General features: G+C 67.2%; 442 protein-coding genes, 4 tRNA genes, 12 pseudogenes and 1 riboswitch (2 of these 459 running past the window's edge). Of the genes and pseudogenes, 205 read left to right on the top strand and 253 right to left on the bottom strand.

Going from position 1 to position 453,896, the window contains the following annotated elements; genetic code table 11:
- Both I2456_RS06290 and nei2 read left to right on the top strand, forming a co-directional pair.
- Positions 1–4,021 carry the 3' portion of an ATP-dependent helicase gene (locus I2456_RS06290; RefSeq protein ID WP_139822997.1) on the top strand. The gene continues 527 nt to the left of window position 1, outside the view, so the window shows 4,021 of its 4,548 coding nt (coding positions 528–4,548); its start codon lies beyond the left edge, outside the window; the stop codon is at positions 4,019–4,021.
- Between the two features lie 3 nt (positions 4,022–4,024).
- Positions 4,025–4,780 (top strand): endonuclease VIII Nei2, encoded by a 756-nt coding sequence (nei2, locus tag I2456_RS06285; protein WP_068159125.1) that lies wholly within the window; start codon positions 4,025–4,027, stop codon positions 4,778–4,780.
- Between the two features lie 6 nt (positions 4,781–4,786).
- Here nei2 and I2456_RS06280 read toward each other — a convergent pair whose 3' ends face one another.
- The 3 genes from I2456_RS06280 to pstS (I2456_RS06270) form a co-directional block, all read right to left on the bottom strand.
- The gene (locus tag I2456_RS06280) at positions 4,787–5,701 is read right to left on the bottom strand and encodes an extracellular catalytic domain type 1 short-chain-length polyhydroxyalkanoate depolymerase (RefSeq protein ID WP_085072778.1); all 915 of its coding nucleotides are present in this window, start codon (positions 5,699–5,701) and stop codon (positions 4,787–4,789) included.
- 73 nt (positions 5,702–5,774) lie between these two features.
- Positions 5,775–6,929, bottom strand: coding sequence for a PPE family protein (locus I2456_RS06275; protein ID WP_068159129.1), 1,155 nt, complete (start codon positions 6,927–6,929; stop codon positions 5,775–5,777).
- Positions 6,930–7,020: 91 nt separating this feature from the next.
- On the bottom strand, positions 7,021–8,109 hold the full coding sequence (pstS, locus tag I2456_RS06270) for a phosphate ABC transporter substrate-binding protein PstS (protein ID WP_241007951.1): 1,089 nt from the start codon (positions 8,107–8,109) through the stop codon (positions 7,021–7,023).
- A gap of 249 nt (positions 8,110–8,358) precedes the next feature.
- Here pstS (I2456_RS06270) and I2456_RS06265 point away from each other — a divergent pair, with 249 nt between their 5' ends.
- Entirely contained in the window at positions 8,359–8,694 is a 336-nt protein-coding gene (locus I2456_RS06265) for a DUF732 domain-containing protein (protein ID WP_068033582.1), read from the top strand.
- On the opposite strand, the gene I2456_RS06260 is transcribed toward I2456_RS06265, so the two are convergent.
- From I2456_RS06260 to I2456_RS06250, 3 genes are all read right to left on the bottom strand, one after another.
- Positions 8,691–9,548: a pseudouridine synthase gene (locus tag I2456_RS06260; RefSeq protein ID WP_085072777.1), complete on the bottom strand. Its 858-nt coding sequence runs from the start codon at positions 9,546–9,548 to the stop codon at positions 8,691–8,693. The two genes, I2456_RS06265 and I2456_RS06260, sit on opposite strands and share 4 nt — an antisense overlap.
- 7 nt (positions 9,549–9,555) lie before the next feature.
- A complete protein-coding gene (locus I2456_RS06255) occupies positions 9,556–11,307 on the bottom strand; it encodes a glycerol-3-phosphate dehydrogenase/oxidase (protein ID WP_068033964.1) in 1,752 nt (583 codons plus the stop codon).
- An 81-nt stretch (positions 11,308–11,388) separates the two neighbouring features.
- Positions 11,389–12,804: an NAD(P)H-quinone dehydrogenase gene (locus I2456_RS06250; protein ID WP_085072776.1), complete on the bottom strand. Its 1,416-nt coding sequence runs from the start codon at positions 12,802–12,804 to the stop codon at positions 11,389–11,391.
- 100 nt (positions 12,805–12,904) lie between these two features.
- Between I2456_RS06250 and I2456_RS06245 the strand changes: the two genes are divergently transcribed.
- Positions 12,905–13,384, top strand: a complete 480-nt coding sequence (locus tag I2456_RS06245) for a gamma-glutamylcyclotransferase family protein (RefSeq protein WP_068033586.1) — start codon at positions 12,905–12,907, stop codon at positions 13,382–13,384.
- A 105-nt stretch (positions 13,385–13,489) separates the two neighbouring features.
- Here I2456_RS06245 and I2456_RS06240 read toward each other — a convergent pair whose 3' ends face one another.
- From I2456_RS06240 to I2456_RS06230, 3 genes are all read right to left on the bottom strand, one after another.
- On the bottom strand, positions 13,490–14,371 hold the full coding sequence (locus I2456_RS06240) for an endonuclease domain-containing protein (protein WP_085072775.1): 882 nt from the start codon (positions 14,369–14,371) through the stop codon (positions 13,490–13,492).
- Positions 14,372–14,479: 108 nt separating this feature from the next.
- A complete protein-coding gene (locus I2456_RS06235; protein ID WP_085072774.1) occupies positions 14,480–15,649 on the bottom strand; it encodes an amidohydrolase in 1,170 nt (389 codons plus the stop codon).
- Entirely contained in the window at positions 15,646–16,839 is a 1,194-nt protein-coding gene (locus tag I2456_RS06230) for an amidohydrolase (protein ID WP_085072773.1), read from the bottom strand. The genes I2456_RS06235 and I2456_RS06230 overlap by 4 nt, the downstream gene beginning before the upstream one ends.
- 100 nt (positions 16,840–16,939) lie before the next feature.
- Between I2456_RS06230 and I2456_RS06225 the strand changes: the two genes are divergently transcribed.
- Together I2456_RS06225 and I2456_RS06220 are read left to right on the top strand one after the other, a co-directional pair.
- A complete protein-coding gene (locus I2456_RS06225) occupies positions 16,940–17,695 on the top strand; it encodes a purine-nucleoside phosphorylase (RefSeq protein ID WP_139822996.1) in 756 nt (251 codons plus the stop codon).
- A 3-nt stretch (positions 17,696–17,698) separates the two neighbouring features.
- Positions 17,699–19,267 (top strand): phospho-sugar mutase, encoded by a 1,569-nt coding sequence (locus I2456_RS06220; RefSeq protein WP_085072771.1) that lies wholly within the window; start codon positions 17,699–17,701, stop codon positions 19,265–19,267.
- 4 nt (positions 19,268–19,271) lie between these two features.
- On the opposite strand, the gene upp is transcribed toward I2456_RS06220, so the two are convergent.
- Positions 19,272–19,895: a uracil phosphoribosyltransferase gene (upp, locus tag I2456_RS06215; RefSeq protein ID WP_085072770.1), complete on the bottom strand. Its 624-nt coding sequence runs from the start codon at positions 19,893–19,895 to the stop codon at positions 19,272–19,274.
- 84 nt (positions 19,896–19,979) lie between these two features.
- On the opposite strand from upp, the gene I2456_RS06210 reads away from it, so the two are divergent.
- Both I2456_RS06210 and satS read left to right on the top strand, forming a co-directional pair.
- Positions 19,980–20,867 carry an alkaline phosphatase family protein gene (locus I2456_RS06210; protein WP_085072769.1) on the top strand — a complete coding sequence of 296 codons (888 nt, stop codon included), beginning with the start codon at positions 19,980–19,982 and terminating at the stop codon, positions 20,865–20,867.
- A 33-nt stretch (positions 20,868–20,900) separates the two neighbouring features.
- A complete protein-coding gene (gene satS, locus I2456_RS06205; RefSeq protein WP_085072768.1) occupies positions 20,901–22,226 on the top strand; it encodes a protein export chaperone SatS in 1,326 nt (441 codons plus the stop codon).
- A gap of 12 nt (positions 22,227–22,238) precedes the next feature.
- Here the strand turns inward: satS and I2456_RS29080 are convergent.
- Together I2456_RS29080 and I2456_RS06195 are read right to left on the bottom strand one after the other, a co-directional pair.
- Positions 22,239–22,337 (bottom strand): annotated as a pseudogene (locus I2456_RS29080) (LuxR C-terminal-related transcriptional regulator); the annotation flags it as partial.
- 109 nt (positions 22,338–22,446) lie between these two features.
- Positions 22,447–23,055, bottom strand: a complete 609-nt coding sequence (locus tag I2456_RS06195; protein ID WP_163703777.1) for an HXXEE domain-containing protein — start codon at positions 23,053–23,055, stop codon at positions 22,447–22,449.
- A gap of 157 nt (positions 23,056–23,212) precedes the next feature.
- Here I2456_RS06195 and I2456_RS06190 point away from each other — a divergent pair, with 157 nt between their 5' ends.
- Positions 23,213–23,842 (top strand): TetR/AcrR family transcriptional regulator, encoded by a 630-nt coding sequence (locus tag I2456_RS06190; protein ID WP_085072765.1) that lies wholly within the window; start codon positions 23,213–23,215, stop codon positions 23,840–23,842.
- A 1-nt stretch (position 23,843) separates the two neighbouring features.
- On the top strand, positions 23,844–24,779 hold the full coding sequence (locus I2456_RS06185) for an alpha/beta hydrolase (protein WP_085072764.1): 936 nt from the start codon (positions 23,844–23,846) through the stop codon (positions 24,777–24,779).
- Positions 24,780–24,797: 18 nt separating this feature from the next.
- Here I2456_RS06185 and I2456_RS06180 read toward each other — a convergent pair whose 3' ends face one another.
- Complete coding sequence (locus I2456_RS06180) at positions 24,798–25,292, bottom strand: MarR family winged helix-turn-helix transcriptional regulator (protein ID WP_085072763.1); 495 nt, start codon at positions 25,290–25,292, stop codon at positions 24,798–24,800.
- A 74-nt stretch (positions 25,293–25,366) separates the two neighbouring features.
- Between I2456_RS06180 and I2456_RS06175 the strand changes: the two genes are divergently transcribed.
- Positions 25,367–26,104, top strand: a complete 738-nt coding sequence (locus tag I2456_RS06175; RefSeq protein WP_085072762.1) for an NAD(P)-dependent oxidoreductase — start codon at positions 25,367–25,369, stop codon at positions 26,102–26,104.
- Entirely contained in the window at positions 26,101–26,592 is a 492-nt protein-coding gene (locus I2456_RS06170) for an anthrone oxygenase family protein (protein ID WP_085072761.1), read from the top strand. The genes I2456_RS06175 and I2456_RS06170 overlap by 4 nt, the downstream gene beginning before the upstream one ends.
- Here I2456_RS06170 and I2456_RS06165 read toward each other — a convergent pair.
- From I2456_RS06165 to I2456_RS06155, 3 genes are read right to left on the bottom strand one after another with little or no spacing between them, the layout of a single operon-like run.
- Complete coding sequence (locus I2456_RS06165) at positions 26,561–27,649, bottom strand: adenosine deaminase (protein ID WP_068033615.1); 1,089 nt, start codon at positions 27,647–27,649, stop codon at positions 26,561–26,563. The genes I2456_RS06170 and I2456_RS06165 overlap by 32 nt on opposite strands.
- Positions 27,646–28,932, bottom strand: a complete 1,287-nt coding sequence (locus I2456_RS06160; protein WP_085072760.1) for a thymidine phosphorylase — start codon at positions 28,930–28,932, stop codon at positions 27,646–27,648. The genes I2456_RS06165 and I2456_RS06160 overlap by 4 nt, the downstream gene beginning before the upstream one ends.
- Positions 28,929–29,327: a cytidine deaminase gene (locus tag I2456_RS06155; RefSeq protein ID WP_085072759.1), complete on the bottom strand. Its 399-nt coding sequence runs from the start codon at positions 29,325–29,327 to the stop codon at positions 28,929–28,931. The genes I2456_RS06160 and I2456_RS06155 overlap by 4 nt, the downstream gene beginning before the upstream one ends.
- A 273-nt stretch (positions 29,328–29,600) precedes the next feature.
- Between I2456_RS06155 and sdhC the strand changes: the two genes are divergently transcribed.
- The 5 genes from sdhC (at position 29,601) to I2456_RS06130 (ending at position 34,038) form a co-directional block, all read left to right on the top strand.
- Entirely contained in the window at positions 29,601–29,939 is a 339-nt protein-coding gene (sdhC, locus tag I2456_RS06150) for a succinate dehydrogenase, cytochrome b556 subunit (RefSeq protein ID WP_068033969.1), read from the top strand.
- Complete coding sequence (locus tag I2456_RS06145) at positions 29,936–30,403, top strand: succinate dehydrogenase hydrophobic membrane anchor subunit (protein WP_068033622.1); 468 nt, start codon at positions 29,936–29,938, stop codon at positions 30,401–30,403. Before sdhC ends, I2456_RS06145 begins: the two co-directional genes overlap by 4 nt.
- A 117-nt stretch (positions 30,404–30,520) precedes the next feature.
- The gene (gene sdhA / locus I2456_RS06140) at positions 30,521–32,275 is read left to right on the top strand and encodes a succinate dehydrogenase flavoprotein subunit (protein WP_068033971.1); all 1,755 of its coding nucleotides are present in this window, start codon (positions 30,521–30,523) and stop codon (positions 32,273–32,275) included.
- Positions 32,275–33,069, top strand: a complete 795-nt coding sequence (locus I2456_RS06135) for a succinate dehydrogenase iron-sulfur subunit (protein ID WP_085072758.1) — start codon at positions 32,275–32,277, stop codon at positions 33,067–33,069. Before sdhA ends, I2456_RS06135 begins: the two co-directional genes overlap by 1 nt.
- Before the next feature lie 108 nt (positions 33,070–33,177).
- Complete coding sequence (locus I2456_RS06130; RefSeq protein WP_085072757.1) at positions 33,178–34,038, top strand: SCO6745 family protein; 861 nt, start codon at positions 33,178–33,180, stop codon at positions 34,036–34,038.
- Here the strand turns inward: I2456_RS06130 and I2456_RS06125 are convergent.
- The gene (locus tag I2456_RS06125; protein WP_241007870.1) at positions 33,997–34,470 is read right to left on the bottom strand and encodes a condensation domain-containing protein; all 474 of its coding nucleotides are present in this window, start codon (positions 34,468–34,470) and stop codon (positions 33,997–33,999) included. The two genes, I2456_RS06130 and I2456_RS06125, sit on opposite strands and share 42 nt — an antisense overlap.
- 81 nt (positions 34,471–34,551) lie before the next feature.
- On the opposite strand from I2456_RS06125, the pseudogene I2456_RS06120 reads away from it, so the two are divergent.
- Positions 34,552–35,160: pseudogene (locus I2456_RS06120) on the top strand (carboxymuconolactone decarboxylase family protein); the annotation flags it as partial.
- A 74-nt stretch (positions 35,161–35,234) separates the two neighbouring features.
- Positions 35,235–36,566: a PE family protein gene (locus I2456_RS06115; protein WP_085072755.1), complete on the top strand. Its 1,332-nt coding sequence runs from the start codon at positions 35,235–35,237 to the stop codon at positions 36,564–36,566.
- Here I2456_RS06115 and I2456_RS06110 read toward each other — a convergent pair.
- Positions 36,550–37,461: a sigma-70 family RNA polymerase sigma factor gene (locus I2456_RS06110; protein ID WP_085072754.1), complete on the bottom strand. Its 912-nt coding sequence runs from the start codon at positions 37,459–37,461 to the stop codon at positions 36,550–36,552. The two genes, I2456_RS06115 and I2456_RS06110, sit on opposite strands and share 17 nt — an antisense overlap.
- Positions 37,462–37,602: 141 nt before the next feature.
- Between I2456_RS06110 and I2456_RS06105 the strand changes: the two genes are divergently transcribed.
- Complete coding sequence (locus I2456_RS06105; protein WP_085072753.1) at positions 37,603–38,925, top strand: aspartate aminotransferase family protein; 1,323 nt, start codon at positions 37,603–37,605, stop codon at positions 38,923–38,925.
- Between the two features lie 3 nt (positions 38,926–38,928).
- Here the strand turns inward: I2456_RS06105 and I2456_RS06100 are convergent, their stop codons facing one another.
- Together I2456_RS06100 and I2456_RS06095 are read right to left on the bottom strand one after the other, a co-directional pair.
- Positions 38,929–41,166 carry a VIT domain-containing protein gene (locus I2456_RS06100; protein WP_085072752.1) on the bottom strand — a complete coding sequence of 746 codons (2,238 nt, stop codon included), beginning with the start codon at positions 41,164–41,166 and terminating at the stop codon, positions 38,929–38,931.
- Positions 41,156–41,725, bottom strand: a complete 570-nt coding sequence (locus I2456_RS06095) for a MerR family transcriptional regulator (RefSeq protein WP_085072751.1) — start codon at positions 41,723–41,725, stop codon at positions 41,156–41,158. Before I2456_RS06095 ends, I2456_RS06100 begins: the two co-directional genes overlap by 11 nt.
- 189 nt (positions 41,726–41,914) lie before the next feature.
- Between I2456_RS06095 and dacB1 the strand changes: the two genes are divergently transcribed.
- Genes dacB1 through nagA form a run of 3 tightly spaced genes read left to right on the top strand, consistent with a single transcriptional unit; the run spans position 41,915 to position 45,661 of the window.
- Entirely contained in the window at positions 41,915–43,144 is a 1,230-nt protein-coding gene (dacB1, locus tag I2456_RS06090) for a D-alanyl-D-alanine carboxypeptidase DacB1 (protein WP_068033642.1), read from the top strand.
- A gap of 10 nt (positions 43,145–43,154) precedes the next feature.
- On the top strand, positions 43,155–44,537 hold the full coding sequence (locus tag I2456_RS06085) for a sugar porter family MFS transporter (protein ID WP_085072750.1): 1,383 nt from the start codon (positions 43,155–43,157) through the stop codon (positions 44,535–44,537).
- Positions 44,534–45,661 (top strand): N-acetylglucosamine-6-phosphate deacetylase, encoded by a 1,128-nt coding sequence (nagA, locus tag I2456_RS06080; protein ID WP_085072749.1) that lies wholly within the window; start codon positions 44,534–44,536, stop codon positions 45,659–45,661. Before I2456_RS06085 ends, nagA begins: the two co-directional genes overlap by 4 nt.
- Here nagA and yhjD read toward each other — a convergent pair.
- Entirely contained in the window at positions 45,658–46,686 is a 1,029-nt protein-coding gene (yhjD, locus tag I2456_RS06075) for an inner membrane protein YhjD (protein ID WP_085072748.1), read from the bottom strand. The two genes, nagA and yhjD, sit on opposite strands and share 4 nt — an antisense overlap.
- The gene (gene trpS, locus I2456_RS06070) at positions 46,683–47,726 is read right to left on the bottom strand and encodes a tryptophan--tRNA ligase (protein WP_085072747.1); all 1,044 of its coding nucleotides are present in this window, start codon (positions 47,724–47,726) and stop codon (positions 46,683–46,685) included. Before trpS ends, yhjD begins: the two co-directional genes overlap by 4 nt.
- 146 nt (positions 47,727–47,872) lie before the next feature.
- Here trpS and I2456_RS06065 point away from each other — a divergent pair, with 146 nt between their 5' ends.
- A complete protein-coding gene (locus tag I2456_RS06065) occupies positions 47,873–48,673 on the top strand; it encodes an alpha/beta fold hydrolase (protein ID WP_085072834.1) in 801 nt (266 codons plus the stop codon).
- Here the strand turns inward: I2456_RS06065 and I2456_RS06060 are convergent.
- Positions 48,666–49,337 (bottom strand): annotated as a pseudogene (locus tag I2456_RS06060) (NADP-dependent isocitrate dehydrogenase); the annotation flags it as partial. The gene I2456_RS06065 and the pseudogene I2456_RS06060 sit on opposite strands and share 8 nt — an antisense overlap.
- A 48-nt stretch (positions 49,338–49,385) precedes the next feature.
- Here I2456_RS06060 and I2456_RS06055 point away from each other — a divergent pair.
- The 3 genes and pseudogenes from I2456_RS06055 to I2456_RS06045 form a co-directional block, all read left to right on the top strand.
- Positions 49,386–50,180: pseudogene (locus I2456_RS06055) on the top strand (IS30 family transposase); the annotation flags it as partial.
- 612 nt (positions 50,181–50,792) lie between these two features.
- A complete protein-coding gene (gene ltrA / locus I2456_RS06050) occupies positions 50,793–52,247 on the top strand; it encodes a group II intron reverse transcriptase/maturase (protein ID WP_033711551.1) in 1,455 nt (484 codons plus the stop codon).
- Positions 52,248–52,377: 130 nt separating this feature from the next.
- Positions 52,378–52,830 (top strand): annotated as a pseudogene (locus I2456_RS06045) (IS30 family transposase); the annotation flags it as partial.
- 9 nt (positions 52,831–52,839) lie between these two features.
- Here I2456_RS06045 and I2456_RS06040 read toward each other — a convergent pair.
- A pseudogene (locus tag I2456_RS06040) lies at positions 52,840–53,397 on the bottom strand (isocitrate/isopropylmalate family dehydrogenase); the annotation flags it as partial.
- 54 nt (positions 53,398–53,451) lie between these two features.
- Positions 53,452–53,571, top strand: a riboswitch (SAM riboswitch).
- Positions 53,572–53,611: 40 nt separating this feature from the next.
- On the opposite strand from I2456_RS06040, the gene I2456_RS06035 reads away from it, so the two are divergent.
- The 3 genes from I2456_RS06035 to I2456_RS06025 are packed head-to-tail and all read left to right on the top strand — an operon-like array spanning position 53,612 to position 56,852.
- Complete coding sequence (locus I2456_RS06035; RefSeq protein WP_085073763.1) at positions 53,612–54,976, top strand: bifunctional o-acetylhomoserine/o-acetylserine sulfhydrylase; 1,365 nt, start codon at positions 53,612–53,614, stop codon at positions 54,974–54,976.
- Positions 54,977–54,987: 11 nt separating this feature from the next.
- Positions 54,988–56,121, top strand: a complete 1,134-nt coding sequence (metX, locus tag I2456_RS06030; protein WP_085073762.1) for a homoserine O-acetyltransferase MetX — start codon at positions 54,988–54,990, stop codon at positions 56,119–56,121.
- On the top strand, positions 56,118–56,852 hold the full coding sequence (locus tag I2456_RS06025) for a class I SAM-dependent methyltransferase (protein WP_085073772.1): 735 nt from the start codon (positions 56,118–56,120) through the stop codon (positions 56,850–56,852). Before metX ends, I2456_RS06025 begins: the two co-directional genes overlap by 4 nt.
- A gap of 7 nt (positions 56,853–56,859) precedes the next feature.
- Here I2456_RS06025 and I2456_RS06020 read toward each other — a convergent pair whose 3' ends face one another.
- Entirely contained in the window at positions 56,860–58,224 is a 1,365-nt protein-coding gene (locus I2456_RS06020; protein WP_085073761.1) for an HNH endonuclease signature motif containing protein, read from the bottom strand.
- A gap of 91 nt (positions 58,225–58,315) precedes the next feature.
- Positions 58,316–59,746 carry an FAD-binding oxidoreductase gene (locus I2456_RS06015; protein WP_085073760.1) on the bottom strand — a complete coding sequence of 477 codons (1,431 nt, stop codon included), beginning with the start codon at positions 59,744–59,746 and terminating at the stop codon, positions 58,316–58,318.
- A 222-nt stretch (positions 59,747–59,968) separates the two neighbouring features.
- Here I2456_RS06015 and I2456_RS06010 point away from each other — a divergent pair, with 222 nt between their 5' ends.
- Positions 59,969–60,409, top strand: coding sequence for a DUF732 domain-containing protein (locus tag I2456_RS06010; RefSeq protein WP_068162667.1), 441 nt, complete (start codon positions 59,969–59,971; stop codon positions 60,407–60,409).
- Between the two features lie 3 nt (positions 60,410–60,412).
- On the opposite strand, the gene I2456_RS06005 is transcribed toward I2456_RS06010, so the two are convergent.
- Positions 60,413–60,706: a DUF3017 domain-containing protein gene (locus I2456_RS06005; protein ID WP_085073759.1), complete on the bottom strand. Its 294-nt coding sequence runs from the start codon at positions 60,704–60,706 to the stop codon at positions 60,413–60,415.
- Positions 60,703–61,548: a bifunctional methylenetetrahydrofolate dehydrogenase/methenyltetrahydrofolate cyclohydrolase gene (locus tag I2456_RS06000; protein WP_068162665.1), complete on the bottom strand. Its 846-nt coding sequence runs from the start codon at positions 61,546–61,548 to the stop codon at positions 60,703–60,705. Before I2456_RS06000 ends, I2456_RS06005 begins: the two co-directional genes overlap by 4 nt.
- 27 nt (positions 61,549–61,575) lie before the next feature.
- Between I2456_RS06000 and I2456_RS05995 the strand changes: the two genes are divergently transcribed.
- The 4 genes from I2456_RS05995 to I2456_RS05980 all read left to right on the top strand — a co-directional run bounded on the left by I2456_RS05995 (position 61,576) and on the right by I2456_RS05980 (position 68,771).
- On the top strand, positions 61,576–62,787 hold the full coding sequence (locus I2456_RS05995) for an NADH:flavin oxidoreductase (protein WP_085073758.1): 1,212 nt from the start codon (positions 61,576–61,578) through the stop codon (positions 62,785–62,787).
- Between the two features lie 54 nt (positions 62,788–62,841).
- On the top strand, positions 62,842–65,472 hold the full coding sequence (locus I2456_RS05990) for an FHA domain-containing protein (protein WP_085073757.1): 2,631 nt from the start codon (positions 62,842–62,844) through the stop codon (positions 65,470–65,472).
- A 40-nt stretch (positions 65,473–65,512) separates the two neighbouring features.
- Positions 65,513–68,005 (top strand): ATP-binding cassette domain-containing protein, encoded by a 2,493-nt coding sequence (locus tag I2456_RS05985; RefSeq protein WP_085073756.1) that lies wholly within the window; start codon positions 65,513–65,515, stop codon positions 68,003–68,005.
- A 127-nt stretch (positions 68,006–68,132) separates the two neighbouring features.
- On the top strand, positions 68,133–68,771 hold the full coding sequence (locus I2456_RS05980; protein ID WP_085073755.1) for a TetR/AcrR family transcriptional regulator: 639 nt from the start codon (positions 68,133–68,135) through the stop codon (positions 68,769–68,771).
- A 19-nt stretch (positions 68,772–68,790) separates the two neighbouring features.
- On the opposite strand, the gene I2456_RS05975 is transcribed toward I2456_RS05980, so the two are convergent.
- From I2456_RS05975 to I2456_RS05955, 5 genes are all read right to left on the bottom strand, one after another.
- Positions 68,791–69,393, bottom strand: coding sequence for a GTP-binding protein (locus tag I2456_RS05975; protein WP_085073754.1), 603 nt, complete (start codon positions 69,391–69,393; stop codon positions 68,791–68,793).
- The gene (locus I2456_RS05970) at positions 69,374–69,760 is read right to left on the bottom strand and encodes a DUF742 domain-containing protein (protein ID WP_068162651.1); all 387 of its coding nucleotides are present in this window, start codon (positions 69,758–69,760) and stop codon (positions 69,374–69,376) included. Before I2456_RS05970 ends, I2456_RS05975 begins: the two co-directional genes overlap by 20 nt.
- Complete coding sequence (locus I2456_RS05965; protein ID WP_068033677.1) at positions 69,736–70,167, bottom strand: serine protease inhibitor; 432 nt, start codon at positions 70,165–70,167, stop codon at positions 69,736–69,738. The genes I2456_RS05970 and I2456_RS05965 overlap by 25 nt, the downstream gene beginning before the upstream one ends.
- Positions 70,164–72,935, bottom strand: a complete 2,772-nt coding sequence (locus tag I2456_RS05960) for a HAMP domain-containing sensor histidine kinase (RefSeq protein WP_085073753.1) — start codon at positions 72,933–72,935, stop codon at positions 70,164–70,166. Before I2456_RS05960 ends, I2456_RS05965 begins: the two co-directional genes overlap by 4 nt.
- 230 nt (positions 72,936–73,165) lie before the next feature.
- A complete protein-coding gene (locus I2456_RS05955) occupies positions 73,166–74,119 on the bottom strand; it encodes a helix-turn-helix transcriptional regulator (RefSeq protein WP_085073752.1) in 954 nt (317 codons plus the stop codon).
- Between the two features lie 213 nt (positions 74,120–74,332).
- Between I2456_RS05955 and I2456_RS05950 the strand changes: the two genes are divergently transcribed.
- On the top strand, positions 74,333–74,797 hold the full coding sequence (locus I2456_RS05950) for a tRNA (cytidine(34)-2'-O)-methyltransferase (RefSeq protein ID WP_085073751.1): 465 nt from the start codon (positions 74,333–74,335) through the stop codon (positions 74,795–74,797).
- Here the strand turns inward: I2456_RS05950 and I2456_RS05945 are convergent, their stop codons facing one another.
- A complete protein-coding gene (locus I2456_RS05945; protein ID WP_085073750.1) occupies positions 74,798–75,442 on the bottom strand; it encodes a nitroreductase family protein in 645 nt (214 codons plus the stop codon).
- 23 nt (positions 75,443–75,465) lie between these two features.
- Here I2456_RS05945 and I2456_RS05940 point away from each other — a divergent pair, with 23 nt between their 5' ends.
- Positions 75,466–75,873 (top strand): TIGR03667 family PPOX class F420-dependent oxidoreductase, encoded by a 408-nt coding sequence (locus I2456_RS05940; RefSeq protein ID WP_276052647.1) that lies wholly within the window; start codon positions 75,466–75,468, stop codon positions 75,871–75,873.
- On the opposite strand, the gene I2456_RS05935 is transcribed toward I2456_RS05940, so the two are convergent.
- From I2456_RS05935 to I2456_RS05925, 3 genes are all read right to left on the bottom strand, one after another.
- The gene (locus tag I2456_RS05935) at positions 75,870–76,721 is read right to left on the bottom strand and encodes an oxidoreductase (protein ID WP_085073749.1); all 852 of its coding nucleotides are present in this window, start codon (positions 76,719–76,721) and stop codon (positions 75,870–75,872) included. The two genes, I2456_RS05940 and I2456_RS05935, sit on opposite strands and share 4 nt — an antisense overlap.
- 141 nt (positions 76,722–76,862) lie before the next feature.
- On the bottom strand, positions 76,863–80,150 hold the full coding sequence (locus I2456_RS05930) for an error-prone DNA polymerase (protein ID WP_085073748.1): 3,288 nt from the start codon (positions 80,148–80,150) through the stop codon (positions 76,863–76,865).
- Between the two features lie 41 nt (positions 80,151–80,191).
- Positions 80,192–80,866 (bottom strand): response regulator transcription factor, encoded by a 675-nt coding sequence (locus tag I2456_RS05925; RefSeq protein ID WP_068162634.1) that lies wholly within the window; start codon positions 80,864–80,866, stop codon positions 80,192–80,194.
- Between the two features lie 255 nt (positions 80,867–81,121).
- On the opposite strand from I2456_RS05925, the gene trhA reads away from it, so the two are divergent.
- The 6 genes from trhA to I2456_RS05895 all read left to right on the top strand — a co-directional run bounded on the left by trhA (position 81,122) and on the right by I2456_RS05895 (position 87,923).
- Positions 81,122–81,859 carry a PAQR family membrane homeostasis protein TrhA gene (gene trhA / locus I2456_RS05920; RefSeq protein ID WP_085073747.1) on the top strand — a complete coding sequence of 246 codons (738 nt, stop codon included), beginning with the start codon at positions 81,122–81,124 and terminating at the stop codon, positions 81,857–81,859.
- Positions 81,860–81,863: 4 nt separating this feature from the next.
- Positions 81,864–83,276: a sensor histidine kinase gene (locus I2456_RS05915; protein WP_085073746.1), complete on the top strand. Its 1,413-nt coding sequence runs from the start codon at positions 81,864–81,866 to the stop codon at positions 83,274–83,276.
- A gap of 198 nt (positions 83,277–83,474) precedes the next feature.
- Positions 83,475–83,780, top strand: a complete 306-nt coding sequence (locus I2456_RS05910) for an FHA domain-containing protein (protein ID WP_241007869.1) — start codon at positions 83,475–83,477, stop codon at positions 83,778–83,780.
- A gap of 238 nt (positions 83,781–84,018) precedes the next feature.
- Positions 84,019–85,302: a wax ester/triacylglycerol synthase domain-containing protein gene (locus I2456_RS05905; protein WP_085073744.1), complete on the top strand. Its 1,284-nt coding sequence runs from the start codon at positions 84,019–84,021 to the stop codon at positions 85,300–85,302.
- A 50-nt stretch (positions 85,303–85,352) separates the two neighbouring features.
- A complete protein-coding gene (gene otsB, locus I2456_RS05900) occupies positions 85,353–86,486 on the top strand; it encodes a trehalose-phosphatase (protein WP_085073743.1) in 1,134 nt (377 codons plus the stop codon).
- Positions 86,487–86,543: 57 nt separating this feature from the next.
- Positions 86,544–87,923, top strand: a complete 1,380-nt coding sequence (locus tag I2456_RS05895) for an APC family permease (RefSeq protein ID WP_068033699.1) — start codon at positions 86,544–86,546, stop codon at positions 87,921–87,923.
- Here the strand turns inward: I2456_RS05895 and I2456_RS05890 are convergent.
- Positions 87,911–88,783 carry a MaoC family dehydratase gene (locus I2456_RS05890; RefSeq protein WP_085073742.1) on the bottom strand — a complete coding sequence of 291 codons (873 nt, stop codon included), beginning with the start codon at positions 88,781–88,783 and terminating at the stop codon, positions 87,911–87,913. The two genes, I2456_RS05895 and I2456_RS05890, sit on opposite strands and share 13 nt — an antisense overlap.
- A 94-nt stretch (positions 88,784–88,877) precedes the next feature.
- Here I2456_RS05890 and I2456_RS05885 point away from each other — a divergent pair, with 94 nt between their 5' ends.
- From I2456_RS05885 to I2456_RS05870, 4 genes are all read left to right on the top strand, one after another.
- Entirely contained in the window at positions 88,878–89,585 is a 708-nt protein-coding gene (locus I2456_RS05885) for a histidine phosphatase family protein (protein WP_068033703.1), read from the top strand.
- Positions 89,586–89,642: 57 nt separating this feature from the next.
- On the top strand, positions 89,643–91,652 hold the full coding sequence (locus I2456_RS05880) for an SDR family oxidoreductase (RefSeq protein WP_085073741.1): 2,010 nt from the start codon (positions 89,643–89,645) through the stop codon (positions 91,650–91,652).
- Positions 91,653–91,661: 9 nt separating this feature from the next.
- The gene (locus I2456_RS05875; RefSeq protein WP_085073771.1) at positions 91,662–92,597 is read left to right on the top strand and encodes a nucleoside hydrolase; all 936 of its coding nucleotides are present in this window, start codon (positions 91,662–91,664) and stop codon (positions 92,595–92,597) included.
- A 102-nt stretch (positions 92,598–92,699) separates the two neighbouring features.
- Positions 92,700–93,389 (top strand): 2OG-Fe dioxygenase family protein, encoded by a 690-nt coding sequence (locus I2456_RS05870; protein WP_085073740.1) that lies wholly within the window; start codon positions 92,700–92,702, stop codon positions 93,387–93,389.
- Positions 93,390–93,407: 18 nt separating this feature from the next.
- On the opposite strand, the gene I2456_RS05865 is transcribed toward I2456_RS05870, so the two are convergent.
- Positions 93,408–94,985: a DNA polymerase Y family protein gene (locus tag I2456_RS05865; protein ID WP_163703798.1), complete on the bottom strand. Its 1,578-nt coding sequence runs from the start codon at positions 94,983–94,985 to the stop codon at positions 93,408–93,410.
- 2 nt (positions 94,986–94,987) lie between these two features.
- Positions 94,988–95,659, bottom strand: coding sequence for a hypothetical protein (locus I2456_RS05860; RefSeq protein WP_068033712.1), 672 nt, complete (start codon positions 95,657–95,659; stop codon positions 94,988–94,990).
- Between the two features lie 168 nt (positions 95,660–95,827).
- Here I2456_RS05860 and I2456_RS05855 point away from each other — a divergent pair, with 168 nt between their 5' ends.
- Positions 95,828–96,409, top strand: a complete 582-nt coding sequence (locus I2456_RS05855) for a hypothetical protein (protein WP_241007868.1) — start codon at positions 95,828–95,830, stop codon at positions 96,407–96,409.
- Here the strand turns inward: I2456_RS05855 and guaA are convergent, their stop codons facing one another.
- Both guaA and I2456_RS05845 read right to left on the bottom strand, forming a co-directional pair.
- Positions 96,410–97,969: a glutamine-hydrolyzing GMP synthase gene (gene guaA / locus I2456_RS05850; protein WP_085073738.1), complete on the bottom strand. Its 1,560-nt coding sequence runs from the start codon at positions 97,967–97,969 to the stop codon at positions 96,410–96,412.
- A gap of 11 nt (positions 97,970–97,980) precedes the next feature.
- Positions 97,981–98,670, bottom strand: coding sequence for a winged helix-turn-helix transcriptional regulator (locus tag I2456_RS05845; RefSeq protein WP_139823111.1), 690 nt, complete (start codon positions 98,668–98,670; stop codon positions 97,981–97,983).
- A 78-nt stretch (positions 98,671–98,748) separates the two neighbouring features.
- Here I2456_RS05845 and I2456_RS05840 point away from each other — a divergent pair, with 78 nt between their 5' ends.
- The 3 genes from I2456_RS05840 to I2456_RS05830 all read left to right on the top strand — a co-directional run bounded on the left by I2456_RS05840 (position 98,749) and on the right by I2456_RS05830 (position 103,749).
- Positions 98,749–100,293: a DHA2 family efflux MFS transporter permease subunit gene (locus I2456_RS05840; protein ID WP_085073736.1), complete on the top strand. Its 1,545-nt coding sequence runs from the start codon at positions 98,749–98,751 to the stop codon at positions 100,291–100,293.
- Positions 100,294–100,627: 334 nt separating this feature from the next.
- Positions 100,628–101,380: a beta-phosphoglucomutase family hydrolase gene (locus I2456_RS05835; RefSeq protein WP_085073735.1), complete on the top strand. Its 753-nt coding sequence runs from the start codon at positions 100,628–100,630 to the stop codon at positions 101,378–101,380.
- The gene (locus I2456_RS05830) at positions 101,377–103,749 is read left to right on the top strand and encodes a glycoside hydrolase family 65 protein (protein ID WP_085073734.1); all 2,373 of its coding nucleotides are present in this window, start codon (positions 101,377–101,379) and stop codon (positions 103,747–103,749) included. Before I2456_RS05835 ends, I2456_RS05830 begins: the two co-directional genes overlap by 4 nt.
- Positions 103,750–103,771: 22 nt before the next feature.
- Here the strand turns inward: I2456_RS05830 and I2456_RS05825 are convergent, their stop codons facing one another.
- The gene (locus tag I2456_RS05825) at positions 103,772–104,344 is read right to left on the bottom strand and encodes a TetR/AcrR family transcriptional regulator (protein WP_085073733.1); all 573 of its coding nucleotides are present in this window, start codon (positions 104,342–104,344) and stop codon (positions 103,772–103,774) included.
- 63 nt (positions 104,345–104,407) lie between these two features.
- On the opposite strand from I2456_RS05825, the gene I2456_RS05820 reads away from it, so the two are divergent.
- The gene (locus tag I2456_RS05820; RefSeq protein WP_085073732.1) at positions 104,408–105,304 is read left to right on the top strand and encodes a TauD/TfdA dioxygenase family protein; all 897 of its coding nucleotides are present in this window, start codon (positions 104,408–104,410) and stop codon (positions 105,302–105,304) included.
- Here I2456_RS05820 and I2456_RS05815 read toward each other — a convergent pair.
- Genes I2456_RS05815 through guaB form a run of 3 tightly spaced genes read right to left on the bottom strand, consistent with a single transcriptional unit; the run spans position 105,301 to position 109,790 of the window.
- A complete protein-coding gene (locus I2456_RS05815; protein ID WP_085073731.1) occupies positions 105,301–107,052 on the bottom strand; it encodes a GMC oxidoreductase in 1,752 nt (583 codons plus the stop codon). The genes I2456_RS05820 and I2456_RS05815 overlap by 4 nt on opposite strands.
- 20 nt (positions 107,053–107,072) lie before the next feature.
- On the bottom strand, positions 107,073–108,200 hold the full coding sequence (locus tag I2456_RS05810; RefSeq protein WP_085073730.1) for a GuaB3 family IMP dehydrogenase-related protein: 1,128 nt from the start codon (positions 108,198–108,200) through the stop codon (positions 107,073–107,075).
- A 9-nt stretch (positions 108,201–108,209) separates the two neighbouring features.
- Entirely contained in the window at positions 108,210–109,790 is a 1,581-nt protein-coding gene (guaB, locus tag I2456_RS05805; protein ID WP_068033984.1) for an IMP dehydrogenase, read from the bottom strand.
- 166 nt (positions 109,791–109,956) lie between these two features.
- On the opposite strand from guaB, the gene I2456_RS05800 reads away from it, so the two are divergent.
- The gene (locus I2456_RS05800; RefSeq protein ID WP_067414054.1) at positions 109,957–110,367 is read left to right on the top strand and encodes a DUF5319 domain-containing protein; all 411 of its coding nucleotides are present in this window, start codon (positions 109,957–109,959) and stop codon (positions 110,365–110,367) included.
- A gap of 13 nt (positions 110,368–110,380) precedes the next feature.
- Here the strand turns inward: I2456_RS05800 and I2456_RS05795 are convergent, their stop codons facing one another.
- The 3 genes from I2456_RS05795 to I2456_RS05785 form a co-directional block, all read right to left on the bottom strand.
- Complete coding sequence (locus I2456_RS05795; RefSeq protein WP_139823106.1) at positions 110,381–111,217, bottom strand: anti-sigma-D factor RsdA; 837 nt, start codon at positions 111,215–111,217, stop codon at positions 110,381–110,383.
- Entirely contained in the window at positions 111,210–111,785 is a 576-nt protein-coding gene (gene sigD / locus I2456_RS05790; protein ID WP_068033728.1) for an ECF RNA polymerase sigma factor SigD, read from the bottom strand. The genes I2456_RS05795 and sigD overlap by 8 nt, the downstream gene beginning before the upstream one ends.
- Before the next feature lie 81 nt (positions 111,786–111,866).
- On the bottom strand, positions 111,867–112,682 hold the full coding sequence (locus I2456_RS05785; protein WP_085073729.1) for a hypothetical protein: 816 nt from the start codon (positions 112,680–112,682) through the stop codon (positions 111,867–111,869).
- A gap of 360 nt (positions 112,683–113,042) precedes the next feature.
- Here I2456_RS05785 and I2456_RS05780 point away from each other — a divergent pair, with 360 nt between their 5' ends.
- Positions 113,043–113,351: a WhiB family transcriptional regulator gene (locus I2456_RS05780; RefSeq protein WP_068033731.1), complete on the top strand. Its 309-nt coding sequence runs from the start codon at positions 113,043–113,045 to the stop codon at positions 113,349–113,351.
- Between the two features lie 166 nt (positions 113,352–113,517).
- Here I2456_RS05780 and I2456_RS05775 read toward each other — a convergent pair whose 3' ends face one another.
- Entirely contained in the window at positions 113,518–114,441 is a 924-nt protein-coding gene (locus I2456_RS05775; protein ID WP_068033733.1) for an LLM class F420-dependent oxidoreductase, read from the bottom strand.
- 88 nt (positions 114,442–114,529) lie between these two features.
- On the opposite strand from I2456_RS05775, the gene I2456_RS05770 reads away from it, so the two are divergent.
- Entirely contained in the window at positions 114,530–115,273 is a 744-nt protein-coding gene (locus tag I2456_RS05770; protein ID WP_085073728.1) for a superoxide dismutase family protein, read from the top strand.
- On the opposite strand, the gene I2456_RS05765 is transcribed toward I2456_RS05770, so the two are convergent.
- Together I2456_RS05765 and I2456_RS05760 are read right to left on the bottom strand one after the other, a co-directional pair.
- Entirely contained in the window at positions 115,251–116,774 is a 1,524-nt protein-coding gene (locus tag I2456_RS05765) for an adenylate/guanylate cyclase domain-containing protein (RefSeq protein WP_085073727.1), read from the bottom strand. The two genes, I2456_RS05770 and I2456_RS05765, sit on opposite strands and share 23 nt — an antisense overlap.
- A gap of 38 nt (positions 116,775–116,812) precedes the next feature.
- Positions 116,813–117,205, bottom strand: a complete 393-nt coding sequence (locus I2456_RS05760; protein WP_163703778.1) for an ester cyclase — start codon at positions 117,203–117,205, stop codon at positions 116,813–116,815.
- Between the two features lie 98 nt (positions 117,206–117,303).
- Between I2456_RS05760 and I2456_RS05755 the strand changes: the two genes are divergently transcribed.
- Positions 117,304–117,705 (top strand): styrene oxide isomerase, encoded by a 402-nt coding sequence (locus I2456_RS05755; protein WP_068033986.1) that lies wholly within the window; start codon positions 117,304–117,306, stop codon positions 117,703–117,705.
- 49 nt (positions 117,706–117,754) lie between these two features.
- On the opposite strand, the gene I2456_RS05750 is transcribed toward I2456_RS05755, so the two are convergent.
- The 11 genes from I2456_RS05750 to I2456_RS05700 form a co-directional block, all read right to left on the bottom strand.
- Complete coding sequence (locus I2456_RS05750; RefSeq protein ID WP_085073725.1) at positions 117,755–118,447, bottom strand: class I SAM-dependent methyltransferase; 693 nt, start codon at positions 118,445–118,447, stop codon at positions 117,755–117,757.
- 132 nt (positions 118,448–118,579) lie between these two features.
- Positions 118,580–120,196 (bottom strand): chaperonin GroEL, encoded by a 1,617-nt coding sequence (gene groL / locus I2456_RS05745; RefSeq protein WP_085073724.1) that lies wholly within the window; start codon positions 120,194–120,196, stop codon positions 118,580–118,582.
- Positions 120,197–120,288: 92 nt separating this feature from the next.
- Positions 120,289–120,591 (bottom strand): co-chaperone GroES, encoded by a 303-nt coding sequence (groES, locus tag I2456_RS05740; RefSeq protein ID WP_036352908.1) that lies wholly within the window; start codon positions 120,589–120,591, stop codon positions 120,289–120,291.
- Positions 120,592–120,812: 221 nt separating this feature from the next.
- A complete protein-coding gene (tsaD, locus tag I2456_RS05735; protein ID WP_068158817.1) occupies positions 120,813–121,847 on the bottom strand; it encodes a tRNA (adenosine(37)-N6)-threonylcarbamoyltransferase complex transferase subunit TsaD in 1,035 nt (344 codons plus the stop codon).
- A 49-nt stretch (positions 121,848–121,896) separates the two neighbouring features.
- Positions 121,897–122,364, bottom strand: a complete 468-nt coding sequence (gene rimI / locus I2456_RS05730; RefSeq protein WP_085073723.1) for a ribosomal protein S18-alanine N-acetyltransferase — start codon at positions 122,362–122,364, stop codon at positions 121,897–121,899.
- The gene (gene tsaB, locus I2456_RS05725; RefSeq protein WP_085073769.1) at positions 122,361–122,981 is read right to left on the bottom strand and encodes a tRNA (adenosine(37)-N6)-threonylcarbamoyltransferase complex dimerization subunit type 1 TsaB; all 621 of its coding nucleotides are present in this window, start codon (positions 122,979–122,981) and stop codon (positions 122,361–122,363) included. The genes rimI and tsaB overlap by 4 nt, the downstream gene beginning before the upstream one ends.
- Positions 122,978–123,433, bottom strand: a complete 456-nt coding sequence (gene tsaE / locus I2456_RS05720; RefSeq protein WP_068033751.1) for a tRNA (adenosine(37)-N6)-threonylcarbamoyltransferase complex ATPase subunit type 1 TsaE — start codon at positions 123,431–123,433, stop codon at positions 122,978–122,980. Before tsaE ends, tsaB begins: the two co-directional genes overlap by 4 nt.
- The gene (locus I2456_RS05715; RefSeq protein WP_116672512.1) at positions 123,426–124,478 is read right to left on the bottom strand and encodes an alpha/beta fold hydrolase; all 1,053 of its coding nucleotides are present in this window, start codon (positions 124,476–124,478) and stop codon (positions 123,426–123,428) included. The genes tsaE and I2456_RS05715 overlap by 8 nt, the downstream gene beginning before the upstream one ends.
- A 53-nt stretch (positions 124,479–124,531) precedes the next feature.
- Positions 124,532–125,692, bottom strand: a complete 1,161-nt coding sequence (gene alr, locus I2456_RS05710; RefSeq protein WP_139823105.1) for an alanine racemase — start codon at positions 125,690–125,692, stop codon at positions 124,532–124,534.
- A gap of 148 nt (positions 125,693–125,840) precedes the next feature.
- A complete protein-coding gene (gene gad, locus I2456_RS05705; protein ID WP_085073721.1) occupies positions 125,841–127,223 on the bottom strand; it encodes a glutamate decarboxylase in 1,383 nt (460 codons plus the stop codon).
- A 22-nt stretch (positions 127,224–127,245) separates the two neighbouring features.
- Positions 127,246–128,667 (bottom strand): NAD(P)H-hydrate dehydratase, encoded by a 1,422-nt coding sequence (locus I2456_RS05700; protein ID WP_085073768.1) that lies wholly within the window; start codon positions 128,665–128,667, stop codon positions 127,246–127,248.
- 74 nt (positions 128,668–128,741) lie between these two features.
- On the opposite strand from I2456_RS05700, the gene I2456_RS05695 reads away from it, so the two are divergent.
- Positions 128,742–129,665 carry a class I SAM-dependent methyltransferase gene (locus I2456_RS05695; protein WP_085073720.1) on the top strand — a complete coding sequence of 308 codons (924 nt, stop codon included), beginning with the start codon at positions 128,742–128,744 and terminating at the stop codon, positions 129,663–129,665.
- On the opposite strand, the gene I2456_RS05690 is transcribed toward I2456_RS05695, so the two are convergent.
- From I2456_RS05690 to glmS, 5 genes are all read right to left on the bottom strand, one after another.
- On the bottom strand, positions 129,662–131,548 hold the full coding sequence (locus I2456_RS05690; RefSeq protein ID WP_085073719.1) for an alpha/beta hydrolase family protein: 1,887 nt from the start codon (positions 131,546–131,548) through the stop codon (positions 129,662–129,664). The genes I2456_RS05695 and I2456_RS05690 overlap by 4 nt on opposite strands.
- Before the next feature lie 4 nt (positions 131,549–131,552).
- A complete protein-coding gene (locus tag I2456_RS05685; protein WP_085073718.1) occupies positions 131,553–133,334 on the bottom strand; it encodes an N-acetylglutaminylglutamine amidotransferase in 1,782 nt (593 codons plus the stop codon).
- Positions 133,335–133,532: 198 nt separating this feature from the next.
- On the bottom strand, positions 133,533–134,399 hold the full coding sequence (locus tag I2456_RS05680; RefSeq protein WP_085073717.1) for a DUF4436 domain-containing protein: 867 nt from the start codon (positions 134,397–134,399) through the stop codon (positions 133,533–133,535).
- Positions 134,396–135,235 (bottom strand): DUF4436 domain-containing protein, encoded by an 840-nt coding sequence (locus I2456_RS05675; RefSeq protein WP_085073716.1) that lies wholly within the window; start codon positions 135,233–135,235, stop codon positions 134,396–134,398. The genes I2456_RS05680 and I2456_RS05675 overlap by 4 nt, the downstream gene beginning before the upstream one ends.
- Positions 135,236–135,246: 11 nt before the next feature.
- The gene (gene glmS / locus I2456_RS05670) at positions 135,247–137,112 is read right to left on the bottom strand and encodes a glutamine--fructose-6-phosphate transaminase (isomerizing) (protein ID WP_085073715.1); all 1,866 of its coding nucleotides are present in this window, start codon (positions 137,110–137,112) and stop codon (positions 135,247–135,249) included.
- 82 nt (positions 137,113–137,194) lie between these two features.
- Between glmS and I2456_RS05665 the strand changes: the two genes are divergently transcribed.
- From I2456_RS05665 to I2456_RS05650, 4 genes are read left to right on the top strand one after another with little or no spacing between them, the layout of a single operon-like run.
- Positions 137,195–137,602: a DUF2510 domain-containing protein gene (locus I2456_RS05665; protein ID WP_241007867.1), complete on the top strand. Its 408-nt coding sequence runs from the start codon at positions 137,195–137,197 to the stop codon at positions 137,600–137,602.
- Between the two features lie 9 nt (positions 137,603–137,611).
- Positions 137,612–138,451, top strand: a complete 840-nt coding sequence (locus tag I2456_RS05660; RefSeq protein ID WP_085073713.1) for a dienelactone hydrolase family protein — start codon at positions 137,612–137,614, stop codon at positions 138,449–138,451.
- Positions 138,452–138,455: 4 nt separating this feature from the next.
- Entirely contained in the window at positions 138,456–138,806 is a 351-nt protein-coding gene (locus I2456_RS05655) for a nuclear transport factor 2 family protein (protein WP_085073712.1), read from the top strand.
- Between the two features lie 2 nt (positions 138,807–138,808).
- Positions 138,809–139,852: an LLM class F420-dependent oxidoreductase gene (locus I2456_RS05650; RefSeq protein ID WP_085073711.1), complete on the top strand. Its 1,044-nt coding sequence runs from the start codon at positions 138,809–138,811 to the stop codon at positions 139,850–139,852.
- A gap of 3 nt (positions 139,853–139,855) precedes the next feature.
- Here I2456_RS05650 and I2456_RS05645 read toward each other — a convergent pair whose 3' ends face one another.
- The 9 genes from I2456_RS05645 to eccCb all read right to left on the bottom strand — a co-directional run bounded on the left by I2456_RS05645 (position 139,856) and on the right by eccCb (position 149,490).
- Positions 139,856–141,190, bottom strand: coding sequence for a hypothetical protein (locus I2456_RS05645; RefSeq protein ID WP_085073710.1), 1,335 nt, complete (start codon positions 141,188–141,190; stop codon positions 139,856–139,858).
- 2 nt (positions 141,191–141,192) lie between these two features.
- Positions 141,193–141,507, bottom strand: coding sequence for a type VII secretion target (locus tag I2456_RS05640; protein ID WP_068033781.1), 315 nt, complete (start codon positions 141,505–141,507; stop codon positions 141,193–141,195).
- A gap of 41 nt (positions 141,508–141,548) precedes the next feature.
- Positions 141,549–142,886 carry a phosphoglucosamine mutase gene (gene glmM / locus I2456_RS05635; protein WP_085073709.1) on the bottom strand — a complete coding sequence of 446 codons (1,338 nt, stop codon included), beginning with the start codon at positions 142,884–142,886 and terminating at the stop codon, positions 141,549–141,551.
- A gap of 129 nt (positions 142,887–143,015) precedes the next feature.
- On the bottom strand, positions 143,016–143,477 hold the full coding sequence (gene rpsI / locus I2456_RS05630) for a 30S ribosomal protein S9 (protein ID WP_085073708.1): 462 nt from the start codon (positions 143,475–143,477) through the stop codon (positions 143,016–143,018).
- Complete coding sequence (rplM, locus tag I2456_RS05625) at positions 143,474–143,917, bottom strand: 50S ribosomal protein L13 (protein ID WP_068033786.1); 444 nt, start codon at positions 143,915–143,917, stop codon at positions 143,474–143,476. Before rplM ends, rpsI begins: the two co-directional genes overlap by 4 nt.
- A 220-nt stretch (positions 143,918–144,137) precedes the next feature.
- Complete coding sequence (locus I2456_RS05620; protein ID WP_068158781.1) at positions 144,138–144,434, bottom strand: WXG100 family type VII secretion target; 297 nt, start codon at positions 144,432–144,434, stop codon at positions 144,138–144,140.
- Positions 144,435–144,450: 16 nt separating this feature from the next.
- Positions 144,451–144,759, bottom strand: coding sequence for a WXG100 family type VII secretion target (locus I2456_RS05615; protein ID WP_068033790.1), 309 nt, complete (start codon positions 144,757–144,759; stop codon positions 144,451–144,453).
- 46 nt (positions 144,760–144,805) lie between these two features.
- Positions 144,806–145,972, bottom strand: coding sequence for a type VII secretion-associated protein (locus I2456_RS05610; RefSeq protein ID WP_085073707.1), 1,167 nt, complete (start codon positions 145,970–145,972; stop codon positions 144,806–144,808).
- Complete coding sequence (eccCb, locus tag I2456_RS05605; protein ID WP_085073706.1) at positions 145,969–149,490, bottom strand: type VII secretion protein EccCb; 3,522 nt, start codon at positions 149,488–149,490, stop codon at positions 145,969–145,971. The genes I2456_RS05610 and eccCb overlap by 4 nt, the downstream gene beginning before the upstream one ends.
- Before the next feature lie 114 nt (positions 149,491–149,604).
- Between eccCb and eccD the strand changes: the two genes are divergently transcribed.
- Positions 149,605–150,921 (top strand): type VII secretion integral membrane protein EccD, encoded by a 1,317-nt coding sequence (gene eccD / locus I2456_RS05600; protein WP_085073705.1) that lies wholly within the window; start codon positions 149,605–149,607, stop codon positions 150,919–150,921.
- Positions 150,918–152,252 (top strand): type VII secretion-associated serine protease mycosin, encoded by a 1,335-nt coding sequence (mycP, locus tag I2456_RS05595; RefSeq protein ID WP_085073704.1) that lies wholly within the window; start codon positions 150,918–150,920, stop codon positions 152,250–152,252. Before eccD ends, mycP begins: the two co-directional genes overlap by 4 nt.
- On the opposite strand, the gene eccB is transcribed toward mycP, so the two are convergent.
- Complete coding sequence (gene eccB / locus I2456_RS05590) at positions 152,214–153,596, bottom strand: type VII secretion protein EccB (protein WP_085073703.1); 1,383 nt, start codon at positions 153,594–153,596, stop codon at positions 152,214–152,216. The two genes, mycP and eccB, sit on opposite strands and share 39 nt — an antisense overlap.
- Positions 153,597–153,716: 120 nt before the next feature.
- On the opposite strand from eccB, the gene I2456_RS05585 reads away from it, so the two are divergent.
- Positions 153,717–154,547 carry a cutinase family protein gene (locus tag I2456_RS05585; RefSeq protein WP_241007866.1) on the top strand — a complete coding sequence of 277 codons (831 nt, stop codon included), beginning with the start codon at positions 153,717–153,719 and terminating at the stop codon, positions 154,545–154,547.
- Positions 154,548–154,582: 35 nt separating this feature from the next.
- Here I2456_RS05585 and truA read toward each other — a convergent pair whose 3' ends face one another.
- The 8 genes from truA to infA all read right to left on the bottom strand — a co-directional run bounded on the left by truA (position 154,583) and on the right by infA (position 159,133).
- Positions 154,583–155,461 carry a tRNA pseudouridine(38-40) synthase TruA gene (gene truA / locus I2456_RS05580; protein ID WP_085073702.1) on the bottom strand — a complete coding sequence of 293 codons (879 nt, stop codon included), beginning with the start codon at positions 155,459–155,461 and terminating at the stop codon, positions 154,583–154,585.
- Positions 155,427–156,008 carry a 50S ribosomal protein L17 gene (gene rplQ, locus I2456_RS05575; RefSeq protein ID WP_068158769.1) on the bottom strand — a complete coding sequence of 194 codons (582 nt, stop codon included), beginning with the start codon at positions 156,006–156,008 and terminating at the stop codon, positions 155,427–155,429. Before rplQ ends, truA begins: the two co-directional genes overlap by 35 nt.
- 59 nt (positions 156,009–156,067) lie before the next feature.
- Positions 156,068–157,111, bottom strand: coding sequence for a DNA-directed RNA polymerase subunit alpha (locus I2456_RS05570; protein WP_085073701.1), 1,044 nt, complete (start codon positions 157,109–157,111; stop codon positions 156,068–156,070).
- An 85-nt stretch (positions 157,112–157,196) separates the two neighbouring features.
- Positions 157,197–157,802 carry a 30S ribosomal protein S4 gene (rpsD, locus tag I2456_RS05565; RefSeq protein WP_068033806.1) on the bottom strand — a complete coding sequence of 202 codons (606 nt, stop codon included), beginning with the start codon at positions 157,800–157,802 and terminating at the stop codon, positions 157,197–157,199.
- 12 nt (positions 157,803–157,814) lie between these two features.
- A complete protein-coding gene (gene rpsK / locus I2456_RS05560; RefSeq protein ID WP_068033808.1) occupies positions 157,815–158,231 on the bottom strand; it encodes a 30S ribosomal protein S11 in 417 nt (138 codons plus the stop codon).
- A 3-nt stretch (positions 158,232–158,234) separates the two neighbouring features.
- Complete coding sequence (gene rpsM / locus I2456_RS05555) at positions 158,235–158,609, bottom strand: 30S ribosomal protein S13 (RefSeq protein WP_068033810.1); 375 nt, start codon at positions 158,607–158,609, stop codon at positions 158,235–158,237.
- A 156-nt stretch (positions 158,610–158,765) separates the two neighbouring features.
- Complete coding sequence (gene rpmJ, locus I2456_RS05550) at positions 158,766–158,879, bottom strand: 50S ribosomal protein L36 (RefSeq protein ID WP_003886927.1); 114 nt, start codon at positions 158,877–158,879, stop codon at positions 158,766–158,768.
- Positions 158,880–158,911: 32 nt separating this feature from the next.
- The gene (infA, locus tag I2456_RS05545) at positions 158,912–159,133 is read right to left on the bottom strand and encodes a translation initiation factor IF-1 (RefSeq protein ID WP_003418601.1); all 222 of its coding nucleotides are present in this window, start codon (positions 159,131–159,133) and stop codon (positions 158,912–158,914) included.
- 243 nt (positions 159,134–159,376) lie between these two features.
- Between infA and I2456_RS05540 the strand changes: the two genes are divergently transcribed.
- The 8 genes from I2456_RS05540 (at position 159,377) to mmsB (ending at position 168,299) form a co-directional block, all read left to right on the top strand.
- Entirely contained in the window at positions 159,377–160,228 is an 852-nt protein-coding gene (locus I2456_RS05540; protein ID WP_068158767.1) for an LLM class F420-dependent oxidoreductase, read from the top strand.
- Positions 160,229–160,253: 25 nt separating this feature from the next.
- A complete protein-coding gene (locus I2456_RS05535; RefSeq protein ID WP_085073700.1) occupies positions 160,254–161,114 on the top strand; it encodes an LLM class F420-dependent oxidoreductase in 861 nt (286 codons plus the stop codon).
- Positions 161,115–161,124: 10 nt separating this feature from the next.
- Complete coding sequence (gene rfbB, locus I2456_RS05530) at positions 161,125–162,120, top strand: dTDP-glucose 4,6-dehydratase (RefSeq protein ID WP_085073699.1); 996 nt, start codon at positions 161,125–161,127, stop codon at positions 162,118–162,120.
- Between the two features lies 1 nt (position 162,121).
- Positions 162,122–162,736, top strand: coding sequence for a dTDP-4-dehydrorhamnose 3,5-epimerase (rfbC, locus tag I2456_RS05525; RefSeq protein ID WP_068158763.1), 615 nt, complete (start codon positions 162,122–162,124; stop codon positions 162,734–162,736).
- A gap of 395 nt (positions 162,737–163,131) precedes the next feature.
- Positions 163,132–164,574, top strand: a complete 1,443-nt coding sequence (locus I2456_RS05520) for a PecA family PE domain-processing aspartic protease (protein ID WP_085073698.1) — start codon at positions 163,132–163,134, stop codon at positions 164,572–164,574.
- Between the two features lie 122 nt (positions 164,575–164,696).
- Positions 164,697–166,217 (top strand): CoA-acylating methylmalonate-semialdehyde dehydrogenase, encoded by a 1,521-nt coding sequence (locus I2456_RS05515; RefSeq protein ID WP_085073697.1) that lies wholly within the window; start codon positions 164,697–164,699, stop codon positions 166,215–166,217.
- Between the two features lie 8 nt (positions 166,218–166,225).
- Complete coding sequence (locus tag I2456_RS05510; RefSeq protein WP_085073696.1) at positions 166,226–167,395, top strand: isobutyryl-CoA dehydrogenase; 1,170 nt, start codon at positions 166,226–166,228, stop codon at positions 167,393–167,395.
- Between the two features lie 10 nt (positions 167,396–167,405).
- Complete coding sequence (mmsB, locus tag I2456_RS05505) at positions 167,406–168,299, top strand: 3-hydroxyisobutyrate dehydrogenase (protein WP_085073695.1); 894 nt, start codon at positions 167,406–167,408, stop codon at positions 168,297–168,299.
- A gap of 10 nt (positions 168,300–168,309) precedes the next feature.
- Here mmsB and I2456_RS05500 read toward each other — a convergent pair whose 3' ends face one another.
- From I2456_RS05500 to secY, 6 genes are all read right to left on the bottom strand, one after another.
- Positions 168,310–168,810: a MarR family transcriptional regulator gene (locus I2456_RS05500; RefSeq protein WP_068033826.1), complete on the bottom strand. Its 501-nt coding sequence runs from the start codon at positions 168,808–168,810 to the stop codon at positions 168,310–168,312.
- Between the two features lie 18 nt (positions 168,811–168,828).
- Positions 168,829–169,602: an anti-sigma factor family protein gene (locus tag I2456_RS05495; protein WP_085073694.1), complete on the bottom strand. Its 774-nt coding sequence runs from the start codon at positions 169,600–169,602 to the stop codon at positions 168,829–168,831.
- Between the two features lie 55 nt (positions 169,603–169,657).
- Complete coding sequence (locus tag I2456_RS05490; RefSeq protein ID WP_068033830.1) at positions 169,658–170,149, bottom strand: sigma-70 family RNA polymerase sigma factor; 492 nt, start codon at positions 170,147–170,149, stop codon at positions 169,658–169,660.
- 97 nt (positions 170,150–170,246) lie between these two features.
- Positions 170,247–171,053 (bottom strand): type I methionyl aminopeptidase, encoded by an 807-nt coding sequence (gene map, locus I2456_RS05485; RefSeq protein WP_085073693.1) that lies wholly within the window; start codon positions 171,051–171,053, stop codon positions 170,247–170,249.
- Between the two features lie 2 nt (positions 171,054–171,055).
- A complete protein-coding gene (locus I2456_RS05480; RefSeq protein WP_068033833.1) occupies positions 171,056–171,601 on the bottom strand; it encodes an adenylate kinase in 546 nt (181 codons plus the stop codon).
- Positions 171,598–172,923 carry a preprotein translocase subunit SecY gene (gene secY, locus I2456_RS05475; RefSeq protein WP_068033992.1) on the bottom strand — a complete coding sequence of 442 codons (1,326 nt, stop codon included), beginning with the start codon at positions 172,921–172,923 and terminating at the stop codon, positions 171,598–171,600. The genes I2456_RS05480 and secY overlap by 4 nt, the downstream gene beginning before the upstream one ends.
- Positions 172,924–173,168: 245 nt before the next feature.
- Here secY and I2456_RS05470 point away from each other — a divergent pair, with 245 nt between their 5' ends.
- Together I2456_RS05470 and I2456_RS05465 are read left to right on the top strand one after the other, a co-directional pair.
- Positions 173,169–174,131, top strand: a complete 963-nt coding sequence (locus tag I2456_RS05470; protein WP_116645835.1) for a class I SAM-dependent methyltransferase — start codon at positions 173,169–173,171, stop codon at positions 174,129–174,131.
- Positions 174,132–174,140: 9 nt separating this feature from the next.
- Positions 174,141–175,040 carry a class I SAM-dependent methyltransferase gene (locus I2456_RS05465; RefSeq protein WP_085073692.1) on the top strand — a complete coding sequence of 300 codons (900 nt, stop codon included), beginning with the start codon at positions 174,141–174,143 and terminating at the stop codon, positions 175,038–175,040.
- A 15-nt stretch (positions 175,041–175,055) separates the two neighbouring features.
- Here I2456_RS05465 and I2456_RS05460 read toward each other — a convergent pair whose 3' ends face one another.
- Positions 175,056–175,721 (bottom strand): GNAT family N-acetyltransferase, encoded by a 666-nt coding sequence (locus I2456_RS05460; protein ID WP_068033835.1) that lies wholly within the window; start codon positions 175,719–175,721, stop codon positions 175,056–175,058.
- Between the two features lie 48 nt (positions 175,722–175,769).
- Positions 175,770–175,916, bottom strand: a pseudogene (locus I2456_RS05455) (xylulokinase); the annotation flags it as partial.
- A gap of 3 nt (positions 175,917–175,919) precedes the next feature.
- Here I2456_RS05455 and I2456_RS05450 point away from each other — a divergent pair.
- A pseudogene (locus I2456_RS05450) lies at positions 175,920–176,003 on the top strand (L-fuculose-phosphate aldolase); the annotation flags it as partial.
- A 55-nt stretch (positions 176,004–176,058) separates the two neighbouring features.
- Here I2456_RS05450 and I2456_RS05445 read toward each other — a convergent pair.
- Together I2456_RS05445 and I2456_RS05440 are read right to left on the bottom strand one after the other, a co-directional pair.
- Positions 176,059–176,958, bottom strand: a complete 900-nt coding sequence (locus I2456_RS05445) for an SAM-dependent methyltransferase (protein ID WP_186246603.1) — start codon at positions 176,956–176,958, stop codon at positions 176,059–176,061.
- Between the two features lie 296 nt (positions 176,959–177,254).
- Positions 177,255–178,748 (bottom strand): flavin-containing monooxygenase, encoded by a 1,494-nt coding sequence (locus I2456_RS05440; RefSeq protein ID WP_085073690.1) that lies wholly within the window; start codon positions 178,746–178,748, stop codon positions 177,255–177,257.
- A gap of 156 nt (positions 178,749–178,904) precedes the next feature.
- Here I2456_RS05440 and I2456_RS05435 point away from each other — a divergent pair, with 156 nt between their 5' ends.
- Positions 178,905–179,492: a TetR/AcrR family transcriptional regulator gene (locus tag I2456_RS05435; protein ID WP_085073766.1), complete on the top strand. Its 588-nt coding sequence runs from the start codon at positions 178,905–178,907 to the stop codon at positions 179,490–179,492.
- A 100-nt stretch (positions 179,493–179,592) separates the two neighbouring features.
- On the opposite strand, the gene I2456_RS05430 is transcribed toward I2456_RS05435, so the two are convergent.
- Both I2456_RS05430 and I2456_RS05425 read right to left on the bottom strand, forming a co-directional pair.
- Positions 179,593–180,819 (bottom strand): cytochrome P450, encoded by a 1,227-nt coding sequence (locus I2456_RS05430; protein WP_085073689.1) that lies wholly within the window; start codon positions 180,817–180,819, stop codon positions 179,593–179,595.
- Positions 180,816–181,376 (bottom strand): TetR/AcrR family transcriptional regulator, encoded by a 561-nt coding sequence (locus I2456_RS05425; RefSeq protein WP_241007865.1) that lies wholly within the window; start codon positions 181,374–181,376, stop codon positions 180,816–180,818. Before I2456_RS05425 ends, I2456_RS05430 begins: the two co-directional genes overlap by 4 nt.
- 99 nt (positions 181,377–181,475) lie before the next feature.
- On the opposite strand from I2456_RS05425, the gene I2456_RS05420 reads away from it, so the two are divergent.
- From I2456_RS05420 to I2456_RS05410, 3 genes are read left to right on the top strand one after another with little or no spacing between them, the layout of a single operon-like run.
- A complete protein-coding gene (locus I2456_RS05420) occupies positions 181,476–182,513 on the top strand; it encodes an NAD(P)H-dependent amine dehydrogenase family protein (protein ID WP_085073687.1) in 1,038 nt (345 codons plus the stop codon).
- Positions 182,514–182,560: 47 nt separating this feature from the next.
- Entirely contained in the window at positions 182,561–183,517 is a 957-nt protein-coding gene (locus tag I2456_RS05415; RefSeq protein ID WP_068033848.1) for a class I SAM-dependent methyltransferase, read from the top strand.
- 7 nt (positions 183,518–183,524) lie between these two features.
- Positions 183,525–184,451 (top strand): class I SAM-dependent methyltransferase, encoded by a 927-nt coding sequence (locus I2456_RS05410; protein WP_085073686.1) that lies wholly within the window; start codon positions 183,525–183,527, stop codon positions 184,449–184,451.
- On the opposite strand, the gene sppA is transcribed toward I2456_RS05410, so the two are convergent.
- Entirely contained in the window at positions 184,448–186,238 is a 1,791-nt protein-coding gene (gene sppA, locus I2456_RS05405; RefSeq protein ID WP_085073685.1) for a signal peptide peptidase SppA, read from the bottom strand. The two genes, I2456_RS05410 and sppA, sit on opposite strands and share 4 nt — an antisense overlap.
- A 48-nt stretch (positions 186,239–186,286) precedes the next feature.
- On the opposite strand from sppA, the gene I2456_RS05400 reads away from it, so the two are divergent.
- Positions 186,287–187,201, top strand: a complete 915-nt coding sequence (locus I2456_RS05400; protein ID WP_085073684.1) for an LLM class flavin-dependent oxidoreductase — start codon at positions 186,287–186,289, stop codon at positions 187,199–187,201.
- Here I2456_RS05400 and rplO read toward each other — a convergent pair whose 3' ends face one another.
- The 10 genes from rplO to rplN are packed head-to-tail and all read right to left on the bottom strand — an operon-like array spanning position 187,202 to position 191,347.
- Entirely contained in the window at positions 187,202–187,642 is a 441-nt protein-coding gene (gene rplO, locus I2456_RS05395) for a 50S ribosomal protein L15 (protein WP_068033854.1), read from the bottom strand.
- A complete protein-coding gene (rpmD, locus tag I2456_RS05390; protein WP_068033856.1) occupies positions 187,639–187,842 on the bottom strand; it encodes a 50S ribosomal protein L30 in 204 nt (67 codons plus the stop codon). Before rpmD ends, rplO begins: the two co-directional genes overlap by 4 nt.
- Positions 187,839–188,507 carry a 30S ribosomal protein S5 gene (gene rpsE / locus I2456_RS05385; RefSeq protein WP_068033858.1) on the bottom strand — a complete coding sequence of 223 codons (669 nt, stop codon included), beginning with the start codon at positions 188,505–188,507 and terminating at the stop codon, positions 187,839–187,841. Before rpsE ends, rpmD begins: the two co-directional genes overlap by 4 nt.
- A 19-nt stretch (positions 188,508–188,526) precedes the next feature.
- Positions 188,527–188,895: a 50S ribosomal protein L18 gene (rplR, locus tag I2456_RS05380; protein ID WP_116645894.1), complete on the bottom strand. Its 369-nt coding sequence runs from the start codon at positions 188,893–188,895 to the stop codon at positions 188,527–188,529.
- Positions 188,896–188,936: 41 nt separating this feature from the next.
- Entirely contained in the window at positions 188,937–189,476 is a 540-nt protein-coding gene (gene rplF, locus I2456_RS05375) for a 50S ribosomal protein L6 (RefSeq protein ID WP_067409343.1), read from the bottom strand.
- 11 nt (positions 189,477–189,487) lie between these two features.
- Entirely contained in the window at positions 189,488–189,886 is a 399-nt protein-coding gene (gene rpsH / locus I2456_RS05370; protein WP_036352718.1) for a 30S ribosomal protein S8, read from the bottom strand.
- Between the two features lie 19 nt (positions 189,887–189,905).
- Positions 189,906–190,091, bottom strand: coding sequence for a type Z 30S ribosomal protein S14 (locus I2456_RS05365; protein ID WP_011739072.1), 186 nt, complete (start codon positions 190,089–190,091; stop codon positions 189,906–189,908).
- Positions 190,092–190,094: 3 nt separating this feature from the next.
- Positions 190,095–190,658 (bottom strand): 50S ribosomal protein L5, encoded by a 564-nt coding sequence (rplE, locus tag I2456_RS05360; protein WP_068033860.1) that lies wholly within the window; start codon positions 190,656–190,658, stop codon positions 190,095–190,097.
- Between the two features lie 2 nt (positions 190,659–190,660).
- A complete protein-coding gene (rplX, locus tag I2456_RS05355; protein WP_068033861.1) occupies positions 190,661–190,978 on the bottom strand; it encodes a 50S ribosomal protein L24 in 318 nt (105 codons plus the stop codon).
- Positions 190,979–191,347 carry a 50S ribosomal protein L14 gene (rplN, locus tag I2456_RS05350; RefSeq protein ID WP_003403649.1) on the bottom strand — a complete coding sequence of 123 codons (369 nt, stop codon included), beginning with the start codon at positions 191,345–191,347 and terminating at the stop codon, positions 190,979–190,981.
- A 238-nt stretch (positions 191,348–191,585) separates the two neighbouring features.
- Here rplN and I2456_RS05345 point away from each other — a divergent pair, with 238 nt between their 5' ends.
- Entirely contained in the window at positions 191,586–192,899 is a 1,314-nt protein-coding gene (locus I2456_RS05345) for an adenylate/guanylate cyclase domain-containing protein (protein ID WP_085073683.1), read from the top strand.
- A 15-nt stretch (positions 192,900–192,914) separates the two neighbouring features.
- On the opposite strand, the gene I2456_RS05340 is transcribed toward I2456_RS05345, so the two are convergent.
- The 6 genes from I2456_RS05340 to I2456_RS05315 all read right to left on the bottom strand — a co-directional run bounded on the left by I2456_RS05340 (position 192,915) and on the right by I2456_RS05315 (position 199,513).
- On the bottom strand, positions 192,915–194,414 hold the full coding sequence (locus tag I2456_RS05340) for an HNH endonuclease signature motif containing protein (protein WP_085073682.1): 1,500 nt from the start codon (positions 194,412–194,414) through the stop codon (positions 192,915–192,917).
- A gap of 120 nt (positions 194,415–194,534) precedes the next feature.
- Complete coding sequence (locus I2456_RS05335; protein WP_241007950.1) at positions 194,535–195,437, bottom strand: DUF4436 domain-containing protein; 903 nt, start codon at positions 195,435–195,437, stop codon at positions 194,535–194,537.
- Between the two features lie 183 nt (positions 195,438–195,620).
- Complete coding sequence (locus tag I2456_RS05330; RefSeq protein WP_371869905.1) at positions 195,621–196,574, bottom strand: DUF4436 domain-containing protein; 954 nt, start codon at positions 196,572–196,574, stop codon at positions 195,621–195,623.
- Between the two features lie 34 nt (positions 196,575–196,608).
- Positions 196,609–197,472 carry a DUF4436 domain-containing protein gene (locus tag I2456_RS05325; protein ID WP_420873168.1) on the bottom strand — a complete coding sequence of 288 codons (864 nt, stop codon included), beginning with the start codon at positions 197,470–197,472 and terminating at the stop codon, positions 196,609–196,611.
- A 201-nt stretch (positions 197,473–197,673) separates the two neighbouring features.
- Entirely contained in the window at positions 197,674–198,567 is an 894-nt protein-coding gene (locus tag I2456_RS05320) for a formylglycine-generating enzyme family protein (RefSeq protein ID WP_085073680.1), read from the bottom strand.
- A gap of 4 nt (positions 198,568–198,571) precedes the next feature.
- The gene (locus I2456_RS05315; protein ID WP_085073679.1) at positions 198,572–199,513 is read right to left on the bottom strand and encodes a DUF4436 domain-containing protein; all 942 of its coding nucleotides are present in this window, start codon (positions 199,511–199,513) and stop codon (positions 198,572–198,574) included.
- A gap of 157 nt (positions 199,514–199,670) precedes the next feature.
- On the opposite strand from I2456_RS05315, the gene pstS (I2456_RS05310) reads away from it, so the two are divergent.
- Positions 199,671–200,774 (top strand): phosphate ABC transporter substrate-binding protein PstS, encoded by a 1,104-nt coding sequence (gene pstS / locus I2456_RS05310; protein ID WP_085073678.1) that lies wholly within the window; start codon positions 199,671–199,673, stop codon positions 200,772–200,774.
- 4 nt (positions 200,775–200,778) lie between these two features.
- Here the strand turns inward: pstS (I2456_RS05310) and I2456_RS05305 are convergent, their stop codons facing one another.
- The 13 genes and pseudogenes from I2456_RS05305 to rpsJ form a co-directional block, all read right to left on the bottom strand.
- The gene (locus tag I2456_RS05305) at positions 200,779–201,684 is read right to left on the bottom strand and encodes a DUF4436 domain-containing protein (protein ID WP_139823108.1); all 906 of its coding nucleotides are present in this window, start codon (positions 201,682–201,684) and stop codon (positions 200,779–200,781) included.
- A 194-nt stretch (positions 201,685–201,878) separates the two neighbouring features.
- A pseudogene (locus tag I2456_RS05300) lies at positions 201,879–204,251 on the bottom strand (arylsulfatase).
- A 233-nt stretch (positions 204,252–204,484) separates the two neighbouring features.
- Positions 204,485–204,847 (bottom strand): 30S ribosomal protein S17, encoded by a 363-nt coding sequence (gene rpsQ, locus I2456_RS05295; protein WP_371869906.1) that lies wholly within the window; start codon positions 204,845–204,847, stop codon positions 204,485–204,487.
- Positions 204,844–205,095 carry a 50S ribosomal protein L29 gene (gene rpmC / locus I2456_RS05290; RefSeq protein WP_085073675.1) on the bottom strand — a complete coding sequence of 84 codons (252 nt, stop codon included), beginning with the start codon at positions 205,093–205,095 and terminating at the stop codon, positions 204,844–204,846. Before rpmC ends, rpsQ begins: the two co-directional genes overlap by 4 nt.
- Entirely contained in the window at positions 205,095–205,511 is a 417-nt protein-coding gene (gene rplP / locus I2456_RS05285) for a 50S ribosomal protein L16 (RefSeq protein ID WP_068033873.1), read from the bottom strand. Before rplP ends, rpmC begins: the two co-directional genes overlap by 1 nt.
- A gap of 3 nt (positions 205,512–205,514) precedes the next feature.
- Complete coding sequence (gene rpsC, locus I2456_RS05280) at positions 205,515–206,351, bottom strand: 30S ribosomal protein S3 (RefSeq protein WP_085073674.1); 837 nt, start codon at positions 206,349–206,351, stop codon at positions 205,515–205,517.
- A complete protein-coding gene (gene rplV / locus I2456_RS05275; protein WP_068033877.1) occupies positions 206,351–206,896 on the bottom strand; it encodes a 50S ribosomal protein L22 in 546 nt (181 codons plus the stop codon). Before rplV ends, rpsC begins: the two co-directional genes overlap by 1 nt.
- The gene (rpsS, locus tag I2456_RS05270) at positions 206,893–207,174 is read right to left on the bottom strand and encodes a 30S ribosomal protein S19 (RefSeq protein ID WP_068033879.1); all 282 of its coding nucleotides are present in this window, start codon (positions 207,172–207,174) and stop codon (positions 206,893–206,895) included. The genes rplV and rpsS overlap by 4 nt, the downstream gene beginning before the upstream one ends.
- 12 nt (positions 207,175–207,186) lie before the next feature.
- Positions 207,187–208,029: a 50S ribosomal protein L2 gene (gene rplB / locus I2456_RS05265; protein WP_068033880.1), complete on the bottom strand. Its 843-nt coding sequence runs from the start codon at positions 208,027–208,029 to the stop codon at positions 207,187–207,189.
- A 27-nt stretch (positions 208,030–208,056) separates the two neighbouring features.
- Positions 208,057–208,359 carry a 50S ribosomal protein L23 gene (rplW, locus tag I2456_RS05260; protein WP_068033882.1) on the bottom strand — a complete coding sequence of 101 codons (303 nt, stop codon included), beginning with the start codon at positions 208,357–208,359 and terminating at the stop codon, positions 208,057–208,059.
- The gene (gene rplD / locus I2456_RS05255) at positions 208,360–209,016 is read right to left on the bottom strand and encodes a 50S ribosomal protein L4 (RefSeq protein WP_068033884.1); all 657 of its coding nucleotides are present in this window, start codon (positions 209,014–209,016) and stop codon (positions 208,360–208,362) included.
- The gene (gene rplC, locus I2456_RS05250; protein ID WP_085073673.1) at positions 209,016–209,669 is read right to left on the bottom strand and encodes a 50S ribosomal protein L3; all 654 of its coding nucleotides are present in this window, start codon (positions 209,667–209,669) and stop codon (positions 209,016–209,018) included. The genes rplD and rplC overlap by 1 nt, the downstream gene beginning before the upstream one ends.
- Positions 209,670–209,683: 14 nt before the next feature.
- Entirely contained in the window at positions 209,684–209,989 is a 306-nt protein-coding gene (gene rpsJ, locus I2456_RS05245; RefSeq protein ID WP_003873519.1) for a 30S ribosomal protein S10, read from the bottom strand.
- Between the two features lie 391 nt (positions 209,990–210,380).
- On the opposite strand from rpsJ, the gene I2456_RS05240 reads away from it, so the two are divergent.
- Positions 210,381–210,773 carry a hypothetical protein gene (locus tag I2456_RS05240; protein ID WP_139823104.1) on the top strand — a complete coding sequence of 131 codons (393 nt, stop codon included), beginning with the start codon at positions 210,381–210,383 and terminating at the stop codon, positions 210,771–210,773.
- A 28-nt stretch (positions 210,774–210,801) separates the two neighbouring features.
- Here the strand turns inward: I2456_RS05240 and I2456_RS05235 are convergent, their stop codons facing one another.
- Positions 210,802–211,362 carry a TetR/AcrR family transcriptional regulator gene (locus tag I2456_RS05235; RefSeq protein WP_241007948.1) on the bottom strand — a complete coding sequence of 187 codons (561 nt, stop codon included), beginning with the start codon at positions 211,360–211,362 and terminating at the stop codon, positions 210,802–210,804.
- 147 nt (positions 211,363–211,509) lie between these two features.
- Here I2456_RS05235 and I2456_RS05230 point away from each other — a divergent pair, with 147 nt between their 5' ends.
- The gene (locus I2456_RS05230) at positions 211,510–213,138 is read left to right on the top strand and encodes an MFS transporter (protein WP_085073671.1); all 1,629 of its coding nucleotides are present in this window, start codon (positions 211,510–211,512) and stop codon (positions 213,136–213,138) included.
- 85 nt (positions 213,139–213,223) lie between these two features.
- Positions 213,224–213,943 carry a PE family protein gene (locus I2456_RS05225; protein ID WP_139823102.1) on the top strand — a complete coding sequence of 240 codons (720 nt, stop codon included), beginning with the start codon at positions 213,224–213,226 and terminating at the stop codon, positions 213,941–213,943.
- Between the two features lie 18 nt (positions 213,944–213,961).
- Here I2456_RS05225 and mftG read toward each other — a convergent pair whose 3' ends face one another.
- From mftG to mftA, 7 genes are all read right to left on the bottom strand, one after another.
- Positions 213,962–215,401: a mycofactocin dehydrogenase MftG gene (gene mftG, locus I2456_RS05220; protein WP_085073670.1), complete on the bottom strand. Its 1,440-nt coding sequence runs from the start codon at positions 215,399–215,401 to the stop codon at positions 213,962–213,964.
- 7 nt (positions 215,402–215,408) lie between these two features.
- Entirely contained in the window at positions 215,409–216,821 is a 1,413-nt protein-coding gene (gene mftF, locus I2456_RS05215; protein WP_085073669.1) for a mycofactocin biosynthesis glycosyltransferase MftF, read from the bottom strand.
- The gene (mftE, locus tag I2456_RS05210) at positions 216,818–217,576 is read right to left on the bottom strand and encodes a mycofactocin biosynthesis peptidyl-dipeptidase MftE (RefSeq protein WP_085073668.1); all 759 of its coding nucleotides are present in this window, start codon (positions 217,574–217,576) and stop codon (positions 216,818–216,820) included. The genes mftF and mftE overlap by 4 nt, the downstream gene beginning before the upstream one ends.
- 140 nt (positions 217,577–217,716) lie before the next feature.
- Positions 217,717–218,928 (bottom strand): pre-mycofactocin synthase MftD, encoded by a 1,212-nt coding sequence (gene mftD / locus I2456_RS05205; protein WP_085073667.1) that lies wholly within the window; start codon positions 218,926–218,928, stop codon positions 217,717–217,719.
- Between the two features lie 2 nt (positions 218,929–218,930).
- Positions 218,931–220,106 carry a mycofactocin radical SAM maturase gene (mftC, locus tag I2456_RS05200; RefSeq protein WP_085073666.1) on the bottom strand — a complete coding sequence of 392 codons (1,176 nt, stop codon included), beginning with the start codon at positions 220,104–220,106 and terminating at the stop codon, positions 218,931–218,933.
- A complete protein-coding gene (gene mftB / locus I2456_RS05195) occupies positions 220,103–220,399 on the bottom strand; it encodes a mycofactocin biosynthesis chaperone MftB (RefSeq protein ID WP_068033897.1) in 297 nt (98 codons plus the stop codon). Before mftB ends, mftC begins: the two co-directional genes overlap by 4 nt.
- On the bottom strand, positions 220,384–220,473 hold the full coding sequence (mftA, locus tag I2456_RS05190) for a mycofactocin precursor MftA (RefSeq protein ID WP_068034007.1): 90 nt from the start codon (positions 220,471–220,473) through the stop codon (positions 220,384–220,386). The genes mftB and mftA overlap by 16 nt, the downstream gene beginning before the upstream one ends.
- Before the next feature lie 102 nt (positions 220,474–220,575).
- Between mftA and mftR the strand changes: the two genes are divergently transcribed.
- The 4 genes from mftR to I2456_RS05170 all read left to right on the top strand — a co-directional run bounded on the left by mftR (position 220,576) and on the right by I2456_RS05170 (position 224,009).
- Positions 220,576–221,172 (top strand): mycofactocin system transcriptional regulator, encoded by a 597-nt coding sequence (gene mftR, locus I2456_RS05185; protein WP_163703800.1) that lies wholly within the window; start codon positions 220,576–220,578, stop codon positions 221,170–221,172.
- The gene (locus I2456_RS05180) at positions 221,169–222,221 is read left to right on the top strand and encodes a DUF2332 domain-containing protein (protein ID WP_085073665.1); all 1,053 of its coding nucleotides are present in this window, start codon (positions 221,169–221,171) and stop codon (positions 222,219–222,221) included. The genes mftR and I2456_RS05180 overlap by 4 nt, the downstream gene beginning before the upstream one ends.
- Before the next feature lie 67 nt (positions 222,222–222,288).
- Positions 222,289–222,801, top strand: coding sequence for an RNA polymerase sigma factor (locus I2456_RS05175; RefSeq protein ID WP_068033901.1), 513 nt, complete (start codon positions 222,289–222,291; stop codon positions 222,799–222,801).
- Positions 222,798–224,009, top strand: coding sequence for a VOC family protein (locus I2456_RS05170; protein WP_085073664.1), 1,212 nt, complete (start codon positions 222,798–222,800; stop codon positions 224,007–224,009). Before I2456_RS05175 ends, I2456_RS05170 begins: the two co-directional genes overlap by 4 nt.
- Here I2456_RS05170 and I2456_RS05165 read toward each other — a convergent pair.
- The 8 genes from I2456_RS05165 to I2456_RS05130 form a co-directional block, all read right to left on the bottom strand.
- On the bottom strand, positions 224,006–225,235 hold the full coding sequence (locus I2456_RS05165; protein WP_085073663.1) for an NAD(P)/FAD-dependent oxidoreductase: 1,230 nt from the start codon (positions 225,233–225,235) through the stop codon (positions 224,006–224,008). The genes I2456_RS05170 and I2456_RS05165 overlap by 4 nt on opposite strands.
- 9 nt (positions 225,236–225,244) lie before the next feature.
- On the bottom strand, positions 225,245–226,072 hold the full coding sequence (locus I2456_RS05160; RefSeq protein ID WP_085073662.1) for a mycofactocin-coupled SDR family oxidoreductase: 828 nt from the start codon (positions 226,070–226,072) through the stop codon (positions 225,245–225,247).
- A gap of 64 nt (positions 226,073–226,136) precedes the next feature.
- Complete coding sequence (locus I2456_RS05155) at positions 226,137–226,940, bottom strand: SHOCT domain-containing protein (protein WP_085073661.1); 804 nt, start codon at positions 226,938–226,940, stop codon at positions 226,137–226,139.
- Positions 226,941–227,086: 146 nt separating this feature from the next.
- Positions 227,087–228,277 (bottom strand): elongation factor Tu, encoded by a 1,191-nt coding sequence (gene tuf, locus I2456_RS05150; RefSeq protein ID WP_068033909.1) that lies wholly within the window; start codon positions 228,275–228,277, stop codon positions 227,087–227,089.
- A gap of 165 nt (positions 228,278–228,442) precedes the next feature.
- Complete coding sequence (gene fusA / locus I2456_RS05145) at positions 228,443–230,548, bottom strand: elongation factor G (protein ID WP_068033910.1); 2,106 nt, start codon at positions 230,546–230,548, stop codon at positions 228,443–228,445.
- A 67-nt stretch (positions 230,549–230,615) separates the two neighbouring features.
- Positions 230,616–231,086: a 30S ribosomal protein S7 gene (gene rpsG, locus I2456_RS05140; protein WP_068033913.1), complete on the bottom strand. Its 471-nt coding sequence runs from the start codon at positions 231,084–231,086 to the stop codon at positions 230,616–230,618.
- Positions 231,086–231,460 carry a 30S ribosomal protein S12 gene (gene rpsL / locus I2456_RS05135; RefSeq protein ID WP_007767794.1) on the bottom strand — a complete coding sequence of 125 codons (375 nt, stop codon included), beginning with the start codon at positions 231,458–231,460 and terminating at the stop codon, positions 231,086–231,088. Before rpsL ends, rpsG begins: the two co-directional genes overlap by 1 nt.
- Before the next feature lie 253 nt (positions 231,461–231,713).
- Complete coding sequence (locus I2456_RS05130) at positions 231,714–232,361, bottom strand: TetR/AcrR family transcriptional regulator (protein WP_085073660.1); 648 nt, start codon at positions 232,359–232,361, stop codon at positions 231,714–231,716.
- Between the two features lie 152 nt (positions 232,362–232,513).
- Between I2456_RS05130 and I2456_RS05125 the strand changes: the two genes are divergently transcribed.
- A complete protein-coding gene (locus I2456_RS05125; protein ID WP_068033916.1) occupies positions 232,514–232,891 on the top strand; it encodes a DUF3060 domain-containing protein in 378 nt (125 codons plus the stop codon).
- Between the two features lie 49 nt (positions 232,892–232,940).
- Complete coding sequence (locus tag I2456_RS05120) at positions 232,941–233,438, top strand: DUF3060 domain-containing protein (RefSeq protein ID WP_068033918.1); 498 nt, start codon at positions 232,941–232,943, stop codon at positions 233,436–233,438.
- Between the two features lie 3 nt (positions 233,439–233,441).
- Here the strand turns inward: I2456_RS05120 and I2456_RS05115 are convergent, their stop codons facing one another.
- Genes I2456_RS05115 through I2456_RS05090 form a run of 6 tightly spaced genes read right to left on the bottom strand, consistent with a single transcriptional unit; the run spans position 233,442 to position 239,219 of the window.
- The gene (locus tag I2456_RS05115) at positions 233,442–234,215 is read right to left on the bottom strand and encodes a crotonase/enoyl-CoA hydratase family protein (protein ID WP_085073659.1); all 774 of its coding nucleotides are present in this window, start codon (positions 234,213–234,215) and stop codon (positions 233,442–233,444) included.
- A complete protein-coding gene (locus I2456_RS05110) occupies positions 234,212–234,934 on the bottom strand; it encodes a PaaX family transcriptional regulator C-terminal domain-containing protein (protein ID WP_085073658.1) in 723 nt (240 codons plus the stop codon). The genes I2456_RS05115 and I2456_RS05110 overlap by 4 nt, the downstream gene beginning before the upstream one ends.
- 4 nt (positions 234,935–234,938) lie before the next feature.
- A complete protein-coding gene (locus tag I2456_RS05105; protein WP_085073657.1) occupies positions 234,939–235,877 on the bottom strand; it encodes a crotonase/enoyl-CoA hydratase family protein in 939 nt (312 codons plus the stop codon).
- Positions 235,878–235,887: 10 nt separating this feature from the next.
- On the bottom strand, positions 235,888–237,516 hold the full coding sequence (locus tag I2456_RS05100; RefSeq protein WP_085073656.1) for an acyl-CoA dehydrogenase family protein: 1,629 nt from the start codon (positions 237,514–237,516) through the stop codon (positions 235,888–235,890).
- 48 nt (positions 237,517–237,564) lie between these two features.
- A complete protein-coding gene (locus I2456_RS05095; protein WP_085073655.1) occupies positions 237,565–238,410 on the bottom strand; it encodes a CE1 family esterase in 846 nt (281 codons plus the stop codon).
- A 53-nt stretch (positions 238,411–238,463) separates the two neighbouring features.
- Entirely contained in the window at positions 238,464–239,219 is a 756-nt protein-coding gene (locus I2456_RS05090; RefSeq protein WP_085073654.1) for a deoxyribonuclease IV, read from the bottom strand.
- A gap of 157 nt (positions 239,220–239,376) precedes the next feature.
- On the opposite strand from I2456_RS05090, the gene I2456_RS05085 reads away from it, so the two are divergent.
- The 6 genes from I2456_RS05085 to I2456_RS05060 all read left to right on the top strand — a co-directional run bounded on the left by I2456_RS05085 (position 239,377) and on the right by I2456_RS05060 (position 244,271).
- Positions 239,377–239,697, top strand: a complete 321-nt coding sequence (locus I2456_RS05085; RefSeq protein WP_068033930.1) for a hypothetical protein — start codon at positions 239,377–239,379, stop codon at positions 239,695–239,697.
- 178 nt (positions 239,698–239,875) lie between these two features.
- Positions 239,876–240,160 carry a hypothetical protein gene (locus I2456_RS05080; RefSeq protein WP_068033932.1) on the top strand — a complete coding sequence of 95 codons (285 nt, stop codon included), beginning with the start codon at positions 239,876–239,878 and terminating at the stop codon, positions 240,158–240,160.
- Between the two features lie 2 nt (positions 240,161–240,162).
- Positions 240,163–240,966, top strand: a complete 804-nt coding sequence (locus tag I2456_RS05075; protein ID WP_085073653.1) for a hypothetical protein — start codon at positions 240,163–240,165, stop codon at positions 240,964–240,966.
- A gap of 28 nt (positions 240,967–240,994) precedes the next feature.
- Positions 240,995–242,212, top strand: a complete 1,218-nt coding sequence (gene istA / locus I2456_RS05070) for an IS21 family transposase (RefSeq protein WP_085073774.1) — start codon at positions 240,995–240,997, stop codon at positions 242,210–242,212.
- Positions 242,212–243,030, top strand: coding sequence for an IS21-like element ISMyma9 family helper ATPase IstB (gene istB / locus I2456_RS05065; protein WP_085073773.1), 819 nt, complete (start codon positions 242,212–242,214; stop codon positions 243,028–243,030). The genes istA and istB overlap by 1 nt, the downstream gene beginning before the upstream one ends.
- 818 nt (positions 243,031–243,848) lie before the next feature.
- The gene (locus tag I2456_RS05060; protein WP_131811340.1) at positions 243,849–244,271 is read left to right on the top strand and encodes a hypothetical protein; all 423 of its coding nucleotides are present in this window, start codon (positions 243,849–243,851) and stop codon (positions 244,269–244,271) included.
- Positions 244,272–244,309: 38 nt separating this feature from the next.
- On the opposite strand, the gene I2456_RS05055 is transcribed toward I2456_RS05060, so the two are convergent.
- The 5 genes from I2456_RS05055 to I2456_RS05035 all read right to left on the bottom strand — a co-directional run bounded on the left by I2456_RS05055 (position 244,310) and on the right by I2456_RS05035 (position 255,593).
- Positions 244,310–244,840, bottom strand: a complete 531-nt coding sequence (locus I2456_RS05055) for a hypothetical protein (RefSeq protein ID WP_082952387.1) — start codon at positions 244,838–244,840, stop codon at positions 244,310–244,312.
- A 160-nt stretch (positions 244,841–245,000) separates the two neighbouring features.
- Complete coding sequence (locus I2456_RS05050) at positions 245,001–248,951, bottom strand: DNA-directed RNA polymerase subunit beta' (protein WP_068155957.1); 3,951 nt, start codon at positions 248,949–248,951, stop codon at positions 245,001–245,003.
- 39 nt (positions 248,952–248,990) lie between these two features.
- A complete protein-coding gene (gene rpoB, locus I2456_RS05045; protein ID WP_116645553.1) occupies positions 248,991–252,494 on the bottom strand; it encodes a DNA-directed RNA polymerase subunit beta in 3,504 nt (1,167 codons plus the stop codon).
- A 494-nt stretch (positions 252,495–252,988) separates the two neighbouring features.
- On the bottom strand, positions 252,989–253,978 hold the full coding sequence (locus tag I2456_RS05040; RefSeq protein ID WP_068033938.1) for an ABC transporter ATP-binding protein: 990 nt from the start codon (positions 253,976–253,978) through the stop codon (positions 252,989–252,991).
- A gap of 112 nt (positions 253,979–254,090) precedes the next feature.
- A complete protein-coding gene (locus tag I2456_RS05035) occupies positions 254,091–255,593 on the bottom strand; it encodes a carotenoid oxygenase family protein (RefSeq protein ID WP_085072883.1) in 1,503 nt (500 codons plus the stop codon).
- A gap of 83 nt (positions 255,594–255,676) precedes the next feature.
- On the opposite strand from I2456_RS05035, the gene I2456_RS05030 reads away from it, so the two are divergent.
- Positions 255,677–256,351 (top strand): TetR/AcrR family transcriptional regulator, encoded by a 675-nt coding sequence (locus I2456_RS05030; RefSeq protein ID WP_085072890.1) that lies wholly within the window; start codon positions 255,677–255,679, stop codon positions 256,349–256,351.
- A gap of 51 nt (positions 256,352–256,402) precedes the next feature.
- Here I2456_RS05030 and rplL read toward each other — a convergent pair whose 3' ends face one another.
- From rplL to I2456_RS05005, 5 genes are all read right to left on the bottom strand, one after another.
- A complete protein-coding gene (rplL, locus tag I2456_RS05025; RefSeq protein ID WP_068033944.1) occupies positions 256,403–256,795 on the bottom strand; it encodes a 50S ribosomal protein L7/L12 in 393 nt (130 codons plus the stop codon).
- A gap of 33 nt (positions 256,796–256,828) precedes the next feature.
- Positions 256,829–257,419 carry a 50S ribosomal protein L10 gene (gene rplJ, locus I2456_RS05020; protein WP_068155951.1) on the bottom strand — a complete coding sequence of 197 codons (591 nt, stop codon included), beginning with the start codon at positions 257,417–257,419 and terminating at the stop codon, positions 256,829–256,831.
- 290 nt (positions 257,420–257,709) lie between these two features.
- Positions 257,710–258,633 carry an ROK family protein gene (locus I2456_RS05015; RefSeq protein WP_085072882.1) on the bottom strand — a complete coding sequence of 308 codons (924 nt, stop codon included), beginning with the start codon at positions 258,631–258,633 and terminating at the stop codon, positions 257,710–257,712.
- Positions 258,633–259,244, bottom strand: a complete 612-nt coding sequence (locus I2456_RS05010; protein WP_085072881.1) for a DUF7158 domain-containing protein — start codon at positions 259,242–259,244, stop codon at positions 258,633–258,635. Before I2456_RS05010 ends, I2456_RS05015 begins: the two co-directional genes overlap by 1 nt.
- Positions 259,241–263,425 (bottom strand): glycoside hydrolase family 38 N-terminal domain-containing protein, encoded by a 4,185-nt coding sequence (locus I2456_RS05005; RefSeq protein ID WP_085072880.1) that lies wholly within the window; start codon positions 263,423–263,425, stop codon positions 259,241–259,243. Before I2456_RS05005 ends, I2456_RS05010 begins: the two co-directional genes overlap by 4 nt.
- 41 nt (positions 263,426–263,466) lie before the next feature.
- Between I2456_RS05005 and I2456_RS05000 the strand changes: the two are divergent.
- From I2456_RS05000 to I2456_RS04955, 10 genes and pseudogenes are all read left to right on the top strand, one after another.
- Positions 263,467–263,999, top strand: a pseudogene (locus I2456_RS05000) (DinB family protein).
- Positions 264,000–264,001: 2 nt separating this feature from the next.
- Positions 264,002–264,598, top strand: a complete 597-nt coding sequence (locus I2456_RS04995) for a DinB family protein (RefSeq protein ID WP_085072879.1) — start codon at positions 264,002–264,004, stop codon at positions 264,596–264,598.
- A gap of 52 nt (positions 264,599–264,650) precedes the next feature.
- Positions 264,651–265,997, top strand: coding sequence for an ABC1 kinase family protein (locus I2456_RS04990; RefSeq protein ID WP_085072878.1), 1,347 nt, complete (start codon positions 264,651–264,653; stop codon positions 265,995–265,997).
- Positions 265,997–266,914 carry an alpha/beta fold hydrolase gene (locus I2456_RS04985; RefSeq protein ID WP_068033960.1) on the top strand — a complete coding sequence of 306 codons (918 nt, stop codon included), beginning with the start codon at positions 265,997–265,999 and terminating at the stop codon, positions 266,912–266,914. Before I2456_RS04990 ends, I2456_RS04985 begins: the two co-directional genes overlap by 1 nt.
- 57 nt (positions 266,915–266,971) lie before the next feature.
- The gene (mmaA1, locus tag I2456_RS04980; protein WP_068033962.1) at positions 266,972–267,832 is read left to right on the top strand and encodes a mycolic acid methyltransferase MmaA1; all 861 of its coding nucleotides are present in this window, start codon (positions 266,972–266,974) and stop codon (positions 267,830–267,832) included.
- A gap of 5 nt (positions 267,833–267,837) precedes the next feature.
- Positions 267,838–268,701: a cyclopropane mycolic acid synthase MmaA2 gene (gene mmaA2, locus I2456_RS04975; protein ID WP_085072877.1), complete on the top strand. Its 864-nt coding sequence runs from the start codon at positions 267,838–267,840 to the stop codon at positions 268,699–268,701.
- A 121-nt stretch (positions 268,702–268,822) separates the two neighbouring features.
- The gene (locus tag I2456_RS04970) at positions 268,823–269,704 is read left to right on the top strand and encodes a cyclopropane mycolic acid synthase family methyltransferase (protein ID WP_085072876.1); all 882 of its coding nucleotides are present in this window, start codon (positions 268,823–268,825) and stop codon (positions 269,702–269,704) included.
- A gap of 123 nt (positions 269,705–269,827) precedes the next feature.
- Entirely contained in the window at positions 269,828–270,724 is an 897-nt protein-coding gene (gene mmaA4, locus I2456_RS04965) for a hydroxymycolate synthase MmaA4 (protein WP_068022022.1), read from the top strand.
- A gap of 85 nt (positions 270,725–270,809) precedes the next feature.
- The gene (locus tag I2456_RS04960; protein WP_085072875.1) at positions 270,810–271,502 is read left to right on the top strand and encodes a YciI family protein; all 693 of its coding nucleotides are present in this window, start codon (positions 270,810–270,812) and stop codon (positions 271,500–271,502) included.
- Between the two features lie 9 nt (positions 271,503–271,511).
- The gene (locus I2456_RS04955) at positions 271,512–272,729 is read left to right on the top strand and encodes an RNA polymerase sigma factor (protein WP_085072874.1); all 1,218 of its coding nucleotides are present in this window, start codon (positions 271,512–271,514) and stop codon (positions 272,727–272,729) included.
- An 18-nt stretch (positions 272,730–272,747) separates the two neighbouring features.
- On the opposite strand, the gene rplA is transcribed toward I2456_RS04955, so the two are convergent.
- From rplA to I2456_RS04895, 12 genes are all read right to left on the bottom strand, one after another.
- On the bottom strand, positions 272,748–273,455 hold the full coding sequence (gene rplA / locus I2456_RS04950) for a 50S ribosomal protein L1 (protein ID WP_085072873.1): 708 nt from the start codon (positions 273,453–273,455) through the stop codon (positions 272,748–272,750).
- Between the two features lie 68 nt (positions 273,456–273,523).
- Complete coding sequence (gene rplK, locus I2456_RS04945; protein WP_068022037.1) at positions 273,524–273,955, bottom strand: 50S ribosomal protein L11; 432 nt, start codon at positions 273,953–273,955, stop codon at positions 273,524–273,526.
- 26 nt (positions 273,956–273,981) lie between these two features.
- Positions 273,982–274,698 carry a transcription termination/antitermination protein NusG gene (nusG, locus tag I2456_RS04940; protein WP_068022040.1) on the bottom strand — a complete coding sequence of 239 codons (717 nt, stop codon included), beginning with the start codon at positions 274,696–274,698 and terminating at the stop codon, positions 273,982–273,984.
- Positions 274,699–274,729: 31 nt separating this feature from the next.
- On the bottom strand, positions 274,730–275,218 hold the full coding sequence (secE, locus tag I2456_RS04935; RefSeq protein WP_068022044.1) for a preprotein translocase subunit SecE: 489 nt from the start codon (positions 275,216–275,218) through the stop codon (positions 274,730–274,732).
- Between the two features lie 94 nt (positions 275,219–275,312).
- Positions 275,313–275,385, bottom strand: a tRNA-Trp gene (locus I2456_RS04930).
- A gap of 123 nt (positions 275,386–275,508) precedes the next feature.
- Positions 275,509–276,009: a (3R)-hydroxyacyl-ACP dehydratase subunit HadC gene (gene hadC, locus I2456_RS04925; RefSeq protein ID WP_068022047.1), complete on the bottom strand. Its 501-nt coding sequence runs from the start codon at positions 276,007–276,009 to the stop codon at positions 275,509–275,511.
- A 2-nt stretch (positions 276,010–276,011) separates the two neighbouring features.
- Positions 276,012–276,440, bottom strand: a complete 429-nt coding sequence (gene hadB, locus I2456_RS04920; protein WP_068022050.1) for a (3R)-hydroxyacyl-ACP dehydratase subunit HadB — start codon at positions 276,438–276,440, stop codon at positions 276,012–276,014.
- Positions 276,427–276,906, bottom strand: a complete 480-nt coding sequence (gene hadA, locus I2456_RS04915; protein WP_068022056.1) for a (3R)-hydroxyacyl-ACP dehydratase subunit HadA — start codon at positions 276,904–276,906, stop codon at positions 276,427–276,429. The genes hadB and hadA overlap by 14 nt, the downstream gene beginning before the upstream one ends.
- Before the next feature lie 50 nt (positions 276,907–276,956).
- Positions 276,957–277,124 carry a 50S ribosomal protein L33 gene (gene rpmG / locus I2456_RS04910; protein WP_003898538.1) on the bottom strand — a complete coding sequence of 56 codons (168 nt, stop codon included), beginning with the start codon at positions 277,122–277,124 and terminating at the stop codon, positions 276,957–276,959.
- A gap of 41 nt (positions 277,125–277,165) precedes the next feature.
- Positions 277,166–277,239 (bottom strand) — tRNA-Met (locus I2456_RS04905).
- Positions 277,240–277,268: 29 nt separating this feature from the next.
- A tRNA-Thr gene (locus tag I2456_RS04900) sits at positions 277,269–277,341 on the bottom strand.
- A gap of 131 nt (positions 277,342–277,472) precedes the next feature.
- Positions 277,473–277,688 (bottom strand): type II toxin-antitoxin system VapB family antitoxin, encoded by a 216-nt coding sequence (locus I2456_RS04895; protein ID WP_068022059.1) that lies wholly within the window; start codon positions 277,686–277,688, stop codon positions 277,473–277,475.
- 110 nt (positions 277,689–277,798) lie between these two features.
- Here I2456_RS04895 and I2456_RS04890 point away from each other — a divergent pair, with 110 nt between their 5' ends.
- The 3 genes from I2456_RS04890 to I2456_RS04880 all read left to right on the top strand — a co-directional run bounded on the left by I2456_RS04890 (position 277,799) and on the right by I2456_RS04880 (position 280,169).
- Complete coding sequence (locus I2456_RS04890) at positions 277,799–278,515, top strand: MBL fold metallo-hydrolase (RefSeq protein ID WP_068022062.1); 717 nt, start codon at positions 277,799–277,801, stop codon at positions 278,513–278,515.
- 91 nt (positions 278,516–278,606) lie between these two features.
- Positions 278,607–279,440 carry a hypothetical protein gene (locus I2456_RS04885; RefSeq protein ID WP_068155906.1) on the top strand — a complete coding sequence of 278 codons (834 nt, stop codon included), beginning with the start codon at positions 278,607–278,609 and terminating at the stop codon, positions 279,438–279,440.
- A 33-nt stretch (positions 279,441–279,473) separates the two neighbouring features.
- Positions 279,474–280,169 carry a crotonase/enoyl-CoA hydratase family protein gene (locus tag I2456_RS04880; protein ID WP_085072872.1) on the top strand — a complete coding sequence of 232 codons (696 nt, stop codon included), beginning with the start codon at positions 279,474–279,476 and terminating at the stop codon, positions 280,167–280,169.
- A gap of 137 nt (positions 280,170–280,306) precedes the next feature.
- Here I2456_RS04880 and I2456_RS04875 read toward each other — a convergent pair whose 3' ends face one another.
- Both I2456_RS04875 and I2456_RS04870 read right to left on the bottom strand, forming a co-directional pair.
- Complete coding sequence (locus I2456_RS04875; RefSeq protein WP_241007864.1) at positions 280,307–281,068, bottom strand: class I SAM-dependent methyltransferase; 762 nt, start codon at positions 281,066–281,068, stop codon at positions 280,307–280,309.
- Positions 281,065–281,580: a nitroreductase family protein gene (locus tag I2456_RS04870; RefSeq protein WP_085072871.1), complete on the bottom strand. Its 516-nt coding sequence runs from the start codon at positions 281,578–281,580 to the stop codon at positions 281,065–281,067. The genes I2456_RS04875 and I2456_RS04870 overlap by 4 nt, the downstream gene beginning before the upstream one ends.
- A 74-nt stretch (positions 281,581–281,654) precedes the next feature.
- Here I2456_RS04870 and recC point away from each other — a divergent pair, with 74 nt between their 5' ends.
- Genes recC through recD form a run of 3 tightly spaced genes read left to right on the top strand, consistent with a single transcriptional unit; the run spans position 281,655 to position 289,986 of the window.
- Positions 281,655–284,945, top strand: a complete 3,291-nt coding sequence (recC, locus tag I2456_RS04865) for an exodeoxyribonuclease V subunit gamma (RefSeq protein ID WP_085072870.1) — start codon at positions 281,655–281,657, stop codon at positions 284,943–284,945.
- Entirely contained in the window at positions 284,942–288,247 is a 3,306-nt protein-coding gene (gene recB / locus I2456_RS04860) for an exodeoxyribonuclease V subunit beta (protein WP_085072869.1), read from the top strand. Before recC ends, recB begins: the two co-directional genes overlap by 4 nt.
- Complete coding sequence (gene recD / locus I2456_RS04855; protein WP_085072868.1) at positions 288,244–289,986, top strand: exodeoxyribonuclease V subunit alpha; 1,743 nt, start codon at positions 288,244–288,246, stop codon at positions 289,984–289,986. The genes recB and recD overlap by 4 nt, the downstream gene beginning before the upstream one ends.
- Positions 289,987–290,006: 20 nt before the next feature.
- Here the strand turns inward: recD and I2456_RS04850 are convergent.
- A pseudogene (locus I2456_RS04850) lies at positions 290,007–290,953 on the bottom strand (SAM-dependent methyltransferase).
- 108 nt (positions 290,954–291,061) lie between these two features.
- Here I2456_RS04850 and I2456_RS04845 point away from each other — a divergent pair.
- Complete coding sequence (locus I2456_RS04845) at positions 291,062–292,321, top strand: metal-dependent hydrolase family protein (protein ID WP_085072867.1); 1,260 nt, start codon at positions 291,062–291,064, stop codon at positions 292,319–292,321.
- Here I2456_RS04845 and I2456_RS04840 read toward each other — a convergent pair whose 3' ends face one another.
- Positions 292,322–293,263, bottom strand: coding sequence for a class I SAM-dependent methyltransferase (locus I2456_RS04840; protein ID WP_085072866.1), 942 nt, complete (start codon positions 293,261–293,263; stop codon positions 292,322–292,324).
- A gap of 156 nt (positions 293,264–293,419) precedes the next feature.
- On the opposite strand from I2456_RS04840, the gene I2456_RS04835 reads away from it, so the two are divergent.
- The 7 genes from I2456_RS04835 (at position 293,420) to I2456_RS04805 (ending at position 302,645) form a co-directional block, all read left to right on the top strand.
- Positions 293,420–295,795 carry a lysylphosphatidylglycerol synthase transmembrane domain-containing protein gene (locus I2456_RS04835; RefSeq protein WP_085072865.1) on the top strand — a complete coding sequence of 792 codons (2,376 nt, stop codon included), beginning with the start codon at positions 293,420–293,422 and terminating at the stop codon, positions 295,793–295,795.
- A 101-nt stretch (positions 295,796–295,896) separates the two neighbouring features.
- Positions 295,897–296,583: an envelope biogenesis lipoprotein LpqN gene (lpqN, locus tag I2456_RS04830; protein ID WP_068022087.1), complete on the top strand. Its 687-nt coding sequence runs from the start codon at positions 295,897–295,899 to the stop codon at positions 296,581–296,583.
- 10 nt (positions 296,584–296,593) lie between these two features.
- Positions 296,594–297,073 carry a hypothetical protein gene (locus I2456_RS04825; RefSeq protein WP_085072864.1) on the top strand — a complete coding sequence of 160 codons (480 nt, stop codon included), beginning with the start codon at positions 296,594–296,596 and terminating at the stop codon, positions 297,071–297,073.
- 267 nt (positions 297,074–297,340) lie between these two features.
- A complete protein-coding gene (locus tag I2456_RS04820; RefSeq protein WP_085072888.1) occupies positions 297,341–299,503 on the top strand; it encodes an FUSC family protein in 2,163 nt (720 codons plus the stop codon).
- A gap of 60 nt (positions 299,504–299,563) precedes the next feature.
- Positions 299,564–300,478, top strand: a complete 915-nt coding sequence (locus I2456_RS04815; RefSeq protein WP_085072863.1) for a DMT family transporter — start codon at positions 299,564–299,566, stop codon at positions 300,476–300,478.
- Positions 300,479–300,602: 124 nt separating this feature from the next.
- Positions 300,603–301,922, top strand: a complete 1,320-nt coding sequence (locus tag I2456_RS04810) for a hypothetical protein (RefSeq protein WP_241007863.1) — start codon at positions 300,603–300,605, stop codon at positions 301,920–301,922.
- A gap of 9 nt (positions 301,923–301,931) precedes the next feature.
- Positions 301,932–302,645, top strand: a complete 714-nt coding sequence (locus I2456_RS04805) for an SDR family NAD(P)-dependent oxidoreductase (protein WP_085072862.1) — start codon at positions 301,932–301,934, stop codon at positions 302,643–302,645.
- A gap of 46 nt (positions 302,646–302,691) precedes the next feature.
- On the opposite strand, the gene I2456_RS04800 is transcribed toward I2456_RS04805, so the two are convergent.
- Both I2456_RS04800 and ligD read right to left on the bottom strand, forming a co-directional pair.
- Complete coding sequence (locus I2456_RS04800; protein WP_068022098.1) at positions 302,692–302,991, bottom strand: hypothetical protein; 300 nt, start codon at positions 302,989–302,991, stop codon at positions 302,692–302,694.
- A gap of 14 nt (positions 302,992–303,005) precedes the next feature.
- Positions 303,006–303,965, bottom strand: a complete 960-nt coding sequence (gene ligD, locus I2456_RS04795) for a non-homologous end-joining DNA ligase (protein ID WP_085072861.1) — start codon at positions 303,963–303,965, stop codon at positions 303,006–303,008.
- 95 nt (positions 303,966–304,060) lie between these two features.
- On the opposite strand from ligD, the gene I2456_RS04790 reads away from it, so the two are divergent.
- The 5 genes from I2456_RS04790 (at position 304,061) to I2456_RS04770 (ending at position 307,620) form a co-directional block, all read left to right on the top strand.
- Complete coding sequence (locus I2456_RS04790; RefSeq protein WP_139823005.1) at positions 304,061–304,285, top strand: hypothetical protein; 225 nt, start codon at positions 304,061–304,063, stop codon at positions 304,283–304,285.
- Between the two features lie 36 nt (positions 304,286–304,321).
- The gene (locus I2456_RS04785) at positions 304,322–305,125 is read left to right on the top strand and encodes a mycofactocin-coupled SDR family oxidoreductase (RefSeq protein ID WP_068022104.1); all 804 of its coding nucleotides are present in this window, start codon (positions 304,322–304,324) and stop codon (positions 305,123–305,125) included.
- A gap of 111 nt (positions 305,126–305,236) precedes the next feature.
- On the top strand, positions 305,237–306,214 hold the full coding sequence (locus I2456_RS04780; protein ID WP_085072860.1) for a YihY/virulence factor BrkB family protein: 978 nt from the start codon (positions 305,237–305,239) through the stop codon (positions 306,212–306,214).
- 24 nt (positions 306,215–306,238) lie between these two features.
- On the top strand, positions 306,239–307,192 hold the full coding sequence (locus I2456_RS04775; RefSeq protein WP_139823004.1) for an LLM class F420-dependent oxidoreductase: 954 nt from the start codon (positions 306,239–306,241) through the stop codon (positions 307,190–307,192).
- A 26-nt stretch (positions 307,193–307,218) separates the two neighbouring features.
- On the top strand, positions 307,219–307,620 hold the full coding sequence (locus tag I2456_RS04770; RefSeq protein WP_085072858.1) for an SHOCT domain-containing protein: 402 nt from the start codon (positions 307,219–307,221) through the stop codon (positions 307,618–307,620).
- A 589-nt stretch (positions 307,621–308,209) separates the two neighbouring features.
- On the opposite strand, the gene I2456_RS04765 is transcribed toward I2456_RS04770, so the two are convergent.
- Both I2456_RS04765 and I2456_RS04760 read right to left on the bottom strand, forming a co-directional pair.
- A complete protein-coding gene (locus tag I2456_RS04765; protein ID WP_139823003.1) occupies positions 308,210–308,551 on the bottom strand; it encodes a TFIIB-type zinc ribbon-containing protein in 342 nt (113 codons plus the stop codon).
- A gap of 433 nt (positions 308,552–308,984) precedes the next feature.
- Positions 308,985–309,068 (bottom strand) — tRNA-Tyr (locus I2456_RS04760).
- A gap of 70 nt (positions 309,069–309,138) precedes the next feature.
- On the opposite strand from I2456_RS04760, the gene I2456_RS04755 reads away from it, so the two are divergent.
- The 7 genes from I2456_RS04755 (at position 309,139) to I2456_RS04725 (ending at position 315,696) form a co-directional block, all read left to right on the top strand.
- On the top strand, positions 309,139–309,630 hold the full coding sequence (locus I2456_RS04755; RefSeq protein WP_068163760.1) for a YajQ family cyclic di-GMP-binding protein: 492 nt from the start codon (positions 309,139–309,141) through the stop codon (positions 309,628–309,630).
- Between the two features lie 43 nt (positions 309,631–309,673).
- Entirely contained in the window at positions 309,674–310,192 is a 519-nt protein-coding gene (locus I2456_RS04750) for a hypothetical protein (protein WP_163703781.1), read from the top strand.
- Positions 310,186–310,803 carry an RES family NAD+ phosphorylase gene (locus I2456_RS04745; protein ID WP_163703782.1) on the top strand — a complete coding sequence of 206 codons (618 nt, stop codon included), beginning with the start codon at positions 310,186–310,188 and terminating at the stop codon, positions 310,801–310,803. Before I2456_RS04750 ends, I2456_RS04745 begins: the two co-directional genes overlap by 7 nt.
- 10 nt (positions 310,804–310,813) lie before the next feature.
- Positions 310,814–312,295 (top strand): flavin-containing monooxygenase, encoded by a 1,482-nt coding sequence (locus tag I2456_RS04740; RefSeq protein WP_371869907.1) that lies wholly within the window; start codon positions 310,814–310,816, stop codon positions 312,293–312,295.
- Positions 312,296–312,350: 55 nt separating this feature from the next.
- On the top strand, positions 312,351–313,376 hold the full coding sequence (locus I2456_RS04735) for an NAD(P)H-dependent glycerol-3-phosphate dehydrogenase (RefSeq protein ID WP_068022850.1): 1,026 nt from the start codon (positions 312,351–312,353) through the stop codon (positions 313,374–313,376).
- Positions 313,377–313,628: 252 nt separating this feature from the next.
- Entirely contained in the window at positions 313,629–315,158 is a 1,530-nt protein-coding gene (locus I2456_RS04730; protein ID WP_085072855.1) for a SulP family inorganic anion transporter, read from the top strand.
- A 97-nt stretch (positions 315,159–315,255) separates the two neighbouring features.
- A complete protein-coding gene (locus tag I2456_RS04725; protein ID WP_085072886.1) occupies positions 315,256–315,696 on the top strand; it encodes a cupin domain-containing protein in 441 nt (146 codons plus the stop codon).
- A 4-nt stretch (positions 315,697–315,700) separates the two neighbouring features.
- Here I2456_RS04725 and htpX read toward each other — a convergent pair whose 3' ends face one another.
- Together htpX and grcC1 are read right to left on the bottom strand one after the other, a co-directional pair.
- Positions 315,701–316,564 carry a zinc metalloprotease HtpX gene (htpX, locus tag I2456_RS04720; protein ID WP_085072854.1) on the bottom strand — a complete coding sequence of 288 codons (864 nt, stop codon included), beginning with the start codon at positions 316,562–316,564 and terminating at the stop codon, positions 315,701–315,703.
- Positions 316,565–316,643: 79 nt separating this feature from the next.
- Complete coding sequence (gene grcC1 / locus I2456_RS04715; protein ID WP_085072853.1) at positions 316,644–317,651, bottom strand: nonaprenyl/(2E,6E)-farnesyl/geranylgeranyl diphosphat synthase; 1,008 nt, start codon at positions 317,649–317,651, stop codon at positions 316,644–316,646.
- On the opposite strand from grcC1, the gene menJ reads away from it, so the two are divergent.
- Complete coding sequence (gene menJ / locus I2456_RS04710; RefSeq protein WP_139823001.1) at positions 317,580–318,902, top strand: menaquinone reductase; 1,323 nt, start codon at positions 317,580–317,582, stop codon at positions 318,900–318,902. The two genes, grcC1 and menJ, sit on opposite strands and share 72 nt — an antisense overlap.
- Here menJ and I2456_RS04705 read toward each other — a convergent pair.
- Positions 318,899–320,302 carry an aldehyde dehydrogenase gene (locus I2456_RS04705; protein WP_085072852.1) on the bottom strand — a complete coding sequence of 468 codons (1,404 nt, stop codon included), beginning with the start codon at positions 320,300–320,302 and terminating at the stop codon, positions 318,899–318,901. The two genes, menJ and I2456_RS04705, sit on opposite strands and share 4 nt — an antisense overlap.
- A gap of 182 nt (positions 320,303–320,484) precedes the next feature.
- Here I2456_RS04705 and I2456_RS04700 point away from each other — a divergent pair, with 182 nt between their 5' ends.
- The 12 genes and pseudogenes from I2456_RS04700 (at position 320,485) to I2456_RS04645 (ending at position 328,873) form a co-directional block, all read left to right on the top strand.
- Entirely contained in the window at positions 320,485–321,753 is a 1,269-nt protein-coding gene (locus I2456_RS04700) for an aromatic ring-hydroxylating oxygenase subunit alpha (protein WP_068163781.1), read from the top strand.
- Positions 321,750–322,088, top strand: a complete 339-nt coding sequence (locus I2456_RS04695) for a hypothetical protein (RefSeq protein WP_174814167.1) — start codon at positions 321,750–321,752, stop codon at positions 322,086–322,088. Before I2456_RS04700 ends, I2456_RS04695 begins: the two co-directional genes overlap by 4 nt.
- Positions 322,085–323,347 (top strand): metal-dependent hydrolase family protein, encoded by a 1,263-nt coding sequence (locus I2456_RS04690; protein ID WP_085072851.1) that lies wholly within the window; start codon positions 322,085–322,087, stop codon positions 323,345–323,347. The genes I2456_RS04695 and I2456_RS04690 overlap by 4 nt, the downstream gene beginning before the upstream one ends.
- Before the next feature lie 2 nt (positions 323,348–323,349).
- Positions 323,350–323,802 carry a MarR family winged helix-turn-helix transcriptional regulator gene (locus I2456_RS04685; protein ID WP_068022160.1) on the top strand — a complete coding sequence of 151 codons (453 nt, stop codon included), beginning with the start codon at positions 323,350–323,352 and terminating at the stop codon, positions 323,800–323,802.
- A gap of 104 nt (positions 323,803–323,906) precedes the next feature.
- Positions 323,907–324,182: pseudogene (locus I2456_RS04680) on the top strand (2Fe-2S iron-sulfur cluster-binding protein); the annotation flags it as partial.
- Complete coding sequence (locus tag I2456_RS04675) at positions 324,179–324,934, top strand: SDR family NAD(P)-dependent oxidoreductase (RefSeq protein WP_068157205.1); 756 nt, start codon at positions 324,179–324,181, stop codon at positions 324,932–324,934. The pseudogene I2456_RS04680 and the gene I2456_RS04675, both read left to right, overlap by 4 nt.
- Positions 324,935–324,950: 16 nt before the next feature.
- The gene (locus I2456_RS04670) at positions 324,951–326,219 is read left to right on the top strand and encodes an aromatic ring-hydroxylating oxygenase subunit alpha (protein ID WP_085072850.1); all 1,269 of its coding nucleotides are present in this window, start codon (positions 324,951–324,953) and stop codon (positions 326,217–326,219) included.
- 1 nt (position 326,220) lies between these two features.
- Entirely contained in the window at positions 326,221–326,556 is a 336-nt protein-coding gene (locus I2456_RS04665) for a hypothetical protein (protein ID WP_085072849.1), read from the top strand.
- Between the two features lie 32 nt (positions 326,557–326,588).
- Positions 326,589–327,434: a TauD/TfdA dioxygenase family protein gene (locus I2456_RS04660; RefSeq protein WP_068157200.1), complete on the top strand. Its 846-nt coding sequence runs from the start codon at positions 326,589–326,591 to the stop codon at positions 327,432–327,434.
- A gap of 24 nt (positions 327,435–327,458) precedes the next feature.
- Complete coding sequence (locus tag I2456_RS04655; protein WP_085072848.1) at positions 327,459–327,776, top strand: hypothetical protein; 318 nt, start codon at positions 327,459–327,461, stop codon at positions 327,774–327,776.
- 69 nt (positions 327,777–327,845) lie between these two features.
- Positions 327,846–328,526 (top strand): class I SAM-dependent methyltransferase, encoded by a 681-nt coding sequence (locus I2456_RS04650; protein ID WP_068022178.1) that lies wholly within the window; start codon positions 327,846–327,848, stop codon positions 328,524–328,526.
- Positions 328,527–328,534: 8 nt separating this feature from the next.
- Positions 328,535–328,873, top strand: coding sequence for a DUF732 domain-containing protein (locus I2456_RS04645; protein WP_068022180.1), 339 nt, complete (start codon positions 328,535–328,537; stop codon positions 328,871–328,873).
- A gap of 7 nt (positions 328,874–328,880) precedes the next feature.
- On the opposite strand, the gene I2456_RS04640 is transcribed toward I2456_RS04645, so the two are convergent.
- The gene (locus I2456_RS04640; protein WP_068022182.1) at positions 328,881–329,573 is read right to left on the bottom strand and encodes a demethylmenaquinone methyltransferase; all 693 of its coding nucleotides are present in this window, start codon (positions 329,571–329,573) and stop codon (positions 328,881–328,883) included.
- Positions 329,574–329,628: 55 nt separating this feature from the next.
- Between I2456_RS04640 and I2456_RS04635 the strand changes: the two genes are divergently transcribed.
- The 6 genes from I2456_RS04635 to I2456_RS04610 all read left to right on the top strand — a co-directional run bounded on the left by I2456_RS04635 (position 329,629) and on the right by I2456_RS04610 (position 337,354).
- Positions 329,629–330,453 (top strand): SDR family oxidoreductase, encoded by an 825-nt coding sequence (locus tag I2456_RS04635; RefSeq protein WP_085072885.1) that lies wholly within the window; start codon positions 329,629–329,631, stop codon positions 330,451–330,453.
- A gap of 116 nt (positions 330,454–330,569) precedes the next feature.
- Positions 330,570–331,652, top strand: coding sequence for an IS110 family RNA-guided transposase (locus tag I2456_RS04630; protein WP_170291478.1), 1,083 nt, complete (start codon positions 330,570–330,572; stop codon positions 331,650–331,652).
- A gap of 432 nt (positions 331,653–332,084) precedes the next feature.
- Complete coding sequence (locus tag I2456_RS04625; RefSeq protein WP_163703754.1) at positions 332,085–333,050, top strand: IS481 family transposase; 966 nt, start codon at positions 332,085–332,087, stop codon at positions 333,048–333,050.
- Positions 333,051–333,144: 94 nt separating this feature from the next.
- Complete coding sequence (locus I2456_RS04620; RefSeq protein ID WP_033710464.1) at positions 333,145–334,317, top strand: tyrosine-type recombinase/integrase; 1,173 nt, start codon at positions 333,145–333,147, stop codon at positions 334,315–334,317.
- Positions 334,314–336,806: a tyrosine-type recombinase/integrase gene (locus tag I2456_RS04615; RefSeq protein ID WP_141244865.1), complete on the top strand. Its 2,493-nt coding sequence runs from the start codon at positions 334,314–334,316 to the stop codon at positions 336,804–336,806. The genes I2456_RS04620 and I2456_RS04615 overlap by 4 nt, the downstream gene beginning before the upstream one ends.
- Positions 336,803–337,354, top strand: coding sequence for a DUF6262 family protein (locus I2456_RS04610; RefSeq protein ID WP_080711234.1), 552 nt, complete (start codon positions 336,803–336,805; stop codon positions 337,352–337,354). The genes I2456_RS04615 and I2456_RS04610 overlap by 4 nt, the downstream gene beginning before the upstream one ends.
- A 490-nt stretch (positions 337,355–337,844) precedes the next feature.
- Here the strand turns inward: I2456_RS04610 and I2456_RS04605 are convergent, their stop codons facing one another.
- From I2456_RS04605 to I2456_RS04575, 7 genes are all read right to left on the bottom strand, one after another.
- Complete coding sequence (locus I2456_RS04605) at positions 337,845–338,927, bottom strand: IS110 family RNA-guided transposase (RefSeq protein WP_170291478.1); 1,083 nt, start codon at positions 338,925–338,927, stop codon at positions 337,845–337,847.
- Between the two features lie 124 nt (positions 338,928–339,051).
- A complete protein-coding gene (locus I2456_RS04600) occupies positions 339,052–340,194 on the bottom strand; it encodes a glycosyltransferase family 4 protein (RefSeq protein ID WP_085075001.1) in 1,143 nt (380 codons plus the stop codon).
- Between the two features lie 61 nt (positions 340,195–340,255).
- The gene (locus I2456_RS04595) at positions 340,256–340,744 is read right to left on the bottom strand and encodes a DUF3592 domain-containing protein (RefSeq protein ID WP_371869908.1); all 489 of its coding nucleotides are present in this window, start codon (positions 340,742–340,744) and stop codon (positions 340,256–340,258) included.
- Positions 340,741–342,390 carry a 2-succinyl-5-enolpyruvyl-6-hydroxy-3-cyclohexene-1-carboxylic-acid synthase gene (gene menD / locus I2456_RS04590; RefSeq protein WP_085075002.1) on the bottom strand — a complete coding sequence of 550 codons (1,650 nt, stop codon included), beginning with the start codon at positions 342,388–342,390 and terminating at the stop codon, positions 340,741–340,743. Before menD ends, I2456_RS04595 begins: the two co-directional genes overlap by 4 nt.
- Positions 342,391–342,435: 45 nt before the next feature.
- On the bottom strand, positions 342,436–343,224 hold the full coding sequence (locus I2456_RS04585) for an alpha/beta fold hydrolase (protein WP_085075003.1): 789 nt from the start codon (positions 343,222–343,224) through the stop codon (positions 342,436–342,438).
- Entirely contained in the window at positions 343,221–344,147 is a 927-nt protein-coding gene (locus I2456_RS04580; protein ID WP_241007947.1) for an o-succinylbenzoate synthase, read from the bottom strand. Before I2456_RS04580 ends, I2456_RS04585 begins: the two co-directional genes overlap by 4 nt.
- 50 nt (positions 344,148–344,197) lie before the next feature.
- Entirely contained in the window at positions 344,198–345,802 is a 1,605-nt protein-coding gene (locus tag I2456_RS04575) for an amidohydrolase (protein WP_085075005.1), read from the bottom strand.
- Positions 345,803–345,879: 77 nt separating this feature from the next.
- Between I2456_RS04575 and fadD8 the strand changes: the two genes are divergently transcribed.
- The 12 genes from fadD8 to I2456_RS04515 all read left to right on the top strand — a co-directional run bounded on the left by fadD8 (position 345,880) and on the right by I2456_RS04515 (position 356,766).
- Entirely contained in the window at positions 345,880–347,481 is a 1,602-nt protein-coding gene (gene fadD8 / locus I2456_RS04570) for a fatty-acid--CoA ligase FadD8 (RefSeq protein WP_085075006.1), read from the top strand.
- Between the two features lie 90 nt (positions 347,482–347,571).
- On the top strand, positions 347,572–348,021 hold the full coding sequence (locus tag I2456_RS04565) for a nitroreductase family deazaflavin-dependent oxidoreductase (protein WP_068157177.1): 450 nt from the start codon (positions 347,572–347,574) through the stop codon (positions 348,019–348,021).
- Positions 348,022–348,025: 4 nt separating this feature from the next.
- Positions 348,026–348,712 carry a hypothetical protein gene (locus tag I2456_RS04560; protein WP_085075007.1) on the top strand — a complete coding sequence of 229 codons (687 nt, stop codon included), beginning with the start codon at positions 348,026–348,028 and terminating at the stop codon, positions 348,710–348,712.
- Positions 348,709–349,611 (top strand): 1,4-dihydroxy-2-naphthoyl-CoA synthase, encoded by a 903-nt coding sequence (locus tag I2456_RS04555; protein ID WP_068022213.1) that lies wholly within the window; start codon positions 348,709–348,711, stop codon positions 349,609–349,611. Before I2456_RS04560 ends, I2456_RS04555 begins: the two co-directional genes overlap by 4 nt.
- A 54-nt stretch (positions 349,612–349,665) precedes the next feature.
- Positions 349,666–350,547 carry an SDR family oxidoreductase gene (locus I2456_RS04550; protein ID WP_085075008.1) on the top strand — a complete coding sequence of 294 codons (882 nt, stop codon included), beginning with the start codon at positions 349,666–349,668 and terminating at the stop codon, positions 350,545–350,547.
- Between the two features lie 44 nt (positions 350,548–350,591).
- Positions 350,592–350,978, top strand: coding sequence for a VOC family protein (locus I2456_RS04545; protein ID WP_068157170.1), 387 nt, complete (start codon positions 350,592–350,594; stop codon positions 350,976–350,978).
- A gap of 118 nt (positions 350,979–351,096) precedes the next feature.
- Complete coding sequence (locus I2456_RS04540) at positions 351,097–352,353, top strand: inorganic phosphate transporter (protein WP_085075009.1); 1,257 nt, start codon at positions 351,097–351,099, stop codon at positions 352,351–352,353.
- Positions 352,350–352,640: a hypothetical protein gene (locus tag I2456_RS04535; protein ID WP_068157167.1), complete on the top strand. Its 291-nt coding sequence runs from the start codon at positions 352,350–352,352 to the stop codon at positions 352,638–352,640. The genes I2456_RS04540 and I2456_RS04535 overlap by 4 nt, the downstream gene beginning before the upstream one ends.
- A gap of 61 nt (positions 352,641–352,701) precedes the next feature.
- Positions 352,702–352,998 (top strand): DUF3349 domain-containing protein, encoded by a 297-nt coding sequence (locus I2456_RS04530; RefSeq protein ID WP_067411599.1) that lies wholly within the window; start codon positions 352,702–352,704, stop codon positions 352,996–352,998.
- Positions 352,999–353,066: 68 nt separating this feature from the next.
- A complete protein-coding gene (gene menE / locus I2456_RS04525; RefSeq protein ID WP_241007946.1) occupies positions 353,067–354,143 on the top strand; it encodes an o-succinylbenzoate--CoA ligase in 1,077 nt (358 codons plus the stop codon).
- Between the two features lie 11 nt (positions 354,144–354,154).
- The gene (locus I2456_RS04520) at positions 354,155–355,507 is read left to right on the top strand and encodes a hypothetical protein (RefSeq protein ID WP_085075089.1); all 1,353 of its coding nucleotides are present in this window, start codon (positions 354,155–354,157) and stop codon (positions 355,505–355,507) included.
- Positions 355,508–355,578: 71 nt separating this feature from the next.
- Positions 355,579–356,766, top strand: coding sequence for an APC family permease (locus tag I2456_RS04515; protein WP_241007945.1), 1,188 nt, complete (start codon positions 355,579–355,581; stop codon positions 356,764–356,766).
- Here I2456_RS04515 and I2456_RS04510 read toward each other — a convergent pair.
- Genes I2456_RS04510 through I2456_RS04500 form a run of 3 tightly spaced genes read right to left on the bottom strand, consistent with a single transcriptional unit; the run spans position 356,744 to position 359,957 of the window.
- Positions 356,744–357,412, bottom strand: a complete 669-nt coding sequence (locus I2456_RS04510; protein WP_068157158.1) for a TIGR04282 family arsenosugar biosynthesis glycosyltransferase — start codon at positions 357,410–357,412, stop codon at positions 356,744–356,746. The genes I2456_RS04515 and I2456_RS04510 overlap by 23 nt on opposite strands.
- Positions 357,409–358,065, bottom strand: coding sequence for a glycosyltransferase family 2 protein (locus tag I2456_RS04505; RefSeq protein ID WP_068022875.1), 657 nt, complete (start codon positions 358,063–358,065; stop codon positions 357,409–357,411). The genes I2456_RS04510 and I2456_RS04505 overlap by 4 nt, the downstream gene beginning before the upstream one ends.
- 35 nt (positions 358,066–358,100) lie before the next feature.
- Positions 358,101–359,957, bottom strand: a complete 1,857-nt coding sequence (locus I2456_RS04500; RefSeq protein ID WP_241007862.1) for a DUF7159 family protein — start codon at positions 359,955–359,957, stop codon at positions 358,101–358,103.
- Between the two features lie 443 nt (positions 359,958–360,400).
- On the opposite strand from I2456_RS04500, the gene I2456_RS04495 reads away from it, so the two are divergent.
- A complete protein-coding gene (locus tag I2456_RS04495; protein WP_241007944.1) occupies positions 360,401–361,954 on the top strand; it encodes a DUF7937 domain-containing protein in 1,554 nt (517 codons plus the stop codon).
- Between the two features lie 18 nt (positions 361,955–361,972).
- On the opposite strand, the gene I2456_RS04490 is transcribed toward I2456_RS04495, so the two are convergent.
- Both I2456_RS04490 and I2456_RS04485 read right to left on the bottom strand, forming a co-directional pair.
- A complete protein-coding gene (locus I2456_RS04490) occupies positions 361,973–363,013 on the bottom strand; it encodes an NAD-dependent epimerase/dehydratase family protein (RefSeq protein WP_085075013.1) in 1,041 nt (346 codons plus the stop codon).
- The gene (locus I2456_RS04485; protein WP_241007861.1) at positions 363,010–363,795 is read right to left on the bottom strand and encodes an S-methyl-5'-thioadenosine phosphorylase; all 786 of its coding nucleotides are present in this window, start codon (positions 363,793–363,795) and stop codon (positions 363,010–363,012) included. The genes I2456_RS04490 and I2456_RS04485 overlap by 4 nt, the downstream gene beginning before the upstream one ends.
- A gap of 34 nt (positions 363,796–363,829) precedes the next feature.
- Between I2456_RS04485 and I2456_RS04480 the strand changes: the two genes are divergently transcribed.
- On the top strand, positions 363,830–364,714 hold the full coding sequence (locus I2456_RS04480; protein WP_085075015.1) for a 1,4-dihydroxy-2-naphthoate polyprenyltransferase: 885 nt from the start codon (positions 363,830–363,832) through the stop codon (positions 364,712–364,714).
- 8 nt (positions 364,715–364,722) lie between these two features.
- Positions 364,723–365,730, top strand: coding sequence for a beta-ketoacyl-ACP synthase III (locus I2456_RS04475; RefSeq protein WP_068022879.1), 1,008 nt, complete (start codon positions 364,723–364,725; stop codon positions 365,728–365,730).
- 3 nt (positions 365,731–365,733) lie between these two features.
- On the opposite strand, the gene I2456_RS04470 is transcribed toward I2456_RS04475, so the two are convergent.
- Positions 365,734–366,084: a DUF4229 domain-containing protein gene (locus tag I2456_RS04470; protein ID WP_068022247.1), complete on the bottom strand. Its 351-nt coding sequence runs from the start codon at positions 366,082–366,084 to the stop codon at positions 365,734–365,736.
- A 46-nt stretch (positions 366,085–366,130) separates the two neighbouring features.
- Between I2456_RS04470 and I2456_RS04465 the strand changes: the two genes are divergently transcribed.
- Positions 366,131–366,292: a hypothetical protein gene (locus I2456_RS04465; protein ID WP_116645592.1), complete on the top strand. Its 162-nt coding sequence runs from the start codon at positions 366,131–366,133 to the stop codon at positions 366,290–366,292.
- On the opposite strand, the gene I2456_RS04460 is transcribed toward I2456_RS04465, so the two are convergent.
- The 8 genes from I2456_RS04460 to I2456_RS04425 all read right to left on the bottom strand — a co-directional run bounded on the left by I2456_RS04460 (position 366,289) and on the right by I2456_RS04425 (position 374,082).
- Positions 366,289–367,605, bottom strand: coding sequence for a MinD/ParA family ATP-binding protein (locus I2456_RS04460; RefSeq protein WP_371869909.1), 1,317 nt, complete (start codon positions 367,603–367,605; stop codon positions 366,289–366,291). The genes I2456_RS04465 and I2456_RS04460 overlap by 4 nt on opposite strands.
- A gap of 59 nt (positions 367,606–367,664) precedes the next feature.
- Positions 367,665–368,642, bottom strand: a complete 978-nt coding sequence (gene ccsB, locus I2456_RS04455) for a c-type cytochrome biogenesis protein CcsB (protein ID WP_068157136.1) — start codon at positions 368,640–368,642, stop codon at positions 367,665–367,667.
- Positions 368,639–370,216 carry a cytochrome c biogenesis protein ResB gene (locus tag I2456_RS04450; protein ID WP_085075017.1) on the bottom strand — a complete coding sequence of 526 codons (1,578 nt, stop codon included), beginning with the start codon at positions 370,214–370,216 and terminating at the stop codon, positions 368,639–368,641. Before I2456_RS04450 ends, ccsB begins: the two co-directional genes overlap by 4 nt.
- A gap of 47 nt (positions 370,217–370,263) precedes the next feature.
- Complete coding sequence (locus I2456_RS04445) at positions 370,264–371,043, bottom strand: cytochrome c biogenesis CcdA family protein (RefSeq protein WP_085075018.1); 780 nt, start codon at positions 371,041–371,043, stop codon at positions 370,264–370,266.
- Complete coding sequence (locus I2456_RS04440) at positions 371,040–371,654, bottom strand: TlpA disulfide reductase family protein (RefSeq protein WP_085075019.1); 615 nt, start codon at positions 371,652–371,654, stop codon at positions 371,040–371,042. The genes I2456_RS04445 and I2456_RS04440 overlap by 4 nt, the downstream gene beginning before the upstream one ends.
- A gap of 2 nt (positions 371,655–371,656) precedes the next feature.
- Entirely contained in the window at positions 371,657–372,268 is a 612-nt protein-coding gene (locus tag I2456_RS04435; RefSeq protein WP_068157124.1) for a histidine phosphatase family protein, read from the bottom strand.
- Positions 372,268–373,602 carry a glutamate-1-semialdehyde 2,1-aminomutase gene (gene hemL, locus I2456_RS04430; protein ID WP_085075020.1) on the bottom strand — a complete coding sequence of 445 codons (1,335 nt, stop codon included), beginning with the start codon at positions 373,600–373,602 and terminating at the stop codon, positions 372,268–372,270. Before hemL ends, I2456_RS04435 begins: the two co-directional genes overlap by 1 nt.
- 78 nt (positions 373,603–373,680) lie before the next feature.
- Complete coding sequence (locus I2456_RS04425) at positions 373,681–374,082, bottom strand: nitroreductase family deazaflavin-dependent oxidoreductase (protein WP_068022265.1); 402 nt, start codon at positions 374,080–374,082, stop codon at positions 373,681–373,683.
- A gap of 22 nt (positions 374,083–374,104) precedes the next feature.
- Between I2456_RS04425 and I2456_RS04420 the strand changes: the two genes are divergently transcribed.
- Genes I2456_RS04420 through car form a run of 4 tightly spaced genes read left to right on the top strand, consistent with a single transcriptional unit; the run spans position 374,105 to position 380,252 of the window.
- Positions 374,105–374,500 (top strand): nitroreductase family deazaflavin-dependent oxidoreductase, encoded by a 396-nt coding sequence (locus I2456_RS04420; protein WP_068022267.1) that lies wholly within the window; start codon positions 374,105–374,107, stop codon positions 374,498–374,500.
- Between the two features lie 16 nt (positions 374,501–374,516).
- Entirely contained in the window at positions 374,517–375,689 is a 1,173-nt protein-coding gene (locus I2456_RS04415) for an enolase C-terminal domain-like protein (RefSeq protein ID WP_085075021.1), read from the top strand.
- Positions 375,690–375,705: 16 nt separating this feature from the next.
- Positions 375,706–376,638: a ketopantoate reductase family protein gene (locus I2456_RS04410; RefSeq protein ID WP_085075022.1), complete on the top strand. Its 933-nt coding sequence runs from the start codon at positions 375,706–375,708 to the stop codon at positions 376,636–376,638.
- Positions 376,639–376,697: 59 nt separating this feature from the next.
- Entirely contained in the window at positions 376,698–380,252 is a 3,555-nt protein-coding gene (gene car / locus I2456_RS04405) for a carboxylic acid reductase (RefSeq protein WP_139823261.1), read from the top strand.
- On the opposite strand, the gene I2456_RS04400 is transcribed toward car, so the two are convergent.
- The 3 genes from I2456_RS04400 to I2456_RS04390 form a co-directional block, all read right to left on the bottom strand.
- Complete coding sequence (locus I2456_RS04400) at positions 380,194–381,564, bottom strand: amino acid permease (protein ID WP_085075023.1); 1,371 nt, start codon at positions 381,562–381,564, stop codon at positions 380,194–380,196. The genes car and I2456_RS04400 overlap by 59 nt on opposite strands.
- Positions 381,565–381,712: 148 nt before the next feature.
- On the bottom strand, positions 381,713–383,053 hold the full coding sequence (locus I2456_RS04395) for an MFS transporter (RefSeq protein ID WP_085075024.1): 1,341 nt from the start codon (positions 383,051–383,053) through the stop codon (positions 381,713–381,715).
- Between the two features lie 6 nt (positions 383,054–383,059).
- Positions 383,060–384,205 (bottom strand): LLM class flavin-dependent oxidoreductase, encoded by a 1,146-nt coding sequence (locus I2456_RS04390; RefSeq protein ID WP_068161593.1) that lies wholly within the window; start codon positions 384,203–384,205, stop codon positions 383,060–383,062.
- A 190-nt stretch (positions 384,206–384,395) separates the two neighbouring features.
- On the opposite strand from I2456_RS04390, the gene I2456_RS04385 reads away from it, so the two are divergent.
- Both I2456_RS04385 and I2456_RS04380 read left to right on the top strand, forming a co-directional pair.
- Positions 384,396–385,265 (top strand): alpha/beta hydrolase, encoded by an 870-nt coding sequence (locus I2456_RS04385; RefSeq protein WP_085075090.1) that lies wholly within the window; start codon positions 384,396–384,398, stop codon positions 385,263–385,265.
- Between the two features lie 5 nt (positions 385,266–385,270).
- On the top strand, positions 385,271–387,442 hold the full coding sequence (locus I2456_RS04380; protein ID WP_085075025.1) for an acyltransferase family protein: 2,172 nt from the start codon (positions 385,271–385,273) through the stop codon (positions 387,440–387,442).
- A gap of 174 nt (positions 387,443–387,616) precedes the next feature.
- Here the strand turns inward: I2456_RS04380 and I2456_RS04375 are convergent, their stop codons facing one another.
- A complete protein-coding gene (locus tag I2456_RS04375) occupies positions 387,617–388,303 on the bottom strand; it encodes an Rv0518 family GDSL lipase (protein ID WP_085075091.1) in 687 nt (228 codons plus the stop codon).
- A 128-nt stretch (positions 388,304–388,431) separates the two neighbouring features.
- Positions 388,432–389,646 (bottom strand): acyltransferase family protein, encoded by a 1,215-nt coding sequence (locus I2456_RS04370; RefSeq protein ID WP_241007859.1) that lies wholly within the window; start codon positions 389,644–389,646, stop codon positions 388,432–388,434.
- Between the two features lie 332 nt (positions 389,647–389,978).
- On the opposite strand from I2456_RS04370, the gene I2456_RS04365 reads away from it, so the two are divergent.
- Positions 389,979–390,404: an STAS domain-containing protein gene (locus I2456_RS04365; RefSeq protein WP_085075027.1), complete on the top strand. Its 426-nt coding sequence runs from the start codon at positions 389,979–389,981 to the stop codon at positions 390,402–390,404.
- On the opposite strand, the gene I2456_RS04360 is transcribed toward I2456_RS04365, so the two are convergent.
- The 7 genes from I2456_RS04360 to I2456_RS04330 form a co-directional block, all read right to left on the bottom strand.
- Positions 390,388–390,636: a hypothetical protein gene (locus tag I2456_RS04360; RefSeq protein ID WP_085075092.1), complete on the bottom strand. Its 249-nt coding sequence runs from the start codon at positions 390,634–390,636 to the stop codon at positions 390,388–390,390. The two genes, I2456_RS04365 and I2456_RS04360, sit on opposite strands and share 17 nt — an antisense overlap.
- Positions 390,633–391,178, bottom strand: a complete 546-nt coding sequence (locus I2456_RS04355) for a DUF3093 domain-containing protein (RefSeq protein ID WP_068022895.1) — start codon at positions 391,176–391,178, stop codon at positions 390,633–390,635. Before I2456_RS04355 ends, I2456_RS04360 begins: the two co-directional genes overlap by 4 nt.
- A gap of 28 nt (positions 391,179–391,206) precedes the next feature.
- Positions 391,207–392,190, bottom strand: a complete 984-nt coding sequence (hemB, locus tag I2456_RS04350) for a porphobilinogen synthase (protein ID WP_085075028.1) — start codon at positions 392,188–392,190, stop codon at positions 391,207–391,209.
- An 82-nt stretch (positions 392,191–392,272) separates the two neighbouring features.
- Complete coding sequence (locus tag I2456_RS04345) at positions 392,273–393,940, bottom strand: bifunctional uroporphyrinogen-III C-methyltransferase/uroporphyrinogen-III synthase (protein ID WP_085075029.1); 1,668 nt, start codon at positions 393,938–393,940, stop codon at positions 392,273–392,275.
- Positions 393,941–393,962: 22 nt separating this feature from the next.
- Positions 393,963–394,919: a hydroxymethylbilane synthase gene (gene hemC / locus I2456_RS04340; protein ID WP_068022300.1), complete on the bottom strand. Its 957-nt coding sequence runs from the start codon at positions 394,917–394,919 to the stop codon at positions 393,963–393,965.
- Between the two features lie 4 nt (positions 394,920–394,923).
- On the bottom strand, positions 394,924–396,318 hold the full coding sequence (locus tag I2456_RS04335) for a glutamyl-tRNA reductase (RefSeq protein WP_085075030.1): 1,395 nt from the start codon (positions 396,316–396,318) through the stop codon (positions 394,924–394,926).
- 76 nt (positions 396,319–396,394) lie between these two features.
- Entirely contained in the window at positions 396,395–396,676 is a 282-nt protein-coding gene (locus I2456_RS04330; protein WP_085075031.1) for a glutaredoxin family protein, read from the bottom strand.
- Positions 396,677–396,804: 128 nt separating this feature from the next.
- Here I2456_RS04330 and I2456_RS04325 point away from each other — a divergent pair, with 128 nt between their 5' ends.
- From I2456_RS04325 to cmaA2, 11 genes are all read left to right on the top strand, one after another.
- The gene (locus I2456_RS04325) at positions 396,805–397,077 is read left to right on the top strand and encodes a WXG100 family type VII secretion target (protein WP_085075093.1); all 273 of its coding nucleotides are present in this window, start codon (positions 396,805–396,807) and stop codon (positions 397,075–397,077) included.
- Complete coding sequence (locus I2456_RS04320) at positions 397,070–397,360, top strand: WXG100 family type VII secretion target (protein WP_085075032.1); 291 nt, start codon at positions 397,070–397,072, stop codon at positions 397,358–397,360. Before I2456_RS04325 ends, I2456_RS04320 begins: the two co-directional genes overlap by 8 nt.
- A gap of 4 nt (positions 397,361–397,364) precedes the next feature.
- Positions 397,365–399,914 (top strand): glycohydrolase toxin TNT-related protein, encoded by a 2,550-nt coding sequence (locus I2456_RS04315; protein ID WP_085075033.1) that lies wholly within the window; start codon positions 397,365–397,367, stop codon positions 399,912–399,914.
- Complete coding sequence (locus I2456_RS28340; protein ID WP_241007858.1) at positions 399,901–400,575, top strand: hypothetical protein; 675 nt, start codon at positions 399,901–399,903, stop codon at positions 400,573–400,575. The genes I2456_RS04315 and I2456_RS28340 overlap by 14 nt, the downstream gene beginning before the upstream one ends.
- Before the next feature lie 60 nt (positions 400,576–400,635).
- Positions 400,636–400,851 (top strand): hypothetical protein, encoded by a 216-nt coding sequence (locus I2456_RS04305; RefSeq protein WP_068022315.1) that lies wholly within the window; start codon positions 400,636–400,638, stop codon positions 400,849–400,851.
- 14 nt (positions 400,852–400,865) lie between these two features.
- Complete coding sequence (locus tag I2456_RS04300) at positions 400,866–401,174, top strand: ADP-ribosyltransferase (RefSeq protein ID WP_313958006.1); 309 nt, start codon at positions 400,866–400,868, stop codon at positions 401,172–401,174.
- A gap of 46 nt (positions 401,175–401,220) precedes the next feature.
- On the top strand, positions 401,221–401,436 hold the full coding sequence (locus tag I2456_RS04295) for a hypothetical protein (protein ID WP_085075035.1): 216 nt from the start codon (positions 401,221–401,223) through the stop codon (positions 401,434–401,436).
- 189 nt (positions 401,437–401,625) lie between these two features.
- The gene (locus tag I2456_RS04290; protein ID WP_085075036.1) at positions 401,626–401,841 is read left to right on the top strand and encodes a hypothetical protein; all 216 of its coding nucleotides are present in this window, start codon (positions 401,626–401,628) and stop codon (positions 401,839–401,841) included.
- A 284-nt stretch (positions 401,842–402,125) separates the two neighbouring features.
- A complete protein-coding gene (locus I2456_RS04285; protein ID WP_085075094.1) occupies positions 402,126–403,025 on the top strand; it encodes an HAD family hydrolase in 900 nt (299 codons plus the stop codon).
- 44 nt (positions 403,026–403,069) lie between these two features.
- A complete protein-coding gene (locus tag I2456_RS04280) occupies positions 403,070–403,582 on the top strand; it encodes an FAS1-like dehydratase domain-containing protein (RefSeq protein ID WP_068022324.1) in 513 nt (170 codons plus the stop codon).
- Between the two features lie 10 nt (positions 403,583–403,592).
- Positions 403,593–404,498, top strand: coding sequence for a cyclopropane mycolic acid synthase CmaA2 (cmaA2, locus tag I2456_RS04275; protein WP_085075037.1), 906 nt, complete (start codon positions 403,593–403,595; stop codon positions 404,496–404,498).
- Positions 404,499–404,555: 57 nt separating this feature from the next.
- On the opposite strand, the gene I2456_RS04270 is transcribed toward cmaA2, so the two are convergent.
- From I2456_RS04270 to I2456_RS04230, 9 genes are all read right to left on the bottom strand, one after another.
- Positions 404,556–405,623 (bottom strand): lysophospholipid acyltransferase family protein, encoded by a 1,068-nt coding sequence (locus tag I2456_RS04270; RefSeq protein WP_068022910.1) that lies wholly within the window; start codon positions 405,621–405,623, stop codon positions 404,556–404,558.
- A 5-nt stretch (positions 405,624–405,628) separates the two neighbouring features.
- Positions 405,629–406,753: an SDR family oxidoreductase gene (locus tag I2456_RS04265; RefSeq protein ID WP_068161924.1), complete on the bottom strand. Its 1,125-nt coding sequence runs from the start codon at positions 406,751–406,753 to the stop codon at positions 405,629–405,631.
- Positions 406,754–406,820: 67 nt separating this feature from the next.
- Complete coding sequence (locus I2456_RS04260) at positions 406,821–406,922, bottom strand: 30S ribosomal protein bS22 (RefSeq protein ID WP_003402602.1); 102 nt, start codon at positions 406,920–406,922, stop codon at positions 406,821–406,823.
- A gap of 143 nt (positions 406,923–407,065) precedes the next feature.
- Complete coding sequence (locus I2456_RS04255) at positions 407,066–407,323, bottom strand: cell division/environmental response transcriptional regulator (protein ID WP_068022335.1); 258 nt, start codon at positions 407,321–407,323, stop codon at positions 407,066–407,068.
- A 140-nt stretch (positions 407,324–407,463) separates the two neighbouring features.
- Complete coding sequence (proC, locus tag I2456_RS04250) at positions 407,464–408,333, bottom strand: pyrroline-5-carboxylate reductase (RefSeq protein WP_174814169.1); 870 nt, start codon at positions 408,331–408,333, stop codon at positions 407,464–407,466.
- Between the two features lie 36 nt (positions 408,334–408,369).
- A complete protein-coding gene (locus tag I2456_RS04245) occupies positions 408,370–409,203 on the bottom strand; it encodes a thioesterase family protein (protein WP_085075039.1) in 834 nt (277 codons plus the stop codon).
- A gap of 13 nt (positions 409,204–409,216) precedes the next feature.
- The gene (locus tag I2456_RS04240; protein ID WP_068022342.1) at positions 409,217–410,059 is read right to left on the bottom strand and encodes a sugar phosphate isomerase/epimerase family protein; all 843 of its coding nucleotides are present in this window, start codon (positions 410,057–410,059) and stop codon (positions 409,217–409,219) included.
- A 16-nt stretch (positions 410,060–410,075) separates the two neighbouring features.
- Positions 410,076–411,137: a hypothetical protein gene (locus I2456_RS04235; RefSeq protein ID WP_085075040.1), complete on the bottom strand. Its 1,062-nt coding sequence runs from the start codon at positions 411,135–411,137 to the stop codon at positions 410,076–410,078.
- Positions 411,134–412,168: a Ppx/GppA family phosphatase gene (locus I2456_RS04230; RefSeq protein ID WP_085075041.1), complete on the bottom strand. Its 1,035-nt coding sequence runs from the start codon at positions 412,166–412,168 to the stop codon at positions 411,134–411,136. The genes I2456_RS04235 and I2456_RS04230 overlap by 4 nt, the downstream gene beginning before the upstream one ends.
- Positions 412,169–412,252: 84 nt before the next feature.
- On the opposite strand from I2456_RS04230, the gene I2456_RS04225 reads away from it, so the two are divergent.
- Complete coding sequence (locus I2456_RS04225; protein WP_068022348.1) at positions 412,253–413,068, top strand: DUF3109 family protein; 816 nt, start codon at positions 412,253–412,255, stop codon at positions 413,066–413,068.
- A 9-nt stretch (positions 413,069–413,077) separates the two neighbouring features.
- On the opposite strand, the gene I2456_RS04220 is transcribed toward I2456_RS04225, so the two are convergent.
- Positions 413,078–413,800 carry a FadR/GntR family transcriptional regulator gene (locus tag I2456_RS04220; protein ID WP_085075042.1) on the bottom strand — a complete coding sequence of 241 codons (723 nt, stop codon included), beginning with the start codon at positions 413,798–413,800 and terminating at the stop codon, positions 413,078–413,080.
- 80 nt (positions 413,801–413,880) lie between these two features.
- On the opposite strand from I2456_RS04220, the gene I2456_RS04215 reads away from it, so the two are divergent.
- From I2456_RS04215 to I2456_RS04205, 3 genes are read left to right on the top strand one after another with little or no spacing between them, the layout of a single operon-like run.
- Complete coding sequence (locus tag I2456_RS04215) at positions 413,881–414,843, top strand: hypothetical protein (protein WP_085075043.1); 963 nt, start codon at positions 413,881–413,883, stop codon at positions 414,841–414,843.
- Positions 414,840–415,181: a hypothetical protein gene (locus I2456_RS04210; protein ID WP_068022357.1), complete on the top strand. Its 342-nt coding sequence runs from the start codon at positions 414,840–414,842 to the stop codon at positions 415,179–415,181. Before I2456_RS04215 ends, I2456_RS04210 begins: the two co-directional genes overlap by 4 nt.
- A complete protein-coding gene (locus tag I2456_RS04205) occupies positions 415,178–417,043 on the top strand; it encodes a GMC family oxidoreductase (protein WP_085075044.1) in 1,866 nt (621 codons plus the stop codon). The genes I2456_RS04210 and I2456_RS04205 overlap by 4 nt, the downstream gene beginning before the upstream one ends.
- 111 nt (positions 417,044–417,154) lie before the next feature.
- Here the strand turns inward: I2456_RS04205 and regX are convergent, their stop codons facing one another.
- The 6 genes from regX to I2456_RS04175 form a co-directional block, all read right to left on the bottom strand.
- A complete protein-coding gene (regX, locus tag I2456_RS04200) occupies positions 417,155–417,838 on the bottom strand; it encodes a two-component sensory transduction protein RegX (protein WP_068022362.1) in 684 nt (227 codons plus the stop codon).
- Between the two features lie 22 nt (positions 417,839–417,860).
- Positions 417,861–419,093: a sensor histidine kinase gene (locus tag I2456_RS04195; RefSeq protein ID WP_139823263.1), complete on the bottom strand. Its 1,233-nt coding sequence runs from the start codon at positions 419,091–419,093 to the stop codon at positions 417,861–417,863.
- A 145-nt stretch (positions 419,094–419,238) separates the two neighbouring features.
- Complete coding sequence (locus tag I2456_RS04190) at positions 419,239–419,994, bottom strand: phosphoglyceromutase (protein ID WP_068022364.1); 756 nt, start codon at positions 419,992–419,994, stop codon at positions 419,239–419,241.
- A 96-nt stretch (positions 419,995–420,090) separates the two neighbouring features.
- The gene (locus I2456_RS04185; RefSeq protein WP_085075045.1) at positions 420,091–420,600 is read right to left on the bottom strand and encodes a type III secretion system chaperone family protein; all 510 of its coding nucleotides are present in this window, start codon (positions 420,598–420,600) and stop codon (positions 420,091–420,093) included.
- The gene (gene mshA / locus I2456_RS04180; protein WP_085075046.1) at positions 420,597–421,928 is read right to left on the bottom strand and encodes a D-inositol-3-phosphate glycosyltransferase; all 1,332 of its coding nucleotides are present in this window, start codon (positions 421,926–421,928) and stop codon (positions 420,597–420,599) included. Before mshA ends, I2456_RS04185 begins: the two co-directional genes overlap by 4 nt.
- Positions 421,929–421,979: 51 nt before the next feature.
- On the bottom strand, positions 421,980–423,305 hold the full coding sequence (locus I2456_RS04175; protein WP_082951961.1) for an ROK family transcriptional regulator: 1,326 nt from the start codon (positions 423,303–423,305) through the stop codon (positions 421,980–421,982).
- A gap of 179 nt (positions 423,306–423,484) precedes the next feature.
- Between I2456_RS04175 and I2456_RS04170 the strand changes: the two genes are divergently transcribed.
- Positions 423,485–424,243: an SDR family NAD(P)-dependent oxidoreductase gene (locus tag I2456_RS04170; protein ID WP_068022372.1), complete on the top strand. Its 759-nt coding sequence runs from the start codon at positions 423,485–423,487 to the stop codon at positions 424,241–424,243.
- On the opposite strand, the gene I2456_RS04165 is transcribed toward I2456_RS04170, so the two are convergent.
- Complete coding sequence (locus tag I2456_RS04165) at positions 424,221–425,624, bottom strand: L,D-transpeptidase (protein WP_139823264.1); 1,404 nt, start codon at positions 425,622–425,624, stop codon at positions 424,221–424,223. The two genes, I2456_RS04170 and I2456_RS04165, sit on opposite strands and share 23 nt — an antisense overlap.
- Before the next feature lie 40 nt (positions 425,625–425,664).
- Positions 425,665–426,762 carry a UDP-N-acetylmuramate dehydrogenase gene (locus I2456_RS04160; RefSeq protein WP_085075048.1) on the bottom strand — a complete coding sequence of 366 codons (1,098 nt, stop codon included), beginning with the start codon at positions 426,760–426,762 and terminating at the stop codon, positions 425,665–425,667.
- A gap of 26 nt (positions 426,763–426,788) precedes the next feature.
- Between I2456_RS04160 and I2456_RS04155 the strand changes: the two genes are divergently transcribed.
- Genes I2456_RS04155 through I2456_RS04145 form a run of 3 tightly spaced genes read left to right on the top strand, consistent with a single transcriptional unit; the run spans position 426,789 to position 429,203 of the window.
- Complete coding sequence (locus tag I2456_RS04155) at positions 426,789–427,313, top strand: DUF2505 domain-containing protein (protein ID WP_085075049.1); 525 nt, start codon at positions 426,789–426,791, stop codon at positions 427,311–427,313.
- A gap of 22 nt (positions 427,314–427,335) precedes the next feature.
- A complete protein-coding gene (locus I2456_RS04150) occupies positions 427,336–428,169 on the top strand; it encodes a carbon-nitrogen hydrolase family protein (RefSeq protein WP_068022385.1) in 834 nt (277 codons plus the stop codon).
- Positions 428,166–429,203 (top strand): LmeA family phospholipid-binding protein, encoded by a 1,038-nt coding sequence (locus I2456_RS04145; RefSeq protein WP_068161965.1) that lies wholly within the window; start codon positions 428,166–428,168, stop codon positions 429,201–429,203. Before I2456_RS04150 ends, I2456_RS04145 begins: the two co-directional genes overlap by 4 nt.
- On the opposite strand, the gene deoC is transcribed toward I2456_RS04145, so the two are convergent.
- From deoC to I2456_RS04115, 6 genes are all read right to left on the bottom strand, one after another.
- Complete coding sequence (deoC, locus tag I2456_RS04140) at positions 429,193–429,870, bottom strand: deoxyribose-phosphate aldolase (RefSeq protein ID WP_085075050.1); 678 nt, start codon at positions 429,868–429,870, stop codon at positions 429,193–429,195. The genes I2456_RS04145 and deoC overlap by 11 nt on opposite strands.
- Positions 429,870–430,298 carry a DUF2599 domain-containing protein gene (locus tag I2456_RS04135; protein WP_085075051.1) on the bottom strand — a complete coding sequence of 143 codons (429 nt, stop codon included), beginning with the start codon at positions 430,296–430,298 and terminating at the stop codon, positions 429,870–429,872. The genes deoC and I2456_RS04135 overlap by 1 nt, the downstream gene beginning before the upstream one ends.
- Before the next feature lie 3 nt (positions 430,299–430,301).
- Entirely contained in the window at positions 430,302–430,589 is a 288-nt protein-coding gene (locus I2456_RS04130; protein ID WP_068022398.1) for a DUF2516 family protein, read from the bottom strand.
- A gap of 131 nt (positions 430,590–430,720) precedes the next feature.
- Positions 430,721–431,422, bottom strand: coding sequence for a heparin-binding hemagglutinin (locus tag I2456_RS04125; RefSeq protein ID WP_068022401.1), 702 nt, complete (start codon positions 431,420–431,422; stop codon positions 430,721–430,723).
- A 347-nt stretch (positions 431,423–431,769) separates the two neighbouring features.
- Positions 431,770–432,198, bottom strand: coding sequence for a helix-turn-helix domain-containing protein (locus I2456_RS04120; protein WP_068161975.1), 429 nt, complete (start codon positions 432,196–432,198; stop codon positions 431,770–431,772).
- Between the two features lie 87 nt (positions 432,199–432,285).
- Positions 432,286–433,599, bottom strand: coding sequence for a DUF445 domain-containing protein (locus tag I2456_RS04115; protein WP_085075052.1), 1,314 nt, complete (start codon positions 433,597–433,599; stop codon positions 432,286–432,288).
- A 187-nt stretch (positions 433,600–433,786) separates the two neighbouring features.
- Here I2456_RS04115 and I2456_RS04110 point away from each other — a divergent pair, with 187 nt between their 5' ends.
- Both I2456_RS04110 and pcaA read left to right on the top strand, forming a co-directional pair.
- A complete protein-coding gene (locus I2456_RS04110) occupies positions 433,787–434,491 on the top strand; it encodes a TetR/AcrR family transcriptional regulator (protein ID WP_068022412.1) in 705 nt (234 codons plus the stop codon).
- A 157-nt stretch (positions 434,492–434,648) separates the two neighbouring features.
- Positions 434,649–435,512 (top strand): cyclopropane mycolic acid synthase PcaA, encoded by an 864-nt coding sequence (pcaA, locus tag I2456_RS04105; protein ID WP_085075053.1) that lies wholly within the window; start codon positions 434,649–434,651, stop codon positions 435,510–435,512.
- A 19-nt stretch (positions 435,513–435,531) separates the two neighbouring features.
- On the opposite strand, the gene I2456_RS04100 is transcribed toward pcaA, so the two are convergent.
- The 3 genes from I2456_RS04100 to I2456_RS04090 form a co-directional block, all read right to left on the bottom strand.
- On the bottom strand, positions 435,532–436,395 hold the full coding sequence (locus I2456_RS04100) for a 3-hydroxybutyryl-CoA dehydrogenase (protein ID WP_068161982.1): 864 nt from the start codon (positions 436,393–436,395) through the stop codon (positions 435,532–435,534).
- An 88-nt stretch (positions 436,396–436,483) separates the two neighbouring features.
- A complete protein-coding gene (aceA, locus tag I2456_RS04095; protein ID WP_068022422.1) occupies positions 436,484–437,770 on the bottom strand; it encodes an isocitrate lyase in 1,287 nt (428 codons plus the stop codon).
- A 263-nt stretch (positions 437,771–438,033) separates the two neighbouring features.
- The gene (locus I2456_RS04090; protein WP_085075096.1) at positions 438,034–438,828 is read right to left on the bottom strand and encodes an acyl-[acyl-carrier-protein] thioesterase; all 795 of its coding nucleotides are present in this window, start codon (positions 438,826–438,828) and stop codon (positions 438,034–438,036) included.
- 152 nt (positions 438,829–438,980) lie between these two features.
- On the opposite strand from I2456_RS04090, the gene ramB reads away from it, so the two are divergent.
- Together ramB and I2456_RS04080 are read left to right on the top strand one after the other, a co-directional pair.
- Entirely contained in the window at positions 438,981–440,399 is a 1,419-nt protein-coding gene (gene ramB / locus I2456_RS04085) for an acetate metabolism transcriptional regulator RamB (RefSeq protein WP_085075054.1), read from the top strand.
- On the top strand, positions 440,396–440,974 hold the full coding sequence (locus I2456_RS04080; protein WP_085075055.1) for a carboxymuconolactone decarboxylase family protein: 579 nt from the start codon (positions 440,396–440,398) through the stop codon (positions 440,972–440,974). The genes ramB and I2456_RS04080 overlap by 4 nt, the downstream gene beginning before the upstream one ends.
- Positions 440,975–440,977: 3 nt before the next feature.
- On the opposite strand, the gene I2456_RS04075 is transcribed toward I2456_RS04080, so the two are convergent.
- The 6 genes from I2456_RS04075 to exaC are packed head-to-tail and all read right to left on the bottom strand — an operon-like array spanning position 440,978 to position 445,630.
- Positions 440,978–441,253 carry a hypothetical protein gene (locus I2456_RS04075; protein WP_085075056.1) on the bottom strand — a complete coding sequence of 92 codons (276 nt, stop codon included), beginning with the start codon at positions 441,251–441,253 and terminating at the stop codon, positions 440,978–440,980.
- Positions 441,254–441,259: 6 nt separating this feature from the next.
- The gene (lpdA, locus tag I2456_RS04070; RefSeq protein ID WP_085075097.1) at positions 441,260–442,654 is read right to left on the bottom strand and encodes a dihydrolipoyl dehydrogenase; all 1,395 of its coding nucleotides are present in this window, start codon (positions 442,652–442,654) and stop codon (positions 441,260–441,262) included.
- 25 nt (positions 442,655–442,679) lie between these two features.
- On the bottom strand, positions 442,680–443,330 hold the full coding sequence (locus I2456_RS04065) for a hypothetical protein (RefSeq protein WP_085075057.1): 651 nt from the start codon (positions 443,328–443,330) through the stop codon (positions 442,680–442,682).
- Positions 443,323–443,601 (bottom strand): putative holin, encoded by a 279-nt coding sequence (locus tag I2456_RS04060; RefSeq protein ID WP_068022437.1) that lies wholly within the window; start codon positions 443,599–443,601, stop codon positions 443,323–443,325. The genes I2456_RS04065 and I2456_RS04060 overlap by 8 nt, the downstream gene beginning before the upstream one ends.
- A 20-nt stretch (positions 443,602–443,621) precedes the next feature.
- Entirely contained in the window at positions 443,622–444,107 is a 486-nt protein-coding gene (locus I2456_RS04055; RefSeq protein ID WP_068022440.1) for a DUF779 domain-containing protein, read from the bottom strand.
- Positions 444,107–445,630: an acetaldehyde dehydrogenase ExaC gene (gene exaC, locus I2456_RS04050; protein ID WP_068022443.1), complete on the bottom strand. Its 1,524-nt coding sequence runs from the start codon at positions 445,628–445,630 to the stop codon at positions 444,107–444,109. Before exaC ends, I2456_RS04055 begins: the two co-directional genes overlap by 1 nt.
- A gap of 69 nt (positions 445,631–445,699) precedes the next feature.
- Between exaC and I2456_RS04045 the strand changes: the two genes are divergently transcribed.
- Positions 445,700–447,721, top strand: coding sequence for a prolyl oligopeptidase family serine peptidase (locus tag I2456_RS04045; RefSeq protein ID WP_085075058.1), 2,022 nt, complete (start codon positions 445,700–445,702; stop codon positions 447,719–447,721).
- On the opposite strand, the gene I2456_RS04040 is transcribed toward I2456_RS04045, so the two are convergent.
- Positions 447,672–449,051: a cytochrome P450 gene (locus tag I2456_RS04040; RefSeq protein ID WP_085075059.1), complete on the bottom strand. Its 1,380-nt coding sequence runs from the start codon at positions 449,049–449,051 to the stop codon at positions 447,672–447,674. The two genes, I2456_RS04045 and I2456_RS04040, sit on opposite strands and share 50 nt — an antisense overlap.
- A gap of 78 nt (positions 449,052–449,129) precedes the next feature.
- Complete coding sequence (locus I2456_RS04035) at positions 449,130–450,476, bottom strand: DUF2254 family protein (protein WP_163703784.1); 1,347 nt, start codon at positions 450,474–450,476, stop codon at positions 449,130–449,132.
- A 98-nt stretch (positions 450,477–450,574) separates the two neighbouring features.
- Between I2456_RS04035 and I2456_RS04030 the strand changes: the two genes are divergently transcribed.
- The 5 genes from I2456_RS04030 (at position 450,575) to I2456_RS04010 (ending at position 453,565) form a co-directional block, all read left to right on the top strand.
- A complete protein-coding gene (locus tag I2456_RS04030; protein ID WP_085075061.1) occupies positions 450,575–451,234 on the top strand; it encodes a DedA family protein in 660 nt (219 codons plus the stop codon).
- A 53-nt stretch (positions 451,235–451,287) separates the two neighbouring features.
- Positions 451,288–452,202: a crotonase/enoyl-CoA hydratase family protein gene (locus I2456_RS04025; RefSeq protein ID WP_085075098.1), complete on the top strand. Its 915-nt coding sequence runs from the start codon at positions 451,288–451,290 to the stop codon at positions 452,200–452,202.
- A gap of 65 nt (positions 452,203–452,267) precedes the next feature.
- Entirely contained in the window at positions 452,268–452,717 is a 450-nt protein-coding gene (locus I2456_RS04020) for a DUF5078 domain-containing protein (RefSeq protein ID WP_068022460.1), read from the top strand.
- A 2-nt stretch (positions 452,718–452,719) separates the two neighbouring features.
- Positions 452,720–452,968 carry a hypothetical protein gene (locus I2456_RS04015; RefSeq protein ID WP_068022463.1) on the top strand — a complete coding sequence of 83 codons (249 nt, stop codon included), beginning with the start codon at positions 452,720–452,722 and terminating at the stop codon, positions 452,966–452,968.
- 276 nt (positions 452,969–453,244) lie between these two features.
- Positions 453,245–453,565, top strand: coding sequence for a hypothetical protein (locus I2456_RS04010; protein WP_068022466.1), 321 nt, complete (start codon positions 453,245–453,247; stop codon positions 453,563–453,565).
- A gap of 4 nt (positions 453,566–453,569) precedes the next feature.
- Here I2456_RS04010 and I2456_RS04005 read toward each other — a convergent pair whose 3' ends face one another.
- A protein-coding gene (locus tag I2456_RS04005; RefSeq protein WP_085075062.1) for an MMPL/RND family transporter crosses the window boundary here: on the bottom strand, positions 453,570–453,896 show its final stretch. Its footprint extends 2,622 nt past the window's final position; only the last 327 of its 2,949 coding nucleotides appear in the window; its start codon lies off the right edge, out of view; its stop codon occupies positions 453,570–453,572.

Below are 453,896 nucleotides of genomic sequence, written 5' to 3'. Positions count from 1 at the left end.
GGGTGCGCATCTGGCGTTGTCCCTGGAGCGCCTCGACGAGCTGTCACCGGAGCGGCCCGCGCAACGCATCGGGCTGTCGGCGACCGTTCGCCCGCCCGAGGAGCTCGCGCGGTTCTTGTCCGGCCAGTCCCCCACCACCATCGTCGCGCCGCCCTCGGCCAAGACGGTGGACCTTTCGGTCCAGGTCCCGGTGCCCGACATGGCCAACCTGGACAACAACTCGATCTGGCCGGATGTGGAGGAGCGGCTGGTCGACCTCATCGAGTCGCACAACTCGACGATCGTGTTCGCCAACTCGCGCCGGCTGGCCGAGCGGCTCACCGCACGGCTGAACGAAATCCACGCCGAGCGTTCCGGCATCGCCCCGCCGTCCGACGCCAACCCGCAGGTTCCCGGGGGTGCGCCGGCCTACATCATGGGCAGCGGCCAGACCTTCGGAGCGCCGCCGCTGCTGGCCCGCGCGCATCACGGGTCGGTCAGTAAGGAACAGCGCGCCATCGTCGAAGAGGACCTCAAACGGGGCGAGCTCAAAGCGGTGGTCGCGACCTCGAGCCTGGAACTGGGCATTGACATGGGCGCGGTCGATCTGGTGATCCAGGTGGAGGCGCCGCCGTCGGTGGCCAGCGGCCTGCAGCGCATCGGACGAGCCGGCCATCAGGTCGGTGAAGTGTCGCGCGGGGTGCTGTTCCCCAAGCACCGCACCGACTTGATCGGCTGCGCGGTCAGCGTGCAACGCATGCTGGCCGGCCAGATCGAGACCATGCGGGTGCCCGCCAACCCGCTGGACATCCTGGCCCAACAGACGGTGGCGGCCGCCTCGCTGGAGCCGTTGGACGCCGACGCCTGGTTCGACACCGTGCGCCGCAGCGCCCCGTTCGCCACGCTGCCGCGCAGCGTCTTCGAGGCCACGCTGGACCTGTTGTCCGGCAAGTACCCCTCGACCGAATTCGCCGAGCTGCGGCCGCGGCTGGTGTACGACCGCGACTCCGGCACGCTGACCGCACGGCCCGGCGCGCAGCGGCTCGCCGTCACCTCCGGCGGCGCCATCCCCGACCGCGGGCTGTTCACCGTCTACCTGGCCACCGACTCCGAAACCCCGTCGCGGGTCGGCGAACTCGACGAGGAAATGGTGTACGAGTCGCGGCCCGGGGACGTCATCTCGCTGGGCGCCACCAGTTGGCGGATCACCGAGATCACCCATGACCGGGTGCTGGTGATCCCGGCGCCGGGCCAGCCGGCCCGGTTGCCGTTCTGGCGCGGCGACGACGTCGGGCGCCCCGCCGAACTCGGCGCCGCGCTGGGCGCGTTCACCGGCGAACTGGCCGGGCTGGACCGCAATGCCTTCCAAAAACGTTGCGCACAGCTGGGTTTCGACGACTATGCGACGGACAACCTGTGGGTGCTGCTGGACGAGCAGCGCACCGCCACCCGCGTGGTGCCCACCGACACCACCTTGCTGGTCGAGCGGTTCCGCGACGAGCTGGGCGACTGGCGCGTGATCCTGCACTCGCCGTACGGGCTGCGGGTGCACGGGCCACTCGCGCTGGCGGTGGGCCGGCGACTGCGCGACCGGTACGGCATCGACGAGAAGCCGACCGCCTCCGACGACGGCATCGTGGTGCGCCTGCCCGACACGGTCTCCGACACCGGCACCGACGCCCCGCCCGGCGCCGAGTTGTTCGTCTTCGACGCCGACGAGATCGACCCGATCGTGACCGCCGAAGTGGGCAATTCGGCGCTGTTCGCGTCTCGGTTCCGGGAATCGGCGGCGCGCGCCCTGCTGCTGCCCCGCCGCAATCCCGGCCGCCGGTCGCCGCTGTGGCATCAGCGGCAACGCGCCGCCCAACTGCTGGAAGTCGCCCGCAAATACCCCGACTTCCCGATCGTGCTGGAAACCGTGCGCGAATGCCTGCAAGACGTCTACGACGTCCCGACGCTGGTCCGGTTGATGAATGAGATCGCCCAGCGGCGCATCCGGGTGCTGGAAGCCGAGACGGCCCGGCCTTCCCCGTTCGCGGCGTCACTGCTGTTCGGCTACGTCGGCGCGTTCATGTACGAGGGCGACGTTCCGCTGGCCGAGCGGCGCGCCGCCGCGCTGTCGCTGGACAGCACGCTGCTCGCCGAACTCCTGGGCCGCGTCGAGCTGCGCGAACTGCTCGACCCCGACGTGATCGCCGGCACCGGCCGCCAGTTGCAACACCTGTCCGACGACCGGCACGCCCGCGACGCCGAAGGTGTCGCCGACCTACTGCGCCTGCTGGGCCCGCTCACCGAGGATGAGATCGCCGCCCGCTCGGATGCCTCCGATGTCGGCGGCTGGCTGGAAGGATTGCGCGCCGCCCGACGCGCGCTGACCGTGTCTTTCGCCGGCCAGAATTGGTGGGTCGCCGTCGAGGACATCGGCAGGTTGCGCGACGGCGTGGGCGCCGCGGTTCCGGTGGGCCTGCCGGCCAGCTTCACCGAGGCGGTGGCCGACCCCCTGGGAGAGCTGCTGGGCCGCTATGCGCGCACCCGCACCCCCTTCACCACCGCCGAAGCCGCCGCCCGGTTCGGACTGGGACTGCGGGTGACCGCCGACGTGCTGGGCCGGTTGGCCAGTGACGGGCGGTTGGTCCGCGGCGACTTCGTCGCCACCGCGGGACCTACGGGGACATCGGGCGCCGAACAATGGTGTGACGCCGAGGTGCTGCGCATCCTGCGACGCCGTTCGCTGGCCGCGTTGCGCGCCCAGGTGGAACCGGTCAGCACCGCCGCCTACGGTCGCTTCCTGCCGGCCTGGCATCACGTCGGCACGGATTCCTCTTCGGCATATGCGGGTCTGGACGGGCTGACGGCGGTCATCGATCAGCTCGCCGGGGTGCGGTTGCCGGCCTCGGCGCTGGAACCGTTGGTGCTGGGCCCGCGGGTGCGTGACTACTCCCCGGCGCTGCTCGACGAGTTGCTGGCGACCGGGGAGGTCACCTGGTCGGGCGCCGGGTCGATCTCGGGCAGCGACGGCTGGATCGCCCTGCACCCGGCCGAGACAGCGCCGTTGACCCTGGCCGCACCGGCCGAGATCGACTTCACCGACGTCCATCGGGCGATCCTAAACAGCCTGGCCGGTGGCGGCGCCTACTTCTTCCGCCAGCTGCCCCAGCACGGTCATAGCGAGGCTGACTTGAAAGCCGCGCTGTGGGAACTGATTTGGGCCGGCTGGATCACCGGCGACACCTTCGCACCGGTGCGGGCGCTGCTGGGCGGCGCCTCGGGGGCGCGCAAACGCTCGGCGCCGGCGCATCGGTCGCACCGGCCCCCGCGCCTGAGCCGGTACAGCGTCGCGCACGCGCAGACCCGCACCGACCCCACGGTGGCCGGCCGGTGGTCGGCGCTGCCGACGCCCGAGCCGGATTCGACGCTGCGCGCCCATTACCAGGCGGAGTTGCTGCTCAACCGGCACGGTGTGCTGACCAAGGGCGCGGTCGCCACCGAGGGCGTGCCCGGCGGGTTCGCCACTCTCTACAAGGTTTTGAGCGCGTTCGAGGATGCCGGCCGCTGCCAGCGCGGTTACTTCGTCGAGTCGTTGGGCGGGGCGCAGTTCGCCGTCGCGTCGACCGTCGACCGGCTGCGCAGCTACTCCGACGGTGTGGATCCCGAACGGCCGGACTACCGGGCGGTGGTGCTTGCCGCCGCCGATCCGGCCAACCCCTACGGCGCTGCCCTACCCTGGCCGAGCACCGAGGGCGACGGCTCGGCCCGGCCGGGCCGGAAAGCCGGCGCCCTGGTGGTGCTGGTCGACGGTGCGCTGGCCTGGTTCTTGGAGCGCGGTGGACGTTCGCTGTTGACCTTCACCGACGATCCGGGCGCCAACGGCGCGGCGGCCACCGCGCTGGCCGAGTTGGTCGCGAACCGCCGGGTGGCCTCCCTGCTGGTGGAGCGGGTCGACGGGGCGCCGGTACTGCAACCCGGTGCACCGGCCCCGGTGACCGACGCGCTCGTCGACGCCGGATTCGCCCGCACGCCGCGCGGATTGCGACTGCGATAAGCCATGCCCGAAGGGGACACCGTCTGGCATACCGCGGCCAAGCTGCGCGAACATCTGGTCGGCCGCACGCTCACCCGCTGCGATGTCCGGGTGCCTCGCTATGCCACGGTCGACCTCACCGGTCAGGTGGTCGACGAGGTGATCAGTCGCGGCAAGCACCTGTTCATCCGGGTCGGCCCGGCCAGCATCCACTCCCACATGAAGATGGACGGCAGCTGGCGCGTCGGTGAGCGAGCGGTCAGGATCGACTACCGGGCACGAATTGTGTTGGAAGCGGGGCCTATTCGGGCCGTCGGCTACGACCTGGGTGTGCTGGAGATCCTCGAGCGCGATCAGGACGACGCGGCCGTCGCGCACCTGGGACCCGATCTGCTGGGCGAAGACTGGGATCCGCAGGTCGCCACGGCCAATCTGACGGCCGATCCGGACCGACCCCTCGCCGAGGCGCTGCTCGACCAGCGGGTGCTGGCCGGGGTAGGCAACGTCTACGCCAACGAACTGTGTTTCGTCACCGGGCATCTGCCCACGGCCCCGGTGAGCGCGGTCAGCGACCCCCAGCGGTTGCTGGTCCGCGCCCGGGAAATGTTGTGGCTGAACAGGTTTCGCTGGAACCGCTGCACCACCGGGGACACCCGCAACGGCCGGCAGCTGTGGGTCTACGGCCGCGCCGGGCAGCGCTGCCGGCGCTGCGGCACACCGATCAACTACGACGGCAGCGGCGACCGGGTGACCTACTGGTGTCCGACCTGCCAGCGCTGAACCGGCTCAGTCCCGGCCGTGCGCCACGAAGAACTGCGCGATGATCTGGGACGCGTCGAAGGCCCGGGTGGTGGACCCGATGACGGGCTTGGGCAGATATTGCTTGGCGCCCGGCCAGGTGTGCCCGCCGTTGTCGATCTGGTAGAACACCACCGCGGTGCCGTCGGCACAGGTGGTGGATTCGAAGCGCCGCACGACGGTCCCATCCCCGACGTTGGGCAGGGTCTGCTCGGTCGGCTCCCCCTGGCAGCGATCCACCGTGCGCCATTCGTTCACCATGCTGGTAGCCGAGATGGCGCGACTGACCCCGCCGCGCCCGCGGACGTCGCCGCCGTTGAACGGCACCACGCGGTCGGCGGTGCCGTGCGCGGCCAACACCGACACCGGCCGGGACGGGTTACAGGACACCCCGGCGCCCAGTGTGCCGGAGATCGGGGCGATGGCGGCGAAAAGATCGGCGTGATCGCAAGCCAGCCGATTGGACATGAAGCCGCCGTTGGACATCCCGGTGGCGAAGATGTGCCCGGCAGGCACGCTGAACTCTTTGGCCACCTTGTCCACCAGAGCGACCAGGAAGCCGATGTCGTCGAGATGGCGGCGGTCAGCCGGCGCGGCACCTCTGCCGTCGGCCCAGCTCTTGTCGTAGCCGTCCGGGTAGACCACCAACAAGTTGTTGATATCGGCGACCGAATCGAAGTTGGTCAGGCCCTGCTGCCCAGCCCCGGTGCCACCACCGCCGTGCAGATTGAGCACCAGGCCGGCGGGCGGACCCGGGGGCACGTGCACGGTGTAGGTCCGGTTCATCCCGCCGAACTTGAAGGCTCCCGGGTCATTATGGGAACTGGCCGCCGAAACCGGCCGCCCGCACGCGCAGAGCACGACCGCGAGGGCGGCGAGCGAGAGCAGTCGGGCCCAAGGCATGACCGCCAAATTACCCAGCCCGTCCGCGACCCGGATGATGACCTCGGTTACTTGACCCCAATTTTCGACTTGCTCAGCCCGCCGAGGGGGGTCGCGGCATGAACGTGCCCTTGAGCTCCATGCCCATCGCCAGGTCTTCGTACTTCTGCTGCTTGCGCTTGCGCCAGCCACTACCGGCCGAGATGGGCGGCGGCATCAGCGGGGGCAGCATCGGGAACCCAGCGTCGCCCGCTGCCAGCGGCGTCGCCGCCGAGGCGAGCTGCACGGGGGTCTGCGCCGCGGGCAGCAGCCCGACCACCGCCGGTGGTGCGGTCAGGTTGCCCATCGACACTCCGACGCCCAGCGCGGCGGTCGGTTCCGCCGCGCCCACGGCTCGCGACAGGCTGGCCACCGTATCCCCCAGCGCCGCTTCGCCTTCGGAGAGGCCTTCTCCAATTTCGGGGGCGACCGACTGCAGGGCTTGGGCCGAGGTGTTCTGCGCCAGATAGCTGAGCAGGTTGATGGGGAATCCGGAGGAGAGGAACTGGTTGGCGTAGGTGTTGGCCAAGCCGAACCAGCCGCTGTTCGGGTTGAAGCCCACGCCGAAGGCCTGGAACAACGAATCCAGCGGAGAGACGGCCTCGGCGGGGGCCGCCGCGGCCCCCGCCGAGGCCGCGGGAGCAGCGGCCGCCGACACGGCAGCGGCCTGTCTGTTGGTACCCGCCGGATCGGTGATCGCGGGAGGCGAGGTGAACTGCGGCAGCGCGAGGGCTTGTTGGGTGGCCGTCTGATAGCGAGACATCGCCGCGGAGTTGTTCACCCACATGTTCTCGTACTGCTCTTCGGTCTGGGCGATGGCCGGCAGGTTCTTGCCGAATTGGTTGGTGGCCAGCAACTGCGCCAGCTGGGTCCGGTTGGCGGTGACCACCGAGGGAGGCACGACGCTGGCAAGCGTCGATGCGAAGGCGGCGGTGGCGGCTTGCGCCGAGGCACTCAGCTGTTGGCACTGCTGGGCGGTGGTTTGCAGCCACGCGAGGTAAGGAGCGACAGCGTCGGTCATCACCGCTGCAGACGGACCGCTCCAGCCCTCGGCGAGCGTCGCCAGCACCGGAGAGTACAAGCGGGTGGACTCTTCCAATTCGGTCGCCAATCGCTCCCAGGCATCCGACGCTGCGATCAATGATTCCGCGCCCGGTCCCGAGTGAATCAAGGCCGAGGTGATCTCGGGAGGCAACGTTATGAATTCCACAGCACCGCTATTTGACCATGAAAGAAAAATTCCCGGAAACGTTACGTTGACGACAACGGGAAGAAGCCCGGAACATCTCGAGTCGGCGGAATCACCCGATGGCGTTGACCGCGGTCGACAACCGCCCCTTGAACTCGTCGGGAATGGGGATATAGCCGTTGTCGACCAGACCGCTTTGTCCCGGGCCTAGCGCGCTGTGCAGAAACGCGCGGACCGCCGCCCCGACCTGCGGGTCGGCGTACTTCGAGCAGACGATCTCGTAGGTCGCCAGCACGATCGGGTACGCGCCGGGCTGGTTGGGCCGGTAGAAGGAGATGGTGTCGAAGGCCAGGTCGTTGCCCTCCTTGGTGAACCACGCAGCAGAAATGGTCTTGCCCACCGAGTCCGGGTTGATTGCTATGGCGTCCGGGCCGGCCGAGGTGATGACCTTCGCCGTATTCAGGTGCTGCGCCTGGGCGAACGACCATTCGACGTAGCTGATCGAACCTTCGGCGGTGCCGACTGCCGCAGCGGCACCCTCGTTGCCCTTGGCGCCCTCACCGACTCCGCCGTTGAACGCCTTGCCGGCGCCCTTGCCCCACGCACCGCCCGAAGCCGTATCCAGATACCTCTGGAAGTTGTCGGAGGTGCCGGACTCGTCACTGCGGAAAACGACACGAATGGGTTCGGCGGGTAAGACGACGCCGGCATTGAGTGCCCCGATCGCGGGATCGTTCCAGCTGGTGATGGCGCCGTTGAAGATCTTCGCCGCGGTCGGGCCGTCCAGGGTCAACGACGTCAGGCCCTTGACGTTGTAGGCAATGGCGATGGGCCCGAACACCATTGGCAGGTTCCACGCCGGGGAGCCGCAGCGCTGCTGCGCGCGGGCGTATTCGTCCTTGCTCAGCGGTGAGTCCGACCCAGCGAAGTCCGTTTGGTTGCTGAGGAATTCGCTGATGCCGGCACCAGAACCGTTGGCCGTGTAATTCACCGAGTGTCCGGCGCAGGCTTGTTCGAAAGCCTTGACGAACCGGGTCATCGCGTTCTCTTGGGCGGTGGAACCGCTGGCCTTCAACGTCGACTTGCCGCCACAGGCCGCCGTCGTGGTCGTCGCGCTCGGTGCGCTGGCGTTGTTGTCGCTCCCGCACCCCGAGAGCAGCACCGCCACGATCGCCACAACGCCAAACTTATTTGAGCTCAGGGAGATTCCTCGACGCCACGCGAGAAGGATCGCAGTCATGCGGCATGATAACAAGGATCCGCCGGTGCACCACCGTGCCCGATCAGGGCGTTGGCACTCGGCGGCCGCGAGTTCAAGCGCAGTTTCTGATCAATTCACCGGCCCGACAGATCTGCGCCAACTACGCCGCGATTATCGCTCGTGTTTTGGCTGGGTAAGCTGGGTATTTCGGCTGGGTTCCACCAATCATGCGTCGGGGAGGTTATTGCGATGGTGATCAGCAAAGCCCGCAGGCGTGCGCCGTTCCTCGGCCTGCTTGCCGTCGTCTCCGTGTGCCTGGTCATCGCGGGGACTTCCAGCGCCCATGCCGATGGGGTCGACGACGCGTTCCTCAACGCGGTGAAAGCCAAAGGCATCAACTTCGCCTCACCACAGGCCGCGATCATCGCCGGGCACCAGGTCTGCGACGAACTCGACCTGGGCCGGCAAAAGGGTGACGTGGCCAACGACCTGAGCGCCAACAGCAACCTCGACGGGTACCGCGCCGGGTACTTCGTCGGCGTCAGCATCGCCGCATTCTGCCCGCGGCACCACGCCACGGCTTAGATCTCGAGACCGCTGACGAACACCCGAGTCAACCCGGTCACCGGGTCATCGAACTCGATACGCTGCGCCAGCAGCCGCAGCGGCGTGCTGAAGTCGTGCTCGGGGACATCGATCACGTTCGGATACAACGGGTCTCCGGCAATCGGTATCCCCAGCGATGCCATGTGCACCCGCAGTTGGTGGGTGCGCCCGGTGCGCGGCGTCAACCGGTACAGCCCGTCCGGTGACAGCAACTCGATCCACGTCTCGGCGTTGGGTACGCCGGGCTCGCTCACCGCTTGCAGGTGTCCCCGGCGTTTGACGATGCGGTTGCGCACCACCCGCGGCAGCACCAGATCGGGGTGCACCGCGGCGCGCGCCAGGTAGGTCTTGCGCACGGCGCCTTGCGCGAACAGTGTCTGGTAGCGGCCGCGTAGCTCGCGGCGGGTGGTGAACACCAGCACGCCGGCGGTGAGCCGGTCCAGGCGGTGGGCCGGGCTCAACTCCGGCAAGCCGAGGCTGCGCCGCAACCGCACCAGCGCCGTCTGTGCGACGTGGCGGCCCCGGGGCATGGTCGCCAGGAAGTGCGGCTTGTCGGCGACCACGATGTTGGCGTCCTGGTAGAGCACCGGTATGTCGAAGGGCACCGGTACTTCGTCGGGCAGGTCGCGGTAGAGGTAGACGGTGGCGCCGCCGGGCAGCACCGAACTGTCATTGATGACGGCGCCGTCGGCGTCGACGACTTGTCCGGCAAGCACTTTGGCGCGGGCCGGGGCGCCGAATCGTGCCGTCAGCTCGTCCAGCACCGGCCCGCCGCGCAGCCGTACCCGCGCGGGTCCCAGTCCGTCGCGAACGGGCAGCGGCGCGGCTCTCACGGCGCGCTCAATTGAGCGGTACCGGCTCGAGGATCTCCGCGCGCGCCTCGGGTGCGCTGGCGCGCAACGTATCTGCCGAAACGTCGTCGGGCTGCGCCTGGGACAGGATCTCGGCTTCCACCCGGGCTTTGTAGTTGGACACTTCCCGCTCGACGTCGGCCGCGCTCCAGCCCAGCACGGGCGCGACGACGTCGGCGACTTCCCGGGCGCAGTCGACGCCGCGGTGCGGATATTCGATGGAGATCCGCATGCGCCGGGCCAGGATGTCTTCCAGGTGCAGCGCCCCCTCGGCGGCGACGGCGTAGAGGGCTTCGACTTTCAGGTAGCCCGGTGCCTCGGTGATCGGCGTCAGCAGTTCGGGGCGGTCGGTGGCCAGCGCGAGCACCTCGTCGAGCAGCGACCCGTAGCGCTCCAGCAGGTGGCGCACCCGGTAGGGGTGCAATCCGCGCAGTTGGCCGACGTGTTCGGCCTGATTGACCAGGGCGAAGTATCCTTCGGCGCCCAGCAGGCCCACCTTCTCGGTGATCGACGGCGCGACGCGGGCCGGAACGAACTGCACCGCCGCGTCGATCGCATCGGCGGCCATCACCCGATAGGTGGTGTACTTGCCGCCGGCGATAGCCACCAAGCCGGGGGCCGGCACCGCCACGGCGTGCTCGCGCGAGAGTTTGGACGTCTCCTCGCTTTCCCCCGCCAGCAACGGCCGCAGCCCGGCGTACACCCCGTCGATGTCGGCGTGCGTCAACGGGGTGGCCAGCACCGTGTTGACGGTGCCGAGGATGTAGTCGATGTCGGCTTTGGTGGCCGCGGGATGCGCCAGGTCCAGGTTCCAGTCGGTGTCGGTGGTGCCGATGATCCAGTGGCTGCCCCACGGGATGACGAACATCACCGACTTCTCGGTACGCAGGATGATCGCGACGTCGCTGACAATACGATCGCGCGGCACCACCACGTGCACGCCCTTTGACGCGCGCACCTGAAAACGGCCGCGCTGCTTGGACAGTGCCTGGATCTCGTCGGTCCAGACCCCGGTGGCGTTGACCACGACGTGGCCGCGGACTTCGGTGATCGCGCCGTCTTCGGAGTCGCGGACGCGCACGCCGGTGACCCGATCACCTTCGCGCAGCAGCGCTATCACCTGGGTGGAGGAGCGCACCACCGCGCCGTAATGGGCGGCGGTGCGCGCGACCGTCATGGTGTGCCGGGCGTCGTCGACGACGGTGTCGTAGTAGCGGATCCCGCCGACCAGCGCACTGCGCTTGAGCCCGGGGCTCAGCCGCAACGCCCCGGCTCGGGTCAAATGCTTTTGTGCGGGAACGGATTTCGCCCCACCCAGGGTGTCGTAGAGGAAAATGCCCGCGGCGATGTAGGGACGTTCCCACACCCGTTTGGTGAGCGGGAACAGGAAGGGCAGCGGCTTGACCAGGTGGGGCGCCAGCGTGGTCAGCGACAGTTCGCGCTCGTAGAGCGCCTCGCGCACCAGCCCGAATTCCAGTTGTTCGAGGTAACGCAGGCCGCCGTGGAACATCTTCGACGAGCGGCTCGAGGTGCCGGAGGCGAAGTCCCGGGCTTCGACGAGCGCCACTTTGAGCCCGCGAGTCGCCGCATCCAGCGCGCACCCCGAGCCCACCACGCCGCCGCCGATCACCACCACGTCGAATTGCTCGGCGCCGAGTCGCTCCCACGCCGACGCCCGCTGCGCGGGGTTCAGGGACGCAGCCGACAGCAGCGGCTGGATCTCCGATAGCGGATTGCTCACGACCACAGACTCCTGTCAGTTACTGGCCGGTAATACGTTGCCCTCCCCAGGCTAGTTTGTCCGGTGGGGTCAAGTGGCCCATCAGTCCAGATCGTCGTGGGCCATCAGCCGCCGGGAGGCCTCGGTGATCGAGCCCGACAACGACGGGTAAACGGCCAGTGTCTGGGCCAACTCGTTGACGGTGATGCGGTTCTGTACGGCCACCGCGATGGGCAGGATCAGCTCCGAGGCGATGGGTGCGACCACCACCCCGCCGATGACCACACCGGTGGAGCGGCGGCAAATGATCTTGACGAACCCTTGCCGCAGCCCCGACATCTTGGCCCGCGCGTTGGTGCGCAACGGCAACATGATGACCCGGGCGGGGATGGAGCCGTCGTCGATCATCGATTGCGGCACCCCGACCGCGGCGATCTCGGGCCGGGTGAACACGGTTGCGGCGACCGTGCGCAGCCGGATCGGGCTGACGCCCTCACCCAGCGCGTGGTACATCGCGATGCGGCCTTGCATGGCGGCGACCGAGGCCAACAGCAGCAGCCCGGTGCAGTCGCCGGCGGCGTAGATGCCCGGCACGGAGGTGCGCGAGACGCGGTCGACGGTCAGGTAGTTGTTGGGACCGAGTTCGATGCCGACGCGTTCCAGGCCCAGGCCGCCGGTGTTGGGCACCGATCCGATGGTCATCAGCGCGTGGCTGCCCTCGACCTTGCGTCCGTCGGTCATGGTGACCAGCACTCCGCTGTCGGTGCGGGTCACCGATTCGGCGCGCGCGTTCTTGAACAGCTTGACGCCGCGTTCGGCGAAGGACTCCTCCAGCACGGCGGCGGCGTCGGCGTCCTCGTAGGGCAGCACCCGGTCGCGGCTGGCCGCCACCGTCACCGGCACTCCCAACTCGGTGTAGGCGTTGACGAACTCGGCACCGGTGACCCCGGAGCCCACCACGATGAGGTGCTCGGGGAGCGACTTGAGGTCGTAGAGCTGGCGCCAGGTCAGGATGCGTTCGCCGTCGGGTTGGGCCGACGGCAGGATCCGCGGGCTGGCCCCGGTGGCGATCAGCACGACGTCGGCTTCGAGTTCGCTGGTGCTGCCGTCGGGAGCGGTGGCCTTGACCCGGTGCCGGGCCAGGCCCGGGGTGGGGTCGATCAGCTCGCCGCGCCCGGCGACCACTTGCACGCCCATGCTCTGCAGCGACGCGGTGATGTCGTCGGATTGGGCCGCCGCCAGCCGCTTGACCCGGGCGTGGATCTGCGACAACGAGATCTTGGCGTCCTCGATGTCGATCTCGAAGCCCAGGTCGGGGGCGCGGCGCAGCTCGGTGCGCAACCCGGTGGAGGCGATGAACGTCTTGGAGGGCACGCAGTCGTCGAGCACCGCGGCGCCGCCGATGCCTTCGGAGTCGATGATGGTGACTTCGGTGGTGTCCGGATGCGACGTCGCGGCCACCACCGCGGCTTCGTAACCCGCCGGGCCGCCACCAATGATCACGATGCGGGTCACCACAGTGCCAACCTAGCTTGATCGTCGCGCGCGCCGCAGTGTGACGTGAGGTGCGATCGCTTGGATGGACGCCGAACGTTCACCCGCCGTCTAAGCTTTCTCCGTGCCGATCTACGCCGCCTACGGGTCGAACATGCATCCCGAGCAGATGCTCAAGCGGGCACCCCACTCCCCGATGGCCGGAACCGGCTGGTTACACGGCTGGCGGCTGACCTTCGGCGGCGAGGACATCGGCTGGGAAGGGGCCCTGGCGACGGTCGTCGAGGACCCCGATTCCAAGGTGTTCGTCGTCCTCTACGACATGACGCCGGCCGACGAGATCAATCTCGACCAGTGGGAGGGCTCGGAGTTCGGCGTGCACAAGAAGATCCGCTGCCGCGTCGAGCGGTTGTCGTCGGACACCACCACCGATCCCGTGCTGGCCTGGCTGTATGTGCTGGACGCCTGGGAGGGCGGGCTGCCGTCGGCGCGGTATCTCGGGGTGATGGCCGACGCCGCTGAAATAGCCGGTGCGCCAGAGGATTACGTGCACGATTTGCGGACCCGCCCGGCCCGCAACATCGGCCCCGGCACCTCGTCCTAGCTTCTGCCGCTTCTGCCGCCTTCTGCCGCCGTTTGGCCGCGAGCGTGCGTGTCTGTACAGCGACACGCCGTCGCGGCCGGCATTCTGCGCACGTTCGCGGTCAGGTCATGCGGCTCGTTGCAGTCGCGTCGCCAGACGATCGACCAGTTCCTGCGGCCGGTACCGCACGTCCTCGGCCACAATCGGCACGACCACCCAGCGCAGGTCCTGCAGCGCTGCGCCGCGCCGACGGTCACGAAGGAAGGCTTGCGGACCGCTGTGCCAGTCGACCCCGTCGTATTCGGCTGCCAACCGGAATTCGGGCCAGGCGAAGTCGAGTCGCCAAAGCCGGCCCTGCGTGTCGACGATCTCGTATTGCAGGACCGGTTGCGGCAAGCCGCCGTCGATCATGACCAGCCGCGCCTCGCTTTCCATCGGTGACTCGGCCAGCGGCGACGCCAGGCTGAGCAATTCGCGTGCGGCCACGATGCCCCGGCGACCGGACTGCTGCTTGATCGCCAGCCCCAGTTCGGCTCGACTGCACGTGCCGCTGCGCAGCGCCGCGTCCAGCGTCGCGAGTGCTCGCGGCCGGCGCAGCACGCGCGCCACCTCGATCGCCGTCCACGCCGGAGCCGTGAGGAGTCGCCCGCCGACCACGGTTAACGGCGCGCCGGTACGCCGATGCACAACCAGCCCGTCGGCCGATCGCAATTGACTTCCACCCGGATTGAGCACGTGCACATCGGCGGTTCGTTCGGTGTCGAAGCCGTACGCCGCGGCAGCGGTTCCCATGCAGGCCGCGACGGTTTTGCCGGCGGCCAGGTCGAGTCCGCGAAGCCGCAACTCGGTGGTCACGTCGCCGCGACCGTATACGCCGTACCAAACCTTTTGCAGCGCACCCGTTCTCAGCTGCTCCTCGAGCCCGCGCCGGGTCAGGAAGGTGAGCGCCTGCGCGCAGGTTACGACGCCACCTTGGGTCTCTAACAGGTGGGTGAGCCCGGTATTCATGCGGGCTATGGTCGGGGCGCCGCGAGCGGCCCACAATTCACCCGCGCGAGCGTGCGCAGAATGTCAGCCGCAGCGGCGTGTCGCTGTACAGACACGCACGCTCGCGGGTTAGAACTTGGCGGCCTGCTCGACGATGTTGGCCATCACCCGCACCCCGATGCCCAGCGCCCGCTCGTCGAGGTCGAACGTCGGCTGATGCAGGTCCAGCTGCGGGCCCTCGCCCGACCACACCCCGAGGCGGGCCATGGCGCCGGGGATTTCCTCCAGATACCAGGAAAAGTCCTCGCCGCCGCCGGACTGGCGGGTGTCGGCCAGCACGTCGGGGCCCAGGGCGTCGATCGCGTGAATGAGGATGCGGGTCGAGACGTCCTCGTTGACTACCGGCGGGACCCCGCGGTGGTAGCTCAGTGTGTGCTCGATCCGCAGCGGCGACAGCAGCGCGTCGACGGCCTCGCGGATGATGTCCTCGAGGTCGACCCAGGCCTGCCGGCTGGCCGTGCGCACGGTCCCGGCCAGCACGCCGGTCTGCGGAATGGCGTTGGCGGCGACCCCCGCGTTGACCGCACCCCACACCAGCACCGTGCTGTTGCGCGGGTCGAGACGACGCGACAACACCCCGGGCACTCCGGTGATCAGCGTCCCCAGCCCGTAGACCAGGTCGGCGGTCAAGTGCGGGCGTGAGGTGTGCCCGCCGGGTGAGTACAGCGTGATCTCCATCCGGTCGGCCGCCGACGTGATCGGGCCGTGCCTGGTGGCGACCTTGCCGACCTCCAGCCTCGGGTCGCAGTGCAGGGCGAAAATTCGGGAGATCCCCGACAGCGCACCGGCCGCGATCGCGTCGATGGCGCCGCCGGGCATCAGCTCCTCGGCGGCCTGGAAGATCAACCGCACCCCGACCGGCAATTCGGGCACCGCCGCCAACGCCTGCGCGGTTCCCAGCAGGATCGCGGTGTGCGCGTCATGACCGCAGGCATGCGAGACGTTGGGCATCGTCGAGGCGTAGGGCGCCCCGGTGCGCTCGGCCATGGGCAGCGCGTCCATGTCGGCGCGCAGCGCGATCCGCGGCTGGTGTTCGGGGCCGAAGTCACAGGTCAGCCCGGTACCGCCGGGCAATGCTTTGGGGTTGAGTCCGACCTCGGCCAGCCGTTCGGCCACGAACTGGGTGGTGGCGTACTCCTGCCGACCTAGTTCGGGGTAGCGGTGGATGTGCCGGCGCCACGCGACCAGGTCGTCGTAGTGGGCGGCAAGCCACGACTCGGTGCTGTCGACCAGGCTCATGCGTCGGCCCCGCTGCTTCTGCGCTGCTGCGCCTCCAGCACGCGGTCTCGCTGGTCGGGCTGCGCAGCAAGCTGAACGACGGTGCGCGCCAACATGATCGCCCCGTCCACCACCGCCTTGTCGGCGCTGGCACCGGCGGCCGCGGCGGCGAACGCGCGCTGGTGCACGGTGGCGCCGCCGGCGTCGAGGCCGATGACCGGATGGATCCCCGGGATCACGTGCGTCACGTTGCCCATATCGGTGCTGCCCATCGGCAGCGCCGCCTCGATCTCCGCCGGTACCGGCTCGCGGTCCAGCCGACGCATCTCGTCGCGGAACACATTGACCAGCCACTGGTCGGGCCGCAGTTCGGCGTACGCCGGCGCGGGCGTTTCGATGTCGTATTCACAGCCGGCGGCCAGCGCGCCCGCGGCGAAGCAGGCGTACATCCGGCCTTCGAGGTCGCGCAGCGAGTCCGACTCGACGGCGCGCATCGCATATTGCAGCGCGGCGCGCCCGGGAATGACGTTCACGGCCTGTCCGCCGTTGGTGACGATGCCGTGCACCAGCTGTCCGGGCGCCAACTGCTGGCGCAGCAGCCCGATGGCCACTTGGGCGACGGTCACCGCGTCGGCGGCGTTGAGCCCGAGATGGGGCGCGACGGCGGCGTGCGATTCCTTGCCGCGGTACTCGACGGTCACCTCCGACAAGGCCAGCGACCGGGCCCCCGCAATGTCGATCGGTCCCGGATGCACCATCACAGCCACCGCGACATCGTCGAATGTGCCGGCCTCGAGCAGCAAGGCTTTTCCGCCGCCAGATTCTTCGGCCGGAGTGCCCAGCAGAGCCACCTTTATGCCCAGGTCATCGGCCACTTCGGCCAACGCCAGGGCGGCGCCCACGGCCGAGGCGGCGATGATGTTGTGCCCGCAGGCATGACCGATGTCAGGCAGCGCGTCGTATTCGGCGCAGATACCCACCACCAGCGGTCCGCTGCCGAAGTCGGCCCGGAACGCGGTGTCCAGACCACCGGCGGCCGCGGTCATCTCGAAACCGCGCTCGGCGACCAGGGCTTGGGCCTTCGCGCAGCTGCGGTGCTCGGCGAACGCCAGCTCGGGCTCGGCGTGGATGGCGTGGGACAGTTCGACCAGATCGCCGCGCCGGCGCCGCACCAATTCCTCGACACTATCCAGGGCGCTGGCTGCGGACATCTAGCCAGTATCCCATCGGCGCGCAGCGGACTCACACCATCGCCGGATTAGGCTCGCCACTGTGACTGACCCGGCCGAACTCGCCCGGCAGGCGGCGCAGATGATCGCCGAGCGGACCGGACACGACCGGCACGACGTCGCGGTCGTGCTGGGGTCGGGCTGGTCGCCGGCGATCGCGGCGCTGGGCTCGCCGACCGCCGTCCTGCCCCAAGCCGACGTGCCCGGGTTCGCCCCGCCGCGCGCCGCCGGCCACGCCGGGGAGCTGTTGTCGGTGCCGGTCGGCGCCCACCGGGTGCTGGTGCTGGCCGGACGCGTCCATGCCTACGAGGGCCATGACCTGCGGCACGTCGTGCACGGAGTTCGGGCGGCGTGCGCCGCGGGGGTGCACACCGTCGTGCTGACCAACGCCGCGGGCGGGCTGCGCCCCGACATGCAGATCGGTCAGCCGGTGCTGATCAGCGATCACCTGAACCTGACCGCGCGCTCACCGTTGGTCGGCGCGCAGTTCGTCGACCTGACCGACGCCTACGCCCCGCGGCTGCGCGCGCTGGCCCGAAACTGCGACCCGGAGCTGACCGAGGGTGTCTACGCGGGGTTGCCCGGCCCGCACTACGAGACGCCGGCGGAAATACGGATGCTGCAGGTCCTGGGCGCCGACCTGGTCGGTATGTCGACCGTTCACGAGACCATCGCCGCTCGGGCGGCCGGCGCCGAGGTGCTCGGCATCTCCCTGGTCACCAACCTCGCGGCCGGTCTCACCGGGGAGCCGCTGAGCCATGCCGAGGTGCTCGCCGCCGGTGCGGCGTCGGCGGCGCGAATGGGCGCGCTCCTGGCTGACGTCATTGCGCGGATGTGAGCCGTGACGCCCGAGGAGTGGATCGCCCACGACCCGGATCCGCGGACGGCCGCCGAGCTGGCCGCCTGCACTCCCGACGAGCTGGCCGCGCGGTTCGCCCGCCCGCTGACGTTCGGCACCGCGGGGTTGCGCGGACCGCTGCGGGCCGGCCCGGACGCGATGAACCTCGCGGTGGTGTTGCGCGCCACCTGGGCGGTGGCTCAGGTGCTGCCACCGGGGCCAAGGCCGGTGATCGTGGGGCGCGACGCCCGCCGCGGCTCGGCCACGTTCGCCACGGCAGCAGCGGAAGTGCTTGCCGCGCAGAGGTTTTCGGTGACGACGTTTCCCGACCCGGTGCCTACACCGGTAGTGGCGTTCGCGGTCCGTCACACCGGCGCGGTTGCCGGGATTCAGATCACCGCCTCGCACAACCCGCCGACCGACAACGGCTACAAGGTCTACCTCGACGGCGGCATCCAGATCATCTCCCCCACCGACCGGCAGATCGAAGCGGCGATGACCGCCGCTGCGCCGGCGGATCAGATCCCCAGAACCCCGGTGCCGCCCGCCGGCACCGACCTGGTGGACCGCTACATCGAACGCGCGGCCAGCGTGCGGCGCGGGGCCGGGTCGGTCCGGGTGGCGCTGACCCCGCTGCATGGGGTGGGCGGCGCGGTGGCCGTCGAGACGCTGCGGCGGGCCGGTTTCCACGACGTGCACACGGTGGCCGCGCAGTTCGCGCCGGACCCCGACTTTCCCACCGTGGCGTTCCCCAATCCGGAAGAACCCGGGGCCCCCGACGCAGTGCTGGGCCTGGCCGCAGAAGTCGGCGCCGACGTCGCCATCGCGCTCGACCCGGACGCCGACCGGTGCGCCGTGGGGATCCCCACCACAGCTGGCTGGCGGATGCTCTCCGGTGACGAAACCGGTTGGCTGCTCGGCGATTACCTCCTGGCGCACACCGACGACCCGGCGCACAGCGTGGTGGCCAGCACCCTGGTGTCGTCGCGGATGCTGGCGGCGATCGCCGCGCAGTACGGCGCCGGGCACGTCGAGACGCCCACCGGCTTCAAGTGGCTGGCCCGCGCAGACGCCGACACGTCGGGCACCTTGGTCTATGCCTACGAAGAAGCGATCGGCCATTGCGTCGACCCGGCCGCGGTGCGCGACAAGGACGGCATCAGCGCCGCGGTGCTGGTGTGCGACCTGGTGGCCGCGCTGCGCGAGCGGGGCCGTTCGGTGCCCGACCAACTCGACGAGTTGGCCCGGCGCCACGGCGTGCACGTGGTAGCGCCGGTGTCGCGTCGCGTCGCCGATCCCGACGAGGCTGCCGAGCTGATGCGCCGGCTGCGCGCGGACCCGCCGGACCGGCTGGCCGGATTGGCCGTAACCGTCGCCGACATCACCGACGCGCTCATCTTCACCGGCGGCGACGGCGACACGTCGGTGCGGCTGGTGGTACGCCCGTCGGGAACCGAGCCGAAACTCAAGTGCTACACCGAGATTCGCGTAACCGTGTCCGGTGATCTGGCGGCCACCCGAGAACGCGCCCAGGCGCTGAGCGCGCAGCTGCTCGACGAGTTGCCGGTATAGCCCCCTAGCGCGGCCCGAACTGACGGTCGCCGGCATCGCCGAGACCCGGCACGATGAAGGCCGCGTCGTTGAGCCCGCCGTCGACGGCCGCGGTGAACAACCGCGCGTTGGGCACCACCTGCTCTACCGCCGCGATCCCCTCCGGAGCGGCCACCACGCACAGCATGGTGATGTCCGTGGCGCCGCGCGCGAGCAGCAAGCCCACGGTGTGCTTCATCGAACCGCCGGTGGCCAGCATCGGGTCAAGCACCATGATCGGCAGACCGGCCAGGTCGTCGGGCAACGACTCGAGGTACGGGACGGGCTGGTGGGTCTGTTCGTCGCGGGCGATGCCGACGAACCCCACGTGCGCTTCCGGCAGCACCGCGTGCGCCTCGTAGACCATGCCCAGCCCGGCCCGCAACACCGGCACCAGCAGCGGCGGCTTGGCCAGCCGCGCCCCTGTCGTTTCGGCCAGCGGAGTGCGGATGGTGACGGGCTCGGTCGGCGCGTCCCGGGTCGCCTCGTAGACCAGCATCAGCGTCAGCTCGCGCAGCGCGGCGCGAAAGACGGCGTTGCCGCTGCGCTGATCGCGCAGCGCGGTGAGCCGCGCCGCGGCCAGTGGATGGTCGACCAGATGCACGTCCACGGCTAGATAACAATCGGATTCAGGCTTGCTGACACGCTCGCTCCATCTCCTGGGCGCACCCGAGTTCGCCCATATACTCCCGGCATGCGGGCGCTGAAACATTACCTGACCAGGGCATACCGTACCTTGGCGGTACTCGGGATGGTGGCCGGATCGCTATGGATCCACGGCGTCACCGCTGCCCCGCGCCTGGGCCTGGCCGCTGCCGCCCTGCCCAGCTTTTCCCACGTGGTGATCGTCATCGAGGAAAACCGCTCGCAAGCCAACATCATCGGCAACAAGTCGGCGCCGTGGATCAACGCGCTGGCGGCCGGTGGCGCCATGATGGGCCAATCGTTCGCCGAGACCCACCCCAGCGAACCGAACTACCTGGCGCTGTTCGCCGGCAACACGCTCGGGGTCACCAAGGACAGCTGTCCGGTCAACGCCGGCGCCCAACCCAACCTCGCCTCCGAAGTTCTTGCCGCCGGAGGCACCTTCGTGGGCTTCGCCGAGGACCTGCCGGCGGTCGGCTCCCCGGTGTGCAGTGCCGGCAAATACGCGCGCAAGCACGTCCCGTGGGCCAACTTCACCAACGTGCCGCCGTCGTTGTCCCTGCCGTTCTCCTCTTTCCCCCAACCGGGCAACTATGCGGCGCTGCCGACGCTGGCGTTCGTCATCCCCAACAACGACAACAACATGCACGACGGCTCGATCGCCCAGGGTGACGCCTGGTTGAGCCGGCAGATGTCGGCATACGCCACCTGGGCCCGGACCAACAACAGCCTGCTGATTCTGACCTGGGACGAGGACGACGGCGGCGCCCGCAACCAGATCCCGACGGTGTTCTACGGCGCCCACGTGCAGCCGGGCACCTACAACGAGCAAATCAATCACTACAACGTGCTCTCGACGCTGGAGCAGATGTATGGGCTGCCGAAAACCGGCAACGCGGCCACGGCCGCCCCCATCACCGACATTTGGGGCGGGTAAGGCCTGGCGGGCCGGGTCGCTATTGTGTGCCGCATGGCTGCAGACCTCGTGCCCATCCGCCTGAGCTTGACCGACGGCGACCGCTACACCCTGTGGGCACCCCGCTGGCGCGACGCCGGCGATGAGTGGGAAGCCTTCCTCGGCAAGGACGAGGACCTGTACGCCTTCGAGTCGGTGGCCGACCTGGTCGCGTTCGTGCGCACCGACTCCGACAACGACCTGACCGACCACCCGGGGTGGAAGAAAGTCACCGAGGCGCACGCCCGCGACCTCGACCCGGCGCAGGACAAGCAGTTCGATCTGGTCGCAGTGGAGGAACTCGTCGCCGAGAAGCCGACCGAGGAGTCGGTCAACGCCTTGGCGGGCGCGCTGGCGATCGTGTCGTCCATCGGATCGGTGTGCGAGCTCGCCGCGGTGTCCAAATTCTTCAACGGCAATCCCAGCCTGGGCACGGTGTCGGGCGGTATCGACAACTTCAGCGGCAAGGCCGGGCAGAAGCGCTGGAACGCTATCGCCGAGGTGATCGGGCGCAGCTGGGATGACGTGCTCAAGTCCATCGAGGGAATTGTCAGCACCCCCGACGTCGACGAAGAGTTGTCTGCCAAGGCCGCCGAGGAGTTGGAGGAGGAGCCCGAAGAGCCCGAGGAGACCCCCGAGGAAGAGGACGCGACGGCCGCAGACGAGGCCGAAGAGGACGCCTCTGACGCCTCGGACGTCGAGGATGCCGACGACGAGGATGCTGAGGAAGTCGACGACGCCGCTGCGGAGGAAGACGAGCGCGCGGCGGGCGACACCGTGGTGTTGGGCAGCGACGAGGACTTCTGGCTGCAGGTGGGCATCGATCCGATTCGGATCATGACGGGTTCGGGCACCTTTTACACGCTGCGCTGCTACCTCGACGACCGGCCAATCTTCTTGGGCCGCAACGGCCGCATCAGTGTGTTCACCTCCGAGCGCGCGCTGGCCCGCTACCTGGCCGACGAGCACGACCACGACCTGTCCGACCTGAGCACGTATGACGACATCCGCACCGCCGCCACCGACGGCTCACTGAACGTCGACATCACCGACGAAAACGTCTACGTGCTCACCGGACTGGCCGACGACTTCGCCGACGGTCCCGACGCGGTGGACCGCGACCAACTCGACCTGGCCGTGGAGTTCCTGCGCGACGTCGGTGACTACTCCGAGGAGAGCACCGTCGACAAGGCGCTGGACACCGGCAAACCGCTGGGCAAGCTGGTGGCTTACGTGCTCGACCCCGATTCGGTCAGCAAACCCGCCGCTCCGTATGCCAACGCCGTGCGGGAATGGGAAAAGCTCGAGGCGTTCGTCGATTCGCGGCTGCGGCGCGAATAGCGTTCGCAGCCATCAGACTTGGCGAGCCGCCTCCTGGGCCAGCTGCACGCGCGACTTCACGTCGAGCTTGTTGTAGACGTGGGTGAGGTGGGTTCGCACAGACGTCGAGCTCGGTCGGCGTCAACGAGGCCCACCCTTTGGGGGGGCGTAGATTCCCCAGGAGCCGCCAGCCGGCCTCACTTTTGCGGCAAGACAGTGTTTCGCGCTGCGCGCCAACGGATCAAACAGCGGATGGGTCGGCCATCAAGGCAAGGAGCGGGACGAGCACTATTGCGAATCCGATGACAGCTATGGCGGTGAGTCGCCGGTCCCCGACCAGCTTGTAGAGCAGGTAGGGTCCGCCGATCCAGTACAGCTGGGCCGTGATCAGGCCGGGAAAGTAGCCGCCGAGCATGATGCTCCACCAGGTATGGGCAATCGCGTTTCCGATCGCGCCGTACACGATGAAAAACATCGCGGGCACCACGACGAAGCGCAGCCGCGTCATCAACGCGATCACGCACGCGACGGTCATCACCGCGTAGGCGCCCATATTGACCGAGACGAACGCGTCGTTCGAGTAGGGCGCGCCGCCGTACAGCTCGGCGAAGTCGGTGCGGAAGTCCGTGGCGAACTCCTCGGCGAAATGGACGAATTGCACTGCCATGACACAACAGAACGCCGGCAGGAACTTGTTGACGGTCGGCAACTGCACTCGACGCTGGAAGCACCAGACAAAGAGCAGCCAGGTCGCGATGACGCCCGGAACGAAGGTGACCTTGAGGCTTGTTCCGTGACTCACCAGCCAGAAGCTGACGGCCATGGTGACAGCGATCAGCGTGCCCGGCACGACGTCACGTTTGGCAATCGCGCGATCGCCAATCGAGGAGGGAGTAGCGGGATCCGACCGGGGGACGCAGGGGTGGGGTTGCAACGGCACGATTGCCTCCTCTGGCAGGCTACTCACTGGTGTACTGATCAGTACACCGTATGGTAAGCTGCCGTGCATGCCCTCTTCAACAGCCGGTCGGCCCACCCGAGCCCAACGTCACGAACTCATCGAAGAGGCCGCCACCCGCTTGTTTGCCGAGAGAGGTTTCGCGGCCACGACCGTCGACGACATCGCGCAGGCAACGGGACTGACCAAGCCCATGCTCTACCGGCACTTCGAATCCAAACAGGAGCTGGGCGTCGCGTTGATGACCCGCGCTCGCGCGGAACTGATCGAGGCGCCGCTGGCGCGTTTTCAACCCGGGGTCGCCGAACCGCAGTCCCAGGTGCCGGCAATGGTGGATGCCTGGCTCGAACACGTTGAGCGGCATCCGAACTCCGCACGCTTGCTGTTCACTCCGGTCACCGGCGATCCGGAGGTGGAGCGGGTGCAGACCGAGCTGTTCGCGCGGCAAACGGCTACCCAGGCAGCTTTGCTGCGCGAGTTCGCTCCCGAGCTCGACGACGTCGAAACCGAAGCACTGGCAACGATGATGCGAGCCAGTCTGTGCGCCATCGCGCTGTGGTGGCTGGACCGGCCGGAGATACCCCGCGACGTCCCCGCGCGAGCACTGTTGCGCTCGTTTCAGGGCATCTACACCGCGCTTGGCGATACCGACGCGGACTTCCACCGAAAGGAGAGCTGAGATGACCGACAGCGGCGAGCGCGAGAAGGTGCACTTTTCCAGCGACGGCACCGCCTGCGCGGCATGGCTGTATCGCGGAACGAACGGCGCGTGCGTCGTGATGTCCGCCGGCCTGGCGGTGACCAAAGAACCCGGCACCGACCGGTTCGCCCGACGCCTCCATGACGCCGGGTACACGGTCCTTGCCTTCGATTACCGACGCCTCGGCGAGAGCGGTGGTCGGCCGCGACAAGTCACCCGGTACCGCGAGCAACTCGCCGACTGGCACGCCGCAATCGACTTCGCGCGCAACGTGTCTGGCGTCGATCCGCACAAGATCGCGATCTGGGGATACTCACTTTCCGGCGGGCACGTCTTCCGCGTGGCGGCAGGTAATCCGACGCTTGGTGCGGCCATCGCGCACTCGCCCCTAGTCGACGGAGTCGCCGTGGTGCCCAACGCGATGCGACATCAGACGCAGAGCGCCTCACTACGCTTCGCGGCTCTGGCGTTGGTCGATGCCGTCGGATTGCGCCTTGGGCGCAGGCCGATCCTGGTACCGCTGGCCGGCCCTCCGGGGACCCTCACGTCACTGACCACACCCGACGCGCAGAACGGCGCCGGCGCGCTCAATCCCGGCAATACATACCCGCACTGGCAACAGGAGGTGGCCGCGAGTTCGGCCATGCGGGCCGCGTTCTACCGGCCGGGACGGCACGCGTCGCGCATCAGGATTCCCTTCCTCGTGATCGCCTACGACGACGACGGCGTGGCACCCCCGGGGCCCACGGTCCGCGCGGCGTCGCGGGCTCCGCGGGGAGAACTCGCGCGTCTGCCCGGCGGCCACTACGCGGCCTACTTGGACGGTCACGAGCAAACGGTCGACACCCTGCTGGCGTTTCTGAGCAAGCATCTGCTCGACGTCTCGCGCGTCACATCGTCCGCCTCGGGGCCGTGATCGACCACCTGCGGTTGGTCACTTTTGGGAGTCTGCGCCGCCGGTGAGTCCGGGATGGACTCCCGGTATGAGCCCCGCAGCTATGGCGACGCGTTGCAGCAGCGCGCGCAACGTGTCGCGCTCGTCGCTCGACAAGGGCGCTGCGACCGAGTCCTCGAGCGCAGAACCGACGGCATCGAGCTCGGGAAGCAGGGCGCGCGCTCGGTCGGTAAGCGTTACCGCGAATGCCCGGCGGTCCGCGGGATGGGCCATCCGCTTGACCAAACCGTCGGCTTCCAGCGCATCGATCAAGCCGACCATCGTGTTGCGATGAATGCCTAGTCGGGCAGATAGCGCCCGTTGGGACTGACCGTCCTCGGCCGCCAGTGCCATCAGAACCGCATAGGTGCGGGGCTGTACCCCGACGCCGCTGACCAAGCGCTGAAACGCCCCGGCATAGTGCGCGCCGAGCTGAGACAACAAAAACGGGATGCGTTCGTCGAGCGTGGCGATTCCGGTCGGTTCTTCCACCATGGGTGCACACTAGCACTATGGCTGATAATCACTTAGAGTGATGATCACCAACATGTGACTATTTAGGAGACGTCATGAAGATTGCGATGTTCGGGGCGAACGGCCAGACCGGTCGATTGGCGACTTCGCTCGCCCTCGAGGCCGGGCACCAGGTGATAGCGGTGACCCGCCGGCCGCGCGAGTTCCCACTCGCCGATCCCCGCTTGACCGTTGCCGAGGCCGATGTGCGGGACGCGGCCGCGGTTGCCCCGCTGGTCACCGGGGTCGATGCGGTGATCTCCACCCTTGGTGTCACGTTCACCCGCGAACTGGTCGACACCTATTCGGTGGGCACGGCGAACATCGTGGCCGGTATGCGCGCAGCGCGGACTCGGCGCTTGATTGTGGTCAGCTCGACTGCGGCTTACCCGACGCGACGTACCGACGCACCACTCCTGCTCCGATTAGTCGAGCCGATCATCACCAAGACGATCGGCAAGACCGTCTACGAAGACATCCGGCGCATGGAGACCCTGGTGCGCGACTCCGGCTTGGATTGGACTGTCGTTCGGCCCTCCGGGTTGTTCGATTTGACCGCGCCCACCGCCTATGTCAGCGGTGAAGTCGATCCGGTCGGTGCGTTCACCGCGCGCATCGACCTCGCCGACTACCTGGTGTCGCTGGCCGCCGACTCGACAATGGCCCGGCGGACCGTCATCGTCTCGACCACCTCGTCCACCCCCAGCTTGTGGCAGATGATCCGTCGGGAAGCAGGCTCTGGCGGTGGTGCCGAAGCGACCACCGCCGCCAGCTACGAAGAAGACCCAAGATGACGTCGTCACCGGCGTCCGGTCTGCTGCAGAACGCGTCGGACTTTGCGGCGGTGCTGTTCACCGGGTTGTTTGCCGGATTTCTTGTCACCGTCCTAGTTTTGGAGGCCAGCCTGCGCCGCTTCGGCGCTGCGGTCTACACCCAGGTGCGGCTCATCGAACTGCAGCACCTCGACGACTTGGCCACCGCATTGCTGCTGCCAGGGATCCTCGCCGCTGCAACGGTGACTCTTATCCATATACGACAAGGCCATAGCCGCCGCTGGCTTGCGGGGGCAGCCCTGCTCTTGTTGGTTGCGACGCTGCTGATCAGCGTCACGATCAGTGTGCCGATCAACACGGTCCAACAAACCTGGTCGATACCGAACCCACCCGCCAACTGGGCGGCCGTACGTGACCGCTGGCAACTGGCCCACGCCGCAAGGACAATTACCGCGGTAGTCGCGTTTCTCGCACTCGCTACCCGATCAGCACCGCGAACCGCGGCTTGATCACGTCGTCGATGATCTCGAGGCGCTCGTCGAACGGGATGAACGCCGACTTCATCGCGTTGATGGTGAAGCGTTCGAGGTCGCTCCAGCCGTAGCCGAACGCTTCGGCCAGCCGGTGCATTTCCAGGCTCATAGTGGTGTCGCTCATCAGCCGGTTGTCGGTGTTGACGGTCACCCGGAACCGGGCGCGGGCCAGCAGGTCGAACGGGTGTTCTTCGATGCTTGGCGCGGCGCCGGTCTGTACGTTCGAGCTCGGACACAGCTCCAGCGGGATTCGCTTGTCCCGCAGGATCGCTGCCAGTCTGCCCAATCGAACCTCGCCGTCGGGACCGATGTCGATGTCGTCGATGATCCGCACCCCGTGCCCCAGCCGATCGGCGCCGCAGAACGCGATCGCCTCGTGGATGGACGGCAGCCCGAACGCCTCGCCCGCGTGAATCGTGAAGCGGGCGTTGTGGTCTCGCATGTACTCGAACGCGTCCAGATGTCGCGTCGGCGGGTAGCCGGCCTCCGCGCCGGCGATGTCGAATCCTACTACGCCCTTGTCCCGGAACCGGATTGCCAGCTCTGCGATCTCGCGGGACATGGCGGCGTGTCGCATCGCGGTGACCAGACAGCGCACCTTGATGGGCCGGCCCTCGGCGGCGCACGCCTTCTCACCGGCGGCGAAACCCTCCAACACGGCGTCGACCACTTCGTCGAAGGACAGCCCACGGTTGATGTGCAGTTCGGGTGCGAATCGCACCTCGGCGTAGACCACCGAATCGGCGGCCAGATCCTCGACTGCCTCGAAAGCCACGCGGTACAACGCTTCTGGGGTTTGCATCACCGCCACGGTGTGGGAGAAGGGTTCCAGGTAGCGCTCCAGCGAACCGCTGTGCGACTGCGTGCGAAACCAGTTCGCCAGCGACTCGGCGTCGGTGGCCGGCAGCTCGTCGTATCCGACCTGACCGGCGATGTCCAGCACCGTGGCCGGGCGCAAGCCACCGTCGAGGTGGTCGTGCAGCAGGGCTTTGGGGGCCTGCTTGAGGGTCTGTGCAGTCAAAGGTGTGGTCACGAGGTGATCCGATCAATTATCAACGGCCGCAACTTCGGTGGCGTGTGGCCGACACTCCAGGCGCCGTCCAGCTCGGCCATCGCGGCGGCGAAGCGTTCCGGGGTGTCGGTGTAGAGGGTGAACAACGGCTCACCGGCGACCACCGGGTCGCCGGGACGGCGATGGATCTGGACACCGGCTCCGGCCTGGATTCGCTCGCCCGGCCGGGACCTGCCCGCGCCGAGCCGCCATGCCGTCAGCCCCACTGCCATCGCGTCGATATCGCCCATTGTGCCGCTCCGGTCGGCGGTCACGGTCTCGGTATGCGCACCGAATGGCAACGGAACCGACAAGTCACCGCCCTGGGCGGTGACCAGGCGCCGAAACCGGTCCATCGCGGTGCCGTCCTGCAACGTCTGTCCGGGATCACGGCCGTCCACCCCGGCCAGCGTCAGCATCTCTTCGGCCAACCGCACCGTCAGCTCGACCACGTCGGGCGGCCCGCCGCCGGCCAGTACCTCCAGCGATTCGGCGACTTCCAATGCATTGCCCACGGCAGCACCCAGGGGGTAGCTCATGTCGGTCAGCAGCGCACTGGTGGACACCCCGTGCGCCGCGCCCAGAGCGACCATGGTGTGCGCCAGGTCGCGGCACTGCTCCTCGGTCTTCAAGAACGCCCCGGCACCGACCTTGACGTCGAGCACCAACGCGCCGATCCCCTCGGCGAGTTTTTTGCTCATGATCGAGCTGGCGACCAGCGGCAGGGATTCCACCGTCGCGGTGATGTCGCGCAGCGCGTACAGCTTCTTGTCGGCCGGCGCCACCTGACCGGCCGCAAAGATCGCCGCGCCCAGGTCGGTCAGTTGCTCGCGCACCCGCCCGATGGGCAGGTCGGTCCGCAACCCCGGGATGGATTCCAGCTTGTCCAGCGTGCCACCGGTATGGCCAAGCCCGCGTCCGGAGGCTTTGGGCACCGCGGCTCCACAGGCGGCGACCATCGGGATCAACACCAGCGTGGTCTTGTCGCCGACGCCGCCGGTGGAATGCTTGCCGACGGTGGGCAGGGGCAGGCCGCTGAAGTCCAGCACCTCCCCGGATGCGACCATGGCCGCCGTCCACCGGGCGATCTCGCCGCGGTCCAAGCCGCGAAAGAAGACCGCCATCAGCAGCGCCGCCATCTGCTCGTCGGCAACATGGCCGTCGGTGTAGGCATCGATCACCCAGTCGATGGCGGCGTCGGACAACCGGCCGCCGTCACGTTTGGTGCGAATCACCGTCGGCGCGTCAAAAGTGAACTGGCTCACGGCTGTTCCCGCAGGTGATAGGCGTCGAAGGCGTCCGGGAGCAGCTCTGCGAGCCGGCGGGGCCCGGCCGGGTGGCCGATCAGCAGGTCGGCGCCACCGTGTTCCAGCAACACCTGACGGCACCGCCCGCACGGCATGAGCAGCGAACCGCTGCCGTCGACGCACGCCAGCGCGACAAGGCGACCGCCCCCGGTCGTATGCAGTGCCGACACCACACCGCATTCGGCACAGAGACCTAGGCCATATGAGACATTCTCCACATTGCACCCGGTGACCACGCGACCGTCGTCGACCAGCGCCGCCGCCCCCACCGGGAAGCGCGAATAAGGCGCATACGCGCCGGATGAGGCACTGATTGCCTTGTCCCGCAACATGTTCCAGTCGATTTCCGGCAATCCGCTGACCCTCCGCTCGCCGACGGGGTTGAGGAGATTAAAGCCACCTTAACCGGGAACAACACCGGAGTTTGGATGGATTTGTTCGGTACCACCGGCAACTCGGCCAAGATAAGCTCGATTAGCAGCTAGAGCAGTTAAATTGCGGTTTTTTGATGAGGTGAGAACTTAATGAGTTCGCAGGCGACAACCGCGGATCCGGCGACTTTCAACAGGTCGCCGACAGCCCGCAAGCGGCGGCCCCCGCGGACCCTGTACCGGGGCGATCCCGGCATGTGGGCCTGGGTGTTACACCGCATCAGCGGTGCGACGATCTTCTTCTTCCTGTTCGTGCACGTGCTCGACGCGGCCATGCTGCGAGTGAGCCCGCAGACCTACAACGCGGTGATCCGCGATTACCAGACTCCGGTCGTCGGCCTGATGGAGTTCGGCCTGGTGGCCGCGGTGCTGTTTCACGGCTTGAACGGCATCCGCATCATCTTGATCGACTTCTGGTCCGAAGGCACCCGCTACCAACGGCTGATGTTCTGGATCGTGGGCATCGTGTTCCTGCTGCTGATGGTCCCGACCGGCGTGGTGTTGGGCATTCACATGTGGGAGCACTTCCGATGAGCAGCCCCGACCTCCAGCTCGGCCGCGGCCAGACGGCTCCGGTGCGGCAGCGCAGCCACGACCGCCCGGCCAGCCTGGACAACCCGCGCTCCCCGCGGCGTCGGGCCGGCATACCGAACTTCGAGAAATTCGCCTGGCTGTTCATGCGGTTTTCCGGGATCGCGCTGGTGTTCCTGGCCATCGGGCACCTGTTCGTGATGCTGATGTGGGACAACGGGGTGTACCGCATCGACTTCAACTACGTCGCGCAGCGCTGGGCCTCGCCGTTCTGGCAGTTCTGGGATCTGGCGCTGTTGTGGCTGGCGCAATTGCACGGCGGCAACGGCCTGCGCGTCATCATCGACGACTACACCCGCAAAGACGTCACCCGGTTCTGGCTCAACAGCATCCTGCTGTTGTCCATGGGGTTCACCTTGGTGTTGGGCACCTACGTGCTGGTGACTTTCAACCCGAACATCTCCTGAGAGACGAAACATGTTTACGCCACCTCCTCCTCATCGCTTCGCTCTGCATCGTCGGCGGCAAAACCTAACTTCGCCACCTCCTCCTCATCGCTTCGCTCTGCATCGTCGGCGGCAGCGATGATCCAGCATCACCGATACGACGTGGTGATCGTCGGTGCCGGCGGCGCCGGCATGCGCGCCGCGGTGGAGGCGGGCCCGCGGGTCCGCACCGCCGTGCTGACCAAGCTCTACCCGACCCGCAGCCACACCGGCGCCGCCCAGGGCGGCATGTGCGCGGCGCTGGCCAACGTTGAAGACGACAACTGGGAATGGCACACCTTCGACACCGTCAAGGGCGGCGACTACCTCGCTGACCAGGACGCCGTGGAGATCATGTGCAAGGAAGCCATCGACGCGGTGCTCGATCTGGAGAAGATGGGGATGCCGTTCAACCGCACCCCCGAGGGCCGCATCGACCAGCGCCGCTTCGGTGGGCACACCCGCGACCACGGCAAGGCCCCGGTCCGCCGGGCCTGCTATGCCGCCGACCGTACCGGTCACATGATCCTGCAGACGCTCTACCAGAACTGCGTCAAGCACGACGTGCAGTTCTTCAACGAGTTCTACGCCCTGGACCTGGTGCTGACCGAGACGCCGACGGGTCCGGTGGCCACCGGGGTGGTGGCCTACGAGTTGGCCACCGGTGAGATCCACGTCTTCCACGCCAAAGCCGTGGTGATCGCCACCGGCGGCTCGGGCCGGATGTACAAGACGACGTCCAACGCGCACACGTTGACCGGCGACGGCATCGGCATCGTCTTCCGTAAGGGACTTCCGTTGGAAGACATGGAATTTCACCAGTTCCACCCGACGGGCCTGGCCGGGCTGGGGATCCTCATCTCCGAAGCGGTGCGTGGTGAGGGCGGCCGACTGCTCAACGGCGAGGGCGAGCGCTTCATGGAGCGCTACGCCCCGACCATCGTCGACCTGGCACCGCGCGACATCGTCGCCCGGTCCATGGTGCTCGAAGTCCTGGAGGGCCGCGGTGCCGGACCGCACAAGGACTACGTGTACATCGACGTCCGCCACCTGGGCGAGGACGTGCTCGAGGCCAAGCTGCCCGACATCACCGAGTTCGCCCGCACCTACCTCGGGGTGGACCCGGTGCACGAACTGGTACCGGTCTACCCGACCTGTCACTACGTGATGGGCGGCATCCCGACCACCGTCAGCGGGCAGGTGCTGCGCGACAACACCAACCCGGTGCCGGGCCTGTACGCCGCCGGTGAGTGCGCCTGCGTCTCGGTGCACGGCGCCAACCGGTTGGGCACCAACTCGCTGCTGGACATCAACGTGTTCGGACGCCGGGCCGGCATCGCCGCGGCCGGTTACGCCCAAAGCCACGACTTCGCCGACATGCCACCGGATCCGGCGCAGATGGTGGTCGGCTGGGTCCGCGACATCCTCTCCGAGCACGGCAACGAGCGGGTGGCCGACATCCGCAACGCGCTGCAACAGTCCATGGACAACAACGCCGCGGTGTTCCGCACCGAGGAGACGTTGAAACAGGCGCTGACCGATATCCATGCCCTCAAGGAGCGGTATTCCCGAATCTCCGTGCACGACAAGGGGAAGCGCTTCAACAGCGACCTGCTGGAAGCCATCGAGCTGGGCTTCCTGCTGGAGCTGGCCGAGGTCACCGTGGTGGGCGCGTTGAACCGCAAGGAATCTCGTGGTGGGCACGCCCGCGAGGACTACCCGAACCGCGACGACGTCAACTACATGCGCCACACCATGGCCTACAAGCAAGGCACCGATCTGCTCAGCGACATCGCCCTGGACTTCAAGCCCGTGGTCCAGACCCGCTATGAACCCAAGGAACGGAAGTACTGATGACCGCAGGCGACGCGATCGAGCCGGACGCCGAAGCACCTTTGCCGCCCATCCCGGAGGGCGCGGTGATGGTCACGGTGAAGATCGCCCGGTTCAATCCCGAACAGCCCGACGCCTTTTCGGACACCGGCGGCTGGCAGAGCTTCCGGGTGCCCTGCTTGCCCAGCGACCGGCTGCTCAACCTGCTCATCTACATCAAGAGCTACCTGGACGGGACGCTGACGTTCCGCCGCTCCTGCGCACACGGCGTGTGCGGGTCGGACGCGATGCGGATCAACGGCATGAACCGGTTGGCCTGCAAGGTGCTGATGCGTGATCTGCTGCCCAAGAAGCCCGGCAAGTCGCTGACGCTGACCGTCGAACCGATCCGCGGGCTGCCGGTGGAAAAAGACTTGGTCGTCGACATGGAGCCGTTCTTCGACGCCTACCGCGCGGTCAAGCCGTACCTGATCACCTCCGGAAACCCGCCCACCCGCGAGCGGATTCAGAGCCAAACCGACCGGGCCCGCTACGACGACACCACCAAGTGCATCCTGTGTGCCTGCTGCACCACCAGTTGCCCGGTGTTCTGGAGTGAAGGGTCCTACTTCGGCCCCGCCGCGATCGTCAACGCGCACCGCTTCATTTTCGACAGCCGCGACGAGGCCGCCGCCGAGCGTCTGGAAATCCTCAACGAGGTCGACGGAGTCTGGCGCTGCCGCACCACGTTCAACTGCACCGAAACCTGCCCGCGCGGCATCCAGGTGACCAAGGCGATTCAAGAGGTCAAGCGGGCGTTGATGTTCACCCGCTGAGCGGGCGGACCCATGTGTCGACGTGCCCGCCTCTGAGCGACAAGTGCGTCTGTCGCTATGAGGCGGGCAGAAATCCGGGTGGTCGCACAGCGTGCTTAGCTGCATGACATGCAACGCACACCCGAACTGGCCCGGCAGTTCTACGACCGCTTCGAGCCGATCCACGCCGTCACCTACTTCGCGCCGGAGGCCAGAGCCGCCCTGGACAACCTCGGCTACCGCGGCTTCTGGATGGGCTACTTCGCCGCCCGATCCGCGCCGCTGGGCCAGGTCCCGCCCGAAGTCGTAACCGCGATCTTCTACAACTTCTCCCCTGCCCGCGTCGCCAAAGCCCTACCCGCAGCGTGGGAGATCGCCGGACCGGAACTCGCGCTCCGAGCCCGTCAGGACTCGGCCGTGGCGGCGTTGCGGCGCTGCGGGCTGACCGATGACGAAAACGTCCGCACCGCAGCACAATTGGCGATGCGCGCCGCGCAGCGCACGTCGGTGGCGGCCCGGCCGTTGTTCGCGGCCAACCTCGCGCTGCCCGTGCCCTCGGAGCCGGTGGCGATGCTCTGGCATGCGACCACCCTGTTGCGTGAGCATCGCGGTGACGCGCACGCGGCCGTCCTGTCGGCGGCGGACGTGTCCGGCCGGGAATCGAACGTCTTCCACGCTGCGTCCACGGCGGTGCCCGCCGACTATATGCGGCAAACCCGCCATTACGACGACGCCGAGTGGCAGGGCTGCGAACAGAGCCTGGCCGAGCGCGGTCTGGTCGGCGACGATGGCTTTCTGACGGCGGCCGGACGCGAGCTGAAGGATCACATCGAGGCGAGCACCGACCTGCTGGCGTTGCACGCCTTCGACGGCCTCGACGACGAAGAACTCGACAAGCTGCTGCACGTGCTGACCGGCATCGCGCGCACCGTGCTGGGCGCCGGTGATCTACCCGCCGTCACGCCGATGACCATCCGCCGCGACTTCTAGATCACCACCGGGGTAGGCCGCGATCACGTCGTCGACCACGCCGTGCCAGGCCGGACCGTCCACGCACAGGTGGCTCGCGGTGAGCACCAGCCGATCGGGGTCCCCGGGCAGTAACGACGCCGCGAACAGCCTGCCGGTGCGCATGTCATAGCCGGCCCGTTGGCGCGCGATCGCCTCGGGTACGGCCACTCCGGGTGGTTCCACCGCCCACACCCAGCCGCCGCCGGGACGATACATCCACCGGTCACACGTCGGTTCGAAGACGGCGCCAAGTGCGGGGTGGGCGGCGAAGACCTCTTCGATCGCGGTGCGGACGTTGCCTTGATCCAGCCGCGATTCGGCGACGAGCACCTCGGTGTGCGTCCATTTCTCGATGTCTTGCGGGCGGGGGAACTCGGTGAACAGCGAATAAGTCGACAGGTAGCACGTCACGACCACCACCCTGCGCCGGGCGCCTTGGCGAAGTCTTGGCGGATTCTTGGCGCCCGCCCGTCACACTTTCCTGCACTGTCCCGTCTGAGGGGTATGACACAGAAAACCCGCATTGAGCCCCTGCCCCCCAATCGCGCCGGCCTGCTGATTCGCACCATGTACCGAGTCGCCAAGCGGCGCTTCGGCGAGGTGCCCGAGCCGTTCACCGTCGCTGCGCATCACTCTCGCCTGTTGGTCGCCAACGCCGTCCACGAAACGCTGCTGGAACGGGCGTCGCGGACCCTGCCGGTCAGCGTGCGCGAGCTGGCGGTCTTCTGGACCGCGCGGACCATCGGTTGCTCGTGGTGTGTCGACTTCGGTGCGATGCTGCAACGCTTGGACGGCCTGGACATGGACCGGCTGCGCGACATTGACAACTACGCGACCTCCCCGGCCTTCTCCGACGATGAACGCGCGGCCATCGCCTACGCCAACGCGATGACCACCGACCCGCACTCGGTGACCGACGAGCAGGTGGAGGATCTGCGGGCCCGCTTCGGCGACGCCGGAGTGATCGAGTTGACTTATCAGATCGGTGTGGAGAACATGCGCGCCCGGATGTACTCGGCACTGGGCATCACCGAACAGGGCTTCAACTCCGGGGACGCCTGCCGGGTGCCGTGGGCTAACCAGGCCGAGGCCACCTCGTAGATCGGCGGAACAGCGGCCGTCGGCGGCTTCCCCTCGGTAGCATCCGGTGACTGCCCCGGAATTGGGAGCCGCTGATGTCGTCATACCTGATCGCGGTACCCGACGCGCTTGCCGTCGCGTCGGGTGACCTGACCGTGATCCGGGAGGCGGTCACCGAGTCCGCCGCTGCCGCGGCGCATTCCACGACCGGGATTGCCGCGGCGGCGGCCGACGAGGTGTCTACGGCTATCGCCAAGCACTTCGGCAGCTTCGCCGAGGAGTTTCAGACGCTGACCGCCCAGGCAGCCCACTTCCACGCCGAATTCGTGCGTGCTTTGGACGCGGCCGCGACCGCCTATGTGGGCGCCGAGGCCGCGAACCTGGCGACGCTGGGCGCGTTGCTCAACTCGGCAACCAACGCCGTGGGGTTGGGCGGAGTGCTGAATTTCCCGTCCACGGTGGCCCTCGCCCCCGCCACCAATGGGGTGAGCGGGGTCAGGGTCGGGTTCTCCTTCCTGCAGATCCCGGTCGGGCCAACCTCCTTCCTGGGCTTCACGATTCCGCAATTCAGCTACCCCGCCCCGGCATTCTGGTATTTCCCGACACAGGCCGGCGGGACGGTGAACGCCACCGGCACCGTCTATCTGCAGCACGGCTTCGGTGCATTCGGTTTGCTCTACCAGCCGCTGGCCATCGAACTCGCGCAGCAGACCAACAGCGTCGTGGTCACTCCGACCATCCCGTCGATTCCGTTGCCGTTGGGCCTCTGGCTGAACAGTCCCGAGATGCAACAGGGCGTGGCCTCGTTGTTCTTGGGTCCGCAAACGAACTTGAACCTCAGCGCACACCAGGCCGGTTACCAGGGCACCCTGCCGCAGGATTTCGTCCTGTCCGGACACTCCGCAGGCGGTGGCCTGGCCAGCGTTGCCGCGGGCAATTACCTCGCGGACCTCGGCGCCGCCACCAACCACCTCAAGGGCGTGGTGATGTTCGACGGGGTGGCCGGCAATGCCGCGGCCTTCGGGGGCGCGATAGCCCATCTGCAAGCGGCGGATATCCCGGTGTACACGGTGGCTGCGATGCCCCAGCCGTGGAATGCGTTCGGCGCCACCACGAATCAACTGACCAGTCTGTATCCGAACCAATTCGTCGGGGCCGAGATCGTCGGCGGCTCGCACGTCGATTCGATGCTGGGCTTGAACCCCGTCACCGATCTCATCCTGCAGTTGGTCACCGGGTTCTCTCCGCCCGGCGCCACCTCGGCCGTGTACACACTGTCGACCGGCTGGATCAACGACCTCTACGCCGGGTACGGCCCGACCAGTCCCTTCCACTACGGCATCTACGGGCCCACCGGTGACTACGTGCCCCCGGGCGGTCAGCAGATTTTTCTCGGCCCGACGGCCGCCATCATTCTGCCGACATGACGCGCAGCGGCGAACCGGTGAACTTCTCCGGGTTGGCGATATCCCACAGCGCGACCACCTTCCCGTCGCGCACCGTCATCGCGGTGACGCGCGGCGCCATCTCGCGGTTGCCGCCGCTAGCGGGGAAGCCGGTGGTGTAGGCACCCAGCTCGCCGTTGACCAGGGCCAGGTGATTGGCGGTGTAGAAGCCGTCGCCGTAGCGCCGTGCCAGACCCATCATGAACCGGACCACCTTGTCCACCCCGTGGATGACCTGAACGGCGGTCGGCGCCTTGCCATTCGAATCGCCGGTGAAGGTCACGTCGGGGTGCAGCAGCGACACCACGGTGTCCAGGTCACCGACGGCCATGGCGGCCATCAGCTTGCCGACCACCTCGGCGTGCGCCGGGTCCGGCTCGGGCGGCGGCGCCGCCGCGACGGCTTTGCGGGCCCGCGACGCCAGTTGGCGCGCGGATGCTTCGTTGGTGCCCAGCACCTCGGCCACTTCGGCGAACGGCACCGCGAAGCCGTCGTGCAGCACGAAGGCCACCCGCTGGTCGGGACTAAGCCGCTCCAGCACCACCATCGCGGCGAAGCGGGCGTCCTCCCCGGCTACCACGGCCGACAGCGGGTCGTCCCCGCCGAAACCGGTGACGACCGGTTCGGGCAACCAGTTGCCGGTATAGGTTTCCCGCCGGTGCGCCGCCGAGCGCAACTTGTCCAGACCCAGCCGGCTCACCACCGTGGTCAACCAGGCGCGCAGGTCGTTGATCGCCCCGTCGTGGGTGTTCCACCGCAGCCAGGCTTCCTGGACGATGTCCTCGGCGTCGGCCACCGTCCCGGTGAGCCGGTAGGCGACCGACATGAGGTGGGGGCGCAGCGCCTCGAACTCTGAGACCTGTTGCGCAACGGCCATAGTCAGAGCCTAGCTTGGCAGCGGGTAAGAAGCCGGGCCGGCCAGCAAAGCCGGCGGCCCGTAAGCGGCCCGACGGCACGCGGCCTGCTCCGAGGGGGCGGCTCTGTTATGTTCTAAGGACCGGTCCCTAACATCGGATGAATGCGCAATCTCTGGCTGCACTTCGCCCAGCACGGCAACGGCATCACCCCACCCGTCATCACCCGGGGCGAAGGCGTCACCATCTTCGACGATCAGGGCAAGAGCTACCTCGACGCGCTGTCCGGGTTGTTCGTGGTCCAAGTCGGTTACGGCAGAAAAGAACTCGCCGAGGCCGCCGCCCGGCAGGCCGAAACGCTCGCGTTCTTCCCGCTGTGGGGCAACACCACCCCGCCGGCCATCGAACTTTCCGAGCGGCTGGCGCACTACGCCCCGGCCGACCTCAATCGCGTGTTCTTCACCAACGGCGGCACCGAGGCCGTCGAGACCGCTTGGAAGGTGGCCAAGCAGTACTTCAAGCTGATGGGCAAACCCAACAAGTACAAGGTGATCTCGCGCGCCATCGCCTATCACGGCACCACGCAGGGCGCACTGGCGATCACCGGCCTGCCGGCCTACAAGGCGGCGTTCGAGCCGGTGGCGCCGGGCGGTTTCCGGGTGCCCAACACCAACTTCTACCGCGCACCCGAACCGTACGAAACCGACGCCAAGGCGTTCGGCCAGTGGGCGGCCAACCGGATCGCCGAGGCCATCGAGTTCGAAGGGCCCGACACCGTCGCGGCGGTATTCCTGGAGCCGGTGCAAAACGCCGGCGGCTCCATCCCGCCACCCCCGGGCTACTTCGAACGGGTCCGCGAAATCTGCGACGAGTACGACGTGCTGCTGGTTTCCGACGAGGTCATCTGTGCGTTCGGCCGGATCGGTTCGATGTTCGCCTGTGACGACTTCGGTTACCTGCCGGACATGATCACCTGCGCCAAGGGCATGACGTCGGGCTACGCACCCCTGGGCGCGATGATCGCCAGCGACCGCGTGTTCGAACCGTTCAACGACGGCAAAACCACGTTCCGCCATGGCTATACGTTCGGCGGCCACCCGGTATCGGCTGCCGTCGCGCTGGCCAATCTGGACATCTTCGAACGCGAGGGCCTCACCGACCACGTCAAGCAGAACTCCCCCGCGCTGCGCGCGACCCTCGAGAAGCTCTACGACCTGCCGATCGTCGGCGACGTCCGGGGCGAGGGCTTCTTCTTCGGCGTGGAACTGGTCAAGGATCAGGCGACCAAGCAAACGTTCACCGATGAAGAACGCGCGTCTGTGCTCGGCGAGGTGTCGGCGAAGTTGTTCGACGCCGGGCTGTATTGCCGCACCGACGACCGCGGCGATTCGGTCATCCAACTCGCCCCGCCACTGGTGTGCGGCCAATCCGAGTTCGACGCGATCGAATCGATCCTGCGCGGCGTGCTGAGCGACATCAAGTACTGAGCCCTACGTCCAGAAGCGCGAGAACTTGCCGCGGCGCGACGCTTTCAAGGTTCGCCTGACCTCCGCCACAGCCGCGCGAACCGTCCGCGCACCCGATTCCGTTGGGCTGCACAGGTACCGGGTCAGCGCATCACACAACGCGGTCAGCGCCGCCGCCAGCGCCGGACCGGATGCCTGATCCCGGTGGCCGATCAGCTCGTCGCACACCGCGTCGAGTCCTGACTCGTCGCCGCCGATCTGCCGCTCCACCCGCGTCAGCAAGTTCGTCAGCGACCGCTTCGGGGCCGCCCCGCGGGTAGGCGCCGGCACCGCGGGCACACTGGCCAAGCTGAACACCGACTGGCCCGCGGGTGCCGGCATGAAGCCGACCGGGGCGGCCCAGCCGGCGGGTGGTTCGACGGGCTGCATGATTTCGGTGAGCGGACCGGCGGCGGTTCGTTCCGGGTCGACCGCCACGAACGCGGTGAACCGGGACAGGACGCCGAACCGGATGGAATGGGCTACCAGGCGGGCGGCCAACTCCTCATCGGGATAACCCGATGCGTATTCGTCTTCCAAGTCGCGCACCACCGACCGTGCCCAAATAGTCTGCACCGCAACGGCATCGGGAGCGACACGCGCCGGCAGAACGGTGCTGAGAGCGTCGGCGTCGACATGGAACCTCGCGCCCGCACCGCCTCCGCGGTAACGTCCGGTGACGACCCACGGCACCCCGGCGAACGCGTCGGGCAACTTGGCGGGAGTTGTTGTGCCGTTGACCAATTCGACGCCGTCGGCGCGAACCCGCAGTCCGGTCAGCGAGGGCCGCCCGATGGTGCGCGCCAACCGCCCCATCACCTGGTCCAGCCGTTCCTCGGACTCGACCAACTCGGCCCGTCCGCGGCCCAGCCGCGCCAACCGTTCCAGGAATCCGGCGTTGACGGCCTGATCGATTCCGACGCAATAGATCCGGGTTTGTCCGATCACCGGCGCCAGCGTCTGCAGCAGGTGATCCTCGCCGGTGATCTGGCCATCGGTCACCAACACCACGCTGGCCTGCCGCTGCCCACCCGAGGCGGCGAGCAATTCGACGGCCTGGCGCAGCGGTTCGGCCATGGCGGTGCCGCCCCGGCCGGCAAGCGCGCCCAACCACGACGCGGCCGCGAACCGGTTGCGGTCCGATCCTTCGACCAGGCCGGCGGAAAGCGCCGGGGGCGTGTCGATCCGGTCGTCGAATGCCAGCACGCAGAACCGGTCCGCGCTGCCCAGCATGTCCACGATCCGGCCTGCCGCGCGACGCGCGGCGACCATCTTCCAGCCGCGCATCGACCCGGAACGGTCCAGTACCACGACGACATCCCTTGGCGCACTTGATGTTTCGGCGGGAGGCAGCAGCGTCACCGACCAGGTGCCGGTTTCCCCGTCGGCGTCCGGGACCAGCACCGCCGAGGACGCCAAGTCGTTCCCGTCGAGGGAGAACCGCAGAAGGAGGTCGCGATCGGCGCGGACACCCGGTTCGAGGCGCAATCTGATCAGCTCGTCGGGCGAATCCAGCACGGTCGTGGGCAGCGAGGCCCGCAGGCCGGACGCCCCGAGGCCGGCGTCGTCGACGGTCACCGAGACCTGCAAGTCGGGCCGCTCGTCAGCGTCGGTAAGGCGCGGCGGGGTCACCCGCGACGCGTCGGGCACGGCGTCGGTGTCGGCCGCGACGCCGCCGCCGGTTTGGTCGCCGGGCAGCGGGGTGCCGGTGGTGTAGCGCGGGGCGACCACCAGCGGGAAGCGGAAGGTGGCCTCGCCGTCTTCGAAGGCCAGCGGGCCGGTCAGCCGCATCTCGATGGTGGCCTCCTCCCCCGGACCCAAGTTGCCGACCCGCACCGAGAACACATCGGAGCGGTCCTCCTCGAGGATCGCCGCCCGTTGCCCCGCCGCCAATGCCTGTTCGTAGTCGGCGCGGGCCTGAGCGCGCTCCTTGAGCACACCCACCACCCGCCGCCCCGCCAGGTCGGCGACGAAGTCGGTCACCCCCGCGCGGTCCGGCAACGGAAAGACGTAGGTGGCTTCCACGCTGGTATCGCCGGTGTTGACGAACCGCTGCCGCACGGTGGAGGTGGCGGTCAAGCCGACGATGGCGGTCTCGACGCTCAACGCGCGCAGCGGCAACCGCTGCCCGTCGGTACCGGTCAGCTCGCCACACGTCGGCCCGCCCGCCGGTTGGCGACCCGCCGGCTCGTCGTTGATCAGGGGCAGTACGTCAGCGCCCATCGGTCGTCCTCTCGTTCAGCAGGGTGAGCAGCGGCGCGGCGGCGTGGCGCAGGGTCGCTAGATCGGGAAGCGGGCCGCCGTCGATGAGCAGCGTGACGGTGTCGGAGAGCCGGACGGCCTGCAACTGGGCGACAGCCGCCGGGCGAGCTTCGGGCGCAGCTTGCGGAACGGCCTGCCAGAATCGCCCGGCCGCGCGCGCCGGCGCCGGGTCACCTGGCACGTCGGCCAGGTCCGCAGGCAGCACGCCCGGCGGGATGGCGGCCAGCGACTCCAGCTCCTCGGCCGCCAGGGCGTCGAGGCGCTCGGCGATTTCGTCCAGCGAGAGGCCTTGTCCTTGCAACCTCTTGACGGCGACCAGACGCAACACGTGGGTGCGGCCGTAGGTCAGCGCCCGCCCTTTGGCGCCCGGGCGGGGCAGCAAACCGCGCGCGGTGTAGTACCGGATCATCCGCTCGGCCGGAATCGCTTTGGCCTGACGGTTATCGGGCGCGGCACCGGACGCTTGTACCGCCTTGGCGGCCAGCGCGGCGAACTCGGGCAAGGTCAACAGCGTCGGCATCGGTCAATCACCGCCGAACGTGTGGCCTACGTACGCGCCGAGGCCGGTTTCCATCCTTGAGGCCCACGCTCGACAACGCATACTGACAGTGTCACCACTGTAAGTGACACTGTCAAGTAATATTCTGCCCCACCAGTCACAGCGTGCCGATCGGCTATTGCCTGCCCGATCCCCTAATCTGCACAGACGATGCTGTTACAGAGTTTCTCCCTACGCGCCGCATCTTGCCTGGCTGCGGCGGCGTTTCTGGTCGCCGGACCGGCCGTCCCGGCCGCGCTGGCCGAGCCGAATGCGGAGGCCGCGGGAGCCGCGAATTGCCCCTATCGGGTCACCACACCGCCGGCGGTCGACTCCTCGGAAGTGCCCACGGCCGGCGACCCGCCGCAGCCGTTGGCGGTGCCGCCCACCCCGGTCGGCGGCAATGCGCTGAGCGGCTGCGGCATCATCGCGGCTCCGGACACCCCGCCGGTACCTGGCGACGTCTCGGCCGAAGCGTGGCTGGTGGCCGACCTGGACAGCGGCGCGGTCATCGCCGCGCGCGACCCGCACGGCCGGCACCGGCCCGCCAGCATCGTCAAGGTGCTGGTCGCCATGGCATCGATCAACGCGTTCAATCAGAACAAGACGGTCACCGGCACCGCCGACGACGCCGCCGCCGAGGGCACCAAGGTGGGCGTCGACGACGGCGGCGTCTACACCATCAACCAGCTGCTGCACGGCCTGCTGATGCACTCGGGCAACGACGCCGCGCACGCGCTGGCCATGCAGCTGGGCGGCATGCAGACCGCGCTGGAGAAGATCAACGTGCTGGCCGCCAAGCTCGGCGGCCGCGACACCCGGGTGGCGACGCCATCGGGGCTGGACGGGCCGGGCATGAGCACCTCGGCCTACGACATGGGCCTGTTCTACCGATATGCCTGGCAGAACCCGGTTTTCGCCGACATCGTCGCGACCAAGACCTTCGATTTCCCCGGCCACGGCGACCATCCCGGCTACCAGCTGGAGAACGACAACAAACTGCTCTACAACTACGCCGGCGCCCTGGGCGGAAAGACCGGATACACCGACGACGCCGGGCAGACCTTCGTCGGCGCGGCCAACCGCAACGGCCGGCGCCTGATGGCGGTACTGCTGCACGGCACGCGCCAGCCGATCGCGCCGTGGGAGCAGGCGGCGCACCTGCTCGACTACGGGTTCAGCACCGCGCAGGGCACCCAGATCGGTTCGCTGATCGAGCCCGACCCCTCGCTGGTCGCCAAGGCCAATCCCGCCGACCGGCAAGCCGGACCGCAGGCCATCGGACCTATCTCGTCGGCCGACGCGTTGCCGGTCCGGGTCGGCGTGGCGGTGATCGGCGCCGCGGTGGTCTTCGGATTGATGCTGGTCGCCCGCTCCATGAACCGGCGCCCGCAACACTAGACTCGGCCCGATGACTGCCCGGTCCGCGCAGCGCGGCTTGCTGGTCGGGCTCACCGCCGCCAGCGTCGGCGTCATCTACGGCTACGACCTGTCCAGCATCGCGGGCGCGCTGCTGTTCATTACCAAGGACTTCGGCCTGACCACCCGGCAGCAGGAACTCATCACCGCGATGGTGGTGATCGGGCAGATCGTGGGTGCGCTGGCCGCGGGCGCGCTGGCCAATGCCATCGGCCGCAAGAAGTCGATGGTGCTGATCACCATGGGCTATGCGGTGTTCGCGTTGCTGGGCGCGGTGTCGGTGTCGGTGCCGATGCTGCTGGCTGCCCGACTGTTGCTGGGCGTGACGATCGGCGTGTCAGTGGTGGTCGTCCCGGTGTACGTCGCGGAATCCGCGCCGGCCGCGGTGCGCGGTTCGCTGCTGACGGCCTATCAGGTGGCCACGGTCAGCGGCATCATCCTCGGGTACCTCACCGGTTACCTGTTGGCCGACTCCCAGAGCTGGCGGCTGACGCTGGGGCTGGCCGCCGTACCCGCCACCCTGCTGCTGCCGCTGTTGCTCCGCATGCCCGACACCGCCCGCTGGTATCTGCTCAAGGGCCGGCTCGACGACGCCCGCCAAGCCCTGTTGCGCATCGAGCCGGAAAGCACCGTCGACGCGGAGCTGGCCGAAATCGCCGGTGCGGCAAGCGAAGAGCAGAGCGGTCCGGGTGTCATCACCGAGATGCTGCGCCGTCCGTACCTGCGGGCCACCCTGTTCGTGGTCGCGCTCGGCTTCCTCATCCAGATCACCGGGATCAACGCGATCATCTACTACAGTCCACGGCTGTTCGCCGCCATGGGGTTTGAGGGCAACTTCGCGCTGCTGGCGCTACCGGCCCTGGTTCAACTCGCCGGGCTGGCCGCGGTGTTCGTCTCGATGCTGTCGGTCGACCGGTTGGGCCGCCGCCCAATCCTGTTGTCGGGCATCGCGATGATGGTCGTCGCGGACGTGGTACTGGTGGCCATCTTCGCCAAGAATCCCACCGGCGCTCACGGACTCATCTTCGGGTTCGGTGGTGTGCTGTTGTTCATCGTCGGCTTCGGCTTCGGGTTCGGTTCGCTGGTGTGGGTGTATGCCGGGGAGAGCTTTCCGTCGCGGCTGCGGTCGGTGGGGTCGAGTGTGATGCTGACGTCCAACTTGACCGCCAACGCCTTGATCGCCGGCTTCTTCCTCACGTTGCTGCAATTGCTGGGCGGCGCAGGCGTTTTCGCGTTGTTCGGCGCCTTTGCCGTAGTGGCGTTCGTGGTGGTGCACCGTTTTGCTCCAGAAACCAAGGGCCGCCAACTCGAGGACATCCGCCACTTCTGGGAGAACGGCGGGCGCTGGCCCCGAGAGCTCACCGAAACACCATGACCATCATCCGGGCGGGTGCCGTCGTGACACCTGGACAGGTGCACCGCCCAGGCTGGGTGCACATCCAGGACCGGCGCGTCCAGGCCTGCGGTGCCGGTAGGCCACCCGGACCACCCGACGTCGATATGCCGGACGGCGTTGTGGCACCCGGCTTTATCGACATGCACGTGCATGGTGGGGGTGGGGCGTCCTTCACCGACGGCCAGGTCGAGCAAGCCGCCGCGTTCCACCGCCGGCACGGGACCACCACCATGCTGGCCAGCCTGGTCACCGCCACGCCCGCGGAGCTGATCGCCGCCGTCGGCATACTCGCCGAGGCCACGCGCGCCGGCACCATCGCGGGCATCCATCTGGAAGGGCCGTGGCTGAGTCCCGCGCGCTGCGGCGCCCACGACCCCACCCGGATGCGTTCACCGGAGCCCGACGAAATCGACGCCGTGCTGACCGCCGCACACGGCAGTGTCCGGATGGTCACCGTGGCGCCCGAGCTGCCCGGCGCCAGCGCGGCGATCCGCCAACTGCGGGCCGCGAATGTCGTTGTGGCCGTCGGCCATACCGACGCCACCTACGAGCAGACCAAAGCCGCGATCGACCTGGGCGCCACGGTGGGCACCCACCTGTTCAACGCGATGCCGCCCCTGCACCACCGCCAACCGGGACCGGTGCTGGCGCTGCTGCAAGACCGGCGGGTCAGCGTCGAACTCATCGCCGACGGCGTGCACGTCCACCCCGAGGCAGCGCGCGCGGTGATCGCGGCCGTCGGCCCGGACCGGGTGGCACTGGTCACCGACGCGATCGCGGCCGCCGGCTGCGGTGACGGCTGCTACCGGTTGGGCGCGGTGCAGATCGAGGTGGAATCCGGTGTGGCGCGCGTGCAGGGCACCACGACGATCGCCGGCAGCACCGCGACCATGGACGGGCTGTTCCGCTTTGCCGCGGGTTCGAGGACCGACGCGGAATTGCTGGCCGCGGCGCAGATCACGTCGGCGACGCCGGCGCGTGCGCTCGGGCTGCCACGGGTGGGACGATTGGCGGCCGGGTTTGCCGCCAATCTTGTTGTGCTGCAGCACAATCTGCACGTCAGCGCCGTCATGACCAACGGCGCCTGGTCGGTCGCGCCCTAGCGCCGCCGCCGGGTCAGCCGAGAAAAAGTCAGCGCCCCGACCGCGCCGGCCGCCACCGCGGTCAAGGTCTGGCGCACACTGAGGCCTTCGTCGACCTGAATCCGCGGGCTGATGATCGCCGGGCCCGGCGGGTCGACGTGCTTGGCGCGCGGGTCCTCACCCGCGGCGGTGGCGGCCCAGGCGGCGGCGAACAGCACCAGGTAAGAGGTGACGTAGGCGAACACCATCAGCCCCAACACCGGACCGAACGTCGCGCCGGCGGGGCTGCGCAGCACCACCGCCAAGTAGACCGACCCCACCTGCTTGAACAGCTCGTAGCCGACGGCAACCAGCAACCCGGCCCGAACCGAGGTGACAATGCTGGCCGGGTCCCGCGGCAGCCGCGCGATCATCCAGGTGAACAACAACCAGGACACCAGCAGCGACACCAGGATCGAGACGATCCGGAAGATGAGGTCGAACACCGAAAACTCAGGTATGCCAAGCCAGGACAGCAGCGTCGCCATCGGGCGGGTGTGACCCAGCGCGCTGAGCGCAATGCTGGCCAGGATCACCACGAAGGAACTCACCATGGCCAGCAGGTCGGAGAGCTTGGTCCGCACGTATCCGGTCTCATTGTCGGACTGGTCCCACATTTCGCTCAACGCCGAACGCAGATGCGACATCCAGCCCAGCCCCGCCCACGCCGCGGTGGCCAGGCCGATGATGCCCACCGACGCCCGCGCGTCGATGGCGGAGTTCATCAGATCGACCAACTGGTTACCCAGCTCACCGGTCACCGCCGCCCTGATCCGGTCGTTGATCATCGTCACCGCCTGCGGACGGCGCGACAACGTGAACCCGACCACCGCGAAACTCACCATCAACAAAGGGAATAACGCGAAGATGGTGTAGTAGGAGATGCCCGCCGCGAAGAAGCCGCCCTGCCGGTCACTGAAGCGCTGGTAGGCGCGCCACACATGGTCCAACCACCCGTACCGGGCCCGCAGTCGATCGACGATCCCTGGCTGGGTGGGCTCACTCATGGCGCGGGTCTACCCGTTCGCGGCAGGAAACCAAGCCTGTCGTAGGCCCGCTGCAGGGTTTTGCTGGCTACCTCGTTGGCGCGCTGGGCGCCGGCGGCCAGCACCGCCTCCAACTCGGCGAGATCACCGGTCAACTCCTGCACGCGCGCCCGGATGGGGCTGACGTAGGAGACGACGGCTTCGGCGGTGTCCTTCTTCAGGTCGCCGTAGCCGCGACCGGCATAACCGGCGACCAGCGTGTCGATATCGACGCCGGTGACCGCCGACTGAATGGTCAACAGGTTCGATACCCCGGGCTTGGCTTCGACGTCGTAGCGGATCTCGCGCTCGCTGTCGGTCACCGCGGAGCGAATCTTCTTGGCCGATAACACCGGATCGTCGAGCAGGTTGATCAGTCCGGCGTCGGTACTGGCCGACTTGCTCATCTTCGACGTCGGGTCCTGCAGGTCGTAGATCTTGGCGGTGACCTTGGGGATGAGGACGTCGGGCACCACGAAGGTGTCCGGGAAGCGGCTGTTGAACCGCTGGGCGATGTCGCGCGCCAGCTCCAGGTGCTGGCGCTGGTCCTCCCCCACCGGCACCAGGTGCGTGTCATAGGCCAGCACGTCGGCGGCCTGCAGCACCGGGTAGGTGAACAGGCCCACCGTGGTGGAATCGGTGCCCTGCCGCGTCGACTTGTCCTTGAACTGCGTCATCCGCGACGCCTGTCCGAAGCCGGTGAAGCAGCCCAGCACCCAGGCCAACTCCGCGTGCGCCGGCACGTGGCTTTGCACGAAGACGGTGCTGCGGTTGGGGTCGATGCCCAGCGCCAGGTATTGCGCGGCGGTGATCAGGGTTCGGCGCCGCAGCGCTGCGGGGTCCTGCGGGACGGTGATCGCGTGCAGATCGACCACGCAGAAAAACGCGTCCCAGTCGTCGCGCCAGTCCTCTTGCAGCCGCACCCATTGGGCAACGGCACCCAGGGCGTTGCCCAGATGAAGTGAGTCAGAGGTTGGCTGCACGCCGGAGAAGATCCGGCCGGACCCGGTAGTGGTGCTCATGATGTCCCGATCTTTTCATGGCAGACCCGCCGATCACCGGTCAGCATTGGTTGCGGTACCGCCGGTACCACCTTGTAATGTCGGACGGCATGACGACTCGCGCACCGATCCACCTGGGGCCCAAGGACGGCTCCGGCGAACCGGTCCTGCTCCTGCACCCGTTCCTGATGTCGCAGACCGTGTGGGACGTCGTGGCCCAGCAACTCGCCGATACCGGCCGCTATGAGGTGTTCGCGCCGACCATGGCCGGCCACAACGGCGGACCGTACGCGGGCACCTGGTTGCTGAGTTCGGCGGTACTCGCCGACCACGTCGAGCGGCAAATGGATGAGCTGGGCTGGGAGACCGCCCACATCGTCGGCAATTCGCTCGGCGGCTGGGTCGCCTTCGAACTGGAACGGCGCGGGCGGGCGCGCAGCGTCACCGGTATCGCCGCGGCGGGCGGCTGGACCCGCTGGAGCTTGGTCAAGTTCGAGGTCATCGGCAAATTCATCGCCGGGATGCCGATCCTGTTGCTGGCCCGGTTGCTCGGCCAGCGCGCGCTGCGGCTGCCGTTCAGCCGCCGGCTGGCCACCCTGCCGTTGAGCGCGTCGCCCGACGGCGTCAGCGAGCGGGACCTGGTCGGGATCACCGAGGATGCCGCGCACTGCCCGGCCTACTTCCAGCTGCTGATCAAGGCGCTGCTGCAACCGGGGTTGCTGGAGTTGGCCGAAACCGCCGTACCGGCCCACGTGGTGCTCTGCGAGAAGGACCGGGTGGTGCCGCCGAGCCGGTTCGGCCGCCATTTCACCGACTTCCTGCCCAAGGACACCAAGGTCACCCGCCTCGACGGCGTCGGTCACGTGCCGATGTTCGAAGCGCCGGGGCGCGTCACCGAAGTGATCACCGAATTCCTGGAGCAGTGCGCCCAGCCGCAGATTCGGGTGGTCGACCCGCCGGCTAGTTAGCCAGCTCCTTCTCCAGGTTCTCGGCGATCGCCCCGAGGAACTCCTCGCTGTTGAGCCACGGTTGTTGCGGGCCGACCAGCAGCGCGAGGTCCTTGGTCATCTTGCCGCTTTCGACGGTGCCGACGACCACCTCCTCCAGCTGCTGCGCGAACGCACCGACCGCCGGTGTGCCGTCCAGCTTGCCGCGGTGTTGCAGCCCGCGCGTCCAGGCGAAGATCGACGCGATCGGGTTGGTCGACGTGGGCTTGCCGGCCTGGTACTGCCGGAAATGGCGGGTGACCGTGCCGTGCGCCGCTTCGGCTTCGACGGTCCTGCCGTCAGCGGTCATCAGCACCGACGTCATCAGCCCCAGCGACCCGTAGCCCTGCGCGACGGTGTCGGACTGCACGTCGCCGTCGTAGTTCTTGCAGGCCCACACGTAGCCGCCTTCCCACTTGAGGCAGGCGGCCACCATGTCGTCGATGAGGCGGTGTTCGTAGGTCAGCCCTTCGGCTTCGAACTTGTCCTTGAACTCCTCGTCGTAGATGCGCTGGAACTCGTCTTTGAACATGCCGTCGTAGGCCTTGAGGATGGTGTTCTTGGTGGATAGGTACACCGGCCATTTGGCGTTGAGCCCGTAGGCGAACGAGGCGCGGGCGAAGTCGCGGATGGAGTCCTTGAAGTTGCTTGGGTTCAGGGGGTAATTGCAACACTTCGTAGTAAGGAGTGTTCGGTGACGCGCCAATGGCAGGGGTTATCGGCTCGGCGTCGGTTCTGGGAGTTGATCGCTGCGGGATGGTCTTCAGAGGATGCCGGTGTTGCTGTCGGCGTGTCTGGAAGCTGCGGCTGGAGATGGTTTTGCAGATTTGGTGGCGTGAATCCACAACTGCAAGCGCCACAGGGGCGCAAGCGTCCGCGGCTGTCGCCTGAGGAGCGCGAACAGATCATGATCGGCACCTCACGAGGTGAGTCGATTCGCTTGATCGCTCATCGATTGAAGCGGGCGCCGTCAACGGTCATGCGCGAGATTGACCGAAACGGCGCTGCTCGCGGTCTGACCGGTCGCTATCGGGCTAAGTATCGGTTCGGGGCCCGCCAGTGCGGGTGGGATGCCACGTCGGGGTATTCGGCGCGGATCGCTCAACGCCGGAGCGAGGAACGGGCGCGCCGCCCGAAGGCCGGCAAGCTGACCCGCTGCCCGCAGTTGGCCGGCAAGGTGCAGGCATTGTTGACTAAGAAATACAGCCCGGAGCAGATCGCCGGCGAGCTAGCCAAGACCTATCCCGACAGCCCGGAGATGCACGTGTCCCACGAGACCATCTACCGAGCGCTTTACGTGCAAGGACGCGGTGAGTTACGCCGCGATCTGGTCACCTGCCTGCGCACCGGGCGCGCGCTGCGTCGACCCCGTAAGAGAGCTCGCGCAGGAGATGGTCGCAGCCGCATTCCGGGCATGGTCAACATCAGCGAGCGCCCCGCCGAGGCCGCCGACCGCGCCGTACCTGGGCATTGGGAGGGAGACCTCGTGCGCCACGAGGCGCTGTGTGACCGAGCGGAGGTGAGAGACCTGCGCCGTTGTGCTGTCGCAGCAGCGTAACGAAGCTGGGGGCAGCCTGGACCGGGAGACGCCGGCGAGGGTGGTAAGCAGCCCCGACAACGACGGGACAGGCCGGCACTACCGGATGGCCTGGGTCCGGCAAGCATGAGGAGAAGGTGTACGCGAGGAACCAGTGTTTTAACGCCTCTCAAGTCTCCCGCCAGCTCTAACCCGGTGGATTCGGGCTGGTCTGCGATGCGCACCAACACCACTGGCGTCTCGGTGTTGGGAACTCCGGCTGCGGTTTAGGTCGCTGCCGCTGGAGGCCACGGTGAATGCCTGCGGCGTAGCCGTGGCGATATCGCAGGGGCATAGCTGGGCACCTCCCTCCTCGAGCGGTCAGCAGTGAACGTGGGAACCATCGCGAGGCTCCCGTGTCGTCGTCCTCAGCCGAGGGCGCCGAATCCGGGTTGACGCGTCGTCTGTCGATGGCCACGCGGTGGGGCGGAGGGGCCGTAGTAGTCCGAGCGGGGGAAAGCCTCGTGCATGGCGAAGGGCCCCAGCGGAATTGATGCAGCGAACACGACACGAACGGAGGCACTGGTGAATACCGGTGAGCTGTCATGGCCCGATCCCGATCAGGCGGCATGGCAGGTACGACAGATGCAACGCAAGCTGCACCACTGGGCGGTCGAAGATTCCGACCGCCGCTTTGATGATGTGTTCAACCTCGTCCACCACCCGGACTTTCTCACCGTCGCGTGGGAACGGGTGCGGGGCAACAAGGGCGCACGCTCAGCCGGTGTCGACCGGCTGACTCCTGCGTCCATAACCGGAGATGCCGAGACGGTGGCGTTCCTGAGCCACGTTCGAACCGAACTGAAGGCACGGACATTTGCTCCACTTCCGGTGCGGGAGATACTCATTCCCAAACCAGGGAGCAGCAAACTCAGGCGGCTCGGTATTCCCACGGCGATGGACCGCACGGTTCAAGCGTCGTTGCTGTTGGTGTTGGAGCCGATCTTCGAGGCGGATTTCGAGCCGGTCAGTTACGGTTTCCGTCCCCGACGTCGCGCTCAGGACGCGATCGCCGAGATACATGCTTTGGGGACCCGGAACTATCACTGGGTCTTCGAGGCTGACATCGCGGCGTGTTTCGACGAACTGGCTCACTCCGCCATCATGGAACGAGTACGCACGCGGATCGTCGACAAGCGGGTCCTGGCCCTGATCAAGGCATTCCTGAAGGCGGGCATCATGTCTGGCGACGGAACGGTCAGGGAATCTGATACCGGCACACCCCAGGGTGGCATACTCTCACCGCTGCTGGCCAACATCGCTCTGACGGTGTTGGACGCACATTTCCGTGTGAAATGGGATGCCCATCGGACATCTCAGCGGCGAGATGCCCATCGCAAACGTGGCGGGGCCACCTATCGGATCGTCCGCTATGCCGACGATTTCGTGATCATGGTGGCCGGAACCAAAGCGCACGCGGACGCATTATGGGACGAAGTCGCGGATGTCATTGCCCCACTGGGGCTACGGCTATCCGTGGAGAAGACCCAGGTATGCCACCTCGACGAGGGGTTCGACTTTCTCGGATTCCGCATCCAGCGGCGCCGCAAGAAGGGCACGAACAAGGCAGCTGTCTACACCTACCCGTCGAAGAAGGCGCTGCTTTCGATCATGACGAAGGTGCGGGCGCTGACCAAGAAGGCACGTCATCATGGCCTTGCTGATCTCCTCGGACGCCTCAACCCGGTGCTCCGAGGATGGTGTGCGTATTTCCGTCACGGTGTGTCGAAGGCAACCTTCGGATACCTCGATTCCTTTGCCTGGCATCGGGTCACCCAGTGGCTGCTCAAACGGCACAAGCGGATCACGTGGGCGGAGCTCTACCGGCGGTTCCTGACCGGAAGGCCAGGCAATCGTCCGCAAGAGAATGGGATCGTCATGTTCGATACCACCACCGTTCCGATCACTCGGTATCGGTGGCGGGCGAGCAACATCCCCACACCGTGGACCAGCACAGCGGCGACCTCGGTCCCCGCATAACGGTGGCAGTCCGTGGAGCGCCGGATGCGACGAGAGTCGCACGTCCGGTGCGGAGGGCGGGCCGGGGAAACGGGCCAGGAGCAATCCCGGCACCGCGCCCCGGTCCGACCCCTACATCATCGGCAAGAACCAGGCCTCTCAGATAGGCACCCTAGTCGAGCGCTCCACTGGATTCGTGCAGCTGCTGCACCTACCCGCTAGCCGCCAGGCCGATGTGGTCGCCGAGGCCATGATCGCCAAAATCCAAGTCCTGCCACGAGATCTGTGGAAGACCCTAACCTGGGATCAAGGCCACGAAATGGCCGCTCACGGCCGTATCAGCCTTGCCGCTGACCTCGACATCTACTTCTGCGACCCACATTCACCCTGGCAACGCGGCAGCAACGAAAACACCAACGGCCTCTTGCGCCAATACTTTCCGAAGGGCACCGACTTATCAATCCACTCAGCTGCCTACCTCGACGAGGTTGCTGCCGAACTCAACAACCGGCCACGAAAGCGATTCGACTGGGACAGCCCCGCCAAGATGCTCGATCGGCTACTGTCGAGCGCGTCAACAGCCACTGTTGCAAGCAAACCTTGAATCCGCCTTGTACATGCCCATCACCACCCCGCCGTCCGGTGGGATGGACACCACTTCGTGCACCATGGGCTCGCTGCCGTCGGCGGGGGTGAAAGTCAGTGTGACGGTGCCCGGTTTGTCGACCTTGAAGTTGGTGGCCCGGTACTGATCGCCAAAAGCGTGGCGGCCGATGACAATCGGCTTGGTCCAGCCCGGAACCAGGCGCGGCACATTGGATATGACGATGGGCTCGCGGAAGATGGTGCCGCCGAGGATGTTTCGGATGGTGCCATTGGGTGATAGCCACATCTTCTTGAGGTTGAACTCCTGGACGCGCGCCTCGTCGGGGGTGATGGTCGCACATTTGACGCCCACGCCGTGTTTCTTGATCGCATAGGCGGCGTCGATGGTCACCTGGTCGTTGGTCCGGTCGCGGTGCTCGATGCCCAAGTCGTAGTAGTCCAGTTGGATGTCGAGGTGGGGCAGGATGAGCATCTCTTTGATGAGCTTCCAGATGACGCGGGTCATCTCGTCGCCGTCGAGCTCGACGACCGGGCCTTCGACCCTGATCTTGGGTGCGCTGGACACTCAGCCAGCCTACGTATTGGCGTCGAGTCGCGGCCATACGCTAGGCTGCGAATCGGTCATGAGCGCCAGCGTGAAGCCCCGGCTTGCTGGCCGGCAACCCTCCAACCGCGGTGGGGTGCCCCGGGTGATGACCAGGTTGAGTAGTCGCCACCGGCTACGCGGCAAGCGCGGGTCCGCGATGACGGGCCCCTGAGCCAGACAGGGGAATACATCCATGAGCACTGACGGCACCACCGATACCGATCCCACCGCGCATTGGTCGTTTGAAACCAAGCAGATTCACGCGGGACAGCACGCCGATACCGCCACCAACGCGCGGGCGCTGCCGATCTACCAGACCACCTCGTACACCTTCAACGACACCTCGCACGCCGCCGCGCTGTTCGGGCTGGAAGTGCCCGGCAACATCTACACCCGGATCGGCAACCCGACCACCGATGTGGTCGAGCAGCGGATCGCCGCGCTCGAAGGTGGGGTGGCGGGGCTGTTCCTGGCCTCCGGGCAGGCCGCCGAGACGTTCGCGATCTTGAACGTCGCCGGCGCCGGTGACCACATCGTGTCCAGCCCCCGCCTGTACGGCGGGACGTACAACTTGTTCCACTACTCGCTGGCCAAGCTCGGCATCGAGGTCAGCTTCGTCACCGATCCCGACGACGTGGAGTCGTGGCAGGCGGCGACGCGGCCGAACACCAAGGCGTTCTTCGCCGAGACGATCTCCAACCCGCAGATCGACGTGCTGGACACGCCGGCCGTCGCCGAGGTCGCCCACCGCAACGGCGTGCCGTTGATCGTCGACAACACCATCGCCACGCCGTATCTGATCCAGCCGCTGACCCAAGGCGCCGACGTGGTGGTCCATTCGGCCACCAAGTACCTGGGCGGGCACGGCGCCGCGATCGCCGGGGTGATCGTCGACGGCGGGACGTTCGACTGGACGCAGGGCCGCTTCCCCGGCTTCACCACTCCCGATCCCAGCTACCACGGCGTGGTCTACGCCGAGCTGGGACCGCCGGCGTATGCGCTGAAGGCGCGGGTGCAGCTGCTGCGCGACCTGGGTGCTGCGGCTTCGCCGTTCAACGCGTTCCTGGTGGCCCAAGGACTGGAGACGCTAAGCCTGCGGGTGGAGCGGCATGTGGCCAACGCGCAGCGGGTCGCCGAGTTCCTGGCCGACCGCGACGACGTGCTGTCGGTCAACTACGCCGGGCTGCCCAGTTCACCGTGGTACGAGCGGGGAAAGAAGTTGGCGCCCAAGGGAACCGGTGCGGTGCTGGCGTTCGAGCTGCCCGGCGGGGTCGAGGCCGGCAAGGCGTTCGTCAATGCGCTGCAGCTGCACAGCCACGTCGCCAACATCGGCGACGTGCGCTCGCTGGTGATCCACCCGGCCTCCACCACGCATGCCCAGCTCAGCCCCGCCGAGCAACTGGCCACCGGGGTCAGCCCCGGCCTGGTGCGGTTGGCCGTCGGCCTCGAGGGCATCGACGACATCCTGGCCGACCTGGAACTGGGCTTCGCCGCGGCGCGCAAGTATGGAGCCGACACGCCGGCCGCCGGGGACGCACAGGCCGTGGCGGCCTTCTGAGGAACCCGGCGATGACAATTTCCGACGTGCCTACTCAGATGCTGCCCGCCGAAGGCGAAGTCGGCGTGATCGACATCGGTTCGCTGCGCACCGAAAGCGGCGCGGTGATCGACGATGTGCACATCGCGGTGCAGCGCTGGGGCAAGTTGTCACCCGCGCGCGACAACGTGGTGATGGTGCTGCACGCGCTGACCGGGGATTCGCACATCACCGGACCAGCCGGACCCGGGCATCCCACCCCCGGCTGGTGGGACGGGGTGGCCGGGCCGGGTGCACCCATCGACACCGACCGCTGGTGTGCCGTGGCGACGAACGTGTTGGGCGGTTGCCGCGGCTCCACCGGACCCAGCTCGCTGGCCCGCGACGGAAAGCCTTGGGGCTCAAGGTTTCCGCTGGTGTCGGTGCGCGACCAAGTGGCGGCGGACATCGCCGCGCTGGCCGCCATGGGCATCACCGAGGTGGCCGCCGTCATCGGGGGCTCCATGGGCGGTGCCCGGGCGCTGGAATGGATGGTGGGCCACCCGGACCGGGTGCGGGCCGGGTTGTTGCTGGCGGTCGGTGCGCGCGCCACCGGTGACCAGATCGGCACGCAGACCACCCAGATCGCCGCCATCAAGGCCGACCCCAATTGGCAAGGCGGGGACTACTACGACACCGGGCGCTCCCCGGACGACGGGCTCAAGATCGCCCGCCGCATCGCGCACCTGACCTACCGCAGCGAGCTGGAACTCGACACCCGCTTCGCCAACGAGACCCAGCACGACGAGGACCCGGCAGCCGGAGGGCGCTATGCGGTGCAGAGCTACCTCGAGCATCAGGGCGACAAGCTGTTGTCCCGGTTCGACGCCGGCAGCTATGTGATCCTGACCGAGTCGCTCAACAGCCACGACGTGGGCCGCGGCCGCGGCGGTGTGCGCGCCGCGCTGAGCCAGTGCCCGGTTCCGGCGGTGGTCGGTGGCATCGATTCCGACCGGCTGTATCCGCTGCGCCTGCAGCAAGAGTTGGCCGAGCTGCTGCCGGGCTGCGGCGGCTTGCATGTCGTGGACTCCGTTTGCGGCCACGACGGTTTCCTGGTGGAGACGGACGCGGTGGGTGAATTGATCCGGGAGACTTTGCAATTGGCCGAAGGCGCGTGTCAGCGGTGACTCGTTCCCGGCGTGACCGCTCCCTGTCGTTCGGCTCGGCTGCGGCCGCCTACGAGCGGGGCCGCCCGTCATATCCGCCCGAGGCAATCGACTGGCTGTTGCCGCCGGCGGCGCACGATGTGCTCGATCTGGGCGCGGGGACGGGCAAGCTGACCACTCGGTTGGTCGAACGCGGCCTGGACGTGATCGCCGTCGACCCGGTTCCCGAGATGCTCGAAGTGCTGCGTGGTTCGCTGCCGCAGACCCGGGCGTTGCTGGGCACCGCCGAAGAAATCCCGTTGCCCGACAACAGCGTTGACGCCGTCCTGGTCGCCCAGGCGTGGCACTGGGTGGACCCGGCACGCGCGGTCCCCGAGGTGGCACGGGTGTTACGGCCGGGTGGCACGCTGGGGCTGGTGTGGAACACCCGCGACGAGCGACTCGGCTGGGTGCGCGAGTTGGGCGAGATCATCGGGCGCGACGGCGATCCGGTGCGCGACAAGGTGACTCTGCCCGAACCGTTCACCGACGTGTCTCGTCACCAGGTCGAGTGGACGAATTACGTGACGCCGCAGGCGTTGATCGACCTGGTCGCCTCGCGCAGCTACTGCATCACCTCGCCGGACGAGGTTCGCACCAAGACGCTGGACCGGGTGCGTCAGTTGCTTGCCACGCACCCGGCGCTGGCCAACGCCAATGGCCTTGCCATGCCCTACGTTACGGTGTGCGTGCGCGCGACCCTGGCCGAGTAGGGCGCCGCTATAACGGTTCGTCATCGCCGTCGCAGAGCAACTTCTCCGGGTGGTGGTAGCTATTGGTGCGCGGCTGGCCGTGCTCCAGGTGCGCGGGCGGGATCCATTCAGTGTCGCCCCGGCTGTTCTTGCGGGTGATGTAGCCCCGTTCGGCCAACGGGTGGTGGCCGCCGCACGCGAGGGTCAACTGGTTCACGTCGGTGGTCTGGCACTGCGCATACGGGATGACGTGATGCACCTCGCAGTAGTAGCCGTGGACGTCGCAGCCGGGTGATGTGCAGCCACGATCCTTGGCGTACAACACGATTCGCTGCCCAGGTGAGGCGAGCCGTTTGGTGTGGTACAGCGCCAGCGCCTCGCCGCCGTGATCGAAGATGGCGAGGTATTGATGCGCGTGGCGGGACAGGCGGATGACGTCGGACATCGGCAGCAGCGTCCCGCCGCCGGTAAGGCCTTTGCCCGCCGCGGCTTCGAGGTCTTTGAGCGTCGTGGTCACGATGATCGATGCCGGGAGTCCGTTGTGCTGGCCGAGGTCACCGCTGGCCAACAGCGCGCGGCAGGCGGCCACCAACCCGTCGTGGTTGCGTTGGGCCGCCGAGCGCATGTCGTGTCGGATCGCGTCTTCCGACGGCGTGCCTTGCACGCACGGTGTCTCGTCGAACGGGTTACACATGCCGGGTGCACCCAACTTGGCCAGCACCGCCTCGAGCGTGGCGCGGGCTTCGGGGGTCAGATAGCCACTCAGCCGCGACATCCCGTCGACGTCCTGCTTACCCAGGCTCACTCCGCGGCGGCGGGCGCGGTCGTCCTCGGTGTAGTCGCCGTCGGGGTGCAGGCAGTCCATCAGCCGTTCGGCCAGCTTGGCCAACTGGTCGGGCCGGTACTGCCCGGCCAATCGTGCGAGGTGGGCTTCGGCTTTCTCCTCAGTCTCGACGTCCACGTGGGCGGGCAGGCGCTTGAAGAAGTCGCGGATCACCCGCACGTGCTCGCCGCCAATGCGGCCGTCGCGCTGCCCCGCAGCGGTGGCGGTCAGTTGCGGCGCCAACACCTCTCCGGTCAATGCGCGGCGCTGCCCCAGATCCGCGGCTTCCCCGATCCGACGACTGGCCTCGGCGCGGGTGATCCGCAACCGGGACGCCAACGCATGGGGCAATCTGCCACCCAGCTCTTCCTCACTGGACTGCTCGACAAGCTGATTGATCAACTCGTGCCGGGCCGCGGGCAACCGACGCCACTCGTCTTCCTGCTTGGCCAGATACGTCAACCGCTCCGGAGTGGTCAACACGTCATAACTGAGCTCCAGCACCCGAGAAACCGAGTCGCGCAGCGCGGCATACACTTCGGCGATCTCCTCACGTGTACTCGAACTCATGCCTGGATTCTACGAATGGCCACCGACAAAAAACGAAGATGTGGTACCAAAGAAACCATTGTGACGCAACGGATTTGCGCCCAACCGATATTCAGATATAAAGCCCTGAGTACATCAACCCGTCCGGGTCATAGTGCTGCCGAACTGCCATCAGCCGAGCCAAATTCGACCCGAAGTAACGCCCCGCAGCAGTGGTGGCTTCCAGATAATTCACGTAACCGCCGACCGAATACCGTTGCACCGCTTGGTGTGCCACGCCCACCCACTGGTTCGCGGCCGTCGCCTCCGAACCGGTCGCCTCCACGTACCACTGCACGACGGCAGCCTGGCGCCGCCACGGGAACGCCGAGCCGGCCGGATCCACCTCACCAACCGCGCCGCTCAACGTGTCCACCACCGCCGAGGCGCTCCCCGCCGCCTGCGGCCACTTCCCTATCGCGTCTATGATCGCTTGCGCCGCATCATGATTCATCGCGCCGATCACATCCGAACCTGCCACGAACCCGCGCGGTGAACTGGTCGAGCTGCCCCCGGCCAGGTACATCACCAGATCCATATGGCCGAGCGTGTTGTGCTCCACCGCGGTGGGCTCCGCACCCACCGCCGCCTTGATCGCAGCGGCGACCGCCGAGCCGGTTCCGGCCGGGCAGGTCGCCAGCACATGGCAATTGCCCTGCGACGAGTTGACCGAAAGAGTCACCAGTCCCCAAACGTTGCGGTCGGCCCCGGCCAGCCACGTCTGCCAACCGGTCAACACCTGGGCCGCCGCCGCGTACGCGAACACCACCCGGACGACGTCGGAGTCGGCAGTGGCAAACGTCGAGAAGGTCATCGAGGTGGTCACCCCGAAGTTGCCTCCGCCACCACCGCGCAACGCCCAGAACAAGTCGGGATGATCGTCGGCCGACGCCGTGACCGTTTGCCCGCTTGGCAGCACCACCGTCGCGGACTTCAGCGCGTCACAGGTCAAACCGGCATGGCGGGAGTCGGCTCCCATTCCGCCACCGAGCGTCAAGCCCGCGACGCCCACGGTCGGACAGGTGCCGGTGGGGATGGCCCGCTCGGCACCGGCCAACGCCCGATGGACCGCATACAGGCCGGTTGCGGCGGGCACGGTCACATCCCCGGTGGCGCTGTCGAACTTCACCCCACCGGGCAACCCGCGCAGGTCGAGCACCATGGCGCCGGTGGCGGTCGAGGCCCCGATGTAGGAATGGCCACCCCCGCGCACCGCGATCTTGACCTTGTTCGCCGCCGCGAACCCGACGGACTTCTCCAAGTCGGCCTGCGAGGTGACCTTGACCACGGCGGCCGGACTGGCGAAGTCGTACAGCGAGTTGAACACCTGCTTGCCGCTGGTGAAGGCGTCACCGTTGGCCGGCAACAACACCTGCCCGCCGATGGATGAGGCCAACGCCGACCACCCGCTGCCCGGTTCGGCGCGGGCCCACACCGAGGGGAATACCGTCGATGTCGCCAAAGCTGCGGCCGCATCACGAAGAAATCTCTGACGAGAGATCATATGGCGCAATGGTAATTGGCGAACCGCGCGAAACCCGTTGACCCGCAATGTCGTGTCGGTTCGCGAACCCCATTAGTCTAAGGGGCGATGAGAACACGGTAAGAAAACGCTTAAAGCACAAACCTTTACGTCACCGTGTCCGAAATGTGACAGCGATGGGCCAAGGTTCGTAGAGTTGACTGAGTGCCCCCAAGGGTGCTCCTAACTGGACGGGGAACTCGTATGAACGCCTGGCGCCACCAACCACTGACCATTCGACTGCTCGCAGCGTCCGCCGGCGCGCTCGCCGCGGCAGCCGCGCTGGCGGCACCCGCCGAAGCCAGCCCGATTGACGACCAGTTCCTCGGCGCGCTCAACAACGCCGGCGTCAATTACGGCGACGCGGGCAACGCGGCCGCGTTGGGACAGACCGTCTGCCCGATGCTGGCGCAGCCGGGCGGCAACTTCGCCGCGGCCGCCTCACGTGTGGGCGGCAACGGCATGTCGCCGGGGATGGCCAGCATGTTCACCAGCATCGCGATTCAGATGTACTGCCCACAGATGATGTCCGACATCGCCAGCGGCAATATCGGTGCGCTGCAGCAACTTCCAGGCGTGTCCATGGTGCCCGGTCTCGCCGGCGGCGGGATGCCCGGACTGCCCGGCGGCATCCCTGGGTTCTGACCCTCAGCCGGTGCCCAGCGGGTCGATCGTCGAGGCGATGTAGACCACCGCGGCCCCAACCGTCGCGGTGGTCACAAAGTCGGTTGCCCGGCGGCGCACCACGAGTAACCCGGCGCGTTCGTCGGGCAGCGCCAACCGCAACACCGCGGCCACCCCGACTCCGATACCGATGAGCAGGGCCCCGCGCCGCCAGAAGTTGGCGCCCGCCAGCACGAACGCCACCAGGAAGATCAGCCCGACGACCAGGATCGGCCACTGCGCGCGAACCGCGCGGCCGAGAATGGTCCGCAGGGTCATTGCCGCTCGGCCAGCTCGACAACGTTGGTCAACAGGAACGCCCGGGTCAGCGGGCCGGCGCCCCCGGGGTTGGGCGAGACATGACCGGCGACATCCCACACATCGGGGTGTACGTCGCCGGTCAGCTTCCCCTCCACCCGGCTGACACCCACGTCGACGACGGCGGCTCCGGGACGGACCATGTCGGCCGTCAGCAGGTGTGGCACTCCGACCCCGGCGACGATGATGTCGGCCTGCCTGGTGAGCGCAGGCAGATCGCGAGTTCCGGTGTGGCACAACGTGACTGTGGCGTTCTCCGAGCGCCGGGTCAGCAACAGGCCGAGTGGACGACCGACCGTCACACCGCGCCCGATCACCACCACGTGCGCCCCGGCGATCTCGACGTCATAGCGGCGCAGCAGGTGCACGATGCCCCGGGGCGTGCACGGCAGCGGGCCCGGGATGTTGAGCACCAGCCGGCCCAGGTTGGTCGGATGCAGACCGTCGGCGTCCTTGTCCGGGTCGACGCGCTCGAGCGCGGCGTTCTCGTCGAGGTGCTTGGGCAGCGGCAACTGCACGATGTAGCCGGTGCACTCGGGGTTGGCGTTGAGTTCGTCGATGGTCTCGTTCAGCGTTTCGGTGCTGATGTCGGCGGGCAGGTCGCGGCGGATGGAGGTGATGCCGACCTTGGCGCAATCGGCGTGCTTGCCGCGCACGTAAGCCTGGGAGCCGGGGTCGTCACCGACCAGGATGGTGCCCAACCCGGGGGTGCGACCCGACGCTGTCAGGGCTGCCACCCTCTCCTTCAGATCGACGAAAATCTCGTCCCGGGTGGCCTTGCCGTCAAGCGTGATTGCGCCCACGCCTGACAGTCTGGCACGCTCCCCGATATGGCTGTTGACAGCTCCACAGCTCCTGATGTGTTCAGCCCGGCCAAGCTCGGTCCGCTGACGCTGCGCAACCGCATCATCAAGGCGGCCACCTTCGAGTCGCGCACCCCCAACGCGCTGGTGACCGACGACCTCATCGAATACCACCGACAGCCCGCCGCCGGCGGGGTCGGCATGACCACGGTCGCCTACTGCGCGGTGTCCCCCGGCGGGCGCACCGGCGGGGAACAACTGTGGATGCGCCCCGAGGCGGTGCCCGGGCTGCGCCGCCTCACCGACGCCATCCACGCCGAAGGCGCGGCAATCAGCGCCCAGATCGGGCACGCCGGACCGGTTGCCGACGCCCGCTCCAACGGGGCCACCGCGTTGGCGCCGGTGCGTTTCTTCAACCCGATCGCCATGCGGTTCGCCAAGAAGGCCAGCGCGGATGACATCGACGACGTGCTGGCCGATCACGCCCAAGCGGCCCGTTTCGCCGTCGAAGCCGGCTTCGACGCCGTCGAAATCCACCTCGGCCACAACTATCTGGCCAGCGCGTTCCTGTCGCCGCTGATCAACCGCCGCGACGACGAGTTCGGCGGCTCACTGGCGAACCGCGCCAAGGTCGCACGCGGCCTGGTGCTGGCGGTGCGGCGCGCCGTCGACCAGGGACCGCGGCCGATCGCGGTCACCGCCAAGCTCAACATGGCCGACGGCGTGCGGGGCGGCATCAGCACCGACGAGTCGCTGACCACGGCCAAGTGGTTGGAAGAAGACGGCGGGCTGGACGCCATCGAACTGACCGCGGGCAGCTCGCTGGTCAATCCCATGTACCTGTTCCGCGGTGACGCCCCGCTCAAGGAGTTCGCCGGCGCGTTCAAGCCGCCGCTGCGCTGGGGCATGCGGATGACCGGCAAGAAGTTCCTGCGCGAATATCCCTACCGCGAGGCCTACCTGCTGCGCGAGGCGCGACTGTTCCGCGCCGAGCTCAAGATGCCGCTGATTCTGTTGGGCGGCATCACCAACCGGGAGACCATGGACCTGGCGATGGCCGAGGGATTCCAGTTCGTCGCGATGGCCCGGGCCCTGCTCGCCGAGCCTGACCTGATCAATCGGATCGCCGCCGACGGCGACCGGCACAGCGTGCACTCGGCCTGTATTCACTGCAACCGCTGCATGCCCACCATCTACAGCCGCACCCACTGCGTCGTGACGGGTGCCCCCGACGCGTGACGTAGCGCTTGCGCCGCCGCTGATGGATTCGTTTCATTGGCTAAAGTTGATGCGATGCCCCCACCCGCCCCGCCAGCGCTGACCGTTCGCTACGACGGGTCGGAACGCACCTTCGCCCCCGGCCACGATGTGGTGGTCGGCCGAGATGTGCGAGCCGACATGCGCATTGCTCATCCGCTGATCTCGCGCGCCCACCTGCTGCTGCGCTTCGATCAGGGCCGCTGGCTGGCCATTGACAACAACTCCCTGAACGGGACCTTCGCCAACGGGCGCCGGGTGCCGATGGTCGACATTCACGACGGCCAGAGCGTCAACATCGGCAACCCCGACGGTCCGATGTTGCGCTTCGAGGTCGGGCGGCACCAGGGGATGGCCGGGCGCCCGCCGCAGACCACCTCGATGCCCATCCTGGCGCCCTACGCGCACCAGTCCGGTCACATCGGCCCCCCGCCGCAGTCCGGTCGCCAACCCAACTACGCCCCGCCGACCGCGGCCCGCGGATTCCCCGGCGGCGCGCCGCCACCCCCGGCGGCGAAGGCAGCGCCACCGGCGCCGCCGGGACAACCGGTGTACCCGAGTTCGGCCGCGCCCTGGCAGACCGGGCAGCCCCCGGTAGCCGCGCCGCCCCCGCCGCCGAACCTGCATCCGCCGCGTTCGGCAGCTCCGACCCACCACGGCCCGACCGCCGCCAAGCCGCCCGAGGTCGCCAATCTGGCGACCAAGATGTTCCAGGCGCTGCGCGGCGGCGGCGGTGGGGCGCCGGAGGCGCCGGCCGGATCGGTCACCATCGGCCGCGCCACCGACAACGACATCGTCATCCAGGACGTGCTGGCCTCCCGCCACCACGCGTTCTTGACGCTGACGCCGCTGGGCGCGGAGATCCGCGACAACAACAGCGTCAACGGCACCTTTGTCAACGGTGTGCGCGTCGGCTCGGCGATCCTGACCGACGGCGACGTGGTCACCATCGGAAACGTCGACCTGGTGTTCACCGGCGGCACCCTGATCCGCCGCACCGAGGCCGCCACGCGTACCGGCGGGCTGGAAGTCAAATCGGTCACCTACACCGTCGAGGGCGGCAAGCAGCTGCTCGACCACATCTCGCTGACCGCCCGGCCCGGCACGCTGACCGCCATCATCGGCGGGTCCGGTGCCGGCAAGACCACGCTGTCGCGGCTGATCGCGGGATACACCAGCCCGACCACCGGCAGCGTGACCTTCGAGGGTCACAACATCCACGCCGAGTACGCCTCCATGCGCAGCAGGATCGGGATGGTGCCCCAGGACGACGTGGTGCACCGCCAGCTGACCGTCAACCAGGCGCTGGGCTATGCCGCCGAGCTGCGGCTGCCGCCCGACACCAGCAAAGCCGACCGCGCCCAGGTGGTGGCTCAGGTGCTCGAGGAGCTGGAGCTCACCAAGCACGCCGACACCCGGGTGGACAAACTCTCCGGCGGCCAACGCAAGCGCGCGTCGGTGGCCCTGGAGCTGCTGACCGGGCCGTCGCTGCTGATCCTGGACGAGCCGACCACCGGGTTGGACCCGGCGCTGGACCGGCAGGTCATGTTGATGCTGCGCCAGTTGGCCGACGCCGGCCGTGTGGTGCTGATCGTCACGCACTCGGTGGCCTACCTCGACGTGTGTGACCAGTTGCTGCTGGTGGCGCCCGGCGGCAAGACCGCGTACCTGGGGCCGCCCAGCCAGATCGGTGCGGCCATGGGCACGTCGAACTGGGCCGACATCTTCACCAAGGTGGGCGCCGACCCCGACGCCGCCAACCGCCGGTTCCTGGCCGAAAATCAAGCGCCCGCCTTCGCCGACGAAGCCAGTCCGGCCGCCGACTTGGGCGAACCGGTGCATACCGACGTACTGCGGCAGTTCTCCACGATCGCCCGTCGCCAGATCCGGCTCGTCGTGTCCGACCGTGGCTATACGGTGTTCCTGGCGCTGCTGCCCTTCCTCATCGGCGTGCTGACGCTGACCGTGCGCGGCAAAACCGGATACGGCATGTCGGATCCGCTGGGCAACAATCCTGCCCAGCCCGACCAAATCCTGGTCATGCTCAACGTCGGCGCGGTGTTCATGGGAACCGCGTTGACGATCCGAGACCTCATCGGTGAGCGTCCCATCTTCAAGCGAGAACAGGCGGTCGGCTTGTCCACGGCGGCCTATATGGGCGCCAAGATCGTGGTGTTCTGCGCGTTCGCGATCGTGCAGGCGGCGATCGCGACCATCATCTCGGTGGTGGGCTGGGGCAAGCCGCTCTCGGATGCCGTGCTGCTGGGCGACGTCCGTTTCGAGCTGTTCGTCACCGTCGCCGCGACGTGTGTGGCTTCGGCGCTGCTCGGCATGGCGATGTCGGCGGTGGCGCAGTCCCAGGACCAGATCATGCCGATGCTGGTGGTGTCGATCATGTCTCAGCTGGTGTTTTCCGGCGGCATGATCTGGGTGACCGACAGGATTGTGCTCGACCAGCTGTCCTGGTTCACCCCCGCCCGGTGGGGCTTTGCGGCGTCGGCGTCGACGATCGACACCCACCGGCTGATCCCCGGCCCCACCGATCCCAAGGACCGGCACTGGAATCACACCCCGGCCAACTGGCTGTTCGACATGGGCATGCTCGCGGTGTTGTGCGTGGCCTACGGCACCATCGTGTGGTGGAAGATCCGGCTGAAGCGCCGCTGACTCCCGCTGACCTGATGGCCTCCACCACTACCCTGAACCCGTGACGCAAGCTCAGCCGCCCGTGCTGACCGTTCGGTCCGGTCCGTCGCAGCGCAGCTTCGCCGCGGGTCCCGACGTGACCGTCGGCAGCGACCTGCGGGCCGACCTGCGCGTGGCCCATCCCCTGGTCGCCCGCGCGCATCTGCTGCTGCGCTTCGAGCAGGGCCGGTGGACGGCGATCGACAACAACTCCAACAACGGCGTCTTCCTCAACGGCCGTCGGGTCTCCGGGCTCGACATCCACGACGGTATGGCCGTCAACCTCGGCCGGCCCGACGGGCCGCGGGTGACGTTCGAGGTGAGCCACCACGGCGGCATCGTCGGCCTGATCCCGGCAACGGAGAAACTGCCGCGCATCGACACCCCCGGGCCGCCACCGTCGGCCGGTCCTCCACCGCCGCCGCGGCCGCGGCCGTGGGGCACCCGGGATACACCCTTGCCGCCGCAACCGCCGGGTCCGGCGGCCCGCGTCCCGGTGGATGCCCGCTTGCAGCACTCCACCTGGAGGGGCCCCACCAGCACGGCGTCGAAAATCCCGACCGAGCGGGCCCCGACCTTTAACGTCGACCCCAGCCTCGCCACGCCCGTCGGGGGCAGCGCCAGCATCGGTCGCTCACTGGACAACGACATCGTCATCACCGACGTGCTGGCCTCCCGCCACCACGCCTACCTGGCGCCGACGCCGGTGGGCACCGAGATCCGCGACGCGCACAGCATCAACGGCACTTTCGTCAACGGCATCCGGGTCGGGTCGGCCATCCTCAGCGAGGGTGACGTGGTCACCATCGGCAACGTCGACCTGCTCTTCACCGGCGGCAACCTGGTCCGCCAGAGTGCGGCAGCGACCCGCGCCGGCGGCCTGCAGGTCAACGCGGTGTCCTTCGCCGTCGACGGCAAGACGCTGCTGGGAAACGTCTCGTTGACCGCGCGGCCCGGGACGTTGACCGCCCTCATCGGCGGGTCCGGTGCCGGCAAGACCACCCTGGCCCGGTTGATCGCCGGATACAGCACCCCCAGCTCCGGCACGGTGACCTTCGAAGGCCACAACATCCACGCTCAATACGCCTCGCTGCGCAGCCGCATCGGGATGGTCCCGCAAGACGACGTCGTGCACCGCCAGCTGACCGTCGCGCAGGCGCTCGGTTACGCCGCCGAGTTGCGCCTGCCGCCGGACACCACGAAAGAGGACCGCCAGCAGGTGGTCACCCAGGTGCTCGACGAACTCGGGCTGACCAAGCACGCCCACACTCGCGTCGACAAGCTCTCCGGCGGGCAGCGCAAGCGCGCGTCGGTGGCGCTGGAGCTGCTCACCGGGCCGTCGCTGCTGATCCTCGACGAACCCACCTCCGGCCTGGACCCGGCGCTGGACCTGCAGGTCATGACGATGCTGCGGCAACTGGCCGACGCGGGACGGGTGGTGCTGGTGGTCACCCACTCGCTGACCTACCTCGAGGTCTGCGATCAGGTGTTGCTGATGGCGCCGGGCGGCAAGACCGCGTTCCTCGGCCCGCCCGACCAGATCGGCGCGGCGATGGGCACCACCAACTGGGCGCACATCTTCGCCAAGGTCGGCGCCGACCCCGACGAAGCCAACCGGCGCTTCCTGGCCCGCAACCGGCCGCCGCCGCCCACCCCGGCGGGATCGCCGGCCGACCTGGGCGCGCCGGCGCACACCAGCGTGCATCGGCAGTTCTCCACGATCGCCCGCCGGCAGGTCCGGCTTGTCGTGTCCGACCGCGCCTATTTCGTGTTCCTGGCGGTCCTGCCGTTCATCCTGGGTGCGCTGTCGCTGACCGTGCCGGGCAACACCGGGTTCGGCATCGCCGAGCCCACCAGTCAGACGCCCGATGAAGCCGCCCAAGTCCTGACGCTGCTGAACATCGCCGCGGTGTTCATGGGCACCGCGCTGACCATCCGGGACCTGATCGGCGAGCGGCCAATCTTTTGGCGCGAACAAGCCGTGGGCCTGTCGACGTGGGCGTATCTGAGCGCCAAGCTCACGGTGTTCTGCCTGTTCGCCGTCGTCCAGGCGGCCATCGCCACCGGCATCGTCCTGCTGGGTAAGGGCGCCCCAAAGCAACAGGCGCTGCTGTTGGGCGATCCCAGCTTCGAGCTGTTCGTCGGCGTGGCCGCGACGTGCGTGGCCTCGGCGATCCTGGGCATGCTGCTGTCCTCGGTCGCCCGCTCCAACGAGCAGATCATGCCGCTGCTGGTGGTGTCGCTGATGCTGCAGCTGGTGCTGTCCGGGGGCATGGTCCCGGTGACCAACCGGCTGGTGCTCGACCAGATGTCCTGGGTGGTGCCCGGGCGGTGGGGGTATGCGGCGTCAGCGGCCACAGTCGACTTGCCGAAGCTGGTGCCAAGCTCCATCATCGAGCGGGACAGTCACTGGAGACACTCGCCCAGCGCGTGGTTGTTCGACATGACGATGCTTGCCGCGCTCTCGGTGATTTTCTCCGCCGTGGTGTGGTGGCGCATCCGGCTCAAGCGTTAGGCGTCTGCGCAACGGGGGGCGAATCTACGGAGAGCCGGCGCCGCCGTACCGCCCCCGCCTCGGGGATCTCGCGTGGCGTATACGGCAGCGGGCGCAGGTTGGCCGACGTCGTGTCTAGGCTGGCGGGGTGCCAGCGGACCTGCCCCCGTCAAGTCCCGACGACCCCGGCAGACCGGCAAGCGTCCAGCGGATCCGCGACACCGCGTTGGCCATCTTCGCCACGCGCGGCAGCGAGTCCACATCGCTGCGCACGATTGCCGACGCCGCGGGAGTGTCCATCGGTCTGGTGCAGCATCACTTCGGCACCAAGGCGAATCTGGTGCAAGCGGTCGAGGACCACGTGATGACGGTGCTGACCGAGGCCTTGGCGGGTCCTCTGGTCAGCGCGCCGGATGACCCCGTGGCCGACGCTGCCGATCGCGTCATCTCGCTGCTGTCCGGACCCGAAGTGGTCGCCGACTATATGAGCCGGGCGCTGGCGGAGAACACTGCGGTCGGCGCCCGCATCTTCGACACCTTGGTCGACATCTGCACCGGGTACTGGGAGGAGCTGCGCCAGCAAGGTCTCACCCAGCCGGGACTCGACCCGGTGTGGATCACGCTCAGCCCGCTCACCCTGGTCCTCGGAACGTTCATCCTGCGTTCGCATTTGAGCCGGTACCTGCCTGACGCCCTGACCACCCCGGAGCAGCTGGAGCGGTGGCGAAACGCCACCGAACGGATCATCGCCGGCGGACAGTTGCAACGACCGGCCGGGAACGGATGACCTCGGAGCCCAGGTCGAGTCAGCGGCCTGCCGCCGACGTGGCGGTGAGGCTGGTCAGGGCGTATTCACTGACCGCGATCAGCGCATCGGTCGCCGATCGCCGATTGCGGGCATCGACGCTGATCACCGGGATGTGCGGCGCCAGGGTCAGCGCCTTGCGCACCTCGTCGACGGGGTAGCGGGGGGCGCCGTCGAACTCGTTGATGGCGACCAAAAACGGCAGGTTGCGGTGCTCGAAGAAGTCGACCGCGGCGAAGCTGTCCTGCAGGCGGCGGATGTCGACCAGCATGATCGCGCCGATCGCGCCGCGTACCAGGTCGTCCCACATGAACCAGAACCGGCGCTGGCCCGGGGTGCCGAACAGGTAGAGCACCAGGTCGTCGGCCAGGGTGATCCGGCCGAAATCCATTGCGACGGTGGTGGTCCGCTTATCCGGGGTGGCCTCGAGCATGTCGACGCCGGCCGACGCGTCGGTCACCATCGCTTCGGTGCGCAGCGGTATGATCTCCGACACCGAGCCGACGAAGGTGGTCTTACCGGCGCCGAATCCGCCCGCGATGACGATCTTCGTCGACGCGGTGGCGTGCGCCTCGGGTGGCGCCTCAGAGTGCCTTAAGGCCACGCAGGGTCCTTCCTATGAGTTCATAGCGCTCGTCGCGGGTCGAACGGTCGGTCAAGGTCCTGTTCACCCGAAGGTAGCCGGACGTGACCAGATCGCCCACCAAGACGCGCGCGACACCCACCGGTAGATCCAGCCGGGCCGAGATCTCTGCGACCGAAGGGCTGTCGACGCACAGGTTGACGATGGTGCCGCGCACATCGTTGGGCGGCCACTGGTCGGCCAACCCCGCCTGCAGCGTCTGTACCGGCGCTTCCAGCGGGAGGTCGACGTCTGTGCCAGTTCGTCCGGCCGTCAGCGTATACGGGCGGACCAAGTTCGCCTGGGAGGTCGCCTCGGCCGAGGTCAGCGACGGCTCGCGTCGGTCCATTGCGGCTCGGGTTCGGGGCGGCGGGAGGACTGCACGACAGCGCCGACGCGTTCGACGAGGATCGCCATCTCGTAACCGATCTGGCCGATGTCGCACCCGGTGACGGCCAGAGTGGCCAGATGCGAGCCGTCACCGACCCGCATCAACAGCAGGAAACCGTTCTGCATCTCGACCACCGACTGCAGGACCTGCCCACCCTCGAACAACTGCGCCGCCCCGGTGGCGAGACTGGCCAGCCCGGACGCCACCGCGGCCAACTGATCGGCCCGTTCGCGCGGCAGGTGTTCGCTGGCCGCGACGGGAAGGCCGTCGACCGACACCAGCAGCGCGTGCGCCACGCCCGGCACCTCGCGGGCGAACTTCGACACCAGCCAGTCGAGCGGGCTGTCCGGCGGGCGGGGATTCATTGCTGTTCGGGTTCCTGACTGCTTTCGCGCGCGTGCGACCGTCCGGTGCGTACGCCGCCGAAGTGACTGCTCATGGTGGCGCGAATCGCATCCGGGTCGCGCACCGCAGCGGCGTGCTGCGGTTGCCGAGTGGAATGCGATCCGCCGTTTGACGCTACTCGCTGGCCCTCGCCCTCCGGTTCGGGCGCGGCGGCGCCGGGTACCAGCCGCGCGCCGGGGGTGCGCACCGGCAGGCCGTGGTCGGTGTGCGCCTCGACGGGCTTGTCCTGGGCTTCGGCTGCCGCGGTCCAGCCGCGGTCCCACACGGTCTTCCAGTCCAGGTCGGCGCTTTGGGCGAGTTCGTGCGGGTCGCCCATCATCTCCGAAAGCATCCGCTGGTAGATCACGTCGTCGTCGGCGGGGCCCGACGGCTGAGCCGGCTTGGAAGCGGCCTTGGCCGTGGGCGTGGGTGGCGCCGGGCTGGCCGTTGGCGGCGCTGGGGTGGGGGCCGCGGGCCGGTCGGTCGCCGGGCGGCGGCCGAAGAAGGCCGAGGTGTCCGACGCGGTCTTGGCGGGCGCCGGCCGCGCGGCGGGTTTGGCCTCTTGCGCCGCGCCTGCCTGCTGCGCGGCGCCGCTCTCCCACCACGGCGTCGGCAGTTCGCGCCGTGCCGGTCGTTCCTCGACCGGCGGCGCGGGCACGTCGGTGATGCCGCTGGATCCCGGGTTGCGGCGCGGCAGCAACGTGACCGGTGGCACCGGTTGCCCGACGGTGTTGTCCGCCGCCGCCGCGGGTACGGCGGGCTTGGGTTCCGGCGCCGGCGGTGCGGGCGGGGGCTTGACGGCGAACATCTGCGGCTGGGGCGGGGCGACGGCGGGCGCGTCTTCGAAAAGAACGGGCAACGGCAGGTACACCTCGGCGGTGGTGCCGGTCCCCGACTCCCCGGTCGCCGGCCCCCGCAGACCGACCCGGATGCCGTGCCGGCTGGCCAGCCGGCCCACCACGAACAGCCCCATGTGGCGGGCGTTGTCCGGGGTGACGTCGCCACCGGCCTGTAGCCGCATGTTGGCCATGCGCCGGTCGGTGTCGGTCATGCCCAGGCCGGCGTCGGCGATGCGCAGCAGCACCCCTCCCTCGCTGCCCCGCACGGCCGAAACCCGAACCGTCGTCGTCGGCGGCGAGTAGCGCAGCGCATTGTCGATCAGCTCGGCCAGCAGATGGATGACCGCGCCGGCGGCCGCACCGATCACCGTGCAGTCGGCGATCCCCCCGATCTGCACCCGTCGGTAGTCCTCGACCTCGGACACCGCGGCGTTGATCACGGTGGTGAGCGGAACAGGTTCGCGCTGGTCGCGGGTGATCTGCGCGCCCGCCAGCACCAGCAGGTTGGCGCTGTTGCGGCGCAGCCGCGCGGCCAGGTGATCCAGCCGGAAGAGGCTGTCGAGGCGCTCGGGATCTTCCTCGTTGCGCTCCAGCCGGTCGATGAGCTGCAGCTGCTGGTCGACCAGCGACCGGCTGCGCCGCGACATCGTCTCGAACATGTCGTTGACCAACAGCCGCAACCGCGCCTCGTCACCGGCGAGCAGCAGCGCCTGGGTGTGCAGTTCGTCAACGGCGTGGGCGACCTGGCCGATCTCTTCGGTGGTGTACACCGCCAGCGGCTCGGGGACGGGCTCGGCGCCGTTGCGAACCCGGTCGATCTCGCCTTCCAGGTCGGTGTGGGCGACCTTGAGCGCGCCGTCGCGCAGCACCCGCAACGGCTTGACCAGAGCCCGGGCCACCAGCAACACGATGGCCAGGGCGATCACGATGGCGGTCAACGCCAGCACGGCGTCGCGGACCGCGGCGTCGCGGCGGGCGGTGGCCTGCGCGCCCACCGACTTCGTCACCGAGTTGGTGGTGTCGGTGATGACCTGGTCGGCGATCTGCCGAGTGACCTGAATCGACTGCAGCAGGTCGGGATTGCCGACCAGCGTGCTGGCCGGGTCGGACATGATCGCCATCCGGGTGACCAGTTGTTGCTGCAGATTCTTGGCCTCCGCAGAGCCGACACCGAGCACCCCGCTCATCCCGAACAGGGTCGACGGTTCGGTCCCGGCCAGCGTGATCATCGAGGTGCGCAGCTGCGGCTCGGGCAGGTCGGCGCCCCGGGTCACCAGAATCTCCTGCATGGTCATCTGCCCGCGCGCACCGACCGCGCGGCTCAGGCCCTGCACCTGGCCTCTGATCTGCTCGCTGTCGACCTGCACCGAGGCGTCGATCGCGTTCTCGGCAGTCAACAGCAGCGGCGCGTACGTCGTGATGCGATCGCGCAGGCCAATGGTGTTGTCGAGCACCTTGTCCAGCAGCGCCTGACCGCCGTTGAGCAGCGTGTTTCCGCCGGAGCGGACGTCGGGAATGACGTCGGTGTCGGCCAGCCTGGTCTGCAGTTCGAACTTGCGGGCGGCAAAGTTCTTCTTCGGGCCTTCGACGTCACGCCCGGTGGAGCTGGCCAGCAACGCGACGTCCAGCGCCGACATGTATTTGGTGATTGCCGGTATGACGTTGGCGCGGGCGGCGGCCAGCCGCAACGCGTTGGAGTTGGTCCATTCGCTTTGCACACGCAAAGCGCCGAACACCGTCGCCAGCAGCAGCGGCACCAGCGCGATCGCGAACACTTTCCAGCGCACCGGCCAGTTGCGCAGCGACCAGGGCCGGGGGCGCTTGTGGTCCGACGCCGGCGTCGCGGGTGCTGCAGGAGCGCCAGGTGAGGCCGCCGCGACCGGAGGGGTCGGGCGGGTGAACATGGTCATGTGGACGCGGCCGTGCCGCCGGCCGCTCCCCAGTTAACGCGCGCTCGGAAAAACGATCGGCTCATGAGACTTCCTGCTTTATTCCGCCCGCCCCGGCGGAGGGGCACGAGCGTAAACGCCTGGCAATCCGACGAGTATGACAGCCCAAAGCCAAGGTCTCCACAATTGTTACTGAGCAGATAACCTTCACCCCAAAGGGGCCGTAATTGCGCCCTTACCGTGACGAAGTTCTAGTTGCGCAGGGTCGCGTGCGGTGATTGGCCGTAGGTCTCGCGGTAGTAGACGGCGAACCTGCCCACGTGCGCAAAGCCCCACCGGTTGGCTATCTGTTTCACGGTGCCGTGCGCCCGGTTGGAGGCGGCCAGTTCCCGGTGCGCCTGGTCGAGCCGAATTCGGCGCAGGTATTCCATCGGGGTGCAGTCCAGATGTTGCCGGAACATGTACTGCAGCGCGCGCGGCGTCACATAAATGTGGTCGGCGATGTCACCCAACGAAATGTCGATGCGCGCATTCTCATCGATGTATGCCATGGCCCGGCGCAGTAGCACCGGTTTGGCGGCGTCGCGACGGTCGGTGCCGGTGGCTTCGATGACGGCTGTGTTCGGGAAGGTGTGCAGCGTGGTCGCGGCCAGATGTGAGGCCGCGTTGCCGACGATCAGCGGTGACGCGCTGGCCTGCGGATCGGCCAACACATGTGTGCTCAGGTAGTCGAGCAGCGCGCTGAGTCGGTCGGCGGCCGCCTTGGACACCGGTCGGTGACCCGTCAGCCGCACCGGGTCCTCGCGATGGCCGTGCGAGGCTGTGGCGACGCGACTCAAGGACCCAGGGTCGAAGCCGGTCAGGTTGTAGCTGGCGTGGCAGACACGTCCCGAGAAGGCTTGGTCGGGTAACGACACCAACGTGAGGTCCCCGGGAGCGAACACGTCCTGCGGTTCGTCGATGAACGTTTCTTCGATCCGTCCGCTTTCCACGCGGCAGAGGACAACCCGTTCCAGCGGATCCGCGTCGTAGCTCATGTCGTAGTTGAACTTGACCTGATCGAAGTGCACCGGACCCAACCATCGACGCTTGATGGAGGTGTGCGGCTGGCCGCCGTCGCCTTCGATGCGCATCTTGGTGTACGCCCGGCCGAGGAAGTCTTCCGTCTCGCCGAGGTTGGTGCTGTCAAAGTCGAGATCTTGCATCGGGCGTTGCGCCCTTTCACTGCGAGCAGTCCAGTTCGGGGCAAGTTCTGCGGGCGTCATACGCCCGTCAGCGGTCCCTGGCTGCTCTTGATGGTGCATCCGCCACCATTCGCGCAGTTCTAGCGACGAAGTAGGCGAACGCCTGTGTGCGAGCCTAGTCCCATTTGTGTCCCACGTACAGCGGTGCCGACTCAGCGCTGGGAGGATGCCGTGATGTTCAGGCTGATGTTCTATTCGCCGCGCATCCCGCCCAACACGGGCAACGCCATCCGGACCGCCGCCGCCACCGGCTGCGAATTGCATCTGGTCGAGCCGCTGGGCTTCGACTTGTCCGAGCCCAAGCTGCGGCGCGCGGGTCTGGACTACCACGATCTGGCGTCGGTCGTGGTCCATGCCTGCCTTGACGACGCATGGGCTGCGGTGGCGCCCGCGCGCGTGTTCGCTTTCACCGCGCAGGCCACCACGCACTTCGCCGACATCGAGTATCGGGCCGGGGACGTGCTGTTGTTCGGGCCCGAGCCCACCGGGCTGGACGCGGCGACGCTGTCCGACTCGCACATCACCGAACGGGTACGGATTCCGATGTTGGCGGGCCGTCGTTCGCTGAACCTATCCAACGCCGCTGCCGTCGCCGTCTACGAGGCGTGGCGCCAGCACGGTTATTCCGGAGCTAGGTGATCACCAGCTGTTCCAGTGCGTCAGGCTGTCGGCGGGCAGCCGCTTGGCCGGCCGGAAGTCGGTGCCTTTGGTGTAGGCGATCGGGAAAAGCCCACCCTGGCTGTATTTTTCGTGCGGAATGCCGAGTACATCGGCCGTCGTGCGCTCTCCGCCGTTGAGTAGGTGCAGCGTCGTCCAGCACGAGCCCAGCCCGCGCGAGCGCAGCGCCAGACAGAAACTCCACGCCGCCGGGAACAGCGATGCCCAGAACGACACCCCGCCCATCGGCTGCTTTTCTTCTCGCCCTTCCAGGCACGGGATCAACAGCACCGGCGCCTCGTGCATGTGCTCGGCCAGATAGAGCGCCGAGTCGCGAACTGCGCCCATCCGCTCACCGCGCGTGTCGCCTTCGGCGTATTGGCGTCCGGGTGAGTTGAGGTACGCCCGGGCGTTGGCCAGATAGACCTCGCCGATCGCCTTCTTCTTGTCGGCGTCCTCGACGAAAACCCATTGCCAGCCTTGAGCATTGGAGCCGGTCGGCGCTTGCAACGCCAGTTCGAGACATTCCATCAGCACCTCGCGCGGTACCGGCTTCTCGAAATCGAGGCGCTTGCGCACCGAGCGGGTGGTGCGCAGAACTTCATCGAAGGACAGGTTGAGGGTCATGTCCGGAGACTACATTCGGCATCATGATCAATCTCTCCCCAGAGGTTTCTGACCGTCTGCGCTCCGACCACTATGGGTGGCTGACCACCGTCGCCAAGTCCGGACTGCCGGTGCCGCGTTTGGTGTGGTTCTTCTACGACGGAACCGACCTGACGGTCTACACGCAGCCCAACGCGGCCAAAGTCGCCCACATCGACGCCCGCCCGGAGGTCAGCCTCAACCTGGATTCCGACGGCAACGGCGGCGGCATCATCGTGATCGGCGGCACCGCCGTGGTCGACGAGATGGGCGTCGACTGCCGAAACGACGCACCGTACTGGGCGAAGTACGGCGACCTTGCCGACAAGTTCGGCCTCACCGACGCAATGGCCGACTACAGCACGCGGCTGCGGATCGCGCCGATCAAGGTGTGGACGACACCGACCGCCTAATCGTCGTGGTCGGTGGACAGCGAAACTGACCGCCACGCATCGATGTCGGCCTGGAGTTGCCGGATCTTGTCCTCGACCGCCTGCACGCAGTCGCTGCCCAGCAGCAGGTGCACCGGCGGGTTGGGCACCGACGCGATGTCGACGATGGCCGCGGCTGCCTTGACCGGGTCCCCGGGTTGGGCGTGGTTGACGTCGAGGGCATGGGCGCGGGTGGCCCCGGCGGTCGCCGCGTAGTCGTCGATGATGTTCTCCTCGGTGCCCAGGCTCGAAGCGTCGAGGAAGTCGGTGCGGAAGTAGCCCGGTTCCACGATCGTGACGCAGATGCCCAGCGGCTTGACTTCCTGGGCCAGCGCCTCGCTGAACCCCTCCATGGCGAACTTGGTGGAGTTGTAGATGCCCCAGCCCGGCCCGCCGAGCAATCCGCCCACCGAGCTGATGTTGATGATGTGGCCGCTGCGTTGTCGTCTCAAGACGGGCAGCACCGCGCGCTGGACCGTGAGCGTGCCAAACACGTTGACCTCGTAGACCGCTCGGATCGCGGCGTCGGATGCTTCCTCGACCGCCCCCAGCAACCCGCGACCGGCGTTGTTGACCACCACGTCGATGCGGCCGAAGGCGTCGACGGCGGAGGCGACCGCCTGGGTCACCTGGTCGGCGTTGGTGACGTCGAGGTCGACGGCGAGGAGGTTTTCGCCGGCGTCGGGGAACTGGGCGCGAATCTGGTCGGCGCGCCGTGCGGTGGCGACCACCCGATCGCCCCGGCTCAAGATGGCGCGGGCGAGTTCGAGGCCGAACCCGCGGGACGCCCCGGTGAGGAACCAGACTTTGGAATCAGTGGCTTGCGGCATGGTTGTACTTTGCGCCGGTTGACGCCCGGCGTCTAGCGGACGACGCAGAATCACTGCGCTGGTGAAGGTGCGTGTCGGTACGCGACACGCCGGTAAAGACTGGCATCCTGCGCACCTTCGCGGCGGGAAAACGATGGCAGCTCAACGGAAGTCGCGAGACTTCGAACCCACCGCCAAGCTGATGCGGCCGATGCGTTCGGCGACGACGGTGACAGCGCCGGTGGCATTTTGGACCTGCCCGCGGATCAGCATCGCCGCCGCCGAATTGGCCAGTTTGCGATGCCGCGCCCACACCTCCGGCGTGCACAGCACGTTGACCATTCCGGTCTCGTCTTCCAGATTGATGAACGTCACCCCTTGGGCCGTGCCCGGTCGCTGCCGATGGGTCACGGCGCCGGCGATCAGCACCCGGTCACCGTCGGGCACGCTCAACAGCTTGTCGGCCGGGATCACCCCCAGCGCGTCGAGGTCGGCCCGCAGGAACTGCGTCGGGTAGCTGTCCGGGGAGATGCCGGTGGCCCAGACGTCGGCGGCGGCCAGTTCCAGATCGCTCATTCCCGGCAACGCCGGCGCCTGCGACGACGAGCCCACCCCAGGCAACCGGTCCGGCCGTTGGGTGGCCGCCGCCCCGGCCGCCCACAGCCCTTCGCGCCGGGACATGCCGAAGCAACCCAGCGCTCCGGCCGTCGCCAGCGCCTCGGTCTGCGGCACACTCAGCTGCACCCGGGTCGTCAAGTCCAGCAGAGAACTGAACGGGCCGTTGGCTTTTCGCTCCTCGACCAGCTTCTCGGCCAGGTCCGCACCGATATGGCGAACGGCCCCGAGTCCCAGGCGCACCTCCATACCCGCGTTCTCACACGTGGCGTGCGCCAGGCTGACGTTGACATCGGGACCATGCACCACCACGCCGTGCCGGCGCGCATCGGCCACCAGCGACTGGGGTGAGTAGAAGCCCATCGGCTGGGCGCGCAGCAGCGCGGCGCAGAACGCCGCCGGGTGGTGCAGCTTGAACCAGGACGAGTAGAACACCAGCGAGGCGAAGGACAGCGCGTGGCTCTCCGGGAAACCGAAGTTGGCGAAGGCTTCCAGCTTTTCGTAGATGCCGTCGATGATGTCGTCGTCGACGCCGTGCAGCGCGCGCATGCCGTCGTAGAACCGCCCGCGCAGCCGCCGCATCCGCTCGGTCGAGCGCTTGGATCCCATGGCCCGGCGCAACTGGTCGGCCTCGGCGGCGGAGAATCCGGCGCAGTCGACCGCCAACTGCATCAGTTGTTCTTGAAACAGCGGCACACCCAACGTCTTTCGCAGCGCCGGTTCCATGGAGGGGTGTTCGTAGAGCACCGGGTCCAGGCCGTTGCGGCGCCGGATGTAGGGGTGCACTGACCCACCCTGGATAGGCCCGGGGCGGATCAGCGCGACCTCGACCACCAGGTCGTAGAACACCCGGGGCCGCAGCCGCGGCAAGGTGGCCATCTGCGCCCGCGACTCCACCTGGAAGACGCCGACGGAGTCGGCCCGGGAGAGCATTTCGTAGACCGCGGGCTCGGACAGATCCAGTCGGGCCAGGTCCACCTCGATGCCCTTGTGCTCGGCCACCAGGTCGATGGCGTAGTGCAACGCCGAGAGCATGCCCAGTCCGAGTAGGTCGAACTTCACCAAACCGATTGCCGCGCAGTCGTCTTTGTCCCACTGCAGGACGCTGCGGTTCTCCATGCGGGCCCACTCCACCGGGCACACGTCGGCGATCGGGCGGTCACAGATCACCATGCCGCCGGAGTGGATGCCCATATGCCGGGGCAGGTTGCGGATCTGGTTGGCCAGGTCGATCACCTGATCGGGAATGCCCTCGACGTCGGGCGAGTCGGCCAGCCCGTTCCAGTGACTGATCTGCTTGCTCCACGCGTCCTGCTGGCCTTGCGAATAGCCCAGGGCACGCGCCATGTCGCGCACCGCGCTGCGCCCGCGGTAGGTGATGACATTGGCCACCTGGGCGGCGTAGTCGCGGCCGTATTTGTCGTAGACGTATTGAATGGCCTTCTCGCGCTGATCGGACTCGATGTCCATGTCGATGTCGGGCGGCCCGTCGCGCGCGGGTGACAAGAACCGTTCGAACAACAGATCGTTGGCCACCGGGTCCACCGCGGTGACGCCCAGGGCGTAACAGACCGCGGAGTTGGCCGCCGATCCCCTGCCCTGACACAGGATGTTGTTATTCCGGCAGAACTGGGTGAGATCGTGCACCACCAGGAAGTAACCCGGGAACTGCAGCTGGGCAATCACTTTCAATTCGTGCTCGATCTGGGCGTAGGCACGGGGAGCATGCTCGGGCGGCCCGTAGCGGTTGCGGGCACCCGCCATCACCAACGACCGCAACCAGCTGTCCTCGGTGTGCCCGTCGGGTACGTCGAACGGCGGCAGCTGCGGCGCGATGAGCGCCAACCCGAACGCGCACTGCTCCCCGAGTTCGGCGGCGGCGGTCACCGCCTGAGGACGTTGGGCGAACAGGCGCGCCATCTCCTCGCCGGACCGCAGGTGCGAGCCGCCCAGCGGAGCCAGCCACCCGGCGGCGGAATCCAACGACTCCCGGGCCCGGATGGCGCCCATGGCCATGGCCAGCCGGCGCCGCGACGGATGGGCGAAATGCGCCCCGGTGGTGGCCACGACGCCCACCCCGAAGCGCGGCGCCAATTCGGCCAGCACCGCGTTGTGTTCGTCGTCGAGGGGGTGACCATGATGAGTCAACTCGATGCTGACCCGGCCGGCGCCGAACCGATCCACCAGATCGGCCAGCGCTCGTCGCGCCGCCTCCGGTCCACCTTGGTGAAAGGCTTGCCGCACATGGCCTTTGCGGCATCCGGTCAGGATGTGCCAGTGGCCGCCGGCGGCTTGGGTCAGCGTGTCGAAGTCGAAGCGCGGCTTGCCCTTCTCGCCGCCGGCCAGATGCGCGGCGGCCAGTTGCCGCGACAGCCGCCGGTATCCTTCCGGGCCGCGAGCCAACACCAACAGATGTGGACCGGGCGGATCGGGCTGCTCGGTGCGGGCTTCGGATCCCAGCGACAGCTCGGCGCCGAACACGGTCTGGATGCCGAGTTCATGAGCCGCTTCGGCGAAGCGCACCGCCCCGTACAGGCCGTTGTGGTCGGTGAGCGCAAGGGCGCGCAGATCGAGCCGGGCGGCTTCTTCGACCAACTCCTCCGGGGTGCTGGCCCCGTCGAGGAAGCTGTATGCCGAATGCGCATGCAGTTCGGCGTAGGGAACGCGCGAGCGGACTCGCCGGTTCTCCGGACTCGGCTGATACGACCCGCGCTTGTGGGACAGCGGTGCCTCGTCAGCCGGTTTCGGTGTGACCGGCGCGCCGGCATGGCGCGGCTTGCCATCCAGCAGCCGCTCCATTTCCGCCCAGCTCGGCGGCCCGTTTCCCCAGCCCACACCGACAGTGTATCGAACCTATGTTCGAAAGGGCCAGGTCGTCAGGTATCGGCGAGCAGCCGGTAACCGGCGCCGCGGACCGTCTCGATGGTCGCCACCCCGAACGGGGCGTCGACTTTGCGCCGCAGATAGCCGATGTAGACCTCGACAACGTTGTCGTCGCCGTCATAATTCGAATCCCACACCGACCGCAGAATCTCTGCCTTGCTGACCACATCGCCCTTGTGCCGCAACAAAAATTCCAGCACTCCGTATTCACGCGGCGTCAGGGACAGCACCGTCTGGCCACGGGTCACCAATCGCCGTGCCGGATCCAACGCCAACGTTCCCGCGGTCAACACCGCGGGGCGTTCCGGAGCGCCCCGGCGCAACAACGCCCGCAACCGCGCCACCAGCACCACGAACGAGAACGGTTTGGTCAAGTAGTCGTCGGCGCCGATGTCGAACGCGTCGGCGAGATCGTATTCGCCGTCCTTGGCCGACAGCATCAATACCGGGGTCCATACCGAACGGGCCCGCATCTCCCGCAGCACCTGATAGCCACTCAGCCCGGGCAGCATGATGTCGAGCACCACCACGTCGTACTCGCCGCTCGAGACGGCCGCCAATCCGTTCCGACCGTCGTGCTCGACGTCGACGACGAATCCTTCCGCGATCAGGCCCCGACGCACCGTCTGTGCGAGTCGTTCTTCGTCCTCGACCAGCAGCACACGCACGACGCCCCCTCCGAGCTGATGTTGATGTCCAGTGAAGCAGAGTCGTGCGCCGCGATTGGTTCTCAGCGTCCCCACAGCCACCATTGGCCACTCTGGCTCCATGGCCGACACCGAAGCGAGTCCGGGAGCGCGCTGGTCGATCGTCATCGTGTCGCTGGAGCTGGAAAACGGCCGGCCGCAACGTGTTCGCGCTTCCCCGCCCCGGCCGGTAGTTGGCCCAGCTCCTACTCCTGCGCTACGAAAGGCACCCTGACGATGACCCAGCTCTACGCACCCTCCAGCTTTACCGTCCGCGATCACCAACCGACCCCGGCCGATGCAATTCAGCAGCTGGTCGAGGGCGCCGCCCAAGCCTTGGCCAAGCCACGCTTGCGCGGCTGGATACACGTCTACTCGGCCGGCACGGCAGTTATAGCCGGTGCTGCGCTGGTCGCAGTGTCGTGGGCGGCGGCATCCACCGAAGCCGGGCTGGCCACGTTGGCCTATACCTTGGCCACGGTGGCATTGTTCGCCGTCAGCGCGACCTACCACCGCGTCGATTGGAGATCGCCGACCGCCCGGAAATGGATGCGGCGCCTTGACCATTCGATGATATTCGTGTTCATCGCCGGCAGCTACACACCGTTCGCTCTGTTGGCCCTGCCGCCTCATGCCGGGCGAGTGGTGTTGTCCGTCGTGTGGGGCGGCGCGGTGGCGGGGATCCTGCTGAATGTGCTTTGGGCGTCGGCGCCGCGCTGGGCGGGCGTGCCGCTCTATCTGCTGCTGGGTTGGGTGGCAGTGTGGTACACCTCGACGATCCTGCACAACGCCGGGGTTACCGCGATGGTGCTGTTGTTCGTCGGCGGCATCTTGTACAGCGTCGGCGCCGTCCTCTACGCATTGAAGTGGCCGGACCCGTGGCCGAAGACATTCGGCTTTCACGAGTTCTTCCACGCGTGCACCGCCATCGCGGCTATCTGCCACTACGTCGCCATCTGGTTTGTGGTCTTTTAGTGCGATGAAGACCTCCGCGTTGAGGGCGGTCCGAAGCGCCACGATCCTCAGCCGGCTGAACCCGAGGCGAGCCAACGTGCGGGCCCGTTCGGCGCTCGCGGCCGCGCTGGTGATGACGGCGTGTTTTGCCATCGGCTGCGGGGTTCTGGCACTGGTGCTGTACCGATCGCTGCAATCCAGCGCTCAGCATGCTGCCGCGGCGCGCGCCGAGCAGATCAGTGCAGAGCTGCACGCCAATTCGCCACGGGACCTGAACCCGTCACTGTTGGCCACCGACAGCCAGATCGGTGCCGTCCAGATCGTCGACCACACCGGAAAAGTGCTGGCCGCTTCGGCCGGAGCTCCCACAACACCGCTGAAAACCGTTTCGTTGGACCCAGGGAACGCACGCAGTGTGGGGCGCGCCAAGGGGCCGCACGACACCTACGACTTGTGGATGACGGCGCAGCAGGTCTCCCTGCCCGGCGGGGCCGTCACCGTGCTGGTCGGCGCCGACCAGGAACACGTGGAACACCTGGTGCGCGAGGTCACCGCCCTACTGGCCGCCGGCGCTCCGGTCATCATCGCCTTCGGGGTGGTCGGCACCTACCGGTTGGTGGGCGCCGCGTTGGGACCGGTGGAGGCGATCCGGGCCCGGGTGGCGCTCATCTCCAGCACCGACCTCGCAGAACGCGTGCCAGTACCGCCCACCCGCGACGAGATCGCCCATCTAGCCAGCACGATGAACGCCATGCTGGCGCGCCTGGAACGCGGGCGTGACGCGCAACGCCGACTCGTCGGCGACGCCTCGCACGAATTGCGCAGCCCCCTGGCCACCATCACGACCGCCCTCGAAATGGCGGTGGGCCGCCCGGAACTGATGGACAGCGAGTTGATCAACGAAGCGTTGCTGCCCGAAGCCCACCGGATGCAGCAACTCATCGAACAACTGCTTCTGCTGGCACGCTCGGACGAGGATGCGCTGAACTTGCGACAGGACGACGTCGACCTCGACGACCTGCTGTCGGCCGAAGTGAGCCGGCTGAGGGCGGTCGGATCGCTGCACATCGTCAGCCACATCCAGGCGTGCCGCGCCGTCGGCGACCGCGCCGCCCTGGCCCAGGTGATCCGCAATCTCGTCGACAATGCGGCGCGGCACGCTTTGAGTGCGGTTGAGTTGGATTGCCGTTATGACGCCGGGCTCGCCGTCGTCACGATCGCCGATGACGGGCCCGGAATCCCGGTGCAGGAGCGGGCTCGCATCTTCGAACGGTTCGTCCGCCTCGACCACGCGCGCGCCCGGACCTCGGGAGGATCTGGTCTAGGGTTGGCGATCGTGGCCGAGGTCGTTCGCGCCCATCACGGCACCGTCACAGTCGGTGATGCGCGCCACGGCGGCGCGGCGTTCACGGTGACCTTGCCCACTGGCTCCGGGTAATCCCTGCAGCGGCAATCGTTTCTCAGCGTCGCCACAGCCATCGATGACGAGGCTGGTTCCATGGCCGATATCAGAGCCGCTCGGTATGGAGAGTGGGGCAACCGCGAGCGGATACCAACTGGAACATGCACAGACGACTGGGCCGCCAGCACAACGCCATTCGCCGCGCCGCCCCCGGGTACGCACACTGATCGGCCGATGCGCCCGCGAGTCAGGGCGACGGTCGGTCGCTCCAGCACTAACGACATCGTCTTGGATGACGGGTTGGTATCGCGCGTACACGCGATCCTGGTGTCCACGTCGGCAGGTGTTGAGATCCGCGACATAAACAGCCGCAACGGCACTTTCGTCAACGGCTCGCGGGTCGGTCGGGCACTGTTGCGCAATGGCGACATCGTTACCATCGGCAACACCGCGTTTGCGGTGTCCGGCACTGAGCTGGTTCCGTATCGAAGCCGGCCCGCCGCCTGCGCGCCGATTTCCTGGCGCCGCCCCGCGTGGTGAAGGTGAATTGCGCTGGCGTTGCGGCGCCACCAGCCTGCTCGCAGACCGCCCCGGTAGTGGGTGTCGTCACCGGGATCCGGTCGCACGGCGCGACGAGCGCACAAGTCGGAGGACCAACCTAGCGCCAGTGCGAACATTTTTTATCTGAAAAACACATTCTTAACCTGGCAGGCCTGTCGCCGTCACTGCTCGCGAAGCACACTTATACAAGTCAAGAAACGGCGGCGGGGGACTTGTCATGGCGAACCTGACGACACTGGAGCACGCGAGCCCGGCGATCGGCGCGGTAGCCATCGTCCAAGGCGCCTCGCCCCGGTACCCGAAATTGAAAAACCTCTTCGCCGAACGTATTCCAGCGGCCTGGGCCCACCATCCGGGTTTCGATCTCGATCAACACATCCGCCGCGTCGCGCTGCCCCGACCGGGTGACGACACTGCGCTGTTCCAAGCGATCGCGCATGCTTTGGAGCGTCCCCTCGAGCTCAACCGGCCACTGTGGGAGTGCTGGATTATCGAGGGCCTGCAACGCAATCGATGGGCCATCCTGATGAGGGTTCATCACAGCATGGCCGACGGCACGTCCGCGGCCCGCCTGCTGGCCAGGCTGTGCGACGACGCCGACGCCGATACGTTCACCACGAATCACCCGTCGAACAAAGAACTTTCACCCGTACCCGCCGTCCCGCACGGTTGGACCGACACCCTATGGCAGGCACCCACCAGCGTCTTGAAGGCAGCGGCGCGGGTTGTCAGCCTGCCGGCCACGTGGCTGGCGCCGACTGGCACGGACACCATCAGGCGCCATTACCGGACAGTGCGAGTTCCGCTGGCCGACGTCGACCGGGTCTGCCGCAAGTTCGGGGTGAGCGCCAACGACGTTGCGTTGGCAGCCATCAGCGAAGGGTTCCGGGCGGTGCTGTTGCACCGCGGCGAGCAGCCTCGTGCCGATTCGCTGCGCACCCTGGAGCAGACCGATCGTCGCATCTCCGCCTTGCTGCCGTTCCTGCCCGTCGAGCATGACGACCTGGTCAACCGGCTACGCGCGGTGCACAGCCGGCTGAACCGGTCCGCATACCAGGGCGGCCGATCCGGGCCCAGCTTCCCGTCCTTCTCCCCGGTCAATCTGTGCGCCAAGGCAATCCAAGCCTGCACCCGGCTGCCGCAGACCGGTGTGGTGACACTGGCCACCAATGCGCCCGGCCCGCGGCGACGGCTTCGTCTGATGGGCCAGAGTATGGACCAGGTGCTCCCCATTCCGCCGACGGCGCTGCACCACAGCACCGGGGTGGCGGTGCTGAGCTACGGCGACGAGTTGGTGTTCGGCATGACCGACGACTACGACGCCGCATCCGACATGGGGCAACTTACCGCCGGCATCGAGCGCGCCATGGCGCGTCTGGTGGCGCTCAGCGCGGATTCGGTGCTGTTGTTCGGCAAGAACCGCCGCCGGCGCTCGCCTCGCACCCCGACCGGGGACCCCCAACGGCGGACGGTCACCCCGCCCGCGCGCGCCCGGCACTGACTCGGCTGACCTGTTGCTGACCGCAGCGCCCCCCGTGAGAGGGTGGGTCAATGTCGGTCACCATCGACCCGCGCCGCCATGACGCGGTCCTTGTCGACAGCGCATCGGGTCACAGCCAGGCGCTGGTCCGGCGACTCCAGGATGCCGGTGTGGGCGCGCTCGTCATCTCCCCCGGCACCGACAACCTGACCCGGGCAGCCGAGCGCCTACAGGTGCGGCCGGGTCGCTGCGCCGTCGTCGCAACCGACGCCCGAGGCGTCCTGGCCGCCCGCAACGGCGGCTTCGCGTTGGTCGTCGGCATCGGCGCAGACATCGACGCGCTACACGACGCGGACGCCGACGCCGTCGTCGCGGCGCTGGACGAGATCCACGTGCGCACCGGGGACCGGCGCATGTCGCAGCTGCCCGACGCGGTTCAGGCGCTGTCGGAGCTCACCGGCGCCCCGGCAGTGTTTTTCGACTTCGACGGCACACTGTCGGACATCGTCGAGGATCCCGCTGCGGCCGAGCCCGTCGCGGGCGCATCCGAAGCGCTGCAGGAGCTGGCGGCGCGATGTCCGGTCGCCATTCTCAGCGGTCGTGATCTTGCCGACGTGACCCAGCGGGTCGGGCTGCCCGGGCTGTGGTACGCCGGCAGTCACGGCTTCGAGTTGACCGCCCCAGATGGCACGCATCACCAGAACGACGCTGCCGCGAAGGCCATCCCGGTGCTGGAGGAAGCGGCCGCCCAGCTCCGGGAGGAGATCGGGTCGATTCCTGGTGTTGCGGTGGAGCACAAGCGCTTTGGCGTCTCTGTGCACTACCGCAACACCGCACGTGACCGGGTGGGAGAAGTGGCGGCCGCAGTGCGGGCGGCGGGGCGGCGGGAGTCGTTGCGGGTGACCACCGGGCGCGAAGTCATCGAGCTACGCCCCGACATCGACTGGGACAAAGGCAAAACGCTGCGCTGGGTGATCGACCATCTGCACGACGCGGGTTCGGGTCCGCTGGTGCCGGTGTATCTCGGTGACGACATCACCGACGAGGATGCTTTCGACGCGGTGCACGACGATGGCGTTCCGATCGTGGTGCGGCACAGCGATGACGGTGACCGCGCGACGGCGGCGCTTTTCGCGCTCGACAGTCCCGCACGGGTCAGCGAGTTCACCGCGCAGCTGGCACGCCGGCTTCGTTCGAGCGACTAGCACCGCTCGCGACTGGGAGGGTCCGCAATCAGCAAACTCGGCTTCTGGAGCATTGTCATGCTCGGGATCAACGCGATCATCGGAGCGGGCATCTTCCTCACTCCCGGCGCGGTGATCCGATTCGCTGGACCGCTGGCGCCGCTGGCCTATGTCCTGGCCGGGCTCTTCGCTGGCATCATGGCGCTGGTCTTTGCGACGGCAGCCCGTTATGTCAGGACCAACGGCGCCTCCTACGCCTACACCACAGCGGCATTCGGCCAGCGCATCGGGATCTACGTCGGTGTCACCCACGCCATCGTCGCCTCCATCGCCTGGGGCGTGCTGGCCACGCTGTTCGTCTCGACGTTGTTGAGAGTGGCTTTCCCGCACCATGATTGGGCCAATGACACCAGGCTGCTCAGCGTCAAGACGTTGACTTTTGTGCTGTTCATCGCCGTGCTGCTGGTGATCAATATCTTCGGCAACCGGGTCATCGAGTGGGCCAACGCAATCTCCACCGCCGGAAAGCTGTTCGCGCTGTCGATCTTCATCGTCGGCGGCCTGTGGTTGGTCGTCACCCGGCACGTCAACAATTACGGCGAATCAAGCTCAGCGGAGGTTTATCGGCCGGCGGCCTACGCGTTGTTCGGCTTCGTCACCGTCGGGCACGGCGTGGTCGCCGGACTGGTGCTGGCCACCGTGGCAGCGCTTTACGCCTTCACCGGTTTCGAATCGATCGCCAATGCCGCAGAGGAGATGCACGAACCGGACCGCAACCTGCCCAAGGCCATACCGCTGGCGATCCTCGGCGTCGGCATCGCCTACGTACTGGCCGTCACGACGGCCATGCTGCTAGGCGCCGACAAGGTGGTCGCGTCCCACGACACCGTGCGGCTGGCGGCCGCAATCGGAAACGACGCTTTCCGCACCATCGTCGTACTGGGTGCCCTGATCTCGATGTTCGGCATCAACGTGGCCGCGTCATTCGGCGCGCCGCGGGTGTGGACGGCACTGTCGGACACCGGGATACTGCCGGCTCGGCTGTCACAGCAGAACCGGTTCGGTGTCCCGATGCTCGCTTTCACCGCCACGGCCTCGTTGGCGCTGGCGTTCCCCCTGGCGTTGAGTTTCGACATCGTGAACCTGACCGGCTTGGCGGTGATCGCCCGCTTCATCCAGTTCATCGTCGTGCCGATAGCGCTGATCGTCCTGGTGCGCAAGCGAACCGCAGCGCCGGCGGCGGCGCCGCCAAATGCGTTCACCGACAAGGTGTTACCGATAACCGCGGTGGCGATCTCGGTCGCACTGGCAATGTCGTTCGACTACCGCACGATCCTGCTGACCGCGCACGGCGGCCCCAATTATTTCTCGATCGCGTTGATCGTCAGTACATTCGTGCTGGTGCCTGCGGCGGCGTATGTGCACTACTACCGCAGCGTCGACCGTCAGCTCGATTGATATTCCACCGCGCCGTCGTCCAAGACCACCCGGGCCTCCCCGCCATCCGACCCGGCCACCTCGGTGCGGAACACCGCGCGGCCCGATTCGGTACGCCAGATCACCGTGGACAACGTCTCACCCGGGAAGACCGGTGAACTGAACCGCGCCGCAATCGAGGAGATGTTGGCCGCCACACCGCCACCCAGTTCGGCGACCAACGCGCGCCCGGCCACGCCGTAGGTGCACAAGCCATGCAGGATCGGCTTGGGAAATCCGGCCAGCTCTTTGGCGAACCACGGGTCGCTGTGCAGCGGGTTGCGGTCACCGGAGAGCCGGTAGATCAGCGCTTGGTCCTCGCGGGTGGGCAGGTCGATGCGGGCGTCGGGTTCCCGGTCGGGGAATTCCGGTGCCGCCGGCCGCTGTCCCGGCTCTCCGCCGAAGCCGCCCTCACCGCGGATCACCAAGGTGGTCAACGTCTCGGCTACCACGGTGTCGGTGTCGGGGTCGGTGCCGCGGGCGCGCAGCATGATGATCGCGTTCTTGCCCTCGCCCTTGTCCTGGATGTCGGCGACTTCGGTGACCACCGAAAGCTTTCCCGCCGCGGGCAACGGTGCATGCAACCGAACCGACTGCGAGCCGTGTAATAGCTTGGCCCAGTTGAACGTACCGACCTTGGCCGCCGCACCGAAGGCAGGGCAGCAGATCACCGCGTAGGTCGGCAGGACTTGCTGGGTGATGCCGTGGCTGTTCTCGGTGGTGAAGGACAAGTCGTCGAGTCCGGCACCGACGCCGAGCGCATAGAGCAACGTGTCCCGGTCGGTCCATTCGAACAGCACCGGGTCGGTTACCGCGCCGATGGCACCCGGGTCAATCGCCATGCGAGTCTCCTCTGGATTGCGAAACTGAGCTTTTTCCGGACTTAACCATCGCAAACCCTTCCCACCGACGGTGTCGGCAGGGCAGGCTATCGCCATGGCCAAGCGCATCAGCATTTGGAAGGCAGCGGCTCTTGTCGCCGTGGCAATATTCGTCGGCGCCTGCGGCGGGGGCAACACTCCCCAAGCGCGCACCATCACGCTGACGTTTATCCGCAACGCCCAATCCGAGGCGAACGCGGACGGGATCATCGACACCGCGGCCCCGGGCCCCAGTCTCACCGACGAGGGCAAGGGGCAAGCCCAGCAGCTCGCGCATCAAGCCCGGCACAACGACTTCGACGCCGTCTACGCCTCCTCCATGGCCGAAGCCCAGCAGACCGCCGGCCCGCTCGCCAGTGAGCTGGGTAAGCACGTCGAGATTCTGCCCGGCCTGCAGTCGATCAACGCCGGCTGGTTCAACGGCAAACCCGAATCCACGGCCAGCACGACTTATCTGATGGCACCGGCGCAGTGGCTGCAGGGCGACATCCACAACAACATCCCCGGTTCACTGGACGGCAAAGAGTTCAACGACCAGTTCACCGCCGCCATCCGCAAGATCTACGACAGCGGCAACAAGAAACCCGTCGTCTTCTCTCAGGGCGCGGCCATCATGGTCTGGACGTTGCTGAACGCCATCAACGCCAAGAGCAACTTGATGACCACCCACCCGCTGCCCAACACCGGCCGAGTGGTCCTCACCGGCAACCCACTGAGCGGCTGGACGCTGGTCGACTGGGACGGTATCCGCAGCTTCACCTGACCAGGGCCACCGATCCAGCGGTTGACGGGTGCGGCTTCCAGCCGCCACCATGGCTGCATGCGGTATGTCGTTACCGGCGGTACCGGGTTTATTGGCCGCCGCGTCGTTGCCCGGCTTTTACAGACCCAACCCGACGCCTTGGTGTGGGTGCTGGTGCGGCGCGAGTCGCTCGGGCGCTTCGAGCGCCTCGCGGTGCACTGGGGCGATCGGGTGCGGCCACTGGTCGGTGACCTGGCCGAACTGCGCCTGAGCGAGGAGACCCTGGCCGAGTTGGGCCGCGTCGATCATGTGGTGCACTGCGCGGCGATCTATGACATCACCGCGGGCGAGGCCGAACAGCGCGCGGTCAATGTCGACGGCACCCGGGCGGTGATCGAACTGACGCAGCGACTGGGCGCCGCCTTGCACCACGTCTCCTCGATTGCGGTAGCCGGTGACTTCGCCGGTGAGTACACCGAAGCCGACTTCGACGTCGGTCAGCAACTGCCGACCCCGTATCACCGGACCAAGTTCGAAGCCGAGCTATTGGTGCGCTCGACCGACGGATTGCGGTATCGCATCTACCGCCCAGCCGTGGTGGTGGGCGATTCGCAGACCGGTGAGATGGACAAGGTCGACGGTCCCTACTATTTCTTCGGCGTGTTGGCCAAGCTGGCCGTCCTACCCTCCCTGACGCCAATTCTGTTGCCCGACACCGGCCGGACGAATATCGTCCCGGTCGACTACGTAGTCGACGCCATCGTCGCGCTTATGCACAGCCCAGGCCGCGACGGCCAGACGTTCCACCTGACCGCACCCAAAACGATTGGCCTGCACGGCATTTACCGCGGCGTCGCGAAAGCGGCCGGGCTGCCTGCGCTGCGCGGCTCGCTGCCGCAATCGGTGGCCACCCCGGTGCTGAAGGTGCGCGGTCGCGCCAAGGTGCTGCGGAACATGGCGGCTACCCAGTTGGGCATCCCCGCTGAGGTTTTCGACGTCGTGGAGCTGGCGCCCACGTTCGTCTCCGACGAGACCCGAACTGCCCTGCAGGGCACAGGAATCGAGGTGCCCGAGTTCTCGACGTACGCGCCCAAACTGTGGCACTACTGGGCAGCACATCTCGATCCCGACCGCGCTCGTCGCGACGACCCCGCCGGGTCGCTGGTGGGCCGGAACGTGATCATCACCGGCGCGTCCAGCGGAATCGGCCGAGCGTCGGCGATCGCCATCGCCGAGCGAGGCGCCACGGTTTTTGCGTTAGCGCGCAACGGCGATGTGCTCGACGAACTGGTCGCCGAGATCCGGTCGCGGGGTGGGCAGGCGTACGCGTTCACGTGTGACGTCACCGATTCGGTGTCGGTGGAACACACCATCAAAGACATCCTGGGCCGCTTCGATCACGTCGACTACCTGGTGAACAACGCCGGCCGGTCGATCCGCCGCTCGGTGGCCAATGCCACCGACCGATTGCACGATTACGAACGGGTCATGTCCGTCAACTACTTCGGCGCGGTGCGCATGGTGCTCGCGTTGTTGCCGCATTGGCGGGAGCGCCGGTTCGGCCATGTGGTCAACGTGTCCAGCGCCGGTGTGCAAGCCCGCAATCCGCAGTACAGCTCTTATCTGCCGACCAAAGCGGCGCTGGACGCGTTCGCCGAGGTGGTGGCCTCCGAGACGCTGTCCGATCACATCACGTTCACCAATATCCATATGCCACTGGTGAAGACGCCGATGATCGTGCCGTCGCGACGGCTCAACCCGGTGCCGGCGATCAGCCCGGAGCGGGCGGCGGCAATGGTGGTGCGGGCGTTGGTCGACAAGCCGGTGCGCATCGACACTCCGTTGGGCACCCTGGCCCAGGTCGGCCATTACTTCGCGCCGCGCACTTCCCGGCGGATCCTGCACCAGCTGTACCTGGGTTATCCGGATTCGGCTGCCGCGCGCGGTGTTTCGTCGCCGGAGCCGGTGAGCACGACTCGACCTGCGCGTCGTCGTCCGACCCGACCGGCGCGCGCCGCGGCGGCCCGCGTGGGTGTGCCCCGCCCCGTCAAGCGGCTGGTGCGACTGGTGCCCGGCGTGTATTGGTAAGTGGGCGCGATGAGCGCGGTTTTCGTAGACGTCGACACCGGCATCGACGACGCGATGGCGCTGCTCTACCTGTTGGGCAGCGCCGAGGTCATCGGCATCGCCGCCACCGGTGGCAACATCGGTGTCGATCAGGTGTGCGCGAACAACCTCGGCCTGCTCGAAGTGTGCCGCGCCCCCGACATTCCGGTGTCCCGGGGCGCCGACCAGCCACTGCACGGCATCTGGTCGCAGCGGGCAAGCGTGCACGGGCCCAACGGTTTAGGTTATGCCACCCTGCCGCCGACCGAGCGCCGGCTCACCGATTACGACGCTACGACCGCCTGGGTGGTGGCGGCGCGTGCACACCCCGGTGAACTGATCGGGGTGGTCACCGGCCCGTTGACCAACCTGGCGTTGGCGGTACGCGCCGAACCGGCGTTGCCGACGTTGCTGCGGCGACTGGTCATCATGGGCGGGGCGTTCGACGAGCAAATCGATTCCGCGGCCGAGTGGAACATCCGGGTGGACCCCGAGGCCGCTGATGAGGTGCTGACCGCCTGGACCGGGCGACAACGGCTTCCGGTCTTGTGCGGTTTGGACCTGACCCGCCAGGTCGCGATGACTCCGGAAATCCTGGACCGGTTGACGTCGGCGGCGGGTCCGTCGGCGTTGACGGCTTTCATCGAGGATGTGATGCGGTGCTACTTCGAGTCGCACGCCGAGCGCGGATACGGTTACTTGGCGTATCTGCATGACCCACTGGCCGCCGCGGCGGCCCTGGAGCCACAGCTGATATCGACCCGGGCCGCAACGGTGACCGTCACGCTCACCGAACCGCGCGGCAAGACGGTCGCGGACTGGTCGGGTGACCGAGAACCCAACGCGCGGATCGGGATTGGCGTCGACTCAGCGGCGTTCTTCGACCGGTACATCGAAGTGGTCGGGCGGTTCGCGCGCGCGCTATAGTTGCCGCGGTTAAACAACAGGTATCTGAGGTATTCCGGCCGAGTGACGCGAAGTGTGCACGAAAGACGACGCGACGCCGACCCGATAGCGACCGCTGGTCGAATGCTCAGCACGACGGGCCTGTATGTGATGCACCCGATCGACCTGGTGCGCAGCCTGGACCTGGACGGCAGCGCCGACCACAACGCATGGACCGAATTCGGCCGGCACTGGGACGAGTTGGCGCCTGACCCGTATGCGGCAGAACTGGGCATCCAGCGCCTGCGCCGCTATGGGCACTACTCCTGCCGGGAGGGAATCTTCCAGCGAGTAACCAACCGATCGTTCGTGCAGCCACAAGACTCCAACCCGCTCTACATCGGCCGGGACCGCCAATTCGAACCGCTGACCGACGCGTTCGCCGACGAGCCCCTGCTGCATCGGTGGCTCAAGCTGCTGGGCCGGTTGGCGGACACCCTGGACGAGGTCGAGGAATGGACCGTCAAGGTACATCCCTTCCGGGTGTTGTCCTCGGCCGACGGCGAAGGCCTGCCGACGCCGGAAGGCTTGCACCGCGACGGGGTCACCCTGGTCACCTCGCTGCTGATCGATCGGCGCAACGCGACCGGCGGGGAGAGCCTGGTGTGTGACCTCAATGGCCGCCGACTCTTGACGACCACCCTGGCCGAACCCGGAACCTGCATGCTCGGCGATGATCGGCGCACCATGCACGGTGTGTCGCCGCTGCGGCCGATCGACCCCGCACTGCCGGCCGTACGCGACGTCCTGGTGATCACCTTCGCGTCGCACTGAATGCGTTGTTGCCCCTAGCTATTCATAGCTGCCCTCCAGATACCAGCGGCGCTGGCGGTAGCACAGCAGCAACGCGCGCTCGCTTTCCAGCAGGACCTGAGCGCGGGCGGTGCGCCCCTTACCCAGGTCGGGGTCCCACCATCGCTCGTCGACCGACCACGGACCGGCCCACCAGCGCAGCGGCTCCTCGCGCCCGTGCACGGTCATCCGCGCCGGGTCGGCGGAAAACAGCCCGCGGCTGGTCACCCGCACCGAATTGCCTTGCACGTCAAGCAAATCGACCGGGTCGTCGTGCAGCACCGCCGGCGACGGGTTGGGCAGTTGCCCGGGCCACGGCTGTTTGGGGTCGGCGTGCGGTGCCGGCTCGTCACCCAGCGGAGTCAACGTAATACGTTCGGCCGGTCCCCGGCCGCCGGACAGCACCGGCACCTGCACCGCCTCCGGACCGAGCAGGCCCTGCACCCGCACCAGCGCCCGCCGGGCCCGCAGCCTGTCCTCCTCCCCGAGCCCACCCCATAACGGCAACTGCAGCGCCTCGGCGGAGACCACCTCCACCGCCTGCAGCCGCAACAGCGTCACCGGCGCGTCGAGGGGCCGGCCGCTGGCGATCCGATTGCTCAACCACCCGTCGAGTTGCCAGCGCACCCGGTCGGCGGTGGCGTCCTCGGTCAACGGCTCCGCACAGCGCCACACCCGGCTCAGCTCGTCACCGCTGGCGGTGACGGCGTGAATGGCCAGCCGGGTACAGCCCACTCCGGCGGCCAACAACTCCTGATGCAGCGCGGCGGCCAGCGAACGACCCGCGAACGCTGCGGCGTCGACCCGGTCGATCGGCGGATCGCAGTCCAGCACCGCCTCGAGGTCCGGCGGCGGCTCCCGCCCGGACGGCGGCCGTTCTGGTTCACCGCAGGCGAATCGGTGCGCCGTCACCGCGTCGGCGCCGAACCGGGACGCCACGTCGGAGCGGGCCAGCGCAGCGAATTGCCCGATGGTGCGAATCCCCATCCGCCACAACAGATCCGTCAGCTCTTCGCGGCCCGGACCGGACAGGCTGGGCTCGGTGGCGAGCTGGCGGATCGACAGCAGCGCCAGAAACTGCGCGTCTTGCCCCGGCTCCACGATGCGGCCGGCACGCGCCGCGAAAACCGCGGTGGACAACTGGTCGGCGATGCCGACCTGGCATTCGGCGCCGGCCATTGAACTCACCGCCACCGCGTCGATCAGCCGCTCGGCCACCTGCTGTTCGGAGCCGAAGAAGCGGGCCGCCCCGCGCACCGGCAATACCAACAGCCCGGGCCGCAGCACCTCGGCGCGGGGCACCAGATCGTCGACCGCCGCAATCACCCCTTCGAAGAAGCGGGCGTCACGGTCGGCGTCAGCGGGCGCGACATGCAGGTGTGGACACCGGGCCGCCGCCTCCCGACGGCGCAACCCGCGCCGCACGCCGGCCGCGCGCGCCGTCGCCGAGCAGGCGATCACCCGGTTCGCCAAGGTGACCGCGACCGGAGCCGTCGGTGGCTGGTCCGCGGCTGCGGCCGCCGCGACCGCGGGCCAGTCCATACACCAGAGCGCCAACACGCGAGAAGGGGCCATCACACTCACCCGGTGCGGACCCGGCCGAGCGTCCGTCCGCCCGCACAGCCGCTGATCTGCAGCCGCACCCCACTGATCCGGCCGAACCCGGGAGTGGGGGCACCCCGGTTGCCCGCGGTGATCTCATAACCACAGACGCGGGCCTCCAGCCGCGTCGGTGCCCCTTCCCAGTCGCCGTCGGTGACCAGCAGGGTGCAACCTTTGTGACGCGCGCGGGCCACCACCGCCCGCGCCCGGGTGTGCGTCACCCGCCGCCCGCCCAGCCCGAGCACCACCAGATCCATGCCGTCGATGAGCACCGCGGCCACCTCTACCGGATCGGTTCCGGGATCCGGTATCACCGCGATCCGGCTCAGATCCGCCCCCATCTCGGCGGCGGCCAGGAGCCCGATGGCAGGTTGGCCGACGATAGCGGCGTGGCCTCCATCCGCCGTCACCGCAGCCACCATCTGCAACACCAGTGACTTTGCTCCCGCTAGCACCGCCACCGACCCGCGAGGTAACTGGACCGGCCCGACCGGCGGGGACTCCGGCAGCAGGTCCTGGGCGGGAGTGACCGGCGCCGCCGATGTCCTGGCGGACATCTTCTCCGACACCGCCGCCATCTGCTGGCGGAGCAGTTTCAGCTGTTCAGTACGATTTTCCTGCCGCGCGTCGGAGGCGAAAGCCGCAGTCATGACCAGCCTCCCTACCGCACCGATTGCCTAGCCGTTTTCGAATGTATGTTCGATGGATTCGAGTAAACACCTGCCCTCCGACAAGCGTCAAGACGCGTGAGAGGCTGCCCTGTGCGGTCACGCAAAACCCCGTTACTGATGTTGCTGATGCTGTGTTGTGGGAGCACTGTGACCGCAGTTCCCGCCTCCTCCGCCCCCGCTTCCTGCCAGCCCGCGGAACTGTTCGCCACCGACGACACCCACGACACCCACGACACCGACGACTTGACGCTGTTCGAACTGCAGGCCGACGTGACGATCGCCGGCACCGGCGCCGCGGTGTCGGGATCGGCGTTGGTCGACGGCGTCTTCTGGTCGCCGGAGTCACAGCAGATCAGCTATGAGCGCTCGCGCGAGTTCCACCTGTGCGTGGCCAACGCGCCCACCCTGCACGCCGCCGCCGCGGCGCTGCGCGACCAGTTCCATCAGCAAGCGGTGCTGACCTTCGCCTACCTTCCCAAGCAGGCTCCGGACGCCGACGCGATCCTGCTCACCGCGCCCGAGGTGGACCTGCCCCGCTTCCGCGCGGCGTTCGCAGCAGACAGCGCCGCACAGCACCGACTACTGGGCGGATCGGTCACCACCGAGGAGCACACCTTGATCCTGGTGGTCGCCGAGAACGACCTGGACCTCGCCCGCCGACTCGTCGCCGAGGCCGGCGGTAACTCCGCCACCGCCGCTATCGCCTACGGCAAGCGTGAATTCGTCTGACTACTCCCACTCGATCGTGCCGGGCGGCTTGCTGGTGATGTCCAGCACCACGCGGTTGACCTCGGGGACTTCGTTGGTGATTCGGGTCGAGATGCGCTCGAGCACCTCATAGGGCACCCGGGTCCAGTCGGCGGTCATGGCGTCCTCACTGGACACCGGACGCAGCACGATCGGGTGACCGTAGGTGCGGCCGTCGCCCTGCACGCCCACCGAGCGGACGTCGGCGAGCAGCACGACCGGGCATTGCCAGATCTGCTTGTCCTGGCCGGCCGCGGTCAACTCCTCACGCGCGATGGCATCGGCGCGCCGCAGGGTGTCCAGTCGCGCCGCGGTGACCTCGCCGACGATCCGGATGCCCAAGCCCGGCCCCGGAAACGGTTGCCGCCCAACGATTTCCTCCGGCAGACCCAACTCTCGGCCCACCGCGCGCACCTCGTCTTTGAACAGCAGCCGCAGCGGTTCGACGAGGACGAATTTCAGGTCGTCGGGCAAGCCGCCGACGTTGTGGTGGCTCTTGATGTTCGCGGTGCCGCTGCCCCCGCCGGACTCCACCACGTCGGGATACAGCGTCCCCTGCACCAGGAATTCCACCTCAGACCCGCTGTCGCCCACCACATCTCGGACCGCACCCTCGAACGCCCGAATGAACTGCCGGCCGATGATCTTGCGTTTGCCCTCGGGATTGGTCACCCCCGACAGCGCATCCAGGAAAGTCTTGGCCGCGTCGACGGTGACCAGATTGGCACCGGTCGCGGCGACGAAATCGCGTTCCACCTGCGCGCGCTCCCCGGCGCGCAACAACCCGTGGTCGACGAACACACACGTCAACCGGTCGCCGATGGCGCGCTGGACCAGCGCGGCGGCCACCGCCGAATCCACCCCACCGGACAACCCGCAGATCGCGTGCCCGTCGCCGATCTGGGCGCGCACCTGCTCGACCAGCGCGCTGGCGATATTGGCCGGCGTCCACTCGGCGCCGATCCCGGCGAAGTCATGCAAGAACCGGCTCAGCACCTGCTGACCGTGCGGGGTGTGCATGACCTCCGGGTGGTATTGCACGCCGGCCAGGCGCCGGCTCGCCGCCTCGAACCCGGCCACCGGGGCGCCGGGGCTGCTGGCCACCACCTCGAAACCCGCCGGCGCCGCGGTGACCGCGTCACCGTGGCTCATCCATACCGGCTGGGTGCCGGGCAGACCCGTATGCAGCTCGCCGCCAAGCACTTTCAGCTCGGTACGGCCGTATTCGCGGGTGCCGGTCTGGGCCACCGTGCCGCCCAGCGCCTGCGCCATGGCCTGGAACCCGTAGCAGATGCCGAACACCGGCACCCCCAAATCGAACAGCGCCGGATCCAGTTGCGGGGCACCTTCGGTGTAGACGCTGGCCGGCCCGCCGGAGAGCACCACCGCGAGCGGATTGTGGGCCTTGATCTCTTCGACAGACGCGGTATGCGGGATGACCTCGGAGAACACTCGCGCCTCGCGCACGCGACGGGCGATCAACTGCGCATACTGCGCACCGAAGTCGACCACCAATACCGGCCGGGGGGAGGCTGATTCCACGGGAGCCCAGTCTAGTGGCTGGCGCCCACGCGCCCGCTTTGCCCTGGTGGCACCGCATTCTCCGACAACGAGAACACGTCCCGCACGGTGTCGACGGTGCGCTGGTCGCCGTCGAAGGTGATGCGCCGCAAGGCCGCCTTTCGCTTGGCCTCGGAGGCGCCGAGGCGTGCCGCGACCAGGTCCGCCGCGGTAGCGGTAATCGTCACCGCGGGTTCACCGCGCGCTGCGGCCAGGATGCCCTGCGAGACGGCGAAGTCGAAGCGCCGGTCGTCCACCTGGATTCGGCAGGTCACGTCCAGGCCGGCCGCTTTCGCCGGGTCGAAGGCCAGCAGGACGCCGGCCAGAAATCCGTTCAATTGCGATGCCGGGTCACCGTCGACAAGATCCAGCCGATCCAGGCCGAACCACGCGATGGCCTGCAGAATGGGTAGTACTCGCCGCCAACCGAGGTCGCTGAGGGCATAGACGGTGCGTCCGATCGGAGCCGGCAGGTCCTCGCGGTCGACGAGCCCGGCTTCTTGCAGCTCCTTGAGTCGTTCGGCAAGCAGATTGGTTGCGATGCCCGGCAATTGGGCGCGCAAGTCACTGTACCGGCGGGCTCCACCCACCAATTCGCGCAGAATCAGCAAGGTCCATCGCTCACCGAGGACGTCCAGCCCCAGCGCGATCGGGCAATTCTGGTTGTAATTCCGGGTGGGCACCACCAATCCTAACATCCGCAGGCATCTTTTTTTACCTACCACTTGAAAAAGTTGTCTAATAACTTTAGCGTCTTGTCGATGGTTACCTTTCCCGTGTTCCGCGATCGCCCAATCCCCGCGCTCGCTGTCATCTGCCTGAGCGCCTTCGTCATCAGTGTGGATGCCACGATCGTCAACGTCGCGCTGCCCACCCTGTCGCGCGAACTCGACGCCACTACCGCACAGCTGCAATGGATTGTCGACGCCTACACCTTGGTCATGTCGGGCCTGATGCTCGCGGCCGGCAGCCTCAGCGACCGCTTCGGCCGACGCGGCTGGCTCGCTGGCGGTCTGACCGTGTTTGCGGTCACCTCCGGCGTTGCCGCACAGGCTCATTCGGCTGAGGGGCTGATCGCCGCGCGCGCTGCCATGGGCATCGGCGCGGCGGTGATATTCCCGACCACTCTGGGGCTGATCACCAACATCTTCACCGCACCGGTACCACGCGCCAAGGCGATCGGCCTGTGGGCGGCAATGGTCGGTGTCGGCGTGGCCGCCGGGCCGATCAGCGGCGGCTGGCTGCTCGAGCATTTCTCCTGGGGCGCTGTCTTCCTGGTGAACATTCCGATTGCGACGGTGGCCATCGTCGGCGGCATCCTGTTCGTCCCCACGTCGCGCGATCCGGCGGCACCGCGTGTCGACGTTCCCGGGCTCGTGCTGTCGGCCGCCGGAATCACCGCGGTTGTTTACACGATCATCGAAGCACCCGACTGGGGCTGGGCGAGCGTCCGCGCCGGCATCGGATTTGGTTTGGGCACAGGCATTCTGGCCATCTTCGCGGTGTGGGAACGACACAGCGCGCACCCGATGTTGGATGTCTCGGTGTTCGCCAACCGCCGCTTTTCCGGCGGCAGCCTGGCCGTGACCGCTGGCTTCCTTACGTTGTTCGGGTTCATCTTCGTCATTACTCAGTACTTCCAGTTCATCAAGACCTACACCGCGTTCGAGACCGGTGTGCGGCTGCTGCCGGTCGCCGGGTCGATCGCCCTGGCCAGCATCCTGGGGCCCCGATTAGTCGAACGGGTGGGCACCACTGCCGTCGTTTCTGGAGGTCTGGCCACTTTTGCCGCAGGTCTGGCCTGGGCCTCCACCGTCAATGCGGAAACGCCCTACACCGACATCGCCCTGCAGATGGTATTGCTCGGCGGCGGCCTGGGCTTGACCACCGCGCCTGCCACCGAGGCGATCATGGGATCGCTGTCAGCCGACAAAGCCGGCGTAGGCTCGGCCGTCAACGACACCACCCGCGAACTCGGCGGCACCCTCGGCGTAGCCATCGTGGGTAGCGTGTTCGCCTCGGTGTACGCCGGCCAGCTCGAATCCGCGCCCGCACTGAGCGGCTTGCCTGCAGACGTCACCGCGGCGATGCGCCACTCAATGGCGTTCGCGCACAACGTGATCGGAGCGCTTCCCGCGCCACAGGACGCCGCAGTGCGCGATGCCGTCCAGCGCGCTTTCCTCGACGGTCTGCAGGTCGGCTCGTTGGTCTGCGCGGGCATCGCGCTGGGTGCGGCCGTCGTCGTCGGCTGGTTACTGCCCGCCCGTGCCGCAGCGACCGAGGCAACCGAACGGGTCAGCGCGTGAACAACACGGTCTCAGACCAGTATTCGACCGGCCTGTCACGGCACAACGTCGAACGGGGCTCTGACCGCCGCGGGCAAAGACCTCCACCAGCTACGCCCCGCCGACCTGGAGTTGTCGGAGGGCTTGCACACCATGGGCCGTTTTGCCGCCAGTCAACTGGTGGATCTGGCCAATGTCACAGCCGACAGTCGAGTGCTCGATGCCGACGGGCGCTCCGGCGTTCAGGGCCTGGCATCCGCCGCGTAACAGCCGGGCAATAGCGCGAAACTTCTGGCGGGATGTCAACTCGGCATGGTGGAGTGGGTATCGCTTAGAAGTTGCCACTACTTCAGAAATGAGGTTCACCGTGCTGGGTCTGCCAGATAAGGTGCGCGCTTGCCTGTTCGACCTGGACGGGGTGCTGACCGATACCGCCAGCGTGCACACCAAGGCCTGGCAGAACATGTTCGACGACTTCCTCAAGCAGCGCGCCGAGCGCGACGGAGAAGAGTTCGTCCCCTTCGACCCGGACAAGGACTACCGCGAATACGTCGACGGCAAGAAACGCGAGGACGGCGTGCGGTCGTTTCTGGAAAGCCGCGGCATCGACCTGCCCGACGGCGACCCCGACGACTCCGGCGACAAGGAAACGGTGTACGGGCTGGGCAACCGCAAAAACGACGTGTTCCAGAAGGTCCTGCACGACGACGGCGTCAAGGTGTTCGACGGCTCCCGGCGCTACCTGGAAGCGGTCAAGGAGGCCGGGCTGGCCGTCGCCGTGGTGTCGTCCAGTGCCAACACCGGCGAGGTGCTCAAGGTCACCGGCTTGGACCGGTTCGTGCAGGAACGGGTGGACGGGGTGACGCTGCGCGAAGAGAACATCGCCGGCAAGCCCGCGCCGGATTCTTTCTTGCGCGCGGCCGAACTGCTCGACGTCGAACCCGACGCGGCGGCGGTGTTCGAAGACGCGCTGTCTGGCGTAGAAGCCGGGCGGGCCGGTAACTTCGGCGTCGTGGTGGGTGTCGACCGGGTGGGCCAAGCCGACGAGTTGCGCGAAAACGGCGCCGACGTGGTGGTTTCTGATCTCGCCGAGTTGCTGCAGTCGTGATCTCCGAAGAGGCGTTTCCCGTCGAGCCCTGGCAGATCCGGGAGACGCAGCTCAACCTGAATCTGCTGGCCCAGTCCGAGTCGCTGTTCGCCCTGTCCAATGGCCACATCGGCCTGCGCGGCAACCTCGACGAAGGCGAGCCGTACGGCCTGCCGGGCACCTACTTGAACTCCTTCTACGAGATTCGGCCGCTGCCCTACGCCGAGGCCGGCTACGGATACCCCGAAGCCGGCCAGACCGTCGTCGACGTCACCAACGGCAAGATCATCCGCTTGCTGGTCGGTGACGAACCGTTCGACGTCCGCTACGGCAAGTTGATCGACCACGAACGGACTCTCGATCTGCGCGCCGGCACCCTGACCCGCGTCGCACACTGGTGCTCGCCGTCGGGCAACCAGGTCAAGGTGACGTCCACCCGCCTGGTGTCGCTGGCCCAACGTAGCGTCGCGGCCATCGAATACGTGGTCGAGGCGGTCGACGACTTCGTGCGCGTGACCGTGCAGTCCGAGCTCGTCGCCAACGAGGACCAACCGGAGACCACGGACGACCCTCGGGTGTCGGCCATCCTGGAGAACCCGCTGGAAGCCGTCGACCACGAGGGAGACGGATGCCGGGCGCTGCTCATGCACCGCACCCGCGCCAGCTCGCTGATGATGGCGGCGGCGATGGATCACGAGATCGATGTGCCCGGACGCGTCGAGGTCAGCACCGACGCGCGTGAAGATCTGGCTCGCACCACGGTGATCTGTGGGCTGCGGCCGGGTCAGAAGCTGCGCATCGTCAAGTACCTGGCGTATGGCTGGTCGAGTCTGCGGTCGCGTCCGGCCCTGCGGGATCAGGCCGCGGCGGCCCTGCACAGTGCGTGCTACAGCGGGTGGCAGGGCTTGCTGGATGCGCAACGGGCCTACCTCGATGACTTCTGGGAGAACGCCGACGTCGAGGTCGAGGGCGACCCGGAGTCGCAGCAGGCGGTGCGGTTCGGTCTTTTCCATCTGGTGCAGGCCAGTGCGCGTGCCGAACGCCGCGCCATACCCAGCAAGGGCCTGACCGGCACCGGGTATGACGGTCACGCCTTCTGGGACACCGAGGGATACGTGCTGCCGGTGCTGTCCTACACGCTTCCGCACGCGGTCGCCGACGCGCTGCGGTGGCGCGCCTCGACGCTGGACCTGGCTCGCGAGCGGGCCGCCGAACTCCGCCTCAACGGCGCGGCTTTTCCCTGGCGGACAGTCCGCGGCCAGGAGTGTTCGGCCTACTGGCCGGCCGGCACGGCGGCCTGGCACATCAACGCCGACATCGCGATGGCCTTTCACCGCTACCGCATCGTCACCGGCGACGACTCGCTGGAAAAAGAGTGCGGCTTGGCCGTTTTGATCGAGACGGCCCGGCTGTGGATGTCGCTGGGACACCACGACCGCCACGGCGTCTGGCACCTGGACGGGGTCACCGGACCGGACGAGTACACCGCGATCGTCCGCGACAACGTGTTCACCAACCTGATGGCCGCCCACAATCTGCGCACCGCCGCCGACGCATGTGCCCGCGATCCGGACGAGGCTGCAGCACTGAACGTGGACACCGAAGAGATGGCGGCCTGGCGCGACGCCGCCGACGCCGCGAACATCCCTTATGACGAGGACCTGGGTGTCCACGAGCAGTCTGAAGGGTTCACCACGCTCGCCGAGTGGGACTTCGAGCAAAACACCAACTACCCGCTGTTGCTGCACGAGCCCTACGTCAAGCTCTATCCCGCACAGGTGATCAAGCAGGCCGACCTGGTGTTGGCCATGCAATGGCAAAGCCACGCGTTCACCGAAGAACAGAAGGCCCGCAACGTCGACTACTACGAGCGCCGCATGGTGCGCGACTCCTCGCTGTCGGCGTGCAGTCAGGCGGTGATGTGCGCCGAAGTGGGCCACGTCGAGCTGGCCCACGACTACGCGTACGAGGCCGCGCTGATCGACCTGCGCGACCTGCACCACAACACCCGCGACGGCCTACACATGGCCTCGTTGGCCGGGGCATGGATAGCACTGGTCGAAGGCTTCGGCGGCTTGCGCGACGACGAGGGCATCCTGTCGCTGGATCCGCATCTGCCCGACGGCATCTCGCGGTTGTGTTTCCGCTTGCGCTGGCGCGGTTTTCGGGTGACCGTCGACGCCGAACACGACCAGGTCACCTACACGCTGCGCGACGGCCCCGACGGCGAGTTGACCATCCGGCACGCGGGTGAGGAAGTCACGCTGTGCACCGAGTCGCCGACGACTTTCGATGTGCACAAGCGCGAGGCGATGCTGCCGCCGCCGCCCCAGCCGCCCGGCCGGGAACCGTTGCGCCGCAAGACGTTGACCCGCCCGGTCAAAGCCTGATCCGAGGGCGGATACGCAGCGTTCAGCGTGGCGGTTGCAGCATGCGCGTCGCCTCGGTGATCACCGCGCGCCGCAGTTCCTCGTCGCTGAGCGCGTCCAGACCGGTCGCCGAGCGCAGCATCGGCGCAAACAACCGCCAACCCAGTTGCAGGGCCAGGGCATGGGCGACGGCCATGCGCGCGGTGGCGTCGTCGGTGTGCCGGGACCGGACCTGTTCGAGCAGTTCGGCAACGTTGGGGAACCGCGTCTGCAACTGCTCGGCCGGATAGCCGTCCAGCAGCGTCCGGGCCCATACCCGCATCTGCCGGTCCATCGCCTGGTCGACGACGTCGGGCGCGGCGCCGGAATGCAGCAGGCCGGTGAGCGTGGCGCCCAAGTGGTCCAGCACCGCGCCCACCAGCTGTTCCTTAGTGCCGAAGTGGCGAAACACCAGACCATGGTTGACTTTTGACCGCGCGGCGATGTCGCGGATCGACGTCGCGGCCGGGCCGCGCTCGGCGAATAGGTCGGCGGCGGCTTCCAGGATCGCGGCGGCCACCTCTGCGCGCCCGGTGGGGATCGCGCCGCGCGGAACAGTTGCCGACCTTGTAGTCATCCGTCTACATTAGCGAAGGTAGTCACTTGACTACACCGGGTTGAGCAAAAGAGGGGCACGCACATGACACACGAGGTAGCCGTCACCAAACTGGGCAGCCGGATCGGCGCCCGAGTCGACGGCGTACGCCTCGGCGGCGATCTGGACCCCGCCACGGTCGAGCAGATCTACCAGGCGCTGCTGGCCCACAAGGTGATCTTCTTCCGCGGCCAGGACCACCTCGACGACGCCGAACAGATGGCGTTCGCCGGGCTGCTGGGCACCCCGGTCGGCCACCCGGCCGCCGCCGCCTTCGGCGCCGGCGCGCCGATCATCACCCCGATCAACTCCGAATGGGGCAAGGCCACCGCCTGGCACACCGACATCACCTTCGCCGCCAACTATCCGAAGGCGTCGATTCTGCGTGCGATCACCTTGCCCAGCTACGGCGGGACCACCCTGTGGGCATCGACCGCGGCGGCCTACGCGGCGCTACCCGAACCGCTCAAGTGCCTGGTCGAGAACCTCTGGGCGCTGCACAGCAACCAGTTCGACTATGCGGTCAGCGAGTCGGAGAAGTTGACCGACGCCCAGCGCGCGTTCGTGCAGGCCTTCGAGAAGCCGGATTTCCGCACCGAGCATCCGGTGGTCCGGGTGCACCCGGAGACCGGGGAACGCACGCTGCTGGCCGGCAACTTCGTGCGCAGTTTCGTCGGGCTGGACAGCCACGAGTCGGCCGTGCTGTTCGACTTGCTGCAACGGCGCATCACTGTGCCGGAGAACACCATTCGGTGGAACTGGGAGCCCGGCGACGTCGCCATCTGGGACAACCGGGCGACTCAGCACCGGGCGGTCGACGACTACGACAACCAGCCTCGTCTGATGCACCGGGTCACCTTGGTCGGTGATGTGCCGGTGAACATCCACGGGGAGCGCAGCCGGGTGATCAGCGGCGCGCCGCTGGACGTCGTCGCAAGCTAGCTGGCGGCGTCGGCACTGGGCAGCACCTGCGAGGGCTCCAGTCGCCACCGCAGCGCACCCGGCGCGTCGGGCGGGACCACCGGGTGGGCGGGCTCGATCGGGTCCAGCCGGCGGTAGCCCTCGCCCTGCTTGGGCCGCAGGTCGGCCTCGCCCTTGTTGGGCCACAACGACGCGGCGCGCTCGGCTTGCGCGGAGATGGACAGCGACGGGTTCACGCCCAGGTTCGCTGAAATCGCCGCGCCGTCAACCACATACAGCGTCGGATAGCCGTAGACCCGGTGATACGGGTCGATGACGCCGGTCTCGGCGCTGTCGCCGATCACCGCGCCGCCCAGGAAGTGGGCGGTCAGCGGGATGTTGAACAGCTCGCCCCAGGTGCCGCCGGCCACGCCGTCGATCTTCTTGGCGATGCGGCGGGTGACCTCGTTGCCCACCGGGATCCACGACGGGTTGGGCTCGCCGTGGCCTTGCTTGCTGGTGTACCAACGGATCCCGAGTTTGCCGCGCTTGGTGAAGGTGGTGATGGAGTTGTCCAGGTTCTGCATCACCAGCGTGATCATGGTGCGCTCGCTCCACTGGCGGGTATTGAGCAGCCGGATGATGCCCCGCGGATCCTCGCGCGCCAACTGGATCAGCTGGCGCCAGCGCGGCACGTCGGTGCCTTCCGGCCCGGAGCCGTCGGTCATCAACGTCTGCAGCAGCCCCATCGCGTTGGAACCCTTGCCGTAGCGGACGGGTTCGACGTGGGTGTCCGACGTCGGGTGAATCGACGACGTGATCGCCACACCGTGGGTCAGGTCCAGGTCCGGGGAGACCTTCAACCGCGCGGCACCCACGATGGACTCGGAGTTGGTCCGGGTCAACATGCCCAGCCGCTTGGACAGCCGCGGCAACTTGCCCTTGTCGCGCATGTTGAACAGCAGGTGCTGGGTGCCCCAGGTGCCTGCGGCCAGGATCAGGTGCGTGGCGGTGAAGGTCCGCCGGTCGCGGCGCACCCAACTGCCGGTGCGCACCGTGCGGACCTCCCACAGCCCGTCGGAGCGCTGCTCGAAGCCCTTGACCGTCGTCATCGGAATGACCTCGGCGCCAGCCGATTCCGCCAACGCGAGGTAGTTCTTCAGCAACGTGTTCTTGGCGCCATAGCGGCAGCCGGTCATACAACCACCGCACTCCAGGCAGCCGGTGCGGTCGGGCCCGGCGCCCCCGAAGTAGGGATCGGGCACCGTCTTGCCCGGCGTCTTGGTCCCGTCGGGCCCGAAGAACACCCCGACCGGAGTCGGGACAAAGGTGTCGCCGCACCCCATCTCGTCGGCGACCTCTTTGACGATGCGGTCGGCGTCGGTGAACGTCGGGTTGTAGACCACGCCGAGCATCCGCTGCGCCTGCTCGTAGTGCGGGATCAGCTCCGAACGCCAGTCGGTGATGTCGCGCCACTGGGGATCGTTGAAGAACGGGTCGGTCGGCACGTACAAGGTGTTGGCGTAGTTCAGCGATCCGCCACCCACTCCAGCACCGGCCAGGATCATCACGTTCTTCAGCGGGTGGATCCGCTGAATGCCGTAGCAACCGAGCTTGGGCGCCCACAGGAACTTGCGCAGCTCCCATGATGTCTTGGCGAACTCCGAGTCGGCGTAGCGCTTGCCGGCTTCCAGGACTCCGACGCGGTAGCCCTTCTCCGTCAGGCGCAGCGCGCTGACACTACCGCCGAACCCCGAACCGATGATCAGGACGTCATAATCAGGCTGCATTCCGGCAGTATATGGGCTTGTCAGGCGCCGACGGTCAGACCGACCTTCTGAAATTCCTTGAGATCGCAGTAACCGGCCTTCGCCATCGACCGGCGTAGCCCGCCAACCAGATTGAGGGTGCCGAACGGGTCGTCGGACGGCCCGTTGAGCACTCGCTCCAGCGGCGGCCGCTCCCCGACGGCGATCTGCAGCAACGCCCCGCGCGGCAGTGACGGGTGCGCCGCCGCGGCCGGCCAGAACCAGCCTTCGCCCAGCGCCTCGGCGGATTCGGCCAGCGGCGTGCCCAGCACTACCGCGTCCGCCCCGCAGGCGATGGCCTTGGCCAGCTCGCCGGAGGTGTGGATGTCGCCGTCGGCGAGTACATGCACGTAGCGCCCGCCGGTTTCGTCGAGGTACTCCCGCCGCGCGGCGGCGGCATCGGCGATCGCGGTGGCCATCGCCACGCTGATACCCAGCACCTCGTCGCTGGTGGTGACCCCGCGGGTGGAGCCGTACCCGACGATGACGCCGGCGGCGCCGGTGCGCATCAGATGCAGGGCGGTGCGGTGGTCGATGACGCCGCCGGCGACCACGGGGATGTCCAGCTCGGCGATAAAGGTCTTGAGGTTCAGCGGCTCTCCGTCGCTGGCGACCCGCTCCGCGGAGACGATGGTGCCTTGGATGACCAGCAGGTCGATGCCGGCCGCAACCAGGACCGGTGTGAGCGCCTGGGCGTTTTGCGGGCTGACCCGCACCGCGGTGATGACGCCGGCCTCGCGGATGCGGGCCACTGCCGCACCCAGCAGGTCGGGGTTCAACGGTGCCGCGTGCAGCTCCTGCAGCAGCCGGATGGCGGCGGCGGGTTCGGGCTCCTTGCTGGCGGCCTCGACGAGCTGGGCGATCTTGGCCTCCACATCGGAGTGCCGGCCGATCAACCCCTCGCCGTTGAGGACGGCCAGGCCGCCCAGGCGGCCCAACTCGATCGCGAACTCCGGCGACACCAGGGCATCGGTGGGGTGCGCCAGCACCGGGATCTCGAACCGGTAGGCGTCTAGTTGCCAGGCGGTGGACACGTCCTGCGACGAACGGGTGCGCCGGGAGGGCACGATGCTGACTTCGCTGAGTTCATATGTGCGGCGGGCAGTGCGGCCCATGCCGATTTCGACCATGGTCGCGTCTCAGCGGGCGTAGTAGTTGGGGGCCTCGACCGTCATCGCGACGTCGTGCGGGTGACTCTCCTTGAGCCCCGCCGGCGTGATGCGGACGAACTGCGCCTGCTGCAGCACCTCGATGGTCGGCGAGCCGGTGTAGCCCATGGCCGCGCGCAGCCCGCCGGTCAGCTGGTGGATGACCGAAGACAGCGGTCCGCGGAACGGCACCCGGCCCTCGATGCCCTCGGGCACCAGCTTGTCCTCGGAGAGCGCGTCGTCGGCGAAGTAGCGGTCCTTGGAGTAGGACTTCCCCGCGGCCCCGGAGCCCCGGCCCGCCATGGCGCCCAGCGATCCCATGCCGCGATAGCTCTTGTACTGCTTGCCATTGACGAAGATCAGCTCACCGGGCGCTTCGGCGGTGCCGGCCAGCAGCGAACCCAGCATGGCGGTCGACGCACCCGCGGCCAGCGCCTTGGCGATGTCGCCCGAGTACTGCAGCCCGCCGTCGGCGATCACCGGCACGCCCGCCGGGCCGCACACCGCGACGGCTTCCAGGATCGCGGTGATCTGCGGCGCGCCGACCCCGGCCACCACCCGGGTGGTGCAGATGGAGCCCGGTCCCACGCCCACCTTCACCGCGTCGGCTCCGGCGTCGACCAGCGCGGCAGCGGCCGATCGGGTGGCGACGTTGCCGCCGATCACCTCGACCCGGTCGCCGACCTCGGCCTTGAGCTTGCCGACCATGTCCAGGACCAACCGGTTGTGGGCGTGGGCGGTGTCCACGATCAGCACGTCCACCCCGGCGTCGACCAGCATCATCGCGCGCACCCAGGCGTCGCCTCCGACACCGACCGCCGCACCGACCAGCAGCCGCCCGTCGCTGTCCTTGGTGGCCAGCGGGTGCTGTTCGGTCTTGACGAAGTCCTTGACGGTGATCAGCCCGGTCAGCTTGCCGCTGCCATCGACAATGGGCAGTTTCTCGATCTTGTTGCGGCGCAACAGTCCGAGGGCCGCCGACGCGCTGACGCCCTCCTGGGCGGTGATCAGCGGGGCCTTGGTCATCACCTCGGCGACGTGCTTGGACTGGTCGACCTCGAACCGCATGTCGCGGTTGGTGATGATGCCGACCAGCGCGCCGGAGTCGTCGACCACCGGCAGGCCCGAGATGCGGAACCGCGCGCACATCGCGTCGACCTGAGCCAGAGTGGCGTCGGGGCGGCAGGTGACCGGATCGGTGACCATGCCGGCTTCGGAACGCTTCACCATCTCGACCTGGCCGGCCTGTTCGGCGACGGGCAGGTTGCGGTGCAGCACGCCCATGCCGCCGGCGCGCGCCATCGCGATGGCCATGCGGGACTCGGTGACGGTGTCCATCGCGGAGCTGACCAGGGGGACCTTGAGCCTGATCTTCTTGGTCAGCTGGCTGGAGGTGTCCGCCGCGGCGGGCACCACATCGGATGCGGCGGGCAACAACAAGACGTCGTCGAACGTCAGGCCCAGCATCGCGATTTTGTGCGGGTCGTCGCCTCCCGTGGGCACCGGGTCGCTGGCCAGACCGTCAACGCGCACGAAAGGGCTGTCTTCCAAGTGGGACATGCCACGGGTCATCGGGAGGCCCTCCATACGCATGCGTGAGTGGAAAAAACCATCTTATCGGCTAAGTGGAGGCGGCCCCGCGCCATCTGCTCTGCGCGCCGCCGATCCGGCCCCGCTATAGATGCGCCACGCGGTCAAATTCTGGCGTTATGAGCACCCATTTGCGTAGGGTGGAAGCGTGCGTGACCACCTCCCGCCGGGTTTGCCGCCTGATCCATTCGCCGACGACCCCTGCGACCCGTCGGCCGCACTGGAGGCCGTGGAACCCGGTCAGCCCCTTGATCAGCAGGAACGCCTGGCGGTGGAGGCCGATCTGGCCGATCTCGCCGTGTACGAGGCACTGCTGGCGCACCGGGGGATTCGCGGACTGGTGGTGTGCTGCGACGAATGTCAGCAAGACCACTATCACGACTGGGACATGTTGCGCGCCAACCTGCTGCAGCTGCTCATCGATGGCACCGTCCGCCCGCACGAGCCCGCCTACGACCCCGAGCCCGACGCGTATGTGACGTGGGACTACTGCCGGGGATATGCCGACGCCTCGCTCAACGAAGCGACGTCAGACGCCGACGGCTTCCGCCGCCACTAGATTCCTGATTCTGTTACGGCGCCGGTGACTCCGGCGCCGTCGTCGACGTGCTGCCGTGCCGGTGCCGGTGTTTCGACGTTGTCGTCGGGGTGTCCGTCGCTGATGTGGTGGGCGGCGTCGTCGCGGTGGTGTGCGGCGTTGTCGTGGCTGTTGTGGTGGGCGTCAGGGTGGGCTGAGTCGTGGCCTGAGTCGTGGGAGTCGATGGCGCGGTGGTGCTCGCTCGCGGCGGTGTCGTGGTCAGCGGGGTGGATTCCGGGGCCGGCGCCAACGGGGCCGTCGCGTTCGGGTCGTGCTTTTCCACCTTGGTGTTGAGCTGGTTGACCTCGTCGAGCAGGAACTGCCGCCGGCTGCCGTCGTTGACCGACTGCACGCTGGTGCTGACCTCAGCCAGCTGGGTCTGGGCCTGAGCCCACTGACCTTGGGCGATCATCTGCTCGACCTTTGCCAGATCGGCTTTGGCGGACAACTCGATCTGGTCGTCGCTGACTCGCGGCTCGTTGAACATCATGGCGTGCAGGCCGTAGAGCAGGTCGCCGGGGCGAGCGTCGGCCACCACCGCGCCAAAACCACTGAGCAGCAACACCGATGCCGCCACCGAACCGACGGCGGTCACCCCACGCCGCGAGCGTCGGCGTTCGGCCATCCCGGCCAGCAGGGCCGCCTCGGCCTCGTCCTGGGACACCAACGCGCTGGCCGGCGGCCACCGCAGGTCGTCGCGCCACTCCCCCAGCAGCGCCGCCAGTGCATCGTCATTGGGGTCGTCGAGGCGGAAGTCGTCACGTTCGGCCAGCGCATCCAACAGCAGGTCGGTGCGCGCCAGTTCATCCAGCCGGGGGTCGAACTCAGGCATAGTCACCTGCCGCAACAATCTCGTCTTTCAGCCGCTGCAGCGCGCGGTGCTGTGCCACCCGGACCGCGCCGGTGGTGCTTCCGACGGCGGCCGCGGTCTCTTCGGCGCTCAAGCCCACGACTACCCGCAGGATCAAAATCTCGCGTTGCTTGGCGGGCAATACTTCGAGCATTTCGTTCATCCGGCTCACTGATTCCGCTTCGATGGCCATTTGTTCCGGGCCGGCTTCGGCCGAGCGGCGCTCGGGCACTTCTTCGGCGGGATAGGCAAGGTCACGGCCGGCGGCGCGGTGGGCGTCGGCAACTTTGTGTGCGGCGATGCCGTAGAGGAAGGCCAGAAAGGGGCGGCCTCGGTCGCGGTAGCGCGGCAGCGCGGTGATTGTGGCCAAACACACCTCCTGTGCCACGTCATCGGCTGATAGGCCACTCCGCTCGACGGTGCCGACCCGCGCTCGGCAGTATCGGACAACGATCGGACGGATGGTCTCCAGCACCTCCCGAAGCGCGTTCCGGTCTCCAGCCACGGCCTCCGCAACCACAGCGTCGAGACGTTCACCTTGAATTGTCATCGACGGCGATATCTCCAACGTTACGAACCGGACACATCCCGGGCTAAGTCACCGACATGACAATAACGGCCGCGGGCCGTTTCAAGCGGAACGCCACGTTCCCCCGGCGCGTCGCACCTGACCTGCACAGATATCCCGAATTTCGCCTACCTGATGTGTCGAAATCGTGACGCTTCCGATATCGATGAGCAAGCAGGAAACCGCCCAACGCAGCGGAATCAAGCCGAGCTCTCCACTGGCCCGCAACGCGTCCTCCCCGACGGCCCGAGCCCGCTCGACGGCGCCGGCGCTGCACAGCGCCGCGGCCAGCACGACGTCACTCTTGACCCGGTGCCGCGCCGAGGCGAGGGGTCGCGCGAGCTCGACCGCTTCCTCCGCGTAGCCGACGGCCGTGGTCCCGGCTCCGGTGGCCATCGCCAACTCCGCCCCCACCCAACGCCGGCGCACCGCCAACCGGTCGGTCAGCTCGTCGGCGTCGGCGCGGGTCAACAGTGTCGCGGCAGCAGCGAAGCGGCCGACGCCCAGGGCATCGGCGGCCAGACCAACAAGCGCATCGGCGCGGGCCTCGCGATCCGTTCCGGCCAGCGCCAGGGCCCGGCCGTCCCAGCCCCGGGCCAGGGCGTGCCAGCCCAGCTGCCGCAGAAACGATGCCTGCGTGCTGTGCGCCAACGACGCCAACGGGGCTTGCGATCCGGTGCCGGCGCGGACCTGGCGGCGCAACTGCGCCAAATCGCTGTGCGCGCTGCCGTAACGTCCCTGCCCGCCGGCGGCCACGGCACGCAGCCACAACTGGCGCGCGGTGGTCGCCGCCGGCAGGGGCCAGGTGTCCGGACTGGTGCCGAACGCCGCATTCGCCAGCGATGCTTCGACCGTCGAAGTGAGACGAGTTTGGATCACCGTGATAGCTGCCCGCCTCAATCGTAAAAACTTTGTGCTTTCTGTGTTACCAGAATATTACTTGCGGACTCTGTTACGCCAATTTCGGCCCGCGCACACGAGTGCTTGAACTGGGGAAACGCCGTAACCACGGTGTCCGGTTAGCACAGCTAGGCATCGGGAAAGTCGCCACAGATGAACGAGACGTTAATTCTCATACAACGGCCTCGCATTTCATCACATGGGGCGCCTATTGACGGAAATTCTGCCGCCGACCTAGCGTCTACTGTGACTGGTAGTCATCGGTGACGCCACTGGCAAATTCAGTTGCACAATCGCGTTCGTGACCCTGACGCCGTGCCGTGCAGGAAGGATCCACCAATGCCACAGCCGGAGCAACTACCGGGACCAAACGCCGATATCTGGAACTGGCAATTGCAGGGCGTGTGCCGTGGCGTCGACTCATCGATGTTCTTCCACCCCGACGGCGAGCGCGGCCGTGCCCGCATGCAACGCGAACAGCGCGCCAAGGAAATGTGCCGCCGCTGCCCGGTGATCAACGAGTGCCGTTCGCACGCGCTGGAGGTCGGCGAGCCGTACGGCGTGTGGGGCGGACTGTCGGAGTCCGAGCGTGACCTGCTGCTCAAGGGCAGCCTCGGCCGGACGCGCGGTATCCGCCGCACGGCGTAGCGCGCGCTACCGGCCCGCCTGTACGGGCGACCACACTCGTCACATCAGCCCTCCGTTGGTGGGCATCGCTTTTGCCCACCTCTGCGCGACAATGGGCGCAGAGTTCTCGCTTGTCGCGCGGAGGCGGGCAAAAGCAAACACCTTGGCCTGGCCCAGGCGGCGCCGACTAGGCGTCGACCAGCGGCTTGAGCGCCTCCCCAACCTTGGTGATGACGCCGGGTGTGTAGCCGTGCGTCGGCAGGTTGACGACGACGCCGTCGATGCCAGGGTCGAGCACCCGCCGCTTGATCTCCTCGGCCACCTGATCCGGCGTGCCGCGAACCGCCCGCCCGCCACGGGCCTCACCCATGTCGCTGGGCGCATCGTATTCGTCGAGCACCACCGTGAGCAGCGTGCTGGTCTCCAAAGTCGCTGGATCCCGGTCGATTTCGGCGCACCGCTGCCGCAGCACGTCGAGCTTGGCGGGCAACTGGTCGATGTCGGCAATCAGGTTGAGGTGGTCGGCGTAGCGGGCGGCCAGTCGGAACGTCTTCTTCTCACCGCTGCCGCCAAGCATGACCGGAATGTGGTCCCGGAAGCGGGGCTCGTTGATCGCGCTCTCGGTGTGATACCACTTGCCGGAGAAGGTGGGGCGCTCGCCGTGCACCATCGGGATGATGATCTGCAGCGCCTCCTCCAGCTTCTCGAAGCGCTCGGTGAACGTGTCGAAGTCGAAGCCCAGCTGCTGGTGTTCCAGCTCGAACCAGCCCGCTCCGATACCGAGGATGGCCCGGCCCGCACTGATGACATCCAAGGTGGTGATCACTTTGGCGAGCAGAGTCGGATTGCGGTAGGTATTGCCGGTTACCAACGTCGACAACTGAATTCCGTCGGTGGCGGTGGCCAACGCGCCCAGCGCGGTATAGGCCTCCAACATGGGTTCGTCGGGCTCACCCAATCCGGGCAGCTGGTAGAAGTGGTCCATCAGCAGGACCGTGTCGAATCCGGCTGCCTGCGCCTCCTGCGCCTGGGCGATGACGGCGGGAAACAGTTCGGCGACGGGCGTGCCGTAGGAGAAGTTGGGAATCTGCAGTCCGAGTCGAATAGTCACGCCTTAGTGCAACGCGGCCAGGCGGGGAGATAGTCCCGCCCGGGTGAGCCGGAGTTTGCAAATCGGCGATTCCGGGTAGGACCGCCGCATGAAGAAGGGCGCAGCCTGCGCGGTCGCTGTCCTGACCGCCATCACACCGTTAAGTGCGTGCACCAACCAGAACAGCGGCCAGCCAACGACGTCGCCGTCGTCGAGCGCGCCGCCCGGCACCGAACGGATGACCACCCAGCTCAAAGGCGCCGACGGTAGTCAAGTCGGCACCGCCACAATCGAATTCGCGAACGGTTACGCGACGGTGACCGTGGAGGCCGGCCCGAATCAAGTCTTGACCCCCGGTTTCCACGCCCTGCAAATCCACTCCGTGGGCAAATGCGAAAGCGCGCCGGGGGACTTCGAATCCGCCGGAGATGTGTACCAGGCGCCCAACCACACGGGTTATCCCGCCAGCGGCGAACTGACCGCTTTGCAGGTGCGCAACGACGGCTCGGCGAAACTGGTCACCACCAGCACCTTGTTCACCGCCGCGGACCTGCGGAACAGCTCGGGCACTGCACTGGTGATCCACCAGACTGCGCAGAACCTGGGCGTCGGCCCGGCCGGCGACAACGGTAAACGGGTGGCCTGCGGTGTGATTGCCGCGGCCACCGCGACGACGACCTCGTCCACCACGACGTCAACCACGGTGACCACCAGCACCACCACGGCCATCGTGCCGCCGGCGTCGACCAGCACCAGTACCAGTACCAGCACCGTCACGGTCACCAGCACCACTCCGACCGTCACATCGCTACCGAAGGACGTGACGACGACTACCCTTGCGCCCGGCCGCTGACGGCGTCCAGGCTGAAAACCCTTATGGGGGCCGACTTTCCCTTGACGGCATGGGAACCCCGGTCGATGAGTTCCGTCGGACGAGCAGCCAGGGCGTCAACGGATCGCTGGGTCAGAAGTGTCGCGTCCCCGGTGGTCTTGGTCAGCTGCTCGACGCGGGCAGCCACGTTGACGGTGTCACCGATGAGGGTGAACTCCAGCTTTCCGCCGCCGCCGATGGTGCCGGCGATGACCACACCGGTGTTGATCCCAATGCCGATCCGAAGTGCGCCCTCGAATCGATCGACGACGAGACGGTGAATCAGCACGGCGGCACTCACCGCCGCGTCGGCATGATCGGTCAGGTCGTTCGGCGCACCGAAGACGGCCAACGCGCCGTCGCCGAGGAATTTGTTCACGTGTCCGCCGGCCTCGACGACCGCAGGCACGACTATCTCGAACAGGGCGTTGAGGCGGCCGACGGTGTCCTCGGCGCTGTTGGCCTCAGCGAACGAGGTGAAGTCGCGGACATCCACGAACATCACTGTCACCTCCCGACGTTCACCGGTGAAGACGTCGTCACCCTGGGCAAGTAGTCGCGCCGCCAGCACCGGGTCTACGTAAGTTCCGAACGCCGCCTGAAGCCGTTGCCGCTCAACCAAACCGGCCTGCATGCGGTTGAACGACGCCGCCAGCGCACCAAGGTCGTCATCCTGCACCACCGGAAGGCGTTGACTGTAATTGCCGGCCGCCACGCGTTCGGTACCGTCGGCGAGGTCGCGGATGGGACGCAGGGACGGAGCAAACGATGCACCCACCGTTATCGGCACCGCGAATCCGACCGTCAAGGCACAGCCGATGACGACGGCAAACACGGGAACTTCGCTGGCCTGATCGAAAACCGCCTCCAGAAAAGCGCCTCCCACCGCAAACGCGAACACGACCGCCAGCATGGCCATGTTCGACCACGTGGCGAAGGTGGGGCGAGAGCGGGGCAGGGCGTCACCGATCCCGGTGTCACCTGCGATACCGATCCGGACCGGCCGCAGCGCTGTTTCCACGAAGCTGTGCACAGCAATCAGTTGAATGGCAGCTCCCATGGCCGCGCCGAGGATCCCGTACTGCACCAGCCGCGACCCGGGTGCCCCGGCGATCACCCCCACAGCGACGAATAGCAAAGCGGTCCAGACGGTCCCACTCACCACGGCCCGCGCGACAACTCGTCTAGCCCAGATGTAGGTGGACTCCAACACTGCCGCCCGATCGACCTGGTGACCGGCCGCCCACCGCTCTAACAGGCGGCTGTGACCCAGGCCGGGCTCGACCATCGCGTATACCAAGACGGGCACGGCCACCACGGTGGTGGCAACCGCCTCGACGTAGTGACCAGACTTCTCATATGCCACCACGACACACGACAAGACAAGGTAGATGGGAAGTAACACGGACACCGTGACCGCGCAGATCGCCCACGAGTACCTTGCTCCGTACCGATCCCACGCCCACTGCCAGATGCGCTCCATGCCGCGACACTAAACGTCGTCAGCCGTTGCGACACCCCTCAACTGATCTGCTGCAGCAACGCATGCATGTCGACGAGATCCCAGACCTCGGCAAACTTGCCCTCCTCGAGCCGATACAGAGTGAACTCCGGGAAGCTCACTCGCCGACCCGTCGCCTCGATGCCCTGGAACGTTCCCCGGTGCGTGCCGGTGACCGTGAAGTGCACGACGATGGTGTCGTCGTCGGCAACGAAATGGTCAATCTCCCAGCACCAATCGGGAAACGCCGAAATCAGCGGCGCGAACTGCTCGGTGACCGTCGCCGGATCCATCGGAACGCCGTTGACCGTGATGGTCGATGTGTAGAACGACGCCATGGAATCGAAATCGTGCTCATTGCAGAACTCGAGATAGGACTGATACAGGGATCGGTACGAGTCACGCGACGTCACCGCACCATGATCCACTAGACAAACCCTCACCGCCGACCGAGGGACAGGGATTACCAGTTGTGGCGTGGGCGCAGGCGGACGCCCTTAGTGTTTCTGACATGCAGACGCTGCTGTTCAGGCTCGGGTTGGTGCTGTTTCTCCTTGGACTGCTCACGGGGTTCGTGGTCTCTGCGTTGAAGAACCCGCGCATGGGCCTGTCCAGCCACCTCGAGGGCGTCCTCAACGGCATGTTCCTGGTGCTGCTCGGCCTGCTCTGGCCACACGTCCACTTGCCCAACGCCTGGGCGGTTACCGCAGTCGTCCTTCTCGTGTACTCCGCCTACGCGAACTGGGTGGCGACCCTGCTCGCAGCGGTATGGGGCGCCGGCCGCAGACTCGCGCCGATCGCGGCGGCCGACCACGAGGCCTCGGCAGCAAAGGAAGCGGTCGTACGCTTCCTGTTGCTGTCTCTCGCGGGGTCAATCGTGATCGGCGTGGGCATCGTCATCGTTGGGCTCTAACAACTCCTGCATGCTGCGCTCTCCCTAAACGAAACAGCCGTGCAGCGATCTACCGCAGGGCGGAAGCGATCAGCAAGTGATGTGGGATCGCCACGTCGTCAAGGCGGCGCTGCTTTACCTCCTCGAGTCCCGATCTCTTCAGGGAGGCAACGACTTCAGCGACCGGGCGAAGCGTGAACCCGTATGCGGTGAACGGCAAGCGGGCCATCGCGTCGGGATCGCCGATCCCTAACACGGCCCGGCCACCGGGTCGCAGAACACGGGCGAGTTCGGCGCAGGCCGCGTCAAGGTCGGAAACAAAGTACACCGTGTTGACGGTGATCGCCGCGTCCAGCGATTCTTCGTCGATCGGCAACGCGGTCAGAGAACCGTTTTCAAGCACTAGTGAGCTGGCCGCGATCGGCGCGGCGAAGCGCGCCCGGGCATGCGCGAGCATGTCCTCTGCGATCTCCACGCCATGGACTTTCCCCTGCGGACCGACTCTGTGCAGGAGCAGTTGAAGGCCTAGCCCACCGCCAAAACCAATGTCGGCCACTGTGTTCCCGGCTGCGGCTTCCGCCGCGTCGACGGCACCGGCCACCGCCTGACGATTGCCGCGATTGAGCAGTAGCGCTACGCCGCGACCAACGAGACCGTGCGGCCGACCGAGCTGCCCGGCAACCGCTGTCAGCACCCTCTGGCGCAATCCCGCCACGGTATACCTCAGATCTGAATCGTCAGAGCGGCTGTTGTTCCCGATCATGCCACCGTTGCACCGTCGAACGTGAACTCGCTGCGACATTCCGGCGGCTTTTTCGCAATCGCTGCCCGCTCGATGATCCAACCGAAAACGCCCCCGGCCAAACGGCAGCCGGAGGCGTTTCGCGTCACTGCCTTAGTGGTGGTGATGGCCGTGGCCGTGGTCGTCGGCCTCCTCGGCCGGCTTCTCGACCACCGCGGTCTCGGTGGTGAGCACCATCCGCGCCACCGAGGACGCGTTGAGCACCGCCGAGCGGGTGACCTTGACCGGGTCGATGATGCCCTGGCCGGCCAGGTCGCCGTAGCTCAGGTCGCTGGCGTTGAGCCCGTGTCCGGCCGGTAGCTCGCTGACCTTGTGGACCGCGACCGCCCCGTCGAGCCCGGCGTTGGTCGCAATCCAGTACAGCGGCGCGGCCAGCGCCTCGGAGAACACGTCGACGCCGAGGGCCTCGTCCCCCGACAGCGACTCGCGCAGTTGCGTCAGCGCCTTGCGCGCCTGGATCAGCGCGGATCCACCTCCGGCGACGATGCCCTCCTCGACGGCAGCCTTGGCCGCCGCCACGGCGTCCTCGACGCTTTCCTTGCGCTCCTTGAGAGCGGTGTCGGTGGCGGCGCCGACCTTGATGACGGCCACCCCGCCGGCCAGCTTGGCCAGCCGCTCCTGCAGCTTCTCGCGGTCCCAGTCGGAGTCACTCGCCTCGATCTCGGCGCGCAGGTGCTTGATCCGGTTGGCGACCGCGTCGGCCGTCCCACCGCCGTCGACGATGATGGTCTCGTCCTTGCTGACCACCACGCGGCGAGCCGAGCCCATCACCTCGAGGCCGACCTCCCGCAGCAGGATGCCGGCGTCGGGCGTGATGACCTCACCGCCGGTCACGATCGCCAGGTCCTGCAGGAAGGCCTTGCGCCGGTCGCCGAAGTAGGGTGCCTTGACCGCCACCGCTTTGAGCGTCTTGCGGATGGAGTTGACGACCAGGGTGGCCAGCGCCTCGCCCTCGACGTCCTCGGCGATGATCACCAGCGGCTTGCCCGACTCGGCAACCTTTTCCAGCACCGGCAGCAGGTCGGGCAGCGAGCTGATCTTGTCCTGGTGCACCAGGATCAGCGGGTCGTCGAGCACCGCTTCCTGGGCGTCGAAGTCGGTCACGAAGTAGGCCGACAGGAAGCCCTTGTCGAAGCCGACGCCCTCGGTGAACTCCAGCTCGGTGTTCAGCGTCGAGGATTCTTCGACGCTGACGACGCCGTCGGCGCCGACTTTGCTCATCGCTTCACCGACCAGCTCGCCGATCTGCTCGTCGCGCGAGGACACCGTGGCGACCTGCGCGATGGCGTCCTTGCCGGACACCGGCGTGGCCGAGGCGAGCAGCGCTTCGGACACCGCGTCGGCCGCCTTGCTGATGCCCGAGCCCAGCGCCATCGGGTTCACCCCGGCGGCAACCAGGCGCAGGCCGGCCTTGACCAGAGCCTGGGCCAGCACGGTGGCGGTGGTGGTGCCGTCGCCGGCGATGTCGTTGGTCTTGGTGGCCACCGACTTCACCAGCTGAGCACCGAGGTTCTCAAACGGGTCTTCCAGGTCGATCTCGCGGGCGACGGTGACGCCGTCGTTGGTGACGGCCGGCCCACCAAATGCCTTGGCCAGCACCACGTGTCGGCCGCGGGGGCCCAGGGTGACCCGGACCGCGTCGGCGAGCTTGTTGACGCCCGCTTCCATTCCACGACGCGCGGTCTCGTCGTACTCAATCAGCTTGCTCATGCGGCTCCTCTAGCCCAGTTGTCCACAACGCATGCCGCCCCGGAAATCACCCGCGCGGATACGCGGGGATCGCCGGGGCGGGACACGGTGTCTTACTTGTTGACGACAGCCAGCACGTCGCGCGCCGACAAGATGAGGTATTCCTCGCCGCCGTACTTGATCTCGGTGCCGCCGTACTTGCTGTAGATGACGGTGTCACCCTCGGAGACGTCCAGCGGAATCCGCTTCTCGCCGTCCTCGTCCCACCGGCCGGGTCCGACTGCGACGACGGTGCCCTCCTGTGGCTTCTCCTTGGCGGTGTCAGGAATGACCAGACCGGACGCGGTCGTGGTCTCGGCCTCGTTGGCCTGCACGAGAATCTTGTCCTCGAGTGGCTTGATGTTCACCTTCGCCACGATTGGAGCCCTCCACTTATTAGCTCGGGTCCGGGGCGGTTGCCCCGACCACAGTTGGCGGTCGGTCCGGGGCGACCCCGAACCGCCGAATTACCAGGTGTTTCGGCTTTCGTCCGTGCCCTCGCGCCGTCGTCGCGGGTGCCGACACAGGGGCTGTCTGAATGCCACCTAGCACTCTATACATGAGAGTGCTAGCACTCAAGGCCGCCTCGCTGCTTCCCTCAATCGGGTCGGCCGACCTGCCCTTTCACCACCGGAAGACCGGGGTCACTGGGCACATCCAACGGCGAGGGTGCGGCGCCTGCGGCCACCAGCTGCGCGGCGAAGGCGGCGATCATGGCGCCGTTGTCGGTGCACAGCCGCGGCCGCGGGATGCGCAGGGTCAGCCCCGCGGCCGCGCAGCGCTGGGTCGCCAATTCGCGCAGCCGGGAGTTGGCGGCCACTCCCCCGGCGATCAGCAGGGTCGATACGCCGAGTTCGGTGGCCGCGTGCACCGCTTTCTTGGTCAGCACGTCGGCGACGGCCTCTTGGAAGCCGGCCGCGACGTCGGCGGTCTGGGCGTCGGGATGGCTTTCCACATAGCGCGCGACGGCGGTCTTGAGCCCGGAGAAGCTGAAGGCGTACGGGTCGTCCCGCGGTCCGGTCATGCCCCGCGGAAACACGATGGCGTCCCGGTCGCCGGTACGGGCCAACTCGTCGAGCACCTTGCCGCCCGGGTAACCCAGCCCCAGCAGGCGGGCCACCTTGTCGTAGGCCTCGCCCGCGGCGTCGTCGACCGTGCTGCCCAACTCGACGATCGGCTCGCCCAGCGAGCGCACCTGCAGCAGATGGGTGTGGCCGCCGGAGACCAGCAGCGCCACGCATTCGGGCAGCGGGCCGTGCTGGTACACGTCGGCGGCCAGGTGTCCACCCAGATGGTTGACGGCATAGAAGGGCACGTCCCACGCCGCGGCGTAGGCCTTGGCCGCGGCCACGCCGACCAACAGGGCGCCGGCCAGGCCGGGTCCGATGGTGGCCGCGACGACGTCGGGACGGGCGATGCCGGCGGTGTCCAGCGCGCGGCGCATCGCCGGACCCAGCGCTTCCAGGTGGGCGCGGGAGGCGATCTCGGGCACCACCCCACCGAAGCGCACGTGTTCCTCGACGCTGGAGGCCACCTCGTCGGCCAACAACGCCACCGTGCCGTCGGCGTCCAGGCGCGCAATGCCGACTCCTGTTTCGTCGCAGGAGGTTTCGATCGCCAGAACAACGGTCATCGGCGCCGCTCCTCCTCATCGCTTCGCTCTGCAACGTCGCCGGCGCGTGTCATTGCGCGTCCCGCCGCATCGTGTAGGCGTCGGCGCCGCTGACCCGGTAGTAGCGGCGGCGCAGGCCGACCTGCTCGAAGCCGACGCTGCGATACAGCGCGAGGGCTGCCTCGTTGTCGGTGCGGACTTCCAGGAAGACGACGCCGCCGTCGGCGTAGTCCAGCAGTTCGGTGAGCAGCTGACGGCCGATGCCGCAGCCCTGGTATTCCGGGTCGACGCCGATGGTGTGGATTTCGTATTCGAAGGGCGGGGTGCGGCCCAGCTTCGAGATGCCGGCGTAGCCGACCAGTGTGTCGGCGACGCGCGCGCCCACGTAGTGGTTGCGGGTGCTGGCCAGCTCCCGGTGAAACGCCGCCGCGGGCCACGGGTCGTCGCCGTCGAAAAGTTGAGCTTCCAGCTGCGCACACCGCGCTGCGTCGCCGGGGGTGAGCGCGCCGATGGTGACCGGGTCGACGTGGGCGGTCATGAGCGCGTCGCCAGGGGTTTGGCGTCGGGGCGGCGCAGATACAGCGCGACCAGCGGTTCCGGTGCGGCGGACCAGTCGACCGAGCGGACCAAACCGGCCGGCGTGGGAGCGGTCGGCCCGCGGCGCGGCAAATCGAACAGCGCCGCGTGCTCGGGTGAGCCGGCGACCGCCTGGGCCGGGCCCGGGTCGACGTCGGCCGGGGCGTTGACCGCCGGCCCGTCGGTGCGGACCCCGTCGCGGTAGCGCGCCCAGTACACCTCGCGCCGACGGGCATCGGTGACCACGAGCACCTCCCCGGTGGTCAGGCCCCCGATCGCGTCCAGGCTGCACACCCCGTACACCGGGATGTCGAGGGCGTGACCGTAGGCCGCGGCCGTTGCCATGCCGGCCCGCAGACCGGTGAACGGGCCAGGTCCGCAGCCCACCACGACGGCGTCCAGCTCGGCCATGCTCAACCCGGCATCGGCCAACGCCGCCAACACATTCGGGGTGAGCCGTTCGGCGTGCGCGCGGGCGTCGACGGTGATTCGCTCGGCCAGGACGGCCAGATCATCGCGCCGCACGATCCCGGCGGTGACGGCCGGGGTGGCGGTGTCCAGGGCGAGTACGACGCTCACGACACCCACTCCCAGGTCGCGATCCGCACGTCGGAGTGGCTGACCCGCTCGAGCCGAATGTCGAGGTGCCGCTCGGAGAGCCGTTCGACCAGTCCCTCACCCCATTCGACGACGACCACCGCGTCCGCCAAGTCGGTGTCGAGGTCCAGGGAGTCCAGTTCCCCGAGCAGGTCGGTGCTCACATCCAGCAACCGGTAGACGTCGACGTGAATCATCGCCGGCGCCCCGGGCCGCCGCGGCGGGTGCACCCGCGCCAACACGTAGGTCGGTGACGTGACCGGCCCGTCGACATCCATCGCTTCGGCAATTCCCTTGGCCAGCACCGTCTTTCCGGCTCCCAGCGGACCGGAAAGCACCACCACGTCACCGGCGCGCAGTTGCTCGCCCAGCCGGCAGCCCAGCGCAACGGTGTCCTCGACGCGCTCGAGCGTGGCCGTACCCGCACTAGCCATGGCGCCGGAACCTCTCCCGGAAGCGCCGGTAACGCAGCGTCATCTTGCCCGGCAGCGCGCGGTTGACCAGGCGGACCAACCCGTCGTTGATGGCCTCGGGTTTGTCCAACAGCGCCAGGTGACTGGCTCCGGGGACGATGACGAGTTCGGAAAGCGGCAAGGAGGCGGCCATTTTCCGCGAGTATTCGTCCGGGGTGAGCAGGTCGTGGTCGCCGCAGGCGATCAGGGTCGGGATCTTGAGCAGCGTCCACAGCCCGGCGGTTTCGTCGTGCACCTCCAACGCGCGCAGAAAGCCCACCAGCGTGGCGATCGGGGTGTCGTTCATCATGCGCTGGCTGAACGCGTCGAGGCTGCGGCTGACCTGTAGGTCGCTGTAGGACGCGGCGCGCAATATCGGGCCCATCAGGGACCGGGACACGTTGCGACCGCGGTGCATGAGGTTGGGCGCCGACCGCGCGGCGAAGCGAAGGGCTTCCAGGGCAGGGTTGTTGAGGAATTCGCCGAGCGGCGAACGGGTCACGCCTTCGGCCGCCGAGGAGATCAACGCGGCGGCGATGATCCGTCGGCCGTATCGCTGCGGGAACTGCCGGGCATGCGAGAGCACAGTCATGCCGCCCATCGAATGACCGACCAGCACGATCAGCCCGCGCGGCGCGGTGACCTGCAGGATGGTTTCCAGGTCCTGCCCGAGTTGGGTCAACGTGTACGTCTCGGGGTCGGCTTGGCCCGACTGACCGTGCCCGCGATGGTCGTAGAAGACCATCCGCACCTGGTCGCCCCACAGTTCGCCCAGCCGCACCCGCTGAAAGTGAAAGGCGCCCATGCGAAGGCAGAATCCGTGCACGAAGACGACGGTGACCGGAGCGTCGGCCGGACCGGCTTCGCGCACCGCCAACGGCACCCCGTCGGCGGTGGTCACGACCTGGCTGCGGTCACTGTCCAGCCGTCCGAAATCCTCGTTCGCCCACGGGTCTTCGGCGATGATGCCGCGGTCGGCCAGCGATCGGCGGGCGGAGGCCCCGACCATGGTGGCGACGGCGGTCAAGCCCGCACCACCCGCAAGCCACGTCTTGGGACGCTTGCCGGAATTTTGCGCGCTCAACGGTTTTCGGCCTCCCGATAGGTTCGGGTGATGCGTCCGCGGGGGCTGGTGACCACCTCGTAGTGGATGGTGTCGAGCAGGTCGGCCCAGTCCTGCGCGGTGGGCTCGCCGCGGGTGCCGGGCCCGAACAGGATCGCCTCGTCCCCTTCGGCGACGTCCACCGTTCCCGGCCCCAGGTCGACGACGAACTGGTCCATGCAGATTCGCCCGACCCCCCGGCGCCGTTGACCGTTGATCAGCACTTCCAGGCGCCCGCCGAGTGAACGGAACACCCCGTCGGCGTAGCCGATGGGCAACAGGGCCAGGTTGGTGTCGCGCGGCGCGATCCAGGTGTGCCCATACGACACCCCCTCACCGGCGCGTATCGACTTGACCAGCGCCACCGGGCATTTCACGGTCATGGCGGGAATCAGTCCCATGTCGCCCAGACCCGGGACGGGGCTGAGGCCGTAGACCGCAATGCCCGGGCGGACCAGGTCGAAGGTGAGGTCGGGACGGGCCATGGTCGCCGAGGAATTGGACAGGTGCGCCACCTCGAAGCGCACGCCGTGCTCGCGGGCCTGGGCGAGGAAGCCGGTGAACCGCTGGGCCTGCAGGTCGTTGATGGACTTGTCGGGCGCGTCGGCGTACACCATGTGCGACATCAGCCCCCGCAGGCGCACGGCGTCCTGCGCGGCGGCCTGGCGCAGCGCGGTGAGCAGCGCCGGATACTGCGCCGGGGGGACGCCGTTGCGGTTGAGGCCGGTGTCGACCTTGACGGTGACGGTGGCGGTGCGGCCGGTCCGGCGCACGGCGTCGAGCAGCTCGTCGAGCTGGCGGACCGAGGACACCGCGATCTGCACGTCGCCCAGCAGGGCCGGCGCGAAGTCGGTGCCGGGCGGGTGCAGCCAGGCCAGCACCGGCGCGGTGATGCCGTCGGCGCGCAACGCGAGCGCCTCGTCGATGGTGGCGACGCCCAGTTCGGCGGCCCCGGCGGCCAGCGCGGTCTGGGCCACCCGGGTGGCGCCGTGTCCGTAGCCGTCGGCCTTGACGACGGCCATGACCTGCGCGCTGCCGGCGTGCTCGCGCAGCACCCGCACGTTGTGCGCGATGGCGCCCAGGTCCACCAGGGCCTCGGCGAGGACGCCCGGGGTCAGGGATATCGGCGTAACAGCCACGGCCGCCATTGTCCCAGAATCGTCCGCGGACTAGCGCGCCCTCGTCTCACCTGTCACACCGGTCTCCGGCCCGGACCATTGTCGCTGTGAGGCGGGCAAAACGAGCACCCCTGCGGCCAGGGACCTAAGTGACGGATGTGACGAACCACTAGTGCGCGAAATGCTGGGCGCTGTAATGCCCGCCTGGCTTGAGCTTGTCCAGGTTGCCCAGCGCGGTGCGGGCGTCGTCGTGCAACGCGCGCGCCAGGTCGGCGGACAGCCCCTCCCGCACGACGATGCGCAGCACCGACACGTCGGTGGCGTTGTCGGGCATGGTGTAGGCGGGCACTTGCCAGCCGAAGGTCCGCAGCTCGTGCGACACGTCGAACTCGGTGTAGCCGCGGTCTCCGGCGAGCCGGAAGCTGACCACCGGGATCGCCGAACCGTCGGAGATCAGCTCGCAATGGTCGCCGGTGCGCAGCTGTTCGCCCAGCCAGCGCGCCGTCGACGACAAGCACTGCATCACCTTGGTGTATCCGTCGCGGCCCAGCCGCAGGAAGTTGTAGTACTGCCCGACGACCTGGTTCCCGGGACGGGAGAAGTTCAGCGTGAAGGTCGGCATGTCACCACCGAGGTAGTTCACGTGGAACACCAGCTCCTCGGGGAGATACTCTTGGCTACGCCAGACCACGAACCCCACGCCCGGGTAAGTCAACCCGTATTTGTGGCCGCTGACGTTGATCGACACCACCCGGGGTAGCCGGAAGTCCCACTTCAGCTCGGGGTGCAGGAACGGCACCACGAAGCCGCCGCTGGCCGCATCCACGTGCACCGGAACGTCGACGCCGCCCCCTTCGGCCAGCTTGTCCAGCGCCGCGCAGATCTCGGCGATGGGTTCCAGTTCCCCGGTGTAGGTGGTGCCCAGGATGGCCACCACCCCGATGGTGTCCTCGTCGACGGCGTCCACCACCTGTTCGGGGGTGATGACGTAGCGGCCCACTTCCATTGGCAGGTAGCGGGGTTCGACGTCGAAGTAGCGGCAGAACTTCTCCCACACCACCTGGACGTTGGAGCCCATCACCAGGTTGGGCCGGCGTCGTTCCCAGCCCTTGCCCACCCGCTGGCGCCACCGCCACTTCATCGCCAGTCCGCCCAGCATGACCGCCTCGCTGGACCCGATCGTCGAGACGCCGATGGCGCTGGACGGGTCGTCGTCGCGCAGGTTCTCCGCATGGAACAGGTCGGCGACCATGCACACGCAGCGCTGTTCGATGGCTGCGGTCGCCGGATATTCGTCCTTGTCGATCATGTTCTTGTCGAACGTCTCGGCCATCAGTTTGCCGGCCTCCGGATCCATCCACGTGGTGACGAAGGTGGCCAGGTTGAGCCGGGAGCTCCCGTCCAGCATCAGCTCGTCGTGGATGAAGCGGTAGGCAGCATCCGGGTCCATCGACTCCTCGGGTAGCCGCAGCGCCGGAATCGGCGAGTTGAAGATGCGGCCGGTGTAGGCGGGCGCGATGGAGTGAGCGGGCAGGGACGGGTGTTGGGGCACAACGGATCCTTTCGGTTTGCGGCTAGAGGGCGGCCAGGGCGGCGCGGATGTGGGGGATGATGCGCGACGCCGAGGTGGGCGCGTCACCAGGGCCGGGGTCGGCGGCCGAGAGGGCGGCGGCGCGCGCGTGCACGAACGCCGCGGCGGCGGCCGCTTCGGCGGGCGGCAGGCCCGCGGCGAGCAAGGCGCCGATCATTCCGGACAGCACGTCGCCGGACCCGGCCGTTGCCGCCCAGGATTGCCCGGCCGGGTTCAGGTAGACCGCCCCTTCCGGGTCGGCGATGACGGTGACGTTGCCCTTGAGCAACACCGTGGCGCCGAATGCCTCGGCGAGTTTGCGGCAGGCGCCCACCCGGTCGGGGCCCGGCGGCGATCCGGCCAGCCGGGCGAATTCCCCGGCGTGCGGGGTGAGCACGGTCGGGGCGGCGCGGTTGGCGACCATGTCGGGGTGGGCGGCCAGGATGGTGAGCCCGTCGGCGTCGATCAGCACCGGCAGGTCGGTGTCGAGGGCGAACCATAGCGCGGCGGCCCCCGTTTCGTCGGTGCCCAGACCGGGCCCGACGACCCAGGACTGCACCCGTCCGGCGGCCGCCGGGGTGGGCGACGCGATGACCTCCGGCCACTGAGCCAGCACCTCACGATGCGCGCTCCCGGCGTAGCGGACCATGCCGGAGGTGGCCGCGACGGCCGCGCCCGTGCACAGCACCGCCGCGCCGGGATAGGTCGAGGAGCCGGCCATCACCCCGGTCACGCCCTGGGTGTACTTGTCGTCGTGGGGTCCCGGTACCGGCCAGCGCGCGAGCACATCGGCGGCCTGGAAACCGGCGACGTCGGTGTGCGGCAGGTCCAGCCCGATATCAATCAGCTTGACGCGGCCGCAGTCGGCCAACGCGTGCACGGGTTTGAGGCCGCCGAAAGTGACGGTCAGCGCGGCCTGCACCGCCGGGCCGTCGATGGCCCCGGTCGCCGCGTCGATGCCGCTGGGGATGTCGACCGCGACCACCGGGATGCCGGCGTCGCCGACCGCGGTGAACACCTGTGCCGCGTCGGGGCGCAGCGGCCCGGAACCGGAGATACCGACCACGCCGTCGATGACCAGATCGGTTGCCGGTGAGACCTTTTCGACGATCCGCCCACCCGCCGCGCGGAAGGCCGCCAGCCCCTTGCGGTGGGTGCGCTCGGGCTTGAGCAGTATCGCCTCGGCGGCAGCGCCGCGGCGCCGCACAAACGTCGCCGCCCACAACGCGTCGCCACCGTTGTCACCCGAGCCGACCACCGCGCACACCCGACGCCCGGCCACCCCGCCGGTGCGGGCGGTCAGCTCGCGCATGATCTCGGTGGCCAGCCCGTACGCGGCACGGCGCATCAACGCCCCATCGGGGAGGCTGGCCAGTAGCGGCGCTTCGGCGTCGCGGATTGCATCTACGGAGTAGTAATGCCGCATCACCGCCAGCATTCCACAGCAGTCGTTCAGGAGCCGTCGCTACATTCGCGTTCAGCGACGAATGGAGGGCACACATGGCACGTACTGACAACGACACCTGGGACCTCGCCACCAGCGTGGGCGCCACCGCGACCGGCGTCGCGGTGGGACGCGCACTGGCCAGCCGCGGCAGCAATCCCCTGATCAACGACCCCTTCGCCGAGCCGCTGGTGCGCGCGGTGGGCGTCGACTTCTTCACCCGCCTGGCCAGCGGTGAGCTGGACCCCGCCGAGGTCGACGACCACGCGGAGTTCGGCATGGAACGCATGCGCGACATGATGGCCGTGCGCACCCGATTCTTCGACGACTTCTTCCTCGCTGCGGCCAACGCCGGGATCGGGCAGGCGGTGATCTTGGCCTCGGGCCTGGATGCCCGCGCCTACCGGCTGCCGTGGCCGGCCGGCACCACCGTCTACGAGATCGACCAGGAGCAAGTGATCGAGTTCAAGACGACGACGTTGCGCCAGCTGAATGCCCGGCCGACCGCCGAATTGCGCACGGTCGCCGTGGATCTGCGCCACGACTGGGTGAGCGCGCTGCGCTACGCCGGTTTCGACGACACCAAGCCCAGCGCCTGGAGCGCTGAGGGTCTGTTGCCGTTCCTGCCGCCGGAGGCCCAGGACGCGTTGCTGGACAACATCACCGTGCTGAGCGCCCCCGGCAGCCGATTGGCCACCGAGAACTTGCCTGACGCCGGCCGGTCAGTGCCGATGATGGCCGAGCGGATGCGCGAGGCCACCGAGCGCTGGCGCGCGCACGGGTTCGACGTGGAGATGACCGACCTGTGGTACGCCGGTGAGCGCAATGACGTCGTGGCCTACCTCAACGCCCACGGCTGGACGGCGCAGACCACACCGGTCGCGGATCTGCTTGCGGCGCTCGGGACTTCGATCGGCACCGGTGACGACAGGGAGGCGACATTCGCCTCCCTCGGCTACGTCAGCGCGACCAGAAGCTAGACGGCGGCCGACGCGAACGCCTTGTTCAGCCACTCGCTCATCGCCGTGGCCAGCACCGCGCGGTTCTCGCGTTTGGCGATCTCGTGTCCATCGTCGTCGAACAACAGGTAACGGACGTCACGACCCGCCGCGCGCAGCGCCTCGACGATCTGGTCGGATTCGCTGACCGGGACATTGGTGTCGTGCGCGCCGTGCACCACCAACAGCGGCGCGGTCAACGCGTCCACGCGGCGCAGCGGCGACAGGGACTCGAGTAGCTCGCGGTCGTTGGCCGGGTGTCCGTACCGGGGAAACGCCGCGTCGGCGATCCACGGTTCGGTGTTGCGGTAGAACGTGCACAGATCGCTCATGCCGCAGATGCTGATGCCCGCCGCCCACAGCTGCGGGTGAAACGTCAACGCGGCCAACGTCAGGTAGCCGCCGTAGGACCAGCCCGCGACGGCGATGCAGCCGGGCTTGGCCAGCTGGTTGTCCACCAGGAAACCCGCGCAGTCGGCCACGTCGTCGATGGCGGCGAACCGCATCTCCTTCTCGTCGGCGTGCACGAAGCTGCGCCCCAGCCCGCCCGAGCCGCGCACGTTGGGCGCCAGCACGGTGATTCCGTCGTTGACCAGCCGCGCGAAAACCTCGTCATAGCCGGGGCGGGACTGGCCTTCCGGGCCGCCGTGCAGGTAGACCACCGCACCGGTGGTGCCGCTGCCTTCCGGCGGCTGGAAAAGCCATGCGTTGAGGCCCAATCCGTCGCGCGCGGTGATCGTCAGCGGCGGCGTCTTGGTGGTGAATCCGGGGATGATCGGTCCGCGGGTGGGCTCTCGGTCGATCGGTTCCCACTGGCGGGTGCGCGGGTTGACCAGTTCGACGGTGCGCGGCATCGCCGGTCCTTCGATGGTCATCGCCACCAGTGAGCCACCGGCGCTGATGGACAGTTCGCTGGCCACCGGGCCGGGCAGCGGGATCGGTTCGGACAGCGTGTAGTCGGTGTACTCGACGATCTGTAATTCGCTGCGGCCGCGGTCATTCCAGAGCAGCGCGATGGTGGACAGGTCGTCGCTGACCGCGAATTCGTCCAGGGTGCAATCCGGGCGTTCGGCCACCACGAAATAGCTGACGCCGTCCTCGGTGGCCGTGACCTCGAGCAGGCGGGCATGCTCGCAGCCGTTGTCGCTACGGATCAGCGCCCGCACATAACCGCGGCCGCTGCCCCCGGTGACATCGTCAACGTAGGTCTTCGCCGGGTAGTACAGCTTGGTCTGCTCGCCGCTGGGGCCGTAGCGCAACCGGCGCGGATGATGGTCGTCGAGGATCACGCCGGCGTCCGTGGTGGAGCCGGGATCATAAGGCAGCAAAGCGATCTCGGTCTGACCGAGCAGCATGATCAGTTCCCGGTAGCAGCGCGGCCCGACGCGGATCAGCGCCGCCCCGGCCCACGCATCGACCAATCGGCCACCGGAGCGGCGGTCCAGCACGATGCACCGGCCGTTGGCGGGGTCGATCAGACACGACTGCCCCACACCGTCCTCGCCGGTCAGGATCGCCGAGACCCGGGTGCCGTCCCAGCCGATCAGCTCGGCGGTGCCGTGCTGTTCGCCGTCGATGCGCCGGGCCATCCGGTCGTCGGGATCGGTGGTGACGACCCAGATCTGGCTTCGGGTAGCGCCGTGCGGCCCGACCTCGCAGGCCAGCCAGTGTCCGTCGGCGGAGTGGATGACCCGGGTGACCGGGCCGTCGACCGGCAGTTCGACGTCACGCGAGGAGCTGGCTCGCCAGCCGCGCAGGAAGCGTTGTACGGCACGCGGGTAGCCGTCTTCGTCGACGATGTGAGCAAACGCGGTCGCGTCGGGGGATAGCGACGCGCCGTACAGCGCGCGCACTTGTTGCCCCACGAAGTCAGCCTGCCATGCTCTGCAGCCACATCTCGAGCACCCCCAGCTGCCAAAGAGTGTTGCCGTCCAACGTGGTTCGCGTCTTGTTAGGCGCGGCCAGCAGGGCGTCGACGGTCTCGGGGCGGTACAGGCCGCGGCTGCGGGCGGCGTCGTTGGTCAATGCGTCCCGCACCATGTCGAGCAGTTCGCCGTGCAGGTGGCGGATGCCCGGCACCGGGAAGTAGCCCTTGGTCCGGTCGATCACCTCGGCGGGCAGCACGGCGCGTGAGGCGTCCTTGAGCACACCCTTGCCGTTGCTGGCCAGCTTCAGGTCGGGCGGGCACGTCGCCGCCAGCTCGACGAACTCGTGGTCCAGGAACGGCACGCGCGCTTCCAGCCCCCATGCCATGGTCATGGTGTCGACGCGTTTGACCGGGTCGTCGACCAACATCACCTGGGTGTCCAGCCGCAGCGCGGCGTCCACCGCGGTGTCGGCGCCGGGGGCCGCGTGGTGGGCGGCGGCGAATTCGAAGCTGGCGTCCACATCGAGGTTGTATTCGGGGGAGAAGATCTCCAGCACGTCGCTGTGGCTGCGGTCGAAGAACACCTTGGCGTAGGCGTCGGTGGTCTGCTCGCGGGCCACGTTGGCCAGCGGCGGGTACCAGCCGTAGCCGGCCAGGATCTCATCTGCCCCCTGCCCGGACTGCACGACCTTGACCGACTTGCTGACCTCTTCGGACAGCAGGTAGAACGCCACACAGTCATGGCTGACCATCGGCTCGCTCATCGCGGCAATGGTTTTGGGCACCGCGGGCACCAGCCGCGAGGAGTCGATGTGGATCTTGTGGTGGTCGGTGTCGAAGGTCTTGGCGATCAGGTCGGAGTAGAAGTACTCGTCGCCGGATTCGCCGCCGGCCGAATCGAAGCCGATGCTGAAGGTGGCCAGGCCGTGCTGGCCCTGTTCGGCCAGCAGCGCCACCACGACCGAGGAGTCGATGCCGCCGGACAGCAGGACGCCGACGGGCACGTCGGCGACCATGCGCCGGGCGACCGCGGCACGCAGCGAGTCCATCAAGGCGCTCTCCCAGTCGCGAACCGACCAGGACGCCCGCGCGGGGTCGCGGCAGAACTCCGGCCGCCAGTACACCGTGTCGGTCTGTTTGCCGTCGGGTTCGATCACCCGGATCGTGGCTGGCGGTAGTTTGCGCACGCCGCGGTAGATCGTCCGCGGCGCCGGCACCACGGCGTGGAAACTCATGTAGTGGTGCAGCGCGTAGCGATCCAGTTGGGTGTCCACGTCCCCGGCGTTGAGCAGCGCGCGGACGTTGGAGGCGAACCGCAGCCGGCCGGGTGTCTCGGCCAGATACAACGGCTTGATCCCGAGCCGGTCGCGGGCCAGCGTGACCACACCGGTGTCCTGATCGACGATCGCGAACGCAAACATGCCCTTGAAGCGGTCGACGCAACGCGGACCCCACTTGTGGAAGGCCTTGAGGACGACTTCGCTGTCGGCGGTGGAGAAGAAGCGGTATCCGGCGCCCTGCAGTTCCTTGCGCAGCTCTTGGTAGTTGTAGATGCAGCCGTTGAACACCAGGGTCAGCGCCAGATCGCTGTCGACCATGGGCTGGGAGCCGCGGCTGGACAGGTCGATGATCGACAGCCGCCGATGCCCGAACGCCACCCGGCCGTGCGCGACTAGGCCCTGGCCATCAGGCCCGCGGGAAGTCATGGCGCAGGTCATCTTGCTGACCGCGCCGACATCGGCCGGCTCCCCGTCCCAGCGGATCTCACCGCAGATACCGCACATTTCTCCTGCTTCCGTTGCTTCGCTCAATTGATCATCGCTGCTGCCGGCAGCAGGTCCAAGTTGCCCGACTACCCCCAACCGGACCACGAATTAACACGTCGTGATCGATGACTCGCCGCCGCGTCGGCGCGGCCCGCATCACAAGCCATTCTCCCACGTTAAAAGGCTCAATTTACGATCGCGTTAAGCGCCGCTCGTTCACTGCTGCGCCGGCGCTTCCGGTGCTTTCTCGGTGGTCTTCTCCGGCGCCAGATGGCGCCACCAACAGGTGATGTAGATCAGCATCGACAGCACCAGCACGACGATCACCCAGAGCACCACGCGCACATCGATCCAGGAGCCGAACGGCGGCGCGTTGGGCAGCGCGTTACGCAGCGGCACCACCGCGAACAGCATCGCCGCGTACCAGGTCGTCATCGGCGGTTGGAACTTGCGTTTGTCGCGCGCGGTCTGCACGGCGACGAGCAGGCCCACCCCGGCCAGGGCGACCAGCACCCCGACGATGACGACGGCGAACGCCACGGTGCCCGCCGACCGCCGCAGCTGGACCCGGTACGGCGCCAGCCCGTCGGACGTGCTCGGGGCGGGGATGGTGATCTGCCATCCGGCGAGCCGGTCGACGAAGGTCACCGCGGCGCGCTCGGGCACCTGGTCGGGGCCGCGGAAGAGTTCCACGGTGACGGGGCCGGACAGGTAGTGGTCGAACGGCCAGTTGGCCACGTCACCGCTCAGGGTCAGCGGGACCGGGAACGTGCCCGGCAGCATGTCCTTGGACCAGCTGCGCTTGGTGGGTGTCGCCGTGGAGGTGACGACGACGCTCAGTTCCTCGGTCAGGCCGTGGGTGCGCGGGTCCAGCAGGGCGGGGCCGGGCGCGATGGCCAGGTTGGTGAGCAGCACCGTGTTGCTCTGCGCGACGTCTTGCAGGTCGATGGTCACGGTGGTCCCGTCGGACGTCGGCTGCCCTTGGGTCAGGTCGTGCGGGCCCTTGCCGGCGCTGCCGTACAACGACGTGGACGCGAAGTAGGCCACGATGAACAGCAGCAGACCGGCGAGGCCCACTTTCACGGTTGCCCCTCGGGCCGCAGATGTCGCCACCAGCAGGAGACGTAGAGCGTCATGGACAGCACCAGCACGACGATGACCCAGAGCACGACCGTGACATCGATCCAGGCGCCGAACGGAGGCGAATCGGGCAGCGCGTTGCGCAGCGGTACCACCGCGAACAGCATCGCGGCGAACCAGGTTGTCATCGGCGGCTGGAATTTGCGTTTATCGCGCGCGGTCTGCACGGCGACGAACAGGCCCAGGCCGGCGAGTGCGACCAGCACCCCGAGCAGGACGATGGCCAGCGCGATGGTGCTCGGCGACCGATGCACCTGCGCCCGGTACGGCGTCAGGATGTCGCCGGTGGTGCCGCCTTCCACGTCGAGCTTCCAGCCGGGAAGCCGGTCGACGAATCCCACCGACGCCCGTTCCGGCAGCTGCGGGGCGCCGCGGAACAAATCGACGGAGACCGGCTTGGAGCTGTAGCTGTCGAAGGGCCAATCCGACACGTCGCCGGTGATGTTCAGCGATACCGGAAAGACGCCGGGCTGCGTGCCCTTCGGCCAGGACCGGCTGGTCGGCGTGGTCGCGGAGGTGACGGTGACGGTGAGGTCTTCGGTGAGGTTCCCGGTGCGTGGATTCAGCAGCGCGGGTCCGGGCGACACGGTCAGGTCGGCGACCAGCGCGTTGCGATACGGCTGGATGCCCACGACGTCCAACGTGACCGTCGTCCCGTCACTGGCCGGCGTGGCTTGGGTGAGCGGGTGGGATGGTCCCATGCCGGCCAGCGCGTAGAGCGCGACCAAGCCGACATACGCCGCGACGAAGGCCGTGACGCTGGCGATGCCCCATCTCATCAGCGGTCGGGTTACTCGACGGTGACGGACTTGGCGAGATTTCGCGGCTTGTCGACGTCGTAGCCGCGGGCCTGCGCGACCGCCGCGGCGAACACCTGCAGCGGGATGGTCGACAACAACGGCTGCAAAAGCGTTGAGACAGCCGGGATTTCGATCAGGTGATCGGCATAGGGCCGCACGGTGTCGTCGCCCTCCTCGGCGATGACGATGGTCACCGCACCGCGGGTCTGGATCTCGCGGATGTTGGACAGCAGCTTGGCGTGCAGGGTGGCCTGTCCCTTGGGTGAGGGCATGACGACGATCACCGGAAGGTCGTCTTCGATCAGCGCGATCGGGCCGTGCTTGAGTTCACCGGCCGCGAAGCCCTCGGCGTGCATGTAGGCCAGTTCCTTGAGTTTGAGCGCGCCTTCCAGGGCGACCGGGTAGCCGACGTGGCGGCCCAGGAACAGCACGGTCGAGGACTGGGCAAAGCGGTAGGCCAGCTCGGCGACCGGGTCGGTGGCCGCGATGACCCGGGCCACCAGCTCGGGCATGGCTTCCAGCTCGTGGTATTCGCGTTCCACCTCGTCGGGGTACTTGGTGCCGCGGGCTTGGGCCAGCGCCAGGCCGACGAGGTAGTTGGCGGTGATCTGCGCCAGGAAGGTCTTGGTCGACGCCACACCGATCTCCGGGCCGGCGCGGGTGTAGAGCACCGCGTCGCATTCCCGCGGGATCTGCGAACCGTTGGTGTTGCAGATGGCCAGGACCTTGGCTTTCTGCTCCTTGGCGTGGCGCACCGCTTCTAAGGTGTCGGCGGTTTCACCGGATTGGGAGATGGCCACCACCAGCGTGCTGCGGTCCAGCACCGGGTCGCGGTAGCGGAATTCGCTGGCCAGTTCCACTTCCACCGGCAGCCGCGTCCAGTGCTCGATCGCGTACTTGGCAAGCAGGCCGGAGTGATACGCCGTGCCGCACGCGACCACGAACACCTTGTCGACTTCGCGCAGTTCCTGGTCGGAGAGCCGCTGTTCGTCCAGGACGATGCGACCGCCGACGAAGTGCCCGAGCAGGGTGTCGGCCACCGCGGCGGGTTGCTCGGCGATCTCTTTGAGCATGAAGTACTCGTAGCCGCCCTTTTCCGCGGCGGCCAGGTCCCAGTCGATATGGAACTCGCGGTACTCGACGTCTTGATGTCCGTGGAAGTCGGTGATGCGGTAACCGTCGGCGGTGATCACCACCGCCTGGTCCTGGCCGAGCTCCACGGCGTGGCGGGTGTGTTCGATGAAGGCGGCGACGTCGGAGCCGATGAACATCTCGCCGTCGCCCACGCCCACCACCAGCGGCGTGGAGCGGCGGGCGGCGACGATGGTGCCCGGGTCGTCGGCGTTGGCGAACACCAGGGTGAAGTGGCCTTCCAGCCGGCGCAGCACGGCGAGCACGGAGGCGACGAAGTCACCGGCGGTGTCGCCGTGGTGATAGGCGCGGGCCACCAGGTGCACGGCGACCTCGGTGTCGGTGTCGCTGGCGAACTCGACGCCGGCGATCTCCAGCTCGTGGCGCAGGCTGGCGTAGTTCTCGATGATGCCGTTGTGGACGACGGCGATCTTGCCCGCGGCGTCGCGGTGCGGATGCGCGTTGCGGTCGGTGGGGCGACCGTGGGTGGCCCAGCGGGTGTGGCCCAGCCCCGTGGTGCCGGACAGGGCATTCGGCGTCATCTCACCGATGGTGTCCTCGAGGTTGGCCAACCGGCCGGCACGGCGGCGCACCGTGAGTTTGCCGTTCCCGGCGACCAACGCGACGCCCGAGGAGTCGTAGCCTCGGTACTCCATCCTGCGCAGTGCGTTCATGACGATGTCGCAGGCAGGACGCTGCCCGACGTACCCGACAATCCCACACATAGGTGACCAGGGTAGTGCAGGCGGGGATTTATCACCTGGACCGGCGGTAACGTTTACCTGCCCACCTGCGCGAAAGGCTCCCGTGTCTTACCCGTACCAGCAGCCGTCCGGCTATCAGAACCAGGCGATCTACCACCTGAGTTTGATCGAACACATCGGCGCGGTGATCTTCTTCAGTCAGCGCAGCTACACCGTTACCGGCACGCTGGAGCAATGTGAGCAGGCGTACCGCCGCGCGCAGACCCACAATCTGGCCGCCGGCTGGTGGAGCGTAATGTCGCTGCTCTTGCTCAACTGGATCGCGTTGTTCTCCAACCACAGCGCCATTCGCAAGGTGCGCGCCCTGGCGCAGCAACCGCACGCCCCCGCGCAGCTCGCCGCCCCTTCGACACCGCCGGGCTGGTATCCCGACCCGTCCGGACAGCCGGTACAGCGTTACTGGGACGGCGGCACCTGGACGCACTGGACCCATCCCCCGAGTCACCGCTAACGTCGACGGGTGGCCCGCACCCGTAAGCTCGTCGCCGCCCTTTCCCGCCGTGGTCCGCACCGGGTTTTGCGCGGTGACCTGGCCTTTGCCGGTCTGCCGGGCGTCGTGTACACCCCCGAAGCGGGACTGAACCTGCCCGCCGTCGCGTTCGGCCACGACTGGCTCACGCCGGCCTCGCGCTACGCCGGACTGCTCGAGCACCTGGCGTCGTGGGGCATCGTGGCCGGGGCGCCCGACACCCAGCGCGGACTTGCGCCGTCGGTGCTGAACCTGGCCTTCGACATGGGTGTCGCCCTGGATATCGTCGCCGGGGTTCGGCTGGGGCCAGGCGAGATCAGCGTGCACCCGGCCAAGCTGGGACTGGTGGGCCACGGTTTCGGCGGTTCGGCCGCGGTGTTCGCCGCGGCGGGAATGCCGGACAAGCCCGCGGCGGCCGCAGCGATCTTCCCGACCGCGACCACTCCCCCGTCCCAGCAACCGGCCGCGACGCTGCAGGTGCCGGGTCTGATCCTGAGCGCGCCCGCAGATCCGCAAACCCTGAACTCCAACGCATTCGAGCTGTCGCTGGCCTGGAAATCGGCCACCCTGCGCATCGTCAGCAAGGCCGAAGCCGGCGGTCTGGCCGAGGGCCGGCGGCTGGCGCAGGTGGTCGGCCTGCCCGGTCCGCACCGCAAGACCCAGCGCGCGGTCCGTGCGCTGCTGACCGGCTTCCTGTTGTACACCCTCGGCGCAGACAAGACCTATCGCGAATTCGCCGATCCCGACGCGCAGTTGCCGCGCACCGACGCCCTTGATCCCGAGGCGACGCCGGTGACCCCGGAAGAGAAGATCGTCGCGCTGCTTAAGTAGATCCATGTCGCACTTCACCGAGTTGTACGAGCGCTGGATCACCGAGTTGTGGGCGGGTCGGCCGATCGCCGCGGAAATCGTCACCGCGGATTTCGTCGGGCATTGGCCGAACCGGGACGTGCACGGGCCCGCCGAACTCGAACGAATCGTCGAAGAAACCCGAAACATGGCGTCGGATCTCAGCTTTCGGATCGAACTCGGCCCGTTCGGTGACGGCGATCTGGTCGCCGGCCGCTGGGTCGGCACCGGCCGCGGACCCGAAGGACCCGTCTCGTTCACCGGCAATGACATCCTGCGCCTTGCCGGTGACGGCCAGCGGTTCGCCGAGTACTGGACCGGCACGTCGGCGGGCTGAGCATGCGAATCGGCATCGGGCTGGACTATTCGGGCGGCTTCCACGACGCGGTCGAGCGGGTCGTCGCACTGGAGAAGGCCGGCATCGACATCGCCGTGGTTGCCGAGGCGTACGCCTTCGACGCGATCAGCCAGTTGGGGTATCTGGCCGCCCGGACCACTTCGGTGGAATTGGCGTCCGGGGTGTTGCCGATCTACATCCGCACGCCGTCGCTGCTGGCCATGACCGCTGCGGGATTGGACTACGTGTCCAACGGCCGCTTCCACCTCGGCATCGGCACCTCGGGGCCGCAGGTGATCGAGGGCTTTCACGGCGTCGAGTTCGACGCCCCGTTGGGCCGCACCCGCGAGATCGTGGACATCTGCCGTCAGGTGTGGCGCCGCGAACGGGTCAACTACCCCGGCAAGCACTACCAGATCCCGCTGCCCCCCGAGCGCGGCACCGGCCTGGGCAAATCGCTGCAACTGATCAATCACCCAGTGCGCGAACGCATTCCGATATCCATCGCGGCGCTGGGCCCGAAGAACGTCGAGCTCACCGCGGAAATCGCCGAGGGCTGGCAGCCGGCGTTCTTCTATCCGGAGAAGGCCGACTCGGTGTGGGGTGAGGCGCTGGCGGCCGGTGCAGCCAAAAGGGATGCCACCCTGGGCCCGCTGGACGTGATGGTGGGCACCTCGTTGGCCATCGGTGACAACGTGGCGGATCGACTGGCCTGGACCAAGCCGCAACTGGCGCTCTACCTCGGCGGCATGGGCGCCAAGGGCCGCAACTTCTACCACAGCCTGGCCACCCGATACGGGCACGGCGACGTCGCCGACCGCATCCAAGAGCTGTACCTGGCCGGCCGCAAGCGGGAGGCGGTCGAGGCGGTGCCCGACGAACTGGTGCGCGGCATCTCGCTGATCGGCCCCCGCGGGTTCATCGCCGAACGGCTCGCCGTCTTCGCCGCCGCCGGGGTGACCACGCTGTTGGTGCGGCCGGTGACCACGGACTCGGCCGAAGCGGTGCGCTTCGTCGAGGAGCTGCTGGCGCTGCGGCCGTCCTGACCGTCACCGCCCCGCCTGCGGCAACTCGTCGGCCGCGATTTCGCAGGGCGTCTTGCCGCCCGTCGGCGCCGCTGGCGGTGGCGCGGCGACCGGCGGCGTGACCGGTTCGGCCCCCGGTTGGGGTTCGGTGACCGGTTGGGGTTGGGCCTGCGGCGGCGGTGCACCCTGATTCACCGCGCCCTGGATGGGTTCGTCCGGTTTCGGCTCCTCCTCCTCGACGGGTCCGTTCTTCGCATCGGCCTTTTCGGCCTGGTCGGTCTTGGTGTGCTCGTCGTCGTCTTCCCCGGCGTCGTCGCCGAACGGGTCGTCCTCTTCGTCGAGGTCGTCCCCGGCGCCCAGCGCATCACCGAGGGCGGAAACGATGCGGCTGGCCAGTCCCCCCAACCCGCCGGCACCGGCACTCGCCGGCATGCCCCCGGAGGCGCCACCCAGGCCGCTTCCCAGGTCCGGCATCGGTTGTCCCGGTGGCGAATTCGGCGCCGCGGTCGGTGCGGTCGGCGGGTTCGGTGCGGTCGCTACGCTGTCCGCGGGCGCGCCGGCCGGATTCGGCGACGCCGCCAAAGCCCCTGCCCTGAGCGGCATATCGGCTCCCGAAGTGCCCGCGGCGACCAAGGGCGCGCGAGACACGGCGGGCCGCGGCGGCGCGTCCGTTGGTCCCAGGTCGCCGGGAATCTCGAAGCCGGGGTGCGCGGCGGCCGCCATTCGGTCGGTGACCATGTCGTAGGACGCCTGCACTGCCACGCGCGCTGACTGCATGGCGCCGCGCCACTCGTTGCCGATGTCGTTGTCTACGTGCGGCATCACCTGCTCGCGCACCAGCGCTTCGGCCGTCGACCGGTCCCCCGCCCCCGACGTCACGGCCGCGGCGGCGGCCAACCACGCCGGACGATGCGCCAGTGTGCGGTCGTCGATAGCGATCGTGGTGGCCACTTTGGCGTCGACCAACTGCCACAGGTTGTCGCGCAACGACTCCGACCGTTGCGCCGCCGCCCGCAGTTCGGCGGTCAACCCGGTCCCCTCGGCGCAATGCCGCTCGAGAAACCGCACCGCGTTGTCCGCCGCCGGTCCGGTCCACGCCGTCGCCAGGGCGGCCAACTGTGCACGCTCGAGCTGCAACGCTTCGCCGACCGCGGCACCGGCGGCCCGCAGCTGTGCACAGTCACCGTCGAGCACGTGCAGGTCGAGCCCTTCTTCGCCGTCGTAGGCGTCGCGGAGTTGGGCGATCAGGTCGGGATGGCCGTAGCCCAGCGCCTGACAGGCCCGCACATAGGTTTCGGCGTGATCGACCGCCGCTCGGCCTTCCGCAAGACGTCCGGCCACATCCAACCGGTCGGCCATCCTCAGGCGATCCGCGCCGCGGCGTATCGGTCGGCAGCGGCGTAGCGGTCGGCCGCCGAGCGCAGCGCGACCGCGATCTCGGCGGCCGCGCGCGCCCACTGTGACAGCTCGGCGCCCAGCCGGTCCAACGCGATACGCAGCGCGTCACCGCGCGTGGTGTGCGCCCGACCGGCGTGTGCGGCGCCGAAACCCAGCTCCGCCAGATGATTACGGACCGCACCGTTGATCAGGTCGGCCGCGTCGTCGATCCGGTCGGCCACCGTGTACACCGCGGCGACGTCGATGCCGGCGGCAGTTTCTGCATTGTCGAGTCTCATACCAAGTTCGACGCCGGATACGGCGCCGCGGTTCCAGACTCTCAGCGCGCGGCGCTCACCGCGTCCGCGACGCTGGCGGCCAGCCGCTGCGCGATGTCTTCTTCGGCGGCCTCCACCATCACCCGGATGACCGGCTCAGTTCCGGAGGGCCGCAACAGGATTCGGCCGGTGTCGCCGAGCTCTGCCTCGGCCTGGCCGACGGCCGTCTGGACCGACGGCGCGGCGGCGGCGGTGGCCTTGTCGGCAACCTCGACGTTGATCAGCACCTGCGGCAGCGATTGCATGGGCGCGGCCAAGGCAGCCAGTGCGGATCCGGTCTGCACCATGCGCGTCATGAGCCGCAGTCCGGTGACGATGCCGTCGCCGGTGGAGCCCCACGCCGGCATCACGATGTGGCCGGATTGTTCGCCGCCCAGGCTGAATTGACCGGCGCGCAATTCCTCGAGAACGTAGCGGTCGCCGACGCCGGTGGTGCGTACGGAGATGCCGGACGCGCGCATGGCCAGGTGCAGACCGAGGTTGCTCATCACCGTGGTCACCAGCGTGCTGGAGGCCAGTTCGCCGGCCTCCTGCATGGCCAGCGCGAGCACCACCATGATGGCGTCACCGTCGACCAGGTCACCGTTGGCGTCGATGGCCAGGCAGCGGTCGGCGTCCCCGTCATGGGCCAACCCGAGGTCGGCGCCATGGGCGAGAACGGCGGAGCGCAGCGGATCGAGGTGAGTGGAGCCGCAGCCGTCGTTGATGTTGAGGCCGTTGGGTTCGGCGTTGATGGCGATGACGCGGGCGCCGGCCGCCCGGTAGGCCCGCGGCGCGACGCTGGACGCCGCGCCATGGGCGCAGTCGACGACGACGGTCAGTCCGTCGAGTCGGTTGGTGCTGGCCTTGCTCACGTGGCGCAGGTAGCGGTCCGCCGCATCGACGGCGTCGACGACACGGCCAAGCCCGTCCCCGATGGGACGCAGACCCGGTCCGGCCGCCACCAGGTTCTCGATCTCGTCCTCGGTGTCGTCGTCCAGCTTGTGGCCGCCGGGGCCGAAGATCTTGATGCCGTTGTCGGGCATCGGGTTGTGCGACGCGGAGATCATCACCCCGAAGTCGGCGTCGTAGGCGCCGGTCAGGTAGGCCACCGCGGGCGTGGGCAACACTCCGACCCGCAGCGCGTCGACACCTTCGCTGGTCAGGCCGGCGATCACCGCGGCTTCCAGCATCTCGCCGCTGGCCCGTGGGTCGCGGCCGACCACGGCGACCCGCCGGCCCGGCTTACCCGTTGACGTCAGGTGCCGCGCCGCCGCGGCACCCAGAGCCAGAGCCAATTCGGCGGTCAACTCGCGATTGGCGACCCCACGGACGCCGTCGGTGCCGAATAGTCGACCCATACGGACAAACCTTTCACAGTTGACAGCCGTGCACATACCCACTTTTGGCCGCGAGCGTCCCTATCGGTCGGTCGACACGCCGATGAAAGCGCGCAAAATGCCCGCTCGCGGCCAGAAAGTGATCGCTGATCAGCGCTTGCTGTACTGAGGCGCCTTGCGCGCCTTCTTCAGGCCGTACTTCTTGCGCTCGGTGGAGCGTGGGTCGCGGGTGAGGAAGCCGGCCTTCTTCAGCGCGGGCCGGTCCTCCGGTGAGGCGATGATCAGCGCCCGGGCGATGCCCAGACGCAGCGCACCGGCCTGACCTGACGGACCGCCACCGTGCAGCAGGGCGAAGACGTCGTAGTTCTCGGTGCGCTCGACGGTGACCAGCGGGACCTTGATCAGCTGCTGGTGCACCTTGTTCGGGAAGTAGTCCTCGAGGCTGCGGCCGTTGAGGTCGAACTTGCCGGTGCCGGGCACCAGGCGCACCCGCACCACGGCCTCCTTGCGGCGGCCGACGGTTTGGATGGGCCGCTCGAACACGAATGACTCGCTGGGAGCGGCCAGCTGGCCCTCGTTCTCGGGAACCTCGGTCGTCTCGGTGCTGGTCATTGCGCCACCTGCTTGATTTCGTACGGAACCGGCTGCTGAGCGGTGTGGGGATGCTCCGGGCCGGCGTAGACGCGCAGCTTGCGCTGGATCTGGCGGCTCAGCTTGTTCTTGGGCAGCATCCCGACGATGGCCTTCTCCACCACCCGGTCGGGGTGCTTTTCCATCAGCTCGCCGATGGTCCGCTTACGCAGGCCGCCGGGGTAGCCCGAGTGGCGGTAAGCCATCTTGCTCTGCAATTTGTCGCCGCCGATGGCGACCTTGTCGGCGTTGATGACGATGACGAAGTCACCGCCGTCGACGTTGGGAGCGAACGTCGGCTTGTGCTTACCGCGCAGCAGGGTGGCTGCCGCGACGGCAAGACGGCCAAGCACTACGTCCGTGGCGTCGATGACGTACCACGACCGCGTGGTGTCACCCGCCTTGGGCGCGTATGTAGGCACAGCGCTTACCTATTTCTTTCTCTCGGGCGGATCCCGGTACCAGCCGGGTGCCGGTCAGGCTGCCACGGTGGGGATGGTCTCGGCGACCGACATTGACCCGAGGCCCCAGCTTTCCGTACGCCAACCGAGCAGCATACCGACGGCCGTCCCCGCAGGTCAAAATGACTGTGTGGTCCCGGCGGCTCTCCCCCACCGGGACCACACAGAGTATGCGGTTTCGCTACCGCGCCCAGGCGCCGGCCGCGCGGCGGTCCGCGCCTGCCACCTCCTCGGCCCCGTCGCGCACCGCGTTGCCCAACTCGACCAGGATCTCGTTGAGCGCGGTGGCCGCCTGATGCCACCTGAGCTGCTCGACCTGGTAGGCGGCAGCGGCTTCTCGGGTCCACAGTTGCTGCAGCGGCGCGATCTGTGACCTCAGCTCTTCCAGCGCGGCATTGAAGCGCGCGGAGGTGGTGTGAATTTCCTGGCGCACCGAGTGTTCGATGGCCGCGAAGTTGTACGACAGCACTGGATCCACGACTGATCCTTCCCGCTCAGAGGTGTCCGCCGGCGGCGGCGATGTGGTGGGCGTGGGTTTCGCCGGCCTCGCGCAGCACGGCCTCGTTGTGCCGGATGGTGGCACCGATCTCGCTCAGCACGTGATAGAGCCTGGTGGACTCGGCGTTCCAGCGGTCCACCACATCCTTGAAGCGCGCGGCGGCCAGTCCACCCCACAGGGACGGCGGCACAGCGCTCATGCGTCCGATGAACGCTTGCAGCATCGCTCGGATCTCGTCGTTGCGGGCGTCCGTCGTGGCGGCGACGGAACGCATCAGCTCGAAGTCGGTGTTGAGCGTGCTCATACCTAGTTCGACTGCGGCCGACCGGATTCGGTTCCATCGATTTCGGCTAGTTGACCGCGTGAGCCGATCCGACCGCCTGCTCACACGCGGCGCGCACGGCGTCCCGGGCGCCCGGCCGGCTCTGGCATCCGATGCTGATCCGGACATCGCCGTCCAGCAGCACCGTCCACCAGACATGGTGCACGGCACGTACTTCGCGGTAGGTCACCGCGGGTCGGCCGGCGCTGAGAGCGGACGGGTGGAAGTCGACGAACACACCGGCGGGTTCGGCGTCGATGGCCCGTTTCAATCGTTCGGCCGTGCCGGCCAGCGTCTCGCCGGGCACCTGTGACTGGGTGACGTGCAACGCCACCTCCGGATCGGCCGGTGAGGTCACCTGGACTCGTGCCGAACCGGGCCCGGCGACCACCCGCTGGGCAGACCAGTCGGCGGGCACCGTCAGCGCCACGCGTCCCTCTACCAGTACCGAGGTAGGCGCGGTGTGCGTCCGGGACGGGCCGGGATGGTGCGCGGCAGCGACGGCGGGGACCACAAGGGCAAGTGCGGCGAGGACGACGCCGGCGCCGATTCGGGCAACAGAGCGCGGTGGCGGCGCCTCGGCCGGTTTGGTGGGAGGGATCGCACCGGCCCGTCGAGCCAGCCGCGTCAGCCTCGCGTCGTCGACTGCGACGACCGTCTGCTGCACCGCGTCGGTGATCGCCGACGCCAGCGGCTGGGCACCGGCAATGGTGTTCGGCGCGTCGATCAGCACCACCGCCGACGTGTGGTCGATCAGCGCTGAGACTTGCCCGGGCCCGGCCGGGCGCGGCACGGCAGCGACCGTCTTCCCGGTGACCGCGACCAGTTGATCGGCGATTTCGATGACGGCCGCATCAGCCGCATCCGGAAGCGCCTGTGCAAGCAGCCATGATCGGGGATGCGTCTGCGCGTCGACGCCGAGCGTGCCCGCAGCGGCGGTCACCACGCCGATCCGCGCCGCCGACCACCACGACGGGTGCACGACAACCACGCCGTCCGGATGACCGGACGCCAATGTCCGCAGCATGCTCGACCACAGCGAGGCGACCGCAACCGGGCGCTCGCCTACCAGTGCCACATCGTCGTCGATTGCGGCCAGCGCAGAGTCCGCCACCTTCCCGGATGAACCTGCGGCACAACATATTCGACGGATATCGCCGGGGCCTGCCTCGATCACGGCGCGGTGCCCGCTCATGGGGGCGGGCTCCAGGCCAGCTGCACAACTTGCTCGTCGCCGGTCCTGGTCGTCAGCACAGCACGACCGGGCGGCAACGGCCCAGGGTTATTCGACCCGAGCAGCACGCCGTCATCCGGACTCGCGCTCATCAGCAGACCCAGGCAGCCGAGCTCACGCAGGCCGGCGAGCAACGGCTCGAACAGCGCACGCGCCGCACCGCCGCTGCGTCGCGCCACGATCACATGTAGGCCCACATCGGCGGCGTATGGCAGGTAGTCGAGCAGCACGGCCAACGGGTTGCCGCCCGGCGCCGCGACCAGGTCGTAATCGTCGACCACCAAATAGATTTCGGGTCCGGACCACCACGACCGCGTCCGTAGCTGCGCGGGTGTGACATCCGCAGGTGGCATGCGCTGCTGTAGCCGAGCTACCAGGCTCGGCAACAAGGCGGTGAGCGCCGCGGGTGACATGGCATAGCCGCCCAGGTGATCGGATTCGGCCACACTCAACAACGTGCGCCGAAAGTCGACGATGACAAGCTCGGCCTGTCCGGCAGTGCTGGTGCGGATGAGCTCCCGGCACAGCAGGCGCAGTAGCGATGTCTTGCCGCAGGCGTTGTCTCCGAGCACCAGCAGATGCTGTTGCCGCTGAAAGTCCAGTGCTACGGGCCGCAGCCGGCGTTCGTCAATGCCCAGCAGGATCTGGGTGCTCACTTCGTGTGAGGCCCGCTGCAGCACCGCTTCGTACTCCACCCGATCGGGCAGCAGCGGTATCGGCGGCGCACCCGAACCGGCCGTGCCGCAACGAATGTCGGCTCCGCTCAGTTGCGGTAGGGCGATCAGCATCTGCAGCCCATCGTGTGACAGGCCGCGGCCTGGCCGGTTGTGCGGAACTCCTTGCGCCTGCTTGCGATCCACTTCGGAGTCCGCGGGATCGCCCAACCGCAATTCGATGCGGGTGCCGATCTGATCTTTGAGCGCCGGCCGGACCTCGGCCCAGCGCGTCGCGGACAGCACGACATGGACGCCATAAGAAAGCCCTTGCGCTGCCAGCGCGGTGACGGGTTCCTCCAACGCCTCGAATTCCTGACGCAACACGCCCCAGCCGTCGATCACCAGGAACACCTCCGGGAACCGACCGCCGGTCCCGGGCCCGCGGTGGTGGGCCTCGCGATCCCGCACCATCGCCTCGAGTTCGGCGACCATGCGCCGGACCAGCCTTCGGTCGGCTCGACCCGCGACCGTGCCGACATGCGGCAACTCGCCCATCGAGGCCAACGCTCCGCCACCGAAGTCCAGGCAGTAGCAATGCACATCGTCGGCGTCATGGGTAGCAGCCAACGCCAGCAGGAGGGTGCGCAGTGCGGTCGACTTGCCCGACTGTGGCCCACCCACTATCGCGACATTGCCTGTGGCACCGGACAAGTCGACGATCAGTGGGGTTCGGCGCTGTTCGAAGGGTCGGTCGACGATGCCGATGGGCACCGTCAGAGCCGGTGCCGCCCCGGACAGAAGTTCACTTACCGCTGGTGCGGTGTCCAGCGGCGGCAACCACACCCGGTGTGCGGGCGGCCCCTGCCCGGACAGCCGGTCCAGCACCGCTTGGGCTACGGTCGGCCGGCGTGTCGTACTGGCGGGGACGCGATGGACGCTGCGGCTGGTGAACAGCCGCACCTCATCGGCTGCCGGATCGCGCTGCGTTACCGCAAGCGGCGCGGAAACATACGACGTCTGGAACCGGGTGAGCTCACCGCTCGCCGACCGCAGCAGACCCGCACCCGGGGTGTTTGGTAACTCGTAGGCGTCGGTGGTGCCCAGCACGGTTCGTGAATCGCTGGGCAACAACGTCTTCAGGCACACGCGGTAGGACAGGTGAGCTTCCAGTCCCCGTAGCCGACCCTCCTCGAGGCGCTGACTGGCCAGCAGCAGGTGCATACCCAGCGACCGGCCCAGTCGGCCGATCGCGACGAAGGTGTCCGCGAAATCGGGATGCTGGCTGAGCAGCTCGGCGAATTCGTCGACGATGATGAACAACGTGGGCAGCGCCGGTAACGCCGCGCCGCCACGCCGGGCCCGCTCGTAGGCCGCGGTGCTGACGAAGTTGCCCGCCGACCGCAGCAGGCGTTGCCTGCGGTTGATCTCGCCATTCAGTGCGTCTTTCATCCGGGCGACCAACGGCGCCTCCGCGGCGAGGTTGGTGACGACGGCGCAGACGTGTGGCGCACCGGCAAGGTCTAAGAAGGTGGCGCCCCCTTTGAAGTCGACGAGCAGCAAGTTGAGCACCGCCGGGGAATTGCGTGCCATCATTCCCACCGCGACAGTCCGCAACAGCTCGGATTTGCCTGAGCCCGTTGCACCGACGCACAGCCCATGTGGACCCATGCCACCCTCGGCCGACTCCTTGATGTCGAGTTCGACGGCCACTCCGTTGGGTGTCACGCCGATCCGCACGCGAAGTTGGTCGTCGTGTTCATCCCACCCGGGTTGCGCGGCGCGCGGGCGACCATGGCGGGTCGCCAGGCGGCGGGCGCACACCAGCGCGTCGAGCGCACTCATCTGGTCCGGGCACACCAGCGGCTGAATCTGGTCGCCGACCCTGACCGTCAGCGGCCCGCCCGACCCAGCCACCCGGATGGTGGTCACCGCGCCACCGCAGTTGCCGCGCTCGTCGGTGTCGGTGATCACCACCACCCGCGCTGCCGACACCTCGGCCAGCGCGGTATCGGCCTGCCCCAGCGTCGAATACACCATCGGAACCGTCGCATCGTCAGCGCAGGGATGTCGGTTGTGCGGCAACCACTTCAGCCAATCCCAGTCCTCCTGCGTCGCCGCACAAGCCACCGCGGCGATCAACACCTCGTCGGGAGAATGCAGCACGGCCAACTGGCAGACCATTGACCGCGCCAGCGCGCGCACCGCGGCCACCGCACCCTCGATCGTTATCGGGCCGCGCAGCGGTATCGCGACGGGCACGTCGTCGACGGTGGAGTGTGTGCGCAGGAACCGCGCCAATGCCGTGCCGGTGACCGGATCGGACCGGTGTGCGGTCGTTTCTGGCGGGGCCACCAGACGAGTTGCCAGCGGTTGATTGCCGCGGCCCACCCGGATGCGGCAGAACTCCGGATCATCCGGTCGCCGCTCCCACCTGCGCGACCCGCCGATCAACGGCCACAGCGTGTCAGGATCGGGATGTGCCCGCTCAAGCGAGAAACGTTGTCGTGCGGCTATTTCCGTCACGGTATGACGCAGCCCGCTCAAATAGTCCAGGTAGTCGACTCGGTCGGCGTCGATGTCGGGACGGGCGCGGCCGCTGAACATGCTCACCACCAGTGAACCCAACATCATCACCGGGAAGGCGAGGAAGGTCGGATTGCGCGCCATCGGCGACCCCGAAGCCCACGCCACCGCCATCACTGCGAACGTGGCAACCGACATGACGACCGGGAGCACCCGCAGCAGCAGACCGGAGGACGTTGACCGCGGCACCTCCGGCGGTGCGGCGACCTCGATTTCCGCCGATCGCGGCCCGTGTTCCATAACGGCCGATGACGTTAGACAGCGGGGCGTGTCGCCGCAATTCACTTGTGGATAGCCGAATACTGGCCCGCCGCGACTCCGATTAACCTGCCGAGCAACACGTTTGGAGGGCCAATGGCGGAATCTGTTCAAGGCATACGCCGGGTGTGCGTTCATTCCGGCCCGGCCGCCGTCGACGTGTCCTTGCCCGCCCAAGTTCCGGTCGCCACCCTGATACCTGCCCTCGTCGACCTGCTGGGCGAGAAATGCGGCGACACGGCGACGCGTTATCACCTGTCGCGCCTGGGCTCGGCAACGCTGCCCGCCTCGACGACGCTGGCGCAGAACGACATCGGCGACGGCACGGTGCTCATCTTGAGCCAAGAGGTGAGCAGAGCACCGATTCCGCGATATGACGACGCCGCTGAGGCGGTGTCGACGACGTTGGTAGTAGTCCAGCCCCGCAACGCCACGCGCATCGGTGGAGCCCTTGCGGCCGGTGCCTTCACCACCGCATCTGCGGTGACCGTGACGGCGCACGGGCCGGGCGCCGGGAGCACCTACCTGACCGCGGGTGTCACCGGGGCGGCGGCCGTTATGGCCTTGTTGGCCGCCGGCATTGCGCAGCGGTCACGTGAAGACTCGACGGCGACGGTCACGCTTGGCCTGATCGCCGTCGTCTTCGCCGCGGTAGCCGGATACCTGGCCGTGCCGGGTCCGCCCGGCCTACCGAATGTGTTGCTGGCGGCGATGACCGCCGCGGTTGCCGCCGTCCTCGCCACTCGCCTATTGGGTTGCCGCACAGTCGCGTTGACCGCGGCGGCCGGCTTTGCCGGGATGACGGCAACCAGCGCGCTGGCGGGTGTGCTCACCTCCGCACAGCCGCAGACGGTAGCCGCCTTCGGCGCCCTGGCTTCCCTGGCTCTAGTGGAGCTGGCACCGCGCATCGCCATCGCGGCCGCGGGGTTGTCGCCGAGCGACGACGACGTCCCCGCGGACAAGCTCACCGCCCAGGCCGTGTGCGCCGATCACTGGCTCGCCGGCCTGTCCGCCGCCTTCGCGGCGTCGACCGCCGTCGGCGCCGTGGTCGCCGCGTGCATCACGCCACGAGGTCTCGCCCTATCCGGCATCACCGGTCTGCTCCTGCTGCTGCAGACACGAAACAGGAGGAACAACCTGATGTTCGCCGTCGGCGGAATCATTTCCGCGGCAACCACATTCGCGCTCACCGCCGGGCGCGTACCCCAACACAGTCCCTGGATCGCGGCGTCGGCCGCGCTGCTGACCGCCGCGGCGATCTACACCGGATTCCTCGGCCCCGACATGCCGTTGTCGCCGCTGGCCCGCCGGGGCATCGACGCGCTGGAATGTCTGGCGCTGATCGCGGCGGTGCCGGTGACTTGCTGGGTTAGCGGGATATTCGACGGCGTCCGCGCGCTGCATCTGGGATGAGTGGGGCCGGCACCCGGGTGCTGCGACTGGGCGCGGTCGCGGCGATCGTGGTCCTGACCGAATGCGGCACACCGTCAGCGCATGCCGTATCCCCGCCGCCGATCGACGAAAAGTGGCTGCCCGCACCGGCAGCGCCGGCACCCTCGCATCCGACGGTGCAACGGGAGACGTGTACGGCGGCGCCGGCCGTTGCGCCCATAGACACGCCCAACCAGTTAACCGGCCTGGATCTGCCGCGCGTGTGGCCACTGACCCGCGGGGCCGGCCAGCGGGTCGCGATCATCGACACCGGCGTCTCGCGACATCGGCGGCTGCCGAAACTGATGCCCGGCGGAGACTATGTGTTCACCGGCGACGGCACCCAGGACTGTGACGCACACGGCACCCTGGTCGCCGGAATCGTCGGCGGGGCACCCGATGCGGCCGGCGACCAGTTCAGCGGCGTGGCACCCGACGTCACGTTGATCGGCATTCGCCAATCCAGCGCCAAGTTCGCAGCGATTGGACACGGCAGCGGCGTCGGCGACGTGGACACCATGGCCCAGGCGGTCCGGACCGCCGCCGACCTCGGCGCGTCCGTCATCACCATCGCCTCGGTGGCGTGCGCGCCGGCGGCCGACGCGCTTGACGACCGCGCGCTCGGCGCCGCCCTCGCTTATGCGGTGGACGTGAAGAACGCCGTCGTCGTAGCCGCGGCAGGCAATACCGGTGGTGGCGCGCACTGTCCGCAGCAACGGTCCGACGCCACCCAAGACACCGTCACCGTCGCGGTCAGTCCCGCCTGGTACGACGACTACGTGCTCACCGTCGGATCGGTCAACGCCGCCGGATCGCCGTCGGAGTTCAGCCTGGCCGGCCCGTGGGTCGATGTGGCGGCGACCGGGGAGGCGGTGACATCGCTCAGCCCGGTCGGCGATGGGTTGATCAGTAGCGTTGCCGGTCAACCGCTTTCGGGCACCAGCTACGCCGCGCCGGTGGTCAGCGGGATCGCCGCACTCATCCGCGCCCGCTTCCCGGCGTTGACCGCACGACAGGTCATGCAACGCATCGAGGCGACAGCACACCACCCACCAGCGGGATGGGATCCATTCGTCGGCAACGGCACGGTCGACGCGATGGCCGCCGTCAGCACCGACCCCGGGCCGCAACCCGCCAACCCGCCGCATTCACCCACGCCGATCAGCTCGCCGCCCGAACCGCCCGCGCGACCGAAGACGAGCGCCCGCAACACGGCAGTCGGCGGCGCGGCTGTCGGCCTGCTGGTCGTGGTGGCGGCTGGCGCGTCCGGGCGCTTACGGCGGCCCCGCCGCGACGATGTCACGAGCCACTGAGGCTTTCTCCCGACTCAGCTCCGGACCGCTTGGCAGCGTCGCCAGCATCGGCCATGGCGCCGCGCTGGCCGCCGCCGGCAAACCGAGGTCATGTGCCGCTTCGTCGTCGTGGACGGCAAACCGGGCACCGGTGTCGGTGACGAGATAACGGCTACCGGTGCCCTCGCCAGACAGGTTCCGCGCCGCGACGTAGGCGCTGCGGCCGGGCGGGAGATGGAACGCGTCCAGCGCCGGACCGCGGCCGTCGGCTTGAGACAAGGTCACCGGACCCTGGCCCGCCGGAAACGGCGGCCCGCTACCCACCGAGATCACCACCTCGGCAGGCCCGTGTCCTCGTGGGGCCCACGTCGCACATACCGCGGCCGCGTCGGAAACCTCCGGCGCCCGATCCGGGAAGGTGGAGACCGGCAGCTCGTTCACCACCGGCGCGGCGCGAATGGCGTCGGGCGCCACGACCGCAACGTCGGCGCTGCCCCGCGAGTCGCCGAACCGCAGCAGATCGGCGGTGACCTGGCCGATCCGCTGCACACCGGCACCGAGCACGACGTAGGACTCCTCGCCCTGCACGCGTGTGATGCGCAGCACAGTTCCGACCGCGAACCCGGGTAGGCCCGATGCGGTCCGCCCGGCCGCGCCACCGACGTGGGGAGCGGTGATCGGCGGCGCCTCGGGAACGCTGTTGAGCAAAGCCTGGGAGACCAGCCGAGGTTTGCGTCCCTCCAGCCGCAAAGCCCGCACCGCCGCCCGATCGGCCAGGTCCACCACCGCGCGCTGACCGCGATACAGCAGATAGGCCGGCGCGCCGGAAACCGGCGCCACCAGGACGGCCCGCTCGGCGCCCAGTCCCTGGACAGCAACCCGGCCCACCAGAACCGTTGTGACGCCGGGTGCCTCGCCGTCACACACGGTCCACACCGATTCCGAGGCCGGCAGCGGCCCGGCCAGATCCGCCGGCGCCCCCGGAATTCCCAGCAGCGGGCCGCGTTTCGTGCGACTCAGGTCCGAGTCGTGCACCGGCGTGGGGTTAGCACTCGTCGCCGCGATCAGCCGGGCCGAGGCCAGATTGAGCACCGGATGCCAAGTCTCGCCCACCCGCACGTACAGCGCCCCGGACTCCCGGCTCATGACGATCCGCGCGTCCCCGAGCCCCGGACGCGGATGCAGTACCGCCAGGGCGGCGCATCCGGCCACCGCGACCGCCGCCACCAGGCAGCCCAGCGTCGACCCGACAGCGTGCGGGCGGCTGACGCTGCCGAGATCCCGGCCGAGCAAAGCCGCCTCGAGGCGGCGCAGCAGGAATCGGCGTGCGCTGATCTGCAGCCACGTCGTCCCCTGTCGCGACACATGACCCCCACGAGTCCGGCGAATCGCCCCCTACGGTAAGGCGACCGGCCACCGCAGCTCACCGCTCATCCACAGTCTCGGAAATTTTGCTGGTCAGCCGTTGCGGGTAAAATTCTCGAGGTGTTAGAGCTCCGCATTCGCCGCCAGGTCGGTCGGGCCGGCCTGGGCGCCGCAGCATTGGTCGCCGCCGCCGTCGTATCCCCGAGCGCAGCAACCCCGGTGGCATCAGCCGCCGACTGCCACGACGCCGAGGTCGTGTTCGCGCGCGGCACCAACGAACCACCAGGCATGGGCCGCGTAGGCGACGCATTCGTCACCTCGCTGCGCCAGCAGACCAACGGCATGGACATCGGCACCTACGGGGTGAACTACGCCGCCAGCAAGCTGCAGCTGCACGGCGGTGACGGCGCCAACGACGTCATCAACCATGTGAAGCAGACCGTGTCCTCCTGCCCGAACACCCAGATCGTGTTGGGCGGTTACTCCCAAGGCGCGTCGGTGATCGACATCGTAGCCGGCGTTCCGATCGGCGGCATCAGCTGGGGCAGTTCGCTACCGCCCGAATACGCCAGCAACATCGCCGCGGTGGCGACCTTCGGCGACGTGGCCGACCGCGCCGGCGGAGCGGTGCCCAATGCCAGCCCGCTGTTGGGCGCCAAGGCCATCGACCTGTGCAACCCGCAAGACCCGATCTGTCACGCCGGCGCGGGCAACGAATGGAGTGGCCACACCGAAGGCTACGTCCCCGCGTATACCACGCAGGCGGCCACCTTCGTCGCGGGCAAGCTGTTGGCGGGGTCTTCGTCGCACCTGCCCGGATCGACCCCGTTGGTGCCCGGACTCGGCCCGCAAGTACCGCAGGCTCCGGGCACCGCACCGATTCCCGGCCTCGGCCCGCAGGTACCCGGAACGCCGGTGCAGGCGCCGGGCTCCGTCGTCGCGGTGCACTGACGCGACGAGCGTAAGCCCATCTGGCCTATGCGCCTCTAGCGATCCCGGGTGCGCACGTCCCGCGTGATCAGCACCCGAGACGCCAGTTGGTCATCGGGCGGGTAGTCCACCCTGGCCAGCGTCAATCCCTGCGGCGGCGCGGCGGCGAAATCACTGGAACGTTCGGTGACGCTGAGCAGTTCACGACACCACGCCGCGGTGCGCCTGCCTTCCCCGACCGCCAGTAGTGCCCCCACCAGCGAGCGGACCATCGACCAGCAGAACGCGTCGGCGCTGACCTGCGCCGTGATCAGATGCCCCTGGTGCGTCCAGTCCAGCCGCTGCAGGTCGCGGATGGTGGTGGCGCCCTCCCGGTGACGGCAGAACGCGGCAAAGTCGTGCAAACCCAACAACTCTCGCGACGCCACCGTCATCGCATCCACGTCCAGTTCGCGGGGCCACGCGGTGACGTAGCGGGCCTGCTGGGGCTCGACACCGTAAGGCGCCGTGGACAACCGGTACACGTAGTGGCGTCGCAGCGCGGAGAACCGGGCGTCGAAACCGGCTGGCGCGCGGTTGATGTCGAGGACCCGGACGTCGGCGGGCAGGAACCGGCCCAACCGTCGCAGCAGCGGCAGGAATTCGGGATCGCCGTCCCGGACCGACCGGGAATAGGCGTTGGGTATGGCGTCGATCGGCACGTCGACGTGGGCCACCTGCCCGGTGGCGTGTACGCCGGCATCGGTGCGTCCGGCCGCGCGTAACCGCACCGGAACGCGGAAGACGGTCGTCAGCGCCTCATCGAGGACGCCGGCGACCGTCCGCTGCCCCGCTTGTGCAGCCCAGCCCGCGAAATCCGTTCCGTCATAGGCTATGTCGAGCCGCAGACGAACAACGTCACTAATTCTCGGCGGCCTCGTCAGCGTCTTCGACACCCGCTTGCGGGGTCGCGGCCGCCGCCTCGGGGGTGTCTTCGACCGCAGAATCCTCGGCGACCTCGTCGGCTGCCGAATCGTCCACCGCCGCCGGCTCGACCGACGCCTGCGGTGCCGCGGCCGCCGCCTCCGGCGCGGCCTTCTTGGCCGGCTTGGCCCGACGCGCGCGATCCGCCTCCGAGGTGACCGTCTTCTCCCGCACCAACTCGATCACGGCCATCGGGGCATTGTCGCCCTTGCGCGGCTCGACCTTGATGATGCGGGTGTAACCGCCGTTGCGGTCGGAGAAGAACGGCCCGATCTCGGCGAACAAGGCGTGCACCACATCCTTGTCCCGGATCTTCTTGAGCACCTCACGCCGATTGTGCAACGTGCCCTTCTTGGCGTGGGTGATCAGCTTCTCGGCGTAGGGCCGCAACGCCCGGGCCTTCGGCTCGGTGGTCTTGATCCGGCCGTGCTCGAACAACGACGTGGCCAGGTTGGCCAGCAGCGCCTTCTGGTGCGAAGACGACCCGCCGAGGCGAGGGCCCTTGGTGGGCTTGGGCATTGCGACTTCTCCTAATTGGGGCCGGTCCCCGTATCAGGTAGGACCGGGACGGATTTCCTTTAGAGCTGTTCGGTTTCGGCGTAGTCCTGGTCGTCATAGGCACCCTCGGTGGACCAGGTACCGGTGGCGACGTCGTAACCAGCAACCTCCGACGGGTCGAAGGTGGGCGGGCTGTCCTTGAGCGACAGACCCAGCTGGTGCAGCTTGACCTTGACCTCGTCGATGGACTTCTGACCGAAGTTGCGGATGTCGAGCAGGTCGGACTCGGTGCGGCTCACCAGCTCTCCGACCGTGTGCACGCCCTCGCGCTTGAGGCAGTTGTAGGACCGCACGGTCAGGTCCAGGTCGTCGATCGGCAGAGCGAACGACGCGATGTGGTCGGCCTCGGCCGGCGACGGCCCGATCTCGATGCCTTCGGCCTCGACATTGAGTTCGCGCGCCAGACCGAAGAATTCGACCAGCGTCTTACCCGCCGACGCCAGGGCGTCGCGGGGGCTGATCGAGCTCTTGGTCTCCACGTCCAGGATCAACTTGTCGAAGTCGGTGCGCTGCTCGACACGCGTCGCGTCCACCTTGTAGGTGACCTTGAGCACCGGCGAGTAGATGGAATCGACTGGGATACGGCCGATTTCGGCACCCGAAGCGCGGTTCTGCACGGCCGGCACATAGCCGCGGCCACGCTCGACGACGAGCTCGACCTCGAGCTTGCCCTTGTCGTTCAACGTCGCGATGTGCATCGAGGGGTTGTGCACCGTGACACCGGCCGGGGGCACGATGTCACCGGCGGTGACCTCGCCCGGGCCCTGCTTGCGCAGGTACATGGTGACCGGCTCGTCCTCCTCGGAGGACACGACCAGGCCCTTGAGGTTCAGGATGATGTCGGTGACATCTTCCTTGACGCCCGGGACCGTGGTGAATTCGTGCAGCACGCCGTCGATGCGGATGCTGGTGACGGCCGCGCCGGGAATGGACGACAGCAGCGTCCGGCGCAGCGAATTGCCAAGGGTGTAGCCAAAACCCGGCTCCAGCGGTTCGATGACGAACTGGGACCGGCTGTCGGTGATGACTTCCTCGGACAAGGTGGGTCGCTGAGAAATCAGCATGTGTTTCTTCTTCTCCTTCTCGGCACCCGCTATTTGATGCCGTTTGGGTGTTCCGCCGCTGCGGCTGCAGCGGGGGAAGCTGGTGTTACTTCGAGTAGAACTCGACGATCAGCTGCTCGCTGAGCGGCACGTCGATCTGCGCGCGCTCTGGCAACTGATGGATCAGGATGCGCTGACGCTCCCCCACCACCTGCAGCCAGCTGGGGATCGGACGGTCGCCGGCGGTCTCCCGCGCGATCTGGAACGGCACCGTGTTCAGCGACTTGTCCCGCACATCGATGATGTCGTATTGCGAGACCCGGTAGCTGGGGACGTTGACGTGAACGCCGTTGACGCTGAAGTGCCCGTGGCTGACCAGCTGGCGGGCCATGCGGCGGGTGCGGGCCAGGCCGGCGCGGTAGATCACGTTGTCCAGACGGCTTTCCAGAATCTGCAGCAGATTCTCACCGGTCTTGCCGGAGTGGCGGACGGCTTCTTCGTAGTAGCGGCGGAACTGCTTTTCCATCACGCCGTAGGTGAAGCGGGCCTTCTGCTTCTCCTGCAGCTGCAGCAGATATTCGCTTTCCTTGATCCGCGCCCGGCCGTGTTGGCCGGGAGGGTAGGGGCGCTTCTCGAACGCCGCATCGCCACCGACGAGGTCGGTACGCAGCCGGCGCGACTTGCGGGTGATGGGTCCGGTGTAACGAGCCATGAGTTATCTCTCCTAGACGCGACGGCGCTTGGGCGGACGGCATCCGTTGTGCGGCTGAGGGGTGACATCGGAGATCGCGCCGACCTCCAGCCCCGCGGCCTGCAGCGACCGGATCGCGGTTTCCCGGCCCGAACCCGGGCCCTTCACGAAGACGTCGACCTTACGCACACCGTGCTCCTGGGCCTTGCGCGCGGCGTTCTCCGCGGCCAGCTGGGCGGCGAACGGCGTCGACTTGCGCGACCCCTTGAACCCGACGTGTCCCGACGACGCCCACGCGATGACATTGCCCTGGGGGTCGGTGATCGTCACGATCGTGTTGTTGAAGGTGCTCTTGATGTGGGCAGCACCGTGCGGAACGTTCTTCTTCTCCCGCCGCCGAGTCTTCTGTCCCTTCTTGGGACCGGACGCGGTTGCCTTCTTCGGTGGCATCGATTACCTGGCCTTCTTCTTGCCCGCGATGGTGCGCTTGGGACCCTTGCGGGTACGCGCATTGGTCTTGGTCCGTTGGCCGCGCACCGGCAGGCCGCGGCGGTGCCGCAGACCCTGGTAGCAGCCGATCTCGATCTTGCGACGGATGTCGGCCTGCACCTCGCGGCGCAGGTCACCCTCGACCTTCAGGGTCGCTTCGATGTAGTCACGCAGCTGGGTCAGTTGGTCATCGGTCAGGTCCCTGGTGCGCAGGTCCTTATCGATGCCGGTGGCTGCCAGAATCTCGTTGGAGCGGGTTCGGCCGATGCCGAAGATGTACGTCAGCGCGATCTCCATCCGCTTGTCACGCGGCAGATCGACGCCTACTAGTCGAGCCATAGGGGCGTTTCCTCTTATCTCAAGCGAAGGTCTTTTCCCAGTCCGTTCCCCGCCTGCTGGCGAGGGCCCGGCCTTCGTCCGGGCGTGGATGAACGGCCTATCCGCTCATTGGTGCTGGGAGGTCTGCATTCAGTTGTCTGCGCCTTGGGGCGCGGGTCAGCCCTGCCGCTGCTTGTGGCGGGGATCTTGGCAGATCACCATGACCCGCCCATGCCGACGGATCACCCTGCACTTGTCACAGATCGGCTTGACGCTTGGGTTCACCTTCACGGCTGTTCTCGGTCCTGTTCTCGTTCGTGTGCTTACTTGTACCGGTAAACGATGCGGCCCCGCGACAAGTCGTAGGGCGACAACTCCACTACCACCCGGTCTTCGGGGAGGATGCGGATGTAGTGCTGCCGCATCTTGCCGCTGATATGGGCGAGCACCTTGTGACCGTTCTCCAGCTCAATGCGAAACATGGCATTGGGCAGGGGTTCGACCACGCGACCCTCGACCTCTATGGCACCGTCCTTCTTGGCCATTACGTTGTGGCGATCCTTATCTATCCTCGTCGGTGCACCCGGTTCGGGCGCAGCACGTACTACGACTACTCAACGTGGGCCGGTGGTGGAAATTCCGCGACAATTCCGGGGAATTTCAAGACTGGGCACGCCAGAAGCCGGCACGGACGCCGCGCCGTCGTCCCACAATACTCGCATCGCCGCATCCGGCGCAAAACGTCGCGAACCGGAATAGCGCACGTCAGCGGGCGGGTTAGAGCAAGCATGACCGATGTTGCTGATAAGAAGCCAAATCTGGGCCGGTTCGGATCATTCACCCTTGGTCTGACGCCGCAGCAAGCGAAGGAAATCGAGGCGCTGGGCTACGGCGCCGTCTGGGTCGGCGGTTCGCCACCGGCTGAACTGGCCTGGGTCGAACCCATCTTGGCGGCGACCACCACCCTGCAGGTGGCCACCGGCATCGTCAACATCTGGACCGCACCCGCCAAGCAGGTGGCCGAGTCCTTTCATCGGATCGACCAGGCCTACCCGGGCCGCTTCCTGCTCGGCATCGGCGTCGGGCATCCCGAGGCGCACAGCGAGTACCGAAAGCCCTACGACGCGCTGGTGGAATACCTCGACCGGCTCGACGAACACGGTGTGCCCGCCAACCGGCGCGTGGTGGCCGCATTGGGTCCGCGAGTGTTGAAGCTTTCGGCGCAACGCAGCGCCGGGGCGCACCCCTACCTGAGTCCGCCGGAACACACCGCGCAGGCGCGCGAGCTGCTGGGGCCATCGGCGTTCCTGGCTCCCGGACATCAGGTGGTGCTGACCTCGGACACCGAAAAGGCCCGCAAGGTGGGCCGCAAGGCGCTCGATATCTACTTCGACCTAGTCAACTACCGCAGCAACTGGAAGCGACTGGGCTTCTCCGATGAAGAAATCACCCGCCCCGGCAGCGACCGTCTAGTCGACTCCGTGATCGCGTACGGCACCCCGGAGCAGATCGCGGCGCGGCTCAAGGAGCACCTCGACGCCGGTGCCGACCATGTGCCTGTGCTGGTCCTCACCAAGGATGAAAACCTGGTACCGGCGCTGGCCGAATTGGCCGGCCCACTCGGGCTGAATCAGTCGTGAGCAATCGACGCGTAGGGGGACGAAGATGACCGCAGGCAGTGGACTCAAACCCGAGCTGGGCCGCTACGGGGTCTGGCTGGGCACTCGTTCCATCGACCCAGAGCTGGCCGGCCAGATCGAAGCGGCCGGCTATGGCGCGGCCTGGATCGGCGGATCACCGGACGCCGAGTTGTCGTGGGTCGAACCCGCGCTGGCGCAGACGACGTCGCTGCAGCTGGCGACCGGGATCGTCAACGTGTGGTCAGCCCCGGCGGCGACCGTCGCCCAGTCCTTCCAGCGCATCGAGAGCGCCCACCCCGGGCGATTCGTGCTGGGTGTGGGCGTCGGACACCCCGAGGCGACGCAGGAGTACACCAAGCCCTATGACGCGCTGGTGGGTTACCTCGACGAACTCGACGCGGGCCGAGTGCCCAACAGCCGTCGGGTACTGGCTGCGCTGGGGCCCGAGGTGCTGCGGCTTTCCGCCGAGCGTGCGGCCGGCGCCCACCCGTACCTGACGACGCCCGAACACACGGCCAAGGCACGTGAATTGCTGGGGAACTCGGTGTTCTTGGCGCCTGAACACAAGGTGGTGCTCACCACCGACCGCGACGAGGCCCGCGCCACCGGCCGCAAGTTCATCGACTTCTATCTCGGCCTGAGCAACTACGTGAACAACTGGCTGCGGCTCGGCTTCACCCCGGATGACGTGCGCAAACCCGGCAGCGACCGGCTGATCGACGCCCTGGTGGCCTACGGCAGCGCCGAGGCCATCGCACAGCGTCTCGACGAGCATGTCCAAGCGGGCGCCGACCATGTCGCCATTCAGGTGCTGGGCGCCTTCAAGGCGGACAAGCTACTGCCCGTACTGAGCGAACTGGCCGGACCACTGGGGCTGAGCCGTTAGGGTTTGACCCATGCGGCTGCTAGTCACCGGTGGTGCGGGCTTCATCGGGGCGAATTTCGTGCACAGCACGGTGCGCGAATGCCCCGAGGACCAGGTCACCGTCATCGACGCCATGACCTATGCCGGCAGACGGGAGTCGCTGGCTGACGTGGCCGACGACATCCGGCTGGTCGAGGGCGACATCACCGACGCCGAGCTGGTGTCGCAGCTGGTGGCCGAATCGGACGCGGTGGTGCACTTCGCCGCCGAATCGCACGTCGACAACGCGCTGGACAACCCCGAGCCGTTCCTGCACACCAACGTGGTCGGCACCTTCACCATCCTGGAAGCGGTACGACGCCATGGCGTGCGGTTGCACCACATCTCGACCGACGAGGTCTACGGCGACCTCGAGCTGAACGACCCGCAGCGGTTCACCGAGGCGACGCCCTACAACCCGTCGAGTCCCTACTCGGCGAGCAAGGCGGGCGGGGACATGCTGGTGCGGGCCTGGGTCCGCTCGTACGGCGTACGCGCGACGATCTCCAACTGCTCCAACAACTACGGGCCCTATCAGCACGTGGAGAAGTTCATCCCGCGCCAGATCACCAACGTGCTCACCGGGCGCCGGCCCAAGCTGTACGGCAGCGGCCACAACGTGCGCGACTGGATCCACGTCGAAGACCACAACAGCGCGGTGCGCCGCATCCTGGAGAAGGGCCAGATCGGCCGGACCTATCTGATCAGCTCCGAGGGCGAACGCGACAACCTGACCGTGCTGCGCACGCTGCTGGCGCTGATGGGCCGCGACGCCGACGACTTCGACCATGTGACCGACCGCGTCGGGCACGACCTGCGCTACGCCATCGACCCGTCCACCCTGTACAACGAATTAGGTTGGGCGCCAAAGCATACTGACTTCGAAGAAGGTCTGCGCAGCACCATCGACTGGTACCGCGACAACGAGGACTGGTGGCGACCGCTCAAGGACGCCGCCGAGGCCCGCTACGAAAAGCGCGGTCAGTGACATGAAGGTACGCGAACTCGCGGTTCCCGGCGCCTGGGAGATCACTCCCACCATCCACGGTGACTCCCGGGGAATGTTCTTCGAATGGCTCACCGACCGCGGATTCACCGCGTTCGCCGGTCACCGTCTCGACGTCCGCCAGGCCAACTGCTCGGTGTCGGCGGCCGGCGTGCTGCGCGGCCTGCATTTCGCTCAACTGCCGCCCAGCCAAGCCAAGTACGTGACCTGCGTGGCGGGTTCGGTGTTCGACGTCGTCGTCGACATCCGGGTCGGCTCTCCGACATTCGGCCGCTGGGACTCCGTACTGCTCGACGACCAGGACCGGCGGACCATCTACATCTCCGAAGGTTTGGCGCACGGATTCCTTGCCCTGCAAGACAATTCGACGGTGATGTACCTGTGCTCGGCGGAATACAACCCACAGCGTGAGCACACCATCAAAGCCACCGACCCGGCGTTGGGCATCGAGTGGCCGCTGGTCGACGGCGCCGAGCCCAGCCTGTCCGACCGCGATGCCGTAGCGCCCAGCTTCGACGAAGTGCGGGCGTCGGGCTTGTTGCCCACGTGGGAGGAAGCGCAAAGCTTCGTGGCGGGCCTACAGGGCTCCGGCAACTAACCCAAGCTTCTTCCCCGTCATCCAGCGGCGCTGCCAACCGTAAGGCTCGGTGTCGCAACACTTCAGCGATGGCAACATGGATTCTGCGCTGCGGCGCAAACTCCTGGAACGAAATTTGCTGCCAGAACTGAACTTCCAGTATCCAAATGTTGCCGATGGCGCCGTCGGCCCGACGCGCCGTTGCGCGGCACCGACCGGGTGCTCGTCGAAACGCTCTAAAGACGTTGCGTTATAAGCGGTTTCGGTGAGTTCGCCAATCCCTGCGTGAGGCTTGACGATTCGGCACGATGCCAAAACCAGCGAAACCGACTTCGCTGCAATCAAATGTCGCTAACATCCGCATTGTCGTCGGTCGGGCCGCGACCTTCGCTCCCTGGGAACGCTGGAGGTGGGGGATGTCGTTCGTATTGGCGGTGCCGGACGTCATGGCGGAAGCCGCGGGCGCGTTGGCGGGTCTGGAATCGACCATCGGCGCGGCGCACGCCGCGGCGTCGGCGCAAACGGCGGCGCTGCTGCCGATGGCCGCCGACGAGGTGTCAACGGCCATTGCCGAATTGTTCTCCGCACACGGGTCGGCGTATCAGGCCATCAGCGCGCAGGCCGCGGCATTCCATAGCGAGTTCGTGCAAAGCCTCAACGCGGCGGCGGGAGCCTACGCGGCCGTCGAGGCCGCCAGTGTCGATCCGCTGCAGGCCTTGCAGCAGAACTTCCTGGCCTTGATCAATGCACCCACCACCGCCTTGTTGGGGCGCCCCCTGATCGGCGACGGGGTCAACGGCATAACCAACGCCCAAGGGGTGGGGACACCCGGCGGCCCGGCCGGCCTACTGATCGGCAACGGCGGCAACGGCGGCAACAGCACCGCGGTGGGCGCGCCCGGCGGCGCCGGTGGTCCCGCGGGTTTGCTCTTCGGCAACGGTGGAAACGGCGGGACCGGTGGGCCGGTCGCACTGGGCGGCGCCGGCGGGCCAGGTGGACTGCTAGGGGGTATCGCCGGGGCGACCGGCGCCCCCGGCTTGGCCACCGTCCCGCTGAGCTTCGACGGCACCCGCCTGCTCGTCAATCTCTCGGTGGGCGGCGGCCCAACTTCCGCGGTCATCGTCGACACCGGATCGCGGGGGCTCATTTTGCCGCCCCAGGCCGTCGATTTCGCCACCCTCGGGCCGGTCACCGGCACCGGCAACGTCACCTTCGGGCAGTTCGGCAATTTCCTGACGGAGTACTACAACACCTATACCTCGACGGTCAACTTCGGCAACGGCGTCGTGACCGCGCCCACCACCGTTGCGGTGGTCACCTCCGTGGTGCAGAACGGCATCTTCACCTATCCGGCTTCGCAGGCACCCGCCATCCTGGGCATCGGGGCCAATGCGTACGGCCCACTGGGCACCAGCCCCGTGACCGCACTGCCGGGCGCCTTCGGTCAGGGCGTGCTCCTCAATGCGCCCGGCCACGTCATGCAATTCGGCCCGAACCCGTTGCCGGCATACGCGTCGGTCACCGGATCGCCGGTCACCACACTGAACATCCAGATCAACAACGGTCCGCTGCAACAGACCAGCGGTGCGTTCATCGATTCCGGCGGCCTCTTCGGATCCATCCCCGACATCCTCAACCCGCCCAACGTGGGCGGGTACTTACCGGCCGGCACCACCGTTTCGGTCTACACGCCCAGCGGCACGTTGCTGTACACCACGACGGTGGGTGCGCAACAGACAAGCGTGGTGCCCTATTGGTTGGGCGGCGTCTTCAACAGCGGGATCACGCCGTTCCTGGAAGGCCCGATCTACCTCTCCTACAGTCCGACCGGTTCTGGAACAACGATTTTCGACTTCTGAGCCGCACCACCGTCCCCACCCTTTCGTCGGCAAGCCACCTCGCTTGCCAACGCCAGACCCAAGTTACTAGGATATGCAAGTATCGCCTCGCTATTCCTCTCCTCCGCCTCTTTGGGACAACCATGACTTCACTGATTCCGCACTTCATCGACGGCCGGCGCACCGACGGCCAGTCCGGTCGCACCGCCGACGTCTTCAACCCCAACACCGGCCAGGTGCAGGCCCAGGTGCCGATGGCCTCCCCAGCCGACATCGACGCCGCGGTGGCGTCGGCGGCCGAGGCCCAAAAGGGTTGGGCCGCATGGAATCCCCAGCGCCGCGGCCGCGTGCTGATGAAGTTCGTCGAGCTGGTCAACGCCCACATCGACGAGCTGTCCGAGCTGCTGTCCCTCGAGCACGGCAAGACGCTGGCCGACGCCCGCGGCGACATCCAGCGCGGCGTCGAGGTGATCGAGTTCTGCATGGGCATCCCCCACCTGCTCAAGGGTGAGTACACCGAAGGTGCCGGGCCGGGCATCGACGTCTACTCGTTGCGGCAGCCGCTGGGCGTCGTCGCCGGCATCACCCCGTTCAACTTCCCGGCGATGATCCCGCTGTGGAAAGCCGGTCCGGCGCTGGCGTGCGGGAACGCGTTCATCCTCAAGCCAAGCGAACGTGACCCGTCGGTTCCGGTGCGCCTGGCCGAGCTCTTCCTCGAGGCGGGCCTGCCGGCCGGCCTGTTCCAGGTCGTGCACGGCGACAAAGAAGCCGTCGACGCCATCCTCAACCATCCCGACATCGAGGCGGTCGGCTTCGTCGGCAGCTCGGACATCGCGCAGTACATCTACGCGGGCGCGGCGGCCAACGGCAAGCGGTCACAATGCTTCGGCGGCGCCAAGAACCACATGATCGTGATGCCCGACGCCGACCTCGACCAGGCCGTCGACGCGCTGATCGGCGCCGGGTACGGCAGCGCCGGCGAGCGCTGCATGGCGATCAGCGTCGCCGTCCCGGTCGGCGAGCAGACCGCAGAACGCTTGCGCGCCAGGCTGATCGAGCGGATCAACAACCTGCGCGTGGGACACAGCCTGGACCCCAAGGCCGACTACGGCCCGCTGGTCACCGAGGCCGCGCTGCACCGGGTGCGCGACTACATCGCCCAGGGCGTGGACGCCGGCGCCGAGATCGTCATCGACGGCCGCGAGCGGGCCAGCGACGACCTCACCTTCGGTGACGCCAACCTCGAAGGCGGGTTCTTCATCGGCCCCACCCTGTTCGACCACGTCACCCCGGACATGTCCATCTACACCGACGAGATCTTCGGGCCGGTGCTGTGCATCGTCAGAGCCAAGACCTACGAAGAAGCCGTAGCGCTTCCTTCCGAGCACGAATACGGCAACGGCGTGGCGGTGTTCACCCGCGACGGCGACACCGCCCGCGACTTCGTGTCCCGGGTCCAGGTCGGCATGGTCGGGGTCAACGTGCCCATCCCGGTACCGGTGGCCTACCACACCTTCGGCGGCTGGAAGCGGTCCGGATTCGGCGACCTCAACCAACACGGGCCGGCGTCGATCCAGTTCTACACCAAGGTCAAGACCGTGACCTCGCGGTGGCCCTCCGGCATCAAGGACGGCGCCGAATTCGTCATCCCCACCATGAATTGACCGCCAGCATGTTCACCCTCAACGACGAAGAACGCGTCATCACCGAGACGGCGGCCGCCTTCGCCGACAAGCGCCTCGCCCCACACGCCCTGGAGTGGGACGCCACCAAGCACTTCCCCACCGACGTCTTGCGCGAGGCCGCCGAACTCGGGATGGCGGCCATCTACTGCCGCGACGACGTCGGGGGCAGCGGCTTGCGCCGCCTCGACGGGGTGCGCATCTTCGAGCAGTTGGCCGTCGCCGACCCGACGACCGCGGCCTTCCTGTCGATTCACAACATGTGCGCCTGGATGATCGACACCTACGGCACCGCCGAACAACGCAAAGCCTGGGTGCCGCGACTGGCGGCCATGGACGTCATCGCCAGCTATTGCCTCACCGAGCCTGGTGCCGGATCCGACGCCAGCGCACTGAGCACCCGCGCGGTCCGGGAGGGTTCGGACTACGTGCTCGACGGCGTCAAGCAGTTCATCTCCGGAGCCGGCGCGTCCGATGTCTACGTGGTGATGGCCCGCACCGGCGGGCCGGAAAAGCCCGGCCCACGCGGCATTTCCACCTTCGTCGTCGAAAAGGACACCCCCGGGCTCAGTTTCGGCGCGCCGGAGCAGAAGATGGGCTGGCACGCCCAACCCACCGCGCAGGTCATCCTGGACGGCGTGCGGGTACCCGCCGACGCCATGTTGGGTGGCGCCGACGGGGAGGGCGCCGGGTTCGGCATCGCGATGAACGGCCTCAACGGTGGCCGGCTCAACATCGCGGCCTGCTCGCTGGGCGGTGCGCAATCCGCCTTCACCAAAGCGGGCGCCTATGTGCGGGAGCGGCAGGCCTTTGGCGCCACGCTGCTCGACGAACCGACCATCCGGTTCACCTTGGCGGACATGGCCACCGGGCTGGAAACGTCGCGAATGATGTTGTGGCGTGCGGCGAATGCGCTCGACGAGGACGCCGCCGACAAGGTCGAGCTGTGCGCGATGGCCAAACGCTACGTCACCGACACCTGTTTCGAGGTCGCCGACAAGGCGTTGCAGCTGCACGGTGGTTACGGCTATCTGCGCGAGTATGGTCTGGAGAAGATCGTCCGCGACCTACGGGTGCACCGGATCTTGGAAGGCACCAACGAGATCATGCGAGTGGTCATCGGCCGCGCCGAGGCGGCACGGCTGCGTGCAACCGGTTAGAAAGGCTGGCATGACCGAACACCTCGCGATCGCGTTTCTGGGACTCGGCCACATGGGCGGCCCGATGTCGACGAATCTCGTTGCGGCACAACACCTGGTGCGCGGCTTCGATCCGGTGCCCGCCGCCGCGGCCACCGCCGCCGACAACGGGGTGACGGTGTTCGACAGCGCCGCGCAAGCCGCGGCCGACGCCGACGTGGTCATCACCATGCTGCCCAACGGTGAGGTGGTCAAGCGCTGCTACAGCGAGGTGCTGCCAGCCGCGCGCGCCGGTGCGCTGTTCATCGACAGCTCCACGATCTCGGTCAACGACGCCCGCGAGGTGCACGCCCTGGCGCAGTCGCACGGCATGCAACAACTCGACGCCCCCGTCTCCGGCGGAGTCAAAGGTGCGGCAGCGGGATCGCTGACCTTCATGGTCGGCGGCGACGAAGGGGCGCTGCACCGGGCCCGGCCCGTGCTGGAACCGATGGCCGGCAAGATCATTCACTGCGGCGCGGCCGGTGCCGGGCAAGCCGCCAAGGTGTGCAACAACATGGTGCTCGCGGTCCAGCAGATCGCCATCGGCGAGGCGTTCGTGCTGGCCGAGAAGCTCGGCCTGTCGGCGCAGTCGCTGTTCGACGTCATCACCGGCGCCACCGGCAATTGCTGGGCGGTACACACCAATTGCCCCGTTCCCGGGCCGGTCCCGACCTCCCCAGCCAACAACGACTTCAAGCCGGGATTCGCCACCGCGCTGATGAACAAGGACCTGGGCCTGGCCATGGACGCGGTGACGTCCACGGGTGCCGCCGCCCCCCTGGGCAGTCACGCCGCGGAGATCTACGCGGAGTTCATTGCGTCCGACGCCTCCCACGCCGGCAAGGACTTCAGCGCGATCATCGAAATGCTCCGCAGCAGTTGACCGAAGGCGATCAGAAGTCGCCGGCGTTGCGCCGCAGCGTCTCGATCGACGTCACCAGCGCCTGGGCTTCACCGTCGGCCATGCCGATGTCGGCGAACACCTGCTCGTTGAGCGTGACGGTCGCGTCCTCGACCGTGGACCGGCCCAACTCAGTGATCTGCACCAACGTCGTTCGACCGTCGGTCGGGTGCGGCACCCGCTGCACCAGCCCGTCGGCCTCCAGCCGCCGGATCGCATGAGTGACGCTGGTGACATGCACCTGCAGCCGGTCCGAGGCCTTGGTGATCGGCAATGCGCCGGTACGGCTGAAAGCCAACAGCCGCAACAACTCATAGCGGGAGAAGCTCAGATCGTAGGGACGCAAGGCCGCCTCGACCCGGGCCAGCAGGATCTGGTGCGCCCGCATCACCGAGGTCACCGCAACCATGCCCTGCGAGACATCGCCCCACCCGGCGCGCTCCCAGTTCGCCCGTGCCGCGGCGATGGGGTCACGATTTCCGGAGGCGGCCACGCCCCTTCTTACCAGCTATTACAGCGAATGTTCCAGCAGTATCTGGCCGCTGTCGGCGGAAACCACTTGCACCGAAGCGATTTGGTCCATCGGCGTCGAGATGCTGCCTGCCGGTGTTGCGGTGTGGCCGGGTTCGGCGACCCAGGTGGCCAGCCGCGTCTGGCTGCCGTCACGACCCACCACCACCATGGCCAGCGTGTCGTGGTGGGCGGTCGGCGGCGCCAGGCAGAAGCACTGCAAGTTGATGAAGGTCCCCCACTGGTGGCTACTCACCGCGACCGTCGAGGTCAGATGGTCGGTTCCGACTTGGGCCATCGGCTGGGCCGACACGGTCGCCGGTGGCGGTGCGGCTTGGTGGCCGTACACCCCGACCAGCACACCGATGCCCAGCACCACCGCAGCAGCGGCCGAGGCCACCCACGTCGTCAGGCGGGTGCGGCGGCGCCGCCAGCGCACCGTTTCCAGCAACGACGGCAGCAACTGCGGCGAGGGCTCCGGCGCCCGGACCGCATCGCTGGACTCGTCGATGGCCGCGACGTCTGCGGCGTCCAGTCGGGATAGCAGAGCCGGCACCCCACTGAGTTCGGCGACGGCATCCCGGCACTGTGCGCATCCGGCCATGTGCGTCTCGAACTCGCGCCGATCGGCGGCCGACAACGATCCCAGCACATAGGCGGCGTCCCACATCCCGTAGGAGTGGTGGTCGCTGGTTGCCACGTCGCGCACCTCGTTGTGCAGGGGGTAGTCGCCGGGCGGGCCAAGGCCTCCTAGCGGCATCCTCATGTCATTCATCTCCTGTCACCCTCAAGTATTCGGAGCCGATGGCCAGCTGGATGGGCTGCGCTGGTCATCGGGTTACTCCGAGTTCCTGCAGAGTGAGCCGCAAAGCCCGCACCGCATAGTGTAGGCGCGACTTCACAGTTCCTTCTGCGATTCCCAGGTCGGTAGCAATCTGCGCGGTGGTCCAGCCGCGGTAGTAGGACCGCTCGATCACGGCCCGGTGTTCCGCGGATAGCTGGACCAGCGCGTCGGCGATCAGCAACCGATCCAATGCACTGTTCACTTCGTCGGGCGTCGACTGCTCCGGCGCCCCTGCCTCATCGGTGGAACCGACGACATTGCGGTATCGCGCGCTGCGCCGGTCGTCGATGATCATGTTGCGGGCCACGGTGAACAACCAGGCCCGCGCCGATCGCTCCGTGTCGCCGATCACTTCCGGATGCTGCCAGGCCCGCAACAACGTCTCCTGCACGACGTCCTCGGCCTGACTGGCATCGCCGGTCAGCCGCAGCGCGTAGCGCCACAGGACTGCTGCGTGCTCGTCGTAGAGCGCCTTCATCAGAGCGGCTTCAGCAGCCCCGGACGCTCTCCAAGTGCCGGCCACACGAGCCACTCGATCACCTCCGCAACTAACACGAGGCGAATGGATGTTTGGTTCAGCCCGAGGCGACGGTGAGGATGCGGGGCCCGCTGTCCGTCACGGCCACGGTGTGTTCCCAGTGTGCCGCACGTGACCCGTCGACGGTGGTCACCGTCCACTTGTCGTCCAGAATGGTCGTCTTGCCGCTGCCCAGGGTCAGCATCGGCTCGATGGCCAGCACGGAACCCGCCGCCAGCACCGGACCGCGACCCGGGGCGCCTTCGTTGGGCAGGAACGGGTCCAGGTGCATCTCGCGGCCGATGCCGTGGCCGCCGTAGCCCTCGACGATGCCGAAGGCGCGTCCGTACCGCTCCTCGGCGGCGCGGGTCCCCATTTCGATGGCGTGCGAGACGTCGGTCAACCGATTGCCGACCACCATCGCGGCGATACCGGCTTCCAGAGAATCCCTGGTCGCTGCCGAAAGCGCCTCGTCGACCGGGATGAGGGGGCCCACCCCGAAGGTGATCGCCGCGTCACCGTGCCAGCCGTCGAGCACCGCACCGCAGTCGATGGACACCAGGTCTCCAGGCGCCAGGATCTCGGCGGCCGACGGGATGCCGTGCACCACCCGGTCGTTGACCGAGGAGCAGATCGTCGCCGGATAACCGTGATAGCCAAGAAACGATGGGACAGCGCCGGCTTCGCGGATCACCGACTCGGCGATCTCGTCGAGGCTCAAGGTGGACGCCCCGGCCACGGCCGCCGCGCGTACCGCCGTCAACGCATCGGCCACCACAGCACCGGCTGCGGCCATGGCGTCGAGTTCGTCGGGAGTGCGCTGCGGCACCACTCTGCGACCGCGCAGCCGTGCCAACGCGCGCATTATTACTTGCCCAGTGCTTGTAACGCGCGGGCGAACACCTCGTCCATCGAGCCCACGGCGTCGACGGTCTTCAACTCGTCTTTGTAGTACTCGAGCAGCGGTGCGGTTTCGTCGCGGTAGACCTTCATCCGGTTGTGGATGATCTCTTCGGTGTCGTCGGCTCGTCCGCGGCCTTTGAGCCGCTGCAACAACTCCTCCTCCGACACCCGGAATTCCACCACCGCGTCGATGTCGGTGCCGCGGCGCCCGAGCATTTCGTGCAGCGCCTTGGCCTGCTCGAGCGAGCGCGGATAGCCGTCCAGAATGAAACCCTTGGCGGCGTCGGGGTCGTCGAGCCGGTCGTCGACCAATTCGTTCGTCAACTCCGATGGCACCAAATCACCGGCGTCCAAGTAACGCTTGGCCTCTTTACCGAGTTTGGTGCCTTCTTCGATATTGCGGCGAAATAGTTCCCCAGTGGAGATCTGCGGGATCCCGAGTTTCTCGGCCAGCTTCTGCGCCTGCGTTCCCTTGCCCGCCCCGGGCGGTCCCAGCAAAACCACTCTCACTTGAGGAATCCTTCGTAGTTGCGCTGCATGAGCTGACTTTCGATCTGTTTGACCGTATCCAACCCGACGCCGATCATGATCAAAACCGCTGTACCCCCGAAAGGCAGGTTCTGTACGGCGCCGCCGTTGCCGATCTGCAAGAACAAGTTCGGCAAGACCGAGATGACACCTAGATAGATCGAGCCCGGCAGGGTTATCCGGCTCAGCACAAAGCGCAGATAATCGGCGGTCGGCCGGCCCGGGCGAATTCCGGGAATGAAACCGCCGAACTTCTTCATCTCATCGGCACGCTCATCGGGATTGAAAGTGATCGAGACGTAGAAGTAGGTGAAGAAAATGATGAGCCCGAAATAGATGCTGATGTAAACCGGGCTGCTCGGGTCGGACAGGTAACTACCGACGAATTTGTCCCACCAGCTGTGCCCCACACCGCCGCTGCCGCTGCGCACCAACTGGGTGATCAAATGCGGAATGTAGATCAGGGAGGAGGCGAAGATCACCGGGATGACACCGGCCTGGTTGACCTTCAGCGGCAGATAAGTCGAGGTTCCGCCGTACATGCGCCGGCCCACCATGCGCTTGGCGTACTGGACGGGAATACGCCGCTGGCCCTGCTCGACGAACACCACACCGACGATGATGAGCAGCGCCGCCACGCAGACCGCCGCCAGAATCAGGCCGCCGCGGCTTTGCAGGATCTCGTTGCCTTCGGCCGGTATGCGCGCGGCGATACCGACGAAGATCAGCAACGACATGCCGTTGCCGATGCCGCGTTCGGTGATCAGCTCGCCCATCCACATCACCAGGGCCGCACCACCGGTCATCACCAGCACGATGACCACCAGCGTGAAGATGCTTTGGTCGGCGATGATCTCCAGCGAGCAACCCTGCAACAGCCCGCCGTTGGCCGCCAGCGCGACGATGCTGGTGGCCTGCAGGACCGCCAGCGCGATCGCCAGGTAGCGGGTGTACTGCGTCATCTTGGCCTGGCCGGATTGGCCTTCCTTGCGCAGCTCCTCGAATCGCGGGATGACCACGGTGAGCAACTGCACGATGATGCTCGCGGTGATGTAGGGCATCACCCCGACCGCGAACACCGTCAATTTGAGCAGCGCACCGCCGGAGAACAAGTTGATCAGCGAATAGATCTGTCCCGCCTCGCCGCCGCTGGCTTCCTTGATGCATTGCTGCACATTGGGGAAGTTGACGCCGGGCGACGGTAGCGCGGCTCCCACGCGGTAGAGGACGACAATGCCCAGCGTGAAGAGGATCTTCCGTCTCAGATCGACTGTTCTCAGCGATGAGATGAAAGCCGAAAGCACTACTTCCTCCTGCGCAGCGGGGTGATCCTGCATTACGCGCCCAACACTCGCAGGCCAGGACGTACGGCGTCGCGCGTCAAACCGTGTACGAGACTAACAGCTGATACGGGCTGGAACCGCCACGGCCGTCGCGGATGGCCGAGCCGACCGGCCCGAGGCTGACCGGCACACCGGCGCAGAGGGCGTACAGTTTGGGTAGCTCGTTGCATTTGCTAAATAACGGACTCACTCCCCGGGAGCAACGGATGACCCAGATGGGCAGCGCGCGGTATGAGGGCGACACCTGGGATTTGGCGTCCAGTGTCGGACTGACCGCGACCATGGTGGCCGCTGCGCGCGCCGTCGCCGCCCGCGACACCCACGGCGCGGGTGCGGTGGCCACCGACCGGTTCGCCGAACCCCTGGTTCGCGCGGTGGGTGTCGACTACTTCACCCGCATGGCCAGCGGTGAATTGAACGACGCCGAGCTCGACGAGGAGTCGGCACAAGGGGTTCGGCACTTCGCCGACGCGATGGCGGTACGCACCCGATTCTTCGACGACTTCTTCGCCGACGCCACCGGCGCCGGCATCCGGCAAGCCGTGATCTTGGCGGCCGGGCTGGATTCCCGCGCCTACCGGCTGCCGTGGCCGGCCGGCACCAAGGTGTTCGAAGTGGACCAGCCGCAGGTGATCGAGTTCAAGACCCGCACGCTGGCCGAACTGGGCGCCGAGCCGACGGCGGACCGCCATCCGGTCGCGGCCGACTTACGCGAGGACTGGCCGGCGGCATTGCGCCGGGCCGGCTTCGACCCCGCCCAGCCGACGGCGTGGATCGCCGAGGGGCTGCTCGGATACCTGCCTGCCGAGGCGCAGGACCGGCTGCTCGACCAGATCACCGCCCAGAGCGTCCCCGGTAGCCGCTTCGCCACCGAAGGGCTGCTGGACATCAACGAGCTCAACGAAGAAGAACTCCGCCGCCGCATGCAGCTGCAGAACGAGCGGTGGAACCGCCACGGTTTCGATCTCGACATGGCCGCGCTGGTGTACTTCGACGACCGCACCGATGCGGGCATCTATCTATCGGCCCGGGGCTGGCGGACTACCAGCGCGAGCAGCTCCGACCTGTTCGCGCAACACGGATTGCCGCCGGTCGACGACGACGACGCGCCGTTCGGCGAAGTGATCTACCTGAAAGCGGAATTGGAAGCCCAACCCGAGCGAATTTGAGGAGCGCCCATGGCACGTACTGACCAAGACACCTGGGATCTGGCATCCAGCGTGGGTGCAACGGCCACGATGGTCGCCGCGGCCCGCGCCCTGGCCAGCACCGAGCCCAACGCGATCATCAACGATCCGTTCGCGGCGCCGTTGGTCCGCTCGGTCGGTCTGGACTTCTTCACCCGTCTGGTCAACGGCGAGATCGCACCGCCCAATGGCGCCGAGCGCGACCTGACACTGGAAACCGATTCGATCGCGGTGCGCACCCGCTTTTTCGACGAGTTCTTCCTCGACGCCGCCCGCAGCGGGGTGCAGCAGGCGGTGATTCTGGCCGCCGGTCTCGACGCCCGCGCCTACCGGCTGCCCTGGCCCAACGGCAGTGTGGTCTACGAAGTCGATCAGCCCGACGTCATCGAGTTCAAAACCAACGAAATGGCCGCGCTGAGCGCCAAGCCCGCGGCCGAACGCCGCACGGTCAGCATCGATCTGCGCGACGACTGGCCCGCGGCGCTGCGGGCCGGCGGCTTCGACGAGACCAAGCCCACCGCCTGGAGCGCCGAAGGGTTGCTGATGTATCTGCCGCCCGAGGCGCAGGACCGTCTCTTCGACCACATCACCGCGCTCAGCGCGCCCGGCAGCAGATTGGCCACCGAATACCACCCGGACTCCGGCTCGACGATGAGTGAACGGGCTCAGGAGTTCAATCAGCGCTGGGTCAACCTGGGCTGCGACATCGACCTGTCCGGGTTGTTCTTCGACGGCGAGCGCAACAACGTCGTCGACTATCTGAGCGCCCAAGGATGGCACGTCACCACCCGGCCGCGCCGAGAGCTGTTCGGCGAGTACGGACTCGACTTCCCCGAAGACGAGATGGCGCAGTTGCGCAACATCACCGCGGTGACGGCCACCCTCGGCTAGAGCGGCCTGACCGGGTCAGGCGGGATTGGCCGCGGGCGCGCGCACCACCATCGGTACCGCGGGGAATGCCCAGGCCATCTCCGAGCGCGACTTACGCAGCGCCGCCGTTCCGTAGCCCTTCTTGCGGTGATCGGGATGGATCCAGATCCGGACCTCAACCTCGCCGTGGACCAGTTCGCCGAAAACCATCCCGACCTTCTCGCCGGAATCGATGGCCACGAACCAGGCCGCCTCTTCGTCGTCGAGACGTCGCAGCGCAGCGGTGATCTCGTCGTCCACCTCGCCGGCCGGCCCGCCGGAACCGTCACCGGCGAAGCCGATGTCGGCGGTCCGCGCGGCGAAGATGTCGCGGTCCTGTGCGGCGGAGAAGGACCGCAGTTCCAGGCTTTCGCCCAAGCTGGCCGGGCGCTCGGTCGAGGTGAAACTCAGCTGCTTGTTCAGGTCGTCGAGCTCGGCCAGGATCTTCGCCCGCGCGTCCTGAGTGAGCTGCTCGAACGACATACTCATCACCGCTTCGGCGGCCGAACGCGAGGTGCCCAACAGCGTCACGATCGACTCCACCGCGGCGGCCTTGTTCTTGGCTTCGACGATGGCGTCGGCGACCTCATGCCGGCGTTCCAGCGCGGCAAGTAGCGCATCTGCGATCTCTCGGCGGGCGGCGGTCTGGTCGTGGTCTGTCATTGCACAAGCCTAGAACGACACCCGCCGCCCCGCGCCACTCGAAGTTCGCTAAGCCAACCGGGATCCGCTGAGCTCGAGGAAGCGGCGGTAGCGTTCGCGGGTCGGGTCAACCCAATCGGGACGAGGCGTCACGACCCGGTCCACCGATGCCCACCGCGCGGCATCGGCGATCGACGTCTCCAGGCCCACAGCCATCCACGGACTTTGGGTGGTCCGGTACCCATACCGGAGGATGTCAACGCTAACTTCGCCGGTGTGTACACCTATCTGCGCGCCAACTGATCCGGGCCAGCTCGCGACTTCCCCGGCCCGTGCGCGATAACGGACTCGCGCAGGATCAACCGCCTTTGGCGCCGTCGAACAACCAGATGTCCGCGCCGTCCGACGTCGCGAATTCCGGCGGCACCTCCCGCCCAGCGGAGCGGCCGAATTCGCCGACCGTGGTGCAGGTGCGGACCTGCCACCCATGCGATGCAAGCCAATCTCCGGGCTCCTGGAGCACCGGATTGTTGGGAAACTCCCACTTCAGCAGGTCCCAGACCACTCGGTCCCGGTCGTCCAATAGCTCGTAGTTGACGTCCTCGTACTTCCATTGACGAGTGAAATACTCACTGATGAAACGGCTTCCAGTGGTAGACAACGCTGAGACGCGGTCGAGTAGCCGATCGGCCTCCGCGCGGGTGAAATACATAAGTAGCCCCTCTGCAATCCACACCGTCTGCCGTTCCGGGCGGAATCCCCCCGCCACCAGGGGACCCGCGATCTCCTCACGCAGATCGACCCACAGGGGCACCCGAGAGCAGTGCGGAATAAGACTGTGCCGCAGCACGACCCGTTCTTTGAACGCCAATACCGATGCCTGGTCTATTTCAAATATGATCGCGTCCTCCGGCAAACCCAGCCGGAATGCGCGACCGTCGAAGCCCGCGCCCAAGAGGACGATCTGGCGGCACCCCGCGTCGATCGCGTTCAGCAAGCGGCTGTCGTAAAAGACCGTGCGATGCGCGAAATAGAAGCTGAACAAGTTCCACAGACTCGACGCTTCATCATTTATTGCCGGCCCCAGACGCGGTAGTCGCGGGCCGGTGACGGATCCGACCCGGTTCGCGGCCGCAACGACTGCCGCCGCAAGCGGATCGTTGAACATACGATCCTCGCGCAACGACTCATGCGCGCGGCTGTACGCGGTCATGAGACCCGTCCATCCCACACCCGTCAAATTTTCATCGACATCCATCGGCCGTCCTTCGTCCATCCGAATACCCCTAACCGAACTCAATCGCAGTGCAGCTCCGAACGCCAACGCGTACAGCGGTGTTCATTTGCAGGGGCACCCGGTATCGCGCACCGCCATTACAGACCAGCGGCCCGGCACGCCCTTCAAGGGTGCCGCGAGGGCCATGGTGCGCGCGGCGATATGCACCGCAAGCCGTGGATGTCGGCTCCGACCGATTCCACCTCGTGAGTGATCCGCACAGATCGGCCGGATCACCCCTGTCGATGTCTGCGAATGGCATGTCGCGGCGGCCGTTGTCACGATGACGCCGGTGTGGATGTGAGCCGGCGAGTAAGGACGTAATGGGCAGGGTCGAACCGGCGCGTCATCCGTCGGTATCTGAAGGTGCCGCCGGGCCACAGATTTGTGTTGCGGCCGTTGGCGTTGAGATACCAACTTCTGCAGCCACCGCTTGACCACACCGTTCCGGCGCTGAGTCGATCCACCTCCGCCGTGTACGACTCCTGGGCCTTATCGGTGGGTTCGATGGCGCCGAGGGAATGAGCGCGCGCATAGCCGATCGCTGACGCAACATATTTGGCCTGGGACTCGTACATGTACAGCACCGATGTGTGTCCTAGGCCGGTGTTGGGCCCGTTGATCAGATAACAGTTGGGAAAGCCCGCGACGGTGGTTCCCAGAAAGGCGGTGGGGTTGCCAGCCCATCTGGCCGCCATGCTCATCCCGTCGACGCCGCGGATGCGGTCGGTCAGCGGCAACCGATCCGTCCTGAATCCCGTTCCGAAAACTATTGTGTCGACCTGATGTTCTGCGCCGGTGCCGTCGATGATGCCGTGCGGCGTGATCTCGCGGATACCGTCGGTGACCAGGGTGACGTTGGGCTTGGTGAGTGCCGACAGATAATCGTCAGAAATCAGCACGCGTTTACAGCCCAGTCGATAGTCGGGCAGCAGCTTCGCCCGTAGTTCGGGGTCCGCGACCTGTGCGTAGAGATGTTTACGGGCCAGAAACTCGGCCGGTCGCTGAAATGCGGGATGACGGAAGCCTAGGAGAAGTCGCTCGCGCTTGAGGTAGATACGCAACCGCTGTAGCCGTTGTAGCACGGGCAGGGTCCCCAGCAGCTTCTGCTTACTGGCACTTATCTCGCGGTCGCGCCGCGGTATGACCCACGCGGGTGTCCGTTGAAAGACCGTCATGTGGGCGACGGCCGGCTGCAAAGTCGGGATGAACTGCCCGGCTGACGCACCTGTTCCGATGACCGCGATGCGCTTGCCGGTGGGGTCGATCCCGTGGTCCCACCGGGCGGAATGGAACGCGGCTCCGGTAAAGCGTTCCATGCCGGGGAATTTCGGAATATTGGGTTCCGCCAACGCCCCCGTAGCGATCACGACGTGATTGGCGGTCCGCTCTCCCCGCGCTGTCTGCATTCGCCAAAGCTGTCGGACGGGATCCCAATCCAGCCCGTCGACGGCGCAGTCGAGTAACAGGTGGGGTACCAACCCAAATCGTTGGACGACATCGCGTAAGTAGTCCCAAATCTCTGGTTGCTTTGCGAACAGGTTGCGCCACTGCGGATTCAGCGCAGACGAGAACGAGTACAACTGACACTCGACGTCGACGGCGGCGCCCGGATAAGTGTTGTCCCGCCAGACGCCACCGATGTCGGCGGCGCGATCCATCACCACGAAGTCGTTGAATCCGTTTTGCTGCAACCGGATCGCCACGGCGAGTCCACCGAATCCGGCGCCGATAACGGCAATGTGGTTGTGGGTGTGAGCATTTGAGTTCACGACGCCTCCAAGTGGGCTCGCTGGATCGACCGATCGGAATGTCAGGCAAGCACCCGCTGCGGTACGCCGCCGGTCACTGACCTACACTGTTGAACAGTGCTTACATTAATCCGCGATGTATGCGATGTCTACATCCTGGGGAGTGTGACCTACCTCATGCCGAGCTCTACCTACCATCACGGCGACCTCCGCGCGGCTTGTGTTCGTGCGGCGATCGAGCTCCTCGAAGAGGACGGCAACACCGCCGGCCTCTCGTTGCGAGCGGTGGCACGCCGCGCCGGTGTGTCCCCCGGAGCGCCGTACCGCCACTATGCGGACCGCGATGCATTGGTCTCCGCGGTCGCCGCCGTCGGCTATCGAGAGCTGGCGGACTGCATGGCCGCTCCCAACCCCTCACCAAGTACCCCAGAAGATCTCGCGGACCTGGGCCTCGCTTACGTCGAGTTTGCGTTGCGCCGCCCAGCCTTGTTCCGGTTGATGTTCGGCGAGCCTTGCGAGCGGGAGAACAAGGACCGGGTCGCAGCCACGGCCGCGATCTGGGAGCTCGTAAGTGGCGCCGCCCGAGCGTGCTTTCCGGGCACTGACGTCGAGGCCATGAGCAATGCTCTGTGGAGCCTCGTGCACGGTTTGGCCTTCCTGCACCTAGACGGCAAATTCGACACCGCATCACCGCACGCGGTGTCCGACCGGGTGCGAGCCGCCATCTTGGGCATTGTCACCGCGTACTGCGCTGAATCCACCTAGTTGACCCGTATCGGCGCCAGCACGACCGCGTGCGGTCAGCCCCAGGTTCCTCGGTGCTGCGGCGGGACGCGGGTGAGCCGGCGGTCTTCGTAGGCGAGCGCTAACTCAAGCCAACCGGCAGCGACTCGTAGACGGTCATGTTGTTGCCCAGGCTCGGCAACTGCAGCACCGGCTCGCCGATCTCGATTTCGTTGGTGCGCAATAAAATCTCGTCGAGCGCCGCTCGAACCTCCGCGCGGGCCAACATCGCGCCCAAGCAGTGGTGCGCGCCGCCGCCGCCGAAGGACTGGTGCGGGTTGGGGTCGCGACGAATGTCGAAGCGGTAGGGATCTTCGAAGACGTCTTCGTCACGGTTGGCCGAGCGCAACATCGTCACCACGCGCGCACCCTCGGGGATCAGCACGTCGCTGAGCATCACGTCTTTGGTCGCCCCCCGCACCCAGAACATGATCGGCGTGGAGTAACGAATCACTTCCTCGACCGCCGTCTGCCGCGCCTGCGGATCGGTGCGATAGAGCGCAATCTGATCGGGATTGGCGACGAAGGCGCGGATGCCGTCGCACAATGCGTTTCGCGTGGTGTCCGCCCCGGCTAGACCGAGGATGAAAAAGAAGATCTCCAGCTCGTTGGCCGGCAGCAGGAAACTCTCACCCGATTCGGCCGTGATCTCCGTGGTGCACAGCGCACTCCAGATGTCGTCCACCGGATGCTCGCGCTTGTCGGCGGTCAGCGCGCTGGCGTACTGGAACAACTCCACGAACGGCAACACGTCGTCGCCGTCGGGAACCGCCAACTGCGCCCCCGCCGTCTTCAACACCCGGTCGATCAAGGCGAACACATGCGGGCGGTCGGCCTCGGGAATGCCGACGATATCCCCGATCACCGAGATGGGCAGTCCCGCAGCAAGATCGACGAAATCCCCACCACCGGCTTCCAGCAGTGCGCCGGCCATCGCTCGGGCGCGGGCGCGAATGCCGTCTTCCAGCTTTGCCACCGCCCGCGGGGTGAAGGCCCGGGTGATCACCCGGCGCCGTACGGTGTGATCGGGCGGGTCAAGACTCACAATCGCCGGGTAGGCGTCGAACAGCGGCACGTCTTGGATCAGCGGGCCGCGGGTCGCGGTGAACGACTCGTAATCCCGGTGCACCCGGGCCACGTCGGCATGCTTGGTACACACCCAGAACTCCCGACCGACCGTGGATTTCACGGTCTCGGTGAGTTGTTGGTGGAACACCGGCGTGCGGGCGCGCAGCGCGGCGAACATGTCGTCGGGAAAACGTGACGCCCAAAGCGAAGGGTCGGCCAGATCGATCGCCGCTTCTGTCATTCGCCACCCCCGATTTCTTCGCGCAGACCCGCAAGGATCAGCCGCAATCCGTACTCGAACGCCCAGTCGTTCGGCCCCTCGGCCTCGACGGGACGGATGTGCGCTAGTTGCACCGAGCCCAGCAGGTGCACATACAACGTGGCATGGGCCGCTTCGAAATGTTCTGCCCGCAAACCGGATTCACCCAGGATCGCACGGGAAGCGCGGTCCATATCGGTGGCCGCGGCGGTGTGCGGATGGTCCTGGAGCAGCCCCGCGATGCCCGGCACCTCGACGAGCACATGCCAGGCGTTCGTGTACAGCGCGATCAAGCGGGTAACCCAGTCACCGCCTTGGGGTATCTCGATCTGGGCCAGTACCGATTCGATGAGCAGATCGAGCAGCTCCCGCTTGTCGCGGACGTGGTAGTACACCGAGGACGGCGCCGTACCAGCCTCCGCCGCCAACTCGCGCATCGTCACCCGGTTCACGCCGACGCGTTTTGCCAACTGCCACAGGTGCTTTGTCAGATGTGCCCGATCCAGCGCCCCGTAGCGCAGCACTGGCGCATTGGACACGGCTTCCATGCGATCCGATCCCCCGAGGCAGGAAAAGATTCGAACGACATTCTGATTAGAACAGTGTTCGAGTTTAGCTGTCAACGGTTACGGTGAGGCATGACGCGTTACCGGGTGGTGCAGTGGTCGACCGGCAACGTGGGGACCCGAGCACTCGGCACCATGCTCGACCGCCAGGACCTCGACCTGGTGGGGGTGCACGCGTTCAGCGCGGACAAAGTCGGCAGGGACGCCGGTGTGCTCGCCGGCCGAGCCCCGATCGGACTCGCCGCGATCAGCGACGTCGCCGGGTTGCTCGCGCTGAAGCCCGACTGCGTGAATTACATGCCCCGCGTCATCGACTACGACCTGGTGGCCGGCCTGCTGCGCGGCGGCATCAACGTCGTCACCACGGGAGACTTCCTGACCGGCAGCCACCACCCGAGCGAACGCGCAGCCCTGGACGCGGCGGCCCGCGCCGGTGGGGCCACGTTTCTGGGCACCGGGTTCGAGCCGGGATTCATCAACGTCGTGGCGGGCTTTCTCACCGGCGCGTGCCGAAAAGTGCACAGTGTCAAGCTGGTTGAAACGCTGGACTGCACCACCTACCCGGTACGGGAAGCCTGGACGGTACTCGGGTTCGGCAAGCCGCCACGTCAGCGGGTCAAGCCCATCGACCCGCAGACGCAACGGTACGGGTTGGGTTACTTCGAGACGCTCGACCTGATCGCGACCATGCTGGGCGCCCAGCTCGATTCCACAGACGCCTTCGTCGAGCACGCGGTGCTGACTCGAGACCTCACCTTGCCGTGGGCGCACTTCGCCGCCGGCACCGTCGGGGGCCAGCGCCGCACCTACCGCGGCCATCGCAACGGCCGACCGGTTGTCGAGTTGGCGATCTGCTGGACCATGAGCAACGACGCACTCGACCCGCAGTGGCACGATCCCGAAGGCTTCAACGTGGTGATCGAAGGCGAGCCACCGGTCGATGCCACCATCCGATTCGGCAGGCCGGGCCAAGACGTGATGACACTGTTGATGGACAGCACAGCGGTGGCGGCGGTCAACGCCATACCGTTTGTCTGCGCGGCGCGACCGGGGGTCATCACCCCTCTCGACTTACCGATCGTCGGGTCCTTCGGCGCCGTGGTGCCCTGACCGCCTTGTTACGTTGGCAGCCGACGAACGAGCGATTGGGGTTATCCATGACGTCCTCAAGGCATGAGGGAGACACCTGGGACCTGGCGTCCAGCGTCGGCGTGACCGCGACCATGGTCGCCGCCGCCCGGGCCATGGCCACCCGCGCGGAGCACCCGCTGATCGACGATCCGTTCGCCGAGCCGCTGGTGCAGGCGGTCGGCGTCGATCTGCTCACCCGCCTGGCCACCGGCGAGACGACCCCGGCCGACCTCGACGACGACCCGCAGCGTCCGTTCGGCGCGGTGGCCGACGTCGCCGACAACATGGCGGTGCGCACCCGCTTTTTCGACGATTTCTTCTCCGATGCCACCGCGGCGGGCATCCGCCAGGCCGTCATTCTCGCCTCCGGCCTCGACGCGCGCGCATACCGGCTGCCGTGGCCCGACGGCACCGTCGTCTATGAGATCGACCAACCGCAAGTCATCGAATTCAAGAGCCGCACGCTGGCCGACCTGGGCGCCGCCCCCACCGCGGACCGCCGCGTGGTCGCCATCGACCTACGGGAAGACTGGCCGGCCGCCCTGCGCGCAGCGGGATTCGACCCGGCCCAACCCACCGCGTGGAGCGCCGAGGGTCTGCTGGGATACCTCCCGCCGGACGCTCAGGATCGCTTGTTGGACAACATCACTGAGCTCAGCGCGCCGGGCAGCCGCATCGGGACGGAAAGCCTGAGTGGCGTCAACCCCGGTGATGAGGACCGAATCCGTGAGCGGATGCAGCAGATCTCCGAGCGTTGGCGCGCCCACGGCTTCGACGTCGACATGACCGGGCTGGTCTACCTGGGTGAGCGCAACGAGGTGCTGGCTTACCTGTCCGACCGAGGGTGGCTCATGACCAGCATCTCGCTACCGGATCTGCGGGCGGCAAACGATTTGCCGCCGACTGGGAGCGACGACATGCCCGGGGTGGATATGTTCTACATCAGCGGCACGCTGTACAAGGCTCCGCGACCGGACAGATAGGACACCCATGCCCCGCGCGCACGACGACAATTGGGATCTGGCGAGCAGCGTAGGCGCCACGGCGACCATGGTCGCGGCCGGACGCGCGATGGTCACCAAGGATCCGAACGGGTTGATTGCTGACCCGTTCGCCGAACCACTGGTGCGTGCGGTCGGGGTGGACTTCTTCACCAAGATGATCGACGGTGACCCGTCACTGGAATCGTTCGGCAACGTCTCACCCACGCGGGCTCAGGCGATCATCGACGGAATGGGCGTCCGGACAAAGTATTTCGACGACTACTTCATCGACGCAACCGCGGCCGGCGTGCGCCAAGCGGTGATCCTGGCATCCGGTCTGGACGCGCGTGCCTACCGGTTGCCGTGGCCGGCCGGAACCGTCGTCTATGAGATCGACCAACCCCAGGTGATCGAGTTCAAGACGACGACTCTGGCCGATCTGGGCGCCGAGCCGACCGCGACCCGGCGTCCCATCCCGATCGACCTGCGCGGCGACTGGCCGGAAGCGTTGCAGGCGGCGGGTTTTGACACCAGCGCGCCGACGGCCTGGTTGGCCGAAGGCCTGCTGATCTACCTGCCGCCGGACGCCCAGGACCGGCTGTTCGACAACATCACCGCCCTTAGCGCCGCAGGAAGCACGATCGCCACCGAATTCGTGCCCGCCATAATCGATTTCGACGCCGACAAGGTGCGGGACATGTCGCCTTCATTCCGCGAGCACGGCGTCGACATCGACATGGCGTCGCTGGTCTACCCGGGACAGCGCAATCACGTCGTGGACTATCTGCGCGCCAGAGGCTGGGACGTGGCAGGCGTCACCAGAACCGAACTGTTCGAGCGGCACGGCTGCAACGTTCCTGACCCCGAAGAAGACGACCCGCTCGGCGAGATCATCTTCATCAGCGGCGGTTTGACCCACGCCGCAACAAGCTAGAACCGGGACTGCCCCAGCCACAGCACCCGCGCACCACTGAGCGTCTGCTCGACGTTGTCGAGGATGCCGGCCACCGATCGGACCAGCACCGTGCCCAGGGCTTCGGGCAACGCGGTCGCGGCGGGTTGTGAGGACGTGCGCGGGCGCAGCATCTCCAGCAGCGACGAGCCCGGATACCCGACGAGGCGCACCTCGGCATCCTCGTCCAGGCCGGCCAGCACCTTGGCGCGGCGCACCGCGGTCCGCAGGCCGCCGAGTTCGTCGACCAGTCCGCGCTCCTTGGCGTCCGCACCGGTCCAAACCCGGCCGCGCGCAACGGCATCCACCGCCTCGGTGGTCATGTTGCGGCCTTGCGCGACACGCTCGACGAAGTCGGTGTAGATCAGATCCGCCTCGGCCTCCCGGTGAGCCTGCTGCTGCGGCGTGAAGGGCGCGTCGATCGACCACGCGTCGGCGTTGGCGTTGGTACGCACCGTGTCCGACCGGACCCCGAGGCGGTCCTTCAAGTCGCGGACGATAAGTTTGCCGGTGATCACGCCGATGGAACCGGTGATGGTCCCCGGGTTGGCCACGATGGCGTCGGCGCCCATCGACACGTAGTAGCCGCCCGAGGCGGCAACCGAACCCAGCGACGCCACTACCGGCTTGCCGCGGTCGCGGGCCTTCTTCACCTCACGCCAGATGGTCTCCGACGCCGTGACCGAACCCCCGGGGCTGTCCACCCGCAGCACGATCGCCGACACCGAATCGTCGGCGGCCACCTCGCGCAGCGCGGCGGCGACGGTGTCACCGCCCGAGCTGGACGGGCCGAGCGGCAGGATCTGCGGGCCCCCACGCCCGCTGACAATCGGGCCTTCGACGGCGACCACGGCGATCGTCGGCTTGGACCGGCGACCGGGCAGGGTCGGCACCGGCGGCGCCAGCCGGGGGCGAGCCGTGTTGGCATACCGGGACAGGTACATCCGCGGCGGCTTCTCGTCCGGATCGATCTCCTTGGACGAATCCTCTTCGACGCCAACCAGTTTGGCCATCCGCACATAGGCTTCGTCGCGGAATCCGATGGTGTTGATCAGACCGGATGCCACCGCGTCGTCGCGCAACAATGGCGCCCGGTCGGCCAGGCCGTCGAGGGAATCCCGGCTGACGTGGCGGGATTCGGCGACTGCCTGCCACACCTGTTCCTGCAGGCTCTCCAGCGTCCGGGTGACTGCCTCGCGGTGCGCTTCGGTGAAGCCGTCCTCGGTGAAAAGGTTTGCCGCCGACTTGTATTCACCACGCGCGATGAACTGGGCTTCGATGCCCGCCTTCTCCAGCGCATCGCGCAGGAACAGGGCGTTGCTGGCGAACCCGATCAGCCCGACCGTTCCCGAAGGCTGCATCCAGATCTCACCGAACGCCGAGGCCAGGTAGTAGGACAGGGTGCCCGGGTAGGTTTCGGCCCACGCCAACGACGGCTTGACGGCGGTGAATGCCGCGATGGCCTCGCGCAGCTCCTGGACCGCCCCGACGGGGGCGGCGGACAGCTGCACCCGCGCGATCAGCCCGGCGACCCGAGGATCGTCGGCCGCGCGGTGCAGGGCGGCGACGGCGTCGCGCAGGGCCATGGTTCGCCCACCGCCGGTGACGATCGCCAGTGGGTCGAATCCCGTCGATTCCGGCGGGACCGAGCGCAGGTCCAACTCGAGCACGCAGCCGTTGGGTACGCCGTGGTGGCGAGCGGTGTCGACCCGGTTGACCAAGGCGCGGACGTCGTCGACGCCGGGAAGGGAAGGCAGGAACGCGAACATATCTGCAGCGTACCGACAGCCGCCGGATGGCCACCGTACGGTGGAGAGGTGAGGTTCTCGATCGCGATTCCGCAGTTCGATTCCGACCAGTTCGACGCCGACGGGTTGCGCTCGTTTCTGGCGCGTGCCGAGGAACTCGGCTTCGAGGGCGGCTGGGTGCTCGAGCAGATCATCGGTGAGGCACCGCTCGAATTGCTGTCCTACGCGGCGGCCTGCACGCAGCGGCTGCGCCTGGGCGTCGGCGTGTTGGTGACGTCGCTGCACGATCCGCTGCAGCTGGCTTCGGCCGCGACGGCCGTCGACCGGCTCAGCCACGGCCGGCTCGACATCGGTGTGGCACCCGGTGGAGGCCGGCGCCGCTTTGCTGCCTTCGGCGTCGAAAAGGACAGCTATCTAAGCTATTTCACTGAGGGGCTGGAATTGATGAAGGCGGCTTGGTCCGACGAGCCGCGGGTGACCTTCCACGGCCGGTTCCGCGATGTGGACGACCTTCCGATCCAGCCCAAGCCGGTGCAGCGCCCGCACCCGCCGATCTGGTTCGGAGGTTCAGCGCCCAAGGCGCTGGCCAGGGCGGTCCGGCACGGCGACGCGTTCCTGGGCGCGGGTTCCTCGACGACGGCCGACTTCGCTCGCGCGGCCGCCACCGTGCGCCGCGAACTCGACGAACAGCACCAGGACCCGGCGAGCTTCACGATCGGCAAACGGGTCTACTTGATGGTCGACGACAACGCCGACCGGGCCCGCGAACGCGTCCTGACCGGATTGCGATGCATCTACGGCACGATGCCCGGCGTGGATGCTGTTCCGGTGTCCGGCACACCCGACGACGTGGTGAACGGGCTGGCCGAAGTGATCGACGCGGGCGCGCAGATGCTCCTGCTCAATTCGGTCGGCCTCGACGTCGCGGCGAACCGCGAACAAATGGAACGGCTTGCCGCAGAAGTGATTCCGCGACTGAGCTGATCAGAGGTCGGTAGCCGAACCGCCGGCGGCGGTGATCTTCTCGCGCGCGCTGCCGCTGAACTTGTGGGCGGAAAGCTGGACCGCGACGGTCAGGTCACCGTCACCGAGAACCTTCACCAGAGCGTTCTTGCGAACGGCGCCCTTGGCCACCAATTCCTCGACACCGACGGTGCCGCCCTCGGGGAACAGTCGGTTGATGTCGCCGACGTTGACCACCTGATATTCGGTGCGGAACCGGTTGCGGAAACCCTTGAGCTTGGGCAGCCGCATGTGCAGCGGCATCTGGCCACCCTCGAAAGTCACCGGCACGTTCTTGCGGGCCTTGGTGCCCTTGACGCCGCGGCCGGCGGTCTTACCCTTGGACCCCTCACCGCGACCGACCCGGGTGCGCGCCTTCTTCGACCCCGGCGCAGGCCGCAGGTCGTGCAGCTTGATGGTCACTGTGTGTTACCTCCGGTTTCGGCGGGCTCAACCTCGACCAGGTGCTGGACCACCGCGATCAGACCACGGGTCTGGGCGTTGTCCTCCCGGATCACCGAGTGGCGAATCTTGCGCAGCCCCAGGGTGCGCAGGCTCTCACGCTGCTTCCAGCGGGTGCCGATGGTACTGCGCACCTGGGTGATTTTCAGTTGAGCGCTCATGGTTGGGTGGTTGCCTCTCGTGCCGCAGCCGCACTGGCCAGCGCGTCACTTTCCCGGCGAGCCTTCAGCATCCCGGCCGGGGCGACGTCCTCGATCGGCAGACCGCGACGTGCGGCCACCTCCTCGGGACGCTGCAGCATCTTCAGCGCAGTGACGGTGGCGTGGACCACGTTGATCGCGTTGTCACTGCCCAGCGACTTGGCCAGAATGTCGTGCACGCCAGCGCATTCCAGCACCGCACGCGCCGCGCCGCCGGCGATCACACCGGTACCCGGGCTGGCCGGGCGCAGCAGCACCACACCGGCCGCCGCCTCACCCTGAACCGGGTGGGTGATGGTGCCGCCGATGAGCGGGACGCGGAAGAATCCCTTGCGGGCCTCCTCGACGCCCTTGGCGATCGCCGCGGGGACTTCCTTGGCCTTGCCGTAGCCGACCCCGACCATCCCGTTGCCGTCGCCGACGATGACCAGAGCGGTGAAGCTGAACCGCCGACCACCCTTGACCACCTTGGAGACACGGTTGATGGCGACGACACGCTCTAAGTAGTTGCTCTTGTCACCGTCGCGGTCGCGGCCACCACGGCCGCCACCGTCACGGCGACCGCGCCCGTCGCGGCTGTCCCGGCTGTCTGGGCCGCCCTGGCCTCCGGCCGACTGCTCCGCCATTATGCGGTCCTTCCGTTCATCAGAAACTCAATCCGTTCTCGCGTGCGGCATCGGCCAGCGCCGCGATCCGTCCGCCGTAGGTGTATCCACCGCGGTCGAACACCACGGTGTCGACGCCGGCCGCCTTGGCGCGCTCGGCGATCAATTGGCCGACGCGCACGCTGCGGGCCTTCTTGTCTCCCTCTAGCCCCCGCACATCGGCTTCGATCGAGGAGGCGGCGGCCACGGTGGTGCCGTTGAGGTCGTTCACCAGTTGCACGTGGATGTGCCGCGCGGACCGGTGCACCACCAGACGGGGCCGTTGGTCGGTGCCGAAGACCTTCTTGCGCAGCCGCGCGTGCCGCCGGATTCGGGACACCCGCCGGGTCGCAGAGATGTTCTGCCCCACCGGCTTGCGCTCAGCTGCAGCTGCCGAAGTTTGCGCCATGACTACTTACCTGTCTTTCCGACCTTGCGGCGGATCTGCTCACCCTCGTAACGCACGCCCTTGCCCTTGTACGGGTCGGGGCGGCGCAGGCGGCGGATGTTCGCCGAGATCTGACCGACCTTCTGCTTGTCGATGCCCGACACCGTGAACTTCGTCGGCGCCTGGACCGCGAACGTGATGCCTTCGGGGGCCTCGATGACCACGGGGTGGCTGTAGCCCAGCGCGAACTCCAGGTTGGAACCCTTGAGCTGGACGCGGTAGCCGACCCCGAAGATCTCCATTTTGGTGGTGTAGCCCTCGGTCACACCGGTGACCAGGTTGGACACCAGGGTGCGCGACAGTCCGTGCAGCGAGCGATTGCGCCGCTCGTCGTTGGGCCGGTTGACGACGATGGCGCCATCTTCGTTGCGCTCCACCGTGATCGGCTCGGCGACCGTCAGGTCCAGGGTGCCCTTGGGGCCCTTGACCGAGATCTTCTGGCCGTCGATGGTTACGTCGACGCCGGCCGGAATCGGAACCGGCTGCTTACCAATACGCGACATTTTCTAACCCCTCACCACACGTACGCGAGGACTTCGCCGCCCACGCCCTGCCTGGCTGCCTGACGGTCGGTGAGCAGACCCGAGGAAGTCGAGATGATCGCCACGCCAAGGCCGCCGAGCACGCGCGGCAGATTGGTGGACTTGGCGTACACCCGCAAGCCCGGCTTGGAGACGCGCTTCAAGCCCGCGATGCTGCGCTCCCGGCTGGGCCCGTACTTGAGCTGGACGATCAGCGACTTACCGACCCGAGCATCCTCGGTGCGGAAGTCGGTGATGTACCCCTCGTTCTTGAGGATCTGGGCGATATTCGCCTTGATCTTGGAGTGGGGCAGGGTCACTTCGTCGTGGTACGCCGAGTTGGCGTTGCGCAGACGGGTCAAGAAGTCTGCGATCGGGTCCGTCATCGTCATAGTTGCGTCCTATGTCCCGTCACCAGCTGCTCTTCTGCACACCGGGCAGCTCACCCGCGTGCGCCATCTCGCGCAAGCAGATCCTGCACAGCCCGAACTTGCGGAACACCGCACGCGGGCGGCCGCACTTGCTGCAGCGGGTGTAGCCGCGCACCGCGAACTTCGGCTTGCGCGCGGCCTTGTTGACCAGTGCCTTTTTCGCCATCGCTCAGTTCTCCTTGAAGGGAAAGCCGAGTGCCCGCAACAGGGCCCGTCCTTCCTCGTCGTTCGTCGCCGAGGTGACGACGTTGATGTCCATGCCGCGGACGCGGTCGATCTTGTCCACGTCGATCTCGTGGAACACCGACTGCTCGGCCAGGCCGAAGGTGTAGTTCCCGACACCGTCGAATTGCTTGGGCGACAAACCGCGGAAGTCCCGAATACGCGGCAGCGCAATGGATGTCAGCCGATCGAGGAATTCCCACATCCGGTCTCCGCGCAGCGTCGCCCGCACCCCGATCGGCATACCCTCACGCAGTTTGAACTGTGCGATGGACTTGCGGGCGCGCCGAATCTCGGGCTTCTGCCCGGTGATCAGGGCCAGGTCGGCGACGGCGCCGTTGATCAGCTTGGCGTCGCGGGCGGCCTCGCCCACGCCCATGTTGACCACGACCTTCGTCACCGTAGGGATCTGCATGACGTTGGCGTAGCCGAACTGCTGGTGCAGTGCGTCGCGGATCTCGCTGCGGTAGCGCTGCTTGAGGCGCGGCTGCACTTTTTCTGTGGTGGTCATGCTCAGATGTCCTTGCCGTTGCGCTTGGAGATTCGGACGCGCTTGCCGGTCTCCTCGTCAAGCCGGTAGCCGATGCGGGTGGGCTTGCCGTCGGAGTCGACGACCATCACGTTCGAGACGTGGATGGGCGCCTCCTGGGTGACGATGCCGCCCGAGCGCGCGCCACGCTGGTTGGTCGAGATCGCGGTGTGCTTCTTGATCCGGTTGACGCCCTCGACCAGCACTCGGTTGCGGTCCGGGTAGGCCCGCAGCACTTTGCCCTTGGCGCCCTTGTCTTTGCCGGCGATCACCAGCACGGTGTCGCCCTTGTGGACCTTCATCTACAACACCTCCGGAGCCAGCGAAATGATCTTCATGAACCGCTTCTCCCGCAGCTCGCGACCGACCGGCCCGAAGATGCGGGTGCCGCGCGGGTCGTTGTCGGGCTTGATGATCACCGCCGCGTTCTCGTCGAACTTGATGTAGCTGCCGTCCGGACGCCGACGCTCCTTGACGGTGCGCACCACGACGGCCTTGACGACGTCTCCGCGCTTGACGTTGCCGCCGGGGATGGCGTCTTTGACGGTGGCGACGATGACGTCACCGATTCCGGCATAGCGTCGCGACGAGCCACCGAGCACCCGGATGCACAAGATCTCCTTGGCGCCGGTGTTGTCGGCGACCTTCAGCCGCGATTCCTGCTGAATCACTAGATCTCCTGACCTGGTATGCCTGGGCACGGCAGGAGGCAAGCAAGATTCACCAGCAACCTGACGTGCGCGGTTTGTGTCACCGAAAGGCACGCGGGGCCGATAACGCTTGCACGCACCAGCCGAGGTCTGCCCAAGGCAACCCCTAGAGTCTAGGGGACGACCAGCTCAGCGCCAAATTCACCGAGGTAGCTCATCGACCGACGGTTTGACCCACTCCTCGGCTTACACTGCCGCAATGTTCTCGGAGACGCGCTACGCGCTCAACGGGGACTTGCGTGTCGCGTACCGCGCCTCGCCTGAAGGGGCGCGCGACATCGTGTTCGTTCCGAACTGGTTCACCTGCTGCGAACTCTTTCCCGAGCTGCCGTCAACTCAGGGCTGGGTCGAGGCGATGACGTCAGTGGGTCGACTGATCTTCTTCGACCAGCCCGGCACGGGTGCGTCGGATCCGGTCACGGCGGGCGCGCTGCCCACCTTGGAGCAATGGGCCGACAGCATCGCCGCGGTGCTGGACAGTCTCGGAAGCCGCGAAGCAGCTCTCGTCACGCACCCCGGCGCACTCCCGACTGCAGCATTGTTCGCGGCGACCTATCCGTCCCGCACAACCGCGCTTGTTGTGCTCGAGGGCGCTGTGGACGGGCGGATGCGCACGGAAGCGATTCAACAGCAAGTCCTTGACGAGATCGCGGTTTCCTGGGGAACCGGCGTGTTAGAGCAGGTGCTCAATCCGGACATGCCGTGGAACGAGGAAATCCGGGCATCCTGGGCACGTCACGAGCGCCTGGCGGTGAGCCCGCGGGCCGTTGAACTGATGCTGCCGCTCCTCACCGAGGTGAACTCGCTGGCAATTCTTCCGACGGTGCGCGTACCCACCCTCGTCCTGCATCACAGGGACGATCCGTTGTTTCCGCCGCACAAAGGCAAAGAGGTCGCCGATCACATAGAGGGCGCGAGATTCGTCGAGTTGCCCGGGCGCAACGTGTATCACTTCGTTGAGCCGTGGCGCGAATCCTTCCAACTGATCGCCGAGTTCCTCACCGGCCAGCAGCCCGACGTGCCAGATGATCGCGTACTCGCCACGGTGTTGTTCACCGACATCGTCGACTCGACGCGCCGAGCCGCGGAGATGGGTGACCGTGACTGGCGTGCGTTGCTCGACGCACACGACGCCGTGGTGCGGTCGCAGCTGTCGCGGTTTCGAGGCCGCGAAGTCAAAACCTCCGGTGACGGTTTCCTGGCGATGTTCGACGGTCCTCAGCGGGCGATCCGTTGCGCCATGGCGATTCGCGACGCGGTGCAGGCGTTGGGCATTCAGGTGCGGGCGGGGTTGCACACCGGTGAATGCGAGCTCCGCGGTCCTGACATCGGCGGGATCGGTGTGCACATCGGTGCTCGTGTGAGCGCCCTAGCGGGGCCGAATGACGTGCTGGTGTCCAGCACGCTACGTGATCTGGTGATCGGGTCAGGACTCAAATTCGATGACCACGGCACTCACCAACTCAAGGGCGTGCCCGGGGAATGGCGGCTATTCGCCGTCGCCTCTGCCTAATGTGTTGACCCGTCGTCAGAATGGTGGCGGCTCCCCGTCACCGACCGCATCGGACGGCCCGAAGTGGCAGAGCTCGAATTTCTTCTGGCGTGCTTCCCGATCGACCCGATTCTGCCGGCGTTCAGTAGCGATCCGGTAAGCGTGCTGTTGGGCTCGAGAACGCCTGCGGCGGGGCATCATCGCACTGCGAGGACCGCAATGATCCTGTGGCGCTTCAACTTCGGGAGCTGGCATCCCGCCGACCGCAAGACACAAACTCGGGAACAGCAACGCGCTGCCGGGGGTGGTGACATAGGTCTGGCCTGCGGGTGAGGTCAAGATGAGAGTGCCGTCGGGCAGCTGCTTTTCGCCCCAGCCCCAGAACGTTTTGACCAGGTGATGGGTGCGGCAGTAGCACTTGAGGTTCGAGGCGTGGGTGGGCCCGCCTTCCGCATGCGCGATGGTGTGGTCGAGGTCGCACTGGGCGGCCGGGCGGTCGCAGCCGGGCCAGCGACAGGTGAGGTCGCGGCAGCGCACGAACTCCGCCAGCGCTTTGGAGGGCGTGTAGCCGGGTTCGGGTGGCGCGTCGCCGGGGTGGATCAGCGGCACGAGTTTCGCTGACTGAGCGAGTTCGGTGATCAGTTCGGGGGTGATCAGCCCTTCGGCGCCCACGAACGAGGCCGGTGTCGCACTCGTGCCGTCAAGGGTGGCCTGTTCGGCGATCACGTGGATCACCACCGGACTCGCGGCCGGCCGTTTCCCAGCGGCGCAGTCGGGCCGTCCGCAGCGGCAACCGAGCCGGTCGGTGGCGGCGGCCAATGCGCCCAGTGCGTCGGCGCGGCGCTGCTCGGCGGTCCGCGGATCGTGCTCGCACACCGTTGCGGCCAGCGCGGTCAGCCGTTGATCCAGTGCGCGCGCATCCGGGGTCAACAAGGTGCCCTCAATATGGGAGATCCCGTCTTCGCCGTCGCCGATCCAGATCTCCCGGTCGGTCTGCTGGTCACGGCGCCGGCGCACCGCGTCGGCGTCAGCCCGGGCCACGATCTTGTCGATCTGTCCGGACAACCGGCCCTGACTCATCGAGGGCCAGCGCGGCAGTTTCACGAACAACTCGGCGTCCACCGCGGCCAGCACGTCGGAGTCGGTGATCAGCTCGGTGCGATACACGATCGTCTTGAACATCCGAAAGTCGATGTCGCCCGCCCGAAACAGTGCCGCCACGCGCGGCAGGCGCTCACGCATGGCCCGCGCATAGCGCAGGTGACTGCCGGCCAACCCCTGGCTGATCCGCAACGCCGCAGCCAGCTCCGCGGCCACGGCCTCCATGGTGTCGACCGCCCAGTCTTCGGTCTCCGAGCAGCGCGACAGCCGGTAGGCGAACAACTCCCCCATCGCCGTCAACTGCGCGGCCGCCGCCCGGTTCTCCAACCGCGACAAGGCGCACACCGCATCCACCAGCGCCGCCGACTCCGCCGTCGTCGAGGGATAACACCGCTCGACAAGCTCGTCGAACCGGGCGATCACTTCTTCGAACATACGTTCGATTATGCCACGGTGCTACGACAAAAGTTGGCCGTGCAGGCGGGGAGGGACCGACGATGTAACCGGCCTTCACCAGGTCAGGCCCGAGCACCTCGGCGTAGCCGAATACGACAACTACTCAGATCGATACCATGCGGCGACATAGAGGACCAGCGCCGTGGCCAGCCCTATCAGCACCCAGATGACGACGGCCTGATCAATCCAGGACCCCGTCGGCGGCGCGCCCGGCAGGATATTGCGTAACGGCACGACGGCGAACAACATCGCGGCATACCACGTCGAGAACGGCGGCAGGAACTTCCGCCGTCCCGTTAGCATCTGGATCGCGACGAACAGCGCCAAGGTCGGCAGCGTGATGAGCACCAAGCAGATGCCGAGGTCGAACACCAGCGGCCCCTTAGCCCGCTGCAAAGTGATGATGACGTTGTCCGGACGGGCCGGATCCACGCTGTTGCGCCCGACCCGGGTCACCGAGATGTCCCAGCCTTCCATCAACCCGGTGACTTCCACCCGAGCCGGTTTGTATTGACGGTTGTCGCCGGACCCGACGAGCACGTCGGCCTGGATGGTGTCGGTTCGATAGGTATCGAAAGGCCAGTCGCCGGGTTCGCCGTGGGCGGGAATGGTGGTGGCCACCTGCGCCGGCGACTTGCCGATCGGATACTGCAGGTCCCCCAGGTCGTTGCGCGGCAGGAACCGCACCGAGGTATCCACGGTCAGTACGCCCAGGCGCTTATCGACCATCGAATCATCGGGCATCACAAGCACTTTCACGTCCAGTCTGTGCTCGGCGTGGTGCAGTTGCTCGATGCGCACCAACACCACCGTGTTATCGACGGTGCTGAGGTCGGGCTCGGGAAGCGGACCGGGTGCGGTGGCAAGCCAGTGATAGCCGAACAGCGACAGCACGTAGACGACGACGACTCCGACGACAATGCCGACATCGACCAGGAAATGCCGTCTGCGGCGTCTCCGGACAGATGGCGCGGGCGCGACGACATTCCCGTTGGCGGGCAGCGCGAAGGTCTCGGCCAGGACGTGTTCCTTCTGAACCGTCACGGAGCGTGATGTTAGCAACGTAAGTGTTTGCTAGCAGCTTGGAATGAGCTGCGCTACCAGCATTTAACATGGCGCGCCACCAGCCTTAACACGGCGGACTCCGCTAGCCGCAGGGCAAGTTGCTACCTTGCCGATAAGCACCTAACGGGCATGCCGGTACCACGCGGCGATGTAAATCACCATCGCCGTAGCCAGGGCGATGAGCACCCAGATCACCACGGCCTGATCGATCCACGAACCCATCGGCGGCGAGCCGGGAAGGATGTTGCGCAGTGGCACCACGGCGAACAACATCGCGGCGTACCAGGTGCCGAACGGCGGCAAGAATTCCCTTCGGCCCGTAACCATCTGGATCGCGACGAACAGCGCGAGAGTCGGCAGCGTGAAGAGCACCAGACAGATGCCGAGGTCGAACACCAACGGACCCTTGGCTCTTTGCAGGGTGATGACAACGTCGTCGGGACGATCCGACACGCTGCTACTGGAATCTCCTACCCGCTGGACGCGGATGTCCCAACCATCCAGGGTTCCGGTGACTTCCACCCGGGCGGGTTTGGGCGCGCGGTGCTCCCCGGACCCCACCAGCATGTCGGCGTGGATGGGGTCGGTGGTGTAAGTGTCGAACGGCCAGTTCGCCGGGTCGCCATGGGCCTCGATGGTCGTGGCCACCTGGGCAGGTGTTTTACCGACCGGATAGTGCAGGTCGCCCGAGTCGTTACCGGGGTACAGACGCACCGTGGCATCGACGGTGATCACGTTGAGACGTCTATCGGTCATCGAATCATCTGGCAACACAAGAACTTTCACGTCAAGCCGGTTGGCGACGGTGTGCAGTTGCTCGAAGCGCACCAACACCACGGTGTCCGCGGTGGTGCCGACGTCCGGCTTGGGTAAGGGTCCCGGCGTGCTGGCCAGCCAGTGATAGCCCAGCAACGACAAGACGTAGAGAACCGCAACGCCGACGATGATGCACGTGTCCAGCACAAGGTGCTTTCTTCGCGACATGTGCTTGGGTTCAGGTGTCGGTGCAGCGTCCACGGAATCGTCGGCTGCGGTCACCGCCTGGTCATGCGACACGGGGTCAGATCGTAGCAACCGGCACAGCGGCCAGCCGCCATTCAGCGAAGGCTCAGTCCGACTGCCTAACCCAGGCGAGGATGTACAGACTCATCGCCACGGTCAGCGCGATCAGCACCCACTGCACGATGGCTTGGTCGATCCACGCCCCGGGCGGTGGAGAGCCGGGCAGGATGTTGCGGAGCGGGACGATGGCGAAAAGGTTGGCCGCATACCAGGTTGCGAACGGAGGCACGAACTTTCGCCTCCCCATTGCCATGGGGACCGCCACCAGCAGCGCCAGCGTCGGCAAGGTCACGAGGACTGCGCAGATGAACAGGTCGAAGATAAGCGGACCTTTCGCCCGTTGCAGTTTGACGACGACGTCGGCGTTGTTGCCCTGCACGCGCGAAGCCGGCCCGGGATCACCGCTGGAATGAACACGCGCGAGTGCGACTTCCCACCCGTCCAGTGATCCGGTCACCTCGACCCGTGCGGGAATCCTCCTGCGGTTGTCGCCGGTGCCCACCAACACATCAGCCGAAAGCTGTTCGGTCTTGTAGGTGTCGAACGGCCAGTTGCCTGGATCGCCGTGCGCCTCGATCGTCGTGCTCACTTGCGCCGGCGTCTTCCCAGCCGGGAATTGCAGATCACCCAAGTCACTGCGTGGATACAGCCGTACCGCGATGTCGGTGGTCAGCACGTCGAAACGTTTGTCGTAGAGCGAATCCCCCGGATACACAAGCACATTGACGGTCAGCCGATTCGCGACCGTCTTGAGCTCCTCCAGGCGCAACTGGACGATCGTTTCCTCGGCGCCGGCCGAGCCCAGGTCCAGCGGCGGCAGCGGCCCCTCGGACCGTTCCAGCAAATGGACCGCGAGCAACGACAGGGCGTAGGTGGAGACGACGGCCACCAGCACCGCCACCCCGACCAGGACACGCGGCTTGCGCGACTTCTTCGGCGCCGCCGCGGTTGGCGGCGCAGCCGCGGTTGGCAGACTCTGGGTTTCTGGAGCCTCGGTCGGCGGCGCCTCAGCGGTCACGGCGTCAGGCTAGCGAACCCTCACCGGGCGCGCGCGGCGTTCGAAGCGCCGTCACTCAGCGGCCATCGCGGCTTAACCTGAGGGTTTGCTGGGCTACTTAGACGCGGCCACGCAGCGAAACCCGATGTGGGTGGTCGCGGTGTCCTGGGACTGGGGTGATCGCGCGGCCGGCCGATAACGATGGCAATACTCCGGCGCGCACAGGTGCGAGCCGCCCTTCAAGGTTTGGCTGACGGTCGGATCGGGGGGCCCCGACGGCGTGCAGCATGCCTTCGGGGGCTGATCAAGCCGGTGGTGTGCGGAGAACTTCGTAGTCGTCCATTCCCAGACATTGCCGATCATGTCGAGCAAGCCGAATCCGTTGGGCGCGAAGGCACCGACCGGTGAGGTCCCCACCCAGCCGAGCGCCCCGTCGTTGCGGAAAGGAAACCGGCCCTGCCAGGTATTGGCCATCAACTGGCCATCCGGTGTCGCCTCGTCGCCCCAGGCGTAGGTGGTCGTGGCACCGGCGCGCGCCGCGTACTCCCACTCCGCCTCGGTGGGTAGTCGCCGCCCGGCCCACCGCGCGTACGCCGCGGCGTCCGGATAGGCGACCTGTACCACGGGGTGGTCGGCTCGGTCCGCATCGGTGCTGTCCGGGCCATCCGGACCGAACGGGTGACGCCACGAGGCTTCGGGCACCCACGTCCACCACTGCCGCCAGTCGCGCAAGTCGACGGGCCCTGCGGTGGGCCGGAAAACCATTGCGCCAGCGCACAAGTCGGCCGGATCCGCTCCCGGATAGAGTGCCGGGTCGATCGGCTGCTCGGCGATGGTCACATAGCCGGTGGCCGCGACGAATTCGGCGAACTGAGCGTTGGTGACGGGATGTCGCTCGACCGCGAAGGCTTCCACGGCCACCGTGTGGATCGGCGCTTCCTCCGGGTAGAAGCTGGTCGAACCCATGCGGAATTTGCCGCCAGGCACGTCTACCAGCTCGGTCAGCACAGCGTCAGTCCGATTGTCGATACCAGATCAGCATGTACATGGCCATCGCCGCGACCAGCGCTATCAACACCCAGAGCACCAGGGCCTGGTCCACCCAGGCACCGGGTGGCGGTGCGCCGGGCAGGAAGTTGCGGATCGGTATGACGGCGAAAAGCATTGCCGCGAACCAGGTTACAAAGGGCGGCACGAACTTCCGCTTGCCCAGCGCGATCTGGATGGCCACCGCGAACGCCAACGCAGGAAGGCTGAATAGCACCAGGCAGATGCCCAGGTCGAAGATCAGCGGGCCCTTGGACCGGTGCAGGGTGATGATTACGTCGTCTTTCACATTCGGGTCGGGCTCATCGTTGTTGTGAGCGCGTTGCAGGCTCACATCCCAGCCTTCCATCTGTCCGGTCACCTCGACGCGAGCCGGCTCGAATTTGCGGTCACTGCCCTGTCCCACAAGGATATCGGCCGAGATCTGATCGGTGGTGTAGGAGTCGAACGGCCAGTTTCCGGGGTCACCGTGGGCCTCAAGCGTCGTCGCGACCTGCGCCGGCCGCTTGCCCGCCGGGTAGACGAGGTCGCCCATGTCGTTCTCCGGGTAGAACCGCACGGCGGTGTCGGTGGTCAGCACGTCGAGGCGCTGGTCGAACATCTTGTCTTCGGGAATCACCAGCACCTTCACCGAGAGCCGGTTGGCAACGGTCTTCAGCTCTTCCAGCCGGACCAGCACCACGGTGTCCTCGGCGGTGCCCAGGTCGGGCGCCTTGAGCGGACCCGCCGACTTCGAGAGCCAGTGCACACCGAACAGCGAAAGGATGTACACGAGCAGGAAGGCCAACAGGATGCCCAGACCGATGACCAAACGCCGTCCGCGCGCCTTGTCGCGTGGCGCGGCGTGGCCTGCGGCGCCAGGCGGGTTCGGCGATGCCGGTGGTGTCGGTGGCGCCTCCGTGGTCATCGGTTACCTCCCGCTTTTCGCGTATAGGACGTGCAGATGGTAGCTAACCGACGGCCGACGCGCGGGAACATCGGAATTTCCTAGGAACTGCCGTTACCACGCCCATCGTTCATCCGCAGTTTGTTTGCGGGCTATCTCGATGGCTCTAAATGTCGTCATGAAGCACAAGCGAATCGTTGCCGCCGCGAGCTTGCTGGCCGCGGGTGTCCTCGCGGTGTCGGCATGCTCCACCCACCACACCACGCTGGTGTACGCCAGCGGCGCCAAGGTGGAGTGCGGCGGTAAGCAGGCGATAGCCGCCAGCGGCTCGACCGCCCAGGCGCCCGCGATGACCCAGTTCATCAGCGCCTATCACAAGACCTGCCCCGGGCAGTCGCTCGCCTACTCCGCTATCGGCTCCGGCGCCGGGATCAACGAGTTCCTTGCCGGCAAAACGGATTTCGCCGGATCGGACACTCCGTTGACCGGGCCGCAATACGCTGCCGCCAAGCAGCGATGTGGCGGCGCGGACGCGTGGAATCTGCCCGTGGTGTTCGGGCCACTGGCAATCACCTACAACCTCAATGCGGTCGACCGGTTGGTGCTCGACGCGCCGACGCTGGCCAAGATCTTCAACGGCACGATCAAGCGCTGGGACGATCCGGCCATCAGCGCGCTCAACGCGTCGATGCCCGCAGAGGACATCCGCGTCATCTACCGCAACGACGAGTCCGGCACGACCGAGAACTTCCAGGACTACCTGCAGGCCGCTGCGGGAGGCGCGTGGAACAAGGGCACGGGCAAGACTTTCAGCGGCGGCGTCGGCACCGGCGCCTTCGGCAACGAAGGCACCTCGGCGGCAGTGAAGAACACCGAAGGCGCGATCTCCTACAACTTGTTGTCTTACGCCATGGAGCAAGGGCTGTTCGCCGCCGAAATCAAGACCGGAGCGAGCCGCAAGTCGTTGCGCCCGGTGCGCATTGGCACTGACTCGGTGGGCAAGACGATCGCCGGGGCCAAGATCGTCGGTAAGGGCAACGACCTGGTGCTCGACATCTCGTCGTTCTACAACCCCACGCAACCGGATGTGTATCCGATCGTGCTGGCCACCTACGAGATCGTCTGCTCGAAGTACCCCACCGCCGGCGTCGCGGAGGCGGTCAAGGCTTTCCTGCAGGCGGCGATCGGGCCCGGCCAACCCGACCTCGACCAGCACGGCTACATCCCGCTGTCGCCGGATTTCCAAGCCCGAGTGTCCGGCGCGGTGGACGCGATCAGCTGATGCATCAAGCGGTTTTCGGCGGCTTTCGATCTCGCTGACGAGTCCAGGCGACGACGAACAGTGACATCGCCACCACCAGGGCTATCAACACCCACAACACGAACGCTTGGTCGATCCACGAGCCGAAGGGTGGGGAGCCGGGCAGGATGTTGCGTAGCGGGACGATGGCGAACAGCATCGCCGCGTACCAGGTCGAGAACGGCGGTAGGAACGACGTCCGCCCCAGCGCCATGGGAATGGCCACCCACAGCGCCAAGGCCGGCAGCGCAAGCAGCACCAGGCAGATTCCGATGTCGAAGATCAGCGAGCTCTTGGACCGGTGCACCGTGATGATGACGTCGTCCTGGGTATTGGGGTCGGATTCGTCGGGGTCGTGCACGCGGGTCAGGGTCGCGTCCCAGCCGTCCATGTAACCCACCACTTCCACACGGGCAGGTACCTTTTCCCGGTTCGGACCGGACCCGGTGAAGACGTCGGCCGCAATGATGTCGGTCTTGTAGGAGTCGAACGGCCAGTTCCCGGCATCCCCGTGCGCCTCGATGCTGGTCGCGACCTGCGCAGGGGCCTTGCCGACCGGATACTGCAGATCGCCCAGGTCGTTCTCCGGATACAGACGCACCACCGCGTTGGTGGTCAGCACGCCGAAGTCTTTGTCGTAAAGCGAATCTTTCGGATAGACAAGGACATTGACCATCAGCCGATTGGCGACGGTCTTGACCTCACTGAGGCGCACCTGCACGATGGTGTCGTCCGCCGAATGTTGACTGAAATCCACCGGCGGAAGCGGCGGCGCCGATCGTGCCAGCAGGTGAACCCCAACCAGTGACAACGCATAGACGGTGACAACCGCCAGTACGATGCCGAAGCCGATGGCAAAGCGCCGGCCGTGGAAGCCGCTGCTCGTCGGCACCGTCGGCGCCGTCGGAGGTGGAGGCGGTGGCGTCGGGTTCACAGTCACGGGTTTACCCCCAGCTCGCGAGACGATTAGGCGTCAGATGCTAGCAGTTTGACCGCGCGGTTCCGGGTATGACGACCGCAAAGTCTTGCGCCGACACCGCCGACAACACGTACACCGGCGCGGCCCTGAACCGACGCGCCGGTGCCTTAGTCGCGGGAAAAGGCAAGTGCGAGTTCGGCTTCGACGTCTTCATAGGGCCGGCCCGATACGTCGACGGTGACTTGCGCGATGGTGCCCCCGGTGAAGTTGAAGGGCGCCTTGTAGCGGCTGGACACTGCCGACCCGCCGTTACGCCCGACGGTGATGCCGGCGCCGGCCAACCCGAAAGTACCCGGGTGAGTGATCACCTCGGCCAGGGTGCCGACCGGGTGATCATCGATGTACAACGCGAGGTCCCCGAGCGGGGTATGACTGTTGGTCACTGTTCCGGTACGCACATACCGAACCCCGAACATGTGCCGGCCCAACGGGATCGGGCCGTCGGAGGAGACCAGCTGCTGGCGCTCGCCGAGAAAGTTGTACACGTAATGCAGCCGGCCATCCTGGAGGAACAGCACGTGTCCGCCGTGCGCGCCGCCCTGCTTGAACAGCACCCCTTCGGCGCCGGTGGTGTCCACGGTGACGTCGGCCAGGATGGCGAACGACCGACCGCGGAGCTCGGCGGCCGCGCCGATGCCGACGTCGGCGCAGTTGGGATAGTAGATGTAGCTGGACCGTTCGCCGACCAGGTAGGGCCGCGACCGCGTCAGCGTCTCCATGAGGTTGAGGTCCGAGAGCGGCAGGCCGTTGTATTTGGCCGCCTCCGACAACCACAGCTCTTTGAGCTCCTCTAGCTTGTCGGGATGTTCGGCAGCGAGGTCGTGGCATTGGCTGCGGTCATTTTCGATGTGGAACAGCTCCCAGCGGTCGGCCTCGAAGTGGGACCAGCCGGCCGGGGTGGCGGCGTGAATGGTGTTGGCGAACCAGCCTTGATGCCAGATGCTGCGGGTGCCCAGCATGGACTAGAACTGGGTGGTCTTGCCGGTGTCGGCGGACGGGTCGTCGAGTGCCGATTTTAAACTCACACCGTCCAACGGCTTCTGCCGGATACCCTTGACCGTCTCCGGCGCTGTCATGCCCAACAGGTCATAGACGGTCGGGGTGATGTCGCAGACATTGACGTAGTTGTCGCGGACTTCGCCGTGTGCCGCAATCCCGCTGGGCCAGGAGACGATTGCCGTGTCGGCGATGCCGCCTTCGTGCGAGGCGTACCGCTTGAACAGTTTGTAGGGCGTGTTGAACGCCATCGCCCACCCGATCGGGTAGTGGTTGTAGGTCTGCGGGCCGCCGAGGTGGTCGAACAGCTTCATGCTTTCTTCCACCGTGTCGATGTAGCCGTTGAAGAACTTGCCCTCGTTGACCGATCCGTTGGGCCCCCCTTCACCGCTGGCGCCGTTGTCGGAGATCACCACGACGATGGTGTTGTCCAATTGACCGGACTCCTCGAGATAGTCGAGTATTCGGCCGATTTGGGCATCGGTGTAACTGAGGAACCCGGCGAACACCTCGGCCATCCGGGCGAACAGCTTCTTCTCTTCATCGTTGAGCGAATCCCACGGTCGCACCGTGTCTTGCAGCGGCCACGGCTCCCCTTGTGGCCCTTTGACATCCAGGTAGGGGTTGATGGGCGACAATTCGGTGTCCGGGGGCACAATGCCCAGCGACTTCTGGTTCTCCAGCACGGTTTCGCGGTAGCGCTCATAACCCATGTCGAAGGTGCCGGCGTATTTGTCCGCCCAGTTCTTGAAGACGTGATGCGGGGCGTGACCCGCTCCGGGGCATACGTAGCTGAACCAAGGCTTGTCCGGCGCAATGACTTTGGCATCGCGGATGAACTCGATGGTCTTGTCGGCGATGTCCTTGGACAGGTGGTAACCGTCCTCGGGGGTGCCGGGCGGGTTCACCGGGTGGTTGTCGTAGACCAGGTCGGGGTACCACTGGTCGGTCTCGCCGCCCATGAACCCGTAGAACCGTTCGAAACCGCGCGAGTTGGGCCAGTTCCGCTTGGTCGACGCCATGCTCGACTCTTCCAGCGGGGTCAGGTGCCACTTGCCGACGCAGTAGGTGTTGTAGCCGCGTTCAGCGAGCACTTCGGAGAGCAACGCGGTGTCGGCGGGGATGCGACCGTTGCAGTTGGGGAAGCCGTCGGTGAACTCTTCGATGGTCGCCATGCCGACGGTGGTGGCGTTTCGCCCGGTCAGCAGCGAGGCTCGCGTCGGTGAGCACAGCGCGGTGGTGTGAAATTGGGAAAGCCGTACACCGCGTTCGGCGATGCGCGTCATGGCAGGCATTTCGACCAGCCCGCCGAAGCAGTCCCAGGTCGCGATGCCGGTGTCGTCCCACACCAGATACAGGATGTTCGGCGAGTTCTCGGGTGCGGTGGGGGCGGCGTACGGGCCCCAGTCCGGCTCCGAGTCGCGAATATCCAGCTCGATCTTGCCGTGGAACTCAGACGATTGCGACCCGGCCGCAGTAGCCATACACCAGCCTCACTCCCGTAGTGGAGTTAGTTGCGCGAACATCGCGCAGACTACACCCGGAGTGTGGACGGGAATCTCGTTTTCCCGCGCGTCCAGATCGCCGGCGGGAATCGAATGTGCGTTCACGGCTTCGAGTGGGCGTCCAGGGCGGGATTTACGGCGAATCCCCGCCCTCAGCGCACCCTCGCGGCCCCTAGCCGCACACTCGGCGGCCGCCGCACACACGAACAGCCCTACTTGGCCTTTTCCAGGATCTCGACGAGCCGCCAGCGCTTGGTCGCCGACAGCGGACGCGTCTCCATCAGCGAAACCCGGTCACCGATGCCGGCGATGCTGTTCTCGTCGTGCGCCTTGACCTTCTTGGTGGTGCGAATGATCTTGCCGTACAACGGGTGACGCACGCGATCTTCGAGCTCGACCACGATGGTCTTCTGCATCTTGTCGCTCACCACGTAGCCGATGCGCGTCTTGCGGCGACCGCGCGGCTTGGGCGTGGCGGGAGTGTTCTTGGGGCCCTTGCCCTGCGACGGGGCTTCCTTCGCGGAAGCCGCCTTCGGAGCGGCCTTTTTAGCGCCGGTCGTAGCCTCTGCCATCACGAATCCTTACCATCGGGGCTGTCGGAGCCGTCGGGCCCGGATGCCAGACCCAGTTCTCGTTCGCGCAGCACGGTGTAGACGCGCGCGATTTCCTGACGCACCGTGCGCAGCCGGCGGTTGTTGCTCAGCTGTCCGGTCGCCATCTGGAAGCGCAGGTTGAACAACTCTTCCTTGGACTCACGCAGGCGATCGGTCAGTTCCTCGTTGCTGAGCTCACGCAGTTCGCCAGGGGAAACTCCCACTGCCATCAGAACTGCTCCTCTCGCGTCACGATGCGCGCCTTGATCGGCAACTTGTGGATCGCACGGGTCAGCGCCGCGCGGGCGGTCTGCTCGTTGGGGTAGCTCAACTCGAACAGCACCCGGCCCGGCTTGACGTTGGCCACCCACCACTCCGGCGAACCCTTACCCGAACCCATTCGGGTCTCGGCGGGCTTCTTGGTCAGCGGACGGTCCGGGAAGATGTTGATCCACACCTTGCCGCCACGCTTGATGTGCCGGTTGATGGCGATACGCGCGGACTCGATCTGCCGGTTGGTCACATACGCGTGCTCCAGTGCCTGGATGCCGTAGTCGCCGAAGTTCACCGTGGTGCCGCCGCTGGCGATGCCACGCTGGCGGGGGTGGTGCTGCTTGCGGTGTTTAACCCTGCGGGGAATCAACATGATTCAGCTCTCCGTGCTCTGCGCTTCTGTTGCTGGCGGGCCCTCGGGCGCGGGGGCCGCAGCGCTTTCTTCGCTGCCCGCCGCGCGGCCGGCGTCGGTCCCGGTCGCCGTGGTGCCCGAGGCGCCGCTGCGCCGCGGTCGGGTGCCCGACGGCCGCTCGCGACGGGGACGATCCGCACCTGCCGGGGCGGCGGCGGCCAACTCACGTTTGCCACCGACGATGTCGCCCTTGTAGATCCACACCTTCACGCCGATGCGGCCGAAGGTTGTCTTGGCCTCATAGAGGCCGTAGTCGATGTCGGCCCGCAAGGTGTGCAGCGGGACGCGGCCCTCGCGGTAGAACTCCGAGCGGCTCATCTCCGCACCGCCGAGGCGGCCCGAGCACTGCACCCGAATGCCCTTGACGTTGGGCTGGCGCATGGCCGACTGGATGGCCTTACGCATCGCGCGGCGGAACGCCACGCGGTTGCTCAGCTGCTCCGCGACGCCTTGGGCCACCAACTGTGCTTGTGACTCAGGGTTTTTCACCTCGAGAATGTTGAGCTGAACCTGCTTTTTGGTCAGCTTCTCCAGGTCGGCGCGGATCCGGTCGGCCTCGGTGCCGCGACGGCCGATGACGATGCCCGGACGCGCGGTGTGGATGTCCACCCGCACCCGGTCCCGGGTGCGCTCGATCTCCACGTCGGCGATACCGGCGCGCTCGAGACCAGTGGACAGCAACCGACGGATCGCGACGTCCTCCTTGACGTACTCGGAGTACTGCTTGTCGGCATACCAGCGCGACTTCCAGTCGGTGGTGATGCCCAACCGGAAGCCGTGCGGATTGATCTTCTGGCCCACTAGTCTGAGCCTCCCTTCGCTTCAGAAGTCTCAGACGCCTTGGCGGGTGCTTTCTTTGCCGGTGCTTTCTTGGCGGCCGGCGCCTTCTTCGCTGCCGAACCGGTGGCAGCCTTCTTGGCAGGCGCCTTCGCGGCGGCCTTGCTGCCTTCGGCGCGGCGCGACCTGGACGACTTCGACGACCGCTGGTCCTTACTCGGCCGGCTCTCCACGACCACGGTGATGTGGCTGGTGCGCCGGCGAATCCGGAATGCGCGGCCTTGGGCACGCGGGCGGATGCGCTTGGCGGTCGGGCCTTCGTCGGCGTAGACGGTGGCCACCACCAACGTCGTCGGGTCCAAGCCGTTGTTGTTCTGCGCGTTGGCCGCTGCGCTGGCGATCACCTTGGCGACCGGCTCGCTGGCCGCCTGCGGCGCCCACCGCAGTATGTCGAGCGCGTCGGACACCGAGCGGCCGCGCACCAGGTCGATGACGCGGCGGGCCTTGCGCGGCGACACCCGCACGAACCGCGCCTTCGCGACAGCTGACGGGAACTCAGTACTGGTCATCGCCGCTTACTCTTTCGGTCATCCTTGATGTGTCCCTTGAAGGTCCGAGTCGGCGCGAATTCACCCAGCTTGTGCCCCACCATCGACTCGGTGACGAACACCGGGACGTGCTTGCGGCCGTCGTGCACCGCAAAGGTGTGCCCGATGAAGTCGGGAATGATGGTCGAACGCCGCGACCAGGTCTTGATGACCTGCTTGGTGTTCTTCTCGTTCTGCGTGTCGACCTTCTTGAGCAGATGGCCGTCGACGAACGGACCCTTCTTGAGGCTGCGTGGCATGGTTGGTTACTCCTACCGGCCGTGCTTCTTGCCGGTGCGCCGGCGTCGGACGATGAGCTTGTTGCTTGCTTTGTTCGGGTTGCGGGTGCGGCCCTCGGGCTTGCCCCACGGGCTGACCGGGTGCCGGCCACCGGAGGTCTTACCCTCACCACCGCCGTGCGGGTGGTCGACCGGGTTCATCACGACACCACGGACCGAGGGGCGCTTGCCCTTCCACCGCATGCGGCCGGCCTTGCCCCAGTTGATGTTGGCCTGCTCGGCGTTGCCGACCTCGCCGACCGTCGCGCGGCAGCGGACGTCGACGCGGCGGATTTCACCGCTGGGCATACGCAACGAGGCGTAGGTGGCCTCTTTACCGAGCAACTGGATGCTCGAACCCGCCGACCGCGCCAGCTTGGCGCCACCGCCGGGCCGCAGCTCCACCGCGTGGATCAAGGTACCGGCCGGGATGTTGCGCAGCGGCAGGTTGTTACCCGGCTTGATGTCGGCGTTGGCGCCGGACTCGACGATGTCACCCTGCGAAAGGCCGTTGGGCGCAATGATGTAGCGCTTCTCGCCGTCCAGGAAGTGCAGCAGTGCGATGCGGGCGGTGCGGTTCGGGTCGTACTCGATGTGCGCGACCTTGGCGTTGACACCGTCTTTGTCGTTGCGGCGGAAGTCGATCACCCGGTAGGCGCGCTTGTGGCCACCGCCCTTGTGGCGAGTGGTGATGCGGCCGTGGGCATTACGGCCACCACGACCGTGCAGCGGACGGACCAGTGACTTCTCCGGCGTCGTCCGGGTGATCTCGGCGAAGTCGGACACGCTGGCACCGCGACGGCCGGGGGTCGTCGGCTTGTATTTGCGAATTGCCATGTCTAATCAGGTCTTTCTCTCGTCGGGCTAGGCCGGTGCCCCGAACAGGTCGATCGGCTTGCTGCCCGGCGCCAGGGTGACGATGGCGCGCTTGGTGCTCTTGCGCTTGCCGTATCCGGTCCGGGTGCGCTTGCGCTTGCCCTGCCGGTTGGCGGTGTTCACCGATGCGACCTTGACGGCGAAGATCTTCTCGACGGCGATCTTGATCTGGGTCTTGTTCGAATCCGGGTGCACCACAAACGTGTACACATTGTCGTCGAGCAAGCCGTAGGACTTCTCCGAGATCACCGGCGCCAGGATGATGTCGCGGGGATCAGCGATGGTTGCCATCTACGCCGTTACCTCCTCGGATGTGTTGGCCGCGATGTAGGCGTTGAGCGCTTCCACGCTGAACACCACGTCGTCGGCCCGCAGCACGTCATAGGTGTTGAGCTGATCGGGCGTCAGGATGTGCACACCGGGGAGGTTGCGCGCGCTCTTGGCGCCGGTCTGGTCGCTTCGCCCGATGACCACCAGGACCTGCTTGCGGTCGGTCAGGGTGCCCAGGAAAGCCTTGGCGCTCTTGGTCGACGGGGTCTGACCCTCCACCAGTTCGGTCACCGCGTGGATACGGCCGTTGCGCGCCCGGTCGGACAACGCACCGCGCAACGCCGCGGCGATCATCTTCTTGGGTGTGCGCTGGCTGTAATCGCGCGGCGTGGGACCGTGCACCGTGCCACCGCCGGTGAACTGCGGAGCCCGTGTCGAGCCTTGGCGGGCGCGGCCAGTCCCCTTCTGGCGGTAGGGCTTACGGCCACCACCGCTCACCTCGCCGCGGGTCTTGGTCTTGTGCGTACCTTGGCGAGCCGCGGCCCGCTGCGCGGTGACCACCTGGTGCATCAGCGCGATGTTGGCGGGGACGTCGAACAGCGCGGCCGGCAGGTCGATGGAGCCGTCCACCGAGCCGGCCGGCGTCTTGACCTCGATGGTCAACGATTGCTCAGCCATTACTTCTCACCTCGTTTGATCGCGCTGCGAACCACCACGAGAGAGCCGGTGCGGCCCGGGACCGCACCCTTGATCAGCAGCACGCCGTTTTCGGCATCCACCTTGTGCACCACCAGGTTCTGCACGGTCACCCGGTCGTTACCCATCCGCCCGGCCATCCGGGTGCCCTTGAACACGCGGGCCGGAGTGGCACAGCCACCGATGGAACCCGGACGGCGGTGCACCGCCTGGGCGCCGTGGCTGGCGCCCTGACCGCGGAAGCCGTGCCGCTTCATGGTGCCGGCAAAGCCCTTGCCCTTGGAGGTACCGGTCACGTCGACGTAGACGCCGTCGGCGAAGATCTCCGCCGTCAGCTCCTGGCCGACCTGGTACTCGGTCGCCGCGTCGGGGTCGTCCAACCGCAACTCGGCCAGGTGACGGCGCGGGTTGACGCCTGCGGCGGTGAACTGGCCGGTGACCGGCTTGGTGACCTTGCGCGGGCTGATCTCGCCGTAGGCCAGTTGCACCGCGCTGTACCCGTCCTGCTCGGGGGTACGGATCCGCGTGACCACGTTGGGACCGGCTTTCACCACGGTCACCGGGACAACCCGGTTGTTTTCGTCGAACACCTGCGTCATGCCCAGCTTGGTGCCCAGAATGCCTTTTCTCGCCATTGCTCGCCGAATTCCTACTGGATGTTGACGTCGACACTGGCCGGAAGATCGATGCGCATCAGCGCGTCAACGGTCTTCGGCGTCGGATCGAGGATGTCGATCAACCGCTTGTGAGTCCGCATCTCGAAGTGCTCTCGCGAGTCCTTGTACTTATGCGGAGAACGGATGACGCAGTACACGTTCTTCTCGGTCGGCAGCGGCACCGGCCCTACGACGCTGGCGCCAGTGCGTACGACGGTCTCGACGATTTTGCGCGCCGACGCGTCAATGGCCTCATGGTCGTAGGCCTTGAGCCTGATGCGGATCTTTTGTCCCGCCACGCTTGTGCTACCTCATCTCCCACACTCGAGCCCGTGTCCGGACGTCGAGTCGTTTTCTGACCCAGTGCCACCCGACGCGCACATCGGCGCCCCAATCGCCCGGGGCCGATAGCGTCGCGCCGGATACAGCGCCGCTGTTTACCTGTCGTGGTCCACCGGCCCCCGCGCTCGGGTGTGTCACCCGCACGCAGCCTTCAAGACGACCGAAATTAGTCGCTCCAAGGAGGGGACCGGACGCGCCCGTTTGGGCGCTGGTCTATGCCCGGCCAAGCGCAAACCTGGCTCAAGGCAACCTGAACAGTATGCCTCAGATCAGCGCTTGAGCCAAATCCCTGGTCGAGGCTGCAGTACGCTCCGTTTCGGGAGTTCGCGCGTGCCCGAGGAGGTCGTCATGGGAATTGTCGGGTCAAGTCCCGGAGAGGGTGACGCCGCCCAACCCATGATCGACTGGATCAACGCCGCGCCGCCGGCCGAGCTGGCTCCCGAACTCATGGCGGCCTTCGGCCCCGACGCCCCCAGGCGCGTGCCGTGGCTCGCCGTTGGAGACCTCAGCGACTGGATGTTCCGCCGCTACCCCAAGCAAACGGGCTTCGTCGTGCAGGCCCGACCGGTGCGCGAATCGATCTATGAAGCCGTGCAACTGCTGGAGCACTCCGAATTGGTGTACATCCGTTGGACCTCGGACAACGAATGCAGCTGGAGCGCCACCCGGTTCGGTCTGACGACGCTGGCCAACGGCAAGGCCGCGGTTCGGCAGCGGATCAAGGATCGCACCGGCTTCTGACCGCACGCGGTACTGCCCGTCGAGGAGCTCACGATCCGCGGCTGTGTATATAGAGGAAACCGTCGACCGCGGCTCGTGCGCACTCGCGGTAGTCGAAGTCGGGCAGCGTACTCAACCGGCCCAGCACCAACGGCCCGATCAGCAGGGCGATCGCGCGTGACCGGTCGACCGCACCCAGTTCGGATGCTTCCGAGCTGTCGAACAACGCATCGAAGGGCGCCGCGTACTGCTGAGCGATACGTTCCCGCAGCGAATTGATCGCCTCCCCACCGGCATGCCGCGGTTCCGGCATCCCCTGCAAGTCGGGCCCCAACGCCAACCAGGACATCGCCGTCAGTACCGCGGGCGCTTCGGCGACGACGTCGGCCTGCGCCAGTACCAAGGCCAGCAGCCGATCACGCAATGAGCCCTCGGCAGGCGGCATCGGCGCCGGCGGTATCAGGCTGTTGAACGTCGCAGCCAGCAGGTCGTTGACACTCGGGAAATGGCGGTACAACGTTGCCCGGGCCACGTTGGCGGCCCGGGTGACCGCATCGATCGTGACCGCGCTGGGGCCGCCGGCAACCAAGAGTGCGGCTGCGGCTTCCAACAAGCGAGCCCGTGACCGCGCCGAACGGGGATCGGCAGTCCCGTCGGAAATGTGAGCCACCTCCCTGTTTGAACACCAGACTATCGGTCTATGTACGAGAACGTTAGTCTCGTAAACCAGATCGCCCCGGGGAGGAGGCGCATCACCATGGTCGAAACCCTTGCCCGGCCAGACCAGCGTACTGGTGCGGTAAGCATCGGCAATAGCGCTCGCTCACGAGCGTGGACACTCACCGTTGCCTGCATGGGCGTCGCGCTGGTGGTTGCGTCGATGACGGCGCTGAACACCGCGCTACCCGATCTCGCGGTTGCCACCGCGGCCACGCAAACCCAGCTCACCTGGATTGTCGACGGCTACACCGTGGCCCTGGCGTGCCTGCTCCTGCCGGCCGGCGCCATCGGCGATCGGTATGGCCGGCGCGGTGCACTACTGACCGGGCTGCTCATCTTCGCCCTCGGTTCGGCGGCCCCGGCACTGCTGCACAACGCGACCCAGATCATCGCCGGCCGGGCGGTGGCCGGCCTGGGCGCGGCGTTCGTGATGCCGGCGACGCTGTCGTTGCTGACGGTGGCCTATCCAAAAGACCAGCGCGTCAAGGCCGTTGGCATCTGGGCCGGTGTCGCGGGCTCCGGTGGTGTGCTGGGGATGATCGGGTCGGGGTTGATGCTGCACTTCGGGGACTGGCATGCCATCTTCTGGTCCCTGGCCGGTGCCGCGATCGTGATCTTCGCGCTGGCGTGCACCGTGGCGCCCTCGCGCGACAGCGATGCGCCGCGGGTTGACTGGCTGGGCGCAGCACTGATCGGTGCGGCGCTGGCGATCGCGGTGTTCGCCATCTTGGAGGCGCCGCATCGCGGTTGGAGCAATCCGCTGGTCTGGGGCGGCCTGGCTGGCGGCACCGTGCTGGCGGTGGTGTTCGGCGTCGTCGAACTGCGCCTGGCCGCCGGCCGCCGCCACCCGTTGCTGGACGTGCGACTGTTCGGCGACACCAGCTTCGCCACCGGGGTCGCGACCATTGTCATCATGTTTGCCGGCACCTTCGGCTTCTTCTACCTGGGCATGCAGTACGTGCAGGAGATCATGGGCTACTCCCCGCTCATGACGGCGGTGGCCCTGGGACCCTTCATGGTGCCGCTGGGCATCTTCTCGGCGTTGTCGTTCTGGTATCTGCCCAAACTGGGGCTGCGCACGGTCTTGTTCGTGGGCACGCTGCTGATGGCGGTTGGATTCGCTTGCATGCAGGGGCTCAACGTGCACTCGTCGTACCTCGAATTCGCCTGGCCGACGTTGATCTTGAGCACCGGCATCGGATTCTGCACCGCACCAACGACTTCGGCGATCATGGGTGCGGTCGCCGACGAGAAGCAGGGGGTGGCTTCGGCGGTCAACGACACCGCAAGGGAGATGGGCGGCGCGCTGGGAATCGCGGTCGCCGGCTCGATCCTGGCCGGGCGCTACACCCAAGAGCTCACGCCGAAATTGGCTGAGTTCCCCCCACCGGTGCGCGGACCGGCCTCGGATTCGCTGGCCGCGGCGGTGAAGGTCGCCGACCAGCTCGGCCCGCAGGGCGCCCAGTTGTCCGCCTTTGCCAAGGCGGCGTTCATGACCGCAATGCACTCGTCGACGGCCGCCATGGCAGTGATATCCACCGTTGCCGCCGTGCTGATCGGGCTGTGGGCACCCGGGCGCGACGGGCGCCAACTCGGCCCGATCCGGCGCCTGCGCGACGGCCAACCGAAATCTGGTACGCACAGTTCGGCCGAAACGCCTCGGTAAGGGTGCCCGCGGACATACGATTCATAATTGGGGGACGGGGTTCGTTACAGGCGGCGGATGCTATCCAGCCTGACTGGGGGACCGAATGTCGTATGTCATTGCCTCGCCGGAGTATGTCGCCGCGGCGGCAGCGGATCTGGCGAGGATCGCCACTGCGATCACTGACGCCAATACGGCGGCTGCCGTCCCGACATCGAGCGTGCTGTCGGCCGGCGTCGACGAAGTTTCCATTCTGCTAGCGGCGTTGTTCGACGAACACGCCCAGGCGTATCAGGCGCTCAGCGCTCAGGCGGAGGCGTTTCACAACCAGTTCGTACAGCTGATGACATTCGGTGGCGATCAGTACGCGCTGTCCGAGGCGGCGAACAACTCGACGTTGCAGGTCGCTGAGCAAGGTCTCGCGGCGGCCACCGCGCCGGCACAGGCCCTCTCGGCCCCGCCGCCGGCCCTTGGCGTGAACAGCGCCCCGTTTGCCGCCGCCCACCCGGTCGCCCTGGGCACGGCCGCGACCGCGCCCGTCGCTGCAACCCCAGCCGTGGTGACGCCGGCGCCCGCGGCCGCGGTAGCGACACCCCTCGGCCCGGCCGTCGCGGCGACGTCAGCGGTGCCCACTTCGGCTGCCGGCCCTGCCGTGTCCCCGGTGAACGCGCCGGTTGAAGCGCTGCCGGCGGGCGCGCAGCCCGCTGTCGGATCACCGGTGTCAGCCCTGCCGGCCAACCTGGCAACGCGCGCGGCGCCGCCGGCACAGCCGGCACAGGTCAATCAGGCACACGGTATCCAGGCCCGGGCGGCAACCGCCGACTGATCTGCTGGGAAACCGTTGTCAGGCAACGAATTCCGTTGCGCGGTGGGCCAACATCACGATCGTTGCATGCGGGCCCCGGCTGGGCACTGCCGGCAGAATCGATCCGTCGATGACCCACAGGTTCTCGATGCCGCGGACCCGGCACCGGTGATCGACGACCGCGGTGACCTCGGCGTCGGATCCCATCGGGGCGCTACCACACAGGTGCTGCGACGTCGACCACGCCGGTTCTCCGAGATCCGTTGCGTCTCCGGTGACTTCGCGAGCCAATTCCAGGCCCAGTTCGAGGGTGGCGATGTCGTCGGGCGCCGTGTCGTAGCGGTGCTCGATGCGGGGCGGGACATCGGGATCCGGCGATGTCACCGTCACACGTCCGCGTGACTTCGGCTGCATCAGCGCCACCCCGATGTGCGGCCAATCGGGATGGCCTGCACTGCCGTCACCGGTCATCGCAACGAAACCGCCAGTATAGGGCCTGATCTCGATGTCGTCGGTAGTGGTCAGCACCACCTCCAGCACCGGTCGACCGGTAGCAACCCTCCACGTCGTCGGCAGCACCCATTCCGGGTGGTCACTGCAGTTCAGACCAACCGGAAGCGCCACTGCCACAGGCAAATCGGCTGCCCGTAACACCGCGGGGTCACCGATACCGGACAGCATCAGCAGCTGCGCTGACTGAATCGCACCGGCGCACAGAATGATTCGGTCAGCGGTGCGGCTGTCCAGTCCAGCCGGACCGACCATGTCCACCCCCACCACCTTGTTCCCGGACAGGCGCAACCGCACCGCGCGCGTTCGCTCCAGCAAGATCAGGTTGGGTCGGCTGAGCGCCGGCAGCAAGAACCCCGCGCCCGAACCGGTGCGCACGCCGTCGACGATGTTGAGCGGGACCGCGCCCACGCCGGAGACGGGATCGGGCCCTACGTCGTTCAGGTCGGCGATCCAGGGCAATCCGGCGGCCTGGGCAGCGGCGATGAATTGTTCGGTGGTGCCCGTCATTTCTCGGGTCCGGCGCACCCGGATGGGACCGGCGTCGCCATGGTTCGGACCGTCGAAATCGAGGTCGGTTTCGATGGCGCGGAAGTGGTCGATGACATCGGCCCACGCCCAGCCGGTGATCGGGGCACGGTCGAAGTCCCGCGGCAGTGCGCGGCAGAAATACCCGCCGTTGACCGCGCCGGAACCGCCGACCGTCGCTCCCCGCACGACGGACATCTGCCGGATCGGCCGCTCGGTCAACTGAGTCTGGTAGCGCAACACCAGCGGGCTGCGCGCACCGATCGGCAACACCAGACCGTTGCTGGTCTGCGTCAGCAGTGCGGGATCGCCCAGGCCGGGCCCGGCTTCCAACACGGTCACCGTACGGTCGGGATCGGCGGAAAGCCGCTCAGCGACAACAGATCCGGCGCTGCCGGCACCGACGATCAAGACATCGCTGTGCCGGCTGGCGGAGCTCAAGGCGGCGTTACGTGCGGATCTGTGGTTTCAGCGCGCCGATGTTGCGTTCGCGCAGCACGCCGTACCACAGGCCGATTCCGTAGGCCAGGTCGTCCACCCGCTTGAGCAACAGGAACGTCAGCAGGCCGATCTTCTCGACGTCGTCGTCGGCGACGTTGCGCCGGCCTACCCAGTCGACCACGCCGTCAACGACCGCGGCGACCAACACCACCCGCCGACAGTGCCGAGACAGTAGCGCCGCCAGCAGCGCCACCGGCCAGTAGTGCCGGCACAGGGCCGAGGCGAGTTGCAGCGCCGCCGACCACAACCCGCGGGTGGCGACCACCAACACGTCCTCCAGCGTCGTGTCGGCGCTGCGCATGGCGTTGGCGATGCGCCGACCCGTGGACACCGCGATCACCAGCGACAGCAGCTGCGAGAGCCGCGTACCCAACGACATGAGGATCCAGGCGGTCAGCGCCCAGCCCGAAATCACCACGGGCGCCGTCTTATCGGGGTGCCGAACGGACAACGGCGCCGCCGAACCGCCGTAGAACGCCTTGCGGGCGATCCAGTCTCGCAGCTCGGTCCGATGGTCGTGGGCGACCAGCGCGATCGGTTCGTAGCGCAGCCGGGCACCGGCTTCGATCAGCCGCCAACAGAGATCGACGTCCTCGCCCGAGTGCAGCGTCTCGTCGAATCCGCCGATTTCCCGGATCGCCGAGGTGCGGCAGACGATCGCCGCGCTGGGTACATAGGACACCGGACTGAGCGGCAGTACCGGGGCTTCGCGCTGGCCGAGGTCCAGGGAGGAATGCACCGCCTCGTAGCGCGCAACCACATTCTCGCTGTGGGCCAGCCCGACGATGCGGGGTGCGACCAGCGCGACGGTGGGGTCGCAGAAGTGGCCGAGCAGGGCTTCCAACCAGCCACGCCGGGGTGCCACGTCCGAGTCGAGGAATGCCACGAAGTCGGTGGTGCAGGCGGCCAGCCCCGTGTTGCGCGCGGCGGCCGGACCCTTGCTGCTCGGGTGACGCAGCACTTCGATGGCGCAGTGCGCGCCGGTGAATTCTTCCACCTTGACGGGCTGCGCGGATCCGTCGTCCACCACGATGACGCGCAACCCGCGCAACGAGCTGACCAAGCGCCGCAACCCAAAAGGGTTGTCGCGCACTGGGATAACCACCGTGACGTCCCGGTGCGAGGGGCCGCTGGCCGGGCGCGGATGGGCCACGGTGGCATCGAGCAGGGTGCGCGCCAGTTGCGCGCTGAGCTCGTCGCGAACCTTGAGGCGGCCGTCGGTGATCATGTTCTGGGCGGCGGGAGCCAGTCGCAGCAACCGCGTCGGTGAGCCGCCCAGCAGTGCCGACCCGTCGCCGAGAACACGCACGCGGCGGTCAACCTGTACGGCGAAACCGTCAGGCAATCGGGCAACGGTCATGTCAGCATCCCGTCGGGCCCGGGCAGCCACCGGGCGATTCGACGAACACAGTTGTCGACCATCTCGGCAAAAATCCGCTTCCCCTCCCTCGCGGTCGCCGTGGTGGGGTCCCCCAACACCCCTATCCGGCTCACCGCCGCCACTCCCCCGCGGCGCATCGACGGCAGCAATTCCGACAGCGGAGCGTCGTTGCCCGCCAGCCACCGGTCGGTGTGCACGTCGTCGGGCGAAAGGTGCAGCAACACCGATGTTTCAGTGTGACCGGCGTGGGCGTCGGCCCCCGAGGAGGCGCACGCGCACCATCCGGCGTCGCGCCCCTCGGAGCGCAACAGGGCGACGGCGCTGGTGAGAGCGCCGACATTGCCACCATGGCCGTTGACGAAGAGCAGCCGCTCGGCCCAGCAGGCCGCCGAGCGGCCGTATTCGACGAGTAAGGCGGTCAGCGCCTCGGTACCGATGGAAATGGTTCCCGCGAAGCTTTGATGCTCACCGCTGGCGCCATAGGCGACGGCGGGCGCCACCAGCCAGTTCGGCTCCGAACCGACTGGCCGCTGTTCATCGATGCGCGCCGCAACCGCCCGGGCAACGGCGGTCGCTATCCGGGTGTCGGTATCTAACGGGAGGTGGGGCCCGTGTTGTTCAGTGGACCCCAGCGGAACCATTATTGACGGCGAGGTTGATATTGCTAGATGGCTCGACGTCTTACTCCCCAGTTCGCCGAGTACGGGCACTCGGTGATGGTAAGACGAATTCACCTGCCGTGCACCGATTGTTGCCCTACCTACCGAAATTTTTTTCCGCGCTGTTGGCCGATGCGCCGATTCGAAACCGGGGCTTGCTGGAGAGGCCGACGATTGTGCCAACAAAATGTCCGACGCGGACAAAAACGCATCAATTAACCGATGCGGTTAATGCGGTCGGGCTGCTCATTGGGCGGGACGCCCAGCGCCCGGGTGAAACCATCGGGCACCAGGATGTCGGCCGGACTCAGGTCGTGGACCGACGAATGCCCCAGACCCATCAGCGCCGAGTCGATGCCACCGCGCATGATGTCCAGGACGTTCTCGACACCTGCTTGGCCCGCCGCGGCCAGGCCCCATAGATAAGCCCGCCCGATCATCACCGCGCGCGCTCCCAGTGCCACGGCCTTGACCACATCGCTGCCACGCCGGATGCCGCCGTCCAGCAACACCTCCACCTGGTCACCCACCGCCGCCGCCACCGCAGGCAGGGCGCGGATCGACGCGGGTGTGCCGTCCAGATTGTTCCCACCGTGATTGGACACCGAGATGGCCGAAACCCCGGCATCCACAGCCCTTTTCGCGTCGTCGACGCGCATGACGCCTTTGAGCATGAACGGGCCGCCCCACAGTTCGCGCAGCCAGGCGATGTCCTCCCAGGTCGGTGGCGGGGTACCCATCCACTCGCCGTACGCGGCGAAGAAGGGTGGGCCCGGCTCACCACGGCGGCCCTGGTTGGGCACCCGCAACTCCGGTGGCCGCAGGGTTTTGCCGAACTTCCACAGCCACCGCGGCTTGGTGATCGCCTCGGGCGACAACCGCAGGATGGTCCGCAGGTTCATTTCTTCTGGGATCTTGGGACTGCCCCAGTCGCGCCCATGGGAGAACGTCCAGTCGGTGGTGACGATCAGTCCGGCGGCACCGGCTTGCCGCGCCCGTTCCACGCGTGCGGCGATGGCGTCGCGCCCACCGAGCCAGTAGATCTGGAAGAAGACTTTCGGGTTGGCCGCAATGACTTCCTCGATCGGCTTGCTGGCGAACGAGGACAATCCCATCGCGGTGCCACGTGCGGCTGCGGCGCGGGCGACGGCGACCTCACCGTCCGGGTCGACGGCCTGCACACCGGTCGGAGAAATGATGACCGGCATCGAAATGTCTTGTCCCATAACGGTGGTGGACAAGTCGCGCTTTTCCGAGGCGCCGACGACGTGAGGGGCGAAGCCGAGTTCGCTGAACGCCGCCACATTGTCGGCGACGGTCACTCCCTTTTCGCTGGCCGAAATGAGCGACGAGTACACCGATTTGGGCAACCGCCGCTTCGCGCGTTGCTGCGCTATCGCTACCGTTTCAAACCATTGTTCGGCCATCGCTACACCGGACTTTCGTTACAGATTCTGGCCGGCGGCCGCGTCGACAGCGTCAATGGCACCGGCGTGCTGATCCGCTGGCCGCGCGAGTGGTCGACGCGGGGTCGCGGGGTGTCGCGCTCGCGCGCCAACGCCGGGGCACCATGACCCTGCACGCATTCTGGGTCCGGACCGTCCAGCGGCAGGCCGGTGAAGAACTTGGCCGCCATGCAACCGCCCCGGCAACTGTCGTAGTGCCCGCAGCTGCCGCAAGCGCCCGCCGATTGCGGTTCCCGCAGCTCCCGGAAGAGGGGAGCGTTCTTCCAGACATTATCGAATCCGCCGTCCGACAACACGTTTCCCGCCAGGAAGCGATCGTGAATGGCGAACGGGCACGCGTAGACGTCGCCGACCGGATCGATCAGGCACACCACGCGTCCAGCACCGCACATGTTCAGGCCGGCCAATGCCCCGGACTGGCCGAGTGGCGCCAGGTGGAAGAACGAATCCCCGGTGAGAACGCGCTCCCCCTTGGCGACCAGCCAGTCGTAGAGCGCGACCTGTTGTGCCGCGGTGGGGTGCAAGTCTTCCCAGACGTCGGCGCCGCGCCCCGACGGCCGCAGCCGGGTGATGCGTAGGGTGGCACCGAATCGGCTTGCCAGCGCGGCGAATTCGTCGAGTTGGTCGACGTTGTGCCGGGTGACCACCACCGAGATCTTGGCGTCGGTGAACCCCGCGGCTGCCAGATTTTCCAGGGCGCGCACCGCCATGGCGAACGAACCGGGTCCGCGCACGGCATCGTTGACCTCGGCGGTCGCCCCGTCGAGCGAGATCTGAACGTCGACGTAGTCGCTGGCGGCCAACCGCGCGGCCACTTCCGGTGTTATCCGCACTCCGTTGGTGGAGAACTTGACCCCGACGTGGTGTTCGGTGGCGTAGTCGACGAGCTCCCAGAAGTCCGGGCGCACAGTCGGTTCCCCACCACCGATGTTGACGTAGAACACCTGCATGCGTTCCAGCTCGTCGATGATGTCCCGGCACTGGCGCGTCGACAATTCGCGCGGATCTCGCTTGCCCGACGAGGACAAGCAGTGCACACACGCCAGGTTGCAGGCATAGGTCAGTTCCCAGGTCAAACAGATGGGCGCATCGAGCCCACGCTCGAACTGATCGATCAAACGAGGAACAGCTGTGGTCATCTCCGAGCCTCCTGAGGCACCAGCATCTTCGAGTCGGCCAGCACCCCGAGTGCGTGCAAGTAGGGACCTTGCCCGGCGTCGTCGACTCCCGCGGCGCGGCAGGCCGACCGAACGCTGGGATGGTCGGCCAGCGACTGCACCAGCATCAGGATGGTGCGGTTCTTCAAGAACGAAAGCTTGCGCGTGCCGAAGTGATAGAGCAGCGCGCCGAACGGCTCCGGCCGCACCGCTACCTGTGGGTGCAGCCGCCAGCCCTGGTCGGGGTCGAACACGTCGGTCAGTAGACCCCGCACATTCCGTCGATGGAAACCTCTTCAACCAGAGTTTCGGTGACGAGTTCGGTCTCGGTCTCGTTTTCGCGGTCCATGCGATTGCCTTTCGCCAGTAGGTCTCGACAATGAAGGGTGGTGACGGTCACAATCGTCGTCAGAATATGGCATCGAGTGCCGAAATGGAAGGGCGGGTCCTGATGCTGCCGCAGCCGCGAGTGGGGCGACGCCGCTCGACGACGCCGCAAGACATCACCGACATAGCCATCGAGTTGTTCGCGGCGCGGGGTTTCGCCGACGTCAGCGTCGATGATGTCGCGCAGGCGGCCGGTATCGCTCGACGCACCCTGTTCCGCTACTTCGCTTCCAAGAACGCCATCCCGTGGGGTGAGTTCGATGTGCACCTCGCCCAGTTACGCGATCTGCTCGACGACATCGATCCGCGGGTTCCGCTGAGCCAAGCCCTGCGTGCCGCGTTGCTGGCGTTCAACACCTTCGACGAGTGTGAGTCGGCACGGCACCGGCAGCGCATGCGGGTGATCCTGGAAACCGCTGAATTGCAGGCATATTCGATGACCATGTACGCCGGCTGGCGGGAAGTGATCGCCGAGTTCGTCGCCCGGCGGATGAGCGTGAAGTCGACCGACCTGGTGCCTCAGACCGTCGCGTGGACAATGCTGGGCGTCGCGTTGAGCGCCTACGAGCACTGGCTCGACGATGAATCCATTCCGCTGCCCGATGCGCTGGGCAACGCATTCGACGTCATCGGCGGCGGCCTGGACCGGCTGGTGCCGTGACTCAGGGCACCGAACACCTGACCCGCACCCTGCGGACGCAGGGGCGGTTCTGCGCGGGATCCGGGTCGCCGATGTACGGGGATCTGCTGGAGCTGGTGGCTGCCGACGTGGAAGCGGGTGGTGTGTTCGCATCCATCCTGGCCGGGCACGAAGCCGATCCGGAGGGGCACGCGGTACCGCTGCGACTGCTCGGTGGCCTACACCGGATGGTGCTCGACGGCCGGGCACCGGCACTGCGCCGTTGGTACCCCAGCACCGGCGGCGCTTGGGAGGCCGACACCGCGTGGCCCGAGATACTGCGCGTCGCCGCCGAGCACCCCGATGCGTTGCGCACGGCTCTCGACCATCCCCCACAGACCAACGAAGTGGGCCGATCGGCAGCGCTGGTCGGAGCGCTACTGTGGATCAATCGTGAAAGACGCCTGCCGATAAGGCTTTTCGAGATCGGGTCCAGCGCCGGATTGAACCTGCGGGCCGACCGGTACCGCTACCGATATGCCGGCGGGTCGTGGGGACCGCCGGATTCGCCGGTGACCGTCGACGACGCGTGGCGGGGCGAGATGCCGCCGGCCGATGGCGTTCAGATCGTCGAACGGCACGGCTACGACATCGCCCCCATCGACGTGACCACCGTCGACGGGGAGATGCGGGTCTTGAGCTACGTCTGGCCCGACCAAAGCGAGCGGCTGGACCGATTGCGCGGCGCCATCGCGGTCGCACGCGAGGTCCCGGCGCGGCTGGAACGCCGGTCGGCCGGTGCCGCGGTCGCCGACCTGCCGCTGGCTACCGGGGCGCTGACGGTGCTGTGGCATTCGATCACGTGGCAATACCTCTCGCCCGATGAACGCGCGGCGGTTCGAACGGGGATCGAGGCGCTCGGTGCGCAGGCCGACACCGACTCCCCATTCGCGCACGTCTTTCTCGAACCCGCCCGCGCTGCGCCCGGTGACGCGGTGACATTCCTGGTCCGCGCCACCTGCTGGCCCGGCGGTGCAGTGCGGGTACTGGCCGAATGCCATCCACATGGGCCGCCGGTGCACTGGCGTTGAGGGCTGTCTTGGAAAAAAAATCGCCGACGGGCGTCGGAAATCGTCGCCGTACGACGACGATAAGGATGTGAGCGCGGAACCCGAGCACCAATCCGACGCTCGGCACGCGCTGCTGGCACTCTACGACGACGCCCTTCCGGTGGTGTACGGGTATTTCGTCCGGCGCTGCTCAGACCGTGCGACGGCTGAGGACCTGACGTCGGAAACGTTCTTGGCCGCGATGGACGCGGCCCGCCGCAAGGCGCCGACCGTGGTGTCGGTGCCCTGGCTGCTCGGTGTGGCACGGCACAAACTGGCCGACCACTATCGCCGCCGCCATGACCAGCCGGTGGCAGATCCACCGGAGCCCATCGATCCCGCGGACGACTGGGACGCCGAACTGGACAGGTTGGTGGCCGAGGCCGTGTTGCGCCGGCTGAGCGAACCGCAGCGCACGGTACTGGTGCTGCGTTACATGGACGACTGCACTGTCGGCGAATGCGCCCAATTGATCGGTCGCAGCGTGCATGCCACCGAGGCGTTGCTGGTCCGGGCTCGCAAGGCGTTCAGACAAGAGTATCCGGGAGGAGGCACGTCATGACCGACCCAATGGGCGTGCTGCACACCGACGACCTTCCGGTGCAACCTGATCCGGGCTTCGCGGCGCGACTGCGTCGACGCCTCGAGGCCGCAATGTCCCTACCGGAAGGAGTGGCCGTGACCGGCACCGTGCCCCGCCCTGCGGCGTTGCCCTACCTGGCCGTCGGCGACGCACGCGCAGCAATCAACTGGTACGCCAACGCTTTTGGCGCAGCTGTAGTCGGTGATCCAATCGTCATGGCGGACGGGCGAATCGGGCACGCCGAGCTCGCCATCGGCGACGGTGTGCTGTATCTGGCCGACGAGCATCCCGAACTGGGCCTCAACGCACCGGCGCCGGGTGCGGTCTCGGTCAGCCTGATGTTGCCGGTGGCCGATACCGACGCCGCCTTGCAGCGCAGCCGCGAACAGGGTGCCACCGTCGAGCGGGAGGCCTACGAGAGCCACGGCGCCCGCAACGCCACCATCATCGACCCGTTCGGGCACCGCTGGATGTTCAGCGGTCCGACGTTGATCCCCGGAATCCGGCATGGCGACATCGGATACATCTCGGTGTGGACCGCCGACGCTAAGCGGGCCGCCGCCTTCTACGGACACGTGCTGGGATGGACCTACGACGCGTCGACTCACCGCGTGACGAACACCGACCTACCCACCGGCATCTTCGCCACCACCGAGGGGCCGACCCTGTTCTGCTGCTACGCCGTCGACGACTTGGACGCCGCTCGCCGGGTGATCGTCGAGGCCGGTGGCGTACCGGGCCAAGCCCGGGAATCCGAGCACGGCGCCATCCTGGACGCCACCGATCCGCACGGCGCGGCGTTCGCCGTCTTCCAACCCGATCCTGGCCGGAAGCGGCCCGCACTCAACGGATCTGGGCCCGGTGAACTGTCGTATGTGACCTACCAGGTGCCTGACTCGGCGAGTTTCCGCGAGTTCTACGGCCGGGTGTTGCGGTGGAGCTTCGAACCCGGCCGCGTCGAGGACGGCTGGCAGCTGCGCGAGACCCACCCGATGGGCGGTGTCGCCGGCGGCAACCCCCAGCCGATCACCGTGCCGATGTGGACGGTGGCCGACATCGAGGCGGCCGTCGCGCGGGTGCGCCAGGCCGGCGGCACCATCTTGGCCGAACCGGCGCGCCAACCTTACGGAATCACCGCCGAATGCGTCGACGACCAGGGCGCGCGCTTCTACTTGGGCCAGTTCTAGGCCGGGTTGAGGATCTCCGAAATCGGTGTCGCGGCAGCGATTTTCCCGCGCGCCTTCATGACCTTGCCGGGCAGGCCGCCGCCGACCACGCCGACCAGCACGCCGTCGCGCTCGTAGTAAGCCAGGAACTTGCGTCCGTCATCCTCGACCAGGTGCACGACGTCGTCGGCTTCCGGCTCACCGAGGCACTGGATCTTGACGTCGTATTGGTCGCTCCAGAAGTACGGAACGACCACGTTGGTCGGCACGTCTTGGCCCAGCATCGCCGGCACGATGACCCGGGCCTGGTCGGCAACGTTACTCCAATGTTCCACGCGCGCTTGATGTCCCGTGGCATCGCGCCAGGACGCCACATCCCCGACCGCCCACACGTTCGGTGCGCTGGTGCGTCCGGCCTCGTCACAGACGACGCCGTTGTCGATCTTGACACCGCTGCCGTCCAGCCAATCGGTCGCCGGACGTGACCCGATGCCCACCACCACCAGGTCGGCGGCCAGTTCGCTGCCGTCGGTCAGCACCACCGTGTCGACCTGCCCTGCACCGCGCACCTCGGCCACTCCCAGGCCGGTGCGCACGTCGACGCCCTCGTCGCGATGCAGTCGCGTCACCAGTGCGCCGATCTGTTCGCCGAGCACCGACGCCAGCGGCTGTGGCTGCGGCTCGACCAGCACCACGTCCACGCCGAGCCCGCGCAGGCTCGCCGCGACCTCGCACCCGATGAAGCCGGCACCGACGATCACGGCTCGCTTGGCGGCCGCCGCGTGGGTGCGCAATGCCAGGCATTCGTCGAAGGAGCGCAGCACCCGGATGCCCTCGAGGTCGGGGAAGCTGGGAATCCGCCGTGGCACCAGTCCTGTCGCGATGACCAGTTCCTCGTATTCCAACACTGACCCGTCGGCCAACGTCACCGTCTGCGCGGCGGTGTCCAGGCCGGTGGCCGCCGTACCCAACCGCAGAGTGATGTTCTTCTCGTCGTAGAACTCGCGGGGCTTGAGCGCCACGTCGTCGACCTCGCTGCGCAGTACTTCCTTGGACAGCGGAGGCCGGTCGTAAGGCAGATGTACTTCGTCGCTGACGATGGTCAGCGGACCGCAGTAGCCGGCCCGGCGCAGTTGCTCGGCGGTCCGGGCCGCGGCCAGACCGCCGCCGACGATCACAATTCCTTTGTCGAATCGCCTGTCGACTTCGCCGACACCTTTGCTACTGGTCACGTGCGATTCATACACGATGGCCGGTTAATACTTCAAGGCGCCCTTGTCGACCGGGACCTGCGTGCCCGACAGGGTGACCGAACCGTCACCGGCCAACCAGACCACCACGTCGGACACCTCTTCGGGCGTCATAAACCCTTTGGGCTGCACTGGCATTGGCGGGAAGCTGTGGATGAAGGAGGGATGCTTGGCAAAGATCTCCATCATCGCCTCGGGTTCGATCATCGGAGTCTCGACGGAGTAGGGATGGATCGAGTTGACCCGGATGCCGTATTCGCCGAGCTCGATCGCCAGTGTGTTGGTCAGGGCCGTGAGCCCGTGCTTACTGGCCGAGTAATGGCCGTTGCCGGGGGTGGCCTTCAGACCGGCCGATGAGCTGACCACCACGATCGAGCCGCCGTTGCCGGCCTCGATCATCGCCGGCACCGTGGCCCGCAGGGTGCGCCAGGTGCCGGTCAGGTTGACCCCGATGACGGTGTCCCACTGCTCGTCGGTCAACTCCCACAGCCGTCCCCAGCCCAGCACGCCGGCGTTGGCGACGACGATGTCAAGCCGGCCGAACTGCTCGATGCCGTCAGCGACGAGTTGCCGCAGGGCCGGGTCGTCGCGAACGTCGACCTCGCGGGCCAGCACCTTGCGGCCCTGCGCCTCGACCGCGCGCACCGTTTCGTTGAGGTCCTCGGCGGTGGCCGGCGTGTAGGTCACCGTGTCGGATACCGGCGCGCAGATGTCGAGCGCGATGATGTCGGCGCCTGCGGCGGCCAGCCGTACCGCGTGCGCGCGGCCCTGGCCGCGGGCGGCGCCGGTGACGAACGCGACTCGTCCTTGCAGTGATCCAGGCTGTGCAGTCACTAGGTCAGGCTAGCAGCGGAACTGGAACGTGTTCTAACTCGGATTTGCGCTGGTGCGCACGAGATCAGATCTCGGAGATGATCTGCGCCCGCCTGCTGGCGTATTCCTCGTCGTTGAGCACGCCGCTGGCGCGCAGCGACTCCAATTCCTGTAGCCGCTCGGCGATCGAGGGCTGCGGGCCCGAGGGAGCACCGGCGGTTCCCGCCGGCTGCTGGGCGGCGCGGCGCACCACCGCCTGGATCTGCTCCCGCAGTGCCGGGTTGCTACGGATGTCGACCATTCGGTTCAACGGAATGTTGTTGGCCTTGAGGATCTGCAGAATCTCCATCAACGGTTCGGCCTGGCCGCTCAAGTCATAGGTCCGGTTGTCTTCGGCGACGGTGAACTGCGCCGGGACCAGTCCGTTGACCAGCGCGCTGCGCTCCCAGTCGATCAAGTACTGCTGGGTGGCAGGGTCGACCAGGACGACCACCTTGCGCGCCGTCAGATTGCCCAGCCGGGTCACGCTGGCGATCACCCGGTCCTCGGTGTCGAAGGGGGCGATGCCCGGCCCGGAGATGTGCAGGTGCACCTTGACCAGCGGCTGGTCGTTGATCCGCGTGCCGGTTTCGGTCAACCCGGTGATCTGCGCCAGCGCCAGCACACCGCTGCGTTCCAGTGCCTCGGTCTTTGCGCTCGTCTTCAGGCCGTAATTGGTCAAGGCCAGCGCGACCAGCACGTCGATCACGGTGATCGCCAGACCGGTGTAGAACATCCACGACATCAGGTCGCCCATTCCGAGGGCGAAGTAGACGACCAGGAAGATCGGACCTACCAGTCCGCCGCACAACAGCACCAACAACTGCATCTTGATGTAGCGCGCCAACATTTGCTGCTCCTCGCTTATCCGGTTCGGTCGTGCCAGATTAACGCTCACACTGGCGCTACCGATCACAGGTTGCAAGGGGAAAAACACCGAGCCCGGATTGCCGTGCTGGCAATCCGGGCTCGGGGTAATGCTGAGTTCGGCGAGTCCTACTTGATGATCTTGGTGACCCGGCCGGCGCCGACGGTGCGGCCACCCTCGCGGATCGCGAAGCGCAGACCCTCGTCCATGGCGACGGGCTGGATCAGCTTCACCGAGATGTTGGTGTTGTCGCCGGGCATCACCATTTCGGTGCCCTCCGGCAGCGTCACCACACCGGTCACGTCGGTGGTGCGGAAGTAGAACTGCGGACGGTAGTTGTTGAAGAACGGCGTGTGCCGGCCGCCCTCGTCCTTGCTCAAGATGTAGACCTGACCCTCGAACTCGGTGTGCGGCGTGGTGGTGCCGGGCTTGGTCACAACCTGACCGCGCTCGACGTCCTCACGCTTGATACCGCGCAGCAGCAGACCGACGTTGTCACCGGCCTGACCCTGGTCGAGCAGCTTGCGGAACATCTCGACACCGGTGACCGTGGTCTTGGTGCTGGTCGGCTTGATGCCGACGATCTCGACTTCCTCGTTCACATTGATCACGCCGCGCTCAACACGACCCGTGACGACGGTGCCACGACCGGTGATGGTGAAGACGTCCTCGACGGGCATCAGGAACGGCTTGTCGGTGTCACGAACCGGGTCCGGGATCGACTCGTCGACCGCGTCCATCAGCTGCTCGACCGACTCGACCCACTTCGCGTCGCCCTCGAGCGCCTTGAGCGCCGAGACCCGCACCACCGGGGCCTCCTCGTCGAACTCCTGGGCGGCCAGCAGCTCGCGGACCTCCAGTTCGACGAGCTCGAGCAGCTCCTCGTCGTCAACCGCGTCGGACTTGTTCAACGCCACGAGGATGTAGGGCACACCCACCTGGCGCGCGAGCAGCACGTGCTCGCGGGTCTGCGGCATCGGGCCGTCGGTCGCGGCGACCACCAGGATCGCGCCGTCCATCTGGGCGGCACCGGTGATCATGTTCTTGATGTAGTCGGCGTGGCCGGGGGCGTCGACGTGCGCGTAGTGACGCTTCTCGGTCTGGTACTCGACGTGCGCGATGTTGATGGTGATACCGCGCTGACGCTCCTCAGGGGCGTTGTCGATCTGGTCGAACGCCTTCGACTCGTTCAAGTCGGGGTACTTGTCGTGCAGCACTTTGGTGATAGCCGCGGTGAGAGTGGTCTTGCCGTGGTCAACGTGACCGATGGTCCCGATGTTGACGTGGGGCTTGGTCCGCTGGAACTTCGCCTTCGCCACTTTGTTGTCCTCCTGGACTGTTGGTGCTTAAAAAAGCAGTGTTGATTTTTCTTGAATTTTTTGCCGCGGTGCTAACCGCGTCAGCTTACTCGTAGGCTCGCCGGGCCTACTCGCCCGTCGCCTTCGCTGAAGACATTGCTCGGCTCCTCACTCGTGAGTTGACACTCACTCGCCCGTCGCCTTCGCGATGATTTCCTTCGAGACGTTCGCCGGCACTTCGGCGTACGAGTCGAACACCATGGAGTAGTTCGCCCGGCCCTGAGTCTTCGACCGCAGGTCGCCGACGTAGCCGAACATCTCCGACAGCGGCACGTGCGCCCGAACGACGCGCGCACCAGCCCTCTCCTCCATGGCCTGGATCTGGCCACGGCGTGAGTTCAGGTCGCCGATCACGTCACCCATGTAGTCCTCGGGCGTGGTGACCTCGACGGCCATGATCGGTTCCAGGATGACCGGCTGCGCTTGCGCGGCAGCCTTTTTCAGCACCTGCGAACCGGCGATCTTGAACGCCATCTCCGAGGAGTCCACCTCGTGGTAGGCACCGTCGAGCAGGGTGACCTTCAGGTTCACCAGCGGGTAGCCGGCCAGCACGCCGTACTGCATGGCGTCTTGGGCGCCGGCGTCCACCGACGGGATGTACTCGCGCGGGATGCGCCCACCGGTGACCTTGTTCTCGAACTCGTAGGTCGCACCGTCTTCGCCGGTGAAGGGCTCGAGGTTGATGATCACCTTGGCGAACTGACCCGAGCCACCCGTCTGCTTCTTGTGAGTGAACTCCACGTTCTGGGCGGCCCGCTTGATGGTCTCCTTGTACGCCACCTGCGGCTTGCCGACGTTGGCCTCGACCTTGAACTCGCGGCGCATGCGGTCCACCAGGATGTCCAGGTGGAGTTCGCCCATGCCGCCGATCACGGTCTGGCCGGTCTCCTGGTCCAGGTGCACCTTGAAGGTGGGGTCCTCTTCGGCCAGCTTCTGGATCGACAGACTCAGCTTTTCCTGGTCGCTCTTGGTCTTGGGCTCGATGGCCACCTCGATCACCGGGTCGGGGAAGGTCATCGACTCGAGCACGATCTGCTGGTTCGGGTCGCTCAAGGTGTCACCGGTGGTGGTGTCCTTGAGCCCGATCACCGCGTAGATGTGGCCGGCGCTGGCCGTCTCGACCGGGTTCTCCTTGTTGGAGTGCATCTGGAAGAGCTTGCCCAGACGCTCCTTCTTGCCCTTGGTGGCGTTGATAACCTGGCTGCCGGAGTCGACCTTGCCCGAGTACACCCGGACGTAGGTGAGCTTGCCGAAGAACGGGTGCGTCGCGACCTTGAACGCCAGCGCGGAGAACGGCTCGTCGGTCGACGGCTTGCGCGTGACCTCCTGGTCCTCCTTGCCGGGCACGTGGCCGACGGCCGGCGGCACGTCCAGCGGCGAGGGCAGGTAGTCGATGACGGCGTCCAGCATCGGCTGCACGCCCTTGTTCTTGAAGGCGCTGCCGCACAGCACCGGGTAGGCCTCGGAGGTGATGGTCAGCTTGCGGATCGCAGCCTTGATCTCCGCGACGGTCAGCTCCTCCCCGCCGAGGTACTTGTCCAGCAGCTCCTCGTCGGTTTCCGCGACGGCCTCAAGCAGCTTGGTGCGGTATTCCTCGGCCTTCTCCTGCAGGTCTGCGGGGATGTCGACAACGTCGTACTTCTCGCCGAGCTTGGCCTCGGCGCTCCACACCTTGGCGTTCATCTCGACCAGGTCCACGACGCCTTCGAAGTCACCCTCGGAGCCGACCGGCAGCTGGATCGGAATGACGTTGGCGCCCAGTCGCTCCTCCATGGTCCGCACGGAGAAGTAGAAGTCGGCGCCGATCTTGTCCATCTTGTTGACGAAGCAGATGCGCGGGACGTCGTACTTGTCGGCCTGCCGCCATACCTGCTCGGACTGCGGTTCGACACCTTCCTTGCCGTCGAACACCGCGACGGCGCCGTCGAGAACACGCAAGGAACGCTCCACCTCGACCGTGAAGTCGACGTGGCCCGGCGTGTCGATGATGTTGATCTGGTTGTTCTTCCAGAATGTCGTGGTGGCCGCGGAGGTGATGGTGATGCCGCGTTCCTGCTCCTGCTCCATCCAGTCCATGGTGGCTGCGCCGTCGTGGACCTCACCGATCTTGTAGCTGATGCCGGTGTAGTACAGGATGCGTTCGGTTGTCGTCGTCTTGCCGGCGTCGATATGCGCCATGATGCCGATGTTGCGGACCTTCGTGAGGTCGGTCAGCACGTCCTTCTGTGCCACAGAAGTCTTCCCACTCTTTCGTTGCTTAGTTAATTCGCTTTCGCCCGGCGCCTACCGCCGGGTGCAATTACCAGCGATAGTGCGCGAAGGCGCGGTTGGCCTCGGCCATCTTGTGAGTGTCCTCGCGTCGCTTGACGGAGGCCCCGAGGCCGTTGCTGGCATCCAGGATCTCGTTGGCCAGGCGCTCGACCATCGTCTTCTCCCGGCGTTGCCGCGAGAAGCTGACCAGCCAGCGCAGCGCCAGCGTGGTCGACCGGTCTGGGCGCACCTCGACAGGGACCTGGTAGGTCGCACCGCCGACGCGGCGGCTACGAACCTCGAGGGCCGGCTTGACGTTGTCGAGAGCGCGCTTGAGGGTGATGACGGGATCGGTGCCGGTCTTGTCGCGGGCCTGCTCGAGCGCACCATAAACAATGCGTTCAGCCAGCGATTTCTTCCCCTGCAGCAGAACTTTGTTCACCAGCTGGGTGACCAGCTGCGACCCGTAGACCGGGTCGTTGACCAACGGACGCTTGGGCGCGGGCCCCTTGCGCGGCATTAGCTCTTCTCCTTCTTGGCGCCGTAACGGCTACGAGCCTGCTTGCGGTTCTTCACGCCCTGGGTGTCGAGCGAGCCGCGGATGATCTTGTAGCGCACACCGGGCAGGTCCTTCACACGACCGCCACGCACCAGCACCATGGAGTGCTCCTGCAGGTTGTGGCCCTCGCCCGGGATGTATGCGGTGACCTCAACCTGGCTGGTCAGCTTCACACGTGCGACCTTCCGAAGCGCCGAGTTCGGCTTCTTCGGAGTGGTGGTGTACACGCGGGTGCATACGCCACGGCGCTGCGGGCTGCCCTTGAGAGCCGCGGTCTTGACCTTGGCGACCTTGTCGCGGCGACCCTTGCGGACCAGCTGCTGAATGGTTGGCATCTACCGGCTTTCTGTCTTGTGCTGTCTTTCGACGTTGTCTTCGAGTCTGTCGGGTACTGCGAGGTTCTCCCAGTCGCGTTACCCCGCGTCCGGGTGTGTCGCACGCGCCGAACACCGGGGCCATCCGATGCGTCGTGGACATGCGAATTCGCCCGGCATCCACTTCCTTACGGTCAGGCGCCGTAAGCCGCCAGGCACGAGCTACCACAATACCTGTCGGCGGTCTGGCAGGTCAAAGCGGTGCGTCGGCGTCTCAGCCGGGCCGGCCACCGCCCGAGGCGGTGCGCCGATCCATGCCCGCCGCCAGTCGCAGCACCATGTCGGTGAACACCGCGTCGGTGTCGATATCGTCCATGACCCCGGTCATCTCCAGCAACACGAACCCGTGCAACGCCGACCAGAACTCCAGGGCCGCATAGAAGGCGTCGTCTCCATTCAATCCATAGGACGACAGCACCGAGATCACCGGCCCGGCCGCGCCGCGGGTGGCCGCGGTGTACTCGGGATCGTCACCGCCCAACGGCATCCGGGTGAACGCCGAATAGCGGCCCGGATGGTGGTGGGCGTAACTGCGATAGGCACCCGCCATGACCAACACCGCGTCATCGCGGGAGCGGCCCTCCCCGACGCGGTTGAGCATGGTGATGATGTCGTCGATCACCCGGATCCGCACGGCGCGACGCAGGTCCTCCAGGCTGTCCACGTGGTTGTACAGCGACGGACCCTTGGTCCCCAGCTGAGTGGCCAGCGCGTTGATCGTCAACGAGTCCCAGCCCTCGCGATCCAGGAACGTCAGCGCACCCTCGACGATGCTGTCCCGGCTGAGCTTGGCAGGCCTGGCGCCAGACCTGCCCGTGCGCGGGCGGGCACCCGTGGTGGGTGTTTCCGGCTGGGCTGCCATGGCGCTCGTCCTTCGGTCGGGTTAACTAATGACTCTAGTTGACCGAGCCCAATGTTCCCGATCCGGCGCTCGTGGACCGGGGTCTGTCCTTCCACTGGCAAAACGACGTAATCTCAATCGAGCAAATACCCGCCCAACGAAGGGGGGCCGCAGTGAAACGAACAACCGCCGCCGGATCACTGGCGACCTGCGCGGTCACCATCGCTGCCGCCTTCGCCGCTCCGCCGCCGGCTGCACACGCCAAGAACGGCGACACCCACATCACCGGTCAGGGCGTGGAGCAGACCATCGACTGCAATGACGCCACCTTGATGGTCAACGGCACGAGGAACACCATCACCGCCAAGGGGTCTTGTTGGGCGGTAACGGTGATGGGCTCGTCCAACGTGGTCATCGCCGACACCATCGTCAACGACATCACCGCCTATGGCTACGACGAGACGGTGTTCTTCCACAACGGCGACCCGGTGATCTGGGACCGCGGCCGCGAACTCGGCATGGTGAACCGCCTGCAACGAGTGGGGCCGTGAGACAGTAGTTTCCCCAACCATCGATACCGAGCCCGAGAATCGAGGACCCATGCGAGCCCACCTCAGTGTCGACCCATCCCGCCTGGCGGCGCTCGCCCTGGCCCTGGCCGTCGCGCCGGTAGCGTTCGGGCTCGCCGGCTGCAGTTCCACCGCACCACCGCCCGGGGGCAGTTCGACGAGTACCACGGCGTCGACGTCGGCCACCAAGACCACGACCAGCGGGACCGCGGGGTCGACGACGTCGGGCAGCGAAACCACCACCGCCTCCATCGAAGTCGGTGACACGCTCAACTACGGATCGATGGGCACGACCGCCACGCTGGACTGCGCCCAGAACAAATCGCTCAACGTGGCGGGCTCGGACAACACGCTGACGGTGACCGGCACCTGCGCCTCGGTCCGGGTCGGCGGCACCAACAACAAGATCACCGTGGACAACGTCGATCAGCGGATCACCGTGGTCGGGTTCAACAACACCATCACGTACAAAAACGGTGACCCGAAGGTAGAAAACCTCGGTACCGGTAACACCATCAACAAGGGCTGAGCCCTAGTCCCCCTGGGCCGGCGCACCGTGTCGGCCGGCTCCCGCGGCGAACCGGCCGGCGCCTTCCAAGGCTTCCCCGGAAACCCGGGCGATGCTGGCGAATTCCAGGTCCATCGCCGCGGATTCGGGCAGGCCCCACTGGTGCAGCGCGGACAGGCGATCCGAGCGCAGGCACTGCTGGGGCAGTGCGGCCAACTGCGCGGCCAGTTCCTCGGCGGCTTGGCGCGCCTGCCCGGTGGGCACCACCCGGTTGGCCAACCCGATGGACAGCGCCTCGTCGGCCTTGACGCCACGTCCGGTCAGGATCATGTCCATCGCTCGACTGTGGCCGATCAGGCGCGGCAATCGCACTGTGCCGCCGTCGATCAACGGGACACCCCAGCGGCGGCAGAAGACGCCGAACACCGCGTCTTCAGCGGCGACCCGCATGTCGCACCACAACGCCAGTTCCAGGCCCCCGGCCACCGCGTAGCCGCTCACCGCGGCAATCACCGGCTTGGACAGCATCATTCGCGACGGACCCATCGGCCCGGGGCCGGTGCGGTGCACGGCGTTGGCTTCCGGTGTGCCGAATGCCTTCAAATCCGCGCCGGCGCAGAAGTTTCCGCCTTCGCCACACAACACGGCGACCGCAGCGCTATCGTCCCGGTCGAATTCCGCAAACGCTGCGTACAGTGCCGCGGCGGTCGGACCGTTGACGGCGTTGCGGGCCTGGGGCCGGTTGATGATCACCGTGGTGACCGGACCGCTGCGCTCCACCCGCACCAGTTCGCTCATGTCGCCTCCTGCAGTTGGGTTGTGTCGCGTCGTTGCGCCAGTTCGGTGGCGAAGTCGTGGTAAGCCGCGCGCAACCGGGCACCCGGCCACTTCTCCGGCAGCAGTTCGGCGGGCAGCATCGGGTCGGTCAGCAGGTGGCGGACCATCGCCGCTGCGACGACGAATCGCGCGGGAATGTCTGGTGCGCCCACCATTTCGTCCAACAGCCGGTCGCCGACCTTCGCCCACTCGGGCAGATCCCACAACTGGGCGGCCAGTTGCTCGGGCGCGTCGTCGCGCGCCTGTAGCACCCGGACCCGGGCGGTGACGTCGGGCGCCAAGTTCAGCTCCAGGTTGGCCGGACGCATCCACACACCTTCGCGGAGCTCGCCGAAGCGTTTGTGCTGCAGGGTGGTTCGCAGCGCCGCACGGGTGCGGGGGTCGGTGCCAACGCTGGTGACGACCAGCATGTGCCAGTGCCCGTGCCAGGCGCGCGTCGGCGGGCGCATCGCCTCGTCCTGGCGACGCTGCCGGGCCAGCAATCGATCTGACAACCGGTAGCCGTCGGCGGAGCGGATCAGGTCACCGGCGCTGACCATGCGGGTCAGCGCTACTCGCAAAGTGGTCTCCTTGATGCCGAAATCCGCTGTGAGAGCGATCAATTCGCTGGAGCTAGCGCATGCCGGATGAGCCCCGAGCAGCACGCTGAGCACCACCGACCGGGCCGTCATGTTGGGCATGGTTCTACACCTGGGACGCGCGGCGGCCGTAGTCGCCGAACGGCTCGTCGCGGTGCCTGACCGCGTCGCGAAAGCCGTGTTCGACCGCGTCGGCGACGAACGCGTGGCCTTCCGGAGTGTGCCGAGCCACCCCGTCGAACACCGTGCTGACCATCCTGCTGGTGGCCACACCTTGTTGCAGCAGAGCAGAATTCAGTGCCAGCTTGACCATGATCAGCTGGTTGACCGGCACCGCGGCGATGCGCGCCACCAGGCGCTCGGTGCGCTCGTCGAGGTCTTGCGGGTCCGGCGCCTCGACTGCCAGCCCCCACTCGGCAGCCTGCGCGCCGGTGATGCAGTCACCGGTGAACAGCAACCGCTTGGCGCGCTGGTCGCCGAGCCGGTGGGCCCACAGGCCCGCGGCCGGCACGCCCCACACGCGCGTCGGCGGATAACCGATCTTGGCGTCGGCGGCCGCGATCACTTGATCGGCGTGCAACGCGATGTCGGTGCCGCCCGCCACGCAGTAGCCGTGGATCTTCACCACGGTGGGTTTGTCGGCATGCATCAGCGACGAGAAGCCCCGCACGAAGCGGCTCATCATCTGATAGTCGATCATCGGGTCCCACGGCTGATTCGGTAAGTGGTTGACCGCCTGGGTTTTACCGTCGAGCACGGTGCTCTGATATGCACCGGTACCGCCGGCCGAGCCGGTTCCGTCGGCGTAGGCCGACAGGTCGAAGCCGGCGCAGAATCCTGCCCCGCGACCGGAGACCAAGATGACGTGCACCTCTGGGTCGAGGTCGGCGCGTTCGACCAGGGCCGAGAGCTCCAGCGGAGTGTCGGCGACAATCGCGTTGCCCTTTTCCGGCCGGTTGAAGGTGATGCGCGCGACGCGGTCGGTGACCTCGTAGGTCATTGTTTTGAGGTTGTCGAAATCGACCGGCCTGATCGCGTGGGTCATCCGGCGAACCTTAGCCCTTCACCAGGGCTCGCTCCAAGATGGGCGCCAGGTCCAGTCCGGTGGGCATGGTGCCGAACGCCCCACCCCACTGCCCACCGAGCCGGGTCGCCAGGAACGCCTCGGCCACCGCGGGATGCCCGTGTCGGACCAGCAACGAACCTTGCAGCGCCAGGCAGATGTCCTCGGCCACCTTGCGAGCGCGGTACTGGATGGCGTCGAAGTCCGCCAGCTGATCGCGCAGCTGGTCGACGTGCGCGTCCAACCGGGCGTCTTGACCGGCGCTCTCGGTGAGCTCCTTGAACAACACCTCGACGGATTCGGGCCGAGTTGCCATGGCGCGCAACGTGTCCAGCGCGCTGACATTGCCCGACCCTTCCCAGATGCCCATCAGGGGGGCCTCCCGGTACAGCCGGGGCATCCCGGAGTCTTCGACGTAGCCGTTGCCGCCCAGGCATTCCAGCGCCTCGGCGGCGTGCGGGGTGGAGCGCTTGCAGATCCAGTACTTGCTGGCCGCCAAGCCGATGCGGCGCAGCAGTGCTTCGGTCTGGTCGCCGCGCACCGCCGCGTCAGTGGCGCCGGCCATCCGCATCGCGACGATCGTGGCGGCCTCGGCCTCGACGGCCAGGTCGGCCAAGACGTTGCGCATCAGCGGTTGGTCGATCAGGTACTCGCCGAACGCTTTTCGGTGCTGGGCGTGGTAGATGGCCCGGGTCAGGCCGGTGCGCATGCTGGTCGCGCTGCCCAGGGTGCAGTCCAGCCGGGTGAGGTTGACCATCTCGATGATGGTGGGGACGCCGCGGCCCTCTTCCCCGACGAGCCATGCGGTGGCACCGTCGTACTCCACCTCGCTGGAGGCGTTGGCGTGGTTGCCGAGCTTGTCCTTGAGGCGCTGCAAGAACATTCGGTTGCGGGTGCCGTCGGGCAGCACGCGCGGGAGCAGGAAGCAGGACAGACCGCTGGGCGCCTGGGCCAGCACCAGGAAGATGTCGCACATCGGCGCCGAGGTGAACCACTTGTGGCCGGTCAAGCTGTAGGTGCCGTCGGCATTGCGGGTCGCCTGGGTGGTGCCGGCGCGCACGTCGGAGCCGCCCTGCTTCTCGGTCATCGACATGCCGGCGGTGATGCCGGGTTTCGTCGTGGCCAGCTTGAGTTCCGGGTCGTATTCGCGACTGGTCAGCAGCGGCTCGTAGACCGCGGCCAACTCAGGGTTGTAACGCAGCGCGGGGACGACGGCGTAGGTCATCGACACCGGACACGTGTGCCCGGGTTCGCAGTTCCACACCGACATCTTGGCGGCGCGCACCACGTGGGCACCGGGTCGCTCGTCGGCCCACGGCGCCGCGTGCAATCCGTGGGAGATCGCCGCGCGCATGAGTTCGTGGTAGGCGGGGTCGTATTCGACCTCGTCGACGCGGTGGCCGCAGGCGTCGTGGGTGTGCAGCACCGGCCGGTGCCGGTCGGCCAGCTCCCCCCAGCGTTGCGCGCGCGCCGAACCCGCCAGCGTGCCAACTTCATTCACCTCGTCCAGGCCCCATTGGCCGCCCTCGCGGATCAGCGCTTCGATGAGGACCGGAGACGCGGCGGTGTTGTAGTTCTCGAGACGAGGAACCTGGTTGGTGACGACATGGGTGTCCGACATGGCACCAATGTTACATTTTTCCTACAACCGCACAAGAGGTGTAACGCCTCAGTGCGGGTGCTGGGCGAAGAACTGCCAGAGCATCTCGGTAGCGACCGACGGCCACTGGTGCCCGCCGTCGCCGACGGTGACCAGGACGACGCTGCGCCGGTCGGCGCATCCGGCGCTCAACGTGGTGATGAACCCGCTCGTGGTGGCCGACGGCGCGGTGCAGTGATCGACGTTGCGCCAGAACGTGTTCAGTTGCTCCACCGGAGGGCCGTTGATACGGGCGATCCCCGCACCCGGCCCGCCGGAGTACGGCACCAGCGGATCCCCGGTGCCATGGATGTGCATGACCGACGTCGGATGCGGGGATCGGCAGGGATCCAGCTGTGTTCCCGAGACCGGGCCGATGGCGGCGAACAGGCCGGTGTTGCACGCCAGGGTGTAGGCCATGATGGCGCCGTTGCTCATGCCGGTGGCGAAGATCCTGCTGCGGTCGATGCGCGTGTTCTGCTCGACGTCAGCCACGGCCGCGCTGATGAAGGCGGTGTCGTCGACGCCGTCCCGGGCCGGCCGTCCGCAACAGCCGCCGCCGTTGGTGTTCCATGCCCGGTTGAGGCCGTCGGGATAGGCGACGACGAACTTCTCCGAATCGGCCAGATCGTCCCAGTCGTAGGACTTTTCGGCTTGCCTGGCGCTACCGAAACCGCCGTGCAGCATGACGACCAGCGGCGCGGTCGCGGGCAGACCTTCGGGCTGGTAGAGGCGATAGGTGCGCGCTGTCCCGCCGACCGTGATGGTGTGAACGCTCGTGCCTGGCCCGAAGCCGACCGGAGGTGGCGCTCCCCGGTGCGCACAACCGGCGAGAACCAGCACAACGCCGAGCAAGATGACGGCGCGGTGACGCATCCGCTAACCGTAAGCGCCGAGCGGGCTGAGCACCATGCCCTTGGCGTCTGCGTTCAGTCGCCGGTGTTCTCTCGCAGGAACGCGATGTCGTCCTTGCGGCCCTCGTCGGAGGTCTCGCAGATGACGGGTGCATCGGCGGCCTTGACGACGGCGACCAACAACTCGGGGTCGATCTTGCCGGCGCCGAAGTTGGCATGGCGGTCGGCGCCGGAGCCCGCCGCGTCCCGAGAGTCGTTGCAGTGCACCAGATCGATGCGGCCGGTGAGGGCTTTGATGCGATCGACGGCATCGATCAGCGCCTCGCCGGCGGCCCAAGCGTGGCAGGTGTCCAGGCAGAACCCGATACCGGTGTCCCCGATGTGGTCCCACAGCCGGCCGATGGTGTCGAAGTGGCGGGCCATTGCGTGGTCGCCCCCGGCGGTGTTCTCCAGGTACACCTGCACATCGGTTTTCAAGTACTTCAACGCCTTGACCCAGCGCTCGAAGCCGGCCTCCATGTCGTCGTCGTCGGCGTGGCCGCCGTGCACGATCACCGCGGTCGCGTTGATCTCGGCAGCGGCATCGCAGGTGTCCTGCAGGATCTTGCGGGACGGGATGCGGATGCGGTTGTTCGCCGAGGCGACGTTGATCAGGTACGGGGCGTGCACATACAGCGGCATGCTGGACGCCTTGAGCGTCTCGGCGTCGTCGCGCGGCTTGGGTTTCTTCCAGCTCTGCGGGTTGCCGAGGAAGAACTGCACCACGTCGGCGCCGTCGGCCTGGGCGGCGGCCAGGGGGTCGTCAGAGTGAACATGGGAACCGATGAGCACGTCGGCCAGTCTAGTGACTTTCGCCGCCTGGCAATCTCAATAGACTTTCGTCCCATGCAGCAGGGACTGCGGGTGGATGGTGCTGAGGTGCGGACGATGGCCGGCCGGTGGCGTCGGTTCGGCTACAGACATTTTCCGTTCTAGATCGGAATTACTGATGGCTGGCAATATCTTCTTTTTGAAGAACAATTGGACGGCAAGTTCCTGGGCCACCTTCTACGTCCTGCAGTACTTGGCCAACCGCGTAGCCGACGCGTCCGCCAGAGAGATGCTGACCGAACTCATCGAAAACAATATCCCGATGCTCGACCTTCGCGGGCCACAATTTGCTCACCTGGTCGATCTCATCGCCGACGATTTGCCTGGCAATACGCCGGTTCTGGACGACCAGCTGTTGCAGCAAGAGTTGAACGCATTACTCAGCGAGCTAATCCAATATGCACGCGAACAACAGATAGAGAATCGTGAGATTGAGTGACAACGCCCCGGACTGCGCGTCAGTGAACTTGCTGCGTTGACCGAGCAGGACAAGATCTCCGATCCTGTCGAAGATACGACTCATCGATCGCGGCGGGAGATCGCCTTTCGGGCGTGATGAGCACATTGACCACCGTGGTGACTTTCGCACGCTGGCAATCTCAATAGACTTCCGTCCCATGCAGCAGCGACTGCGGGCGGATGGTGCTGAGGTGCGGACGATGGCCGGCCGGTGGGCCGCCGCCGGGGAGTCCAACGGGTCCGCACCCGCCGTCCTAGCGGGTTGGACAAGTCATTCCAGCGCTGCCGCGGTCAATGCCGCTCATGTCGACATCACAGCCTCTACCGCCGCCCTGGCCGCGCGGGTGAACACGCACTTCGTCCACGTCGATGGAGCCGACGCGGGATATCTCGCCACTGAAGCCGACGCGGCGGGCGCCTCGGCGCGTGTGATCGGCGTGTAGTCGTGGTTGCGGTCGCGACAATTCCGGACGTCTCGCAGCTAATCGCATGGCAGACCGAACATCTGATTGATGCGGCCGAGCGCTGGCAGGCGATCGGTGAGCGCAGCTTCGGGGTGGCCAACCAGGTATGGCGTGACGCGCTGTCGGTCGACTGGCAGGGCCAGGCGGCCGATGCCCTGCGCGCCGCGACGCATGCCGACATGTTGGCGACCAGCGCCGTCGCCGACCAGTTGTACGCCGCGGCCAAGTTCGCGCGCAGCGGAGCCTCGGAGTTGTATGCGGCTCGGTCTCGGTTGCGGTACGCGGTCGAAGACGCTCACGCAGCGGGTTTCGTGGTGCGTGAAGACATGTCGGTCGCCGACCGCTTCTCGGGTGGATCAGCTGTGCAGCGCGCCGCACGGCAGGCGCAAGCTGAGGCGTTCGCCTCTGATATCCGCCAGCGGGCGGAGCAGTTGGTGGCCCTCGACGAACAAGTTGCGGCCAGGATCACCGCGACGGTGGCCGGGGTTCGAGACACTTTTCCAGCGAGCCCGACTTCGAGGACGCCGCCGAGGAAACCAGGGGTGCACGCGGTCGACCGGCACTGGAAACAAGACCCGACACCGCCCGATCCGGGGGCTGATCCTCCATGGGAGAGGTTGCCGCCGCCCAAGAGTCTCGAAGAGGTTCGGGAGGCGTTGCGCCAATTGCCCCGAGGCGAAAATAAACCCAATAGGCAATTGGAAACCCCCCAGGACATACAACGGTTCTGGGACTGGTGTCGGCTCCGGTCGAAAAGTGAGCAGGTAGTTCCGGTCGAAAAGTGAGCACCCTTCTGATTGGAGAGTGATCACTGTGGAGGATTGGGCGGAGATTCGCCGGCTGTATCGGTCGGAGAAGCTGTCGCAGGCTGCGATCGCGCGGCGGCTGGGTCTGTCGCGGAACACCGTGGCCAAGGCGCTGCGCTCGGAGGCGCCACCGCGCTATGAACGCAAGCCGGCGGTGATGTCGGGGTGGGCCCAGGTCGAGATGGCGGTGCGGGTGCTGTTGGGGCAGTTTCCGACGATGCCGACGACGGTGATCGCGCAGCGGGTGGGTTGGACTGGCGGGCACTCGTGGTTCGCCGAGAACGTTGCGCGGATCCGCCCGGAGTACACCCCGGTCGATCCGTGCGATCGGCTGGTGCATCTGCCCGGTGAGCAGGTGCAGTGCGATCTGTGGTTTCCTGGCCAGCTGGTTCCCGATCACGCTGGGGTATTGCGGTCGTTTCCGGTGCTGGTGATGGTCGCTGCGTACTCGCGGTTCATCGCCGCGATGATGATCCCGTCACGGGTGACCGGGGATCTGTTGGCCGGGATGTGGCAGTTGATCGCCGGGAACATCGGTGGTGTGCCACGGACTCTGTTGTGGGACAACGAGGCCGGTATCGGTCGGCGCGGCCGTTTGGCTGAGGGGGTGGCCGGGTTCTGTGGTGTGCTGGGCACCCGCTTGATTCAGGCCCGGCCCTATGATCCGGAGACCAAGGGTCTGGTCGAGCGGGTCAACGGTTACCTTGAGACGTCGTTTCTGCCGGGCAGGATGTTCACCTGCGCAGCCGATTTCAACGCCCAATTGTGGGACTGGTTGATCTCGATCGCCAACCGCCGCGTGCACGCCAGCACCCGGCTGGTCCCTGCCGAGGCCTTGGCGGCGGACCGGGCGGCGATGGCCATACTTCCGCCGGTGGCTCCGGCGGTCGGGACGACGATCACGACGCGGTTGGGTCGCGACTACTACGTCGGCGTCGGCGGCAACGCCTACTCGGTGAACCCGGAGGTGATCGGGCGGATGATCACGGTGGCCGCCGGCCTGGATCGGATCACCGTCCGCTGTGGTGACCGGCTGGTCGCTGATCATGAACGGCTCTGGGGCACAGCCGGATTGGTCACCGATCCGCAGCATCTGGCGGCTGCGGCGGTGCTGCGCGAGCAGTTCCGGACCCGGCCAGCCAAGGGAGCTCACCTGCAGGTAGATGTCGAGATCGCCGACCTGAGTGCTTATGACGCACACTTCGGGACCGGGGAGGTCGCCTGATGGCCACCACGAAACGCAGCCCCTCGGCGCCGGGTGAGGCCGACAAGCTGATCGCCCACCAAGCTCGTCTGCTCAAGGCGCCGCGGATCGCCGCGCACTACCACCGGCTAGCTGAACAAGGCCGTGAAGCGAACTGGTCGCTGGAGGACTACCTCGGCGCCGTCTTGGCAGTGGAGTCCAATGCCCGTGCTGAATCCGGTGCCCGTCAACGCATCCGGTATGCCGGATTCCCAGCGATCAAGACGATCACCGACTTCGACTTCACCGCCCAACCCGGCATCGACCGCGCCCAGATCGCCCGCCTGGAAGCCGGCGGCTGGCTGGCCGAAGCCCGCAACATCGTGCTGCTCGGCCCGCCGGGCACCGGTAAAACGCATCTGGCCACGGCCCTGGCAATCGCGGCCGCCCACACCGGGCACCGGGTTGCGTTCGCCCCGGCCACCGGCTGGATCACCCGCCTGGCCGAAGCGCACCGCACCAACCGCCTCGACGCCGAGTTGCGCAAAATCTCCCGCTACGGGCTCATCGTCATCGACGAGGTCGGCTACATCCCCTTCGACACCGAAGCGGCCAACCTGTTCTTCCAACTGGTCTCCACCCGATACGAGAAATCGTCGATCATCCTGACCTCCAACCTGCCGTTCTCCCGATGGGGACAGGTCTTCGGCGAAGCCACCATCGCCTCAGCCATGATCGATCGGATCGTGCACCACGCCGACGTCATCGCCCTCAAAGGCGCCAGCTACCGCATCAAACACACCGCGATCGAATCCCTACCCTCCGTGGAAGCCGATCGTCAGGCAGACTCAACCCCGTAAACCTGCTCACTTTTCAACCGGAGCAGGCTGCTCAGAATTCAACCGGAGCCGACAGACTGGCTCACTCGAAGCGCTCAGGACCTGGCGCCACGCGGCGCTACACGCCGCAAGCAGCTCGCTGATGGAACTGAAATCGATCTTCGACCGGGCAGCAAGTCGGGTGGACCCACCATTGAGGTAACAACGCCGGGCTCGCGCAAGAATCCCAAAGTGCACTTGCCGCTGCCGCTCATCGATGACCCGCCAGCGCTCCCCCCCGTTTTGGGTCACCCTCCGCTGCCTGTTGAAGCCCCGGCTGCACCCCATCCGGCACCAACTCCGATCCCGCCCAGCTCACTTCCCCATCCATCCGAACTTCCGCCGTGGTTGCGGGACCCCTCGCCGCCCGGATTCACCGTCAGCCCTGCGCAGCCGCCGCCAGTCTTCGGCTGGGATCAGCCCGATACGCCGGCACCGCCAGTGCCCCATACGACTTCGCCACCGCCTGGTAGCCACTCGTGGCTGCCCGAAATCGGTCATGATCTCAGTGAAGGAGGCAAGCAGGTGTTCGGTTGGGTGTTGGTCGGAGGGGTTCTCGTGTGGACAATTCTCACGGGTGAAGGGCAGGGCGGCGAGGCGGCCGTGCCGTGATCGCGATCCCAAGCTTTGACCGCTGGCAGGCTGTGCAACCAACGACACTGCTGGCTGTGTTGACCGAGGACGAAGAGATTCACGATCTTGTCGCCCTAAAAGAAGGTTCATTACCGCAGTGGATCCAGCGATTAGGCGTTCCACCCGGCTGGCAACCGCAGGACCTGCCTGACAATGCGGAGTCGCCCATGGCCCGGCTCACGGTCCATGGCTCATTAGGTGACGGCCGGTGGGAGGCCGCCGAGACGATGAACGTCTTCGGCTACACCGGCTGGCCGGTCTTCTACGACGTGTATCACCACGCCGATGGCATACTGCGGAATCTTCACGCCGGTGGCGTCGTCCTCAAGGTGTTACCTGTTCCTCGCGTCGAACGCGTTGCGGCCGTCCGCAGTAGCGGCATAGCCACCATCGGTGGCCGAAACGTGTGGGTCCAGCACAGCACCTATGTGGTCGGATCCAAGCGACCCCACGAAAGCCGACTCATCGTGCAGAACATCTTTGTCGACGGCGAAAGTCGGTCCCGGCTTGCCGGAGACGTCGCCTGGCTGAGCGGTGCGGTGTACGACGGATTTGTTGCAGCCGTTTTCGACAAGGAACGAACTGCCTAATCGTCGCTGGCCACTACCGATGCCGTGGAGTGCGCCAGTCAGTCATCGCTGGCCACCACTAACGCCACCCTGTCGGCGCGGCGGTCAATCAATACAAATTCGTGAAACCCGGTGCATCCGACCGTCGAACCCCAATCGTGCTGGGCGGTATCCACCAGGTCCGGTAGTTGGTAGCGGCTGGTTGCAGCATGAATGCGTGGGTAGACCTCCCGCTCCATCGCCTCGCGATCAATATCAGTTAACGGCACGTCGTACTCGGCCCACGTACGAATCAGTGCTGTGGCATCGACGGCGGAGACGGGAAAGAACAATTCAGGGGCGATGGCGTACGACCAATACGGTCCATGAATGGTCTTCGCGTCCTTGAACTCTGGGGCGGCGTAGCTGTCCCGGTAGCGCAGATGACGAATCAAGAGGTCCAGAATCTGGTAGTCGTCGCTCTCTGCCGGCAAAGCGAATAACTTCATCACCACCCATTGCCGGCTTGTCCGGAAGTTAATGAAGACCTCGCCTTGGTAGACCAATAGTTCTTCCACAGGCACCGCATTCAGTCCACCATTGACCGCCATCCCTCAAGAAGACGCGCGATAGCGCAGGGACGCAAGCCAGTTGGCGTAGACAGGTACAGATGTGACTCAAGTGACGACGCCATCACTGAAAGCCTTCAGACACGAAAAAGCCCCGGGGGAAACCCGGGGCTTTTTCTCGTGCGCCGATCAGTAGCGGGGGCTACCGGTAATCGCTGTATCCGTAGTCGTCCAGCGGAACCGCAGCACCGGTGGCCTGACCGAAGTCGGGGCTGTAGTACTGGTCCTCGTAGGACGGGATGGTGTACGCCGCGGCGCGTGCCTCTTCGGTCGGCTGAACCTGGATGTTGCGGTACCGGTTGATACCGGTACCGGCTGGGATCAGCTTTCCGATAATCACGTTCTCCTTCAGACCGTTGAGCTTGTCGCTGCGGCAGTTGATTGCCGCATCGGTCAGCACTCGCGTGGTCTCCTGGAACGACGCCGCAGACAGCCACGAGTCGGTGGCCAGCGACGCCTTCGTGATACCCATCAGCACCGGACGGCCGGCGGCGGGCTCGCCGCCCTCGGCCACCACGCGACGGTTCTCGGCCTCGAACTCCGCACGGTCGATCAGCGAGCCGGGCAGGAACTCCGTCGCGCCCGAGTCGATGATGGTGACGCGGCGCAGCATCTGGCGAACGATCACCTCGATGTGCTTGTCGTGGATCGACACACCCTGCGCCCGGTACACCTCCTGGACTTCGCGGACCAAGTGGATCTGCACCTCGCGCGGGCCCTGCACACGCAGCACCTCGTGCGGGTCAGCCGAGCCTTCCATCAGCTGCTGGCCCACCTCGACGTGGTCACCGTCGGAGAGCACCCGCTCGGAGCCGTCCTCGTGCTTGAACACCCGCAGGCGCTGACGCTTGGACAGCTTGTCGTAGACCACTTCCTCGCCACCGTCGTCGGGAACGATGGTGATCTTGTAGAAGCGCTCGCCGTCCTCGAGACGGACCCGGCCGGTGACGTCGGCGATGGGCGCCTTGCCCCGCGGCACGCGGGCCTCGAACAGCTCCTGGACACGCGGCAGACCGCCAGTGATGTCCTCACCCACACCACCCTGGTGGAAGGTACGCATGGTCAGCTGCGTGCCCGGCTCACCGATGGACTGGGCGGCCACGATGCCCACGGCCTCGCCGATGTCCACCAGCTTGCCGGTGGCCATGGAGCGCCCGTAGCAGGTGGCGCACACGCCGGTGCCGGTGGTGCAGGTCAACACCGAGCGGACCTTGACCTGCGTGATGCCGGCCGCCAGCAGGGCGTCGATCTCCGGGTCACCGAGGTCCTCGCCGCGTGCGACGACGACGTTGCCGGCCTCGTCGACCGCGTCGATGCCCAACGTGCGGGCGTACGCCGAGGTCTCGATGTACGGGTCGCGGATCAGGCTGCCGTCGGGCCCACGCTCGGCCAGCTCGACGATGATGCCGCGCTCGGTCTGGCAGTCGTGCTCGCGCACGATCACGTCCTGCGACACGTCCACCAGACGACGGGTCAGGTAACCCGAGTCGGCGGTACGCAACGCGGTGTCCGCCAAGCCCTTTCGAGCGCCGTGGGTGTTGATGAAGTACTCCAGCACCGTCAGGCCTTCACGGAAGGAGGACTTGACCGGACGCGGAATGAACTCACCCTTGGGGTTGGTCACCAGACCCTTCATGCCGGCCAGTGTCCGGGTCTGGGTGAAGTTACCCGTGGCCCCGGAGTCGACGATCGTGATGATCGGGTTGTCGCTGGGGTAGTGCTCCCGCAGCGCCTGACCGACCTCGTCGGTGGCTTCCTTCCAGATCTCCACCAGCGCTTCGTTGCGCTCGTCGTGGTTCAACGCACCGCGCTGGAACTGCTTTTCGACCTTCTCCGCACGCTCCTCGTAGTGGTCGAGGATCTCCTTCTTGCGCGGCGGCACCAGCACGTCGGCCATGGAGACCGTCACACCGCTGCGGGTCGCCCAGTAGAAACCGGCGTCCTTGAGCTTGTCGACGGTCTGCGCCACCACGATCATCGGGTAACGCTCGGCCAGGTCGTTGATGATGGCGGCCTGAACCTTCTTGTGCATCTGCTTGTTCACGAACGGGTAAGCCAGCGGCAGCAGTTCGTTGAACAGCACCCGGCCCAGCGTCGTCTCAGCCATCCAGGCATCGCCTGGCTGCCAGCCGCCCGCGCCGAACAGCTCGGCCTCGATGTCGGCGGGCGGACGCAGCTGCGTCAGCCGCACCTTGATCTTGGCGCGCACCGACAACACACCCCGGTCCGAGGCCATGATCGCTTCGGCGGGCGAGGAGTACACGCCGACCTCGGGGCTGTCCTGCCCGGCCGGCTGGTACTCGCCCTTGTCGCCGGGCACCTCGGTGGTCAGGAAGTACAACCCGGTCACCATGTCCAGACGCGGCATGGCCAACGGACGGCCAGAGGCGGGCGACAGGATGTTGTTGGAGGACAGCATCAGGATGCGAGCCTCGGCCTGCGCCTCTGCCGACAGCGGCAGGTGCACGGCCATCTGGTCACCGTCGAAGTCGGCGTTGAATGCCTCACACACCAACGGGTGCAGCTGAATTGCCTTGCCTTCCACCAGCATCGGCTCGAAAGCCTGGATGCCCAGCCGGTGCAGGGTGGGTGCGCGGTTCAGCAGCACCGGGTGCTCGGAGATGACCTCTTCGAGGACATCCCACACCTGGGGACGCTGGCGTTCCACCATGCGCTTGGCGCTCTTGATGTTCTGCGCGTGGTTCAGGTCGACCAGTCGCTTCATCACGAACGGCTTGAACAGCTCCAGCGCCATCAACTTGGGCAGACCACACTGGTGCAACTTGAGCTGCGGGCCGACCACGATGACCGAACGGCCCGAGTAGTCCACGCGCTTACCGAGCAGGTTCTGCCGGAACCGGCCCTGCTTGCCCTTGAGCAGATCGCTCAGCGACTTCAGCGGGCGGTTACCCGGCCCGGTGACCGGACGTCCGCGACGGCCGTTGTCGAACAGCGCGTCCACCGACTCCTGCAGCATCCGCTTCTCGTTGTTGACGATGATCTCGGGAGCACCGAGGTCGATCAGCCTCTTGAGCCGGTTGTTGCGGTTGATGACGCGGCGGTACAGGTCGTTGAGGTCTGAGGTGGCAAAACGGCCACCGTCGAGCTGGACCATCGGGCGCAGCTCCGGCGGGATGACCGGCACCGCGTCGAGCACCATGCCCATCGGCGAGTTGCCCGACTGCTGGAACGCCGCGACCACCTTGAGCCGCTTGAGGGCGCGAAGCTTCTTCTGCCCCTTGCCACTTCGGATGACCTCACGCAGCGACTCGGCCTCGGCGTCGATGTCGAAGTTCTCGATCAGCTTCTGAATCGACTCCGCGCCCATGGCGCCGGTGAAGTACTCGCCGTAGCGGTCCTGCAGCTCGCGGTAGAGGTTCTCGTCGACGATGAGCTGCTTGGGCGCCAGCTTGGTGAAGGTGCTCCAGATGTCCTCGAGCCGGTCCAGCTCACGCTGGGCGCGGTCGCGGATCTGGCGCATCTCGCGCTCGCCGCCGTCACGAACCTTGCGACGGGCGTCGGCCTTGGCCCCTTCGGCTTCCAGCTCGGCCAGGTCGGCCTCGAGCTTCTGGGCGCGGGCCTCCAGGTCGGCGTCGCGCTGGTCCTCGACACCCTTGCGCTCCACCACCATTTCGGCTTCCAGAGTGGACAGCTCGTTGTGCCGCATCTCGTCGTCCACCGAGGTGATGACGTAAGCCGCGAAGTAGATGATCTTCTCGAGATCCTTCGGGGCCAGGTCCAACAGGTAGCCCAGCCGCGACGGCACACCCTTGAAGTACCAGATGTGCGTGACGGGTGCGGCCAGCTCGATGTGGCCCATCCGCTCCCGGCGCACCTTGGCGCGGGTCACCTCGACGCCGCAGCGCTCACAGATGATGCCCTTGAAGCGCACGCGCTTGTACTTGCCGCAGTAGCACTCCCAGTCGCGAGTCGGTCCGAAGATCTTCTCGCAGAACAAACCGTCCTTCTCCGGCTTGAGCGTGCGGTAGTTGATGGTCTCCGGCTTCTTGACCTCGCCGTAGGACCACTGCCGGATGTCCTCCGCGGTGGCCAGGCCGATACGGAGTTCATCGAAGAAGTTGACGTCTAACACGTAACTCCCTTTCCCCTTGCGGGACTAGAAACTTATTAACTAAGCGAGATCTTCTACAGACGCAGATTCATTGCGCGACAAGTTGATTCCCAGGTTCGCGGCGGCCCGCTCGAGGTCTTCGTCCTCACCCTCGCGCAGCTCGATGGCCGCACCGTCGGACGAGAGCACCTCGACGTTGAGGCACAGCGACTGCAGCTCCTTGAGCAGCACCTTGAACGACTCGGGGATGCCCGGTTCGGGAATGTTCTCGCCCTTGACGATCGCCTCGTACACCTTGACCCGCCCGACGGTGTCGTCGGACTTGATGGTCAACAGCTCCTGCAGTGTGTACGCGGCGCCGTAGGCCTGCATGGCCCAGCACTCCATCTCACCGAACCGCTGGCCACCGAACTGCGCCTTACCACCCAGCGGCTGCTGAGTGATCATCGAGTACGGACCGGTGGACCGGGCGTGGATCTTGTCGTCCACCAAGTGGTGCAGCTTCATGATGTACATGTAGCCAACCGTCACCGGGTACGGGAACGGCTCACCACTGCGCCCGTCGAACAGCTTGGCCTTGCCGTCGCCGTCGACCATCACCTCGTTGTCCCGGTTGGGCAGCGTGTAGGACAGCAGCCCCTGCAGCTCGGCCTCCTGGGCACCGTCGAAGACCGGTGTCGCCACGATGGCGTTCGGCTCGGCGTGCAGCAGGTCCTCGCGCAGGTTCGCCGCCCACTCCGGACGCTGGTCGGCGTCGATCTTCCACCCGGACTTGGCCACCCACCCGAGGTGGGTTTCCAGGATCTGACCGATGTTCATCCGTCGCGGCACACCGTGGGTGTTCAAGATGATGTCCACCGGGGTGCCATCGGGCAGGAACGGCATGTCCTCCACCGGCAGGATCTTGCCGATGACGCCCTTGTTGCCGTGGCGTCCGGCCAGCTTGTCACCGTCGGAGATCTTGCGCTTCTGGGCCACGTAGACGCGCACCAGCTCGTTGACACCGGCGGGCAGCTCGTCGTCGTCCTCGCGGGAGAACACGCGGATGCCGATCACCTTGCCGGACTCGCCGTGTGGCACCTTGAGCGACGTGTCGCGGACCTCGCGGGCCTTCTCACCGAAGATCGCGCGCAGCAGCCGCTCTTCCGGGGTCAGCTCGGTCTCACCCTTCGGGGTGACCTTGCCGACCAGGATGTCGCCGTCGCGGACCTCGGCACCGATACGCACGATGCCGCGCTCGTCGAGGTCGGCCAGGACCTCGTCGGAGACGTTCGGGATGTCCCGGGTGATCTCCTCGGCGCCCAACTTGGTGTCGCGAGCGTCGATCTCGTGCTCTTCGATGTGAATCGAGGTGAGCACGTCCTCTTCGACCAGGCGGTTGGAGAGGATGATCGCGTCCTCGTAGTTGTGGCCCTCCCACGGCATGATCGCCACCAGCAAGTTCTTGCCCAGCGCCATCTCACCGTTTTGGGTGCACGGACCGTCGGCGATCACCTGGCCGGCCTCGACCCGGTCACCGGCGTCCACGATGGGCGACTGGTTGGCGCAGGTCCCGTGGTTGGACCGGGCGAACTTGCGCATCCGGTAGGTGTGCCGGGTGCCGTCGTCGGCCATCACGGTGATGTAGTCGGCGGAGACCTCCTCGATCACCCCGGCCTTGTCGGCGACGACGACGTCACCAGCGTCGATCGCGGCGCGCAACTCCATGCCGGTACCCACCAGCGGCGCCTCGCTGCGCACCAGCGGAACGGCCTGGCGCTGCATGTTGGCGCCCATCAGGGCACGGTTGGCGTCGTCGTGCTCGAGGAACGGAATCATGGCCGTGGCCACCGACACCATCTGGCGCGGTGAGACGTCCATATAGTCCACCTCGGACGAGGGCACGTACTCGACCTCGCCCGCCTTCCGGCGGACCAGGACACGCGCCTCGACGAACCGGCCGTCGGTGTCGATCGGCGAGTTGGCCTGCGCCACCACGTGGCGGTCCTCCTCGTCGGCGGTCAGGTAGTGGATCTCGTCGGTGACCACACCGTCGACGACCTTGCGGTACGGCGTCTCGATGAACCCGAACGGGTTGACCCGCGCGTACACCGACAGCGAGCCGATCAACCCGATGTTCGGGCCTTCCGGCGTCTCGATCGGGCACATGCGGCCGTAGTGGCTCGGGTGCACGTCACGCACTTCCAGGCCGGCGCGCTCACGCGACAGACCGCCGGGACCCAACGCCGACAGGCGGCGCTTGTGGGTCAGACCCGACAGCGGGTTGTTCTGGTCCATGAACTGCGACAGCTGGCTGGTGCCGAAGAACTCCTTGATCGCCGCCACGACCGGGCGGATGTTGATCAGGGTCTGCGGGGTGATCGCCTCGACGTCCTGGGTGGTCATCCGCTCCCGGACGACGCGTTCCATACGGGACATGCCGACCCGGATCTGGTTCTGGATCAGCTCGCCAACGGTACGCAGGCGACGGTTGCCGAAGTGGTCGATGTCGTCGGTTTCCACCGGCACCTCGACGCCGCCTGGGACGGTCATCGTGGTCTGGCCCTCGTGCAGGCGCACCAGGTATTCGATGGTGGCGACGACGTCTTCCTCGGTCAGCGTCGAGGACGTGATCGGCTGGCCGGCGTTCAGGCCCAGCTTCTTGTTGACCTTGTAGCGGCCGACGCGGGCCAGGTCGTAGCGCTTCTCCTTGAAGAACAGGTTCTCCAGCAGGGTCTGCGCGGATTCCTTGGTCGGCGGTTCGCCCGGACGCAGCTTGCGGTAGATGTCCAGCAGCGCCTCGTCGGTGCCGGCGGTGTTGTCCTTCTCCAGCGTCGACATCATGATCTCGGAGAAGCCGAACCGCTCGTGGATCTGCTCGTTGGTCCAGCCCAGCGCCTTGAGCAGCACGGTGACGGGCTGACGACGCTTGCGGTCGATCCGCACGCCCACGGTGTCGCGCTTGTCGACGTCGAACTCCAGCCACGCGCCGCGGCTGGGGATGACCTTGACGCTGTGCAGCGTCTTCTCGGTGGACTTGTCGATGGTCTCGTCGAAGTACACACCGGGCGAACGGACCAGCTGCGAGACGACGACGCGCTCGGTGCCGTTGATGATGAACGTGCCCTTCTCCGTCATCATCGGGAAGTCGCCCATGAACACCGTCTGGCTCTTGATCTCACCGGTGTTGTTGTTGATGAACTCCGCGGTGACGAACAGCGGCGCCGCGTAGGTCATGTCCTTGTCTTTGCACTCGTCGACCGGCGCCTTGACCTCGTCGAAGCGGGGGTCGGAGAAAGACAGCGACATCGATCCGGAGAAGTCCTCGATCGGCGAGAGCTCATAGAGCACCTCTTCGAGGCCGCCGACGGGATTGACGTCACCGCGCGCGGCGGCGATGTCGCGCCAGCGCTGCGAGCCGATCAGCCACTCGAACGAGTCGGTCTGCACGTCAAGCAGCCCCGGAACCTCGAGTGGTTCACGGAGCTTGGCGAAGGAAACCCGGTTGGGCGCTCCTGGAACGGAGCCGTTTGAAGAACTTTGTGATTGAGGAGAGTTTGCGTTGCTTTGGCGGAAATCAGCCAAGATGCGTCCTTCCAGCACCTCGTGCGACTAACGGGGAGCCGGGACCGCCGGGCCTGTTCGCCGCAGATAGTTATCTTGGGTTCGGCTGGCGAACGATCTGTCCGGGTCTCACGCACACAACCAAATAGCTGAGCCAATACGGGCTCAGACTAAGACCACGGTGTCAAGTGGCGGGTGAGGTGGGCAGGAAGCAGCCAGCGCAACGTCCAACAATAGCGCAGGACTGCGCATTCCTCAACTACCCAGCACGGGGCGTCCAGGAACGTCGGCGCTGGCTGGCATCGCGCGTTTCCCGTGACACATGCTGCCCAACAGATTGACCCGTTTAGGCTCCGTCGTCAAGAGGGACAAGCCGCAAGTTACCGCGAGTTATTCGGAAATTATGTGGTGGCGGCGCTGCGGTAAGCGACCCGGCCCAGCAACCACTGTCAGATCGCGGTGAGCGAAAGTTCCGCCCCGGGGCAGGGCGGACGAAGGCGAGCCTGCCGGCGCGCTCAGCGAGACTGGGAGCTCTCCAGGTCCTCGAGGATGGCGGCTTGGGCCTTCTTGGGCAGCGTGTGCAGCATCTCGCGCACGCGGGCCTGGCGGCGGGCCACAGCCTTGCGCTCCGGCATGCCCGGCGACGCGACGATCTGCGGCGGCACGCCCTCGATCTCCTCGACACCACCGGCGTGCTGACCGGCGTCGACCGCGGCCTGCTCTTCGGCCATGGTCGCCTCGTCCTTTTCCTCCGACATGCCGATCGGCCCGATGCGGCGGCCGTTGAGGAACTGGCGCACCACCGGCTCGTCGCTGGTCAGCAGCACTTCGCGCGGGCCGAACATGACCAGGTGCTTGCGGAACAACATGCCCATGTTGTCCGGCACCGTGCGGGCGATGTTGATGTTGTGCGTGACGATGAGGATGGTCGCGTCGATCTGGGCGTTGATGTCCAGGATCAGCTGGCTGAGGTAGGCGGTACGGACGGGGTCCAGACCCGAGTCAGGCTCGTCACAGAGGATGATCTGCGGGTCCAAGACCAGGGAGCGGGCCAGGCCGGCGCGCTTGCGCATACCGCCGGAGATCTCGCCGGGGAACTTCTTCTCGTCCCCGCCCAAGCCGACCAGGCTCAGCTTCTCCATGACGATGTCACGGATTTCGCTTTCCTTCTTCTTGGTGTGCTCGCGCAGCGGAAAGGCGGTGTTGTCGTAGAGGTTCATCGAACCGAACAGGGCACCGTCCTGGAACATCACGCCGAACAGCGTGCGGATCTCGTACAGCTCCTTGGCCGAGCATTCGATGATGTCGGTGCCGTCGATGATGATCGACCCGCGCTCGGGGCGCAGCAGACCGATCAGCGACTTGAGGAACACCGACTTGCCGGTACCCGAGGGGCCCAGCAGAACGCTGACCTCACCGGCCGGGATTTCCAGCGTGACGTCTTCCCAAATTCGCGTCGACCCGAAGGACTTCGTTAATCCGTTGACCTCGATAGCGATGCCCATGGTCGATCCTTCCGTCCCCGCGTGTGCTTGCCACCTGCCCCTTTATGTGGCTTGAGTCACTGTAGCGCACGGCTGGGGCAGGACATCAGGGTTGCAAACATAACGATCCGCCTCAAGCCGACGCCGCCCAGTTGCCATGGAAGCCCATCGGCACTCGCTGCGGCAGGTGCACGGTTGCCACCGATTCCAGGGTTTGGGCGTCCAGCAACAACAACTGGCCTTCGTCGCGACCGCGGTGGTAGCCGTAACCCATCAGGACGCCGTCGTCTTCGCTGCGGGCGCCGGGGTTGGGCACAAAGGACATCTCGCCGAGTAATAAGGCCGGGTCGAGGGGTGCCACGTCGGCCGATCCGGCGTCGTAGTCGTGTTTGTAGAGCGAGGTCGTCATCTCCGACTTCCCCGCTGCCAGGTAGCCGCCGTCGAAGCCGAGGGTGTAGCCGAACCGGTGGCGGCCCCCCGTGCGGGTTTCGTTGATGCGGGGAAATTCCTGGCTTCTGTCGTCGCGGCATTCGGTCCCGACCGCACCGGTGGTCAGGTTGATCGTCCACCGGTCCAGCGTGGGCCGAGTGTCACCGGGCCCGCGGCGGTCGCGATCGAACATGCGCGAGTACCGCACCACGTCGAGGACCAGCACCTCTTCGCCGTTGCGGTCCTCGGAGTAGGCGTTGAGCGGGTGATACACGTAGCAGGGCTCGATCTCGAACCAGCGCACGTCGGCATTGCCGCCCTCGCGGGGCATGACGCCGATGCGAGCCGGATACTTCGGATTCCAGGCGTACGGCATCTGGTCGCTGTGCCGTTCGTCCTTGTTGAGCATGGTGACGACCGGGCTGGGCATCCGGACGCGCCCGACCAGCGACTGGACCACCAGCCGCGCGGCCCCGTGCAGCCAGCGCGGGGCTTGGACGGGCAGTAGCTGCGGGGCCTCGAACGTCACCGGCAGGTCGTAGATGACCACGTAGGAATCGGTCAGCGAGAAGTCGTGCATCATCGGGGACCCGGAGACCTCGATGTCGACGGTGCGTCGCGCCCGGCCCTGGTTGTCGATGACCGAGTACTGCACGGTGCGTCCGCGCGCGAAGGAATAGGACACCGCGTGCAATTCGCCGGTGCGTGGGTCGCGGTGCGGGTGGGCGGTGTATCCGCCGAACAGGGTGCCGTCGAAGTCGCAGGTGCCGACCGTGTCCAGCTCGTCGGTCAGTTCGTAGTTGGCGACGCCGCCCTCCACCAGCGCCAGGGTTCGTCCGGCGTGGGCCAGCACGTTGGTGTTCGACCCCAGCGACAGCAGGCCCGCGCGTGGATCCCGTCGGGTGGGCGCGGGCTCGCCGAGGGTGGCGCACACCGATGGGCTGCGTACCCAGCGGTTGCGGTACCAGGCCGCGCGGCCGTCTTGCAGCGCGACGCCGTGCACCATGCCGTCACCGCTGAACCAGTGATAGGTCGCCGGGTCGACTTCGGCGGCCGGGTTGGGGCCGTTGCGTAGGTAGCGACCGTTGAGGTGCTCGGGGATGTGACCGGTGACGTGCAGGTCGGTGGCGGTGACCTCGCTCTTGACGGGCGCCAGGAAGCCTTCGAGGTAGGGGTTCGCGGATGCGACGTCATGCAGAGTGGTCACGGCTGAGCTCCTATAACATTGTTATTACGGCGTTATAGGGACCCTACGCCGGTGGGTGGCAGAAGGCAATAATGTTTGGCGAGATGACTGAGCAGATCGAACGCAGCGTGCGCGACGAGTTGCTGCATGCCGCCGTCAGCCTGTTGCACGAGGACGGGCCCGACGCCTTGCAGACCCGCAAGGTCGCCAGCGCCGCGGGGACGTCGACGATGGCGGTGTACACCCATTTCGGCGGGATGCGCGCGCTGATCGCCGAGGTCGCCGAGGAAGGGCTACGACAGTTCGATGCGGCGTTGACGACGCCCCAGACCGACGACCCCATCGCCGATCTGCTGGCCACCGGCATCGCCTACCGGCGCTACGCGATCGAGCGACCGCACATGTACCGGCTGATGTTCGGCAGCACCAGCGCCCACGGCATCAACGCGCCAACGTCCAACGTGCTGACGCTGACGGTGGCGGAGATCGAACGGCGCTACCCCAGTTTCGCCCACGTGGTGCGCGCGGTGCACCGCTCGATGCGGGCCGGCCGGATAACGGTCGGCTCGGCCGACGACGATCAGGTGGTGGTGTCGACCGCGGGCCAGTTCTGGGCGTTGATCCACGGATTCGTGATGCTGGAACTTGCCGGCTTCTTCGGTGGCGATGGGGTGGCGGTGGATCCGGTGTTGACCTCGATGACCACGAAACTTCTTGTCGCGCTTGGCGATTCACCCGAAAGCATTGCCCGGTCGCAGCGGGCGATCACCGTCGGGTGAGCACACGAAAGCCCCCGGGACTTCTCCCGGGGGCTTGTCGCGAGTGCTGACTTACTTGACGGTGACGGTGGCGCCGGCGGCCTCGAGCTTGCCCTTGGCCTCGTCGGCGGCCTCCTTGGCGACCTTCTCCAGCAGCGGCTTGGGGGCGCTGTCGACCAGGTCCTTGGCCTCCTTGAGGCCGAGGCCGGAGACGATCTCACGCACGACCTTGATGACGCCGATCTTCTTGTCGCCGGCGGCCTCGAGGATGACGTCGAACTCGGACTGCTCTTCGGCGGCCTCGGCGGGCGCACCACCGCCGGCGGGGCCGGCAGCGGCGACGGCGACCGGAGCGGCCGCGGTCACCTCGAAGGTGTCCTCGAACTTCTTCACGAAGTCCGAGAGCTCGAGCAGGGTCATTTCCTTGAACGCGTCAAGCAGTTCGTCGGTAGAGAGCTTGGCCATGATGGTCCTTCCTAGTGTTTCTTCTGCGATGGGTTATTCGGCTGCTGGGGATTCTGATGCCGGTTCTGCAGCCGCAGTTTCGGCGGCCGCCGGGGCTGCTGCGGGGCCTTCGGCTGCCTTCTTCTCCTGCAGTGCGGCCGCCAGGCGGGCCACCTGCGAAGCCGGTGCGTTGAACAGCCCGGCCGCCTTGGCGAGGTTGCCCTTCATGGCGCCGGCCAGCTTGGCCAGCAGCACCTCGCGGGACTCGAGATCCGCGATTCGCTCGACCTCGGCGACGGTGAGGGCGTGGCCGTCCATGTAGCCGCCCTTGATGACCAGCGCCTTGTGTTCGCGGGCGAAGGTCTTGAGCGCCTTGGCGGCGTCCACCGGTTCGCCGTTGACGAACGCGATGGCGGTCGGGCCGGCGAACAGCTCGTCGAGCCCTTCCACGCCGGCTTCCGAAGCGGCCCGCTTGATTAGCGTGTTCTTGGCGACGGCGTAGGTGGCCGACTCGCCGAGCGAGCGGCGCAGCTCGGCGAGGTTGGCCACCGTCAGGCCCCGGTATTCGGTGATGACGGTCGCGGTCGATGCCTTGAACTGCTCGGCGATGTCTGCAACGGCAGTGGCTTTGTCAGCCCTGGCCATGCCTACCCCCTCGGTGGAAGTCGATGAAAGTCCTGTTCAGACTTACGGTCTGCTGATCTCCCGGAGGAACGACGAACGCCCCGGCGCAGGAAGCGGCCGGGGCGTTGAAAGTGCGCCGACGCATGCGCCGGCGGCTGAGCCTCGTCCTCCTGCGTGGGCCGCCGGGATGTCCCCGGGCTTTCAACCGATTTCTCGGTGACCGACGGTCTTCGGTGGATCGGCAACCACCATAGCGCGGCGGCCTGCGATCAGCCAAAACGGCGAAGTGGGCCGCGGCGGCGAGCGTGCGGCTACGGTTTCCGCTGTGCAGTGCCGGTGATCAGCCTGGCAGCGCCGATCAGCCCGGCCTCGCCGCCGAGTTGGGCCGGCTCGACGCGCAGGCCGGCCAGAAAATCCAGCCTGGCGAAGTCGGTCAGCGCCTCGCGCAACGGCGTGAAAAGCAGGTCACCGGACTTGGCGACTCCCCCGCCGACGACGACGAGGTCCAGGTCGCACACTGCGGCTACCGAGGCGATCATGCGCGCCAGCGCGTGCGCGCCGCGGCGAAATGCTTGCTCCGCCACCGCATCACCGGCCAGCGCCGCGTCGGCCAGTTCCTTGGCGGCGGCGCCGGGCGGTGCCGACCAGCCCTGGGCCCGGGCCCACCGCACCAGCGAGGGACCCGATGCGACCGTCTCGACGCAGCCACGCCCACCACACGCGCAGCGCTGCCCGTCGGGTTCGACGACGACGTGACCGACGTGGCCGGCGTTGCCGGTGCGCCCGTCGTACGGGGCGCCGTCGAGCACCAGTCCCCCGCCCACTCCGGTGGACACCACCATGCCCAGCAGGAAATCGGCGCCTTGGCCGATTCCGACCCAGTGCTCGCCCAGCGCCATGCAGACGCCGTCACCGGCCAGGCGGACCGGCACCCCGGGCACGGCCTGCGCCACTTTGTCCCGCAGCGGGAACCGGCGCCAGCCGCCGATGTTGATCGGGCTGACCGTGCCGGCGTGCAGGTCGACGGGGCCGCCCGATCCGATCCCCACGCCATCCACCGCGCCGCCGGCGAAGTCCAGCGCCTCGGCGATCAGCGCGGCGACCACCGCCCAGACCTGTTCGGCGTCGCCGTGTGGCGGGGTGGGGCGCACGCCCGACCACGCCAGGCGGCCCGCGGCGTCGGCCAAGCCGACGGCAATCTTGGTGCCGCCGATATCCACGCAGAGGGTCAGCATCAGTGCCGGTGGGTGTTGTCGGGCTGACGGGGATCACCGGGATGCTCGTAGCCCGGCGCCAGCTGGACCAGCGCGGCGCGCCGCGCGTCGAGCCAGTCCCGAAAGACGCGGCGGCGCGCCACCCCCAACAGGTGCTCGGCGATCAGCGGCCCAGCCCGGTCGAGCGGCGGGGCGGTGGCCGCGGGTGCCCGCCAGCCGTAGCCCAGCGTACGCGGCGGGGCGAATCGCAACGGGTTGCGGGCGTGGTAGCCGGCGACCTGTTCGGTGGTGACGTGCACTGCGGCGGTAAGGGATACGAACAGCGCCCGGGCGCGCGGATCGGCCAGGGCCGCCGCGGCCACGCTGCCCATCTCCATCCGCGCGGTCAGATCGGGCAGCAGTTCGGATTCGGACGGGGCGGCCGAGGCGGACAAGCCGCGGGCGGCGAACTCGGCCGCCACCACGCGTTCGGTCACGATCAGTTGGGTGAGCCAGCGGCGCAGCTGCCGACCCTCACTGGTGCCGCTCGCCGGCAGCGCGGCCGCCCGCGGACCGCTGCGCAACGCGGCTTCCCGGGCGTCGACCTCGGCTTCGGCGATCGGGGCGCCGGCGACCATCGCGACCACGGTCATGTCACCCGCACCTGCACTGCCGGTGAGTACAGCAGCCGACCGGCACAGCCGACCCGCACCAGAGCCCACCACTGGCCCGGGTCCAGCCCGGCCGGTGGGCATACCTCGAAGACGACCTCGGCCGTGCCGCGGGCGGGCAGCACCGCACCGAGCGCGGCGGGCCGAATCCACTCCCAAGTGCCCCAGGGGCTGATCAGGTGCGCCTCCAGGGTGAGATCGGCTCGCGCGTTGCTGCCGACGGTGACCGCCAGTCGGGTCGACTCCCCGGCGGCCAGCTGGATCTCGGCGGGGCCGTCGACCAGGTACATCAGGTCGGTGAAGTCGCAGTCGATGGCGACCATGCAGACGTCTTCCACGACCTGCCGCCAGGCAGCCGGCACCGCCGAGGTGGTGACCTGCAACTGGGCCCGGATCGGGTACAGGCCCGCGGGTGCATCGGCGGGGATCGTCACGACGACATCGGTTTCCAGGTGCTCTCCGGCGGCCACGGTGAACGGCAATTCGACCGGAGCGACCGACCAGCCTTGCGGTGACAACAGCTGCACGGCGCCGGTCAGCTCGGCGTCGGTGCAATCGCTGGCCACGGTGAGCCGCACCGCCACCTCATCGCCGGGCTGAGCCACGAGCTGCTCGGGATGCAGATGGGCGACGGCCGGTAATCCGCCCAACGGCGCCGGTCCGCGGTTGTGCAGCCAGTAACGGGCATAGAGCGGCTGCGCCGCCTCGGCATGCGGGGCCAGCGCGACGCCGTCGGCAACCGGGTCGGCTCTCGGGAACTTCTCGAGGCGGGTCAGCACCGTGGCGATCTGGTAGCCGTGCAGGTCGATCGCTCGCGAGTGCGGGTGCGGGGTTTCCAACAGGTCGGTCAGGCCCAGGGCACCGACCTCGCCCAGCGGGGACGTGAGGGCAATGCGGGTGCGGGAGCCGGTCGTTTCCACCACCCGCAGCGTCACCTCGGCGGGGTCGACGGACCGCGCGCTGCCGGCGGCCAGCGGGTTGCCGGCCGCCTTCAGCGCCCCCACCTGAACCGAATCGGGTGGATCGACCCGCAACAAGGAACCGGCCGACGGCAGCGTGCCCCCGGCCTGTTGCGGGGTCACAGCCAGCAGCGGAGTGGCGAATTCCGCGCTGCGCGCCGGGAGCCGAGCGTCTCGCCAGTCGCCGTCGTCGCAGATCAGGGCGTAGTCGAAATGGTAGGTCCAGTGCTGCAGCTGGAAACTCGAACCATCCGGTGCCGTGCGGCGGGGTTCGTCGATCCAGATGCCGGAGGGCCAGCCGGTGCACGACCGCAGCAACGCCGTGTGCAGCGTGCCGTCGGAGTCGACCGCAAAGCTGGGCACGCCGCGGTTGAGCAGCGCGACGGTGCGGGATTCGAACGGCTCCATGCGCGACGGTGCCTGTTGGTCGACGACGATCTCGGCGCGGCCCAGATCGTCGACCACCGAGGCGATTGCCGCGGCGAGGTGCTCGTCGTCGGAACCGTCGATGATCAGCACCGGCAGTGCGCGCGGTGCCCGCAGATCGGCGCTGGGCACCCAGACCTGCGCCAGGGGCGTTATTGCGGGCACCCACACCCGAGCTTGCCCGGTCGCGGCGAGCTGTCGCTGCAGGTCGGTTGTGTAGGACGGATCAGCTTCGGCCAGAACGGCTTTGGTGAAGGCGTTGTGGCCAGGACCGCCGAGGGCGATCCGGGTGTCCGGCAGATTGGAGTCGACGTCGAGGTGGCCGTAGCGGGGCTTGTCCGCACCGCCGCAGGTCGCGGTGACGCCGGCGCGCACCAGCGCGACCATCAGGTCGCGGGCCAGCGGACCGGACAGCGCCGCGGCCGGCGACACCACCTCGGCCACCGACACCGCGCGCACCGCGTCGCCCACGCGGACCCGTACCGCGCAGGACAACCCGAACCAGCCGTAGGCCGGGTTGTCCAACGTCCACAGGTGCTCGGCGGTGTCCACCGAGCGGTCGCCGTCATGCAGCAACGCGAAGCCGCGCCCGACGACGGCGTCGGCGACCTCACTGACCGGCATAGCGCCGGGCACCGGACACGGCCAGCGCAGCCGCAACAGGCGGTCGGCACCGGTGAATTCGTCGATGGTGGTGCGGCAGTCCACCCGGGCCACCCCGCGCCACAGGGTCAGCGTCTGGGTGTAGCGCAGCAGCGTGCCGATGCGACCGTGCACGACGAGCCGCTGGCCCAGCGCACTGTGGTAGGCCTGCACAGCGGCGGCCGCCTCCGAGGAGCCGATCACCGGCCCGGTGGGCAGCAGATGCCACGGCCCTTCGCCTTGGTGGGGGTGCGCCGGATACTCCTCGTAGACGGCCAGCTCATTGCCGACCCGGCCGGCCGCGATCAGCTGCCGACCGAGGTGCACCAGCGACGCCACGCCACCCCCACGCGCCGGGTCGACCGCCAGCCGGTAATGCTCGTTGGAGATCTCAGTACCCGGGGCCAGCTCCCAGGTTGCGACCGCGTCGGCGGGTTCCAGCCGATACACCCGCCAGCCCAGCGACGGCACCGCACGCGCCAGCCACGTCACCGACCGCCCGTCATGTTCGACCAGCGCCGGAACCTGCCTGCCGTCGCAGTCGAGCACCCGCACGCCACCACGCAGCGGCGGGTCCACCGTGGCGGTGACCATGTCGGTGCGCAGCTGGGCCAGCGGGTTCCACACCACGACCTGGCCCGCCGAATCCGCCACCGCGGCCGACAGCAGCTGCAGGGAGTTGTCGCGCGCCGCGCGGCCCAACTCCCAGGCGTCGCGCCAGCCGGTCAGCAGGTCGAGGTAGACCTGATCGGATTCCGAACCGGTGATGGCGTCATGGTGAGCGCCGTAGGCCAGCTGCACCCACGCCTTGGCCAGCGCCGCTTGTGGATACTCGGCGCCGGTCAGCACCCCGGCGAACACCGCGAACCGCTCGGCGTCCAGCACGGCATTCTCCGCAGCCCGGTTGGCCTGCTTGGTGTCGATGTACGACACGTCCTTGCCGGTGTAGATCGGGTTCATGTCGCGGGTCTGCGGCGACGGCGCCCCGCCCCGCTCAGGGCCGCGCTGGGCCAGTTCGGCGCGCACGGCGGCGAAGAACTCCCGCGGCAGCGCGCACACGAATCGCGGCCAGGTGTACCGCGCCGCCCAGTCCCGATGGATGTCGGTGACCCACTTGTTCGGCGGGGTGTAGTCGGTGCCCACCGGCAGCAGCACGTTGCGGGTCAACGCCACCGTTTTGAGTTGCTCGAACAACGCATACGTGGCGGCCTGCGCGTCGGCCAGCGAGGCCGCCGAATCCATCCACCAACCCGCCGAATAGTGCGCCGGCATGTAATGGGTGAGCAGCCCGGCGCCCGACGGGGAGATCCATTCGAACTCACTGCAGAACTGCATCCGGGTGACCTCACCGCCCTGGCCCGGACCCCACTGGTGGTGTGGTCCGCGCGCCCAGGAACTCGACGTCAACCCGGCAGCGGCGGCCATTCCGGGGAACTGCGGGTCGTGACCGAACACATCGAGCTGCCAGGCGGTGGCCGGGTCGGCGCCCAACACCTCACGCTGAAACCCGATGCCGTGCACCAAGTTCCGGATCGTCGTCTCCGGGCCGGTGAGGTTGGTGTTGGGTTCGTTGTAGGTCCCGCCCATGATTTCGACCCGGCCCTGGGCGATGAACCGGCGCAGGTCGGCGCGATCCTCGGGACGGGTGTCCCAATAGGGCTTGAGGTAGTCCACTTCGGCCAGCACGAACTTGTACTCCGGCTCGCGACGCGCCATCTCCAGATGCGCGTGCACCAGCTCGAAGCCGTTGGTCTGCCGGGCTCGCCCGGGCGGGTCTTCGCTCCACTGGCTGGTGTAGGCGCCCTGGGTGTTCCACCACACCGGGTCGTAATGAAAGTGGCTGACCATGAACATGGTCCAGCCGGGCTCGGCCACGGTGAAGTCGAACGGCACGCGTTGGGCGCCCGCCGCCACCCACGCCGCCCGCCGCTGACCGACGACGGGCGCCTGGACTGCGACGGGAATATCGACGGCCTGGACACCGGGCGCGGCGACTGCTGCGCCGCGCAGACCCTCGCCGTCGATGCGGACCTTGGTGGGCTGCTCGCAGCCGGTGACCGCGATGCGCGCCAGCTGCACCGGCGCGTCGGGCGGGCCGACGAAAAGTTCGGTCGACACGGCCGAAACCAGCTGCATGACCGCACCTTACGGCGTCGTTTCCTGGAAAGCTCGGTGCTATGGCAGACCTGACCACCCAACTGGCCGATCAGCTCGACTGGCATTGGCAGAACCAGTTACGCCCCCGCCTGCAGGGGCTCACCGACGACGAATATTTCTGGCAGCCGGTACCCGACTGCTGGACGGTGCATCCGGACGGATCGGTGGACTTCGCGTACCCCGAACCCACTCCAACACCTTTCACCACCATCGCCTGGCGCCTGGCGCACGTCATCGTCGGGGTGTTCGCCATGCGCAACCACCACCATTTCGGCGGCCCACCCGCCGACTACCAGACCTGGAACTACGCCACCGACGCGGCGACCGCGTTGGCCCAGCTCGACGCGGCGACGCGGTGTGGATCGGCGGCGTGCGGTCGCTGTCCGGGGCGGACCTGGACCGGCCGTGCGGTCCGGCCGAAGGGCCCTATGCCCAGTACTCGCTGAGCGAGTTGGTGTTGCACATCAACCGGGAAGCGATTCACCATGGCGCCGAAATCGCTTGTCTGCGCGACTTGTACTCACACCACCACGCCGCCGAAAGGGAGGACTGAGGATGCCCGCGCTGGCCCCGCCGGTAGCCGACGAACGCAGCGCCCTGCGGGAGTTTCTCGCCTACCACCAAAGCGCTTACTTCGCCGTGTCCTACGGCCTGACCGACGAGCAGGCTCGCGCCACCCCGACGGTCAGTGCGCTGTCCATCGGCGGCCTGGTCAAGCACGCCACCGGCATGCAGCGCACCTGGATCACCCGGGCGAGCGCCGCGGCAGACGCAGCGCCGGCCGACCCACCCTTGCCGGAGGTCGCCCGGCGGCTCGCCGATGAGCATGTGATGCGGCCGGACGAGACCCTCGACGGGCTGCTGGGTGCGCTGAGAGAGCAGAACGAGAAGTCGTTGCGGCTGGTGGAGACCGCGGACCTCGATGCCCCGGTGCGGCTTCCGCAGAACGTCCCATGGTTTCAGGAGAACCTCCGCACCACGTCGGTGCGGTGGGTGATCATGCAGGTGATCAACGAGTTGGCCCGTCACGCCGGGCATGCCGACATCGTGCGGGAAAGCATCGACGGCGCCACCATGTACGAATTGATCGCCGCCGTGGAGGAATGGGAGCCGGGCGGGTGGGTGACGCCGTGGCGCCGCCCGGGCCGGTGAGTGACCTCACAGCAATTGGTTCTTGACTCCACACATTTGGCACACTGCTGGAATGAGTTCCACCAAACACCGCGACGTAGCCAAGCTGGACCGGGTGCCTTTGCCGGTCGAAGCGGCCCGGGTGGCAGTGACAGGGTGGCAGGCGACCCGCGGGGCCGCCCGCGTCCTCACCAAGCTGACGGCGAAGGGCCCCTGGCAGCAGAAAGTCATCAAGGAAATTCCGCAGACCTTCGCCGACCTCGGGCCGACCTACGTCAAGTTCGGACAAATCATCGCGTCGAGCCCCGGGGCGTTCGGGGAGTCGCTGTCCCGCGAGTTCCGCGGGTTGCTCGACCGGGTGCCGCCGGCCGACACCGGCGAGGTGCACAAGCTTTTCGGGGAGGAGTTGGGCGCCGATCCGAGCGACTTGTTCGCCAGCTTCGAGGAGCAACCCTTCGCCTCGGCCTCCATCGCGCAGGTGCACTACGCGACGCTCAAGACCGGCGAGGAGGTCGTCGTCAAGATCCAGCGGCCGGGCATCCGCCGCCGGGTGGCCGCCGACCTGCAGATCCTCAAGCGCTTCGCCCAGGCCGTCGAATTGGCCAAGCTGGGCCGGCGGCTCTCCGCCCAAGACGTAGTCGCCGACTTCGCTGACAACCTCGCCGAAGAGCTGGACTTCCGGCTGGAAGCGCAATCGATGGATGCATGGGTCTCCCACCTCCATACCTCCCCACTCGGCAAAAACATCCGGGTACCGCAGGTGTACTGGGACTTCACCAGCGAGCGCGTCCTGACGATGGAACGGGTGCACGGCGTTCGCATCGACAACGTCGCCGCCATCCGCAAGGCCGGGTTCGACGGCGTCGAACTGGTGAAGGCGCTGCTGTTCTCGGTGTTCGAGGGCGGGTTGCGGCACGGCCTGTTCCACGGCGACCTGCACGCCGGCAACTTGTACGTCGACGACCAGGGCCGCATCGTGTTCTTCGACTTCGGCATCATGGGCCGCATCGATCCGCGCACCCGCTGGCTGCTGCGCGAGTTGGTGTACGCGCTGCTGGTGAAGAAGGACCACGCCGCTGCCGGCAAGATCGTCGTGCTGATGGGTGCGGTGGGAACCATGAAACCCGAAGCCCAGGCGGCCAAGGACCTGGAGAAGTTCGCCACCCCGCTGACCATGAAATCGCTGGGCGATATGTCGTATGCGGATATCGGTCGGCAGCTGTCGGCACTGGCCGACGCCTATGACGTGAAACTGCCCCGCGAGCTGGTGTTGATCGGCAAGCAGTTCCTCTATGTCGAGCGGTACATGAAGCTGCTGGCGCCGAATTGGCAGATGATGTCGGATCCGCAGCTGACCGGCTACTTCGCCAACTTCATGGTGGAGGTCAGCCGCGAGCATCAGACCGACGTGGAGGTGTAGTGGAGGTTCGCAGCGGCACCGCCGCCTCCGGCCATCCCGACGCCCCCGTCGAGCTGTACTACGAGGACATGGGCGACCCGCACGCCCCGCCCGTCCTGCTGATCATGGGCCTGGGCGCCCAGATGCTGCTGTGGCGCACCGAATTCTGCGAGCAGCTGGTCAGCGAGGGCTTCCGCGTCATCCGCTACGACAACCGGGACGTCGGGCTGTCGACCAAGAGCCCGCGCCAGCGCCCCGAGCAGCCGCTGGTGGTGCGGTTGGTGCGGTCGTGGCTGGGGCTGCGCAGCAAAGCGCCCTACACGCTGGAGGACATGGCCGACGACGGCGCCGCGGTGCTCGACCATCTGGGTATCGAGCAAGCCCATATCGTCGGCGCCTCGATGGGCGGCATGATCGCCCAGGTGTTCGCTGCCCGCCACGCCGAGCGGACCAAGAGCCTGGCGGTCATTTTCTCCAGCAACAACGCCCCGTTCCTGCCGCCGCCGGCGCCGCGCGCGTTGCTGGCGTTGATCAAAGGCCCGCCGCCGAACTCGCCGCGGGACGTCATCCTGGACAACGCGGTGCGAGTCAGCAAGATCATCGGCAGCCCGCTGTATCAGATGACGGACGAGGAGATCCGCGCGGACGCCGCGGAAAGCTACGACCGCAACTTCCATCCCTGGGGGATTTCGCACCAGTTCAGTGCGATTTTGGGCAGCGGGAGCCTGCTGCACTACGATCGTCAAATCGTCGCACCCACCGTGGTGATACACGGGCGGGCCGACAAGTTGATGCGGCCGTTCGGTGGTCGTGCCGTCGCCAGAGCCATCAGAGGCGCTCGGCTGGTGCTGGTGGACGGTATGGGCCATGATCTGCCCCAGCAGCTGTGGAATCAGGTCATTGGCGAGTTGAAATCCAACTTCGCCGAAGCCGCTTGAGATCGCAGGCATGCTTTGGCATTGCAGGCACGGGAATAACGCGGAAGGTTGTCTCACATGGCCGAGCTGACACCGTATTACGAGGACTCGCAGGCGGCGTACGACATCTCGGACGACTTCTTCGGATTGTTCCTCGATCCGACCTGGGTCTACACCTGCGCCTACTTCGAGCGCGACGACATGACGCTGGAAGAGGCGCAGCTGGCCAAACTCGACCTGGCGCTGGACAAGCTGAACCTCGAGCCCGGGATGACGCTGCTGGACGTCGGCTGCGGCTGGGGCGGCGCGCTGGTCCGTGCGGTGGAGAAGTACGACGTCAACGTCATCGGTCTGACGTTGAGCCGCCACCACTGCGACCGCAGCCAGGCCCGGCTGGCGGCCCTCCCGACCAAGCGACGCGCCGAGGCGCGGCTGCAGGGCTGGGAGGAGTTCGACGAGAAAGTGGACCGGATCGTCAGCTTCGAGGCGTTCGACGCCTTCCACAAGGAGCGCTACGGCGCGTTCTTCGAACGCTCCTACGACATCATGCCCAGCGACGGCCGGATGCTGTTGCACAGCTTGTTCACCTATGACCGCCGGTGGTTGCACGAGCAGGGGATCGCGCTGACCATGAGCGACCTCCGCTTCCTGAAGTTCCTGCGGGAATCGATCTTCCCCGGCGGGGAGCTGCCCTCCGAGCCCGACATCGTCAACAACGCCCAGGCGGCGGGGTTCACCGTGGCGCACACCCAACTCATGCAGCAGCACTACGCGCGCACCCTGGACATGTGGGCCGCCAACCTGGAAGCCGCCCGCGACCGCGCCATCGAGCTGCAGGGCGAAGAGATCTACGAGAACTTCATGCACTACCTGACCGGCTGTGCGGAGCGGTTCCGCCGCCGGTTGATCAACGTGGCTCAGTTCACCCTGACGAAGTAAGTCACGTGGCCGACGAACTCACGCCGCACTTCGATGACGTGCAGGCCCACTACGACTTGTCCGACGATTTCTTCCGGCTGTTTCTCGATCCGACGCAGACCTACAGTTGCGCCTACTTCGAGCGCGACGACATGACGCTGGAAGAGGCCCAGCTCGCCAAGATCGATCTGGCGCTGGGCAAGCTGGGTCTGCAGCCCGGGATGACGCTGCTCGACGTGGGCTGCGGCTGGGGAGCCACCATGCGCCGCGCGATCGAAAAATACGACGTCAACGTCGTGGGGCTGACCTTGTCCAAGAACCAGGCCGCGCACGTGCAGAAGTCCTTCGACGAGATGGACACCGAGCGCACCCGGCGGGTGCTGCTCAACGGCTGGGAGCAGTTCGACGAGCCCGTCGACCGCATCGTGTCCATCGGCGCCTTCGAGCACTTCGGCCACGACCGCTACGACGACTTCTTCGCCCTGGCATACCGAATCCTGCCCGCCGACGGCGTCATGCTGCTGCACACCATCACCGGCTTGACCGGGCCGCAGTGCGTGGAACGCGGCATTCCCTTGACCTTCGAAATGGCGCGCTTCATCAAGTTCATCGTCACCGAAATCTTCCCGGGCGGCCGGTTGCCGTCGATCGAGATGGTGCAAGAGCGCTCGGGACAGGCGGGTTTCACGCTGACCCGCCGGCAGTCCCTGCAGCCCCATTACGCGCGGACGCTGGACACCTGGGCCGCGGCCCTGGAATCGCATCGGGAGGAGGCCATCGCGATCCAGTCCGAGGAGGTCTACGAGCGTTACATGAAGTACCTGACCGGCTGCGCCAACGCCTTCCGTACCGGCTACATCGACGTCAACCAATTCACGTTAGAAAAGTAAGGCCCCGCGCGAGAAAAAGTCAGCTCACGGCAGCCGCAAATGCACAGTATGCGCCGGGCTGCGTGTAGGGTCCGGGATGGCTACCTCGTGGGGGGGTGCACTAGTCCCATCGGGAGGATTTATGTCTGACACGTCAACTCGCGCCGGGAGCTTGCGGTCCAATTCCGAGGACGTCCGGGCGCATTACGACCTCTCCGACGAGTTTTTCGGGCTCTTCGTCGATCCAACCCGGACATACAGCTGTGCGTACTTTCCTCGCGAGAACATGACCTTGCATGAAGCGCAGTTGGCCAAGATCGACCTGGTGCTGGACAAGCTGAACCTCGAGCCGGGGATGACGCTGCTCGACATCGGCTGCGGGTGGGGCTCGGTGCTCAAGCGCGCGGTGGAGAAATACGACGTCAACGTCGTTGGGCTGACCCTGTCGGAAAACCAGCACAACTACTGCCAGCAGTTGCTCGACAGCGTCGACACCAGCCGCTCGCACCGGGTGCTGCTGCGCGACTGGGCCGATTTCAGTGATCCGGTGGACCGCATCGTCACCATCGAAGCGTTGGAACACTTCGGCTACCACCGCTACGACGACTTCTTCAAGTTCGTCTATGAAGCCCTGCCCGGCGACGGCGTCATGCTGCTGCACGTGATCACCGGGTTGCACGTCAAGCAGGTCATGGAGCGCGGCATCCCGTTGACCATGGAGATGGCCAAGTTCATCAGGTTCATCGTGACCGAGATCTTCCCCGGCGGGCGGCTGCCGATGATCGAGAAGGTCGAGGAGCATTGCGCCAAGGTGGGCTTCAACATCACCCGCATCCAGTCTCTGCAGTTGGACTTCGCCAAGACCCTCGATTTCTGGGCCGAAGCTCTCGAGGGACGTAAAGACGACGCCATCGCGATTCAGTCGCAGGAGATGTACGACAAGTACATGCACTACCTGACCGGCTGCGCCAAGGCGTTTCGCACCGGGTACATCGACTGCAACCAATTCACCTTGGCAAAGTAGACTGCTGTGCTATCGCGGCCACGGGGACGAACCTCGAGCCGGCAAATGAAACCCCGGTTGCCCACTGAACCGAGGGCTTCGGCATGCGGTTGAGCATTCACCTCCAGGAGAACAGAAACGACAATGGCTGAAGAACTGAGCACTCAGACGGCGACGCGAACGCGCTCCGAAGACATCCAGGCGCACTACGACGTCTCCGACGACTTCTTCGCCCTGTTCCAGGACCCCAGCCGCATCTACAGCTGCGCCTACTTCGAACCGTGGGACATCAGCCTGGAAGAGGCGCAGCACGCCAAGATCGACCTGCACCTGGACCAGCTGGACCTCAAGCCCGGCATGACGCTGCTGGACATCGGCTGCGGTTGGGGCACCACCATGAAGCGCGCGGTGGAGCGCTTCGATGTCAACGTCGTAGGCCTGACCTTGTCGAAGAACCAGCACGCCCGCTGCGAGGAGGTGCTGGGCGCGCTGGACACCAACCGCTCTCGCCGGGTGTTGCTGCACGGCTGGGAAGACTTCACCGAGCCGGTGGACCGAATCGTTTCCATCGAAGCCTTCGAGCACTTCGGCCACGAGAACTACGACGACTTCTTCAAGCGTTGTTTCAACATCATGCCCGACGACGGCCGGATGACCATCCAGAGCAGCGTCGGGTATCACCCGTTCGACATGGCCGCCCGGGGCAAGAAGCTGAGCTTCGAAACGGCTCGGTTCATCAAGTTCATCATCACCGAGATCTTCCCCGGTGGGCGGCTGCCCTCGACGGAGATGATGGTCGAACACGGCGAGAAGGCGGGTTTCGTTGTGCCCGAGACGCTTTCGCTGCGCCCGCACTACATCAAGACACTGCACATCTGGGGCGACGCACTGGAAGCCAACCGGGACAAGGCCATCGAAATCACCTCCGAAGAGGTCTACAACCGCTACATCAAGTACCTGCGCGGCTGCGAGCACTACTTCACCGACGAGATGCTCGACGTGCGACTGGTGACCTACCTCAAGCCGGGCGCCGCCGCGTAACACCTGTCGGATCGGGGCTGCGCCGTTCGTCTAACAGGTAGAGAGTGGAGCACAGGGCTTCGCTCACTACCGGAGGTGACGACCGATGCAGTATTTCGCCTTGTTGATCAGCAAGGAGCAAGACCGCACTCCCGACGACGCGGCCGCCGCGATGGCGGCTTTCGAGCGCTTCCATGCCCAAGCCGGCGCGGCGATCCGGGCCGGTGACGCCCTGATACCCCAGGCCGTACGGGTCACCGGTGGTCCCGACGCGCCGGTGGTCACCGACGGGCCATTCGCCGAGTCCGCCGAGGTTGCCTGCGGCTACTACGTATTCGAAGCCGAGAACCTCGATGACGCAATCGCGTTGGCGCGCGACGTGCCCGTCGCCACGTTCGGGGCCGTCGAAGTGTGGCCGGTGGTGCACGCCATCGAACCGACCCGCAAACTCACCGGCAACGACTGGCTCGCGCTGCTGCTGGAACCACCCGCCTCCGCACACACGCCGGGCACACCGGAGTGGGAGGCAGTCGCGGCGCGCCACGGCGATTTCGCGGCCGCCGCCGGCGATCACGTACTCACCGGCGCCGCATTGCACGACCGGACAACGGCGACCACCGTGCGGGTGCGCGAGGGCGACGTCTTGATCACCGACGGCCCCTATGTGGAAGGCGCCGAGGTCGCCAACGGCTTCTACGTGCTGTCCGCCGACGACCGCGACGAGGCGGTGAAATTGGCTGCGATGATCCCCGCATCCACCGTCGAACTGCGGCAACTGGCGGGAGTCTCGGGGCTGTAAGCGTTACCGATGGCCGACCTGGACGGCGTCTTCCGCCGCGAGTGGGGTCCCGCCGTTGCCGCGCTGGCGCGGTGGTCGGGCGACCTCACCATAGCCGAGGACGCCGTCCAGGAAGCCTGCGCGGAAGCGCTTCGCGCCTGGCCCCGCGACGGGGTGCCGAGCAATCCGGGCGGCTGGTTGATAACGGTCGCCCGCAACCGGGCGCGCGACCGGTTGCGCCGCGAATATGCCCGTCCTGGAAAGGAATTGGCGGCGGTGATGGACGACATCCGGGTCCGTACCGAAACCACTGAACCGCAGCCCGTCCGCGACGACGAGTTGCGGATGATGTTCACCTGCGCTCATCCAGCGTTGGACCGGCCGTCTCAACTGGCACTCACCCTTCGTCTGGTGTCCGGGCTCACCGTCGCGGAGATAGCGCGGGCGCTGCTGCACACCGAGACGGCCGTCGGTCAGCGAATCACCCGCGCCAAGAACAAGATTCGGCACGCGAACATCCCGCTGCGGGTGCCACCGGCCGAGTTGCTGCCCGATCGCACACCGCACGTGCTCAGCTGCATCTATTCGGTATTCACCGAGGGCTACTGGTCCACCGCCGGCCCGTCGGCGATCCGGGACGAGCTCTGCACGGAGGGGATCCGGCTGGCTGAGGAACTGTGCGCGCTGCTGCCGCACGAACGTGAGGCGCACGCCTTGGCGGCCCTGATGCTGCTCCATGATTCGCGCCGAGCGACCCGAGTGGATCACGCGGGGGCGCTGGTTCCCCTGGACGAGCAGCCGCGCCGGCGCTGGGACCGGGGCCGCATCGCGCGCGGCTTGGATCGGCTGCGCCGGGCCGAAGGATCGACCGGGCCCTATCTGCCCCAGGCGGTCATCGCGGCAATCCACGCCACGGCGCCGTCGTGGGCGGAGACGGACTGGGTCACCATCTGCGCGGCCTACGACCGGTTGCTGCAGCTGACCGACTCGCCGGTGGTGCTGGCCAATCGGGCCCTGGCGGTCGGGTTCCGCGATGGTCCCGACGCCGGCCTCGCCGCGCTGGAGAAGGTCGCCCATGATCCGAGGCTGGCCCGGTCGAACCTGGTTGCGTCGGTGCGCGCGGACTTGCTGCGGCGGGCCGCAAGGCCCGAGGAGGCTGTCACCTGGTACCGGATCGCGTTGCAGGCCAACGGATCTGAGCCGGGTCGGGCGTTCTTGCGGCGACGCATCGCCGAGTGCGGCGGGTAGCGGTCACCCGCCCGGTGATCAGGCCTCTGCGAAGTTGCGGGTCACGGCCGGGTCCACCGGAATGCCGGGGCCCGTCGTCGTCGACACGGTGACCTTCTTCAGGTAGCGGCCCTTCGACGAGGACGGCTTGTGCCGCAGCACTTCCTCCAGGGCGGCGCCGTAGTTCTCGGCGAGTTTCTTCTCGTCGAAGGACGCCTTGCCGATCACGAAGTGCAGGTTGGCCTGCTTGTCGACGCGGAAGTTGATCTTCCCGCCCTTGATGTCGGCGACGGCCTTCGTGACGTCGGGGGTGACGGTGCCGGTCTTGGGGTTGGGCATCAGGCCGCGCGGACCCAGGATCCGGGCGATGCGACCGACCTTGGCCATCTGGTCGGGTGTGGCGATTGCGGCGTCGAAGTCCAGGAACCCGCCCTGGATCTTCTCGATCAGGTCGTCACTGCCCACCACGTCGGCGCCGGCGGCCACGGCCTGCTCGGCCTTCTCCCCCACCGCGAACACCGCTACGCGGGCCGTCTTGCCGGTGCCGTGCGGCAGGTTGACCGTGCCGCGGACCATCTGGTCGGCCTTGCGCGGGTCGACGCCCAGGCGGATCGCGACCTCGACGGTCGCATCCTGCTTGCTCGAGGACGTCTCCTTGGCGAGCTTGGCCGCCTCCAGCGGGGTGTAGAGGTTGTTGCGGTCGATCTTCTCGGCGGCCGCGCGGTAGGTCTTGCTGTTCTTGCTCATCGGTTCATCCAATCTGATGTTGGGGTGTGGTTATCGTCGGGCCGAAGCTGGCCCTCCCACGGTGGTACCTATTCGACGGTGATGCCCATCGACCGGGCGGTACCGGCGATGATCTTGGCGGCGGCGTCGATGTCGTTGGCGTTGAGGTCGGTCTTCTTGGTCTCGGCGATTTCGCGAACCTGGTCCCAGGTGACCTTGGCGACCTTGTTCTTGTGCGGCTCGGCCGAGCCCTTGCCCACGCCCGCGGCCTTCAGCAGCAGCTTGGCGGCCGGCGGCGTCTTCAGGGCGAAGGTGAAGCTGCGGTCCTCATAGACCGTGATCTCCACCGGGATGACCTGCCCGCGCTGGCTCTCCGTCGCGGCGTTGTACGCCTTGCAGAATTCCATGATGTTGACGCCGTGCTGGCCGAGGGCGGGGCCCACCGGCGGCGCCGGGTTGGCCTGGCCCGCGGTGATCTGCAGCTTGATCAGCCCGGTGACTTTCTTCTTCTTCGGGGCCATGGGTTGTTGCTTTCCTTTCTAACGTTCTAAATCTTGGAGACCTGGCCGAAGGTCAACTCCACCGGCGTTTCCCGGCCGAAGATCGACACCAGCACCTTGAGCTTCTGCTGCTCGGCGTTGACCTCGTTGATCGTGGCCGGCAGGGTGGCGAAGGGTCCGTCCATGACGGTGACGGATTCGCCCACTTCGTAGTCGACCTCGACGACGGGACGTTCCAGGCCACCGGACTCCGCGGCGGCGGCGGTGCTTGCCGCGCCCTTGGCGGCCTTCTTCGCCGACCCGGGCGGCAGCAGGAACTTCACCACGTCGTCCAGCGACAGCGCCGACGGGCGCGACGTCGCACCCACGAACCCGGTGACCCCCGGCGTGTTGCGCACCGCGGCCCACGAGTCGTCCGTCAAGTCCATGCGCACCAGGATGTAGCCGGGCAGCACCTTGCGGTTGACCTGCTTGCGTTGGCCGTTTTTGATCTCGGTGACCTCTTCGGTCGGCACTTCCACCTGGAAGATGTAGTCGCCGACGTCAAGGTTCTGCACCCGGGTCTCGAGGTTGGCCTTCACCTTGTTCTCGTACCCCGCGTAGGAGTGGATGACATACCAGTCGCCCGGCTTGCTGCGCAGCTCCGCCTTCAATGCGGCGGCCGGGTCTACCTCTTCAGCCGGAGCCCCGGCATCTTCAGGGGCGGTGCCTTCCTGCAAGTCCACCGCCTCGCCCGCGGACGTGTCACCGTCGAAGGTCGTCACGGTTTGTAGTCCTTCCTGTCACTCTCGTGCCTCAGCCGAACACCAACAGCACGAGCTTGCTCAAGCCCAGATCGGTGCCGCCGACCAGCGCCACCATGAAGGCAAGAAACGCCAGCACCACCGACGTGTAGGTGAGCATCTGTTTGCGGTTGGGCCAAATGACCTTCCGCATTTCGGCTACGACCTGCTTGAGGTAGTTGTAGACGAAAAGAATCGGGTTCGCTGATCCAGCGCCGGCTTTGCCGGTCTTCTTGCCCTTCTGGGCGGCCTTGGCTTTGGCGCCCTTGGCAGCGTCCTTCTTGGCCGAGTCTTTCTTGGAAACCTCGACGTCGGTCGAGGACTCCTTTTCGGCCGCGTCGTCGGTCGCCACCGCGCGCTGCCGCGATCGTTTGCCCGTAGGCCGTTGCGGTCGCGCCACTGCCTTGGTCACCACGGCCGTCCGACCACCGCTTTCGCGGCTGTCCTCCGTGTCACCGCCGTTGCTTGCGGCGTCGTCGGCAACATCGCCTTCGTCGCTCACCGCGCGCTCCTTCGTTCGCTAGCTATCCCGCGGTCGGTCCCGCTGTGATGGAACACATTGTCCAGTGTCCACCATGTCACGTCTGTGCCTTCAGCAGGGGCGACAGGACTTGAACCTGCAACCTGCGGTTTTGGAGACCGCTGCTCTGCCAGTTGAGCTACGCCCCTATTACTCGGGGCCTACATAGCTCGCGCGCCCCCCGTTCGGCGATGGCGAACCGACGGACAGCGCGCTGGTACTGGGAAAACCCCGACGTCCGAGTGTACATGGGGGCAGGAGCCAGATACTAATTACGAGGTTCGGACGACCTGGCCGGAATCCATGTCCCATTTGAGCCGGGCGGACTCTTCGCCCTGCTGACCCATCAGCGTGGTGTAGGCCTCCAGCACCAACTCACCGTTGTCGTCGTGGCAGATGTTCTTCGTCACGACGATGTCGGCGCCGAACCGCTCGGTGACCGAATGAATGTCCATTCGGGCCCACAGTTTGTCACCGGCCAACACCGGCTTGTGGAAGAGGAACCGTTGGTCAACCTGGACGATTTGCATGGTTTCCATGCCCACATCGACATTGCGGAAGAAGTCGAGCTGCACGAGCTTGGCCAGAATCGTCACAAAGGTCATCGGCGCAACAATCGCGTCGTAGCCCAGTTCGGCTGCGGCATCTTCTTCGTAGAACGCGGGATGGTCGCACTTGATGGATTGCGCAAACCTGCGCAGCTCCTCACGACCCACCAGGAAATAGTCCGGGTACCGCCAGACCATGCCGCGGATGTCGGTTTTGAGTGCCATTGCTACGCGAGTTTCGCCGAAGCGACGGCTCGACCGAAAATCTTCTTGCCGCCGGTGGTGGCGGTCAGGGCAATGGTGACCGACTTGCTCTCCGGATCCACCGACTTCACCCGGCCGCTGAACACGAGTTCGGCGCCTTTACCGTCGTTGGGCACCGGCACCACCGCGGTGAACCGCACGTTGTACTCGGTGACCGCGCCGGGGTCACCGACCCAGGACGTGACGTATCCGCCACCGATACCCATGGTCAACATGCCGTGCGCGATCGCGGTGTCCAGCCCGACGACCTTGGCGATCTCGTCGTCCCAGTGAATCGGGTTCAAGTCACCGGAAACACCGGCGTAGTTCACCAAGTCCCCACGGGTCAGCGGATAGGTCCTCTCCGGAAGCTGGTCGCCAACTTTCACCGAACTGAATTCACGCAGCGCCATCAGAAAATCCTCTTTCCCCATCCTCGCCGGCACGCCCCGCCAGGGTCGTGTAGGTCTCCTGCACGGTTTCACCGTCTTGGTTCGTGATGATGTTCTTGGTCACGATGATCTGCGTGCCATGCGCTTCGCGTATCGAGTCCACGAACACGTCGCAATAGAGCTTGTCGCCGGCGACGATCGGCTGCGCAAATTTCAGGACCTGGTCCACCTGAACGATATGTTGGTCGGTGACCTCGATGTTCGCGTACTTGAAGAACGCCGACTGGGCTTTGTAACCGAACACACTGATGAAGGTCAACGGCGCCAAGAGGGCCTGATAACCAATCTCAGCTGCCGCCTTCTCCTCGAAGAAATAACTGTCGTCATTCTGGACGGCTACCGCATACTCGCGGATCTTCTCCCGCTCGACCTCATAGTGGTCCGGATACCTGAAATGCATCCCGACAATGTCTTCGGTTAACGGCACGGCTCCAAAACCTACCTAGTCAATCTCAGTAACTCCGCCAGGGGCGGCAGTTACCGCGTTTCTCGGTGTGCCTGATGCTTGCCGCAGTTCGGGCAGAACTTCTTGAGCTCCAGGCGGTCCGGGTCGTTGCGGCGATTCTTTTTGGTGATGTAGTTGCGGTGCTTGCACACTTCGCATGCCAAAGTGATCTTCGGCCGCACGTCGGTACTGGAAGCCATGTCCGTTCTCTCTCAACTGTCTGTCTCGCGTTGTTGTGTTGTAGCGATGGCCGGACTCGAACCGGCGACCTAACGATTATGAGTCGTTCGCTCTAACCGACTGAGCTACATCGCCTCTGCTGCGCGCCTGCTCGGCGTCCGCCGAGCCCCCTAACGGAATCGAACCGTTGACCTTTTCCTTACCATGGAAACGCTCTACCGACTGAGCTAAGGGGGCCGTTCACCCGTAGCGACCAGTCGTGCGGGTGCGCTGCAAGGGCCTAAAAGAGGGTACAGCCTGGCGCGCGACGCCACCAAACCACGTGCGTGCGTCGACAGCGAATGGTTGTCGGACCAGCTAGTGCACCATCATTTGGCGTCCTCGTCCCGGCGTGGCACCCAGGCGTTGAGGTCGCTGAACTCGTCGTATTCGTCTTCGTCCGATGGATGCTCTGGGTCCTCGGTCTGGTCGATCAGAGCCTTCAGAGCAAGATGGACAGCCTCACGCGTGTCAGCCAAATGGAATCGACGTATGACCTCATCGACCAGGTCGGTCTCAACCTCGAATTCGACCCTCTTCCTCATGTGCCAACAATACCCAGTGCGCTGTGGCCAAATCGCTGGTACTGCGCACCTGGGTCCACACACCGCCGGGCCTGAGCAAACGCCGAGGGGCCGAGTCATAGGCTGGTCGGGTGTCAGATTCGGACCGGCTGTACTTCCGCCAACTGCTCTCTGGTCGCGATTTCGCCGCCGGTGACATGATCGCGGCGCAAATGCGCAATTTCGCCTACCTGATCGGGGATCGCCAAACCCGCGACTGTGTCGTGGTCGACCCCGCCTACGCCGCCGGCGACCTGGTCGACACGCTCGAAGCGGACGGCATGCGCCTGGCCGGAGTGCTGGTCACCCACCATCACCCCGATCATGTCGGCGGCTCCATGATGGGATTCGAACTCAAGGGCCTGGCCGAGCTGCTGGAGCGGGTGACCGTGCCGGTGCACGTCAACAGCCATGAGGCGCAATGGGTTTCCAGGATCACCGGGATTGCGCTGAGCGACCTGACCACTCACGAGCACGGCGACAAGGTCAGCATCGGCGACATCGACATCGAACTGCTGCACACCCCCGGGCACACCCCGGGCAGTCAGTGCTTCCTACTGGATGGCCGGCTGGTCGCCGGGGACACGCTGTTCCTGGAAGGTTGTGGACGCACGGACTTCCCGGGCGGCGACTCCGACGAGATGTATCGCAGCTTGCAGCAACTGGCGCAACTACCCGGTGATCCGACGGTATTTCCCGGGCACTGGTATTCGGCCGACCCCAGCGCCGCCCTGTCGGAGGTCAAGCGTTCCAACTACGTATATCGCGCCGCGGACCTCAACCAGTGGCGGATGTTGATGGGCGGATAGAAGATCTGTCGAGATTTTCCAGGAAACGGCTCTACGATCAGGGCGGCTAAGTTTCGGTCCGAAGTAGCCGACCAAGCGGAGGGTGGGGTCCATGGGGTGGTTGCAGAACACCTGGCATGGGATCACCAACGCTGACCCGGGAACCTGGCTGGCGTGGGCGGCCTGGGGGGCGCTCGCACTCGGCATCGTCGCCCTGGTTTTCACCCACCGCCAATTGCAGCGCAACCGCGCAGAGGCCGCCGAGCAGACCCGCCCGCACGTCGCCATGCTGATGGAACCGCATGCCGCGGACTGGCACGTGATCGAAGTGGTAGTCCGCAACTTCGGGAAGACCGCCGCCTACAACATTTCGTTCTCGTTCGACAATCCGCCGACCGTTGCCGAATACGAGAACGCCTCCGACGGTTACGCCAACGTCGTGCCGCTACAGCTGCCGCGTGAGTTGGCGACGCTGGCGCCCGGCCAGGAGTGGCGGGTGGTGTGGGATTCGGCGCTGGACCGCGCGGAGATAGGACTGGGCATCGAGTCCCGCTTCGAGGGAACGGTCACCTACTACGACCGCCCGGACAAACCCCGCGGATGGCGGTTCTGGCGACGTCGCCGCCAACCGCTGGAGACGGCTGTGGTGCTGGACTGGGACACCTTGCCGCCCGTGCAGCGCATCGAGTTGATGACGACCCACGACCTGGCGAAGCGGGAGAAGCAGAAGCTCGAGCTGCTGCGCTATGTGCTCACCTACTTCCATTACGCAAGCAAGGAGACGCGCCCCGACGTCTTCCGCAGCGAGATCGAGCGAATGGAACGAGCCGTGCAGGAAACTCAGGACAGATGGCGGACCCGGCAGCTCGACGAACCCACCGACGTCCGGCTGCGCTGGGGCAACAGCGAAAACGAACTCGGTAGGCATCGCAGTCAACGCGTTTGATTCAATCGGGCTGTCCAATCGAATGGAGTGCACATGAGCGGCCCGGTCACCTACACCCACGACGACTCCATCGCAGTCATCAGGATGGACGACGGCAAAGTCAATGCCCTGGGCCCGACCATGCAGCAGGCGATCAACGAAGCGATCGACAACGCCGACCGGGACAACGTCAAAGCCCTGGTGCTGACCGGCAACGAGCGGGTGTTCAGCGGCGGCTTCGATCTGAAGATCCTGACCTCCGGAGAGGTGCAACCCGCCATCGACATGCTGCGCGGCGGCTTCGAGCTGGCGCATCGGCTGCTGTCCTACCCAAAACCGGTTGTGATGGCCTGCACCGGCCACGCGATCGCCATGGGAGCGTTTCTGTTGTCCGCGGGTGATCACCGAATTGCCGCGCATGCCTACAACATTCAGGCCAACGAGGTCGCGATCGGCATGACCATCCCGTACGCGGCGCTGGAAATCATGAAGCTGCGGCTGACCCGGTCCGCCTATCAGCAGGCCGCGGGGCTGGCCAAGACCTTCTTCGGCGAGACCGCGCTGGCGGCCGGCTTCATCGACGAGATCGCACTGCCCGAGGTCGTGGTCAGCCGCGCCGAGGAAGCCGCCCGGGAATTCGCCGGTCTCAACCAGAAAGCCCATGCCGCCACCAAGCTGCGCGCCCGCGAGGAAGCGCTGAAAGCCATCCGCGCCGGCATCGACGGCATCGAGGCGGAGTTCGGCCGCTGAGCACCGCTGCCGAAACTTGACGGGCGCGATTGCCTAGACAACCGCGCCCGCCATCGCCTCCTCCGCAGCAGCAGTGTTGCACGTCGCAGCCGGTCCGCGACTCGAAATGGTGCGGATTGCCGCCGAGTTTCCGGCGACTATCCGGGTTTTGTGGCGGTGACCAGGCGCGTCGAAGTCCACGGGCCGCCGTACCACATGCGCCAGCCCAAGTTGCGGCGCCGCACGTCGTGCCAGCCCAGTTCGTGCAGGCGATCGGCGTGCTGGCGCGTCTCCCACAAGTCCGCGATGGCGAGCCGACCACCGGGGCGCAGCACGCGAATCGCCTCATCCAGCGCCCGTCGCCGGCCGGCCCGGTCGGGGATGTTGTGAATGGCAAGGCTGCTGACGATCACATCAACGCTGTTGTCCGGCAACGGCAGTGCGGTCATGTCGGCGGTGTGCAATTCGACCCGGTCGGCGACGTTCTCCAGTTTCGCGTTGGCAAGCGTTGCCTCGCGGGCGTTGTCGGTCTGGTCGGCGCGCCACAGATCGACGCCGATGACACGCCCGCGCGGCACCCGCTTGGCCGCGGCCATCAGCACCGCCCCGCGGCCGCAGCCCAGGTCGAGCACCGTCTCGTCACCCTGCAGTCGCAGGTCATCGAGCACCCGATCCCACACCACGAACTTGCCTGATCGCGTCGCGTAGATGTAGGAGGCGGCGAAGGCCGCCGTCGCCGCCGCCGACAAGCCAGCCGCGGTGCCTGCCCGTGGGTTACCGCGCCGGAAGTTGCCGGCCGCTAGTGCCGACAGCCCACCGAACGCGACACCCACGCCGGCCAACTGAGTGCCCGCCGAAAACCGGTGAAAGGAACCGTCGTACCCGTACTCACCCCGATGTTGATGGCCCACTGTGCTCACCAGCGGCCGTGATGCACGACCTCGGAAAACGGCCGCCGATTCGGTTTGCGGATCGGAGTCAGCGGGCGGTCGGCCGGATAGCCGATGCCGAGCAGATAGGCGACCAAGTAATCGTCGGGAACACCCAAGATGGCCCGCGCCTTGTCCTGGTCTCCCACGGAAGAATGGCCCGTCCCGATTCCCAAGTCGGTCGCGGCCAGCATCATCGCCATGGTCGCCTGGCCGACGTCGTACTGGTCGGTGATCTTGCGGCGCTCATCCGAAGGCACCGGCACGACGAACGCTATTGCGGCCGCCGCCGCCGCGATGTGGCCGGCCCCCATCCACACCGTCGAAAGTTCCTGCAGCTGGGCGGAATCGGTGACGATGACGAAGTCCCAGGGCTGTCTGTTCTTCGCCGACGGCGCACGCCATCCCGCTTCGGCGATCCGGTTCAGATCGTCCTCGGAGACCGGCTGCGTCGTGTACTGGCGGACGTTACGCCGCGCCCGGATGGCATCCCAGGTTTCCATAGCACCCTCCCTCGTCGCGTCAACTTTTCCCATGCTGCCACCGCCGTCGGTGAGGCGGTCTATGGTGGCGCCCGATGGCGCTTCATCTCCACCGTGCCGAACGCACCGATCTCCTTGCCGACGGGCTCGGCGCCCTGCTGGCCAACCCGTTGCCCGACCCATTCGCCCAAGAGCTGGTGCTGGTCGCCGCCCGCGGCGTGGAACGCTGGCTGAGTCAGCGGCTTTCGCATTTGCTGGGCTGCGGGTCCGGCGGTGGCGACGGTGTCTGCGCGGGTGTGTCGTTTCGCAATCCTGCCTCGTTGATCGCGCAGATCACCGGCACCAGCGACGACGATCCCTGGTCACCGGATGCCATGACGTGGCCGCTGCTGCAGGTCATTGACGACTCTCTGGACGAGCCGTGGTGCCACACTTTGGCGAAACACTTGGGCCACTTCGAGATCGGCGCCGAGGCCGAGTTGCGTCGAGGGCGTCGCTACGCGGTCGCGCGGCGGCTGGCCGGTCTGTTCGCCTCGTACGCCCGGCAGCGTCCCCGGCTGCTGGCCGACTGGTTGGCCGCGGACCACGCAGGCCTCGACTCCGACCTGGCGTGGCAGCCCGCATTGTGGCGAGCGCTGGTCGCCGTCGTCGGCGCCGATCCGCCGCACCTGCGGCATCAGCAGACGCTGGCTCGGCTGCAGCAGGGTCCGGGTGACCTGCCGGCGCGGCTGTCGCTGTTCGGCCACACCCGGCTGTCGGTCACCGACATCGAGTTGCTCGGCGCACTGGCCACCCACCACGACTTGCATTTGTGGCTGCCGCACCCCAGTGCCGTGTTGTGGCAGGCCCTCACCGGCTTGCACGGCGTGGTCCCACGCCGGGAAGACACCAGCCACCGCAGCGTCAACCATCCGCTGCTGGCCACGCTCGGCCGAGACCTGCGCGAGTTGCAACGCAGTCTGCCAGCCGATCCCGCGACCGACGCGGCGCTCGGCAGCGCCGACCGTCCCGATACCCTGCTGGGCTGGCTGCAATCCGACCTGGCCGCCAACGCGGTGCGGCCCGCTGGTCGCACCTTGGCAGCCGATGACCGGTCGGTTCAAGTGCACAGCTGCCACGGGCCGGCTCGCCAGATCGACGTGCTGCGCGAGGTGTTGCTGGGCCTGCTCGCCGACGACCCGACTCTGCAGCCGCGCGACATTCTGGTCATGTGCCCCGACATCGAAACGTATGCACCGCTGATTGTGGCGGACTTCGGTCTCGGCGATGTGGTGCACGGGGTACATCCGGCTCACCAGCTTCGGGTGCGACTCGCCGATCGCTCACTGCTGCAAACCAATCCGCTGCTCGGCGTCGCCTCACAACTGCTGGCGCTAGCCGGCAGCAGAGCCACCGCAAGTGAGGTGCTCAACCTCGCCCAGGCCGCTCCGGTGCGCGCCCGGTTCGGCTTCGACGACGACGACCTGGAGAACATCACCGCGTGGGTTCGGCAGTCGAACATCCGGTGGGGGTTCGATCAGGAACACCGTCAACCCTTCGGCGTCGACTTCGTCCACAACACTTGGCGATTCGGCATCGACCGGGTGCTGGCCGGGGTCGCGATGTCGGAAACGTCGCACGCCTGGATCGACGCCACGCTGCCGCTCGACGACGTCGGCAGCAACCGCGTGGAGTTGACCGGTCAACTCGCCGAATACATCGACCGGTTGCGCTGCGTGGTCGACCGGCTCACCGGGACACGGCCGCTGCACGAATGGTTGACCGCGCTGGGCGACGGCATCGCCCTGCTGACCCGCATCGACGACAACGATGCCTGGCAGCGCGATCAGATGCAGCGCGAATTCGCCGAGGTGGTACGCACCGCCGGACCGCGACGCGAGACGGTGCTGCGTCTACCCGACGTGTGCGCGTTGTTGCAACGCCACCTCGCCGGACGGCCCACTCGCGCCAATTTCCGCACCGGCACTTTGACCGTCTGCACGATGGTGCCGATGCGCTCGGTCCCGCACCGGGTGGTGTGCCTGGTCGGACTCGATGACGGCGTGTTCCCGCGCATCGGCGTGGTCGACGGCGACGACGTCCTGGCCCGCCAACCATTGACCGGTGAGCGGGACATCCGTTCCGAGGACCGGCAGTTGCTGCTCGACGCCATCGGCGCGGCGACCGACACCCTGGTCATCACCTACACCGGCGCCAACGAATACTCGGGCCAGCGCCGGCCACCCGCGGTGCCGCTCGCGGAATTCCTTGACACGCTGGACATTACGACCTCCCAGCAAGTGCGATCCCGCGTGCTTGTCGAGCATCCCCTGCAGCCGTTCGACGTTCGAAACGTCGAAAGCGGCAGGCTGGTACCCGGGGTGCCGTTCAGCTTCGATCCGACCGTGTTGCAGGCGGCGCGCACCGCTGCCGGCCAACGCGCCGAGCAACCGAAATTCATCTGCGGCCCGCTGCCGCCACCGCCGCCCGACGACGTCGTTCTCGCCGACTTGGTCGCCTTCTTCAAAGATCCGGTGAAGGGTTTCTTCCGGGCGCTCGAGTACACGCTGCCCTGGGACGTCGATGGGGTCGACGACGCCATGCCGGTCGACATCAACGCGCTCGAGGAGTGGACCGTCGGCGATCGGATGCTCGGCGACATCCTGGGTGGGATGGCGCCGGACGACGCGCGGCAGGCGGAATGGCGGCGCGGCACGTTACCGCCCGGGCACCTCGGCTGGCGCAAGGTCACCGAAATCCGCGATCAGGCAGCGCTGTTGGCCGCCGCGGCGCAACAGCACCGCCACGGCGACGCCACCGCGTACGACGTCGACATCGATCTGGGGTCCAGGCGGCTCACCGGTACGGTGCCGCGGGTGTTCGGTGATCGCCTGGTCTCGGTGACGTACTCCAAACTCGACGGCAAGCACCTGCTGGGGTCGTGGATTGCGTTGCTGGCGTTGCATGCTCATGCCCCGCAGCGGGAGTGGTGGGCCACCTGCATCGGCCGGCCGAAACGGGGCACCGCCCCCCGGCAGCGGTGTCTGGGCCGGCCGCGGGAGAACGCGGTCGACCTGCTCGGCGATCTGGTGTCGATCTACGATGCGGGGCGGCGAGAGCCGATTCCGTTGCCGATCAAGACTTCCTACGCGTGGGCCGAGGCCCGGCACTGCGGTGATGACCCAGAGAAAGCGGCTCAGTTCCGGTGGAAGTCCAACGATCGATATCCCGCGGAGGACGAGGCGCCCGCGCACGTGCGCACCTGGGGCAGGGGCGCGCGACTGACCGACCTGATGCAGCCGTTGCGCCCGGGTGAGGAGTACGGCGGGGAGAGCAATCGCCTGGGCGCTTTCGCCTCGCGGCTGTGGCTGCCGCTGCTGTGTGCCGAGGGGAATCCCGGCTCATGACACCAGCCGAGCAAGTATTCGACCTGCTGGGCCCGCTGCCCGCCGAGCGCACCACCACGGTGCTCGAGGCCAGCGCCGGCACCGGCAAGACGTTCGCGTTGGCCGGTCTGGTCACCCGCTACGTCGCCGAAGGCCACGCCAAGCTGGACGAAATGCTGCTCATCACCTTCGGGCGAGCCGCCAGCCAAGAGCTGCGCGAGCGGGTGCGCTGCCAGATGGTCGAGGCGGTACGGGCTTTCGATGACCCGTCGGTCGTCGGGGCCAACCAACTGGTGGCACACCTGATCGACGGCACCGAGCCCGAACGCGACGCGCGCAGGCAGCGGCTGCGCGACGCGCTGGCCGGTTTCGACGCCGCAACCATCGCGACCACCCATCAGTTCTGCCAACTGGTGTTGAAATCGCTAGGCGTGGCGGGCGACACCGACTCCGGTGTCACCCTCGTGGAAGATCTCGACGAACTGGTCACCGAGATCGTGGACGATCTGTACCTGGCTCACTTCGGGCGCGAGCGCGACGACCCGGTCCTCAGCTACCGGGACGCGGCCCGGATCGCGCGGACGGTGGTGGCCAACCCGTCGACGCAGCTGCGCCCGTTACACCCCGAACCCGGATCCCGCGCGGCCATCTGTGTCGGCTTTGCCGAAGCCGTTGTCGCAGAACTCGAAACGCGCAAGCGGCGCCGCGGCATCCTCGGCTACGACGACCTGCTCATCCGGCTGGCCGACGCGCTGGACACCGAGGATTCGCCGGCCCGGGTCAGGATGCATCAGCGCTGGCCCATCGTGATGGTCGATGAGTTCCAAGACACCGATCCGGTGCAATGGCAGGTGATCGACCGCGCATTCAGCGGCCGGTCCACGCTGGTGCTGATCGGTGATCCGAAGCAGGCGATTTATGCGTTTCGCGGCGGTGACATCGTCACCTACCTGCGCGCGGCGCAATCCGCCGGCGACAAGCGGACATTGGCCACCAACTGGCGCAGCGACAGCACTCTGGTGCAGCGTTTGCAGGCCGTCTTGCTGGGCGCGCAGCTGGGCGATCCGGCGATCGTGGTCCGCCACGTCGACGCCTACCACCAGGGGCACCGGCTGGCGGGCGCCCCACACAACGATCCGTTCCGGTTGCGGGTGGTGCGCCGGGCGACGTTCGGGCGCAAGGCAACCCAGAACCTGGCGATCGACGACCTACGCGAACACATCGGTGCCGACCTCGCCGCCGACATCGGCGGATTGCTGACCAGCGGCGCCACCTTCGACGGCAAGCCGCTGCAGGCGCGCGACATCGCGATCATCGTCGAAAAGCACAAGGACGCCCGGGCCTGCCACCGCGCGCTGACCGACGCAGGCATTCACGCCGTGTACACCGGCGACTCCGACGTGTTCGGCTCCGAGGCCGCCGACGACTGGCTGTCGCTGCTGGAAGCCTTCGACCAACCGCACCGCCCCGGCGTGGTCCGCGCGGCCGCCGCCACCATGTTCTTCGGCAAGACCGCCAAAGACCTTGCCGCCGGCGGTGATGCGTTGACCGATCGCATCGCCGAGACCTTGCGAGAGTGGGCGGGCTATGCCCGCGAGCGTGGGGTGGCCGCCATCTTCGAAGCCGCGCAGTTGACCGGTATGAGCGACCGCGTGCTGTCCTGGCAGGACGGCGAACGGCACATGACCGACCTCGCCCACGTCACGCAGCTGTTGCAGGAGACCGCGCACCGGGAGCGCTTCACATTGCCGGCGCTGCGGGATTGGCTGCGCACTCAGCGTGCGGAGCGCGGGGGCGCCACCGAACGCAACCGCCGCATCGACAGCGACGCCGCAGCGGTGCAGATCATGACGGTGTGGGTGAGCAAGGGCCTGCAATATCCGGTGGTGTATCTGCCGTTCGCGTTCCACCGCACCGTTCAGGAACGGGACCTGGTGCTGTTTCACGACCGCGGTGAGCGCTGCCTGCACATCGGCGGCAAGGACAGTCCCGACTTCGCCGCCGTCGAGAGGCTGGGCGCCCAGGAAACCGCCAGCGACGACAGCCGCTTGACGTACGTCGCGATGACGCGCGCCCAGGCCCAGGTGGTCGCCTGGTGGTCGCCGGCCTACTACGAACCCAACGGCGGGCTCTCCCGGTTGTTGCGGGGCCGGCGACCCGGGGAGCCGGTGGTGCCCGACCGTTGTGAGCCGGCCAAGATCACCGACGACGACGCCTGGGCCCGCTTCCAAGAATGGCAAGCCGCGGGCGGTCCGGTGGTCGAAGAGTCGCTGATCGCCGACGCGCCACCGGCGGTCATCGGCGCGGCGCCAACCGATCTGGGCACCCGGCATTTCCATCGCAGTATCGACACCGACTGGCGGCGCACGTCCTATTCCGGACTGATCCGGGTCGCCGAGACCACCGGCGTCAGCAGCGAACCGGAAATCACCGAACTCGACGACGAAGTCGGCGACATTCCGATGGCCGGGGCGGCATCGGTATCGGACGTGCCCTCCCCCATGGCCGAGTTGCCGTCGGGGGCGAAGTTCGGGTCGCTGGTGCACGCGGTGCTCGAGACCAGCGACCCGTTCGCGGCCGATCTCGCCGCCGAACTGGAGGCGCAGATCCAGGTGCACTCAGCGTGGTGGCCAGTGGATGTTCCGGCCCCTGAGCTTGCCGCCGCGATGGTCCCGATGCACGACACCCCGCTGGGTCCGTTGGCTACGGGATTGACCCTGCGCCAGATCGGGCTGCGGGACCGCCTGCGTGAGTTGGACTTCGAGTTCCCGTTGGCCGGCGGTGACCTGCGCGCGGACGCACCCGATATTCGACTGGCCGACGTCGGGGTGCTGCTCGGGTCGCATCTTCGGGACGGTGACCCGCTGAGGTCGTATGCCGACCGGTTGACCGGTGACACGCTGGGCGGTCAGTCGTTGCGCGGCTATCTCACCGGTTCGGTCGACGCGGTGTTGCGCATCGACGACGGGCAGCGCTATCTGGTGGTCGACTACAAGACCAACTGGCTGGGTGATCGGGACCGACCGTTGACCGCGGCCGACTACAGCCAGCCGCGACTGGCCGAGGCGATGCTGCACTCGGACTATCCGCTGCAAGCGCTGCTGTACAGCGTTGTGCTGCACCGTTTTCTGCGCTGGCGCCAGCCGAATTACGACCCTGCGCGCCATCTCGGTGGTGTCCTGTATCTGTTCGTGCGCGGCATGTGCGGGCCGCAGACTCCGGTGATCGACGGTCATCCGGCCGGGGTGTTCAGTTGGGCGCCGCCGCCCGCACTGGTCACGGCGCTGTCCGATCTTCTCGACGTGGGGAGGTCGGCCGCGTGAGCATCGACGTCGTCGACCCCGCCGACTGGCGGCAGGCGCACAGCGCGACCGGGATTCTGCGCACCTTCACCGACGCTGGTGTGCTGGAGTCGGCCGATGTCCATGTGGCACAACGCCTTTGCGCCATGGTCGAGGAGTCGCAGCCGCCGGTGCTGCTCGCGGTCGCGTTGGTGGTGCGGGCGCTGCGGGGCGGCTCGGTGTGTGTCGACTTGCGCTCGGTCGAAGCGCAAGTAGGTGTCGCCGACTTGCCGTGGCCGGCAGCTGACGACTGGCTGGCGGCGGTGCGGGCCAGCCCACTGGTGGGGTCGCCGCCCGTGCTGCGTGTGTACGCCGACAGTCTGCTGTACCTGGACCGATATTGGCGGGAGGAACAACAAGTCGCCGACGACCTGGTGGCCCTGCTGCCGGCGCGTGCCGTGGCACCAGGAGAGGGCGCCCTTATCGACCGGTTGTTCCCCCACCCGTTCGAAGAACAACGCGCGGCGGCGAAAGTCGCCTTGGCTCAGGGCTTGACCGTGCTGACCGGCGGGCCGGGAACGGGCAAGACCACCACGGTGGCACGGCTGCTGGCGCTGTTCGCCGAAGAGGCGCAGCGCGACGGCAAGCCGCCGATACGCATCGCGCTGGCGGCGCCGACCGGAAAAGCGGCGGCCCGGCTGCACGAGGCAGTGCAACGCGAGGTCGACAACCTCGACCAGGCCGATCGGCAACGGGTCTCGGGGTTGCGGGCCACCACGTTGCACCGGCTATTGGGCAGCCGGCCGGATACGTCGTCGCGGTTCCGCCACCATCGCGGTAACCGGTTGCCGCACGACGTGATCGTGGTCGACGAGACGTCGATGGTGTCGCTGACGATGATGGCCCGACTGCTGGAGGCGGTGCGCCCGCAGACGCGGTTGCTGCTCGTCGGTGATCCCGACCAGTTGGCGTCGGTGGAGGCCGGTGCGGTGTTGGCCGACCTGGTCGACGGTCTGGGGGCGCGCGCCGATACCCACATCGCGGCGCTGCAGACCTCGCATCGATTCGGCGAGTCGATCGGCGAGCTGGCGTCGTCGATCCGCGCGGGCGACGCCGACCGGGTCGTGGCAGTGTTGCGCACCCCGGACGACCACATCGAGTGGATCGACACCGACGACCCGACCGAACAGTTGCGCAAAGTGCTTGTGCCGCATGGGCTTCTACTCCGCCAGGCCGCCGTGCTCGGCGACGCGTCGGCAGCGCTGGCGACGCTCGACGAGCACCGGTTGCTGTGTGCCCATCGACGCGGACCATACGGAATTCAGCACTGGAATCGCCAGGTCGAGCGCTGGCTGAGTGAGGCGACCGGCGAGCCGATCTGGTCGTCCTGGTATGCCGGGCGCCCGATTCTGGTGACCGCCAACGACTATGGACTCGGCGTGTACAACGGTGACACCGGGGTGACCGTCGTGGCCGAGGGCGCGCTGCGTGCCGTCATCGCCGGCGCCGACGAACCACACGCGTTCGCGACGAGCCGGTTGTCCGACGTGGAGACGGTGCACGCCATGACGATTCACAAGAGTCAGGGCAGTCAGGCCGACGAGGTGACGGTGCTGCTGCCCTCGGCGGATTCCCGCCTGCTGACCCGCGAGCTGTTCTACACGGCGGTCACCCGGGCGGAGAACAAAGTGCGAGTCGTCGGGCCGGAGGCCGATGTGCGAGCCGCCGTGGCGCACCGGGCCATTCGGGCAACGGGGCTGCGCCGTCGGCTACAGCCGTGATCGCCAGGACGTGGCCACCGCTAGGCCCCCGACCGTTGAGCGGAGACGAATAAGTTGCCCGGCAGTTGGTCTTCGACCTCTTTGGCTGCCGCGCGACCGTAGCCGGCCATCAACTCGTCGGTCGGAGTGACCGTCACGTCCCAGCCGCGCCGCCGGAACCAGTCACCGACGTCTGCGCGGTCCTCGAAGTACCACAACTCATCGGTCCGCGGGACCTCCCGCTGGGGGTCGACCCGGGCCATGATCTCGCGCACGCGGTCCATCCGCGCCCGACGCTTCTCGCGGGCCTGCGTGTCGTGGAACTTGGGCCCCAGCGCCTCGACGGCGACCCGACTACCGTTGGCGGTGAGTTCCAGCACGCGCTCGAACAGCAAGTCTTGCGCAGCCGCAGGCAGGTAGGGCATCAACCCTTCGGCCGACCAGACACTGGGTGCGGTCGGGTCAAAACCGGCCTGACGCAGCGCCGTTGGCCAATCCTGGCGCAGATCCACCGCGACGGGAACCCGGTGGCAGGCCGGCTCGAATCCGTGCTCAGCCAGCGTCGCCGCTTTGAAGTCCAACACTCGGGTTTGGTCCAGCTCGTAGACCGTGACGCCGTCCGGCCAGGGCAGCCGCCAGGAGCGCGCGTCGAGACCGGCCGCCAGAATCACCGCCTGCCTGATGCCGGTACCGGCGCGTCGAGGAAGAAGTGGTCGAAAAACTTTGTCCGCGAGGCCATGTAACTGACCATGGCCTGCATTTGCAGGGGCAACGTCGGCTCGGCTTCGATGAGCTCGGGCGGCAATTGCGGTGCGGAATGCCAGTTCCACACTCCATCACCGACCGCGTCGAGGAACACCTGGGCGAACGGATCGCTGATCAACGGATGCTCACCGCGGGTTTCGGCCGCGCGCGCCGCGGCCACGCCCAGCGCCGTGGCCCCCACGCTCTCGGTGATCTCCCAGCTGTCGTTGTCGGTCCGTACCATGCCATGTCCTCCCGTCGATCAATCCGCACTTGGGGCGAACATACGTCAGCTGCTTGTGAATGGGCTGGCAGTCGTAACCTACAAGCACACCCGACGAGGAGAACCCGGATGCAACCCAGTGAGCTGCGCATCTCCAACGTCAACGTCTTCGACAGCCTTGAAGGTCGGATCACCGGGCCGATGGACGTCACCGTGCGCGATGGGCGCATCGCTTCGGTCGCGCCCGCGACGGCGGAGTTTGCGGCCCCGAACATCGACGGCACTGGCAAGACGCTGCTGCCCGGCTTGATCGACGCGCACTGGCATGCGATGTTCACCACCATCCCAGCGGCGGTGGCCCAGCTCAGTGACATCGGCTACGTGTTCGCCCGCGCGATGGTCAGCGCGCACGAGACCTTGCTGCGCGGTTTCACCACCGTCCGTGACCTGGGCGGTCCTGTGTTCGGGTTGAAGCAGGCCATCGACGAAGGTGTCGTGCCGGGTCCGCGCATCTACCCCGCGGGCGGTTTCATCTCCCAAACCGGCGGACACGGCGACTTCCGCATGCCCTACGAGGTGCCTCGCGGGGTCTGCGGGCACCTGAGCTACACCGAGATCATCGGCGCCGCGGTGATCGCCGACGGTGTGGCCGAGGTGCTGCGTGGGGCGCGGGAGATGCTGCGCCGCGGCGCATCACAGCTCAAGCTGATGGCCGGCGGCGGTGTGGCGTCACCATATGACCCGCTCGACGTTGCCCAGTTCACCGAAGCCGAGATCCGCGCAGCGGTGGAAGCCGCCGAGAACTGGGGCACCTACGTCACGGTGCACGCCTACACCCCCCGCGCGATCCGCACCGCGATATCCGCCGGGGTGCGGTGCGTCGAACACGGACACCTCATCGACGAGGCGACGGCCGCCCTGCTGGTCGAACGGGACGTCTGGTGGTGCCTGCAACCGTTCTTAGACGACGACGACGCGGTACCGCTGGCCCCGCCGAGCCAGCCGAAGTTTCAGCAGATGGTCACCGGCACCGACACCGCCTACCAACTCGCGATCAAGCATGGAGCCAAGATCGCCTTCGGGACCGACACGTTGTTCGACGCCGAGCTGGCCAGCCGGCAGGGCGCCCAGCTGGCCAAGCTGACCCGCTGGTTCACCCCGGCGGAGGCGTTGCAGCAGGCCACAATCCGCAACGCGGAACTGCTGGCGATGTCGGGACCGCGCAACCCCTACCCCGGACAGCTGGGTGTGGTGACCGAGGGCGCGTTGGCCGACCTGATCCTGGTGGACGGCGACCCGGTCGCCGACATCTCACTGATCGCCCGGCCCGACGAGGCGTTCACCGCCATCATCAAGGACGGACAGTTGGTGAAGGGGGCCGTCGACTAGCTACGTGCGGACCGCGGACACGAACAGGCTGCGCGGTGAGGTGTCCTCTATTCCATCCGGAATACCGCGGCCGTAACTGGCCATCAGGTCTGCCGACGGCGTCACCGTCACCTCCCAATCGTGGCGACGCAACCAATCCCCCACGTCTTCGCGTTCTTCGAAGTACCACAGCTCCTCGGTGCGCGGCACCTCACGCTCCGGATCCGCCTTAGCCAGCAGGGCGCGCATCCGTTCCATCCGCTCGCGCTGTTGGGCGCGGACATCAGGGTCCATCCAATCGGGTCCGGGCGCTTCGACGGCGATCCGGCTGCCGGACGCAGTGAGGCTCTGGATGCGCTCGAACAGCAACTCGTGGGCGGCCGCAGGCAGGTAGGGCAGCAACCCCTCGACCGACCAGGCGCTGGGCAGCGACGGATCAAACCCGGCCTGGCGCAACGCCGCCGGCCAGTCATGACGCAAGTCCACCGGCACCGCGACTCGCGCACAGGTCGGCTCGTGTCCACGCTCGGTCAGCGTCGACGACTTGAACTCCAACACCCTGGGCTGGTCGAGCTCGAACACCGTCGTGCCGTCCGGCCAGGGCAACCGCCACGCCCGCGAGTCCAACCCGGCGGCCAAGATCACCGCCTGGCTGACGCCGGCCCGCGCGGCGTCGAGGAAGAAGGTGTCGAAAAAGGCCGTCCGCGACGCCATGTAACCGACCATCGACTGCATCTGCACCGGCAGATCGGGTTCTGCGTCGAGCAGTTCCTGCGGCAGTTGCGGCGCGGCGAACCAGTTCCACACCCCGTCGCCGGCCGCATCGAGGAACACCCGAGCGAACGGGTCGCGGATCAGCGGGTTGTCGCTTTCGGTTTCCGCGGCGCGCGCCGCCGCGACCCCCAGCGCCGTCGCCCCCACACTCTCGGTGATTTCCCAGCTGTCGTTTTCGGTCCGCACCATGCTCCTGCCCCTCCCGGATTGCCGTCGCGCCAAGAGCCGACCCTACGTGAGCCGGATGTGAGCGGGTTCGCTGTCGACGCGCGGGTAAGTTGTCGTAGAGCCGTCGACACAGCGGCGCGCAATTGGATCCGAAGGACCTCGGAGGATCTCCGCAACATGCGAGTTGACGGTCGCGAAATCACCGTTGCCGGTAGCTTGCTGCAACCGCTGACCCGGCGCACCAACGACATGATCCGGCTGGCGCTGGCGGCCGCCCTGCTGGTCGCCGTCATCACGAGTTCGGTGATCACCCGTCCGCAGTGGGTGGCGCTGGAAAAGTCGGTGTCCGAGATCGTGGGGGTGTTGTCGCCCGGCCAAGCCGATATCGTCTACCTGGCCTACGGCCTGGCGATCCTGGCGCTGCCGTTCATGATCCTGATCGGCCTGATCGTCTCCCGGCAATGGAAGCTGCTCGGCGCCTACGGCGCCGCGGCGGTCCTGGCTGCGCTGCCTTTGTCCATCAGCAGCAACCGCATCGCGGCGCCGCGGTGGCATTTCGACCTGAACGAAAAGCTCACCACGCTGCCGGCGCAGTTCCTCGACGACCCACGCTGGATCGCGATGCTGGCCGCGGTGCTGACCGTCTCCGGGCCCTGGCTGCCGGCCCGGTGGCGACGCTGGTGGTGGGCGTTGTTGCTGGCGTTCGTTCCGATCCACCTGGTAGTCAGCGCGATCGTGCCCGCCCGCTCGTTGGTGGGCTTGGCAGTCGGCTGGTTCGTCGGCGCCTTCGTGGTGTTGGTGGTGGGTACGCCGGCACTCGAGGTTCCGCTGGAGGGCACGGTCCGGGCCATGGCCAAGCGGGGATTCCTGGTTTCCATGCTCACCGTGGTCCGGCCGGGCGGCCCGGGGCCGCTGGTGATCTCGGCGACGTCGACCGATCCCGAAGTCCGGGCGGCCGTCGAGTTGTACGGGCCGCACCAGCGCAGCGGTGGTGCGCTGCGCCAACTTTGGTGGAAGCTGCGGCTGCGCGGCCCGGAGACCGCACCCATACAGGCGTCCATGCGCCGAGCGGTCGAGCACCGCGCCCTGATGGCCATTGCCATCGGTGAGGCAGGCGTGGCCAATACCTCCTCGATCGCCGTCGCGACACTCGACCGCGGATGGACGCTGTACGCGCACAATCCGGTGCAAGGCGTTCCCCTCGACGAATGCGTCAATGAGACGCCGGTGGAGCAGGCCTGGAAATCGTTGCGAATCCTCAACGATCATCAGATATCTCACGGAGATCTGCGCTGCAATGAGATCACCGTGCGCGACGGCACCGTACTCTTCGGCGGCTTCGGCGAATCCGAATACGGTGCTACCGAGGCCCAACTGCAATCCGACATCGCCCAACTCCTGGTGACCACATCGGCGCTGTATGACGCGCAGTCCGCGGTAACCGCTGCGATCCAGGTGTTCGATAAGGACACCATCTTGACGGCGTCTCGGCGCCTCACCAAAACGGCTATGCCCAAACGGATTCGGCGGTCGGTCGCCAATGCGGGCGGGGTCATTTCCGCTGCCCGCGCGGAGGTGAAGCGCCAAACGGGCGCCGATCAGATCAAGACCGCCAACGTCACCCGGTTCAGCCGCAGCCAGTTCATTCAACTGGTGCTCATCGGCGCACTGGTCTATGTCGCCTACCCCTTCATCAGTACGGTCCCGACGTTCGTCAACCAGCTCAAGACCGCCGACTGGTGGTGGGCGCTGCTGGGGCTGGCGGTGTCAGCGCTCACCTATGTCGGCGCGGCGGGTGCGTTATGGGCCTGCGCCGACGGTCTGGTCAGCTTCTGGCGCCTGTCAATTGTGCAGATAGCCAACACCTTTGCGGCTACCACCACCCCGGCCGGCGTCGGCGGGTTGGCGCTGAGCACCCGGTTCCTGCAGAAGGCGGGCCTGCCCGCGCTGCGCGCCACCGCGGCGGTGGCGCTGCAGCAATCGGTGCAAGTGATCGTCCATGTCGCGCTGCTGATCATGTTCAGTGCCGTGGCGGGCACCTCAACCGACCTGTCCCACTTCGTCCCGAATTCCACGGTGCTCTACCTGATCGCCGGAACCGCGTTGGGGATCGTCGGCACCTTTCTGTTGGTGCCCAACCTGCGGCGCTGGCTGGCCACGGAGTTGCGTCCCAAACTCAAAGAAGTCACCACCGACCTGACCGCGCTGGCCCGCGAGCCCCGGCGCTTGGCATTGATTGTATTAGGCAGTGCCGGAACGACTCTCGGTGCGGCACTGGCGTTGTGGGCCAGTGTCGAAGCGTTCGGCGGTGGCACCACGTTCGTGACGGTCACCGTGGTCACGATGGTCGGCGGGACGCTGGCCTCGGCCGCACCCACGCCGGGTGGTGTGGGAGCCGTCGAGGCGGCGCTGATCGGTGGGTTGGCGGCGTTCGGCGTGCCCGCGGCGGTCGGAGTGCCGTCGGTGCTGCTGTACCGGGTGCTCACCTGCTGGCTGCCGGTGTTCGTCGGTTGGCCGGTGATGCGCTGGCTGACCCAGAACGAGTTCGTCTGATGTGCGGCTGTTTGCTGGTGGCAAATCCGCATAGTTGCACTAGTGTCAGTGCCGACGTCGCCGGCGCTGGTACCGGGGCCAACATTCGGGAGATGACTTAGATGAAGGACCTCACGGTGGCAGTCGCGGCCGCAGCGTTGAGCTTGACGCTGGTCGCCTGCGGATCGGGCACCAAGACCGAGACGAAGACCTCCACCTCCACCAGCACGTCGACCTCCACCTCCACATCGACGACCACCGCACCAACCAGCGGCACCCCCGGCGCGCAGGCCAACTACACCATCGCCGACTACATCAGGGACAACCACATTCAGGAGACCCCGGTCCACCACGGCGACCCGGGATCCCCGACCATCAACCTGCCCGTGCCAACCGGCTGGAACCTCGTTCCCGAAGGCTCCGGCGCTCCCTACGGCGGCATCGTCTACGGCCAACCCGCTGACCCCAACGACGCGCCGACCATCGTCGCGATCGTCTCCAAACTCACCGGTGACGTCGATCCAGCGAAGCTCATTCAGTTTGCTCCCGGGGAGTTGAAAAACCTGCCCGGCTACGACGGGCCCGACAACGGGCACGGCTCCACCCTCGCCGGCTTCCAGGCCTGGCAGCTCGGCGGCTCCTACGACAAGAACGGCAAGAAGCGGGCCGTCGCGCAGAAGACGGTTGTCATCACCAGCCCCAACGGCCTGTTCGTGCTGCAACTCGACGCCGACGCGCTCGACAACGAGGGCGGCCTGTTGATGGACGCCACCAGCATCATCGACGAGCAAACCACGATCACGACGTAGCGGGGCTCCGATGGCACAGCAGCACGCGGTAGATGTCGGGCATCCGCCGTCCGCCCTGCTGCGGGTGGTCAACCCGATCTTGGGCAACTTGCTGCGCACGCCGCTCGCAGGTCCGCTGCGCAAGCAATTGATGGTGTTGAACTTCACCGGCCGAAAGTCCGGGCGGCAGTTCTCAATTCCGGTGAGCGCCCACCTGATCGACGGTGATCTCTATGCGCTGGCCGGCGCCGGATGGAAAGCGAACTTCCGCGACGGCGCCCCGGTCGACGTGTTGCACGGCGGCAAGACCACCCGCATGCGCGGTGAGCTCGTCACCGACCGTGCCCAGCTGCCCGGTCTCTACCTGCGGTGTGCGCAGTCCTACGGGCCCAACCGGGCGCAGCGCCTGATGGGACTGAAGTTTCGCGAGCAGCGCATCCCGACGCACGAGGAATTCGCCGAGGCGATCGAACGGCTCAAGCTCGCAGCGGTCCGCTTCACCCCGGCCTGAGCCGCGCCGGGTGGACATCGCCTCTAGCACATCCTTGACGAATTGGCCGTTACGGCCGCGCGGGGTCACCATGGATAGTCGGACTAAACACCAGAAAGGCGGCTCCCGGTGCCCGGTCGGTACGGCGTGGACGAGCGCGGCCTTCCGGTTACCCCGCTCGAGCCCGGCGACGCCCGGCCCACCCAGGGGCCATCGGAGCTGGTCACCCGGGTTCAGCGAGCCCGCATCTGGGCGGTCGGCTCGGATCCCGGCCTGTTGCGGCTGCGAATGGCGACTCGTACGACCGCCGCACTGGCCTGCTCGCTGCTGGCGTTGTTCCTGTTGACCCGAGCGACCGGGCAGCCGCTGACCGTCGCCTTGCTCGGTGTCCTGATCACGATGATCGCCTCCCGCTCGGTCAACGAGCCCGACCCGCGTCAGCAGCGGATCACCATGGCGTTGCTGCCGGTGCCGGCCTCGCTATCCATCGCCGCCGCCGCGCTGCTGGCGCCGCACCAGATCGCCGCCGAGGTCATGTTTGTGGTGATCGTCTTCGTCGCGGTTTACATCCGCCGCTTCGGGCCGCGCGGTCGAGCGCTGGGCATGGTCGCGTTCATGGCTTACTTCTTCACGTTGTATCTGCACGCGGCCCCGGCGGAGTTGCCGTGGATGATCGGTGCCGTCCTGGTCGGCACGCTGTGCACCTTCCTGATGGGCACCTACGTGCTGCCGGATCGACCGGAACGGGTGCTGCGGGCCACGATTCGCTCGCTGCGGGCGCGGATGGCCATTGTGGTCGACACCACCGCCGACGCGCTGCGGTCCGGCTCGCTCGACGAACGCCGCCGACGCCGCATGCGCACCCGGATCGCCCGGCTGAACGAGACCGCGCTGATGGTGCAAAGCCAGATCGAAGACGAATTCAACCCGGCGACGTTGTGGCCTGGGGTGGCCGGTGCGCACCTATCGCCGTGGCTGTTCGACGCCGAGCTGGCCGTCGAGTGGGTCGCGATCGCCGGTCAGCGGGCTGCGGCCCTGGGCGCCGACATCCCGCCGACGCTGCGCGCCGAACTCGCGCAGACGCTCACCCAGTTGGCCATCGCCATCCGGGTGCCGCAATCCGGCGGCCTGCAACGCGCCGCCGACCGCGCCCAGCGGCTGCTGGAGACTCGCCCGAAGCCGTCGGCTGCCGACGAACCGGCCAACGAACCGGCCAACGAACCGGCCAACGAACCGGGCCAAGCCGCCGTCCGTCGCGTCGCCCTGGCGATCATCGCCGCAGCGAAAGCGACCGCGGAAGCTCGCGCGCTCGTCGCACACGCTGCCGCGCAGGGGTCCGACGCCGCAAGCCAAGAGCAGGACGAGACCGACGCCGCAGGCCCGGGCCAAACACCGCGGCGCGCCCTACTTCCTACGACTCGGCAAGCGATCCAGGTGTCGGTGGCCGCCTCCTTGGCCATCATCACCGGGGAGTTGGCCTCCCCCGCCCGCTGGTACTGGGCGGTGATCGCGGCGTTTGTGATCTTCGCCGGCACCAATTCCTGGGGTGAGACCTTGACCAAGGGGTGGCAGCGACTGCTCGGCACGGTGCTCGGCGTGCCCTGCGGTGTGCTGGTCGCCACGCTGTTCTCCGGTGACAAAATCGGTTCGCTGGCAATGATTTTCGTCTGCCTGTTCTGCGCCTTCTACTTCATGCAGGTCACCTACAGCCTCATGACGTTCTGGATCACCACCATGCTGGCGCTGATGTACGGGCTGCTCGGTCAATTCACCTTCGACGTGCTGATGCTGCGCATCGAGGAGACCGCGATCGGCGCTGTCATCGGTGTCGCCTGCGCGATCCTGGTGCTGCCGACCAACAGCCGAACCACCATCCGCAACGACACCCGCGCGTTCCTGACCACGCTGGCCGGCTTGATCGAGACCTCCGTGGCCGCCATGTTCGACGACGACGACGCCGGTAGTCCCACCGAGCAGGCGCGACAACTGGACCGGGACCTGCAACAATTCCGGACCACCGCCAAGCCGCTACTCGCCGGGGTCGCCGGCATCACGGCCCGACGCAGCATTCAGCGCGGCCTGCAATTGTTCACCGCCTGCGATCACTACGCGCGCGACTTGGCCCGCAGCAGCGAGCAATACGAGGACCCGCACTGCTCCGGTGAGTTGTCCAGCGCGGTCACCGCCGCCGCGCAGCGCACCCGGCACAACGTGGAGGCGTTGATCGCCGCGCTGGACGGCGACCGGGACGCTCGCCTCGAACCTGTGGCTGACTTGCTCGACACCGCAGAGACTTTGACGCGCCAGCAAGACGAGGGCGGCGAGCCGAGCGAAAACACCCGACGCATGTTGACCGCGGTATATGCGCTACGCCGCATCGAACGCGCCGTCGTCACCGCGGCCACGCAGTTGGGCGTCGACGCCGGGGCCAAAACCGTCAGCGCAACGTAGGCCGGGGGCCTTTCGCAGGCTGGTGGAGTCACCGACCGCACCGCGGGGTATCTCAGAGGGATGGGGTGGGTGTTCTCACACGCGACGGCGATCGGATCGGCGTTGCTGGCAGCGTTGGTTGCGGCAGTGGGCATCGTTGTTCGGCAAGCCGCCCTGCAACGCCCTGTGGCCGATGAGCGGTCTGCTACTGCGCTGATACCGGGCGTGCTCAGGGACGGATTGTGGTGGGCGGGCACGGCTGCGGCGGCCGCCGGGTACGCCTTTCAGGCGATCGCCCTGGCGCACGGGTCTCTGTTGCTGGTGCAACCCTTGTTGGTGTCGTCGCTGCTGTTTGTACTGCCGCTGAGCGCCTGGCGCTCGGGTAATCGCGTCACCGGTTCCGAGTGGGGCTGGGCGATACTTCTGACTGCCGCGTTGGCGGTCTTCGTGCTGGTGGGACAACCACGCGAGGGGCACTACCGACCCCCGGTTCCATCGTGGGCCCTGGCACTCAGCGTTGTGGTTCCGGTGGTGGTGATCTGTGTGGTGGCGGCGCGCCGCACCGTGGGTCGGGTGCGTGCAACCTCCTTGGGCGTAGCCGTGGCGGTCGGACTCGGCATGATCGCAGTGCTGACCAAGATCTGTACGCATCGATTCGCGGTCGGCAGCTGGCACCACATGCTCACCGTTCCCGCGCCTTACCTGCTTGTCGTGCTGGCGGTTGCGGTAACGGTGTTGCAGCAGTGGGCTTTTCGCGCCGGGTCCCTACAGGCGTCGGTACCGATCATGCTGGTCGGCGAACCGGTCGTCGCGGTATTGCTCGGCATCGTCGTGCTGGGCGAACACCTGGTGGTGCACGGCGTCGGATTGGTGGCGTTACCCATAGCGGTCGGTGCGATGGCCGCCGCGACCATTGCGCTCGGCCGGGAAGAAGGCGCACACACCGAGGAGGCCGCGACGCACTCGAGCGTGCCGCCTCAGTTGCATGCCGTCTGAGTCGGTCGAAGCTGAGCTCAACACCGCAAACCACGATTCGCCGTCAGCACCGAATGCCTTTACGCTCGATGCGCCACAGGGCTTAGCGGGGGGAACGCTGGTGAGTGTGCTAAAGGGGATATCGGTGTCCAAATACAGACGTGCGATCGTGCTGTCGGTCGCATGCTTAGCGCTGGCGTCCTGCTCCACTTCAGCAACCGTTTCACCACCCGCGGCCGCGCCCACCACCTCGACAAAGCGACCCGCGCCGAGTTCTGCCGCCCCGCCTGCGCCGCACGTCAGCCCGCTGGCAAAAGATTGGAAGAGCTACGGCGGAACCGTCTACTTCGGCTGCCCCAATGAATTCTCCGCCAGCAAATCCGCACTCGAGGACATCCGGCCCAAAGTGCTCGACACGAAAACCGCGGATTTGATCGCGCCGGCTGTCCCCGCCATTCCCGTCGGTGAAACGGTCACCGGCGCCATGTGTGCCCTGACCAACACCGTCGGTGACATCAAGGTCGTCTATGTCGTCACCACCTCCATGCCGGGAACGGCACCAGAGGCTGCCAAGACGACGGCCTATGTGTTCGACCTCAAGTCCAACCAGCCGCTGGCCACCAAGGAGATAAAGCCGCCGACACCGGAGGTCAAGCTGGGCACGGCCAACCAGTGGCGCGTCTCCCCCACACCGGTCGGGGTGGCCTGGGTCAACGCCTTCACCGATGCGCGCGGCGCGGCCTCGCCGCCGCGCACGGTGATGTTGTCCAACACCGACCTGGTGACCATGTGGGACGACCCGCAACCGGGGCAGGTGTGGCAGGACGTGCTGTCCTTTCAGCGCAGCACCGTGCCGGCCAACACCTTCGGGGCGGAGTTGCGCTTGCCCACCGGTGAACCGGTATTCCAGGACAACGACATCTCCACCGTCGACGGTGAGCTATTCGACGGACCAGACCGACTCGTGAAGCTGACCCGCTGGGACTCCCACACTCCCCCGGTCCTGTCCACCATGTTCTTCGACCTCAATTCGCGATCACTGATCAAGATCGGCGACTCGGAGAAGGTTTCCGGCGGCGGCCTGGCCGCGACCTTGTCAGACGGCAAGCTCTTCATCGACGGGCGCGGCTCCAACACTTCTCAGTTCGGCTTCGGCGTGTGGAATCTGCGCACCCAGCAGTGGGACCTGCTGCGCGACCGCGAGGAAGCCAAGAAGCTACCCATTGCGAAGATGGCGTTCTTCGGCGACCACCTCTATGTCACCAACACCGGCAACACCTACTCGGTGCTGGCTTTGCCAGCCACCAACCCGATCGCGACCAACTGGTCGGGCCGGCCGTTCGGGCGGATCTCGGGCTGGACGTTGGTCTGCCGTGGGGAGACCGAGGCCAGCCAAGCCGGTGAGTGCCGCGAAATACTCTTGGTGCAAGACGCAGACGGCCGATACCCGGGCCCCTGGTTCTAGACTTCGCCAATGACGGATGCCCAACGCGTCGCCATCATCACCGGCGCCTCACAAGGAATAGGCGAGGCGCTGGTCGCGGGCTACCGTGCGCGAGGCTACGCGGTGGTCGCCAACTCGCGCCGCATTGAGCAGGCCGATGATCCGATGGTGCTCGCCGTGGCCGGCGACGTCGCGCAACCGGGCGTGGGCCAACAGATCGTCGACGCCGCGGTTCAGCGATTCGGTGGCGTCCACACCGTGGTCAACAACGCCGGCATCTTCGTTCCCAAGCCGTTCACCGAATACACTGACGCCGACTACGACGCGGTCACCGGAGTGAATCTGCGTGGCTTCTTTGAGGTTTCGCGTGCGGCCATCGCCGCGATGTTGACCCGCGAGGGCGGTGGTCATCTGGTCAACATCTCCACCAGCCTGGTCGACCAACCCAACTCGCAAGTGCCGTCGGTGCTGGCGTCGCTGACCAAGGGCGGGCTCAACGCGGCCACCAGAGCATTGGCGATCGAGTACGCGGGCCGGGGAATTCGGGTCAACGCCGTCGCCCTGGGCAACATCCGCACGCCCATGCATGACGCCACGTCCCATGACTTCCTGGCCAAGATGCATCCCTTGGGCCGCCTCGGCGAAATCGGCGACGTCGTCGACGCAGTTCTCTACCTGGAAAGCGCCTCCTTCATCACCGGGGAGATCCTGCACGTCGACGGCGGCCAAAGCGCCGGACAGTGACGCGACCTTTCCCGGGCCTGCGCCCGAATAGCGTTGAGCCGCAAGGCTAGTCCGACGAGGTGTAGTTGAGGAAGTCCAGGCCCGAACCGCGCCGGCCCTGCATGCGCTTGGCCGCCGACACCGCGAGGCGGACATCGGCCGGGCCCTTGCTGTCGTCACCGGTCGCCTTGGTCAGGGCCAGCGCGATCACGATGTCGCCGTAGGTGATGAAAAGCCCCGCCCAATAAGCCCATCGGACCGTCGGATCCGGTTGCGACGCAAAAAACATGACCAGAAATATGGGGCCGACGATGCCGAAGATGAACATCATCAGCTGGATCCCGAGGTACCGCTTGAACGTCGACAATTGAGCGCTGCTCCTCAATTCTCCTGGGCCCGTCGCGCCCGGGCCCGTCGCTTTCCCTCATGCATGGCGGCCACCCTGGCAACAGGAATAGTACGTCCTTGCGCGATGAGATCGTCCGGCAGGCGTTGCGGCGTGACCATCGACTCCGCCCACGGGTCGCGCCCCGACAGGGCATCGATGGCCGTGTGCACAGTGAAGTCAGCCGGCTGCACCCGGTCGAGGTCCGACCAGTCCAACGGGAACGACACCGGAGTCCCCGGGCGCAACCGCGGGCTGTAGGGGGCGGCGACGGTCGCACCCCCGGCGCGCGTGGAGTCGATGTACACCTTGCCCGCGCGGTCCTCGACGATGAAAGCCGTTGTGGCCGCGGCCGGGTCGATTTCTTCCGCGCGGGCGGCCAGGGCGCGCGTGGCCGCCGCCACGTCGTCGACCGGGCAGCTGTGGTCGATCGGAACGAACACGTGAATGCCTTTGGCGCCGCTGGTTTTCACCGAGCCGGCAAGCCCGCAATCGGCAAGGGCCTGGCGCACCAGATGCGCCGCCGTGACCACCGCGGCGAAGTCAGCGCCGGTGGGCGGATCGAGATCGAGCACGAGATGCGTGGGCCGATAGATGTTGTCGGCCAAGCCCAACGCCGGGTGGTATTCGACGGCGCGCTGATTGGCAAACCACAACAGGGTGCGCCTGTCGTCGCAGACCGGGTAGTGCACCTCGCGATGAGAGGCCTCGGCCCAGATCGACACCGTCCGCACCCACTCCGGGGTGTACTTGGGGACGTTCTTCTGCATGAACGGCGCACGGCCACGCAGCACCCGCAGCACGGTGAGGGGCCGGCCAGCCAGACCGGGCAGCATCCTGTCGGCCACCGCGTCCAGGTAATCGACCAGGTCCCGCTTGGTGGCCCCGGCATCCGGACTCAACGGCTGATCCAGATTGGTCAACTCGACTCCGGCGCGCTGTTCCCCGGCGCTCATTTGCTAAGCCTATGCGCGACTTCGCGTTAACACCGCCGAACCATTACGCGCGCTATCGTTGAGGCTGCACTGCCGCTTATCGAGGAGGCGCTCGAGTGATCAAGCTCAAGGTCCTGTGCGCCGGAGCAGTGGCGGCGTGTGCAGTAGCGCTGGCTGGTGCGCCGGTGGCGCAAGCCGATCCGCCGGCCCCCGACCCCTGCCAAGCCGCTGCTTGCCAGCAGCCGCCTCGAGTGGCGCCCCCGCCGCCCATCCGCGGCGTCCTGGGTTGCGTGCGTGGCGTGTGCATCCCCAAACCCAACCCTCCGCACTACCAGCGCTGAGCCGCTGATCTGATGCGGCAACTAACGTAGCGGGCTATGGGTGCTTTGGATGGACGCGTCGCACTGATCACCGGAGGGGCCCGCGGACAGGGACGCTCGCACGCGCTGGCGTTGGCCGCCGAAGGTGCCGACATCGCCGTGGCGGATGCGCCGGGCCCGATGAAGGACCTGACCTATCCGCTGGGCACCGAGGACGACCTGCGACACACCGCCAAACTGGTCGAAGAGCTGGGACGGCGCTGCCTGTCGCTGACGGTCGATGTGCGCGACCCCGCGCAAGTGGACGCCGCGGTGCAGCAGACTCATCAGGAGTTAGGCAGCCTGGACGTCGTGGTGGCCAACGCGGGCATCGTCAGCACCGGGTTGCTCGAAGAAGTCAGCGACCACGTCTGGCAGCAGTTGATCGACACCAACCTCAGCGGCGCCTTCCACACGTTGCGCGCCGCCATCCCCGTGATGCGACAGCAACGGTTCGGCAGGATCGTGGTGACCTCCTCGATGGGTGGCCGGATGGGCATTCCCGAGCTTGCCGCCTACAACGCCACCAAGTGGGGGGTAATCGGGCTGGCCAAATCCGCGGCTCTGGAAGTCGCCAAAGAAGGCATCACGATCAATGTCGTCTGTCCGACTACGACACAGACGCCGATGGTGCAGCCGGCGGGTGGCGACGATATTCCCGACGACCTGGTACGCCGCATGATGAAGGCCAACCCGATTCCGCAGCCGTGGCTGCAGCCCGAAGACGTCAGCCGCGCAGTGGTGTACCTGGTCACCGATCCGGGTGTGATCACCGGAAGTGTGCTGGAGATCGGGTTGGGCGGGAGCGCCCGCATTCACTGACCCATCGCGGCGGGCGGTCTACCAGCGAGGTTGGCCGTCGGCGATTTCGGGTAGACCCCCGGCAGCCCTTGACTAGGGTGTCGGCTTCTGGTGGGGATGAAGTGATCGGCAATGGTCGGCTGGCTGGACAAGCTGCAGCGACGTAACCGCGCCCTGGGGCTGGTCATCGCGGTCATCTACAAGTACCTCGATGACCAGGGTGGCTATCTGGCCGCCCTGATCACCTACTACGCCTTCGTCTCGCTGTTTCCGCTGCTGCTGTTGCTGACCACCGGCCTTGGGGTGTTGCTGGCCGGTCACCCTGAGCTGCAAGCTCAGATACTGCAGAGCACGCTCAGCCAGTTCCCGGTCATCGGCAGCCAGCTGCATCAACCCGAGGGGCTCAGCGGCGGAACGACCGCTGTCATCGTCGGTGTCCTCGGCGCGCTCTACGGCGGGCTGGGCGTCGGCCAAGCGGTGCAGAACGCGATGAACTCGGTGTGGGACGTGCCGCGCAACAACCGTCCCGATCCGTTCCGGTCCCGCCGACGCAGCTTGATGCTGCTGTTGGTGCTGGGTTCGGCGGCCATCACGGCCACCGTCTTGTCCGGGATTGGTCACGCGACCGGATGGCTGGGCCCGTTCGGCAAGATCGGTGTCTCCCTGGTCGCGGTGGGAATCAACGCCTTCATCTGCCTGGTCGCCTTCCGTGTCACCACGACGCGGGAACTGACCTACCGACAGGTGTTGCCGGGAGCGCTTGCCGCGGCGTTCATCTGGCAGATCTTGCAATGGTTCGGCGCCGGTTACGTCGGGCATGTGGTGAAGTCGGCCAGTGCCACCAACAGCGTCTTCGCCCTGGTGCTGGGCATGTTGGCGTTCTTGTTCCTGGTGTCATCGACGCTGGTGCTGTGCGCCGAGATCAACGTTGTGCTGGTGGAGCGGCTGTACCCGCGGGCGTTGCTCACCCCCTTCACCGACGAAGCGGAATTGACAACGGCTGACCGCAAGACGTACACCAGGAAGGCCAAAGCTGAACGCGTCAAACGCTTTCAGCGAGTCAGCGTTAAGTTCAACGATCTCGATCGCGATAGCACCAACGTGCCCTGACGTAGTTGCGCCATGGAAGGAACTATGGACTTTCGTGCGTTCGTCGAGCCCCAACAAGGCGCTTCTTACGCCACCCAACTCGCCGTTGCCCAAGCCGCCGAGGAGCTTGGCTTCTCCGCCTTCTTCCGGTCCGACCACTACCTGGCGATGAGCGGTGACGGCCTGCCCGGACCGACCGATTCCTGGGTGACTCTGGGCGCGATCGCCCGCGAGACCTCGCGGATCAGGCTGGGCACGCTGGTGACGTCGGCGACGTTCCGTTACCCGGGGCCGCTGGCGATCGCCGTCGCACAAGTGGACGAAATGAGCGGCGGCAGAGTCGAATTCGGCCTGGGCAGCGGCTGGTTCGAGGCAGAGCACCAGGCGTACGGGATTCCGTTTCCCTCGGTGCGGGAGCGCTTCGACCGGCTCACTGAGCAGCTGGCGATCATCACCGGGCTGTGGACCACCAAGGCCGGCGACACGTTCGACTTCGCCGGCGAGCACTACACCGTGACCGACTCGCCGGCGCTGCCCAAGCCGACGCAAGGCCCACATCCGCCGATCGTCATCGGCGGCACGGGCGCCAAGCGCACCCCGGCGTTGGCGGCTCAGTACGCCACCGAATTCAACGTTCCCTTCGCGCCGATGGACGTCACCAAGACCCAGTTCGCGCGGGTGGCCGACGCGGTGGCCGCGGCGGGTCGAGCGGCCGATTCCATGGTCTACTCGAGCGCTTTCGTGCTTTGCGCCGGCCGCGATGACGCCGAGGTGGCGCGCCGCGCAGCGGCGATCGGCCGCGAGGTCGACGAGCTGCGGTCCAACAGCCCGCTGGTCGGCACCCCGGGTGAGATCGTCGACAAGCTGGGCCCGTGGGGCGAGTTGGGCGTGCAGCGCGTCTACGCCCAACTGCTGGACATCGACGATCTGGCGCACCTGGAACTGTTTGCCGGTGAGGTGATACCGCAGCTGGGGTTTGCCCAAGATCGCGGCAAGTGAGGCGTTGCGGCGCGTTAGCGTAAGCCATGACCAAAGCCGGGTTCTGGCTGAACATGGTGATTGCGACGGTAGGCATCGCCGCCTTCGCGGCACTGGCTTGCCTCTTCGGCTACAAATGGCTGGCACGTGATGAAACGAACCGCTCCTATTCCTGCGGGACCGGCACGCGCGGCGGAACGTGTTTCGAGGGCGAGACCATCAACATGGTTCTCACGTTCGTCTTCGCCACTCTGGCGGTGACGGGAATCGTGCTGTGCGTGCGGGCCGCTCGTTCGTACCGGTCGTCAGACCCATTGGACAGTTCGAGGCACCACGCCGTGGTGGTGCGCCTGCAACAGCTGGAGGCCCTGCGCGCCGCGGGCGTCATCTCGCCGGCCGAATACGCGCGCCAACGCGAACAGGTCGTCGACACCGACGGCCGTTTCTGACCTTGGTGGCAGGTACAGGACTCGAACCTGCGGGGCTTTCGCGATGGATTTTACAGTTCACACTTCTCGGCGCTTCGGCAACGCATGCTGCGCTGGTGAACCCCCGCGGCATGGCCGGAGGCTCGACTTCTTGGGAAGGCTGGAGTCGTGTCAGGGGAGCACGTCGAGGCGTTAGCCCCCGAGCCGCGAGAGCCGGATGGTCGCCGATTTCAGCGATCAGCAGGCTACTCGGTGTCGGCACGCCGAAATCGTCCGCACATTGGTCGGGCAGGCTCAGATCGACAGTGGCTGGCGACCGGGTACTCCGACTGAAAGCCGCTGACCTCAAGAGACTCGAATGCGACTTTGAATCACGATGGGCCAACGCGGTTGGAGACAGAATCGCCTTCTTCGCGGCCGAACTGGACCGGCCACATCAAAAGTCTGTCGGTTCATCGCCGACCTACCAGACTACCGTGCGGCCCAGAGGGTCTGCGGTGAGTGCCCAGGCGATCGGCGCCAAGCTCGCCGAACTTGGGGATGCGATCGCCCCCTCGACATACATTCCGCGTCCCCCGAAGGTTGTGACCCGCCGCAGCGTCGCGGGGTGTTAGTGATGCCCGCCACGATAGCCTCCGTGGCGACCGCCGTAATAGCCCTCGCCGAACAGCCCACCCAAAAAGCCTCTCGGTCGGGGACTTTCGACGTACCCCGGCTGAGCTGGGTACGGCTGAGGCGCATACCCCGCCGGCGGTGCCTGTTGGGCGGTATAAAACTTGGCCTCGGCCTCCGAGAGTTGCTCCAGTTCGCCCCGGTCAAGGAAAACGCCGCCACAGCCGGTGCACTGATCGATCGTCACCCCAAAGCGCTGCACCGGCAACATCTGCGACACGCACCGTGGACACAGCAGCGTCGCCTCTTTAATCTCCGATGATTCGCGCTTGTCTTGCACGGGGCCTCCTAAGCAGCAAGGGCAACCACTCACTGCAAGGTTAACAAACAATGGATGGATGCGCATATACGAATGCATCGCAGGGTGCACGGACTAATCTCCGGCGCTCAGCAGGGACGCATGCGCGGGCCCGGGCAACCGCAACCGTTGGGCACTGCTTCGTGACGAATGTCTGCGTTCGCAAGGGAGTTGCAACCCAGAGAGGTCCTGACTTATGCCGCCAGCTCAGAAATCCACTCGCGTCGTCCGCTGGCCGAAGCGGTGATCCGCTCAACTACCGAACCTCATGTCACCGTCCCGTGATCAAGCTGGACCGTTACGGGCACTTGATTCCCGACGACCTCGATGCCATTGCTGCTGCCTTCCGATACTGCTGCGGACGGCAACGGCTTCCAGAACAGCTATTGCGGCCGGAAAATGTGGTCTGGCCTGGTGGTGGCAGGTACAGGATTCGAACCTGTGAAGCTTTCGCGACGGATTTACAGTCCGCTCCCATTGGCCGCTCGGGCAACCTGCCGCCTAGCAGGGTACAACGACCGGGTAGACAGTTCACAAACGGCTATCACCGATGAGGAAGGACGGATCGAATGGCGGACTCATCGTTCGACATCGTCAGCAAAATCGACCGGCAGGAAGTCGACAATGCGCTCAACCAAGCCGCCAAGGAGCTGTCCACCCGGTTCGACTTCCGCGGCACCGACACCACGATCGCCTGGAAGGGCGAGGAGGCCATCGAGCTGACGTCGTCCACCGAGGAGCGCGTCAAGGCCGCCGTCGACGTGTTCAAGGAGAAGTTGATCCGGCGCGACATCTCGATGAAGGCCTTCGACGCCGGGGAGCCGCAGGCCTCCGGCAAGTCCTACAAGGTCAACGGCACCCTCAAGCAAGGCATCAACAGCGAGAACGCCAAGAAGATCACCAAGCTGATCCGCGACGAGGGACCCAAGACGGTGAAAACCCAGATCCAGGGCGACGAGATTCGCGTCACCAGCAAGAAGCGCGACGACCTGCAGGCGGTCCAAGCGTTGCTCAAAGGCGCCGACCTCGACGTCGCCGTGCAGTTCGTGAACTACCGCTGAGCAGCAACTAGCGTGCGGTTCGTGCAGTAGACTGGACTGCACGATGACTCCGACGAACGCCCTGGTCGCCGAGCTGGCCGCCGCGCACGAGCGCATCCGGGACAGCGCGCGTGCCGTCGGCGTGGCGCTGTCCTCGGTCAACGTCTACACCGAGCCCGCCGTCGCGCGCGCGGTGCAAGCCGAGCTCAACCTGTATGCCCGCATCGAAGCCGAGTTCGGGATGCTGACCAGTACCGAAGCCGGTACCCGCATGGGCTCCCGGTCCAGCGCGCCGCGCAACCTGGCCACCACCGCTCACCGCAACGGCGCCCTGATCGCCATCCGGCAGGGCAACTACCCGGCTTACCCGGGCTTCCAATTCGGCCCCGACGGCAAGCCCCTGGCCGTCATCGCGCGATTGCGCGAGCTTGCCGACACCAACGGCTGGTCCGAGGCGGGCCTGGTGCAGTGGTTGTGCTCGCCCACCACCTACTTCAACGGCGATCGGCCGGTAGCGCACCTCGTCACCGACCCAGACCGCGTTGTCGCGGTGGCAGCGGAGGCCATGGCCGTTTCGTGGTGAAACCGCCTCCGGTCCCGTTCGACCCCGCCACCGCGACCCTGCCGACGGGACACCTGCTCTACCGGGTACTCACCGCGACGCGCACCGCAACGGACTTCAATCCCGGCTTCGGCGCCCCCACCCGCTTCGGCTTCTTCGGCGATCCCATAGTCCCGATCATGTACGCCGCCGAAACCGAAGACGCCGCGATCGCCGAGACGTTGCTGCACGACATCCCGGTGGACGGCGGCGTCCTGCCCTATGACCAGTACGCCACCAAGGTGCTGGTGTGCCTGAAGGTGACCCGCAAGGTGCGCGTCGCGGTCTTGCACGGCACAGGATTGCGTCGTCTCAAGGTCACCGCCGCCGAACTCACCGCAAGCCCGGCGTCCAGCTATGCCGGCACCGTCCGCTGGGCGCAGGCCGCCCACGACGCGGGACTGGACGGTTTGGTCTGGATGTCGCGGATGTGCAACGACGCCAAGGCCTACGTCTTTTTCGGCGACCGCTGCGCGGATTCGTTCACCCAAGACCCCGACCACGCGCGCATCTTCGCTGGGCCGGCCGACCAGATCTGGCTGATCGACCGGTGTGCGCCCCTGCACGTCGACGTGCTGATGGAGCCTGCTTAATCTGGTCAACGTGACTTCCCAAGCGGCCGACTATGTCGACGTCATCATCGTCGGCGCCGGAATCTCCGGCCTCGGCGCGGCCTACCGGCTCACCGAGCGCAACCCGCACCTGAGCTACACCATCCTCGAGCGCCGCGCGCAGATCGGCGGCACCTGGGACCTGTTCCGCTACCCGGGAGTGCGCTCCGACAGCAGCATCTTCACGCTCAGCTTTCCCTTCGAGCCGTGGACCCGCGAAGAGGGCGTCGCCGACGGCGTCCACATCCGCGAGTACCTGACCAACACCGCCCGCAAATACGGCATCGACCGCCACATCCGGTTCAACACCCAGGTGCGCGCCGCGGATTGGGATTCCACCACCGACACCTGGACGGTCACCGTCGAACGGGACGGCGCCCTCGCGCATCACCGGGCCCGGTTCCTGTTCTTCGGCACCGGCTACTACAACTACGACGCCGGCTACACCCCGCAGATCCCCGGCATCGAGCGGTTCGGCGGCACCGTCATCCACCCGCAGCACTGGCCCGAAGACCTCGATTACACCGGCAAGACGATCGTGGTGATCGGCAGCGGCGCCACCGCGATCACCTTGGTTCCGTCGCTGGCGCAGCGGGCCGGGAAAGTCGTCATGCTGCAGCGCTCACCCACCTACATCGTCTCGGCGTCCAAGTACGGCAAGGTCGCGGCCGTGGCGCGAAAAGTCCTGCCGTGCAAGCCCGCTCACTTGGTTGTGCGGATGTACAGCGCGCTGACCGAGGCGGTGCTGTGGTTTTTCGCCCGCAAGACTCCCGGACTCATCAAGTGGATACTGCGGCGCAAGGCGATTCAGAGCCTGCCCGACGGCTACGACGTCGACACCCACTTCAAGCCCCATTACCAGCCGTGGGATCAGCGATTGTGCCTGATTCCCGACGCCGACCTGTTCCACGCGATCGCCGAGGGCCGCGCCGAGGTGGTCACCGACCACATCGACCATGTCGACGCCACCGGTATCGCGCTCAAGTCGGGCGCGCACCTCGACGCGGACATCATCGTCACCGCCACCGGCCTGCAACTGCAGGCCCTGGGCGGAACCGCGCTCAGCATCGACGGCGCTGCGGTCAATCACCGCGACCGCTTCGTGTACAAGGCGCACATGCTCGAGGATGTGCCCAACCTGTTCTGGTGTGTGGGATACACGAACGCCTCATGGACGCTGCGGGCCGACATGACCGCGCGGGCCACCGCAAAACTGTTGGCCTACATGGCTTCCCACGGCTACACCCGCGCCTGCCCACATCGCGGTGACGAGCCGATGGCCGAGAAGCCGTCCTGGGACATTCAAGCCGGCTACGTCCAGCGCTCGGTGCACGAGCTGCCCAAGTCCGGCACCAAGCGGCCGTGGAACGTTCGGCAGAACTACTTGGCCGACGCCATCGACTTCCGGTTCGACCGCATCGAGGAAGCGATGGTCTTCGGCCGCGCCGGTGACCGGGCCGCGTTGGCCGGCTAGTGTCGCCGCGTCAAACACCTACTAAACGACCCGCGACGGCCATAATCTAATGCTCATGGCAGCCGAGAAGCGCGAACCGAACGTCGTTGTCCTAGGTGGCGGTTCCTGGGGAACCACCGTGGCGTCCATCTGCGCCCGCCGGGGACCGACGCTGCAGTGGGTGCGCTCGGAAGACACCGCCAGGGACATCAACGAAAACCACCGCAACAGCCGCTACCTGGGCAACGACGTCGTCCTGAGCGAGACGCTGCGCGCCACCACCGACTTCACCGAGGCCGCCAACAGCGCCGACGTGGTGGTCATGGGTGTCCCGTCCCACGGCTTCCGGGGCGTGCTGACCGAGCTGAGCAGAGAACTGCGGCCCTGGGTGCCGGTGGTGTCCCTGGTCAAGGGGCTCGAGCAGGGCACCAACATGCGGATGTCGCAGATCATCGAGGAGATTCTGCCCGGCCATCCGGCAGGCATCCTGGCCGGTCCCAACATCGCCCGCGAGGTGGCCGAGGGCTATGCCGCCGCGGCGGTGCTGGCCATGCCCGACCAGCACCTGTCCACTCGGCTCGCCACGCTGTTTCGCACCCGACGCTTCCGCGTCTACACCACCGACGACGTGTGCGGCGTGGAGATGGCCGGTGCGCTGAAGAATGTCTTCGCGATCGCGGTGGGGATGGGCTACTCGCTGGGCATCGGCGAGAACACCCGCGCGCTGGTGATCGCTCGCGCATTGCGCGAGATGACGAAGCTGGGTGTGGCCGTGGGCGGCAAGAGCGAAACCTTCCCCGGCCTGGCCGGCCTGGGTGACCTGATCGTGACGTGTACCAGCCAGCGCAGCCGCAACCGCCACGTCGGTGAACAACTCGGTGCCGGCAAACCCATCGACGAGATCATCGCCTCGATGAACCAAGTCGCCGAAGGTGTGAAGGCGGCCAGCGTCATCATGGAATTCGCCAACGAATTCGGGTTGAACATGCCGATCGCCCGCGAAGTCGATGCGGTCATCAATCACGGCTCCACCGTCGAGCAGGCATACAGCGGCCTGATCGCGGAAACCCCAGGACACGAGGTACACGGATCGGGTTTCTAGTCTCCAAGTCTCGCGCCGAATTCGATAGCACATTGAACATTTGTCTTCGCTATGCACCTGGCGCGTCAGGTTGCCCCGCGGTGGCCGCGCAAATACCGTCATACGCAGTCGTCAGGCGTGTGCGCCCGTAACGTCGGGGTTCGGGGGTTAGCGGATTCGCTTGTCCATCAGTCGGTTACGACAAAGTCACAATGTGTGAACGGGGCGGGATATCGGATTGTCCCCCGCTGAGACCCAACGAGGGAGCCTCCGATGCAACGGTTGCAGCAAGTCGATTCGGCCTCACGCAGTGAGCGATTGCAAGAGATCGTTCGTCATGACCTGCCGGCCTCACTGGTGGTTTTCCTGGTCGCACTGCCCCTTTCGCTGGGCATCGCCATCGCCTCGGACGCGCCGGTGCTGGCCGGCTTGATCGCCGCCATCGTCGGCGGCATCGTCGCCGGCGCCGTCGGCGGATCACCGTTGCAGGTCAGCGGTCCCGCGGCCGGCCTGACCGTCGTCGTCGCCGAGTTGATCGCCCAATTCGGTTGGGGATTGACGTGTTTCATCACCGCGGTGGCAGGCGTGATGCAGGTCCTGCTCGGGCTCAGTCGCGTGGCGCGGGCAGCGCTGGCCATTTCGCCGGTGGTGGTGCACGCGATGCTGGCCGGCATCGGCATCACCATCGCACTACAACAAACGCACGTGTTGCTCGGCGGGCAGTCGAACAGCTCAGCCTGGGACAACGTCGTCGAGTTGCCCGCTCAGGTCGTTGACGCGCACCGGCCGGGCGTACTGCTGGGCCTGCTGGTCATCGCGATCATGGTCGCGTGGCGTTGGGTCCCGCCCAAGGTGGCCGCCGTCCCCGGCCCATTGGTCGCCATCGTGGTGGTGACGGGTCTGTCGGTCGTGTTGCCCTTCCACGTTTCCCGGATCAAGCTCGAGGGCTCGGTCATCGACGCGTTGCAGCTGCCGACGCTGCCGCACGGCAACTGGGGCGCGGTCGTCGTCGGGATCATCACCGTCACCCTCATCACCAGCGTGCAGAGCCTGCTGACCGCGGTGGCGACCGACCGGATGCACAACGGCCCGCGCACCGACCTCGACCGCGAGCTGATCGGCCAGGGTGCGGCCAACATCGTGTCCGGGGGCATCGGCGGTCTGCCCATCGCCGGGGTCATCGTGCGCAGCTCGGCCAACATCAAAGCGGGCGCCAAGACCAGCGCATCGACGATCCTGCACGGCTTCTGGGTGCTGCTGTTCGCCCTGCCTTTCGCCGGCTTGATAGAACAGATTCCCAGCGCTGCGCTGGCCGGTCTGCTCATCGTGATCGGGATCCAGCTGTTACAACCGGCCCACATCGAAACCGCGGTCAAGACAGGAGATTTCGCCATCTACCTGGTGACGATCGTCGCCGTCGTGTTCCTCAATCTGCTGCACGGGGTGATGATCGGACTGGCCCTGGCCATCGCGATGACCGGATGGCGAGTGGTGCGGGCCAAGGTGGAGGCACACTCGATCGGGGAAGAGTGGCGCGTAGTGATCGAAGGCGCCTGCACGTTCCTGTCGCTGCCCCGGCTGACGCGAGTGCTGACCTCCATCCCGGAGCGCACGACGGTGACCCTGCACATCGCGGTTAGTTACCTCGATCATGCTGCGCACCAGGCGATTACCGACTGGCAGCAGCAGCACCACGCCAACGGCGGGAAGGTCACGGTCGACGGCGTGCTCGAGCGAGGGCACTCATCGCGCCGGCACCTGCTGGAGCTGGTCGAGCCCACCAGCCCCGAGGCCGCAGCCTAAACCCTGCGCCGTCTGGCCCAACGGTGGCGTCGGGCGGCTAGCCGAATTACCCAGCGCCACTTAGCGTCAACCACATGGTGACGAAACACCAAGCGTGGTGACCGAACTGCCCCACTGGGCCCGTCGGTTGCGGTTGGCGCCCCACCCGGAGGGCGGCTGGTTTCGCGAAACGTGGCGCAGCGAACTAGTCCTCAACCCATCGGCACTGCCGAGCCGATATGCCGGCGCGCGCAGTGCCGGCACCGCAATTCTGTTCCTGTTGCTGCCCGGCCAGCAGTGCGCCTGGCACAGCGTGTGCAGCGCGGAGTTGTGGTTCTTCCACTGCGGCAGTCCACTGTTCATCGACATGGGGCCGCATCAATCCGCGTCCACGACGCATCTGATCGGCGCCGACCTCGACGACGGGCAACTGCCGCAACTGCTGGTTCCGCCCGGTTACTGGCAACGCGCGCGAAGCTGCGGCGATGAGCCGACGCTCGTCAGTTGCGTCGTGGTACCTGGGTTCGACTTCGCCGATTTCGCCATGGCGCCGCCGTAACGGGTTAGCCCCGCGCCATTTGCTCCAGCCGGCGGATCCGGTCCTCGATCGGGGGATGCGTGGAAAACAGCGACCCGATCCGCTCACCGGCGCGAAAAGGGTTGGCAATCATCAGGTGCGCCTGGCTGGCCAGCTGCGGCTCGGGCGGCAACGGGGCCAACTGCACACCACCGGAGATCTTGCGCAGCGCCGACGCCAGCGCCAGCGGGTCACCGGTCAGCACGGCACCGGACTCGTCGGCCTGGTACTCCCGCGACCGCGACACCGCCAACTTCACCACCGTCGCGGCGATCGGGCCTAAGAGCGAAACCAGCAGCATCGCAAAGGGGTTGACGCCTTCCTCGCGGTTGCCACCGAACGCACCGAAGAACATCGCCATATTGGCCAGTGCGGTGATCACCGAAGCCAATGCGCCTGCCACACAAGAAATCAGGATGTCGCGGTTGTACACGTGCGACAGCTCGTGTCCCAGCACCGCGCGCAGCTCGCGCTCGTTGAGGATCTGCAGGATCCCCGTCGTGCAGCACACCGCGGCATTGCGCGGGTTGCGCCCGGTGGCAAACGCGTTGGGCGCGCTGGTGTCGCTGATGTACAGGCGCGGCATCGGCTGGTGCGCCGAGGTCGCCAGCTCGCGCACAATCCGGTACATCGCCGGTGCCTGCACTTCGGAGACCGGCACGGCGTGCATCGCCCGCAGCGCCAGTTTGTCGCTGTTGTAGTACGTGTAGACGTTGATCCCGACCGCGAACAGCGTCGCCAACAGCAGCGCAGTCCTACCGAACAGCGCGCCGACGAACACGATCATCGCGGACATGCCGACCAGCAACAGGAAGGTCTTGAGCCTGTTGGCATGCGGATGCCAGGTCATCAGGGTGCGTCCTCCTACGAGCGCGTGGGCTTGTCTTCAGCCCATTCAACGCAGGAAAGCACCGCCGCGGTTCCCGCGGTCAACCGTGCCGGCTGACGGTGTAGTCGACCAGCGCCGCCAGCGCCCTACGGCCGGGCACGTCGGGCAACAACGCCAGCTCGTGGCGCGCTTGGGCCGCGTATTGAGCCAGTACCTCTTTGGCCTTGTCCATTCCGGGTGACACCCGCAACAGCGCCAGCGCCTCCGCGACTTGCGCGTCGTCATGCACGGGCCCGGCCAGCAGGGTGCGCAGCCGCTCCCCGTCGGGACCGCTTTCGCGCAGCGCATACAGCATCGGCAAGGTGCGCACGCCTTCGCGGATATCGGTGCCGGGCAGCTTGCCCGATTCCTCGGACTCACTGCCGATGTCGATGATGTCGTCGGCGATCTGGAAGGCGGTCCCGACGATGCCGCCCAACCGAGCCAGCCGCTCGATCTGCTCGTCGTCGGCGCCGGAGAACATGCCACCGAATCGACCGGCCGCGCCGATCAGACAACCCGTCTTCTCGTCGACCACTTTCAGGTACTGCTCGATGAGGTCCGCGCCCTCGGGCGCACCGCGGGTCTCGCGCATCTGACCGGTGACCAGCTGAGCGAAGGTGTCGGCGACGATGCGCACCGCGTCGGGCCCCAGCCGCGACACCAGCCGCGACGCCGTGGCCAGCAGGTAGTCGCCGGCCAGGATCGCCACGTTGTTACCCCAGCGCGCATTGGCGCTGGGCGCACCGCGGCGCACCTGCGCCTCGTCCATCACGTCGTCGTGGTAGAGCGTCGCCAGGTGGATGAGCTCGACCACCGCCCCCGCGGTGGTCACCTCGTCGGCGTCCGGGTGGGGTCCGGTCTGGGCGGCCAGCACGGTGAACAGCGGCCGGAACCGCTTGCCCCCGGCCAGGAAAAGGTGCAGCAGCGACTCGGTCATCACCTCGTCGGCACCGCGCAACTCGGCGTCCATCAGCTGCTCGATGCGGGTCACGCCGTGGCGCACAGTGGCAGCAAATTCCGCGTCACCGAAGTCAACGCCCGCCACCACCGTCGCAGGAGTGCTCATTCGACCAACATACTGGTCAACGTGGACACCAGAGCGGACGTGGTAGTCGTTGGCGGCGGACCGGCCGGGTCGGCGGCGGCCGCCTGGGCCGCCCGTGCCGGCCGCGACGTGCTGGTCATCGACTCCGCCAGCTTCCCCCGGGACAAAGCCTGCGGCGACGGGCTCACACCGCGCGCCGTCGCGGAAATGGAGCAGTTGGGGCTGGGCGAGTGGCTGGCCGGGCGCATCCGGCATCAAGGCTTGCGCATGAGCGGCTTCGGCGGCGAGGTGCAGGTGGAGTGGCCGGGCCCGTCATTCCCCGCCTACAGCAGCGCCGTGGCCCGCCTCGAACTCGACGACCGGATCCGTAAAGTCGCCGAGGACGCCGGTGCCCGGATGTTGCTTGGGGTGAAAGTGGTCGGCGTGCATCATGATTCGTCCAGGCGGGTCACCGCGGTGACGTTGGCCGACCGCAGCGAGGTGGCCTGCCGCCAGCTGATCGTGGCCGACGGCGCGCGCTCCACGCTGGGCCGCAAGCTGGGCCGGCGGTGGCATCAGGAGACGGTGTACGGCGTCGCCGCGCGCGGGTATCTGGCCACCGCACGCGGGGACGACCCGTGGCTGACCTCACACCTGGAGTTGCGTGGACCCGACGGCTCCAAGGACAAAGTGCTGCCGGGCTACGGCTGGATCTTCCCGCTGGGCAACGGCGAGGTGAACATCGGCGTCGGCGCGCTGTCGACCACCAAACGTCCGGCCGACCTGGCGTTGCGGCCGCTGATCTCCTACTACACCGACCTGCGCCGGGAGGAGTGGGGCTTTGCCGGCCAACCCCGCGCGGTGTCGTCGGCGTTGCTGCCGATGGGCGGCGCGGTTTCGGGTGTGGCCGGGCCGAATTGGATGCTGATCGGGGACGCCGCGGCGTGCGTCAACCCGCTCAACGGTGAAGGCATCGACTACGGACTGGAAACCGGACGGCTGGCCGCCGAACTGCTCGACCACGGTGATTTCTCGCGGGTGTGGCCGGCGCTGCTGGCCGACCATTACGGCCGCGGCTTTTCCGTCGCGCGCCGCCTGGCGTTGTTGCTCACCTTCCAGCGGTTCCTGCCCACTACCGGACCGGTGGCGATGCGGTCGACCCGGCTGATGAACATCGCCGTGCGCGTGATGGCCAATCTGGTCACCGACGACGACGCCGACTGGGTGGCGCGCGCCTGGCGCGGCGGGGGCCGGATGTCGCGGCTGATCGATCGCCGACCGCCGTTCAGCTAGCCCGCGGGTGCGACGGCGACCGATTTGGTGTCCAGGTAGCCGTCTAATCCTTCGGGCCCCAGTTCGCGGCCGTAGCCGCTACCTTTGACACCGCCGAACGGCGCGAACGGGTCCATCGTGTATCCCTGATTGACCCCGAACGTGCCACTGCGCACGCGCCGGGCGATGCCTAGTGCCCGTTCGGTGTCGCCGGTCCAGACCGCCCCTGCCAGCCCGTAGTCGGAGTCGTTCGCCATTGCCACCGCCTCGTTCTCGTCGTCATAGGGAATGACGGTGACGACCGGCCCGAAAATCTCTTCCCGCGCAATGCGCATCGCGTTGTCGGCATGGGCGAACAGGGTGGGTCGCACGTACCAGCCGGATTCCAGGCCGTCGGGCATGTCGGCACCGCCGATGACCAGTTGCGCGCCTTCGTCCTGCCCGATCCGGATGTAGTCGCGAACGCGGCGCTGCTGACGCTGGGAAACCAGCGGCCCGAGCTGCGTTTGCGGATCGCTCGGATCACCCACCCGCAGGCGCGTCATCTCGGCGGCGAGAGCATCGACGTACTCGTCATGGCGTCGCTGCGGCACCAGGACTCGAGTCAGCGCATTGCAGATCTGGCCGCTGTTGGACAGGCTGGCCGATCGCACCCCCGCCGCGACCCGCTGCGGCTCGGCGTCGTCGAGGACGATGGCCGCCGATTTGCCGCCCAGTTCGAGGCTCACCCGCGTCAGATTGGTCGCGCACGCCGCCGCCACGGCCCGGCCCGCCGCAGTGGATCCGGTAAATGAAACCTTGTCCACGCCTGGGTGTTTGACCAACAGCTCACCGACTGCGCCGTCTCCGGGCAGCACGCTCACCACGCCGGTCGGCAGGTCGAGCCGTTCGATCAGCTCAGTCAATAGCAGTGCGTCCAGGGTTGATTCCGGCGCCGGCTTGATCACCACGGTGCAACCGGCCAGCAGCGCGGGCACGAGTTTGCCGATGGTCAGGAACTGCGGCATGTTCCACGGCACGACGGCGGCGACCACGCCCACCGGCTCCTTGTGCACCTGCACTTCGGCGCCGAAGAATCCCCGCCGGGTCTCCTGCCACGGATGCCGCTCGGCCAGGTCGCAGAACGCCCGCATCAGCATCGCCGGCAGCCCGACCTGCGCCCGGTGGGCGAACGTGATCGGAGCCCCGATCTCTGCCGTGATGGTTTCGGCCATCTTCGCTCGGCATTCGTCGTAGCTGTCAGCAAGTCGGCGCACCGTCGCGATGCGCTCGGACGGCTCCACACCCGACCAGGAATCGAAGGCCGCGCGTGCGGCCGTGACGGCCGCGTCGATGTCGTCTGGCGTCGCGGCAGTCACCTCGGCGATGGGCTGCTCGGTGTGCGGGGAGATGACTTCGAAGCTCCCTGGTTGTCGGCCCATCGGCTACCTCCCACTCATTAGTATCAACTACTTGCGATTACTGGGTCGAGCATATACGGTCGCCCACTAGGGAGTCCTGGAGACAGCGAAACCGGGGGCCAGGTGCCAGTGCCGAGCCGGCATCGCGCAGATGGGTGTCTGACCGCCGGGTCCGCGACAGACCGGCACGGACAGGAGCGGTAATGGCGCGATTTCCCAAGCCTGCGGAAGGTAGCTGGACGCAGCACTATCCCCAACTGGGCACCGGACCGGTGTCCTATGAGGACTCGATCAACCCCGAGATCCACGAACTGGAACGCGACGCCATCTTCAAACGGGCCTGGCTCAATGTCGGTCGCGCAGAACAACTTCCCCGCAAAGGAAGCTACTTCACCAAAGAACTCAAGGTCGTCAACACCTCAATCATCCTGGTGCGCACCGCAACCGGGGAGATCAAGGCGTATCACAACGTTTGCCGGCATCGCGGCAACAAGCTGGTATGGAACGACATGCCGCTGGAGGAGACCAGCGGCATGTGCCGCCAGTTCACCTGCAAGTACCACGCCTGGCGGTACGACCTGGACGGCAACCTGACTTTCGTGCAACAGGAAGACGAGTTCTTCGATCTCGACAAGAGCCGCTACGGTTTGGTGCCGGTGCACTGTGAGGTCTGGGAAGGCTTCATTTTCGTCAACTTCGCGAAGACACCCGAGCAGTCGTTGCGGGAGTTCCTGGGCCCGATGGTGACGGCACTCGAGGGTTATCCGTTCGCAAAGATGACCTCTCGGTGGCGGTACCGGTCCGAGGTGAAAGCGAACTGGAAGCTGTACATGGACGCGTTCCAGGAGTTCTATCACGCGCCGGTGCTGCACGCGAACCAGTCACCGACGGCGTACTCCAAGGCGGCTGCCGAAGCGGGCTTCGAGGCGCCGCACTACCGCCTGGAGGGCCCGCACCGACTGGTCAGCACGTCGGGGGTGCGGGCGTGGGAGATGGCGGCGGAGATGCGCAAGCCCATCGAAGACATCTGTCAGAGCGGACTTTTCGGGCCATGGCAGAAGCCGGACCTGGGTGAGATGCCGGCCGGACTGAACCCGGCGAAGTGTGATCCGTGGGGCCTGGACTCGTTCCAACTGTTCCCCAACTTCGTCATCCTGTTCTGGGGCCAGGGCTGGTATTTGACCTACCACTACTGGCCGACGTCATTCAACAGCCACATCTTCGAGGGCACGCTGTACTTCCCGGAGCCACGCACCCCGCGCGAGCGCGTCGCTCAGGAACTGGCCGCCGTGTCGTTCAAGGAATACGGGCTGCAGGACGCCAACACGCTGGAGGCGACCCAGAGCATGATCGAGTCGCGGGTCATCGACGAGTTCGTCCTCAACGACCAGGAGATCTTGTTGCGCCACCTGCACAGCGAGACCGCGGCGTGGATCGAGGAGTATCGCCGCATGACCGCAGCGGGAGTGTGAACGCGATGTCTGCCGTGCTGCCAACCGAATTCGCCGACCTCGAGCCGTTCGCCCACTGGTGCCTGCCCACTGAACCGCAGCGTTACGCCAAACGGCTGGCGAGCTCGATGACGGAGATGAAGGCGTTCTACGACGCGATCACCCCGCGGGCCGAGGAGGCCCTCGCCTACTGCGACAAATTCTCCCTCGACGACCTACCTGAGGACGTCCTGAATCTGATGCACCTGCTCTACTCGATGATCATGGTGTCGTTTCCGGTGGAGTGCTGGAAACAGCCCCGCGTGCCGGACTCCGGTGCGTCCACCCTGGACTGTGTGTCCGAGCCCTTCCCGTGACCGCAGCAACGGTCCTACGGGCGGCCCGCTGGGCCGACGTCGACACCGGCCAGGTGCACCAGCCGGCGGTGGTGGTGGTGGACGAAGGGCGGATCGTTGCGGTGAATCCGCAAGAGCCGCTGCCTGATTCGGCTCAGGTCATCGACCTCGGGGACGTCACGTTGTTGCCCGGACTGATGGACATGGAACTCAACCTGTTCATCGGTGGCCCCGGTGGACCCGAGGGCCTACCGGCACCTATGCACGGCGTTCAAGACGACCCCGCGTACCGCACGCTTCGCGCCGCGGTCAACGCCCGCACCACGCTGGACGCCGGCTTCACCACCGTGCGCAATCTAGGGCTCATGGTCAAAACCGGCGGCTACCTCCTCGACGTCGCCTTGCAGCGCGCCATCGAGCAGGGCTGGCATCACGGCCCCCGCATCTACCCCGCCGGCCACGCCGTCACTCCGTACGGCGGGCACCTGGACCCGACGGTGTTTCAGCGGCTCGCGCCGGGCATCATGCCGCTCTCGATCGCCGAGGGCATCGCCAACGGGGTACCGGACGTGATCGCCTGTGTCCGGTATCAGATTCGCCACGGCGCCAAGCTCATCAAGGTCTCGGCATCAGGTGGCGTCATGTCCCACAGCACCGCTCCCGGTGCCCAGCAGTACTCCGATGCCGAGTTCGCGGCGATCGCCGACGAGGCCCACCGCGCCGGGGTGCGGGTGGCCGCACACGCCGTCGGCGACTCTGCCATCCGGGCATGTATTCGCGCGGGCATCGACTGCATCGAACACGGCTTCCTGGCCTCTGACGACACGATCCAGATGATGGTCGACCACGGCACCTTCCTCGTCTCGACCACCTACCTCACCGAAGCGATGGCAATCGACCGGATCGCACCGGAATTGCGCAAGAAAGCGCTGGAGGTCTTCCCCCGGGCAAAGGACATGTTGCCCAAGGCCATTGCGGCCGGCGTGCGAATCGCCTGTGGCACCGACGCACCGGCCATCCCGCATGGGCAGAACGCCAAAGAACTCCGGGCGCTGGTGGCGCGTGGCATGAGCCCCATGCAAGCGATCCGGGCAGCCACTGTGGTGGCCGCCGAACTGATCGAAGCCGACCACGAGCTCGGCCGACTGGCTCCCGGCTACCTCGCCGACATCATCGCGGTACCCGGCGATCCGTCCCGTGACATCGACACCACACTTGACGTGTCGTTCGTCATGAAGGATGGGCAGGTCTACCGGACGCCGAGTCAGACAGGAAGCTAGCGATGGAACTCTCCGAGAATCTGCTGTGGCTGCTCAAGCAGGCGTTCTATTTTTCCCTGACCACCGTCAACGAGGCAATCAGTGCCCACGGGGTCAGTACGGCCCAGATCGGTGTGCTGCGCCAACTTTCCAACGAACCCGGACTCTCCGGCGCCGAACTGGCCCGACGCCTGTTGATCAGCCCGCAAGGAGTGCAGCTGGCGCTTACCGCACTCGAACGCCAAGGCCTGGTCGAGCGCAAGCAAGACCCGCAACACAAACGCATCCTGCAGGCCTATCTGACCGACGAGGGGCGCAACGTCGTGGCGACGGTGGTCGCCGATGCGGTCGCGGCCCACGAGGAGGTTTTCGGGGTGCTGACCGCCGAGGAGCAGGAAACCCTGCGCGAGCTGCTGGCCCGAGTGGTCGAAAAAGGCACCGGCCATCAGCTTTTCAAGGATTACGTCGAGAACTGAATGCCTGTGGCGAGCCCATGTATCTAGTACTTGATATTAATCGCAAGTAGTTGATACTGTAGGCGGTGATGCATGACTCCTCGCGCACCGCTGCCCACGACGTTGTCACCGAGGAGGTGGCCATCGAGCTGGATCGTCGTTGCACCACGGTGTCCTACTGCGCGGGCGACACCCTGCTGCAGACCGCCCGGATGGCCGGGTTGCAGCCCCCGTCGTCCTGTGAAACAGGTTCGTGCGGAACATGTATGGCTCGACTGACGGAAGGCAGTGCGCGGATGATCAACAACGACGCGCTGGAGGACGACGAGTTGGCCGAAGGATGGGTGCTGACCTGCCAGGCGCTGCCGACCAGTCGCACGGTGCGGGTGGTCTACGAATGAGCACGGTGGCTGCCCGGGTGGCTGTCGTGACCGGCGGCGCCTCGGGCATCGGCGAGGCGACGTGTCACGAGTTGGGCCGGCTTGGCCACCAGGTGGCGGTGCTGGACGTCAATGAACAAGCGGCGCAACGGGTCGCCGAGGATCTGCGAGCACAAGGCGTCCCTTCGATCGGTGTCGGGACGGATGTCACCGACCGAGCCGGTGTGGAGCAGGCCTTCGCCAAGGTGCGCAGCGAACTGGGTCCGACGCTGGTGCTGGTGACCAGCGCCGGCATGTTCGGCTTCGCCCCGTTCATCGAGATCACCGTCGAATCCTGGGCCAAGATCATCGACGTCAACCTGACCGGCACCTTCCACTGTTGCCAAGTCGCGTTGCCGGACATGATCACCGCGAAATGGGGACGCATTGTGATGATTTCGTCCTCCAGCGCACAACGCGGCTCACCGTTCGCCGCCCACTATGCGGCCTCCAAAGGCGCGGTCATCACCCTCACCAAGTCGTTGGCCCGCGAGTACGCCACCGCGGGCATCACCGTCAACAACATTCCCCCCTCCGGCATCGAGACCCCGATGCAGCACCAGGCGCAGGCGGCCGGATACCTGAGGTCCAACGACGAGATCGCCAGCAACATCCCGATAGGCCACCTGGGCACCGGGGCCGACATCGCCGCAGCGGCCGGGTTTCTGTGCTCGGATCAAGCGGCTTTCATCACCGGCCAGGTGCTCGGCGTCAACGGCGGAGCGGTGATGTGAGAGGAGCAGATTCACCATGACACGATCGGGTCGACCGCCAGAGGGGTCCTGGACCGAGCACTATCCCCAATTGGGCACCGGCCCAGTTTCGTTCAAAGACTCCACCTCACCGGAGTTCTTCGAACTAGAACGCGAGGCGGTGTTCAAGCGGGCGTGGCTCAACGTGGCACGCGTGGAGGAGATGCCCCGCGTGGGCAGCTATGTGACCAAGGAGATCGAAGTCGCGCGGACCTCGGTCCTGCTGGTCAAAGGCCGGGACGAGCAGATCCGCGCCTTCTACAACGTCTGCCGTCACCGAGGAAACAAGCTGGTATGGAACGACTTTCCCGACCAGGAAACTCGAGGCACATGTCGGCAGTTCACCTGCAAATACCACGGCTGGCGTTACGGCCTCGACGGCGCGCTCAACTATGTGCAACAGGAATCGGAATTCTTCGACCTGGATCCAGCCTCTTATGGGCTCAAACCGGTGCACTGCGACGTATGGAATGGCTTCGTATTCATCAACTTCGATCCGCAGCCGCGCCAGAGCCTGCGTGACTTCCTGGGCCCGATGATCACCGGCCTGGACGGCTACCCGTTCGACAAGCTGACCGAACGCTACGGCTGGGTGGCTCACAACAACAGCAATTGGAAGATCTTCGCCGACGCCTTTCAGGAGTACTACCACGTTCCGGCGCTGCACCCCCAGCAGGTGCCTCCCGAGGTGCGTGAGCCCAACGCCGGATTCACCTGTGGACATTTCCAATTGGACGGCCCGCACCGGTTGGTCTCGACCGCAGGGCGACGTCGCTGGCTACTGCCTGCGGAGTTCATGTATCCCATCGAGCGCGCCACCCAGAGCGGGCTGGTCGGCCCATGGCGCACCCCAGACATCGGCGAACTGCCCGCGGGGCTCAATCCCGGCGGCATCGAGCCCTGGGGCATCAGCAACTTCCAGATCTTCCCCAACACCGAGATCTTGATCTACGGCGGCTGGTATCTGCTGTACCGGTACTGGCCGACCTCCTACAACACCCACCGTTTCGAGGCGTACACCTATTTCCACCCGGCGCGCACCGTGCGAGAGCGCATCGAACACGAAGTCGCCGCGGTGGTACTCAAGGAATTCGCGCTCCAGGACGCCGGCATGCTGGGCGGCACCCAGGCCGCTTTGGAATACGGCATCGTCGAAGACTTTCCGCTCAACGACCAGGAAATCCTGGTGCGCCATCTGCACCACGTCATCGTCGACTGGGTGCAGGCCTACCAGCGCGATCACGCCCCGGCGCCGGTGGGTGTGTGACATGGCAGAGCCATTGCTGCCCAGCGCTTTTGGGGAACTGGAGAGCTACGCGCAAGTCTGGTGCTTGGCCACCGAGACCGAGCGCTGGAACAGACGTCTGGCCAGCACCATGCCTGAGATGCACGAGTTCCACGATGCATTCTTCCCGCGCCTGGAAGAGGCCATCGAGTATTGCGACAAGTTCCCGCTCGACGACCTGCCCGAGGATGCGACCAACCTGCTGCACCTGATCTATTCGCTGATCATGGTCGCCATGGCGGTCGAGATCATGCATCAGCCCACCCCCACCGACTCCGCCGACGCGGTCATGATCCGTACCGTCGAACCGGCGCCGTGAGCGCGCACCTCCTGGTCTGAGGAAGGACAATCATGGGTCTGTTGACCATCACCAAGCTCAGCGAGTCCGTCGGCGCGGAAGTCAGCGGATTGGACCCGGCGCACCTGGTCGGCGGGGATACCGTCGGCAAAGCCATTCTGGATGCGTTGGAAGACAACGGTGTTCTGGTCTTCCGGGGCCTGCACCTGGACCCGGAAGCCCAGGTGGCCTTCTGCCGCCACCTTGGGGAGATCGACCACTCCTCCGACGGGCATCACCCGGTGGCCGGCATCTATCCGATCACGCTGGACAAGTCGAAGAATTCCTCTGCGGACTATCTGAAAGCAACCTTCGACTGGCATATCGACGGGTGCACCCCGACCGGGAACGAAGTCCCGCAGAAGGCCACGGCCCTGTCGGCCGTGCAGGTCGCCGAATCGGGCGGTGAAACGGAATTCGCGAACTCCTACGCCGCCTACGACGACCTGTCCGACGAGGAGAAGCAACGATTCGCCACGTTGCGCGTGGTGCACTCCCTGGAAGCGTCGCAGCGGCGGGTCACCCCTGACCCCACCCCGGAAGTGCTGGCCCGCTGGCGCTCTCGTCGCACGCACGAACATCCGCTGGTGTGGACCCACGCCACCGGCCGCAAATCCCTGGTGCTCGGCGCTTCGGCCGACTACGTCGTCGGCATGGACCTCGCGGCGGGCCGCGCCTTGCTCGACGACCTGCTGCAACGCGCCACCGTGCCCGACAAGGTGTACAGCCATTCCTGGTCGGTCGGTGACATGGTCATCTGGGACAACCGCGGCGTCCTGCACCGCGCGGCCCCATACGACCCGAACTCCGCCCGAGAGATGCTGCGCACCACCGTGCTCGGCGACGAGCCGATCAAGTAAACACCCCAGGACAGGAAAGGCTCAATGACCAAGTCGCTGTTGTTCGTCGAGAGCAAGCCGGAATCACCCGACGTTGCCGACGAGTACCACCATTGGCATGACGACGTTCACGTGCCGGAGATGTTGACGGTCGATGGTTTCGTGTCGGCACGCCGCTGGGCAACCGACGGCGACTCGTTCATCACGCTCTACGAGATCGACACCGACGTCGACACGGCGCGGACCAACTTGCGTGCGGCGTTTGCCGACGGTCGTATGTCCAAACCTGTTGCCGTGCAGACGCAGCCGCCTCCGGTGATGCGTTATCTGGCCCTGATCGCGGAGTCGGGAGCAGGCGCCTAGCGAGCTCCGGGGTGAGGCATATATCAACCTCATTGGCATGCAATCAGTGAGCTTGATATACCTGACTACATGACTGAGTCACCGGATTTCGAATCGGCCTACCGCGGCGAGTCCGCCGAGCTGGGCGAGGGCGTGCGGCCGCCGTGGAGCATCGGTGAGCCCCAGCCGGAGCTGGCCGCGTTGATCGAGCAGGGCAAGATTCGCGGGGTGGTCCTGGACGCGGGATGCGGGGAAGCGGCCCTGTCGCTCGCACTGGCCGAGCGGGGTCACATCACGGTCGGGCTCGACTCCTCCCCCACTGCCATCGAGTTGGCCCGCCAGGAGGCACAGCGGCGAGGCTTGACCGACGCCACCTTCGAGGTCGCCGACATCAGCGACTTCGAAGGCTACGACGGAATGTTCGACACCATCGTGGACAGCACCCTGTTCCACTCGATGCCGGTCGAACTGCGCGAGGGGTACCTGCGGTCGATCTCGCGCGCGGCCAACACGGCCGCGTCCTACTTCGTGCTGGTCTTCGACAAAGCCGCGGTCCCGGAAGGCCCGATCAATGCGGTCACCGAGGAGGAACTGCGCGAAGTGGTCTCGAAGTACTGGGTAGTCGATGAGATCCGGCCCGCGCGCCTCTATGCCAGGGGCTCGAAGGAGTTCTTCGCGGAAATGGGCATGACCGACGTGCGCGAGGAGCGCGACGGCCTGGTCTCGATGGGCGGTTGGCTGTTATCCGCCCACCTCGACTCAGGTGTATAGTCTGGCTAATGAAGGGGACGAGCTTGGCTGCCGGCGTCGCCCTGGCAGCCGCCACCATTGCGTTAGCCGCTCCGGCGCAGGCCGACGACTACGACCAGGTCTTCAACAGGACGCTCAACGGCTACGGCATCTACGGCCCGCAGGACTACAACGCCTGGCTGGCAAAGATCAGCTGCGAGCGGGTCGGTCGCGGGGTGGACGGCGACGCGTACAAGTCCGCGACGTTCATCCAGCACAACCTGCCGCGTGGCACCACCCAGGGGCAGGCCTTCCAATTCTTGGGGGCGGCGATCGACCACTACTGCCCGGAAGCGGCGGGCTTCCTGCAGCGGGCGGGCACGTCGTAAGCCAGTTTCAGCGCAAGGGTTTGTAGCCCGCGTGCAGGGCCACGATGCCTCCGGTGAGGTTGCGCCACCGCACCGCTGCCCACCCGGCCCGCGAAATCTCGTGCGCCAGCGTCGCTTGGTCCGGCCAGGCCCGGATCGATTCGGCGAGGTACACGTATGCCTCGGGATTGCTGGACACCGCCTCGGCCATCCTCGGCAACGCCTGCATCAGGTATTCCTTATAGGCGGTGGCGAACAATCTGCTTGTGGGAGTTGAGAACTCGCACACCACCAGCCGCCCACCGGGCCGGGTCACCCGGGCCATTTCGCGCAGCGCCGCCTGCTGGTCGGCGACGTTGCGCAGGCCGAAGCTGATGGTGACCGCGTCGAAGACCTCGTCGGCGAACGGCAGCTTGGTGGCGTCGCCGGCCACCTTGGGCACCTGCCGCGCGGCACCGGCCGCGAGCATCCCGACGGAGAAGTCCGTCGCCACGCACCAGGCCCCGGATTTCTGCAGCTCGACGGTCGACACCGCGGTACCGGCGGCCAGGTCGAGCACCTTGTGTCCCGACCGGACCTGCAACGCGGCGCGGGTGGCTTGTCGCCAGTGCCGGTCGCGGCCCAGCGAGAGCACGGTGTTGGTCACGTCGTAGCGTCGGGCGACACCGTCGAACATCGACGCGACGTCCCGGGGGTCCTTGTCGAGGGCGGCGCGGCTCACGGTGTCGACGCTACCTGCTGGGAATGAGATGTCGCCGCATGCGTTGCAAGAGCACGTGAGCGGAAAAGTTTGGTTCATCACCGGTACATCACGCGGTTTCGGGCGCGAGTGGACGATCGCCGCACTGCAGCGGGGCGACCAGGTCGCCGCCACGGCACGCAACACCGCAACGTTGGACGACCTGGTCGAGCGGTTCGGCGAGGCGATCCTGCCCATCCAGTTGGACGTCACCGATCGGGCAGCGGATTTCGCGGCGGTCAAGCAGGCCCACGACCACTTCGGGCGGCTGGACATCGTCGTCAACAACGCCGGCTACGGCCAGTTCGGTTTCATCGAGGAGCTCTCCGAGCAGGAGGCGCGCGATCAGATCGAAACCAACGTCTTCGGCGCGTTGTGGATCACCCAGGCCGCGTTGCCCTACCTGCGCGCGCAGCGCAGTGGGCACATCATCCAGGTGTCCTCGATCGGCGGGATCTCCGCCTTCCCCGACGTCGGCATCTACCACGCGTCCAAGTGGGCGCTGGAGGGCTTCTCCCAGGCGCTCGCGCAGGAGGTGGCCGACTTCGGCGTGCACGTCACGCTGATCGAGCCGGGCGGGTTCTCCACCGACTGGAGCGGGTCGTCGTCCAAGCGCGCCGAGCGTTTGCCCGACTACGCAGAAGTGCACGCCAAGCAGGACGAATGGCGCAATCAGCGCTGGGCCAAGCCGGGGGACCCGGCGGCGTCGGCGACCGCGCTGCTCAAGGTCGTCGACGCCGACGAACCGCCGCTGCGGGTGTTCTTCGGCTCCGGCCCGCTGCAGCTGGCCAAGGACGACTACGAAAGCCGGCTGCGCACCTGGGAGCAGTGGCAGCCCGTCTCCGAGTTGGCGCAGGGCTAGACGGTATGGAGGCTGACTCGAGGCCGAAGGCCTCGGGCTGCAATCGGACGTGGGTTGCCGGTGTCGGGTGAACACTCGCACGGGTAGAGCCACAGTTGCAGATCAGGAGGCCTCCGGTGAGTTTCAACGGTACGAGTGTCGGGTTGGACGTGCACGCGCTTTCGGTGGTTGCTCATGCCGTCGATGAACAGACGGGTCGAGTCGAACGGGCGCGGTTGTGTCCTGATCACGGTGAGATCTTGGATTGGTTGCACCGGTTGCGAGGCCCGGTGCGAGTGGCCTATGAGGCCGGGCCAACGGGGTTTGGTCTGGCACGAGCTCTAGCGGATGCCCAGATCGACTGCGTGGTCGCCGCGCCATCGAAGCTGATCCGCCCGGCCGGGGATCGGGTCAAGACCGATGCTCGTGATGCTGCGCATCTGACCAGGTTGCTGCGGTTGGATGAGATCACTGCGGTTACGGTGCCCGACGTTGAGGTCGAGGCGGTGCGAGATTTGGTTCGTGCTCGCGAGGACGCCCGTGCGGATCTGATGCGTGTTCGGCACCGGTTGTCGAAGCTGTTGCTGCGCCAAGGCCGGGTCTACTCAGGTGGTCAGGCCTGGACCGGAGTGCACGAAACGTGGCTTAGGCGCCAACGATTCGACGATGTCCACACCGCGGCGGCGTTTGATCATCACTTTGACGCGGTGCTCACCGCTACCGCGGCCAGGAACCGTCTCGACGAGCAGATCGTCATGGTCGCGGCCTCACCGCGCTGGGCCGATCCGGTCAACCGGCTGGGCTGCCTACGCGGGATCTCGGCGTTGACTGGTCTGGCCTTAGCCGTAGAAATCGGGGACTGGACCCGATTCACCGGTGCCTCGATCGGCGCCTACGTCGGTCTGGTGCCCACCGAGTACTCCTCGGGGACTTCACGGGTCCAGGGTTCGATCACCAAGGCTGGCAACGCCCACGTCCGCAGACTGCTGATCGAATCGGCCTGGCACCACCGCGCCGGCTACCGCACCCCCGGTCCGACGATGCGGGCCCGATGGGCCAAGGTCGACCCAGCGCTCAAGGACCGCGGGCACGCCGGAAACCGCCGTTTACATCAGCAGTGGTGCCGGTTCAATGAGCGCAAGAAGCCCCACGTCGTGGCCAACGTCGCGGTCGCTCGTCAACTGGCCGGTTGGTGTTGGTCGCTGGCCACGCTGACATAAGCGCAGCCGCCCGAAGCTTGATCGGAGTCAGCCGGTCGGCGGTGAGGTAGGCGAACTGGACCTGCGTTACAGCTATGAGCAACAACAGCATTCGACCAATGCTGATGTGACGCCCGCCCCTAGAAAGCAGCCACCGTTCGCGCCGAACCATCGTCTTGCGGTACCCAACCCGCGTATATCAGTCTGACACCACCGTCGTTGACCAACGACCGCCGCGACGCCCGACTGACCCCGATCAAACGAAAGCCGCCCCGGCCCATACCGGGGCGGCTTTCACCTGCCTATTGACAAACAGTGCCTACATATCAGCTGTAGTGCCCAGGGTCGTTGGTTGAGATGTGACGACACGCTGTAGCGGTCGTTGATGGGTGAAGGTCTCCTGTCGTGGAGTGGAGCTGCTACCACTGCACCCACAACGAACAGGAGACCTTCGTGGTCCACGCTAACGCTGTTTTGACGCCTCGGGGTCGGTTGATGCTGGCTCGTCGTGTCGTTGATGAGGGATGGCCGATCGTGCGGGCCGCTGAACATTTCCATGTGTCGTGGCCGACCGCTAAACGTTGGGCGGTGCGGTATGCGGCGATGGGCGAGGCCGGGATGACCGATCGCTCTAGCCGACCCCATCACAGCCCTAACCGCACACCGCCGCCGGTCGTGCGCCGCATCGTGGAGCTGCGGTGGCGACATCGCCTCTCACCGCTGGCGATCGCGTCGCGGTTGTCGATGCCGGCCTCCACAGTGCACGCCGTTCTGGTGCGGTGCCGACTGAATCGCCTGTCGTACATCGATCTTCGCACTGGAGAGGTCATTCGTCGCTATGAACACGATCGCCCCGGTGCGCTCCTCCACGTCGATGTGAAGAAATTGGGCAACATCCCCGACGGCGGCGGCTGGCGATTTGTGGGACGAGCGCAAGGATGGCAGAACCGACGTTCGATGCCCGACACCAAACGCAGTCGTTACCGCAACGAATTGATGGGGCATGGCTTCGTGCACACCGTAATCGATGACCACTCGCGGGTGGCCTACGCCGAAATCCACGACGACGAAACTGCGGCCACCGCGATCGCGGTGTTGCGCCGCGCTGTGGGCTGGTTCGCCGTGCGCGGAGTGACGGTGCAACGTGTGCTCTCCGACAATGGCTCGTGCTACCGCTCCCATGCCTGGCGCCACGCCTGTGCTGAGCTGCACATCGTGCCTAAACGGACCCGCCCCTACCGGCCTCAGACCAACGGCAAAATCGAGCGCTTTCACCGCACCATGACCGCCGAATGGGCCTTCGCCCGTCACTACCCCAACGAACGCACCCGCCGCTCAGCTCTACCGGCGTGGCTACACACCTACAATCACCACCGGCATTTTCTGGGGTTAGCTGCCCTGTTGTGTGACGTTGCGTAAACCGGCGACACGGCCCGGTTCTGCAACAGATCTCCCGGGGTGTGGTGCTCGTGGCTGGTAGTGGTAAAGCTGCCTGCTGCGAGAGGAGATCAGGGTGCGGGCGTTTCTGGTGAGGTTGCCGTCCGGGGCGAGGTACTGGACGGTGCTGGATGAGGATTTGGCGGTGGTGGCCGAAGCGGATGCGTTCTTGCGGCATGTCCGATTCGGCCGTGACGGTTCGGAGTTGACCACAAGGTCATATGCGGGCGCCATCGCATTGTTTCTGCGCTGGTGTGTTCGCACCGGCCGGCATTGGCATGACGGGGTGGCGGCGCTGGGGCTGTTCATCACCTGGCTGCGTCACGCGGGGCCGCAGTCCAGCGGTGTCGAGGTCGTGGCGGGTGGGCAGGTGCTGGCTGGTCCGGGCGTTGAGCCGGTGCGTGGGGCGCGGCGGATCAACGGTGTGCTGACCGCGGTGCGGGGCTTCGTCGCTCACGCGGTGGCATCCGGTCAGGCGCCTGGCGAGCTGATGCCGTTGATCTATGAGCTGGCCGACGAGCGTGACCTGCCCGCGCAGGCCCGCGGTGAGGAACATCGGATGGCCTGGCGGATGCGGGCGCGGCATCGGTTGCACGAGCCAGAGGCGATGGTGGACCGGGCCAGCGATGCCGAGATCGTGGCGCTGCTGCGGGCCTGCCAGTCGGCGCGGGACAGGCTGATCGTGCTGTTGATGGCCAGGGCCGGGCTGCGGCGCGGCGAGTTGTGTGGCCTACGGCGCTCGGACGTTCACCTGTTGGCCGACTCACGTCTGCTGGGCTGTGAAATCCCGCGAGCGCACCTGCATGTGGTGCGGCGGGAGAATCCGAACGGCGCGTGGGCCAAATCGCGTCGCCAACGCGTGGTGCCGCTGGATTTTCTGGCGGTTCAGCTGTTCGATGTCTACGAGTTCGAGCGGTTTGCGGTGCCGCGGGCGGCTGAGTCGGATTTGTTGTTGGTCAACCTGTTTCGCGAGCCGATCGGCGCACCGATGCGCCCGGATACGATTAATGAATTGATCACCGCCTGCGCGCGGCGGGCCAGAATCGAGCATATGACGCCGCATCGGCTGCGGCATGCGTTCGGCAGTAACCTTGCCGACGCCGGTGCCGGTCTGGACGAGATCGCCGCCCTGCTGGGGCATGCGGCGATGAGTTCGTCGCAGGTCTATCTGCATCCCGACCCGGCCCGGTTGCGTGAGGCCGTCGACCGGGTCCGCAGTCCCCGCGAGCTTGCCGGGACGGACGGGTGAGCGCCGTGACGATGCCGACGGCTGCGATCGTCGCCGGCAGAGTGCACGTGTTCGCCGATCCAGCAGGAATCGACCGGCACGCTGCGTCGATCACCGTGGTGATCGATCCCGCGTTCCTCGCCGAAGCCGGCTGGGACGCGGCGCGAAAGGTGCTGTCGTTCGCACCGGAGCATCCGCTGCTGGGACGCCCGGTCTGCCGCGCGTCGGGCTGTTTGACATCCGCGCCGGCAGCGACGCGGATCTGCGCCTCGTGCCGGCGTCGGCTTGCCGAACACGGGCTCGGTGACGACGAGATCGCCTCGCTTCCGCCGCGGGGTCGCGAACGAATGGGGCGCGGGCCGGATGCTTGTGTCGTCGACGGTTGTCGACGCGAGTGGGAATCGGCGAGTTCCGGGCTGTGTCACGCCCACGCAGAACAGCTGCGCGCCTTGCCGGTTGCCGATGTCGACGAGTTCCGTGCTCACCGGCAAACCAGGCCGCTTCCGCCGTGTCCGCCGTGCGCGGTGGCCGCCTGCACTCGCCAGCGGCGCCATCCCGACGGTCTGTACTGTGAGGCGCACCAGCAGCGGCTGCGCACCGTCCGCGCACGTGACCCACATTTAGATGAAATCGTCTGGCGGGCAACCGAACCAGCGATCGGTCGCGGCGGCGAGGTTAGTCTGCGGGGCCTGACGCCGCTGGTGGTCGCTGAATTGCTGGTGGGCTTGCAGCAGCGCTGCCGGATCAACGCGGTCAAGACCGACGAGGCCGTGCTGCGCGCGTTCTGTAACGACTTGCTGGGCCAGCAGGTGGGGTCGATCGCCGACTATGTCATCGGTGACGGCCGGGGCCTGGAGTTCACCGGGCTGGTCAACTGCCTGATCGGTCATGCTCGGCGCGCCTTGTCGAGCCCGGAAACCGAAGTCGCCCAGGACGAATGGGACCTGGCGGTGTTTGGGCATCACGGCACGGTGTCGTTTACCGGCATCAGCCAGTCCTGGCTGCGGGAGGCCGCCAAGCGGTGGGCCGCCGATGACCTGCCGAAACGACGTGTCCGAGCCGGGCGGCGCACCAGCGCCGGCCTGGCCGTGCGCCACTACATCGGCTGCCTGGTGCGGTTGTCAGAGTCGCTGCGCATGCGCGAGGACCGCGGCGAACACCCAGCGGCGTTGGGACGCACCGATATGGAGGCGTTCCTGCACCGGCTGGCCTACCTTGAATCGGTCGGTCAGATCAGTGGCGATGCCCGGATCCGGGCCTGCCGCGAGGTTCGTGCCGTGCTCACCCGCATCCGGGCGATGGGGCTGACGCGGCCCGGCGGCATCGCCGCCGGGCTGGGCGAGGACTTTGTGATTGGGCAGGCGGACGTGCCTGTCGAACCCGAACCGGGCGAACCCAACCGGGACCTGCCGCCGGAAATCATGAAGCAGTTATGCGAACACCTGGATGAACTGACCTCATCAGAGATGCGCACCGCGGTCGAGTTGGCCATCGACACCGGCCGCCGTCCCGAAGAGATCTGCGAGCTGGACTTCGACTGCCTGACCCGAGACGACGACGGACAGCCCGTGCTGATCTACGACAACCATAAGGCCAACCGGCTCGCACGACGCCTGCCGATCAGCGAGCAGACCGCCGCCGTAATACTCGCCCAGCAGCAACAAGTCCGGAACCGCTACCCAAACACTCCGATCGGCGAGCTCAAGCTGCTGCCCACCGACCGGCGCAACCCCGGCGGACGCCGCGCGATCACCGGCTTTTCTCTCGCGTTCGCCCACCGCACCTGGGTCGACCGACTGCCGGTGCTGCGCAACGCCGATGGTGTCGAATATGACAAGAGCAAGGTGGTGCTCTACGCCTACCGGCACAGTTACGCCCAACGCCACGCTGACGCCGGCGTCCCCATCGAGGTGTTGCGTGAGCTGATGTCGCACCGCAAACTCGACACCACCAGCTGCTACTACCGCATCGGCGAAACCCGCCGCCGTGAAGCCGTCGATCGCGTCACCGCGATGCAGTTCGACCGGCATGGCAACCGCATCTGGCGGCAAGCCCAAGCATTGTTGGACTCCGAACACGCCCGTCGCGCCGTCGGCGAGGTCGCGGTTCCATTCGGTGTCTGCGCCGAACCGTCCAACGTCAAGGCCGGCGGCGGTGCCTGTCCGTTCCGGTTCCGCTGCGCTGGATGCGACCACTTCCGCACCGACGTCTCCTATCTGCCCGACCTGCGCGCCTACCTCGACGACCTGCTGCGCACCCGGGAACGCCTGCTCGCCACCACCGACCTCGATGACTGGGCCCGCGTCGAGGCGATGCCCTCCGAGGAGGAAATCCGCCGCATCCGCCGCCTGATCGACCAGATCAGAAACGGGCTCGGCGAACTCGAACCCGAACAGCGACAACAACTTCAACAAGCCGTCACCGTCGTGCGCCGACACCGCAGCGTCATGCTCGGCATGCCTCGCACCCGCCAAATCCTGCCCGACCTGCGCCCAGAGAGAACCCCATGACCACCAACACCACCCATGCCCTCGACGCGATGATCGACGGACGACGAGCCGACTCCACCAGACGCCGCCAACGCGTCCTTTCCGCCCTCGAGGTCGCCATCAAAGACGGCGCAGAACTCAGCGCCACCAGCATCGCTCAACGCGCCGGAGTCGACCGCACCTTCCTATACCGCCACCGCGACCTGCTCGAACGCATCCACGCCGCTGCAACCCAGCCACCAGACAAATCCGAGATCGGTCACCAGGTCACCCGTGCCTCACTGCAGGCCGACTTGCTCGCCGCCCAGCACCGCTGCACCCGCATGGCCGCACGCACCCAACAACTCGAGATCCGTCTGTCTGAACTGCTCGGCGAACAAGCATGGCGCGCAAGCGGACTCGGCGCGCCAACCGACATCGAGCAACTTCAGCAACGCATCGTCACGCTCGAACAACAAATCGTCGAGCTACGGCTGCAACTCGAAGAACGCGACCAAGACCTCACCGCCGCCCGCGCCGCCAACCGCGAACTTATGGCCCAGCTCAACCTCTCCCAGCCGACCGGCTGACAAATGAGTCCTTGCACCACACCTGTTGCGCACCATATTCTTCAGCAGCCAGCCGCGCGAACTGCGGAAACACCGGGACACTACCGCGACTCAGGCCGCGAGCCCAAGAGAACCGTCCACACTCCGCAATCGGCAAGACCCCACCCATCACACGGTTGACCAACCTGCCTGAGCAGTACAGCTGATATGTAGGCACTGTTTGTCAATAGGCAGGTGAAAGCCGCCCCGGTATGGGCCGGGGCGGCTTTCGTTTGATCGGGGTCAGTCGGGCGTCGCGGCGGTCGTTGGTCAACGACGGTGGTGTCAGACTGATATACGCGGGTTGGGTACCGCAAGACGATGGTTCGGCGCGAACGGTGGCTGCTTTCTAGGGGCGGGCGTCACATCAGCATTGGTCGAATGCTGTTGTTGCTCATAGCTGTAACGCAGGTCCAGTTCGCCTACCTCACCGCCGACCGGCTGACTCCGATCAAGCTTCGGGCGGCTGCGCTTATGTCAGCGTGGCCAGCGACCAACACCAACCGGCCAGTTGACGAGCGACCGCGACGTTGGCCACGACGTGGGGCTTCTTGCGCTCATTGAACCGGCACCACTGCTGATGTAAACGGCGGTTTCCGGCGTGCCCGCGGTCCTTGAGCGCTGGGTCGACCTTGGCCCATCGGGCCCGCATCGTCGGACCGGGGGTGCGGTAGCCGGCGCGGTGGTGCCAGGCCGATTCGATCAGCAGTCTGCGGACGTGGGCGTTGCCAGCCTTGGTGATCGAACCCTGGACCCGTGAAGTCCCCGAGGAGTACTCGGTGGGCACCAGACCGACGTAGGCGCCGATCGAGGCACCGGTGAATCGGGTCCAGTCCCCGATTTCTACGGCTAAGGCCAGACCAGTCAACGCCGAGATCCCGCGTAGGCAGCCCAGCCGGTTGACCGGATCGGCCCAGCGCGGTGAGGCCGCGACCATGACGATCTGCTCGTCGAGACGGTTCCTGGCCGCGGTAGCGGTGAGCACCGCGTCAAAGTGATGATCAAACGCCGCCGCGGTGTGGACATCGTCGAATCGTTGGCGCCTAAGCCACGTTTCGTGCACTCCGGTCCAGGCCTGACCACCTGAGTAGACCCGGCCTTGGCGCAGCAACAGCTTCGACAACCGGTGCCGAACACGCATCAGATCCGCACGGGCGTCCTCGCGAGCACGAACCAAATCTCGCACCGCCTCGACCTCAACGTCGGGCACCGTAACCGCAGTGATCTCATCCAACCGCAGCAACCTGGTCAGATGCGCAGCATCACGAGCATCGGTCTTGACCCGATCCCCGGCCGGGCGGATCAGCTTCGATGGCGCGGCGACCACGCAGTCGATCTGGGCATCCGCTAGAGCTCGTGCCAGACCAAACCCCGTTGGCCCGGCCTCATAGGCCACTCGCACCGGGCCTCGCAACCGGTGCAACCAATCCAAGATCTCACCGTGATCAGGACACAACCGCGCCCGTTCGACTCGACCCGTCTGTTCATCGACGGCATGAGCAACCACCGAAAGCGCGTGCACGTCCAACCCGACACTCGTACCGTTGAAACTCACCGGAGGCCTCCTGATCTGCAACTGTGGCTCTACCCGTGCGAGTGTTCACCCGACACCGGCAACCCACGTCCGATTGCAGCCCGAGGCCTTCGGCCTCGAGTCAGCCTCCATACCGTCTAGCCGGCTAGGCGTAGCGGCGCAACATGCCGGTGCGCCGGGGCTCGCTGACCACGGCGTCGTAGTGGCCGAGTAGCTCGTCGCAGATAGCCGACCAGCTGCGGCCCAGCACGCTACGACGCGCCGCTACCGAATACCGGTGGCGTTGAGCGATCAAATGGTCGACCGCGGCCGGAAGGCGCGCCTCGAATTCGGCGACCGGCAACAACAACCCGGTGCGTTGCGGGGTGACGAGGTCGCGCGGGCCGCCCGCGTCCGGTGCGATCACCGGCAACCCCGACGCCAGCGCCTCCTGCACCACCTGGCAGAAGGTCTCGTGTTCCCCGGGGTGGACGAAGACGTCCATGCTGGCGTAGGCGGTGGCCAGTTCCTGGCCGTATAGCGCGCCGGTGAAAACGGCGTTGGGCATGGCCTTTTGGAGTTTGCGCTGATCGACACCGTCACCGACGATGACCAGCTGCACCGCATCCCGGGCCGCCAGCACCGCGAGTCGTTCCACGTGCTTCTCCGGGGCCAGCCGGCCGACGAAACCGACGATCGGCTTGCCCTGCGGCGACCAGTGCTGCCGCAGCGCTTCATCGCGGGCCGACGGCACATACCGAATCAGGTCGACGCCGCGGCCCCAGCGATGCAGGCGCGGGATACGTTGGGCGGCAAGGACTTCCATTGTCGGAGTGGAAGGCGCCAAATTGCGGTCGGCGAGGTTGTGCAGATGGCGAAACCACGCCCACGCCGCGCGCGTCGTCACGCCGATGCCGTAGCTCGCGGCGAATCCCGGTACGTCGGTCTGATAGACCGCTACCGTCGGCACCCCGAGGCGGCGCGCGGCGCGCACGCCGCCGTAGCCGAGCAGCGCCGGGGACGCCAGATGCATGACGTCGGGATCGAAGCCGCGCAGCACGCCGAGCAGTCGCGGGGTGGGCACCCCCAGCGGGAGCGTGGTGACCTTCGGGAACATCCGCGACGGGGTGCGGTGAACCCGGACCCCGTCGTGCAGGCGGTCGGCGCGCGGCTCCCCCGGCGGCGCGTCGGGGGCGATGACGAGGGCTTCATGCCCGGTGCGTCGCAGGTGCTCGAGCACCCGGACCACCGAGTTACTGACGCCGTTGACCTGCGGGAGGAAGGATTCGGCGACAATCGCAACGCGCACGCCCCCACGGTTTCAGCGTCGCCTGTCGCGGAGGTTGCCGCGCGGCGTACGCGGCGCGAAATCAACGCGTCAGCCGCTTATCCAGCAGCGCCAGTCCCACCAGCGCGATCGCGGCCGTCAGCCAGGCCACCACCGCGATCGACCCGGCGGGGATGATCGACAGCCCGGCGTTGCGGTGCTGCACGCGAACCAGGTTGGGGTCTCTCTTGTTGTATTCGACGTAGATCCGCATCCCGGTCGCCAGCTCGGAGGGATACAGCACACCGAGTTCGGGCCGGTAGGTGACGCGATCGGGGGTGACGAACTCGATGGTGGAACGTCGCGGTCCGGCGCTGAGCACCTCGGCCTGCGCGACGCCCATGTTGCGGTCGATGGCCAAGTCGTTGCGCCAGGCCCCGGCCACCAGCAGCACCGACTGCAAGGTGACCAGGACCGTCACGATCAACACCGCGATGCGCACCCAGCGCACCACGATCCGCGAGCGGGTTTGTGGCATCTCCTCGCTGGTTCCGTGAATGAGGATGCGCCACAGCCTTTTTACCGATGTCACAAAGCGGCCTTGATGGACGCGTGCAGCTGGCGCAGCGAGGAGCGGTCGGCCTTGACCTCCAGCACCCGTAGGCCGGCGCCGCGTTCGTCGAAAGCGGTGGGTAGTTCGTCGACCTCGATCTGTCGGCTCTCCACGTGGTAGGCGCGACACAGCGCGCCGACGTCCACGTCATGCGGGGTGCCGAAGATGCGCTGGGACACATCGGAGAAGCGCGGGTCACCCTGCTCGAGCAGTTCGAAGATGCCACCGCCGTTGTCGTTGGAGACCACGATGGTCAAGTCGCGCGGGATGGGTTCGGTGGGACCGATCAACAAGCCCGAGCTGTCGTGGACGAAGGTCAGATCGCCGATCAGCGCGATGGTGCGCGGCGGGTGCTCCGAGTCACCGGTGCGCTCGTGGGCCAGGGCCGCGCCGATGGCGGTGGACACGGTGCCGTCGATACCGGCCACCCCGCGGTTGGATCGGACCTTGACCCTGGGGTTGTTCAGGCCGACCAGCGCAGCGTCGCGGACCGGGTTGGACGCGCCGAGCACCAGCTGGTCGCCGGGTCGCAGCCCGTCGGCGACGGCCGCGGCCACGTGCAGTCCGGTGGTGAGCGGATGCGCGGCGAGTTGGCCGCGTACCGCGGCGACCGCGTGCCGGTTGAGTTCGGCGCAACGCTGCAGCCACGCCGGGTTCGGTGCACCCGAGGTGACGGCACGGGTCCCGGTGGCCTGGGAGTTGCCCGAGACGTCGGGCCAGCGCGGGCCCGTGGTCAGCGCGTACACCGGCAGCTCGGAGTCGGCGAGCAGCTTGGATACCGGACGGTGCAGGGTGGGCCGACCCAGCATGATCACCTGTTGGGGCCGCAGCAGCGGCAGCGCCAGCGGGTGCAGCGGAGTCTGCGGTGCCGGCGCGGTTGGTTCGGCGACCGTCGGCAACTCCGCCAGGTTGGGGTGCACGCCGGCGCCGTGCCCGGCGATGACGACGGTGTCCGGCGACAGGTCGATGTCCAGCGGCTGGTCGAAGGTGACCGGCGGGGTGTAGGTCCACGGCTTGCCGTCGGGGCGTCCCGGCGGGACGGCGGCACCGTGCGGTTCGGGGCCGGGCACCAACGGTTCGCGCAGCGGGATGTCGAACTGCACCGGGCCGGCGTTGGCGGTACGAGAACCCATGGCCGCCACCAACACTCGGCACGTGGCCGACCGCCAGGTCGCGTTCAGCGCGGGCAACCGTTCGACAGCGTCCTCGGCCAGGCCCAGGCTGATGGTGGCGCGGACCTGGGAGCCGAAGTAGCCGAGCTGTTCCATGGTCTGGTTGGCGCCGGTGCCCAGCAATTCGTAGGGCCGGTTGGCCGAGAGCACGATCAGCGGCACGCGGGCATAGTTGGCCTCCACCACGGCGGGTCCGAGGTTTGCCACGGCGGTCCCCGAGGTCATCGCGACACACACCGGCGCGTCGGCTCCGATGGCCAGCCCGATGGCCAGATAGCCGGCGGTGCGTTCGTCGATGCGCACATGCAGGCGCAGGCGGCCGGCCCGGTCTGCGTCCTGCAGGGCGAACGCCAGCGGCGCGTTGCGGGAGCCCGGGCACAGCACCACGTCGCGGACGCCGCCGCGGATCAGTTCGTCGACGACGACGCGGGCCTGTGTCGTCGAGGGGTTCATCTGTCCAGAGTGGCACAACCGGCCAACACGGCCATATCGTCTGGGTCAGGCGGCCACACTGGCGAAGAATTTCAGCGCCGCGGTGTTGACCGCCTGCGGCCGCTCCAAGAACCCGAGATGGCCGGCGTCGGGTATTTGCAGGAAGCGACCGTTGGGCAGCGCGTCGGCAACTTCGCGGCCCAGGTAGGGCGGCGTCACCACGTCGTCGGAGAAGCCCATGACCAGCACCGGCGCGGCGATATTGCGGTAGGCCGGCAGGCGGTTGGTCTGCGGGGACACGTCCAGCTGGGCGCGGAACCCCGGGGTGAGCTTGGTGGGCCACATGCTGAACATGGCGATCCAGTCGGCGACGGCGGCGTCGTCGTTGAGGGTCTTGCGGGAGAAGTTCTCCAGCAACCGGTTCTTCGCGTCGTAGGTGGGCGGCAGCTGCACCCGGGCGGCGTCGAGATCGGCCTCGGCCTGGTGGAAGAACTGCCGGGAGCGGTCCAGCCGGCCGCGGGTCGCCATCAGCACCGCGGAGCTGACCAGTTCGGGTCGGACCACCATCAATTCCTGGGCGATGAACGAGCCCATCGACACCCCGACCACCCGCGCCGGCGCGATGTCGAGGGATTCGATCAAGGCGGCGGTGTCGTTGACCATCGTCTGGGTGGTGAAGCCCTCGGCGTTCTCGGTGGCGCCGATGCCGCGGTTGTCGAAGGTGATGCAGCGGTATCCGGCGTCCAGGAAAGCCGGCACTTGGTGTAGCTGCCAGGTGCGTCCGGCACCGCCGCGGCCGGCGATAAAGACAACCGGCGCACCGGTTCCCTTGTCGTCATAAGCCAGGTTGATCACCCGAACGACGGTACAAGCAGCGGGTAGCAGTCCTTGACCCGGTCGATCCACCACTGGCGCCGCAGCGGGGGCGCCGCGAGCGCCCTCAGGCGCGCGGCCTCGGGCGCGATCGGGCCCACCGGCAGGGTGCCGCCTTCCGGGACGACGGGCGGGGCGACGTCGTCGACGAACAGGCCGCCGGTGCCCAGCCCGCAGGCGTGGTGCAGATCGGGCAACGCCGCGGCGGCCAGCAGCCCCCGGCCGATGCCGACCGCCGAGTCCAGGGCGCTGGAGATGACCACCGGGATGTCGATCTGCTCGGCGATCGCGAGCAGCGGCGAAATCCCGCCCAGCGGAGCCACTTTGAGCACCGCGACGTCGGCGGCGCCGGCGCGGACCACGGCCAGCGGGTCCTGCGCCTTACGGATGCTTTCGTCGGCGGCGATCGGCACGTCCGGCAGCTCCGGGCGCCGGCGCAGTTCGGCCAGTTCGGCGACGCTGGCACAGGGTTGTTCGAGGTATTCCAGCGGCCCGTCGGCGGTCAGCGCGATCGCGGCCTGCACCGCCTGGTCGACGGTCCAGCCGCCGTTGGCGTCCACCCGCACGGTCGCCACCAATTGCCGCACGGCGCCGACCCGTTCGACGTCCTCGGCCAGGGTCTGCCCGGGTTCGGCGACCTTGACCTTGGCGGTGCCGGCGCCGGGGAAGCGGGCCAGCACGTCGGGCACTTGGGCGGCGGTGACGGCCGGGACGGTGGCGTTGATGGGGATGCGGTCGCGACGCACCGGCGGCGGGGGCCGGTAGGCGGCCTCGACGGCCGAGGCCAGCCAGTGCGCGGCCTCGGCCGGACCGTACTCCGGGAAGGCGCCGAATTCACCCCAGCCCGCCGGCCCGTCGATCAGCGCGACTTCCCGGGTGGTGATGCCGCGAAAGCGCACCCGCATGGGCAGCGCCACGACGTGCAGGCGCTCCAGCAGGTCGTCCAGCGTCGGAGTCACTGCGCGTAGACCTGCCGGCCTGCCAGATAGGTCGCGCGTACCTGCAGATCGGCGATCTGTTCGGCCGGCACCGTTCGCGGGTCGGCCGACAGCACCACCAGGTCGGCGTATTTGCCGACCTCCAGCGAGCCGATCACGTCGTCGGCTTGCAATTGCCAAGCGGCGTCGATGGTTTGGGCGCGGATCGCCTGCTCGACGGTCAGTCGCTCTTCGGGGGCGAGCACTCGCCCGCTGGGTGCGGTGCGGGTGGCGGCGACGCTGATGTTGCGCAGCGGCTCCTCCGGGGTGACCGGCGGGTCGTTGTGCAAGGAGATGCGCATGCCGGCGGCCACCGCCGATCCGGCCGGCATCCAACGGGATCCGCGCTCGGGTCCGAACAGGCCGTCGACGATGACGTCGCCCCAGTAGTGGATCTGGTCGACGAAGATGCTGCAGGTGACGCCCAGTTCGACGGCCCGGCGCAGTTGCTCGGGGCGGATGGCGCCCACGTGTTCCAGCCGCAGCCGGTGATCCTCACGCGGATTGCATTGCAGCGCTTGCTCGTACACATCGAGGATGGTGTCGACGCCGGCGTCGCCCTGGACATGGCAGGCCATCTGCCAGCCGCGCGGGAAGTAGGCATCCACGATTTCGGTCAGCTGCTCGGCGGTGTAGTTGGCGCAGCCGCACGAGCCGGGGGTCACCCCGATGGTGCGGGTGGCCTCGGTGTCCAGATACGGGAAAGACAGCGCGATGTTGCCGATCCACGGGGACCCGTCGACCCAGATCTTGATGCCCACCTGGCGCAGCATGTCGTCACCTTGGCCGGGTGTGGCGTCGGTGGACATCTCGGTGTTGGAGATTTCGTAGGTGCGCAGCCGGACCGTCAGTCGGTCGCGCAGTTGCTCGACCAGGGGCCGAAACGACGGGTCGAACGCCATCTCCGAGCAGGTGGTCAAGCCGGCGCGGTTGAGGCGGGCGCATTCGGCGAGCAGCATCGCCGGGTAGTCGCTGGGTTGGATGGCACCGCGCAGCAGCGGGAAGACGGCACCGGTTTCTTCGGCGGTGCCGTCGAGTTCCCCGTCGGCGTCGTGGCCGTACCTTGCGCCCTTCGGGTCGGGTGTGTCTCGGGTCAGGCCGCTGCGACGGGCGGCGTGGGAATTGAAGAAGGCTTTGTGTCCGGAGTTGTGCAGGATGACCAGGGGCCCGTCCGGGGCGATGTCGTCGAGCCAGGCCAGCGTCGGCTCGGGAAGTCCGATTTGCAGCAGCGGATCCCAGCCGTTGAGGTAGGCCCCGGAGGTGCCGCGCTGGGCGGTCTCACGCCGGATGGCCTGGACCACGTCGCCGGCGTCGCGCATGGTGACGGGGCGGATGTCGACGATGCGGTCCGACAGGGCGATGGCCTCCATCAGCGGATGGCCGTGTGCCTCAATGAATCCCGGCATGACGCACCCGTCACCGACGTCGACGACTTGGGTGTGCGGGCCGAGGTGGGGTTGGACGTCGGCGCGGTCACCGACGGCGACGATCCGGCCGTCGGCGATCGCGATGGCGTCGGCCGTGGGCCGGGCGTCGTCGACGGTCAAGATGGTTCCGGTGATGACGACATCTGCGGCGGCCATGGACCGAAAGCCTACTGATGGACGCCGTGCACGAGGGTGCACCTGACGAGAATTGCAACACGTTCTAGTCTGTGCACATGAGTGACGAGCTGTTGCGCAATCCGACCCATAACGGACATCTGCTGGTGGGCGCGCTCAAGCGCCACAAGAACAGGCCGGTGCTGTTCCTCGGCGACACGACGCTGACCGGCGGTCAGCTGGCCGAGCGGATCAGCCAGTACATCCAGGCGTTCGAAGCACTGGGCGCAGGCACCGGCGTCACGGTCGGCCTGCTCTCCCTCAACCGCCCCGAGGTGCTGATGATCCTGGGCGCCAGCCAGACCCAGGGCTATCGGCGCACCGCCCTGCACCCGCTGGGCTCGCTGGACGATCACGCCTACGTGCTCTCCGACGCCGGGGCCACCGCGCTGATCATCGACCCCAACCCGATGTTCGTCGAGCGCGCGCTGGGGCTGCTGGAGAAAGTGGACTCGCTCAAGCAGATCCTGACCATCGGGCCGGTGCCGCAGGCTCTGAACGGTGTGGCAGTGGACGTGTCGGCGGAGGCGGCCAAGTACTCGCCGCGGCCGATCACCGTCGCGGACCTGCCGCCCAACCACGTCGGCGGCCTGACCTATACCGGCGGCACCACCGGAAAGCCCAAGGGTGTCATCGGCACCACCGGGAACATCGCGACGATGACTCAGATCCAGCTCGCCGAGTGGGAGTGGCCGGAGCACCCGCGTTTCCTGATGTGTACGCCGCTGTCGCACGCGGGCGCGGCGTTCTTCACGCCCACGCTGGTCAAGGGCGGCGAGATGATCGTGCTGGCCAAGTTCGACCCGGCCGAGGTGCTCAGGGTCATTGAGGAGCAACGGATTACGGCCACCATGCTGGTGCCGTCGATGCTCTACGCGCTGATGGACCACCCCGACTCGCACACCCGCGACCTGTCGTCGCTGGAGACGGTGTACTACGGCGCTTCGGCGATCAACCCGGTGCGGCTGGCCGAGGCGATCCGCCGCTTCGGGCCGATCTTCGCCCAGTACTACGGCCAGTCCGAGGCGCCGATGGTGATCACCTACCTGGCCAAGGCCGATCACGACGAGAAGCGGCTGACCTCCTGCGGACGGCCCACCCTGTTCGCGCGGGTGGCCCTGCTGGCCGAGGACGGCAACCCGGTGCCGCAGGGCGAGCCGGGCGAAATCTGTGTCAGCGGACCGCTGTTGGCCGGCGGCTACTGGAATCTGCCGGAGGCGACCGCGGAGACTTTCAAAGACGGCTGGCTGCACACCGGTGACATGGCCCGCGAGGACGAAGACGGCTTCTATTACATCGTCGACCGGGTCAAGGACATGATCGTCACCGGCGGTTTCAACGTGTTCCCCCGCGAGGTGGAAGACGTGGTCGCCGAACACCCCGCGGTGGCGCAGGTGTGCGTGGTCGGCACGCCGGACGACAAGTGGGGCGAAGCCGTCACCGCCGTGGTGGTGCTGCGCTCCGACGCCCCGCGCGACGACGCCGCGATCGAGGCCATGACCGCCGAGATCCAGGCCTCGGTCAAGGACCGCAAGGGCTCGGTGCAGTCACCCAAGCGGGTGGTGGTCGTCGACTCGTTGCCGTTGACCGGGTTGGGCAAGCCGGACAAGAAGGCGGTGCGGGCACAGTTCTGGGAAGGCGCCGGGCGCGCCGTCGGCTAGTCACGGCCCACGAACGTGAGGCTGGCCGCACGCTCGGCGCCGAACGTGAGGCTGGCTTCACGCTCGGCCGGAGTGACTACTGTGGCAGGCATGGCTGAACGGATCCGACCGCCGTGGTGGCTCAAGCCGGCGAACAAAGTGTTCATCCAGATGTCGAAGCTGGGCCTGAACTTCGGCGGGGAAAGCCCCGTGGTCCTGACCGTGCCCGGCCGCAAGACCGGCGCCCCGCGGTCCACGCCGGTGACGCCGATGACGGTGGACGGCAAACGGTACGTCGTGGGCGGCTTCCCCGGCGCCGACTGGGTCAAAAACGCCAGAGCCGCAAGCGAAGTCACGCTGACCAGAGGCCGCACCAAGGAACGCGTCCGGATGGTGGAACTGTCCGCCGAGGAAGCCAAGCCGCTGCTGCGGGCGTTCCCGACCGAGGTGCCCACCGGAGTGGGTTTCATGAAGCGGTCCGGACTGGTCAAGGACGGGCGCCCCGAGGAATTCGAAGCACTGGCCGGGCGGTGCGCCGTCTTCCGGTTCGACCCGATCTAGCCCGATGCGCAGCGTCCTGCTGGTCGTGCCGCTACTGCTGGCCGCCTGCCTCCCGTGGGCGCCGCGGTCGGCGGCCGCCCCGCAATGCCCGGCAGGTGGCGCCCCGCCCCCACCGGACGCGGCCGAACGGCAGGTGGCGGATCTCGATGGCGACGGCTCGCCGGACACCCTGTGGATCGGCCGGGTGCAGCAGGCCGGCGCCGTGACGCGCGTGGTCGGCGTCAGCACCGCCAGCGGCACCAACAGCGACGTCCAGGTGGCAACGGCGAGCCCGATACCCTTGAGCGCGTTGGCAATCGACGCTCAGGAGAATGGCCGGCATCAGGTGATCGTCAGCGACGGTCGCGGCGCCCGCTTGTACGAGTACACCGACTGCCGCCTGCAGACCGTCGTCGACAACCAATACGGCAAGCCGTTCCTGTTCGACCTGCAGAACCTGCGCGGCAGCGGCACCGGGGTGGGCTGCAGCGACCTGGGCGACGGCCGCCGGCTGGTCGGCCTGCAGGCGCTCGACGACTCGGGCCAATGGACGGTGCGCCGCACCGAGATCGACCTCGCCGGCCTGCAGGCGTCGACCGGGCGCTCGGACACCCTGACGGCGACCTCGGCGGCGGACCCGGTGGTCACCTCCGCGCAGACGATCAGTTGCGGGGACCTCACCATTACTCAGGACGGAGTCCAAGAACGTTGAGCGACAGCCCCTTTCACCCCGACGAATGGCGACGAGTCGACGGGTTCGACGACCTGACCGACATCACCTACCACCGCCACGTCAGCGACGCCACGGTACGGGTGGCGTTCGACCGGCCCGAGGTGCGCAACGCGTTTCGGCCGCACACCGTCGACGAGCTCTACCGGGTGCTCGACCACGCCCGCATGTCCCCCGACGTCGGGGTGGTCCTGCTGACCGGTAACGGGCCGTCGCCCAAAGACGGTGGGTGGGCGTTCTGTTCCGGCGGCGACCAACGCATCCGCGGCCGCAGCGGCTATCAGTACGCCAGTGGCGACACCGCCGACACCGTCGACGCGGCCCGCGCGGGCCGATTGCACATCCTGGAAGTGCAGCGGCTGATCCGGTTCATGCCCAAGGTGGTGATCTGTCTGGTCAACGGGTGGGCCGCCGGCGGCGGGCACAGCCTGCACGTGGTCTGCGACCTCACCCTGGCCAGCCGCGAGCATGCCCGCTTCAAGCAGACCGACGCCGACGTCGGCAGCTTCGACGGCGGCTACGGCAGCGCGTATCTGGCCCGCCAGGTCGGCCAGAAGTTCGCCCGGGAAATCTTCTTTCTGGGCCGGCCCTATACCGCCGAGCAGATGCACCAGATGGGCGCGGTCAACGCCGTCGTCGAGCACGCGCAGCTGGAGACCGAAGGGGTGCAGTGGGCAGCGGAGATCAACGCCAAATCCCCGCAGGCCCAGCGGATGCTGAAGTTCGCGTTCAATTTGCTCGACGACGGGTTGGTGGGTCAGCAACTGTTCGCCGGCGAGGCGACCCGGCTGGCCTATATGACCGACGAGGCCGTCGAGGGCCGCGACGCCTTCCTGGAGAAGCGGCCCCCGGATTGGAGCCCCTTCCCCCGCTACTTCTGACCCCCGGCCCGAGCGTGACGCTTGGCACAACAGACGCCTCCCTAGACTCCCGTTGTGAGTAAAAGTCCACTTCGCCGGGTCACCGAACAATTCGTACTGGCCGGCATGCGGCCGCCGGTGGCACCGCAGCTCCTGCTCAACCGGCCCGCGATCAAACCGGTCGACCTTGCCGGCAAGCGCATCCTGCTCACCGGCGCCTCTTCGGGCATCGGCGAGGCCGCGGCCGGACAGCTGGCAAGCCTGGGCGCCACCGTCGTCGTCGTCGCCCGCCGCAAGGACCTGCTGGACGCGGTCGCCGACCGGATCACCACAGCGGGCGGCGCGGCGATATCGCTGCCCTGCGACATCTCCGACATGGACGCCGTCGATGCATTGGTGGGCGAGGTGCACGACCGCATCGGCGGGGTGGACATTCTGATCAACAACGCCGGCCGGTCCATCCGGCGGCCGCTGGCCGAGTCGCTGGAACGCTGGCACGACGTCGAGCGCACCATGGTGCTCAACTACTACGCCCCGTTGCGGCTGATCCGCGGGCTGGCCCCGGGAATGCTCGAGCGCGGTGACGGCCACATCATCAATGTCGCGACCTGGGGGGTGCTCTCGGAGGCTTCCCCGCTGTTCTCCGTCTACAACGCGTCCAAGTCCGCGCTGTCCTCGGTGAGCCGGATCATCGAAACCGAGTGGGGCCACCGGGGTGTGCACTCCACCACGCTGTACTACCCGCTGGTCGCCACGCCGATGATCGCGCCGACCAAGGCCTACCAGGGGATGCCCGCCCTGACGTCGGAAGAAGCCGGTGAGTGGATGGTGACGGCTGCTCGCACCCGGCCGGTACGAATCGCACCCCGGATCGCTTTGGCCGCCCGGGCGCTCGACAACGTCGGGCCCCGCTGGGTCAACGCTTTCATGCAGCGCGGCAGCCGGCGCAACGGTTAGCCGTTCCAGCCGGTCGCCGCGGCCGACGTGGTAGACACGAGGCCATGGAGATCCTGGCCAGCCGGATGCTGCTTCGGCCGGCGGACTACGAGCGTTCGATGCGCTTCTACCGCGACGAGATCGGTCTGGCGATCGCCCGCGAATACGGCGCGGGCACCGTTTTTTTCGCGGGACAGTCTTTGCTGGAGCTCGCCGGATACGGCGAGCCGGACCACTCCCGCGGCCCGTTTCCCGGGGCGCTGTGGTTGCAGGTGCGTGACCTCGAGGCGACCCAGTCAGAGTTGCGTAGCCGGGGCGTGGCGATCGCCCGGGAAGCGCGTCAAGAACCGTGGGGTCTGCACGAGATGCACGTGGTCGACCCCGACGGCGTCACCCTGATTTTCATCCAGATACCCCCGGGCCATCCGTTGCGCACGGACACCCGCCAGTGAACGGAGCGAACCCAAGGTGAACTGACAGGTAACATCTGGCGACGACTCTCGGTATACCTGCTTTTCGCCTAGTTCTCTGTTCGACAACGGAATACCCCTACCACCAGAATCATGGCCTGTGAACATCGACTTGTTCCTCTTGATCATCGTCGTCATTACGGCGCTCGCGTTCGACTTCACCAACGGCTTTCATGACACCGGCAACGCCATGGCGACCTCCATCGCCAGCGGTGCGCTGCAGCCCAAAGTGGCGGTGGCGCTGTCGGCGGTGCTGAACCTGGTCGGTGCGTTCCTGTCCACGGCCGTCGCGGCCACCATCGCCAAGGGGCTGATCGACGGAAACATCGTGACGCTGGAGCTGGTGTTCGCCGGCTTGGTCGGCGGCATCGTCTGGAATTTGCTGACGTGGTTGCTGGGTATCCCCTCGAGTTCCTCGCACGCGCTGATCGGCGGCATCGTCGGCGCCACCATCGCCGCCGTCGGCGGACACGGGGTGATCTGGAAAGGCGTGATCTCCAAGGTGATCATCCCGGCGATCATCGCCGCGATACTGGCCATCGCCGTCGGCGCCGTCGCCACCTGGACTGTCTACCGCATCACCCGCGGGGTCCGTCCGGCGCGCACGGCCAACGGCTTCCGGCGCGGCCAGATCGGCTCGGCGTCGCTGGTCTCGTTGGCCCACGGGACCAACGACGCGCAGAAGACGATGGGCGTCATCTTCCTGGCGCTGATGTCCTACGGGGCGGTCAGCCGCACCTCCTCCATGCCGCCGCTGTGGGTGATCGTGTGCTGTGCGCTGGCCATGGCGTTGGGCACCTACCTGGGCGGCTGGCGGATCATCCGCACCCTGGGCAAGGGGCTGGTGGAGATCCAGCCGCCGCAAGGCATGGCCGCGGAATCCTCTTCTGCCGCGGTCATCTTGCTCTCGGCCCACTTCGGCTACGCGCTGTCCACGACGCAGGTCTGCACCGGTTCGGTGCTCGGCAGCGGGGTGGGCAAGCCCGGCGGCGAGGTGCGCTGGGGCGTGGCGGGCCGGATGGCGACCGCCTGGCTGGTCACCTTGCCGCTGTCCGGGCTGGTCGGCGCGATCACCTACTGGATCGTGCACCTGATCGGCGGATACCCCGGCGCGATCGTCGGATTCTCGCTGCTGGTCGCCGTTTCCGCCGCCATCTACCTGCGCTCGCGCAAGGTCAAGGTCGACCACAACAACGTCAACGCCCAGTGGGAAGGTGACCTGACCGCCGGACTGGACAAACCATCGGCGACGACGATGGACCACGGACCCGGCTCGACGAACGGCAGCAACGGATCCGGGCCGGCGCAGCCCCGGTTAGGCCCCGACGACGCGATCAAGGCGGGTAACCCTTCATGAACGACTGGTTCAACTACGAGGCGACCCTCAAGATCCTGCTGTTCAGCCTGCTCGCCGGCGCCGCGCTGCCCGCCATGTTCGCCGCGGGCGTCCGGTTCCAGGCCGCGGGCGCCGGCGACGCGCACGCCGACGGCGCTGCGCCACAGCGCAATCCGCTGTTACTGGCGATCGCCTGGACGATCTACGCGATCGTGCTCGCGGTGATCGTGCTCGGCGTGCTCTACATCGCCCGCGACTTCATCGCACACCACACCGGCTGGGCGTTCCTCGGAGCCAAACCCAAGTAACGTCGAATACATATCGTTGGCATAGAGTTTGTCGACGGCTCCGACGGGAAGTTGTAACGACGTGAATCGATTTCTCTCTTCGATTGTCTCGTGGTTGCGCGCGGGATATCCCGAAGGAGTGCCGCCCACCGACTCCTTTGCGGTGTTGGCTCTGCTGGCGCGTCGCCTGACCAACGACGAGGTCAAGGCCGTCGCCAACGAATTGATGAAGCGCGGCGAATTCGACCAGATCGACATCGGCGTGGTCATCACCCAGTTCACCGACGAGCTTCCGGCGCCGGAGGACATCGAGCGGGTGCGCACGCGGTTGGCCACCAAGGGCTGGCCGCTCGACGACGCCCGTGAGGACCACACATAGCCACTCTGCGGGCGCTGAGCGTCCCACCGGGCTCGGCCACCTCGCTGCTGTTGCCGGCTCTGGAACGGGTGCTCGACGGGCGTGAATCCGCGCTGCTGGCGCTGCCCGAAGGTCAGCAACCTCCACCGGCGTTGCGGGTGGGGGCGGAGATCGACGACGACGTGGCGCTGGTGGTGACGACATCGGGCACCACCGGCACCCCTAAGGGCGCGCTGTTGACCGCGGCCGCGCTGACGGCCAGCGCCGCCGCCACCCACCACCGACTCGGCGGACCGGGCACCTGGCTGTTGGCGGTCCCGCCCTACCACATCGCCGGGCTGCAGGTCTTGGTGCGCAGCGCCATCGCCGGTACCACGCCGGTCGACATGGACGTCTCCGCCGGCTTCGACGTCGCCGAATTGCCCAATGCGATAGCGCGATTGGGCTCAGGCCGGCGCTACACCGCGCTGGTCGCCGCGCAGCTGGCCAAGGCACTCGCCGACCCCGCCGCGACGGCGGCGTTGGCCGACCTGGACGGCGTACTGCTCGGCGGCGGGCCGGCACCCCGGCCGGTACTGGACGCCGCCGCGGCCGCCGGCATCGCCGTCGTGCGCACCTACGGCATGAGTGAGACGGCCGGCGGCTGCGTCTACGACGGAGTACCGCTGGACGGTGTGCGGTTGCGCATCGGCGCCGACGGCCGGATCGCGATCGGCGGGCCGATGTTGGCCAAGGGCTACCGCAACCCCGTCAACCCGGACCCGTTCGCCGAGCCCGGCTGGTTTCACACCGACGACATTGGCACCCTGGATGATTCGGGCGTCTTGACCGTGCTGGGCCGCGCCGACGACGCCATCAGCACCGGCGGGTTGACCGTCCTGCCCGGCCCGGTGGAAACCGCGCTGCACAGCCACCCCGCGGTGGCCGAGTGCGCGGTGTTCGGGCTCGCCGACGACCGACTCGGTCAGCGGGTGGTCGCGGCGGTGGTGGTCCGCCCGGGACGCCCCGCACCGACCCTCGAGGAGCTGCGCGCCCACGTCGCCGCGCGCCTGGACGCCACGGCCGCACCTCGTGAGCTCCAAATCGTCGACGAACTCCCGCGTCGCGGCATCGGCAAGGTCGACCGCGGGGCGCTGGTGCGCCGGTTCAGCGGACCCACTCTCTAGGCTCGGTGACCGTGAGGATCGCGCGCCGGGAAGCGGCGGCCGTCGCAGCCGGAGTTGTCCTGGTGGCCGCGGCCGCCGTCCTGCCCCGGTTGCACATCGGCCTCGAACCGCGCTCCGACACCGGTCTGGAGCGGTTCGGCACGCGGCCCGGCGCCGCGCCGATCTTCGGCTATTGGGACCTGCACGCCAGCTGGGGCACAGTCGCCGCAGTCGCCATTGCCGTTGCCGCCGTGGCATGGGGAACCGTTGTCGCGCAACGCCTTTCGTGGCGAATGGTGACCCTCGCCAGCTGGGGTGGCGCGTGCGCGTGGGCATTCTCGCTGGCCATGATCGACGGTTGGCAGCGCGGCTTCGCCGGCCGGTTGACCACCCGCGACGAATACCTGTTTGCGGTCCCCGGCATCTCCGACATCCCGGCCACCTTGCGGACCTTCGCCAGCCGGATCCTCGACTTCCAACCCAACTCGTGGGTGACGCACGTGTCCGGGCATCCGCCCGGTGCGGTGCTGACGTTCGTGTGGCTGGATCGGCTGGGGCTGCGCGGCGGAGCCTGGGCCGGGTTGCTGTGCTTGCTGGTGGGTTCCAGCGCGGCTGCGGCGGTGGTGGTCGCGGTGCGGGCGTTGGCCGACGAGCAGGTGGCGCGGCGGGTGGCGCCGTTTGTGGCGGTGGCCCCGACGGCGATCTGGGTCGCGGTGTCGGCAGACGGATATTTCGCCGGTGTGGCGGCCTGGGGTATCGCCCTGCTGGCGCTCGGGGTGCACGGGGCGGTTCGTTTCCCGGCCCTGGCTGCGGCCGCGGCGGGCCTGCTGCTCGGGTGGGGCGTGTTCTTGAGCTACGGGCTGCTGCTGACAGGCCTGCCGGCGCTGGCGGTGCTGGTGTCGGCGCCGCGTTGGCGCAGCGCGCTGCGCGCCCTGGGGCCAGCGGTAGTCACCGCGCTGGCGGTGGCGGTCGCCTTCGCCGTCGCCGGGTTCTTCTGGTTCGACGGCTACCACCTTGTCCAGCAACGCTATTGGCAGGGCATCGCCAAAGACCGGCCGTTTCGGTACTGGGCGTGGGCGAATCTGGCGTGCACGGTGTGCGCCGTGGGACTGGGCAGCGTGGCCGGAATCAGCCGATTGTTCGATCCGGATGCCATTCGGCGGCGCTCGGGGTTCTATCTGGTGCTGCTGGCGATGCTCGCCGCTATCGTCGCGGCCGACCTCAGCATGCTGAGCAAGGCCGAAACCGAACGCATCTGGTTGCCGTTCACCGTTTGGCTGACTGCCGCGCCGGCGCTGTTGCCGCCGCGGTGGCATCGCCCGGCATTGGCGGTCAACGCCGCCGGAGCAGTGCTCCTCAACAGCGTCATCTTCACGAATTGGTAGGCAACGTGGACAAACCGGTCCTGGCACGTCGACTCGGCACCACCGACGCGGTGGTGATCGGGCTGGGTTCGATGATGGGCGCCGGGGTGTTCGCGGCCTTCGGTCCCGCCGCCCAAGCCGCCGGTGTCGGCCTGCTCATCGGGTTGGTACTCGCCGCGGCGATCGCGTACTGCAACGCCACCGCCTCAGCGCGATTGGCCGCGCGCTACCCGACGTCCGGTGGCACCTACATCTACGGGCGGGAGCGTCTGGGGCCGTGGTGGGGCTTCATCGCCGGGTGGGGCTTCGTGATCGGCAAGACCGCGTCCTGTGCGGCGATGGCGCTGACGCTGGCGTCCTACACCGTCGCCGGACCGCAGTGGGCGCAGCGCGCTGTGGCCGTGGGGGCCGTGGTGGTGCTGACCGCGCTGAACTACCGCGGTGTCACCAAGACGGCGATGCTGGCGCGAATTCTGGTGGCGTGCACGCTTATCGCGCTGGCCGTGGTGGTCATCGGCATCGCCGCCGACCGGCCCGGAACGTCGCACCTGACCGGCGATTGGTCGAGCGTCACGGGATATGGGGTGTTGCAGTCAGCCGGGCTGTTGTTCTTCGCGTTCGCCGGTTACGCGCGGATCGCGACGATGGGCGAGGAAGTGCGCGAACCGGCCCGCACCATCCCCCGGGCGATCGGGATTGCGTTGGCCATTGCCGTGGCGGTCTACCTGGTGGTCGGGGTGGCGGTGCTGCTGGCCGCCGGGCCCAAGCGACTGGCCGGTGCGACGGCCCCGCTGGCCGAGGCGTTGCGCGCGGTGGATGCGTCGTCGCTGCTGCCGGCGGTCGCCGTGGGTGGGGCGCTGGCCAGCATGGGCGCGCTGCTGGCGCTGATTGCCGGGGTCGGTCGCACCGCCCTGGCCATGGCCCGCCACCGGGATCTGCCCGGCTGGCTGGCCGCGGTCCATCCGCGCTATCAGGTGCCCCACCACGCGGAGATCGCGCTGGCGGTGGTCGTGTGTGTGCTGGCGGCCACGGTCGATCTGCGTGGGGTGATCGGCTTCTCGTCGTTCGGGGTGTTGATCTATTACGCGATCGCCAACGCCGCCGCCTACACCCTGCCCGCCCGCGGCTGGCTACGCGGGCTCAGTGTCGCTGGGTTGATCGGTTGCCTGGTGCTGGTCGCGACGTTGCCGTGGACATCGGTGGTGGCGGGACTGGCCGTGTTCGCCGTGGGGCTGCTCGGGCGCTGGGCGCGTGGTCTCAGAGCCCAGCGGCGCGGGTGACGCGGGCGAAACGACTGCCGGGCGCGCACGCGGCGCGTACCACCGCGACGTCGGCGACGACGTCCACGTCGGCCAGCTGCCGCACGGTGACCACCCCAACCCCGTTGTCGCGCAACGCCTTGAGCGTCAACTCTCCGGTTTCCGGCACGGACATCGGAACACCGCGCAGGCAGTCGGCCGCGGCCGGCGTCTGTACCCCCAGCACCCACCACCCGCCGTCGGCGGCCAAGCCCAGTACCGCCGGTGACTCGAGCAACAACGCCGCGCAGTCGCCCATCAGGTCGGCGGTCACCTGCGGGGTGTCCATCCCGATCTGCAGCACCGGGTGCCCCGCCGGGCCGTCGGCGGCGTCGGCGTGGGCATTGGCCAGCCGATCGGCGAAGTCGTCGCCACGCTGCGCGATCACGGTGAACGCTTGCAGGCGCCGCCGGATTTCGGCGGCCCCGGCCGCATTGTCCAGGTCCCCGGTCAGCGCCACCACCCGCGCCGCCACCGGGGCGGCGGCGACGGCGTCCAGGGTGTCCAGCAACGCTGCCGCGGCGATCTCCGCGGCGACCCGCTCGCCGACGGTTGCGGCCAACCGGGTCTTGGCCAGCCCGGGCTCGGGCGCCTTGGCCACCACCAGCACGGTGACCGGCAGCGTCACGAAATCACCTTCCAGAAGTCCAGAATGGCGATGACGCTGCCCCGCAGAGATCCGCTCACCTTCGATTTGCCGCCGGTGCGTGGGCCGTAGCTGACGTCGAGTTCGACCACCCGCCAGTTCGCCGCGGCGGCGCGCACCAGCAATTCCAGCGGATACCCCGACCGCCGATCGGTGACGCCGAGGTCCAGCAGCGCTTGACGCCGGGCCACCCGCATCGGTGCGATGTCATGCACCGGCAGGCCGTGGCGGGTGCGCAGCCGCCAACTCATCACGACCGTCCCCACCCGCGCCACCCACGGCCAGTGCAGCCCCGGCACCGGCCGGCGCCGCCCGATCACCAGGTCGGCGCCTTGATCGAGCGCGGCGACCAGCCGGGGCAGGTCCGCCGGGTCCATCGAACCGTCGGCATCGATGACCGCGACGACCGGTGTGCTCGCGGCGACCACGCCGGCGTGCACCGCCGAGCCGTACCCGGGCCGCGGTTCGGCGACGACTCGAGCGCCGTGCCGGGCGGCCACCGCCGCGGTGTCATCGGTGCTGTTGTTGTCCACCACCAGAGCCCGGTAGCCGGGCGGAATCGCGGCCAGCACCGCAGGCAGCGACTCCTCCTCGTTGAGGCAGGGCAACACCACCGTCACGACATCGTCGGGCACGCCCACCGACTCTAGGGGGCTCCGCTAGACCGCGGTCAGAAGCCGGGGAAGTGTCCCCCGCCGCCGCGACCGCCGCCACTGCCGCCGCCGCTACCCCCGCCGGTCCCACCGCCGCCGGACGGCAGCCTGGGCGCCGGCTCTACCGGCCTGGGGGCGATGGTCTGCTGCTGCGTGGGCGGTTTGGGCGCCACGGTCTGCTGCTGCTGCGTCGGCGGCTTGGGGGCCACCGTCTGCTGCGTGGGCGCCTGTGTCGGCACCTGCGTCTGCTGGGTCGGCGCCTGCGTCGGCTTGGGCGCCGCGGTCGTCGGCGCCACGGTCGGCGCCTCCGTCGTCGGGGCCACCGTGGTGGTCTTCGGCGTCACCGGCTGGGTGGTCACCGGCGTCGTCGGCGCCGTGGTGTCCGGGGTGCTCGGCTTCGTCGTCACCGGCGTGGTGGGCGGAGTCGTCGGCGGCGTGGTCGGAATCGTCGTCGTCGGCGTCGGCGGGGTCGGATACGTCGGGTATGGGCCGTACGTCGGCATGCCCGGCTGCCAGCCCGGATACGGCGGGATGAAGATCGGGACCGGCAGCGGCGCGGGGACCGGGACCACGGGCGGGGCGACCGGCGCCGGGATGGGTGCCGGGGCGGCCGGGGCCGGCGCGGCCGGCACACCGCCGCCGGTTCCGGGCACGACGCCCTGACCGGGCAGCACATTCTGGACCGGGATGGTTCCGCCCTGGAATCCGGCGTTGGGCGCCTCAGGCGGGGGCGGCGGCACCGGCGCCTGCTGTTGGGTCGGCAGCAGCGGCATGAACTTGCCGGGTTGGGCGTTCTGGTGGCCCTCCACCGGCTGCGACGCGGCGGTGGGCCGGACGGTGACCGCCACGGCGACCGCCAGGGAGGCGAACCCAACGACCGCGAACGCCACGACAGCGTTGCCGATCAGCAACGACCGGCGGTTCAGTCGCTCCGGGCGGTCGCCGGCGACCTCGTCGTCGGCCGGATCGTCGTATTCCTCGTATTCGTCGAAGCCGTCCATCGGCTCGACCGGAAGCAACTCGTAGTCGCCGGCCTGGGAGTACGCCAGCTGCTCATCGCCGGAGGTGGGCGCTCCCTGCGCGGGCGGCAGGTAGGTCGTCGCGTCGGGACCGACGGCCGGTGCGGACATGGTCGCGTCCAGCGGAACGGCCCCTGCGGCCATTGTCGCGTCGATCGGCGCGGCCGGTGCGGCCATGGTGGCATCGGCGGGCAGCACCGGGTGAGCGGCCGTCGCGGCGGCCAACGCCGCGCCGCGGGCCAGCGCGAAGGTCGGGTCGTCGGGGACCTGGACCTGCATGGTCTGATCGCCGCTGCTGAGCTGGTTGGCGAACATCTGGGTCTGCTCGGCCGACGAGCCGACCACGACCACCTGGTCAGGACTGCTGGTCTCCTCGGGGATGCGCGCCATCAGGGTGTCGAACGTGGAGGTGGCGTCGGTGCCGTGCGGCGCGGCGGCCAGCATGGTCGGCGGAGCATCGACGGAGCTGCCGTCGGCGCCCGCCATCGCCAGGCTCGCCGTCTCGTCGCCGACCAGCAGCACCGCCGATCCGGCGCCCGCCGTCCCCAGCAGCGCCGTAGCCGCCTCCGACTCCGAAAGCACCTCCACATCGGGCACCCCGGACGAGTCCAGCGCCTGGCGCAGCTCGTCGGCCTTGGCGTGGTCGGTCCAGATCAACCGGGTGGCGACCAGCCGGTGATTCTCGTCGGCCAGCAACCGGTTGGTGCCTACCACTGTCTCGGTCAGCGCCTGGACCGGGCGGTCGGCAAGGTCGACCGACGACTGGTCAATGACACCTTCACCGCGGGCGGCAGCATCCACCATGGCCAAGCGCGCAACTTGGCCGGTGACCGCGACCCCCAAAACGACGTCCATTACGGCTCTCCTTCGGCCGGCTACCCCGCAACCAGCAATGTCCCGGCATCATTACACTTCGATACCGTCAGCAATATTCGTCATTCGGGCGACAAAGGTTCCCCTATGAGCGCAGCGTAACCGGGATTCCCGACCAGCGGGGACGGTCATTGAGGAAGCTGATCGTCTTCATAGCCTGCTCACAGCCACTGCCGCGTCTTCCGAACGGAGAATATGTTCGCAATCGATCAACGCAGCGGACCCGGCAGGGGGTTCCCTCGCGGTGGCACCAAACCTGCGCGACCAGCAACCGACCTTGGAACCCGGGGGACATTGTGAGCGTGAACAGCGACGACACACCGACCGGCCCCATCACCGGTGCGCGAGCCCAGCAAGCGCCGCCCGGCCCGGGGGGCCCGGGATCCGGTCATCTCTCGTTCCCGGGTCAGCCCGCGCCGGGGCACTTGACCCGCCGACGCAACACCCTGCGCGACCTGGTGGCCGCTGTGCTTATCGTCCTGGCGCTGCTGTTCCCGTGGAACCTGTACTTCGGTCTCGGCATCCCCGACAGCAGCGGGTTGATCTGGGCGGTGCTCGCGGTGGTGACGCTGCTGTCGCTGACGTCGCTCGCGCTGTCGCGCACCCGGATCAACCCGGTGAGCGCCAGCCGGTTACGCCTGGCGCTCAACGTCCCCTACTTGCTGCTGGTGCTGGCGTTCGTCGTCTACGACGTGGTGGAAACCATCCGGTTCGGCGGCACCGTGCACGTCCCGGGCGGAGTCGGCCCGGGCGCCTGGTTGGGCGTTGCCGGCGCGCTGCTGGCCGCCCAACCACTGCTGACCGCGCCGACCACCGACGAGAACCAGCACCGCGGATGGTTGCGGTCGGCCCGGATCGTCGGGTACGCGTCGATGTTCGGGGCGTCGCTGGCGTCCGGCTTCAACCTGTGCTGGCGGATCCGCTACGCGTTGCGCGGGTCGGACGGCTCGATGTCGCTCGGCACCCAGAACATCGCGGTCATCATCACCGCCGTCGTCTACGGCGTGGTGGCGCTGGCCGCCGTCCTGGTCGCCTCCCGATGGATCCTGCAGGCCACCAAGCCGGCCCGGTTGACGATCCTGGCGCTGGGCGCCTCCGCCCTGCTGGCGGGCGTCCTGGTGTGGCTGCTGCCCATAGGCCGGGAACTCGACGCGTTCCACGGCATCGCGCAGAACACGTCCACAGCGGGCGTCGGCTACGAGGGATACCTGGCGTGGGCGGCGGCCGCGGCGTTGTTCGCCCCGGTGACGCTGTTTGCCGCCGAAGGCTGGCGCACCGACCGCGAGGTCTGGCGTGCGGCCATCCGCAAAGGCCTGCTCCTCATCGGCGTGTGGTCGCTGGGGTCGGTGCTGATGCGGCTGACCGACCTGGTGGTCGCGGTATTGCTGAACTACCCGCTGTCCCGCTACGACACCATGACCATGGCCGCCTTCGATCTAACCACCGCGGTGCTGGCGTTCTGGCTGCGCATCAACTTCGGCAACCGGGCGCTGCGGCCCCGGCTGGTGGCGGCGCTGAGCGGCTTCCTGTTCGCGCTGACGGTGTGCCGCCTGATCGTCGAAGACGTGCTGGCCCCGCGGTTCGAAACCGCTCCCGGCGCGGCACCGAATCCGGTCTACGGCAACGACTTGGCGCAGCAGATCACCAGCGTCTTCGACGTCACACTGTGCTTGCTGGCGCTGAGCATCGTTGCCGGGGTGATCGTGGCCGCGCGGATCCGCCCGTTGCGGCGGCGCCTGCGGCGTCGGCGCCCGGCTCCGCGGCCGGGCGGCACCGGCCCCGGACAGCGCCGCCCGGGCGGTCCGCCGCCGCCATCGGAGGCCAAGACGACGCAATTCGGCGCCGCGGACCACGGCGACGACGCGCCCACCACGGTGTTGTCCGGCGGCGCGGGCCGCTCCCCGCGGATCTTCCGGTCCACCGAGTCAGCGCAGCAGGCGCCGCCCAAGATCTTCCGCCCGCCGGGTAGCTCGTCTTAGCCCTCCAGAAACGCCCCTTTAGCGCAGCGGCGCAAACGCGAACTCGCGCAGCCCGTCCCGCGGTTCGATGGCCGCGCGGAAGCCCAGCACGTCAGCGGCCCGAGCGGGATCGGCGACGATGTGGCGCACGTCGCCGCTGCGGTACTGGCCGGTGACGACGGGCGCCAGGGTACCGGCGGAACCGGCGCGCGCCTCGCACAGCGCGGCGGCCACCTCCCGAATCGAGATGGGCCGGCCGCTGCAGACGTTGGCCGCGGTGAAGCCGCCGCGTTCGGTGGTGGCCGCGGCCAGGTTGGCCGCAGCGACGTCGTCCACGTGGACGAAGTCGCGCATCTGGCCGCCGTCTTCGAAAACTCGCGGCGGCTCACTCTTTTCCAGCGACGACCGGAAGATCGCCGCCACCCCGGAGTACGGGGTGTCGCGCGGCATGCCCGGCCCGTAGACGTTGTGGTAGCGCAGCGCCACCACCGATCCGCCGGTGGACTCCGCCCACGCCAGCGCGTAATGCTCCTGTGCGGTCTTGCTGGCGGCGTACAGGCTGCGCGGGCGCAGCGGGGCGTCCTCGTCGACGAGCTGCCACTGCAACTCCTCGCCACCCAGCGGGCAGCGGTTCTCGAAGATCCCGGCGTCCAGGTCGGCGCGCCGCCGCGGCAACGGATCGACGTCGCCATGCTGCGGACACCGGTAGCGGCCCTGGCCGTACACCACCATCGAGGAAGCCAGCACCAGCCGGGTGACACCGGCGGCGAACATCTGCGCCAGCAACACCGTCGTCGCGAGGTCGTTATGACCGCCGTACTCGGGCGCGTCGGCCGCGTTGACCCCCGCGCCGACCATCGCGGCCTGATGGCACACCAGGTCGACCCCGGCCAGCAGCGGCGCCAGCGCGTCGGCGTCGCGGACATCGATACGGTGGCAGCCGTCGGGCAGCACCGCGTCCGGCCCGTGCGCGGCGGGCAACAGCACGTCGACACCGACCACCTCGTGCCCCGCCGCCCGCAGCGCAGTGTCCACCCGCGACCCGATGAAACCGGCCGCGCCGGTCAGCAGCACCCTCATGGCAACTCGAACGGTAACGCCACCCCGGCGTGGTGCCGGCAGTGCGTGCAGGTGCGTTCGCTGGCCACCCGATCGATGGCCGCGCGCACCAGCTGCTTGAGACGCTGCACGTTCTCCCCGAACCCCGCGAACACGTCGGCGGCCTTAACACCCTCCCCAACGGCGACCCCGGCGTCCACGTCGGTGACCAAAGCAATTGCCGCGTAGCACAATTCGAGTTCACGAGCCAGGACCGCCTCGGGATAGCCGGTCATGTTGACCAGCGTGAAGCCCGCCGAGGCGAACCACCGGCTCTCCGCGCGGGTGGAAAACCGCGGGCCCTGAATCACCACCATGGTGCCGCCATCGACCAGATCGGGGACGTCGGGCACAGCGGTGACGGCGGCGCGCAGCGTCGGGCAGTACGGGTCGGCGAAGGTGGCGTGCACGCCGCCGGAATCGAAGTAGGTATCCGCGCGCCCGCGGGTGCGGTCGACGAGTTGGTCGGGCACCACGATTGCCCCGGGCCCGAGGTCGGGGGTCAGGCTGCCCACCGCGCACGGCGCGAATACCCGCCGGACACCGAGCGCGCGCAGCGCCCACATGTTGGCCCGATACGGCACGGTGTGCGCCGAGTACTCGTGCTGGGCCCCGTGCCGAGGCAGGAACGCGACCTCGTGGTCGCCGACGACGCCGATGGTGATGGGGGCGCTGGGCCGACCGTAGGGGGTGTCGGGGACGACGGTGCGCGCGTCAGCGTCGAGGAAGGTGTAGAAGCCGCTGCCGCCGATCACTCCGAGCATCCGCTCATTGTGGTGCATGAGGCAGGATGCCTAGGTGGCCAGTTTCGCGCAGTGGATCGCCGGCGCTCGCCCCCGCACCTTGCCCAACGCGGTGGCACCGGTGGTCGCCGGCACCGGCGCGGCGGCCTGGCTGCACGCGGCGGTCTGGTGGAAGGCGCTGCTGGCGCTGGTGGTGGCCCTGGCGCTGATCGTCGGGGTCAACTACGCCAACGACTACTCCGACGGCATCCGCGGCACCGACGACGACCGCGCCGGCCCGGTGCGCCTGGTGGGCTCGAAGCTGGCGGCCCCCCGCTCGGTGCTGGCCGCGGCGATCGCCTGCCTGGCGGTCGGGGCGGTGGCGGGCTTGGCGTTGGCGTTGGTCAGCTCGCCGTGGCTCATCGCCGTCGGGGCCGCCTGCATCGCCGGGGCCTGGCTGTACACCGGCGGCTCCAAACCGTACGGCTACTCCGGGTTCGGTGAGCTGGCCGTCTTCGTTTTCTTCGGCCTGGTCGCGGTGCTGGGCACGCAGTACACCCAGGCACTGCGCATCGACTGGGTCGGTGCGGTGCTGGCGGTCGGCACCGGGGCGCTGTCGTCCTCGGTGCTGGTCGCCAACAATCTGCGCGACATCCCCACCGATGCGCGCTCGCACAAAATCACCCTGGCGGTCCGGCTCGGCGACACCCGCACCCGCGTGCTCTACCAAGTGCTGCTGGCCGTCGCCGGCATCGCGACGGTGGTCTTGATGGCCGCCACGCCGTGGTGCGGGGTGGGACTGATCGCCACGCCGCTGGCGCTGCGTGCCGCCGGGCCGGTGCGCTCGGGCCGCGGCGGAGCCGAGCTGATCCCGGTGTTGCGGGACACCGGGCTGACCATGGTGGTGTGGGCGATCGCGGTGGCCGCGGCGTTGGCGGCACACTCTTGGGGACAACACTGAGGATGGGTATGACAGAAATCGCCTCGACCAGCGGCGCCAACACCGTCGGGTTGCTCAGCGTCGGGGCGTATCGCCCCGAGCGGGTGGTGACCAACGACGAGATATGCCAGCACATCGACTCTTCCGACGAATGGATCTACAGCCGCACCGGCATCAAGACCCGCCGGTTCGCCGCTGAGGACGAATCGGCGGCGTCCATGGCGATCGAGGCCAGCCGCCAAGCCATGGCCAAGGCCGATCTGGACGGGCCCGACATCGACGGCGTCATCGTCGCCACCAGCACCCACTTCCTGCAGACCCCGGCCTGCGCCCCGATGGTCGCCGCGACGTTGGGCACCCAGGGCGTGCCCGCCTTCGACATCTCGGCGGGCTGCGCCGGGTTCGGCTACGGGCTGGGCCTGGCCGCCGACATGATCAGCGGCGGCAGCGCCCGCACGATGCTGGTGATCGGCTCCGAGAAGCTGTCGCCCACGATGGACATGACCGACCGCAGCAACTGCTTCATCTTCGCCGACGGCGCCGCCGCGGTTGTGGTGGGACAGACCCCGACGCGCGGCATCGGGCCGACGGTGTGGGGCAGCGACGGCGAACAGGCTTCGGCGATCCGCCAGGACATCGACTGGATCACCCACGCGCAGAACCCGTCCGGGCCGCGCCCCTTCGTGCGGCTGGAGGGCACGGCGGTGTTTCGTTGGGCGGCCTTCGAGATGGTCAAAGTCGGTCAGCAGGCCATGGACGCCGCGGGCGTCAAAGCCGACGAGATCGACGTGTTCGTCCCGCACCAGGCCAACACCCGCATCAACGAACTGCTCGCAAAGAATCTCGAGTTGCGCGAGGACGCCGTCATCGCCAACGACATCGAGCACACCGGGAACACCTCGGCAGCGTCCATCCCGCTGGCGATGTCCGAGCTGCTGGGCAGCGGCGCCGCCAAACCCGGCGACTTGGCGTTGCTGCTCGGCTACGGGGCGGGCCTGAGCTACGCCGCGCAGGTCGTGCGGATGCCGCAGGGCTGAGCGCTACGAGTCGGGCGCCTTCTCGGGGGTCTCCCCCGGCTGGCCGGTCTCCCCGCGCAGTCGGGCCCGCAACTGGTCGCGTTCGCGGCGCCGCCGCTCGCCGGCCTCGGCCAGCGCGGCCGTGGCGCGCAGCCGCAGCGGGCGCAATACCCAGATGCCCAATGGCATCGCGATGATCAGACCGAACAGCGCGGCCACCACGATCGGGAATTCCGGCAGCCCCAGCAGTCGCGCCACCCCGTAGATGGCCGCGGTGAGAACCACGAACAGCAGCAACCGGGCCACGGCGTACACCACCACGTCCACCACGCCGCGGTGTTGCTGCGCCGCCTTGCCGCTAGGCGCTTCGGACATGGCCTGACCCTAGTGCGCGGGTATATTCGCAACCAGGAGGTGCCGAGTGGTTTACCTGGTCGTTGTCCTGGTGTTGGGGACGCTGATCTACATTGGCTGGCGCGCGACGCGGTCGCAGACGAGCCGTACGAAGACTCGCGTCATCGGACCCGACGACGACCCGGAGTTCCTGTGGCGGTTGGGACACGGGGACAACAACCCCCGCTAGCCGAAGTTCGGACTGGACTGCCGCTGGTCGGCGGGAAACCCGTCGGCGACGACGGCGGCCAACTCGACGAGCGCTTCGCGCGTCGACCTTTTCAGCCGGTCCAGATCGATCTCGGCGCCTTCTTCCAGATGCGGATCGAACGGCACCAGACGCACCGCGCGGCACCGCCGGGCGAAGTGCTCGACCACCTTCTGCATGTCCACTTTGCCGGTGCGCGGCCGGACCGCGTTGATCACCGCGATCGAATTGCGCACCAGATCCTCGTGGCCGTGGGCCTCTAGCCAGTCCAGCGTCGCCGACGCGCTGCGGGCGCCGTCGATGGATCCGGAGGCGACGACGATCAGCGCGTCGGATTTGGCCAGAATCGCCGACATCGCCGAATGCAGCAGTCCGGTGCCGCAGTCGGTGAGGACCAGGCCGTAGTACCGCTCCAAGATCTCCAGGGTGCGGGTGTAGTCGTCGGCGCCGAACTCTTCCGAAGCGGTCGGATCGGTCTCCGAGGCCAGCACTTCCAGCCCGCTGGGCGCCTGCGAGGTGTAGCCGCGCACGTCGCTGTAGCGCTCGACGCGCTGGGCGTCGCGCAGCAGGTGGCGCACGGTGGCCGAGGTCTGCAGCGGAATCTTCTGGCTCAAGGTGCCGCGGTCGGGGTTGGCGTCCACGGCGACCACCCGGTCACCGCGCACCGAAGCGAACGTCGAGCCCAGGGTGGCGGTGATCGTGGTCTTGCCCACGCCGCCCTTCAACGAGAGCACGGCGACTCGGTAGCAGCCCCGCAACGGCCGGTTCACCTGCGCGACGAGGTTGTTGTAGCGGGTGGCTCGCGGGCCCTCCCCCACGTTGATCAGCTGACCCGACAACACATAGAGCAGCCGCCGCCAGCCCTCCGATGGCGGCGGCTTGACCGGGCGCAGCAGCACGGTGGTGGACAGTTCCGGATACGGCGACTGGGGCACCAGTTCCGGGCGGTACTGCGGTTCGACCGGCCGTTCGGCGCGAGTGGCGGGCTCGGTGTAGTAGGCGCCGTAGGCGGTCGGGTCAACCCGCGGGGCGTTGGTCACCGGGCCGGTGGCGGGCCCGGCGTCCCACTGCGGCGCGGCGGGGGGCGCCTCGGTGGTCGGCGCTATCGGCGCGGCGGCGGTCTCCGGTCCCGCAGAGCGCCGTTCGGTGCGGAACCCGGCGAACGCGCGGGTCGCGGTGTCGCCGCCGGCTTCTGCGGGTGCATGCGGCTGGCTCGGCAGTTGCATGGTCGGGTGATCGGTGCCGGCGTTTCCCTCGTAGTTCCTCGACGTTCCTGTCGTCGGATGCTCTGACACGTGCCCGCTTCCCCCTTTTATGGCCCTTACATTTACTCGGCTCGTCTGTATGCCAACGATCAGCCGACGCCCGCGTACGAGTGCAGGCCGACGGTCACCAGGTTAACGAAGAACAGATTGAAGACCATGGCCACGAACCCGGCGACGTTGATCCAGGCGGCTTTGCGGTCCCGCCAACCCGCCGTCGACCGCGCATGCAGGTACGCCGCGTACACCACCCACGCGATGAACGAGACGGTCTCCTTGGGGTCCCAGCCCCAGTACCGGCCCCAGGCCTCCTCGGCCCAGATGGCGCCGAAGATCACCCCGAAGCCGAACACCGGGAAGGCGAAGATCGTGGTGCGGTAGGCGATCCGGTCCAGCGTCTGGGCATCGGGGAACCGTTGCACCATCCGCGCCAGCCGCCCGTCGGCGTCGGGTTCCCCCAGCCGGGAGGTGCGCAGCAGGAACAGGATGCTGGCGATCCCGGCCACCAGGAAGACTCCCGATCCCAGGCTGACCACCGACACGTGGATGGGCAGCCAATAGGACTGCAGCGCCGGCATCACCGGTGCGGCGTTGGCGTAGAGCCAGCGCCCGGAGACCGTCAGCAAGATCAACACTGGCACCAGCAGGAAGACCCACAGCGGCCGGTACTGCGGGCGGCGCAGCACGACGGCCCCGGCGACCAGCCCGGACAGGCAGGTCAGGTTGATGAACTCGTACATGTTGCCCCACGGCACCCGCATGGTCGCCGCACCGCGCAGCACGATGCAGGCCAGCAGCAGCGCGATGCCCAGGTAGGCCACGGCCAGACCTGCCCGCCCGACGCGTTCGTCCAACGGCCGCCGCGGCGCGTCCACCACGATTCCCGGGGTGGCGCTGTCGGTGGCGACCGATCCGGCCAGCACCAGTTCGCGCTCGTCGACCTTGCGGCCGCGGACGTAGGCCAACTCGAAGGCGAGCAGGAGCAGCGCGACCACCAGCGCGACGACGGCCGAGGTGAACGCCCAGTCGGAGTAGGTGGCCAGGCCGATATTTATGTTGGGGGTGTTCATGTGACGTCCACCTGCGATGTCCTCGTTGGCTCTGTCGGCTGCGGGGCGGCCGGTTCGGGCAGCCCGGCCAGCAGCCGCTCGGTCAGCCGCTCGAACTCGTCGCCCCACCCGGAGTTGTCGGTGCGCGCCAGGCCGCCGAGTTCGACGCTTACCGTACCCGGCGCCTCGGACACCGGGACCAGGCGAACCCACACCCGGCGGCGGCGCACCAGCAGGGAGACCAGCAGGCCGGCCATCATGGTGATCGCGAAGACCAGCACCCAGGTTTGCCCGGGGTCGTGGGAGACCTGCAGGTTGACGAACGGGACGGCGCCGTCGAAGCGCACGACGGTGCCCGCCGCCGGGCCCTGGTCGATGCGGACCTGATCCCCCACCCGCAGGTTGACCCGCTTCTCCTTGGTCAGCCGGCCCTGCTCGATCAGTCGGTGATCCAGGTTGAACAACGACTGCGGCCGCCCGGTGTCCAGGCCGGTGTCGCCGCGGTAGATGTCGACGGCCACCGCGGGGGCGTTCAGCGCCGGGAAGCGGGACGACAGCAGCGTGCCGTCGAGTTGTTCGGTCGGTGCCAGCAGACCCTGGATCGCGATCTGGTGTTTGCGCCGCTCGTCTGCGGTGGGATAGCTGCCGGCCGGCGGGTCGATGCGCGCGACGCCGGAGGACAGCAGCGTCTGCGGGTTGTCGGGGCGCCACTGCACGGTCGAGGTGCGGGTCTGCCCGTTCGGGAAGGTGACGGTGAAGGTCGGTGCGTAGCCGTGACCTTGCAGGTACACCCGGTCACCGCCGATGCGCAGCGGGTGGTTGACCTCGAGCCGGTAGGGCCGCCAGGTGTTGGCCGTCAGGTCGGTGCCGGACTGGTAGTCGATGTCCGCGGCGAACGAGGTGGCCTGTCCGCTCGGCAGGTAGTGGGCCTGGAAGTCGTTGACGCGCACGCAGATCGGATGCAGTGAGGTGCCGTCGACGGTGTTGCCGGCGCGAAAGGAGTCGAACGCGGCCGGTGAGGCCGAGCAGAACCCGGGGCCGCCGTCGGCGATGACGATGACGTTGCCCTCGTAGCCGAACAGCTTGCCGGCGGCGACCGCGACCAGCAGGCCGAGCAGGGAGAAGTGGAACACCAGGTTGCCGAATTCGCGCAGGTAGCCCTTTTCGGCGGAGACCTCTGCTGTGTTGTCCTGGCGCCGGATGGTGGTGCGCCAACCCCGCAACCGCCCCGCGACGGTGTCGGCCAGGCTGTCCAGCTCCTGGGCCGGGGCGCTCAGTTCTCGGTGGGCGTGCTTGGGCAGCCGGGACAGGTTGCGCGGTGCGGGCACCGGCGTGGCGCGCAGGCTGCGGGCGTGCTCGATGATCCGCGGGGTCAGGCATCCCACCAGCGAGACGAACAGCAGCACATAGATGGCGGTGAACCAGAAGCTGGAGAACACGTCGAAGGCCTGGACCGTGTCCAGCCAGGGCCCGATCACCGGGTGCGTTCTGAGGTACTCGTCGACCTTGCCGGCGTTGAGGCTGCGCTGGGGCAGCAGAGCCCCCGGGACGGCGCCGAGCGCGAGCAGGAACAGCAGCACCAGCGCGGTGCCCATTGAGGTCAACGAGCGCCACGTGTTGCGCAGCCAAGCGATGAGGCGACTCAAATCGGCAGCCTCACGTCGGAGACGAACGCGTCGCGCAACCACGAGACGAAGTCGTTCCACACACCGGTCACCAGCGCCGCGCCGACGGCGATCAGCAGCACCCCGCCGAAGACCTGGATGGCGCGGGTGTGCCGGCGCAGCCAGCCCAGCCCGGCGACCGCGCCCGCTGAACCGAACGCCAGCAGCACGAACGGAATCCCCAGCCCCAGGCAGTAGGCGATGACCAGCACAATGCCGCGCGCCACGCTGGCGCCGTCGGTGGCCGAGGCGACGGTGATCACCCCGGTCAGCGTCGGCCCCAGGCACGGGGTCCAGCCCAGCGCGAAGACCGCGCCGAGCAGCGGCGCCCCGGCGATGGTGGTGAACTGCCGGGGACTGAACCGGGCTTGCCGCTGCAGGGCCGGGATGAGTCCGACGAACACCAACCCCATGACGATGGTCAGCACGCCGCCCACCCGCTGCAGCACCAGCTGGTTGGTGATCAGGGTGGTCGTCATCCCGAGGACGACGACGGTGCCCAGGACGAACACGACGGTGAATCCGGCGACGAACAGCGCGGCCGAGCCCGCGACCCGCCACCGTGCCGCGGGCGGCGCCTTGACCGCGCCCCCGGTATCCGGCTCCGAAACCCCGACGACGGCCGCCAAGTACGACACGTAGCCCGGCACCAGCGGCACCACACATGGGGAGGCGAACGACACCAACCCGGCCAGCAGGCAGACCCCCATCGCCACCAGCAGCGGACCGGCGGCGGCGAGGTGGGCGAACCCGCTCATTGCGGTCCCGGCGAGTTCTGGGCCGCCGGGTCCTTCTCGGCCGCCACCCGTTGCACCACCGGCTGCAGATCATCGGCCAGCAGTTCCCGCAGGAACACCGCGGCCACCCGGTGCTGGCGGTCGAGCACCAGCGTGGACGGGATGACGGTGGTGGGGTACTTCCCGCCGAACGCGATCAGGGTGCGCATCGCCGGGTCGTAGATCGACGGGTACGTCACCTGCCGGTCGGTGACGAAGTCCAGCGGCGCCTGACGGTTGTTGTCGCGCACGTCGATGCCCAGGAACGACACTCCGCTGCCCCGGGTGGCCGCATAGACCCGCTGCAGTTGGCTGACCTCGGCGCGGCACGGACCGCACCACTGGCCCCAGACGTTGACGATGACGACCTGCCCGGTGAAGTCGTCCAGCGACACCTGGCGCGACGGGTCGGTGAGGTCGGGCCCGGACAACTTGCCCGGGCGGCCGCGACTGGCCGGCGGGTCGTAGAAGATGTCGGTCTTCCCGCCCGGTGACACGAACTCGAAGGTGCCGCCCTGCGCGACGGCGTCGCGCCCGGAGCAGCCGGTCAGCAGTGCCGCCAGCACCGCTGCGGCGATCACCAGCCGACGCATCGTCAAACGCCTGCCGCCGGTTCGGCATAGGAGATGTCGACCAACCGGTCGCCGTCGTAGGTCAGCGTGGTCACCGACGCGAGCCCGCATTCGCGGCGGCGCGGGTCGTGCCACAGCCGTTTGCCGCTCAAGAACAGCCGCAGCGTCCAGACCGGCAGTTGGTGGCTGACGCACACCACCTCGTGGCCGGCGCCGCGGGCGCGAGCCTTGTCCACCGCGGTCGACATCCGGTCGGCGACCTGTGTGTACGGCTCGCCCCAGGACGGCGTGAACGGGTTGCGCAGCTGCCACCACACCCGTGGGTCGCGCCAGGCGCCGTCGCCCGGGCCGACCCGCCGGCCTTCGAAGAAGTTCGCCGACTCGATCAGGTCGGGATCGGTGTCGACGGGCAGATCGTGTTCGGCGGCGATCGGCGCGGCGGTCTCCTGCGCCCGTTGCAACGGCGAGGCGATGACGGCGACGACGTCGCGCTCGGCCAGGAAGTCGGCGACCGCGGCCGCTTGGGCACGGCCCCGCTCGGACAGGCGGAAGCCGGGCAGCCGCCCGTAGAGGACGCCGGTGGGGTTGTGCACCTCGCCGTGGCGCACCACGTGTACGCGGGTCTGCTCGGCCATCAGGACGGGTCCTTCCGGGCGGTCGCGGCGGCGCGGGCGGCCGCCGGCAGCGCGGCGGCGATCCGCTCGAACGCATCGTCGTCCAGGGCCGCGGAGACGAACCACGCCTCGAAGGCACTGCACGGCGGGTAGACCCCGGCATCCAGCAGCGCATGAAAGAACGGTGGATAACGCCACGTTTCGCTGGCCCGCGCCGCGGCGTAGTCGGTCACCGGCGCGTCGACGAAGAACACGCTGAGCATGTTGCCGGCGCGCGGAATCTGATGTGTCACACCGGCATCGGTCAGCGACTCCGCCAGCAGCGCGGCCAGCCGGTCGGCGTTGGCGTCCAGGGCGGCATAGACGGCGTCGTTGGCCGCGCGCAGCGTGGCCAGTCCCGCGGCCATGGCGACCGGATTGCCCGACAGCGTGCCGGCTTGGTACACCGGCCCCAGCGGCGCGAGCCGCTCCATGACGTCGGCGCGCCCGCCGAATGCGGCCGCGGGCAATCCGCCGCTCATCACCTTGCCGAAGGTGAACAGGTCCGCCGCGACGGGATCTATTCCATACCAACCACTTCGGGTCACCCGGAAGCCGGTCATCACCTCATCGCTGATCAGCAACGCGCCGTGCTCGGCGGTGACCTCGCGCAGCGCAGCGTTGTACCCGGGCACGGGCGGCACCACGCCCATGTTGCCGGGGCTGGCTTCGGTGATCACCGCGGCGATGTCCGCACCGAAGCTGGCGAAGGTCTGCCGCACGGCGTCGATGTCGTTGTAGGGCAACACGATCGTGTCGGCCGCGGCGGCGCCGGTGACCCCGGGCGTGGACGGCAGACCCAGGGTGGCCACCCCGGAACCCGCGTCGGCCAGCAGCGCGTCGACATGGCCGTGGTAGCAGCCGGAGAACTTGATGATCTTGGACCGCCCGGTGAACCCGCGGGCCAGGCGCACCGCGCTCATGGTCGCCTCGGTGCCGGAATTGACGAAGCGGATCCGCTCTACCGGCGTCACCCGGCCGATGATTTCGGCGGCCAACTGGCTCTCGGTCGGGGTCGGCGCCCCGAACGACAGTCCATGCGCGGCGGCCGCGGCCACGGCGTCGACGACGGCCGGGTGCGCGTGCCCGAGGATCATCGGGCCCCAAGAGCTGACCAGGTCCACGTACCGGTTGCCGTCGGCGTCGGTGAGCCAGCAATCGTGGGCCTCGGTGATGAAGCGGGGGGTGCCGCCGACCGCGGTGAAGGCCCGCACCGGAGAGTTCACGCCGCCGGGGATGAGGGCGCAGGCGTCCCGGAACAGCTGCGCCGAGGCCGCCACGGAGGCCGCGGCGTGAGTCGCCTGGTCAATACCCATGACAACCAGTGTTCCAGCAGCTGAGAATCGGCTCGACTACAGGGTGTAGTTGTTCGCCACGGGCTGACACTGCGGCGCTCAGCCCCCGGCCGCGGTGAGCGCGAATACCGGGTGATCTGCCGGATCGGGCAGTTTGCGGAAGTACCCCTCGACGACTTTTCCCGCTTTCTTGCGATAGGCAGCCAAGATCGGCGGGCGCTGCTGGGCCGGGATCTCGCGGGCCACGTACTTCGTAGTGCCGGACTTGTCGGTCACAGTGACGTCGGGGTTGGCTCGTACGTTCTTGACCCATTGCGATTCTCCGCGCGTCGACACCAGATACTTGGTGCCGCCGACATCGACCGTGACGACGGGAATCTGCTGCGGTTGCCCGGTGCTGCGCGTGGTCACGGTCAACGTTTCGCTGTTGCTGATCCCGGTGGCCATCGCTATCCGGTTGAAGATCTTGACGGTGAACCAGGGCGGCTTGAGGTAGGCCATGGGTCAAGAGTTTGATTGCTGCATGGAAATGCCTCAAGGGCTGGCCCGCTTCAACCGGCGCGTCACCAACCCTGTGCAGCGACTGTGGGCGGGGTGGCTGCCGCCGTTCGGGATCGTCGAACACGTCGGACGGCGGTCCGGCAAGCAGTACCGCACCCCGGTCAACGTGTTCACCACCAACGTCAACGGCACTCCCGGTGTGGCCATCATGCTGACCTACGGCCCCGACCGCGACTGGCTGAAGAACCTCAAAGCCGCCAGTGGCGGACGGTTGCGGCGCAACGGCAAGAGCATGGGCATCGCCGAACCGCGCGTGGTCAGCAAGGCAGAAGCCGCACAGTATGTGACCCGCGGCTGGCAGCCGATTTTCGCGCGGCTGCCGTTCGAGCAAGCGGTGCTGCTGGACACCACCCGGTGAGGCCGCCGGCCCGCTGATGCGCATCACCGCCATCCGGGAGCGCCCGGTCGGGCTGCAGGCCGGCGCGCGGGGCGGTCCGGCCAACGCGATGGTGAACTTCACCCACCACACGGTCTCGCTGGTCGCCGTCAGCACTGATGTGATCCGCGACGGACGTCCGGTGGTCGGAGTGGCGTTCGATTCGATCGGCCGCTTCGCCCAGAGCGGCATCCTGCGCGACCGCATGATTCCCCGGGTGCTGGCGGCCGCGCCCGACGCCCTGCTAGACGACTCGGGGCGCATCGACCCGGCCGCGGTGCTGGCGTGTGCCCTGCGCGATGAGAAGCCGGGCGGCCACGGGGACCGGGCCGCGGCGGCCGCCGCGCTGGAGCTGGCGTGCTGGGACCTCGCCGCCAAATTCGACGACGAGCCGGCTTACGCGACCATCGCCCGTCACACCGGGCGGACGCCGGCGCCCGCGGTCGCGGTTTACGCCGCCGGCGGCTACTACTACCCACACCAGGGCGAGGCCGGGCTGCGCGAGGAGATGCGCGGTTACCTCGCGGCGGGCTACGACGCGGTCAAGATGAAGATCGGCGGCGCCGCGCTGGCCGAGGACCTGGTCCGAATCGAGGCGGTCCTCGACCTCGTCGGTGACCCGGCGCGGGTGGCGGTCGACGCCAACGGCAGATTCGACCGGGCCGCCGCGACGCGCTGGGCGGCGGCCGTGGCGCCCTACGGGTTGCGCTGGTACGAAGAGCCCGGCGATCCGCTGGATTTCGCGTTGAACAGTGCGGTGACGGCCTGTTACGACGGGGCGGTCGCCACCGGCGAGAACCTCTTCTCGGTCCCCGACGTCACCAACCTGATCCGCTACGGCGGCATGCGGCCCGGGTGCGACATCTTCCAGATGGACCCGGGCCTGAGCTACGGACTGACCCATTACCTGCAGATGCTCGAGGTGCTGGAAGCTCACGGCTTCGATCGCCGGTGGGCGTTTCCGCACGGCGGTCATCTGATCAACTTGCACGTCGCGGCCGGGCTGGGTCTGGGTGGCTGCGAGTCGTATCCGGGCGTCTTCGGCCCGTTCGGCGGCTATTCCGACGGTTGCCTGCCGCAACAGGGCATGATCGCACCGCCGGACACCCCGGGCTTCGGGCTCGAATACAAAGCGGGCCTGGGCGAGCTGATCACCGAACTGACGGCCTGACCGCGGGAGGACGCGCATGAAAATCGCGGTAATCGGTTGCGGCGCCATGGGTTCGGTCTATGCCGCCCGACTCGCCGCGGCGGGCAACGACGTGGTCGTCGTCGACCGTCACCAGGACAGCATCGAAGCCATCACCCGGGACGGGTTGCGCGTCACCGGCCCCGGCTATGACCACACGGTGCCGCTGCGAGCCGCCGGCACCGCACCGGCCGAACCGATGGACCTGGTCGTGCTGGCGGTCAAGGCCGCCGACGTGAGCACCGGTGCGCAGCAGGCACTTTCGATGCTGGGGCCGGGCACCGCGGTGCTGACCATCCAGAATGGGCTCGGATCTGCCGACACCGTCGCCGCGATCGTGGGTGAGCACCGCGTCGCGGTCGGCATCGCCAGCGGGTTCGGCGCCGCGAGGATCGCGCCGGCCCATGTGCACCACAACGCCATGCGCGCCGTGCGCTTCGGGGCCTATTCGTCGCTGCCGCATACGACGGTCGAGTCGATCGCCGGGGTGTGGGCCGATGCCGGGTTCGACGCGGCCGCCGTCACCGACATCGCCGCCATGCAGTGGGAGAAGCTGATCTGCAACGTCGCCTACAGCGCGCCGTGCGCGCTGACCGGCATGACGGTGGGACAGGTGATGGACGATCCGCAGGTCGGCCCGGTGAGCCGTGCGGCGGCCACCGAGGCATGGGCGGTGGCCCGCGCGTCGGACATCGCGATCGCCGTCACCGATCCGGTCGCACACGTCCGCGCCTTCGGCGCGGGCATGCCCGACGCCAAGCCGTCGGCGCTGCTCGACCACGAGGCGCGCCGGCGCAGCGAAATCGACGTCATCAACGGGGCGATTCCGCGCCAGGGCGCGCGCGTCGGCGTCGAGGCGCCGGTCAACGCCACCTTGACCGCGGTGGTCACCGCGATCGAAAGACAATGGGCGTCAAGACCACCGGATTAGCCGCGTGGAGCACGATTCCGCGGGTACCCACGGGGATGACCGGTAGGAGGAGATGACCTGTGGCTGACGGAAGCCGACAGCAGCGACTGACCAAGCGCGTCGAGGAGTTGTTTGCCAACGACCCGCAATTTCGCGCCGCGGCGGTGATACCGGAGGTGACCCAGGCGGCGCATCGGCCGGGACTGCGGCTTTCCGAGATCGTCGACACCTATCTGCAGGGGTACGCCGACCGGCCCGCGCTGGGGCAGCGCGCCGGTGAGGTGACCCGCGACGACACCACCGGCAATGCCACCACCACCCTGCTGTCGGGATTCGAGACCATCACCTACCGCGAGCTGCGCGAGCGCGTGGTGGCGTTGGCCAACGCCTGGCACGCCGGTTTGCCCGGCGGGTTCACCCCCGGTGATTTCGTGGCGGTGTTGGGCTTCACCAGCGTCGACTACGCCGTCAACTACCTGGCGTGCATCCGCTTGGGTGCAGTGTTCGTGCCGCTGCAAACCAGTTCCACGGCCGCCCAACTCAAACCCATTGTCACCGAGACGCAGCCCAGGGTCTTCGCCGTCAGCGTCGAATCCCTGGAGGTAGCCGTCGACGTCATCAGCGACGTGGCCTCGGTGCAACGCCTGGTGGTCTTCGACTACACCGGCGAAGACGACAGTCAACGGCAACGCTTCGAACATGCCACCGCCCGGCTGGTCGACGCCGGACATCGGGCGCAGGTGGTGTCGCTGGCCGCAGAGCTCGAGTCCGGTCGGACGCTGGAACCGAACCCGGCTTTCGTGCCGGCCGCAGGCGAAAACCCGCTCGCCACCCTGATTTACACCTCGGGCAGCACCGGGGCGCCCAAGGGCGCGATGTACACCAGCGATATGAAGACGCGGCTGTGGCAGCGCCCGCACAGCCCTTCGGTGGACATCGGCATCCAGATCCCCGCCATTCACCTGCAGTACATGCCGCTCTCCCACGTCTACGGGCTGGAATGGCTGATCGCCACGTTGTCGTCCGGCGGCATCGGCTATTTCGCCGCCAAGAGCGACATGTCCACCTTGTTCGAAGACATCGCTTTGGTGCGTCCCACCGCCTTGAACCTGGTTCCGCGGGTGTGCGACATGTTCTTTCGGCGCTACCGCCGCGAACTCGACCAGCGCTCTGCCGGCGGTCTGACCGAAGAACAGCTCGACGACATGGTGAAAGCCGAACTGCGGCAAGACTTCATCGGCGGACGCGTGCTCTCGGCGATGTGCGGCAGCGCACCGCTGTCCAAGCAGATGCACGCGTTCATGGAGTCGTTGCTCGACGTATCGGTCACCAACGGCTATGGCGCCACCGAGACCGGCGGCGGCATTCTGCGCAACGGCATCATCCGCCGTCCCCCGGTAACCGAATACAAGCTGGTCGACGTGCCCGAGTTGGGCTACTTCACCACCGACAAACCGCATCCGCGCGGTGAACTTCACGTCAAGGCCACCACGGTCATCCCCGGATACTTCAAGCATCCGGAGTTGTCGGCGCAGATCTTCGACGACGACGGGTTCTACAAGACCGGCGACATCATGGCCGAGGTAGGACCGGATCACCTGGTGTACCTGGACCGCAGCAACAACGTCATCAAACTGTCCCAGGGCGAGTTCGTCGCGGTGTCCCAATTGGAGGCCACCTTCTCCACCAGCCCCTACATCCGGCAGATCTTCCTGTACGGCAGCAGCGAACAACCCTTCCTGCTGGCCGTCATCGTGCCCAACACCGACGCCATCGGGGATGCGGACCCGCACGCCCTTATCGCGGAATCGCTGCAGCGGATCGCCGGGGAAGCCCACCTGAACGCCTACGAAGTTCCGCGCGACTTCCTGCTCGAGTCCGAGCGCTTCACCCGCGACAACGGGTTGCTGTCGGGGGTGGGCAAGCTGCTGCGCCCGGCGTTGAAAGCACGCTACGGCGAACGCCTGGAAGCGATGTACGCCGACATCGAAGCCAGTCAGGGCAACCAACTCGACGAGCTGCGCGCGGCCAGCCGCGAGCTGCCCACCCTCGACACGGTCCGGCGGGCCGCCGCGGCCACCTTGGGTGTTCCCGTCGATGACGGGCTGGGCGCCGACGCGCGTTTCATTGAGCTGGGCGGTGATTCGCTATCGGCGTTCTCGTTCGCCACGCTGCTGGAGTCGATCTACGACATCGACGTCCCCGTGCAGACGATCGTCAGCCCTACCGCCACCTTGGCCACCATCGCCAAATACATTGACGGAGAACGTACTTCGGTGTCCACGCGTCCCACGTTCGCGTCGGTGCACGGTCGGGGTGCCACCGTCGCCCGCGCGGCGGATCTGACGCTGGACAAGTTCATCGACGCCGACACACTGACGGCCGCCCGCGACATGACCGCACCCAGCGGCCCGGTCAACACCGTGCTACTGACCGGCGCCAACGGTTATCTCGGCAGGTTCTTGTGCCTGGAGTGGCTGGAACGGCTGGCCGCCAGCGGCGGCACGGTCATCTGCCTGGCCCGCGGCGCCGACCCGATCGCCGGGCGCCAGCGCATCGAGGCCGCCATGGACAGCGGCGACGACGAATTGTGTTCGCGATTCCGGGAATTGGCAGACAAACACCTCAAAGTTCTGGTCGGCGATGTGGGCGCGGCCAATCTGGGCTTGGACCAGGCCACCTATGACCGGCTTGCCGAGTCGGTGGACCTCATCGTGCATTCGGCCGCTCTGGTCAATCACGTACTGCCCTACAGTCAACTCTTCGGACCCAACGTCGTGGGCACCAGCGAGATCATCAAACTGGCAATCACCAAGCGGCTCAAGCCGATCAACTACATCTCGACCGTGGCCGTGACGGCCCTACCCGACGGCGGGTTCCTCGGCGAAGACGTGGACGTCCGCTCGGCCAGCCCGTCTCGGTCCCTCGACGAGTCCTACGCCAGCGGCTACGCGACCAGCAAATGGGCCGGTGAGGTGCTGCTGCGCGAGGCGCATGACTTGTGCGGCGTTCCAGTGGCGGTGTTCCGCTCGGACATGATCTTGGCGCACACCCGCTATTCCGGTCAGCTCAACGTGCCCGACATGTTCACCCGGCTGATGTTGAGTGTGGTCGCCACCGGACTGGCCCCGCGCTCGTTCTACCAACTCGACGCGTCGGGCAACCCCCAACGCGCCCACTATGACGGGCTGCCAGCCGATTTCACCGCCGAGGCCATCACCACCCTGGGCGGGCACTGCACCGAGGGCTACCACACCTACAACGTGCTCAACACCCACGACGACGGTGTTTCGCTGGACACCTTCGTCGACTGGCTCGTCGCCTCCGGTCACCACATCGATCGCATCGACGATTACCGCGACTGGCTCACCAGGTTCGAGGCGGCCATGAAGGCGCTGCCCGAAACGCAGCGGCGAAACTCGCTGCTGCCGTTGATGACCGCCTACGCCAAGCCGGGTAAGCCCACCCAAGGCACCGGGGTGCCCGCCGAAAAGTTCCGTGCCGCAGTTCAATCCGCCGGCATCGGCGCCACCAAGGACGTGCCGCATCTCGACGAGGCGTTGATCGACAAATACGTCACCGATCTCGAACAACTTGGCTTGCTGGACGCCCACGCTGGCGCCTCCGCGCGATGACATACACGACGACCACCACCACCCAGGACAACAGGCTGAGCCACAACTGGCTGCGCGCGGAGTGGTCGAACGCCATCTGGACCAGCACCGCGACGATTCCGACGACGGTGAGAATCGACAGCACCGGAAAGAACCACATCTTCACCGGCAGCTTGTCCACGGCGGTGCGGCGGCGCAGCACGATCTGCGACAGCGCGATGAGCAAGTAGACGAACAACACCACCGCGCCCGAGGAATTGAGCAGGAACAGAAACACCGTTCCCGGCGCCAGCCAGGCCATGAGCACGCAGCAGAAGCCCACCGCCGAAGAACACAGGATTGCGATGTGCGGTACGCCGCGGCGACTGAGCTGGACCAGCCGGGTGGGCGCTTCACCACGCGCGGCGAGCACGAACAGCATCCGAGATCCGGTGTAGAGCCCCGAATTCAGGCTGGACAGCACCGCGGTGAGCACCACGGCATTCATCAGTTGGTCCGCGCCAGGCAATCCCATGTGTTTGAGTGCGGCGACGTACGGCGAGACGCCCACATCGACTGAGTCCCACGGCAGGATCGTCACCAAGAGGAACACCGAACCGACGAAGAAGATGACGATGCGCGCGACTACGGTCCTGGTCGCCCGCGCGATGGCGCGCTGCGGGTCCCGGCTCTCCGCGGCGGCGATGGTGACCACCTCGGCGCCGACCATGGAGAAGATGACCACCAGGATGGCGGCGAAGACCGCCCCGATGCCGTGCGGAAAGAACCCACCGTGCGAGTGCAGGTTGCTGAAGTCCAGGTGCCGGTGCGGCAACAGCCCGAGGACGAACGCGCTACCGATGCCCAGGAAAACGACGATGGTGGCGACTTTGATTCCGGCGAACCAGAATTCGAACTCGCCGAACGAGCCGACGGAAAACAAGTTGGTGCCGGTCATCAACAACATCAGGCCCAACGACAGCAGCCAGAGCGGCGCGTGGAACCAGTAGTTGAGGACCTTGCCGCCGGCGACCGCCTCGAAGCCGACCACGATCACCCAGAAGTACCAATACAGCCAGCCGACGGAGAAGCCTGCCCAACCGCCGAGCGCCTCGCCGGCGTAATCGGCGAACGACCCGGTCGACGGGTGGGCCGCGGCCATCTCGCCGAGCATCCGCATCACCAGCACGATCAGCAGACCGCAGACGGCGTAGGTGAGGAACGCGGCCGGCCCGGTGTCCCGAATCACCACGGCCGAACCGACGAACAGGCCCGCGCCGATGACCCCGCCGATGGCGATCATGTTCAGCTGCCGCTGGGACAACCCTTGGCGCAGTTGCGGAGTGCTATCCATGGTCGCCTAACCACAACACATTCCCGGGCAGCGCACCACTGAACACGCGTCTGTGGCGAACCGCCCGCCGAACGTGAAGCCTGCCGCACGCTCGAACCCGACCGTGAAGCTGGCTTCACGCTCGTGGAAGCCCCGGCCCTCGTTCAGCTCACAGATACAAGTCTTGCGCCCGGATACGGGCAGTGGCCCAAACGCTGATGAGCGCCGTTGCGACCAGATACCCGCACGCGATCCACGGCGTCCCGCCCGCGGCCGCGATCAGCGCCGTCAGAATCATCGGCGTCAAGCCCGAAGCGTAGATGCCGGAGAACTGATAGACGAACGACAGGCCGGTGTAGCGGGTGCGGGTCGGATACAGCGACGAGTACAGCGTGCCCTGTGCGCCGTAGAACACCGCATGCACGACGCCGAACACGATGACCATGGCGATCCCGAACCAGGCGATGTTGCGCGTGCCGAACAGTGCGAAGGCCGGAAAGACGGCCAGGCCGTAGCAGGCGACCCCGGCCAGATACACCCGTCGGGCGCCGAACCGATCGGTCAGCGCGCCGGATACCGGCAGGAGCACCGCCATCACCAGTGCGGCGATGGTCACCACGATCAGGACCGGGACCCTCGCCAGATGCAGCGCGCCGGTGGCATAGCTGATCGCGAAGACGCCCCAGGTGTTGAACGCCGAGCCTTCGGCCCAGCGCGACAGCAACCCCAGCACGGTGTTGCGCCGGCTGGCGGGTTCGCGCACGATTTCGCGGATGGGAACGCGGGTTTCGGATTCCAGCTGGTGTAACTCGACGAATGCCGGGGTCTCCTCGACCCGCAACCGCACGACGATGCCGATCCCGACCAGCACCAGGCTCGCCAAGAACGCGATGCGCCACCCGTAGGACAGAAACCGCGCCGGCCCGAGCAGGACCTGCAACATGGCGAACATGCCGGTACCCAACGCCAGACCGAGCGCCAAGCCGATCTGCGGGATGGCCCCGAACCGGCCGCGCCGGTTCTCCGGGCTGTGTTCGACGGCGAGCAGCACCGCACCCGCCCACTCCCCGCCGAGCGCGAACCCCTGCAGGATGCGCAGCGTCAACAGCAGCACCGGCGCCCACACGCCGATCTGCGCGGCGGTCGGCAAGGCGCCGATCAGGGCGGTCGCCCCGCCCATGATCACCATCGTCAAGGCCAGGCTGCGCTTGCGACCGATCCGGTCACCGATGTGGCCGAAGACCAAACCCCCCACCGGCCGCATGACGAACCCGACGGCAAATGTCGCGAACGCCAATAGCGTTCCCACCAACGAGCTTTCGCTCGGAAAGAAGGTCTTGTTGAAGACCAGGCCGGCCGCCGTCGCGTAGAGGAAGAAGTCGTACCACTCCACCGTGGTGCCGAGCAGGCTTGCCGCCACGACGGTGCGCAGGCGGTGGTCGCGCTCGGCGTCCGACTCGACGTGCCCGCCCGCCGCTGCGCCCGCCCCGGTGGGCAAGGTGGTTGCCATGTCCGGCTAGTGCGCCGAGGCGACCGCGAACGGCGTCGACGGCGCCGGTTGGGATTGACCGCTCGGACGCTTCCACAGCCCTCGCCGCTCCAGCAGCGGCAGCACGCCTTCGCCGAACCAGTACGCCTCTTCCAGGTGCGGATAACCCGACAGGATGAAGTGGCTGATGCCGCGTTGCGCGTATTCGGCCAACCGGTCGGCGACCTCCTGGTGCGAACCGACCAGCGCGGTGCCCGCCCCGCCGCGCACCAGGCCGACCCCGGCCCACAGGTTCGGCGCGATCAGCAGTTGGTTGCTGTCGCCGCCGTGCAGTTCGAGCATGCGGCGCTGCCCCTCGGACTCGCTGCGCGCCAGGCTGGCCTGCACGCGTTCCACGTCAGCGGGGTCGACCGCCGCCAGCAGCCGGTCAGCCTCGGCCCACGCCTGCTCGGAGGTGTCGCGACTGATGACGTGAATTCGCAAGCCGTACTGCAGGATTCGTCCTTGGTCGACCGCCAGCCCCCGGATCCAATCCAGCTTCTTGCTGACCGCCGGCAGCGGTTCACCCCAGGTGAGGTAGACGTCGGAGTACTTGGCCGCGACCGGCCCGGCAGGTCCGGAGGAGCCACCGAAGAACACCGCGGGCACCGGGTCGGGCCGGTTGTTCAGCGCGGCGCCCTCGACCCGAATGTGGTCCCCGGCGAATGTCACCGGCTCGCTTGACGTCCACAGTTGCCGCACGACGTGCAGGAATTCCGCGGTGCGCGCATAGCGGGCCTGCTTGTCCAGGTAGTCGCCGTAGGCCTGCTGCTCGTGCGGTTCGCCGCCGGTGACGACGTTGAGCAGCAACCGTCCCTCCGAGTGCCGCTGGAAGGTGCCCGCCATCTGCGCCGCCAGCGTCGGGCTGATCAGGCCCGGGCGGAAGGCGACCAGAAACTTCAACGTCTCGGTGCGCTCGATCAGCATGGCCGTCGTCAACCAGGCGTCCTCACACCACAGCCCGGTGGGGGTCAACACCGCCTCGAAGCCGTTGGTTTCGGCGGCCGCGCAGATCTGGTGCAGGTACTTCAGCGTCGCCGGCCGGTCACCGTGCATCGCGGTGCCGTGGCCGCCCGCGACCAGATTCCGCGAATCGCCGTAGGTCGGCAGGAACCAGTGGAAGGCCAAGCTCATCGACAATCCCTCTTCATGTCTCAGGTCCAAAAGTCCAACGATCGATCGTGCGGGACGGTGGCCAGATACGGGAGGGTTGAAAACTGGCAGATCCGATCCCGCGTGTCGCATCGGCGTGTCGGTGGATACCGTCACGATTGGGTTTCCGACACGGCGTGGTGCAGGGGAGGCAACGAGCCCGCGCGCGATGATGACGGTCGTGCCTGACCTGACTCGACGCGCGGCGCTGCGGATGGGTGCCGGCGCCTGCGCCGGAGCCGCCGGCGTCTGGGCGTTGAGCGCCATCCTGGATCCGCTGGAACCGCAGGCAGCGCCGCCGCAAGCACCGGCACCGTTCGAACCCGCGACCGCGGGCAGCACCCTGCCCACCAGGCTCAGCGGGTCGTTCGTCTCGGCGGCCCGCGGCGGCGTCAAGACCAACTGGGTGATCGCCATGCCACCCGGCCAAACCAGGCTGCTGCGGCCGGTGATAGCACTGCACGGCAAGGACGGCAACGCCGGCCAGATGCTCGACCTCGGTGTCGAAGACGGTCTGGCCCAACTGGTCAAGGCGGGCAAGGCGCCCTTCGCCATGGTCGGCGTCGACGGCGGCAACACCTATTGGCACCGGCGGGCCTCGGGCGGGGACTCCGGCGCGATGGTGCTCGAAGAGCTGTTGCCCATGCTGGCCTCGATGGGCATGGACACCTCCCGGGTGGGATTTCTGGGCTGGTCCATGGGCGGCTACGGTGCGCTGCTGCTCGGATCGCAGCTGGGGCCGGCGCGCACCGCCGGGATCTGCGCGATCAGCCCGGCGCTGTACACCTCGTTCACCGGCAGCGCACCCGGGGCGTTCGACAGCTACGACGACTGGGTCCAGCACAGCGTCATGGGCCTGCCGGCGCTGAACCAGATACCGCTGCGGGTGGATTGCGGGACCGGCGACCGCTTCTACTTCGCCACGCGCGGCTTCGTCAACCAGCTGAAGAAACCGCCGGCGGGCAGCTTCTCCCCGGGCGGGCACGACGTAGATTTCTGGCGTGACCAGCTGCCTGGAGAGCTGGCCTGGATGGCGTCGTAGTTGCGATGACCAATCGACCGGCAGCCGGCGCGAATCCCCCGAACAACTCGGCGGGCCGGACCCCCCGAGGCCGGTTCCGCCCCGACATTGAAGGTCTGCGCGCCGTCGCGGTACTGGCCGTCGTCCTCTACCACGCGCGCATCCCCGGGATCACCGGCGGATACATCGGGGTGGACGTCTTCTTCGTCATCTCCGGCTTCCTCATCACCGGCCTGCTGTGGCGTGAGGTCACCACCACCAACACCGTTCGGCTGGACCGCTTCTACGCCGCGCGCGCCCGCCGGCTGCTGCCCGCGGCGGCCACGGTCGGCGTGGTCACCGCGATCGGTGCCGCCATCCTGTTGCCGCCGTTGCAGGCGCGCCGGGTCTTCGTCGACGGGATCGCCAGCGCCCTGTACGTGGGCAACTACCGGTTCGCCGGCCAGGGCACCGACTACCTGAGCTCCGACCTGCCGCCCTCGCCGTTCCAGCACTACTGGTCCCTGGGCGTCGAAGAGCAGTTCTACCTGCTGTGGCCGGCGCTGATCATTGCGACGGCCTGGCTGGTGCGCCGGATCAACCGAGACTTCTCGCCGCGCGCGCCGTATGTGGTGGTGCTGGCCGTGCTCGCCGCGCTGTCGCTGGCCGTGGCGGTGGTCTGGACTCGCACGTCGCCGCCCTGGGCGTTCTTCTCGCTGCCTTCGCGCGCCTGGGAGTTGGCTGCCGGAGGCCTGGTGGCACTGACGATTGACCAGTGGCGCCGGCTGCCGCTACTGCCCGCCGCGGTGATCGGCCGGGGTGGGCTGGGCCTGATCCTGCTGACGTGCACCCAGCTGGGACCGAACACCCCCTACCCCGGCACCGCCGCGCTGTTGCCCGTGCTGGGCACGGCGCTGGTGATCGGCGGGGGCTGCGTCAGCGGCGGGATGGGCGCCGGTCGGGTGTTGTCGCGCCCGGTGATGCGATCCATCGGCAGGGTGTCGTACTCCTGGTACCTGTGGCACTGGCCGGTGCTGGTGTTCGCCCCGATCCTGCTCGGTGACCGGGCGGGCCTGGCGGGCCGGCTGGCCGCGACCACGGTGTCGGCCGGCCTGGCGGTGATCACGTTGCACCTGGTCGAGAACCCCGGCCGCTTCGCTGCCGCCCTGCGCACCTCGGTCAGAGCCAGTTTGGCCTTGGCCGGCGCGGCCACCGCGGTGGCGGCATGTGCCTGCGCCGGGCTGTTGACGGTGGTGCCGGCGCCGGTAGGGCACGGCGCGGCCGCCCCACAGGCCAAGATCATCGCGCTACCTCCGGCTCCGGGGGGCCAGCCGCAAGCCGTCAGCCCGCAGGAGGCGGCTGTGCGCAGCGCGTTCGAGCAGGCGCGCGACGCGGTCGCGGCGGCCGCCGGGCTGCGCGCCGTCCCGTCGAACCTCGACCCACCGCTGGCCCGGGCGCCAGCCGACAAGGCCGCCGTCTTCGTCAACGGCTGCATGCGGTCGTGGCGCGACCTCGGGCAAAGCGAATGCGCCACCGCCGACAGGTCGTCGCCGACGACGGTGGCCCTGGTCGGCGATTCCCATGCGGCCATGTGGGACCCGGCACTGCAGCAAGTCGCCGAGCAGCGGCACTGGCGGCTGGAGACGATGGCCAAGGTGACCTGCCCGCCGCTGCAGGATCTGCCCATCGTCAGCCCGTATTTGGGGCGCCGGTACACCGAGTGCGAGCAGTGGCGCACCGAGGTCATGGGCCGACTGCAGGCCGAGCGGCCGCGGCTGGTGGTGCTGAGCATGAGCCGCCGCTACCACGCCGACTTCAGCTTCACCTCGTTTGACCCCGCCTGGCTCGACAGCTTGACCCGTACCGTGGCGCAGCTGCGTAAGGCGGGGTCCGCGGTGCTGATCCTGGGACCCGTCGCCGACCCGCTGTCGTCGGTGCCGACCTGCCTGTCGGCTCACCTCGACGATGCCAGTGCCTGCGCGCCGGGCCGCGCGGTCGCGGTCAATGGTGACGGCATCGCCGCTGAGCAGGCGGCCGCGACGGCCGGCGGCGGGCACTACGCGGACCTGACCGACCTGTTCTGCAGCCCGCAGCGGTGCCCGGTGATCGTCGGCAACACGCTGGTGTTCCGCGATGACAACCACGTCAGCACCGAATACGCCCAGCTGCTGGCACCGGTGATCGGCGCGCTGGCCGACCGCGCTCTGGGGGAGGGATGAACGCCTTGCTCAGTCCCTGCGTCTTACTCGAAGAAAGGTTGTTGGAGGTTCTCACATGACTCTGCTGCTGGTGTGCCTGACTGCGGCCACCCCGCTGGCCGGAGTCGGGCTGGTGCGGCTGCAGGCTCGACTCGAGCGCTGGGCCTACGAACGCCACGCGGACGACTAAGAGCCCTACGGCGACAACTGCGCGCCGATGAGCGGTGCGATCTTGCCCGCCAGGTAGGCATGGCCGGCGTCGGTGGGGTGCACCCCGTCCGCGCCGATCAGACCCGGGGCGTCGGTGAACCAGCGCTCGGCGATCGGGTCGACGAACGTCGCTCCCGCGGCCTGAGCTTCGGCGCCGAGCACGTCCCTAATCTGCAGCACCGGGATCGGCACATCAGCGGTCGGCCACGGCGGCCCGATCACCAGGAACCGAGCCGACGGCGCCAAATCGTGCGCCAAACCGTAAGCGGCGCGGACCTTCTCGGCCAGCTGCCCGAGATCGACGCCCTGGTCGTTGCGGGAGCCGAAGAACACCACCAGCGCGTCGTCGCCCTTGACCGCCCTGGCGGTCAAGTCCTGAAAGATGCTGCCGTGATCGCCCGGCACGCCGTAGCCGGCCCGGCCCTCAGCCGCCACGTCGGCGACCACCCGCACGCCTCGGCGATTGAGGGACTGCCAGGCCAGCGCGGTCCACCCTTTAGGGCCCAGGCCACCCTCGTTCGTGCCGGTCGTGTAGGAGTCGCTGACCACCGCGACATGGTTCAACCGGAAATCCATGGTCAGCGCGTCGTAGGGGCGCACCCGGGGGGCGTCGTGCGCGACCACGCCGACCAGGAAGGCAAGGCCCAGGACGAACGTGGCCAGACGACTCACTGCTACCTCCACCGCGAAACGGCATGGTCGTGTGCCGCATCAGATCAACGGAATCGTACGAAGAAACGACGCGAAATCGCGTCGACGCGCGCAGGCGATTTCCTCCCCTGGCAGGCGCTCAGCAACCGTCACACCGCGCGGGCCGACACCGCCTCCCGCGCATCACCGATCGGATGAACCTTGGACGGTTCACCGGGTTCGGGTTTCGCCGTCGCCGGCCGGATGTCGACCATGCGGCGCATCCACCGACGGCCCGGCTCCTCGACGAAGTGATAGAGCAGCACCGAGCCGGCCACCGCGATGGCCAGCAGCGCGAAGATGTTCCACTTCCACGGGTTGTCCTCGGGGGTCAGCTCGAACTGCAACACCGCCCACCCCCACGCGGTGTGCACCAATTCGTGAACCATGTACAGGCAGAACGAGATCTGCCCGCCGAACACCATGACCCGCGTCGACAGCAATCTGGGCAGACTGCCCACCCCAATCGCCAGCGTGATGACCAGCGGTACGAACAACATGTCGACTACCCCGCCGCTGTCCACCACTCCGCTGATCGGATGCGCGTCGAGGAAGTACAGAATGCCGACCATCGCGGCGATCAAAACGACCGACAGGTAACCGGCGACGCGGCGGGTGCGGTGGGTGGGCCGCAATCTGCGCACCGCCGCGCACGCCAAGGCGCCGGCGGCGAACTGCGTCACGATCCGGGGCAGCCAGCTCCACGGCGTGTAGAACTGGCCGCTGGCCAACGACAGCACCACCGGCGGCAGTGACGCCGCGACGGCCAGCCACATCAGGCTGCGCGCGCGGGTGGCGTGCTTCATCCGGAAGATCACCAGCACCAGCACGCCGAACAGCAGGTAGGCCAGCCATTCCGCGCTGATCGACCACGCCGGACCATCCCAACTGGTCCCGTCGAAGAACGGCTCGAACCACAACTGCACCAGCACGATCTGGCGCAAGTAACTGATCGCGGTGAGTTGCCCGGCCTCCGGGGAGGGGATGTGTCCGACGTGCAAGGTGAAGATCACCCAGAGGGCGGCCAGGTGCAAGGTGACCAGGTACACCGGCCACACGCGGGCCAGCCGCAGCCACAGGAAGTGCAGGGTCGCGCGCGTCGACCAGGACCGGCCCATGCGGTCGAGGTAATTCCAGGTCAGCACGAACCCGCTGAGGATGAAGAACAGGTCGACGCCTTGTGCCCCGCAGTTGAGGATCGGTGCCAGGTTGTCGCGGAAATCGGGCGACGCGTCGGCGATCATCGGGCGGAAGTGAAACAGCACGACCCATACGGCGGCGATGATGCGCAGCCCGGTCAGGGCCTTGATTTCTCCGCTGCGCACGATGCTCTTTCGCCCAAAACTCTGCTGTGTCGTTCGCTTGCAATTCCGCTGACCGGGCGACTGATCCGTATCGCAGGCCTTCCCCCAGCTCCGCGACAAGCAACCGGCAGCCATCGCAGCCTAGCAGCGCGATGGCGCGCGACGAAGTAACCGAAGCGGCGACGGCGATGGCCGGTGTTGCTCGGGATTGCGCACGCCGACCGGCGGAGACCTTCTTATTAGCAAAGAGTTAGACGTGACTCTCGGTCTCCTTAAGCTTTGCGGGTTAGCTATGAGCAAGGGATTGGTCGGCGTGGCGGCCTCCGCAATGGCATGGGGAATGGGGACTGCTCATGACTAGCGTTATCAACAACGGCGCCGTGGAGTGTGGCGACGCTCAAGTGCGGGCATACTGCCACCACGTGGCGACGGTCGTGACAATCCGCGGCGAGATCGACGCCGTCAACGTCGACCGGCTGGCCGACTACGTCCGGCACTTCATCCTGGAAAAGGACCGCGTGGTGCTCGACTTGAGCGACGTCACGCACTTCTCGGCAGCCGGCATGTCGCTGCTCTACACCGTCGACGACGAGTGCGGCGCGGCCGGAGCGGAATGGAAGCTGGTGCCGAGCCCCGCGGTGATCGATCAGCTGTGTCAGAGCAAGGACTGGGCGCTGCTGCCGATCGCGCGCTCGGTGCACGAGGCGCTGCGCAGTCTCACCGACGCCATCGCGAGCCGGCGGCGTCTGATGCTGCCGCTGATCAAGAAGTCGGCCTAGAGCGACGCAGCCTGGCCAACGCCACCACCGCGAGCACCCCGGCGACGGTGGCCAGGAACAGCGTCAGCACCAACAGGTCAGGGTGATAGATGACTGATCTGGTGGCCGGCTGCCCCTCGGCCACCGGTGCGACGGCCACCACGGTTCGGGTGTGCGCCCAGCTGACCGCGGCGGCGACCAGGACCGCTGCGGCCACGGCAAGCTCCACCACACTGCGGTAGCGAGCGATCACCACCGTGACTCTTTCTCGTCGTCGTCGTGGTCGTCGTCGATCTGCACCGGCCTGACTCGTTCCTGCACCAGCGGGGTCAGGGCCGCGCGCAGGTGGCGATGGCGACGCGCCCAGGCTTGCGCGGTGCGGCCTCCGGTGAGCCTCAGCCCGATGCCGACCCGGCCGCGCGGTACCCCGTTCAGCTCACCGAGGCTGCGCGCCGACTGCCACTTCTCCAACGGCTTGTCCGACTTCACCGAGTTGACCGGTTCGGGATAGACCCGCACGATCTCGGACACCAGGATGGTTTCGGTGCCTTGCCGCAACGCTTCTTCGGTCAGCTCGACCGAGGTGTGCATGCGCGCGGCCATGATCTGTATCCCCAAGAACACCGACACCAGCACCAGAAAGATCGCCGGGATCAACAGCCCGACGCTGGCACCGCCGGACATCTGCAGCACGACCATCGTCAGAGCGCCGAGCGGGCCGGCCAGCAGCCAATACCAGCTGGCCCCCGGTTCGTAGAACAACGGCTTGGGATCGGTGTCCCCCGCTGATGTCATGTCCGCCTCGCCTTGTGAATCTCGTCCGTCACGTGAGCCAGCCTGCCGCATCGGCGGCCCAGTATGTGAGCACGATATCGGCTCCGGCGCGGCGGATGCTGGTCAGCGATTCCAGGGCCGCGGCCCGCTCGTCGATCCAATTGTTCGCCGCGGCAGCGCGAATCATCGCGTACTCCCCCGACACCTGGTAGGCGGCCACCGGCACCGGCGAGATGTCGGCCGCGGCGGCCAGCACGTCCAGGTAACCCAGTGCGGGTTTGACCATCACGATGTCGGCCCCCTCGTCGAGGTCGAGCCGCACTTCACGCAGCGCCTCCCGGGCGTTGCCGGTCTCCTGTTGATAGGTCCGACGGTCCCCGGACAGGCTGGACGACACCGCTTCCCGGAATGGGCCGTAGAACGCCGAGGCGAATTTCGCGGCGTAGGCCAGGATCACCACGTCGGTGAAACCGGCGGCGTCGAGTCCGTCGCGAATCGCGGCCACCTGGCCGTCCATCATTCCGCTAGGGCCGACCACGTGGGCACCCGAATCTGCCTGCGCGACAGCCATTTCGACGTAGCGAGCCAAGGTGGCGTCGTTGTCGACGCGGCCGCGGGTGTCCAGGACGCCGCAATGCCCGTGGTCGGTGAACTCGTCCAAGCAGGTGTCGGCCATCAATACGGTGGCGTCCCCGAGGTCTTTGGCCAAGTCGCGCAGTGCGAGGTTGAGGATGCCGTCGCGGTCGGTGCCCACCGACCCGGTGCGGTCCTTGTCCTCCTCGCGCGGCACGCCGAAGAGCATGAGCCCACCCACTCCGGCGGCGACGGCCTCGGCTGCGGCACTGCGCAGCGAGTCGCGGGTGTGTTGCACCACCCCGGGCATGGAAGCGATCGGCCGCGGTTCGTCGATACCGTCGGCGACGAACATCGGCAGCACCAAATGCCTTGGCTCCAAGGAGGTTTGGGCCACCAAGCGACGAATCGCGGTGGTGGAGCGCAGCCGGCGCGGACGCTGCCTCGGGTAGGCGTTCATTCGCGGCCGCGAGTGTGCGCAGAATGCCAGCCTCGGCGGCGTGTCGGTGTACAAACACGCACGCTCGCCAGCCTGGCAACCACTAGCGCCTGCGGCTCTTCTTGCGCGGCGGCGGCAGCGCACCCTCGGCGCGCAGCCGGGCGGCGTGCTCGGCCAGCGCGTCAACCAGCGGGCCCACCGCGGCGGTGTCGGGCTGAACGTCCACCCGCAAGCCGAATTCCGCAGCGGTCTCAGCGGTCTTGGGGCCGATGCAGGCAATGATGGTCCGCGCGTGCGGCTTACCCGCAATACCGACCAGGTTGCGCACCGTCGAACTCGACGTGAAGCACACCGCGTCGAAGCCACCCGTCTTGATCATCTCGCGGGTGGCCGCCGGTGGCGGGGCGGCCCGCACGGTCCGGTAGGCGGTGACGTCCTCGATCTCCCAGCCGCGCTCGCGCAGGCCCTCGGCCAGCGTCTCGGTGGCGATGTCGGCCCGCGGCAGCAGAACCCGGTTGACCGGGTCGAAAATGCTGTCGTAGGGCGGGAATTCGTCGAGCAGACCCAGCGAGGACTGCTCTCCGGCCGGCACCAGCTCCGGGCTGATGCCGAACGCGCGGACCCGGTCGGCCGTCGACTCGCCGACACAAGCGATCTTGACGCCGGAGAACGCGCGCGCGTCCAGGCCGAATTCGCCGAACTTCTCCCACACCGCGCGCACCGCGTTGGTGGAGGTGAACACCACCCACTGGAAGCGGCCGTCGACCAGGCCCTTGACGGCCCGCTCCATCTGGGCGGGGCTGCGCGGCGGCTCGACGGCAATCGTCGGCACCTCGATCGGCAGCGCGCCGTAGGAGGTCAGCCGCTCGCTCATCTCGCCGGCCTGATCCTTGGTGCGGGGCACCAACACGTTCCAGCCGTACAGCGCCCTGCTCTCCCACCAGTTGAGCTTGGCGCGGCTGGCCACCGTCTTGCCGATGGTCACCACCAGCGGTCCGGTCAGCGGACCTGCCGGGTCGTTGCTGCCGCACAGGACGGCCGGATCGGTCAGCCCCTGCAGCGTGGTTTCCACCGAACGCTGCTGGCAGGTGGTGCCTTGCGCGGTGACCACGCACGGGGTGGCCTCGGCCAGTTCGTGCTCGATCAGCGTGCGGGCGGCGTCGGGCAGGTGCGAGGCGGTGGCCTGCAGGATCAGCGGGCCGGGCGCGGCGGCCAGCGCCTCCCAGTCCACCTCACCGCGTACGTCGGCCACCGTGTGGGATGAGCCCAGCGGCAACCCGGCATAGGTCGGTACCGCACTGGTCGCGGCCAGTCCCGGCACTATCTCGATGTGTAAGTGCGCGCGTGCGACGGCGTTCACCTCGGTGATGACCGAGTCCACCATCAGCGGATCGCCGGACACCAGGCGCACCACGTCGGCGCCCCCGCGGGCCTCGGCGGTCAGCGTCTTGGCGACCTCGGCGGGATCGCCCAGCGCCGGACGGATGTCGGGCCCGGCGGGCATGACCGTCGGGGTGGCCGGAGTGTTGCCCGGGTCGGAACCGTCCCCGTCGGCGCCGGCGGGCGGGTCGGCGGGCACCGGTCCGGACACTGGCGGCAGGTCCTTGCCGATCAGCGCCAGCACCTGCTCGGGCACATCGGGGTCGGTGAACACCAGGGCCGCGTTGGCCAGCACCGTGGCGGCCCGCGTGGTCAACAGGCCTGGGTCGCCAGGACCGGAACCCACGAAGGTGATGCGGCCCGGTCTCGGCTTACGGCCTCGCGTCGTCATTGTCGCTCCCACGTAATCGTTCTCAACTTCCTCGCGCGGGGTCTTCCCGCGCTCCCCTCATCAGCTCCCGAGCACCCAACTCGAACAGCTCCGCGGCGACCGAGAGTCCAAGCTCCCGAGCCCGTTCGGTAGCTCCGATGCCGGACGCACGGATCACGTCGGACCCGTCCAGCGCCGCCACGCAGCCGCGCAGCGACAGCTCCTCGAAGACATGGCCGTCGTCATCGATCGACTCGACCACTTCGGCGATCGCGCCCACCGGTGCCGAACAACCAGCTTCGAGTTCGGCGAGCAGGGCACGTTCGGCAGTGACCGCCGCACGGGTGTCGGCGTCGTCCAACTCCGCCAACACCGCCGCCAGCCCGCTGTCACCAGCGCGGCATTCGACCGCGAGCGCACCCTGAGCCGGCGCTGGCAACATCTGCACCGGCTCGAGCGTCTCGGTGACGTCATCCAGACGGCCCAGCCGGGCCAGACCCGCCCGAGCCACCACGATGGCGTCAAGATCACCACTGCTTACCCTGTTCAACCTGGTATCTAGGTTGCCTCGTAGGGGGCGGATTTCCAAACCGAGACCCAGTGCTCTAAGCTGTGCCGCCCGGCGCGGGGACGACGTTCCGACCAGCGAACCAGTCGGCAATTCCCCCAGCACCAGGCCGTCCCGGGCCACCACGGCGTCGCGGGGGTCGTTGCGCGGCGGAATCGCCGCGATGGTGAACCTGGGATCGTCGGCGGTCGGCAAATCTTTGTGCGAGTGCACGGCGGCGTCGACGCGACCGTCGTCCATGGCCTCGCGCAGCGCCGTCGTGAAGGCACCGACGCCCAGGGTGGCGATCGGCGCGGAGGATCGGTCACCCGCGGTGCTGATGATGACCAACTCCGCGGCGTGGCCGTTGGCGATCAGGGCATCTCTGACGGTGGCAGCCTGGGTGGTGGCCAGCAAACTCCCCCGAGTGCCGATTCGGATAACGTCGGTCAAGCGGCTACTCGGGGGACTGCGGCGGGGTTCCGGGCACTTGCTGCCCGCGGGCGCCGGCGTCGAATGCCGTTGGTACGGCGGGCAATTCGCCCGCGGTCGCGACGGCGTCGACGGCGGTCTGGTCTAGTTCGAAAAGCTCGCGCAGGGCCTCGGCGTAGCTGTCGCCGCCCGGCGCGCTGGCAAGCTGCTTGATGCGCACCGTGGGCGCATGCAGCAGCTTGTCCACGACGCGACGCACGGTGCGGGCCACCTCTTCGCGCTCGGAGATCGCCAGCCCGGGCAGCCGGTTGTCCAGGCGCAACAGCTCGGCCTCGACCACGTCGGCGGCGCGCTGGCGCAGCGCGGTCACGGTCGGGGTGACCTCGGCCATCCGCTGACCGGCCAGATAGTTGGCGACTTCGGCGGCGACGATGTGGCGCGCGGCGTCGACGTCGGACGCCGCGGCGTGGGCCGCCGGCTCATGTTGGACGCGGTCGACATCGACCACCCAGACCCCGGGCAGCCCGGCCACCGCCGGATCGACGTCCCGGGGCATGCCCAGGTCGCAGATGACCAGCAATCGTGCTTCGTCGCGGTGCGCGGCGACCAGCGCGTGGTGCACATCGGCCAGCGACACCACCGGGCTGACCGCCCCGGTACAGCTGACCACGACGTCGGCGTCGGCCAGCGCGTCGGAGAGCCGGTCCAACGCCATCGCTTCGGCTGGCACGCCCGATTCACGCAGCTTGCGCGCCAACCGCTGCGCCCGGGACAGCGACCGGTTGAGCACGCGAATGTGTCCGATCCCGGACCGGGTCAGGTGGGCCGCCGACAGGGCACCCATCGCGCCGGCGCCGACCACTACGCCCGTCTTGCCGGCCAGCCCGCCCAGTCGGCGGTCGGCCATGCCGAGCGCGACCGACACCACCGAGGCGCCGGCGGCGTCGATGGCGGTTTCGGAATGCACCCGCTTGCCGACCGACAGTGCCCGCTGGGCCAATTCGTGCAAGACCCGGCCGACGGTGCGGTTGGCCTCGGCGGTGGCGTACGCGCGGCGCACCTGGCCGAGGACCTGCTGCTCGCCGACCACCGCCGAATCCAGACCACTGGCCACGGCGAACAGATGCTCGACGGCGGCCTCGCTGTATCGCACGTAGGCGTATTGGGTGAGGTCGCCCATCGTCATGCCGGAGTACTCCGACAGCGCTTGGCCGACAGCGGCCAACCCGCCGTGGAATGCCTCGACCACGGCATAGACCTCGACGCGGTTGCACGTCGAGAGCACCATGGCCTCGGTCACCAGCGGCGACTGCAGCACCCGGTCGACGATCTTGACCCGATCGGACTCGTCGATGCTCAGCTGTTCCAGGACGGAGACCGGCGCGCTTCGGTGCGAAACCCCGAAGAGCAGGATGCTCACGGCAGCATCACCTGGCCCGCTCCCTTGCGTAATCAGAAAGTGAACTACTACCTACGGTAGACGTTCGTCAGCTGGCCTACCAAATATCGGTTCGGGCCAGGTCCGCGCGCAACCGGGGTTCGTCGACCTCCCAATAGCTGTGTTCACGGCCGTTGAGCAGGACGACCGGCAGGCGATCGCCGAATTCAGCCCGCAGCGAAGGATCCCCCGCATTGGCCTTCGCGTCGACGTCGGTGGTGGTCAGGTCGAAGTGCAGTTCCTCGGCCAAGGCCGCGAGTTGCGTCTGGACGCGCAAGCAGATGACGCAGCCGTCGCGCGTCAGCAGCGTGACCTGCGGGCGGCTTGCGGGTCGAGTCATCAGACCAGTCTGGCACTGCCCGGGGCGGTGCTTCGCGGGTGATTTGCGGGTGAATTGTGGGCGACCGGTGGCCTCGTTAGGTTGCCGCTGTGGCCGGTGCGAGTGAGTTACATGTCGATCCCGAGCTGATGCACGGGTTCGCCCAAGCGCTGATCGGTGGGGCCGACGATCTGCGGACGCGGTTGGCCGAGCTGGACGGTCGGGTCGGGGAAATGCTGCACGGCTGGCGCGGTTCGTCGGGAAGCGCCTACGCCTCGGCGTGGCAACTGTGGCATCGCGGAGCCGGGGAAGTGGAGCTCGGCTTGTCGATGTTAGGGCGCCTGGTGGCCCAGGCTGGTGCCGGTCATGGCGCCAATGAGCAGGCCGCCGGTGCGGCATTGCGGGACGTCGGCCATGTCTGAGGCGTTTCGGGTGCAGCCGGAGGCACTGGCCGAGGCGGTGCAGCAGATGGCCGACTTTCAGCGCTATGCCGAAAGCATGATCGGCGAAATCGACCGTCTGATCGAGAGTTTGCACGCCAACTGGTCCGGGCAGGCGGCGGCGGCACACGCCGAGGCGCATCGCCATTGGGCCGCTGGCGAGGCGATGATGCGTGCGGCGTTGGCGCGGCTGCGCGCGGCGGGGGCCGGCGCGCACGCCAATTACACCAACGCCATGTCGACAAACTCGAGTATGTGGTCATGACGAAATGGCCCCGCTGGCAGTAGATCCCGCAGCGCTGGAAGACGCCGGCGCCGCGGTGGTCTCCGCCGGCGAGGGTCTGGAGTCCGTCGTGTCCGGGTTGGTCGCGGCGCTGTCGGGTGGTGCGGGCATGGCCGGTAACGATCCGGCCGGCGCGGCGTTTGGCCGCAGCTACGACGCCTCCGCGGCCGAGCTGGTCAAAGCCATGGCAACGGCCCGAAATGCATTGTGCGGTTTGGGTGATGGCGTTCGCGTGTCGGCGCACAACTATTCGGTGGCCGAGGCGTTGTCTGATGTCGCCGGGCGCAGTCACGCGTTACCCATGCCGGTGCTGAGTCACGGCTTCACGACAGGGTCACCTCCGTCGGCGGTGGGTGCTGGTCGCGGCGCCCCGGCCGGCTGGGGGTGGGTGGCTCCCTACCTCGGAATGATCTGGCCGACCGGTGATTCCGCGAAGTTGCGGGCCGCGGCTCAGGCCTGGATGGGGGCCGGCACCAAGTTCGCGCTCACCGAAGTTCTCGGCACCGGCCGGCCGATGGAAGTTGTTCGCTCGCAACAGATTCCGGAGGGCGCAGCCGTGGAGGCCGCCTTCTGCGTTGCGTATACCAGTACCACGGGCATTGTGCACCAGTGCGAATCGATGGCCGCACAGCTGACCGGTTACGCGGCGGCGATCGATGCGGTGCACGCCGCAATCCTGGACTTGTTGTCGCGCATCTGCGACCCGATGACCGGGATCAAAGAAGTCTGGGAGGTGTTGACCGGCGAGGACGAAGACGAGATTCGCCGGATCGCCAACGACATTCGGACGGTGGTCGATCATTTCAGCGCTGAAGTCGCCGCGCTGGGCGCGCAAATCGCCGGCGTGATGGCAGCGGCTGGGCGGGTCATCACCACGATGAGCGGCCATGCCCAAAGGCAGTGGGACCAGTTTCTGCACGGCAGCGATGTCGGGCGCAACGTCGACACGGCGGGCCAATACTTCAAGGGCATCGGCCTGGAGGCCGGCGGAATGCTCAAGGGACTTTGGGAGATCAGCCAACCGCGCGCGCTGATCGATCCGCTCGGCTTTCACCACTCGATGACCGACATAGTCAAAGGAGCGCTGCGGCTAGCCGGCTTGGGCGGTGAGCATGCCCCCTCGGTCGAGGAGTCGTGGAAACAGCTCGGAAAGAGCCTCAGCCACTGGGACGAATTCCAGTCCAATCCCGCCGAAGCCCTGGGCAAGTCGGTGTTCGACCTCGGCACATTCGCCCTTCCGGGCGGCCCGCTGTCGAAGCTGGGCAAGGCCGGACACTCCGCCGCCGAAGCGCTCAAGGGCTTGAAGAAGCCGCCGCCCTTCGAGCCGCCGGGTGGTCGACCGCCGGTTGAGCTGCCCGAGCCGGGTCCGAAGCCGCCCGAGCCGGGCCCGAAACCGCCACCCCCCAAGCCACTAGATCCCGGAAACCCAACGCAGGCGCCCGCCGCCAAACCAACGCCCGGCCCAACGAGCGGCCCCCTGCCGCACGGCCCGGTCGAGTCCAAGCCACCAATGGGCGGGAAGCCTTCAGCCGGTGAGTCGCTTCGGCCGACCGCGGCGGTGCCAGGGTCCGGCAGCAAGCCGCTTGCTCCTCTAACGGCAGAGCAGACGTCCGCACCACATCCACAACCGGCTAATGCTGTCCCCGCTCAACTCGTTGCCACAGCACCGCATTCGGCACAGACGCCCCAACTTGCCTCCAAGGTCGGCGGTGGGGCGTCGGCCGAAGCGGCACCGGCCTTCGGCGGCGGATCCCACGCTGCAGATCCGGGCGGTCACCAATCCGGACGGTCCTACCCCCCGAGCGGCGGTCCGCATCCGCCCGGCGATGGCGGCGGCACTCGCCCACATCACCCTGACGAGGGCAAGGGATCACCGCCATCACACCCGCCTGCCGACGGCTCGCCCACCGAAGATCTTGGGGAGGGGGATCAATCTGGACACACCAAGCCGTCGGATCTGCCTCCGTGGCGGCAAGCACAGCTGGGTCTTGCCGAGTCGCCCGAGCAGCTCGTTTCCGATTTGGTGCGCCGTGGCTGCCCACCCGATATTGCCGAATCAGCGCTGCACAGTCCGTATACAGGAATGACTGCTCAACAGATTCTTGACAAATTCTGGAATTCCGCCGAAGGGACATGGCGTTGGCCGGAGCACAATGGTTTCGCCGACGGACAATGGGAAACGGCTCGAAGTATTCCGGAGGATGTGTGGCTAGACAGGATCGGAGAAGTAAGCGACGGTCGAGGTGACTTTATGGGTGCGGTCGGCGACAGCTATCCGAAACGCAGCCTCGCCCCGGGCACGAGTGGTGACTATCATGTTTTTCAAGGAACTGGCCAGCCTATCCCCGATAACTGGGAGGTTCGCTATGGCAACGTTTCGGAGGCATTTGGCCAGCCTGGGGGTGGGTCTCAATGGGTAGTAGTCGATGATGAAGGTGAATTCGTCTTCATTTTGAGGTTGATAGACGATGGTTACCTCAGAAAGATCCAGGAGAATCCGTCGGAGATGGATAGGACGCAAGGTGACAGATATTGAGCGCCAGGATAGCGACGCGTTCGCCAAAATAGTGGATTACTACGAACTTTGGCGTCAAATCTATGAGTTGGCAGGCGAGCAACCCAAGGATAAGGCGGCCTGGGAGAATGGGCGCCTATACTTTCCTAGTGACTATAGCGAGAAATCGCGCGAATGGCCAGAATGGCGAACAAAGGGGGATTGGCAAGCATGGATAATTGAGCCGGCACCGGAAGGGTACAACAATGTGGTCCACTCAGTGATGCCCGAAAGATCGTCCGAGCGATCAGAAAAAGTGGAAGCGGTATTCTCCCGGCCCACGGACGCCGGTAAGTACGTGCTCACAAATATTGGAAACTTCCTGCGGACGAAGCTCGGATTGAACTCCGTAATACTCGCATGGAATGTGCAAGGTCTCGACCCGCGGATCAAGGTGTCCCCCGCCGGACCGCACTTGCTTGACTACTTCTTGAAGATAAGACCTCGAACGTCCAGAGAGATTGCCAGTCGACATCTCAAGCAGTACACACTTTCCGATGACCCGAACCGTTATGGCATTGCGTTACCATCCGAGGAGAAATACATGCAGGTGCTGGCGCTCTCCTACGAACAGCTCAATTCGGCGCTGCTCGATGGCATGCCAGAAAGTATTACTTCTAAGGTCCCGCTCTGGATCCAGTAACCGCGCCATCTGACATGGGCTTTTCGCGCAGTTGTGGTCGATCTTGGTCGAGGAGGATGGATGACGGAAAAGATCGCCGGTAAGACGTTCATGACAGCGGAAGAGGCAGGCGTCCCACCGCCGACCGAAGAAGAGATCGCGCGTGCGCGCGAGACTTTCGATGCGTTCCAGCGAGAAGTCGACGCCATCGCGCCAGAGGACCGAGTGACCGACGTTTCGCCGAAGTTCTGGGACGACACCTCGGGCACCGAGTACGAACGGCGGCCACTCAGCTGAGCTGCCGCCCGAGTGTGAGGCTGGCCGCGCACTCGGAGCCGACGGTGCGGCTGTCCGCGCACTCGCGGCGGTGGCCCGCTGCGGTCATCACCGAACGAGGTTTCCTCAGTGCGACAAAGGATCCCACCGTAGCTCAGTCGTCGACGTTCGCTGGCAACGTTGAGTTCAAAATTTTTGCGAGCACAGGACGAGACATAACATCAATCTCTCTTCACCCTGGCGAACAAGAAGTACTGTTTCCGGCGGGCACGAAATTTTATGTAATAAGCAAGTCGCAAGACCCGGTCACGGGCCGAACCATCATCGAAATGATCGAGCGATAATGCTCATTCGTTTGAGGAAGTTGCATAGGAACGGAGACCAGCCACGATGAGTAGAGAATTCGCGGGAAAGATTTTTTCGACACCAGAAGAGGCCGGTGTCACACCGCCGACCGAAGAAGAGATCGCGCGTGCGCGCGAAGCTTTCGATGCGTTTCAACGACGAATGGATGCAGTACCGCTGGAAGATCGAATGAAAGAGGTGTCGCCGAAGTTCTGGGACGACACCTCTGGCACTGAACTCGAAGAGCGGCCACACAGCTGAGATAACGTTCTTCAGGTGGAGGGTCTAGTCCGAACATGAATATCACGGACTTCAGGGTTCAGTCCGCTGTGTCTGCCGTTCGTGTAGTAGTGAACTCACAACGCACGCATCCATAAACCGGGGAAGATTTGCCTCAATTATCTGGACGGCTTTCGCGCAGTTGTGGTCGATCTTGGTCGAGGAGGATGGATGATGGAAAAGATCGCCGGTAAGACGTTCATGACAGCGGAAGAGGCAGGCGTCCCACCGCCGTCCGAAGAAGAGATCGCGCGTGCGCGCGAGACTTTCGATGCGTTCCAGCGAGAAGTCGACGCCATCGCACCAGAGGACCGAGTGACCGACGTGTCGCCGAAGTTCTGGGACGACACCTCAGGCACCGAGTACGAGCGGCGGCCACGCAGCTGAGCTGCCGCCCGAGTGTGAGGCTGGCCGCACACTCGGAGCCGACGGTGCGGCTAGCCGCACACTCGCGGCGGTGGCCCGCCCTAGCCGCACACTCGGCGGTGGCCCGCCCTGGCTTCACGCTCGCGGCTGTAGAACCCCCAGCGGCCCGCAACGACGCCCAGCGACAAACGGTACACCCGCGGCGAGCCCGCAACGGCCCCCACCGCACACAACCTCCGCCGGATAGGGTTGACATCGGCCGCATGACACCGGCCACCGGGCACAGCGACTTGGGAGGTTCGGCGATGGCTACCTCGGTCCCAGGCAACGCAGACCACTTCGGTCCTGCCGACCTGGGGTCGTTGGCCGGGAGCGCCAGCGCCGAACGCGCGCTCGACGACATCCGCTCCGACGACAGCCGCCAACCGCCCCCAGTCGACCTGACCGCCGCAGCATTCTTCGACGTCGACAACACGCTCGTGCAGGGCTCCTCGGCGGTGCACTTCGGCCGCGGGCTGGCCGCTCGCGAGTACTTCACTTATCGCGACGTCCTGGGCTTCATTTACGCCCAGGCCAAATTCCAGATTCTCGGCAAGGAAAACAGCAACGATGTCGCCGCCGGTCGGCGCAAGGCTCTGGCGTTCATCGAAGGCCGGTCGGTCGAAGAGCTCATCACCCTGGGCGAAGAAATCTACGACGAGATCATCGCCGACAAGATCTGGCCGGGCACCCGCGAGCTCACCCAGATGCATCTGGACGCCGGGCAGCAAGTCTGGTTGATCACCGCCACCCCCTACGAGTTGGCCGCCACCATCGCCCGTCGTCTGGGCCTGACCGGCGCGCTGGGGACGGTGGCGGAATCGGTCGACGGCATTTTCACCGGCCGACTCGTCGGCGAGATCCTGCACGGTACCGGCAAAGCGCACGCCGTTCGCTCGCTGGCCATCCGCGAAGGGCTCAACCTCAAACGCTGCACCGCCTACTCCGACAGCTACAACGATGTGCCGATGTTGTCGCTGGTGGGCACCGCCGTCGCCATCAATCCCGACGCCCGGCTGCGCAGCCTGGCCCGCGAGCGCGGCTGGGAGATCCGCGATTTTCGGACCGCTCGGAAAGCCGCCCGCATCGGCGTGCCCTCGGCGTTGGCGCTGGGCGCGGCCGGCGGCGCGCTGGCGGCACTGGCTTCTCGGCGGCAATCTCGCTGATAAGCTGCGCCGCTAGCATCTATTCGAGCGGAGAGCACAGCTTTATGACGACCCCCCAAGAAGCCGAAGGTCTCATCGGCAGCAATTACCGAGGATCTGACTACTTCGAGGTCGGACGCGAGAAAATTCGGGAGTTTGCGGTCGCGGTCAAAGACGACCACCCAGCGCACTACAACGAAGCCGACGCCGAGGCTGCCGGATATCCGGCGCTAGTGGCGCCCCTGACGTTCGCTGCGGTCGCCGGCCGGCGCGTGCAGCTCGAGATTTTCACCAAGTTCAAGATTCCGATCAACATCGCCCGCGTCATCCACCGCGACCAGAAGTTCAAGTTTCACCGGCCAATTTTGGCCCACGACAAGCTCTTCTTCGATACTTATCTAGACTCGGTCATCGAGTCGCACGGTACTGTGCTTGCTGAAATCCGCAGCGAGATCACAGACGCCGAGGGCAAACCGGTCGTCACCGGCATCGTCACGATGCTGGGCGAAGCCGCAACTCAAGAAGCGAGCACTGCGGAGACCGTCGCCGCAATTGCATCCATATCAGCCGGAAAGTAGGGTCAATTCAATGACGTCACAAGGGGAAACGGGTAGCACCCAGCTCAAGCCGCCGGTCGAGGCAGTCCGCTCCCACTACGACAAGTCCAATGAATTCTTCAAGCTGTGGCTCGACCCGTCGATGACCTACAGCTGCGCCTACTGGGAAGAGGGCGCCAAGACGCTGGAAGAGGCCCAGTACGCCAAGCGCAAACTCTCCCTGGACAAGCTCAACCTCGAACCGGGCATGACGCTGCTCGACATCGGCTGCGGCTGGGGCTCCACCATGCGCCACGCGGTCCAGGAGTACGACGTCAACGTCATCGGCCTGACGCTGAGCGAGAACCAGTACGCCCACGATGTCGAGAAGTTCAAGGAGATCGACAGCCCCCGCCGCAAGGAGGTACGGATCCAGGGCTGGGAGGAGTTCGACGAGCCGGTCGACCGGATCGTGTCGTTGGGCGCGTTCGAGCACTTCGCCGACGGCGCGGGTGACGCCGGCTTCGAGCGATACGCCACCTTCTTCAAGAAGTTCTACGACCTGACGCCCGAAGACGGCCGGATGTTGCTGCACACGATCACCATCCCGGAGCCGGAAGAGGCCAAGGAGTGGGGCCTGACATCGCCGATGAGCCTGCTGCGGTTCATCAAGTTCATCCTGACGGAGATCTTCCCGGGCGGTCGGCTGCCCCGTATTTCGCAGGTTGACCACTACTCCTCGCAGGCCGGCTGGAAGGTCGAGCGCTACCACAAGATCGGCCACAACTACGTGCCGACGCTGGACGCCTGGGCCGATGCGCTCGAGGCGAACAAGGAGAAGGCGATCGAGCTCAAGGGTCAGGAGACCTACGACATCTACATGCACTACCTGCGGGGCTGCTCGGACCTGTTCCGCGACCGGTATACGGGTGTCTGCCAGTTCACCCTGGTCAAGTAACGCACGACGCAAATAACCCCCGGGGGTGTTGCCCACCGGGGGTTATTGCGTCACAGCTCAGCCAAAGAAAATATTGCGGCGCCCGGCCAGCAGCCGGTACAGCGTCTGCTGGATCGTCTCGCGCACCTGGTCGGTCAACTCGAAGGTGACCATCGGGTCCTCGGCGTCACCGGGCGCGTAGTCCGCGGTGTGGATGGGCTCGCCGAAGGCGATGTGCCACTTGGACGGCAGCGGCACCAGGCCCGCGGGCCCGGCCAGCGGGAACAGCGGCGTGATGGGGAAATACGGCACCCCGAGCAGTCGGGCCAGCAGCTTGACGTCGGTGAGCATCGGATAGATCTCTTCGGAACCGATGATCGAGCACGGCACGATCGGCGCCTTGGTGCGCAGCGCCGCGGAGACGAATCCGCCCCGCCCGAACCGTTGCAACCGGTAGCGGTCCTCGAAACGCTTGCCCAGCCCCTTGTAGCCCTCCGGGAACACCGCGGTGAGCTCCCCTGAGGCCAGCAGGCGGTGCGCATCGGTGGTGCAGGCCATGGTGTGCCCGGCTTTGCGGGCGGTCGCGCCCACCACGGGCAGGTCGAACACCATGTCGGCGGCCAGCAGACGCAGATCGCGTTGCGCCGGGTGCTCGTCGTGCACCGCGACCGACAGCATCAGGCCGTCGAATGGCAACACTCCGGCGTGATTGGCGACCACCAGCGCCGCGCCGTCGTCGGGGATGTTCTCGATGCCGCTGACTTCCACCCGGAACCAGGACTTGAAGAAGAACCTCAGCAAAGGCCGGACGATTGCGTCGTTGAAGTGCGGATCGAACCCGAATTCGTCGACCTCGTAGTCGCCGATCAACCGTTGCCGTAGAAAACCGGCGACGGCCGCGACGCGCTGGGCAAGGTCGTTCAGCGGCGCTTCGGGGCTCGAGGTTCCGCCAGCGGCGCGGCGGTGCTCGTCGATTTCGCGGACGACGGCGGCGATCTGGTCGGCCGACGCGCGGCCATTGGGGTCGGCGAGCAGCGAGGGGTGTTGACGAGCGGCATCCGCCCGTTGCGTGGCACGGCGACGCGCAGCTACACGACCCCGATTCGTGTGCAGTGGAATGACATTCGCTCTGGACTCACCCGCCACGATATCTACCTGACCCCACCCCACGGAATTGGATTTCGGCTACCCAAACGCTGCGCTAACGCGACGGCGCGGCCCTCCCAGGAGCGTACCCGATCTGGGTCGATAATGGGAGTGATGCCTCGTCCGCGCAGGTAATCGTCGAAGGCTTCCGCAGTCGACCATTTCGGTTCAAATCCAAGTTCCGTACGCATTCTCGTCGTATCCATGACGCGCCCATAACTTAAGTAATCAAACTGCTCGCGATTGATTTCGGTGTAACGATTAGCGCGTCTCAGCGAATCGAGCGCCCACACGCCAAAGCCCGGAACCGGTAGAGGAATTCGACCCGCCCGACGGATCGCTTGAGACAGCATGATTACCCCGTTTGCGCCGACGTTGAACGTGCCCGCCTTCCCGGCCATGGCAGCGCGCTCCAACGCGCCGAGCGCATCCTGCTCGTGCAACAACTGCAGTCGGGCGTCGCGGCCGAACATGGTGGGCACCAGCGGCCCGGCCAGATAGCGGGACAGCGTGGTGTCCATCGCAGGGCCGATCATGTTTGCCAGCCGCAGGATCGTCACCGCGATATCGGGTCGGCGCCGGCCCAGCCCACGCACGTAGCCCTCGATGTCGAGGCTGTCTTTGGCAAAGCCCTCGCGGAACGGTCGACGGCTGCTGCAGTCTTCGGTGAACACCGCGGGATCGTGCGCACTCGACCCGTACACCTCGGAGGTCGACTTCAGCACAACGCGGCGCACTGAGGGCGCCTTCTGGCAGGCCGCGAAGAGCTGCATCGCGCCCATCACGTTGAGTTCCTTCAACGCCGCGCTGCCACCCGCCCGCGGCGCGTACGACGCCGCCGCGGCGTGCACGACCGTGTCGACCTCGCCGCTGCGAATCACTTTGGCAATAAAAGGATTCCGGATGTCGGCGCGGACGAATTCCGCTCGGCCCATCCGCCGCAACATGTCTTTGCTCGGCGCGATCGCGTCGACGGCGATGACCCGGTTGATCAGCGGATTCTGGGCCAGGCGCGCAGTCAAATAGCCGCCGAGAAACCGGCAGGCGCCGGTAACCAGCACGACTTTCGGATAGTGCACATTGTCGCCGCCGCTGGTTTCGTCACCGCCCCGGCTATTCGACGATTCCACCCCGATAGCCTAGCCGCGAGTGGCAACAACAGCGTTACGGGAGGGTGACGCTGCCCGCCGACCGGACTTACTTGCCGAGTTTTCTGCGCTGCACCCGGGTGCGACGCAACAGCTTGCGATGCTTTTTCTTGGACATCCGCTTGCGCCGCTTCTTGATGACTGAACCCATGAACTCCGCTATCTGACCCGTATCCGGCTAATTGGAATTGACCCAGATACTTTACCCGGCAGGCCACACCGAACACCAAACCGGCAGCCGCGCGACCGGTTCCAGGGCGCGCGACGATATGTCAAACGGAGCGACGGGTGCGGTCAGCCCGCGTCGAAGTAAGACGTCTCCAGCATGTCGTGGACGGCCTTGGCGTGCACCCGGAAGGACCGCCCGACCCGAACCGCGGGCAGCTCGCCGTTGTGCACAAGCCGGTACACCGTCATCTTCGAGACCCGCATCAGCGCCGCGACCTCAGCGACGGTGAGAAATTGTGTGCGGGACTGCTGGCCTTCGGCCGAGCCGCCGTCCCGTCCCTTACCTGCAGAATCCCGTGCTGATGGCCCGTTACTAGACGTCATCGCAACCCAATCGTGTCAGGCACCCGCAATCCCAGCGGCTTCCCCTCCGCTGGCACCAACGAGTGCATACAAAGAGGAGAATAGCGGGACTAGTGGGGTTACTGGTACTGGTGGGGGACAACTAATTGAAAAAACTTGAATTATTCCGATGTAATTCTTAGCTGCTCAGAGCGGGTTTTCGCGGCCTGGACGGCGGCATCTACGGTCGCTCGAAATCCACCCCGTTCCAGTTCCCGCAAGGCGGCCGCGGTGGTCCCGCCGGGCGAGGCGATCAGGGCGCGCAGTTCGAAGGCTGAGGTGTCGACCCGTAGTGACTCGCCTTCGGCCTGGCCGCGGTCTTGATCCATCCGCTCCAGCAGCATCGCCGCCGATCCGGCCATGGTTTGCACGGTCAGGTCGTTGGCGACCTGCCGGCTGAGGCCGACCGCAACAGCCGCTTCCACCAACGCTTCGACCAGCAGGAAGAAGTACACCGGGCCCGAGCCGGACACGGCGGTCACCGCGTCCATCTGTGACTCCGCAACGGTCAGCACCCCACCTACCGCGTCGAACAGGGAGGAAGCTTCGGCGAGCTGTTCGGGTGAGACGAATCGGCCTTTGGCCAGGGCGGTGACGCCCGCGCCGACCAGCGCGGCCGCGTTGGGCATCGCGCGAATCACCGGGGTGCCGGCGGGCAGCTTCGACTCGAAGTAGGTGAGGGTGATGCCGGCGGCGATGGTGATGAACACCTGCTCGGCGCTGTCATCGTCGGCCGCGGCGGCCGCAGCGGCCAAATCCCCCATCACCGCGTCAACATCGGCCGGCTTGACCGCGACCACCACGAACGTCGCGCTTTCCACCGCCTCCTTGACCGACGTCACCAGCACCGAATACGTCTGCGACAGGTATTTGGCCCGCTCTAGCACACGCTCGGCCAGCACCAGGTCCTTCACCTGCCGTCCGGACCGCAGCAGCCCCGCAAGCAGGGCCTCGCCCATGCTTCCCCCGCCGATGATCGCGATTCTCGCCATGCCGGAAAGCATCTCAGACACTTCGGCGGCGGCCCGCTACCGGGCGGCAGGCACCATCGCCAGCTGACGCGACTGTGCGACCAGGCGACCCGCTTGGTCGACGACGATGTGGTCTTCGTCAAACCAGTCGTGCCCGATCTCCACGCACGTGCACACCACGCGCAGCCAGCCGTCGACGGGTAAGGCCCGCAGGAAGGCGGTCAGCTGCACCGTAGGCGCCCAACCGGTGCGGTCCACTGCGAAGGTGACCGGCGCCGAGAGGTCGGTGCACATCAGGGCGAACAGCGCGTCGGGAGCCACATCGCGCGGTCGCGCCCACATCTGCAGCATCGGCGCCCGGCGAGTCCCTCCGTCGGTGACGGGGTCCATCGTCGACAGCAGGGGCCGCACATCGCAGCCTTCGCCCAGGTGCACCAGACCGGCCAGACGATGGCCGGGCTGGATCGGGGCCAGGTCGTCGGGCGGCTCGGGCGCCATGAGGTCCAAGACGGGGTTCGCCGACAGCAGCGGCGCTGTGGTTCCACCGGGAAGGTGGTGTTCGGGCTCGCCCAGGGTCACGACGGCGTGCACCGCGGTCCGCTCGCCCTGGTTGAGCTCGACATCGACCACGCTGATCCGTCGGCCCCGCTTGCGGATCGACGTGACCACCTGCATCGGTCCGGGGTCGGGCGCCCACAGGAAGTTCGCCGACACCGCCACCGGCTGCTGGTCAGGCCCCGCACACGCGGTGCGCGCGGCGTTCGCACACAACGCCACCATCGCGCCGCCGTGCACCTTGGGGCCGATGGTCCAGTGCTTGTTCAGCTCGCCGTCGAAGACGCCGGGGCCGACCTCCCGCAACGACATCGCGGTGGTGAATAGGGCGTTCATGGTCTCCTGGAGGTCAGCGCAGCAGATGTGTGCGGGCGAATTGCAACGACTCGGACAGCATGGTTTCGCGCTCGGCGGCCGACCGGGCCGACGACGTGGACACCTCCAGCACGACGTGGCCGTTGAACGCCCCACCGGCCAGGGTCTGGCACACCTCCGCGGTGGGCTGCGTGCCGCGCCCCGGCACCAGGTGCTCGTCGGCGGGCAGGCCGCTGCCGTCGCACAGGTGCAGGTGGACCAGGCCGGCACCCATCCGCGATGCCATGTCCAGCGCGTCGGTGCCTGCCGTCGACGTGTGCGACAGGTCCAGCGTGTAGTGGGCGTAATTGCCGTCCAGCGGGTCGTAGGACGGCGAGAACGCCGAGATTGCGGGGCCGGGGCCGCCGCCGCGCCGGCGCATGCGTTCCCTGGACTGGTCGGCGCCGAAGAACCGATCCGCCCGGAACGGGAACATGTTCTCCACGGCGACCATCACACCGCTGGTTTCTTCCAGGTGGGCCACCTGCTCGCCGAATCCCTCGGCGTAGCGCCGCTGCCACCGAAACGGCGGGTGCACCACAACGGTCGGTGCGCCCAGTTCCTCGGCGGCGCGCACACTGCGGTCCAGCTTGGGAATCGGGTTGGCGCCCCACACCCGCTGCGATATCAGCAGGCAGGGCGCGTGGACGGACAGCACGGGCATCCGGTAGCGCTTCGAGAGCTTCTTGACCGCGCCGACGTCCTGGCTGACCGACTCGCCCCACACCATCAGCTCGACCCCGTCATAGCCCAGCCGCGCCGCATACTCGAAGGCCGCCTCGGCCCGCAGCGGGTACACGGATGCTGTCGACAGGCCAACTCTGATTGCTGGGCGCACTGTGGGTGGGTGGCGCCTAACCCGACTGCAACAACGCCAAGGGGCCCAGGGTGATCAACGCCCCCACGGCAACCGCGATCAACGTACTGGCGATGTCCTCGGTCTTGCGGACCACTCGCACCCCGACCACCAGGCCTAAAATGACCAGCACCGACAGCACCAGCGCCACGATGCTGTTCCACCGCCACAGCTGGTCGAAGGCGAGGAACAGCCCCGCGCCGAAGGCCACGGCCAGAACCGACTGCAACACGATGACGGCGCCGCGCCACAGTGCGCTCAGAGTGCCCGGCGCCGGCTCGGCTTTGTCGGCTTCGGGCCGCTCGAGGTCCTCTTCGTCGAAGACCGACGGGGCCTGCTCACTGCGCCGGCGGGCCACCTCGTCGGCCAGGGACTGCCCGCCGAACAGGGTGCCTTCTGAGGCTTGCAGGTAGGAGCGCGCGTAGGCGGAGTCTTCGACTTCCTCCTCGGCCGTGGTCGTGGGCACCTCATCCTCGGCGACGTCGACGGAGGTGTCGACGTAATGCTCAACCGGGTCCGGGCTCATGTCCTCGGCGCCGGATTGCCGGCCGCGATCGGCATCGGCGTCGTCGCTGTAGCGCAACGGCCGCGGGTATTCGCTGCGTTCCAGGCCCTTACCGCGGCGGGTCAGCGGGTCGGACTTGGGCCAGCGCGGCTCGGGCTGCGACCAGTAGACGTTCGTGGTCTGCTCTTCCACCGCCTCGTCGGTGGCGTCATCTGGCACCGTCTCGGGGGCGTGCGTGACGGCTTCCTCGACGACGGGTTCGGCTACCGGTTCGGGGGCCGGTGGCGGCGCGGGCTCGGCGACCTGAACACGCCCGTTGGGGGGTTCGGGCGCCGGTGACGGCGGTGGCGCAGTCCGGGCTTCGCGCGGCTCGTCCCGAATGATGGGGATCTCACCGGTCAGCTCGGCGACGGTCACCGAGTCGCTGTCACCGCGGCGGCGCCGACGCCGCCGGGTGGGCGCCGGAGCGCCGATGGTGCCGTTTCTGGCCAGCAGTTCGGCGACCGAGATTTGCCGGGTGGAGCCGTCCTCGGTCTCGGAGTGTGGTCCGGTCATGGTTTGTTGCCTCTCGATCGGTTAGCTGCGATCCGATCACCTACCTGACCTCTAGCATCGCGCACCGAAGTCTCTACAGCCGAAGAATCCATGAACGCGGTCCCGTCCGCTTCACTGTCGAGTTTGCGCAAGATAAGACCCTCCCGCAGCGCCCACGGGCAGATGTCCACCGCTTCTATCGACAGCGCACGCATGCTTGCCTCCGCCACCAGAGCACCCGCCACGATCTGCGGCGCGCGCTCGGCGCTCACCCCTTCCAGTTCTGCCCGGTCAGCGGTCGTCATCCTAGAGATGAAAGATATGAGTTGTCTGAGGCCGTTGGCCGTGAGCGTCCTCTTGACCCGCGGGCCGTCCGCCGACGGGGCCGCGCCGGTGAGGCGGGCCAGCGACCGGAAGGTCTTTGACGTCGCCACCGCCAGGTCGGGTTCGCCGGCCTCCAGCACGGTCGCACTGGCCTCGGCGAGCTCGGCGTCCAGCCAGTCCCGCAGCATGGCTACCCGGCGGCGGCCGGGCGGATCGTCCGGCAGCCATTCGCGGGTGAGCCGCCCGGCGCCCAGCGGCAGCGACAGCGCGACCTCGGGCTCCTCGTCGACGCCGCTGGACAGCTCGAGCGATCCGCCGCCGATGTCGAGGTTGATGATGCGCCCGGCGCTCCACCCGTACCACCGGCGCACCGCCAGGAAGGTCAGCCGCGATTCGTCGACGCCGCGTAACGCCACCAACTCGACGCCGGTCTCTTTGCGGACTCGCGCCAGCACGTCGTCGGAATTCTCGGCGTCACGCACCGCTGAGGTGGCGAAGGCCATTAGCTCGCTGCATCCGGAGCTGACCGCGATCTTGGCGAATTCGTCGATCGTCGAGATCAGCTTGTCGGCCCCCCGTTTGGTGAGCTTGCCCGAGCTGTCGGTGGCCTCGGCCAGCCGCAGCGTCGCCTTGGTCGAGCTCATCGGGGTCGGATGCCCGCCACGGTGAGCATCGACCACCAACAGGTGGACGGTATTGCTCCCGACGTCCAGCACACCCAATCGCACGGGAAACAACCTAGTCGGACTAGGTTGCGGGCGTATCTCGACCCACACACGGCTTCCCGCGTCGACGCACGGGCCCGCAGCGAAATGTGGTCTAACGTTGGTGCCGTGGCACATTCGCGCCCGACGTCGGCGCTCCCCGGCCAGGAGGTCGAACTGGATTTCGCCCGGGAATGGGTGGAGTTCTACGACCCCGACAATCCCGAGCACCTGATCGCGGCCGACCTGACCTGGCTGTTGTCGCGCTGGACGTGTGTCTTCGGCACACCCGCCTGCCACGGGACCGTGGCGGGCCGCCCCGACGACGGTTGCTGTTCGCACGGTGCGTTCTTGTCCGACGACGACGACCGCGCCCGCCTGGACGACGCGGTGCAGAAGCTGACCGACGAGGACTGGCAGTTCCGTGAAAAAGGGCTGGGCCGCAAGGGCTATCTGGAGCTCGACGAGCATGACGGTCAGCCCTCCTATCGCACCCGCAAACACAAGAACGCCTGCATCTTCCTCAACCGGCCCGGCTTCGCCGGCGGCATCGGCTGCGCACTGCACAGCAAAGCCCTCAAGCTGGGTGTCGCGCCCCTGACGATGAAGCCCGACGTCTGCTGGCAATTGCCGATCCGGCGCAGCCAGGAGTGGATCACCCGGCCCGACGACACCGAAGTTCTCAAGACCACGGTCACCGAGTACGACCGTCGCGGCTGGGGCTCGGGCGGTGCGGACCTGCACTGGTATTGCACCGGAGACCCGGGCGCTCATGTGGGCGCCAAGCAAGTCTGGCAGACCCTGGCCGACGAGCTGACCGAGTTGCTGGGCGAGAAGGCGTATGCCGAATTAGCCGCAATGTGCAAGCGCCGCAGTCAATTAGGGCTCATTGCCGTGCACCCCGCGACCCGCGCCGCGCAGTAGCACGACCGGTCAGTCGCCGTTGTTCTTGGTGTAGGCCACCACCATGCGTAGCGCGCTGGCGTTCAGGTAGGTTTCGACGGCCTCAGCGGCCGCGGATGCGTCGCGCGCCGCGACGGCCTCGGTGATCGCCCGCAGGTCCGCCAGCACCGGCCCAGCGTCCTCATAGGCGCCGGTTAGTTCGTGCTCGCGGCCGCCGAAGGCATGCTCCACCCAGCGATACAGCAAACCCAGCGCCCGGTTGCGGCTGGTGTGGATCAGCACGTGAAAGTAAGCGAGGTCGGCCGCCTGCCGCGCCACGGCGCTGTCGGCTTCCTGCACCGTGGCCAGCGCCGCACGTAACGCCTCCACGTCTTTGGGGGTGCTGCGTCCGGCGGCCAGGCGCCCGATCAGGGGACCCAGCGCCGCGCGGATCTCCAGCAGTTCGACCAGGAACTCCGGGCCCAACTTGCGCACCAGCGCCTCGACCACCGCGGGATGGGTCAGCCCTTCGGGGTCGCGCACCACGTTGCCGCTGCCATGGCGGGCCTCGATCAGACCCATCTGCTGCAACCGGGCCAAGCCCTGGCGCAACGACGTGCGATTGACGTCGAGTTGTTCGGCCAATTCACGCTCGGGCGGCAGCGTCGAACCGGGCGGAAACACGCCGTCGAGGATGGCGTCGGCGATCGTCGCGGCGATCTGTTCATCGACACGCTGACGATCCGGCGGCTGCAGCGGACTTGACTGGTTCATTGGCTCAACCAATATAGTGGACGCATCGCGAGGACGCGCGCAACCAGGAGCGTGTGTCGCCGAACCGGAGGAGGCGTCGAGTGGACGAGGAGATGACATCGGCCGTCACGCCGCGCTGGCGAGGCAAGCCAGGCCGCTTGGAGGTCTGGTATGCCACCTTGTCCAACCCGCTGACCCGCGACGGCCTGTGGGTGCACTACGAGACGGTGGCGCCCACCTCCGGTGCTGCGTACGCGCACGGCTGGCTCACCTGGTTCCCGGCCGACGGCTCGCCGCGCACCGCACGGTTCGGCCCCGAGCCCGTCGAACCGGTGAGCGGCCGCGCCTGGTTCGATGCCGCAGGCGCCACTGCCGGCCCCGACGGCTTGTCGGGCCGCGCCGGAGCGTTCCGTTGGGACCTGTCCTGGAAGGACATCGCGGCCCCGTTGTGGACGTTCCCTCGGGTGGCCTGGGAGCGCGAACTGCTGCCCGGCGCGCAAGTGGTGCTCGCCCCCACCGCCGACTTCACCGGCTCGGTGACCGTCGGCGACGCCAGCCACACCGTCGACGGCTGGCGCGGCGCGGTCGCCCACATCTACGGGCACGGCAACGCCAAGCGCTGGGCCTGGCTGCACGCCGACCTCGGCGACGGCAACGTCGTAGAGGCGGTGAGCGCCGTGTCGCACAAACCCGGACTGCGCCGGTTGGCGCCGTTGGCTTTCGTTCGACTGCGCATCGACGGGCAGGATTGGCCCACAAGCGGTTTGCCGTCGCTTCGGATGCGCACCACGCTCGGGGTGGCGCACTGGCAACTCGAGGGCCGCATCGGGGGCCGCAAGGTGCTCATCCGCGTCGACCAGCCGCCGGAAAGATGCGTGAGCCTGCAATACACCGATCCTGACGGCGGCACCGCGGTGTGCACCAACACCGAACAGGCCGACATCCACATCGAGGTCGACGACCGGCGCTGGTCGGTCCTGGGTACCGGTCACGCCGAAGTCGGTCTGCGCGGCGCACAAGCACCCATGGTCAACGAAAGAGTCAACGAAAGGACATCATCATGAGCTTCGCCCTGGACCCGCCGCTGTTGTTCGTCTCCGGAGTGCTCGTCGAGCGCGGCGTGCCGCGGCGCCGCCGGGACATCGCCGAAGCCGCCATCCTGGGCATCTTCTTCGCCGGGTCGTTCGGGCTCTACAACAACGTGCCCGGGCTCGGGTTCCTGTGGCGGCCGTTCCGGGCTCGCAACGGTCGCGACTTCATGTGGAACAGCGGCGTTTTCGCGGTGGAGACCGACCAGGCGCAGTGGCCGCTGCACGCGGCCGCCGGCGGAATCTTCGCCACCTATCCGTTCTTCCTCAAGTTCGGGCGCGCGCTCGGCCGTGTCCTGTCAGCGCGGGCATGAGCCGGCTGGCAGAGCGCGCGACAGCAGACTTCGGGACTGCCCTGTTGCCGCAGGAGCACGGCGGTCCGGCCCCGGCCGAGTTCGTCGAGCGCCTTGACCGGTACCTGGCGCGCATGCCGGTCACGACCCGGCTGGCGGTACGCGCCGGGCTGATGTCACTGGCCGCGGCGAGCTACTTCACCACCGGGCGGTCCCTGTCACGGCTGAATCCGGTTGCGCGGGAACAGGTTCTGCATCGCATCGCGGCGCTGGGCCCGGATGCCGGCGCGGCGGTGGACGGCATCAAGGTGATCGCGCTGCTGGCCAACGGCGCTGACACCTATGCCCACGAACTGCTTTCCCGCGCCCAAGAACAGGGCCCGGTGCGCCCCGATGCGGCGTTGAGCGTCACCGCCTCGACGGACAGCCCTTCGGTCATCAGGGCCGATGCGGTGATTGTCGGGTCCGGGGCCGGTGGCGCCATGGCCGCGCGGACCCTGGCGCGGGCCGGCATGGACGTCGTCGTCGTCGAAGAGGGACGGCGCTGGACCGTCGAAGAGTTCCGCTCCACCCATCCGATCGACCGCTACGCCGGGCTGTATCGCGGGGCCGGGGCGACGGTGGCCGTGGGCCGCCCTGCGGTGGTGTTGCCGATGGGCCGCGCGGTCGGCGGCACCACCGTGGTCAACTCCGGGACCTGCTACCGCCCGCCGCTCTCGGTACAACGGCGCTGGTGTGCAGGATTCGGTTTCGGCCTGGCCGACCCGGACCGGCTGGGCGCCCAGCTCGACGAGGTCGAGCGCACGCTGCAGGTTGCCCCGGCGCCGCGAAACATCATGGGCCGCAACGGTAATCTGCTGCTGGACGCCGCGAAGGCGTTGGGTTGGCAGGCCGCACCCATCCCCCGCAACGCGCCGGGGTGCGAGGGCTGTTGCCAGTGCGCGATCGGGTGTCCGCACAACGCCAAGTTCGGGGTTCATCTCAACGCGCTGCCTCAAGCCTGCGCGGCCGGCGCGCGCATCATCTCGAATGCCCGCGTGGAACGGGTGCTGCACCAGCGCGGCCAAGCCCGCGGGGTGCGGGCCCGGCGGCCCGACGGCACGGCCATCGACGTGCTGGCCCACACCGTGATCGTGGCCGCCGGGGCCACCGAGACACCAATGTTGTTGCGACGCAGCGAACTCGGCGCTCACCCGCGGCTGGGGCGCAACCTGGCGCTGCATCCGGCGACCATGCTGGCCGGTCGTTTCGACGACGATGTGTATGCCTGGCGTGGGGTGCTGCAAAGCGCGGCCGTACACGAGTTCCACGAGTCCAACGGTGTGCTGATCGAAGCGACCTCCACACCCCCGGGCATGGGGTCGATGGTGTTCCCGGGCTACGGCGCCGAGCTGCTGAGCTGGCTGGACCGGGCGCCTCAGGTCGCCACGTTCGGCGCGATGGTGGCCGATCAGGGTGTCGGCTCGGTGACGTCGGTGGGTGGCGTGCCGCTGGTGCGCTACGACATCGCCCCGGCCGACGTCGCCAAGTTGCGGGTCGCCATGGGCGCCATCGGTCAGTTGCTGTTCGCCGCCGGCGCGGTGGAAGTGCTCACCGGTTTGCCCGGCGCCCGGACCGTGTCCTCACCGGCGGCGCTGCAGGAGGCGCTGCAACGCAGCAGCCCGCGCAGTCTGCACCTGGCGGCGTTCCACCCCACCGGTACAGCGGCCGCCGGCGCCGACGAGCAGCTCTGTCCGGTCGACCCCGACGGCCGACTGCGCGGCATCGACGGTGTCTGGGTGGCCGACGCGTCGATCCTGCCCAGCTGCCCGGAGGTGAACCCCCAGGTGTCCATCATGGCGGTGGCGCTGGCGGTAGCCGACCAGATCGTCGGCGCCTCCTGACCGAGTGTGCGTCCTGGGCTTCCAGCGTGCGCTCTGGGTCGGAAATCGCCGGATTCACCGCCCCCAGCGCTCATTCGGCGCCGCCACCGCACACTCGCCGCTGAGCCGGACTCAGCCCTCGAGCTTGTAGCCCAAACCGCGCACCGTCACCAGGTGCACCGGGTTGGCCGGGTCGGCTTCGATCTTGGACCGCAACCGCTTGACGTGAACGTCGAGGGTCTTGGTGTCCCCCACATAGTCGGCGCCCCACACCCGGTCGATGAGCTGGCCGCGAGTCAATACCCGCCCGCTGTTGCGCATCAGGTATTCCAGCAGATCGAATTCCTTGAGCGGCAAGGTGATCGCGTCGCCGTTGACCGATACGACGTGGCGTTCCACGTCCATCCGCACCGGACCGGATTCCAGGATGCCGTCGCTGATTTCGGAGTCGTCGTCTCCCCCGCGGCGCAGGACCGCCCGGATGCGGGCGATCAATTCGCGCGCCGAATACGGCTTGGTGACGTAGTCGTCCGCGCCCAACTCGAGGCCGACGACCTTGTCGATTTCGCTGTCGCGGGCGGTCACCATGATCACCGGCACGCCCGAGCGGGCGCGCAACTGCTTGCACACATCGGTGCCCGACATTCCGGGCAGCATCAAGTCGAGCAGCACGATGTCGGCGCCGCCCCGGTCGAATTCGGCCAGCGCAGCAGGGCCATCGGTCACCACGGTGGCCTCGAAGCCCTCTTTGCGCAGCAGGAAGGCGAGCGGGTCGGCCAGCGACTCCTCGTCCTCAACAATCAACACGCTGGTCATTGGCACTTTCCCTGATCACGGGTCATCGACTTAGCTCTTCCTCTCGTTGTGACCTGATGGACCGCACGTCGCGACTTCGCAACGGCTCGGGCTCCTCGTCGTCGTCGGGCACGGTCGCCTTGACCGCCGGAATCGACAACGTGAACGTCGACCCGGTGCCCGGCTTGCTCCATACGCCGATGCTGCCGTTGTGGTTGGCCGCGACATGCTTGACGATCGCCAAGCCGAGTCCGCTGCCGCCGGTTGCGCGACTGCGCGCCTTGTCCCCGCGGAAGAACCGCTCGAAGACGCGCTCCTGGTCTTCCAACGCGATGCCGATACCGCGGTCGGTTACGGCGATTTCGACGTTGTCACCACGCTTACGCCGGCTGATCGAGACCAGCGACCCTTTAGGTGAGTAGGCGATCGCATTGGACACCAGATTGGCAAGCGCGGTGACCAGCAGGGTTTCGTCGCCGAGCACCCGCAGCCGGCTGGGCGCGTCGGTCCGGATTTCGATCTTGGCGTTGTCGGCGGCCACCTTGTGACGCGAAATAGCCTCGGAGACAACGGTATCCACGTCGACCTCGGTGACGTTGGACAACCGCTCGGCTCCTTGCAGCCGGGACAGCTCGATGAGTTCGGCGACCATGTCCCCCAGCCGGTTGGCCTCGATCAAGACCTTCTCGGCGAACCGTCGCACCGTCTCCGGGTCGTCCGCCGATGCCAGCAACGCCTCGGCGAGCAACGCCATGGCCCCCACCGGCGTCTTGAGTTCGTGGCTGACGTTGGCGACGAAGTCACGCCGGGTGGCTTCCATGCGGGCATAGTCGGACTGGTCGTGCACGAAAGCGACGGCGAACCGGCGGTCTTCCTCGCTCAGCAGGCGGGCTTGCCCGTGCACCGACAATCCGGATCGGCCGCCGGGACGCTTCGGCGGCAACAGGTCGAATTCAACGGTGTCCCCGCTCAGCGCCTGCTGGGCGGCCTGCCAGGCCTGGTTGTCGAGTTGGCGGTCGCGGACCAGGCCCAGTTCCTGCGCCCGGTCGTTGAGATAGACCACGTCGCGATGGGTGTCGACCACCGCCGCCCCCACCGGCATCAAAGCGACGATGCGTTGCAACATCTGCGCGACGGTGATTCCCGTCCAGTCGGGGGCCGAGGGTTGGCGACGTTGTGTGACCCGCCCCGACAGCCGAACGCCTAAGGCAACGCCTGCGGCCAGTGCCAGCGCGGATAACACCCCGGCCAGCAACAGTGCCGAGAACACAGTCACAACCAAAATCCTACAAATCGGGTGAACGCCACCCTAGCGGAGCGCGGCCAAAATCGGACAAGTCACATACTGCGCGGCACATGTTCGGCTGCCGTTAACGCGATGTTCAGCAATGGGCCCTTTCGGCTTCGCAGAACGGGCCCGATCAGGCTTTTCCGGCGCCCTGACTGGCCACGGCCGCAGCCCCCGCCTCAGCCGCTTCGGGGTCCAGATACGTGCCGCCGGGCACCACCGGCCGCAGGTCCGCATCGAGGTCGTAACGCAGCGGAATGCCGGTCGGGATGTTCAGTCCGACGACGTCCTCGTCCGACATCTGGTCGAGGTACTTGACCAGCGCCCGCAGCGAATTGCCGTGCGCGGCGATCAGCACCGTCTTACCGGTGCGCAGGTCCGGGACGATGACGTCGGTGAAGTACGGCAGGAATCGGGCCACCACGTCCGCCAGGCACTCGGTCAAGGGTCCGCCGCCGATGTTGGCGTAACGCGGGTCGGTGTCCTGGCTGTACTTGCTGCCCTTCTCGATGGCCGGCGGCGGGGTGTCGTAGCTGCGCCGCCAGGCCATGAACTGCTCTTCGCCGTAGCGTTCCTTGGTCTCGGCCTTGTCCAAGCCTTGCAGCGCGCCGTAATGCCGTTCGTTGAGCCGCCAGCTGCGCTTGACCGGGATCCACAATCGATCGGCGGCGTCGAGCGCCAGGTGCGCGGTGGTGATGGCGCGTCGCAGCAGCGAGGTGTAGAGCACGTCGGGCAGCAGGTTTTCCTCGGCCAGCAACTCGCCGCTGCGCACCGCCTCGCCGCGGCCTTTCTCGGTCAGGCCGACGTCCACCCAGCCGGTGAACAGGTTGAGCGCATTCCAGTCGCTCTCGCCGTGGCGCAGCAGTACCAACGTGGCAGTGTCACCCATGCGGAAAGTCTCTCACGCGCGGTCTGAGGCTCGCCGAGCGTAACGCCACCGCGAAAACCGGGCCCAGAATTCGCGGCCCGGTTCCGCTCGCGGAGACTAGTCGTCGTCGATCAAGTGCGCGAACGCCTGCAGGTTCTTCAGCGACTCCCCGCGAGACACCCGCCACTCCCACTCTTTCTGGATCGACGACCGAAAACCCAACTCCAGCAAGGTGTTGAAGTCCGCGTCGACCGCCTCGAGCACCTGTCCGAGCACCCGGTCGATCTCCTCGGCGTCGACCGAAGCCAGCGACATCCGGCCTACCAAGTAGATGTCGCCGACGTTGTCCAAGGTGTAGGCCACCCCATAGAGACGCCGATTGCGCTTGAGCAAGAACCGGTAGACGCCTTCGTTGTTCTCGTCGGGCTTGCGGCACACGAATGCCTCGACACGCACCGAGTGCTCCCCGATGCTCAGGATCGTGTTTGTCTTGAGCCGGCGCTCGCCGGGCAGTTCCACGATCAGCCCAGGCAGACCACCATGCGCACCGGCGTGCATCGAGTAGGTCAGCTGGCTGGCGTTGAGCGCGTCCTCGATCACGCGCTGCACGGTCACGCTAGACGTCATGCGCCCACCCCCCGACGGGTTGTCCAGCGCCGGGGCTTGCGGGCCGCGACCAAGTCGCGCACCCGTCCCCGCCGCTCGGCAGTGAAGTCACCGATCGCACGCCGGTAGCTGGCAAGTAGTGCATCGGTGGTGTATTCCCACGAAAAGGTCGCGGCATGCTTGGCGGCTGCCCGGCTCATCGCCCACCCGTGCGGCCCGGCGCTGACCTCGAGCAGATGGCCTATCGCGGTCGCCCACTGATCAACGTCGTGCCCGGCCACCAGCGCGCCGGTGATCCCGTCGCGCACCGCCACGGGCAGCCCGCCGACGGCAGCCGCCACCACGGGCGTTCCGCAGGCCTGCGCCTCGATCGCCACCAGCCCGAACGACTCGGAATAGCTGGGCACCGCCACCAAGTCGGCCGCGCGATACACCGTCGCCAGATCCTCACGCGATTGCGGCGGCAGGAACGTCACCCGCGCGGCGATGCCCAGTTCCTCGGCGAGCCGCGCCAATCCGTCCGGTGAGGACAGACCGCTGCCCGACGGACCGCCGGCCACGACGATGCGCACCCCGGGCAACTGAACTGCGGCTCGCAGCACGATGTCGGGCGCTTTGAGCGGCTGGATGCGGCCGACGAAGGCGACCACCTGTTCCTCGGGTGGCAGGCCCAGCGCGACCCGGGCCGCTTGGCGATCCCCGGGCCGGAACAGCTCCAGGTCGACACCCGGATGCACCACGTCGATCCGGGCAGGATCGGCATGGTGAAGCGAAACCAGTTGTGCAGCTTCATCTTCGGTGTTGACGATGAGCCGGTCGGCTTCGTCGACCACTTGCTGCTCACCGACCGTCCGCAGCGGCGGCTCGGGCGTGTCGCCGTCGGCCAGTGCGGCGTTCTTGACCGCGGCCAACGTGTGCGCGGTGTGTACCAGCGGCACCGCCCAGCGGTCCCGGGCCAGCCAGCCCACCTGACCGGACAACCAGTAGTGCGAGTGCACGATGTCGTAGAAGCCCGGTTCGTGGGCGGCTTCGGCGCGCAGCACTCCGGCCGCGAACGCGCACAGCTGGGTGGGCAGGTCGTATTTATCCAGACCCTCGAAGGGCCCCGCCACCACGTTGCGCACCAGCACACCGGGAGCGACCCGCACCATCGGCGGGTCCGCGGATGCGGTGGCCCGGGTGAAGATCTCGACCTCGATGCCGCGCCGGGCCAGATGCAGCGCGCTTTGCAGCACGTAGACATTCATGCCACCGGCATCACCGGTGCCCGGCTGGGCCAGCGGCGAGGTGTGCACCGCCAGAAGTGCCACGCGGCGCGGGTCAGTCACTGCCGAGTCGTCGCGCCACACACTGTCATGTCTACAGCACGCTGGACGACGAGCCGTGGTGGCACGTCGCCGCTATTCGGCGAGAGCCTCGCTGTTCGCCAGCCGGTTGTCCAGCGCGCCCGAGCGGCGCATCGCGCCCAGCGGGTCGGCGTACAGCCCGGCCAACGACACGATGCCGGCCCCGGCTTCCTGCACCCGGTTGCCGAAGGCGGTGACGCGGATATCCCGCGGCGCCAGCACCGAGCGCGCCGCGAACGCCGCCTCCACGTGCTCCATGCCCTCGGGATACTCGGTGAAAGCCTGGCCGCCGACGACCAACTCGTCGGGGTTGAGCATGTCGCGCAGCAAGGCCACCGCCTCGCCGAGCACCCGAGCCCGCTCGGCCAACAGATCCTTGGCCTGTTGGTTGCCGGCGCGCGCCATCCGCAGCAGGTCGGTTACCGCGGTGGCCGCCCCGCCGGCCCGGCTGACCGGAGCGGCGCCGGGCGCCAGGCTGGGCAGGATCTTGAGTCGGCGAGCCGCCGCCAGCACCGCCTCGTCGCTGACGGTCGACTCCAATTGCCCTGCGCCACCGAGTAATTCAGAATTCACCGGCAACGGCGCAATGGTTCCTGGGCCGCTGGTGGGGCAATGCACCCGGCCACCGATCACCAGCGCATAGCCCACCGTTTCGCGCGCATAGACGTACAGGCTGGTCGACGAATTCGGCGCGAACCGGCGCATCCCGAGCAACAACTCGGCACCGGCCATGGCGTCGACGTGGGACGCGACCGAGACCGGCAGGCTCAGCGCGTCGGCCAGCACCGGACCGACCGGCGCCTGACGCCAACCCAGCCGCGGGTGGTCGACCAGACCGGTGGCGCCGTCGACGGTGCCACCGATCGCCACCCCGACCCACAGCGCGCGACGTCGATGCCAGCGGCGCAGATACCGAGAGGCGCTGTGTGCCAGCGACGTCAAAGCGGGCCCGGCGGGGTTCAGCGGTGTCGGGGTTTCCACGGTGTCCAGCGTGCGGCCGAACAGGTCGGTGGCCACGATGCTGGTGGTCCGGGCGCCGATGTGGATGCCCAGCGTCACGAACGGCTCGTGATTGACCTCCACGGGGACCCGCGGTCGCCCGATCGCGCCGGAGACGGCCAGATCAGCGCGCTCGCGCAGCAGCCCGGCATCCAGCAAGGCAATGACCTGGCGGTTCACCGTCGCGATGCTCAGCGATGTGACGTTGGCGATGACGTCGCGTCCGACCGGCCCGCGCAGTCGCACCGCGCGGAAGACTGAGGCCGCCGCGGAGTCTGACAGCTGCAGCGCCGGCGGCACGACCTGGCGATACGTGCGCAACTGGCCCTTGGCGCCGGGAGCGCGGCGGTGTGAGCGTTGGGTGAGAGTAGTCGTGTGCACAGGCGTCCTTTGTCCGAGTTCAGATGGCCGGTCCTTGGCCACACCTGCCGACGAAGAAGTCAGGCGCGGCAAAGTGCGCGACAACAACACGCGCCCGCGCAAAGACACGCGGTCATCGTGCTGAACAAGGCGCTGCGGTACACAGGGAAAATTTAGCACGTTTACTAGAGTTGGTCGCGATGACAACTTCGGGCGGGCAGCAACGCATTGCAGTGGTCACCGGGGCCAGCTCCGGGATCGGTGAGGCGACAGCCAAAACCCTTGCCGCGCAAGGCTTTCACGTAGTCGCCGTGGCGCGGCGGAAGGACCGCATCGGCGCCCTGGCGGAGGCGATCGGCGGTAGTGCCGTTGTGGCAGATGTCACAAACAGTGACGAGGTGGACGCGTTGGCGCGCGGGTTGAGCCGCGTCGACGTGCTGGTCAACAACGCCGGCGGCGCCAAAGGTCTGGAACCGGTGGCCGAGGCCGACCTCGAAAACTGGCGATGGATGTGGGAGACCAACGTCCTGGGCACGCTGCGAGTGACCCGTGCGCTGCTGCCGAAGTTGATCGAATCCGGTGACGGACTGATCGTCACGGTGACCTCGATCGCGGCGATGGAGGTGTACGACGGCGGCGCCGGTTACACCGCGGCCAAGCACGCCCAGGGCGCGCTGCACCGCACGCTGCGCGGCGAGTTGCTGGGAAAGCCGGTGCGGCTCACCGAGATTGCGCCAGGCGCGGTGGAGACTGAGTTCTCACTGGTTCGCTTCGCCGGCGATCAGCAACGCGCCGACGCCGTCTACACCGGCATGACGCCCCTGGTGGCAGCCGACGTCGCCGAAGTGATCGGGTTCGTGGCTTCCCGGCCCCCGCACGTCAACCTCGACCAGATCATCATCCGGCCGCGCGATCAGGCGTCAGCGACCCGGCGGTTCAACCACCTGGACCAGAACTAGGCGACGTCGAGGACGGGCTCGTCGAAGACGGGCTCGTCGAGGAAGTCGTCGGCGTGCCCGACAAGCTGGGCGCGTTGGACGGGGTGGCCGGTGCGGTCACCGGGATCTGCGTCGACGGCGGATGTGACGTGGGCGGCGGCAGCGCGGACATCGACACCCAGGTGTCCCAGTCCACGGCCCAGTCCCAGATATCGCCGTCGGAGTAGGACAACTGGATCGAGCTGCCCGTCACTTCGACCGGGTCGCCGTACATTGCGGTCGGGAAATACTCCGCGGCGTCGGCCGTGGACAGGTTGATGCAGCCGTTGGTGACGTTGCTATTGCCCTGCGCGCCGGCACTCATCGGGTTGGCGTGGATGAACTCACCGTTGTTGGAGATGCGCACCGCCCAGCGTTCGTGCACATTGCTGTAACCGGCGGCCGGGTTGGACATGTAGAAGTCGGCGTACTTCTCGGTGACCACGTGGATGCCGTTGCGGGTGACGTTGCGCGCCTTGTCCGCCTCGCCGTAGCTGCATGGGAAATCCATGATGACGCCGGCGTCGGTGATCACCTGGATGCGGTGCGAGGACACCTCCGCCTTGACGACCTGGCGGCGACCGATCTGGATGTTCAGCGAAAAGTCCTGTGCGCCATAGGCGCCATCGCCGAACGGCAACCCGTACAGCTTGGCCTCGACGTTCACAGTGGTGCCCGCCGGGTAGTACTCGCGCGGACGGTAGTGCACGCGGGCACCCTTCGCCTCGTCCGGCAGCCAGGCCCAACTGCCCTCCACGGGCGGGTTGGTGGTGACGGTGAGCGCGCGTTCGACGGCGGCCTTGTCCGCGATCGGGGCGTCGAACTGGATGATGATCGGCGCGGCGATGCCCACCGTCTGGCCGTCGGCGAGCTGGAACCCGCCGTCGATCTTCTTCGTCGGTGTCACGGTGGTGAACTTGCCCGCCACCGGAACGGCCTTGCCGTCATGGCCGACCGCCGAACCCGTCCATGTATAGGTCGAGTCGTAACCAAGCGGCTCGGTGGTGGTGAAAACCGTGCGGTCCTGGTTGAACGTTCCGGCGACGGTCTTGCCGGCGGAGTTGGTCAGCGCTACCCGCTGGAACCAGCCGTCGCTGATCTCGACGCTGATCGGCGCGATCGGCACCACGTCCTGGGCCGCGTCGGCCGGCCGGAATGTGAGCTTGGGCGCCGGAGGCGGTTTCTTCTCGGCCTGCTGCAGGCCGGTTTTCCCGGCACAGGCGGCCAACACGCTCGGCGCGAACACCCCGACCCCGAGCGCGGCCAGCGCCCTGCGTCGATTGATCGGCCCCCGGCTTTCGGGGACGCTGGATGTGCTCACGAGAGTCCAAGATACCGGGAGAAACACCCACTTCCGCGCCACAAAGAAGCGCGGCGGAGTTCGTTGACGACGAAAATAGCAGCTACAGCGCGCAGCCGACCAGGACAGGTTCGGGTTGCAGTGTGATACCAAACACATCACGGACCCCGTCGCGCACGGTGCGGGCCAATACCATCACGTCCTCGGCGGTCGCCCCGCCTCGGTTCGTCAGTGCCAGCGCATGCTTGGTGGACAGCCGGCACCGGGCGTCGGCGCCCGGATATCCCTTGCCGAACCCGGCGTGCTCGACCAGCCAGCCCGCAGCCAGTTTGACGCCGTCGGGCGCCGGAAAGTGCGGCACCGCAGCGCCGCTGCGGGCGGACAGCCGGTCGTAGACCTCCGGCGCGACCACCGGGTTGGTGAAGAACGAGCCCACACTCCAGGTGTCGTGGTCGGCGGCGTCGAGCACCATGCCCTTACGGGCCCGCAACGCCAGCACCGCGTCGCGGACCGCGCGGGGATCGGCGCGCTCGCCGCTGCTCACGCCCAGCGCTGCGGTCAGCTCGCCGTACCGCAACGGCGCGCTGCGGCCCGAGTCGTCCAGCGCGAACTCGACTTCCAGGACCACAGCGGGCAGATGCAACCCGTCGGCCCGTTTGAGCATGCTGGTGCGGTATCCGAACCCCAACTCCTCGGCGGCGGCCCACCGCACGACGCCGGTGCTGCGATCCAGTAGCCGCACCCGGGTGATGGTGTCGGACACCTCCACGCCGTAGGCGCCCACGTTTTGCACCGGCGTGGCCCCGGTCGAGCCGGGAATCCCGGACAGGCACTCCAGCCCGCCCAGACCGTGGTCGAGGGCACTGAGGACCACGTCGTCCCACACCGCGCCCGCCTCGGCGCGCAGCAAATTGCCGGTCACGGTCACCGCGTCATTGGCCAGCCGCACGACGGTCAGGTCGTCCAAAGCGTTCCCGATCACCACGTTCGAGCCGCCAGCAAACACCAACACCGGACCGCAGTCGCCGTTTCGGGCGTCGGCGTCGAGTTGGCGCAACACGGCGACCACTTGATCGGTAGTGGCACAGGTGATTACCCGTCGCGCCACCGGTCCGACCCGCAGCGTGGTCAGCGGTGCCAGCGGAACCGCCTGCGCGACATGCGCACCGGCAAAGAGAGCACCGGTACCGCTCCGTTCCATGGGCCGTAACGGTAGCGTGACCAGCTATGCCCCGCTCGTTCGACATGTCGGCCGACTATGACGGCAGCGTCGAGCAGGTGCACCGGGCTTTTCACGACCCGGATTACTGGAAAGGCCGGCTGGCCGAAACCCCGGTCGACATCGCGACTATCGAGTCACTGCGGCTCGGTGGCGAGTCCGGGGACGACGACACCATCGAGGTGGTCACCCTGCAGACGGTGTGCAGCCACAACCTGCCCGGTCTGGTCACACAGCTGCACCGGGGTGACCTCTGTGTGCGACGCGAGGAAATCTGGGGCCCGGTCACCGACGGCATCGCCACGGCGTCCATCAAGGGATCCATCGTGGATGCGCCGGTGAGCTTGTCCGGAACCGCGGTGCTGGCGCCCGTCGCGGAGTCGGGAGGCTCGCGGATGACGCTGCAGCTGTCCATCCACGTGCGTATCCCGTTGATCGGCGGCAAGCTCGAAAGCCTCATCGGCAACGAGTTGGGCCAGCTGGTCACCATCGAGCAGCGCTTCACCACCCATTGGGTCGCCAACAACGTCTGACCTTGCTTCTAAGCTGGCGGATATGCGGATCGCGTTGGCGCAGATCCTCAGCGGCACGGATCCGGCCGCCAACCTGCAGTTGGTGCGGGAGTACGCCGGGCAGGCCGCCGAGGCGGGCGCAAAACTGGTGGTGTTCCCCGAGGCGACGATGTGCCGCTTCGGCGTGCCGCTGGCCCCGGTCGCCGAGCCGGTCGACGGGCCCTGGGCCGACGGTGTCCGACGGATCGCGACCGAAACCGGGATCACCGTGGTCGCCGGGATGTTCGCCCCGTCGGGCGACGGTCGGGTGACCAACACGCTGATCGCGGCCGCGCCCGGGGCGCCCAGCGTCCACTACGACAAAATCCACCTCTACGACGCATTCGGGTTCACCGAGTCGCGCACGGTCGCGCCCGGGCGGGAACCGGTGCTGATCACCGTCGACGGCGTCCGGGTCGGGTTGACCATTTGCTACGACATCCGCTTTCCGGCGTTGTACACCGAGCTGGCCCGCCGCGGCGCCCAGCTCATCGTGGTCTGCGCATCCTGGGGGTCGGGGCCGGGCAAACTCGAGCAGTGGACGTTGCTGGCGCGCGCCCGCGCGTTGGACTCGATGAGCTACGTCGCCGCGGCGGGTCAGGCCGATCCCGGCGACTCGCTCAGTGGTCCGGGAGCGGATTCGGGGGCACCGACCGGGGTGGGCGGCAGCCTGGTGGCCTCGCCGTTCGGCGAGGTCGTGGCGTCGGCAGGCGCCCAGCCGCAACTGGTCATCGCCGACATCGACCCCGAAAAGGTCACCACCGCGCGAGACAGCATCGCTGTACTGCGCAACCACTCAAGATTTGTTCAGCTTGATAAGGCAGAATCACACGGGTGACGAATCCGCAGGGACCCCCGAACGAAGGCCCGTCATGGGCGCGTCCTGGCGATCACAGCCCGCTCGGCCGGCCGCCTCTACCCTCTGAGAACCCCACGACCCAGCTGCGGCCGGGCGCCCCGCAAGGTGGCCGGGCACAACCTCAGCAACCGGGCCAGGCGCCATACCAGAACCCACCGATGGGTGCGGCCAACGCCGGCACCCAACGACCGGTCTACACCCCGCCGCCCAATCCGGCCGGGGCGCCCACAACTCAGCTGACGCCGCCGTCGGAGCAGCCTCCCGAGGGCAAGAAGAAGCGCCGACTACGCGACCCGCTGTCGATCTTCCTCGTGGTGATCATCGTGTTCGCGCTGCTACTGGCCGGAGTGATCGGCGCGGAGCTCTACGCGCGCAACCGAGCTAACAGCAAGGTCGCTGCGGCGGTCGCCTGTGTGGTCAAGGACCAGGCCACCGCATCCTTCGGGGTGGCGCCGCTAGTGCTGTGGCAGGTCGCGACCGACCACTACACCAACATCACGGTGGAGACGGCGGGCAACCAGATCCGCGACGCCAAGGGCATGAAGCTGCAACTGAACGTCCAAGATGTGCAACTGCGTGACTCCGGCGATTCCAAGGGCACCCTGGGCGCCTTGGACGCGACCATCACCTGGACGGCCGACGGCATCAAACAATCGGTGCAGAACGCGATCCCTGTGCTGGGCGAATTCGTCACCAGCAGCGTGACCACTCACCCCAGTGACGGCACCGTCGAACTCAAGGGCATGCTCAACGACATCGTCGCCAAGCCCGTGGTTTCCGGCAACGGCCTCGACCTGCAGATCGTCAGCTTCAACACGCTGGGCTTCTCGTTACCGAAAGAGTCCGTGCAATCGACGCTGAGCGAGTACACCGCCAACATGACGAAGAACTATCCGCTGGGCATCCACGCCGACAGCGTGCAGGTCAACGACTCCAGCGTGGTGGCCCACTTCTCCACCCGCAACGCCAACATTCCGGCCGGCGGGAACGATCCCTGCTTCGCTAACCTCTGAGCCCGTCGAGCACCACTCGGGTGCCGGATAGGCCGAGCCTGGTGGCCCCGGCGTCCACCATTGCGACGGCGTCGGCGGCGCTGCGAATGCCGCCGCTGGCTTTGACGCCCAGGCGGCCGCCGACGGCCTGATGCATCACCTCGACGGCACGCACCGTGGCACCGCCCGCCGGGTGGAAGCCGGTTGAGGTTTTGACGAAGTCGGCGCCGGCCTGTTCGGCGGCGCGACACACGGTGGTCAAGACGCCCTCGTTGGCCTGGCCGAGCAGCACCGCAGACTCCACGATCACCTTGAGTACGGCTCCGCCGGTGGCCGCGCGGACCGCCTCGATGTCGGCTCGCACCGCCTGGATTTCGCCTGCTAGCGCGGCGCCGACGTCGATGACCATGTCGACCTCAGCGGCGCCGTCGGCGACGGCCTGGGCGGCCTCCTGCGCCTTGATCACCGAGGCGTGCTTGCCGGACGGGAACCCGGCCACGGCGGCGACGCGTGTCCCGCCGGCCGCGATGGCCGCCGACACCATGGACGGCGAGACACACACGGCGTAGACACCCAGATCGGCGGCTTCGGCGACCAGCGCGGTCACATCGGCGACCGTGGCCTCCGGTTTGAGCAGGGTGTGGTCGACCAACGCCGCCAACTGCTGCCGCGTGAGGTGGCTGGGCACTAGAACGGCTCTTCCGGGCTGCCTGGGTTGCAGCCCGCGGCCAGCATCTGCGAGTCGTCCACCACCGGTCGCCACGGCTCGAGGTTCCAGCTGGTCTTGCCCGGCTGTGCGAGTTCGGCGAACTGCCAGTGGCACAGGAACTGCGCCCGCATCCCCGGGGTGTCGGCGTTCGGTGCGAGCGCTAGGACTTCGGCCCATGCCTCGTCGGCCGCGGCGCCCGCACCCTGCTGTCGCGCGGCCGTGCGCCCATTCGGGGTCGGGTAGACGCGCAGGCTGGGCAACTGCCCCCACTGCACCCATTCGGTGTGGTCGACGAACGGCGGCGGATAACCCGCACCGGAGGGGCCGGATACGGGATCAGCGGCGGCCGGCGCGGCACTCAGCACCACGCTGAGCGCCGCGGCGGGCGCCAGGATCAGGGCTTTCATGCCCTAACGCGACTTGCCCTGTACTTCCAGGAGTTTGGGCCGAACGTCGACCAGATACAGACCGGCTGCGCCAGCGGCTACTGCCATCCCGAACACGCCGAATACGTAACTCAAGATCGAGGCCAGCGCCACCGCAGCGCCGAGGATCAACAACCACACCGGCTTGGTCTGCTTGTCGGCGGCGGTGTAGGCGTCCGTGCGCTGCATCGCAGCGTGGACGAACGCGTAGACCGCCGTCACCAGGACGGCAACCTGCACGACCAACAGGACAGTGCCCACGAGGTTGCTCACGCCTCAAGAGTATGCGGGTTGCCGAAGAAACGTCGACTCCGAGCCGCCGCGAGGCGACTCGGAGTCGATTAGGTTCCCGGTCCGAGCCGCCGCGAGGCGACTCGGAGTCGATTGGGAGTGCTACTACCTACTTACTTCTGGGTGACCTTCTTGGCAGCGGCCTTCTTGGCCGGAGCCTTCTTGGCCGGGACCTTCTTGGCCGGAACAGCCTTGGCGGCGACGGGCTTGGGAGCCGGCACAGCCTTCTTGGCCGGCGCGGGCGCCGCCTTCTTGGCCTCGCCGCCCTTGTCGCTCTTGTCGCCCTTCTTGGGCAGCTCGATGCCGACCAGCTTGGCCGCACGCTCACCGACCGCGCGGGTCTGCGAGGCTACGGTGCCCAGCGCTTCCTGGGTCAGCTCGACAGCCTGATCGACGTAACCCTCGGCCCGAGACGACGCGTCCTCGAACGCCGACTGGCTGCGCAGCCGCTCCAGCGCGGCCTCGCCACGCTCGACGAGTTCGTTGTACCGGCTGGTGGCAGCCTCCAGGTAACCCTCGGCGGCCTTGCGCAGCTCCTCGGGGGTGAAACGCTCGCGCAGTTCGGCGATCTGCTCGTTGAGTTGTTCGGGCAGGTCCTCACGCAGGTTGGTCAGCCGGCTGCGGCTCTCCTCGACACGGCTGCTCAGGCGGGTACGACGGTCCTCGACCCGGCTGCGGGTGTCGGTGCGAGTCTCCTCGGCACGCTCACGCAAAGTGGTGATCAGGTCATTGACGGTGGCCAGGGCCAGATCGGCGGCGCCCAGCGCGGCGAGCAACGGAGCCCGCAGGTCTTCAATGTTGGTGTTCTCAGCCATGATTTTCCTTTCTCCATTACTGAATCGGCGATAGTGCGTATTGGTTGAAACGAGGGCAAGCATCGGCTCCTGAGGGGAGTAGTCAAGACCCGCGGATTGACGTCGCACGCTGCTTGCTCAAAACCTCCTGGTCATCGGGTCGGTGAACGGTCGAGTCGTCGGTAGTAGGCGCCTATGGCGCCGCCGGATCGCTCCTCGTACACGTGGTCATCGTGGTCTCCTTGTCGGTCTTCGAGCTGCCGGCCAGTCGATCGGCTGGCTGTGCCAGCGACTGGCTTGGACGGAAGACGTGTCGCTCCGCGGCTGCGTCCCGCTCGGGCGGCGGTGGCCACGGTGACGCCCTGGGGCTAGTCGTCCGTCCCGGTGGGTTCGCTCGAACACTCCTCACGGGTGGCCTCATTCTGCTGGGTAAACGACGCGTAGATGTCGAGCAGAATCTGCTTCTGGCGTTCGGTGATGGCCGTGTCGGTGACGATCGCGTCGCGCACCTGGCTGGTCTCGCTCGGTTCGAGAATCCCGGCGCGCACGTACAGGACCTCGGCCGAAACCCGCAGCGCCTTTGCGATCTGAGCCAGCACGTCGGCGGACGGCTTGCGCAGTCCGCGTTCCACCTGGCTCAGGTACGGGTTGCTCACGCCGGAGCGCTCGGCCAGTTGCCGCATCGAGACCTGCGCCGTCTCGCGCTGCGTCCTGATGAAGCTGCCGATGTCAGAAGCCTTGGAGGACACCGAAGACACCGTGGACACCTTGGTGCCCGGCTTGTCCTCGGGGGTCATCAGCGTACTCCTGGCGTGTGCGGCGGTCGTTTACGCCCATCAGGGTACAAATGGGTGCTTGCTTTTGCAAGCACTTGTTAGCACTACTCAAAAAAGTAGTTGCGCGATCGCATAGATGACCAGGCCCGCCAGCGCCCCCACGACCGTGCCGTTGATCCGGATGAACTGCAGGTCACGGCCCACATGCAACTCGATGCGGCGGCTGGCCTCCTCGGCGTCCCAGCGCTCGATGGTCTCGGTGATGATCGCGGTGATCTCAACTCCGTATTGCGACACCAGGTGCTGGGCGGCGCGCACCATCCAGTTGTCCACTTTGTCGCGCAGGTCGGCGTCGTCGCGCAGGGACGCCCCGAGGCGGACGACCGTTTCGGCGATCCGGGTCCGCAGGGCGCTTGACGGGTCGTCGACACCTTCGAGGACCAGCCGTTTGAGCGTCTTCCACGCCGTGGCCGCGGCGTTGGCCACCTCGTCGCGCGCCATCAGCTGCTCCTTGACCGCATCGGCGCGGGCGATGGTGTCCGCATCGTTCTGTAGGTCGTCGGCGAACTCGAACAGGAAGCGCGTCGCCGAACGGCGCAGCTCGTGGTCGGGGTTGCGGCGCACCTTGTCGGTGAAGTCCATCAGTTCCCGGTGGATGCGATCGCCGACCAGATGGTCCACGAACCGGGGCGACCAGGTCGGCGAGTCCCGCTCGACCACCCGTTGGATCACCACGCCGGCGTTGAGCGACCACTGAAACGCCCGGTCAGCCAGCAACTGGATCAGCGCCTCCTGCCGGTTCTCGGCCAACAGGGTCTGCAATACCCGGCCCACCGGCGGACCCCACTGAGGTTCGGCGATGCGGCGCACGATCATCCGGTCGAGCACCTGCTGCACGTCTTCGTCGCGCAGCAGTTCGACCAGTACCCGCAGCACCGTCGACGTCTCGGCCGCCACCCGCTCGGCGTGCGCGGGTTCGGACAGCCACTTGCCCAGCCGGCTGGGTACCTGCGCGTCGCGCAACTTGGTCTCCACCACCTGCGCGGACAGGAAGTTCTCCCGCACGAAGGTGCCCAAGCCCTCGCCCAGCTGGTCCTTCTTGCGTTTGATGATCGCGGTGTGCGGGATGGGGATGCCCAGCGGGTGTTTGAACAGCGCTGTCACCGCGAACCAGTCCGCCAGCGCCCCCACCATGCCGGCCTCTGCCGCGGCCCCGACGTATCCCACCCACCCCGGTGCGGAGCCGTGCGCCTGTATCCACCGGCAGGCGAGGAAGACCACGCTGGCACCGACCAGGAAGCTCAGCGCAACGACCTTCATCCGGCGCAGCGCTGACCGCCGCTCGGCGTCGGCCGCCGGGTCGGCCCCGGCGAACGATTCCGCGAACGACGGGCGCGAGTGCTCGTTCGGTGACGAACTCATCTCCACTCCCGGCGTCCGGCCCGATGCTTCGGTCCTGTGTGCCACTACACCATCATGGGCTATCGCCCGGACCAGTTAATGTGACTCCCCTGTTCGGCCCGCGCCCGCGGCATCCGGTCGATGTGCCCAACGGGCGTCTGTACGCCGTAGTATCAAGGACGTCCTAGTGAATGGGAATCGGCGGAAAGTGGCAGAAAATATCCCGGCCGTGACAGTAAAAACCGATGGGCGTAAGCGGCGTTGGCACCAGCACAAGGTAGACCGACGCAACGAGCTGGTAGACGGCACTATCGTGGCTATTCGCCGACGCGGCCGCTTCCTGAGCATGGACGACATAGCCGCCGAGATCGGCGTCTCCAAGACGGTGCTGTACCGCTACTTCGTCGACAAGAACGACCTGACCACCGCGGTGATGATGCGCTTCGCGCAGACCACGCTGATTCCCAACATGGCCGCTGCGTTGTCGTCCGACTTGGACGGACTCGATTTGGCCCGAGAAATCATTCGCGTCTACGTGGAGACGGTCGCGGGCGAGCCGGAGCCCTACCGGTTCGTGATGGCCAACAGTTCGGCCAGTAAGTCCAAGGTGATCGCCGACTCCGAGCGCATCATCGCCCGCATGCTCGCCGTGATGCTGCGCCGCCGCATGAAGGAAGCCGGGATGGACACCGGCGGGGTGGAGCCGTGGGCCTACCTGATCGTCGGCGGTGTGCAGCTGGCCACCCACTCCTGGATGTCGGACCCGCGCATGACCAGCGATGAATTGATCGACTACCTGACGATGCTGAGCTGGAACGCGCTGTGCGGGATCGTCGAGGTCGGTGGCTCGCTGGAGAAGTTCCGCGAACAGCCACACCCCTTGCCGATCTTGCCGCCCCGCAGCGACCACTAGGTCCGCATCTGCGCTCGGTCACCGCCTGCCGAGGACCCTATGACCTGCGGAAAGCGGGGACTACGGCCAACAGCAGTTAGCATGCATCGGGGGCCAACGCAGTGTGGGGTGATTGGTAACTGCCGTGCGCCCTCCGAACATAGAAAGGCCGATCGTGATGTCTGTGCAGCTGACACCGCATTTTGGGAACGTACAAGCCCATTACGACCTATCCGACGACTTCTTCCGGTTGTTCCTCGATCCCACTCAGACCTACAGCTGCGCCTACTTCCAGCGTGAGGACATGACACTGGAAGAGGCCCAGATCGCGAAGATTGATCTAGCGCTGGGCAAACTCGGGCTCGAACCCGGTATGACGTTGCTCGACATCGGCTGCGGCTGGGGTGCCACCATGCGCCGCGCCATCGAGAAGTACGACGTCAACGTCGTGGGCCTGACGCTGTCGGAGAACCAGGCCGCCCACGTGCAGGAGATGTTCGACGGGATGGACACCCCGCGCAGCCGGCAGGTGCTGTTGGAGGGCTGGGAGAAATTCCACGACCCGGTCGACCGCATCGTCTCCATCGGCGCCTTCGAGCACTTCGGGCGGCTGCGGTACAACCGGTTCTTCCAGATGGCGCATGACGTGCTGCCCAGCGACGGCGTCATGCTGCTGCACACCATCGCGCGCCCGACTTTCAAAGACGCTCGGGCCAAGGGCCTGCGGCTGACCCACGAGATCGTTCACTTCACCCAGTTCATCCTGGCCGAGATCTTCCCGGGCGGCTGGCTGCCGACCGTCCCTTCGGTCGTCGAGCATGCCGCTCACGCCGGTTTCAAAGCGACGCGGGTCCAGTCGCTGCAGTTGCACTATGCCCGCACGCTGGAGACGTGGGCGGCCGCTTTGGAGGGGCAGAAGGACCAGGCCATCGCGCTGCAGTCGGAGGAAGTCTACGACCGCTACATGAAGTACCTGACCGGCTGCGCCAAGCTGTTCCGCGAGGGCTACACCGACGTCGTCCAGTACACGCTGGAAAAGTAGTCAGCGGGCACTCGGCGGTTCAGTAGCTGTAGAAGCCGCGGCCGGATTTCTTACCGAGCTGGCCGGCTTCCACCATGCGCAGCAGCAGCGGCGGCGGACCGTAGTGGGGTTCTTTGAACTCTTCATACAACTTGTCCGCGATCAGCTTGAGCGTGTCCAGTCCGACCAGGTCGGATAGCCGCAGCGGACCCATCGGGTGGGACAGGCCCGCCACCACGGCCTTGTCCACGTCGGCCACCGTGGCGAAGCCGGCTTCGACCATCCGGATGGCCGAGAGCAGGTAAGGCACCAACAGCGCGTTGACCACGAAGCCGGACCGGTCCGAGCAGCGCACCACCTGTTTGCCCAGGGTAGAGCTGGCAAACTCCTCGGTGCGGGCCGCGGCGGCCTCGTCGGTGACCAGAGTGCTGACCAGTTCCACCAGCGGCAGCACCGGAACCGGGTTGAAGAAATGCAGGCCCAGCACCCGCTGCGGGTTCTTGGTGGCCGCCGCGATCTTCATGATCGGGATGCTCGAGGTGTTCGACGCCAGCACGGCGTCGGGGTCGGTGATGACCTCGTCGAGCTTGGCAAAAACCGAGGCCTTGATGGTCTCGTCTTCGATGATCGCCTCGATGACCAGTTGCCGGTCGGCCAGGTCGTTCAGATCCGTGGTGAAGGTCAGCTGACCCAGCGCGCGGTCGCGCTCCCGCTCGGTCACCTTGCCGGCGCTCACGCCGCGTTCCAAGGACTTGACGATGCGGTTGCGGCCCGCGGTGATCAGCGCGTCGGTGGTTTCGAACACCGTCACCGCGACGCCGGCGCGGGCGGATACCTCGGCGATGCCGGATCCCATCTGCCCGGCTCCGACAACGCCTACCCGTTGTATCGCTGCGTCGCTCACTGACCCTCCTCAGAAATGCGCGAGCAGACGCAGAATCGCATCACTTGCGGTGCAAGCGTGCGATTCTGCGTCTGCTCGGCAGACTAACTCAGTGGAACTGGCCCTCTTCGGTCGAGCCGGTCAGCGCCGTGGTCGACGAGGTGGGGTCGACCGTGGTGGCGATCCGGTCGAAGTAACCGGCACCGACCTCGCGCTGGTGCTTGGTGGCGGTGTAACCGCGCTCCTCGGCGGCGAACTCGCGCTCCTGCAGCTCGACGTAGGCGCTCATCTGGTTGCGGGCGTAGCCGTAGGCCAGATCGAACATCGAGTAGTTGAGGGCGTGGAAGCCGGCCAGCGTGATGAACTGGAACTTGAAGCCCATCGACGCCAGCTCCTTCTGGAACTTCGCGATGGTGGCGTCGTCGAGGTGCTTCTTCCAGTTGAACGACGGCGAGCAGTTGTAGGCCAGCAGCTGGTCGGGGAACTCGGACTTGACGCCCTCGGCGAACTTGGCGGCCAGCTCCAGGTCCGGCGTGCCGGTCTCCATCCAGATCAGGTCGGAGTAGGGCGCGTAGGCCTTGGCGCGGGCGATGCAGGGCTCGAGGCCGTTCTTGACCCGGTAGAACCCTTCCTTGGTCCGCTCGCCGGTGATGAACGGCTGGTCGCGCTCGTCGACATCGGAGGTGATCAGCGTGGCCGCTTCGGCGTCGGTGCGGGCGATGACGACGGTCGGAACGTCGGCCACGTCAGCCGCGAGCCGCGCGGAGGTCAGCGTGCGGATGTGCTGCTGGGTGGGGATGAGCACCTTGCCACCGAGGTGACCGCACTTCTTCTCCGAGGCGAGCTGGTCTTCCCAGTGCGAACCGGCGACACCGGCGGCGATCATGGCCTTCTGCAGCTCGTAGACGTTGAGCGCGCCACCAAAGCCGGCCTCACCGTCGGCGACGATCGGCACCAGCCAGTTCTCGACCGAGGTGTCACCCTCGACCTTGGCGATCTCGTCGGCGCGCAGCAGTGCGTTGTTGATGCGGCGAACCACCTGCGGCACCGAGTTGGCCGGGTAGAGGCTCTGGTCGGGGTAGGTGTGGCCGGACAGGTTGGCGTCACCGGCGACCTGCCAACCCGACAGGTAGATGGCCTTCAGACCCGCGCGCACCTGCTGGACGGCCATGTTGCCGGTCAGCGCGCCGAGCGCGTTGACGAACTCGAGGTCGTGCAGCTGGTTCCACAGCACCTCCGCGCCGCGGCGCGCCAGGGTGGCCTCTTCGACGACCGAGCCCTGCAGGGCGACGACGTCTTCGGCGGTGTAGGTGCGGCTGATGTCCTTCCAGCGCGGATTGGTGTCCCAGTCGTGCTGGATCTGCTCCGCACTCTTCGGGGTGCCAACGTCAGACATGTGTGACGGCTCCTTCGGTCTCACTGATTTCTAAATACCGCGCCATCCAGCGGGGCTAGGGCTCAACTTCGCTGATGTGCTAAGTCGACGATGACATAGCTTATCTATGCTGGTCCACCCATTTCACTTGCGAATTTCGGCAACGCCCAGCGCCCGATTTGCGAATCTTGCGAAGCGCGCATGTAACTGAACCGTTACAGAAGCTACCAGCCAGTAACCTAAATTCGCAGGTCAACCGGCAATTTAACGGGACAATCGTCCGGTTAAAGAGTGAACAGCGCGGCGACCGCTTTGGTCTCGTCGCCGACGGCATATGTGAGCGTTGTAACAGTGCGGTCGACCAGCCCTGGACCGAACTGATCGGTGGAACCGGGCGGGTGCACATGCGTGATGATCTCGAGCTTGTCGCCCAGCGCGACGGGCGCCTCGTGCTCGATCGTGGTGCGCAGCGGGCTGGCCAGCAGTTCGGGGTGCGACGCGAGGTAGTCCTCGATCACGCTCCAGTACACCGAGTTGTTCATGTGGTCGAACAGGTCGATGTCGGTCACCCGCACCGGGAATTCGTGGATTTCCAGGGCGTCGTCGCGGCTGCCCGGCTTGAGATAGCCCTTCCAGCGCAACCGGTCGACGGAGGTGGTCTTGTGCAGCCCGGCCAGGAAGTCGTCGGCAATGCGCGACGGCATCTGCGTCTCGCGGTTGATGTTGATCCAGAACGCCTCGGATTCGATGAGTCCGCCCTTGCGTCCGTCGACGCGGACCCGCATCTCACACCACCGGTTGGAGGTGCCCGAGCACCAGCGCCGCAGCCGCAGCATGTCCTGGAATTCGATGGGCCGGATCAGATCCACCATGGTGCGACGGACGATCCACAGCGGGTGGGTCTCCTCGAAACCCATCTCGCGCAGCTGGTCCTGGCCGATGTCCTGGATGTGCCGGCAAGCCGCGTCCAGCCGCAACCGGCCGGTGCGATCGATGTCGCCGACGCGCAGCGGCCATTCGCGATCGAACACATCGGGGTGGCCGTCGGGCACGGGCATTAACTTTTTGTCCAGGCTCACGGCGCTGCTCCCCATTTCCTCCTCGGGTGAACCCCAGGCTCCTTCCGGGACATTAGATGCGAATCATGCCAACGACGTGTCCGAAAAACCAATTTGGCACGTGCTGCTAAGGCTGCAAACCTCAACTTCGCAAGCCGCGTACGCTGGGCGAAGTGACCAAGACGTTCGTCGGCTCGCGCGTCCGCCAGCTGCGCAGCGAGCGCGGCTTCAGCCAGGCCGCCCTGGCCCAGATGCTCGACATCTCCCCGAGCTACCTCAATCAGATCGAGCACGATGTCCGCCCGCTGACGGTGGCGGTGCTGCTGCGGATCACCGAGGTGTTCGGGGTCGATGCCACCTTCTTCGCCTCTCAGGACGACACCCGGCTGGTCGCCGAGCTGCGCGAGGTCACCACCGATCGCGATCTGGATCTCGACATCGACGCGCGCGAGGTCGCCGAGATGGTCAACGCGCATCCCGACCTGGCCCGCGCGGTGGTCAACCTGCACCGGCGGTATCGGATCACCACCGCGCAACTGGCCGCCGCCACCGAGGAGCGGTTCTTCGACGGCAGCAGCGGCACCGGGTCGATCACCATGCCGCACGAAGAGGTGCGCGACTACTTCTACCAACGGCAGAATTACCTGCACGAGCTGGACACCGCCGCCGAGGACCTGACCACTCGAATGCGGATGCATCATGGCGATCTGGGTCGGGAATTGACCCGCCGGCTGGCCGAGGTGCACGGCGTGCACATCAATCGACGTATCGATCTGGGCGATACGGTGTTGCACCGCTACGACCCCGAGACCAAGACGCTCGAGATCAGCAATCACCTCGCGTCGGGTCAGCAGGTGTTCAAGATGGCGGCCGAGTTGGCCTACCTGGAGTTCGGCGACCTGATCGACAGCATGGTCGCCGACGGCAAGTTCACCAGCGACGAGTCCCGCACGCTGGCCCGCCTCGGCCTGGCCAATTATTTCGCCGCCGCCGTGGTGCTGCCGTACCGCCAGTTCCATGACGTTGCGGAGAACTTTCGCTACGACGTCGAGCGACTTTCGGCGTTCTACGCGGTGAGCTACGAGACGATCGCACACCGGCTTTCGACGTTGCAGCGGCCCACCATGCGTGGCGTGCCGTTCTCCTTCGTCCGGGTCGACCGCGCCGGCAACATGTCGAAACGTCAGTCCGCGACGGGTTTTCACTTCTCCTCCTGCGGCGGCACCTGCCCGCTGTGGAACGTCTACGAAACGTTCGCCAACCCGGGCAAGATCTCGGTGCAGATCGCCCAGATGCCCGACGGCCGCAACTACATGTGGGTGGCCCGCACCGTCGAACGCCGCGCCGCCCGGTATGGTCAGCCCGGTAAGACCTTCGCGATCGGGCTCGGCTGCGAACTTCGCCACGCGCACCGACTCGTCTACTCGGAAGGACTCGACTTGTCGGGCAATGTAGCCAGTCCAATCGGCGCCGGTTGCCGGGTCTGCGAGCGCGACAACTGCCCGCAGCGTGCCTTCCCCGCGTTGGGTCGGGCGCTGGATCTCGACGAGCACCGCAGCACCGTGTCGCCGTATCTGGTGAAGCACGCATGAGCAGCCCGGAACCCGCTGCGCTGCAGCGCATCCCGTCCGGCCGGTTTCGTCAACTGGGACCGGTCAACTGGGTGCTCGCCCGACTGGGTGCGCGCACGGTGCGGGCACCGGAAATGCATTTGTTCACCACCTTGGGTTACCGCCAGTCGCTGTTCTGGGCGTGGCTGCTCTATGGCGCACGACTGTTGCGGGGACGACTTCCGCGTGCCGACACCGAATTGGTGATCCTGCGGGTCGCGCACCTACGCAGGTGCGAGTACGAGCTGCAGCATCATCGCCGGTTGGCGCGCGTGCAGGGGCTGGACGCCAATCTGCAGGCCGCCATCTTCGCCTGGCCCGACGCTCCGGATGCCAAGGGACCCAGGGCGGTTCTGAGCGCCCGTCAGCAGGCGCTGCTGAAGGCCACTGACGAGTTGGTGCTGGACCGCTCGATCAGCGCCGCCACCTGGCAACAACTGGCCGCTCACCTCAACCGGCAGCGGTTGATCGAATTCTGTTTACTGGCAACCCAATACGACGGGTTGGCCGCGACCATCCATGCGCTGGGCATCCCCCTGGACAACCCGGCGGACTGATCCTCAGAACGTGATTTCGGCCAGGACGGCCAATGTCAGCACCACCGGAAGAACCGGCAAGCCGAACACAAACGCCGACCACGAATATTTGCGGCGCCAGCGCATGAGTAGCCCACCCACCACGGCGCCGATGGCCAACGCCACCGAGGCCAGCAGGATCGCGATGCTCCAGCGGCCCACGGTCGTCACGTCGTCGCCGATCGAAATGGCGATCAGCCACAGCACGTAGCCGGTCGCCACACCGCCGATCGCGCCTACCGCCGTCTCGGTGCGAATCATTGCCGTTTAGAAGTTGATCATGTGGCCGGTCAGGCCGTGGAAGCACTCCTGCAGCGCCTCGGACATGGTGGGGTGGGTGTGCACGTTGCGCGCCAACTCGGTGGCGGTCAGGTCCCACTTCTGGGCCAGGGTGAGTTCCGGCAGCAACTCCGACACGTCGTGACCGATCAGGTGCCCGCCCAGGAGTTCGCCGTACTTGGCGTCGGCCACCAGCTTCACAAAGCCGCTGGGGTCGCCCATGCCATGCGCTTTCGCGTTGGCGGTGAACGGGAATTTCGCGACAACCACGTCGTAGCCTTCGTCGCGGGCCTGCTGCTCGGTGAGCCCGAAACTGGCGACCTGCGGTTGGCAGAACGTCGCGCGCGGCATCATGCGGTAGTCGCCCAGCGCCAAAGTCTCTGCGCCGGCGATGGTTTCGGCGGCGACCACGCCCTGCGCCTCGGCCACGTGGGCCAGTTGCAGCTTGCCGGTGACGTCGCCGATGGCGTAGATGTGCGAGACGGAAGTCTGCATGTAGTCGCCGATGCCGATGGCGCCGCGGTCGGTCAGCTCGACGCCGGCCTTGTCCAGCCCGTAACCTTCGACGTTGGGCACAAACCCGATGGCCTGCAACACTTTATCGGCCTTGAGTTCTTCTGACTTGCCGTCCTTGCTGACGGTGACGGTCACTTCGGAGCCGTCGTCGGAGATCGACTCGACCTTGGTGCCGGTCAGGATCTTCACACCCAGCTTCTTGAACTGCTTCTCGATCTCCTTGGACACCTCGGCGTCCTCGTTGGGCAGCGCCCGCGGCAAGAACTCCACGATCGTCACGTCGACGCCGTAGTTCTTCATCACGTAGCCGAACTCCATGCCCACGGCACCGGCTCCGGCGATCACGATGGACTTCGGCAGCTCCCGCTGCATGATCTGTTCTTCGTAGGTCACCACGTTGTCGGACAGCGATGTGCCCGGCACCAGCCGGGTGCTGGCGCCGGTGGCGATGATGATGTTGTCGAACGTGACCTCTTCGCTGCCACCGTCGTTGAGGTCGACGGACAACGTGTGGGCATCGGTGAACTTGCCGTAGCCGTGGATCTCGGTGATCTTGTTCTTCTTCATCAGGAAGTGCACACCGGCGACACGGCCTTCGGCCACCTTGCGACTGCGGTCATAGGCGACCCCGTAGTCGAACGTGGCGTCACCGCTCATGCCGAACGTCTTGGCCTCTTTGGTGAAGATGTGGACCAGCTCGGCGTTACGCAGCAGCGCCTTGGACGGGATGCAGCCGACGTTGAGGCAAACCCCGCCCCAATACTTCGGTTCGACGACTGCGGTGTTCAGTCCGAGTTGGGCGGCGCGGATAGCTGCGACATATCCGCCGGGACCGGCTCCGAGGACGACGACGTCATAGTGGGTCACGGCAACCACCCTAGTGGGCGGCTACCTAGTACGGCATCACGCCGACCAGGCAGCGGGTCGCATGCTCGCAGTAGTAGTAGCCGTACAGCGGCGCCGCGGCGGCCAACGAGGCGAACGGCGCCGACATCACCGCCAAAGACAGCGCGGTGATCATCGGCCTGCCCTGCACCATGGACAGCAGCAGACCCGCCACGGTGCAGGTCACCACATAGACCAGCACGACGAACACCGGCGCTGTCTTGTCGATCGTGTGGTACCACCAGTAGTACAAACTGAGCCCGAACTGGGCGGCGCCGAACCACACGCCGAGCAGCACCAGGACGAACTTCCACCACTTGAGGTAGCTGTAGCGGCCCGGAACCGTGACGGGGGCCGCAGCGGCCTCGGGTACCGCGTCGGCCTCGGCGGCGGGATCGGGCTCGGCCTTCGGCTCGGGCTTCGGCTCGGCTGGGGCCGTTGGCTTGGCGGGCTGCTCGGGCTGTTTGTCCAGCAGCCCGGCCAACGGGACGAACGGCTGCGAGTCGGTGTCGAAGTCCGGCACGAACGGCACCGAGGGTTCGCCGTCCTCGAATTCCGGCATGGGCCGCAGCGGCTGCCCGCCGGTGTCGAAGTCGGGCACGAACGGTTCGGTCCCCGGGCCCGCGTCCCGGTCTTTCCCAGCGGCTTCGTCAGCCACCGTTGATCACCCGCAGCGCCACCAGCACCCCGAACCACCCGGGCGCCAACGCGACCAGGAAGGCGCCTAGCAGCGTCACCCATCGACGTCCGGAGAACAGGATCGCCGACACCCCGATCACGCTGGGGATGCCGACCACCAGGGCGACGATGACCTCCGGGCGCAGCTGGGTGTGCACCAGTACGGTGGCTGCCACCGCAGCCAGCTGCCCCACCGCGACGCCGACCAGCATTGCGCTGGTCAGCAGCCATGACCGGGGAAGCGGAATCACGGTGTACGACCTTACTGCGGTTATGGCCGAGAGACCGGGCACGTTCCCGGCGCGTTGTCGGCGATGACCTGCCCCCGCAAGCCGGGCCGTGCGCCGCGCTCGTAGGCGGCACCGGTGATCACCGGAACCGACTGCAGCGCTGCCTGCTCTGCGTCGGTGAACACCCGGCCGCGGCTGAGGAATCGCAGCCCTTCGGGTGCTTCCAGGCTGAACCCGCCGCCGCGTCCGGGCACCACGTCGATGACCAGCTGCGTGTGCTTCCACGCTTCGTACTGGGCACCCGAGATCCACACCGGCACCCCGTCCGGCCCCACATCCAGCACACCCAGCAGGACGTCGCGGTCACCGACCAGGAAGTCCCCGCTCGGGTAACACATCGGCGAGGAGCCGTCGCAGCAGCCGCCGGACTGGTGAAACATCACCGGGCCGTGGCGCTGCTGCAGTTGGGCCAGCAACGCCGCCGCATCGGCGGTGATCAGCGCTCCCGGCGGGGCGGTCGCGCTCATCAGAACAACCCGAGCGCCTTCTCGGAGTAGGACACCATCAGGTTTTTGGTCTGCTGGTAGTGCTCGAGCGCCATCTTGTGGCACTCCCGGCCGAACCCGGACAGCTTGTAACCGCCGAATGCCGCGTGCGGGGGGTAGACGTGGTAGCAGTTCACCCAGACCCGCCCGGCCTTGATCTCGCGGCCGGCCCGGTAGGCGGTGTTGCCGTCCCGGCTCCACACGCCGGCACCCAGCCCGTACAAGGTGTCGTTGGCGATGCCCATGGCGTCGTCGTAGTCGCGGAACGGCGTCACCGCGACCACCGGCCCGAAGATCTCCTCCTGGAAGATCCGCATCTTGTTGTTGCCGCTGAAGATGGTGGGCTGCATGTAATACCCGCCCGACAGGTCACCACCGAGTTCGGCGCGCTCGCCGCCGGTGATCAGCTTGGCGCCCTCTTCCTTGCCGATCTCGATGTAGGACAGGATCTTCTCCAACTGGTCGTTGGAGGCCTGCGACCCGAGCATGGTCTCGGTGTCCAGCGGATCGCCCTGCCGAACCGCTTTGGTGCGGATGGCGGCGAGTTCGAGGAACTCGTCGTGGATGTCGGCCTGGATCAGGCTGCGCGACGGGCAGGTGCACACCTCGCCCTGGTTGAGGGCGAACAGGGTGAACCCTTCCAGCGCCTTGTCCTGGAAGTCGTCGTTGGCCGCCATCACGTCGGAGAAGAAGATGTTGGGGCTCTTGCCGCCGAGTTCCAGGGTGACCGGAATCAGGTTCTGGGAGGCGTACTGCATGATCAGGCGCCCGGTGGTGGTCTCACCGGTGAACGCGACCTTCGCGATGCGGTTGCTGGATGCCAGCGGCTTACCGGCTTCGGCGCCGAACCCGTTGACGACGTTGACCACACCGGGCGGCAGCAGGTCACCGATCAGCGACAACAGGTAGAGCACCGAGGCCGGGGTCTGCTCGGCGGGCTTGAGGACCACGGTGTTGCCGGCCGCGAGCGCCGGCGCCAGCTTCCAAGCACCCATCAGGATCGGGAAGTTCCACGGGATGATCTGGCCGACCACGCCGAGCGGCTCGTGGAAGTGGTAGGCGACGGTGTCCTCGTCGACTTGGGACAACGAGCCTTCCTGGGTCCGGATCGCCGCCGCGAAATACCGGAAGTGGTCGGCGGCCAGGGGAATGTCGGCGGCCAGCGCCTCACGGACCGGCTTGCCGTTGTCCCACACTTCGGCCACCGCCAAGGCGGCGGTGTGCTCGTCGATCCGGTCGGCGATCTTGCTCAGGATCGCCGCCCGCTTCGCCGGCGAGGTCTTCGCCCAACCCGGCGCCGCGGCGTGCGCGGCGTCCAGCGCCTTCTCGACATCGGCCTCATCGGATCGGGGAATCTCGCAGAAAGGCTGGCCGGTGACCGGCGACGGGTTCTCGAAGTAGCGGCCCTGCGCCGGGGCGACCCATTCACCGCCGATGAAGTTTCCGTACCGGGACTCAAAGGACATCAACGCTCCGGCGGAACCCGGACGCGAGAAAACAGTCATGGGTTTTCGGCTCCTCTTGGCAGATCTGTAATACAGCTCACACTACCGCCGCAGGACACAATGGCTGCCATGACGGCAGAGGCTTCGCACGACAACGCTGACCCTTACCTGTGGCTCGAAGATGTCACCGGAGACGACGCGCTGGACTGGGTGCGCGCCCGCAACGAGCCGACGCTGGCGAAGTTCTGCGACGAGGAATTCGAGCGGATGCGGGTCGAGGCGCTCGAGGTGCTCGACACCGACGCGCGCATCCCCTACGTGGTGCGCCGCGGCGAGTTTCTGTACAACTTCTGGCGTGACGCGGCCAACCCGCGCGGGCTGTGGCGGCGCACCACGCTGGAGAGCTACCGGACCGACTCCCCCGAGTGGGACGTGCTGATCGACGTCGACGCGCTCGGACACACCGACAACCAGAAGTGGGTATGGGCCGGGGCCGGCGTCATCGAACCCGAGCACACCCGCGCGTTGGTCGCCCTGTCCCCAGGCGGTTCGGACGCCTCCGTCGTGCGTGAATTCGACTTGCGCACCGGCGCTTTCCTGGACGACGGCTTCCAGTTGCCGCAGGCCAAATCGCAAGTCACCTGGGAAGACCCCGATACCGTGCTGCTGGGCACCGACTTCGGCGCGGACTCGCTCACCGACTCCGGCTACCCGCGGGTGATCAAACGGTGGCGGCGCGGCACACCACTGGCCGACGCCGAGACGGTCTTCGAGGGCGAGCGCGCCGACGTTCGGGTGTTCGCATCGGTGGACCGAACACCGGGCTTCGAGCGCACCCTGTTGGGACGCGCGCTCGACTTCTGGAATGACGAACTGTACGAACTGCGCGGTAGCGAACTGATCCGCATCGACGCCCCCACCGACGCCGGGGTGTCGACCCACCGCGACTGGATACTGATCGAGTTGCGCACCGACTGGACCGTCGGTGACATCACCTACCGTGCGGGCTCGCTGTTGGCCGCCGCGTACCGCGAATTCCTCGCCGGCACAGCGGCATTGAGCGTCGTCTTCGAACCCGACGAGCACACCTCGCTCAACCAGTACGCGTGGACCCGAGACCGGCTGTTGATGGTCACACTGGCCGATGTGGCCAGCCGCGTCGAGGTCGTCACACCCGGCAGTTGGCAGCGCGAACCGATGCCCGGCATTCCTGCGGCCACCAACACCGTGATCGTCGCCGCCGACGACACCGGCGACGAGTTCTTCCTGGATTCCAGCGGATTCAACTCGCCCTCCCGGCTGATGCGCGGCGATGCAACCGGCGAGTTGGCGCTGATCAAATCCGCGCCGGCCTTCTTCGATCCCGACTCGGTCTCGGTGACACAGCATTTCGTGGCATCAGCGGACGGCACGTCAATTCCCTATTTCATGGTGCGGCCCGTCGGCGCCGAGGGTCCCGGCCCCACTCTGCTGTACGGCTACGGCGGGTTCGAGACGTCCAACACCCCCAGTTACAGCGGCGTACTGGGCCGCCTGTGGTTGTCGCGCGGCGGCACGTACGTACTGGCCAACATTCGCGGCGGCGGCGAATACGGCCCCAACTGGCACACCCAGGCCATGCGCGAGGGACGGCACAAGGTGGCCGAAGACTTCGTTGCGGTGGCCGATGACCTGGTGCGGCGCGGCATCACGACCGTCGCCCAACTCGGTGCGCAAGGCGGCAGCAACGGTGGACTGCTGATGGGGATCATGCTCACCAAGTACCCGGAGCGATTCGGCGCTCTGGTGTGCAGCGTGCCGTTGCTGGACATGAAGCGCTACCACCTGCTGCTGGCCGGAGCCTCATGGATGGCCGAATACGGCGACCCCGACAACCCTGACGATTGGGCGTTCATCTCCGAATACTCGCCGTATCAGAACATTTCGGCCGACCGGCGTTACCCGCCGATCTTGATGACGACCTCCACCCGTGACGACCGGGTGCATCCGGGTCACGCCCGCAAGATGACCGCCGCTTTGGCGGCAGCGGGGCACCCGGTCTGGTATTACGAGAACATCGAAGGCGGTCACGGCGGCGCGGCCGACAACGAGCAGTTGGCCTTCAAGTCCGCGTTGAGCTACTCGTTCTTGTGGCAGACGTTGTCTGCCTGAGTGGATCGACGGCGAAGTCCAGGGTCAACTGGTTCAGCGTCATCGGCAACGGCTTGCCGGGTGAGAGCGTCGGCGTGGACTGCAGCCGCAGCTGTAGCCGCGAAAGCAGTTGCGCCAGAGCCGTGCTCGCCACGAACAGCACCAGGTTGCGCGCCGGGCACTCGGCGGGTCCGGCGCTGAACGGCACCAGCGCGGGGTGCTGCTGAGCCCGGCCGTCCAGCCAGATGTCGGGAGCGAAGTCGTGGGCGAACGGCAACATGTTCTCGTCGCGGTGGAACGCCGGCACCACCACCATGACCGCCGCCCCACCCTTGATAGTGAATTCGTCGGCGCCGGACCGCCATTGGGTGTCCTCGGTGGTGTCCCGCAGGATCGTCGGCGTGGTCGGCCACAGCCGCACCGACTCCAACACGCAGGACCGCAGGAACGCCCGCGGTGCAATGACGTTGGGATCGGCCGAGTCGTCGAGCGCCCGGGCGTACTCCTCGTGGTGGGTGCTGATCAGCGCCAGCGTTCGCATCGACGCCATCCCCGCCGCGTCGAAGGCGAACAACCAGTGCGGCACCTGCCCGATGGGGTCGACGGCGCCGTTGACCGGAATCTCCGAAACCGCGTGCAGCAGGGTGCCCGGTTGCGGCACTTCGGCATAGCCGTACAGGCGTTCGGTGAACTGCTCGCGCAGGCGCCGGTGCGGGATGGCCAGAAACGACCAGTTGCCGACCTTGCGCAACCGCCGCAACTGATCGGTGATGGTGTCGTCGTCGGCGGCGTCATCGCCCAGCACGAGCCGGCGCACCAGCCGCCACCACGCGGTCATGAAATGCGACGAATCGAGGTTTCCGCGCCGCAGCGACTCCTCGGCGATGCGGTCGGCTTCTTCGGCAATGACGGCAGCAAACGCGTCGGCCAGCCGGTGGATCTCCGAGTCAGTCTGTAGCGCAGCCTCATTCAGGGCGCGCCGTTGTTCCCGTATCGGACCGCGGGAGATCAACACCCCATGCGGCTGAAACCACTGCAGCGCCTTGCGCTTTTCCAGATTGGCGGGGTGAAACGGTGTCGGCGACCCGTCGAGTACGCGGGCGACGTCGTGGGGGTCGACGATCACCACCATGCGCCGCCCGGGGATGACGACTTCCACTGGTCCAGGGCCGAATTCGTCGCGCAGTTGGTGGATGCGCTTGACGGCCCGTTCGTCGGCCTGCATGCCCTCCAGCAGACGGATCACCGGGCGGCGCCGGGCGAGCACGCCGGCCGCAATCGAGGAGAATCCCAGATCGAACAGGGTGGTAAGGGCTCGGGGACCGGTCAGCCGGGGAACGTTGGTAGCCATGAGCGCACGCCTACCCCTTGCGATTGGCCCGAAACACCCGGTGGGCAGGCCGCCAGGAAAGTTTCAGGCTGGCGGCCATCACCTTCCGGGCAGCTGGTGTTTCAACCCTTCTTCGATGCGATCCAATTCAGCGGCGATGTCATTGTGGCCGTAGTCCGACAGCACTCGGCTCAACTCAGTCAACGCTCGATCGAGCTCCATGGTGAAGGGGTGTCGGGTGACCGTGGGCAGCGCGTGGCGTACTTGCGCCGACGCCATGCGCTGGTCTTCGGGTGACAGCCGCGGAATGGTCATGGCAAAGACGTGCAGCACCCGGGCGCAGGTCTGATGCTGGCCACCTTCGATGGCGCCGACGGCTATGTTCGCCAACGCGGACAACACCTCCGGGATCGTGGTGTCGCGATAGACCACCGGAAGCCGGTCGGCATTGTCATCCGAATCGGCTGCCGGAGCGCGCTTCTGCGTCCAGTAGGCCAACAGGGTATGCAGCCCGTCAACGGTCACCAAAGCCGCCTCGGGATCGCGTTGAGTGGCCGAGGCCCACCCCATACTCGACAGCTGGTGGACCCCGTAGCGGGGTTCTCGGTCCAGTTGACGTTCCCGGCCGCAGCGCAACGCATTGAGGACGGCATCGGCCAACCGTTCCCGATCGCCCGGATCCTCGGCACGAACGGTGGCCAGATCAGAGCCGGCGACCATGTGGCTGCCCAGCCTGATACTGAATTCGATCTCAGCGGCACCACGAGCGGTACCCAGTGCGCGACCCAGGGTGTCGAGGTCGATGTCGACGAGGTATCCGCTGCATTCGGCCTGCACTGGAGTTCCGGGTAACTCGGTGAGCACTGGCTCGTCGCGCACGCGCCGCAGCCACTTCACCTGATCGGCGCGGGTGGCGATCGTGAGTTGGACGATGCGTTCGACCACCGATGGCGGCCGCAGCTGGTCGAGCACCAGGTACCCGAAGACCACCAGCGCAACCAAGGCAGCAACGCTGGACACCAGAGCGGCGACCGTACTGAACACCGCCTGATCGGGGTCGACCAGCGTCAAGACGACCACGAAATAGCTTGACAGTCCGGCGAAGTAGCCGAAGAATGCCTGATTGTCGCGACGCTGCAAGAATTGCTCCACCACCACCCAGGTGAAGACGTCGGCCATCCGGTGGACCAACGTGAGCAGCAACACGAAGGTGATCGACAGCAGGCTGAGCATCCCGGGCGCCACCGTGCGCAACATCGACTGGTTCTCAGACGGTGGTGCCACCTTGGCCAACGCACGCACAACCGGCTGCAACCAGCCCACGTCGAGTCCGTCCAGCACGCTGGTGACGACCGCCAGCAGGACGAACCCCAGAATGATCGCCAGGGGAACTGCCAGAAACTCGTGCAGCGCCCGTCGCGCGCCGCTCTCCCGCTTGGGACGCAAACTTCCTCCTGGTGAAAACGTCTGCCCCGCTAGGTACCCGCTGCCGATCGGGCGAACCAGTGCTTTCGGCGATCTCCTCGGTAGGGCACCCTGGATCAATGTCCGCGCAGCTGCCAGGAGTCCTGCAATCGCTGGCGCCAGTCCTCAACCGCCATGGTTATGCGGCCATCGTCGTTCTGGTCGGGATGGAAGGCTTTGGGATTCCCCTGCCGGGTCAGACGGTTCTCGTCGCGGCCGGCATCTTCGCCGGGGCCGGGCAGTTGAATTTGGCCGGGGTGTTGGCGGTCGGTTTCCTGGCCGCCGTCGGCGGTGACAACATCGGCTACGCCATCGGCCGGTTCGGCGGGCGTCGACTGGTGCTGCGATTCGGTCGCTACGTGTTCCTCACCGAGAACCGAGTTGCGGCCGCGGAGCGGTTCTTCGCCAGGCGCGGCAACATCTTCGTGTCCATCGCCCGGTTCGTCGACGGGCTGCGCCAAGCCAACGGATTCGTGGCCGCAATGGCCCGGATGAGCTGGTGGCGATTCCTGGCGTACAACGCGCTCGGAGGCGCCAGCTGGGTCGCCGTGTGGGTGTCCCTCGGCTATCTCGCCGGTAACCACATCGGCGAGATCTACGAGACATTCAAGCGCTATCAGATCTACGTGTGCGCAGCCTTGGCCGTTGGGGTGCTCGTCCTAGTCGTTCGCTGGCTGCGCAGACGCCGGTCGCGCAAACAAGCGGCCGAGCCCGCGACCGCCGAATCGCCGGCCGGTTGATCTTCGGCGCTTGACACTCGAGTCCACCGGCGGCTTCGCTTCGCCTTATGCCAATACCCCAGCCCGATTTCGAGACGCTGTTGTACCGGACCGCCGGTTCGGTCGCCACCATCACCTTGAACCGTCCGGAACGGCTCAACACGATCGTGCCGCCCATGCCCGACGAGATCGAGGCCGCGATCGGCTTGGCCGAGCGCGACCACGACATCAAGGTCATCGTGTTACGGGGTGCCGGGCGCGCGTTCTCCGGCGGTTATGACTTCGGCGGCGGCTTCCAGCACTGGGGCGAGTCGATGATGACCGACGGCCGCTGGGACCCGGGCAAGGATTTCGCCATGGTCACCGCCCGCGCAACCGCGCCGACGCAGAAGTTCATGTCGATCTGGCGAGCGTCGAAACCGGTGATCGCTCAGGTGCACGGCTGGTGCGTCGGCGGAGCCAGTGACTACGCGTTGTGCGCCGACATCGTGATCGCCAGCAATGACGCGGTGATCGGCACCCCGTACAGCCGCATGTGGGGGGCCTATCTGACCGGCATGTGGCTGTACCGCCTCAGCTTGGCCAAGGTGAAGTGGCATTCGCTGACCGGCCGGCCGCTGACCGGTGCGCAGGCCGCCGAGGTGGAACTGATCAACGAGGCGGTGCCCTTCGAACGGCTGGAAGCCCGGGTCGCCGAAATCGCCGCCGAACTCTCGGCCATTCCGCTGTCTCAGTTGCAGGCGCAGAAGCTGATCGTCAACCAGGCCTACGAGAATATGGGATTAGCGTCCACCCAGACACTGGGCAATATTCTCGACGGCCTCATGCGTAACACCCCGGACGCGCTGGCGTTCATCCGAACGGCGGAGACCGACGGCGTCCGGTCGGCCGTCGAGCGCCGGGACGGCCCTTTCGGCGACTACAGCCAAGCGCCCCCGGAGCTACGGCCGGACCCAACTCACGTAATCGTTCCTGATGGCGACGGGTAGTGAGCTGAGCTACAGATCGTCGGGCGACCTCTCGCCGGGCCTGAGAAAGTGCTAACGTAACCGATATGTCTCGGCTAAAAAACAGCCTGCGCACAGGCGCCTTTGTGCTACTTCTCAGTGTGGCCGCCGCGATCGTCCCCGCGACCGCCGCGGCGGACTCCACCGAAGACTTCCCGGTCCCCCGGCGCCAGATCGCGACCACGTGCGACGCCGAGCAATACCTGGCCGCCGTCAGAGACACCAGTCCCGTGTACTACGAGCGGTACATGATCGACTTCAACAATCACGCGAATCTCCAGGAAGCGACGATAAACAAAGCGCACTGGTTCTATTCGCTGTCACCGGCCCAGCGCAGGGACTACTCGGAGAACTTCTACAACGGCGACCCGTTGACATTCGCGTGGGTCAACCACATGAAGATTTTCTTCAACAACAAAGGCGTGGTCGCCAAAGCCACCGAGGTATGTGACCAGTACCCGCGCGGCGACATGTCGGTCTGGAACTGGGCGAACTGATCATGCCCAAGTTCATCGGGTTGGCGTTGGCTGCAGCGGTTGCCCCGATCATGGTGTTTTTCGGCAGTGGCTCCGCCCATGCGGATAACGACTTGGGTAAACAGTGCTCCCCCGAGGGCGCAAAGGTGTGGGGCAACCCCGGTCCGATTTATTGCCAGCGCCAGCCGGACGGACAACTGCAGTGGGTGTCCATTCCGGCCGGGGCAATGTGCGTGGCGTTCTGCGTGAACGACCCATTCGCCGGTCCTTAAGGCTGTGCATTTACCCCGATTGGGGGACAATGAAATTCATCCTGTCGATGGCCGATCGGCGGACGTTTCGAACCTTGACCAGCGGGAAGACTGGGTCACGTCACAAAAGTTCGGTTTTCTCCGGGTGGCACACCTAGGAGAACGCGGAGAATTACCTGCGGTCCCTTGCCGCGGCGGGCCAAACGTACCCATAATGGACACTCCGGGCTCCGCCTTGATTCCGCGAACGTGCGAGTGACGGATGTGACTGCGGTCCGGAAAGCTGGAGGTCATCGCATGAGCCAAACTACTGGCAACGACCCTGGCACGCTTGCGTCCCTCGACTGGCAAATCATCACCTGCCAGGCCGAAACCGGATGCACCAATCGAGCCGAATACATCGTGCACCGCCACGCGGTAGACAAATGTAATCACCCGCAGGTGGATCCGTTCGGCAATGTCGTGGAAATTCTTTGCATCGCCTGCCTGTGGCACGCCGAGGCCGAAGTGCTTGTGCAGGTGGGGCGACTCGCGCGCACGTCCGACAACTGCTGCCTGACCTGCGGCGCGCCGGTGGCCGAGCTGCGCGACATCATGCGCGACGTCGCGGTGCTCTGACTACTCAGTAGTGCGGCCGCGCGGCCGACAAGCGGTCGGTGTCGGCCGCGTCCGCGTCGGGTCGGGGATCCAGCAATGCCCGCACCGCGGGACGCGGGCCGAACGGACGCAGCATCTGGCTGGCCGGACGTGGCCGCACGTGCTGGGGCCACCAGAACCAGCGCCCGAGCAAGGTCGCCAGCGACGGCGTCATGAACGACCGCACGACCAAGGTGTCGAACAGCAGACCCAGCGCGATCGTTGTTCCCACCTGAGCCATCACCGTCAGCGGGCTGAACATGAATGTGGCCATGGTGGCGGCGAACACCAGACCTGCTGACGTCACCACCGA

Origin of the sequence: Mycobacterium kubicae (genome assembly GCF_015689175.1) — a bacterium.
In the GTDB taxonomy this organism is placed as follows: Bacteria; Actinomycetota; Actinomycetes; order Mycobacteriales; family Mycobacteriaceae; genus Mycobacterium; species Mycobacterium kubicae.
Note: the sequence above shows the minus strand (reverse complement) of the source record. Positions and strands in the feature narration are given on the sequence as shown.

Excerpts from the sequence above, each read along its gene's own strand:
- I2456_RS04365 (WP_085075027.1), top strand. The coding sequence starts at position 389,979 with ATGACTAGCGTTATCAACAACGGCGCCGTGGAGTGTGGCGACGCTCAA.
- I2456_RS05060 (WP_131811340.1), top strand. The coding sequence starts at position 243,849 with ATGGCCCGGCTCACGGTCCATGGCTCATTAGGTGACGGCCGGTGGGAG.
- I2456_RS04295 (WP_085075035.1), top strand. The coding sequence starts at position 401,221 with ATGAGTAGAGAATTCGCGGGAAAGATTTTTTCGACACCAGAAGAGGCC.
- I2456_RS05100 (WP_085073656.1), bottom strand. The coding sequence starts at position 237,516 with ATGTCGGACACCCATGTCGTCACCAACCAGGTTCCTCGTCTCGAGAAC.
- I2456_RS05345 (WP_085073683.1), top strand. The coding sequence starts at position 191,586 with ATGTTCTCGGAGACGCGCTACGCGCTCAACGGGGACTTGCGTGTCGCG.
- I2456_RS05230 (WP_085073671.1), top strand. The coding sequence starts at position 211,510 with ATGGTCGAAACCCTTGCCCGGCCAGACCAGCGTACTGGTGCGGTAAGC.
- I2456_RS04205 (WP_085075044.1), top strand. The coding sequence starts at position 415,178 with ATGAGCCGGCTGGCAGAGCGCGCGACAGCAGACTTCGGGACTGCCCTG.
- I2456_RS06115 (WP_085072755.1), top strand. The coding sequence starts at position 35,235 with ATGTCGTCATACCTGATCGCGGTACCCGACGCGCTTGCCGTCGCGTCG.
- rplK (WP_068022037.1), bottom strand. The coding sequence starts at position 273,955 with ATGGCCCCGAAGAAGAAGAAAGTCACCGGGCTGATCAAGCTGCAGATC.
- I2456_RS05495 (WP_085073694.1), bottom strand. The coding sequence starts at position 169,602 with ATGAATGACATGAGGATGCCGCTAGGAGGCCTTGGCCCGCCCGGCGAC.
- I2456_RS06095 (WP_085072751.1), bottom strand. The coding sequence starts at position 41,725 with ATGCCGACGCTGTTGACCTTGCCCGAGTTCGCCGCGCTGGCCGCCAAG.
- trhA (WP_085073747.1), top strand. The coding sequence starts at position 81,122 with ATGACCCAGCTCTACGCACCCTCCAGCTTTACCGTCCGCGATCACCAA.
- I2456_RS04660 (WP_068157200.1), top strand. The coding sequence starts at position 326,589 with ATGGGTCTGTTGACCATCACCAAGCTCAGCGAGTCCGTCGGCGCGGAA.
- I2456_RS04440 (WP_085075019.1), bottom strand. The coding sequence starts at position 371,654 with ATGCGTCGGCTGGTGATCGCCGCAGCGGTGCTGGCGGCACTGCTGACC.
- I2456_RS04895 (WP_068022059.1), bottom strand. The coding sequence starts at position 277,688 with ATGAGGAAGAGGGTCGAATTCGAGGTTGAGACCGACCTGGTCGATGAG.
- I2456_RS06145 (WP_068033622.1), top strand. The coding sequence starts at position 29,936 with ATGAGCAGCCCCGACCTCCAGCTCGGCCGCGGCCAGACGGCTCCGGTG.
- I2456_RS04010 (WP_068022466.1), top strand. The coding sequence starts at position 453,245 with ATGAGCCAAACTACTGGCAACGACCCTGGCACGCTTGCGTCCCTCGAC.
- rpsS (WP_068033879.1), bottom strand. The coding sequence starts at position 207,174 with ATGCCACGCAGCCTCAAGAAGGGTCCGTTCGTCGACGGCCATCTGCTC.
- rpsL (WP_007767794.1), bottom strand. The coding sequence starts at position 231,460 with ATGCCAACCATTCAGCAGCTGGTCCGCAAGGGTCGCCGCGACAAGGTC.
- I2456_RS05640 (WP_068033781.1), bottom strand. The coding sequence starts at position 141,507 with ATGAGACTCGACAATGCAGAAACTGCCGCCGGCATCGACGTCGCCGCG.
- I2456_RS04880 (WP_085072872.1), top strand. The coding sequence starts at position 279,474 with ATGAGCGGCCCGGTCACCTACACCCACGACGACTCCATCGCAGTCATC.
- I2456_RS05520 (WP_085073698.1), top strand. The coding sequence starts at position 163,132 with ATGTCGTTCGTATTGGCGGTGCCGGACGTCATGGCGGAAGCCGCGGGC.
- I2456_RS05130 (WP_085073660.1), bottom strand. The coding sequence starts at position 232,361 with ATGGCAGCCCAGCCGGAAACACCCACCACGGGTGCCCGCCCGCGCACG.
- I2456_RS05435 (WP_085073766.1), top strand. The coding sequence starts at position 178,905 with ATGCCGAGCTCTACCTACCATCACGGCGACCTCCGCGCGGCTTGTGTT.
- I2456_RS04210 (WP_068022357.1), top strand. The coding sequence starts at position 414,840 with ATGAGCTTCGCCCTGGACCCGCCGCTGTTGTTCGTCTCCGGAGTGCTC.
- rpmD (WP_068033856.1), bottom strand. The coding sequence starts at position 187,842 with ATGAGCGCTCAACTGAAAATCACCCAGGTGCGCAGTACCATCGGCACC.
- yhjD (WP_085072748.1), bottom strand. The coding sequence starts at position 46,686 with ATGAGTGAGCCCACCCAGCCAGGGATCGTCGATCGACTGCGGGCCCGG.
- I2456_RS05010 (WP_085072881.1), bottom strand. The coding sequence starts at position 259,244 with ATGACCGTGGTCGCGATGGTCGCCGGCGCCCCGATCGCCGAAGCCGAG.
- I2456_RS05955 (WP_085073752.1), bottom strand. The coding sequence starts at position 74,119 with ATGCAAGATCTCGACTTTGACAGCACCAACCTCGGCGAGACGGAAGAC.
- I2456_RS04220 (WP_085075042.1), bottom strand. The coding sequence starts at position 413,800 with ATGAACCAGTCAAGTCCGCTGCAGCCGCCGGATCGTCAGCGTGTCGAT.
- I2456_RS06225 (WP_139822996.1), top strand. The coding sequence starts at position 16,940 with ATGATCGCCGAGCGGACCGGACACGACCGGCACGACGTCGCGGTCGTG.
- I2456_RS05835 (WP_085073735.1), top strand. The coding sequence starts at position 100,628 with ATGAGGTTCACCGTGCTGGGTCTGCCAGATAAGGTGCGCGCTTGCCTG.
- I2456_RS05875 (WP_085073771.1), top strand. The coding sequence starts at position 91,662 with ATGAGCGCGGTTTTCGTAGACGTCGACACCGGCATCGACGACGCGATG.
- I2456_RS04650 (WP_068022178.1), top strand. The coding sequence starts at position 327,846 with ATGACTGAGTCACCGGATTTCGAATCGGCCTACCGCGGCGAGTCCGCC.
- hadB (WP_068022050.1), bottom strand. The coding sequence starts at position 276,440 with ATGGCGCTGCGTGAATTCAGTTCGGTGAAAGTTGGCGACCAGCTTCCG.
- I2456_RS05895 (WP_068033699.1), top strand. The coding sequence starts at position 86,544 with ATGCTCGGGATCAACGCGATCATCGGAGCGGGCATCTTCCTCACTCCC.
- rplE (WP_068033860.1), bottom strand. The coding sequence starts at position 190,658 with ATGACCACCACAGAAAAAGTGCAGCCGCGCCTCAAGCAGCGCTACCGC.
- I2456_RS06190 (WP_085072765.1), top strand. The coding sequence starts at position 23,213 with ATGCCCTCTTCAACAGCCGGTCGGCCCACCCGAGCCCAACGTCACGAA.
- I2456_RS06265 (WP_068033582.1), top strand. The coding sequence starts at position 8,359 with ATGGTGATCAGCAAAGCCCGCAGGCGTGCGCCGTTCCTCGGCCTGCTT.
- I2456_RS05795 (WP_139823106.1), bottom strand. The coding sequence starts at position 111,217 with ATGCCTGAGTTCGACCCCCGGCTGGATGAACTGGCGCGCACCGACCTG.
- metX (WP_085073762.1), top strand. The coding sequence starts at position 54,988 with ATGACAATTTCCGACGTGCCTACTCAGATGCTGCCCGCCGAAGGCGAA.
- rplX (WP_068033861.1), bottom strand. The coding sequence starts at position 190,978 with ATGAAGGTCCACAAGGGCGACACCGTGCTGGTGATCGCCGGCAAAGAC.
- I2456_RS04080 (WP_085075055.1), top strand. The coding sequence starts at position 440,396 with ATGAGCAGCCCGGAACCCGCTGCGCTGCAGCGCATCCCGTCCGGCCGG.
- I2456_RS05080 (WP_068033932.1), top strand. The coding sequence starts at position 239,876 with ATGCAGCAGCGACTGCGGGCGGATGGTGCTGAGGTGCGGACGATGGCC.
- I2456_RS04770 (WP_085072858.1), top strand. The coding sequence starts at position 307,219 with ATGACCAAAGCCGGGTTCTGGCTGAACATGGTGATTGCGACGGTAGGC.
- I2456_RS05770 (WP_085073728.1), top strand. The coding sequence starts at position 114,530 with ATGAAGAAGGGCGCAGCCTGCGCGGTCGCTGTCCTGACCGCCATCACA.
- tsaD (WP_068158817.1), bottom strand. The coding sequence starts at position 121,847 with ATGACCGTTGTTCTGGCGATCGAAACCTCCTGCGACGAAACAGGAGTC.
- I2456_RS05030 (WP_085072890.1), top strand. The coding sequence starts at position 255,677 with ATGACTGAGCAGATCGAACGCAGCGTGCGCGACGAGTTGCTGCATGCC.
- I2456_RS05105 (WP_085073657.1), bottom strand. The coding sequence starts at position 235,877 with ATGACCCACGCGATCAGGCCGGTCGATTTCGACAACCTCAAAACAATG.
- sdhC (WP_068033969.1), top strand. The coding sequence starts at position 29,601 with ATGTGGGCCTGGGTGTTACACCGCATCAGCGGTGCGACGATCTTCTTC.
- I2456_RS05915 (WP_085073746.1), top strand. The coding sequence starts at position 81,864 with ATGAAGACCTCCGCGTTGAGGGCGGTCCGAAGCGCCACGATCCTCAGC.
- rplW (WP_068033882.1), bottom strand. The coding sequence starts at position 208,359 with ATGGCAACCATCGCTGATCCCCGCGACATCATCCTGGCGCCGGTGATC.
- I2456_RS04225 (WP_068022348.1), top strand. The coding sequence starts at position 412,253 with ATGTGGTCTAACGTTGGTGCCGTGGCACATTCGCGCCCGACGTCGGCG.
- I2456_RS04515 (WP_241007945.1), top strand. The coding sequence starts at position 355,579 with ATGATGGGCGCCGGGGTGTTCGCGGCCTTCGGTCCCGCCGCCCAAGCC.
- rpsM (WP_068033810.1), bottom strand. The coding sequence starts at position 158,609 with ATGGCTCGACTAGTAGGCGTCGATCTGCCGCGTGACAAGCGGATGGAG.
- I2456_RS05840 (WP_085073736.1), top strand. The coding sequence starts at position 98,749 with ATGGTTACCTTTCCCGTGTTCCGCGATCGCCCAATCCCCGCGCTCGCT.
- mmsB (WP_085073695.1), top strand. The coding sequence starts at position 167,406 with ATGACCGAACACCTCGCGATCGCGTTTCTGGGACTCGGCCACATGGGC.
- I2456_RS05860 (WP_068033712.1), bottom strand. The coding sequence starts at position 95,659 with ATGACTGCGGCTTTCGCCTCCGACGCGCGGCAGGAAAATCGTACTGAA.
- I2456_RS04305 (WP_068022315.1), top strand. The coding sequence starts at position 400,636 with ATGACGGAAAAGATCGCCGGTAAGACGTTCATGACAGCGGAAGAGGCA.
- I2456_RS05005 (WP_085072880.1), bottom strand. The coding sequence starts at position 263,425 with ATGCAGCTGGTTTCGGCCGTGTCGACCGAACTTTTCGTCGGCCCGCCC.
- I2456_RS05950 (WP_085073751.1), top strand. The coding sequence starts at position 74,333 with ATGTTCAGGCTGATGTTCTATTCGCCGCGCATCCCGCCCAACACGGGC.
- I2456_RS04320 (WP_085075032.1), top strand. The coding sequence starts at position 397,070 with ATGTCTGAGGCGTTTCGGGTGCAGCCGGAGGCACTGGCCGAGGCGGTG.
- I2456_RS04385 (WP_085075090.1), top strand. The coding sequence starts at position 384,396 with ATGACGGTCGTGCCTGACCTGACTCGACGCGCGGCGCTGCGGATGGGT.
- glmM (WP_085073709.1), bottom strand. The coding sequence starts at position 142,886 with ATGGGTCGACTATTCGGCACCGACGGCGTCCGTGGGGTCGCCAATCGC.
- I2456_RS05515 (WP_085073697.1), top strand. The coding sequence starts at position 164,697 with ATGACTTCACTGATTCCGCACTTCATCGACGGCCGGCGCACCGACGGC.
- I2456_RS05650 (WP_085073711.1), top strand. The coding sequence starts at position 138,809 with ATGCGAATCGGCATCGGGCTGGACTATTCGGGCGGCTTCCACGACGCG.
- I2456_RS05890 (WP_085073742.1), bottom strand. The coding sequence starts at position 88,783 with ATGGCGATTGACCCGGGTGCCATCGGCGCGGTAACCGACCCGGTGCTG.
- I2456_RS04020 (WP_068022460.1), top strand. The coding sequence starts at position 452,268 with ATGTCTCGGCTAAAAAACAGCCTGCGCACAGGCGCCTTTGTGCTACTT.
- I2456_RS05910 (WP_241007869.1), top strand. The coding sequence starts at position 83,475 with ATGCGCCCGCGAGTCAGGGCGACGGTCGGTCGCTCCAGCACTAACGAC.
- I2456_RS05870 (WP_085073740.1), top strand. The coding sequence starts at position 92,700 with ATGCTCAGCACGACGGGCCTGTATGTGATGCACCCGATCGACCTGGTG.
- eccCb (WP_085073706.1), bottom strand. The coding sequence starts at position 149,490 with ATGGAACACGGGCCGCGATCGGCGGAAATCGAGGTCGCCGCACCGCCG.
- I2456_RS04155 (WP_085075049.1), top strand. The coding sequence starts at position 426,789 with ATGCCCCGCTCGTTCGACATGTCGGCCGACTATGACGGCAGCGTCGAG.
- dacB1 (WP_068033642.1), top strand. The coding sequence starts at position 41,915 with ATGCTGTTACAGAGTTTCTCCCTACGCGCCGCATCTTGCCTGGCTGCG.
- I2456_RS06085 (WP_085072750.1), top strand. The coding sequence starts at position 43,155 with ATGACTGCCCGGTCCGCGCAGCGCGGCTTGCTGGTCGGGCTCACCGCC.
- I2456_RS05240 (WP_139823104.1), top strand. The coding sequence starts at position 210,381 with ATGGGAATTGTCGGGTCAAGTCCCGGAGAGGGTGACGCCGCCCAACCC.
- I2456_RS04560 (WP_085075007.1), top strand. The coding sequence starts at position 348,026 with ATGCGCAGCGTCCTGCTGGTCGTGCCGCTACTGCTGGCCGCCTGCCTC.
- hemB (WP_085075028.1), bottom strand. The coding sequence starts at position 392,190 with ATGAACGCCTACCCGAGGCAGCGTCCGCGCCGGCTGCGCTCCACCACC.
- I2456_RS06010 (WP_068162667.1), top strand. The coding sequence starts at position 59,969 with ATGAACGCCTGGCGCCACCAACCACTGACCATTCGACTGCTCGCAGCG.
- I2456_RS04290 (WP_085075036.1), top strand. The coding sequence starts at position 401,626 with ATGATGGAAAAGATCGCCGGTAAGACGTTCATGACAGCGGAAGAGGCA.
- menD (WP_085075002.1), bottom strand. The coding sequence starts at position 342,390 with ATGAACCCCTCGACGACACAGGCCCGCGTCGTCGTCGACGAACTGATC.
- I2456_RS06180 (WP_085072763.1), bottom strand. The coding sequence starts at position 25,292 with ATGGTGGAAGAACCGACCGGAATCGCCACGCTCGACGAACGCATCCCG.
- I2456_RS04675 (WP_068157205.1), top strand. The coding sequence starts at position 324,179 with ATGAGCACGGTGGCTGCCCGGGTGGCTGTCGTGACCGGCGGCGCCTCG.
- I2456_RS04885 (WP_068155906.1), top strand. The coding sequence starts at position 278,607 with ATGGGGTGGTTGCAGAACACCTGGCATGGGATCACCAACGCTGACCCG.
- I2456_RS04190 (WP_068022364.1), bottom strand. The coding sequence starts at position 419,994 with ATGGGTGACACTGCCACGTTGGTACTGCTGCGCCACGGCGAGAGCGAC.
- I2456_RS06005 (WP_085073759.1), bottom strand. The coding sequence starts at position 60,706 with ATGACCCTGCGGACCATTCTCGGCCGCGCGGTTCGCGCGCAGTGGCCG.
- I2456_RS04580 (WP_241007947.1), bottom strand. The coding sequence starts at position 344,147 with ATGCGGGTGCGCTTTCGCGGCATCACCACCCGGGAAGTCGCGCTGATC.
- I2456_RS05945 (WP_085073750.1), bottom strand. The coding sequence starts at position 75,442 with ATGACCCTCAACCTGTCCTTCGATGAAGTTCTGCGCACCACCCGCTCG.
- I2456_RS05015 (WP_085072882.1), bottom strand. The coding sequence starts at position 258,633 with ATGCTGACCCTCTGCGTGGATATCGGCGGCACCAAGATTGCCGTCGGC.
- rimI (WP_085073723.1), bottom strand. The coding sequence starts at position 122,364 with ATGACCGCCCACGTCGACCCGGTCACCATCGGCGCGCTCACCCCCGGC.
- ligD (WP_085072861.1), bottom strand. The coding sequence starts at position 303,965 with ATGAGCGCCGGGGAACAGCGCGCCGGAGTCGAGTTGACCAATCTGGAT.
- I2456_RS06020 (WP_085073761.1), bottom strand. The coding sequence starts at position 58,224 with ATGAGTTCGAGTACACGTGAGGAGATCGCCGAAGTGTATGCCGCGCTG.
- I2456_RS04410 (WP_085075022.1), top strand. The coding sequence starts at position 375,706 with ATGAAAATCGCGGTAATCGGTTGCGGCGCCATGGGTTCGGTCTATGCC.
- eccD (WP_085073705.1), top strand. The coding sequence starts at position 149,605 with ATGGCGGAATCTGTTCAAGGCATACGCCGGGTGTGCGTTCATTCCGGC.
- I2456_RS04420 (WP_068022267.1), top strand. The coding sequence starts at position 374,105 with ATGGAAATGCCTCAAGGGCTGGCCCGCTTCAACCGGCGCGTCACCAAC.
- I2456_RS05610 (WP_085073707.1), bottom strand. The coding sequence starts at position 145,972 with ATGAGCGGGCACCGCGCCGTGATCGAGGCAGGCCCCGGCGATATCCGT.
- I2456_RS05365 (WP_011739072.1), bottom strand. The coding sequence starts at position 190,091 with ATGGCGAAAAAGGCACTGGTCAACAAGGCCGCGCGCAAGCCGAAGTTC.
- glmS (WP_085073715.1), bottom strand. The coding sequence starts at position 137,112 with ATGTGTGGGATTGTCGGGTACGTCGGGCAGCGTCCTGCCTGCGACATC.
- I2456_RS05540 (WP_068158767.1), top strand. The coding sequence starts at position 159,377 with ATGACCGATGTTGCTGATAAGAAGCCAAATCTGGGCCGGTTCGGATCA.
- I2456_RS04355 (WP_068022895.1), bottom strand. The coding sequence starts at position 391,178 with ATGACATCAGCGGGGGACACCGATCCCAAGCCGTTGTTCTACGAACCG.
- rpsD (WP_068033806.1), bottom strand. The coding sequence starts at position 157,802 with ATGGCTCGTTACACCGGACCCATCACCCGCAAGTCGCGCCGGCTGCGT.
- I2456_RS05315 (WP_085073679.1), bottom strand. The coding sequence starts at position 199,513 with ATGACCACGGAGGCGCCACCGACACCACCGGCATCGCCGAACCCGCCT.
- rpsE (WP_068033858.1), bottom strand. The coding sequence starts at position 188,507 with ATGGCGGAGCAGTCGGCCGGAGGCCAGGGCGGCCCAGACAGCCGGGAC.
- mycP (WP_085073704.1), top strand. The coding sequence starts at position 150,918 with ATGAGTGGGGCCGGCACCCGGGTGCTGCGACTGGGCGCGGTCGCGGCG.
- I2456_RS05905 (WP_085073744.1), top strand. The coding sequence starts at position 84,019 with ATGGCGAACCTGACGACACTGGAGCACGCGAGCCCGGCGATCGGCGCG.
- I2456_RS04820 (WP_085072888.1), top strand. The coding sequence starts at position 297,341 with ATGGCGACTCGTACGACCGCCGCACTGGCCTGCTCGCTGCTGGCGTTG.
- rplQ (WP_068158769.1), bottom strand. The coding sequence starts at position 156,008 with ATGCCCAAGCCCACCAAGGGCCCTCGCCTCGGCGGGTCGTCTTCGCAC.
- I2456_RS05170 (WP_085073664.1), top strand. The coding sequence starts at position 222,798 with ATGACCGACCCAATGGGCGTGCTGCACACCGACGACCTTCCGGTGCAA.
- I2456_RS05965 (WP_068033677.1), bottom strand. The coding sequence starts at position 70,167 with ATGAATCCCCGCCCGCCGGACAGCCCGCTCGACTGGCTGGTGTCGAAG.
- I2456_RS05645 (WP_085073710.1), bottom strand. The coding sequence starts at position 141,190 with ATGGCCGACCGGTTGGATGTGGCCGGACGTCTTGCGGAAGGCCGAGCG.
- I2456_RS04030 (WP_085075061.1), top strand. The coding sequence starts at position 450,575 with ATGTCCGCGCAGCTGCCAGGAGTCCTGCAATCGCTGGCGCCAGTCCTC.
- I2456_RS05655 (WP_085073712.1), top strand. The coding sequence starts at position 138,456 with ATGTCGCACTTCACCGAGTTGTACGAGCGCTGGATCACCGAGTTGTGG.
- I2456_RS05570 (WP_085073701.1), bottom strand. The coding sequence starts at position 157,111 with ATGCTGATTTCTCAGCGACCCACCTTGTCCGAGGAAGTCATCACCGAC.
- I2456_RS05115 (WP_085073659.1), bottom strand. The coding sequence starts at position 234,215 with ATGAGCGAACTGGTGCGGGTGGAGCGCAGCGGTCCGGTCACCACGGTG.
- I2456_RS06100 (WP_085072752.1), bottom strand. The coding sequence starts at position 41,166 with ATGGGCGCTGACGTACTGCCCCTGATCAACGACGAGCCGGCGGGTCGC.
- I2456_RS04075 (WP_085075056.1), bottom strand. The coding sequence starts at position 441,253 with ATGATTCGCACCGAGACGGCGGTAGGCGCGATCGGCGGTGTGGCGACC.
- I2456_RS06035 (WP_085073763.1), top strand. The coding sequence starts at position 53,612 with ATGAGCACTGACGGCACCACCGATACCGATCCCACCGCGCATTGGTCG.
- I2456_RS04565 (WP_068157177.1), top strand. The coding sequence starts at position 347,572 with ATGGCTGAACGGATCCGACCGCCGTGGTGGCTCAAGCCGGCGAACAAA.
- I2456_RS04805 (WP_085072862.1), top strand. The coding sequence starts at position 301,932 with ATGACGGATGCCCAACGCGTCGCCATCATCACCGGCGCCTCACAAGGA.
- rplV (WP_068033877.1), bottom strand. The coding sequence starts at position 206,896 with ATGACCAGTACTGAGTTCCCGTCAGCTGTCGCGAAGGCGCGGTTCGTG.
- I2456_RS05940 (WP_276052647.1), top strand. The coding sequence starts at position 75,466 with ATGATCAATCTCTCCCCAGAGGTTTCTGACCGTCTGCGCTCCGACCAC.
- rplP (WP_068033873.1), bottom strand. The coding sequence starts at position 205,511 with ATGTTGATTCCCCGCAGGGTTAAACACCGCAAGCAGCACCACCCCCGC.
- I2456_RS04285 (WP_085075094.1), top strand. The coding sequence starts at position 402,126 with ATGGCTACCTCGGTCCCAGGCAACGCAGACCACTTCGGTCCTGCCGAC.
- I2456_RS05995 (WP_085073758.1), top strand. The coding sequence starts at position 61,576 with ATGGCTGTTGACAGCTCCACAGCTCCTGATGTGTTCAGCCCGGCCAAG.
- I2456_RS04575 (WP_085075005.1), bottom strand. The coding sequence starts at position 345,802 with ATGGCCGCCGCAGATGTCGTCATCACCGGAACCATCTTGACCGTCGAC.
- hadC (WP_068022047.1), bottom strand. The coding sequence starts at position 276,009 with ATGGCACTCAAAACCGACATCCGCGGCATGGTCTGGCGGTACCCGGAC.
- I2456_RS04840 (WP_085072866.1), bottom strand. The coding sequence starts at position 293,263 with ATGGTGCGGACCGAAAACGACAGCTGGGAAATCACCGAGAGTGTGGGG.
- I2456_RS05095 (WP_085073655.1), bottom strand. The coding sequence starts at position 238,410 with ATGCGTCACCGCGCCGTCATCTTGCTCGGCGTTGTGCTGGTTCTCGCC.
- hemL (WP_085075020.1), bottom strand. The coding sequence starts at position 373,602 with ATGGGTATTGACCAGGCGACTCACGCCGCGGCCTCCGTGGCGGCCTCG.
- I2456_RS04970 (WP_085072876.1), top strand. The coding sequence starts at position 268,823 with ATGTCTGACACGTCAACTCGCGCCGGGAGCTTGCGGTCCAATTCCGAG.
- I2456_RS05535 (WP_085073700.1), top strand. The coding sequence starts at position 160,254 with ATGACCGCAGGCAGTGGACTCAAACCCGAGCTGGGCCGCTACGGGGTC.
- I2456_RS04415 (WP_085075021.1), top strand. The coding sequence starts at position 374,517 with ATGCGCATCACCGCCATCCGGGAGCGCCCGGTCGGGCTGCAGGCCGGC.
- I2456_RS04040 (WP_085075059.1), bottom strand. The coding sequence starts at position 449,051 with ATGGCTACCAACGTTCCCCGGCTGACCGGTCCCCGAGCCCTTACCACC.
- map (WP_085073693.1), bottom strand. The coding sequence starts at position 171,053 with ATGCGCGCGTTGGCACGGCTGCGCGGTCGCAGAGTGGTGCCGCAGCGC.
- I2456_RS04780 (WP_085072860.1), top strand. The coding sequence starts at position 305,237 with ATGGTCGGCTGGCTGGACAAGCTGCAGCGACGTAACCGCGCCCTGGGG.
- I2456_RS05615 (WP_068033790.1), bottom strand. The coding sequence starts at position 144,759 with ATGAGCACGCTCAACACCGACTTCGAGCTGATGCGTTCCGTCGCCGCC.
- trpS (WP_085072747.1), bottom strand. The coding sequence starts at position 47,726 with ATGAGCACCACTACCGGGTCCGGCCGGATCTTCTCCGGCGTGCAGCCA.
- I2456_RS06110 (WP_085072754.1), bottom strand. The coding sequence starts at position 37,461 with ATGGCCGTTGCGCAACAGGTCTCAGAGTTCGAGGCGCTGCGCCCCCAC.
- I2456_RS04775 (WP_139823004.1), top strand. The coding sequence starts at position 306,239 with ATGGACTTTCGTGCGTTCGTCGAGCCCCAACAAGGCGCTTCTTACGCC.
- I2456_RS04395 (WP_085075024.1), bottom strand. The coding sequence starts at position 383,053 with ATGGCAACCACCTTGCCCACCGGGGCGGGCGCAGCGGCGGGCGGGCAC.
- infA (WP_003418601.1), bottom strand. The coding sequence starts at position 159,133 with ATGGCCAAGAAGGACGGTGCCATAGAGGTCGAGGGTCGCGTGGTCGAA.
- I2456_RS04015 (WP_068022463.1), top strand. The coding sequence starts at position 452,720 with ATGCCCAAGTTCATCGGGTTGGCGTTGGCTGCAGCGGTTGCCCCGATC.
- mftA (WP_068034007.1), bottom strand. The coding sequence starts at position 220,473 with ATGGACCGCGAAAACGAGACCGAGACCGAACTCGTCACCGAAACTCTG.
- rfbB (WP_085073699.1), top strand. The coding sequence starts at position 161,125 with ATGCGGCTGCTAGTCACCGGTGGTGCGGGCTTCATCGGGGCGAATTTC.
- I2456_RS04545 (WP_068157170.1), top strand. The coding sequence starts at position 350,592 with ATGGAGATCCTGGCCAGCCGGATGCTGCTTCGGCCGGCGGACTACGAG.
- I2456_RS05465 (WP_085073692.1), top strand. The coding sequence starts at position 174,141 with ATGGCACGTACTGACCAAGACACCTGGGATCTGGCATCCAGCGTGGGT.
- I2456_RS04235 (WP_085075040.1), bottom strand. The coding sequence starts at position 411,137 with ATGACCGGACCACACTCCGAGACCGAGGACGGCTCCACCCGGCAAATC.
- I2456_RS05990 (WP_085073757.1), top strand. The coding sequence starts at position 62,842 with ATGCCCCCACCCGCCCCGCCAGCGCTGACCGTTCGCTACGACGGGTCG.
- I2456_RS05825 (WP_085073733.1), bottom strand. The coding sequence starts at position 104,344 with ATGACTACAAGGTCGGCAACTGTTCCGCGCGGCGCGATCCCCACCGGG.
- I2456_RS04655 (WP_085072848.1), top strand. The coding sequence starts at position 327,459 with ATGACCAAGTCGCTGTTGTTCGTCGAGAGCAAGCCGGAATCACCCGAC.
- I2456_RS06175 (WP_085072762.1), top strand. The coding sequence starts at position 25,367 with ATGAAGATTGCGATGTTCGGGGCGAACGGCCAGACCGGTCGATTGGCG.
- I2456_RS05675 (WP_085073716.1), bottom strand. The coding sequence starts at position 135,235 with ATGAGATGGGGCATCGCCAGCGTCACGGCCTTCGTCGCGGCGTATGTC.
- I2456_RS04245 (WP_085075039.1), bottom strand. The coding sequence starts at position 409,203 with ATGAACGCCCTATTCACCACCGCGATGTCGTTGCGGGAGGTCGGCCCC.
- I2456_RS05410 (WP_085073686.1), top strand. The coding sequence starts at position 183,525 with ATGCCCCGCGCGCACGACGACAATTGGGATCTGGCGAGCAGCGTAGGC.
- htpX (WP_085072854.1), bottom strand. The coding sequence starts at position 316,564 with ATGACCTGGCATCCGCATGCCAACAGGCTCAAGACCTTCCTGTTGCTG.
- I2456_RS06240 (WP_085072775.1), bottom strand. The coding sequence starts at position 14,371 with ATGAATACCGGGCTCACCCACCTGTTAGAGACCCAAGGTGGCGTCGTA.
- I2456_RS04845 (WP_085072867.1), top strand. The coding sequence starts at position 291,062 with ATGCAACCCAGTGAGCTGCGCATCTCCAACGTCAACGTCTTCGACAGC.
- sppA (WP_085073685.1), bottom strand. The coding sequence starts at position 186,238 with ATGTTCGCGTTCCTGCCTTCCCTTCCCGGCGTCGACGACGTCCGCGCC.
- I2456_RS04280 (WP_068022324.1), top strand. The coding sequence starts at position 403,070 with ATGACGACCCCCCAAGAAGCCGAAGGTCTCATCGGCAGCAATTACCGA.
- I2456_RS04260 (WP_003402602.1), bottom strand. The coding sequence starts at position 406,922 with ATGGGTTCAGTCATCAAGAAGCGGCGCAAGCGGATGTCCAAGAAAAAG.
- I2456_RS05155 (WP_085073661.1), bottom strand. The coding sequence starts at position 226,940 with ATGTTGGCGCGCTACATCAAGATGCAGTTGTTGGTGCTGTTGTGCGGC.
- I2456_RS05810 (WP_085073730.1), bottom strand. The coding sequence starts at position 108,200 with ATGGTCGAAATCGGCATGGGCCGCACTGCCCGCCGCACATATGAACTC.
- I2456_RS04535 (WP_068157167.1), top strand. The coding sequence starts at position 352,350 with ATGAACGACTGGTTCAACTACGAGGCGACCCTCAAGATCCTGCTGTTC.
- lpqN (WP_068022087.1), top strand. The coding sequence starts at position 295,897 with ATGAAGGACCTCACGGTGGCAGTCGCGGCCGCAGCGTTGAGCTTGACG.
- groL (WP_085073724.1), bottom strand. The coding sequence starts at position 120,196 with ATGAGCAAGCTGATTGAGTACGACGAGACCGCGCGTCGTGGAATGGAA.
- pcaA (WP_085075053.1), top strand. The coding sequence starts at position 434,649 with ATGTCTGTGCAGCTGACACCGCATTTTGGGAACGTACAAGCCCATTAC.
- I2456_RS06210 (WP_085072769.1), top strand. The coding sequence starts at position 19,980 with ATGCGGGCGCTGAAACATTACCTGACCAGGGCATACCGTACCTTGGCG.
- I2456_RS05765 (WP_085073727.1), bottom strand. The coding sequence starts at position 116,774 with ATGGAGCGCATCTGGCAGTGGGCGTGGGATCGGTACGGAGCAAGGTAC.
- I2456_RS04785 (WP_068022104.1), top strand. The coding sequence starts at position 304,322 with ATGGGTGCTTTGGATGGACGCGTCGCACTGATCACCGGAGGGGCCCGC.
- proC (WP_174814169.1), bottom strand. The coding sequence starts at position 408,333 with ATGGCGAGAATCGCGATCATCGGCGGGGGAAGCATGGGCGAGGCCCTG.
- I2456_RS05780 (WP_068033731.1), top strand. The coding sequence starts at position 113,043 with ATGCCACAGCCGGAGCAACTACCGGGACCAAACGCCGATATCTGGAAC.
- I2456_RS05460 (WP_068033835.1), bottom strand. The coding sequence starts at position 175,721 with ATGACAGACCACGACCAGACCGCCGCCCGCCGAGAGATCGCAGATGCG.
- I2456_RS04750 (WP_163703781.1), top strand. The coding sequence starts at position 309,674 with ATGACTCCGACGAACGCCCTGGTCGCCGAGCTGGCCGCCGCGCACGAG.
- I2456_RS04115 (WP_085075052.1), bottom strand. The coding sequence starts at position 433,599 with ATGAGTTCGTCACCGAACGAGCACTCGCGCCCGTCGTTCGCGGAATCG.
- rplD (WP_068033884.1), bottom strand. The coding sequence starts at position 209,016 with ATGGCTGAGCAATCGTTGACCATCGAGGTCAAGACGCCGGCCGGCTCG.
- I2456_RS05490 (WP_068033830.1), bottom strand. The coding sequence starts at position 170,149 with ATGAAGGCGCTCTACGACGAGCACGCAGCAGTCCTGTGGCGCTACGCG.
- I2456_RS06015 (WP_085073760.1), bottom strand. The coding sequence starts at position 59,746 with ATGATCTCTCGTCAGAGATTTCTTCGTGATGCGGCCGCAGCTTTGGCG.
- I2456_RS04500 (WP_241007862.1), bottom strand. The coding sequence starts at position 359,957 with ATGGACGTCGTTTTGGGGGTCGCGGTCACCGGCCAAGTTGCGCGCTTG.
- recC (WP_085072870.1), top strand. The coding sequence starts at position 281,655 with ATGGCGCTTCATCTCCACCGTGCCGAACGCACCGATCTCCTTGCCGAC.
- mftD (WP_085073667.1), bottom strand. The coding sequence starts at position 218,928 with ATGGCCGAACAATGGTTTGAAACGGTAGCGATAGCGCAGCAACGCGCG.
- I2456_RS05445 (WP_186246603.1), bottom strand. The coding sequence starts at position 176,958 with ATGGATGTCGATGAAAATTTGACGGGTGTGGGATGGACGGGTCTCATG.
- I2456_RS05225 (WP_139823102.1), top strand. The coding sequence starts at position 213,224 with ATGTCGTATGTCATTGCCTCGCCGGAGTATGTCGCCGCGGCGGCAGCG.
- guaB (WP_068033984.1), bottom strand. The coding sequence starts at position 109,790 with ATGACCCGTGGCATGTCCCACTTGGAAGACAGCCCTTTCGTGCGCGTT.
- rpmC (WP_085073675.1), bottom strand. The coding sequence starts at position 205,095 with ATGGCAGTGGGAGTTTCCCCTGGCGAACTGCGTGAGCTCAGCAACGAG.
- rplA (WP_085072873.1), bottom strand. The coding sequence starts at position 273,455 with ATGAGCAAGAACAGCAAGACCTACCGCGCGGCCGCCGAGAAGATCGAC.
- rfbC (WP_068158763.1), top strand. The coding sequence starts at position 162,122 with ATGAAGGTACGCGAACTCGCGGTTCCCGGCGCCTGGGAGATCACTCCC.
- I2456_RS05510 (WP_085073696.1), top strand. The coding sequence starts at position 166,226 with ATGTTCACCCTCAACGACGAAGAACGCGTCATCACCGAGACGGCGGCC.
- I2456_RS04670 (WP_085072850.1), top strand. The coding sequence starts at position 324,951 with ATGACACGATCGGGTCGACCGCCAGAGGGGTCCTGGACCGAGCACTAT.
- I2456_RS04960 (WP_085072875.1), top strand. The coding sequence starts at position 270,810 with ATGCAGTATTTCGCCTTGTTGATCAGCAAGGAGCAAGACCGCACTCCC.
- I2456_RS04665 (WP_085072849.1), top strand. The coding sequence starts at position 326,221 with ATGGCAGAGCCATTGCTGCCCAGCGCTTTTGGGGAACTGGAGAGCTAC.
- rplJ (WP_068155951.1), bottom strand. The coding sequence starts at position 257,419 with ATGGCCAGGGCTGACAAAGCCACTGCCGTTGCAGACATCGCCGAGCAG.
- I2456_RS06280 (WP_085072778.1), bottom strand. The coding sequence starts at position 5,701 with ATGCCTTGGGCCCGACTGCTCTCGCTCGCCGCCCTCGCGGTCGTGCTC.
- grcC1 (WP_085072853.1), bottom strand. The coding sequence starts at position 317,651 with ATGAGCACTCCTGCGACGGTGGTGGCGGGCGTTGACTTCGGTGACGCG.
- I2456_RS04995 (WP_085072879.1), top strand. The coding sequence starts at position 264,002 with ATGCCCGCGCTGGCCCCGCCGGTAGCCGACGAACGCAGCGCCCTGCGG.
- istB (WP_085073773.1), top strand. The coding sequence starts at position 242,212 with ATGGCCACCACGAAACGCAGCCCCTCGGCGCCGGGTGAGGCCGACAAG.
- I2456_RS05120 (WP_068033918.1), top strand. The coding sequence starts at position 232,941 with ATGCGAGCCCACCTCAGTGTCGACCCATCCCGCCTGGCGGCGCTCGCC.
- ccsB (WP_068157136.1), bottom strand. The coding sequence starts at position 368,642 with ATGAACACCCCCAACATAAATATCGGCCTGGCCACCTACTCCGACTGG.
- I2456_RS04825 (WP_085072864.1), top strand. The coding sequence starts at position 296,594 with ATGGCACAGCAGCACGCGGTAGATGTCGGGCATCCGCCGTCCGCCCTG.
- I2456_RS04755 (WP_068163760.1), top strand. The coding sequence starts at position 309,139 with ATGGCGGACTCATCGTTCGACATCGTCAGCAAAATCGACCGGCAGGAA.
- rpsI (WP_085073708.1), bottom strand. The coding sequence starts at position 143,477 with ATGACCAGCACCGAGACGACCGAGGTTCCCGAGAACGAGGGCCAGCTG.
- I2456_RS04160 (WP_085075048.1), bottom strand. The coding sequence starts at position 426,762 with ATGGAACGGAGCGGTACCGGTGCTCTCTTTGCCGGTGCGCATGTCGCG.
- I2456_RS04815 (WP_085072863.1), top strand. The coding sequence starts at position 299,564 with ATGGGGTGGGTGTTCTCACACGCGACGGCGATCGGATCGGCGTTGCTG.
- I2456_RS04990 (WP_085072878.1), top strand. The coding sequence starts at position 264,651 with ATGAGTTCCACCAAACACCGCGACGTAGCCAAGCTGGACCGGGTGCCT.
- mftC (WP_085073666.1), bottom strand. The coding sequence starts at position 220,106 with ATGACCACAGCTGTTCCTCGTTTGATCGATCAGTTCGAGCGTGGGCTC.
- I2456_RS04185 (WP_085075045.1), bottom strand. The coding sequence starts at position 420,600 with ATGACGTCTAGCGTGACCGTGCAGCGCGTGATCGAGGACGCGCTCAAC.
- I2456_RS04125 (WP_068022401.1), bottom strand. The coding sequence starts at position 431,422 with ATGGCTGAGAACACCAACATTGAAGACCTGCGGGCTCCGTTGCTCGCC.
- mftR (WP_163703800.1), top strand. The coding sequence starts at position 220,576 with ATGCTGCCGCAGCCGCGAGTGGGGCGACGCCGCTCGACGACGCCGCAA.
- I2456_RS05750 (WP_085073725.1), bottom strand. The coding sequence starts at position 118,447 with ATGATCGGGAACAACAGCCGCTCTGACGATTCAGATCTGAGGTATACC.
- I2456_RS04835 (WP_085072865.1), top strand. The coding sequence starts at position 293,420 with ATGCGAGTTGACGGTCGCGAAATCACCGTTGCCGGTAGCTTGCTGCAA.
- I2456_RS05885 (WP_068033703.1), top strand. The coding sequence starts at position 88,878 with ATGGCCAAGCGCATCAGCATTTGGAAGGCAGCGGCTCTTGTCGCCGTG.
- I2456_RS04315 (WP_085075033.1), top strand. The coding sequence starts at position 397,365 with ATGGCCCCGCTGGCAGTAGATCCCGCAGCGCTGGAAGACGCCGGCGCC.
- I2456_RS05700 (WP_085073768.1), bottom strand. The coding sequence starts at position 128,667 with ATGCGGCATTACTACTCCGTAGATGCAATCCGCGACGCCGAAGCGCCG.
- I2456_RS06170 (WP_085072761.1), top strand. The coding sequence starts at position 26,101 with ATGACGTCGTCACCGGCGTCCGGTCTGCTGCAGAACGCGTCGGACTTT.
- I2456_RS04485 (WP_241007861.1), bottom strand. The coding sequence starts at position 363,795 with ATGCTCGGAGTGATCGGCGGCAGCGGCTTCTACACCTTCCTCGACGCT.
- I2456_RS04380 (WP_085075025.1), top strand. The coding sequence starts at position 385,271 with ATGACCAATCGACCGGCAGCCGGCGCGAATCCCCCGAACAACTCGGCG.
- I2456_RS04450 (WP_085075017.1), bottom strand. The coding sequence starts at position 370,216 with ATGGGCACCGCGCTGGTGCTGCTGTTCCTGCTCGCGCTCGGCGCCGTC.
- I2456_RS05960 (WP_085073753.1), bottom strand. The coding sequence starts at position 72,935 with ATGACCATGTTCACCCGCCCGACCCCTCCGGTCGCGGCGGCCTCACCT.
- I2456_RS06105 (WP_085072753.1), top strand. The coding sequence starts at position 37,603 with ATGCGCAATCTCTGGCTGCACTTCGCCCAGCACGGCAACGGCATCACC.
- I2456_RS05815 (WP_085073731.1), bottom strand. The coding sequence starts at position 107,052 with ATGCAGCCTGATTATGACGTCCTGATCATCGGTTCGGGGTTCGGCGGT.
- mmaA1 (WP_068033962.1), top strand. The coding sequence starts at position 266,972 with ATGGCCGAGCTGACACCGTATTACGAGGACTCGCAGGCGGCGTACGAC.
- I2456_RS05110 (WP_085073658.1), bottom strand. The coding sequence starts at position 234,934 with ATGCCCAACATGACGGCCCGGTCGGTGGTGCTCAGCGTGCTGCTCGGG.
- I2456_RS04445 (WP_085075018.1), bottom strand. The coding sequence starts at position 371,043 with ATGAGCGGGTTCGCCCACCTCGCCGCCGCCGGTCCGCTGCTGGTGGCG.
- I2456_RS06235 (WP_085072774.1), bottom strand. The coding sequence starts at position 15,649 with ATGAGCCTGGTCGACAGCACCGAGTCGTGGCTTGCCGCCCACTACGAC.
- I2456_RS04055 (WP_068022440.1), bottom strand. The coding sequence starts at position 444,107 with ATGAGCGCGACCGCCCCGCCGGGAGCGCTGATCACCGCCGATGCGGCG.
- rplC (WP_085073673.1), bottom strand. The coding sequence starts at position 209,669 with ATGGCGAGAAAAGGCATTCTGGGCACCAAGCTGGGCATGACGCAGGTG.
- I2456_RS05085 (WP_068033930.1), top strand. The coding sequence starts at position 239,377 with ATGGCTGGCAATATCTTCTTTTTGAAGAACAATTGGACGGCAAGTTCC.
- sdhA (WP_068033971.1), top strand. The coding sequence starts at position 30,521 with ATGATCCAGCATCACCGATACGACGTGGTGATCGTCGGTGCCGGCGGC.
- rplB (WP_068033880.1), bottom strand. The coding sequence starts at position 208,029 with ATGGCAATTCGCAAATACAAGCCGACGACCCCCGGCCGTCGCGGTGCC.
- tsaE (WP_068033751.1), bottom strand. The coding sequence starts at position 123,433 with ATGGCTAGTGCGGGTACGGCCACGCTCGAGCGCGTCGAGGACACCGTT.
- I2456_RS05935 (WP_085073749.1), bottom strand. The coding sequence starts at position 76,721 with ATGCCGCAAGCCACTGATTCCAAAGTCTGGTTCCTCACCGGGGCGTCC.
- I2456_RS05040 (WP_068033938.1), bottom strand. The coding sequence starts at position 253,978 with ATGGGCATCGCTATCGAGGTCAACGGATTAACGAAGTCCTTCGGGTCG.
- rpsK (WP_068033808.1), bottom strand. The coding sequence starts at position 158,231 with ATGCCACCGAAGAAGGCAACCGCGTCCGGTCCCAAGAAGGGACAGAAG.
- I2456_RS05880 (WP_085073741.1), top strand. The coding sequence starts at position 89,643 with ATGCGGTATGTCGTTACCGGCGGTACCGGGTTTATTGGCCGCCGCGTC.
- recB (WP_085072869.1), top strand. The coding sequence starts at position 284,942 with ATGACACCAGCCGAGCAAGTATTCGACCTGCTGGGCCCGCTGCCCGCC.
- satS (WP_085072768.1), top strand. The coding sequence starts at position 20,901 with ATGGCTGCAGACCTCGTGCCCATCCGCCTGAGCTTGACCGACGGCGAC.
- I2456_RS04735 (WP_068022850.1), top strand. The coding sequence starts at position 312,351 with ATGGCAGCCGAGAAGCGCGAACCGAACGTCGTTGTCCTAGGTGGCGGT.
- I2456_RS05470 (WP_116645835.1), top strand. The coding sequence starts at position 173,169 with ATGACCCAGATGGGCAGCGCGCGGTATGAGGGCGACACCTGGGATTTG.
- I2456_RS04435 (WP_068157124.1), bottom strand. The coding sequence starts at position 372,268 with ATGGCCGAGCAGACCCGCGTACACGTGGTGCGCCACGGCGAGGTGCAC.
- pstS (WP_085073678.1), top strand. The coding sequence starts at position 199,671 with ATGAAGCACAAGCGAATCGTTGCCGCCGCGAGCTTGCTGGCCGCGGGT.
- I2456_RS04425 (WP_068022265.1), bottom strand. The coding sequence starts at position 374,082 with ATGGCCTACCTCAAGCCGCCCTGGTTCACCGTCAAGATCTTCAACCGG.
- I2456_RS05420 (WP_085073687.1), top strand. The coding sequence starts at position 181,476 with ATGACGCGTTACCGGGTGGTGCAGTGGTCGACCGGCAACGTGGGGACC.
- I2456_RS04135 (WP_085075051.1), bottom strand. The coding sequence starts at position 430,298 with ATGAAAGCCCTGATCCTGGCGCCCGCCGCGGCGCTCAGCGTGGTGCTG.
- I2456_RS06135 (WP_085072758.1), top strand. The coding sequence starts at position 32,275 with ATGACCGCAGGCGACGCGATCGAGCCGGACGCCGAAGCACCTTTGCCG.
- rpsH (WP_036352718.1), bottom strand. The coding sequence starts at position 189,886 with ATGACGATGACGGACCCGATCGCAGACTTCTTGACCCGTCTGCGCAAC.
- I2456_RS04255 (WP_068022335.1), bottom strand. The coding sequence starts at position 407,323 with ATGACGTCTAGTAACGGGCCATCAGCACGGGATTCTGCAGGTAAGGGA.
- I2456_RS04730 (WP_085072855.1), top strand. The coding sequence starts at position 313,629 with ATGCAACGGTTGCAGCAAGTCGATTCGGCCTCACGCAGTGAGCGATTG.
- I2456_RS04475 (WP_068022879.1), top strand. The coding sequence starts at position 364,723 with ATGACAGAAATCGCCTCGACCAGCGGCGCCAACACCGTCGGGTTGCTC.
- I2456_RS04400 (WP_085075023.1), bottom strand. The coding sequence starts at position 381,564 with ATGGATAGCACTCCGCAACTGCGCCAAGGGTTGTCCCAGCGGCAGCTG.
- I2456_RS04390 (WP_068161593.1), bottom strand. The coding sequence starts at position 384,205 with ATGAGCTTGGCCTTCCACTGGTTCCTGCCGACCTACGGCGATTCGCGG.
- I2456_RS04170 (WP_068022372.1), top strand. The coding sequence starts at position 423,485 with ATGACAACTTCGGGCGGGCAGCAACGCATTGCAGTGGTCACCGGGGCC.
- I2456_RS05685 (WP_085073718.1), bottom strand. The coding sequence starts at position 133,334 with ATGTGCGGTATCTGCGGTGAGATCCGCTGGGACGGGGAGCCGGCCGAT.
- I2456_RS04325 (WP_085075093.1), top strand. The coding sequence starts at position 396,805 with ATGCACGGGTTCGCCCAAGCGCTGATCGGTGGGGCCGACGATCTGCGG.
- rpsG (WP_068033913.1), bottom strand. The coding sequence starts at position 231,086 with ATGCCGCGCAAGGGGCCCGCGCCCAAGCGTCCGTTGGTCAACGACCCG.
- aceA (WP_068022422.1), bottom strand. The coding sequence starts at position 437,770 with ATGTCTGACGTTGGCACCCCGAAGAGTGCGGAGCAGATCCAGCACGAC.
- I2456_RS04330 (WP_085075031.1), bottom strand. The coding sequence starts at position 396,676 with ATGACTCGACCCGCAAGCCGCCCGCAGGTCACGCTGCTGACGCGCGAC.
- I2456_RS04490 (WP_085075013.1), bottom strand. The coding sequence starts at position 363,013 with ATGAGGGTGCTGCTGACCGGCGCGGCCGGTTTCATCGGGTCGCGGGTG.
- fadD8 (WP_085075006.1), top strand. The coding sequence starts at position 345,880 with ATGAGTGACGAGCTGTTGCGCAATCCGACCCATAACGGACATCTGCTG.
- I2456_RS05430 (WP_085073689.1), bottom strand. The coding sequence starts at position 180,819 with ATGACAGAAGCGGCGATCGATCTGGCCGACCCTTCGCTTTGGGCGTCA.
- I2456_RS05055 (WP_082952387.1), bottom strand. The coding sequence starts at position 244,840 with ATGGCGGTCAATGGTGGACTGAATGCGGTGCCTGTGGAAGAACTATTG.
- I2456_RS05755 (WP_068033986.1), top strand. The coding sequence starts at position 117,304 with ATGCAGACGCTGCTGTTCAGGCTCGGGTTGGTGCTGTTTCTCCTTGGA.
- I2456_RS04955 (WP_085072874.1), top strand. The coding sequence starts at position 271,512 with ATGGCCGACCTGGACGGCGTCTTCCGCCGCGAGTGGGGTCCCGCCGTT.
- I2456_RS05695 (WP_085073720.1), top strand. The coding sequence starts at position 128,742 with ATGGCACGTACTGACAACGACACCTGGGACCTCGCCACCAGCGTGGGC.
- I2456_RS06185 (WP_085072764.1), top strand. The coding sequence starts at position 23,844 with ATGACCGACAGCGGCGAGCGCGAGAAGGTGCACTTTTCCAGCGACGGC.
- mftF (WP_085073669.1), bottom strand. The coding sequence starts at position 216,821 with ATGACCGTTGCCCGATTGCCTGACGGTTTCGCCGTACAGGTTGACCGC.
- I2456_RS04685 (WP_068022160.1), top strand. The coding sequence starts at position 323,350 with ATGGAACTCTCCGAGAATCTGCTGTGGCTGCTCAAGCAGGCGTTCTAT.
- I2456_RS04705 (WP_085072852.1), bottom strand. The coding sequence starts at position 320,302 with ATGGGCCGACAACCAGGGAGCTTCGAAGTCATCTCCCCGCACACCGAG.
- I2456_RS04645 (WP_068022180.1), top strand. The coding sequence starts at position 328,535 with ATGAAGGGGACGAGCTTGGCTGCCGGCGTCGCCCTGGCAGCCGCCACC.
- I2456_RS04870 (WP_085072871.1), bottom strand. The coding sequence starts at position 281,580 with ATGGAAACCTGGGATGCCATCCGGGCGCGGCGTAACGTCCGCCAGTAC.
- I2456_RS04470 (WP_068022247.1), bottom strand. The coding sequence starts at position 366,084 with ATGTCCGAAGCGCCTAGCGGCAAGGCGGCGCAGCAACACCGCGGCGTG.
- I2456_RS05415 (WP_068033848.1), top strand. The coding sequence starts at position 182,561 with ATGACGTCCTCAAGGCATGAGGGAGACACCTGGGACCTGGCGTCCAGC.
- I2456_RS06130 (WP_085072757.1), top strand. The coding sequence starts at position 33,178 with ATGCAACGCACACCCGAACTGGCCCGGCAGTTCTACGACCGCTTCGAG.
- nei2 (WP_068159125.1), top strand. The coding sequence starts at position 4,025 with ATGCCCGAAGGGGACACCGTCTGGCATACCGCGGCCAAGCTGCGCGAA.
- I2456_RS04150 (WP_068022385.1), top strand. The coding sequence starts at position 427,336 with ATGCGGATCGCGTTGGCGCAGATCCTCAGCGGCACGGATCCGGCCGCC.
- I2456_RS05340 (WP_085073682.1), bottom strand. The coding sequence starts at position 194,414 with ATGTTCGAAGAAGTGATCGCCCGGTTCGACGAGCTTGTCGAGCGGTGT.
- I2456_RS04700 (WP_068163781.1), top strand. The coding sequence starts at position 320,485 with ATGGCGCGATTTCCCAAGCCTGCGGAAGGTAGCTGGACGCAGCACTAT.
- nagA (WP_085072749.1), top strand. The coding sequence starts at position 44,534 with ATGACCATCATCCGGGCGGGTGCCGTCGTGACACCTGGACAGGTGCAC.
- mmaA4 (WP_068022022.1), top strand. The coding sequence starts at position 269,828 with ATGGCTGAAGAACTGAGCACTCAGACGGCGACGCGAACGCGCTCCGAA.
- rpmG (WP_003898538.1), bottom strand. The coding sequence starts at position 277,124 with ATGGCTTCCAGTACCGACGTGCGGCCGAAGATCACTTTGGCATGCGAA.
- exaC (WP_068022443.1), bottom strand. The coding sequence starts at position 445,630 with ATGACTGTTTTCTCGCGTCCGGGTTCCGCCGGAGCGTTGATGTCCTTT.
- sigD (WP_068033728.1), bottom strand. The coding sequence starts at position 111,785 with ATGACAATTCAAGGTGAACGTCTCGACGCTGTGGTTGCGGAGGCCGTG.
- regX (WP_068022362.1), bottom strand. The coding sequence starts at position 417,838 with ATGACCAGCGTGTTGATTGTTGAGGACGAGGAGTCGCTGGCCGACCCG.
- cmaA2 (WP_085075037.1), top strand. The coding sequence starts at position 403,593 with ATGACGTCACAAGGGGAAACGGGTAGCACCCAGCTCAAGCCGCCGGTC.
- rplF (WP_067409343.1), bottom strand. The coding sequence starts at position 189,476 with ATGTCGCGTATTGGTAAGCAGCCGGTTCCGATTCCGGCCGGCGTCGAC.
- I2456_RS04120 (WP_068161975.1), bottom strand. The coding sequence starts at position 432,198 with ATGACCCCCGAGGACAAGCCGGGCACCAAGGTGTCCACGGTGTCTTCG.
- I2456_RS06230 (WP_085072773.1), bottom strand. The coding sequence starts at position 16,839 with ATGTCCGCAGCCAGCGCCCTGGATAGTGTCGAGGAATTGGTGCGGCGC.
- I2456_RS04610 (WP_080711234.1), top strand. The coding sequence starts at position 336,803 with ATGACCACCAACACCACCCATGCCCTCGACGCGATGATCGACGGACGA.
- I2456_RS04045 (WP_085075058.1), top strand. The coding sequence starts at position 445,700 with ATGACGGCAGAGGCTTCGCACGACAACGCTGACCCTTACCTGTGGCTC.
- otsB (WP_085073743.1), top strand. The coding sequence starts at position 85,353 with ATGTCGGTCACCATCGACCCGCGCCGCCATGACGCGGTCCTTGTCGAC.
- I2456_RS05820 (WP_085073732.1), top strand. The coding sequence starts at position 104,408 with ATGACACACGAGGTAGCCGTCACCAAACTGGGCAGCCGGATCGGCGCC.
- I2456_RS04345 (WP_085075029.1), bottom strand. The coding sequence starts at position 393,940 with ATGACGACGCGAGGCCGTAAGCCGAGACCGGGCCGCATCACCTTCGTG.
- I2456_RS05970 (WP_068162651.1), bottom strand. The coding sequence starts at position 69,760 with ATGGACCGACGCGAGCCGTCGCTGACCTCGGCCGAGGCGACCTCCCAG.
- rplL (WP_068033944.1), bottom strand. The coding sequence starts at position 256,795 with ATGGCCAAGCTCTCTACCGACGAACTGCTTGACGCGTTCAAGGAAATG.